The following is a 461,373-nucleotide window of genomic DNA, read 5'->3' as shown; positions in this document are numbered from 1 at the left end:
AGTCCTTCGTTGAAAATGGTATTTGGCATGGCCTTTCACTTGTTGGTCAAAAGCAACTAGCCATTATTGTTGACAAGGAAAATGATAAAGAAATAAAAATAGCAATTGAAGACAATGGGATTGGGATGAAAAGATCTAAAGAAATAAACCAACAAAAATTCCATCAAAGAAGATCTGTAGGTTTACAGATCACCAGGGAAAGACTGCAAATTTTCTACAAAGATTATAAAGGAAAATTTTCTTTATCCTATGCCGAACTTTATCCTGGGAAAGACAATCCCGGCACAAGGGTAGAGCTCCGAATTCCTCTCAAATAGAGTTTACTGCTCGATAAAATCCCTGTACTCTAAAAAGAACATTTCAAGAGCATTCATTTTTTCTGCCAGCCAGGTCTGTACTTCTGGCCATTGTTTCTTGTTGTGGATGTTTACCTTCTCCAAAGTGACATAAACCCGGGAAATGACCTTTCCGTTCTCCAGTTCATATTCTTCAGCGAAGACAGCATCGGGTAAAAATTCCTCTTGCAGGATACTTTTCAGGCTTTGAAGTTTTCCGAAATAGTACTGCCTCATGATCTCATCTGAAGCATCCAGGTCAATCGAAACTTCAGCAATTCTTCGGGTGAAGGTAAACTTTAGAGAAAGATCCTTGATCCTAGTGTTGTATAAGAGCCACTTTCGTGGGTAATTTTTTCCGAAGCTGGTCCAGAATTCCTGGCGAATCTTTTTACTTTCTTCGCGGCTGTACATAATTAAAGGAAATATGCTATAAGAATCCCGGCAATGACCACTGCGAGTTTGGTAGCATTGAAACTATGATTCTTTGAGGCCTCAAAAAGTATAGTAGTCGATACATGAAGAAATATTCCAATAACCATTGCATTGATATATGCATTATGAGCTTCAGAAATTGGAAAATTGGCATTTATATAACTTCCCAGCGGAGTCATTAATCCGAAGATGATCAAAAAAAGAAAAGCCTTCCATTTTCCTATTTTTGAATGGAATAAAAAAGCTGCGAGTATAGCCGCTACAGGGATCTTATGGATTACAACCCCGTGAAGCAAATCACTGCTGCGGGTAAGGGGAAAACCTTCCAGCAAAGCGTGTATGGATAAACTAAAAAGTAAAAGGAACGGAAATTTCACCGAATCCCGGTTGTGATGCATATGCCCGTGTTCCACACCTTTAGAAAGGAATTCCAGGAATATCTGTAAAAGTAGTCCGGCCATAATAAAGATCCCGACATTCTCAAAACCTGAATCATAGACCTCCGGCAACATTTCAAAAACAGTGACCGAAAGCAGGAAAGCTCCACTAAAGGAAAGTAGTAATTGGAAACCTGTGGAAGAAGATGGTTTGAGAAATAGGGATATTATATATCCTATGACTACCGCTAACAAAGGCAGTAAATACAGCATTATCTAAAAACTAGTATTAGTCGGTCAGATGTATCTTCATTGTAAGGCTCCAGGTCATAACTTCCAAAAGTATGTACCAGTTCGATGCCTGCTTTGAAAAAATATAACCGGAATTTCTCCAGGGTAAGAGCCATTACCTTTTCGGTAAAAGCGTGATCTTCTCCTTCATCTTGAAATTCGATATTCTTAAGAATAAATCCATTTTCAACACGACGGGTGATATGAAAATCAATTCCTTTAACGGTCTTAACTTCTGAAGGAACGAGATCTTCTATCACCTTTTTTACGTTCATAAAATCTATTACCCCCCAGCCTCCTTCTTTCATTTCTTCCTTTATAGCAAAAATGCTTTCAAGGTTCTCCTTTTCCTGGTCAAAATATCCGAAGCTGGTAAACAGGTTGAAAATGGCGTCGAATTTCTGATCCAGGGGAGCACACATACAGTGAGTGTGAAAATGTAAATGCTCATTTTCGAATTGTTTTGCGTAGGAAATACTGTTTTGTGAAAGATCTACTCCCGTAACATCATAGCCGAGTTCATTGAGGTAAACCGAATGTCTCCCCTTACCGCAGGCAAGATCAAGAATGCTGGCACCTTTTGGCAATTTTAAAAAACCGACAAGGTTCTGCATGAATTCCCTGGCTTCTTCATCACCTCTGTTCTTGTATAAAATGTGGTAGTAAGGAGTGTCAAACCACGAAGTGAACCACCTGTTCTCTGCTAATTCCATATGCTGCAAAATTAATGTATTTTTGCCTCTCACAGAAACTGAGAAATGGGAAATAACTTTAAAATGGTAGCCAAGACCCTTTTTGGCTTTGAACCATTGCTGGCAAAGGAACTACGAAATTTAGGAGCGATAGATGTTAAGGAGGGAGTGCGCTCTGTTTCCTTTTACGGGGATAAAGGCTTTATGTATAAAGCAAATCTTTCCCTGCGTACCGCAATAAAGGTACTAAAGCCGGTAACCAGCTTTAAAGTTTTTTCTGAAGATGATCTCTACCGCGAGATCAAGAACATTGCCTGGGAAAAATGGATGGATGCTAATCAAACTTTGGCCATAGATGCCACTGTGCATTCAGATAAATTCACCCACTCCAAATATGTGGCTCTTAAATCCAAAGATGCTATAGTTGACAGGTTTAGAGATCGAACAGGGGAGCGTCCGGGAATTGACCTCGACTATCCAACTCTAAGGATCAACATCCATATAGAAAAGGAATTCTGCACGGTTTCGCTTGACAGTTCGGGGCAATCGCTTCACAAGCGTGGCTACAAATCAGCAACGAACATTGCACCTATAAATGAAGTTCTGGCTGCAGGAATGCTACTACATTCGGGTTGGGATGGGCAGTGTGATTTTATGGACCCAATGTGTGGTAGTGGAACTATCCTCATTGAAGCAGCCATGATCGCCTGCAATATTCCTCCCAATCTCAACCGAAAAGAATTCGGATTTGAAAAGTGGAAGGACTGGGATGAAGACCTTTTTGAGAAGATACAGGAGTCTGTCCTGAAAAAAGTCAGGGAGTTCCATTTCACGATCAAAGGCTATGATAAAGCTCCTTCGGCAGTACAAAAAGCTAAGGATAATATTCAGAATGCAAATCTTTCAGAATTCATCAGTGTAGAACACGACGACTTCTTTAAGACTGAAAAACAAACTGAAAGGCATTTGCATATGGTGTTCAATCCGCCATACGGGGAACGTCTTAATATAGATATGCCCGAATTCTACAAGGCTATTGGAGACACCCTGAAGCAAAGTTATCCCGGAACTCATGCCTGGTTCATCACCTCAAATCTTGAGGCTATTAAGCATGTGGGTTTAAGACCTTCCAGAAAGATCAAGTTGTTCAATGGTAGTCTGGAATCCAAACTACTCAAATACGAGATATACGAAGGTTCCAAAAAGGCCAAAAAACAGGAGGCTTAATTATTTCTTATAAAGAGGGATCAAATAGGAAATTGAATAGCCATAACCTACGCCCACGCTACTGCCGTCATAGGTGCGGTTGAAACCGGGGATGTAGAGGTTGTCAAAATTAGAAGGCTCGGTTTCATTTACCATCCGCTTAAGTTGTACATGAACTCCAAGGTAAAGATTATTTAGAACTTCTACCTTGGTGCCGAGTTGCAACTCCAGCCAGCCTGCAGTGAGATTGGAATATTCACGATTTTCGGTCCTTACATCAGGTTCAAAATATGGATCCCGGTCATAAATAGAGAATTCCCGTAGTTCACTTGAAAATGTAGCAAAACCATAGCGCGCACCAATAAAGATAAGGTTTTGCATCCCGGTCCAGTTTTCATAAAAGTTATAATTTCCACCTAATTTGATGTAGCTCCCTTTGGAAAAGGCTGTCACGTTGGGTTCAGAAATTACATTCTGTTCATTCCCGATTTCTCCTGCTAGATAAATATCGTCGTATAACCTGTAATCTGCCGTGAGCTCCAGGCCCTGATAATCTTCTTCAATAAAAGTTCGCAGAGGTTTACTTAGATCAATACCTACGCGCAGACCATATTTTTCACGGACATCAACAGTATCAGTTTCCTGAACCTGCTGAGCGAAGATCGCAGAAGAATGAAACACAAGGTTAATGAGTAAAATAAATATGAGCTGTTGTTTCATTTTCTACGCTTTCTTGTAAAATAGTTTCTGAAAGTATCCAATTGTCTCCATCGCCGGTCACTGCCACATCCAGGCTGTTATAGTTCACTTTGAATCCACACGCGCGGTTGAGATATTGAGGATCGGGGGAATAAGTGAAGGAGACAATATCTTCATTTTCATCATCACCACCGGAATCGTATGTGAAGATATACTCTGTAAAATTCTCGTCTGTCTTTAATGGAATGCTTATGGTGTTCACAGTTGAAGGTGCCAGGAATACTTCTTCCTTACCGCTGGCGCGAACCATGAGGTTAGGAACTGCTTTTAACCGGGTAGGGTCCAAAGGATCATAGAATTCTATCACCAGCAGGGGAGTGGTCTCAGTCCCTTCGGGGCAAATATCATCTTTTTGACACCCTAAAGCGATAAAAATAAATCCTGCTAAAAAAAGCCATTTTTGGAACCTGTTCATGATCTTCTTTCTAAGCAAACCACGTTCTCAACGTGGAAAGTTTGTGGGAACATATCTACAGCCTGTGTGCGTGTAACCTTATAGTGTTCGTCAAGTAAGGCAAGATCTCTCGCCTGGGTAGCCGAATTACAGCTCACATACACAATTCGCTGAGGCAAGATACCAATAATTTGTGCAACCACATCCTTGTGCATGCCGTCGCGTGGAGGGTCGGTGATAAGTACATCGGGATGACCATGCTCATTTACAAAGTCAGCAGTAAATACCTTTTTCATATCGCCAACAAAGAATTCTGTGTTAGTGATATTGTTGTTTCTGGCGTTCTCTTTGGCGTCTTCAATTGCTTCGGGCACTGCTTCTACACCTACTACTTTCGCGGCCTTAGCAGCAACAAACTGGGCAATAGTACCGGTACCTGTATATAGATCATAGACGAGTTCGTTCCCGGTTAATCCGGCGAAGTCTCGGGTGATCTTATAAAGCTCATATGCTTGTGCTGAATTCGTCTGATAGAAAGATTTGGCGTTGATCTTGAACTTCAGACCTTCCATCTCCTCAAAAATGTGGTCTCTACCTTTATAGCAGATGACCTCCTGGTCATAAATCGTATCGTTACCTTTAGAATTGATCACATACTGAAGGCTGGTGATCTCCGGAAATTCTTTAGCTATGAAATCCAGAAGTAATTCCCGCTTCTCTTTATTTTCCTCAAAGAACTGAATCAGCACCATGATCTCTCCTGTAGAGGAAGTCCTTATCATTAGCGTGCGCAGCATGCCTCTTTGATCCCTTGTGTTGAAGAACGGGATATCATTGTCAATAGCAAATTTCCTAACGCTGTTGCGAATGCCGTTACTTGGCGCCTGTTGAAGGTGACACTCCTTAATATCCAAAATTTTGTCCCACATTCCCGGAATATGAAATCCAAGAGCGTTGCGATCTTCAATATCTTTTCCACTCTGGATCTCTTCCTGCGTCAACCAGCGGCTGTCGCTAAAGGAGAACTCCATTTTATTCCTGTAAAAATAGATCTCTTTGCTGCCGAGAATTGGAGTGACTTCTGGTAGTTCGATCTTTCCAAGGCGGGTAAGATTGTTCAGCACCTCTTTTTGCTTATAGAACAACTGGTGTTCATAACCCATGAACTGCCATTTGCATCCCCCGCAGACACTAAAATGTATGCAGGGAGGTTCAACACGTTTATCTGAAAACTCATGGATCTTAGTGGCTGTCCCTTCATAATATGCCCGCTTCTTTTTAGTGGTCTGCACATCTACTACATCTCCCGGGACTGCATTTCCAATGAAGATCACTTTCCCATCGGGGGCCTTGGCAATGCTCTTTCCTTTTGCACCTGCATCAATGACCTCCAGGCCTTTAAATTCTTTGTTTCTGTTCTTTCTCGCCATGCCGCAAAAATAGGATAAATGCCAAGAATTAATAGGCGTAGGCTTTAAAAATTCAGGAAACATTTAGTAATTTGCGACTTCTGAATTCAGGATGATTTCTCTCCTCAAAATACCCTTTTTACAGGTATTTCCGGAAAGCAGGAATTTCTTTTTTAATAACTGTAAATAAAAATTAAAATGAAGGTTTCAGAAAAAATTTCTTCCCGCGAGGCTATTGAATTGGAAGACAAATACGGCGCTCACAATTATCACCCGCTTCCGGTAGTACTGGAAAAAGGAGAAGGAGTGCATGTATGGGATGTGGAAGGGAAAAAATATTACGATTTCCTTTCGGCTTATTCGGCCGTGAATCAGGGGCATTGTCACCCGCGCATCGTTGGTGCAATGACCGAGCAGGCTCAAAAACTTACGCTTACCTCAAGGGCTTTCCATAATGACATTTTAGGAAAGTACGAAAAGTACGCGACAGAATATTTTGGTTTTGACAAGCTGCTGCCCATGAATACAGGGGCAGAGGCTGTGGAGACTGCAATCAAGATCGCCCGTAAATGGGCTTACGAGAAAAAAGGTGTTCATGAGGCCGAGGCGCAGATCGTGGTATGTGAAAATAACTTCCACGGAAGAACCACTACAATTATATCTTTTTCTAATGACGAGGGAGCCCGTAAGAACTTTGGACCTTATACTCCCGGTTTCCTGAAGATCCCATATAATGATCCAGATGCACTTGAAGAAGTGCTTAAAAATAACAGCAATATCGCCGGATTCCTTGTGGAGCCAATCCAGGGTGAAGCCGGAGTGTATGTGCCTTCTGAAGGTTTCCTTAAACGCGCAAAAGAACTGTGTGAACAACACAATGTGCTTTTCATAGCCGATGAAGTGCAGACGGGAATTGCCCGTACAGGAAAACTTCTTGCCGTGGAGCACGAAGAGGTAAAGCCTGATATGCTTATTCTTGGAAAAGCAATTTCCGGCGGAGTATATCCGGTTTCTGCAGTCTTGGCCAATGATGACATCATGAATGTTATTCAGCCGGGACAACACGGATCTACTTTTGGAGGAAATCCTGTAGCCTGTGCCGTTGCAATGGCAGCACTTGATGTGATCAAGGATGAGAAGCTTGCTGAAAATGCCGAAAAACTCGGGAATCTTTTCAGAAGAAAGATGGACGATTACATTCGCAGTTCAAATATCGTGAACCTGGTGAGAGGAAAAGGATTATTGAATGCGATCGTCATCAACGATTCAGAAGATAGTTCCACTGCCTGGGATATTTGTATGAAGCTGAAGGAAAACGGACTTCTTGCAAAACCTACTCATGGTAATATCATCAGGTTTGCACCGCCACTTGTGATGAACGAGGAGCAACTGCTGGACTGTGTGAATATTATCACGAAAACCCTTCAGGAGTTCGAAAAATAACTTCTGAAAAGATCAAGTATAAAAGGGTGCGAAAAATGACATTTTTCGCACCCTTTATTTTTAAAAGTTCCTGGTTTCAGGTTTAAAGCTCAAGGTCTAAACCTTTGCATTTAAAACTGCCAATGGAATAATGAATACTGCCTACTGGTTTTCATAGACTCTCATCCATTCCTGTGACATTTCCTGAAGCCCATCCCAGCCGTAGATTGCGATCAAAACAATATTTATAAGCAGGTAGAGCCCGGAAAGGACGATCCCTATTATAGCAAGAATTCTTCCTGTCTTTACATTATTGTAACCTGCATAGAGTTCAGGTTCTGCCATGTAAGTTTCTTTTGCTGTTTTTGCCAGCACAAGGGCAACGATTCCGAAGATAAGGCCGAGGATTCCGTAGCAACAGCAGGTAACGATTGAAAGGATCCCAAATATTAGGATCAATGTTGAATTGGGTAATGTTTGTCTTTCCATAATATTGGTTGGTTAATTAAATAAAAAGCTCATTTTTAAAACATAGGCAGCAATAATTGTTACAGCACTAATAAGTATTAGCCCCACTTTTACGTACCAATCTCCTTTAAATTTAAAAAATAGGTTCACTATGAGGAAAGAGAGGAGGAGAAGAATGGGGTAGATCGCAGGGAACATTTTAAATGCTGCCGAAAATTCTCCCTGAAACACCAGCACTAGCGCCCTTTGTGCACCACACCCAAGGCAGTCGATCCCAAAAAGTTGCTTATTCAAACAGGGAAGCATGAATTCTTCCATAGATACTAATTGTTGTATACAGAGATTTTTCTCACCGTTTTTTGATTGTCCATACCTGTCACCTTCACAATATACACTCCGTTAGCCCAGGGCCGGGTAGAGATCTCCACAGATCGTTTGTTGTCAAAGTTACTGCGGTACAACATTCTTTTCCCCTGTAAATCAAAAATTCCAATTGCTTTGACCGGAAAATAATCATTGCCAATGATCTGAAGCTCTCCCTGCCGGTTGTTCTGAAAAATGTCAAATTTTGGAACAACAGTCTCATCTTCAAAAAACTCCTGGGGCAACTCTTCCTGCGGAATTTTCTCTGCAAAAGCCACTTTGAATCGGCCGTGATAGGTTCCCGGTTCCAGTTCTAAAGTTAAAGGTTCTTTTGAAATAGAAAAATATTCGTTGGACTGAGTGTCTACTATAAAGATTTCATGGACCGAAGTATTCGTAGAGTTACCTGCCGAAAATATCATTTTTGGAAGCTGTTCTTCCACCTGTATAAAGAGCGGGATTTCTTCAAAGATGTCGAAAGGCCGCACATCAATTACAAAACTTTTGTCATTGAGCAGCCACCCTGCATCTGTTGGAGCAACTTCAAAAGCTTCGGCGTCCATGCCCGAATCGAAGCCTGGTGTGGCATCATTCCAGAAGGCAAGACTTAGACTTCTTTCATATTGATCATTTATTGACACGTTTAATTTTATCACCGATAAATTGGGAGCTTCCTGAGAGTGAAGATGTTTTTTTGCTGAAGTTAGCGGAATAGTGGCGCTTTTTACTTGTCCCTCAGGGATATACCTTCTATGACTATTTCTGAAGATCATTTTGCCATCTTCTGCGCCCTGTACCATAAATCCTTGTCCTACCGGAAGATCTTTTCGATGAAAATATTTTCCCTTACTGCCATCTTCAGCTCCGCTTATCTTTTTAAAGACAGGCGGTTCGTAAACACCGGTGGTACAGGGATCGATTGGGCTAAATGCTCCATACCCGCCCATATAATCCTCCAGGTAATGAGAATTTCCATTTTCCCTGGAATCCCAGAAGTAGGCTATACCTGTGGTAACATTTCTCCGCTCTTTGTCTGAATAACAACCTGATTTTAATACTCCGGTACCCGAATTTTCCAAAAGGAACAGACTTAGATCAAAAGCTGATGGATATGGATTTCCTACCAGCACAAAGTTTTCAGAAGAAATTGGGATCTCTATTATTCCGGAATTGGGTCTTCCGCGGAAATCATAGCGTTGTGCATTGCCGGGATTGTTAGGCCGGCCATCTACAAAAGTCGGGTCCTGCCCGTCTGTACCTTTCATGGTAAAACCATAGGCAGGTGGAATGCTGCTGCTACCGCCGATAAAATTCCAGTTCGAATATAAATTTCCGGTAAAAGTGTAGATCCAGCGGGTGGAAATGGACAGCGGATTTGCAGTTCCGTTAAGACCTGTAGTGAGTTGTGCCGGTTTACTATTTATGGCTGAAAAAGGAGCGTGTAATAGGGAGATGCCAAAAAGGCCATTTTCGGGAGCTGTTACAGGAGAACTCCAGTAGTTGTAGTCGTAGGCGTTGGTGCTGCCTTCAGCAAAAATAGAAATACTTCCGGTTCCTGAGTTGGTCTTTGTCTGCTGTTCTCCCTGGATTAGCTGCGCACCGCTTCGAAGGAATATCGAAGCCTCACTTTCCGGTGTCGGATTTTTCATTAGCCGCATATCATTTTGAACAAACAAGACATTCCCTTTTGCATAGAGATAAGTACTTTTTTGCCCATTGCCGGAAGGAGCGACACTCAGTTGTCCAAAGACAGCTTCAAAAACAAATAAAAATGCAGTAACTATTAAAAATCCTCTCATTTTACCGAAATTTGCTGCGTGAATATTGAAGTTAGTACTCTTCTTTGGTTTTAACCTACTGGTAAACAAAATATTATGAAAAAGCCTTCTGCTCAATTTATCAATTCCATGCTCATTTTAGTGGGTGGTGCGATCCTGCTTTATGAGATCTCGGGAGAGGAAAGAAATGTTTACTCTATGATCCTGGGTCTGGTGCTGTTGATGTACGGGCTTTTTAAAGCCACCAATTTTTGGGTGGAAACCAAGGATGACCACAAAGAGGAGCAGGAAGACGAAAACCGTGACAACAAACTTTGATCATGCTTAAACGCGGAGATAAAGTAGAAGTATTGGATGAAGACCTTAAAGGGAAGGTGCTTTCTGTTTCTGGTTCCAACGTAGAAATAGAAACTACCGAAGGTTTTGTTTTGTCCTTTAACACCAAGGATCTTGTGAAGACTGGTGGTTCTTTACCCGATATCCTACCCCCGGAGGTTGAGAGCATTTCAGAAGTTATAAAGGAAAAGGAATCTTCAAAAAAAAGGAAGTCTCTTCGGGTAAAACCGAAGGAGCGCAATCAACCTCCCATGGAAGTTGATCTTCATCTAGGAAAGCTAGTGTCCAGAACCGGCGGACTTTCCAATTACGAAATTCTCAATATTCAGATGGACACGGCAAAAAGGCAACTGGAGTTTGCCATGAAAAAGAGGATCCAAAAAGTGGTCTTTATTCATGGAGTAGGGGAAGGGGTCTTAAAGGCCGAGCTGGAAACACTTTTTCACAGGTATGAGAACCTGAAATTCTACGACGCCGACTATCAAAAATACGGTCTCGGTGCTACCGAGGTGTATATCTTTCAGAATTATTGATCTTCTTCTTCGTTATCCCCAGCTCCTGTAGGTTCTAAAACAATATTCTGGGTTGGTGAAGTGATCACTCCCAGTTCATAATCCTGTAGACGTATTTGTTCTCCATCACCTCCCTGGTTCACAAGGGTGAGGTTGTTCACTGTAACAAGATATCTAAAGCTTCTTGAGATCCTGTTTTCCCGCACTCCTTCTACTTCAAAAGAGTCGGTAATTTCGGGATTCAGGTAATGAGGAATTCCATCGTCGTTTTGATCATCTGCAGGATTCAGGTTTAGGTTCCAGTCTTCATTTCGGGTAAGTACACCGTCGTTATCGTCGTCTGGGTCGATATAATCAGGAATTCCATCGTTGTCTGAATCGGGGTAATCACCTACAGTATTTTCAGCATCTACTTCTCTTTCTACGCGGGTAAGGATATTGTCATTATCATCATCAATGTCCAGATAATTTGGAATGCCGTCGTTGTCTGTATCTATTTCAGTAGCTATTCCTTCCAAACTTGAAGGAACACCGTCTCCATCGTGATCTGTAGCATTGGCAATAGTGGAAGTAATGACAACCTCACCCCCGGTCGTGCTTCTAAACTCCCTGGTCACCTGTGGCGAAACCGGCGGAATCTTATTACAGAAATAATCCCTGCTTACTTCCCCATCAAAAACCCTGTAAACCACTTGATTTGTGGTAGCATTCAGCGGGATCGTAAGCTGGCCTTCTTCTGCTAAAAAGAACTGGGGAGCAGTTGTAGTAAGATCAAATCTAAATGCAATGGCTTCATTAACGCCGCTGTTGTTGATCTTATACAGTACCTGCGACTGGTTATCACCACACCAGCTAAGCTGTGGATCCTCAAAATTAAAATCGGTTACGATGATATCCCCGTCATTACACGAAAACAACAGCAATGCTGCAAAAGATAGAGTCAACAATTTTCTCATAGGACGGGTTTTGGGCAAAATTAAAAGTAATATATAATTTAACAGAGACTTCTTTAAATAATTTTAAATCTGCTATTTTTGTGGACCATGAAAAAAGTCTATTTAGATAACGCTGCAACCACGCAGATTCGCGAGGAAGTAGTGGACCGCATTGCACAGGTAATGCGGGAAGTATATGGGAATCCTTCTTCCACCCATGCCTTTGGCCGAAGTGCAAAAACCCTAATAGAACAGGCTCGCAAAACTGTTGCAAAGATCCTCAATGTTGCTCCTTCTGAAATTATTTTCACTTCGGGAGGAACAGAAGCCGATAATCTTATTTTAAATTCGGCTGTGAGAGATCTTGGTGTAAAAAAGATCATTACCTCAAAGATCGAACACCACGCCGTTTTGTACACGCTGAATAAGTTGCACGATGTTTTTGGTGTGGAACTACTTTATGTAAAGCTTGATGACTGCGGAAGAGTGGACCTGAAGCATTTGGAAGAATTGCTTGCTGCTTCTGAAGAAAAGACTCTGGTAAGCCTTATGCATGTGAACAACGAGGTTGGGAATCTTCTGGACATCAAAAAAACGGGAGAAATTTGCCGAAAATATAATGCTTTATTTCATTCAGATACCGTACAATCTATAGGTCATTACGAGCTGGACCTTTCTGAAATTCCGGTGGATTTTACGGCTGTTAGTGCACATAAATTCCACGGACCTAAAGGAGTTGGTTTTGCTTATATCCGCAAGAACAGCAACCTGCAGCCACTAATTTTTGGAGGAGAGCAGGAACGCGGATTTCGGGCCGGGACAGAATCTGTACATAACATTGTTGGACTAGAAGAAGCGCTGAAGCTCGCCTATAAAAATCTCGATGAAGAGCGGGAATATATTACCTCTCTAAAAAGGCATTTTACAGACCTCTTAAAAAAGGAAATTCCCGAAGCCAAATTCAATGGAGAATGTGATGACTTTGAGAACAGTACCTACACTCTTGTAAACGTGTGTTTACCTATGTCTCAGGAAAAGGCATTGATGTTGTTGTTTCAGCTGGACCTTCACGGGATCGCCTGTTCAAAAGGCAGCGCCTGTCAAAGCGGAAGCGACCAGGGATCACATGTTTTAAATGCTTTTTTATCTGAAGAAGATTTGAAAAAGCCTTCCTTGAGATTTTCTTTTTCACATTACAATACCAAAGAAGAGGTGGAGTATGTGGTGAAGGTGCTCAAGGAATTTATGGAGAAGTAAAAGCGGGTTTTACCTGCTAAAAAATAATCTTCAGGTATCAAATTCTAAATTTTAAGCACCAGATTCCAATTTATTCTCATTGCTGCCTTTTCACAACAATTAGTTTTGCGATCAGGAATTGCTATAAAATGGAGGTAGAAATATGCCGCTCCTCTGGAGCTCTTTTTTCCTCATGTTATAGTTCTATAAACATTCCGCTCCTCCGGAGCTCAATTTCCTTCTGTCTCAGCCTTACAGGCTGATGAGGAACGGTAAATCAATCCCGGAACGTTGCTCCGGGCTTTATAGTGAAAGGCTTCCAGCCTTTTTTCTACTGAATAAAATCAATTCGTATCGTTATGGAGCCTGAAGGGCTCCAATATTTATAATCGGGCGCAGCGCCCGTGGTAAAGAAAGCAGAAAATATAACCAGCCAGTAAGGCTGGAACCATTTCGAGTAAAATTTGTTATACCAGGTTTCCGCCTTACAGGCTGATTGATATGAGGGATCTTTGATCTCTGAGCGTTGCTCCGGGATAAGAAATGTTAGGTTTTCAGTCAATCTATTTGAGCTTGGGTTACTATTAAGGAGCCTGAAGGGCTGTAATATTTATAGCCACGGGCAGCGCCCGTGGTAAAGAAATGAGTGAATTACCAGCCTGTAGGGCTGGAATAAAATTTTCTATAGTTTGAACCCTATTCTCAAATTATAGATCCTTGGGGTAAGATAATTTGGAACTGAATATTGCGTTTTAGTATAAACATCTCTAACGAATGTATTTGTTATAGAATTCTGGGTGTCGAATATGTTGAAGATCTCGAGGCCTATGGAAACTTCCCTAAAACCTTTTAAAAAATCTTCCCTGGATCTGTCACTTTTGACCAGGTAGAAAAGCCCCAGGTCTGCACGCTTGTAATCGGGGAGACGGGATTGGTAGAGGTAAGGATCGGCATAGGCAGGAGAACCTCCTGGAAGTCCGGTGTTGTAGATCAGGTTGAGATACATCTTGAGATCCGGAATCGTTGGGACATAATCCTGGAACAGGACAGCAAATTTTAACCGCTGGTCTGTAGGCCGGGCGATAAAACCTCTGTCATCAATATTTTCTTCTGTTTTTAAATATCCAAAGCTCAGCCAGCTTTCGGTACCGGGAACGAATTCCCCATTCAGGCGCATATCAAGTCCGTAGGCATAAGCTTCGGCATTGTTTTCAGCAGCGTAACGTATCCTCACATTTTCCAATGTGTAGGGATTCGCATTGTCGATATCTTTATAATAGAGCTCTGAAGTCAGCTTGAATGGCCGGTCAAACATCTCAAAGCTGAAATCGTTTCCAACCACAAGATGTACTGCGCGCTGCGCCTCAACCTCAGCATTCAAATTACCTGAGTAATTCCGGAGCTCCCTGTAAAATGGCGGCTGATGATAAATTCCGCCGGCCAGCCGAAAAAGCATATCGAGTCTCCAGGAAGGTTTATAGGCTAATTGACCTCTTGGACTTACTACAGTTTGTGGATCAAAAGTATTTCCTTTAGAAGATATTGTCCAGGTATGACTGCGTATTCCTGCATTGAACCAAAATTCGTCATTGCCTACCTCTAGGCGGTGACTCCACTGCAGGTATCCCTGCAACCGGTTGATCTGTGTCTCATTAAATCCTCTTATTGAAGTGAAAGGTTCGAGAGGAGCATCATAAGGTTCATAAGGCTGATTATTCTGAAAATCGGGCAGGGGAGGCCGCAGGGAGAATCCGGCGGAATCCACGATCTCATATTCCATTATTCTGTCCCTAATGTCTTCATGGGTATATTTGATTCCGTAGTTAAGATTATGCTCTTCAAGGTTCAGATTCCCGGTGTGTTCTGCGTTAAATATCAAAGCATCCAGCTTGTTCCGGGCGTGGGTGAGCTGGGCTCCCACACCTTCCGAAAATTCAACTTTTCCAAAGTCTTTTCCGCCAATGTCCATGTTGATCTCCCCGAGCCTGTATTGAGCCACAATGTCATAGTATTCCTGCTCCCGGGTATTGTATCCCGAAGCCGTGAAATGAGCTGTATAGACCGCATTTATTTTGTAGGATGCCTTTACAGCCCCAAAAAGGGTCTTGTACACATCTTCTTCTCTCCCGCTGTAGAAAACCAATAATGCCCGTGGATCCTGCAGAGTTCCGAAGTTGGTTTGTCTTGTTAAAGGGCGATAATTGTAATCATTCAGGGAAGCATTGCCCAGGAAGCTGATCTCAAGATCGGGCGAGAGGCGGTAGATCAGATTTAATTGCGCATCGGCAAAAAGAGGCTCAAAGTTGGTCTCAGTTTCCCGGGCGCTAACAAGTAAGCTATTGTCCCTATACCTGATACCTCCAAGAGCACTGAATTTTTCATTTTTTGAGACTCCTTCCGCAGCCACATTCACTCCAAGAAAACTGGCGTCAAGAGAAGCTTTGAAGTTCACCGGCCGGCGATAGGTGATGTCCAGAACAGAGGAAAGTTTATCTCCATATTTTGCCTGAAAGCCACCGGCCGAGAAGTGAATGTTCCGAACGAGATCGGGATTGACAAAGCTTAGACCTTCCTGTTGCCCCGAGCGGACGAGAAAGGGTCGGTAAACTTCAATGCCATTCACGTAGACGAGGTTCTCGTCGTAATTTCCGCCGCGAACAGCATATTGCGTACTTAATTCATTATTTGAGTTTACACCCGGAAGTGTCTTTAGCAGGTTTTCAACTCCGGCATTAGCTCCCGGAAGATTGCGAATAATTTCAGGATCTACTGTTGTGATGCCCCTTAAGACTTCCCTGTTTTCTGTCCGTAATACGACCTCCCCAATTTGCTCGACCCTGGTATTTAAAACGGGATTGAACTCCAGTACCTCCCCGGTTTGTAAAAAGGTTCTAAAAATGACCTTTTTGAAACCAATATGTGAAACCGTTAGCTCAATTTCGCGATTGGCGGGAATTTCGAGAGTATAGAATCCGTTACTATTGCTTTGTACTCCGCCTTTTTCCCAGGAAACAGTAGCATTTCTTACTGGTAATCCTTCGTCATTAAGAATTATTCCCTGGACTAGTGCTGTTTGTGCCCGGCCGGTGAGGCAAAACAGGCAGGAAACTAGTAAAGGGAGCAATATTCTCAACCGAAGATTTATTTTCTAAAGAAGGTACTCTCAAATATAGTAGTATTTCCAACATTATCCACCACTTCTATCCTCAGAAGGTTTTCTGTATCGGTCACAACTCCATCAGAGAAGTCGTGAGTGAGCAGGTTTTGTTTGTACTCATATTCCATGAGGATGAACTTTCCATTGACTGTGGCCCGATAGCTGTTGATGCCCGAAAGATCGTCGGATATCTTGACCTTAAGATCTTTATTGCCGGAGATCCACTGCCCGTCTCTAAAGTTAACAGGAGTGATCCTGGGAGCCTGTGTGTCTCTTGCCAAAGTATAGGTGCCAAAAGTGCGGGTTTTTGTGGTAAATCTTTCCCCATCTTTTGTAGTGGTGGAATAATTTGGCCTGTTCCACTTGTTAAGGCTGGCAATGAACATTTGTTCCCTGTCTTCGGGCTTGTATTTACTTACGTCAAAACCAATGGTAATATTTGTGTGAATAGGAATGATGTCCTCGTGAAGAATTACTTTTTCATCTTCAAAAGTAATATCTAGATAAGCATCCTGGTAAAGGCTGTTCTTTGGAATGTAAACATCAATGCCATTCCCTTCAAATTGTGCTCCTGCACCGGCAGGCACAAAGAAATCTGTTATTTTAGAAGGATTCTCTTTTATTTCACTTCGCTGTTTTCCTTCAATAGGAATATTTACGATACGCTCGTTGCCGGCAAAATCACTAACCTTGATCGTATAATTATAAGACAGGGAATCCTGTACATTCAAATAACCTTCATTGCTTACATTGCTGTAAATGCTTAAAGGGTTGGACGGTTCTACAAACAACTTCTGAATGCGGCTGTTATTTTTCGTGTAGTAAGCATAATCGATAAGCTGATTCAGGTGCCGGGTTTCCGCAAATGAAAATCGTTCAAAATTAGCCTGGAATAGCTTTTCTCCATTGGCTGAAGTTTCTATTCGATAGACTCCATTGTGATTTGGCGCGGCATTTAATTGATCTACCGTGTTGATCCCAAAACCAATTTCGCCGCAAGCTTCGATTTTTTCCGCTCTAAAGGAGCCATCCTGCTGCGGAATAAGCCTTAACTTTTGTCTTTGAGCAGATCCATTGACGTGGGCCTCTTCTCCTGTTGGATATACATAGACCCCCGAAACAAGAGGAGCACGGGTGTCTTCCAGATCAATGCCAAACATCAAAGGGTTCATGGGCCGTTGTTCTCCATCTCTAATCTCAAAGTGAAGGTGCGGACCACCGCTCCCACCGGTATTTCCACTATTGGCAACCAGTTCGCCACGTTCTATAGGTAATTCTGAAGCTGTGGGGTAAACTTCCACCTCATAACTCTCTTTTTGATACTGAAGTTTCTTGATGTACTCTTCGATCCTGGGAGAAAAATTCTTCAGGTGGGCGTAAACTGTGGTGTAGCCGTTTGGATGCTGAATATACAAAGCTTTCCCGTAGCCATAGTGTGCTACATTGATGCGGCTTACAAAACCTTCCGCAGAAGCATAGACCGGTAGTCCTTCCCGTTGTTGGGTCTTTATATCCAGGCCACTGTGAAAGTGGTTGGAACGCAATTCACCAAAAGTACCCGCAAGAGCAAGTGGCACCTGCAGCGGGTCGTCAAAATAATCTGTGGGAACATTTGGAGCTTGAGCACTTGTAAGCATGCTAAATAAGAATAGGAGAGGGGCAAGGAACCTTTTCATGTAGATTTTAAATTTTACTTTTTTATAGCGGGTTAAAGATACCAAACCAACGTTGAAAATTAAACCCTTATTTTTGAGGAGGTTAAAATTATTTTAAAATTCGGATCTAAAATAGAGTCCAAAATATTGGGATATTTCGGTAGGTATATTAACTTTGTGAGGGTAAGCAGCAGGTTAAGCTTTAATGAGCGATTTAACAGAAATAGTTGAAAATCTTGAAGGTAGGGTTGAGAAGTTGCTTCAGAATTACAAGAAACTGGAGCAGAGTCAACAGAACCTTCAGGAGGAATTAACTTCTCTAAGGACCCAAAATCAGGAATTGCAGGAAAGTCTGGAAGCTTCTGAAAATCGGGTTCAAACTCTTAAAGCCGCCAATGCATTGCTTGGCAGTAATGATTATAAAAAAGAAACCAAGCTTAAAATAAATAGCTTGATCAGGGAAATAGATCAATGTATTGTTCACCTCTCTGAATAGAAGAATAAACGAATGTCAAATCAGCTTAAAATAAAGATCTCTATTGCAGACAGGGTTTACCCCATGACCATACTTCCCGAGCAGGAAGAGGGTCTTCGCAAGGCTGCAAAGAAAATAGAGTTCATGATTAAGCAATTTGAACAGAGTTATGCCGTTAGGGATAAGCAGGATGTTTTGGCAATGTGTGCCTTACAGTTTGCAGCCCAGACCGAGCAAAAAGCAATTGACCGTAGCAGCGATGTAGTATTGGCTGAAGATAGATTGAAAGCGCTCAATGATCTGCTTGAAAAGCATTTGGTTTAACTGTTCTTTGAATTAGAAATAAAGGTTACTGCCTGTATTAGTTAATTTATTTTGATAAACTCAACACCAATTCTTTAAAAAGGGTGAGTTTAAGTTGTAAAAGCAAGCCGCCTTTGAGCGGATCCTTGATCAGCTTGTTAGCCCTAAACGTGATTTAAAGAGTTTATGCAAATCAACAACTAATACAGGCTTTTTTTTTACATAAAAACTAACTAATGGATACACTAACTATAGCGCTCATTATTATTTCACTTGTCCTGGGACTCGCAATTGGATTTGGTCTGGCAAAATACTTCGAGAAGCAGAACGCTTCAAAGATCATCCAAAGAGCCAAAAAGTCGGCTGCCGGGATCTTGAAAGAGGCCAAACAGGAAGCGGAAGGGATCAAGAAGGACAAGATCCTGCAGGCCAAAGAGAAATTCATTGAACTTAAGTCGGAACACGAAAAGGTCATCCTTTCCCGTGATAAGAAGATTGCAGATGCCGAAAAAAGAATAAGAGATAAAGAATCACAGGTTTCCAGTGAGCTTGCGAAGAACAAGAATCTGAACAAGGACCTTGAAGACAAGATCGCCGATTACAACCACCGCAATGAGGTGCTTGAGAAGAAGCAGGAGGAGGTTGATAAACTTCACAACAGTAAAGTGCAGCAGCTGGAAGTGATCTCCGGTCTATCGGCCGAAGATGCGAAGGCACAACTTATAGAATCCTTAAAAGATACAGCCAAGGCAGACGCCATGGCTATGGTGCAGGATACCATCGAGGAAGCAAAGCTTACTGCGCAGCAGGAGGCTAAAAAGATCATTGTCAATACCATTCAGCGCATTGGAACAGAAGAGGCAATAGACAACTGTGTTTCTGTCTTCAACCTGGAAAGTGATGACGTGAAAGGACGCATCATTGGTAGGGAAGGAAGGAACATTCGCGCCATTGAAGCTGCAACAGGTGTGGAGATCATTGTAGATGATACTCCGGAAGCTATTATTCTTTCCTGTTTTGATTCCGTACGAAGAGAGGTTGCCCGTCTATCCCTTCATAAACTTGTAACCGATGGTAGGATCCACCCGGCACGTATTGAGGAGGTAGTGAAGAAAACTACCAAACAGATTGAAGAAGAGATCATTGAAGTTGGTAAAAGGACAGTAATTGATCTTGGAATTCACGGATTACACCCAGAATTGATACGAATTGTGGGACGTATGAAGTACCGTTCCTCTTATGGTCAAAACCTGCTACAACACTCGAGAGAGGTTGCAAAACTTTGTGGCATAATGGCTGCCGAGCTCGGTCTGAATGCTAAACTTGCCAAGCGCGCCGGACTATTACACGATATTGGAAAAGTACCTGATTCAGAAACCGAAGTACCTCACGCGATCCTCGGGATGCAGTGGGCTGAAAAATATGGTGAAAAGCCTGAGGTTTGTAATGCTATTGGAGCTCACCACGACGAAATCGAGATGACTTCTCTATTATCTCCAATAGTTCAGGTTTGTGATGCTATAAGCGGAGCAAGACCTGGAGCAAGAAGACAGGTTCTGGATTCTTATATTCAGAGGTTGAAGGACCTTGAAGACATTGCCTTTGGATTTGGTGGAGTGAAGAAGGCTTACGCGATACAGGCAGGAAGAGAATTGAGGGTAATCGTAGAAAGTGAAAAAGTAAGTGATGAAAAAGCTTCAAATCTTTCTTTCGAGATTTCGCAGAAGATACAGACAGATATGACTTACCCGGGTCAGGTAAAAATTACTGTAATCAGGGAAACTAGGGCGGTCAATATTGCCAAATAGAAATAGAGAAACTAAAGATAAACTCCCGCTTCCAAAAGAGGCGGGAGTTTTTTATTTGGACCGGTTTTGTTTTCGTAAATTAAGGCAGCGAATCCTATCGGCTATGCGAAAAAAAGATATCCTGAAATTCCTCTTTTTGATAATTCTGCTTTACCCAATTTTCACGCTTTCTACTGCGGTTGGACATCTTGATGGGTCTGAAGAGCTTCAAAGTGCCATGGATGCGGTACTCCATTACCAAATTAGCATCTGGGTAAGCTGGCTGGTACTGGTTTCAGCTTCTATTTACTTTAAATGGACGAAGCACAGGAACTTCTTTTTCTTTTTCACCTATGCCTTTCTCGTAGTAGCCTTTGGTTTTCTTGGATACCTTAGTCAGGAATTGGTTACAGATTATGAGCTACCAAATAAATTCAGGGATCAATATTCCTTCGGAATTCTGCATGCTCTGCAACACATCATAACATCTGTGGTCTTGACAGCCTTTCTTCAGGCTGCAGTATGGTGGTTCACCCGAAGGTGGCACCGAAGATAATTCGTAGTTAATAGTCAATAGTTGGGAGAAGTATCAAACAAGTGTCAAAAATGTCATTTTTCAGACCTCTGTTGCGTGAGTGATCCTTCCACCACGGGAAATAATATCCTCCCGTATCTTATCAAAACCTTCGGGAATAAGAGGAACGGCCGCATCTTCAATAAGAGTGGCTTTAAATCCTTCTTTTAGTGCATCAAGAAGAGTGTAATAAACACAGATATCAGCTGCAAGCCCACAGAAATAGAGGTCTACAGCTCCTCTTTCTCTCAAATATCCGCTAAGGCCGGTGATCTTCTTATGGCCGTTGTCGTAGAAACCACTATAGCTATCTATTTCGGGGTCCATTCCCTTTCTAAAAATGGCTTCTATAGGGTCAGTATTGAGGTCAGGATGGAAATCAGCTCCTTTTGTTCCCTGGACGCAATGTGGGGGCCAAAGCTTTTGTTCCAGGCCATTAAGTTCTATAACTTCAAATTCTTTTTTACCGGGATGGTTTACTGCAAAGCTCTTATGATCATTTGGGTGCCAGTCCTGGGTAGCAACTACCAGCTCAAACTGCGATAAAATACTATTGATCACGGGAATGATCTTATCTCCCTGCTTCACTTCCAGTGCTCCTCCCGGCATGAAATCTATTTGTGCATCTACAATGACCAGCGTTTTCATGATCTTTTATTTTTGTGTTCAGCAATTAATCGATCTCTTTCATCCCTTAACTTCTGACTTATCCCGACTTTGTAAAGGTGCGGATTAAAAAACCTTTTATACTCCGGTGGAAGCTTTGACAGGCGCTCTTTGCTGAAGCTTTTTATTTCTGAAATACTTCTATTCTTACTTGTCCTTTTTTGGTCCTCCATTACCAGATCCAGTAGTTTCTCCTTTTTAGCATCATTGATATAACGAAATTTTAAGGGATCATAAGGGTGATACATCATTTCGGGATTTTCCTCTCCTCCCAGGCAAACAACATCTGCTCCTAAGAAATGTCCGTCTTCGTCCAGGAGTCGGTAGACCTGCTTTTTATGTGGTAAGGTGACTTTGGAAATAGTTTCCGACAATTTGATGCGGGGCTGATCTTGGAAATAAGACAACTTATAAACGCCGTCAAGGGCTGCATCCGGTTTTCCTGTAACCAGGCTGGTACCTACTCCAAAAATGTCTATAGGCGCTTCCTGGTCCAGCAAACTTTTAATCAAATGTTCATCGAGTTGATTGGACACAGAAATTTTCACATAATCCAGTCCCGCATTGTTCAGCATTTCGCGTGACCGTCTGGCGAGATAGGCAAGGTCGCCGCTGTCGAGTCTAATACCCTTCAATTTCTGGCCGCGGCTTTCCATCTCCTTTCCAACCTGAATTGCATTTGGCAGTCCGCTCTTCAAGGTGTCGTAGGTATCGACCAGTAAGATGGTATTTTCGGGATGGGCTACAGCGAAATCTCTAAAGGCATCCAGTTCATGTTCATAGCTTTGAATAAAAGAATGTGCCATGGTGCCTGAGACCGCAAAACCAAAATCCCTTCCGGCGCGGGTATTACTTGTAGCTTCAAACCCTCCAATGGCTGCAGCCCGGCTGGCATGGTAGCCACCAAAGCCCTGGGCCCGGCGCAGACCGAAATCTATTAACGTCCGGCCTTTTGCCTGGATAGACATTCTTGCTGCTTTTGTTGCTATTAAGGTTTGAAAGTTGAGAACATTCAGCAGTAAGGTCTCGATGATCTGGGCTTCAATAATACTTGCCTCCACCCGAACCACCGGTTCTCCGGGAAATACAAGATCACCTTCTTTCATGCTGTAGATCTTTCCGCGGAAGCGAAAATTCTGCAGGAATTCGAGATATTCAGAAGAAAAATTCTGGGTTTTGAGAAATTCCAGATCCTTATCTGTAAATCTAAAGTCCTTAAGTAGATCCAGCAGTGTTTCCAGTCCGGCAAATACGGCAAATCCTCCTTCAAAAGGCAATTTTCTGAAAAAATAATCAAAGATGGCAACGTCCTTGGCTTCTCCTTTGCTGAAGTAAACCTGCCCCATGGTGAGCTGATACTGATCTGTGTAAGTACCGCTTATGTCTAACATACTGTCTTTTTTGGATAGGTGTTTATAGTTGTTCTTCCTGGGCCTCCAGATATTCATCCTGCTTATGCCAGTCGAACCTATAGGAAAGTCCGCCGGCTACCTGCCAGCGGGAAGGTGTATCTTTAAAATTGATGAGCCCGGAAATATCGGCTTGAAAATTCTTGTGGAAGAGATAAGCGAAGCCACCGCGGGCGATCTCATCACTATAAATGTCACTGATAAAGGTTTGAAACTCTCCAAACATTGCAAATCTCGGGGAGAAGGAATGGGTAAGAGTGGCAATACCCGAATAGGTGGGGTACTCGTCTCCAATTCTATCGGCCATAAGATTTACTACCAGAACCCATGGCCCCCAGTTGTTCTGAGAGATCACAGCGGCACGCGGGGTAAATTTTCCCTGTCCCTGGTAGAGGTAAGGATTGTCCCCAAAAGAAAAGTTTGCGCCGGCATAAAGTGCAACGGCAGGAACCAATACGCTCCAGTCAAACCGTTGATTAGCTCTCCAGCTGTAGAGGTTTGGCTTTTTTTCTTTTGCATTTTTGTTAGGATCATACACCAGGTATTTAATACCAATAGCATTAGAGTCGAAATTACTAATTCCATAGGTTTGGGTACTTGCACCCACAATATAGCTGGTTGATTGGTCGAGGTAGGACCCCATGAGGTTGATCTCCAGTTGCTCGAAAAGGAATCCAAACCTCAATGCATAGTCGATTCCCCAAAGGTCTGTTTCTGTTTGCAGTAGCTCGTGATTATCATGCCCGAATTTTCCGCCTGCCTCCAATTGTAGCACCATGGGACCTACGGCAAAAGCACCCTGGGAATTCCCCGGGCGATTTGAATTTATAGTTTCGGTATATTGAGCGGTAGCTAAAAAATTTCCGAAGAAAAAAAGGAGAAAGAAAGTCGGGTAGATCCTCATATTTGGGCTGATTGGTTACAATCAAATATAGAGATTTTCTCATTTTTTTCAGCTGCAGCAATGGTTTTCTTTGCGCAGAATGGTAATTTTACCAAAACTTTTAGAATGCATGAAGCTTCCTTAACCGAGGTGCTAAGAGTGGTCTTAATAGTCCTTCTTATTTACTTTGGTCTAAAACTTTTTATTCGCTGGTTCGGTCCTATCCTGTTACGTTGGGTGTTGAAGAAAATAGGAAAGAAATTTGAGCAGCGTTTCCATCAGTATGATCCTACCAGGTCGCAAAAGCGAACCGAAGGGGAAGTTACTATTGATAAAAAGCCCAAAAACAAACGGAAATCGAAGAATGACGTTGGAGAGTACATCGATTATGAAGAAATTGACTAATTTCCGCTCCAAAATCCTCTTCTTATGAATTTTTCCCTGAAGAAAGTTCTTCCTCACTTATTTGTTTTCCTGGGATTCATCGTTCTTTCGCTCGCATATTTTTATCCTGTGCTCCAGGGGAAGGAGATCTTCCAAAGTGATATTGCGCAGTATATTGGGATGGCCCGGCAGCAAAATGAATTTAGGGCAGAAACAGGGGAGGAGCCATACTGGACAGATGCTGCTTTTGGCGGAATGCCAACTTACCAGCTGGGAGCAAATTATCCGCACAATTATATAAAAGAACTTGACCGCGCGTTACGTTTTCTGCCACGCCCGGCCGATTATCTCTTCCTGTATTTCATTGGGATCTACATTTTATTCTTGGTCCTAAAAATAGATTACAGACTGGCATTTTTGGGAGCCCTGGCTTTCGGGTTCTCAACTTACCTCATTATAATCCTTGGAGTAGGACACAATGCCAAGGCGCATGCTATAGCATATATGCCGTGGGTGCTGGGAGGAATACTGCTCTGCTTTCGGCGTAGATATATTCCCGGCTTCTTACTCCTTGCCTTCGGAATGGCACTGGAAATAAGTGCAAACCACTTTCAAATGACCTTTTATCTGCTTTTGCTGGTGATCGTGTTGGGAATAGTTTATCTAATTGATGCTTTCAGAAAAAAAACATTACCAGATTATTTCAAGGCGATAGGAGTCATAGTAGCTGCTGTAGTACTTGCCATTGGAGCCAATGCCGCCAATCTTATGGCTACACAGGAGTATGCCGATTTTAGTACCCGTGGCGACACCGGCCTCACAATAACTCCTGAGGGTACAGCAGAAAAGACGGAAGGTCTGGATTACAACTACATTACCGAATATAGTTACGGGATCATGGAAAGTTTTAATCTTTTCATTCCCCGATTTATGGGCGGTTCCAGCTCAGAGAATGTGGGAACAGATTCTGCTATTTATTCACAGTTGCTGCAACTCGGTGCTAATTCCATTCAGGCAGCCCAGTTTGCCGAGGCGGCGCCCACATATTGGGGAGACCAGCCCTTCGTTGGTGCTCCTGCATACATTGGTGCTACCGTGCTCTTTCTGTTCGTTTTCGCCCTCTACCTTGTAAGGGGCAGGCTCAAATGGTGGATCGTTGGCGGTTCCCTGCTCGCCCTCTTCCTTTCCTGGGGTAAGAACTTTGGATTTTTGACCGATTTTTTTATAGAATATGTGCCGCTGTACAACAAGTTCAGGGCGGTTTCTTCGATACAGGTGATCCTGGAATTATGTATTCCGGTGCTTGCTATTGCCGGGCTTTCAAGGTTGTTTTTCAGGGAAGAATCCGAAGAAAGAAAGCTTCATGCTCTCAAACTGGCTACCCTTATTACCGGCGGAATTGCCTTATTATTCCTGTTGTTTAAAGGAATGTTCTTCAGTTTTACCGGTGCCAGTGACGGAGTTCTAATACAGCAATTGGGGCCTGATTTCGTTCGGGCGCTTAAGGAAGACCGGAAATCTGTTTTCACTGCCGATGCACTTCGCTCTCTCGTTCTTGTCGTATTAACTGCCGGAGTACTTTGGTTCTATCTGAAGAAAAAACTATCCCCGAATCTGACCTTTTTGGCACTCGGGGTTTTGATCCTTTTCGACCTGGTTGGAGTGGATAAAAGATATGTTGATGCTGAAGATTTTGTGAGATCGAGTGTTGTAAACCGACCTTTTGAAGCAACCGAAGCAGACCGGGAGATCATGAAAGATGAAGGTCATTACAGGGTATTTGATCTAAGCGGAAGTCCTTTCAATACTGCCCGTACTTCTTTCTTCCACAACTCCGTTGGAGGCTATCATGCAGCCAAACCCGGAAGAATGCAGGAGTTGTACGACTTTTATTTGTCGCAGAACAATCTGCAGGTGCTTAATATGCTCAACACCAAATATTTCATAATCCCCACAGAAGATGGTCCGGTTGCGCAGGTAAACCCTGAAACTAACGGCAATGCCTGGTTTGTGCAGGAAGTGAAAATGGTGGAAGATGCAAATGAGGCAATCCTGGCATTAGACGGGATCAACACCAAAAGAGTTGCTGTAGTCGATAATGATTTTGCTGAATACCTTCCAAAAAAGGAGTTTTCGGCAGATACTAATGCCGGCATTGAGCTGGTTTCTTATCACCCGAATGAGCTAGTCTACAGGTCGAATTCAGCAAATGAGCGTTTGGCGCTTTTTTCTGAAGTTTATTATCCTCACGGATGGCAGGCATATATTGATGGAGAGGAAGCTCCGCATTTTAGGGCCAATTATGTATTACGAGCGATGATGATTCCTGCGGGAGAGCATGAGATCACCTTCAAATTTGAGCCTGATGTAGTGAAGACCGGAAGTTCAATCGCACTCGCGAGTTCTATTTTACTAGGGGTGTTGTTGATTGGCGGCATCGTTGTGGGCGTAAGACGCAGGTAAATTCTCATTTTAAGCAGGGCTATGAAAAAAGTACTTATAGTTACTTATTACTGGCCCCCGGCCGGTGGCCCGGGGGTGCAGCGCTGGCTTAAATTCGCAAAATATCTCCCTGAAAATGGAATAGAACCAATTGTCTATGCTCCCAAAAATCCTCACTATCCCTTAAAAGATGCTTCTCTTGAAGTTGAAGTTCCTTCAGGAATAAAGGTGCTCAAAAATGACATCTTTGAGCCCTATGCTTTTGCTGAAGTTTTTTCGAAGAAAGACACGGCGATGATCAGCTCCGGAATAATTCCGAAGGAGCAGAAACAGGGACTGCTGCAAAAGCTGATGCTGTTTATTCGCGGAAACTTTTTCATTCCCGATGCACGGAAATTCTGGATAAAACCTTCGGTTAAATTCCTTTCAGAATATTTGAAGGAAAACAGTATTGATACAATCATTACTACCGGACCTCCACACAGCATGCACCTTATAGGCTTAAAACTGAAAAAGGAATTAGGAATTAATTGGATCGCAGACTTTCGGGATCCATGGACGCAGATAGGCTATCACAGTAAATTGAAGTTGCTATCTTCTTCGCAGAAGAAACATGAAATGCTGGAACTGGAAGTGCTTCAAAATGCCGATAAGATCATTACCACCAGCTTTACCACAAAAAAGGAGTTCCTGGAAAAGACCAGGCGACCTATAGAAGTGATCACCAACGGTTACGATGTGGAAGAGGTGGAGAAGCTACCTTTAGATCAAAAGTTCACCTTGTCTCATATAGGTTCCCTGCTTTCAGGTCGAAATCCTGGAAATCTTTGGAAGGCTCTTGCTGAACTCATTTCTGAAAATGAAGATTTTGCAGCCGACTTTCAGTTAAAGCTGATCGGGGCGGTGGGGGAGCCGGTGCTGGAAAGTATCAACAGTAGCGGACTCAAAAATCATGTTTTTTTAAAGGATTATGTTTCCCATAAAGAAGCCTTGCAACTGCAAAGGAGCTCTCAGTTGCTATTGTTGATTGAAATTGACAGTGAGGAAACCAAAGGTATCATTCCGGGAAAAATTTTTGAGTACATGATCAGTGAAAGACCCATTCTTGCAGTGGGACCCGAGGGAGCTGATATCCAAAGGATCATCAAACAAACCAATACCGGTAATTATTTTCTGTACCATCAAAAAGGTGAAATCAAAGACCTTTTACTGGAGAATTATAAGCTCTTTAAAAAGGGAGAATTAAAGTCATTTCCCATAGGACTTAAGCAGTACAGCCGCAAATCTTTGACTAAAGACCTGGCAAAACAAATAAACGAGCTCTAATGGGAATAATCATTAGCCAGTCGGCCAAAAATCTCGCTACCACCTACGTCGGTTTTGGAATTGGAGCTATAAACACGCTTTTTCTTTACACAAATTTCCTTACTCCGGAATATTATGGATTGGTAGGATTTCTGCTTTCTGCTGCAAATTTGATCTGGCCGCTCATGGCCTTTGGAGTTCATAATACGCTTGTGAAATTCTATACTTCATATGACACGCAGGAACAAAAGGACAAACTCCTGAGCGTGATCCTGCTTTTGCCACTCGGAATTTCCCTTGTTCTGGGTGCATTAGGTTATTTTTCATATGATCTACTTCTCAATTATTTTGCTGATGGGGAAGGGCTGGTTCAGCCCTATATCTGGCTCATCTTTTTAATTGCCGTGGCAACTTCTTATTTCGAGATCTTTTTTTCCTGGGCCAAAATCCATTACAAAAGTGTTTTCGGGAACTTCATGAAGGAAGTCTTTCACAGGGCATGCGTCTCTTTGCTGCTGCTGGCAGTCTTCTTCGGGTACATCTCGATCGAGAATTTTGTGTATGCCATAGGTTTGGTATTCATCCTGAGGCTGGTGATCATGATGTTGTATGCTTTCAACCTCTATTTTCCGAAGCTCTGTTTGTCATTTCCGCATAACCGGAGTTTTATTCTGAAGTATTCAGCTTTAATTCTCATTGCAGGATCTGTAGCTATGGTACTGCTTGATCTGGATAAGGTGATGATAGAAAGATTTCTTCCTATTGAAATGGTGGCGGTTTACGGAATTGCTGTTTATATCTCTTCTGTGATCGCTGTTCCTTCGCGGGCCATGCACCAAATCACTTATCCCATGACCGCGACACTCCTAAACAAAAGGGACAAAAAAGGCCTTTTAGAACTGTATCAAAAGAGTTCGCTCAATTTACTGATCATAAGCGGATTGATCTTTTTACTCATCATCAGTAATATTTCGCAGCTGTACGCTTTGATTCCGGAAGAGTACCAGATAAGCTACTCCATCGTGATCTTAATAAGCTGCGTTAAGTTGTACGACAATTTGTTAGGCAACAACAACAGTATTCTGTTTAATTCAGATTATTACCGGCTGGTTCTGGCAATTGGTGTCTTTCTGGCTATCCTTGCCTTTGTCTTCAATATTATTTTCATTCCGATGTTAGAATTACTCGGAGCGGCTTTGGCAACTTTTCTTGCTTTTGCCTGTTACAACACTGTAAAACTTATCATCGTGCAAAAGAAATTCCGGATTCATCCCTTTACCAGGGAGACCGGCTACAGCCTTGTTCTGATCCTGGTATTCAGTTTAATTTTCTATTTCTGGGTTTTTCCGTGGCATCCGGTGATCAATATCGTCTTGAAATCTGCAGTTATTGGGCTGCTTTATGTCCTGGTGATCTATTTGCTGAAGTTGTCACCCGAAATAAACAAGATCATCGAAAAGACTTTGAAGCTTCCGAAGAAGTAGGAATTTAAAGAAATCTCTGATCAGGGTTTAGAAATGGAAAAATCCCCGCCGCAAGTGCAACCGGGGATTAACCAACTAACCAACCAAAATTAACTAACTAAATCTTTCTAATTTCCTCTTCGGGAACTTCTCGTGCCGCGAGTGGATGCAGGTGTACTCTCTTCTGTGACAGGGTCTACAGTCGCAGATCTCTCTACTTTCCTCGTCTGTGCCTGTGCCCTTACTTCCCGGGCGGGAGTTGCATGGACCGATCTCCTGGTTTGCTGTTGCACGCCACTCTGAGTAGAGGTGCTTCTAGAACGGCTTTCCCGAACTCTTCGTCGCTGTTCCTCTCTTTGCTCCTCTACACGCTGTTGAACCGCTCTTTGTTGTTCTGCTCTTTGCTGTACAGCAGGAGTTTCGACTCTTGAGCTACGTGTAGTTCTCTCGCTTCTTTGGGTTGCAACTGGAGTTCTTCTAACTTCTCTTTGCTCGTATGAAGACCTGCTATCAACAGAATTTGCTGTTGCGCGGGAATCTGAATAATGTCTTCTCACCTCTCTCGGTTCTTCAACTCTTCTTCCCCTGTGATAGGAAGTAACTCTATCTCCGGGTTTATAATAGCTTTTCTGAAAATTATTAGTGTTATAATAATTGTTTTGATAGTATCTCTTATATGCAGAATATTTCATTCTGTTTGGGTGATAATACAAACGGTAAGGCTCGTTATACACTACAGAATAATGAGCATAAGGTCTCATGTAGTGATCATGCCAGGGTCTATAAACGTAACGCACATTTCTGCCATTGATATAACCTGAGGTATGGCTGAAATTATGGTAAGGATTGTAGTGAACGAACATGTTACCAATTCTGTTCACCATTCCAAAAGCGTTATATCTAATCTGAACACGACCCGCCTGAACGATCCTTCCGTAGTAATCATAATACACCGGCACGTTCTCAATTTGAATTACAGCACCATAATCATCATATTGTATAAAAGGGCCATAGTTATAACCGGAATTAAAACTGTAATTAATATGAGACGGAATCCTGTTGAAGTTGCCTCGGGGATTAAAGAAGAAATCAAACTGACCGTCAGGAAAAACGGCAAATTCAACCCCTCTTTCAACAAAAATAAAGGCATCTCCAAAATTGCGGCGCTCAAAGTTAACCTCGGCTGCTGCAGGAGCAGCTTTAGCAGAAAATCCAACCACCAGTAGCGTCAATAAGAGGTAAAACTTTTTCATAATAAAGGGGGAATTAAGATTAAACATCTGTGTCTCGTCATAGACACATCTTAATATATTCAAAGTGCGTGCCATAAATTAGAAAACCCCGGAAGCTCAAAGCTGCACGGGGTTTCCAAACTAACCAACCAAAAAATTATTAATTACAACTAATTATGTAACACGAATCTTGTACTACAATTAATTCAAAGGCTGTGCCAAAAATGAGAATTCTCTCCTTCCTATTGTTAAATTACAGATGTCAAAATTGACATTTTTTACAACTTCTCTTTCAGGAAAGGTGCGGTATATGAATCCTGATTTTCAGCTACTTCTTCCGGAGTGCCGGTTGCAATAAGCCGTCCACCGTTTTCGCCACCTTCAAGACCGAGATCAATAACATGATCGGCACATTTTACGAGATCCATGTTGTGCTCGATAACAATTACCGAGTGTCCTTTAGAAAGTAAGGCATTAAAAGATTTCAATAATTTCTGAATATCGTGGAAGTGCAGGCCTGTAGTGGGTTCATCAAAGATAAAAAGCGCCTTCTCCTTTGACGTACCTTTCACGAGGAAGGAAGCCAACTTGATTCTTTGGGCTTCCCCACCCGAAAGCGTAGAGGAGCTCTGCCCAAGTTGTACATATCCCAATCCAACGTCCTGCAGGGGTTTAAGCTTTGAAGTGATCTTAACTTCCCCATTTTCGGCAAAAAAAGCTACGGCATCATCAATGGTAAGATTGAGGATATCATCAATATTTTTTCCTGCAAAATTCACCTCCAGGATCTCTTTTTTGAAACGCTTCCCATTACAGGTTTCACATACCAGGTGAACATCGGCCATGAACTGCATTTCAATTGTAACTTCACCTTCCCCTTTACAGGTTTCACAACGGCCTCCGTCCACATTAAAAGAAAAATGCTTTGGTTTATAATTCCTAATGTTGCTAAGCTTTTGGTTTGAGAACAGGTTCCTTATATCATCATAGGCTTTAATGTAGGTAACCGGGTTGGAGCGGGAAGATCGTCCTATAGGATTCTGATCTACAAACTCTACTGAAGTAACATTGCTGAATTTTCCCCCGATTTTTGTGAACTGCCCTGGTTTTTCACCGTAGCCGCTTATTTCTTTACATATTGCCGGGTAAAGGATCCTTTTGATCAATGTGCTTTTTCCACTACCCGAAACACCTGTCACTGCAGTGAATACTCCGAGGGGGAATCTCACGTCAATGTTCTTCAGGTTATTTTCACGGGCTCCAACGACGTCGATATAATATTTATGATCGCGTCTCTTTTCAGGAACTTTGATCTGTAAAGTGTTGTTCAGGTATTTCGAGGTTAGCGAGTCGGAAACTAAAATATCGCTAAATGTTCCTGTAGCTACAACTTCACCTCCATTAGTTCCGGCTTCGGGACCTATATCAATGATCTCATCGGCAGCTTTCATGATATCCTCATCGTGTTCTACGACAATTACGGTATTTCCAAGATCCCGTAAAGATTTTAGAACTTCAATCAGCTTCAAGGTATCGCGGGGATGAAGCCCAATTGAAGGTTCATCCAGAATATACATTGAACCTACCAGGCTACTCCCGAGGGAGGTCGCCAGGTTGATCCTTTGAGACTCTCCACCCGAGAGGGTATTTGATTTCCTGTTAAGGGTGAGGTAAGTGAGACCAACTTTAGTCAAAAAGCCAAGCCTGTTCCTTATCTCGGTCAGAAGCCTTTTCGCAATTGCAGCATCGGATTCCTTGAGTTCCAATTGATCAAAAAAGTCGGCTACTTTATTGATAGGCATTTCAACAAGATCGGTAATTGTTGCTCCGCCAACTTTTACATAATTGGCCTCTGGTCGTAATCTTTTGCCCTTGCAGACCGAGCACCTGGTCTTTCCGCGGTAGCGTGAAAGCATCACCCGGTTTTGTATCTTATATGCTTTGGACTCTAAAAAAGCAAAGAATTGATTCAGTCCTTCAAAATACTGGTTGCCGTTCCAGACAAGGTCCTTTTGTTCCTGAGTTAATTCAAAATATGGTTTATGTATAGGGAAATTGAATTTATGGCTGTTGTTCACCAGCTGATCTCTGTACCAGCTCATACTCTCTCCACGCCAGGGAAAAATTGCATTTTCATAGACAGATAATCCGGTATTAGGAATAACAAGATCTTCATCGATACCTATCACATCACCATACCCTTCACATTTAGGGCAGGCTCCATAGGGATTATTGAAGCTAAAAAGGTGCGGATTGGGTTCAAGAAAAGTCATACCGTCCAGTTCAAACTTATTGCTGAATTGTTTCATATTTTTATCAGCAAGGCTTTCAACAAACAGCTCTCCTTTCCCTTCAAAAAAGGCAGTTTGCACTGCATCTGCCAGGCGGTTGAGGAAATCTTCATCGTCCTTAGAAACGATCCTGTCTACAACCAGAAAGAGGTCCTTTTCTTCTATTTTTGAAAGGTCTGTTTCGTCTATTCTTAAAACCTCTCCGTTAAATTTCATGCGGCTATAGCCCTGCTGCAAGAGTACCTTTAGCTTCTCCTCCGGCGTACGGCCCTTCTCTACATGAACAGGTGCCAAAAGAAGCATTTTCGAGCCTTCAGGAAATGATTTTATATAGTTGACCACATCGGTCACTGTATCTTTTTTCACTTCATCACCCGAGATAGGGGAGTAAGTCTTACCTATTCTCGCAAAAAGAAGTTTGAGATAATCATAGATTTCTGTAGAAGTTCCCACAGTAGAACGGGGATTGGTAGAATTCACCTTTTGCTCAATGGCAATGGCAGGTGCAATTCCTTTTATAGATTCTACCTGGGGTTTATTCAATCTGCCCAGGAACTGCCTGGCATATGAGGAAAGGCTTTCCACGTACCTGCGTTGGCCTTCGGCATAAAGAGTATCAAAAGCCAGAGAAGATTTACCTGACCCTGAAAGTCCGGTTAGGACTACCAGTTTATTGCGAGGGATTACTACATCAATGTTCTTTAAATTGTGGAGCCGGGCCCCTTTTATAATAATATTCTCCTTTGGATCGACTCCCGAGATGTCTGTTTGCATAGTAAAATTTCTGATAGAAATGCAAAGGTACTTAAACTCGAAATTTATTGGCTTGGTGGTAGAACATTATAAAGGGCTGAAAATTAATTTGTTAAAAAGATTAACCTTTTATTTGTATATGTGAAAATTTTCCTGTTATATTTGCTATTAAGAAACCACAAATCTCAATTGCCTATAGCATAAAGTTACTTTTGAACTTGTATTAACTAACCAGCAGGCCTACCCCAACAGCCTGAAAAAAGTAACTCTTATGAACTACACCGAGGCAAACGACGCTTTTCTCGTAAAAAGCTACATTGAAGGAGATGAATATTCCCTTTCAATCCTTATCAACCGACACCAACAACGAATTTACAGTTTCATTTTTTCGAAAGTTTTCGACAAGGACATTGCTGAAGACATTTTTCAGGACACCTTTATTAAGGTGATAAGAACCCTAAAAAGAGGTAAATACAATGAGGAAGGAAAGTTTCTTCCCTGGGTAATGAGAATTGCTCATAACCTGGTGATCGACCACTTTAGAAGGAATAACAGAATGCCGAAGTTCGAGAATAGTGGCGACTTCAATATTTTTTCTGTGCTAAGTGATTCAGATCTTAATGCTGAAAAGCAGTTGATTAAGGATCAAATAGAAGCTGATGTGCAGGAGTTGATAAAGGAGTTACCCGAAGATCAACTGGAAGTGCTGGTAATGAGGATCTATAAAGACATGAGTTTTAAAGAAATATCTGAAAGAACAGGGGTAAGTATTAACACAGCCCTGGGTAGGATGAGGTATGCACTTATTAATCTTCGTAAGGTTATTGAGAAGCATAATTTAGTTTTGACTAACTAAACAATAAGATAGAAGTTTTGCCGTTAATTATTTACAATCTTAAATAACCAACAATGGCAAAACTTTACTCCGAAAAAAAATTGCAAAAGATGACCCCAAAAAAGGAAACGATCAATTTCCTTTTGAACTATTCTAAGGCTTTGCGAATAAGCTCTTATAAAAAATTACAGTTCGAAAGTATTTTGAACTAGATCAAAAAACCCGCAACTAGCGGGTTTTCTTTTTATAATACTCGTCTAGTACCTTCTTTCTACCTATGGTTTTTGTGATGATATCTTTTTCCAGGTCCCAACCTCTTGCAGGGGAATACTCCCGCCCATACCAAATGATTTGAAGGTGAAGTTCATTCCAAAGTTCCCTGGGAAACAGCCTTTTTGCATCCTTTTCAGTTTGTATTACATTCTTGCCCTTAGATAAATTCCACCTGTACATAAGGCGGTGTATATGTGTGTCTACGGGAAAGGCAGGAATATTGAAAGCCTGTGACATTACTACACTTGCAGTTTTGTGACCTACTGCAGGAAGCTCTTCGAGTGCATCTATATCTGCAGGAACCTCCCCGTTGTACTTTTCTATCAGGATCTTCGAAAGTCCGTAAATACCTTTTGCTTTCATAGGAGAAAGGCCTACCGGCTTAATGATCTCCCTAATCTCTTCTTCGGAAAGCTTCACCATGGAATAAGGATTATCGGCCTTTGCGAAGAGAAGGGGAGTGATCTGGTTTACCCGAACATCTGTACTCTGGGCAGACATTAGCACCGCAATTAGCAAAGTATAGGGATCTTTATGATCTAAGGGAATGGGAACGTTGGGGTAAAGTTCGGCTAAAGTGTCTATAACGAACTTAACTTTTTCCTGCTTGGTCATTAATATGTAACTTGTAACTTTGAGACAAAAGTACTAATTATGACAACACTTCAACCCGGTGATAAGGCGCCGGATTTTTCTGCTAAAGACCAGGATGGCAACCAACATAGCCTGCAAGATTACAAAGGCAAAAAACTTGTAGTATTCTTTTATCCCAAGGCAAGCACGCCCGGATGTACTGCTGAAGCCTGTAATTTGAGAGACAACTATGAGGCTTTTCAGGACAAGGGGTACGAGATCCTGGGAGTAAGTGCCGATTCTCAAAAACGCCAGCAAAACTTTAAAAATAAATACGAATTGCCATTTCCACTATTGGCCGACGAGGATAAGGAGGTTATCAATGCTTTCCAGGTTTGGGGACCAAAGAAGTTCATGGGAAAAGAATATGACGGAATTCACCGCACAACTTTTGTTATTGACGAAGAAGGAGTGATCTCTGATGTGATCTCAAAAGTAAAAACAAAAGAACACGCAGGACAAATCTTATAAATGATTAAGGTCTAAGGAAGAAGGAATAAATTATTATTGAATGCTTTATTCCTTTTTCCAAATCTCCTGAAGGGTAGCTAGAGAATCACAATTCTCAAAAAGCATTTCCAATTCCCCGATTTCTGAATTACCGGTAATCATATATATTTTACAGGAATCGAGATCTGTATTGCTTCGGCTGAAATCTACATCTCCTTTGTGAAGAACTCGGTTAATTGAAGCAGTGTCGATCTGTGATCTCTGCATTTCTTCCAAGGCTTCTTCGGAATATGCTCTTTCCTTTAATCGAATGTTCTTGAGTACACGGGCGTCTGGCCCGTAGGCACAGGATGTTCTTTTTCCACTTAAAAAAAAAGCCAGAATAACTAATCCTATGGCAAACCCTCCCAGGTAATAGCCAAGTCTGTGAATAAATTTCATGAAGATTTAAAAAATGAGGAGGTTGATGTCCCTGTAGGAGAGATCGAACCAGTCTGCTATAGATTTGTTCGTTAAAATTCCGTGGTAAAAGTACAAACCATTTCTCAATCCTCTGTCAAATCTCAATGTATTTTCTAGACCACCCTGTTCTGCAATGTGAAGCAGGTAAGGAGTAAAAATATTACTAATAGAAAGGGAAGAGGTGCGGGCGTAGCGGGATGGAATGTTTGGGACACAGTAATGTACGACACCATGTTTAACAAAGGTCGGGTTATCATGGGTAGTGATCTCACTACTTTCAAAGCAGCCTCCCATATCTATACTCACATCAATTACCACAGCTCCCTTTTTCATATGCTCAACCATAGTTTCCGTGACCAGGATGGGAGACCTGTTCTTTCCTCTTACTGCACCAATTACCACATCACTGCGTTTTAAAGCTTTTATGAGATTCTTAGGTTGAATAGTAGAAGTGTGAAGCGGTCTTCCCAGGTTAGCCTGAACTTCTCTAAGCCTGGTAAGGGAATTGTCGAAGATCTTGATATTGGCCCCGAGACCAAGTGCCGACCGGGCTGCGAATTCTCCAACAGTGCCGGCCCCTAAAATGGTCACCTCTATTGGTGGGACCCCACTAATATTACCAAACATAAGCCCATTTCCCGCAGGATTGTTGCTCATGATCTCCGATGCAATAAGAATGGAAGCAGTTCCTGCAATTTCACTAAGTGCTCTTACCGCAGGATAAGTGCCATCATCATCACGAATGAATTCAAATGCCAGGGCTGTGATCCTTTTTGATGCAAGTTTCTGAAAATAGTTTTTTTGCTGAGTTTTTAGCTGCAGTGCAGATATGATGGTAGTTTGCGGATTTACCAGGTCAAGCTCTTCTATTGTAGGAGGCTCAACCTTGAGGACCATAGGACAGGAAAACACCTTCTTAGTGTCTCTGGAAATCTCTGCTCCTGCTTCCGAATAATCTCTATCACTGAATTTAGCTCCCTCACCTGCACCCGATTCTATGAGCACCCGGTGACCATGAGCTGTCATTGCAGCAACAGCGTCCGGGCTAAGACAAACCCGTTTTTCCTGGTAGGCATTCTCTTTGGGAATGCCAATGAACAACTGGCCTTTGTGTTTGTAAACTTCCAGGGTTTCTTCCTGCGGAATCAACTGTTCCTTTGTAAAAGGAGATACTTGCTCTGTCATAATTTGCTGGTCACAAAGATAAAATTACGACATTTTTGTTGAGTGAGAGAATTTAGAGCTTTGCGTAATATTCCTCCTGGATCTCAGTTTTATTTGACTCGCCTTCCCTAAACTCTTTTATCTCAGAATATTCCTTGTCTGAGAAAGGAGAAAACGGAGAGATATTCTCGCGTTCAATTTCAGTAAGATCAATACCGTATATACGATCAAAAATTTTAATTCTTATTAAGTATACAATTGATAAAACAATGATAAAAAAGGGGGCTAAATAAATCAATTGATTTGTATCGATAACCCCTCCATCGGGAGACATATCTTCATATACTGCAGAAACGAGCTGGTAAGCATACATAATGGTAGGCACAAGAATCGCATGATACCACCAATGTTTGCAGGTGAAGAACCAGATCAACAGGAGGTACAAGGGAGTAATTTTTCCGAAAAACGTCCAGGCAGCAGTTAGAACATTTTCATAATATTTACTCTCATATGTAAAAAAATAATTTTCCCAAACAGGACCGCTTGGGAAAATTTCATATAAATAGAATATATAAGGTGAAAACGCTACTAATACGGCAATAATACTACCCGTTAGTAGGAACTTTGATCGTCCTGGTGTCAACAGCTGTTTTCTTGATGTCATTCTTGTTATCGTTGTCTGAGGTTGAAGTTACAAAGAAAGTTGCTCCAAAGATAGATACGGCTAAGAAAAGGGCTTTAATTTTCATGATATAGTTTTTTAAAGTTGTGTTTGTTTCGATTTGTTGATACAAACCTATATAAAACTAAATCGCTAATAATTAATGCATTATTCGTACTTTTGCCGCCTTTTTGAAGGAAAAATCTTCAAACTCTTAAAATATTGTATTTTAAAATTTACAGTTAAAATAATTCATATTTCGGTCAATGGCTGCTGCTGAATTCGAATTTGTTAATATAATCCTAAATACGAAAGAAAATTCGTACACAAGTCGAATTTTTCTCTCCAGAATATTTTCTTCAAAATTAACAAAAATTTAACTTTCTAACATCATTTTCAAGAACATTTATTTCCACTTTTTGATGCTCTTCATCAATGAAATTTTCAATTTTTTGAGGCCATTCTATAAAATTCCAGTTTCCCGAATCTAAATATTCTTCAAATCCCATATCCCAGGCTTCAGATTCATCTTTTATTCTGTAAAAATCAAAGTGATTTACAGTTCCATTTTCAGTTTCATAAACATTTACAAGGGAGAAAGTAGGGCTGGCGCCATTATCTACGGCACCTAAGGTCTTTAAAAGAGCTTTTATGAGAGTTGTTTTCCCGGCACCCATTTCGCCGTAGAACAATAGGGTTTTGCTTTTGGTTTGTTCCAAAAGTTGACAGGCAACATCTTCAATTTCAGATAGAAGGTAGGTTACTTCCATTCAAAAGTATTATGATTTGGGGTTGTAAAGATAGGTAATTTCTTGTTACCTAGGTGATAAGACGCTAAAAGGGATGATCATTTCCTCCATTGAGACTCCACCGTGCTGAAAAGTATTGCGATAATAACTAACGTAATGATTGTAATTATTTGGATAAGCAAAAAAGAGATCTCCCTTGGCAAAAATAAAGGAGCTACTCATGTTGATTGCCGGTAAATGAATGGTCTTGGGATTGGGAGCTGCCAACACATCCTTCTCTTCATAAGTTAAACTTTTACCTGTTTTATAGCGAAGGTTGAGACTCGTCTGCTTATCTCCAATAACCTTAGAGGGGTTCTTTACATTTATAGTTCCATGATCTGTAGTCACTATAAGTTTAAAACCTAAATTTTGGGCCTGCTGAATTATCTCAAGCAATGGAGAATTCCTGAACCAGCTATGTGTTAAGGAGCGATAGGACTTATTTGTAGATGCCAATTCTTTGATCACTTCCATTTCTGTTTTCGAATGGGAAAGCATATCTACGAAGTTATATACTACGACAGTTAGGTCATTGTCTTTTTGGCTTCTAAAATTTTCAACCAGTTTCTTGCCGGCTTTTAAGCTGCTAATCTTATGATATTCATGTTTAAAGTTCGCACCTAGTCTTTTTAATTGTGCCTGTAGAAATTCTGCCTCATGTAAATTTTTCCCTCCCTCATCTGTATCGTTTTTCCACAGGTTAGGATAGAGCTTCTCCATGTCGCTTGGCATCAATCCGGAGAAAATTGAATTTCGGGCATATTGGGTTGCTGTTGGCAGGATGCTAAAAAAAGGGATTTCCTGCTCCTTTTTATAATAGTTATTGATGACAGGTTCAAAGGCCTTCCATTGGTCATACCTCATATTATCAATTACTACCAGGAGAGTTGGTTTTTCTGCACTTACTTCGGGAAGGATTTTTTCCTTAAAAAGGGTATGAGACATTATAGGAGCATCGGCATTCTTCTCAAACCATTTTGGATAGTTCTTGTCGATGAATTTACAGAACTGTGAATTGGCTTCAGTTTTTTGAGACTCCAGGATCTCGAACATCCCGCTATCTTCAATATTTTCGAGTTCAAGTTCCCAATAGATCAATTTTTGATAAAGCTCTGTCCATCCCTCGTAGGAATTGATTATTGCCATATCCATAGCGATCTTTCTAAACTCCTGTTGATAGCTGGAGGTGGTCTTTTCAGAAACCAGTCGGGAGTGATCCAGGTTCTTTTTTATGCTCAATAAGATCTGGTTGGGATTGACGGGTTTAATGAGATAATCTGCTATTTTTGAGCCTATAGCTTCCTCCATAATATATTCTTCCTCACTCTTGGTGATCATCACTACCGGAACATTCGCTTGTTTTTCCTTTATTTCAGAAAGTGTCTCAAGCCCCGACAACCCTGGCATATTCTCATCCAGGAAAACAATATCAAAATTCTCCTTTTCAATTTCCTCCAAAGCTTCAGTTCCACTCTGACAAGTAGATACTTTATAATTTTTACTTTCAAGAAAAAGAATGTGAGGCTTCAACAGGTCGATCTCGTCATCCACCCATAGTATTTTGATATTATTCATATATGTATCTTTGTTGGCACTAATTAATAAAGAATAAGGCTTGCTTCAGGGAAACAAACTTAAGATCTTAAACGATCCAATTTACGGATTTATTACAATACCAAATGAGCTGCTCTTTGGTATCGTGGAGCATAAATACTTCCAAAGACTGCGTAGGATTTCTCAAATGGGGCTATCTTATTTGGTCTATCCCGGGGCTCACCATACCAGATTTCATCATGCTTTAGGGTGTCTCCACTTGATGCAAAAGGCGGTGAGGGTCTTGAGATTGAAGGGGGTAGTGATCTCTACGGAAGAGGAGGAGGCACTTCAAATAGCCATTCTCTTACATGACATTGGTCATGGACCTTTTTCCCACGCAATGGAGCACAGTATCGTGGAAGGAGTTAGTCACGAGACCATTTCTTTTCTCTTTATGGAGGAAATGAACCGCGAGTTTAACCAAAGATTAACTATGGCCATTGAAATTTTCCGCGGAAAATACCCCCGGAAGTTTCTTTGTCAGCTCATTTCGAGTCAGCTCGATATGGACCGAATGGACTACCTGAAGCGGGATAGTTTTTATACCGGAGTAGCTGAAGGGAATATTAATAGCGAGAGGCTCATTAGTATGCTTACTGTGGTTAATAATGAGCTTATGGTAGAGGAGAAGGGAATCTATTCTGTAGAAAAATTCCTTCTTGCACGCCGACTCATGTACTGGCAGGTCTACCTGCATAAAACCGGAGTAGTGGCAGAACAACTTTTAATAAGAGTGCTTCAGCGAGCGAAGGAGCTGGTGAATTCGGGAAGGACATTGTTTGCAAGCACCGCCTTAAATTACTTTTTGCAAAACCAGATCACTGCCGAGAATTTTTCCGAAGAAACCCTTCAGATATTTGCCAGGCTTGATGATTATGACATTTTAGTTGCCATGAAAGAATGGGCGCAAGATGAGGATTTTGTGCTGAGTAATCTGTGTCAAATGATCATCAACAGAGATCTGTTGAAGGTGAAGCTGAAGAAAAAACCTGTGTCTGGTGAGAAGCTGGAAGGTCACCTTCAAAAGGTGATGTCCCAATATCAGTTAAGTAGGGAGGAAGCCGCTTATTTTGTATTTAGCGGAGACATTAGTAACCTGGCTTATAAGAGGGAGGACGAAAAGATACACATCCTCTTTAAAAGTGGAAAAGTGACAGATGTTATAAAAGCTTCAGACCACTTTAATCTCAAGGCTTTGTCCCGCCCGGTCACTAAATTTTATATCTGTTACCCTAAACCTAAAGATTAGTTCATTTTTTTTACTTTTGCCAGAATGAAGTTTACAGCAGCTCAAATAGCAGGTATCTTAGAAGGGGAGGTCGAAGGAAATCCCCAGGCAGAAGTTGACAGGCTAGCGAAAATTGAAGAGGGAACAGAAGGTTCGATCACTTTTTTGGCAAACCCTAAGTATACCTCCTTTATTTATTCCACTAAGGCAAGCATTACTATTGTAAGCAATAATTTTAAGGCCGAAGATGATTTGTCTACGACTTTAATAAAGGTCGAGGACCCTTACAAGGCTTTTTCGAAACTCCTGGAGTATTATAACCAGGTAAAACTAAATAAATCAGGGATTGAGCAGCCAAGTTCAATTTCAGAAACTGCTTCTTATGGAGAGAATATCTATTTGGGAGCTTTTTCTTATATAGGGGAGCAGGTAAAGATCGGGGATAATGTGAAGATATTTCCTAATACATATATAGGAGATAATGTGAAGATAGGAAATGACGTAATTATCTTTCCCGGTGCAAAGATCTATTCGGAGACTATAATAGGGAATAATTGTGTAATTCACGGCGGAGTGATCATTGGAGCTGATGGTTTTGGCTTTTCTCCTAATCAGGAGGGAGTTTATTCCAAAGTCCCACAGATTGGAAACGTGATCATTGAAGACAATGTGGATATTGGAGCAGGAACAACTATAGACCGTGCAACCCTTGGCTCTACTATCATTAGAAAAGGAGTGAAATTGGATAACCAGATCCAGATCGCCCACAACGTCGAGATCGGAGAGAATACTGCCATTGCCGCACAAACGGGAATTGCTGGTTCTTCAAAAATTGGAAAAAATTGCCTCATTGGTGGACAGGTAGGAATTGCAGGACATATCCAGATTGGAAACGGAGTTAAGATCCAGGCACAGTCGGGAATTGGAAGGAATATTAAAGATGGCGAAATGATACAGGGATCTCCGGCAATAGGTTATAGTGAATATAATAAGTCCTACGTGCATTTTAAAAACTTACCCAAGATAGAAGATCGCTTAACCAAACTAGAAAAAAATAATCAAAATAATGGCTAAACAACGCACCATAAGTAAAGAAGTTTCTTTACAGGGAGTTGGACTTCACACAGGTAATGAAGTCACTCTTACTTTCAAACCGGCTCCTAATAATACCGGCTATTGTTTTGTGAGAACAGATCTTGAAGGAAATCCTGTGGTGGAAGCCGATGCCAGTTATGTAGTTACCACCCAGCGTAGTACAAATCTGGAAAAGGATGGGGTGACCATTCAAACTTCAGAACATGTTCTCGCAGCCTGTGTTGGTCTGGAGATCGACAACCTTTATATCGAGCTTAATGCTTCTGAACCTCCTATTATGGATGGGTCGTCCAAATTCTTTGTCGAAGCTTTGGAGGAAGCAGGCATAGAAGAACAGGAGTGTGATAGAGAGGAGTTTGTGGTGACAGACGTGATTCGTTATGTGGATGAAAGTACCGGAAGTGAGATCCTCGTCATGCCTGCAGATGATTATCAGGTAACAGCTATGGTCGATTTTGGAACCAGGGTTTTGGGAACACAAAACGCATCCATTCACAAAATGAGCGATTTCAAAACTGAAATTGCCAATGCAAGAACTTTTAGCTTTCTTCATGAACTCGAAACCCTTTTGGAACATGGACTAATAAAAGGAGGAGATCTTAATAATGCCATCGTTTACGTGGATAAGGAATTGAATCCTGAAACCATGGAAAAATTAAGAGGAGCATTTAAGAAAGACAATATATCTGTTAAGCCTAACGGAATTCTGGATAATCTTACGCTGCACTATCCAAATGAAGCAGCAAGGCATAAGTTGCTTGATGTTATTGGAGATTTGGCCTTAGTTGGAACCCGCATTCGGGGAAAAGTTATCGCCAATAAACCCGGCCACCATGTGAACACCGAGTTTGCCAAAAAACTATCAAAAATTATTAAAGCAGAAAAGCGGAACAACGTTCCCAAGTATGATCTTGACCAGGAACCACTAATGGACGTTAACGAGATCATGAACATTCTGCCTCACAGGTCTCCGTTTTTACTGGTTGACAAGATCATAGAGCTAACAAGCGATACTGTAGTAGGTGTCAAAAATGTCACAATGAACGAGCCTTTCTTTGTAGGTCACTTCCCTGGAAAGCCGGTGATGCCCGGAGTGCTTCAGGTGGAAGCCATGGCCCAGACAGGAGGGATCTTAGCTCTTAAATCTGTTCCCGATCCTGAAAATTACCTCACTTTCTTCATGAAAATTGACAATGTCAAATTTAAGAGACAGGTAGTACCGGGAGATACTTTAATATTTAAGCTTGAATTGCTGGCCCCAATTAGAAGAGGGATCTGCCAGATGCAGGGATATGCTTATGCCAATGGTAAGCTGGTGACAGAAGCCATATTAATGGCACAAATTGTAAAACAAAAATAAATTATATGAATCAACCCTTAGCATACGTACATCCCGGAGCCAAGATTGCAAAAAACGTAGTAATTGAACCATTTACCACTATTCACAATAATGTGGTGATTGGAGAGGGAACCTGGATTGGCTCGAATGTTACTATTATGGAAGGGGCGAGGATCGGAAAAAATTGTAACATTTTTCCCGGTGCCGTTATTTCTGCAGTGCCACAAGACAAGAAATTCAACGACGAAGATACACTTACCGAAATAGGTGATAATACTACCATCAGGGAATGTGTGACCATTAATCGAGGTACCACAGACAGGATGAAGACAAAGATAGGGAGTAATTGCTGGATTATGGCTTACTGCCACATTGCTCATGACTGTATTGTGGGAGACAACTGTATCTTTTCCAATAACAGTACTTTAGCCGGGCATATTAATGTGGGTGATTATGTAGTTCTTGCGGGCATGGCAGCAATTCAGCAGTTCTGCAGCATTGGTAGCCACGCTTTTGTAACCGGTGGATCTTTGGTTCGTAAAGATGTACCTCCATTTGTAAAAGCCGGTAGAGAACCTTTATCTTATGTGGGAGTTAATTCTATTGGATTGAGAAGAAGAGGCTTTAGTACCGATAAGATCCGGGAGATCCAGGATATTTACAGGATCCTTTATCAAAAGAATTACAATAACAGTCAGGCAGTAGCTATCATTGAAGCTGAAATGGAAGCAACTTCCGAAAGGGATGATATTTTAGAGTTTATCAAGAATTCCCAGCGCGGGATCATGAAAGGATATATAAGTTCAAACTAATAAGTCTTAAAAATGGCAAGTACAAGTGATATTAGAAATGGATTGTGCATTAGATACAACCACGATATTTTCAAAATTATAGAATTTCTTCACGTAAAGCCGGGGAAAGGTCCTGCTTTTGTAAGAACTAAACTTAAAAGTGTTACCACCGGAAAGGTGATCGACAATACATTTTCAGCTGGTCATAAGATCGAAGATGTTCGAGTTGAAACTCACAAATTTCAGTTCCTTTATAACGATGGAGAATTTTACCATTTTATGAATACTGAAGATTATACTCAGATAAGGCTTACAGAAAATGCTTTAGATGCACCCGGACTTCTTAAAGAAGGAGAAGTGGTAACTATCCTCATCAATACTGAAGATCAAATGCCTCTTTCTGTAGAAATGCCTGCAAGTGTAATACTTGAAGTTACTCATACAGAGCCTGGAGTAAAAGGAAACACAGCAACTAATGCTACCAAACCTGCAACAGTAGAAACAGGAGCTGAGGTGAATGTTCCGCTTTTCATCAACGAAGGAGATAAGATCAAGATCGAAACTGAAAAAGGAACTTATAAGGAGAGGATAAAAGAGTAAGCAGTGTTCAGTGTTTAGTGATCAGTGATCAGAAAAAATCTCGCATCTCATATCTAATATCTCATATCTAACATGAAGTTCCCGCAGCAGCATACTCTTGAGCAAATAGCGACCATCATTTCTTCGGAATATGTTGGTCCGGCAGATTTTCCTGTATTGGGAATGAATGAAATTCATGTGGTGACCCCGGGGGATATAGTCTTTGTAGATCATCCTAAATATTACGACAAGGCACTGAACTCGGCCGCTACAGTTGTGCTTATCAATAAAGAAGTCGATTGCCCGGAAGGAAAGGCGTTGCTGATTTCAGATGATCCCTTCAGAGATTTTAATAAGCTTACAAAATATTTTAAACCTTTTGAGAAAGCTGTCTCAAATATTGCTGCTTCCGCAGAAATTGGAGAAGGTACTGTAATACAGCCCGGTTCTTTTGTGGGTAATAATGTAAGGATCGGAAAGAATTGCCTTATCCATTCAAACGTAAGTTTGTATGATAATACATTTATAGGAGATAACGTGACGATTCATTCGGGCTCCGTTTTAGGCGGGGATGCCTTCTACTACAAAAAGCGACCGGAAGGTTATGACAAGCTCATTTCCGGAGGTAGAGTAGTGATCAGGGACAATGTCGATATAGGTGCTAATTGTACCATCGACAAGGGCGTGACGGGAGATACAACGATTGGAAAGGGAACAAAACTGGATAACCTGATTCAGGTTGGTCACGATACTGTGATTGGAGAGAATTGTCTTGTTGCTTCACAAGTAGGTATTGCCGGCGCGGTTGTAATTGAAGATGATGTGACCATATGGGGCCAGGCTGGTTTCCGCAGTGGCATAGTGGTCAAAAAAGGTGGCGTTGTGATGGGGCAGGCAGGTATTACAAAATCGACTAAAGAAAATACTGTATATTCGGGCAATCCTGCGATGGAATCCCGGGAATGGTTAAAAGAATTGGCGCTTTTGCGTCGTTTACCTAAATTAATGGATAATTTAAAAAGTTGATATGGAAGCTAAAGACTGCGTTGCGAAATTCTATTCTTCAGATTTTTACAAAAATCCCGATTCTGTAAAGGAGTATCTCCATCCCGAAGCTCAGCTTTTTTGGAACAGTAGCGCAGGATTTCACAAGCTCGGGTTTTCAGATATTGCAGCAATGTCAAAAGAATTCTCCCGCTCGTTCGAACATCTCAAGGCAGACATTAGTCACCTCCTTAGTGATGACAATATGGTGACAATAAGATTCACGTATTATGTTCGCACTGTGGAGAATCCCGATGAAGAACTTCCTATGGCGCACTTTATTGCAATTTGGGAGTGTAAGGACGGGAAAATGTACCGGGGCCATCAAATAAGTCAGCAGGCCGATGACAGCCCTGAAAATCTGGATTCTTTCCTTCCAATTAATTAGTAAAAACCCTTTAGGTTTCTTTTATAAAAACCTAATTTTGCAACTGAAAAATCAAATAATCAACTATGAGCGTTTTAGTCAATAAAGATTCAAAAATAATTGTACAAGGATTTACCGGAAGTGAGGGTACTTTTCATGCCGGGCAAATGATCGAATATGGAACGAATGTGGTAGGTGGAGTAACCCCCGGTAAAGGAGGTCAAAAACACCTTGAAAAGCCTGTTTTCAACACCGTCTCTGGTGCTGTTAAAGAAACAGGAGCCGATGTTTCAATTATTTTTGTACCGCCGGCTTTTGCAGCCGATGCCATTATGGAAGCTGCAGATGCAGGGATAAAAGTGATCATTACTATTACTGAAGGAATCCCTGTGGCCGATATGATTAAAGCTGCCGATTATATAAAAGATAAAGACTGTCGTCTTGTTGGTCCTAACTGTCCTGGGGTAATCACTCCGGGTGAAGCAAAAGTGGGTATCATGCCAGGCTTTGTCTTCAAAAAAGGTAATGTAGGTATCGTTTCAAAATCTGGAACTCTTACTTATGAAGCAGCCGATCAGGTTGTGAAGCAGGGATTAGGGATCACAACGGCAATTGGAATTGGAGGAGATCCAATTATTGGCACTACTACCAAAGAAGCTGTTGAGTTGTTGATGAACGATGACGAAACTGAATGTATTGTGATGATCGGTGAGATTGGTGGACAACTTGAAGCCGATGCTGCCCGCTGGATCAAGGAGAACGGAAATAAAAAACCGGTAGTTGGATTTATCGCCGGGGAAACTGCTCCAAAAGGACGCACAATGGGTCACGCCGGAGCAATTGTTGGAGGTAGTGAAGATACTGCCGAAGCCAAGAAAGCGATCATGCGTGAGTGTGGGATCCACGTAGTTGATTCTCCTGCAGAGATTGGTAAGAAAGTTAAAGAAGTAATGGGATAGGATCTTCCTGTTTAAAATAATTTAACCTCCGTAACTTGTCAAAAAGGGCAATTTTCGGAGGTTTTTTAGTCTTGACCGTTGTTTTACTATATTTGAATTTAATTAACCCCACCAGGAAAACAGATTTTAATCATGAAATTATTAGAAGGAAAAAATGCTATTATAACCGGTGCCAGTAGAGGGATTGGAAAGGGAATAGCCGAAGTTTTTGCTAAGCATGGTGCCAATGTGGCCTTTACCTATAGCTCCTCTGCCGAAGCTGCAAACCAGCTCGAGAAAGAACTTCAGGAGCTTGGAGTAAAAGCAAAAGGATATAAATCAAATGCAGCCGATTTTAAAGAAGCTGAAGAACTTGTGAAAAATGTTCTGGAAGATTTTGGAAGTATTGATGTTCTTGTAAACAATGCAGGGATCACTAAAGACAACCTGCTGATGCGAATGAGCGAGGAAGATTTTGATAAGGTGATCGAAGTAAACCTGAAGTCTGTTTTCAATATGACTAAAGCCGTTCAAAGAACCATGTTAAAGCAACGCCAGGGAAGTATCATTAATATGAGTAGTGTGGTAGGAGTGAAAGGAAACGCGGGACAGGCAAACTATGCCGCTTCCAAAGCCGGAATGATAGGATTCTCTAAATCTATGGCTCTTGAACTGGGCTCCCGGAACATTCGTACCAATGTGATCGCCCCCGGCTTCATTGAGACAGAAATGACAGGAAAGCTGGATGAGAAGGTAGTAGAAGGCTGGAGAGAGGCTATCCCATTAAAACGTGGTGGAACGCCAGAAGATATTGCGAATACATGCGTCTTTCTGGGCAGTGATCTAAGCGCCTACATAACAGGCCAGGTGATCAATGTTGATGGAGGAATGCTTACCTAAAAATAATGACCCGCTTCTATTAGGAGCGGGTTTCTTTTCTTAAACCAGTACACATGCCGGCAACAACGATTCTTCTTCTTATCGGAGCTTTTATCCTTGCGCTGGTTCTGGCTTTATTTCAGTATTTCTATAGGTCGAAGAAGAGAGGTTCCAAAAATGCCATTTTTGCAGCCCTTCGTTTTGTAGCTACCTTCGCACTTTTGCTATTACTTATCAACCCAACCATAAGTGATGCAGAATATTTTACCGAGAAGCCGGATCTTGTCCTGGCGGTAGATAATTCTTCATCAATAAAGGAATTTGGTGAGGGAGAACGGGTGAAAGAACTGGTAAGTAAGCTTCGGAATGACCCCGACCTTAGGGAAAGATTTGAAATAGAAACCTTTTCCTTCGGTAGCACTTTAAAAAAATCTGATTCTTTAGATTTTGAGGAATCTCAGACAAACTTACCTGTGGTTTTTCAGGATCTTTCCGACCTTTATGAGAGGGAGATTGCACCTGTAGTTCTTATCACAGATGGTAATCAAACTCTTGGTGAAGAATTTCGCTTTCCGGCGCAACGTTTTAAGCAACCAATATTACCTGTAATAGTTGGGGATACTGCACGATATAGGGATTTGAGTATAGGCCGTGTGAATGTCAATAAATATGCTTTTTTGAACAACCGTTTTCCGGTTGAGGTTATTGTGAACTATTCAGGAGATGCTGCGGCCCAGACGAGACTGGAGATCTTGAAAGGAGGCTCGGTAGCATATTCTCAACAACTTTCCTTTTCTTCAGAAGATAATTCTGAAGTTGTACGGGTGGAGCTTCCGGCCAGTGCAATTGGTGTACAGAATTTTGAAGTTCGGCTATCGCCTCTTGAAGCCGAAAGAAATCTACTCAATAATAATCGGGAGTTTGTGGTGCAGGTGATCGATGAGCGCAGTAAAGTTCTTATCGCATATTCCATTCTGCACCCAGACCTGGGGGCTCTGCAAAAGGCCATTGAGAGCAACCAGCAAAGAGAAGTGGAATTGAAGCCAATCTTAGAGGTCAAAAATATTAAAGGTTTTCAGCTTGTGATCCTTTATCAACCCGATGCCAGGTTTCAGGATCTTATGACCCAGCTGGACATTGAAAACAGGAACTATTTCCTCATTACCGGTCCAAAAACGAACTGGAAATTTTTGAATCAACAGCAGGAAATATTCCGCCAGGAGATCACAAATCAGTCAGAAGAATATATTCCGGTTTGGAATGAGAATTTCAAAGCTTTTCAAACAGAGGATATAGGTTATTCAGGACTTCCACCTCTCGAAGGAACATTTGGTAATCTTGAGGCCCCTCAATCCCTGGATATTTTGTTATACCGGGAGCTGCAGGGAATAGAAACCTCGATTCCTTTACTGGGAATTTCCTCAGGGACTGGACCTAGATTCGGATTTCTTTTTGGAACAAATTTGTGGCGTTGGCGAAGTTCAGTTTTTCAGGATACAGGATCTTTTCAAAAGTTCGATGATCTTATTGGAAAGCTGGTTCAGTTTCTTGCATCCTCAAACAGACAAGAGAGACTGGTGTTGGATTATGAGCCTCTTTATAATGCAAGTCAGGGTGTGATTGTGAAAGCCGAATATTTCGATCAAAGTTTTAATTTTGATCGCCGTGCTTCAGTTTTCTTGCTAATAAGAAACCAAGAGACCCAAGAGCAGCGACAAATTCCTTTCCTGCTTAAAGAAAATTCTTTTGAAGTAGATTTGAGCAGCCTACCTGCAGGTGATTATAATTTTACTGTTGGGGTGGAAGGCCAAAATCTTTCGCGCTCGGGTAATTTGAGAATTCTGGAATTTGATGTCGAAAAGCAGTTTGTAAGAGCAAACCTAGAAGGATTGCAACAAATTGCATTGCAAAAAGGACAGGAGATCTACTTTTTAGAAGATTTCCAGGAGCTTAAAAATGAGCTTCTGTCGTCCAATTCTTATGCAACCATCCAAAAAAGCCGCGAAAAGGACGTATCTTTGATCGACCTTGAAATTTTATTAGGAATTATCGCACTAGCTTTAAGCGCTGAGTGGTTCCTGAGAAAATATTACGGTCTTATCTAATTTACATTTAACTATTATCATGGAAAGATTACCAAAAATTGGCCTGCCAATTCTATTCGCAGGAATTATTTTAATTATTCTTATTGCCAAATCCACCATCACTATAGATTCCGGGGAAGCCGGAGTTTTGTACCAGACCTTTGGGGGTGGTGTGGTTGTAGATGAGCCACCTTTAGGGGAGGGTTTTCACTTTGTAGCTCCCTGGAATAAAGTTTATGTTTACGAAGTTCGGCAGCAGTCCCTGGATGAAAGAATGCAGGTGTTGTCTTCTAACGGACTTGAGATCGAGATAGATGCTTCTGTATGGTTTCAGCCAGATTATAAAGATCTTGGTGCCTTGCATAAGGAAAAAGGAGAGGCTTATATTCAGAGGGTACTTCAGCCGGCAGTTCGATCGGCAGCCCGTGCGGTAGTAGGAAGATATAATCCGGAGCAGCTTTATGCAAGTAAACGTGAAGCTATTCAGAAGGAGATCTTTGAAGAAACTCAGTTACTGCTCAAAGAGCAGTATGTGCAGATCAACGAGGTACTGGTGAGAGATGTCTCGTTGCCTTCTACGATTAAAGATGCCATAGAAAGAAAGTTGAGACAGGAGCAGGAATCTTTAGAATATGAATTTCGTTTGACAAAGGCCGAACAAGAGGCCGAGAGACAACGTATTGATGCCGAAGGAAAGGCGCGTGCTAACCAGATCCTGGCTGCTTCTCTTACAGATAAAGTGCTTGAGGAGAAAGGAATCCAGGCAACCCTGGAACTGGCAAAATCTCCTAACGCGAAAGTTGTGGTGATAGGTGGAGAGAATGGAATGCCAATCATTCTAGGAGATAATTAAAATTTAGGCGAAAAAGAATTTTAGATTGTAAAATAAATCTGTAATTTCGCAATAGTAAAATGAAGACACAACAACTACATCATCATCATTCTCATGCATTCGCTCTTGCGAGGTGAGATAGATATGTGTATATAAACCATATTTCTAAAACCCGTTTGAGCAGCTCAAACGGGTTTTTTTATTCCCTTTGTTCTGCCCAGACTAAAAATGAAAAACATGAAGAGAATAAGAATAGCAGTTCAAAAATCGGGGAGGTTACACGACGATTCCTTAAAGCTTTTAAAGGATGCCGGAATTTCAATAGACAATGGGAGAGAGCAATTAAAGGCTACCTCCGGAAATTTTCCGCTGGAGGTATTCTATCTCCGGAATGGTGATATTCCTCAGTATCTACGGGATGGAGTTGTTGATGCTGCGATCATTGGAGAGAACGTGCTTGTTGAAAAAGGCGAAGACATCAAAATGGCCGAGAGACTAGGCTTCTCCAAATGCCGGGTTTCTCTGGCTGTTCCAAAATCGGCCCGCTACAACGGTGTTGAAGGCCTGGAAGGTGCAAGGATCGCCACCTCTTATCCAAATACGGTACGAAATTACCTCTCGAAAAAGGGAGTTACGGCCGATCTTCATATTATCAACGGTTCGGTAGAGATCGCGCCAAACATTGGTCTGGCCGATGCTATTTGCGATATTGTATCCAGTGGGAGCACATTATTTAAAAATAATCTCAAGGAGGTAGAGGTCATGCTAAAGAGCGAAGCCGTACTTGCTGTATCACCAAAAATTTCTTCGGAAGTTGATGAGATCCTGAAGAAACTTCAGTTCAGGATCAAAGCAGTATTACGAGCCCGCAATTCAAAATATATCCTGATGAACGTCCCAAATTCTAAAATTGAGGCGGTCGTAAAGCTGTTACCGGGAATGAGAAGCCCAACTGTACTGCCGCTGGCTGAAGAAGGCTGGAGCTCCCTGCATACAGTAATTTCTGAGGAAAGGTTCTGGGAGGTAATAGATGAGCTGAAATCAAACGGAGCAGAAGGTATTCTGGTCGCTCCAATCGAAAAAATGGTACTCTAAAAAGCTGAAAACATGAAGAAATTTTTTGATCCGGAACAAACTGAATGGGAGGCAATCCTTGAACGTCCAACCAAAACTGTTGCCGATATCGAACAGATTGTGGAACAGATCTTTAGAGAGGTCAAAGCCGATGGAGATGCTTCAGTAAGAAAATATGCCGAACTATTTGATGGCTTTAACTCTGAAAGTTTTGAAGTTTCTTCTAAAGAGATTGAAGCAGCAACTGGCAAGGTTTCAGAAGAGCTTAAAGCTGCTATTGCTCTTGCCAAGGAAAACATCCGGAAATTCCACGCAGCTCAGAAAACCGAAAAAGTTTCTGTCGAAACTGTAGCCGGAGTGAAATGCTGGCAGGAAAAACGACCTATTCAAAAAGTGGGTCTGTATATTCCCGGCGGTACCGCTCCCTTGTTTTCGACGATCTTGATGCTTGCTGTCCCTGCACAGATCGCAGGATGTAAAGAGGTAATTCTTTGCACGCCGCCGGCAAAGGATGGTTCTGTAAATCCTGCCATTTTATATACCGCTAAGCTTTGCGGCATAGAAAAAATTTACAAAGTGGGAGGGATCCAGGCCGTTGCTGCCATGACGTTTGGTACTGAAAGTATAAAGAAGGTTTACAAGATCTTTGGCCCCGGTAACCAATATGTCACTGTGGCAAAGCAAATGGCGACAAAATATAACGTGGCCATCGATATGCCGGCTGGCCCTTCAGAACTGCTTGTGGTAGCCGATGATACTGCCGATGGAGCTTTTGTAGCTTCCGATCTGCTTTCTCAGGCCGAGCATGGTATTGACAGTCAGGTGGTGCTGGTTTCTCCTTCCAAACAGCTTTTGAATAAAGTAGAAGCTGAAATTGAAAGTCAGCTGAAAGATCTTCCGCGGAAAGAGATCGCACAGGCAGCAATAGAAAATTCCCGCTTTATCTATATGAGTTCTGCTGAAAAAGCTTTAGATCTTATAAATGAATATGCCCCTGAACATTTCATTGTCTGCACCTCCAAAAATAACTTTTTTGTGCAGGGAATTATAAATGCAGGTTCGGTTTTTATAGGTAATTACACCCCCGAGAGCGCAGGAGATTATGCATCGGGTACTAATCACACCTTGCCAACCAACGGGTACGCTAAACAATACAGCGGGGTGAACCTCGATAGCTTTACCAAAGCCATTACTTTTCAGGAGATCTCTGCGGAAGGAATCCGGAATATTGGGAATTCCATTGAACTTATGGCTGAAGCTGAAGGTTTACAGGCTCATAAGAATGCCGTTACTTTAAGGTTGAACCAGCTGAAATCTTCGGGAAATGAATAAGAACTTTGATCTAAATCGCCTGGTGCGACCAAATGTTCTGCAAATGAAGCCGTATTCTTCGGCGAGGGACGAGTACAAAACAGACGGCCGAAAAATGACATTTTTGGATGCCAATGAAAATCCGTTTGAAAATGGAGTGAACCGTTATCCCGATCCCCAGCAGGGAAAGGTGAAGCAGGTGCTTGCCTCTCAAAAAGGGGTTTTGGAAGCACAAATTTTGTTGGGGAACGGCAGTGATGAAGTGCTGGATCTCATCTTCAGGGCATTTTGTCGACCGCAGGTTGATAATGTCATTACGCTGCCGCCAACTTATGGCATGTATAAAGTGTTGGCGGGATTGAACGAAATTGAAGATCGGGAAGTGGTTTTAAAGCAGAACTTTCAGCCAGATGTGGATTCAATTCTTGAAAAAGTTGATGAGCGGACAAAACTGATATTTTTGTGCTCTCCAAATAATCCCACAGGAAATTCATTTTCGGAAGCTTCCGTAGAAAAGATCCTTAAGGACTTCAACGGACTCGTGGTAATTGATGAGGCATATATAGATTTTTCAGCTGAAAGAAGCTGGCTGGAACGATTGGAGGAATCTCCGAATCTGGTGATCACCCAGACGCTTTCCAAAGCTTATGGCATGGCAGGAATAAGATTGGGAATATGTTATGCTTCTGAAGAAATTATTGCTGTTCTGAACAAGATCAAGCCGCCATATAACGTCAATGAGCTTACGCAACAAAGAGCATTGGAGCGGCTCTCGAAGCCGGAGGAGGTGAATAAGGAAGTACAGCTGATCTTAACGGAAAGAGAACTGCTTGCTGCTAACCTCTCAAAAATGGCATTTGTGAAGAAGATTTTTCCATCAGACGCGAATTTTCTTTTGGCGAGAGTTGAGAATGCCGGGAAAAAGTATGAGCAGCTAATCGAGGCCGGAGTGGTGGTACGCAATCGCAGCAATCAGCAGCTATGTGACAATACCCTGAGGTTCACGGTAGGTACGCCGACGGAAAATCAGGAATTATTAAAGAAATTAAAGGAACTTGAAGCATGAAAAAGGTATTATTTATAGACCGTGATGGTACAATTGTATTAGAGCCGGAAGATTTTCAGCTTGATCATTTTGACAAGCTGGAATTTTATCCTGCAGCTTTTCATTACCTCTCAAAAATTGCCCGGGAACTGGATTACGAGCTGGTGATGGTCACCAACCAGGATGGATTGGGAACAGATTCCTTTCCGGAAGATACATTTTGGCCCGTGCAGAATTTTGTGCTGAAGGCTTTTGAAAATGAAGGAGTGAAATTTTCAGAAGTAATAATTGACCGCACTTTTCCGGAAGATAATGCGCCTACGCGAAAACCGGGAACGGGTTTACTAAAAGCTTATTTCGATACTGAGAAATACGACCTCAAAAATAGCTTCGTACTAGGGGACCGACTTACCGATATGGAGCTGGCCAGGAACCTGGGGGCAAAAGGAATTTTTATTACCGGTCATGAGGAATTAGGAAGTAATGAGCTTTCAGTAAAAAAGGAGGAGCTTCAAAAAAGCATAAGGCTGGAGACCAACAGCTGGAAAGAAATTTATGAGTTCCTGAAGCTGGAGGAGCGTACGGCCAGCATCGAAAGGAAAACGAATGAAACCGATATTTCTATTTCTCTGAATCTCGATGGCACCGGTAAAAGCCGGATCGACACAGGGATCAAGTTCTTTGATCACATGCTTGACCAGATCGCCCGCCACGGACAAATGGATCTGGAGATCATGGTGAAAGGAGATTTGGAAGTAGACGAACACCACACGATCGAAGATACTGCGATTGCCCTGGGCGAAGTTTTTTCTAAAGCATTGGGAAATAAACTCGGAATTGAACGCTATGGTTTTGCACTGCCAATGGATGATTGCCTGGCGCAGGTAGCCATTGATTTCGGCGGAAGGAATTGGCTGGTTTGGGAAGCCGATTTTAAAAGAGAAATGATAGGTGCAATGCCTACAGAAATGTTCTATCACTTTTTCAAATCCTTTACCGACGGCGCAAAAGCAAATCTGAATATCAAAGCTGAAGGCACCAATGAACATCATAAGATCGAAGCCATTTTCAAGGCTTTTGCGAAGGCGATAAAAGTAGCGGTTAAGCGGGATTCCGATAAAATGATCCTGCCTTCCACAAAGGGAATGTTGTAATAGATCGGAGATGTTAGACTTGAGATAGTAGATATGGGTATTGAAAGAAATAAAGCTTCTGAGAAAGTTGTTATTATAGATTACGGGGCAGGGAATATTCAGAGTATAAAATTCGCCCTGGAAAGACTTGGCTACACCGGAATCCTGAGCAGTGATTCGGAAGAAATAAAGGCTGCCGATAAAGTGATATTTCCGGGAGTGGGAGAGGCGAGTTCAGCCATGAAAAAGCTGAAAAGTACAGGATTGGATAAAGTTATTCCGCAGTTAAAGCAGCCCGTTCTGGGAATTTGCCTTGGCATGCAGCTCATGTGTAACTGGTCTGAAGAAGGAGATACAGAAGGACTCGGGATCTTTAATGTAGATGTGGTCCACTTTGAGAAAACTTTAAAGGTTCCGCACATTGGCTGGAACAGGATAAAGGAACTTAAAACTGACCTTTTTGAGGGGATAGCTGAACAGGAATTTGTTTACCTGGTACACAGTTTTTATGCCCCGGTTTGCTCAGAAACCATAGCCAAATGTGACTACGGCGTGAATTATTCATCTGCGTTACAAAAAGATAACTTTTACGGGGTACAGTTTCATCCGGAAAAAAGCAGTGAAGCAGGGGAAAAAATTCTGGAGAATTTTTTGAAGTTAGATTTACGAAGTTAGAAGTACGAAGTGAAGGTAGATTTACGAAGTTAGAAGTACGAATTGAAGTTAGATTTATGAAGTTGGAAGTACGAAGTGAAGTTAGATTTACGAAGTTAGATTACGAAGTTAGAAGTACGAATTGAAGTTAGATTTCCGAAGTTAGAAGTACGAAGTGAAGTTAGATTTACGGAGTAAGAGGTGCAATCGTTAATAATTAGAATATGAAGGACTTAAAATTAAGGACAAAGGAATTTGCGGTTAATTGTTGGAGGTTTTGTCATAAGATTCCGCATTCACGGGAATAGAATGCTTATGTAAATCAACTCATCAAAAGTTCGAGCTCTGTAGGTGCAAATTATCGCGCAGCTCAAAGAGCTAAATCAACTGCTGATTTTATAAATAAACTTAAAATAGTTGAGGAAGAGGCCGATGAAAGCATGTATTTTCTTGAGCTTTTTATTGAAATTCTTGGCCAAGATATTCAAGAGGTAAAAGTGTTGCATTCCGAAGCAAATGAAATTATATCTATTGTAGTTGCCTCCATCAACACGGCTAAAAAAAAATCAAAAGGAGAAATAAAATTTAAAAATCTTTCTTCTAAAATAAAACTTCTTAAATCTGACTTCTAAAATCTAACTTCAAATGAGAATAATACCAGCCATAGATATCATCGACGGAAAGTGTGTAAGGCTTTCCCAGGGCGATTATAATTCAAAAAAAATTTACAATGAAAATCCGTTGGAGGTGGCGAAGCAGTTTCAGGATCACGGAATTCAGTATTTACACCTGGTAGATCTGGACGGAGCCAAGTCCAAGCATATTGTCAATTATAAGGTGCTTGAACAGATCGCTTCAGGAACCAACCTGAAAATCGACTTTGGTGGCGGACTAAAATCTGATAAAGATCTGGAGATCGCATTTAATAGTGGCGCTGCTCAGATCACCGGTGGGAGTATCGCGGTAAAGGACAGGGAAACATTTCTGTCATGGCTCGAGAAATATGGAAGCGAAAAGATCATTTTAGGAGCCGATGCCAAGGATGAGAAGGTCGCGGTGAGTGGCTGGCTTGAAGAATCTGAGGAAGATTTATTGCCATTTATCCAGAGATATCATGAAAACGGAGTCCAATATGTGATCTGTACAGACATTGCTAAAGATGGTATGCTGGAAGGTCCGTCTTTTGACCTGTACCAAAAGATACTCAGGGAAATACTGGATGTGAAACTGATAGCCTCCGGAGGGATTGCAGAATTTGATGATCTTCCAAAGCTTCAGGAAATAGGGTGTGAAGGAGCCATTTTAGGAAAGGCGATCTATGAGAATAGGATTAGCCTAAAGCAGTTGGAGAAATTCATTTTTTGAGAGGCAAGAGCCAAGAGACAAGAATCAAGACAAAAAATATAAGCACCAAATTTCAAGCACCAAATTCCAATAATAAAATGAGAGGATGGATTAGCAAAAAGAATCTCACATCTCATATCTCAAATCTAATATCTAAATCATGCTGACAAAAAGAATAATTCCCTGTCTGGATATCAAAGACGGAAGAACTGTAAAAGGAGTGAACTTTGTGAGTCTTCGGGATGCGGGAGATCCTGTGGAGCTGGCGGAGATCTATTCAAAGTCGGGCGCAGATGAGCTGGTGTTCCTGGATATTTCGGCTACCGAAGAAAAACGTAAGACTCTTGCCGAACTGGTGCGGAAGGTGGCGGCTACTATAAATATTCCATTTACTGTTGGTGGCGGAATTTCATCTGTAGAAGATGTGGATGTGCTGCTTCAGAATGGCGCCGATAAAGTTGCTATCAATTCTTCAGCAGTGAAAAATCCGGGGTTGATCAATGAGCTCGCAGCAAAATTCGGAAGACAGTGCATAGTGGTGGCAATAGATGCGAAGCAGGTGAGAGATAAGTGGCTGGTACACCTGGTAGGTGGAAAAGTACCTACAGAAATTGACCTTTTTGACTGGGTAGTTGAAGTAGAAAAACGCGGTGCCGGGGAGATCCTCTTCACCTCCATGGATCACGACGGCACCAAGGCAGGCTTTGCCAATGAAGCTCTCGAGAAAGTATCCCAGCTGGTGAGTATTCCTGTTATTGCTTCCGGCGGTGCAGGAAATAAAGAGCACTTTTGTGAGGCCTTTAAAAAGGGAAAAGCCGATGCTGCTTTGGCGGCAAGTGTTTTTCACTTTAAGGAAATTGAAATAAAGGACCTCAAACAGGAAATGAAGAAACAAGGGATTGAAGTAAGATTGTAGAAGTTAGAAGTGCGAGAGGGTCCCTCGACCTGACAGGAGAATAGTTATGATTAAAAAATTAATGAAATGAAGATAGATTTTAGTAAAGATAAAGACGGATTAGTACCGGCAATTATACAGGATGCCGAGACGAAAAATGTTCTGATGCTGGGTTATATGAATGAAGAAGCCTTCAGGAAAACACAGGAAACCAGAAAGGTGACATTTTTCAGCAGGAGCAAGCAGAGGCTTTGGACGAAAGGAGAGGAGAGTGGTAATTTTCTTCACCTGGTAGACATGCAGGTAGATTGCGATAATGATACGCTGTTGGTATTTGTAAATCCTAAGGGGCCTACATGTCATAAGGGAACTGACACCTGCTGGGGAGAAAAAAATGTTTCAGAAATGTCATTTTTGACACAGCTGGAAACCGTGATCTCTGACCGCAGATCAAATCCTGACAATGAAAAAAGTTATGTGGCTTCTCTGTTTAGAAGTGGGATCAACAAAATTGCCCAGAAAGTGGGTGAGGAGGCAGTAGAAACTGTGATCGAAGCAAAGGACGACAATGATGACCTCTTCCTGAATGAAAGCGCCGATCTCTTGTTTCACTATCTCATCCTGCTGCAGGCTAAAGGATTTAAATTAGAAGATGTTATTGAGATCTTAAAATCAAGACACAGTAGAAAATAAAAAGAGTCTGTCTGAAAAGTGCATTTCGTCAAACTGAACTTGTTTCAGCTTCCATTTTCCAATTTACTTTCGTTTTCAATTGGTTAAGATCCTGAAATGAATTCAGGATGACGTTTCATGCTTTTCAGACAGACTCTTTACAAATCTATTCTTCAAATAATTATTTAGAATCTTCGGAATTTGTTTCCTTTTTGGCCTTTTCAACCTTGATGGTCAATTCCTTCTTCTCTTCATCCAGATCCATAAAAACCTTGTCTCCTTCAGAAATATGAGAGGTAATGATCTCTTCGGCCAAAGCATCTTCAATATATTTTTGAATAGCCCGGTTTAAAGGCCTCGCACCATACTGCTTATCAAATCCTTTTTCAGCAATATAATCTTTTGCCTTTTTGCTTAATTCCAGATCATAACCTAAGGCACCAATCCTTCCAAACAATTTTTCAAGCTCGATATCGATGATCTTGTGAATATCTTCCTGCTCAAGTGGGTTGAAGATCACTACGTCATCTACACGGTTAAGAAATTCTGGTGCGAAAGCCTTTTTCAAAGCGCTTTCTATTACTCCTCGGGCATTCTCGTCCATTTGGTTCTTCCTTGCTGAAGTTCCAAATCCAACTCCCTGGCCAAAATCCTTTAATTTTCTCGCTCCAATATTAGAAGTCATGATGATGATCGTATTTCGGAAGTCGATCTTACGACCTAAACTATCTGTCAAATACCCATCATCAAGAACCTGGAGCAGCATGTTGAAAACATCGGGATGCGCCTTCTCAACCTCGTCCAGCAGGATCACCGCGTAAGGCTTTCTACGGACCTTCTCGGTCAATTGTCCACCTTCCTCGTATCCAACATATCCCGGAGGTGCTCCTATCAATCTACTCACGGCAAACTTCTCCATGTATTCGCTCATGTCAATACGTATCAACGCATCTTCATTGTCGAATAACTCACGGGAAAGGATCTTCGCCAGCTGAGTCTTACCAACCCCGGTTTGTCCTAGGAAGATAAAGGAACCAATTGGTTTGTTTGGATCTTTTAATCCGGCACGGTTACGCTGGATTGCCTTTACAACTTTGCCAACGGCTTCATCCTGACCAATGACCTTACCTTTAATAAGTTCAGGTAACTGGTAGAGCTTATTGATCTCTGTTTGTGCAATTCTATTTACGGGCACCCCTGTCATCATTGACACAACATCGGCAACATTATCTTCTGTCACCGTTTCGCGATGCATTTTGGATTCTTCTTCCCAGCGGGCTTGTGCCTGCGCTAGATCCTTCTCAATATTCTTTTCGTCATCACGAAGCTTTGCAGCTTCTTCATATTTTTGCTTTTTAACCACAGTGTTTTTAAGCTCCCTTACTTCCTCCAACTTACGCTCAAGTTCAAGGATCTGCTTTGGAACATCAATATTTGTGATGTGAACCCGAGACCCTGCTTCATCAAGGGCATCAATGGCCTTGTCTGGCAAAAACCTGTCGGTCATGTATCTGCTGGTAAGCTTCACACATGCCTGTATGGCCTCATCTGTATAGGTGACATTGTGGTGTTCTTCGTATTTATCTTTTATGTTATTTAGGATCTCAATAGTCTCTTCAATAGAAGTAGGCTCTACGATCACCTTTTGAAAACGTCTTTCAAGGGCTCCATCCTTTTCTATGTACTGCCTGTACTCATCAAGAGTGGTAGCACCTATACATTGAATTTCACCTCTTGCCAGGGCCGGTTTAAACATATTGCTGGCATCCAGACTTCCTGTAGCGCCACCGGCACCTACAATTGTGTGGATCTCGTCAATGAAAAGAATGATGTCATTATTCTTTTCCAGCTCGTTCATAACGGCTTTCATCCTTTCCTCGAACTGCCCACGGTACTTGGTTCCTGCCACTAAACTGGCAAGATCTAGAGTTACCACACGTTTGTCAAAAAGAATTCTGGAAACTTTTCTTTTTACGATTCGAAGGGCGAGACCTTCAGCAATAGCCGATTTACCGACACCCGGTTCTCCAATTAGTAGCGGGTTGTTCTTTTTCCTTCGGCTTAAGATCTGAGAAACTCTCTCTATCTCTTTTTCACGACCAACAACCGGATCGAGTTTATCAAGCTCTGCAAGTGCCGTTAGATCCCTTCCGAAGTTATCCAGTACCGGAGTCTTAGACTTTTTGGTAGATTTCCCCGGAGTACCGGCAAAAGGATTGCTTTTTCCGGAATCATCTGAACTGGAATCCTCATCTGAAAAAGATTCGGAGGTTGGGGAGTCAATATAATCGTCCTCGTTAGTGATCATATACTTGAACTGGTCTTTGACTCCGTCGTAGTCTACCTTTAGCTTATTCAGAAGCTTGGTCGTGGGGTCATTTTCATTCCTTAATATACACAATAGCAGGTGTGCTGTGTTAATGGAGGTGCTTTGGAAAAGCTTGGCTTCCAAAAATGTCGTTTTTAGAGCTCTTTCCGCCTGTCTTGTTAGATGCAGGTTTCTCTTTTCATTAGATTCTACAGCTACATTGGGATTGGCGGGGCTAAGGATCTCGACCTTTCTTCTCAAATGAGTAAGATCCACATCCAGGGCATTTAATATATTAATGGCTTTACCATCACCATCTCTTAGAAGACCCAGCATTAAATGCTCGGTACCAATAAAATCATGGCCAAGCCTAAGTGCTTCTTCCTTGCTATAGGCAATTACGTCTTTTACTCTTGGTGAAAAATTATCATCCATGTTAATTCCTTTCTCTCAAATTATTTTTATACAGGTTTCAAAAACCGTACCCGATTCTCTGAATTGTGTTTATCTGAAGTAAAGCTAATTGACGAATTTGTGTCAATAAAACAAAGCAGAATGTAATGAACTTATTAACCAAGCACAACTAAAAATTTGTTAATAAAATACAAGAAAACCTCAATGTAGAGTGCCTGTAGGTGGGCTAAAATGCGTAAATTGGCACGTTAGATTTTTGAACCAAAATAATAGATATTTATGGCTGAAGGAGAAAAGTTAATTCCTATCAATATTGAAGATGAAATGAAGTCGGCTTACATTGATTATTCAATGTCGGTCATTGTGTCACGTGCCCTGCCAGACGTACGCGACGGATTAAAGCCGGTACACCGCCGGGTATTATATGGAATGTACGAGCTTGGAGTTCTTTCCAACAGGGCTCATAAAAAATCTGCAAGAATTGTAGGGGAAGTTTTAGGTAAGTTTCACCCTCACGGAGATTCATCTGTTTATGACACTATGGTGCGTATGGCCCAGGAGTGGAGTTTGCGTTATATGCTCGTAGACGGGCAGGGTAACTTTGGTTCTATTGATGGGGACAGTCCTGCAGCAATGCGTTATACCGAAGCCAGAATGCGCAAGATCAGTGAAGATATGTTAGCAGATATCGATAAAGAAACTGTCGATATGCAGCTTAACTTCGATGATACAATTCATGAACCTACTGTATTGCCAACGCGTATTCCAAACCTTTTAGTAAACGGGGCAAGTGGAATCGCAGTAGGTATGGCTACAAATATGCCTCCTCATAACCTTTCTGAAGTTATTGATGGCGTTGTAGCTTATATCGATAACCATGATATAGAAATAGATGAGCTTATTGAGCATGTAAAAGCTCCCGATTTTCCCACAGGAGGTATTATCTACGGTTATGACGGAGTTCGCGAAGCTTTTAAAACCGGTCGCGGAAGAGTTGTGATGAGGGCGAAGGCCCAGACCGAAGAAGTGGCGGGGAAAGAGGCTATTATAGTGACCGAAATTCCTTACCAGGTCAACAAAGCTGAAATGATCAAGAAAACAGCCGATCTTGTAAATGAGAAGAAGATCGAAGGTATCTCTCTTATCAGGGATGAATCTGACCGTAATGGGATGCGCATCGTGTATATCCTTAAAAGAGATGCTATTCCAAATATTGTACTAAATCTATTGTACAAGCATACAGCACTACAAAGTTCCTTTAGTGTAAACAATATTGCTCTTGTAAAAGGTCGTCCTCAAATGCTGAATTTGAAGGATATGATCTATCATTTTGTAGAACATCGTCATGAGGTGGTCGTTCGCCGAACTGAATATGAGCTAAGAAAAGCTGAAGAGCGTGCGCATATATTAGAAGGACTTATCATAGCTTCCGATAATATTGATGAAGTTATCGCTTTGATAAGAGCTTCCAGCAATGCCGATGAAGCCCGTGCCAAGTTGATCGAACGTTTCGAGCTATCCGAAGTGCAGGCCAAGGCAATTGTAGAAATGCGCTTGAGACAATTAACGGGTCTTGAGCAGGATAAACTACGAGCTGAGTATGAAGAGATCATGAAGACCATTGAAGATCTTAAGGATATTCTTGCCCGTAAGGAACGAAGAATGCAAGTGATCAAAGATGAGATGCTTGAGATCAAAGAAAAATATGGGGATGAAAGACGCTCCACAATTGAGTATGCGGGAGGTGATCTTAGTATGGAAGATATGATCCCCGATGAGCAGGTGGTGATCACTATTTCGCATGCGGGTTATATCAAAAGAACATCTCTTACTGAATACAAGACCCAGAACAGGGGAGGAGTAGGACAAAAAGGATCTACAACAAGAAATGAAGATTTCCTTGAGAACCTCTTTATCGGGACCAACCACCAGTACATGCTGTTCTTTACTGAAAAAGGTAAGTGTTTCTGGATGAGGGTGTTTGAGATTCCTGAAGGAAGTAAAACTTCAAAGGGAAGGGCTATACAAAACCTAATCAATCTTGAACCGGATGATAAGCTGAAAGCATTCATATGTACTAAGGATCTCAAGGATGAGGAGTACATTAACAGCCACTATGTCATGATGGCTACCAAAAAAGGTCAGGTAAAGAAGACATCTTTGGAGCAGTACTCAAGACCTAGAACAAATGGGATCAATGCAATAACAATTCGTGAGGGGGATGAGCTGCTTGAAGCAAGGTTGACAACCGGTGAGAGCCAGGTGATGCTCGCGCTAAAAAGCGGAAAAGCTATACGATTTGATGAAAGCAAGACCCGTCCTATGGGTAGAAATGCTTCGGGAGTTAGAGGTATTACTTTAGCAGATGACAAGGATGAAGTAGTAGGAATGATCACCATTGAAAATCCTATGGAAGAAACGGTACTTGTAGTTTCTGAAAATGGGTACGGTAAACGTACCTATATTGATGACCCTGAAGATGGGGAACCAATCTACAGGATCACCAACCGTGGAGGTAAAGGAGTGAAAACTATTTCCATTACCTCTAAAACAGGAAGCCTTGTTTCAATAAAAAGTGTGACCGATCTTGATGACCTTATGATCATCAATAAATCTGGTCTTGCAATTAGAACATCTGTTTCTAATTTGCGTGTAATGGGACGTGCAACGCAAGGGGTTAGATTAATCAACTTAAAGAATAATGACTCTATTGCTGCCGTGGCGAAAGTGATCAATGAGGAAGAAGATGTGGAGGATGTGGCAGGAGATGCAACCCCCGAGATCACTGATCAAAACCAGGATGGCACAACTATTGCAAACGATAGTGAGGAATAATTTTAATCAAAACCACAAAAGATGAAAACCAGAATTTTAACGGCAGCTTTAGCTATGTTCACTGTCGTATCATTTGCCCAAAAGAAGGAAATAAAAAGAGCCGGAAAAGCGGTTGAAAAAGGGGAATATCAGGAGGCTAAAAACTACCTTCAGCAGGCAGAAGCGCAATTGGCTAACGCCGATCAAGATGAAAAAGCAGATTTCTACCTTTACAAAGGTTATGCATTAGTAGGAACAGGTGAAAACGTACCAACTGCCGATCTTATGGCTGCAGCCGAGGCTATGAAAAAAGCTAAGGAATTAGGTCATGACGAAGTTCAGCAGGGAATGGATGCGGTAAGCAATGCATTGGTTAATTCAGCTATTGCAGATCAAAATGCACAGAATTTCGCTGAAGCGTCACAAAAGCTTGAAGCTAGTTACAGAATGAATAACAGGGATACTGTTTACCTTTATTATGCAGCTTCAAATGCAGTGAATTCTCAGGATTACGATGAGGCTTTAAGATACTACACAGAGCTTCAGGATCTTGGATTTACGGGGGAAGAAACAATCTTTACTGCAGTAAACAAGGAAACAGGAGAAGAGGAGAGAATGGCTTCAAAAGAGCAAAGGGATCTTTTCGTAAAGTCTGGAACTTACATTAATCCTCAGGATAAGAAAACTGAATCTAAAGAAGGAGAGATAGCTAAGAACATTGCTCTTATCTACATCGAAAAAGGTGAGAATGAGAAGGCAATTGCTGCAATGGAAAGAGCTAAAGAGGCTAATCCCAATGATGCTACTCTTATGCAATCTGAAGCAGATATGTACTACAGAATGGGAGACATGAATAAATATCGTGAGATCCTTGAAGAAGTAGTAAGCCAAAACCCTAATGATGCCACTCTTTACTACAACATGGGAGTAAGTTCTGCTCAACTTGGAGAAAATGATCGCGCTATAGACTACTACAAAAGAGCGATTGAGCTTGATCCGGAAATGCATAATGCGAGAATTAATATTGCATATGTTATTCTCTCTAAAGAACAGCCTCTTGTAGAGCAAATGAACAAGCTAGGAATGAGTAAGGCAGATCAAAAGAAGTATGAAGAGCTTTCTGAACAGCGTCAGGGAATCTACAGAGATGCACTTCCACACCTTGAGAAAGTGATGGCTAATGACCCGGATAACATCGAGGCTGCAAGAACGATGATGAACATCTACTACCAGTTGAATGAAACCGCTAAGGCAGAAGAAATGAAGGAAAAAGTAGCTCAGTTAGAAGCTGCCGGAGCTTCTTCAGCTACACCTAAGCAATAACAGTTTTAAAGCTACTGCATAAAAAAACCGCTCAATTATTTGAGCGGTTTTTTTATATCATCTTTTTAATGACTCTCAATTTGTGGGTGTGGCGTCTGAGTTCTGAGTTATAGATCCCTGAATGATCTATACGATCCAGCCGTACTTTTCCGTCCGCATGCAGGATGTAATTATCTCTCATCATAATTCCCACATGATTAATAACTCCGTCGGCATTGTCAAAGAATGCCAGGTCACCCGGTTCGCTTTCCTCAATAAAGCTAAGGGATTCTCCCTCCCTTGCCTGCTCTGCAGCATGCCTTGCCAGTTTGTGGCCATTTAGCTTATAGACCATCTGGGTAAAGCCACTGGCGTCTATTCCCATTGGTGTTTTTCCTCCCCATAAATAGGGAGCATTCAGGTAAAGAAAAGCAGTTTCAATAAGTTTGTCCTTGGGTTGGCTGCCGTTTGAGGTTGTGCCGGTGTGCCTGTGTCCCAAAAGCTCTACTCCCTGTATTTCAGAACAAAGAGGTATCGGGATGAGCTGCTCTCCTGCGGTCACGAACTCCACAAGATCAGCCGAAAGCATCGGTAAGGCAATCTGCAGATTCTCATAATCTGATTCAGAGATCTTGAGGATCTGATTATTCTCTATCCATGCTTCCAGAGCATCAAATGATGTGCGGATCCTCGACCATTTTGCTCTGGCCTCAAGGATCTTATAGGATTCGCCATAAAGCAACTGACTAACCATTTCTGAGGTATGTGCAGGTTCTGCTCTTAAAGGGACAACTCCCAGATTACAAATGGCATATTGCATTAAAAAGGGGCTTTCAAACCGGTATTAAGGACGTTCAATGATCATAGCCGAAGCTCCTCCGCCACCATTACAAACCGCAGCTGCACCTATCTTACCGTTGTTTTGTTTAAGTACATTGAGCAAGGTCACAATAATTCGAGCACCTGAACATCCCAGTGGGTGTCCCAGAGAAACGGCACCTCCATTCACATTCACATTCTTATCCTCAAGTTCCAATATCTTCATGTTCACTAGACCTACTACAGAAAAGGCTTCGTTGAACTCGAAGTAATCTACTTTGTCAATAGAGAGTCCGGCTTTATCCAGAGCTTTCGGTAAGGCCTTAGCAGGAGCTGTGGTGAACCAGATTGGTTCTGTGGCAGCATCTGCAAAGCTCTTAATGCTTGCCAGAACTTCCAGTCCAAGCTCATCGGCCTTTTCACGGCTCATTAGTACAAGTGCAGCAGCACCGTCATTTATGGTAGAGGCATTTGCGGCAGTAACAGTACCGTCTTTGCTAAAAGCTGGGCGTAAAGAAGCAATTTTATCCATCTTTACATTCCTGTATTCTTCATCTTCCTTTACCACAACAGGATCTCCTTTTCTTTGAGGCACTTCCACCGGCACTACTTCCTCATTGAACCTTCCTTCTTCCCAGGCTTTTCTGGATCTTTCGTAAGACTGGACAGCAAATTTGTCCTGTTCTTCTCTGGAGTAATTATGTTCTTTAGCACAATGATCTGCGGCTACTCCCATTGCATTATGGTCATAGGCATCTACAAGACCGTCTTTCTGCATACCGTCTTCCATTTGAGCCGGTCCAAATTTTTGACCGTTTCTAAGGTGTAGGTAATGAGGAATAAGACTCATATTTTCCATACCTCCGGCCACAACTATATTAGCATCTCCAAGTGCTATAGCCTGTGCTGCCTGCATAACAGCTTTCATTCCGCTGGCACATACCTTATTTACAGTTGTACAGGGAACACTTGTTGGGATTCCTGCACCCAGGGCAGCCTGCCTTGCAGGAGCCTGGCCTACGCCGGCCTGTACTACATTCCCCATGAGTACTTCGTCCACCATTTCGGGCTTCAAATTAATCTTGTCAAGAGCTCCTTTTATTGCTATTGATCCCAGCCTGGTAGCGGGAACAGAGGATAAGCTGCCTAAGAAACTGCCTATTGGAGTTCTTACTGCACTTACTATAACTACTTCCTTATTCATGGTTTTGCGGATTTAAATTTTCACTTTCGCGAATTTAATCATTTTATGAGGAAGAAACCAACGACTTCTTGACAGCCGGCTTTTTTTAGTACTTTTGAAAAGAATAGTCCCTGTATGAAATCTTTTATCAACAGCCTTTATAAAAATCAGGATCTCTTTTATAAGGTTTTTTTATTTCTCCTTACCACCTTTATAATTGTCTATTTGTTCCCTAAGGGAGGTAAATTCAAATATGAAATTCCAAAAGGAAAACCCTGGCAATATGAAAACCTTTATGCGCCTTTTGACTTTGCCATTTTAAAGACCCCTGAAGAACTGGCTGCTGAAAAAGAGGAGATCAACAAGACACATGTTCCTTATTATGACTATAATCCGGAAATCGTTCAGGATGTAGAGGCTGCTCTTGAAGAGCAATACATAAGTGTTTTTCCTGATACTCTTTCCCGCCGGGACAACAACAGGTTAAAAGATTTCATAGAAGATACTTTTGAAGAGATCTATGACGCCGGAGTGCTTCAGGAGATAGTTCCACTTAGCCCCGATCAACTGGTCTATCTTAGAGAAGGAAATGAGGTGACAGAGGTAACCTATAAAAGCATTTTAAAACAGAATCAACTCCGGGATTTCCTCAACCGCAGAATTGATCAGGCACAGCTTCAAAATTTCAGGGAAGAACTTATTAGCCTTTTCTTTGATACGGTAAAGACCAATGTTACCTATAATGAGGCTTTGACTCAAAGTGATTTGGAGAGCAAATACAACCAGATCTCCTACACCCGTGGAAATGTGGAAAGGGGGACAATAATTGTTGCCAAGGGAGAGGTCGTGGAAGGAAACAAACTGCAGATCCTTAATTCCCTCAAGGCTGAATATGAATCCCAGGTGTGGAGTGAGGCTAATTACAATTGGGTCATAGTAGGATATACCCTGCTTGTGTTTCTGGCTCTTTTAATGCTAATGCTCTTCATACGTAAGTATAGGTATGATATCTTTCAGAATAACATAAAGGTGACCTTCATTTTCTTTAATGTCACTCTTATGGTGCTGCTCACAGTACTTGTAATAAAATTCAATGTAGAATATGTGTACGTGGTGCCTTTGTGTATCCTACCACTTACCATTAAAGGATTCTTCGATTCCCGACTGGGGCTCTTCACCCATGTAATTACTGTTTTGCTACTCGGATTTATTGTTCCGGATAGCTACGAATACATGTTCCTGCAAATCATTGCAGGGATTGTGACTATACTCACTGTCTCTGAACTCTATAAAAGGGCAAATTTATTCATTACTGTTGGACAAATAACCCTGGTGTATATAGTTTCCTATTTCGCTTTTACCGTTATTCAGGAGGGATCCATTTATGAAGTGGAACCTGAAATTTTTCTCATGTTCCTCCTGGGAGGTCTGGCTACTCTGTTTGTGCAACCACTTATCTATGCTTACGAAAAGATCTTTGGTCTAATTTCAGATATGTCCTTACTGGAACTTTCAGACACTAATACCAAGCTTCTTAAAGAGCTTTCAGATAAAGCTCCTGGAACGTTTCACCATTCCTTGAATGTTGCCAACCTGGCTGAAGCAGCAGCAAATGAAATTGGTGCCAATTCAATGCTGGCAAGGGTTGGAGCTCTTTATCACGACATTGGGAAGATGCGGAATCCTACATATTTTACCGAGAATCAAACTACCTCCGTCAATTCTCACGATGAACTTTCACCAAAAGAAAGCGCCGATATTATTATCGAGCACGTGATCAACGGAATTGAAATTGCCAAAAAGAGGAATCTACCTGACAGAGTTATAGACTTTATCCGTACCCATCACGGAACTACCACGGTGTATTATTTCCTCAAGAAAGCCATGGAAAATGATAGGGATATTAACGAAGATGACTTTCGTTATCCCGGTCCCATGCCTTTTAGCAAGGAAACCGCAATCCTTATGATGTGTGATAGCGTGGAGGCGGCAAGCAGGAGTATTAAGGAACCTACAGCCAAGACCATTGATGAATTCGTGGAAAAGATCATTAACAAACAAATGGAAGACGGGCAATTCCTTAATTCCAATATTACCTTTATGGAAATTCAGCAGGTAAAAAAGATCCTGAAGCGGAAGCTAAAGAATATCTACCATCTTAGAATTGAATATCCGGAATAGCTTTAATGAACTTTAACGATATCCACCTTTCCATCTCTGAAACTGAAGGAGTCTCCGGCTTTTTTTCCCTCCATTTCCTTATAAATAGGAGCATCTGTTGAGATAGCATAGACTTTGCTTCCGCTTTCCATATCTACTTCCCCCAAGGGAACAGAAACAAAATAATACCCTTTTTCGGTTTCCACAACACTTCCCGGACGGACTACTTCACTTCGGTGATCCATATCAAGGTTCGCTAAAGTTTCCTTCATACTACGCACCCTGTCAAGATAGGCGGCGTTCTTTTCATATTCTGTAAGCATTTCTCCTTTATTGCCGTATTCATCAAAATCTGGATGAAATTTATGCTGCTCATTCTGGCCGCTAATTGAATCCATTTTTTCATTGTACTGGTCAATTCTATCATTGACTATATCAAGACATTTGTTGAATAACTCTTCTTTATTAATGCTCATTTTTTTTGCGTTTTCATTAAAATTAGCCAACGCAAAATTCAAAAAAGAACAATTAGCAAAAGTTTAATAAATACAGACTGTTGAAGCCGAATCAAACGGCAGGAAGGGAATCCAGCAGCTGAATATTGCTCTGTAGTCTTTCCTTGACCAGGTTCATCATCCTTTTGTTCAAAGCCGAAGAATTTGTGATGTAGTAAGTGTATTCTTCAATGGTAAATTGGCCAATGACCATCCCTTTAAGGCTGTTGCGGAATTTTATATCCTTCTGAATTGAATTTTCTATATACGCCATTCTTTTTTCGATGCTCATTTCATAGAAGACGTTCTTATGTTTTTGCACATAATTCCTGAAAGCCTCTAATAAAAGGTCATTTTGGAGTAGGATAACAGGGCGTAGCGTACGGTTCTGGAACTGTTCATCGGGAAGTGTTGAAGCATTTACTACAGCAGATTCAATTTGAGGCCGTAATTCGAGGAGGGATTGATCGCGATCTTTCATAACGGGGGTTTTTATTAAATATACAAAAAGTACAGTTCTACTCAGCTTTAGGTCATTACGATTTATGAACCTGTTGTGAACACTAAAGCTTCAGTTAAAATCCCTTTAATAATTTCTCTTGCTTATGAGTTCTTTTTACCTTTAAAAAAAGCCATTTTTATGATCCTTTCTAAAAACCCTTATTCCGGAGAAACTCTTTGGGAACACAGGGAATCATCCTCTCAAGATATTGACCAGGCCCTTGAAAAAGCAACAGCTGTTTTTAAGGAATGGAGAACTACCTCATTTTCTTTTCGGTCGAAACTTATGTTCAAAGCTGCAGAAGAGCTGCGGAAGAATAAACAGGAATATGCCGAGGTTATAACTAAAGAAATGGGGAAGCCAATAAGGCAGGCCATTGCTGAAGTAGAAAAATGTGCATGGGTATGCGAATATTATGCAGAAAATGCAGAGCAGCAGTTAGCTTCTGAAGAGATCGAGACAGATGCCGTGAAAAGTTATGTCAACTATGCTCCCCTTGGAGTGATCATGGCAATTATGCCCTGGAATTACCCTTTTTGGCAGGTATTTCGATTTGCAGCGCCGGCGCTAATGGCCGGGAATGTAGGGGTGTTGAAGCATGCCAGCAATGTGATGATGTGTGGAAAGAACCTGGAAAAAGTTTTTATAAGGGCCGGTTTTCCTGAAGGTTGTTTCCAGAATTTGGTCATTGGCAGTAAAAATGTGGAGGAGGTAGTAAAGGATAAAAGAGTGAAGGCCGTTACCCTTACCGGAAGCGAGGGAGCAGGAAGTTCTGTGGCTGCAACTGCCGGTAAGGAGATCAAAAAATCTGTTCTTGAATTGGGTGGAAGTAATGCCCTGGTGGTTTTTGATGATGCCAATCTCGAAGAGACGGTAAAAACCTGTGTGCAGGCCCGCTTCCAAAATACCGGACAAAGTTGTATTGCCGGAAAGCGACTTTTACTGCATAAAGACATTGCAGAAAAATTCACGGAATTATTTGTTGACAGAGTCAGGGAATTAAAGTCCGGCGATCCAATGGATGAGGGCACTTTCATTGGGGTACAGGCCAGAGAAGACCTGGCGGAGGATCTCGAGAAACAGGTAAATGAATCGGTGGAAATGGGATCGAAGGTCTTGATAGGAGGGGAGCGAAAAAAGGCATTTTACGCACCTACTGTTTTAGCCGGCGTCACTCCAAATATGCCAATGTTTAGGGAGGAGACTTTTGGTCCAGCCATTGGCATTACCACTTTTAGATCATACGACGAGGCGATTGAACTTATCAATGGCACAAAGTTCGGGCTCGGTGTCTCCTTGTTTACTACAGATGAGCAGAAGGCAGAAAAGTTGATCCCGCGAATAGAAGATGGCGCTGTTTTCGTGAACGAGCTGGTTAAGAGTGATCCGCGGCTTCCGTTTGGGGGAACAAAAAAATCGGGCTACGGAAGAGAATTATCAAAATTCGGGATACGGGAATTTGTAAATATTCAAACGGTTTATTTTAAGTAAAGAATTTATGGCTAAACAGAATATTTCAGTAACTACAGACTGTGTGATCTTTTTCAGGAATGGTAATAAACCAAAGGTCCTCCTGGTAAAGCGAAAAAAAGATCCTTTTAAAGATCAATGGGCGCTCCCCGGTGGCTTCTTAGAAGATGAAGAACCATTACAAGATGGTGCGAGGAGAGAGCTTGAAGAAGAAACCGGTCTAAAGGTTCAAAAGCTGCAACAATTACACACTTTTGGGACTCCGGGGAGGGATCCCCGAGGCAGAACCATCAGTATTACCTATTGGGGAGAAGTGGACCGGGAGGAAGAGGTGAGAGGAAATGACGATGCGGTAGAAGCTTCTTGGTTTGAGCTTAAGGATCTTCCCGAACTTGCTTTTGATCATTCAGAAATTCTTCAGCTGGCTCAAAAAGTGTATTTTTCAGAACATCCTTAGAATAAAAATTATGAGATTTCATACCCGAAAATGGATAAAACCCCAGGACCTAAATCCTAACGGAACATTGTTTGGCGGCCGACTTTTAGAATGGATAGATGAAGAAGCTGCTTTATATGCAATTATTCAGCTGGAAAATTCGAGAACGGTGACCAAATACATGAGTGAAATAGATTTCAAAAGCTCAGCAAAAGAGGGGGACATCATAGAAATTGGAATGGATGTGGTCAAATTTGGTACAGCCTCCATCACCCTGCGCTGTGAAGTACGAAATAAAATGACCAGGGAAGTCATTATTAGTATTGAAAAGATCGTGATGGTGTCTCTGGATGAAAAAGGAAAGGCCAAACCTCACGGAAAAACTCAGATAGAATATGTAAAAGACCGGCTTAAGAACTAGCTATTCCTTGCCTTCAGCTTTTTCTTTTTGATCCTTTTTGTCTTCTTTTTCGATCTGTTTTTCTGCTTCCTTTAATACTTTTTCACTGGCGGGTTTAGTAGTCTGGACTGCTCTTACCCCCGGTTCCAGGCTAAGTTTTGCATAAAGGGGAAAGTGATCTGATTCAACATCACCACCCACTTCCATCGTTACCAATCGAAATTCATCTGAAACAAATAAATGATCGAGGGGCCATCTCATTAACCAGCTGTTTGCATTATAGGTATTATAGAAACCTCGCCCAATGCGGGGATCCAGTAATCCGCTTACATCTTTAAAAAGCTGAGTGGTCTCAGACCAGGCGACGTCGTTGAAATCTCCTGCAACGATCACCGGAAGTTTTGATTCTTTAGCCATTTTTGCGACTATCATCATTTGCGCATCTCTGTCAGTAGAAGACGCATCGTGCGGGGGCATAGGCGGTGTGGGATGTATGATATGAAGTTCCACCAATTCCCCGGAAGGCATCACCAGCTTTGTATGCATGGAGGGAATACTGTCTTCCAATAAAAATTTTATCTCTGCATCAAGGAGTTTTAACCTCGAGTAAACCAGCATTCCGTAGGTATTATCGAGTGGCATTTCCATGCGGTAGTTGTAGTCATAATTCTTGAGCCGCTTTCTCAATTCATTTTGCCACTTTGTATTTGTTTCAGTAAAAATGAGAAGATCGGGATCATATTTAAAGATCTCACCAACCACCCGGTCGTACTCCTCATTCTTCTGCAGTACGTTCGTGGCAAGTATGCTCAATCCATGCTGTGGATCGGCGGCTGTATGATACCTTACTTCATTCTTTGCAAACGGTGTATAGGGATAGATCTTTGTTAATTGGAGGAGGAAACAAACTGCAAGTACAATGACGAATGTGTAATCTCTCCAATTGTGCAGATCAAATCTAAAAAAGTACACCAGCAGGGCAACCAAAGTAAGGATTGTAAGCTGCACGTGGGGGTAATCAAACATTCTTATCCACCAGTAATCGGCAGCCACAAAGGGAAAAAGTGAGAGAATTACAGCAATGATTCCAAATGCCTGAAGAAATTTTTTTAATGTCATAAGGAATTATTTGGGGTTAATTCAATTTTAGAAAACGACTTTAAATTCTCTTCTAAATTAGGTTTTTCACCTCCTACCAGAGCCGTGAAATAGAAAATCTTTAATTTTTTTTAAGAAAGAATGGAGATTTTACTGCTTATCTTGTGTTTATCTAGCTAATAAAGAAGGAGATAGGCTTCTTCTTAACTAACCAAAAATAAGTAATCATGAATAAACTTGTCGAATTGAATTCTCATAATGCAGTGCCCAGAAAAGGGATTTCCTGGAGAGCAATCTTTGCGGGAGTGATCTGCATTCTTTCGATTGTTTTTCTTTTGAACCTGCTGGGGCTTTCTTTTGGCTTTGGCACAATTGAACCCGCAGAGGAGAGTAGTCCTTTGAGTGGTCTTGGGACCGGAAGTGTTATTTGGTGGATCGCTTCAAATCTTATTGCTTTATTTATTGGAGGATACGTCGCAGCAAGAGTGGGCGTTTCTTTTTATCATAAAAGCGGAATTGTGCAGGGAATAATGACCTGGGCCTTATATACCTTTATTTCTGCATGGCTGGTAACTTCAGCTGTAGGTGGAATAATCTCCGGAGTTGGAAATACGATTGGCAGTGTTTTGTCCTCAGGAGGTGACCAACAACAGCAGAGCCAGCAGCAAATGAGCCAGGAGCAAAACCAAAGACTCAATATTAGCCTGCAAAAAGCCAAAGAGGAATTTTACAGTTTACTTGAAGATACCCAGAAGGCGGAATTAGATCCGGAGCGAATTGAAAGTCGGGCCGAAGATGTTGTTAGAAGTGCAGGGCAGCAGGCGCGAGAGGCTGCCAGAACCCCCGGTAGGTTAGATGCCGAGGTCGAGCAGATCTTTAGCAATGCGAGAAACGAATTTGAAGATACCTGGGAAGCTTTGGATAAAGAAGCTCTTGTGAATGTTTTGACCGAGAGAACAGATATGAGTGAGGGTGAAGCCAGAAGAGCGGTTGATAATTATGCGGCTGAGTATGAAAATCTTCGCAAAGAATCAGAGCAGTTTCTTGAGCAAGTGAAACAGCAGGCGCAGGAAACAGCGGGCAATATTACTGATGCCATGGGCGATGCTGCTCTTTATTTATTCATCGCCCTGCTTCTCGGTGCCATTGTCGCTGCTGCGGGTGGAGCTGCCGGCGTAAAAAGCTTACGAAGTGATTATGTTGACAGCCATTATATTGATCGGGAGCATTCTTCTTACTACGACAGCGATGGAAATCTAAGAACACGGCGTAGCGAAAGGACTGTTGATTACGATCCTGATGATCGGAGAAATCTAAGATAGTATCCACCTAAAAAGGGGCTTTTTCAAGCCTCTTTTTTTAATTGAGTTGTAAAGGCTTCAGAGCTTTCACAATGTCGTCACCCGAAGGAGATTCAAATAACTGTAGATCAAAATAAGGAACAGCAGCTATTAAGTGGTCGAAAATATCGGCTGTAATGGCTTCATAGAATTCCCAGCGTTTATCGGCACTAAAGCAGTAGATCTCGATAGGGATGCCCTGAGTTGTTGGAGGAAGATGTCGCACCATCATCGTCATTTCCTGATGGATCTTTGGGTGGGACTTTAAATACGAAAGTGCATACTGCCTAAATACACCCAGGTTGGTTTGATGTCTTCCGTTAATAAGGTGCTTTTTATTTATCTCTAATTTTTGGTTATAGGTATTTATTTCCTCCTGCCGTTCCTTTATATAAGGCCCGATCAAACCAAACTCTTCAAACTTTTTAATATCCTCATCATTGACAAACCTAATGGAATTTTGTTTGATGTTAAGGGAACGTTTGATGCGTCTTCCCGGTGATTCCTGCATTCCACGCCAGTTGTGAAAGGAATCGGAAATAAGGTTATAAGTGGGAATAGTGGTGTAAGTGTTGTCCCAGTTCTGTACCCTTACCGTGGCAAGGTTAATTTCAGTTACAAAACCATCGGCTCCATACTTGCTGAAGGTGATCCAGTCTCCAATACGAACAATATCATTTACCGAAACCTGGATGCTGGCCACAAAACCCAGGATGGTATCTTTAAAAATCAATAAAATAACTGCTGAAGCCGCTCCCAAAGTAACCAGAAAACCAACAATAGACTTTCCTGTGATTTCTGAAAAAATGAACATGAAGCCTATTGCCCAGATAATAATCATGAGTACCTGCGTATAGCTCTCAATAGGTTTGTCGTGATATCGCTCATGCCTCTTCATGTACTCGGTAGTAGTACGCAGCAGACTTCGGCATATAAATACTATGAGAATTATGATGTAGATATCCACCAACTTCTCAAAGATGTTGAGCAGTTTCGGATAATCCTCAAATACAACCGGAATGGTAAGAATGAGTAGCAGTAGCGGGAGAATATTGCTTACATAACGTGGGAAATTACTTTTAACCAAATAATCGTCAAAAGTAGTTTTCGTTTTATTGGTGAAGTTTTGGAACGAGGTAAGAACAAGCTTCTTTGTGATGTAATGAATGACATACCAAAGAACAGAAACAATTGCAATGTTGATGAGCATGTTGAGGAAATGGGCAAGATCCACATCCATTCCCTGTTCAATGAAATAATTAGCTAAAAATCCTCCAAATTCCCGTATCTGTTCTCTCATTGTTTTAGAGATATTTTTTCTCTACATAAAATGGACCTAAAGGCAAAACGGAACTTAAACAAACAATAGCCAAAGTTTTGGTCTTCCACTTAAGGGGTCTGTATAAATAAAAAGCTCCGGCTATGTAGGCTACAAATAACCAGCCGTGAGCCATACCTACAATGCGTACCATTTCGGGAGCATCCCATATATATTTCAACGGCATCGCGATCAACAATAGAACGAGGAAAGAAATTCCTTCAAATATACTGATCCATCTAAAGATTTTTACCTGTAATTCTAATGACATTGTCTTCTTTTTTCTGGGTGCAAATATACTTCAAAAGCAACTATTTGAAGGTGGGATTGTCATCAAATTTTAAGGATTATCTCTACCTAAATTTAGCTTAATTAATGAGGATGAACGCAATATCTTAAGCAAATGTTCATCTGCCTTAAATTGCTGGGAACTCTGGTGTTTCTCAATCCTAATTTCTTAAATTGCGGATTATTCAGAAAAAAAGAAAATGAGCAAGAAAATACTTGTCACCGGCGGATTGGGATATATTGGATCTCACACTGTAGTGGCACTTCAGGAAAAAGGTTTTGAGGTAGTTATAATTGATAATCTTTCCAATTCTTCTATTGAAGTTCTGGGAGGGATCACAAAGATCACCCGCATCTCTCCACAATTTGAAAATTTTGATCTTAGGGATAAACAAGCTGTAAAGCAATTCTTTGAAAAATATCAGGAAATAGAAGGAGTGATACATTTTGCTGCATCAAAGGCAGTGGGCGAGAGTGTGCAAAACCCTTTGCTTTATTATGGAAACAATCTTAATACACTCATCTATCTTTTGCAGCAGTTGAAAGAAAAGGAGGCTCCAAAATTCATTTTCAGCTCTTCCTGTACTGTTTATGGGCAGGCAGATGAACTGCCTATTACCGAGAGTGCACCGGTAAAAAAAGCTGAATCTCCTTATGGAAATACGAAGCAAATTGGGGAGGAGATCATTTCTGAAACCTGTAAAGTGCTGCCTCAGTTAAATGCTATTTCCCTTCGATATTTTAATCCAATTGGTGCACATCCATCTGCCAATATAGGGGAATTGCCAATAGGTACTCCGCAGAACCTGGTGCCATTCATCACTCAAACAGCTGCTGGAAAAAGAGATAAGCTTTCGGTTTGGGGGAATGATTACCCTACGCCTGACGGTACCTGTATTAGGGATTATATTCACGTGATGGACCTTGCGAGAGCTCATGTCGTAGCACTTGAGAGGTTGCTTGATAATGAGCAGACAAGCAATTACGAGGTCTTTAACCTGGGAACCGGAAAAGGTAATTCGGTTCTGGAAGCGATTAAAGCCTTTGAAAAAGTTTCAGGTAAGCAACTTCCATATAGTTTTGCCGATAGAAGAGAAGGAGATGTTATAGCTGCCTATGCAGATACTACTAAAGCTAATGAAGTGCTTAAGTGGCAAGCTGAGTATAACATTGAAGATGCATTAGGAAGTGCATGGAAATGGCAACAAAAGCTTGAAGAAAAGACAGAAAAAGAATAAATAAAAAACTGTCTAAAATATAAGCTTAAAGGCTAATTCAAACTTAGTGGATACCTTCTTTAGAGAAGGTCGATGCTTCCAATCTCTCACCTTGGAAACATTGAGGGGAATTACATTTTAGACAGTTTTTACTTCTATTAGTTTACAATAAAAGCATGGATAACTCCAGGCAACCACCCTATCAACGTAAGGATTATGCTTATCAAAAGTGTGGTTCCTACTCCATGGTTTAGATAAACGGCTAAAGGAGGTAATAGGATATTCAAAATGATAGTCAGCATGTTTCTTTTTTTAGTGGTTATACCACCAAATTAATGATAAATTCCTAATTTTTATGCTGATATTTTTGCTTTAGCTTCAATTTAACATGCAGATTATTAAAGTCTTAAGAAGTTTACAAGACAAACTAAGAGCTGGAGCGGCTTGGGGATATATTTGAAGTTCTAAGTTCCTGTTAATGGGAATACCTTATCTTCGCAAAAAATTTAATGATGACATTTAAAGAGCTGGGAGTATCTGACGACCTTATTAAAGGATTAAATGAGATGGGAATAATCAACCCCACAAAGATCCAGGAGGCAGCAATTCCCGTATTGACCGAAGGAGGTGTGGATTTCGTTGGGCAGGCCCAAACAGGTACCGGGAAAACTGCAGCTTTTGGTCTTCCTATTCTTGCACAAATAGACCCTGCAAAAGATGAAGTGCAGGCTTTGATCCTAGCACCAACCAGAGAGCTGGGACAGCAGATAGCGAAGCAGCTTTTTAAGGTCACTAAATACACTGATAAAGTGTTTACAGAAGCGGTCTACGGCGGTGAAAAGATAGATATACAAATTGCCCGACTCAACAGACCAACCCAGATCATTGTGGCCACGCCGGGAAGATTGATCGACCTTATGAAACGTAAAGCTGTAGATGTAAGAACTATAAAGACACTGGTTCTGGATGAAGCAGATGAAATGCTAAGCATGGGGTTCAAACAAGACCTTACAAAGATCCTTGAAGTGACTGCCTCAAAAGAAAGGAATGTTTGGTTATTTTCAGCTACAATTCCCCAGGATCTTAATGAGATCATCAATAAGTACGTCAACAAAGGAGCGAGGCGCGTTAGTGTAGACAAGCAGGATGCTGTAAACACCGGAATTCAACACCAGTTCGTCTCAGGAGATGATAACAGTAAATTAGATACTCTGGCTTACTTCCTGAAGAGTCAGGGCAAAAAACGTGGAATAATCTTTACTAAAACCAAGACCGCTGCACGAACCCTTGCCAAACAACTCATCGCCAAGAATCACGAAGTAGGACTGCTGGAAGGAGATATGCTTCAAAAGGATCGCGATAAAGTGATGCGGGCTTTCAAGAGTAAGAATTTGCGACTTCTTGTTTCTACAGATGTTGCAGCCAGAGGTATTGATGTGGCTAATCTCGCATTTGTAGTTCATTATCAGTTACCAGATCAAACTGAGTACTATACTCACCGCAGTGGCCGTACTGCAAGAGCCGGTAATACGGGATTATCTCTTGCTCTGGTAAACCAGTATGAGCTGAAAAAACTACGCCAGTTTGAAAGGGAGCTAAACATCAGGTTTAGCCAGATACGTTAAGCGCCTACAAAAGATCGCAGGTTTCTTCATCAAGTTCAGTTTCGATAGTATAGTGGTCGAACTTATATTCCTGCAGTACATCCTTTACAGCACGTTTAACATCCAGCAGCTGCTGGAATCGGGTGATGTTCTTCAATTTAATATGGGTAGTAAAAACATGGTCTGTTCCTTCAAGAGACCATAGGTGTGTGTGGTGAAGAGATTCTATTTGTGGAATGGCCTTTAGTTTCTGCTCAATTTCTTCAAGATTTACTTCCTTTGGAACACCCTGTAAAAATATGAAAAGTGTTTCCTTGAGGCGTTTAAAAACATTGTATAAGATGTAGAGCGTGATCAAAAGGGAAAGAGCGGGATCAAGATACGGGGTGTTGTAAAAATGTAATACAACTGCGACAATTAAGACAGCCACCCACCCAAGTACATCTTCTATGAGATGCCAGGAGACAACCTTTTCATTTATTGAAGTGCCTTTGGATAGCTTCCACGCCGCAAAACCATTCACTGCTACTCCAAAAAGGGCAAAAATGAGCATTCCTCCGGCATCGGAATATTCCGGTTCTACAAGCCGGCTAATAGCCTCGGTGATCACATAAACAGAACCTGCCAAAAGTACCAGGCTGTTAATTAAAGCCCCGAGAAGTGAAAATCTTTTGTAGCCAAAACTGAACTTGTAATTTCTACCTTGCCGGGATTTGTTCTGGAGGTACCATGAAGTACCTAAAGAAAGCGTATCTCCCAGATCATGAACTGCATCTGAAATTATAGCGACACTATTCACATAAAATCCGCCGATGAGTTCAAAAACAGTGAAGGCAGCGTTGAGAAAGAAAGCAAGTTTGAGGTTATTGCTTGATCTGTGGTGATGATGGTGATCATGGCCCATAAAAAATCCCGTATTTAAGGTCTCTCAAAAATACGGGATTTAATAGGAATTGTAGTTGTTACTACAATCTATACAATTTTAAATATTACCAGGGCATATCCATAGAACCTGATAAATCTCAAAAGTCCGAATAACAAGTAATATCTGAACTTATAATTAATAATTCCTGCAGCTACACTTGTCATCGAAAAAGGGATAGGCAAAAGAGCACCTACAACAATAAGAAATCCACCCCATTTTTGAGTGTTCTTAATGTGCTTGGCCATTTTGGTCTCCAAAGCCTCATGTACAGCAGGGATCTTAGTAATAGCTTTGCCCATCCAATATGAAATAATTCCACCCAGATAGGATGCAAGGGCGAGCAGGCTTAAATAGCCAACCGGCATGGTAGATTTACCTGCCCAGGCTATAAAAAGTTCTGGAGGGACAATTCCTAGAAAAATGGATTCTGAAGCAAGAAAAACAGCAAGGATCCCAAAAGGTGAATAAGTCTCCGTTACCGTTACCAGAATACTGTTGATATTGATAACATATTCATTTATTGCAAAAATAGCTGCAATAAAAAGAACAATAGGCAAAATGGCCTTTTTGACACTGTTACCTACAAACTTGTAAAATCCTGTGTAATTATAGTATTGGTGAAGTAATTTCCAGCGGGGTTTTTTATTCAAGACAACCTCATTTTTCTTTTTCATATTCTTTTCCTTCCTTAAAAGCTTGCAATAATATATTCAATTATTGAGCCACTTCAGCAAAACAAAAGGTTAATTCTCTTCGGCGTATGCAGTAAGGCTGTTGCTATACTCTCTTAGTTCAAGAGCATTGATCTTATTTTTGGCTTCTGCCATAAGTGAAAGAAGATAATCCAGGCTTTCTGCAGGATCAAAATCACCGTTTTCTTCTGTTTCTTCCTCAAATCCTTCAACAGGTTCATCTTCAGGAATTGGAATATCAAAGGTTTGATAAGTCTCGATGTGCTCATAAGTGAGCCTAATTACCTTCGCAAGTAAAGGACTTTTTTCCTCTACGGCATATGGCCTTAACTCCTTCAAATCTTCTACTATGGTATTGATAATGCCATTACGCATAAGGTCGCGTTGTATTTTATTCAGAAGTTTTTGTGCCTTAGGATTTTCCAATGTGTTTAGTGTTTTATAAAAGATTAAACCAAAACTTCCTGAAAAGCCTCACATTTAGCTCTTTTTGGAAGGTGGGCAAAGATAATTGTTTCTCTCTGTAATTTGTGTTAGTAATTTTAAAGATTTTCTCTACGGAAGTTAAAAATTTTTCTGAAGGCTTACGCTACCCGAAGAATTAACAATATCTTAAAAGGTTCCAATCCCTAATTGGCCTGCATAATTACTAGCTTTAAACTGAAAATTTTATACAAATGAAGAATTTAGAAAATAAAGTAGCCTTCGTAACCGGAGGTAGTAAAGGAATTGGGTATGGTGTTGCAGCTGCGCTCTCCTCTATGGGAGTTAAAGTTGGGATCACCAGCAGGCATCGTGATGAAGCCGAAAAAGCTGCAAAAGAGATCAGTAAAAACGGAAAAGGGGAGGTGATAGGAATAGAAGCTGATGTACGGAACTTCGAGAGCCAGCAAGCAGCCATTAAACAACTAACCGAGAAATGGGGGCAGCTCGATGTTCTTGTCGCAAACGCAGGAGTGGGGCATTTTGGCTCTATTGAAGAGCTTTCACCAGAGCAATGGCAACAAACCATAGACACCAATCTCACAGGCGTTTTTTACAGCCTTAAAGCAGCTGTTCCCGAACTAAAGAAAAGTAAAGGGTATATTTTCACTATCTCAAGTTTGGCAGGTACAAATTTCTTTGCAGGTGGTTCTGCCTACAATGCCAGTAAATTTGGAGTGACAGGATTTACCCAGGCAGCTATGCTTGACCTGCGGAACTATGATATCAAAGTAACCACAATAATGCCGGGATCTGTAGCTACCCATTTTAATGATCACACTCCCGGGGATGCAGATGCATGGAAAATCCAGATCGAAGATATTGGTGAACTGGTGGTAGACCTTCTAAAAATGAATCAGCGGGCGCTGCCGAGTAAGATCGAGATCCGGCCAACAAAGCCACCACAAAAATAATTTGAGATATTGAGTCAAAAAGGAGGTTTTTAAGCCTCCTTTTTTTGTGTCTTCAGGTGAACAGATTTCGCAAGGTCTACAATTTTATCTGCGATTCCCAGCCAGGCCTCTTCCTGGAGGAAATGCCGTGATCTTAGGGTGTGGATCTCTTTTAAATCGGCCACTTTTTTTATTTCTTCACCATAAGTTTCGAGCTGTAGCGCCGGATCTTTGGCACCCCATATGGCCTGTACCGGATATTCCTTACTCTGTACCGCTTTATAACATTCATCTCTAAATTGAATTGAATGATCAAAGCTTCTCATGATCTTCAAAAATGCCTTTCCATGGTCATTTCTTTTTAGGAGATCAACATAAGCATTGATCTCAGACAAGCTAATGCGGGATGAGTTCTCTACCCCCATTTGTTTGAACATAACCGGCCAGGTGAGGTGAGTGATCATTTTAAGTTCGGCTTCACCAAGGACTTTCTTTTCAAAAGGCCGCATAACTACCGGCTTTTTAAAGTTTACAACATCTGCCCAGGAATTTAAAATTGTGAGTGACATTATTCTATTAGCGTGCCTGGCGGCAAGAGCAAAACCAATTGGACCTCCAACATCGTGAACCACTAGGTGGAACTTCTTTAATTTAAGAGCTTTGGCTGCCTTGTAAAGAAAATCGGCCAGATTCGAGAAGGAGTAGTCAAAATCTTCAGGACGGTCTGTAAGACCTAATCCCGGCATATCAATACTTACACCTTTATAGCCTTTTTTTTCAAGGGATCTGAGAACCTTGCGGTACAAAAAGGAAGAGGTGGGCACCCCGTGAAGGCACAGTACGGTTTCTCCCCGGCCATACTTCAAGGCAAAGGTCTTTATCCCGTCAACATCAAAATAAGTGCCCGAAGCTTCATGTTCCTTTATTACCTGGGCGACAGATCTTTCTTTTTCGGCCATATGAATAGATAATTATTTTTGGAGTAAACGGAGCAATTCTCTTGCTGCCTTTTCTGAAGAGGCAGGATTTTGTCCGGTAATCAATTTTCCATCTACCAGGACGTAAGAGCTCCAATCCTCTCCCTTGCTAAAATTTGCTCCCAATTGGTTCATCTTATCTTCAATAAGAAATGGAACTACATTGGTCAGTTCCACGGCGTCTTCTTCAGAATTCGCAAAACCTGTAACATTTTTACCTCTTACCAATGGTTTCTTGTGGTCTTCAACATTGGCTAAAGCTGCCGGAGCATGACACACAAATGCCATTGGTTTCATTTGGTCATTGAACTTTTCTATTAGGGAGATTGATTTGAGATCGTTGGCCAGGTCCCAGAGCGGTCCATGCCCCCCGGGATAGAAAACACCATCAAAATCTGAAGCATCTACTTCTTCCAGTTTTTTTGTGGAGGAAAGTTTTTTCTTTAAGTCCTCATCCTTATCGAATCTCCTGGTAGCTTCGGTCTGGGCATCTTCTGTAGTGCTGGAAGGATCAATAGGTGGTTGTCCTCCTTTTGGAGAAGCCAATGTGATATCGGCTCCAGCATCTGAAAGAACATAATAAGGGGCAGCAAGTTCCTCTACCCAAAAACCCGTTTTTTTTCCCGTGTCTCCCAGTTTATCATGGGACGTAAGAACCATTAATATTTTCATAGTAATCTTATTTGTTTATTGTTTCTAAAGCCCTGTTGCTGCAGGCTCTTTCTTAAAACTTAAAATTACGACCACAAGAGAGTCTCACCAAAGTTGAGATACTAATTAAAGGTTAAATTCTCCTAAAGGGTATATTTTTTTCTCCAGAAGAACTGTCTTACTCGTTGAAGCCAGCTAAATTTGCAGAAAACACAGCAGAATTGTATCTATACCGGCAATTACATTCCTTTTACCAGCTTCTTAAGACTGCCGAATTTTCAAAAGGTCTACGCTTTGCAGGGGCAGCTATTATCCCGCTTGTCATAATGGCATTTCTGGACCACATAGATATTGGTATAGCCATGGCTGTAGGTGTGCTTTTGACCTCTCCCAGTGATGTTCCTGGAAGTTTGAGGCGAAGGGTAGTGGGGATCAGCTTTTCTATTGTAATAGCTGTTCTGGCGACTGTAATTACCGGGTTTGCACTTATAGATCCACTTCTCTTTGTTCCGGTTTTAATTTTGCAAATATTTCATATTTCAATGATCTCGGTTTTTGGTTTTAGAGCCTCCCTAATTTCTTTTTCGGGTTTACTTGCTGTTGTGCTCAGTATGGCTCAAGTGGCTTCTGATGGAGGTATCATTATGCACGCTCTTTGGATAGGTGCGGGAGGTGTTTGGTTCCTGTTATTTACGCTTCTGCTTCATTACCTTTTTCAAAGACGGGAGACTGATGCTCTTTTAGCCGAAACCTTTGAGCTTACGGCAAGATACCTGGAAATTAAATCGCAGCTTCTTAGCCCTCAGGACCAACGCAGAGAACAAAAGGAAAAAGAGTTGTTTGAGCTTCAAACTACCCTCAATGAAAAGCATGAGATCATTAGAGAACTGGTTATTAATCGCAGGAGGAACTTCGGAAGGTCGGGAATGGTGAGAAAGCGGCTTTTAATTTTTATGGAGCTGGTGGATATCCTGGAATTAGGAATGGCGAATCCCGTTAATTACCTTAAGATGAAGGAGCTTTTTTCTGTCCATGAGCATAAGATCCATCTCATTCAGGAGTGGAATAAAATAATGGCTGCCCATCTTAGAGCGATTGGAGAAAGCCTGTTGCGCAAAGCTTATTTTTTAGACAAAACAGACCTCAAGGAAAAAAGAGAGGAAGTTCTTAGGCGTTTAAAAGAATACGAATTGTCTAAAGAAATGGATGCTGAAAAGGACGTGCTGCCGGTTTTGATCAACTTGTTCAACTTTAAAGACAAGCAGCATCAAAAGGTACTTTCCCTGGAAAGGTTGATGAAGGAATGGGAGGGAAGTGAAGACCTGAAGCTAAGATTAAAGGATGCTACCAGGTTTTTAACTACTCCGGATTACAACTTTAAAACTTTACAGGACAATTTTGATTTTAAGTCTCCAATTTTCAGGCATTCCCTAAGATTAACGGTGGTCATGGTACTGGGGTACGCAGCAGGGGAACTTTTTGCCATGCAAAATGCCTACTGGATCCTGCTCACTGCGGTGGTGATAATGCGACCCGGTTATGCCCTTACCCGCGAAAGATTTAAACAAAGGCTCTACGGAACATTAATAGGTGGAGCGATTGCAGTTGTGCTGGTCCTTCTCATAAGAAGCCGGATCTTTTATGGAACTCTATCGGTGATCTTCCTGATTTTAGCCCACTCCATGATCCAAAGAAATTATAAAACGGCAGCTGCATTTATTACATTGAACGTGGTTTTTGTCTATAGCCTCTTAAGATCCAACGTACTTGAGGTCATTGAATACCGGGTGCTCGATACAGGAATTGGTGCAGGTCTGGCTTTTCTTGGAACAAAATTTCTTTGGCCCACCTGGGAATACAGTACCATTGAGAATTTCCTAAAAAAGAGTTTAGTGGCTAATGCAGGTTTTTTAAAGGAGGTAGAATCGTTTTATTTCAGCAAAACTACTCTGCCGGTTTCTTACAGGCTGGCTAGAAAAAAAGCATTTTTGGCTATAGGGGATCTCAATGCAGCTTTCCAAAGGATGGCACAGGAGCCAAGAACAAAGAAGTCAATGTTGGAAAAATATTTCAGACTTGTCTCCTTGAATCAGGAGTTCTTATCGGCCACAGCTTCTTTGGGTACCTTCATTAGGTCCAGTCCTACTACGAGGCCATCGAAACATTTTGAGAATTATATGCATAGCATTCAGGCTAATCTTTCGGTTCTATCCAATGTAGAAGCAAATGTTGAAGTGAACACGAAAAATATCCGGAAAGCCACTCTCTTTTATAAAAATCTCTATCAAGAACTTCTGGACCTGCATCCAGAGAAAGACAATGAAAAGGAAGATGTCAAGGAGAAGTTGCAGGAAGTCCAGCTAATAAGGGACCGACTACAGTGGCTCCTGGAAATAACTGAAGGGTTAAAAAGAATAATGCTCGGGAATGAAAAAAGCCACCCTTTGGAGGTGGCCTGAAAACATACTAAAATGTAATATTAAGACAATCTTACTTTTTAGTTTGTTGTCTTCCTTTTTGATCTGCTTTTTGATCTTGCTTTTTAGCAGAGTCCTGCTTTTGGTTTGATTTTTTTTCTTCTTGAGCCATGATAATAAGGTTTTTGATTAATAACAATTTAAATTTACAACACCTTGAAAAACAACTGGTTTAAGTGCTGTATTTTTAACCTTTCTTTTGTAGTTAAAGTTTTTTGTACGAAAGAGATTGTAAAACCTGGGTGTGCTTGAGATCCTATTTAGTAATTTTACAAAAGAAGATATCTGTATGGACCACCGGGAAATTATCAAACAAATTGAAGCTCAAAAAGAAAATCTCAATTTGAGGTTTAAGATCAGGGAAAAAGCTGAAGCCTTTACTCAGAAACTGTTTTATACTCTTTTTGACAAGGATTCCCCTGTCGAGGGAAATCTTGAAAGGTTAAAAGTGGATTTTAAAGAGCTGGCAGATCTGGTTTGTTGGGAGCCGGGAAAATCCTGTTCAGAGATCTGGGGGGAATACTGCGCCAAACTACCCGACCTTCTTCAAAGGATCAATCTTGATGCTGTAGCGATAGCCAATAACGATCCTGCAGCCAACTCGGTGGAAGAGGTTTATCTTTCTTACCCCGGATTTTTTGCTATTGCGGTTTACCGGCTTAGCCATGAGTTTTACAAAATGAACCTGCCCCTGGTTCCCAGGCTTATGACCGAATGTGCTCATAAATTGACGGGAACAGATATAAATCCCGGGGCGCAAATTGGAGATTCCTTTTTTATTGATCATGCTACCGGCGTGGTAATAGGAGAAACAACCGTGATAAAGAACAATGTGAAAATTTATCAGGGGGTGACCTTAGGTGCTCTATATGTGGAGCGTGGGCTGCGGAATAAGAAAAGGCATCCTACCATTGAAGATAATGTCACTATTTATGCCAATGCTACTATCCTGGGAGGAGAAACAGTGATTGGAGCAAATACAATTATTGGAGGAAATGCATGGCTAACCCGCTCAGTTCCCCCAAACTCTTTTGTTACGCACGACCCGGTGATAAAAATAAAAAACCTTCAAAAATGAATCAAACAGTACTAGATCTTATTGGAAACACTCCACTTGTGAGAGCTCAAAACCTGATAGATAATCCCAAGGTCGAATTGTATTTCAAACTGGAAGGACAAAATCCGGGAGGTAGTGTAAAGGACCGACCTGCTTACAACATGATCAAAAATGCACTGGAAAGAGGAGAAATTACAGAAGAGACAAAATTGATTGAAGCTACCAGTGGGAATACCGGTATAGCTCTGGCCATGGTGGCGAGACTGTTAAAGCTCAACATTGAACTTATCATGCCCGAAAATTCAACTGCAGAAAGGGTGCAGACCATGAGGGCTTATGGGGCCAAAGTTATTCTCACAAGTGCCGAGGGTGGAATTGAAGGCTCCAGAGATTTTGCCGAGGCCAAGGTAAAGGAAGGTAACTATTTTATGCTTAACCAGTTTGGAAACAATGATAACTGGAAAGCTCATTACCACACCACAGGACCCGAAATATGGAGGGATACCAATCAAAAGATCACTCACTTGGTTTCTTCTATGGGAACTACAGGTACGATCATGGGTACATCTACTTTTCTTAAAGAAAAAAATCCAAATGTACAGATCGTAGGAGTACAGCCAGATGATGAGGCGCGTATCCCCGGAATAAGGAAGTGGCCTAAGGAGTATTTACCCACCATTTTTGACCGGCAGAAGGTTGACAGGATCCTGGAGGTGACAGAGGCCGAGGCTCGTGCCATGACAGCAAGATTGGCCGAAGAAGAAGGAATTTTTGCAGGTATGAGTAGCGGAGGTGCAACGGCGGCTGCAGTAAGACTATGTAATGAACTGGAAGGGGGAGTGGTGGTGAGCATAATTTGTGACAGGGGAGACCGCTATTTATCGTCAGATCTGTTTACAAAAAAATAGGGACAGCCTATGACTACTTTTCTACTTCAACCTTTTATCCTCCAAACAAACCGAAATGTTTAAAGCTACCAAAGTGTCAAAAAAGTAATTTTAGTTGTCCCTTGTTTTAGCTTACATAAAACCTTATAGACCAGCTATAGAAAGGCGATCGTTCCTTCTGTCGATGCGAACTCTCCTGGTTCTTTCGCCATCATCCAGTTTTATTTTGTAATATTCCTTATCAATTATCCATCCTTTTGATTGCGCAAAAGATTTTGTGCTCAATACGTTTGCTCCGTTGTAAAGCTGCGCTATTTCCAGTTGAACATCTTGCGGTAACCTCATATTTTTAAATCTCTGCTGAGATGAAATTAGGTCCCCGTCTCCATTGAATCTTGCGGTCATATATCCCTTATTACTAACAAAATTCACCTGGAATTCAGCAAAATCTTGATCTGCATTATCTTTGAGAAATGATTCTACATCAAAATTATTCTTCATGAAAATCAACGGGTCTTTTCCAAATTCGCCAACCTTTTTTTCCGGAATATGAATAACTAAAGTTTGAGTTGCGGGATCCAATTTCATAGAAGCTTTTTTATAGTCTACTTTAGCTTCGTCTAATAAAATCTGTGAATTACCTGTTGCAATAAAAGCTAACAGGAAAATTCCAATGATTAATTTTTTCATAGCACATATATTTTAGATTAATATATGGTAAAGTTACTATGAGAATATAAGACCAAATACTACCCAGGTAGCATATCGTGTTAAATGTTAATGTGCTGAGGCCCCGTTATTGTTGGCTTTCGAGAGCAACAGGTCCAGATCCTTGATCTCAACTTTGTTCCTTCCCAGGCTTATAATTCCATCATTTTTGAACTCCTGTAAGTGACGGTTCACAACCGCCCGGGTAGATCCTATGAGATTTGCAAGTTCTTCATTCGACAGGTCATTAATCAATTCGAGTTCCTGGGATTCAGCATTTATATTGCTTAAGATTAATCTGGCCAGTCTGGTAGAAATATCTATTAGAGTCACATTGGAAGCATAGGTTTCTAACGTTCTCATTTGATTACTTAAGTATGGTAGCAGGTTTTTATTGATCTCCGGATGCTCAAGAACCCAATTTTTCATTCTGTTCATGGGAAGAGATAAGAGTACCACCCTGTCAAGAGTTTCATAATAAACATCATGTTCATTACCGTCTAACAGACAAAGTGTGTCAAAGGCATCATTTTTCTTCAGTAAGAAGAAGGTGAACTCCCTGCCGGTGTGTTGATCGATCTGGTAGACCTTTAGCCGGCCCGAGATTATGAAATGAAAAAAATTAGAGGTACGCTGTTTATAAATACTACAGGTGCTCTTAGGCCAAACGACCTCTTCAAGTTCCTCTAACAGGTTTAACAACTCATTTTCAGGAAGATCCTTAAGCAATTTATTGTTGCCAAGATTACCTGCATATTTCCTCCTTTTTTTTTCCGTCAACATACTTCCAATTTTTATTCAAATCAGGTAAAAGGGGGTGGTATACAGCTTTCACAAAGTTAACTATTTTAAAATCAGCGGATTGTTAAAAGTGGAATTTTGTTTTTTTCCATTTTGTGTTGGTTTATTTTGCTTCAACCTTTATTTCAGCTATTTTTGCAAAATTGCAATCGAAAGAAATAATTGAATGGCGCAGGATACATTTGGGATAGTTGAAAAGAAAATAGATAAGGAACTTTACGAGTACCAACAGGAGGATATCAATAAGATATTCAAGGTGCTCGAGGCTCATCCGGAACGTTACAACCTCCTTTACCAGTTGCCTACCGGTGGTGGTAAGACGGTGATCTTTTCTCAAATTGTTCGCGAATACATTCAGCGTACTAATAAAAAGGTGCTTATCCTCACGCATCGTATAGAACTTTGTAAGCAAACCTCGCGTATGCTTACAGGGTTTGGGGTTCACAATAAGATCATTAATTCCAGTATAAAAGAGCTTCCAGATCAAAATGAGTATATGTGCTTTGTTGCAATGGTTGAAACCCTGAACAACCGCCTGAATGATGAAAAGGTGGAGCTTGAGAATCTGGGAATGGTGATCATAGATGAAGCCCACTATAACTCATTCAGGAAGCTATTCAAATTCTTCAATAAGTGTTTTATTCTGGGAGTTACGGCCACTCCTCTTAGCTCCAATATTAAGCTTCCCATGAAAGATAATTACCGGGAACTTATCGTAGGAGATTCTATATCCAGTCTCATTTCCAAAGGATTTCTTGCAAAAGCCAACACATATAGTTTTGATGTGGGGCTCTCTACTTTAAAGGTTGGTATCAATGGAGATTACACTGTAAAATCTTCAGAAGAGTTGTACTCCAATTTTAACATGCAGGAAAAACTTCTGGACGCCTACATGGAAAAATCCCAGGGCAAAAAAACCCTTATCTTCAACAACGGTATCAATACTTCAAAAGAGGTCTATGAGACCTTTAGGAATGCCGGTCTCGAGATAAGGCATCTTGATAATACAACGAGTAAGCAGGACCGGAAAGATATTTTGCGTTGGTTCAAGAAAAAACCCGATGCCATTCTTACTTCAGTAAGTATTCTTACTACAGGATTTGATGAACCCACTGTGGAATCCATTATTCTAAATCGCGCCACCAAATCACTTACGCTTTACTATCAAATGATAGGGCGGGGTTCCAGGGTACTGCCGGGAAAAACTGAATTCACTGTAATCGATCTGGGTAATAATGCAGCCCGCTTCGGACTTTGGAGTGCACCAATTGACTGGAAACAGATCTTTAGATCACCCGATTACTTCCTGGAAAATCTTATAAGTGATGAGGAGATAGAGCAGAACTTTCAATATGAAATGCCGAAAGAACTGCGAAAAAAATTTTCCAATACCAAAGATGTATCGTTCAATGTTGATGATGAATATGATGACATCATCAAAAAAGGACTTAAGTCCAAGACCGTGTTAGAGCGTTCTCTTGAACAGCATACCCGCATGTGTGTGGAAAACAGTGAAGATGTCTTTGATGCAAGGCTGTTGGCAAAGGAGCTGGAGGAGGATATTGCTTACAGGATAAGAAAATACTCCTATTGCATTAGCAACAGTACTAAGAACTATCGGGATTGGCTTAAGGAAGACTATATGCGAAAATTAAGACTGAAGATCAATCAGGCTACTTTTTAATTTGCAAAGCATTCTGATAATACATCCCAAAAATGTCATTTTTAAGACCTCTTCTGCGGAAAGATTTAAAAATAAAAATGTCCAGCCAGCTACGTAAATCCTTCTGTACTTCCCCTAATTCTTTTTCTTAAAAAGTCCTTTGATCTTTTTAAAGAATCCTTTCTTTTCTTCCTTTTGGCCTCTCCTGGGAGAGTCGGCCTTTGTAAATAGCCGCTCCATAAAATTATCCCTCCTTTCAGGTTCACAGGCAAGCATCATTTGAACAGTAGGGGAGGGAGCCGGAAATTTAGCCTCTGTGATCTCCTTGAACTGAGGATCTGCATTCATTTTTTGCATAAGTAACGCAAAAGCCGGTAAAGCTGAATTCGCTCCCTGTCCAATATGAGTAGAAGGAAAACCAATTCGGGCATCATCGGTACCTGCCCAGGTGACAGAGACCAGGTTGGGAGTTATTCCAACAAACCATCCATCCCGGTTGTTTTGTGTGGTTCCTGTTTTGCCGGCAATATCATTTGGAAGTTGATAATTATATCTCAATCTTGCAGCCGTACCATTATTTACAGTACCCTTCATCATTTCGATCATTATCTGGGCAGTAGTATTAGAGAAAGCTGGTTGGGCCGCAATTTCAGGTTTGAATTCGGCAATTATATTTCCGTGTTTATCTTCTATTTTGGTTAGATAATAAGGTTTTGCAGCTTTTCCCTTGTTTAAATAACTGGAAAAGGAGGAGGACAATTCAGATGCGCTCATCTCTGCTGTTCCCAATGCAATTGAAGGGTAGGCAGGTAGATCTTCAGGAAACATCATCTTTTTCGCCTGTGTGAGTACATTCCCCAGTCCTACGTCAAAAAGTACTTTTACTGCTATGGTATTGATTGAATTGGCCAGAGCATAGGCCATAGAATAATTCATGTAAGGATCTTCCTCCTCCCTGCCGGAGTTGGAAGGAGTCCATCCTCCTTCATAGGTGACTTCCCTTATGGAGTAATAGGTGCAGGGGTCTATACCCGCTTCTACGGCTGCAGTATAAACCACAGGCTTGAAGGTGGAACCAATTTGTCTTCGGCTTTGAGCTACGTGATCGTATTTGAAGTATTTATGATTTATACCTCCCACCCAGGATTTTACAGCACCGGTGGAAGGTTTCATGTTGATCATACCCATATTCAGGAATTTCATGTAGTGCTGAAGGCTATCGGCTATACTCGCCTGAGTCAATTTTTTCTGGCCCCAGTCGAATAATTCCATATCAGTTTTGCGGTGAAGCGAGTCCATTATGTTTTCCCTGCTCCAACCGGCAGCTGATAAATTTTTATACTGCTCACTTTCTTCCAGTGCCTCCTGTAGCAAGTCATCTCTAAGCCAAGGAGCTCTTTTTCCATAAGCTTTTTCAAACTGCTTTTGTAAGCTGCTCATGTGTTCCTCCATAGCTTCCTCGGCAAGTTCCTGCATTTCATAGTCTATGGTAGTATGGAGTTGCAACCCGTCACGATATAAGTTGTACGGTTCTCCATTTTCATTTTTGAGCGTGTCAAGGATCTTTTCAACTTCTTTTTTCAACTGAGATCTGAAATAAGGGGCAATGCCTTCATTGTTGCTGAAATACTGGTAATCCAGATCTAACGGCTTTGACCGGTATTTCACATATTCCTCGGAAGGTAAGTAGCCGTATTTGTTCATTTGTGACAACACCACATTACGACGTTCCAGGCTTCTTTCTGGAAAGAGACGGGGATTGTAGTAATGGTTTGCCTTTAACGAGCCTACCAGGGTTGCTGCTTCCTCGAGTTCAAGGTCTTTGGCAGGAGTACTGAAGAATTTCATGGCTGCACTTTCTATGCCGTAGGTATTGTCGCTAAAAGGAACAGTATTAAAATAGAGGCCAATGATCTCTTCTTTTGAATAAATGTCCTCCAGGCGTTGCGCAATTACAGCCTCTCTAAGTTTATTTATCACGATGCTCAAATGCCCGTAATCCTTTCTTCCAAAAAGGTTCTTTGCAAGCTGTAGGGTAATGGTACTTCCGCCTCCCGAAGATTCATCCCCCATTAAAATGGTCTTAAAGAAAACCCGTAACAGGCTTCGGTTATCTATGCCCGAGTGCTCATAAAATCTAACATCTTCGGTAGCAATTAAAGCATCAATTAAATGTTGAGGTAGTTCATCGTAGAGAACCGGTTGCCTGTCAAAAATGTAATATTTACCTATAAGTTTACCTTCAGAAGAAAATATTTCTGTGGCTTCGTTTTGCTGTAGGTCCTGCAGCTCTGAACTGCTTGGGATCTTTCCCCACCATCCCCAATATATACTTAGGTAAAATGCCCCGAAGAAGAGGAATATTCCCAATAAAGCACCCAACACCCATTTCCTGAGGGGTGTCAACTTCACATTTTTCAAATTCATAGGTTAAGTGTCTGCCAAAGAAACGAAGACTTACAAATATTATTCCTGAAGTTTGAAAAACTTTAGGATTTTCAACTTCATAAATCCCTCCTAATATTCTTGAAGGAAAGTTTAAATCTTTTTGGCAGCCGCCTAAATTCCCTAATTTTAAAGAAAATGGAAAAGATGAGCCATAAAAAGGTCGTTTTCTTAATTACGGGTGGATTAGCACTGGTGATCCTGGTATTCGTTTACACCTTTGTGGGGGAAGCTAAAAAATACCGGTCTACCATCTCATCTTCAGTTACAATTAATAAGACCTGGAAGTTGCCCTCAATTCTAAATGAGGTTTCAGGAATTGCATTTTTGCCACCCAATAGAATCGCCTGCATTCAGGATGAGAAGGGAAGTATTTTTATTTACAATCTCGAGACCTCCAGCCTTGAGCGTGAGATAAAATTTGCAGGCGGGGGAGATTATGAGGGAATAAGTATCCAGGATAATACTGCTTATGTTCTTGAAAGCAACGGAACGGTCTACAGGATAGCCGATTTTATGGAAGATGCCCGTACAGAGATCTTCAAAACCTTCCTGTCTTCCAAAAATGACACAGAGGGATTATTCTATGAAGCAGCAAAAAACAGACTTTTGATAGCTGTCAAGGCAGAAGACCCTAATTCTAAAAATCAAAAGGGTATTTACGCGGTAGAGCTACCTTCAATGAAAATGCAAAAGACTCCGGTCTTTAGTCTGACCTTTCAAGAGCAATTATTTGATGATATAAGAAAAAAAAATGCGGAAGATACCTTCTTTCCTTCAGAAGTTGCCGTTGATCCTTCAACCGGGGAGATCCTCATTCTCGAGGCACGGGAACCAAAATTGCTAATATTGGATCCCGACGGAAAAGCAAAAGCACTACACGTTCTTAGCAGGGAATTATTTCCGCAGCCTGAAGGTCTCACTTTTGATGCTTCGGGCAGACTGTATATTTCAAATGAAGGAAGACCTGCAACGATTCACCGTGTAACTCTAAATCACAAATAGTTCTATGCCAGATCCTGTTGAAACGCCTTCGGTCAAACAGAGTAAAGCTCCACTTTATATCTCCCTTTTTATTATTGCAGCCTTAGTGCTGAGTTATTTTTTCATTCCGCAGGTGCAGGAATTTCTCAATAATGGCTGGAGTGCACTCACCAGCGGCGATGAACAGCGTACCAGGCAATGGGTATCACAGTTTGGATGGTTTGGACCGCTTGTTATTGTGATCACCATGGTCCTGCAAATGTTCCTGATAGTAATCCCCACCCCTCTGCTTATGGTGGTGACGGTACTCGCCTATGGACCATGGTTAGGAGCTGCGATTCTTTTCATTGCTGTCTTCGTTGCCTCCAGTATTGGATATTTTATTGGCCGTTATTTTGGGCCTGTAATCGTAGAGAAATTAATTGGGCATAAGAACGAAAAGAAGATATCCGACTTTATTGAGGACTATGGCTTTTGGACAGTAATCGTGGTAAGGCTTAGCCCCTTCCTTTCCAATGATGCTATAAGTTTCGTTGGAGGAGTGCTAAAGATGGGTTATTGGAAATTTATAGGAGCTACTATGATCGGGATCTCTCCTTTGATCATCTTCATAGCTTACCTGGGTGGTAATTACGAACGCCTCAAAACCGGACTTGTATGGGCTTCATTGATTAGTTTGGTCCTTTTCGTTGTCTTCGTATGGTGGGATAAAAAGGTTAGAAATTCTAAATAATTGTATTTCCTTTCGTGCCTCTGTTTCTTAGAAATTATTCTAAGCTGCAACAGCAATTATTGTGTTAAATGATTGTTTTAAAATCATGGTTTTTGTGGGTTTTTTCCGATTAATTCATGATGTATTAGATTATTTATTTTAATTTTATATTTCAGTTGTTTTGCTTTCCCCTCTAAGAATCTTGCCCTCGCAAGAACTTCCCCGTTCTTAAGAATTGCTTATTTCCCCAGGATAAGTTCCGACATCGTATTTTATTAATCACCTAAATTTTTTGTTATGAAAAGATTTAAACTTACACTGGTCCCGGCAATTCTATCATTCTTTATTTTTTCCCTGTACAGCTGCAATGTTTATCATACGGGACCTGGAACGATAAGCGAAGCTGTAGAGTCTCAGGACAGGGTGAGAGTGGTGACCAAAGACAATAAATCCTTTGAGCTAAAGAGCTTATACCGGGAAGGAGATGTATTGGTGGGTATTGCCGGCAGGAACTCTGATACGGTGAAGATGCTAAATGGGCGTTCACAGGAGCCGGATGGAAAGAATGTAAGGATCAAATTTCAAAAAGAAGAAATTCTTGCTGTATATCTCAAGAACAGAAGCGCATCAAGATTAGTTAATTATGGTGTTCCTGTTATTGGAGCGGCCGGAATTATAACTGTTACTTCCAGCGATTTTAAGCCTGACGTAGGATATTAGAATTATAACTGCATTTTAAAAAAAGAAAGAGGGTCATGTTATCGAACCCTCTTTCTTTATTTATTGGCGATAAAGCGGATTATTGTTTTTCCTGAAGCTGTTGTGCCACAGCCTGTACTTCATCTAATACTCTTAATAAATTCTCGCCCCAAAGCTTTGCAATTTCATCTTTGGTATAGCCTCTCTTTACCAGTTCCAGAGTAACATTAAAGGTTTGTGAAGCGTCACTCCAACCTTCTACACCCCCACCTCCATCAAAATCTGAACTTATCCCTACATGGTCTATTCCAATTCTCTTCACCAGGTAGTCAATGTGGTCAACAAAGTCTTTAACATCAACTGGCGGTACCTTATCCTTTAATTTCTGGACCTTAGGTTGTGCCAGTTTTCGTACTCTCCTGTATTCTTCGTAATAGGCTTCCTGTTGTTCGTTCTCCATTTTTCTCACTTCATCTCTTGGCAGGATCTTAAAACCAATTCTCTCTGCTATCTCTTGATAAATTTTATTCACCGCTTCCTCATACGCACTGTGCTTTTCGGTATTGAGATAAGAATCAAAGGCTACCGTTTGTATTACTCCGCCATTCTGTTTTAACCATTCCAGTTGTTCGTCATCAAGATTGCGGCTGTGGTTGCACAAGGTCCGGGCAGAAGAGTGAGAGGCGATCAATGGAGCTTTTGAAAGCTCGATCATCTGCCGAATTGCTTCTTTTGAAGGGTGGGAAATATCGATTATCATTCCCAGTCGATTCATTTCTTTTACCACGCGTTTCCCAAGTTCACTTAAACCTCCGTGTAACCATTGATCTCCGGCTTCACCAGTATTTGAATCACAGAGTTGACTGTGCCCGTTATGAGAAAGTGACATATATCTTGCTCCCAGATCATAGAACTTTTTCACATTGCCAAGATCGGTTCCTATGGGATACCCATTTTCAACTCCAATCATTGCCACCTTTTTTCCTTCGGCCACCAGTTTCCGTACCTCTTCACTTGTAGTAGCAAGTCCTATTTCACCCGGGGCAATTTCATCCACTAGCCGGTGGATTGCATCAAACTTTGTCATAGCCTGCTCGTGAGCAGCTTTATATCCCGCGGGCGTGAGTTCTTCCTGTCCGGTATAAACGATGAGCCAGGTAACATCCACACCTCCTTTTTCCATTTTTGGAAGGTTTACCTGTGTCTCGAGGTCCTGAGTGTAATTTCTATTAATGGTAAAGTTCTTTGTATTGATATCATTATGAGTATCAATGGTAATGACTTCCTCGTGTATTTGGCGGGCTTTCTCCATAATTTCATTGTCTACAGTCTGGGAATTGGCCGCAAAGGCTGTGAAAAATACAAGTAGGTATTTTTTTGAAAACATATGATAAGATTAGATTTAGTCGTTCAAAATAGTAATTTATTTTTTATTCCTTCTTTCGGGAAGTAACGGGAGTTGGAGAATCTTTGGATTTATGGTGAAGCAGGTTTTCTTTAATTCATTCGGTTATTAATTTTGTTCTTTATATCTTGTTAAAAATTTAACACGACTTGCTTAGTAAAAGTCTCACTTAAACAGGCAGATCATGAAAATAAGATATTGCAGAAGTCTCATCAGGAATAACTATGGTTACGGCTTAACCATGATAGGGCTGGGTATATTTGCCGTTTACATTAACAGTAGTTCCATCTTTAGCTATTTGTGGATCTTTTTAGGAGTTCTACAGGCGGGAACGTCCTACTATCGTCAAACCTATCAATATCTTACCATACAGGAAGATAAGCTCGTAAGACATAGTATCATACCAAAAAGTATTGCTGTTGCCGATATTAAGCGGGTGAAGAAATATGTGAATAGTTACAAGATCGAGACTCACAACCAATCAATGCGCATCGAAAAAGATTTTATTGACAGGGAATCTTTAAAAAGATTAAATCTATACCTGGAGAGATTACAACCTCAAATCTCCAGTACATTAGGATAACCCTGTGGAAACTTTTTTCATTTTTGGTGCTCTCTTCATCTTTATCCTTTTCTGGGTATGGACACTACTAGATCTTATTTTTTCAACCTTTAGAAAAAGCAGATGGAAATTTGCATGGATCCTGGTGATCATCTTTTTTCCGGTAATTGGTTCTATTCTGTATTTCATACTTAGAAAAGATTTTCAGTTGAAAAGAAGGCGCACATTTCAGCCATATTTCAGACCGGGTAGTAGAAGTTAGATTATTTTTAAACACACCTCTCTATAGTGATTATGGGTCTTCAAAAGATCTACGAAACCAAACGTCTCTACTTGCGGCCTACAAGCATAGAAGATGCTGCTTTTATATTTGAACTGTTCAATACACCCAAATGGTTGAGGTATATTGGGAATAGAAATCTTACCTGCGTTAAAGATGCTGAAGATTATATTGTAATGAGAATGCTTCCGCAGCTGGAAAGATCAGGAGTGTCAACCAATACCGTTATAAGAAAAGTGGACGGAGCAAAAATTGGCACCTGTGGATTGTATGACAGGGAAGGAGTTGAAGGTCTTGATATTGGTTTTGCTTTTCTTCCTGAACATGAAAGGCAGGGCTATGCCTTTGAAGCTGCGGGCAGGTTATTGAAAATGGCAGAGGAAGACCTAAAGATCTATGACGTGGCCGGTGTAACTTCCAAAGAAAACATTGCTTCCCAAAACCTACTTAAGAAGCTTGGGCTTCGGTTAACAGGGGAAATTTATCTGCCAAAAGAAATGGAGAAAGTCCTCCTGTTTAGAATACCCGGCACCGTACAGAAATAGAAATTTTTCAGTTACAAATCTTTCTGATTTTTTTAATTTTAGCTGAGGTTCCAAAAATGTCATTTTTGGAACCATTAAAAATTCTAAACCGACTAATACTTCGTATCCATGACCAGATTCCTATTGTTTTCCGTATTCTTATGCTTCAGTTTTTCTGTAACTGGACAAGTGATGACGCCAGAGAAGCTATGGACTCTCGAGAGAGTTTCGGCAGTGGGGTTGACTAATGATGGGCAAAAGGTGATCTACCGAACCCGTTCATATGATGTGGCTGAGAACACCGGAACCTCTCAAACTTTTGTTATTCCGCTGAGAGGTGGAGAGCCTGTTCCAATTAATAATACAGACAGCATTTATAGTGATGGCAAAACCTCAGTTTCAGGAAAATGGCGAATAGTTCCAAGAGAGGTGGAGGTAGAGCCGGTGACAGGAGAAGACTTTTACCCCGAGCTGAAAAAATCTGATGTCTATATCTATGACGATCTCAACTACAGGCATTGGGACACCTGGGAAGATGGAAATTACAGCCATTTGTTGCTCAAAGATCTTTCGAGTGGGGAAGAGCGGGATATAATGGCAGGAGAACCCCATGATACACCTTTACAGCCTTTTGGAGGCCCTGAGGATTATATTTGGAATAACGATGGCACCAAAGTTTACTACGTTTCGAAGAAAGTGAAGGGTAGGGATTATGCTGTAAGCACAAACACAGATATTTATGTCTACGACCTTGCAACGAAGACCACTTCAAACCTAACTGAAGAGAATGAAGGTTATGATACTCAACCTGCCTTTTCTAAAGATGGGGTGCTCGCCTATCTACAAATGGATGAGCCGGGTTATGAGGCCGACAAGAATGATATTATTATTTTCCAGGATGGAAAAAAGACAAATCTTACTGCAGCCTGGGATGGAACAGTGAGTAGTTTCATTTGGAGTAGTGATGGTCAAAAGATCTATTTTGTGGCACCCATAATGGGAACAAAGCAGGTTTTTGAACTTAATCCTTTCAGTAAAAGAAATCCTGGAGTGAAACAGATCACCGAAGGACAATTCGATATTACCGGAATAGTGGGGCAATCGGGCAATACATTGGTCGTTACAAGAACAGACATGAACCATGCGGCTGAGATCTATACTGTGGATGTGAAATCTGGAAATCTTACTCAACTTACCCATGTCAATGATGACTTCTATGATAGTATCAACTTAAGTAAAGTAGAAAAGAGAATGATCCCTACTACCGATGGTAAGGAGATGCTTACCTGGGTGATCTATCCGCCCGATTTTGATCCAAACAAAAAGTATCCTACGCTACTATATCTGCAAGGAGGGCCTCAATCTCCTTTGTCACAGTTCTACTCCTTTAGGTGGAATTTCCAGTTGATGGCAGCTAACGGATATATAGTAGTGGCACCAAACAGGAGAGGGATGCCCGGGTATGGCGTAGAATGGAATGAGCAAATAAGTGGGGACTGGGGTGGACAGAATATCCGTGATTATCTATCGGCTATTGATGCTGTGAGCCAGGAGCCATTTGTCGACAAAGCAAGGATAGGCGCCGTAGGTGCCAGCTATGGAGGTTATTCTGTGTTTTTCCTGGCTGGTAAGCATGAAGGACGATTTAAGACTTTTATTGCACATGACGGGATCTTCAATACCCGAAGTATGTATGGAACTACAGAAGAATTATTTTTCGTAAATAAAGATCTTGGCGGTCCATACTGGCAGGATCCTGTTCCAAAAGCATATACTGAGTTTAATCCTATAAATTTTGTAGATCAATGGGATACCCCAATTATGATCGTGCAGGGTGGAAAAGATTTTCGTGTACCTGTAGGGCAGGGATTGGAAGCATTTCAAGCCGCACAACTTAAAGGACTAAGGAGCAGGTTACTGTATTTTCCTATGGAGAACCACTGGATCTTAACTCCGCAGAATGCCTTGGTCTGGCAAAAGGAATTCTTTAAGTGGCTGGAGGAAACCTTAAAGTAAGTATCTTCAAAATGCTCCTGTTCAAAACAGAAGGAGGATTTTTTCTGAAACTCTTCTATGGCGTTCAAAATTTACACTAAATTTAACCTTTAGGTAATTGTTTAATTGATGAAAGTAAGATCCTGCCCAAATTGCGGTTATAAATATTCCTTTTGGCTACATCTTCGCAAGCATTTTTTTCAGAATGTCTTTTCTGCCTGGGAATGCAGGAACTGTGGAGTAAAATTGACTGTAGATGCCCAAAGAAGGATCCTTTTGGCAGTGGTGGGTATTTTTCCCATTGGAGCCGTTCCCATAATGACCGACTTTTTAATGGGCTATTATTTAGGTCGTCCCTTAAGCTATACAGTAGCTGTTATCCTGGCTTTTATCTGGGCCACTTTCATTTTTAGTCTGGATCATTTTCACCTGGCAGAAGGTGAACCGATCAAAGGAAACAAAGAAGAATCCTGACTTTTCAAAGTATAAGGAATAATGAGTACTTATTTTGTTAATCCTTAATTCTTTTTATTTCACAAGATGTAGGAAGAGCTTTTAGAATAATGCGTCGCCCACATTGAGTGCTGTTGATCCTTAATCTAATAACAGTATCTGGGGCCGTTGCAGGCTTTCATGGCTGGTATATTATCAATTAATTAACTAAATTAGACGATAATATTTTACGGGATGACACAGTATTACTACTCCGACGGGCTCGAAAAGCATGGTCCTTTTTCACTTGAAGAATTAAAAGCAAAACACCTGAACCGGAAAACTCTGGTGTGGCATCATCCGCGGGAGAAATGGATCCCTGCTTCTGAATATCCCGAACTGCAGGATTCTCGTAGTGATGATCCACCTCCAACAGAGTCTGCAGCTTCTGCTTCCTCATCCCGGTCCTATAATTATTCCGGAGACCGAAAACTTCCCCGCACCTGGCTGGTTGAATCAATCCTGGTAACGCTTTTCTGTTGTTTGCCGTTTGGAATTGCTGGCATTGTGAACGCAGCCCGGGTAGAGACCCGTTATAGCTGTGGAGACTATGAAGGGGCGGTAAGAAGCTCAAAGGAGGCAGGAAAGTGGACTCAGATCGGGTTCTGGATTGGAGTTGCTGTTATAGTCATTTATGCTGTAGTAATGGTATTTGCCATCGCCCTTGATTCTTAGAGTTCACATACGAAATGGAGCTCTGGCCTTACTTTTTCTTGGGCTGGTAGTGGTCTATGCTGTTTTTGATCCAGCCGTGGCAAACATATTTCCTTCCTGCCCATTTCATTCAATAACAGGATTACTGTGTCCCGGCTGTGGATCTCAACGAGCATTACATCACCTGCTCAACCTGCAAATACAAACTGCCTATTCGTATAATCCTTTGCTTATCATTTCCCTGCCCTATGTTGTGGCAGGTGCCATTATCGATCGTGGTTTTATTTCTTCTCAAAAAGTGGAAAAACTCCGACGATTTTTCTTCGGAAGAAATGCCATAGTTCTGATTCTATTCATCATCATCTCCTTTTGGATCCTTAGAAACCTTTAGTTATGCTTTTTAAAAATGTCATTTTCCTGATTCTTTTTTCTGTAACCTATTCAGCCATGGCACAGCAGCCTCCTGAAAGGTCAGAAATCGAAATTTTGGAAATAGAAGCTCCCGGTCTCGATAGCCTTAGAACCATTCGAATACATCTTCCTGTAGATTATGCAGAGACAGAGGAAAAATATCCCGTGCTTTATATGCATGATGCACAAAATCTATTCGATACCGCCACCGCTTTTGCAGCAGAATGGCAGGTGGACGAGTTTATGCAGGCTCAAAAAGGGCAAAAAGTGATCGTGGTAGGTATAGATCATGGTAATGACAAAAGGATTTCCGAACTCACACCTTTTCCCAATGAGAGGTATGGTGGAGGGCAGGGAGCAGCATATGTTGATTTCCTGGTAAATACCTTGAAGCCTCATATTGACACCACTTACAGAACCATTCCCGAAGCTGAAAATACAGCCGTGGCAGGATCATCTCTTGGCGGGCTCATTTCTTTTTATGCTGCACTAAAATATCCTGAAACATTCGGAAAAGTCGGAGTGTTTTCACCCTCCTTCTGGTTCAGTGAAAAGATCTTTGATTTTGCTGAAGCCTCTCAAATACCGGAAAACACCAGATTCTATTTCGTAGGCGGCACTGCAGAAAGTGAGGAAATGGTAGCACATCTTATGAAAATGAAACAGATCCTGTTAAAGCGTGGAGTATTGGAGGAAAACCTAAAGGTGAAGCTGGTGAAAGACGGGCAGCACAATGAAGCTTTTTGGAGCAGCGAATTTCCTGAAGCATTTCAGTGGCTGTACCCGGAAAGTGAAGGGCAAAAATAATCTGTTTCAAAAAGGCTATTTTTGAAGGTGCTTAAAAGTATGCATCAACAAAATTTAAGATATTTTGCCAAGACCCCAACGATCCCTTGAACCAAATAGATACAAATTTAGAGAAAGCTTCATCTCCCTTAAGTTTGTTCCCAGGTTTTTCGGGGAGATCAGGAAGGTAAATCCGCGGCTTTTTTATATCAATGTACTTTGTCGCCTGGTGAATGCAATTTTGCCAGTGCTCATGCTTTGGGTGGGAAAATTGATCATTGATGAGGTAGTACTGCAAATAGCTGCTGATGTAAAGGATCTCGACCGACTCTGGGCACTGGTTGCTGCCGAATTCGCCCTGGCCGTCCTTTCCGACCTGCTTAGCCGTGCCATAAGCCTGAGTGATGCCCTCCTGGGAGATCAGTATTCCATAGATACATCGGTAAGGATCATCAAGAAGACTTCCGAAGTGAATCTGGACGAGCTGGAGGATTCAGAATTTTATGATAAGCTGGAAAGGGCCCGCCAACAAACAACCGGGAGAGTAGGGCTTATGTCAAATATTCTCACCCAGGCAGAAGATATTATTGTCATCGCTTCCTTGCTGGTAGGGGTTGTGGCTTTTGAACCCTGGCTCATCATATTGCTCGTGGTCTCCATTATTCCTACCATGATCAATGAGATAAAATTCAGTGGGACCAGTTATTCCCTTGCCCGAAGCTGGACACAGGAAAGACGGGAGCTGGATTACTTGAGGTATGCAGGGGCCAGTGATGTGACTGCTAAAGAAGTGAAGCTCTTCGGACTTTCAGACTACCTTGCCAACCGGTTCAAAGGCTTGTCCGATCAATATTACCAACAGAGCAAAAAGCTGGCAAAGCAGCGTGCGGGATGGGGTTCTTTTTTTAATATTATTGGAACCTCGGCCTATTACGGAGCATACGCTCTTATCATCTTTAGGACTGTTCTTGGCGTGTTCACACTTGGTGATCTCACCTTCCTTTCGGGATCATTTAACCGACTAAGGCAAAAACTTCAGGGGTTTTTTACAAGGTTTACCATAATTACAGAAACAGCACTTTACCTGCAGGATTACTTTGATTTTCTCGATCTCACCTACCATGATCCCGATGCGGGAGGAACAAAACCACTTCCGGAGCAGATAAAAGACGGTTTCAGCTTTAATAATGTCGGCTTCAAATATCCGAAGTCTGAAAAGTGGGTGGTGAGAAACATCAACTTCAATTTGAAGGCGGGGGAGAAGCTAGCTTTTGTAGGGGAAAATGGTGCGGGAAAAACCACCTTAATAAAACTTTTGCTTCAGTTCTACGAACCTACCGAAGGGGAGATCCTTTTGGACGGGGTGCCTATCAAACAATTTGACAGGACAGCTTATCAAAAATACTTCGGAGTGATATTTCAGGATTTTGTGAAGTTTGAACTTACTCTTCGCGAGAACATTGCCATGGGAGAGATCACCAAAATCGAGGATCAGGGCAGGATCGAAGGTGCAGCCCGAAAAAGTCTTGCAGATCAGGTGGTGCAAGACCTTCCATTTGGCTATGATCAGCAGTTAGGCAAGAGGTTCAAACAAGGAAAAGATCTTTCGGGAGGGCAGTGGCAAAAGATAGCTATTGCAAGAGCTTACATGAAAGATGCAGAAGTTCTTATTCTCGACGAACCAACCTCGGCCCTGGACGCCCGTGCCGAGACTGAAGCCTTTGACAGATTTATTAAACTTACAGAAGGAAAAACGGCTGTGATCATTTCCCACCGATTTAGTACAGTGAGAATTGCCGACAGGATAATGGTCTTAAAAGATGGAGCCGTGCTGGAAATTGGAACTCACGAGGAACTTATGCAAAACAATAAATTGTACTCCGAATTATTCAATCTGCAGGCCGCAGGATATAAATAACTTAAAGCCGAAAACTCAGGAATAAGCGATCGACCAGCTCAAGAACTTTCTTTTAAAAAAGTGAATAGTTTGAGTAACATTTCGTAGAAAATGCGTCAAACAGGTAAGGGTATTTTTCTAAAGGATGAAACTAGAAGAGGCCATTCAACGGCTGGACCGCTCCACGGGACACCCGGGCATTAAAGATTCGGTTAAAATCAAGCAGCGATTTAGTAATATTTTGCAGGAAGTGAAATACAAAAATCTTCCTCCGGAACAACTCGCTCTTCTTGAATATGAACTGGATTCTATTTTTGAGGGCGTCGATCTGGAAGGAGAAAAAGTTTCCCAATACCTTAAGATTCATCTCAAACACTTCCTCAAATTTTTACGGGTGAACTTCGCCTTGTTGCCTGAAGTCTATTGTGCATGGTACGGCATGAGGTTGGGACTGGCAATTGGAACTGTTGTGATGCTCATCCTCATTGTTTATACCCAATTTGATTATAGGTTTTATGCTCCTCTGGGAGGTCTGCTTCTGGGAGTGATGGTGGGTTCTGTTTGTGATCGAAGACGAAAGGCCAGGGGTAAGGCTCTTCTTACCCGTATGGTATAAAAGCTTTCAAAAATGACATTTTCTAAAGCACTTTATTTTGCAGCTTTGGTACCAGACCAGGCAGTGAAAGAGGAAATAAGAAATTTGAAACTGGAGATCAGGGAGAAATATGGAGTGGCTCATGCTTTAAAACTTCCGGCCCATATCACCTTGATCCCACCTGTTTGGCTTCAGTACGAACAGGAAAAGAAGTTTGTTAAAGCTTTGAGGAAAGTAAGTGAAAAGCAAAATTCTTTTCCGGTGGAGTTGAGAGACTTTGGACGATTCGATCAACGGGTGATCTTTTTAAATGTTATAGATCATGAGCCTATTCAAAAGCTACATAATTCCTTATCACGAGCCTTAGAAGAAATATTTCCCATAGCTAAAGAAAAGAAACTGCATCCACACGTCACACTTGCGACCCGAGATCTTTCCAGAAGCCAATTCAATGAGATTTGGGAGAGTTTGAGGGAAAAGAAATTTCACGTGTCCTTTGAAGCTAAGGCAATTACAATATTCAGGCACAATGGAAAGACCTGGGATATTCTGGAAGAGGTAATCTTTTAATAAAAGAGGTTAATGCTCGATACTATAGTAGCTAATCAATAGCTATCTTAACATTATTTTATAACTGCCCAATAGTAGTTCCCTGCTATTAAACTTAATTTAGAGGATCATAAAGCAAGAACAGTGAAAAATCCTCTTCAAAAATTATTGCCTTATCTCTTTTTGTGCAGCATTTCCTTTGTGTTTCCTTTACACGCTCAGGAGTCTCCTGAGGTAGATATTGGTGGTGCTTTACGTTTTAATTATAATCTTTCCTCCTGGAAGCCAGAACAAAAAAAGAGGGGAGGAGACTTTGGCTATGATATGTTCAGGATCAATGCCATTGCTGCCTACCGGGGGATCTATGTCAATGCCGAATATCGCCATTATTCCGAAGCATTTGGAGGAGGCATGCTCAAGCAGGGATGGTTTGGCTACAAGTTCAATGAATTTGAGGAGCTTCAGGTGGGGCTTACCCAGGTGCCTTTCGGGATTCAGCAGTATAATTCACACAATTGGTTCTTTAACCTGGGATATTATATGGGCCTGGAGGATGATCACGATATGGGCATAAAGTATATGAAGCTTGGAGCGACATGGGAATATCAATTAGCCTATTTTAAAAATGCCGAAGAACTTAGCTTTGGGAATACATCAGCAGTTTCTCCCAGCAGGTATTCTTATGATGTGGCGGGAAATAATAAGGAGGTGCACCAGGCCAATGCCAAGCTCCTGTATAAGTGGGGAGATACTTTGCAATCGCAACTGGGAGTATCCGGCCAGTATGGCGGTTTATACAATATTGTCACCAATGAGACCGGAGACCATTATGCCATGGCTGTCCACTACGAAGCAGATTACAAGTTGTGGAACTTGAAAACAGAAGCAATGGTCGTTTCCCACAATCCTGAAAACGCCGAGGGTAATTCCGAAGAGATCATAACCATGGCCGCTTATGGTGCTCCTTATGAAGTTGCTGCCGATTTTAACCTGTACACGATAGCTATATCGCGGGATGTGCCGGTGAACTGGGGCCCTGTGTCGAATCTGCAATTTTACAACGACTTCGGGTTCATGCAGAAAAAACAAAAGTCTTTTGAAGACTCCTATATGAACGTGACGGGAATCTTAGTGACGGCAGGAAATCTTTATACTTATATAGATTACGCTGCCGGATATAATCATTCCTGGTTGGGTGGAAATTTTGTGAATGATTTTGCTGAAGGGATTCCCGATGCGAAATGGGAGGCAAGATTTAATATTAATTTCGGGTACTATTTCTAATAGCCGGAATGAATTCTTAAAACAGAGACCATGACTAAAAAGATCGTAAGAAGTGATGAACGAAAATCTATTATGGGACTCAACGTGAACGGTCCTGTATTTTTTAGTTCGTCAATCATCATTATCATCAGTATAGCTCTAACCCTGATCTTTGAGGAGCAGGCTGAAGGTTATTTTAACGACATACAGGCTTTTGTCTCCAATAACGGCGGCTGGTTCTTTATTCTGTGTGTCAACATCTTTCTCATATTTGTCCTCTATCTCGCCTTTAGTAAATTCGGAAACATAAGGATAGGAGGGAAAGATGCAAAACCCGAATTTAAAACTATCTCCTGGTTCGCCATGCTGTTTAGCGCAGGGATGGGGATTGGTTTGCTTTTTTGGAGTATTGCCGAACCGGTAACACATTTTATGAATCCGCCGCTTACTGAAGGAGGAACTCCTGAAGCCGCCCAGGAAGCTATGAATTTTACTTTTTTGCACTGGGGCTTTCACGCCTGGGCGATTTATGCCCTGGTAGGGCTTTCGCTCGCTTATTTTACTTATTCGCATGGTTTGCCACTCACCATTCGCTCAGTCTTTTATCCTATTCTGGGAGACAAGATCTACGGGAAAAGAGGAGATCTTATTGATATTTTCGCGGTTTTAGCCACTTTGTTCGGCCTGGCGACCTCCCTTGGATTGGGAGTGCAGCAGATTGCTGCGGGACTGGCTCATGTCTTTGGAGTTGACAGCGGAATTATCACCCAGGTAAGTCTTATTGCAGGGATTACTGCTATAGCTACTATATCTGTCGTTTTGGGTGTGGACAAGGGAGTAAAATTTCTGAGCGAATGGAATATGAGAATAGCCGTCTTATTGTTGTTACTGGTAGTAGTGCTGGGTCCGACTATTTTTATTTTTCAGTCCTTTGTTCAGAATACCGGGAACTACTTGTACAGCTTTCTGGAGATCTCTTCCTGGACAGAGAGTTATACCGGTAATGACTGGCAGAATTCCTGGACCGTATTTTATTGGGGCTGGTGGATCGCATGGTCTCCTTTTGTGGGGATGTTTATCGCCCGTATCTCCAAAGGAAGAAGCATCAGGGAATTCATTTTAGGAGTGCTAATTGTACCTTCCATCATTACGTTCTTTTGGATCTCTGCTTTTGGTAGTACCTCGATTCAGCAGGCTTTACTGGGGGATCAAACGATCATAAACGCTGTAGATGACAATGTAGCCACGGCCTTGTTTGTATTTCTTGAAGATTTTCCCTTCGCGGTGGCCTTGAACATTATTGGAGTGGTATTGATCGCCGGTTTTTTCGTTACCTCTTCAGACTCGGGTTCATTAGTGGTGGACAGTCTTACCTCTGGGGGGAAAATTGACGCCCCTGTGGGGCAGCGCATCTTCTGGGCGGTAGCCGAGGGTGCAGTTGCAGCTGTTCTTTTGATAGGAGGAGGATTACAGGCATTACAAACGGCTTCTATTGTTACAGGCTTACCCTTTGCTTTTATTTTACTATTCATGTGTTATTCGCTCTACATCGGCGTACGGGATGAATATGTCAAGAGCGAAGAGAAAAAAGCCCAGAAGGAACTGGAGAGCTATGAAGAAGTGATCTCAGACCTTATCAAAAAGAGGGGGAGAAATAACAAAGAAAATCTTTAACTAAACTGTCATGAAGAAGATCAAAAATATTCTTGTCGCCCTGGACCTTTCGGCTATTGATGAAAAGCTTATAACCTATGCTTCTTTTATTGCTGAAAGATTAAAGGCAGAGAACGTTTATTTTGTGCACAACATCAAAAAATATGAAATTTCCGAGCTTTTTGAAGAACACCTTAAGGATGTGAACCTGGATGAGGTGATTGGAGATGAATTGAACGAGAAGGTAAAAACCCATTTTTCAGCAACTGCAAACTGGGAGGTACTTATTTCTGAAGATCCCTACAGCGAATCTCTCTTAAAGTACATTGTAGAAAAATATGGAATTGATCTTGCTATTGTAGGGAACAAGAAGCACGAAAAGGGCACCGGAGTAGTAAGCGGCAAGCTGCTGCGGTTGCTAAGGTGCGATATTCTTGCAGTACCGGCCGCTGCAAGAGAAAAGCTGAACATGATCTGGGCAGGAACAGATTTTTCCCATGACTCCCGTAAAGTCTTTAGAATTACAAAAGAACTTCAGGAAGGACAAAAAGTGGATCTAAAGGTTGTACATGTGTACAGTGTTCCCGTACAGTTCTCTCCTTATGTTTCACCCGAATCAATGGGTCCAAAAGTAGAGAAACACGTGAAGGAAAAATTTGAAAAGTTTCTGAAGAAGCTCAACTATTCTGAGCCGGTTGAACCACTTATTTTCATGGGAAGGGAATCGGGAGCTGCTCAAAAGATCATGGCTAACCTAAGAAATTCTGAAGTAGATATGCTGGTCGTATCAGATAAAGGCGGGAATACCTTTTCTCCATTTGCAGTAGGCACAGTGACTGAGGAGTTGTTTAATGCTAATCTTGATGTCCCACTATATGTGGTTAAATAGCTATAACGGGACCCGTGGATAATTCTGTATCTCTTTTTCCTCGTCATTTTTTAAAAGGATAATCCTACTGGGGCGGTTCTCCTGTGCCGTTGCCTTGGCTTTTTCTATGGCATCTTTCATTTTTTTAAAAGATTGGATCGACTCATTTTTATGGTTGAGTACCTCCCATTCTTCTTCCTTGATCTTCCATTGCACCCGGTAGGTCCGCTCCTTTACAATTTGATCTTTATTCTTGAGAAGTTCAAGAATTACTTTACCATCACTAAAATTTCCCCCGGGATAAAGCATGGGTAGTAGTGCGAAAAAGACGTAATACATTGAAAAATATGTGAATTGATAAGTCAACATTCCTTCCTCCAAAGTTTTATTCTCTACTAAAAGAATCACCGCCATAGTGCTTATTAGATTAAACAGCGCTCCTCCAGAAAAAATAAGAATATTAGCCACTTTTTCTTTACGTTCAATATTCTCAAAGGTGCAGAACCCATACCAGAAATAATATTGCCGAATTTCCAGTATTCCCCGATTATAGACCGGTTTCCCACTCCCAACGATGACACGGATATTTTTAGCACCCATGATCCAGGCAAAGAAAACGTGTCCTAACTCGTGTATAATAGATATTAGTGGCAGTACCAGGAAAAAAGCCAGCAGGAATTTTGGAATGTCACTTATACCAAACATTTGGAATTGATTAAGAGATCATAATTTAAGGAATTCACGGCTGCAGGTTCTTAAATCTGCTTTAAAGTTCTAGTTCAAAGTTATCCAGATGAAACATAAGTCGGAGAGTAACTTTGGGAAAGATCCCTTATAATTTCTTAGGAGAACAGAAGTCCGGATTTTCTTTTCAAAACCTGGTTCTAAAGAAAGTCATTCTTAGAGAATTTGATAAATTAGGGAATGAAAAAAATGATCTAAAGAATGCACTTTCCATTACTCCAGGACATTGTGGTTTTGCTCGGTTTTTCGGTAGTAGTTGTTCTACTGCTTCAAAGGCTTAGACTACCTTCGGTTCTTGGATTTCTTGTCACCGGCATTATTATAGGTCCTTTTGGCTTTGGATTGATTGAAAACCCAGAACAGGTTGAGTTATTATCCGAAATAGGCGTAATTCTTTTGATGTTCGTCATTGGGATGGAGCTTTCTCTTAAGCAGCTGGCTTCTATGAAACGAACGGTCTTTGTGGGAGGATTTATGCAGGTGGGGCTGAGTATAGTGGTGACGGCATTCATCTTTTTCGTACTTGGGTCATCTTGGAATGAGGCTGTTTTCACCGGCTTTCTGTTTTCGCTTTCCAGTACGGCTATCGTCTTAAAGATCTTATATGACCGCAATGAGATCACTGCTCCTCACGGAAGAATGGCACTGGGAATTCTCATTTTTCAGGATATTATTGTGGTACCCATGATGTTAGTTAGCCCTATTATGGCAGGTAATTCGTCTAACATTGTTAATGAAGTGCTATTTCTATTGCTGAAAAGTGGGCTGGTACTTGCACTCACCTACATAGGGGCAAAATATCTTGTTCCCAGAGGAATGTTCTTGATAGCCCAGACAAAAAGTAAGGAGCTTTTTCTTCTGGCCACTATCGCTCTATGTTTTACTGTTGCTTTTGTTACGGCTTCTGCCGGACTTTCTCTGGCATTTGGAGCTTTTCTTGCAGGACTCATTATTTCTGAATCCGATTACAGTCACCAGGCCACCAGTACAATATTGCCTTTTAGGGAGCTATTCATCAGCTTCTTCTTTATATCCATAGGAATGTTACTCGACCTGGATTTCTTTGTGAAAAACGCAGTAATGATCCTTTTAATGGTCCTGGTGGTTTTTATCCTGAAAGGGGGTTTGGTGTCGCTTACTGCCCTGGCCTTAAAATATTCTATGAGGACAGTGATCTTATCGGGAATGGCATTATTTCAGGTAGGGGAGTTCGCCTTTATCCTTTCGCGGGTGGGAATTGAGAATGGACTGCTTTCTCCACAAATGAATCAGTATTTTCTTTCTGTTTCAGTATTTACCATGTTACTAACACCTTTCATTTTCCTGTTTTCGGGCAACACAGCAAATTTTATCTTGAGGAAGTTAGCACCGGGAGTGGGAGGTTACAAAGTAGATAGGGAGTTTTCTCTTTCTGAAGAAGGGGCTAATGGTCCAGAGGACCATTTGTTGATCATTGGTTATGGTATTAATGGTACAAATCTCGCTAAAGCAGCAAAATATGCAGACATTCCCTATATGGTCCTGGAGCTTAACCCCGAGATCGTTAAAAAGGAAAAAGCAAAAGGGGAACCAATAATTTATGGTGATGCCATGCAGGAGCACATGCTCGAGGCTGTGAATGTAAAAAAGGCACGGGTTGTAGTCATTGCCATTTCAGATCCCAGGGCTACCAAAGCTATTGTGGCAAACATCCGGCATCTTTCTCCTTCTGTACATATTGTTGTAAGGACCCGCTATGTAAAGGAGATCAAAAGCTTGCTGGCCCTTGGAGCCGATGAGGTCATACCCGAAGAATTTGAAACTTCAATAGAGATTTTTTCCCGCGTCTTGACCAATTTTCTTGTACCTATTGATGAACTGGAAAGTCTCGTCGATTCAGTTAGGGCAGATAACTACCAGGTTTTTCAGTCCCGTAAACCTCTTAGAACTTTTAGCTCTTCAACTATTCCTGACTTCAAGATAAGTTGTGTTCGAGTCATGGCCGAAAGCGGTTCCATTATAGGCAAGACGATTGAAGAGTTAGATGTGAGAAAGAAATTTGGGGTCAATGTTCTTGCCGTGTCCCGAAAAGGGAAAATTATTAAAACTGTTTTTCCAAGTCTAAAATTACTGCGGAATGACCTGGTATTTATAAGTGGAGACCAGGAGCATATCGATTCATTTTATAAGGCAGTGACTTAGGATCACGAAAACGTTTGAAAAATCACAGTAAAACTGATTCTTATCATTCTTCTCACCTGGGATGCATTGTACTTTTGAACTGTAAATTTAAAGACAGAAGGATCAATGACAACCGCACCTCTTACCGATCTCGACATTGCCCAAAAAGTAGAACTCATTCCAATTACAGAAATTGCTAAAAAATTAGGTCTCGATCCCGGGGAGATTGAGATGTATGGGAAATACAAGGCTAAGCTACCACTTAAAAGGATTGACAAAAAGAAAGTAGATTCCGGAAACCTTATCCTTGTTTCCGCAATTTCCCCAACCCCGGCAGGGGAAGGGAAGACCACAGTCTCCATCGGTCTTTCTGAAGCGATGAACAGGTTGGGTAAACGAACTACTGTTGTGTTAAGAGAGCCTTCCCTTGGGCCTGTTTTCGGCATCAAAGGAGGAGCAACAGGAGGAGGGTATTCCCAGGTTCTTCCTATGGAAGATATTAACCTTCACTTCACCGGAGATTTTTCGGCAATTGAAAAGGCGCATAACTTATTGGCAGCTCTGGTTGATAATAATATTCAGTCTAAGACTTGTAATCTGGGGATTGATCCCCGTACCGTGTCTCTTAAACGGGTGATGGATGTAAATGACCGTGCACTTCGTAATATTGTTATCGGTCTCGGCGGAACAGGATCGGGGATCCCACGGGAAAGCGGGTTTGATATAACAGCAGCATCCGAGATCATGGCTATAATGTGTCTTGCAGAAAACCTTGAGGATCTAAAAGGGCGTCTTGCGAACATTTTTATTGGCTACACTTTTGACAAGAAAGCTATATATGCCAGAGATCTTAATGCTGAAGGTGCCATGGCAACGCTTTTAAAGGATGCTCTCAAGCCAAACCTGGTACAGACCATGGAAGGTAATCCGGCAATAATCCACCTTGGCCCATTTGCTAACATTGCGCAGGGTACCAACTCTGTAATAGCTACAAGAATGGGAATGAGCCTTTCGGACTATACCGTTACCGAAGCCGGCTTTGGATTTGATCTTGGAGCAGAAAAATTCTTCAACATTAAGTGCCAAAGTGCAGGATTAGCTCCAAAGGTTGTAGTAATGACCACTACAATTAGAGCTTTAAAGTATCACGGAGGAGCACCACTGTCATCACTTACTACTCCAAATGTTGAGGCTCTTGAAAAAGGATTGCCTAATCTGGAAAAGCACCTGGAGAATGCACTACAATTCAATATTACTCCTGTAATAGCTATCAACAAGTTCTACAGTGACAGTGATGAGGAGATTCAACTAATCGTGGATCTTGCTAATAAACTAGATGTCAAAGTTGCACTTTCCAATGGTTGGGCCAAAGGAGGAGAAGGGGCTTTAGAGCTGGCAAAAATGGTGGTTGAAGCGATTGAAGAGGGAAAATCAGATTTTAGGCCACTTTATAACTGGGATGATCCTGTTATGAGTAAAATTGAAACTATTGCTAAGAAAATTTATGGTGCAGATAAGGTCGAATTCGGGCAAAAAGCTAAAAAGGACCTTAAGAATATACTGGATCTCGGACTTGAGGGGTTACCTGTATGTATAGCCAAGACACAGAAATCCCTTTCCGATGATCCAAAGCTGTTGGGACGACCAAAGGGGTTTACACTAAGTGTAAGGGAAATAGAAATTGCTGCCGGAGCAGGATTTTTAATACCTGTTACCGGAGATATGATGCGAATGCCGGGTCTGCCTGCACATCCTGCATCGGAGAACATAAACATAGATTTGGAAGGAAATATTTCGGGGCTAATTTAGGGGCAAAATCTATTGACTTCCAAACAAGATAAACCTTCCGGCGAATTTCCGGAAGGTTTTTTTATTGAACTAATTCTTTTACCTCTTTAGGGAGTTGATTTATATTCAACAATTATTTCCGTTTCTAAGAATATATTAAATCTTTAGCATCATGGGAAATATAAATTACTGTTTAATTATTTGTGATCCAGATTTTTGAATTTTTTTTAGTGTGAGTTTTTGGAGACATAGGAGGTAAATTAAAATTAGTATGCAGCTGAATTTCCATTCATTTTTTCATATACCTTTGATCAAATTTTAAACACTTAATGAAGAAATTTTTAGTTGTAAATAAACCCGAAAACTGGAAGCTTTCTCTTGAAAATATGGAAGTTATTTCGGCCAGGGATTATCTTACAAATTCCGGGTTTTCCAGACTGAAGAAAGCTCGAATATTCAATTTATGTAAGGATTATTCTTACCAGAGTAAGGGCTATTATGTCTCCTTACTCGCCGAAGCCCGGGGACATCTACCAATTCCTACAGTAATGAACCTCGTGGACCTTCGGGAGCCTAAATTAGTGAAGATCGTTTCTGATGAATTTGATGACCTTATTCAGAAGAGCCTTAAAGGAATTAAATCACCGGAATTCACACTTAGTATCTACTTTGGGCAAAATGTGGCTCAGAAGTATCGGGAACTCAGTGCGATGTTTCACCGGCACTTTCAAATCCCTTTTCTTAGGGTGAAATTCTATTATTCCAACAAGTGGAATATTAAGTCGATCAAAGCTTTATCTGAAATTGAAATTCCTGAGGAGCATAAGGCTATTATGCATGATTCTGCAATACAATATTTTGCCAAGAAAAGATACGACACGCCCAGAAGTGAAACCTATGAATATGATCTTGCAATCTTAGTTCAGGATCATGATCCTGCACCCCCAAGTAATCAAAAGGCACTAAAGAAATTTGCGGAGCTGGCCGAAAAAATGAATTTCTATGTAGAATTTGTTTCTCCCAAAGACCTGTCCCGACTTTCGGCTTTTGATGCACTTTTTATAAGACAAAGTACAGAGGTGAACAACGAAGCCTACGCTTTTGCCCGTAAAGCACAACAGGAGGACATCGCCATCGTGGATTATCCCGATGCCATTCTTAAATGTTGTAATAAGGTCTTTATGGCAGAAGCTCTTGAGAATGCCGGAATTCCTACGCCTAAGACAATTATTGTACACAAGGAGAACAGGAACAAGGTAACAGAAAAAACAGGACTTCCGTTAGTGCTGAAATCCCCCGATTCAACTTTTTCGTTTGGGGTCAAAAAAGCCTCGACGGTTGAAGAATATGAAAAGTTAGTAGGGGAGATGCTAAAGGAATCGGAACTCATAATTGCGCAGGAATATACCCCGTCCGATTATGACTGGAGAATTGGAATACTCGATGATAAACCCATTTTTGCCTGCCGCTATTATATGGCAAAAGGTCATTGGCAGATCTATAATTGGAATGCAAAGAAGAAAGATGATCAGGAAGGCAATGCAGATGTAATTTCTATTGATGAAGTTCCAAAGAAGATACTGGATGCCGCATTAAAGTCGGCTAAACTTATGGGGAAAGGCCTTTATGGAATTGATATAAAAGAGGTAAATGGCAAGCCATTGGTGATCGAAATCAATGATAATCCCAACGTGGATTTTGGAGTTGAAGATCGCTACTATGGAGACAAGGTATACATTGACATACTTACAGCCCTTAAGAACCGACTTGAAAAGAAGATCGAATGAGTTATCACCTTTTTAAAGTCTTTGGAATTGAACTGGAGTACATGCTGGTAGACTCCAAAACCTATAAGATCAATCCAATAGTTGATAAGCTACTCATAAAAAAGAACGGCAGTCTCACCTCAGATGTTGAAAATGGCAAAATCGAGTGGAGTAACGAGCTGGTTGCGCATGTAGTAGAACTAAAAACAAATGGTCCAACGGCCGATCTTGAGACGTTGGATGAACTTTTTGCTGAAAACATTCGGGAAGTGAATACGCTGCTACGGGATTTTAACAGCGAGTTATTAGCCACCGCGGCACACCCTTTAATGCAACCTGAAAAAGAGATGCAGCTATGGCAACACAACTACAGCAAGATCTATGCTCTGTATAACCGCATCTTTGACTGCACCGGCCATGGGTGGAGTAATGTGCAGAGTATGCACATCAATTTACCTTTTTCGGGAGATAAAGAATTTGAAAAATTGCATGCCGCAGTTAGGATCCTGCTGCCCATAATTCCTGCGCTTAGTGCAAGTTCTCCCATTTTTGAAGGTAAATTGACCGGATATAAAGACGCAAGGATGCATGTTTATAAAACCAATCAAAAAGAGATACCGGAGATGACGGGGAAAGTGATCCCGGAACGTTTTTTTTCAAGAAAAGATTATCAAAATGGCATTTTTGACCCCATAAATAAAGCCATTAAACCTCATGATACCGAAAATATTCTCGATCAGCATTTCCTGAATTCGAGGGGAGCGATCGCCAGGTTCGACCGGGGAGCAATAGAAATTAGGGTTATTGATGTGCAGGAATGTCCTAAAGCTGATATAGCCATTGCAGTTCTTATCATTGAAGCGCTAAAGTTATTAGTGAGCGAAGAATTGATCTCTCTTGAAGATCAAAAAAACTGGCATGAAAATGACCTTTTTGAGATCTTTGATGAAGTGATTATAGATGCTGAAAACACTTTGATCAAAAATGCAGAATATGCCGATATTTTTGATCTACAACCAAAAGTTAGCACTTTAGACATCTGGAAAAAGATCTATTCATTGGTAAAAGAAGACCTGTCTCCAAAACATCAACAAAGCGTTGAATTTCTCCTGGAGGAGGGAAGTCTCTCGGGTAGGATATTAAAAGCTTTAGGCGAAGATCCTACAGAAGAGAAAATTCTTCAAGTTTATAGGGAACTTGGTAGTTGTCTACATGACAACAGATTTTTTCTCGATTAAAAATGAATGATTAGCAATGATCAAACCTTAGCACTATGAAGTTAATTCTGACTTGCGAGCATGCAGGAAATGAAATTCCGGAGGATTACCGGGATTTTTTTTCCCGAGCACAGGAGGTGCTGGAGACTCACCGCGGATTCGATCCGGGGGCGCGGGACCTGTTTCAGGAACTTTCAAGCTTAGCTGTTTTTAATCAGGATTATATGATAAGCAGACTTGTCGTAGAGCCCAATAGATCCCTTTGGCATCCACAGCTATTTTCAGGATATACTGCTCCGTTACCAGAGGCTCAAAAAAGGGAAATTCTGGAGGAATTTTATTTGCCATACCGGGAGTACGTGGAGAGTAGAATTAATAACCTGATACAGGAAGGAAAAGTAATACTCCACATTTCTGTCCATTCTTTTACTCCGGTGCTAAAGGGAGAGGTAAGAGATGCAGACATTGGCCTCCTGTTTGATCCTGCGAAAAAATCAGAATCAAGCTTCTGTCAAACATTCAGAGAAAGGATTCTTCAGCAGGACAAAGGTCTTAATGTGCGTTTCAATTATCCTTATTTTGGTATTGATGATGGTTTTACCACATATCTCAGGCAAAAATTTCCGGAGCAATATTCAGGAATTGAGCTGGAGGTGAATCAAAAATTTGTGCAGGCGAACAAAATGGAAAAGCGCCTCAAAAATGACATTTTTGAAGCGCTTTCTCAAATACTTTCTGAAGCTTGAAACTTATCCGTTCAGGGTAGAATCTAGCGTGATCTCAGCATTTAATAATTTCGAAATTGGGCAATTTTCTTTTGCGCGATTGACCAGGTCATCAAACTTTTCCTGTGAAATTCCTGGAACTTTGGCCTCTAAAGTAAGATGAGACTTCTTCACGGTCCCGTCTTCAAAGGTGATCTCACATTTAGTTTCCAGCTCTACAGGATTAAAATCTTCCTTGCTCAGGTTCGCTGAAAGCTGCATGGTAAAACACCCGGCATGTGCAGCTCCAATAAGCTCTTCGGGATTGGTTCCCGATTCATCCTCAAATCTCATCTTGAAGGAGTAAGGTGTTTTCTTGAGCACCCCACTCTGAGTAGTTAGATTTCCTTTTCCTTCTTTTATTGTTCCGTTCCAAACGGCAGTTGCATTTCTTTTCATGTTTTTGTGGTTGTGTTATTAGTTTTGCTCTTTCAGGGATTTCATATCAATTACGAACCTGTAGCGAACATCGGCATTTAAGGTTCTTTCGTAGGCTTCATTGATCTGGTCGATATTGATCATTTCTACATCTGAAACTATTCCATGTTCTGCGCAGTAATCCAGCATTTCCTGTGTTTCTTTTATGCCACCCACTAGAGAGCCTACAAGGCTTCTTCTTTTCATTATCAATGGAGCAGCGAGTACTTCTGAAGGTTTAGGAGGAATGCCCAATAAGACCATTACGCCATCTGTTTTTAGAAGATTGAGATATTGGTTATAATCGTGTTGTGCCGAAACGGTGTTAATAATAAGATTAAACCGGCCGGCCATTTTTTTCATGTTTTCCTCTTTCGTGGTAAGTTCGAAGTGAGCAGCTCCCAGTTCATTTGCATCCTGCTCTTTTTCAGGTGAGCGACTAAGCATTGTTACTTCCGCCCCCATTGAGGAGGCAAGTTTTACTGCCATGTGCCCAAGCCCACCCAGACCAACTACTGCAACCTTATCACCCTTTTTGACATTCCACCTGCGAAGGGGAGAGTAGGTCGTAATTCCGGCACATAACAGCGGCGCAACGGCATTCAGCGGCAGCTTATCTGAAATATTTAGAACAAACTCTTCCTTCACTACTATGTGAGTAGAATAACCTCCATAGGTATGAACATCTTTATCTAACCGGGAGGGAGAATTATAAGTTGCTGTAGGCCCATTTAAGCAGTACTGCTCCAGGCTTTCTTCACAATTCTCGCAATGACCGCAGGAATCCACAAAACAGCCTACTCCAACGGTATCTCCTTCTTTAAAGTTTTTTACTTCATCTCCTGTTCGGGTTACTTTCCCCACGATCTCATGACCGGGAATACAGGGATATTTTGTACCCCCCCATTCGTTGCGGGCGGTATGTATATCTGAATGGCAGACACCACAAAACAGAATTTCTATTTCAACATCTCCTGGACCCGGTTCCGACCGGTCAATTTGGAAGGGCTTTAAATCTTGATCTGCAGCCTGGGTTGCATAAGCTTTTACATTTTTCATACATTCTTTTTAAGGCTCCTGAAGTTACGGATTTTACCGTAAAAGTTAGAGGCCTGTTGATTAAAACTGTTTTTCAGAAAACTTTAGATTTCTCGATCGTACCCATTGAGAATACTTGATCAGGATGACACGGGTTAGTAAAAATATGCAGAACAGTAATCATTGGTCATAGATCACTTTCTAATTAAATAGCTGCCCCGGGATTTTTTGGGGCAGGTCTTATTTTTACTTTTCTGTGATCAAGATTTCTTAAGATAGATCACGGCCATGGGAGGTAAAGTTAATGAGATCGAATTCTCCTGCCTGTGTGCCGGTAATTGCCCGCTTTCTATCTTGCCATCATTCTTTACATTACTTCCTCCAAACCTTTTGTCATCACTGTTGAAGATCTCTTTCCAGCTACCTGCTTCCTGTACTCCAATCCTGTAGTTCTCTCTTGGCACAGGAGTAAAGTTGCAAACTACCAGCAGGTTGTCCTTAGGATCATCTCCTTTTCGCAGAAAGCTGATGATACTATTTTCTTCATCATTTATATCTACCCATTCAAATCCTTCATGGGAGAAAGCCTTTTCATAAAGGGCAGGTTCTTTTTTATAGAGCTTGTTAAGTTCTTTAAAGGTCTCCTGTATTTGTTGATGTGGGCCTTCATTTGTTAGATGCCATTCCAGGCTGGAATCGTGATTCCATTCTGTGGTTTGTCCAAATTCTGCCCCCATAAAGAGCAATTTTGTTCCGGGATGAGCAAACATATAGGAGTAAAGGGTCCTGAGGTTGGCAAATTTGTTCCATTCATCTCCCGGCATCTTGTTAAGGATGGACTGCTTACCATATACTACCTCATCATGAGACAAGGGTAGCATAAAATTCTCTGTAAAGGCGTAATTGGAACTGAATGTAATAGTGTTTTGATGATACCTTCTGTTAATAGGATCTTCACTAAAATACTTGAGAGTATCGTGCATCCAGCCCATCATCCATTTCATCCCAAAACCAAGTCCGCCAATGTAGGTAGGTTTGGAAACCATTGGCCATGCTGTGGATTCTTCGGCAATGGTCACTGCATCGGGAAATTCCTTGTAAACAACTTCATTGAATTCCTTGAGGAAACTTATTGCTTCCAGGTTCTCGTTTCCACCAAATTCGTTTGGCTCCCATTCCCCTTCTTTTCTGGAGTAATCAAGATAAAGCATAGAAGCTACGGCATCAACTCTTAATCCGTCGGCATGGAACTTATCCAGCCAAAAGAGCGCGTTACTTATGAGGAAAGACCGTACCTCATTTCTTCCATAGTTAAATATATAGCTCTGCCAGTCTGGGTGAAAGCCTTTTTGCGGGTCGGCATGTTCATAGAGATAAGTTCCGTCAAAATAGTGGAGACCATGGAGGTCTGATGGGAAGTGGGAGGGAACCCAATCCAGGATAACTCCAATTCCCGCCTGGTGCAGGCTATCGATAAGCTGCATGAACTCCTGCGGAGTGCCAAAACGGCTCGAAGGAGCAAAATATCCTGTTATCTGATAACCCCAGGATCCAAAGAAAGGGTGTTCCATGACAGGCATAAATTCCACGTGAGTGAATCCGAGGTCTTTAATGTACTGTGGGAGTTGCTCTGCAAGTTCAAGATAGGTAAGGGATCGAAAATTATCTTCGGGTACTCGCTTCCAGGAACCAAGATGGATTTCATACACCGACATAGGTTGCGCTTTACCCTCTTTTTTCTGCCTGTCTTTCATCCATACTTTATCTTTCCAGGTATTCTCAAGATCCCAAACTACAGAGGCTGTATTGGGAGGAGTTTCCCATTGAAAAGCAAAAGGATCTCCTTTCTCGGCTTCATAGCCGTTATTGGACCTTATAAAATACTTGTACAAACTGCCCTTTTTGGCACCCGGTATAAATACCTCCCAAATCCCGGAATTATCCCATCGCGCCTTCATGGAGTGAGCTTCCCTGTCCCAGTTATTGAAATCCCCAACAACCGAAATCTTTTCGGCATTTGGAGCCCAAACTGCAAAATACACACCTTCTGTTCCCATATATTCCATAAGGTGAGAACCTAACTTGTTATACAAGTGATAATGTTTTCCTTCCCGAAACAGGTGAATATCAAATTCTGTTAGTAAAGTTGCTTCCACCGGTTTATCAGAGGAAGACTTTTGCTCCTCCTTTTTGTTCGTAGTGAGATCCTCAACTTTTTCCTTTGCTTTATGGGCTGCAGCTGCAACCTCCTCTTTGTTGGGCAGAATTTCCTCTACTTTTTTCTTTGCCTTTTCGGCTTGAGGAATGATCTTTTCTGCCAAATTTCCGGCTGCATCTTTTATGTCTTCAGGATCGGGAATCAAGTCTCTCGCCATTTTTTCGAGATCCCTTTTCGTTTCTTCATCAGGTGTGATCTTCTTCTTGAGATTATCAGCTGTTTCCTTTGCAGCATCTTTTAGATCTTCGGAAGGTGAAGTATTCGGCAGCTTCATTTTTTCTTCGGCACTTATACCGGGAACTTTTTTCTGCCTGGACATCTTCTTTGGAGCCTTTTTCTCTGTTGGTTTTGGCTCTGCCTCTTCTGCTTTTTTAACTGCACTTTTCTTTGTTGTAGGGGTCTTAGGCGTGGCCGTAGCCTTCTTTTCAGCTGTTTTTCGAGTTCTGGTCTTCTTCTCCGGGCTTTCCTGTGGAGTAGTAGTGACTTTTGACGCCGGTGCAGCCACATCGGGCACCTGGTCATCGGTTAGGGGTTCCTGAAATTTTACAGGTTTAGAAGAGCTATCTTCCTTTTTCTTTGCTGCCGATGTTTTTTTTGTCGGTTTCCCGGGTTTAGGACTGGCGGCAGCGTCTGAATCGGGCATCTTCGCTTTGGGCAATCCTGTTTTTAATTTTGTCGCCTTTTCTGCAGTTGTTGATTTTGATTTTGCTGAAGTTTTCCCGTTCTGCTTTTTAGGCTTAGGTTCAGCTGCTGCATCTGCATCGGGCATTTTAGTCTTAGGAAGTCCAGTGTTCAGTTTTGTAGATTTTTCTTCGGCAGAAGATCCAGACTTAGCTGATGTCTTTTTAGAAGCTGTAGCCCTTTTTGTAGCCGGTTTTTTTTCTGAAACAGATTTATCCGAAGTTGATTTCTTTGTTCCTGTCTTCTTTGGGGAATTATCACCCACTCCTTTGGGCCCTTTAACCTCTCCTGATTCCTCGGCAGAAGTTTTTCCTTTTTCAACAGGTCCCTTTGGAGCCTTTCCGCTTCCTGAAGTTTTTTTCTCTATATCTTTCTTATTGTTCTCTTTCTTAGCCATAATTTATTGTTTAATGCATGATTTAATTCCCCTTAGCGGGATCAAGACCCAATCTGGCCGGTTGTTCAATTCATAATTCATCTCATAAATTGCTTTTTCGAGCAGGAAGATCTGCATAAGGATCTCGGTATCTTCTTCATCTGGTGGTATAAAATCGTTCTCGCCTACATGTTCGTAATACCCCTGAAGGAAAATTTTGGTGACGACATAATACCAGTTATCGGCCCAGTTATCAAGTTCTCCTTCTTTATTGTGGTCGTCAATATCAGATTCCATAATGCTGCTGTAGGCCGCATAGTGGAAGGAGCGAACCATTCCTGCAACATCCCGTAGCGGTGACCTCTTCAATCTTCTTTCACTAAATGATCGTGCAGGTTCTCCTTCGAAATCAATGATCACAAAATCTTTTCCTGTCCATAATACCTGCCCCAGGTGATAATCTCCATGGGTACGTATCTTCATGATTGGTATTTTGTGATCGTACACTTTCCTGAATGTTTTCAGAACATCTGCTTTCATGTCTAATACTTCCTGTGCTTCTTCCTGTATGTGCTTGGGAAGGGTCTTAATGCTTTTCTGAAGGTTTTGGAAAGCATTCCGGGTAAGGGATTGCAGGGAAGAGAAAAGGGACCTTTGGTAGTGCAGTGAAAATGGTTCCGGTTCAAAATCCTTTTCAAGAGGGTTTGCAGCCAAAGCCTTGTGCATTTCTGCTGTTCTTTGTCCTAGCAAAAATATTCTCTCAGGAAAGACCATTCCCAGTAATTCTTTCATGTTTTCTGAAAGATCCTGGTAAGAATGTGGTTTTAAGGTGTGTTCTACCGGTTCAAATTCCTGCTCCTTAGGCATTGTCAATACCCTGTCAAAAAAGCGGTTTAGAGCATCCTTTGTATAGTCCCAGGCGTCACCCTGGTTAGGAACCAGGTCCTGCATCATTCCCAATACAATGATATTCTTGGCATCAGGTTTATATTCTATTGCCCCTACAAACCGTGGAGAATTTTTGTATTCTGTCTTTTCTGTGAGATATTTTGTGATCTCCAAGTCGGGATTTATGGTGTTGTCCAGTTTACGGTAAAGCTTGAGGAAATACCTGTTATCAAAAATTAGTGAAGTATTGCTCTGCTCTGCATTAAGGATCTTGGAGTGAACCTTATCTGTTTTGTCAAATCCGTCCTCACTGTGGTAGAACACTAAATTTCCGCGGCCACTCTTTAATTTCCGGCCTTTCTTGATGTTTCTGAAAAGTACATTTCTAAAACTTTCACTGTAGACGGCATCAAAAAGGTATCCTTCTTCTTCTCCCAACTTTAGTTTCGCAATAATTCCTTTGGCCGGGATCTCTTTGTACTCTTCATCAAACTTCGGACTTAAAAACCCGAGAGGAAGCTGGTAAACTTCAGGTAATCCATCATTGTAGCTCACCTCAATGGTTATTAAGGTAGACGGAATTTCCTCTACCGGGATATCTACCTTATTAACCACCGTTATATTCTGTATGACTCTGGACTTACCGCCAAACCAGCGGCAGCTATTAAGATAATTAGGAAGAATGTTGTGCTCAAATCGGGATTTCGTCTTGTTTTGAAGCAGATGATCCCATTCTTCGACCTGTATCTCAGGTGTTTCAGATTTGGCAACGTGACCCTCTTCTTTTTGCAATTGGAACCAATAGTAACCATGAGGTGCCATGGTAAATAAATAAGGGTGTTCGGTTATCCGGGGAAATTTGTTATGACTAAAAACCTCTACCGGAATGTAATCTTCATAGGCCTCCAGATCCAGCTCTGCAGCCTGTGGGAATCTCGAAAGATTTCCTAGTACCAGAATATCTTCATCTTCAAAGGTCCTTGTAAAAGCGATGATCTTGGCATTGCTAGGGGAGAGGAAATTAATATCTCCGCGCCCAAAGGCTTTGAACTTTTTTCTCATGCTAATGATCCTCTTCATCCACCAGAGCAGGGAAGAAGAATTCATCTGCTCGGTTTCCACGTTTACAGATTCATATTTGTAAGATGGATCAATGATCACAGGCAGATAAAGCTTATGAGGATTGGCGTGTGAGAATCCTGCATTCCTGTCTGATGACCATTGCATTGGGGTCCTCACCCCATCGCGGTCTCCCAAATAATAATTGTCTCCCATTCCAATTTCATCACCGTAATAGATCACGGGAGTGCCGGGGAGAGAGAATAGCAACACGTTCATTAGTTCGATCTTGTTCCTGTTGTTCTCCAGTAAGGGAGCTAACCGGTGACGGATCCCCACATTGATCTTCGCCTGCGGATCTTTAGTGTATACTTTATACATATAATCTCTTTCCTCATCGGTCACCATTTCCAGGGTAAGTTCGTCATGGTTCCGAAGGAAAATCGCCCACTGGCAATTTTCGGGAATATCGGGTGTCTGGTCGATAATATCCATTATCGGGTACCTGTCTTCCATTTTTACCGACATAAACATCCTGGGCATGATAGGGAAGTGGTAATTCATATGACATTCGTCCCCTTCTCCAAAATAGGCAGCCGAATCTTCGGGCCACATATTGGCTTCTGCCAGGAGCAATTTGTTATCATATTTGCTGTCCACATGTGCCCTTAACTTTTTCAGAAAATCATGGGTTTCAGGAAGGTTCTCACAATTGGTGCCTTCTCTTTCGAAAAGATATGGAACAGCGTCAAGTCGAAATCCATCTACTCCAAGGTCAAACCAGAAATCCAGTACATCAAAAACTTCCTGTTGTACCTGCTCATTGTCAAAATTAAGATCGGGTTGATGACTGAAGAAGCGGTGCCAAAAATATTGTTTGGCAACAGGATCCCAGGTCCAGTTGGATGGTTCGGTATCTGTAAATATTATTCGGGTGTCCTTATATTTTGTTGGGTCATCAGTCCATACATAATAGTCTCTTTCTGGAGAACCTATAGGTGCGTTACGTGCCCGCTGGAACCACGGGTGCTGGTCTGAGGTGTGATTGATGACCAGCTCGGTAATGATCTTTAATCCACGTTCGTGAGCTTCATCAATCAACCTTTTAAAAGTATCGAGGTCTCCATAAGAAGGATTAATACTGTAGTAATCTGCAATATCATAACCGTCATCGCGAAGTGGTGAAGGATAAAAAGGGAGGAGCCAAATGGCAGTCACTCCCAGATCTTCCAGGTAATCAAGTTTTTGAAGTAGGCCTTCAAAATCTCCAATTCCATCACCGTTACTATCGAAAAAGGCTTTTATGTGAAGTTCATATATAATAGCATCTTTATACCAGGTATCCTGATCGCTCGCTTGAAGTGGTTTGATCATGCTAATTGCTTTTATTGTATAGGTTTTTTTGTTTCTACTTTTAAGATATGCGCAGGGATCGCCCGTGGATGCAGCTCTACATAATTCCACTCATTTTGCCAAATATAGCTGGCTCCCGTAAGGAGATCTTTTACTGAATAAGAATCACGATCCTCGATCCCAAGTCTTTTTAAAGGGACCTGAACCCAACCGGACTGGGTATTGTTCGGGTCAAGGTTTACCACGATGATGAGCTTGTTGTTCTCATCTTGATCTACTTTGGAATAACAAATGATCTGGTCGTTATCTGTAGCACAGAATTCTATGTTCCAGGTGGTTTGCAAAGCCTCATTTTCATTTCTAATCCTGTTGAGGATACTTATCATTTCCTTAATCCGCGTGTTGCGATGCCAGTCCCAGTGATAGATCTGATATTTCTCGGAATGGATATATTCTTCTTTTCCGGGATAAGGTTCATTAAGCCCAAATTCAAATACAGGCCCGTAGAGTCCATAATTCGAAGACATTGTGGCAGCAAGTATTAACCTGATCAAAAATGAAGGTTCATCTTTGTGTTCCAGAGAAATTGGAAGGATGTCTGGCGTATTTGGCCAAAAATTCGGCCTGTAGTATTCCCTAACCTCGGTTTGTGTAAGTTGAGTGAGATACTCCTCAAATTCTTCTTTTGTGTTTCTCCACGTGAAATAAGTATAGGATTGGTTGAAGCCAATTTTCGCCAGTTCCTCCATTACCCTGGGACGGGTAAATGCCTCTGCTAGAAAAATAATGCCATCGTGCTTTTTGTTGATCTCCCTGATACACCACTCCCAGAATCCAAAGGTCTTTGTATGCGGATTATCTACTCTGAATATATTTACACCCTTATCGATCCAGAATTCCACGATGCTTTTAAGCTCATCCCACAGGTTTTCCCAATCTTCGGTCTCGAAGTTCACCGGCAGTACATCCTGATATTTCTTTGGAGGATTTTCGGCATATTGAACCGTACCATCCGGTCTCCATTTAAACCATTGAGGGTGTTCTTTCACATAGGGATGATCTGGAGAACATTGAATGGCAAAATCCAGGGCGATCTCGATTCCCATATCCCTGGCTTTTCTTACCAGCCGGGTGAAATCTTCCATGGAACCTAACTCCGGGTGAATGGCTTTGTGGCCTCCTTCTTTTGCTCCAATTGCCCATGGAGAACCGGGATCTCCTTCCTCGGCTTCCGTAGCATTGTTGAGCCCTTTTCTATGGCTGCGGCCAATTGGGTGGATAGGTGGAAAATAAATTGTGTCAAATCCCATTTTTGCCACCTCAGGTAGTACATTTTCGCAGTCTTTGAAGGTCCCGTGTCTTCCTTTTTCGGGAGATGCAGATCGCGGGAAGAATTCGTACCATGCGCTAAAAAGAGCCTTTTTTCTTTCTACTCTAACTTCTAGTGTCTTGTCATAAGGAAAAGCTTTGTTGCGATCCCGGGACTCATACATAACCCTGGAAGCACTGTCGCTCAAAGCTTCAGAAACTGCTCTTTGCTCATGCTCTTCATCACGAAAAAGCTGGATCCATTCCTTTAATTTCTTTTTGTTGGGCCCAGAAGCCCGGGGAAGAGCTTCTTCCATGAGTTCTGCTCCAATAAGCAATTCAGTTTTGATGTTTTGCTTTGCAGCGGCTTTTTTTTCAAGTCCGTCCTGCCAGGAAGTGTAGTGATCTACCCATGATTCAAGGGAATATTCGTAATCTCCCGTTTCATCCAGACTAAAGGTAGTGCTCCAGTGATCATTACCTTCGAATTCCATAGGTTTTTCCTGCCATTTTTTCTCACGACCTCTACCTTTTTTCTTTTGGCGGTAAAGAAGTACAGCATCAACTTTATCATGGCCGTCACCAAAAATGTCGGCCTCTACCTTTATCTCTTCATTTATAACTCTTTTTATCGGATATTTTCCACAGTCAATTTGGGGTTTTACATTTCTTATACTAACTCTCTTATGACCATCAATTTTCATATGTTTTCTTTAAAATATAGGAGGTTGATTTTTTCTGAAATGCCCGTCATTTCAGGTCTTTCTGAATTCTAAAACACTTAAATTTAGGCAAGTAAAAGCACACCCTTAGTTAAAAAACTATTAAACATTGATTCTTCCATTTTATCCTTCTTAGCTTTGATAGTGATTGAAAAATTTGGTAGAAGTTTATTTATGGGAAAGAGTGTTGGTGCAGTATATAAAGGAGATAAAAAAACTGAATTTTGCGTATGGGCCCCGTTTGCAGATACTGTAGAAGTTGTCCTGAAAAATATTGATTCACAGAGTCTTGCAAAAGATGACAAAGGTTATTGGAAGCAGACCCTTTACAATGTAGCACCCGGGGAATTATATAGGTTCAGAATAGACAAAAAAGAGTTTCCAGACCCTGCTTCTCTTTCTCAACCCGAAGGAGTTCACTCCTGGTCGAGAGTCATCGATCACAATTCCTACTCCTGGCAAGACCGGTCCTGGAAAGGCAGGGAATTATCAAATATGATTATCTATGAACTTCATGTGGGAACCTTTACTCCACAAGGCACTTTTGAAGCCATAATTGACAAACTCGATCATTTGGAAGAGCTGGGCATCAACACCATTGAATTAATGCCTATTGCACAATTTCCCGGAGAACGAAATTGGGGCTATGACGGTGTCTATCCTTTTGCCGCCCAGCACAGCTACGGCGGAGTCGAAGGTCTTAAGAAACTGATCGACGCCTGTCATAAAAGGAATTTTAGCGTCCTGTTAGATGTGGTCTATAATCACTTTGGTCCCGAAGGAAATTATATTTCCCAATATGGGCCTTACTTTACAGATAAGTATCATACGCCTTGGGGAAGCGCCATTAATTATGATGATGAACATTCTGACCAGGTAAGGCAGCATTTCATTCAGAATGCTTTGATGTGGCTGGAGGATTTTCACTTTGACGGACTCCGTTTAGACGCGATCCATGAGATCATTGATCGCGGTGCAAGACATTTTTTAAAGGAATTGAGTGAAAAAACAGATGAACTGGAGGAAAAAACCGGAAGGAAGTATGTTCTTATTGCCGAGAGTGATCTAAATGATACAAGAATAATTGATGATTACTCCAAAGGTGGATATGGGCTTGAAGGGCAATGGGTTGATGATTTCCACCATGCAGTCCATACAATACTTACCGGAGAGTCTGCCGGGTACTACGCCGATTATGGAAAAATGGATTATCTGGCCAAAGCTTTTAAGCAGGCTTTTATCTACGACGGTATATATTCCCCTTTCCGGAAAAAGACTGTTGGGAATAGTCCGGAGGGGTTTGACCCCTCCAATTTTGTCATTTGTATTCAGAATCATGATCAGGTAGGAAACAGACTGCTTGGAGAGCGCCTGGCCGAACTGCTGAGCTTTGAAAAGCAGAAGCTTGCTGCAGCCATTATGCTTACGGCCCCTTTTGTGCCTATGCTATTCATGGGGGAAGAGTTTGGGGAAAAGAAGCCCTTTCAGTATTTTATAAGTCATGAGGATCCAGATCTTGTAAAAGCAGTACAGGAGGGCCGAAAAAGAGAATTTGAGTACTTTTTTCATTCCCATTCTGAAGGCGAATTTCCCGATCCCCAGGCTGAAGAAACCTTTGAAAACTCAAAGCTGAACTGGAATTTTAAAGAGGAAGAACAACAAAATCTTCTGTTCGAGTTTTATAAAGAATTGCTGAAGCTGAAAAAAGAGGGCGCTTTTGACCTTTTTGGAAATAAAGGCCTTGATACTGAGGTTGATGAGGAAAAAAAGATATTTAAGGTTTCGGTCAAGGTGGGAAATTCAGGCTTGAAAGGGATCTTTAATTTTGGAGAATCAAAATACACCGAAAAGACTTCAGAAAAGGATTACCCTGAAGTTTTTATCTCTTCCGCAGATAAGAAATGGGGAGGAAATATGGAGGGGAATGACCATTTCAATTCCGGAGAGCTTACTATTCCTCCTGAAGCGGTGGTGATCTACAAATTGTAAAAGAAGACCCCTCAAAAATGCCCTTTTTGGAACCTTATTAAAGAGGTAGTTCATTAACTAACTAACAAAAAAATTATGAGTGAGAAATATGTATGTGTGCACGGTCATTTTTACCAGCCTCCAAGGGAAAACCCATGGTTGAACAAAGTAGAGATCCAGGAATCGGCCTATCCCTATCACGACTGGAATCACAGGATCAACGCCGAATGCTACGTGAGAAATTCGGCTTCCCGCATACTTGATGAGGAAGGGAAGATCCAGGCGATCATGAACAATTATGCCTGGATGAGCTACAATATCGGTCCTACTTTACTGGCCTGGATGCAAAACGAGACGCCAAAGACCTATGAGGCGATCCTGGAGGCAGATAAAATAAGTCAGGAGAATTTTTCGGGACATGGAGCTGCACTGGCACAGGCTTACAATCACCTCATTATGCCTTTGGCAAATAAAAGAGATCAGGAAACACAGGTAATATGGGGCATTGAGGATTTCAAATCCCGCTACAACCGGATGCCCGAAGGAATGTGGTTAGGTGAAACTGCGGTAAATACCGATGTGCTTGAGGTGCTGGCAAAGCACGGGATAAAGTTCACTATTCTTTCTCCTTACCAGGCAAAAGCAGTAAGAAAGATTGGCTCTAAAGAATGGGAAGATGCGACCGATGCTAAGGTGAATACCCGTCGTGCCTATACCTGTAAATTGCCTTCGGGAAAAGAAATTAGTCTTTTCTTCTATGATGGTCCTGCTTCCCAGGCGGTGGCATTCGAAGGACTTCTTAACAATGGGGAAGCATTTGCCGACAGGTTAAGGGGCCAATTTGCAGAACATGATGATATGGAACTGGTACATATCGCTACCGATGGAGAAAGCTATGGTCACCACCACAAGCTGGGGGAAATGGCACTTTCTTATTGTCTGCATTCCCTGGAAGAGGACGATGATATTAACCTTACCATCTATGGTGAGTTCCTTGAAAAATTTCCGCCAGAATATGAAGCCCAGATCATTGAAGATACTTCCTGGAGCTGCTATCATGGGGTAGAGCGCTGGCGCAGTGATTGTGGTTGTAACACAGGTGGCAACAATGACTGGAATCAGGAATGGCGAAAACCTCTAAGAGAAGCTTTTGACAAGGTTCGGGAAAAGCTCATCACACTCTTTGAGAAGGAGATGGAGCCTTATACTTCCAGCCCCTGGGAAGTCCGGAATAAGTATATCCAGGTGATCCTTGACAGAGATCCAAAGAATGTAAAAGGCTTCCTTACTGAAAATACCCGTGAGGATCTGTCTGAAGAAGACCAGGTCAAGCTACTCAAATTGCTGGAGATGCAGTATCACGCTATGTTGATGTACACCAGTTGCGGGTGGTTCTTCGATGAGGTCACAGGGATTGAATCCATGCAGGATATCTTTTATGCACAACGTGCCGTACAGCTTGCTGAAGAGGTTAGTGGTGAAAAATATGAACCCGATTTTGTCGAATCCTTAAAGAAGATCCCAAGTAATATTCCGCAGTATGAAACGGTACATAAGGCATATGAACTTTTCGTAAAGCCTATGGAACTGGATATGATAAGGATTGGGGCCCACTATGCTATTTCTTCGGTCTTTGAAGAATTTCCGGAAGAAGTGACCCTTTACAACTTCAACGCTACTACAAAAGCCAGCCACTACTATGAGGCCGGAAAGCAGAAATTGATCATAGCCCGTACAGAATTCCGCAGTGATATCACCTGGGAAAAAGTGGATATCTCTTATGCTGTGCTTTACATGGGCGATCACCACATTTTTGGGGGGGTTAGAAAATACATTAGTGCAGAAGCCCTGGAGGAGCTTCATTCCAAGATGTCACACTTCTTTGAAAAGGGTAATATGTACGAGATCTTTAATCTCATGGATACTCACTTTGGAAACCATAACTATTCCTTCTGGCATTTGTTCAGGGATGAACAGCATCTCATTATGAAACAAGTGATGGAAAACAATCTAACCGGCGCCGAAGGTGCCATGCAGCAGCTGTATGACAACACTTATCCACTGCTTAAAACCTTTCAGGAGGTGAATATGAGGGTCCCTTCCCGACTTAAGTTGCCGGTCGAAATGGCTGTAAACAACCGTCTGGAAAAGGAACTAGAAAAAAAGGACTGCGACTTCAAGAAACTTGAGAATCAAATCAAAGCGGCTGTATCTATAGAAGCCGAGCTGGACTCCGTCACTCTAAATTTCCTCGCAGAGAAGCGGCTTACAGATCTTACGTTGGAGCTTGAGAAAAATCCTATGGATCTCAAGATGCTGAAGAAGGTCAATGCCCTCTTGGAAATGCTGGAGGAAACTCCTCTCTCTCCCGAAAAATGGGAGGCTCAGAATATTATTTTTGGAATAAAAGAAGAACACTTCCGGGAAGCACTTGAACGAAGTGAGGAAGGTGATGAGGCAGCTACAAAATGGGTTCAGGAATTTCAAAAGCTCGAAGAATCCGTAAACCTGGCCCTCCAATGAAAAATCCGGTTTCTACATACAGAGTCCAACTTTCGCCAGACTATACTTTTGATGATCTGGACGGGATCGTTGACTATTTAGAGGAGTTCGGGATTTCGACCATCTATTCTGCCCCCTTTTTTCAGGCACGTAAGGGCAGTACTCATGGATATGATATTACCAACCCTTTCCAGATCAACAAGCAGATAGGTAAGTTGGACATGTTTAGAAGGATCAGCAAAAAATTGCAGCAAAAGAACATGTCCTGGCTGCAGGATATAGTTCCCAACCACATGGCTTTTGACGGGGACAATATTTGGATGCAGGATATTTTTGAAATGGGCCCGGATTCTATTCATTATAATTTTTTTGATATTGACTGGAAGGAGTCAGGGAAGGTAATGGCCCCTTTTTTAGGAAGCCCGCTGGAGGATGTGATCAGGAATAGAGAATTGCAAATAAAGGTGTCAAAAAGGGGATTTTTGATCACTTATTTTGATCATGAATACTTTGCCGCCGCACGTTCCTATGCCTCAATTTTAGGCCGGGAAATGGGAGCTAAATGGGAAGAGCAGTTCCGGAATTTTTCAGGAGAGGATGAGAACTGGCAGGAGCTCAAGGAATATTTCCTTAGAGAGTACGACAAAGAACCCGATTTCAGAAATAAAGTAGACCAGAGGGTAGAGGAGATCAATGCTTCTGAAGAAAAGCTGAAGGGAATTCTCGGGGAACAGTTCTTCTTGCCGGCACACTGGAAAGAGACTGAAAAGGAGATCAATTACAGAAGATTCTTTACTATCAATGACCTCATCTGTCTTCGAATGGAAGACAGGCAGGTTTTTGAGAGCTATCACAGGTTTATTCTTCAGCTATGTGAGGAAAATCTTATACAGGGATTGCGAATTGATCATATTGACGGACTTTTTGATCCTAAAGGCTACCTGGAGTGGCTTCGGGAGAAATTGGGTCCCGAATTCTATATTACTATTGAAAAGATCCTTGAATGGGATGAAAAACTTCCTGTTCACTGGCCTGTTGAAGGTACCAGTGGATATGGTTTTTTAGCTACGGTAAACCAATTGCTCACAAATCAAAGGAGTGAGAATAAATTTACAGAGGTCTATCAAACGCTCAACCCGCGCCACCAGGATTATCACAAACTCGTCTACGAACAAAAGCGCTTTATCCTGGAGGAAAGAATGGGTGGGGAATACAATAACCTCTGGAAAATGGCTCTTGAATATGACCTTTTAAAGGAGAAAGAAAATGATCGGAAAGCTTTAGGTGCATTTTTGGCTGCCTTTCCTGTATACCGTATATATCCTGAAGAATATCCGTTAAGAAAGCGACAGAAGAAGATCATAGATGCTGCCTTTGAGGCTGCTAAAGATCATCAACCCGGGCTTAAGGAAGAGCTGGAAGACATTAGAAAATTTTTTCTGGGAGAAGCTGAAAAAGACAGGGAGCATATGCTGAAGTTTCTTCAGCGATGTCAGCAATTTACAGGACCACTCGCAGCAAAAGGGGTAGAGGATACTACCTTTTACATCTTCAATGAATTGATCTCTCATAATGAAGTTGGAGATTCTCCTGAAAATTTTGGATTATCGATAAGCGGTTTTCACAAGAGGATGATAGGAAGAATGGAAGATTTTCCACTTTCCATCAATGCTACGGCTACTCATGATACCAAAAGAGGGGAAGATTCCCGTATGCGGCTTAATGTTTTAAGCGAGATCGAACAGGAGTGGTTTGAAAAGGTTCAACAATGGAAGGAAATTGCAAAGACAGTTCGAAATGATAATGCTGTTCCCGATACCAATGAGGAATATTTTATCTATCAAATGCTCATTGGTGCCTGGCCATATTCAGGCGAACCAGGGGAGGAATTTCTTGAGAGATCAACAGCTTATTTGCAAAAAGTCCTGCGGGAGGCCAAAGAAAATTCGTCCTGGGCTGCTCCAAATGAAGAATACGAGAATAAGGTCTATACATTCCTAAAGGATCTGCTGAACTCTTCTGATTTCAGAGATTCTTTCCAATCTTTTCATGCAAAAGTTGCCGTTTACGGAGTTGTAAAATCCCTGTCTCAATCCCTGCTGAAGATCATTGCGCCGGGAATTCCCGACGTCTATCAGGGAACAGAACTATGGGACCTTAGTTATGTAGATCCCGATAACCGCCGACCTGTGGATTACGATCTCCGGAAAAAATATCTTTCAGAAATAGCTGCAGTGTCTCCGGAAGAAATGGAGAAGGAATTACAGAACCTGAAGAAAGATTATACCAACGGAAAAATCAAGATGTACTGTCTTCACCGTGCCCTGTTGGCTCGAAGGGATATGGCTGAAGTTTTTGAGGCAGGAGAATATATTCCTTTAGAAGTACAGGGTGAAATGGGATCCAGGATTGTTGCCTTTGCCCGCGTAATAGATGGTAAGGCCGCAGTAGTGGTATCTCCTGCAATGGTAGTCGATCTTTTTACCGAAGATCTCGGGGTAAAGGATCTGCCTGAAGAGCTGAAAGTGATCCTGCCGGATACTCTAAAAGGGACCTTCAAAAATGTCTTTTCGGGAAAAGATTTTTCTTCAGAAGCTCTTGTGGTAAAAGATCTTTTTACCGACTTTCCCGTCGCACTTTTAACACGCAACACCTGATATGAAATTAAAAAGAAGCAGCGGAATTCTTTTACATATAACTTCACTTTCCGGAGAATTCGGAATTGGGGATATGGGACCGGAAGCCTACAATTTCCTCGATTTTTTGAAGAGATCGGGACATACGTACTGGCAGATCCTGCCATTGAATCCCACAGATGGAATCTACCAGCATTCCCCTTACAGCAGCCATTCGGCTTTTGCGGGAAATCCTCTTTTGATAAGCCCAAAGCTTCTAGAGGAAGAAGGATATATCGACCTGAGAGATTTCCCTGTACCTTCAGAAATTTCTTCTGAAAAGGTCATTTTTGAGAGGGTAGTAGAATATAAGCGGGAGATCTTTGATGCCGCTTTTGAAAAATTCAGAAGAGAGAAGAAGCAGGAAGAAGAATTCAGGGAATTTAGGCAAAGCCATGACCATTGGCTGGACAATTACTGCCTATACATGGCCCTGCGCTACAGATACAATAAAGCCAACTGGCCAGAATGGCCTGAAGAGCTAAGGGAAAGGAAGCCTGAAGCTCTCGAAAATGCCAGAATTGAGCTTAAGGACCAAATCGAACGCGAAATGTTCGTGCAGTTCCTGTTCTTTTCACAGTGGTCCCAGCTTATGATGCAGGCTCACAACTCCGGAATCCGGATTTTTGGTGACGTGCCTTTTTACGTCAACCACGACAGTGCCGATTGCTGGGCAAATCCGCAGATTTTCAAGCTTGACGGACAGAAGCAGCCGACTCATGTTTCGGGTGTACCACCGGATATGTTCAGTAGAAGCGGACAATTGTGGGGAACGCCTGTTTATGACTGGAAGGAACTAAAAAAGAACGGATATCACTGGTGGATCGAGCGCCTGCGACAAAACCTGTTGCTATTCGATGTAGTAAGGATCGATCATTTTAGGGCCTTTGCCGCTTACTGGGAAGTGCCGGCAGAGGAAGACACAGCTATTCACGGCAGATGGATTCCTACTCCCGGGGTAGATTTTTTCAAGCATGTAAAAGCAGAGTTTCCCGATATGCCCTTTATCGCAGAAGACCTTGGCGTACTGGACCAGCCGGTGTATGACCTGTTGGAGAAGTACAACTTTCCCGGGATGAAGGTGCTGCAATTCTCTTTTGGAGACACTAACCGCCGGAATCCATACATTCCTTACAATCATGAGTTCAACAGTATAGTCTATTCCGGGACCCACGATAATAATACCACTCGTGGCTGGTTTAGCGACAGCGGCAGAGAAGTTCGTGAGCACCTGAACAAATATACAGGTCAGCGCGTAACCGATAAGAATGTGCATGAAGTTTTGCATCGCATAGCACTACAATCTGTATCTGCAGTGGCTATTACTCCCATGCAGGATATAGTAGGGCTGGGGGGTGAAGCAATAATGAACACCCCCGGAAGTACAGGAGGTAACTGGACCTGGAGGTTAACTAAAGAAGATGTTCCGCAGGAAAGAGCAGAGGAATTGTACAGGGAGAATGAATTATATGGTAGAACTCCCTAAAATAATATCTTTCAAAAATGTCCTTTTTAAGAAGTAAAAAGAGGCTGTCCGGAAAGTGTTTTTTTTCGTCAGGCTGAACTTAATTCGGCTATTAACCGGTATTGAATATCAACTGCTTAGGATCCTGAAATTAATTCCGGATGACGTATTACATGCTTTACAGACAGCCACTCTGTGTTAGGCTGCGTATTTTTTACAGGCTTCTTCACATTCACGGCAGGCTTTTGCACAATCCTGACAGTGCTGAGTTTCGTGCTTTTCGCATTCTTCGGCACATTCTCTACACACCTGCTCACAGTACTTAACCAGTCCTGCTGCATTGGCATTCCTGACTGAAAGAATATCGGCAAGAGAGGCACAGGCAGAAGCACAGATCTTGTCCTTTCTAATGCATTCCACCATCTTTTTGAGATTGTCCTCATCAAGACAGGCATCTGCACAATGATTACAGTGGTTGATACAGTTAGACAGCTTGTTTAAAAATTCTTCATTTCTCATTTTATGCAGTTTTAGGTTAAACTTTGTTCCTTACATAAGATACCCAATCAACTGCCTCTGAGAAGAAAAAAGCTGTTAAACAATGATCAACAAAGGGTTAAAAATCTTTTTTCCTAACAACCGTTGCAATCCTCAGCAGTGGAAGCAACACCCAAATGACCAACATACCCATAGAAGTGAACCCGCCGAGCGGAGTTCCGAAAAATTCTTTAAAGACCGCTCCTGTGTAGCTAAGCAATGCCGAAATATCCAGTTTTAGAAGGATGAGAATTCGGGAGAGATCAATTGGATTGAACATCGTGGCAATCAATGAGAACCTGTCCAGAGGGTATTCCTGAAAGTAGACCAGCGAGAGTAGAAAGAGTCCGTCATAGATCACGGCAAGAAATAACCACAGCAAAATCGCGTAACCAAAGCCCTTGATCTTATTTTCATTGGATAAAGCAATATTAAAAGCCAGGGCAGAGAAAATGAGCGTGAGAAAGAGACCGGTAATAAGAAGCATTACAAAATCCCAAATCGCCGGAGATTTAAATAATCCATAAGCAGCAAATGGAATTCCTAAACCTACAACAAGGCTTAGGGATAATGAAATAGCAACTCCGAGGTATTGCCCCATAAATATGGAACTGCGTTTTACCGGTTGGGCCAGTAAAAGTTCAGTAAACTCTCGTGAATTATAATAGTACATGACCCCGAAGATGGTTCCAATGAGGGGTACGAGCATGATGATCACATTCATTAAGGTGATCACTGCTGTAGAGAGGTCATTATTCAGGAACAACAGCGTAATTCCCAGCAGAAGATAAAAGAAGAAATATACATAACTCCAGCTACTGCGGGTAAGGTCAAAAAAACTGTATTTAAGGATCTTAAACATTTTCTTCAGATAATAATTGCGCGATGGCGTGTTCAAAATCAAATTTTCCTGTGGAGGTCTTTAGTTCATTAACAGTACCGTCAAAGTAAATCTTGCCGTCTAGCAGGAACACAATCCGATCGGCCTTTTCCTCCACGAAATTCATAATATGGGATGTGATCAAAATAGTCTTACCTCTTTCTTTTTCGGTCCTTATCAACTCTCTCAAACGCAACAGAGAAACCGGGTCAAGACCCGAAGTTGGCTCATCAAGAATTATAAGTGGACTATCGAACATAAAGCACAACAATAAATTCACTTTTTGACGGGTACCACCCGAAAGCTTGTTGAGCTTTTTATCGAGGTAGGGGTGAAGTCCAAAGAAATCTACCAGCTGTTTGTCTCTGGCTGGCTTGCCGCGAAGATCTTTGATCATGGTGATCAATTCCTGAACCCGAAGATTTCCGGGGAAGTTCGCGATCTGCGGAAGATAATCCAACTCCTGCCTGTAATCCCATTTTTTCAGGATGCTCTTACCATTTATCCCGATCTCTCCTTTTTCGGGAACTACCATACCTAAAATGCTTTTTATGAGCGTAGTTTTTCCCGACCCGTTAGGGCCAAGTACAGCAATTATCCCTTCCTCTTGTATGTTGAGATCAAGCCCATTCAAAACGACCTGGGAACTGTATTTTTTGTGTAGGTCTTTAATGCTTACCATTTTATTTTTCTTAATTGGGGTTGTGGATCGACAAGTTCTGCCGGAGTGAACACGGGAGAAACCTTTTCTGAAAAATCAAGTAACCCAATGAACATGCCTCTTAAGAGAATGATGGCTTCCGGAGTGGTGTTAACCAGGTAGGAGAATAGCTTTACCGGCCGGTAAGGAACATCCCCAATTCCATCTTTATTTAGATCATAACCGGTGTATTCACTCCAGTAATTCCTCAAAAATTCATTTTCATTGATATTTCCCGTATAGGCTACGTCAAAAGAATTTGCAATAAAATTATTCCTTTGAAAACTGTTCTTGTAACAGGCCCCTCTTATTCTTACCGCATAACCGTTGCTGATGAAGTCATTTTCCAGATAGTCGATCCTGTTAGTATTATCGGCACTTATAGCAATGGTATTATCTTCAAAAATGTTATGCCGAAGAGTTGCATCATTGATCTCTTTTAGGAGAAGTCCGTAGGAGGCGCTGCCCCAATTCTTCCTGAAATGATTTTTTTCCATTTCAATGAACTTCGAATACATCACAGCCACCCCTGCGCCGTTGTTTTCAAAAATGTTTTTAATATAACTGTTGTGGTCTGAGAACATGAAGTGAAGACCATATCTTAAATTATCTTTGCAAACATTCTTAACGATGTCGCATTTATTGGCAAACTCCAGGTAGATCCCGTCTCTTACTCCTCGAATATCATTGCTTTCTACTCTTATCCCCTTCGAATGCCAAATGTGAATTCCATTCCCGGAATTCGCCTGACTCCTGGCTTTACTTCTTATTCTGTTATTGGTGATGTTTCCTTTGGAAGATCTTTCTATTAAAATTCCGAAGAAGATATTGTCGAGTCGGTTATTATTAATGCTGAAGTTGGTGGAACGGGAGACCAAGATCGCAGCATGATCACTCGTATGACTTGTTCCAATATTTTTGATGTGCAGTCCCTGAATAGAAAAGTCCTCTGCCTGAACTTTAATAGCAGTTCCCTTCATTTCGGCGTCCAGGATGGGAAAATCTTCTCCTATGATGGTGAGGGATTTGTCCAGGATCTCGATTTCATGCTCTTTATAAATTCCTTGTTTTATTCTTATGGTATCGCCACTCTTAGCAAGATCAACCGCTTGCTTGACTGAAGAAACTTCGCAAGTAGCGCAAACAATAATTTCTGTGGCTTGCGCAGTACTTACTGCAAGGTAAAAGATGAGTAGAAAGAATTTGATTTTCATTACTCTAGGTTGAATATGGAATCTTTTTCCAGAAGGTGGGTGAGGAGATCATCCCAGAGGTAAGTATCAGCACTTTGTGGGGAAGCGACAGAAGACGCCTTTTTCACGGCAGCGAGGTTTGCCCCCATGGGGCTGTTTATGCTATCATTAATAATGAAAAGTGATTCTTCAACCTTTATCATGGTTCCGGGAATTGAAAAATCTGCTACCTGTTGAATTTTCATTACTGTATTATGATCGTGAAGGTCATTGACCATACATTCAATGGCATCATACTTAAACTGTTTTCCTTTATCACTTACCGCTTGCGCCGAATATGAGCGGCTTACAATGGTCATTTCGCAATAATCACAGGTGTCTTTTCCGTAAGCAATAGGTTTTGTTTCTATACTACAGGTAATCAATAATAAAGTCATCAACAGGTAAAGCAAATTTTTCATTGTGAATTTCTAATCTCTTTTCATTTTTCTACTGCCAAGAATCCACGCCAAAAGGGTAAGAAACATTCCGAAGAACATTAAATAAGCTCCTGTTTTAGGGTAGGAATGGGCTGTAAAGTTTAGGATCTTTTCCGACCCCAAAAGAGGTGGTTTATAACTTAGAGGCTTGCCATCTGAGTCGGTCAGTTTTATAATTGCCTTTGGATCGAGATCTGTTCCATATTCGATCAACCAGCTGTTAAAGTCATACATCCCCAGTATTCCCAGGATACTCATTAAGATCAACCAGCCCAGGAACCAATGCGGACTTATCTTTCCAAGTAATCCTAAAAGACCTAATAGAACCCCGAACCCTGCCATGCCTCCTATGACTATAGGAAAAACATTGAATTCCCACATTTCTTCGGGCTTTGGGATCTTTTTCATCCCAATATAATGATTGATCCCGTCAATGTTCTGGATATCGAACTCCTCTTCTCCTTCAATGCCGGCAATATAGATGTCCATACCTAATGGATCGGGATACTGTGGAGCTTCCAGTCTAATATTCCATAAAGGATATATAAACAGCCCCAGCAGGAGAACCGAACCGATGATCATTAAAAAACTTGAGGTTTTCATTTGTTTGTATTTAGATAAGAAAGCGGGTAGTATACCCTGACCCGCTTTCCTGAAATGAAGAGTGTAACTTTTAACTAACTAAACACAGGTTACTCTCCGTCCAGTGTCCATCGTAGGGGAACATTGGAATTCTTGCCGGAAACCCTCACATAACCCTGCATCTCCTGATGAAGAGCAGAACAGAAATCTGTACAGTAGAATGGCCATACTCCTTCTTTCTTAGGTTCCCATGTCATTGTTTTTGTTTGTCCTGGCATGATCAATAACTCGGAGTTGTTTGCTCCGATCATTGCAAAGCCGTGTGGTACATCAAAATCCTGCTCAAGGTTGGTTACGTGGAAATAAACTTTATCTCCAACTTTGATTCCTTCAAGGTTATCTGGTGAAAAGTGGGAGCGAACAGTGGTCATATAAACATGCACATTGTTTCCTTCACGTACCATCTTTGTTTCAGCTTCGCTGGTTGCAGCATACTTGTGTTTGTTCTCATCAAGTCTATAGATCTTCTTGGAATTCGCTTTTACTTTTTCAGCAGAAATGCCTGCTGCGTAGTGCGGCTCCCCGTGAGTAGGGAAGTCTAAAAGAAGCTCCATTTTATCTCCTGAAATGTCATACAATTGAGCTGAGTGTTCCAACTCGGGACCTGTAGGTAAATAGCGGTCTTTTGTGATCTTGTTCATAGAAACAAGGTATTTTCCTTCAGGATTTCTTGAATTTCCACCGGGGATCATAAGGTGACCTACAGAGTAGTAGCTTGGCTGCCTGTCAAGTACTTCCCAGGTGCCCAGTTTCCATTTAACAACTTCCGAAGAAATGAAGAAGGTAGTATAAGCATTACCTTTTCCGTCAAACTCTGTATGCAGTGGTCCAAGACCTCCTTCTTTTACAGTACCTGCAAGAGTAGAATCGAAGTTCAATACCGGGATACCATAAGCTTCACCTGTGAAATCTTCATTTTCAATTGCCTGTAGCATTTTAGAGAAGGAGTGAACTGTAAGGTCGGTAGAAAGCTTACCATTACCTACAATATATTCTCCTGATGGATCCACGTCACAACCGTGAGGAGATTTGGGGGTAGGCATGAAGAATACCGCTCCTTCAACTTCACGGGGATCTACTCTGGTAACTTTATTTTCCATAGTAGTTGTGGCAGTATGAGTATTGTGATCGTAGACGTTGTGAGCGTATTCTGCATCCATTTGCTCGCCGCCTCCATTTCTAACATACTCCTGGATCTTCTTCCAGTTCACCGCAGCAATGAAATCCTTATCGTTTTGAGAAGCATTTACCTCCTGCATAGTGTGAGCTTCTTCTGTATTGTAGGTGGTGAAGAAGAACCATCCATGAGAGTCACCACGGCCGGGGTGGGAGAGGTCATAGTTGAAACCGGGCATATCTAACTGGAAGTCGATTTTCATTCTTCCGTCATCGCCTACAGCAATAAAGGTAAGGGGGCCTTTAAAGTTTCCTTTCATCTCCTCGATAGGCATATCCTTTTGAGGATATGGCACGGCAAACCTTGTTCCGGCGACTACGTACTCAGTATTTTCGGTTACGAAAGAAGAAGAGTGGTTACCGGCACTGTGCGGGATCTCGATGATCTCTTCGGTCTCAAAAGTTTCAAGACTTATACGTGCGATACGAGGAGTGTTATTCTCATTGATGAATACCCATCTCCCGTCAGTTTCTCCATTAGTTTGAGAAATGTCGGGGTGGTGAGAGTCTCCCCAGGGAATAAACCCGTGAGAGGTCATCAACATTGGTTTGGTCTCTTCAGAATAACCATATCCTGAAGTGGGGAATTGAGAGAAGACAGGGATCTCTTTCAACATACGCCCGGAAGGTAATCCATAAACTGTAAGGTTCCCGCTATATCCTCCCGATATGAAGGCGTAGAATTCGTCATGTTCGCCGGGAGCCACATAAACTCTCTCGGCAGCATTTGAGACCATGGCTCCGCCCGATCTTTCCCTGCCATTGTTATTATCATCTCCACAGCTTATCATTAAAAGGCTCAGGAGAAAAACAGATAAAATTGAATTGATTCGTTTCATTGAATAGGTATTAATTGTTTTTAGGTAAAATCACACTGTCTACTACGTGTACCCAACCATTGCTGGCTTTGACGGTTCCAAGTATTTTGGCTCCACCCACGTAAAGGTCTTCGCCCTTTTGAGTTACTTCCACATTCTCGCCCGATGCCATGTATAAGGTTCTTCCTTTTTTGACATTTTTGAGGAGCATATCTACAGGGTAATTACTGGGAGCTACGTGGTTAGTAAGGATGTAGGCGAGCCTGGATTGGTTCTCGGGCTTTACAAGGTTTTCAACCGTACCTTCAGGAAGTTTTTCGAACGCCTCATTGGTTGGGGCAAAAACAGTAAGAGGTCCAACATTTACCAAAGCATTCTGTACTTCGGCTGCTTCGACGGCAGCTACCAAGGTGGTGTGATCTGGAGAGTCTATCGCTATACGCAGTGCATTGGGATTGTCACTCTCGCTATCGATATATGCCTGACCTTTGTTCGAAGCCGAGACATCTGAATCTTGCTGAGCTACAGGAGTAGCCGATCCTTTATCGGATTCCTCCTTACATGAGGTGGTAATTAACAGCCCTGTAAGACTGAAAAAGAAAAATAATAGTTTGATTGTTTTCATTGGTTAGGATTTAAAATGGATCTGTGGGATTATACCTGTAGAAGGTCATTTTTAATTAGTTTGCCTGGTCGTATTGCCTGAAGTATTCCAGAATGGCCCTCGCTTCCTCTTCAGAAAGGTTTTGATTTGCCATTACCGCCATGTTTGATTCAAGCAATAATTTCTTTGCAATAGGATCTTCCTTGATCATTTGTTCAGGATTGAGGATCATGTTCATGATCCATTCGGGAGCACGTCTTTCAGTTACTCCTGCTATTTGTGGTCCTACGAACTTTTTGTCCATCTTATGACAGGCAGAGCACATATTTTTGAAAAATTCTTCTCCACGGGTGGCCATGGCCGCGTCTATGTCACTGCCCAGGTTGAGATCAGTGATCGGTCCAACGCCTTTGTTTTGCATATTATCCACTGCTGCCGTCGTATTCACGGCTTCTTTCACAACTTCTTTTTTTACAGCTGTACTTTCATCTGTTAGTCTAATACCTTCCTTTTCCTCTTTTTGCCCACATGCAGTGATAAAGAGTACAAGGAAAGCCGATAAAATTTTCAATGTTAATTTCATGATAAATGGTTATTAAGTTTACACCGCTAATTTATAACTTTATTTAAAAAAAGATAAACAGATCTTTTAATATTTTATTTGTAAAATTACTTGTTATGTGGAGTGGGAGATTCCTTCAAGTTTATATAGGACAAAACTCTCCTAAATGAGAGCAATAAAAAATGATAATAATCAGGATTTCTGTAAATTTGGACTTCTAAGTCTTTTTTATAGTCCAAAACCAAACTAACTATAAACCAAGCTCAATGTTATCCAGTTCCAGCAAATATGCCGTAAATGCCGTACTATACCTGGCAGTACACTCCAGTGATAAGAATAAAATAAGAGCTAAGGAAATTGCAGAAGCTATTAAGTTGCCTTCTCCATTCCTGTCAAAGCTTTTACAGTCTTTGTCCCGGGAAAACATAATTTCATCTTCAAAAGGACCTACCGGTGGTTTTTATCTCACCGAGCAGGCTTTGAAAAGGCCCTTGATAGATGTGGTGAATATTATAGATGGTACCCAAAGATTGGATGAGTGTGTGCTGGGTTTGAAGAGATGTAGTTCAGAACAACCCTGTCCTGTACATTATTCGGTGCAACCTTTAAAGCTTAAGTTTAGAGCAGAGCTGGAAGAGAACATCAGCGTATTTGCAGCAAAAGTAAAAAGCGGAGAGGCACACCTTTTTGTGTAGACCTTTCCGCTTAAAAATACCTTTTTGAGAAGGCGTTAAATTAGAACATTGCCAGAGTTTGTTTTGCAATCTCCAGTTCTTCATTAGTAGGGATCACAAGGATCTTTACTGCTGAAGATTCCTTCCCGATATTCCTGATCTCCCTGGAACGAATACTGTTCTTTTCTTCATCCAGCTCAAGCCCCAGGAAGTTCATATCTGTACAGACCATTTTCCTTATAACATCTGAATTTTCTCCGATCCCGGCAGTAAACACTACAGCATCAAGACCGTTCATAGCGGCGGCATAAGCTCCCAGGTATTTCTTGATCCTATAGGCATTCATTTCAAGCGCCAGCTGGCACTCCTTATTGCCTTTTGCAGCTTCATCTTCGATGTCACGAAGATCACTGTAACCTGTTAGACCCAGCATTCCGCTGTTGTGGTGTAGCAGGTCACTCACTTCTTTTGCAGAATATCCAAGTTGTTCAATGAGATAAAAAATCACCGACTGGTCAATGTCACCACTCCGGGTTCCCATGATCAAACCATTCACAGGACCAAAGCCCAGGGTGTGGTCAATGCTCCTTCCATCCTTTACTGCGGTCATACTACACCCATTTCCAAGATGAACCGTGACTAGCTTAGTGTTTTCCTTTCCAAGAAATTCATTTGCCTTTTCTGAAACATACTTGTGACTGGTTCCGTGAAATCCATAGACCTGGATATGTTCCTTTTCATAGAATTCATTAGGAATAGCATACCGGTTGGCACGAGAGGGAATACTTTGGTGAAATGCAGTATCAAAAACAGCAACCTGTTTTGCATTGGGAAAGATCTCTTCAGCCACTTCGATCCCTTTTAGGTTTGGCGGATTGTGCAAAGGAGCAAGTGAAAAAAGTTCCCTGATCTTTTCTTTTACCTTTTCGTCAATAATTATTGTATCCGAAAAACTTGCGCCTCCATGCACAACGCGGTGCCCTATAGCAGGAATATCGGCCGGATCCTTAATCACCCCATAATCCTGGTGCATTAGATGTTTCGTCACCTCTTTAAGTGCCACCGAGTGATCTTTAATCTCCATTTCTTCGGAAGTGGAATGCACTTCCGATCTATAATGTATCTTTCCTGAAGCCTGTCCAATTCTTTCTACCAGCCCTGAGGCCACAACCTTTTCAGCCGGCATTTCGATCAACTGGAACTTTAAGGAAGAACTTCCGGAATTTATAATCAATATATTTTTATTCATAATTTCACTTTAGAATCAAGAGTCAAGAACCAAAAGCCAAGACTTTTACAATTAACAATTAACAAATAACAATCAGCAATTAACCAATTTCCTTAAACCTTAAACCTTAAACCTTAAACCTTGGACCTTAGACCTTAAACCTTTACAGTCCCTGTGCCTGTATAGCTGTAAGGATCACCGTATTGAAAACGTCATCAACGGTACAACCACGGCTAAGGTCATTCACGGGCTGATTAAGTCCCTGAAGCATTGGCCCTATTGCCAAAGCACCTGTTTCCCGCTGCACTGCCTTGTAAGTATTGTTCCCGGTATTCAGGTCAGGGAAAATGAGTACACTTGCCTGTCCTGCAACTTCAGATCCCGGGAGTTTAGCTTTACCAACACTAAGATCAACTGCGGCATCATATTGTATGGGGCCTTCAATCTTAAGATCGGGACGTTTTTTCTTAACTATTTCTGTAGCTTCCCTCACACGATCAACATCTTCTCCTTTTCCTGAACTTCCGGAAGAGTAGGAGAGCATGGCGATCTTAGGTTCAATTCCGAAGGCCTTACTACTTTCAGCAGATGAGATACAGATCTCTGCAAGCTCTTCGGCAGTAGGATTAGGATTAATGGCACAATCCCCAAATACGGAAACTCGGTCTTCAAGACACATGAAGAATACCGAAGAAACCACAGAAACTCCGGGCTTGGTCTTAATGAACTGCAATGCAGGCCGAATGGTATGCTGAGTGGTATGAGCAGCTCCAGATACCATCCCGTCCGCATGCCCCTTATGTATCATCATGGTCCCGAAGTAAGAGACATCGCTCATAAGATCACGGGCGATATCCATGTTGACATTCTTGTGCTTGCGCAGTTCATAGAAGGTTTTCACGTAATCGTCGAAATATTCAGATCTTGTCGGGTTGATGATCCTTAACTTATCAAAGTCTATAGTAAGACCAAGGTTCATCGCCAGTTTTTTGATCTCTTCTTCATCTCCGAGAATAGTGAGGTCTACGATATCCATTGCGATCAAGCGGGAGGCTGCAGTGAGGATGCGTTCATCTGTACCTTCAGGTAATACGATATGCTTTCTCTTTTGCTGAGCCCTTTTCACCAGGCTGTACTGGAACATACGAGGTGTTAAACCGGTTGGTTGCAAACCGGCAAAACGTTCTATTAAAGGATCCATATCCACAAACTTCTCAAAGGTGCTTATGGAAGTTTCTATTTTTTGAATACTGTCTGCATAAATGTTAGAATTTATTGCTCCAACCTTGTTGGTCACATTAAAAGTCCCGTCCTGAACAGAGATGATGGGGACTACCTGGGAAAGCCCCTCAATTAACTTGATTATAGAATCCTCAGGAATAAGTCCCCCCGTAAGTAAGATCCCCGAAATTCTTGGATAATTGCTGGATATGTGTGCCTGCAGGGCACCGAGAATGATATCTGCACGGTCTCCGGGAGTTATCACCAGGCTCTCATTTTTAAGGTGGTTCAGGTAATTGCGAAGTTGCATGGCTCCCACGTTGAAGCTCCCCGACTGGTTGTCCAGAAATTCCTCTCCAAAAAGCACTTTTCCATCCAGTACTTCCACGATTTCCTTAATAGTAGGATTGGCAAGTGTATCTATAAGCGGAAGAGCAAAAACTGCCACATCATCGGGCAGGAATTCTCTCATTCCCTCTGTTGCTATGGTAAGGTTCTCAAGTTCGATCTTGTTACTCACCATGGCCATTACCCTTACATCTTTCCGGATAAAGGTTTGGTAAGCCATTTGCAGGCTGCCCATAAGACCCTCTTTGGTCTTGCCGCGGCCACTGGCTACTATGATCACCGGAAGGCCCAAATTCTTGGCGATGTTTACATTTTCATCAAACTCGAACACACTGCCTTCGCCCGAAAAATCACTGCCTTCTACCAGCACAAAATCAAAATCCTCTTCGAGTTTCTTGTACTTTCTAATAATCGTATCTATGATCTCGCCCGACTTGCCTTCGTTGCGTTTTTGGATCACCTCGCCTCTTTTAAAAGCATAAGCGTCTTCATAACTAAGAGGCAGGTCGAAATATTTAAGAACAGTCTCAATATGATTATCTCTTTTGCCGGGCTTAGCTTCATTGATGATCGGCCTAAAATAGGCCACACGTACTGTCTTACCTAAAAGAGCCCTCATGAGGCCAAGGGAGATCAAAGATTTCCCGCTGTTTGGCTCCAGGGTCGCTATATAAAGTCCTTTATTCATAGTTTTCAAATTCTCATGCAAAAATAAGGCTTATAAAAAACCTGGGCCGGCGCTGCAGAGTAAAAAGTGGTCAAAATCTGATGAAAATCAGTTGAAGCTGGATGATTTGGTCCTGTTTTTCTCCTTCGGAATAATCTCTCCCAAAAATGCCATTTTTGAGGAGTAATATCTTCAGCTGAATTTTCGATTTCATTCTTTGTTGAAATGACCGCTGAACTTTAAATTCAAAGAAGGGACTAGCCCTAAATCGACCTTAAAATTTCCTTACCTACTGATATTTATTATTCCCAAAGACCAGCTTTGCTCAAAAAACAGCTTGCGTCTATTGTGACGTTCAACAAGATCAATTGGAGTTTGGGCAGGGGATTGGATAATGTAAAACGATCGAGGTCAATAAAAGCTGAAACCTTTTAGGCCCTGAGACAGCTTAAAAAGTAGATCCTTTTAAAGAATTTCTCTCTTTATACCCAGTAATAACCTACTGTTTTACAGTGCAGCCAATAGCTTTTGTTTCTTTTACGCTTACTTCCTTTCCGGCTAATAATTCGTTCACGGCATTTGCAACAAAGCGCTCCTTTACAGCATCTGCACTGCGCACGTTATCGTCAATGGCTCCTATGTATTTCACAATATTTTTCCCATTTTCCTTCTGAAGCAAGTAGACATGCGGAGTCTTTTTTGCACCGTATTTGGCGTAAATAGTCTGACTTTCGTCATATAAATATGGAAAAGTAAATCCTGCTTCCTTGGCTTTTTTCTGCATCAGTTCATAAGTATCATCAGGCTGCACTTCAGGATTGTTCGGGTTGATGGCGATCACGGGATAACCCTTCTTTTTGAATTCCTTATCCAGCGACACAATACGCTGTTCACTGGCTACTGCATATGGACAGGTATTGCAGGTGAAGATCACAATAAAGCCTTTTGCATTGGGATAGTCTGAAAGGGATACCATTTTGCCGTCAACATTTTTTAGCTCAAAATTGGTGGCTTCATCCCCAATACTATAGCCGTCGGTTATACTAGTTTTTGATTGGTTGCTGTGATGTGGAGTGGAAATTTCACCACTACCCAAAGAGATCAAAGCTAAAAGAACTACTACAGATAGATAAGTATATGTTTTCATAATTGAAATTTTGATGTGAGTTCAGATTTTAATTCGTCATATGTAAAAGAACGTTCATAAAATTTTCGTTCCTGTTGATTATATATGATAGTTGCGGGAATTGCGCCACTCCATTCTTCTGAGACTTTAGGGATCCATGAATTTGCATCGGGATCATCGAGGAGCACTACTTTGCTGTGTAGATCATAGTTCTTAATAAAAGGGATCACCTGTTTTTCCAGTCTTTCCGGAAAATCAAGACTGGTTAGAATTACTTTGACCTTTTCTTCTGAATATTCCTGATTTATTTTTTCAAAGGCCGGTAGTTCCTCAATACAGGGTTTGCACCAGGTGGCCCAGAAATTTATGATGTAAGTGGTGTCATTCTTATGCCGGAGGTACTCCAAATCAAAAGCTTCAAAATCTACCGTGGGAATTAACGTTGAAGAGGTAGCCTCATTTTGTTGAAGACTTGTGGTCTCGATAATTTCGGAAGCCACTTCCTCTTCTACCTTTTTTACATCGTCTGCACAGGCAAAGAGGGGAAAGATAAAAAGGGTCAAAATCTTTTTCATCTTTGAAATTTAAAAATTTGAACTGATTCTCTGATGTGCCTGACTGTTATATTTTTAGTAAAAAAATAAAGCAGGTGAAGATTTGGAATATTTTTCATAGCTTTTTCTATTAATAGGTTGCACAAATATTTATGAAAGACTACTTTTCTACAGCATCTGATAAATATGCGCAGTTTCGGCCTACCTATCCACCTGAGCTTTACAGTTTTCTCCTGCAGCTTTGTGAGAACAGAACAAAGGCCTGGGACTGCGGTACAGGTAACGGCCAGGTGGCGGGAGAACTGGCCAATTTTTTTGAGCAGGTTTATGCGACCGATATAAGTATCAATCAGCTCTCACATGCCATTCAGAAAGATAACATTCATTACTCCAAACAAGCTGCAGAGAAAACTAACTTTCCCGATGATACTTTTGATCTAGTGACAGTTGGGCAGGCGGTACATTGGTTCGACTTTCAGAAATTTAATTCCGAAGTAAAAAGGGTTCTTAAAAAAGATGCATTAATTGCCATTTTTGGATACGCTCTTTTCAGAAGTAATTCAGGAACTGATGAGATCATTCAGCAGTTTTACCACAAAATTATAGGATCATACTGGTCGCCGGAGAGGCGTTATCTGGAGGAGAGGTATCAAACAATTCCTTTTCCGTTTGAGGAAATAGAGGCTCCGAAATTAGAGATGAAGCAGCAATGGAGTTTTGAAAGGTTGACAGGTTATCTCAAAACCTGGTCGGCTGTGAAGAGCTATGAACGAGAAAAAGGGGAAAATCCGGTGGAGCTAATAAAAAATGATCTTTTCAATAGTTTTGGTGAAGTGGGGGTGATTGAATTCCCGATTCTGCTTCGGGTGGGGAGAAGGTGAAGCCACGGCGTTTATTTTGCAACAAAAAAAAGACACCCGAAAACGGATGTCTTTTTTTATCATTTTAAAAGATAATATTATCTATTATTCTTTCCTTGCGCAGGTTGAATCGGTCCACAAGCAACTGGTAAAGTTGCAATATATCCACTGACAACCTCAATTTCATCATTGACAACCTGAGTAAGTTCTGCTGTCATCCCGTGCAATACAATAGTATTGTTTTGAAGTGGGGTTAAAACTTGATCATTACTTAGGGTGTAGGTGTTTTCAAACATTATTGTACCGTCATCTGTTTCAGGAAATGGTTCTAAAAATAACTGCGGCGCACCGTAGAAGGGAAGTCCCTCACCAATTTCTACGAAACCGTCTCCATCGTCATCTGCAGAAGCGGGCGGGCATTTGGAGTTTTTATTACTATCAGTAAACCCATGAATATGTTGTGGATGAGGACCATCTTCCAATCCATAAGCTGTTATCATCACAGTCAGCTCGTTACCCATAAGAGTCAGCTCGGCAGTACCCGAAACTCCGGAGTTATTGAGAGTGGAGAGATTGGCTGTATAATATTTAGCTTTAGCCGACATGTTTGCATCTTTATGAGCGGTTTGCAGATCACTTTCCAAACCATAGATGATATCTTCGTCAGCTTCAGATTTTGAGCAGCCTGTCAATATCAGAACCAAGCTAAAAATCATTAAAAATGGAATTAAGCGATTAAAATTTTTCATAATAATTGTTTTTTAGGTTTTGAACAAAATTATGTTTTATAAAGGCAGTTTTCTGTTTATAATATTCTAATTGTGAGAGGTTTAAGCTAAGTCGTCCAGTAATAACAGTTCATTAAGACAAAATGGTCCTGATTAAGGTTGTTTGTAAGTTAATTCTGCTTTCAAAATTTAACAGGCGTGATAAAAGGTTTTGGTAAAGCACTGTTAACCTGGGGATTTATTGTCATATAAGTTTTAAAAGTGAACTCAAAATCAGCCATTTTTTACCTCCCGGTATTCCAATTCATAGTGTTATATTTGCACCCGCCAAAAAGTGCATCAAAAGATATTATATGAAAGCCGGAATTGTAGGATTACCCAACGTAGGAAAATCAACCTTATTCAATTGTCTCTCTAACGCCAAAGCCCAAAGTGCCAACTTCCCGTTCTGTACCATTGAACCTAATATTGGAGTGGTAAACGTGCCCGACAGGCGTATTGAAAAACTGGAATCCCTGGTAAATCCTGAAAGGGTTATTCCCGCAACAGTTGAGATCGTTGATATCGCCGGACTTGTAAAAGGAGCGAGCAAAGGAGAAGGTCTTGGGAATCAATTTCTCGGAAACATCAGAGAAACAGATGCCATCCTGCACGTATTGAGATGCTTTGAAAACGACAATATTGTTCACGTAGACGGAAATATAAATCCTGTACGGGACAAGGAAACCATAGATATGGAACTGCAGCTGAAAGATCTTGAAACAGCAGAAAAGAAGCTGGAGAAAGTGAAACGCGCTGCAAAAACCGGGAACAAAGAAGCTCAAAAAGAGGAAGCGGCCTTGCTAAAGGTCAAAAGCGGACTCGAAGCCGGAAGATCTGTGAGAGCAATTGATCTTTCTGAAGAAGAAAGAGCTGAATTCATAAGACCTTTACAGTTCATTACAGATAAGCCGGTAATGTACGTGTGCAACGTCAATGAAGGCGACGCGGTTTCAGGAAACGAATATGTGGATAAGGTAAAAGAGGCGGTAAAGGATGAAAATGCTGAAGTCTTAGTACTTGCAGTAGGTACAGAAGCCGATATCACCGAGCTTGAAGATTATGAGGAACGCCAAATGTTCCTTCAGGATATAGGTCTTGATGAGCCGGGATCTGCAAAATTGATCCGGGGAGCATATAACCTTCTGAACCTGCAAACCTATTTCACCGCCGGAGTAAAAGAGGTGAGAGCGTGGACCATTCCTATTGGAGCTACAGCTCCTCAAGCCGCCGGAGTAATCCATACCGATTTTGAAAAAGGTTTTATTCGTGCTGAAGTGATTGCCTATGACGACTACGTAAATTACGGCAGCGAAGCCAAGGTCAAGGAAGCAGGAAAAATGAGAGTAGAAGGGAAGGAGTACATCGTTAAAGATGGCGATGTAATGCATTTTAGGTTCAACGTGTAGTAAGTCGATAGTCTGTAGACGGTAGATAAGCATAGACCTCACAGGTTTTCAAAACCTGTGAGGTCTTTTTAGTTTAAGTTCAGGAGAAATTTTAGGTGCCAAAAATGTCATTTTTGAGAGTTATTTACGTAGAAAAGTAAATCCTGAATTTTGAACATTGAATTTTAGATTTTTCTCTCAAGAAGGATATTTCAGCAGAATTTAGTTCTTCTTTTTCCACCTCACCACGACCTTGAACTTTAAATTTAAACCTTGAACCACAGATTGTGAAACAATTGTTAATTATTTTGTCTGCCGATGGTTTCAACTTTTTAGGGGAAAGCTTATATTAGCCTCGAAACCGCAGGAAGCAGCTATGATCGAAGAAACTAAATATACCGAAGATAATATACGGTCGCTCGACTGGAAGGAGCATATTCGTATGCGTCCCGGGATGTATATTGGTAAACTTGGAGACGGTTCCAGCGCCGATGACGGTATCTATATTCTTCTTAAGGAAGTTATAGACAACTGTATCGATGAATTCGTGATGGGCGCGGGGAAGACCATTGAAATTTCCGTTCAAAACCAACGTGTGATCGTTCGTGATTACGGTCGGGGGATTCCGCTGGGGAAGGTTGTGGATGTAGTTTCTAAAATGAATACCGGTGGTAAGTACGATACCCGTGCCTTCAAAAAATCTGTAGGTCTAAACGGGGTTGGTACCAAGGCGGTTAACGCTCTTTCCAGCAATTTTAGAGTGGAGTCTACAAGAGATGGCCGCTCCAAATCAGCAGAATTTGAACAGGGAAACCTTATCAATGAAGAGGAACTGGAAGAGACTTCCCGAAGAAGAGGTACCAAGGTTACCTTTACTCCGGACGAGCTGATCTTTAAGCATTACAAATTCCGTTCAGAATACATTGAGAAAATGCTGAAGAATTATGTTTACCTCAATCCGGGGTTGACCATAGTTTTTAACGGCGAGAAATTCTATTCAGAAAACGGACTGGCCGACCTTTTGGCCGATAGCATTAACGAAGATGATCGTTTGTATCCTATCATTCACCTTCGTGGGAATGATATTGAGGTGGCGATCACTCACAGTAAGACTCAGTACAGCGAAGAGTACCACTCTTTCGTAAACGGGCAGCACACTTCCCAGGGAGGAACACATTTAGCTGCTTTTAGAGAAGCTGTTGTGAAAACCCTGAGGGAATTTTACGGAAAGAACTTTGAGGCCAGTGATGTTAGGAAATCTATAGTTTCGGCTATTAGTATAAAAGTAATGGAGCCGGTCTTTGAGAGCCAGACGAAGACCAAACTCGGTTCGACCGACATGGGAGGTGACCTGCCAACGGTGCGTACCTATATCAATGATTTCGTAAAAACCCAGCTGGACAATTACCTGCACAAAAATTCTGAAACTGCGGAATTGCTGCAGCGTAAGATATTACAGGCAGAAAGGGAGCGTAAGGAGCTTTCGGGAATTAGAAAACTGGCTAAGGACAGGGCTAAAAAAGCCAGTTTACACAATAAAAAATTAAGGGATTGTAGAATCCATCTCGGAGACAGCAAAAAGGAACGTTACCTTGAAAGTACGCTTTTCATTACAGAGGGAGACTCGGCTAGTGGATCTATTACAAAATCCAGGGACGTGAATACTCAGGCGGTTTTCAGCTTACGGGGAAAGCCACTGAATTCCTATGGAATGTCCAAGAAGATCGTTTATGAGAATGAGGAGTTCAACCTGCTTCAGGCAGCGTTGAATATCGAAGAATCCATGGAAGATCTCAGGTATAACAATATTGTGATCGCGACAGATGCCGATGTGGATGGAATGCACATCAGGTTACTGCTTATCACTTTCTTCCTTCAGTTCTTTCCGGAGTTGATCAAGGAAAACCATTTGTACATCCTGCAAACACCACTCTTCCGCGTGCGGAATAAAAAAGAAACGATTTACTGCTACAGTGAACTGGAAAGGCAGCAGGCAGTTCAAAAACTTTCAGGAAAACCCGAGATAACCCGATTTAAGGGATTAGGAGAAATATCTCCCGATGAGTTCAAACACTTTATTGGGGATGATATTCGGCTGGATCCTGTAATGCTCGACAAGGACATGAGCATTGAGGAACTCCTGAACTTCTACATGGGAAAAAATACGCCGGACAGGCAGGAATTCATTATTGATAACCTCAAGGTAGAGCTGGACCTTATTAACGAGTAGCATGAAGTTCAACAACAGGAAAGAAACCGGTGTCATCCCTTCAATCTATATTATTGTCGTGGCGGTTTTCATTACTAATGCGTTTGCATCTGTTGAACTCAAATATGATGATGTTCCCTTTAATTACAGCAGTCTAATACCAAATGCAATTGCACTGCTTATCGGGATCTACATATTTATTGTGGGGAAGACCTTTGAATTTGATAGTGATGGGGAAACCATCAATTTTAAAAGCAATGGAGTGCTGGTTTCACAGTTCATGCATTACAGAGAACAGAGAACTGAAGTGCCAAAGTCGAAACTGAAGGATTTTAGAATCGAAAATTATTTCTTCTATAAGCGTCTGCACATCTTTATACATTCACGCAACAGCAGGGGCTATAGACATTATAAGTATAATATTACCTTTTTGACAGGCAAGAAAGTCAAGTCTTTAAAGATGTCACTTGCCAAGATTTTGGAAAAAAACAAAGCGAGGGCTTAAATGGAGAACGAGAATCTAAACGATCATCAGGAAGATCAATTTGAGCAGAACGAAGAACTTGAATCAGGGAATAGCGAAGTACTAACCAAGGTTACGGGAATGTACAAGGATTGGTTCCTGGATTACGCATCATACGTGATCCTGGAGAGGGCTGTTCCTGCTCTTGAGGATGGTTTCAAACCTGTACAGCGCCGCATCATGCATTCTATGAAAGATCTGGATGATGGGCGGTACAACAAGGTTGCAAATATTGTTGGTCATACCATGCAGTATCACCCGCACGGGGATGCCAGTATTGGGGACGCCATGGTGCAGGTGGGGCAAAAGGATCTTTTGATAGATACTCAGGGAAACTGGGGAAATATCCTAACCGGCGATGGATCGGCTGCTGCGCGTTATATTGAAGCCCGACTTTCAAAATTTGCTCTGGACGTAGTTTACAATCCCAAGATCACCGAATGGCAGTTATCATACGACGGAAGGAAAAAAGAGCCGGTAAATCTTCCGGTCATGTTTCCGTTGTTACTGGCTCAGGGAGCTGAAGGGATCGCTGTAGGTCTCAGCACCAAAATTTTGCCTCACAATTTTATTGAACTTATCGAGGCTAGTATCAAACACCTGCAGGGAAAAAAGTTTAAGTTATTTCCTGATTTTGTTACAGGCGGTATAGCTGATATTACCAACTACAATGATGGAATGAGAGGCGGGCGCGTAAGGGTTCGTGCAAAGATATCTCAACTCGATAAAAATACTTTGGTCATTAAGGAGATCCCTTTTAGCACCAATACCTCTACATTAATTGATTCTATTCTCAAAGCAAATGATAAGGGGAAGATAAAGATTAAGAAGATTGAAGATAACACTTCAAGCGAGGTTGAGATCCTTATACATCTACCATCGGGAATGTCACCCGATAAGACCATAGATGCCCTTTACGCATTTACGAACTGTGAGATCTCGATTTCTCCTTTGAGCTGCGTAATTATCGACAACAAGCCGGCATTTTTAGGAGTTTCTGAAATTCTGAGGAGATCTACAGATCATACGCTGAGTCTGCTGAAGCAGGATCTCGAGGTGAAACTGGATGAGTTTCAGGAGCAATGGCACTTTGCTTCTTTGGAAAGGATCTTCATTGAGAAACGGATCTACCGTGACATCGAAGAGGAAGAGACCTGGGAAGGGGTAATAAGAGCAATTGATGAAGGATTGAAACCTCATATTGCTCATCTAAAAAGAGCGGTTACAGAAGAAGATATAGTTCGCCTTACTGAGATCAGGATCAAGCGTATTTCCAAATTTGATCTGGAAAAGGCACAACAAAAGATCGAAGCCCTGGAAGGAGAGATCGAACAGATCAAGCATCACCTGGATCACCTTATTGAATATGCCATTGCTTACTTCAATCGTCTCAAGAAGGAGTACGGTGCAGGAAAAGAAAGAAAGACCGAACTTCGATTGTTCGATGACATAGAGGCTACAAAAGTTGTTATCCGAAACCTGAAGCTGTTCGTTAACCGCAAGGAAGGTTTTGTGGGAAAGGCGCTTAAAAAGGATGAATACGTCACCGACTGTTCTGACATTGATGACGTGATCTGCTTCACTGCTGATGGAAAAATGATCGTTACCAAAGTTGATGCGAAAACTTTCATTGGGAAAGACATCATTCACGTTGCCATTTTTAAGAAGAAAGATCGAAGAACCATCTATAACATGATCTATAAGGACGGTAAAGGTGGCGCTTCCTATATTAAACGTTTTGCCGTTACTTCGGTGACTCGAGACAGGGAGTACGACCTTACCCAGGGGAAGAAAGGTTCTGAGATATCTTACTTCTCTGCCAACCCTAATGGAGAGGCCGAGGTGGTGATGGTTTACCTCCGACAGGTTGGAAGTATCAAAAAGTTGAAATTTGAAGTAGATTTTGCCGACATGGCCATAAAAGGAAGGGCGGTAAAAGGAAATATTGTTACCAAATATCCGGTCAAAAAGATCGAACTTAAAGAAGAAGGAGTTTCTACACTTAAGCCTCGCAGGATATGGTTTGATGACACTGTAAGAAGATTGAATGTGGACGAAAGAGGGGAGCTGCTGGGAGAATTCAAAGGGGAAGATCGGCTTTTGATCATCACCCAAAATGGAGTAGCAAAGACCATCAAACCTGAATTGACAACCAGATTCGACGAGGATATTATAGTTCTGGAAAAGTGGTCTCCAAAAAAGCCAATCTCAGCTATCTACTGGGAAGGGGAAAAAGAGCGTTTCTATGTTAAGCGATTCATTATAGAAAACGAAGAGAAGGAAGAGAATTTCATAGGAGATCATCCAAAGTCATACCTGGAAATTGTATCGACAGATTATCTGCCTGTAGTGGAGGTGGTTTACGGGAAAACAAGAGGTAAAGACCAGAGACCTAACGATCAGGTAGAACTTGAAGAATTCATTGCAGTAAAAGGCATTAAGGCTCTTGGAAACCAGTTAACTACAGAAAAAGTAAAACAGATAAATCTCCTTGATCCCAAGCCATATGAAGAGCCTGAAGAAGTAGCTCCCGAAGATATGGAGGTAGTAGATGAGGAGAGTGTAGAAGGCAAAGCTTCAAATTCAGATTCCCCCGATTTTACTGAAGGAAAACTGCAAAAAAAAGGCGCTAAAACAGACGAGACCCAAATTAAACTTTTTGAGGAGTAATGGCTAAAGGGTTTCTAAAGGAATTCAAGGAATTTGCCGTTAAAGGCAACATGATCGACATGGCGGTTGGTATCATTATAGGTACTGCATTTAATCGCGTTGTAGATGTTTTAGTGAAGCAGGTGATCATGCCGCCTCTTTCTATCCTTACAGGAAGAATTGAATACGCCGATAGGAAATATATCTTAAGAGAAGCTGTGCCGGCCACAGATGGCGCCGAAGCCGTAGAGGAAATAGCTGTAGGTTATGGCTTGTTAATTGAAGTATTCATTGATTTCCTGGTGATTGGTTTTGTGGTGTTTATCGTGGTGAAGTTCATGAACAAATTCAGGAAAAAAGCTGAAGATCCCAAAGATAAGACTGTAGCTACTCCTAAAGACATTGAACTTCTTACAAACCTCAATGAGTTAATGCAGGAACAAAACGACCTGCTTAAGAAAAGTAGTAGAGGATAAGCCTCGTGGATTATCAGAAGCGGCAGCAGCCTCGTTTTAAGCCGCGATGCTATTCTACCTTTACAACTGTTCCCCGCTGCTTTCTTGCTTCTCCTACCAATCCATATTCAAAAGTATAAGTGTTTCCTTCGGTAGTAAGGATCTTGATATGAATAGGCTTTTCCTCGGCACGATTCTTTGGGTTTAAATTCGAGATCAGGTATTCGCAGTCATTTATCCAGCGCACAGAAGAAGTGTCGGTCTTTCCTCGAAAAAAATCTATTTCAATACTGTCATTCCGAATAAAGCGACTCTTGACCAGTTCTCCTTCCAAATAAGATTCAAATTCGAAGGTACCGGTTCTAAAATCTTCACAATTGCGTTGGGGCTGATAACAGGCGCTTAGGGAGCCAAAAAGGGCTAATCCGAAGAAGAATTTTTTCATGCCCCAAATTTAATTCTTTTTTACTGCTTAATAATTCTCGTACGCATCAAAAGTTCCATCTGTATAGAGGATCACAACTTTTTTTATTCTTTTTGAAGAAGAGGAGACAGGTCGATCTTCCAGGGCGGAATAGGTTGAGGATGAAAAAAGATCTTCTACAGGACGTGGCTTTACCGCTTCTTTATTCTCGGGCTTAGAAACTTCCCCGGATTTCTTCGGAAAATTTCCCTTACCGTTAAGCAGCCAATAAAGCTCGACTTCCGGAAAAGCATTAACGATCTTCATCACAAAATCCAGGCTGGGTTTATTTCTGCCCGATAGAAGGTGGGAAATAGAGGAGCGGCCGACCTCAATTTTATCTGCAAAAGAGGCAGCGGAAAGATCATAATATTCCATGATCTTGTTGAGTCTAATTGTAAATTCTTCTACGTTTACCATTGTAAACACAATTGTAAAATTGATATGTTTACAAAAGTAACATTAAAAAATTTAACCCACAATACTCTTCAAAAAAGGTATTTATAGTTTAAAATTATGCTTTATATAAGGAAACTTAAAAGACTAAAAATTAATCTATTACATATATATATTTTCGTATAAGGAATATTTCCCAACTGAAGGTTTACAGGATGGTTTAGCTTGTTTACATTATTATACTGTGGGAGGGGATTTTTATGTTTACGAATGTAAATTTTGGATTATTTACTTTTGTAAACATGAAGAGTGTCGAAGATTTTTTACAGGAATACGAGAAGTTCAAAGCGAAGAAAATTCATGGTAGGTATTTAGATAATTCTGCCTTAGAAGAAGCTTTGCAGGAATTAAAAGGCCATTTTCAAATAGAGGAAGCAGGATCTTCTTTTCTCAATATGCCTATTAAAACCATCCAAATTGGTAAGGGATCCAAAAAAGTTCTAGCCTGGTCCCAAATGCATGGGAACGAAACCACCACCACAAAAGGAATCCTGGACCTCCTTCACATGTTCGTGGATTATAAAGAAGATGATACGGTTAAGGAGATCCTTGACGAATGCAGTCTCCTTATCATACCCATGCTTAACCCGGACGGAGCGGCAAGATATACCCGGGAAAATGTGAACAAAGTGGATCTGAACAGGGATGCCTGTGATTTGGAAGAGCCCGAAAGTAAGGTGCTGCGCAGGGTTTTTGAAGAATTTAAACCTGATTTCTGCTTCAATCTGCACGATCAACGTACCATCTTTGGTGCAGGAGATACAAATTTGCCTGCCACACTCTCTTTTTTGGCTCCTTCTATGGATGAAGCTCGTACGGTTAATCCTGTGCGCGTAAAGGCTATGAAGATCATTAATGTAATGAATGCTGCTTTACAGGAAATAATTCCCGGACAAGTGGGGAGATTTGATGATGGATTCAATATCAATTGTACAGGGGATTATTTCCAGGCTCAGAACGTTCCAACCATACTTTTCGAATGTGGGCATTTTCAACAGGACTATTTAAGGGAAGAGACCCGCAAATATTTCACATTGTCTATGTTTACTGCTCTTAAAAGCATAGCTTCAGGCAGGTTTCTGCAGCAAAAGGAACAAGACTATTTCAGTATTCCTGAAAATAAAAAGAACTTCAGGGATATAATCCTGAGAAATGCAGTGTTAGAAGGTTCAACAGTAGATGTGGCCTTACAGTATTCAGAAAAAATGAAAGCAGGGGAGGTTCACTTCTTCCCGGAAGTGGAGGAAATAGGGGAGAATTTAGCATTCTTCGGTCATTATGAAATTGACTGCAAGGAACAGGAGGTAAAAAAGGAAGATGGAACCAGATTTATCGAAAACGATATAGTAGAGGGAATTCTGTTAAATAAAGAGAAGTTATTAATAAAACCGCCTTATATTCCGTGAATATTATTTATAATCTAATTATTTTGTATTAATTTTGTACTTCGTTTAAAACAATGAGAATCTACAAAAGATAAGATATGGCAAAGTTTAGATTAGATGAAACAGATCACCAGATCCTCAATATGTTGATCGACAACACGCGCACCCCTTTTACCGATATAGCTAAGAAGTTGAACATATCGGCTGGTACTGTGCATGTTAGGGTGAAAAAAATGGAAGAGGCAGGGATAATACTTGGTTCTTCACTTACTCTTAACTATGAAAAGTTGGGATATGCCTTTATTGCGTACGTAGGAATCTTCCTTCAGAATACTTCCCAAACGAAGTTCGTTTTAGAGCGCATCAATGAAATTCCTTTTGTTACTGTTGCGCATGTTACTACCGGCAAATTTAATGTGTTCTGCAAGATCAGGGCTCGCGACACGCAGCATGCAAAAGAGATCATCTTTAAGCTCGATGACATTGACGGGGTATACCGTACAGAAACAATGATCTCACTTGAGGAAAGCATTAACGATAAGAAAAGGCTGATGCACTCGATTTTTGAAAATCTGTAAGTTTAGCTGAATTTATATTAACAGCCCTTTAGACATCTGGTTTAAAGGGCTTTTTTATTATTGGAAAACTTCCTACCTTTTACTTATGAACTTTATAAAGCGGAAGTTACTATCCTTCTGGAAACTCACAAAGCTAACCTACTTTAGCTGGAACAGGAATGAACCCTGGGCTCGTAGTGCAACAATAGCCTACTATGCCCTTTTTTCGTTACCCTCCTTACTTATTATTGTGGTAACAGTGGCGGGATATGTTTGGGGAAAAGAAGCCGTTCAAGGAAGGATCACCCAGCAAATAGAAGACTTCATTGGATTGGAGGCTGCAAAGGCTATCGAAGGAATGATCGCTAATGCTGCACTCGATCAAACATCTACCTGGGCCGTCGTTTTTGGATTTGCTTTTTTGATCTTTGGTGCTACCGGGGTATTTTTCCAACTAAAGGCTGCCATGAACAATATCTGGAACATTGCTGTAAAAAAGAATACCGTAAAAAGAATCGTTATCAACAGGATCATTTCTTTGGGAATGGTATTCGTACTGGGGTTGCTTCTCCTAATTTCCCTTATTATTTCGGCTCTTATTAAGGCAGTGAAGGATTACGTCGCATCAATCGAGCCCGTTATTTCGGTCTTCGTCCTCGAAGTGCTGAATTTCGCACTTTCCTTTACCATAATAACATCTCTCTTTGCTGCTATTTTCAAATGGCTTCCCGATGTCAAATTAAGATGGAAAACAACTTACCTGGGAGCTATGTTGACGACCTGTCTTTTTCTTTTAGCCGAATATCTGATTGGTTTTTATTTTGGACAGAGTAACCCGGGATCCATCTATGGAGGTGCTTCATCGGTAGTGCTCATTCTTCTATGGGTTTATTACACCTGTCTTATTGTTTTTTTCGGAGCAGAATTCACAGTTCAATATGCTCTTCACAAAAAGGACAAAGTGGAGCCTAACGAATATGCCGAACCTGCCATTTACCAGGAACTGGAACGCCTTGAAGAGAAGAGAGGACAGTTAATCGATGAAAAGAGGATCCTCGATACCTTGCAATCCCATAAAGATGAGGAAGAAGAGGCGCGTAAGAAAAAGGGAAAACCTGAAAATAATCCTTCTTAATAAAGTTTAACCTTCCCTCATCTTATTTTATAGGCTCCTTAATACAGAAAGATCCATTTGGTAGTTATCTTCGATCAAATTAATGTCGAACAGAAAAAATTACAATATGAATAAGAAGGTAGCCATTTTGGCCACGAATGGATTTGAAGAAATAGAACTAACCTCTCCAAAAGAGGCAATGGAAGATGAGGGATTTGAAGTTCACATTGTAAGTCCCGAAAAAGATAACATTAAAGCCTGGGATAAAACCGACTGGTCGAAGGAATACAAGGTGGATAAAAATCTAAGTGAGGTAAGTGCCCGGGATTATGATGCGCTAATGCTGCCGGGAGGAGTTATTAACCCGGATCATCTGAGAACAAGTGAAGACGCTTTGAAATTTGTGCGGGATTTCTTCGAGCAAAAGAAACCTGTAGCGGCAATTTGCCACGCCCCCTGGACACTTATTAGTGCAGGAGTGGTAAAGGGCAGAACCATGACCTCCTATAATTCCATCAAAGATGACGTTAAAAATGCAGGAGCAAACTGGGTGGATGAAGAAGTTGTGGTTGATGAAGGATTTGTCACCAGCAGGAACCCCGATGATCTTCCGGCTTTTAATGCAAAATTGATAGAGGAAATAAAAGAAGGAAAGCACCGGGAACAACATGCATGATTCTTTAAATTAAGATCAACAGAAAAGCCGCTTTAACTTAAAGCGGCTTTTCTGTTATAGAGATAATTATGTGGTCTTAATCTTCGTCTTCTTCGATCTCGTCTGAAGCTCCTGCCTCATCTATGTCTTCTTCTACCTCCTCATTCTTTTCCGGAAGGTCTACAATAGGTTCATTAAAATCTGCATCATCATAATCCTCTTCGTCGTAGTTGGCCATGGAATTTTCCAACCGGGTACTCACTTTTACAAGGTAAATACTGTCTTCGGTTCTTACCTCAACAGCCTCTACAGTCTCATTCTTTGCATTTTTAAATGAAATGATCTGATCATCATCATAACCGTCAGGATATTTCTCAACCAATAGACCCAGGATCTCGGGAGTAAGCTTTTTGTAATCAACAATAACTCTTTTCATAAGTAATTTTTTGGTCCTCCTTCTAAGCGAAAATAACGATTCATTCTTCCGCCGCCGTTAAAATAAATAAAAAATTTAATCTCAGTTAGTTAGTTCGAATTTTGGCTCTCCGGTTGATCAAGATAAAACTTAAAAGCATCCAGAATGAGCCTGTTCGACACCTCCCGGTCAATAACCGGTTCTCCAATTTTCCGCAAAAGAACAAAATTTATCTTTCCTCCCTCATTTTTTTTATCGAATTTCAACAGGTCGATGATTTTTTCCTGATCCTCCTTGGAAAATGCTGTTTTGCCATACATGGAATGTATAACTTTCTTTACTTCATCTCTCTTTTCCCGGGAGAATCCTTCAAGTTCTGACGATAGATACACAGCCAATACCATACCTACTGCTACTGCTTCCCCATGTAGCAACTTGACACTCTTTTTAGATTCGAGGAAATAAGATTCTATCGCATGCCCAAGAGTGTGACCAAAATTCAGGCTTTTGCGAAGTCCTTTTTCATATGGATCCTGCTCGACAATATTTTCTTTAATGATCATAGATTCTTTGATCAGGCCTTTAAGATCCGTGAGGTTCAGGTCCTTTAAAGAGTTGAGACGGTTCCAGTAATCTTCATCAGCGATCAAGCCGTGCTTAAGCATTTCTGCAAGTCCGCTGCGCATTTCAGCCGCAGGGAGTGTGCCAAGAAAGTTAAGGTCGGCCACGACCATTTGAGGTTTCTTTATGACTCCCACCTGGTTTTTAAGTGCTCCCAGATTGACGCCATTCTTTCCGCCAAGTGCAGCATCAACCATTGCCAAAAGGGTAGTGGGGAAGTGAACGCAACTAATTCCCCTTTTAAAGGCTGCTGCTACAAAACCTCCCAGATCTGTAACCACACCCCCTCCGAGATTAATTAATAAGCTGCGGCGATCTCCTCCCATTTCAGACAAGACCTGCCATAAAGAATTGCAGGTGTCCAGCGATTTATACTCTTCTCCGGCTTCGATCTCAAGTACCTCAATTTCCGCAGACGCTTCAATTTTTGGAAGAAAAGAGGAAAGACAGTGCAGATGGGTATTACTATCCACCAGCACAAAGATCCTGGTAAATCTTTCTTTCTTCAGAAACTGGTTAAATTTTTGATATCCTAAGTCATTGAAAAATACCGGGGATTCAGCAGGAGCATTAGTCATGTGATGATATAAAAAAAGACGTGGTTAAGAGCCCGAAAATAAGGAGAAAATTTCTAACAATCCCCGCCCATTAATTATCTTTGTGCACCCTAATTTTTTGAAATGATCACAAAAAAAATTTTCAATGATACTGAAACAGCTTTTAGGCTGAAATCAGATTCAGAATTAAACCGGGCTATCTTTCTTTTTGAGATGATAGACCGTCCGCTCCTGGTCAAGGCGGGAACAACTATGACCAATCTTGCTCTTAAGGTTAACCTGCCTGTTGAGGGTCTCATCAAAAAAACCATTTTTAATCAATTTTGTGGAGGAGTGACAGAAAAGGATTGTCTTCCAACCATAGAAAAAATGTATTCCAAGAATCTTCACAGTATCTTGGATTATTCTGTTGAGGGAAAAGAGAAGGAGAGTGAATTTGAAAAGGCTATTGAGCGCAAGACAAATATTGTGAAGTTCATTTCAAAAAGAAAGGAAATGCCATTTGCCGTTTTTAAGCCAACGGGAATTGGGCGCTTTGAACTTTGGCAAAAGGTTTCTGCTAACGCCAGCCTTTCTCTTGAAGAGGAAGAAGAGTGGCAAAGAGTTAAGAACAGGGTGAACAGGATCTGCGAGGAGGCTTACAATCAAGGTGTGAGTTTACTGGCCGATGCCGAAGAAAGCTGGATGCAGGATGCCGCCGATGTTCTTATAGAAGAAATGATGTTCAAATATAACCGGGAACGGGCTGTGATCTTCAATACCTTACAATGCTATCGTTGGGATAGAATGCAGTATTTAAAGGATCTCCACAGCCGCGCAAAGGATCAGGGATTTATTGTGGGCGCAAAGATCGTTCGTGGAGCTTACCTGGAGAAGGAAAATGAAAGAGCTTCAAAAATGGGATATTTATCGCCTATTTGCGAGAACAAAGAAGCTACAGATGTTAATTATAACGGAGTGTTGACTTACTGCCTCGCACATATAGAAGATATTTCAGTCTTTATAGGAACTCATAATGAAATGAGTAACTACCTTGCTTTACAGGTGATGGAAGACAAAGGCATTGCTATAGATGATGACAGAGTATGGTTTTCTCAGCTTTTCGGGATGAGTGAGCATATTAGTTATAACCTTGCTGAAGCCGGTTATAATGTGGCTAAACTTGTTCCTTTTGGACCTGTGAAAGAAGTAGTTCCTTATCTTATTAGAAGGGCAGAAGAAAATACTTCAGTAAAAGGCCAAACCGGAAGGGAATTGGCCCTGCTTTATGAAGAGCGAAAGAGACGAGCCGGAGAAATAACCAAGAGCAACCGGGAGAGTGAACTGGTTAGCTAGATTTATTTATTTCAGGATAATGGGCTGGGAGTTCCATGGGAGCTGGCCCGCCGGATTAAATAGAGCAGTGGTGATCGTTGTTCCTCACACCAGCTGGCACGACTTTTATCTGGGGCTTTTGGTGAGGAGGATCCTTGGAGTAGACATAAAATTTGTTGCCAAAAAAGAACTTTTTAAGCCTCCTTTTGGCTGGTACTTCAAGTGGATGGGAGGAACAGCCTTAGATCGAACTCCGGGTCAAAACAAAGTAGAGGCAATAGCTGCTATCTTTGATCAAAAAGAGGAAGTTCGATTAGCAATTGCACCCGAAGGCACAAGAAAGAAAGTAGCCGAATGGAAAACAGGGTTCTACTATATTGCAAGATCGGCTAATGTTCCCATAGTAATGATCTCATTTGATTTTGGAAGAAAGCGGGTCAAGATCTCGAAGCCTCTGTGGACCACAGATGACAGGGCGCAGGATTTTCTTAAGATCAAGGAATTCTTCAAAGAGGTAACGGGAAAAGTTGCCCACTATACATAAAAAAAGCTGCCGGGCAAGGGCAGCTTTTTTATTGTTTATCAAAGAGATCAATATCTATAGACTGCATTTACTTTGGTCTCATTGTTGGGCATGAATTCATTCTCTACCAGGTAAACTTTCCCATTTTGTTCGATCACCTTTATGGCAGCCAGATTCATTAAAGAAACGCTTCCATTTCTTCTTTCATCATGAACATCTACAGAAGCCATGTTCTCATTGTAATCTCCCCAAATATCTTCCCGGTTCTGAAGAAATAAGGTGTCCACTTTTCCTTCATGTATAGCCGGAATTATTTCTGAAATACTTGAAGAGGTACGGGAAGGGTTGAGATCATTGAATTGCTGCATTTTCTCTTCCTTTTCCTTTTTAAAGTATGGTTCCAGAGTTCTGAGTGCTGCATCGTGAAGACTAAACATGTCTTCATGTGCTTCGGGATTACCCGGGACAGATTGTGGATACAGGTTCTTGTAGCGACTGGCCTCCTGGTAAATTGGAAAGAAGGAGTCTTCACAGGCTACGATTAAAGGTACTTTCTCATTGTGCAGTACTTCATAGACTGCTTTGTCCACAGCTCTAAAGTAGCGTAGTATCTCATTGTTCCTATCCCTCGTAGCAGGTTCGTATCCGTGTACGGTAGAGGTTCCGGTTGTAGTGTTTTGTGTCTTTGCTTTTCGGCCTCTTTCTTCATAATCATAACCCACCCGGTCTTCAATTTGGGAAGGAGCGATGTCATCTATTTTTACCTCTCCAATTGAGAATTGTGAGGCTTCAAAGAGTTTTACCTTATCCAGCTGCAGGGACAAGAGGAAAAATCTGCCATCACCATTGAACATAGGCACCATTGGCTTCAGATAAAAATGGTCGGCTACGTAGGTAAAAGCTTCAAAGTAAACCGGAAGAGTGTATTGCCTGTAAAACCCGTCGGCAAGAAAAAGAGCGAGTCCATCGCTTTGATGTCTCCAAAAATCCCGGTCATCTAATAGATCACTTACCGGTTTTCCTATTTTCTCTATTTTATCCTGAGCAAATCCCAGTTTTTTGAGCTCTTCTCCGGCTTTCTTCCATTGGCTCTTGAGGTTGATCTTATCTTTTTCCTCGAGCACGTCCTTTCCGGCCCTTTGGGTTGGGATAAAGATCGAAACGCAGGGATTACTGTCAAATTTTGCTAAGTCCTGAAATTGTTCTTTTGTCAAAATTGGCATGATCTGTCTGTTTTAATGGAAAGAACTTCCCTGATTAGAAAAGTTTTTTTTCCTGATTTATACTTCCTAGTTAAGATACTAAGATGACAAAAAAGCCACAGGGCTGCCGGTCATAATTTTTCCTTAATTACTAGGGAAAAGGCCGTTAATATTCTGCTAAGAAATTACCACCATACTATGAAAAAGCGTTCGTGATTTCCTGCAGGAGTCTTCATCCAGATGAGGGGAGCGAATTTTTTCTGTAATAAAATGTGGAGCTCCTTTTCAATTTCTTCAAAGGCTTTCCATACTTCATTTACTTTAGGGTCCACAGGCCAGTAGAATTTGCCGGGAATGAAAAACCGGTTTTCGTCATAACCTTCAGGAGTAAACTCCTTTGCTTTGATCCAGTAGCCGGCAAGAGTTTGGGGATTGATTTTAGTTAATACATTTTCCTTCATATTCAAGGGAAGAAAAACCCAGGCTTTAAAACACATTTTTTGAACTACATCTTCAGCCGGGAGTCCTAAAGAATTCAGGAGATCTTTCGTGGCCGGATGAAACAACAATGGAAATTGTCTTTTTTGAAGCCTCTCCAGCTTTTGATTTAGGCTGTCCCTCTTGTTGGGTCCTATAAGATGATCTAATTCTGAAGTTCCGGATTCGGGATCAAAAAGATAGAATTTGAAGATCATTTCTACATGTGAAATTACTTCTGAAGTTGTTTGCTTCAGTAAAAAATCTATTTCCCCAACAGTATTTTTGCCCTGAATGATCTGCTCGTTCTGGATCAGGATCTCTTCCGAAGTAAAGTTAGTTATGTACTGCGCAAAGAAATCCTCCATTCTTTTTCCGAGTACCTTCGCAGGTGGGGCGGAAGGTTCAAAATTTAAAGCCTTTGAATAATTTTCAAGAGTTTGGAATAAAGGATATTCAAAAATGCCATTTTCAACAAAGATTTGTGGCGCTTGGAGAAATCCTTCGAATTGTGCTTTTTCAGAAATTCTCATTTCTTGTCTTCCTCTTTGCTAATAAGGAAAGCAAAAGGCTTTAAAGGAGCAACATGAGCAAAGACTATTTTAAACATTGCCAGGATAGGAATGGCCAGGATCATCCCCATGATCCCCCATATTGTACTGCCGAGGATTACGACCAGAATTACGAAAAATGGATGTAAATCTACCTGGTCGCCCACCACATACGGTTCCAATACATAGCTTTCTACAAATTGAGCAACAGAGAATGTAAGGACAATACCAATTAAAACCGTTGCATCACCGGTGGTGAGATAGCCAAAGATCATCGCCAATCCAAAGCCAATGATATTACCTATGTAAGGCACCAGGCTGAGAACCGCCGAAATGATACTTACCAGGATAAAATTCTCCACCCCCGAAAAACCCAGGCCTATGGCATAAAGAATGGCAAGTAGTCCAATGAGTATGAGTTTCCCTATCAAATATTTTTGAGTGACTTTAGCCGAATCCACAATGACTTCTTTTACTTCCTTACGCCTGGAATCGGGAAATAATTTAAGAATGAACTCCTTAAATCTGTTCCTGTAGTTGAGTATGAAGAAAATATAGATGAAGGTGAGAAGATAATCTCCAAAAAACCGGAAAGCACTGTTGAGAAAAGTGGCTGCCTTTTGACCGGTATTAGAATTCTTACCCATAAAAGGAATAGAAGAACCCTGGTCTGATTGTTCAAGATCTGCAGGATCCAGTGGAGTATGTTCAAGTAAAAACAGCTTGACGTTCTCGATCTTTGGCTGCATAGTTTCTTTGATCTGCTGCCAGTCGTCAACAACCCGCTTCACCTGCATGGATACAAGGGCCAAAAAACCTATAGATACCAGGAGGACGATAAGGGTGCTAATGAGGGAAGATACACTGCGATTAAGGAATGACTTTTCCATCCTACGGGCAAGGGGCATCATGAGCAAAGCCAGTATAAAAGCGGTTACCAGGGGGATTAGAAATCCTCTGGCGTGAAGCAGTCCATTAAATAAGAAGTATACAGCCAGTATACTTAGAGTGCCAAAAATGAGAATTTGCTTTCCTTTTGAGGTAAGAGATCTTTCCATATTAGTGAAGATACGAAAGTGGAAATCAAAATTTTCTAAGTAAAAGTTAAAGAGCAGGAGGCGTATGTGCTTGTCCTACTCCTTATAATGGAGTAAATTTGATTTAAAACATTCCTGTGCGCCAAAGATTTTATTATCTCATCAAGATACAGTATTTGGGTTACCGTCTTCACGGCTGGCAAGGACAACCGGGCCTCAAGACGGTTGAAGGCCTGGTGAAGAAGACCTTAAAGTTCGTTCTTCCCGAAATCAAATTCAAGATCCTTGGGGCGAGCAGGACCGATGCTATGGTCTCGGCTCATGAAGCAGCCTTTGAATTGTTTATTGATCATCAACCCCTGGAGAACATGGCCGATTTCCTGGTGTTGTTCAACAAGAATCTTCCTCCGGACATTAGGGCTCTTAGTATCAAAGAAACTGATGCCTCTTTTAATATTATTCAACATCCAAAACTCAAGGAATATCTATACCTGTTTGCCTTCGGAAAGAAGACGCATCCTTTTGCAGCTCCCTTAATGGCAACTTTTCACGAAAAGCTGGACATTGATCTTATGAAAAAAGGAGCAAAGCTTTTTGAGGGTAGGCATTCCTTTCACAACTACTGCACCAAGCCTACAGAACATACAGTATTGGAAAGAGAGATCGAGAAATGTGAGATCGTACTGAACAAGGAGATCACCGCCAGCTTCTTTCCCGAAAGATCTTATCTATTGAGAGTAGTTGGCTCAGGTTTTCTCCGGAACCAGATACGGTTGATGATGGGCAGCCTTGTGCTTTTAGGAAATGGAGAAAAAACACTGGAAGAAATGAAGGCGAGCCTGGACAAAAAAGTTACTTCTCCTGCAACATTCATCGCTCCCGGCAGCGGATTGATCTTAAATAGAGTGGATTTTCAATAAAAGGAAAAGGACGGCTATGCTCCTGAAGCCAAGAGCCCGATAAATAGAACCGGGAGTCAAGAACCCGGAATCAAAACTTTTTAGCACATGAATTTCAATCCACTGAACGCACCACTGAACACTGACCACTGATCACTGCCTCATCCTCATCCTTCCTTTTCAAGAATGGTAAGTCCAATCCGAATCGTATGGTACTCCATAGCTTCCTGAAAGTGTTCAAAATAAGGTTTTAGAGCATCGGGATTGTCTAATTCTTTCCGGGCTTTTCTAATGGCCTCAAGATCCTTTGGAGTTATGAACTTCTCCAGGTGCACATCTTCCCCGGAATCATAAAGCTTTGCCAGGTGTGAAAATATGGTGGTAGAAGCTAGTTGTCGTTGCGCGGCTATTTCCTCTATGCTCATACCTTCTTTATATAATTTGAAGGTTTCCTTATAGGTATTTCCCTTTTTCCTGGATTTCTTTTCCCGCTTTTCCTTACTATGAGCAATGATCTCCTTAATGAATCGGTAGCCGTACTTTTGCATTTTTTGACGCCCCACGCCGTTGACCAGCATAAACTCCTCATCGGTCATTGGCCGTTCCTTTTCCATTTCCTTGAGCGTGGCATCATTAAAAATGAGATAAGCAGGGATATCTTCATCCCTTGAAAGTTCAAGTCTTAGTTTTCTTAGCCTCTCAAAAAGAGTATTTTCTGAAGCTTTTTCTGAAATGCCGGTTTCCTTTTTAAGGTCTGCCTGAGTAACATGGGCCAGGGAAACTTTTTCTCCTTCGAAAAGCACATTTTTGGCAAGGCTTGTAAGCAACAGCTTGTTTTGATCATGAAATGCGATCTCAATAAATCCCTGGTTGATCAACTGGATCAAATACTGCTGCCAGTCTCTCCATGATACATCCTGCGAAATACCATATGTGGAGAGGTTTTGATATCCCTTCTCGAGGACCTGTGCGTTCTGGGCTCCTCTTAGAACATCAATGACCATAGAAATTGGCTCCTGTTCTTTAAGGCGGTAAACTGTTGAAAGGGCTTTTTGTGCCATGATAGTGCCATCAAAGAATTCGGGTGGGTTTTTACATACATCACAATTTCCGCAGTCCTTCATGATCAACTCCCCAAAATAACTCAGCAGGATCCTTCGGCGGCAGCTAAGAGCTTCAGAATATTGTTTCATGCGTTCCAGCTTTGCCAACTGCACATCGGCATTTCCGGAACCTTCAGCAAACTTTTGCAGCTGCACTACATCGGCATAACTGTGGAAGAGCAGGGTGGAAGAGGGAAGTCCGTCACGACCCGCCCGGCCGATCTCCTGATAATATCCCTCCAGGTTCTTAGGCATATTGTAGTGAATTACCCAGCGCACATTAGATTTGTCGATTCCCATTCCAAAGGCAATGGTGGCACAGATGATCTCGTTGCGGTCATTGATGAATTCTTCCTGTATCTTAATGCGGTCGTTGTGTGAAAGCCCGGCGTGATAGGCTTCAGCATTATAACCCTTTGCTTTTAGCTTGGCTGCCAATTCTTCGGTATTCTTCCGGCTAAGACAGTAGATAATTCCGCTTTCTGCTTTCCTGCCTTTCAAAAATGCCAGAATCTGTTCAAATTTTTTATTTCCGGGGCGAACCTCAAGGCTTAGGTTCTTTCGGTCGAACGAGGAAATATGTCTTTGAGCAGCGGGAATGTTGAGCTGGTCGCAAATATCCTTCTGGGTCGCTTTATCGGCAGTGGCCGTAAGTGCAATAACAGGAGTTTGTGGATGCCGGTTCTTCAGGTATCCCAACTGAGTATAGGCAGGTCGGAAGTCATGTCCCCAGCTGGAAATACAATGTGCCTCATCTATGGCAATAAGGCTGATATTCCCTGCGGAAAAAACAGCATCTATGTACTGCAGACTTTCCGGAGCTACATAAAGTAACTTTATCTCGTTCTTTTCTATCTTGCTGAAGATCTCCTGCTGTTCCTTTTCCTGCTGACTACTATTCAGAAAAGCAGCAGAAATACCATTTGCCTTCAAACCATCAACCTGGTCTTTCATCAAAGCGATAAGAGGAGAGATCACAATAGTAATACCGGGAAGTAAGAGGGCAGGGAGCTGGAAACACAGTGATTTCCCACCGCCTGTTGGCATGATCACCAGGTTGTCATTCCCTTCAAAAACAGAAGAAATGATTTGTCTTTGCAGCGGCCTAAAGCTGTCATACCCAAAAAACTCCTTTAATGTCCCCAGTAATTGCTCCTCCTGTACCATGCTACAAAGAAAACTAAACGCACTCAAAGCTCAATGGGAATAGCCTGTTAAAAACCCATTTTTGAAGGGTGACTTCAGCTAAAGGAAAATTCTTACTTTTAGAGAAATCTTTTTCCATGGTCAAGAGAACCCGTTACCTTTTAAAAAGGCCGAAATCAACGAAGGCACTACACCAGGCTCCCGGAACAGTGACCTATGTAGGGCGCAAGGAACAGGTGGAAACAGTCCTTGAGGTTATTGATTATAACGCCGATGTTTTTGAGAGGGTAATTTCTAAGACTCCGGAAGATGCTTTTAAGTTCGAAGAAGAAGATCGCACCACCTGGATCAATATTGACGGGTTAAGCAACACCGGTGAGATCGAGAAGATTGGAAAATACTATGATCTGCATCCGCTTATCATTGAAGATATTGTAAATACAAATCAACGGCCCAAGATCGATGAGTACAGTGATTACTTTTTTATAGTAGCTAAAATGCTTTATTACCGGGAGGATGGCAGGCTTGAGAATGAACATATAAGCATGGTGCTTGGCAAGAATTACGTGATTACTTTCCAGGAAGCGGGAGGCGACGTTTTTGATGGAGTTAGAGAGCGCCTTTCTAAGGCTAAAGGCCGAATAAGAAGTAGGGGAGCAGACTACCTGGTTTTTGCCCTTTTAGATGCCATAGTAGACAACTACTTTGTTGTGGTTGAGGAGATGAGCGACAAAATAGAAGCAATGGAAGAAAGGGTTTTTGACCCTCAGCCAAATGACGATATCACCCTGGAGATCCAGGAATTGAAGCGCACTATGCTCAGGATAAGAAGGGCTGTGAATCCTTTGCGAGAAGTAGTGAGCAGGCTAGAGAAGATGGACCATGATCTCGTACAGGAACAGACCATCAATTACCTGAAAGACCTGTACGATCACATGCTTCAGGTTTCAGAAAACATTGAGATCTACAGGGAAATGACCTGGGGATTAATGGATATGTATATGACCAGCATTAGCAACAAGATGAATGAGGTCATGAAGGTATTGACCATTATGGCTTCCATCTTTATTCCGCTGACTTTCCTTGCCGGGATCTATGGAATGAATTTCGAGTACATGCCCGAGCTTCAGTTTAGATTCAGCTATCCTATCCTCCTGGTCATCATGACGGTTCTTATCATTGGAATGTTGATCTACTTTAGACGAAAACGCTGGCTTTAATTTTTGAGCCAAAACTTATCCTCCCAATCATCAGGATCAGGGGTGATGACCTGGTCTTCCTTTTTAGAGATCTGCTGTAGCTTCTCTTCGGAAATATTATCCTGGAGGACCATGAATAATTCTCTTTCTTCGAATCTTATATGTCGGTTGAGCTCTTTTTCGATCGAGCTGAAATTTTCTTCACTGGCTTCAGCCTGGAAAAGGTATTCCAGGCGGTGATGTTCTCTAAGGGCTCTTATGGTCAATGGGTGCTCTTTTCCCAATAGCGGAAATATCTCATCCTCCTCAAAATCAAAGTGCGGTCTTAATTGGGAGGAGAAAAAGTAATCGGTATAAGATTTAATTCTTTCGTGTTCAATTCTGTGCTTAAGACCCTTCCGAATTTTCCAGCATAAAAGAAGACCCTGATGGTGATCCCGGCTTAGAGGTTGAAGAGCTTCGTGTCGTTTCAGAGGTTTTGTCATGATCTTTGGATTGAGGGCAAAGCTAAAAAGATCCTGCTCTAAAACCTATGATGCCTATCATATTTCCTTATGTGATGTTAATGAAAATCAACAATTTATCTTTTTTTTAATAACAAATATCCTGATTATCCTATTAAGCTTTATAATTTTAGAAGAAAGCATAATTCCATTAAACTAAACCTTCTGCAGCTATGAAGATAGGCTTTCACGCGTCCCATGAACAATTTACCCCGCGCCACCTCCTCGAACTTGTTCAAAGGGCTGAAGATGCAGGATTTCAGGCAGTTTTATCATCAGATCATTTTCATCCCTGGAGTGATAAACAGGGGGAGAGTGGCTTTGCATGGAGCTGGTTGGGTGCTGCAATGCAGGCAACAAAGCTGGAATATGGAATTGTAAATGCACCGGGTCAAAGGTATCACCCGGCTATCATAGCACAGGCTGTAGCCACTCTGGACCAGATGTTCCCAAAGAGGTTTTTTCTCTGTGCGGGTAGTGGACAATTGCTGAATGAGAACATCACAGGTGAGAAGTGGCCGGCTAAAAGAGACAGGAACATAAGGCTGCAGGAATCTGTGGAGGTGATGAGACGTTTATGGCGGGAAAATGATTATATCAACCACAAGGGCATGTTCACCGTGGAGCGGGCAAAATTATTTACGAAACCCACTCATATTCCAACTGTTTATGGAGCTGCCATCACCGAAAAAACTGCATCCTGGCTCTCTTCCTGGGCCGACGGAATGATAACCATCTCAAAGCCAATTGAGGATCTAAAGAAAATGGTGGAAACCTTTAAGGGAGCAGATGGCGCCAATAAGTCTATGGCTCTCAAAGTCCAAATATCTTACGCCAAAACACCCGAAGTGGCGCTGGAAGGTGCCTGGGAACAGTGGAAGAATAACATTTTCCCCAGCAAGTTAATCGCCGATATTGATAGTCCCGAAAAATTTGATGCCCTGGGCATGAATACAAGAAAAGAAGACCTTGAGAAACATGTGATCATTGGAAGTGATGCAAACATCTTTATTGAAAAGATAAAGGAATTCGAAACACTTGGGTTTGAGAAGATCATCATTCACAATGTGAACAAGCAACAGGAAGATTATATTGACTTTTTTGGACAGGAAGTGCTTCCCGTCATTAAGCAGCAATAACTAACCAATTATGAATAAATACTGGTATAAGAACGCGATCATCTATTCTCTTGATGTAGAGACCTTCAAGGATTCAAACGGGGACGGTACCGGTGACTTTAAGGGACTTAAAAAGGCACTACCTTACCTATCAAGCCTGGGCGTGACCTGCCTATGGCTCCTGCCCATTTTTGATACGCCTAACCGGGATAATGGGTATGATGTAAAAGATTATTACAAGATCGATTCACGTCTCGGGGACCTGGGTCATTTTGCACAATTGATAGATGCTGCCGAAGAACAGGGGATTCGAATAATAATTGATCTTGCCGTAAATCATACTTCTACTGAGCATTTTTGGTTCCAGGAGTCAAGGAAAAGTAAAGACTCTAAATACAGGGATTACTATATATGGGTAGATGAAAAACCTGAAGATCCCGAAAAAAATATGATGGCGGAAGATGGTGAGGACAGCTCCAGCTGGAAATATGATCGTACTGCCAAGGCATATTATTTCCATTCCTTTTACGCTCACCAGCCCGATCTCAATATTTCCAATCCTCAAGTACAGGAAGAAATTTTCAGGATCATGCATTTTTGGTTAAAAATGGGAGTTTCAGGTTTTAGAATAGACGCCGCACCCCATATGTTCAAGGAAAGAGGGAGGATGGACTTTGACGGAGATCCTCACCAGATCTTCCGGAATTTCAGAGAGTTTGTTGAAACTCAAAAGCCAGATGCCATTCTTCTCGCTGAAGTTGATCTCGATCCAAACCAGTATAATAAATTCCTTGGCAATGAAGACCAGATGCACATGTTGTTCAATTTTTATGTCAACAACTTTATGTACCTGGCTTTTGCGAGAGAGGAGGCGACACCTTTGGCCAGGGCTCTCCAAAGAATGCCCGAAGAAATTACGGAAAAGGAACAACTCGCCACTTTTCTGCGCAATCACGATGAACTCAATCTGGATAAATTGAGCAGGAACGAAAGGGAAGAGGTCTTTAAAGCTTTTGCACCCAAAGAAAACATGAGGATTTTTGGCCGCGGAATAAGACGTAGACTGGCTTCTATTTTAGGAAATGACCGAAAGAAGATGGAATTGGCTCACAGTCTTTTGTTTACCCTGCCGGGAACACCTGTGCTTAGATATGGAGAGGAGATAGGCATGGGAGAAGATCTTAGCATGGAAGGTCGCTCCAGTGTACGTACCGTAATGCAATGGGCGAATGACAAAAATGGTGGATTCTCAACTGCGCCGGAAGATAAACTTATTAGAAATGTCATTTCAGGCGGGGAATTTGGCTATGAGAAGATCAACGTAAGCGATCAACTAAGAGATCCCGATTCATTTCTAACCTGGATTTCAAAAGCTATTGACTACAGAAAAGAATTCCCTGAATATGGTTATGGCCGAAACAGGATCATTGACACCGGAGATCCTCATGTTCTGGGGCACTTCACCAAATCTGAAAAAGGAATGGGAGTAGCTTTCCATAACTTTTCTGGCAAGGAGATCACCATTGAACTTGAAATGAAAGAGGAAGATAAAGAAGACCTTGTTGATATTTTCGGAGATATCAGATACGAAAAATTTGATCCTGAAAAACCTAAAGTGAGATTAACCCCTTACGGGTATAGATGGCTGCACAAAAAACACAATTTTTTATGATGTACAAAGATTACCTGTGGTGGCATAAAGGAGTAGTTTACCAGATCTATCCACGATCTTATAAAGATAGTAATGGGGACGGAATAGGGGATCTGCGTGGGATAATCGAAAAACTGGATTACGTAAAAGACCTTGGAATAGATGCGGTCTGGATTTCCCCCATCTATCCTTCCCCTATGGCCGACTTTGGTTATGATGTAAGTGACTACACCGGCATACACCCAATGTTTGGAAACATGCAGGATTTTGATGAGCTGCTTAAGGAGATTCACGAACGGGGAATGAAACTTATTCTTGATCTTGTACCTAATCACTCCTCAGATCAACATCCCTGGTTCCTGGAATCTAAAAGCTCAAAGGACAATCCTAAGAGAGACTGGTATATATGGAAAGATCCGGGTCCCAATGGAGATCCGCCAAATAACTGGCTCAGTGTTTTTGGTGGTTCAGGATGGGAGTACGATGAAAATACCGACCAATATTACTATCACGCCTTTCTAAAGGAACAACCCGATCTAAACTGGCGAAATCCTGAGGTGCAGGCAGCAATGTTTGAGGTGATGAGATTTTGGCTGGAAAAAGGTGTGGATGGCTTTCGGGTTGATGTGATGTGGCACATGATCAAAGACGAGCAGCTTAGGGACGATCCGCCAAACCCGGATTATCACGCAGGCATGAACTCCTACAGTAAACAGATTCCGGCTTATTCTACAGATCAGGATGAGGTACATGATATCGTCCATAAGATGCGCAGGGTTATTGATGATTATGATGAGAGACTGCTCATAGGAGAGATCTACCTGCCAATAAGTAAACTGGTTCGCTATTACGGGGAGGATAATAGAGGGGCACATTTACCCTTTAATTTTCAATTGTTGCAATTACCATGGAATGCTCCCAAAATTGAAGCAGCCATAAGTGAATACGAAGGTGCTTTACCCGAATTTGGATGGCCAAACTGGGTTTTAGGAAACCATGACAATTCGCGTATTGCAAGTAGGGTACGAAAGGAGCAGGCAAGAAATGCGGCCATGCTGCTGTTGACTCTACGTGGTACTCCTACTGTGTATTATGGAGATGAACTTGGAATGGAGGATGTGGATATTCCGGAAGATAAGATCAAGGATCCTCAGGCCCTGAACGAGCCTGGCGTTGGCCGAAGTCGGGATCCCGAACGAACTCCTATGCAGTGGAATGATCACAAAAATGCCGGATTCACTGAAGGAGAACCCTGGCTTCCGCTCATGGAAAATTATAAAGGTCTCAATGTTCAGAAGCAATGGAACGAGAAAGGTTCCATGCTTGATCTTCACAAGAGACTGCTCTCTATAAGGGCTAAAGAACCGGCTTTGCACGTAGGCAAATACATTCCGGTTTCTTCGCAAGGTGACCTGCTTGTATACATGAGAGAATTTGAAGAGACAAAATTCCTTGTCGTTCTAAACCTTGGAGATTCAGAAGAAAACTTTGAGCCGGGGATGGAGTGGGAAGGAACAGTGAAAATATCAACCGATGGAAGCCTGGAAGGGCAGGAGCTAAAGAACAAACTGAAAGTAGCCGCAAATCAGGGGCTATTGATAAAATTGAAATAAGATGAGAACATTAGGAAAGAAAACCTGGGTAATTGCTGAAGGTTATATCCCAGAATACGGTACAGGAAAAGAACCGGAATTTACCAGCCACGAAACCGCCTGCATTCTCAACACCTCAAACCAAAATGCCGAGGTGGAATTAACTATCTTTTTTTCAGATAAAGATCCGGTTGGTCCATATAAAGTAACAGTAGAGGCGCAGCGAACTAAGCATTTAAGGTTCAATGATCTTAAAGATCCTGAACCCGTTCCTCTGGGAACAGATTATGCCTGTGTCATTGAATCTTCTGTACCTGTTGTGGTACAGCACACAAGGCTTGATTCAAGACAGGCCGAAAATGCCCTTTTAACCACTATAGCTTATTCAGAATAAATGGAGATCTTCAGCAATTGGAGCGGGAGCATGACCTTTACTCCGGGAGAAATTTGCAATCCCGAGAGTGAGGAGCAGGTTTGCGAGCTTGTCAAAAAAGCAACTTCTGAAGGAAAAAAGGTCAGGGTTGTTGGTGCAGGTCACTCCTCTTCTCCTTTGGTGAGGACAAATGACTACCTGCTTTCACTGAAGCATTTCCGCGGAGTTGAAGATCCCGATCTTGAAAACTACCGCGCCATTGTGCCTACGGGTATGACTGTTAAAGAGGCCGGAAAAGATCTTTTTCGATACGGTCTTGCCATGCACAACACCGGAGATGTTGATGTTCAAACCCTTGCCGGCGCTATTGGCACCGGAACCCACGGAACAGGGGTAGAGCTGGCCAATCTTTCGGCTATGCTGTATGGGGTGAGAATGGTGACAGGAACGGGTGAGATCGTGGAAATTGATCGCGCTTCCGATAAAGATACTATGCAGGCTCTGCAGGTTTCTATGGGTAGCTGCGGAATTTTCCTTAAAATAAAACTTCAGCTGGAACCAGTGTACCAGTTGTATCGAAGGGAATATTGTGTCTCTTTTAAAGATTGTATGGATCACCTGGAAGACCTGAAAAAGAACCGGAATTTCGATTTCTACTGGTATCCACGCACCGACCTTTGCAAGATCAGGATCATGAACACCGAAAAAGAAAAGATGCCGGAAATTAGCTATGGCTCCCTGGAACTGGAACGGGAAGGCCCTAGCCATGAGATCCTGCCGCGGTCGCGGGACATTAAATTTGATGAAATGGAGTATGTGCTTCCACAGGAAAAAGCAATGGATTGTTTTCGGGAGGTAAGGCAGCAGGTGAAGGAAAAATACAGAAGGGACGTCGCATGGCGGCTATTGATCCGTACGATCAAGAAGGATGATGCCTTAATAAGCCCAATGAGCGAAAGGGAATCGGTTACCATTTCCCTGCATCACAATGCCGGGCTCAGGTTTTGGCACTATTTTCAAGCCATTGAACCTATCTTTCTAAAGTATGAAGGTCGGCCGCACTGGGGAAAGAAGCATACTCTTAAGGCAACGCAACTAAAGGAAATGTATCCTCACTGGAAGAAATTCCAGCAAACCCGTCAAAAATTTGATCCCGAAAACACCTTTTTGACACCCTATATGCACGAACTTTTTATTTCAGAAGTATGAAAAAGATAGGAAAACTGGACTGGGCTTTTTCGGGTGGAAGAATTCCTTTTGAATCTACCGGGGAAGAACCGGAGTTCAACAGTCATGATAAAATAGCAGTTTTAAACACCTCCGGAGATACTGCAGAAATTGAGATCTTTATTTTTTACGAGAATCAGGAACCTGTGGGGACTTATGAGGTGGAGATCGAAGCCCGAAGGCTGCGGAAGATAAGGATCAATGACCTCATAACCCCCGACGCTGTACGGCTGGACAGGAATTATGGTTGTTATATTCGTTCAAATGTGCCGGTGGTGATACAATTCAGCAGGATGCATACAGGGCAGGATGCCAATGCGATAATGGGAACAATGGCATTTCCTGCCGACTAAAAATGGGAAAAAATGTTAGGATTTTTACTGGCTTTTGGAACCGCAATTTCTGAAGCTTTAAAAGACATTACCAGTAAACATAATCTTCACCATGTTGACGAATACACGGCTGCATTTGCTATGCACCTGGTGCAGAGCCTTTTATTGATCCCAATCGTTTTTTTTACGGGGATGGAGTTGTTAAGCACACGCTTTCTCTGGACCTTGCTGGCAAGTTCACTTTTGCAGCTCACCGTTATTCTATTGTACTTCAAAGCAATCAAGCGCTCAGAGATCTCTGTTACTTTGCCGCTTATTACTTTGACACCGCTATTCATGCTCATTACCTCACCAATAATGATCGGGGAATTTCCCAATGCTTTGGGCTTGGTGGGAATCCTCTTGATCGTTGTCGGGACCTATATTTCAAATCTTAGTGAGGATCCAAAAAAGGTATTTGCGCCCTTTGTTTCTTTGGTGAAAAACCAGGGGTCGCGTTATATGCTCATGGTAGCTTTTATCTGGAGCATTACGGCCAACCTTGACAAAATAGGAGTGGAGGAGACTTCCCCGGTTTTTTGGTCTTTTTCAAAAGATTTTGTCATCTTATTCTATCTTGTTCCAATTGTGCTTTGGAAATCTAAGAGGCCCTGGCTACAAATTAGGAACAGGAAACTTCCTTTAGCAATGGTAGGATTCTTCAGGTCTACAAGTGTACTTGCTCAAATGTTTGCCATTCAATTCATCCTGGTACCTTATGTAATCTCAATTAAGAGAGCCAGTGCTGTGTTTATTATTCTCTACGCCTTTTTCTTTCTAAATGAAAAAAAGAATTTCAGGAACCGCGTAATAGGGATCACAATCATACTTGCAGGTCTCTTTATCATCGCCATTTCCTGACCTCTCAAAAAGGGTAAAAATCTTCTCCATTATTTCTGAAGAAAATATTTTCTAATTCCCGGTGTCTAAATCCAATTTCTTATGAAAAACAAATTTCTAAAACTCTCTACAGGAGAGGTGGCGGGAATCCTTAAAGGAAAACTGCCACCTCTGTAGAAGTTTTTTATTGTTCTTCTATAACAAAAAACCCGTCATTTCCCTGAGACTGGTAAAGAGGCATAAAGATATATGCATCCCATTCACTTTTGATTTCACGGCCATTACTTGTTGCAAGGGTCTGGCCTTTTTTGATCTTCTGAAAATTCTTAAAGCCCGGTTCCATTTTAAAGTTATCTCCTTTCTTGATCTCATGTCTGTAGATGATCTCGAAGGTTTTTTGCGAAGGAGCATTCTTTTCTGTGAAATGCTCAACACATTCTGGGTAGCAGGAAACCTTCTCTACATCCAGGCCGTTAGCCTGTTTCAAAGCCAGCCATATCATTCCTTCGTGATTTTCTACAGAAGCATGACTGGTGTGTTGTCCTGCCTCAAAAACAAATCCCGTAAGGCCTGTGCGGCTCATGTAGTGATCAATAGCTCCATACACTATATCACTAAAGCCTCTTACGATATAGGTTGGAAATTTGTGGGCCCAGCTGTCATTGTCGTTTACATCCTGTACAGAAATGTACGGAAGACTGTCCGAAGAAGTCGTATGACAATCAAGGAAGTAGCGCTTAGTAAAATCTTCCTTTGAGTACTTTTCAAGGATCTCGATGATCTCATGCATTTCCCTTTGTTCCTGCGTTTCGGGATCGTTATTTTTTACATTATCTTCGGTCCAGGTGCGGTTGAGATCTTCATCAATATACCTTTTTCCTTTTTCAAGTGCAGCTTTATTTCCCATTACCCCCACGATCCTTCCGTTGATCTCGGGCTTTGTCTTTTCCAATTCTGCAAAGACCTTCTTAAGAGCTTTTACCCCACTGGGTTCATTTCCATGTACACCTGCAGTGACAAAGAGTAAAGGTCCTTCTTTATCACTGGAGTAATCTCCTATAATTCTTGAATTTTCTATCATTATTGTTTCTTTATTTATGCCATGGTAGCCAATACCTGGTTTGAGATCTGGCCTTTGTACATCTTTTTATATTCCACTTTCTTTTCTATTGCATCAATCACAACATCCGAAAAATCGGGCAATCCAATTTCTCCAAAGTGGTCTAATCCTCCGGGGCTTAAAACATTGATCTCTATGAGCTTATCCTTGACTATATCAAGTCCTACAAAAAATAATCCATCCCTTATCAATTTTGGAGCGGTTATCTCGATGATCTTTTTCATCTCCTCTGTTAGCGGACTTTTATCCCCGGTTCCTCCCTGATTGAAATTACTGCGGAATTCCCCTTCGCCTGTGACTCTTTTGATGATCCCGTAATTACCATCTTTCTCCATCACCCGCCCATTCATGAGCAGTACTCTAACGTCGCCTTCTTTGGCTGCAGGTAAATATTCCTGAGCAATGATATATCCCTGGGCTGTTAAGTTCTCAATGATCTGATTCAGATTTTTTTCATTCTTGTCAATGAGATATACATCACGACCACCAGAACCTTCCAGGGGCTTTAAGACCATTTTCTTTTTGTGCTTTTCAAAGAATTCCATTACGTCTTCCTTCTTTCTTGTAATAATGGAGTAGGGCTTAATACTGGCAGGTAGCTCTTCAAAGTACAGTTTATCGATGAAAGCGTTGGAAAGGGCATAGGCATCGTTTAAAACTAAAACCCCGTCCTGTTGTACCATCCGGCCAAAAGCTACGCCGGCTTGTTCGGCCCACTGCCTTGAGGAACCCTCTTCTGTCGGGTTATTCCGGATGAACAGTACATCGAGATCTTTTGCTGTTATTCTTTCCTTTTTCGCCTTATCGCTCTGTAAAAGCTTCAGGTACTCCTCCGGAGTTTTTGCCTCCATTTTTTTTGGAACGTAGACAGAGTCGATACCTATTTCCTTGTCCTGCTCGAAAAAGAAATCACCCACGCCCATTGCGTAAACATCGTGTTTTCTTTTTCTGGCCTCGTGCATTAGAAATACGGTAGTACCACAAGTTTCTGTTTCTACATTATTGACTACAAAACATATTTTCATTCATTCTTGTTTTAAGGGATCTCTCCCGAATTAATTTTATTTTAAAGGATATGCTACTCCATGGTAGCAAGCTCACGGTTGGAAATTCCAGAACCATAAAGCTTCTTATATTCTATTTTTCTTTCAATGGCTTCTATGATCACATCAGAAAAGTTATCCACTCCAATTTTTTGAAGGCCATCCAGCCCACCCGGACTAAGAACATTTATTTCAATCAATTTATCTTTTACGACATCAAGGCCTACAAAGAAATGTCCGTCCCTTTTTAATTTAGGGCCAATGATATTCACGATCTTCTGGATTTGTTCTGTGAGTTCAACAGTTTCCGGCGTTCCCCCCTGGGATATATTACTTCGGAATTCTCCGTCCCCACTCACTCTTTTAATTATACCGTAATTTTTGCCTTTTTGAAGGATCTTTCCGTTGAGGATAAGAACACGCACATCGCCTTCTTTAGCGGCAGGTAAATATTGTTGAGCTATGATATAACCCTGGGACGTAAGGTTTTCAATGATCTGATTGAGATTTTTTTCATTCTTGTCGATTAGATAAACTCCCCGGCCACCCGAACCTTCCAAAGGCTTAAGGATCATCTTCTTCTTATGAGCTTCAAAAAAGTCCAGAATTTCCTGCTTATCGCGGGTAATAAGCGAAGACGGTTTTACATGAGCGGGTAGCTCTTCAAAGTAGAGCTTATCTATAAAAGCATTGGATAGGGCAAAGGCATCATTGAGCACAAGCACGCCTTCCTTTTGCACCATTCGGCCAAAGGCTACCCCGGCCTGTTCTGCCCAGTGCCGGCCACTATCTTCCTCGGTGGGATTGTTCCTAATGAAAAGCACGTCAAGATCCTTTGCTACTATTTTCTGTTTTTTGGCTTTTTCTCCCTGAAGAATCTCCAGGTATTCCTCGGGGGATTCAGGGTTAAAATTTTTGGGCAGGGAAGTAGTAATGATGCTTAGCGCCTCATTCTGTGTAAAACTGAAATCTCCCACCCCCATTAGAAAAACTTCATGTTTTCTCTTCCAGGCTTCGTACATCATGTAAACAGTAGTACCTGCACCTTCAGATTCTACACTATTAACTACAAAACATATTTTCATGCATTGATCAATTGTGAAAGAGAAATTCCCTCCCTGATTTTATTTAGCTTGTTCTTCGTCTCTTCCGTATTTAGATATCTTGGGCTCAGTTTGACAGGAGAAAGAACCCGTCGCTCTTGTAACTCATTAATAATAGGCATGTGTTCAAGAGAAAATTTTCCGGTTAGCAGGGGAGCCAATTCTCCTCCTTCCTGTAAATGTTCCTTTAGTTGTACCAGCCCTTTTAAATAAGAGATATCCTTCGTAAAACCTCCACCCTGCATAATTCGTGAAGTAATATTGAAGGCTCTCTGAGGGGTAAATCCATAATCTTTGTACAGAAGCCGGAATATTTCCTGGAAACTGGCTCCATGCATTCGGGCGGAAGCTGCAACGACCCTTCCTGCCAGCGTACGCATCCTGTTTGCCGTTAACCCACCTACAAGATATTCCGACAGTACAGCAAGACCTTCCTGCAGCGTGTCATAATCTGTTAAGCCTATGGAAAGTAGCCTAAGTGGCTGTTGTCTTCCGTTGTAATAAGTTAAGACGTGGGTTCCTATCTCATGCTGGATCAATGCCCTTGTTTCATTAGCATTTAATTTGTAGTCACTGGGCAAATAGAGTTCCCCGCGGGAAACCATTAGGATGTTCACATCATCACGTACATGTACCTGGCTGGAGAAATTTTTGTCCTGCTCTTTGAAATAATCAAATTCGCGGTTAGCCAGGGCTTTAAAGTCCTCAGCCTTCATGATACTTTCGAAATCCTGATCTTCTTTTTCCTTCACCTCCCGAAGAACGGTTTCTGCTTCCCTTTGCAGTTCGTTGCTTATTTTTCCGAACAGCATCATACTGTTATAGAAAAAACTATCCGAGCCTCTGTCTGTAAGCATACTTATTTGCAAGTCCAGTTCCTCCCGCTTTTCCCGGAAAATATAAGAGAGGGCAGGATCATCAACATCCTCGAGTTTCAGGTTGTAGAGCTTTCTCTTTAAAACATCGGGGTCAAAGGGGAGAAGCCTGTAATGGTAATTGAGCACCTTTTCATAATTACTCTCAAAAAAGGCATCTTTGATATGTCTTATGTTTGCCGGTGAAACCAGCCACAGGAATTGATACGAAGTTTCAATTTCAGAAAGCTGCCGGTCGATCTCTAAAACCTTTTCCTGAAGGTTTTTTTGACCGAGAGCCCTGTAGCTCTTTACTCCGCTGGAAGTTTGAATTCTAATGAACTGGAAAATAGTTTTATGAAGGGCAACAACAAAGTCATCCTTAAAACTTCTGAAGAAAACCGGATAATCCTGGCCTTCCTTGCTGCGGTATACGGGAGGTACTTCAATACCTATAAGCAAACATCCCGCATCCTTCAACTGCGATAATTTCAGGAGTGGTGGCTCACCTTCAGGTTGGCGTTTAACACTATCCTCAACCTCTGTAGGTTCAAGATGCAGTGCATGGTAGCCTGAATTCAAATTATCCAGTTCCTTCTGAAGTTCCTTTATAGTAGTTGAAAGTTTCTCTGCAGGACCTTTGATCTTAAAATTCCGGCTCTGTTGATCGCCTGCAAAGACCTCTATTATTAAAAAAGACTTAAACTTAGAAGACATAGCTTCACTTAGGGAGAACATAAGTCGCCGGTAACCTTCAAAGTCTTTGTTCCCAATAATAAGAAAAGATGCCTCACTCAGGATAAGGCGCACTGTGGCTCTGTCTATTGCATCTTCATCATCACCATCAAGATTCCTGTAGACCACCAGGTAGGGAAGTTCATCGCTCATATGCAGATAACCACCTCCCGGTAAATGTTTTTCAATTTCGCATTCTTCCTGAAGTTCTTCTATGATCTTTTCAATGGAGGTTTCACCAAGGGGTTGTGATTCTTTTGATGTGCTTACTTCCATAAAACTTTTTTGCTTTCTTTAGAATTCCTCAAACCAGAAAAAGGCTGAAAAGCCCTGTAAAAATGCTCTTTAGTAAATTTAACCGATTCAGAAGTTTTTGAAGAATATTGCCCCTGCAATTAGCTGAAGTTTAGGAAAGATTTAATAGTACTTTTGGATATGAGGTAAGGACATTCTTTTCCTTTAAAAGCTTGATCATTGGTTGAAAGATGCCTGAAAAACGACTTCTGAAAAAAGCTTTTTTAGCTAACCTTCTGAAGTTGTAAAGCTTAGCAAAAACTATCCAATAAATTATTTTTTTTGCTTGTCCTTTTTAAAAACCTCATTATATTTGCACCGCTTTAATGGTCGCGTAGCTCAGTTGGATAGAGCATCTGCCTTCTAAGCAGACGGTCAGAGGTTCGAATCCTCTCGCGATCACATCAAGTACAAAACCACGTCCCGAAGGGCGTGGTTTTTTTGTTTCACGGAAACCTGAAGCATAGCTTCATCTGTAGGCATCGATTCTTCTTTGGCCTCTTTACAAAGAGGGCAGGTAGGAATAGATTTTAAAATGCTATTCATTTCTAACTTTTTAAGCCTCATGGGATATCCCAGGCCATTTTGCGCACTAAGACATTTATAAATTTATTAATAATGTTGTTCCAAAAAGAGGTATAATCGAAATTCTGAACGAAAATGTTATTGTGTGATTCCAATTTTAAGGATATAGAATGCTCGCTAAAAAGGACTTTTTCCTCATATAAAAGCTGGGAAGGAGCATCTAAAAAATACCTAGTATAACTTCCAGAAACATGAGGAATGTTATAAAATCTTAAAAGTTGGATTTTCCTTATTCTTTTATAACCAGAAGTTTTATATTAAGTAAAAACCTAAAAATTAATAAGTTATGAGAAAGACATTTATTAGTACGTTTATGATTCTTTTCCTGGGAATGAACCTGGTAGTAAATGCACAGGAGAAAAAAGCAAATGTTGAACACTGGCCGGAAACTGCTAAAAAAGCAGCGAAGGCAATGACAGAGAAATATGGAGAGCCACATCAGCAAACGGAAAGCATGCTTATTTGGAAAGATACAGAGCCTTTTACTCATACGGTAGTGTATAAGGAGGAAATTCAGCATAATTTCCCTATGCCCCATAAGGATGTTTTGGAGCAGGTGATCAATTATGATGTTCCGGTTGAAAAATTCTCTGATCTTGCCACTTTTGATGGTAGTGTGATAGTCGAGAGAACCAAAGGAACTATGGCAGCACGTTGTGACAAGGAAGCAGCCAATCTTCTGGCTTTAAATCTTGCTCACGACATTATACAGGGAACCCGCACGGTTGATGAGGCCCGGGAAATGTATGCCGGAGTCATAATGCAGATGTTGCAGGGAAAAGAACATGGTTACCTGCAGAAATTAACTTTTGGTCTGCCGCAAGAGGATATTACAAATCCTGACGAAACGATAATGGACATGTCGGAAGTCAAACGCTTGAAGAACAAATAATTTCAATCTTTTACTTACCGGTCTAATTGCCGAAGGCTTTTCCTTCGGCAGTTTATTTATACAACTTCCAATATGAGCAAGAAAATGAACTTATATCTCATTTGGAGCACAACCCGGAGGACTATGAGTTTTTCAGCAGAGAAAGATTCTTTTATTACCCGTACCTTAGAGTGTAAGTGTAATCCTTTTGCTTTCTTAAGTGGCAACTGACTTTATTAAAAATAGAAGGGAGTAACTTTTTAATTTCATAAAAAGTCAATGGAAACTGGTTGGAAACCTTCATTTTTCACCTGCTGATGACTTTAAGACACCCAAAGAGATTTTTCACTCCTATCCTCACGAATAAGGCTATTTTCCTTCCTCTTTCCCTGCAAGGTTGAGCTACAGTAGCAGCGGCAATAGCTTAAAAAAAAATTGACATCTGCCTAAATTTATACCCATTTCCGATTTTTACTCATCTTAATGTTTCCTTATCAACTATCTCTTTTTGTGGTAAAATACTTACCTTCAAGATATGAAGAAGCTCTCGATCCTCTTATTTACAGTTATTGCGGCCTGCACTTTCCCCAAGGATTCTAAAGATTCTTTTGAAGAAGCAAGGAATTCTGCTTTAAAAGTTGGGCTAACAGAAAATCCACCTTATGTGATCCTTCAGGGGGAGGAGCCGAAAGGTTTTGAGGTGGAAATGTTGCGGGAATTTGCATCCAAAGAAGGTCTAAAGGTGGAATTCAGCAAAGGTTCAGAGAGTGAGTTAGTAAATAAGTTACACAAATTTGAACTACATATAGTTGCCGGGGGAATGGATAAGAAGACGGTTTGGAAGAAAGAAGCCGGACTTACCACTACCTATGATGACAGGCATGTTTTTCTTATTCCCAAAGGGGAAAATCGTCTACTGGAGCATTTGGAGAAATTTATCTTTAGTAAAAAGAAACAGCAATGAAAACAATTCGGGACTTTGAATTGCCTCCAGAGTTAAGAGAAACGCTTAAAAAAGCAGAGAAGCTGGAGTGGATCACTCTTGTCTATCTCATCTCGGTCACAATTGTGATGTATCTGGTATTGGGATCCAGTCAGGCCATGAAAACTGCATGGCTGGAGGACGTTCTAAGCCTAATTCCCTCAGCCGGTTTTCTCATTGCCAGCAAGATCAACAGCAAAGCACCCAACAAGCGGTTTCCTTTTGGTTATCACCGGGTGTTCTCCGTTGCTTTTCTGGTGGGAGCTGTAGCTTTGCTTGGAATGGGGCTTTTCCTGCTCTTCGATTCTTCAATGGCCCTTATCAAGACTGAACGTCCCACAATAGGAAGTATGCAGATCTTTGGGTATACGATCTGGATGGGATGGCTTATGATCGCCGCTCTTATCTACAGCGCAGGCCCTGCTATGTGGTTGGGAAATAAGAAGATCCCCATGGCTAAAAAATTACACAACAAGCTATTGTATACAGATTCCAGCGCTCAGAAAGCCGATTACATGACAGCACTCGCTGCTATTTTAGGTATTCTTGGAGTAGGGCTGGGGCTCTGGTGGGCAGATGCAGCAGCAGCTATTTTTATTTCGGGTTCCATTCTTAAAGATGGCTTTAAGCATACTAAAACTGCTATCTTGGATCTCATGGACAGATATCCAAAGCGGTTATTAGCAGAGGATGAAGATCAGATCATCGTTGATGTGAACAACCGGGTTCGTTCCTGGGATTGGGTAGCTGAAGCAAAGGTGCGTTTTCGTGAGGCGGGACAGGTTTATTTTGGTCAGATAGCTGTAGTCCCAAAAGGAGAAATTGACCTTGAAAAAATTGAGGAAGGTTATGAGGAAATTAAAAGTATGCACTGGAAGCTGCACGATTTTACAATAGACCCGGTGAAGAAATTACCCAATTGGTGATCTAACCGAGTAATAGCTGTTTTTAATTTTTTATCATCATCTTCAGGATAGCCGGAAATTAGCTTCTCCAAAAGCGGACTCTTCCATAAGTTCGGCTGCTGCAACTTTCCGCAAAGTTTTACCGGTTGCCAATTCAAACCTTGTCATATAATGAATATTCAATGGAGTAAAGATATCAAGGTATAGCAAAAAACCATTTCAAGTTTTCATGAAATGGTTTTTAGTTTGTTTGAGCTAAAAATATAGTACAGTACTCTAAAATGCCATTTTTAAGAGGTGTTCCTGCAACTCTATGACATAGCAGGGAAACCAAGTAGAGGAGAAGGACTGCAGTATTGCATTTTCTTGATCATGTCTCTCGTAAGACCTCGTTTTAGGAAATTGCTGTTCTTCCTGTCGGGCATCAATACAATATCAGGTCGTTCTTTTTCAATGGCTTCTCTCAGAGTATCAAAAACTTCAGAAGAGTATAGGGTTTTATATTTGATGTTTTCAAAAGAGACTTTTTCAAGTACTTTATCCTGGAATTTGCTCAGGTTTTCCAGTGCTTCAGTTTCCTCTTTATGACTAATATGAAGGATCTCGATTTCTGCTTCCAGCATCATTGCTAAAGGAATTAATTCTTTCAGAAATGTAACATCCTGGTTATCATAGGTGCTGGAAAACAGGATTTTTTGTGGTTGTTTGTATTCAAATCCGGGTGGAACGGCCAATACCGGTAAGGAAGATCTACCAATCATTTCCCCTGTTGTAGTACCCAGGATACGGTCCTTTAATCTACTGGCGCCACAGGACCCCATAACTACCATCCGTATATTCAGGTCTTTGGAAAATTTCAGGATCTCCTCGGCAACACTTGTACCCGATATTGCTGCTGGGGAGATCATTTCAGGATCATAGTCACCTCCCAGATGCTCCTTGCAGAAATCCTTTAATTCCTTTTGATGTTGTTTCAAAACATCAGAATTTTTATTTCCGTTTGCGCCTGTAGTGTACACGTGAAGTGCGATGAGATCGTCACCTAAAATACGGGCTAAACCTGCGGCTGAATGGAGTGCTGCAACAGAATTCTTTGAAAAATCTGTGGCATAGATAATCTTTTTCATGCTTTCATGATTTTGAGGCATAAAGGTAGCTTCCCTGGACCTCAAAAAGGATGATATTGATCAGCAAACCGGAAGTTTCAGGTGCTTATCTAAGCCTTAAAGCAGAGCTCTTGCACTTCTGAAACCTTGCAGCAAACCTTTACTTCAAATTAACGTTGAGAATTCCTTCTTGCCTGAAACTTACTGTATTTTTGACATTTTAAAGAAGTTTACTATTAATGAATTATTCAAAGATACAGCTCATCGTGAGTGATATGGATGGCACTTTGCTGAACAGTCAGCATGAAGTAAGTCCGCAGTTTTTAAAGATCTTTAAAGAGTTGCAGGAGCAGGGGATAAAGTTTGCCGTTGCCAGTGGCCGACAGTATTACAGTCTCATGGAGCGAATGGATGCCATCAAGGAAGAGCTCATCTACCTGGCCGAAAATGGTGCTATTGTGATGTACCAGGGAAAGCAACTTCATATTGTGCCGATGGAAAGGAAAGTTGTGCATGAGGTTATTAAGGCTGTGAGGGAACTGGATAGTAAATATCTCATTCTCTGCGGAAGGGAACAGGCTTACATTGAGAAAACAGATCCCGAATTTATGGAACCTTTCCTCAATCACTATGAAAAATATAAAGTTGTTGAGGATCTACTGAAGGTTGAGGATGATGTGATCCTGAAGCTGACGGTTTGTGACCTTGCCGGAGCCGAAGAGAATTCTCTGCCACACCTTAAACATTTTAAAGATCGTTTACAGGTGAAACTTTCAGGGAAGATATGGATCGATTTTAATGATAAAGAGGCGCAAAAAGGAAATGCTTTAAAAGCTGTTCAGGAACAAATGAAGATAAAAGAGGAAGAAACGATCGCCTTTGGGGATTACCTCAATGACATCGAATTATTTCAACATTCCGGCTACAGCTATGCTATGGAGAATGCACATGACGAGGTGAAAGCCATAGCTACTCACCATGCCGGTAGCAATGATGAGCTCGGAGTTGAGAAGGTACTTGAGGATTTTTTGGAGTCTCTTAGGGCTGCAAAAGCCTGACTTAGAGATCAAAAACAGAAAAGGCTGTCTAACAAGCCAGTCGTTCGTCATTCTGAATTTCTTCAGAATCTTATAAATCTTCACTTATGATTAGAACCTGAAACAAGCTCAGGTTGATAGATAAACAACTTGTTAGCCAGCCTATTGTATACTTCAAACTACAACTAGTAAGTTGCAGGGGTGCCGGGCTGTGGTAATGAGTTCAGGATAAATTCTCTCAGGTCGTCGTTAGCTTTTTTCAGGTCTTCATTCCTAAGGTACATCATATGTCCGCTTCTGTAGCCTTTAAAGCTCAACCTGTCTCGCATTTTTCCACTTGGATCAAGTTGCCACATGGTATATTTTGCGTCAAAGTAGGTTGTAGCTCCATCAAAATATCCACTTTGGATCAAAACATCCAGGTTGGGATTTTGAGCCATTGCCTGTCTTAAATTCTCACCTGTATTATCTCTGGTTCGATCCCATGGGTGCACAGGTCCAAACATGTAGTAGGTAAGATCGGTCTTGAACTTTAGATCATTTCTTAGATAATGGTTAATCGCAGGAGTAAATGAATGCAGCCAGGAAGTAAGTTCAGAATTATAGTCGGGAGAATCGCCGGCCTCTTTACGATCTAAACCAACATAGCGGGAATCCAGTCTTCCTACCGTCAAACCTTTTTTATCCCTAAGCAGATCCTTCCAGAAATACCTGTAGGGCACCTCCAAATTGTGTTGAAGGATCTCTTCCCGGGAGATTCCTGAATATCTGGCCATGGTCGCGGCGATTTCCTCTTTTCTTTCCTGCTCAAGGAAGCCACCTTTTGCAAGTGCCGGCAGTAATTCATTGATGGCGTATTTCTCAACTTCGGGAAGTAATTCTTCCAGATCTCTTTGCTGAAGTTCCTGCGGAAGCAGGTCGTGATACCATGCAGCAGCCGTAAAGTAGGGGAGTCGGTTTGCAACTTCTACAGGACCATCACGATCAATTCCAATATCTGTTGGGGAAACGAGGATGACCCCATTGAGATACATCCACTGTGAATTCTGAAGTTCCAGGGCAAGACCAGAAACTCTCGTGGTACCGTAACTCTCTCCTATAAGGTACTTTGGAGATAACCATCTGTCATAACGTGTAACGAAGGTGTTGATCCACTTTGCCAGGTAACTAACATCTGCATTTACGCCAAAGAACTGGTCTCTATCTCTCTTCTTTTCACCTTTTGGTTCAATGATCCTGGAGAAACCTGTATTTACGGGATTAACGAAGACAATATCTGCAACATCCAATATTGAATAAGGATTTTCTTTAACGCCATAAGGCTGAATTGGAAAACCTTCAGGGTCAATTTCTAACACTTTTGGACCTGTGTAAGCTATATGCATCCAGACCGAAGCCGATCCCGGACCACCATTAAAGGAGATCACCAGGGGACGATTCTTTAGATCCTTACCTCCCTCACGTTTGTAGTAGGTGTAAAAAAGACTCGCTATAGCCTCGCCGTCATCGTTCCAAACAGGTTGCATCCCGGTGGTGGCGGTATAATCTACCTTCTGGCCATTGATATTGACCCTGTGGGCGGTAACTACAGTAGTGTCTACGGGAATTGGAATTTGTTTCTGGGCTGTAACTTCAGGGGATAAAAAGGCGAATAAAATCGCCAGGAAGAAGATCTTTCTCATGTTTAGGATTTGATTAAAGCCTAAAAATAGAAAAATTCAGCAGAAAAGAAGTGCCAATCTTAAAAGCTATACTGAAATGAGAGCCCCTGGTATTCATATCCGCGGATGTCTACTCCCATTGTTGGTGACATCCTCAAGTCTGAACCTTCAATTTTATGAAATTCCGGAATCAAGATACCGCTCGCTGCTCCAATAGCATATCCAACCACATTATCTGTCAAAAAGTGCTTGCCTGCCTTAGATCTCAGGTAAGCTACCCAGGCTGGTACGGCGGCGGCGGCTGTCCACACGTAAGGCTTCAAAGCAGAGTCGGGATAAAAGTCGTTGTAGATCTTGGCAGCAAAGAACGTTGCCGATGCAGTTGCAGCAGTATGCCCTGCGAAAAATGCCCTTTGTGCACCACCTTCTCTTCGAAGATCTTCGGGTACAGAGGTGTTATAGGTCAAAGGTCTGGGCCTGTCCACCAACCCTGCAGTAATAGTAAATAGAGCCCCTGTTGTAGCCATGCTTTCCACAAACAGAACAGAGATCTGGCCGGCGTGAGGCCTCAGCCTGGAATCTGAAAGCATCATGACCACAGGAACAGCAAAAGAGCCGTAAAAGGGATAGTAGCTAATCTCATCGGCATTTTCGCTGTAGTTGCCGGCAATGAACCTGTCAATACGCGGGACATCTTCTTTAGAAAGATCATTCATCTCCTCCAGGCTTAATGCTTCTTTGCCCTGTACTAGCTGAAATCCCAGGACATTCAAACCAAGACTTACCCCCACATAAGTGCCATCTACTGCCCAGCTGGTTTTATAGGGAGAAGAATTCTGGTCGGGAGTTTGATCATTAAAATCTTGAGATTGAGTAGAAGTAGAAATACCAAAGATAAAGATGAGGGGGAAAATGTATTTGTTCATGTGTTGATTTGGTTTATCTCAAAACTCGCATATTTCTATACCAGTACCTTGGAGATTAACGCAATTATAAGAGTGTTCTCAATGCTTTTGAGAAAATTTTCAGGTTTCGAACCTGAAGAGGAAAAGTTGAAAATAAAATATGTTTAAATTAACTATATATTATTTAAACAAAGTTATCTTTGCAGAAATTATCTGATATGAAAATTTACTCTTTACATACAGTTCAAAAATTACCGATTTCTATTGAAGTGGCCTGGAAATTCTTTTCCGATCCAAAAAACCTGAAGGTTATCACCCCGGGATATATGGGGTTTGATATCATTAGTGGCGGTGACAGGCCTATGTTTGCAGGGCAGATCATCCAGTATGTCGTGAAGCCTGTCGCCGGACTTAGAACAAAATGGGTAACGGAGATCACTCATGTGAACGAACCCTTCCACTTTGTGGACGAACAGCGGTTCGGTCCTTACAGCTTGTGGCACCATAAACACTTTTTCAGGGAAATCGAAGGTGGAGTAGAAATGGAGGATATGGTGGATTATAAACTACCCTTTGGCCTTATTGGGCGCGTAGTTCACAAGCCCTTGGTAAGAAGAAAACTAGAGGAGATCTTTGCCTTCCGACAAAAGAAACTTTTGGAGCTTTTTGGGGAATACAAAGAAAAATCCGCCTGAAATGTCATTTTTTACACCTATGGGTGGCGACATTCCAGACGGATCATTTTCAACCTAAGAATTATATTTTCTGTGCTGCTTTTTGTTTTTGATGACTAAACAGGTTGTGTTCCTTGATCATAGCAGTTGTTCTTTCAGGAAGCATTTCTTCCCAGCCACCTTTCCCTTCGGCGATCATCTGCAGTACTTCCCGGGAGTAGATATCCAGGATTTCGGGGTCGTAATCTGTAATATCAACTACTTTACCATTGTACTTAAAGAATTTGTAAAGCTCTTTCATCCTTGGATGTACCTTCAGGTTATCACTGGTGGTGATCTCTTCTGTCTCCTTATCTTTAAGAGGATACAGGTAAACCTTAAGGTCTTTAAAGAATAACTTACCAAAAGCTTCTAGAATACCTCCACTTAAGTGACGATAATATTTCTCATCAAAAATGTCGACCAGGTTATTAACTCCCATGGCTAGCCCCATACGTTCCTTAGTGTATCTTGAGAAATACTCAACCACTCTATAATATTCCTGGAAGTTGGAGATCATAACAGTTTGACCAAGGGAGCAGAGGAGTTCTGCCCGGTCCATAAAGTCTCTCTCATCAATTTCCCCTTCAGCCCGTAAGTTAGAAAGGGTGATCTCAAAAATCACTTCTGTATTTTCTTCAGCAACTCGGTTCTCTTTCAGGAACAGTTCCAGGGAACGCTTGTACATGTCCATGTTCACCTTGGTCACCGGTCTAAAACTTCCACGCAGAGCAAGAATATTTTTCTTGTAAAGGATCTTTGCAGGAAGTACGTTATTACCATCGGGTGCGAACATCACAGCTTCCGTCATTCCATTCTTTACAAGCTGTAAACTCATTAACCTGTTGTCTACCTTTTCAAATCTCGGTCCCGAAAAGTTGATCGTGTCGATCTCTATCTGGTCCTTATCGATATGGTCATAGAGGTATCTAAGTAGTTTTTTGGGATTATCATATTTGTAATATGCCCCATAAATGAGGTTAACTCCAAGGATGCCCAAGGTATTTTGCTGAAGACGTGCATCGTTCTCATGAAAACGCACGTGGAGAATGATCTCGTTGTAATCTTCTTCAGGATGCACCTGGTAACGGATACCAACCCACCCATGACCTTTGTATTTTTTAGCAAAGTCAATGGTCGCAACAGTATTTGCGTAAGTAAAAAATAATTTATTGGGATGTTTTTCACGCGAGATCCTTTGCTCAATAAGGCTGGTCTCGTGCATGAGCATCTTTTTGAGTCGCTCTTCTGTCACATATCGCCGGTCATCTTCAATTCCATATATCGCGTCACTAAAGTCCTTATCGTATGCGCTCATGGCTTTCGCAATGGTACCCGAGGCACCACCGGCTCTAAAGAAGTTACGAACAGTTTCCTGTCCCGCACCTATTTCAGAAAAAGTTCCATAGATATTTTCATTGAGATTAATACGTAAAGCCTTACTCTTAATTGACGGGACATTTTCAAACTCCCGGTCACCCATTATGGTTATTGGCATAGCAGATTTTTTTATCAACAATCGGTTCCTCCTTTCAGAACCCTCCATATTGTCATCAAAGGTACTAAAATAGAGGGCTAAACAAAAAAATAATACTTAGTTTTGTGGTAAATTTTAGAGCATTGAAAGTAACATTTTTAGGTACAGGAACATCGCAGGGCATTCCGGTTATTGGTAGTAAACATCCGGTATGTAAAAGCGAAGATCCTAAAGATAAAAGGTTACGGGTTTCGGTCCTGGTGCAGGTTGATGATCTCAATATCGTGATCGATTGCGGACCCGATTTTCGGCAGCAAATGTTGAGTAATCCTGTAGACCGTCTCGATGCAATTCTCTTTACCCATGAACACAGTGACCATACGCTAGGCCTGGATGATATTCGGCCCTTTTTTTTTAAACAAGGTGATATTCCCGTATATGCCCATGAGAGGGTGATGAAATCTCTTCAAAAGCGGTTCGATTATATCTTCTCGTCAGAAAATAAATATCCCGGCGCGCCAAGTGTACATGAGAATATTATTAAAAATGAGGCTTTTAATGTCAAAGGGGTACAGGTAGTACCTGTAGACGTGATGCACAACCGGGTGCAGGTCTTTGGTTTCAGGATCCGTGATTTTGCCTATTTGACCGACGCCAAGACGGTAGAGGAGGAAGAGGTCAACAAATTAAAAGGAGTAGATGTACTTGTGATCAATGCCCTTCGCGAGGAGCCGCATCATTCTCATTTTAACCTGGAAGAGGCCCTTGAGTTCATTCAAAAGATCAATCCAAAAAGAGCATATTTAACCCATATAAGCCATTTACTGGGCTTCCATGAGGAAGTGGAGGCAGAGTTGCCATCCAACGTTTTCCTGGCTTATGATAACCTTCAAATCGAGATCTAATGCGCAAGAGCATATTGTTATACCTTTTCGTTTTTACGGCCCTGCTGGCCATTTTCTTTTACGTGAACGGACAAAAGATGATCGAGTCAAAAGATTCTGAAATTGAATCTCTTAAGTCACAGCTTGAGGAATCTAATTTGGCTGCTGAGACTGCTGCATCAAAATTTTCTTCAGAAGAGACATTTACACTAACCTCGAATGAAGAAGCTTTGACCTATCTGGAAAACAGAGGTTTTGATCCTGCAGGAGTCGCCGCTAAAGTAGAGCAGGAGCTTATAAGCCGAAATAAAGCCGATGTCGACAATGACCTCGTACCTTACGAAGGTATGGAAGGACCATTTAGGGTAAGTAAAGTAAAATTACTTAACCACAAATGGGCTATAGCCAGTTTTACAGACGGTGCCTACTGGGGAGAGCTGTTGATAAGCTTCGAACTCGACGAAGCCGGAAACCCGGAACTCACTACCGAAAAAGCCGTGCTCTACCCACGCAACTAAAGGTGATCTTTGAGCCAATCATTTAATTCTCTGAAGTTTTGAGGCGCCACTCCGTGACCTACAGGAAATTCTGAATATTTATTCTCGATCTTGAGTGAATCCAGTAAAGGTTTGGTCATCCGTGCCCAGGCAACAGGGATCACCTGGTCTGCTGTTCCGTGAGAGCTATAAACAGAGAGGTTCGAAAAATCCCTTTTTTGATAACCTTCTTTTATGATATTCTTATTTATGTATCCACTTAGTCCAATAACATTTTTAATTTTTTCGGGATAGGAGAGGGCGACTGCAAAACTAAGTATACAACCCTGGCTAAAGCCTACAAGCGTCACATTATCGGGATCTACCGGGTATCTTTCCTCGACTTCTTCTAAAAACTGAACGATCTTTTCTCTCGAGATCACCGCCTGATTGTCATCACTGAATTTCCCATCGCTGCTTCCCTGCCAGTGAATTGCGTACCACGCATTGCCGTACGGTTGCATAGGATAAGGTGCCCTTACAGAAATGATGAACAATTCATCGGGCAGCTCTTCAGCAAAAGAAAAGAGATCTTCCTCATTGCTGCCGTAACCGTGCAGCATGATTAGCAATGGTGCTTTTTCTACAGGTCTTTTGGGTTTTCTAATTAGGTGATATAAAGTAAACGTGTCTGTCTCCATTAGTTAATCGTGCTAAACCATTTTTGATATTGTCTTCCCAAAATTGGTACTTCGTTTCTTTCCCCCTGTATTGCAGCAATTATACCATAACCCCAAAGCACTATGATGAATAAGTAGAATGGTGCCGAAATAAGCCAGGTGTCAAACCAGGAGACAATAATTCCTAAAAGGTAAAAAGTAATATGAATTCCCAGTGCCTGTCTTATATGAAAGGACCCAAAAGGATTTTTGGTATCATTATTAATAAAGTAGGCAATTATAGTCCCAATGATAGTCAAATAAGCTACAATTGCTGCTGTTTTTCCCTGGTTGGCTACGCTGTCCATAATTTAAAATTTATGTGCATAAAATTACAAAAAAATCATTGCCTCGCTTGCGACTCAGGGCTCAGGAATTCTTCACCAACAAGGATTCCGTAAACTTTTCCTTTAAGCTGTTTTCCCAGGAACAAGCTGTTTTGAGATGAGCTATAAATATGGCTTTTTTCAAAGGTATACTCCACATCGGGATCGAAGAAACTGAAGTTTGCAGGAGAACCTTCATCAATGGCATTCTCACTTAAATTGAACCTCGCCTTTCCTGAAGTAAGGACCTTGATCGCGGTCTTAACCGTGAACAACTGAAGTAAGGCTCCCAGTGCCGACTCCAATCCCAGGGTGCCAAAAAAGGCATTATCGAACTCAACTTTTTTATGTTCTACATCCATCGGTATATGATCTGAAGTAACCATATCGATAGTGCCGTCTTTAATGCCCGAAATCAAAGCTTTAACGTCTGACCTGGTTCGTACTGGAGGTAGGACCTTGGCATTGGTATCAAAATCACTGAGCACTTCGTCTGTGAAGAATAAGTTGTGTATCGCCACGCTACAGGTCACATCCAGTCCACGTTCTTTTGCATCTCTTATGATCTCCACAGATTTTGCAGTAGAAATGGTGGGAATATGTAATTTTCCGCCGGTGTATTCCAGGAGATAAAGATCACGGGTGATCTGAAGTTCTTCAGCAAGGGCCGGAATTCCTTTTAAGCCAAGTAGGGTACTGTTTTCATGCTCGTTCACCTGTCCATTAAGAGCAATCCTGTCTTCCTGCGGAAATGACATTACCAGTCCGTCGAAATTCTGGGAATATTGAAGAGCCAGTTTCAGCAAGTTTGGATTTGAAACGGAATGTTTGAAATCTCCGAAAGCTACAGCCCCGGCCTGCTGCATATCGTAGAGTTCGGCCATATCCTTGCCTTCACTTTTGCTGGTAAGCGCACCAATTGGCAACAGGGTGACAGGCTGTCCTTCAGATTTCTTTAAGAGGTAGCTTACCACCCCTTTATTATCTGTTACCGGATTATTTCCGGGATTAAGAGCAATGGCTGTAAAACCACTGTAACCCGCAGTTTTGAGTCCGTTATCCAAAGTTTCCCGTTCCTCAAAACCCGGTTCACCAAAACTCACACTACTGTCAAACCAGCCCTGGGAAACATGAAGATTGTCGAATTGGATCTCAAGATCAGGCTTTCGGGTCTTAATGGAGGGAGCAATTTCCTTAATGATCCCATTCTCCACCAGAATGTCCATGACCTTATTATTGTAGGGGCTTTCGTTATCAATTATTTTGGCCGACTTAACCAGTATTTTCATTTGAGGAATTTTAGAATAAGCATTTCAGTGAGTAAGAAAAACAGAGTAAAAATAACAAACCATTTCCAAAGGTTCTCAACTTCGTTGGCCGATTTGATTTCAGAAAATACCTGCGGAATAGAAGAGTGAACAAAAACACCTTCTTGCTCCTCTAGTTGTTCCCTTATTGGGTCATTTTCACTACGTGAGATATTAAAGCTTAAAGTTCTCAATCGCCTGGATTCCTGCAGAACATCAAAATGTCCCGGTGCAGTAGGCAGATCCTCCAGTATAAGGTCAACTTTATTTTGAAAACTTTGTTGCTGCGGAATAAAAGTGGTTTCACCCGAAGAGAGCTTGAGGATCTCATCTTTTGGAAGATTTGCCTGTATGTTTATCCTTTGAGTGTCTCCCAGAATATGGTATAACCGGGACATGGAAATTGCCATGTTTCCAATGTTGTAAAAGGTGGGAACAATAAGTGGGGCATTCCTGAAATTTGAGTTTTCCCTGTTAAGACTTGAAGTAAACACGAAAACATTTTTTTGCTCATAAAGGAACGGCAGACCATTCTGATATTTAAGAATACTGCTGTTTACAGCATTTACAGGAAACCACTGCTGTACCCTGGGATATTCAAAATTCCTGATGGTCTCACTGAAGACCTCACGGTAGACTGGGTGCTCAAAAATGATATCTGTAACCAACATTTCCTCATCATTTGGGACTCCAAACAACGGAAGCTCTAAATTCCTGAAAAGCAGGTTGTACTTTTGCGTATCTGCTTCCACTGAAGGAATGATCACCATGAATACCTGTTCCTCATGCAGTTGTTCAAGGATGTTAACAAGAGATACGGGAATATTTTTTAGCTGATTCAATACAACCAGGTTGGCTTGTGATAGCAGGTTATAATCAATGTTGTTTTCAGGAAAAATATTCAGTTGAAAGTCCGGGGCACTGTAAATCCGCTGGAGGTAATCTGCTTCAGAATCTCCCAGCACCACTACCTTGACAGGGGATGTCTCATTGATACTAAAGAAAAGACGGTTGTCAAATTGCAGCCCATTATCTTCAACTTCAATTCTTCCATAGGGAATCGCATTTGGTTTTAAGCTGAAGGTGGTAACTCCGTATAAATCCCGGTCTAAGGCAACAGTTTTTCTGGCCAGCATATTTTGCTCCTCGTACAACCCAACAGAAATTTCCTCTTTCAAATCTCCGGTGCCCGAAATTGCTACACTTAATATCACTTCATCAATACCTTTGTTAGAAACCCATGCAGAGTCAATCGAAACATTGTTTTGATTCTCTGGCCTGAGGTGTACCAGATGTGTCTCAACTTCACCCGCTAAACTGCCCAATGAATCCTGCAGGTGTTGAAAATCGGAAATAGCGATGAAATTCTTTTGGGTATCCGGGGATCCTTTGAAAAAGTTCCGGGCTTTGAGTTCTACCGCTCTCCAGGACAATTCTTTGGCAGAGAAATTCTTGTCCTGCAATTTCTCCCGAAGATTTTCAACCTTAATTTCGCGGTATTCTTCAGTATTGGTGAATAAAGTTACGGTTTCCTCCTGCGGAAGGTTTTCCAGAAGATCCTGAATACTCCTTCTTAAAAGAATTCCTTTATTCCCTTTGGCCTGCATGCTGTAAGAATCATCAAGGTAAATTACTGTTTCCATTTCCCTGATTTCGCCCGAAGCAGGAGGGAAGTAGGGTTGTGCAAAAGCAAGGACGATACAGGTAAGCATCAAAAGTCTTGTGCAGAGAATGAGAAATTTCTTAAGCCGGGAACTTTTCCGGGTTTGGGAAACGGCTTTTTTAAGGAATTTTACATTGGTAAATTCTGTGGTCCTGAACTTCCGAAGCTGGAACAGGTGAACCAGGATAGGTATCAGAAGTAAGAATAAAGCATAAAGGAGTTCAGGATGTTTAAAGTACATGCTCGGGCATTCTTTTGTCAAATATAAAAAAAGGCCTTAGCAAGACCTTTTAATTTGAAACTTAAAATTGCTGCCTATGCCCGGTTCAGACGCTATTTGAATATCCCCTCCCATACGTGTCAGCAGTTTTTTTACCGTTGCGAGGCCTATCCCGCTTCCTGGGTTCCCATCACGGTCATTTAGATCAAGCGTGGTGAAGAGGTCAAAGATCTTCCCGAAACTTTCCTCCGGAATTCCGTCCCCGTTATCCTGAACTTCAAATTCATAGAATTCATTTGAGGTCCTAAAGTCGATCTCTACTTTTCTTTTTGATTTATGGTTATATTTTAAAGCATTGCTTATCAAATTCATGAAGATTTGAGTAAGGGCAGCTTTATTTACCTTTTTTAGCACCCCTTCTTCAGGAAAAATAATTTCTACATCCGGGGTAACAGTATAAAGGTTGGTTATCGTCTTGAAGAAGTCATGTAAATTGACATCTTCTTCCTCCTTTTCCAGAATCCTTTCACTGCGATAAAATACGAGGAGCCCATCCACATAATTTCTAAGACTATGGGATGCCTGGGATAAAAAATCGATGTACTGCCGGGTTTCTTCATCAAATTTTCCCTCGTTCTCCTCTTTAAGCAATTCTACGAGAGAAATTATATTGGCAAGAGGGGATTTTATATCGTGAGAAACCACACTTGCAAATTTCTCCAGTTCTCTGTAGCGTTGTTCCAGGTCTTGTTGCACCCTTTGAAATTGATTGCTTTGCTTCTTGAAAGCTATAAAGGTGAGGATTTGATTTACAAGAAGTTTTAGAGCGCGTTTTTGATTTGCATCCAGGTTTTGATCTTGAGGGTCAAAAAGGGCAATTATCCCCAGTTTTTCTCCTGTTTCGGTGATGACCGGGACGGCAACCAGGCTCTCGTGATCCATGCCCGAAGTAAGAAGGTCCTCAGGACCAAAAATATCTATTTCATCTTTTTCAAGCACCTGCTCCCATAGAGTAGCATCTGTATTTAATTCTTCAAGTGCTAAGCCGTAAGTGGTTTTTACCCAGGTTTTTCCATTTTCTAAAACCACCAAGGCAGCAACCTTAGCCCGGGCAATTTGGGAACAGAGAAAAAGCAGGTTGGAAAAATCTTTATCTGCCGAAGTCTTGAGAATGTGAAATTCTTCGGGAGCTGGGTGCTGCCGGCTTTCACTATTCCGAATTTGGGAGTCGGGCATATATTTAACCTTAGATGTAGTTAAAGATATTAATTGCTCCTAATAAAAATGAGAATTTGCTGAAAATTTTTCAGAAAGTTCCTACAAGCCGATCAATATTTCTCAAAAACTCCCAGTCCAAAAAGGGCAAAATCATACTTCACGGGATCTTTAGGATCGAGCTCCCGAAGGCTGTTGTCCAGCTCTGCCAATGCTTTGGCATCGTTCTGTTTACGTTTTAGAAGTCCCAGCTTGCGCGCCACATTACCAGAATGGACGTCCAGGGGACAGCTCAATTGGGCAGGAGATAAATTTTTCCATATCCCAAAATCAACACCCGAATTGTCATTTCTCACCATCCAGCGTAGAAACATATTGATCCTCTTTGCAGCCGAATTCTTTAATGGATCACTAATATGCTTTTCAGTTCTTCGCTCATGTGGTAGCTCAAAGAACTTATTTTTAAATACATGGATTGCAGGCTGCAGGCTTTTCTCAGTTGAACTGTTGCTGAAAATAAATTCCAGGCCCTCATGCTCCCTGTAAATATGCTGAAGTGCCTTTATGAAGTAAATGAAATCTCTCCCATTGAATGTACGGTGGACAAAAGTTTCAAGCCGGTCGAGATCATTTTCTGAATGCTGCATCACAAATTGATAAGGAGCCTGATCCAAAAGGTCCATCATGGAATTTGCATTTTTGAGTATGCTCTTACGGTTGCCCCAGGAAATAACAGCTGTCAAAAACCCCGAAATTTCAATGTCTTCTTTTCGGCTAAACAGGTGTGGGATCTGGATAGGGTCAGACTCTATGAATTGCGGTGTATTGTATTGTTCAACCTTAAAGTCCAGGAATTCCTTAAGCTCTTTTCGGGTCATTTTGAAGTCATGTTTTGTAATTACGCCCTTGGTCTCTTAAAGAATTTTCCCGTCAACCATGGTCAATTTTCTGTCGGCCATATTTGCCAGCTCTTCATTATGGGTGACGATTACAAAGGTTTGCCCGAATTCCTCCCTAAGATCAAAGAAAAGTTTGTGGAGATTTTCTGCAGATTCACTATCGAGGTTACCCGATGGTTCATCGGCAAAAATTACCCCGGGATTATTGATGAGGGACCGGGCTACGGCAACACGCTGCTGCTCGCCGCCACTCATTTCGGCCGGCTTATGATCGGCGCGTTTAGAAAGTCCTAAAAATCCAAGGAGTTCCTTAGCTCTTTTTTCGGTTTCAGATCTTGAGCGATTGCCAATAAAAGCAGGAATACAAATGTTTTCAAGCGCCGTAAATTCCGGAAGCAACTGGTGAAACTGAAATATGAATCCAATATTATTATTCCTAAACCTCGCCAGTTCTCTGGAATTCAAGGCGTAGACATCCACATCATTCACCCGCAGTACGCTTTCCTTACTTCGATCTGGCCTTTCCAAAGTTCCAAGGATCTGGAGCAGGGTTGTCTTTCCGGCTCCCGAAGCTCCAACTATGGAAACAATTTCACTTTTCGGGATGTGCAAATCGACTCCTTTTAGAACATGCAGGTCATTATAGCTTTTATGAATGTTTTTGGCTTCTACCATAGATGCAATATTAACCTTTAAAAGTATTTTTAATAGTATTATAATCTAAATAATATACGAGCCGCAGGGAAAGGTTGTGCCTTGCAGGTTGACCAAAGAGGTTGTCAAGACTTTCCAGGTATACCAGTTCGCTTTGATTATCGAATTTGAATATTGAATTCCTGTAAAGCAGGATCATTTCACTTCCCGGGGCAAATCTCCATTGGTAACTTAAGTCCAGGTTCCAGATGTTGAAATTGGCATCGGGATCATTCTCTTCATCTACTTCATAATTAAACGGTTCCAGGTTTCCATTATCAAGTAAAGTTGTGAAACTTTCATCATCAAAAGTTGCCGAAGACCAGAAATTCCTGAAGCTAAGGCGTAAAGCTTCCCGGGTATTGAAGTTATAGCTGCCTTGAAGAGAATTTTCTATACTCTGCCTGTGACGGGTGCCAAAAATGACATTTTTGGGGAGTAATGCCACAAAGCTTTCCCGCGCATTTTCCTCCATAAGATCAAAGGAGTAAATAAGCATGAGTTTATTACTGACTCTCAAGCGGGGGCTAAAATTAAATCTCAGCTGGTTATGATCTGTTCCCAGAAACTTATTGTAGTTAAAACGGGAATCTACTGCAATTCTTTTTCGGTAATCGGAAGAGATCCATGCACCGCCCGAAGCATTTTCGGGATATTGTACATAGGTGTTCTCTTTACGAGGTTCAAAAAAGTCTTTGAATGGAGTACTGTAATTGACAGAACCACCAAAAGCAAAACGGGTAGTTGTTACTCCGAAGAAACTTGAACCAATGTTGGTCGTAACAGCAACATCGGGATCATACCGCCGGTGATGGTTTCCCTGAAGCCTTATGTTGTATCGGTTAAAAATACCTTTAGGTTCAAAGATCCTGTAGGAGGTATCCCAGTAGAAGTTATTATAGTTGTTAAAGAAATTTACACCAAGGTCATTAATATCATAGGTTTTATTGGCAAATTCATGAGAAACTCCATACCTGAATTTTCCTTTGGTTCGCGACACGCCAAGTTCTGAAGCAAAACCGGTTTTATTGCTTTCCGGAAAATTTACCCGACTCATCTTTGCTTCCCCGGAAAAGTTGAAGGAACTATTCTTATTGAAAACATCAAATAGGAAACCTGTTACATTACCGTCTCTAAAATGCCCTTCCCGCGTAACATTAGTATTGATGATCGAAACAGAAGACTTTTGATCGAATTGCTGATCAAGTACAAAGATGTTGTAATTGGCAAAAGGTTCGGTCACCAGTTCCCTTTCTTCATCTGTGACCCTGTTATAAAACCGGGCCTTCTGCCTTTCGGTAATAGCATTAAAAAACCCAATTCCCAGGCCACCAGTAGTCCTTCCGGAGATTTTTAAAGCATTTAAAAGGTTTGTGGTTTCAGGATTTTCTACAATGTCTTCATTCTCAAGCCTGGCATCCTGGACTTCATTGAATCCAATAGGAGTATCTCCAATACGGCGGGAATAAAAAAGATCACCTTTTGTGAAGAGTTCTGTGCCTTCAGTAAAAAAGGCCCTGTTCTCACCAAAGACCTGCTCAAAAGGCCCCAGGTTAAGCTCCACGTCATCATAGGCCGTTTGGCCAAAATCGGGAATGAGGGTAGCATCAAGAGTAAAGGCGTCGTTGATGCCATACTTGATATCCATTCCGGCATTAAAGGCGGTAGAGGTTTCACTGTCGAAATGATTGACCTCACCCGAAACATAGGGATAAAAACTCAGCCTTACCGGAGCATCTATGTCTCTTATACCTTTTAGCAGACCGTTATAATGAGTGAATTCTCCCACAGATTTATCTACATAACTCCACACGTAGATCTCATTAAGGTGAGTGATGTTCCGACCCATTTGTAGGCTCCATAGCTGCTCCTCCTTATCTGGAAATCTTAAAGCAGAGTAGGGGATCTCCATTTCAACATACCAGCCTTTAGAATCCATAGAAACCTGTGCATCCCATACCGCGTTAAACGCGTAATCTTCATCTTCTCTTTTCATTTTGGCATCGGCAATGGTGCCGGCGGAAGTAACGTAGAATCTCGTTTGATTTTCCCCGTCATTATAGGTGTTGATGTCGATAAAAAAGTGGTCTGCAGTAGGAATGTTGTCTCGCTGTGCAAAGTCACGCCTTATTTTGGTAGGGTTGGAATCGTACAGGTATGCAGCCACATAGATCGCCTCATCATTGTAGGCAATTTTCACTTCTGTGGGATGTGTGCTGCGGGAGGGTTCCCCATCGCCGGGTTCTACCATTACAAAATCTGTAGCTACGGGAATGTCCTGCCAAAAATCTTCATTAGGTATCCCGTCTATTAAAGGCTTATCTTCAATTCGTGACGCTATATAGCTTTTTTTCTGCTGAAGTTCTTTTTGCTGAGAAAACAAAGTTCCTGTACATATGAAAAATAAAAAAAACAGCAGGTGTTTTGGAAGCATGGGATATGATTAAAAATCGGCTTAAAATGCGAATTGCAATGTTACGAAATCCTGAAATTTTATAATTGGAAGGTTCATGGTTTTTCCCTATTTTTTGAAAAAAGAAAACATGGAAGAACAACAATTGGAAAAGGCAACGCTGGCAGGGGGATGTTTTTGGTGTACCGAAGCAGTATTTCAACGGGTAGAAGGTGTAAAAAATGTGACTTCAGGCTTTACAGGTGGTAATATAAAGACTCCGCCGTACCGCGAGGTGGTCACCGGAAGAACAGGCCATGCCGAAGCTATCGAGATAGAATTTGATCCAGATATTGTCACTTTTGAGGATTTACTCTACATGTTTTTTGCTACTCATGATCCCACCACTCTAAACAGACAACAAAATGACGTGGGTACTCATTACCGGAGTGCGATCTTTTATCATTCTGAAGAACAAAAAGACACGGCAGAAAAAGTGATCAAGAAACTCGAGGAGGAGAAGACCTTTAGAGATCCTATAGTAACGGAAGTTTCCCCTGCCGGAGAATTCTATGTAGCTGAACAGGAACATCACGATTACTACAATCAAAATCGCAATCAACCGTACTGTAGAGTGATCATTGATCCTAAGGTCCAGAAGTTAAAACACACCTTCTCAAAAAAGGTCAAAAGTGAGGCTTGAAAAAATGGCACTTTTCTTGCTTTAATAGAGGAAAAAAGCAAAAAACATGAATTCAGATAAAAAGAAATTATTGATCAAAGGACTGGTTTATGATGCCATAGGTATGGCTAGTGGAGCAGTTCCATTAGTTGGCGGATTCCTGGATTTATTATGGGCTCCTTATGCCGCTAAAAAAATGAGTGCCATGTATCCTGGTAAAAAGGGAAAACTGGCCTCTGTAATAGTATTTTTGGAAGAGATCCTTCCTTTTAGTGATATAATTCCAACCTTTACCTTAATGTGGCTTTACACTTATGTTTGGCAAAAAGGAGAGGATTTTGGACAACTGCGTCCTATTCCGGTTAGAGCAAAATAAACGAGTTTCTATAAAAAGAGAAAGCCGGTCAAAAAGTTGACCGGCTTTTTTTGTGCTGAAAAATTTCTAAAATTTCACTCCCACTCCCAAAGAGATATTTCTTCCCATGTTTGGAATACCTTCAGGTTTTAACCTTGATAGATGGGAAATGTAGGTTCTATCGAGAAGATTTGTTCCTGTAAGTCTAAAGTTTAGCTCCATAGAATCTAAAACCATAGAAGTTCCCACTCCTGCGTTTAGAAGAGAATAACCGGCTGTTTCTGTTTCAAAAAGTCCGGCCCTATCCTGATCAAATACAGTCTTAAGACTTAGGCTCGCATAACCATTGCTGAATCTGTTTCCGTCAGGTAATTCTACCCAGATTGTGTTGAGAATAGCCTGGGCAGGAATAAGAGGGAGGTAATTTCCATTATCCTGTTCCCCGATCACCAATTCGTAATTACTTTCAATGTGCAACCAATCCAGGGGATGAGGGTGAATATGTAATCCTATTTCCCCTCCATACAGTTTTGCATCATTCTGCAGGTACTCAAAAACAGGATTTTCATCCATGGTTTCTCCGGTTGGGTTTAGGAAAATATAGTTATTGATAGCGTTATAAAAGGCATTTGTAGAGAGCTCAAAATGCTCATTCCTATATTCCAGTGCGAGGTCCAGCTGGTAATTCTGTTCATTCTCCAGATCTGCATTTCCAATCTCAAACCTGTTGGTGCCGTGGTGACTTCCGTAAGAAGTTAGTTCAGCAAGAGTAGGAGCTCTGAATCCGGTGGCGAGATTAAGCCTGGTTGTAAAGTGGGGGGTAAGATCAACTTTTACTCCCAAAGCACCGTTATAACTGTTGAAATCCCGCTCAAGAGCAGGAACTTCAGTTTCGGTGTCATGATTTTCATAACTATCTGCAGAAATTCGCCTGAAGTCGTACCTAAGACCTGCCTGGTAATCTATTTTCTCAAGGTGATAATGTGTCGTGGCTAAAACACCGGCATCTGTGGTGGTAGCATCGGGAATTAAGATCTCTTCGGCCAAATTTGTGTTGGTCTGGAACATTCCCTGTAGACCAATAATGGTCTCAAATTTCCCATGGGCAGGAAAATTATATTTCACATCATAATTGAAGGTTTCTAGATGCATTTCTAATGCAGGTTCTCCTTCAAGATGCATATCCTCTTCTTCATGCTCCCCCTCATGTTCTTCTTCCTCATGGTGCTCTTCTTCTTCATGGTGCTCTTCAAATTCTTTCCGGTTATTAAAGAGATAACCAAACTTAAGATCCAGACTGGAGTCATTGAAGTAAAATGAATTTTCGAGACTCAGGATATGATTATCCACCTGCTGATAAGGTTCCATTTTACTTTTAGATGTTGTTTGTGTTTCAAATCCTTCCGGAATTCCAACAAAACTGCTGTTCAAATTATACCTTAGATCTCCCTTATATTTATCGGTGCGATACCCCAGGCCACCTTTAAGATCATATTCGGTAAAACGGGTATTGGTCACTCTTTGGTCTTTGCCGGTCTCATAGTCACTAAAGGTCCCGAAATTTCCCCGCAGTAAATAACTGAAGTTCTCTCCTGAAGATTTTACTCCGGCATTAGCCTCAAAACCTTCAGTGTTGGAATAGTAGGTGGTTTCTGCATCTACAATAGTTGAATCTGCCGGGGCATACCGCTCCGGATTTAGATATAGAACACCACCTAAAGCATCGCTTCCGTATAGAAGAGAAGCGGGTCCTTTAATTACCTCTACGCTCTCGATCCCCGAGCTGCTAAGTCCAAGTCCGTGTTCATCACCAAATTGCTGATTCTCATATCTTACCCCTTGAGCATATACAAGAACCCGATTGGAACTGAGACCACGAATAACCGGCTTTCCAATTCCTGCACCTGTGGTTATGGTCTCTACACCGGCTATTTGGCTTATTCCCTCGGTAAGTCTGTTACCCCCGGTTCGTTCCAGGTTTTCCATGGTTACACGCTCCACTTTCATCACATTTTCACTCTGAAGTTGGTGAAAAGGTGTGGATACGATCACTTCTTCCATTTCGATTGCTGTAGGGGAGAGTTCTACCTGAATATCTCCGTCTTCGGGAATTTCACCCTTGACTGTTTTGGTTCCGTAGCCAAGTGATGAAATGATCAGGGTGTAAGAACCTTCGGAAAGGTTTTGAAAAAGAAATTCACCCGAGAGGTCTGTAATTGCAGCACGTTCGGGTTTTTGAAGCTGTACGGTAGCTCCAATTAAAGGTTGTTTTGTGTCTGCGTCTATTACCTTGCCATTAATAGAATATTGGCTAAAGGCATTAGTGACCACTAATAATAGTAGTCCAAAAATGATATTTTTCATGGATATTTTTTAATACGTATTAACTAAAAAGATGTTCTTCAAAAGGTCACACCGAAGCAGGGGGTGCCCTTAAAGAAAAGTGCAGTTTTTGGAACGTATTTAAAAAATCATATTCTCCTGGTACCGGAAGGAGCTTTACTTCGGGCTCAATGAGTGACCAGGATTGTAGAGGTGGAAATGAAAACGGATTTTGCTGAATGTGGAGAATATCACAGTCTACTGTTTTTTGGTGAAAGTGAGATTCCGCATAATGGTTACAGGTATAGTGCTGGTGCCCGGAAAAAACGTGTGCAAGATCTACTGCCGATGGGAAGAGGATCAATCCTGAAAACAGGAGCAGAAACATTTTTTGCCAAAGCTTCATGCCTACTTAAGGATTTTAGCAAATCCCATACGGGATAACATATTCTTCTCAAACTGCCAGAAAAACCTAAACTGTCCAAAGATCCAGCCGTATCCCACCAGTAGTACCTGGTAGACCGGAAAGACCATAAGAAGACGTAAAGCATGATAGCTAACTCCTCCCCAAAGATCTGAAGAAAAGCTCATACGGGTAAGGCCAATGAATTCCAGAACCGGCTTGGCTACAAAAAGTGATGAGGAACCGGTAAGTCCAAAGACTATGAAAATAATTAAAATTTGCCAGTTGGAAGAAATACCCCAGCGTTGCTTCAATTTGTTCATGGCGCAAATATAAAAAAGAAAATCAACAATTTTTGAAGTTCCGGGTTATTGTATTTAATTGAATTACAAGCGTGTAGGAACCGAGAAGCGCTGGTTGTACTTGCGGGAGAGGTAGACAAAATAATTATAAAGCTTGTAATTGACGTCATAACCATAATCTATGTTAGGGTCATAGTTTATTTCCATTTCATAAATGTTGGGATTATAGACCTGAGGCTGTCGTACCCTGTTATTATAATCATTAACTAAGAACCTGTTTTTGTTCTCAAGGTAATTCAGCGAATAGTAGCCTTCGGGACGTGCGATAGCATTGAGGAAATATGAAAAACCAGGATCAATGATAATGATCTCATATTCAAGACTATCGTTTGCAATGCGAACAGTGTCGTTTTCAACCATACCTTCACCTGGCTGCATATCCCGATTTCGGGTAGAGGAGCAGCTGTAAATGAATAAGCCCAGGAGCAGTATATAAATAAGATTTTTCATGATCTAACCTTTAAAGAAATCACCCAATCCTTTGGGTTTGTCCTTACCTTTACCACCAAAGATCTTGCCAGTAACATCCCCTGCAATTTTCCCTCCCTTGTCCGAGTCCATGAAAGTTTCGAGCATGGATTGGTCGTGGGAAGAATTTGTTCCGAGAACAGAACCCACAAGATCTGAGATTCCGCCACCGCTGTCTATATTCTCTTTTCTCTTTTGTTTCCCAAGAAGGCCCATAATTACCGGAGCAGCCATTTGAAGCAGCTTATTTACTTTTGAAGCATCCATTCCTATAGCTGCACCCACTGCGGAAGCTATTTTGGACTGACTGCCACCAAGAACATGACCCAGGATTCCTGACCCTTCACCCATAAGACCTGAAAGGCCGCCAACCCCGATATTATCCAGAACAGAGCCGTCGTGTTTTTCCTTACCCAGTTCTTTTTTCAGCTTTTCTGCGCCTTCTGGACTATCGGATTTTTTTTTCATAGCACCAAGGATCATTGGCAAAGCCATTCCCAAAGCAGATTTTACCTTATCGGGTGATTCATTCACCTCGTCACTTGATTTCTGAATGAATTCTTTTCCTTTTGCGGTGTCTAAAAAGTCTAAAATTGAAGCCATCTTTTTCTTTTTAATTTACAAAAAAAGATGCTGTCTGGTAGGAGAGAGGTATGTTTTAACCAAAAAAAATGCTTCCTTTAACAGAAGCATTTTCAAAAATGTCATTTTTTTAGAGGTGTTATTTAAGAACTTTGATGATCTCATCTGCCAGTTCGTATCCTATCCTTTCCTGGGCCTCATTTGTAGCAGCTCCAATATGGGGACTAAGAGAAACCTTTCCATTCATAAGTACTTTAATGGCCGGTGAGGGTTCGTGTTCAAAGGTGTCCAGACCTGCAAAGGCAACTTTTCCGCTGTCCAGGGCTTCTACCAGGGCAACCTCATCAATGACTCCGCCACGGGCCGCATTGATAATTCCCACCCCATCTTTCATCTGATTAAATTCTTCTCTGCCAAGAACAGGTTCTTTTTGGGATGGGACATGAAGGCTTATAAAATCTGAATGTCTTATCAGATCTTCAACAGGTTCAGTCTTTATGGGTATTTTTATTTCCTGATGGTTGTAGAATTCAAGTGTGATTTCGGCTTCACCTTCAGTTCTGTCACTGGCAATTACTTTCATGCCGATCCCCAGGGCTATTTTCGCTACCTCCCGACCAATTCGCCCAAAGCCGATGATCCCCAAAGTCTTGCCTCGCAATTCCCGACCGCCTGCATAATTTTTCTTCAATTCTTTGAAACGAGAATCACCTTCGAGCGGCATGAGTCGGTTAGCATCATGCAAATATCTTACCCCACCATAAAGGTGTGCAAAGACAAGTTCGGCTACTGAAGCCGAAGAAGCAGCCGGAGTATTAAAAACATGTATTCCCTTACTGCGGGCATACTCTACATCAATGTTATCCATGCCAACTCCCGCACGACCAATGATCTTGAGATTGGGACAGGCGTTGATAAGATCTTTACGAACCTTTGTGGCACTGCGTACTATAAGACCGCTAATATTATTCTCGTTTAAAAAATTGGTTAATTGTTCCTGGGCTACTTTAGTAGTTATAACTTCAAATCCGGCTTCCTCCAGTTGTTTTTTTCCACCAGAAGCAATTCCGTCGTTTGCTAATATTTTCATTCTTTGAATTATTGTTTAGGCTTTTCTTTCCAGTTCGCTCATCACATCGACCAGTACTTGTACACTTTCCAAAGGAAGAGCATTATACATGGATGCGCGATATCCTCCAACGCTACGGTGACCATTAAGGCCGTTAATTCCGGCTTCCTTCCACATAGTGTCAAAGGTTTCCTTTAGATCGTCATTGATCAAATTAAAGGTAGCATTCATGTTAGATCTGTCTGCCTGGTCTGCATACCCTTCAAAAAGCGGATTAATATCGATCTCTGAATAAAGTAAATTTGCTTTCTTCTCATTCTGTTCCTCTACGCCTGCAATTCCGCCGTTATTTTTCAGCCATCTTAGCGTAAGCATAGAAACATAAACGGCATAGACTGCCGGGGTGTTGAACATACTGGCTTTATTGAGATGTACACGATAATCCATCATGGATGGCACTGAGCGCTCTACTTTCCCAAGAATATCTTCTTTTACCACCACAAGGGTAGTGCCTGCAGGTCCCATGTTCTTTTGTGCACCGGCATAGATCAAATCAAACTTTGAGAAGTCGATCTGCCTTGAAAAAATATCACTACTCATATCACACACGATCGGCTTCGGAGTATTCGGAAACTCCTTTATCTGGGTTCCGTAAATGGTATTATTACTGGTGCAATGGAAATAATCAACATCTGAAGGAATGAAGTAGCCTTTTGGTATGTACTTAAAATCTCTATCGGCCGAGGAGGCAACTTCTGCAACCTCTCCAAAGAACTTCGCTTCCTTAATCGCTTTGGTACTCCAGGTACCTGTATTGAGATAAGCAGCTTTGGTCTTTAAAAGATTGTATGGCGTCATGAGAAATTGCAAACTAGCTCCTCCCTGAAGAAAAAGTGCTTTATATCCTTTTCCTTCCAACCCCATAAGCTCCAGGGCGAGGCTTCGGGCCTCTTCCATTACATCTACAAAGTCTTTACTGCGGTGGGAAATTTCCAGAATGGATAATCCGGAATTATTAAAATCTAATATTGCCTGTGATGCCTCCTCGAAAACTTCCTGGGGAAGAATACAAGGTCCGGCACTATAATTATGTTTTTTCATACTTGTTTTTTAACAGTTACAAATATGAGAAAATCATAGGCAAATTCTTGTTACTAAAATGATAATTTAGGAGATTTTGCAGGTTGAAAGTTAGAATTTTCAAACTTTTTGGGTTAAAAAAGCAAGTGTGTCAATATTATCTGCATAATCCCATAAATGAGGATGCTGGGTTTCACCAAAGGCTACTTCATTTTCATTTAAATTTTTCCCTACTACACACTGAATTTCTTCTTTTCTGCTATCAAGTTCCTTTTTCAGGGCCTCGAGATCTTCATAATGTTCATAGAAAAGAGTAGCAATGGGAGAACTAAGGGATCTGTCTTCTTTGAGGATCAGGAATCCATTTTCCAGAAGTTGGAACTGGCTCATAAGATAGACAGCTTTGTTGTAGTCGTAGTTGTTAGCGTATTTTGCCTGATTTATAATAGGATTCCACCCGTATATAGCCTCAAAAAAGGCATTAAAATCATAATTTTTTGGAACATATAGCTTAGATACATTTCGACAACCCAAACCATAATATCTGAAGATATCTTCAGCCAGGGCAGAGAGTTCTTCAGGAGTTTCTTTTCCGGTAAGTACAGCTACAGAATTTCGGTTTTTCCTGATTATTGATGGTTTATCGGCAAAATAATATTCAAAATATCTTGCCGTGTTATTACTTCCAGTAGCAATAACAGCATCATAATTTGTCATTTTTGAAGCCCCGTCTGCAGAGTCGGGCAGGATCTCGATTTTCTCTTTCCATTCCGGAGCAATGGCTTTAAGGTAATCGGAAATTACGGGCAGGAGTAGCTTATCGTTGGAAGATTGCTTTACCAGAACTTTGTGACCACTGACCAAAACTGAAATGAAATCATGAAAACCTACTAACGGAATATTCCCGGCCATAATGATTCCCACCGTCTTGGATTCCACCTGCTCAAAATTGTAATTGGAAAGCCATTTTTGGAGGTTCGCTGTTGTAAGAGCATTACTCCATTGCTCAAGAGAGAAAAGCACATTTTCAAGGGTGAACCAGCCGTTGTAGTGTATAGCCTGTTCTATCTTATCTTTTAAAATATCAAAAAAAGGATCATTGTGCGGCAGGTTATTATCTTTTTCAATCCCCGATCTTTTGAACTGATTCAAAAACCGGCCAAGGCTTTCTAATTTTTCTCTGCGCTGCTCGATTGTCATCTCCTTATTTGTTTTAGAACTGTTTTGGCTTTAAATTTGTGCAAATTTAGAATAAAAAAAGCTATGGCAATTATAATAACCGACGAATGCATTAACTGTGGCGCCTGTGAACCTGAATGCCCGAATACGGCTATTTATGAGGGTGCAGACGACTGGAGATATGCAGACGGTACAGATCTTAGTGGAGATGTGGTACTTCCTAATGGAAAAGCTGCAAATGCAACCGAGCCACGGGAACCGCTTAGCGATGAGATCTACTATATAGTACCCGATAAATGTACAGAGTGTGTTGGGTTTCACGATGAACCACAATGTGCTGCGGTTTGTCCTGTGGATTGCTGTGTCCCTGATCCTGCCAATGAAGAAACTCAGGATCAACTTATGGCCAAACAAAAGTTCATGCACCACGATTAATATACAAGCAAATTGAAATTGAAATAAAAAAGAAAAGACCTGCAAGCTGCAGGTCTTTTCTTTTTTATAAGATAAGATCAATTACTTGATCTCTACCACTTCAAGATCAAAGATTAGATCTTTTCCTGCCAATGGGTGATTCCCATCCACAACAATAGAGTCCTCTTTTACTTCTTTTACCACAAGATTCATCTCACGACCGTCGGGGCTTTTTGAAACCAGTCCCATTCCCGGCTCCGGCTTGATCTCATCAGGTAATTGGCTTTTATCTACTTCCTGAACCAATTCTTCTCTTGGAGCTCCGTAAGCTTCTTCGGAAGGAATTTCAATAGTTTTCTTCTCATTCACTTTCATGTCGAGTAAACCTTTCTCAAATCCGGGGATAAGTTGTCCCTGGCCCATAGTAAACTCAATTGGTTCTCTTTCCAAAGAACTGTCAAAGATTTGTCCATCGGTTAGTTTACCGGTGTAGTGTACTCTTACAGTGTCATTTTGTTTAACCTGACTCATAATAAATGTTTGTTTATCAATTAAAATATTCGGGAAATGGAAATCAAACAGAAAATAAAAAGGAAGGACCTTAACAGAACTGAGAAACATCTCATTTCGAAAGCTGCAAAGATACCATTTATAAGACGGACAGCCAAAGAATGAACACTTTAGTCTGAAAAAGACAAAAAATTGTGCAGCAGCTGAAAATAATCAGCAAAAATATCAGTTTACTTGCATAGTTTTATTTTCTCTTAAAGGAGGGTTAAGAAAGCGTTCATTTATTGTTTAATGCTCTATTTTTTACTATGTTGGTTATCATGTTCTCTGTAAAAGCGATTTTAAAGTTATTGGTATTACCGTTGATCTTTGTTGGAGCTTTCGAAAGCTGTAAGGAAATGGAGATGGAAAAATACAACTTTGAGGATTGGCAAAAGATCACAGTAACTGCCTCTGCATATAATTCGCTAAAGCGCCAGGGAGAAGGAAACCCGGTAATTACAGCATGGGGAGACACCCTTCATTCGGGAGTGCAGTCAATTGCAGTTTCGAGGGACCTTATAAAGAGAGGACTGGATTATAAAACTCCGGTAAAGATCGAAGGGTTTGATGGAGTTTTTATTGTAAATGATAAAATGCACCCTAGATGGAGAAACAAAATCGATATCTATATGGGTGAGGATAAACAAAAAGCCCTCAAATGGGGGAGAAGAAAAGTAGAAATTGCCTTCCCTGCAGAGGAGGAGCCGGGAGGATAAAATAACTTAAATGGTACAGATCACGAAGAAGTACATCAATGAATTCGTTGAATTTTTCAAGCGACACGTATCCAGGAGCCACCCCGATTTTCCTTATTACCTGTTAATTTTCTTTGCTCTTGTTGTATTCGTTCTTGGAACCAACCTCTTTGTAGAATTGACAGAAGAAGTACAGGGAGAGAGTATCGATGCCTTTGATAATCGGGTGACAGATTATGTTACCTCCTTTAGAACACCGGCACTTAATAACTTCTTCCAGTTTGTCACAGATCTTGGTGATGTTTATGCCTATATAGTAGCTACTACTTTAGCCGCCGTTTTTTTCTTCTTCAAGCTGAGAAATAAAAAATTCATCCTGCAGTTACTTGGGGTGCTTATATTATCTGCATTGGCCAATATGGCTCTTAAAGAAGCTTTTGACAGGGCGCGTCCTACCATTGAACATATGGTAGTGGTTAAATCCCTGAGTTATCCCAGTGGCCACGCAATGAGTGCAATGGCATTTTACGGTTTTCTCATTTATCTGGTATTCCACATTAAAATGAATAAATGGCTTCGCATTTTCCTAACGTTGCTCTTTTCTTCCCTCATCTTCTTTATAGGCTTAAGCCGAATATATTTGGGTGTACACTTTCCTTCAGATGTATTGGGAGGATTTACAGCAGGCCTTATTTGGATCGCTTTCTGTGTAGTTCTGTTCAATATAATCGACCTTTTGCGCCAAAGAAAAATGAGGTACAATGAAATGGAAGAGGAGGAGAACCTCGAAACCGACTGACAAAATCTTATTTTTTTGTTAGAGCCAAACAGCTTCTAGACCAGATTTAATATCTTTCTGTAAATACCAAAATGAGCCCTAAGATCGTCTATAATTCTACAACCTACATGGTTGTGGAATTCGTGTTATTCTATGTCTTCTTTCCGTTTATAGCCAACAAGTTTCTCGATGGATGGTACAAGATCATTCCATTAGCGCTTATTGCCATCTTCTTTTTGTTTTTGCTTTTAAGGGATCCAACCTTCGACAGGCGGGTGCTAACCCGTTTTGATAAGGATTACCTGGGGAAGAGTATAGCCAGGATGATCATCATCACTCTCTTACTGGTCTGGTTTACCTGGTGGATATTTCCCGAGTTGTTCTTTTTATATCCTGTGGAAAATTTTAAAGGCTATGTCATAACCTTTTTTCTCTATCCCGTCGCATCCGTATTTCCGCAGGAAATCATTTACCGGGTATATTATTTCCATAGGTATCACCGCGTAATTCCCGAAAAGTACCTTTTAATGCTAAGCAATGCTTTTATCTTTGGATTGACCCATTTTATTTACGGAAATTGGGTAGCCCCAATCGCAACCTTCTTTGCAGGCTGGATCTTTCTATACAACTATTATAAAACGCAAAGTCTTCTTAACGTGAGCCTGGAACACTATCTCTATGGGCTGATAATGTTCACAATAGGCTTTGGATATTTCTTTCAGTAAAAGTAAAAGATCTTAGATCCCCAGGTTTGACAGAATCCACCACAGGATAATAAATATGATGATGGTGCCAAAACAACCACATCCCGTCTTACCTCCAAGTTTTTTAGCTCCCCAACCAGCCAGAATAGCTCTTATGATCTTTCTCATAGCAATCTTTGTTTATATAAAAGTAGGGGGAACCAGCTTCCAGTGTTCTTAGTTTAGGATATGTTTAAACAAATTCTATAAACCTTTATTAAAATGACATTTTTGAGTAACTTGAAAACAAAAACAATGAAACGACTGACCTTACTAATAATTTTATGCGGAATTACAGTGACAGGACAGGAACAACCTTTAGCTCCCGAAGTAAAAATTACCGGCTTTAGTCACCCGGAATCTGTGATTTACGATGATGGGAGTGAATATTTTTATGTCTCCAATATGGCAGATAGAACAGAGGGCGATGGTTTTATCTCCAGGATCTCGAGGAAATGGAAAAAGCAGGAGCATCATTGGGTAAAAGGGCTAAATGACCCTAAAGGATTAGTTGTAAAAGATGATCGTCTTTATGTCACCGATGTCACCGTTCTGGTCGAGATCGATCTTGAGACTGGGGAAATTCTGCGTCGTATTCCTGTTGAGGGTGCTAAATCACTCAATGATCCGGTTATGAATGAAAAAGGCGAGATTTATTTTTCAGATCTTGCCGGGAATAGCATATACAAATTAAATGAGGGTGGGGAAGTGGTTACCTGGTTAAACAGTCCTGATCTGGAGAAACCTAACGGGTTGTTTGTAACACCAGATCACCTTCTTGTCGCCGCCTGGGGTGAGGAGCAAAATGGCAATATTCTCAAGATTGACCGCTCTACAAAAGAGATCAGCAAGATCTCCCGGAAAGGAATTGGAAATATGGATGGGATCCAACCAAAAGCTAGTGAGGAATACTTTGTTTCTGATTGGGCTACAGGAAATATCTATTCAATAGATATGAAAGGGAATCTCACAAAAGTCCTTACTTCTGCAAAAAGTTCTGGAGATATTCTCTATCTCGAGGATGAGAAAAAACTTTACCTCCCAATGAACCACCAGAATGAACTGTGGATCTATAGTTTAAAGTGATCAGGTCGACTTGATCTCGTTCATTAACTGGAAAGCCTGGTTGACATATTCTTTTTCCAAAAAGAGGGTGAAGTAATTGGAAGTAGAAATGATCTCATAGACAGGAATGCCTTCGTAAGCCAGCAGCTTAAAAATGTAGAAATAGAGACCAACGGTTTTAGTGTTCTTTTCTGGCAGGGCTATAGTGATGGATGAGAGTTCTTCAGAAATACTTACCAATTGTTCTTCTTTAAAGATCTTCTCAATTACAGGCTGCAAACTTGTAGAAACAAGAAAATTGCTTTGCTGGAAATTACTGGAATAGTTTAAAAAGATCCCGGTTTGATCTTTGATGGCATTGAGTAGTTCAGCCTTTCGGGCAATGATCCTTTGGCTGTTGAGATAGGTGTACTCAGTAATCCCCGACCGCACGATCATATCTCCCAATTCCCTGAAATTCTTCGCAGTAAACTTACTCCTTTTAGGATGATACCTGCGCAGGGCCATAATGATTGATCCCTGTTTTACCGGTTTGCGCATCTCTTTTTCCACCTGCGGCTGTAAGTCGGCAGCCAGGGAACTAAAGTTTATAATATTGCGGGCAAGAGCATCGTCCAGAAACGGTTGATGCTTGATTATATCGTGAACACAGGTACTGATGGTCTTCATTGTTAAATAATATACAATTTGTGCAAAGGTATGAAAAAGAAGTCATTTTTTTTATTCCCTGATTGTCAGCTCGTAATTATGCAACCTGAATCTGTAGTATGAAAGTTTTAAAATTCGGAGGTACCTCTGTTGGTTCTGCGGAAAGCATTCGCAATGTAAGGAAGATCATTCTCGAGCAGAAAGGTCGCAAGATAGTGGTGGTTTCGGCTATGTCGGGTGTTACAAATAAACTGGTAGAAGTTTTTGAAGCTCAAAAAGCCGGAAGCGCTGAAGTTGTCAATGGACTTATGCTGGAGTTAAAATTAAAGCACTTGCAGCTCATTGAGGAGTTAATTGAAGCTGAAAATAATAAAAGAGCAACCGAAAATTCATTTTTGGAGCTGTATATCCAGTTGGAGGAAATACTTCAGATCAAACCTGTTTCTGAAGCTGCTGTAGTGACTTTTGGAGAAAGCTTTCTAAGCCTGATCTTTTCTAATTTTCTGGAAGAACAAGGTGTGTCCAACACACTTTTGGATACCAAAGATTTTATGCACATCTCTAATGTTGAAAATCCGGAAATACATACTGTTAAGAAACTGTTGCAGGCAACTTTACAGAGAGAAGTAACTTCGGAAGTTTATGTTACCCAAGGCTTTATAAGAATTGATCGAAATAAGAACATATGCACTCTTAAGCGCGGAGGCAGTGATTATACTGCAACAATCGTAGGAGCTGCTGTTAATGCTAAAGAAGTGCAGATATGGACCGACATCGATGGTTTTCACAATAACGATCCGCGGTTCGTGGAGCATACTTCAGCACTAACTCATCTAACTTTTGAAGAAGCGGCCGAGCTCGCTTATTTTGGGGCTAAAATCCTGCATCCACAAACTGTATCGCCGGTCAAGGACAGGAACATTCCTATTTATCTTAAGAATACCTTTACACCCAATGCATTGGGAACCTGTATCTCCAATGCACACCACAGCACGGGATTAAAAGCTATTTCGGCAAAAGACGGAATAACTGCCATCAAGATCAAATCAAACCGAATGCTCATGGCGCACGGTTTCCTGAAAAAGATCTTCGAAGTTTTCGACAAGCATGAGACTTCCATTGACATGATCACCACCAGTGAGATCGCCATTTCCCTGACAATAGATGATGCCCAAAATCTTGACAAGATTCTTTACGAGTTGGATGAATACGGCGAGATCACTGTAGATACAGATCATAGCATTATTTGCGTGGTAGGGGAAGGGGTGATTAATGACCGGGAAACTTTTAGGTTATTCGAATTGCTTAATGACCTGCCGGTAAGGATGATCTCTTACGGGGGAAGCAGTAATAATATTTCCCTGCTGGTGGACACCAAAAATAAAGTTCAGGCACTGCAATTACTACATCAAAAACTTTTTGAAGAGAAGATATTGAACGAAACCTAGTTGCTCAGCTTTGAGTTGTTAGTTTATTTGTTTGGATTGAAATCGCCCGTTTTACGGGCGATTTCTACTTTTAGCCTCAATATATTTAGATAAGAATTTGGTGCTTTGCAGACTATGATGCTGCAGCATTAGTCCCGTAAAATTCTGGAGTCTGTGCTCCTGTAGATCCTTACCCAACTTTTGCAACACACTCCGAAATCTGTCCCGATGCTCAGAAAGTGAAAATTCCTGTTCCAGTATCCTAAAGCCGTTTTTTACCGATTCCTGCCAGAGTTCCTGGTTGTAATATAGTTCAACTGCAGCATCGGCAAATTCCTTTGGTGAGTCTTTTATGAGGCCGTTCCACGGATAATCCCCGGGCATTCCCTCGGCACCCAGGGTGGTAGTCACTGTGGGTGTTGCTACCTGCATAGCATCTGTGAATTTTCCTTTTAAACCTGCTCCGAAGTTCAACGGAGCAAGAAGGACTCTTGCCTTGCCTATCTCTTCTTTTGCAGATTCGGCTCTGCCGTGGACAAGAAAACCTTCTTTCTCATGGTGCATCTGAATTATTTCCTGCGGAACATAAGCTCCAAAAACGTGCATTTTAGCCTCCGGTATTTTGGTTTTAATCAGAGGCCAGATCTCCTTCTTCAGGCGGATAACAGCATCTTTATTCGGAGCATGAAGAAAATTACCAATGCTGATGAAATCTTTTCTCTCTTCGAAATTCATATGTTCTTTTTCCACTTTTTGGGAGATCATGAAGGGTAGATAAAACAGAATTTCCTTCGGAACTTTGAAAGTCTTCTTCAGCATTTTCATTTCTGTTCTTGAAATGATCAGGCTCAAATCACAGCGATAAATACTGGCTATTTCTCTCTTTGCTGTATCTGAAAACAGCAGGGTAGGACTTAGCTTAGTTTTCTTTTTATATGCTTCCTGTCTTGCCTTGCGTAGAAAGTGGAGATCTTCGGTATCCAGGATTCTCAAAGCTTCCGGGCAAATTTCAGCCACCCGCCACCCGAATTGCTCCTCCATCATAAACCTGTCAAAAATGACAATTTCAGGATTAATTTTTTTCAGGACATGGTCGAAGCTCTCATTGTTGAGTTCGATCTTTTCCATAGCAATCCCGCGGGAAGGGAGATCTACCATGAATTCAGTTTTGGCTGCTGTGGTGGCAAAAGTGATGGAAAAACCTTCAGCCAGAAAGAATTCCAGGAGCTGCATCATTCTGGCACCGGCAGCCGAGGATTTAGGTTCGGGCCACACGTAGCCAATGACCAGAAGTTTCTTTTGAGACATGTGTCAAAAATAGGAGTATTTACTGCAATTTTTGAAAAGTGCGGCAAAAATGGGATCTTTAGTAAAAATAAGACTATGAGTCGCGGATTTGTAAAGGAAGAAGATCAGGAAGAAGCACCGTTCATTCCGCCACGAGCCTCCTTACCGGCAGGAGTGACAAATTATGTGACGCCTGTAGGTCACCAACAGCTTTTGGAAGAGAGGGAAGAACTGGAGAAGGAGCGACGGGAGCTGAATATTGAAAGCGATAAGGAGCGGAGGCACGCTACAGCCATTCTTGACGGCAAACTCAATTTGCTCAATGAGAGAATCGCATCAGCTCGAGTTTTACAGCCGGAAGACCAACCTCAAGATGTTGTAAGGTTTGGAGCCAGAGTGAGCTTTAAATTTTTGGCCGGAACACTAAGAAAGAAGGAGCAAACCTTTAAAATCGTGGGAGTAGACGAGGCCAATATTAAGGCTCAAAAAATAGCATTTTTGGCACCTCTTGCAAGAGCCCTCACCGGGAAAAAATTGGGAGAAACAGCTACAGTACAAATGGGAGGGAAGCTTCAGGAGTTGAAAATAACTCAAATCTCTTACTCCTGAGCCTTCGGTTTTAAAGTGAATTCGAGAGTATCTACAATATCTCCATACTGGTCTACTTCAATTTCAAATTCTGTGCGCCCCGGAGTAGCCAGATAATTGAGATTCTCAAGTTGTTCCGGATCAATTTCAGCTGTGTATCTACCTGGAGCCAAACCGAGATAACTGAAATAACCATCGGCTTCACTCAAAATTTCGGCTGCTTTTTCCCCTTTTTGATCAATAATATTGATGATGATCCTTCCTTGTCCACGAGTGGAGTTTCCGTCGTTGAAGTAGACCATTCCGCCCACTTCTCCCAGTACTTCTACAGGGACAAGAACTTCTTTAAAATGGTTGGGCTGTGTTTTCACCAATATTTTAGGATTGGTAATTTTCCATGCGATATTGTCCAGACTTATAGGATCCAATTCAAGCAGGAGATCGATATACGGCTGTAGTTCTGTAATTCTCAGAATAGTTCCATCTTCGTTATATGTCACATTACCGCTTCTATTCTTGAGCTTTAGACCCCGAACCCCGGGCTCCATTGGATCTTTAATTCCGTTGTAATTGAGGTCCAAAAACGGAATGACCGTAAGAGCAGCACGGGACATGGCAGTACGGTTACTGGCAATGACATAGCCTGTATTGTCATCGAGCATCAAACTTCCTCTTGCCGACTGAACAAAGGAGGAGTTTCTATTCCCAAGCCTTGATGTTGCCGAGGTCTGCGCAAAATTAAATGCATAGCGGAGTCCGATCTCGAATATATGCGCATCTCTCAGGAAGTTGTTTTCATAGGAAAGGTTGGCAAATCCCTGTTTAAAAACCGGTCTCTCAAATTCCAGGATCAGGTTGTTGAACCTGTTCCTGCTAAAATCATACTGAACCTGTGGAGAAAATAGAAACTTGCGGGGAAGTCTATAGGTTTGAGAAAAGGAACTGTAGATCGTGGGTTCTGCCATTCGATCATTGTAGAGGCCGTAAGTCGTGAAGTTTGTGCTTATACCAAATACAGCACCGGACAGCAGAAGCTGCGCCGTGGTAAACTCGGTAGTCGGCATGATAATCTGATTGATACTAAAGCGGCTAAAAATCGAAAAATTGTTAGTCCTTATAGGAGTTGATAAGCTAATTTTTCGCTCTTCAAGGTAATTTAAGTTGATAGCGGTCTGCTCCTCGTCATATTTTATATAATTAAGGTCCACCTGTAATTGACGCGGAGATCGATAGCTCAACAAAGCCTCAGCTTTTACTCCAAACATATACTCTCCCGAGAATAAAAGATTTGAAGCCAATCTCATTGAGGAGTGGAGGAAAGGCATAACTTCTCCACTTTGGACCTCAGAAAGATATTCTACACCTCCTCCAAGAGTAATGGAGTTATTGAGTCCGTAGTTTAAATTCAACCGGCTAAAGCGGTTCCATTCTTCATTCTCAACCACACCTGCACTAAGGGTGTATTCAAATTCATTTTTAGGAACAAAGTTGTAAGGGATGTTTATCACTCTATCTTCGACCCGCTCTTCCCCCCAGGGGCCGTAAAAGCGAAGACTTACTGCAGTGTTGCCATACATTAATGGAACTTCAAAACTGTAAAATCCTGAAGCATCTGCCTGAGTAAATGCTACCAGTACATTGTTTACATAAAGTTCGACGGTCCATCGGGGTTGGGTGTAGTCGTTCAGGAGGTAACTTCCAAAGGACCTACGGTTTTGAAGTGGACTGTTGGTGATTTGTACCCCACTAACCGGTGCAAACAGGGAAGAGGTGGCCCTGGTAAAAATTCTACCCGCCGTAACCTGCTTTAGAAAATCATTATCGTTGTTGACATATCGCCATTGATAGAACTGGTTGCGGGAGGTGAAGGGAACACGGCTGGAATAATTGAGCAATAGGTTTGTTTCTCCACCAAGGAACATTGTTCCAAAGCCAAGCATAAGGCGATTGTCATTTTCAAAATCGGTTTGCTGAGTAGTTACCACGCCCCAATCCAAAGTCCCCGGTTTGAAAAAGGGTCGTCGTTCAGGAAGGACGGTATCCGGAACTACTACACCTTTTACCCGGTCAAGATTCTCCCTCATTTTTTGGAGGCGCATTTCCTTTATCACGGGCAGTTCCCTGTCTGTTTCCAGTTTGATGCTCAGGCTTCTGAATGAGAAATCGGTATCGAGTCCAAAGATCTTTCCGAAGTGATCTGATCTTAAGTACCTGCCGGAAGGGGGGCTTAAAATGTCATTTTTGGAGAGGTTATATATTTGTTCTCTAAATTGAATAGCAGGAGTATCCCAGTAAATAGTATAGGTGGAATCGGGGTGAATAATAAATCCTTTCATTTGATCACCTTCAGCCTCATGTTTGATCTTAAGCAGGTCGAAAATGGAGGTGACAGATAGATAAGCATCCTCACCTTTTATGGCTACAGGAACTTCAAACGTTCCCAGCCGCGGTATATTCAGTTCTACATTTAGCTCATCATATTCGGGAAATTCTTCCTGTGCTATTCCTATTGTGTTCAGGAATAATATACATAGCAGAATGATTCTGTGTTGATTCCTTTTTAAAGAATGGAAGAGCAGGGAGAAATTTTGAGGCATTAATCTACCTATTATTGATGAATGAAAGTGAGATTAAATGTGGCATTATAGCTGCCGGGCTGTACAGTATTTCCCGAAGGAACATGTAAAGTTCCTCCCACAAAAACCTCAAATGGAGAACCGGTAGTAATAAAGGTCTGTCCAGGATAAATGTCCACAGCAGGTTTTATTTCAAGCCTAACCTGATCATTTGTTGGTCCCATTAAATAGGTGTCTGAATATGATTGAATTTGGATGAGCGTACCTGGATTGGAGTAAACATCAAATATTGCATAGGAAAAGTCATTCCCAAGCAAATAGATGTCTCCCGTTGAAATTCTACTTCCTTGTGGGTCTATAACTACGGTTCCACCCGTTGCCCCTACAGTGAACTTTCCGAAGTTGAGGAATTGAGCGTTTCTTACCTCTACCTCAATTGGAATAGGTGGATTCTCCTGGGCCTTTACCTCAACAACGGCAAACAGCAAAAAAGCCGAAAGCATAAAGATATTTAGTATGTCTTCTTTCTTTTTTACCATTACTGCTGAACTAAAATTTTTTTGGTTTCTTCACCTTCATGTGATCTTAAAGTGACCAGGTATACCCCGGTGGGAAAACCTCTTAAAATAACTTCTTCTTCTCCATTAACTTTCTTCTTTTGGAGTACCTGCCCTGAGTAAGAGATAAGCTGAAGATCACCTTCAACTCCATCCGCCAGTCGGGTTTCAACAATAATTTCTCCGGAGGAAGTAGAGATTTCAAAAGTTTTAAAAGCTGACTTCAGATCCTGATCACTCAGTTTTTCCGGGGATAAGACCAGAAAAAATCTATTGTCAAACTCTCCTTTTTGAGTTGTAAAGGAGTATGGTCCTTTAGTAAGATCCCAGAGAACCTTTTTTTGATCATCCTTTATATATAAATGTTGAGAAAAAAGAGCCACGGGTACGTTCTTCAAATTAAGGCTCATTTCACCACTCCTTAAAGCTCTTAATCCCAAAGGAATTTCCAATACCGCTGCAGTAGTAAGATCTGCTACAGCATTGATAGATAGTTTTTCTCCGGCTGGGGTTAAGGTATAGAAACTGGGAACTTCAACTGAGGTATTTAATAATTTATGGGCGTCAAATTCCTTTTCAAAGTTATAGGTGGAACCCGGGTACTGGTAAAGGACCAGGGCGTCTCGAGTTTTTTCATTTTCAAATCCGGCCGATAAGACAAGTTGCGATTGAAAATTGTTTCTATTTGACTGATAGAAAATTGAAGGATTACTGTTGCCTACCCGGGCAGCATCTGTAAATTCCAGAGTTCCCGTTGAACCCGGATCACTTACTCTTACAAAAAATCCTTGCATTGAAGCTATGAGATTAGACGAACTCCCGTCATTGGAGACGCCGTTGATGTACGAGGTATAGGTTCCTGTATATCGTTCCTCATTCCCTGCAGTAAAAAAATAAACGGCATCATCAATACCGATCCTTGAAACAAGGTCCCAGTCTATGGGAGAGGGATAAGGATTTCCAACCAGGTGAAACCCCTTAGTATAGACTCCATTATTGTTTTCCAGGTTCAGGGAAATATTTCCATTATTCACCACTCCTGAAATTTCAACAGTCACGGGGACGTTCGTATCACTTAGGTTGGCAGCATAACCCCTTCCCGGGGAAAGAAACCCTAAAGGATCTATATACGCTTCCCAACCTGAAATATCTTCACCAGTTCCATCTTCTCTATTCTCATTGTAAGTATAAAAGTGCGGAAAACTGGTAGTAGGATGAACCAGATCCATATATGGTGAAAAATCTCCAACTATGGTATTGTTAAAGGGACTGCTGAAATATTTATAACCAAACCCACTGCCCAGATAGCGTTGCATGTTCACAGATCCTGTAATTTCTCCTAAGCCGCTTCCGTCAATGTAAGCAGTTCGGGATTCACCGGAAAGAAGGGTGAGATCATTTCCTGTTTCAAAGGAGCCATTGGTAACCTTTAGAGAATTAAGTACTTTTATGGAAGCCAGGGAAGTTACACTTTCAGAATTGTTAATTGTTAGATTGTAGACAAGATCATTCGAAAAAATTCCGGAAGGAATGGTCTGTGCAGCACTACCTGAAAGAGCCACCGAACCTTTTTCTGCATCAATACTACCTGCAATCGTTAGGGTTCCAGCAATGGTCAATTGCCTGTCCACAATAGTGAGAAGAGCTCCTGTATCTACAGTTAGATTTTTTACAGCTCCGTCTATTCCTGTTTGCAACACGGGGTAATAGGTTGTTCCGGAAGGAATTGTGACGTTTTTACTTACATCCGGCACCTTATTACACCTCCAGTTTGCAGGATTATTCCAGTCAGCATCTTCAGTGCCGGTCCATATGTAACTCATGCAAGGCAATACCTCTATCAGACCATCTGGAAAGTCTTCAGCGTTATCCTCAAAATCATCACCTGTACCGTAGTCGCATTCTTCCGTAGTTATTTCACCGGTATCTCCACTATAATCTTCACAAGTAGTAAATTCTTCTCCCCAGTTATCTACAGCTCCAAAAATGTAAATATTACCTCCTTCTACATTAAGATCGGCTGTATTAGAAGGAGTATTATTTATGAAACTACCGTAAATAATAAGGTAACTTTTTGCGGTAATGCTTACGCTATTGGAAGAAATAAAATCTCCGTAGACAATCACAATGGCCTCGGGGCCCATTATGAACTGAGATTGGTTCCCAATCATATCCAGATTACCATGAACTATAAGGGTGCCATTTACAGTAAGAACAGATTTATTGGTATTCAAATTTACATTTTGATACTCCTCCTTAGCGTTTGCAGCAATAGTGTAAGAAGAGTTACCAATATTTAGATCAGGAAAGGTTTCTTGTGCCAAAACATTCGTTCCCATTAAACATCCATAAAAAACAAGAAGGAGGAGTTTGAAAGCGGAACGAGATTGGTTTTGATTCATAATCTAATTGAGTAGCTTTTCGGCGGTAGCCAAACTTTTCCCTTTTTCTTCTGAATATGTGATCTTTAAACGTCCTGTATGCATGTCTACCTCGGCAGTATCTCTTAATTCAAAGGAAAAATTGCGATGCGAATTCGGAGTATAGACTGATATTCCTTTTACAGTACCGATTATTGTTTCGGGACCCTGAGGAGAAATATGCACAACCTCTAAATCTCCATAGACCGACATATTTCCGCTACGGTCAATGCTGAGAGCTAGTTTAGGATGTTCTCCAGATCTATCCAGCTGAATATCATTTAGCTGCACCTGAGTAGTAGATGCACCATGACGTATGATCACAGGAATACTTATCCCAAAAACAGTTTTAATATTGATAGAAATACCTTCAGCTTCACCGGCTTCTTCGGCACCAAGTGCTGTTTGTTCTTCTACAGCCCTAAAGTACATATGGGAGCGATATTCTCCCTGTTCAAGGTTTCCTGTTCTGGTTAATTGCACTCGAATGGTCTGAGCTTCATTGGGGGCAAGTGTGACTCTTCTGGGGAAATATCTAAGAAAATCGGTCGCGAAACGTTGATTTGCTTCGGGTTCTTCTATCTGTTCAAAATTGCCATCTTCAGTCATTTTGTAATTAATGAAAGAAATCGCATAGACAGCAGTATCACTTCCGGTATTGGCAAGATTGATCTCATGAGACCGCTGAGAACCGTCAAAAACTAATCTTTTGGGCATGATCATAAGATCACCCTGAGCGAGAGCGGGAGTGGAAAGAATGAATACGGTAAGTAGAAGGAGAAGTAATTTCTTGTTCATATCCTGGGGGCGGGATTAATTCTGAAACAAATTTAGCTAATAAGCAGTAAACTGTTAAACAAATGTGAAATTAATTATAGGACACTGTCACATTAAATCCTTCTGAATTAGTATAATAACCTGCTGGTTGATTAGCTTCGAGGTTTAAGTTAGCACCAATTCTTAATATATCCTTTTCATCGCCGGCTATAGGTTCCACTGTAAAGTTATCGATCACCAATACCTGGTTCGGATTTTCCTGATGATAGAGAGTAAAGGACTGTGGTAAAGTTATAGCATAATTGTTATTCCCGTGTGTCACAACGGCTTCTGCAGGAGCAACATTTCCGGGAATTGAACTGGACAATAATACACCGTAGGCGACACGGCTTCCATCTGGAGACAGGATCACCGTTCCTGGGGTGTAGGCTGAGATCACATTACCAAAATCCAGATCCACCGTTTTCTCGATCTGGATAGGATCTATAACAGTGGCCCGACTCTCTACAGTAGCAGATGCCGAAGCCTGCCCGAATATTGATCCTGTACAAAGCAGAAAAAAAAGAAAGCCTGTGAATTTTGCCATTTTTGAAGGGTTGGATCGTTTTAAGATAAGGATAAAACATTGACGCCGCCACATTGGGCGGCGCAACTATTATAATTACTTAACTCTTACTCGTAAGAGACAGTTACAGAAACTTCACCTTCATAAGCACCAGGTCCTTGATTCCCATTAACTGTGATAGTAGCTCCAACTTTAAAAGATTCTGCAGTTACTCCATTTAAATCAGTTAAATTAGTGGTAATATCTTTTATGACCATTTCTGGTTGTCCTGTCAGTTTCAAATTTGTCGAGGAGGTCATTACTTTATAAGTTAACCCTGCTTCTTTGGTTACTGTAAACAATGGAACAGTGGTATTAGTATTGCCCGGTACTACCATACCTGCAGGTATATTCCTAACATTATCAGCTGTCAGGACTACATCAGTAGCATTTTCTGGAGCTGCTATAACACCAAAATCAAGAGCACTAGATGAAGAAATGGCTAAAGGCTGCACAATTTCAGCTTTGACGACAGCTGTTCCTTCTACAGAATTCTGTCCAAGAGCAGTTCCTGCGATAAGTGCAAATAAAATAAAAGTTATTTTTTTCATGGTTAGAGAGTTTGTAGGGTCTAAGATTAATTCTTTAACAGGTCGAAAATATTCCCTTTAGGAACCCCGTAAAAATATAATCGTTGAAGTGTCAGTATAATCGTTAAGGAACCATTTCTTCCCAATTTTTTAACAAGAAAATAGGAGCTATAACGTTTTAGTTGTAATTAACTGTAATGGAAAGGGGAGTGGGGGTAGAATAGAAACCGGGAGCTTGTTGTGGATTTATTTCTAAAGTTGCACCGACTTTAATAAAGGTTTTTCCTGTGCTGAGCTTACCATTAGAACCTGTGCTGCTGGTAAAATTCTTAAGGGTCATATTCTCTTCACCATTGACCAGTTGAGCCTGATCTCCGGGAAGGCTAATTGAGAAGGTATATCCCTGCTGTCCTACCACTTCAAAAGCTGCGGCTGTGACAATTGAACCTTCCGAAAGCCCAACGTCTCCGCTAACAAGCCGCTCGCCCTGCGGCGTGAGGACGACCTCTCCTCCCTCTTTTGCATCAATACCGGCAAAATTCAGATTAGTTATTGTCGATATACTTATTGGCTGAATTATAGTTGCAGATGCCGTAAAGTTAGCGGTAGCCTGTGCTGAAGCCCAAGTACAGCAGAGAAGGAAGAGTAGAGTTGTAAGAAAATATTTCATCAGGGAACAATTCAAGATTGAAGATATTAATATTTTCCTAAAATACTAGACCAAATACATTTTTTATCGATAAAGTGCAAAATTGAATATTGGCTGATAAGTTTAGACTGCCTTTTTCAATGGGAAAGTGTAAATTGGTTTGATGAAAAATATCTATCGTACCAACCTTAGCCTATCCCAGGTCGACCTGGGACTTGCACTTTTACGAATTGGAGCAGGAGGACTCATGCTTACACATGGATCTCCAAAGCTCCTCAAACTTTTTAGTAATGATGAAATAGCCTTTGCCGATCCATTCGGATTTGGAATGGGAATAACTCTGACGTTCGCAGTATTTGCTGAATTTATTTGCTCAATTCTTGTGATCCTCGGTCTGGGAACCCGGCTGGCAGTTATTCCTCTTATAATTACCATGATTACAGCAGCCTTTATCATACATGCTTCTGATCCCTTTCAGCGGAAGGAAATGTCCCTTATTTATCTTTTGATCTTTGTCGTGCTGTTGATAACAGGTGCAGGAAAACATTCCCTTGATTATCACTGGTTAAAACGGAAATAAAAAAAGGCTGCACTTGCAGCCTTTTTTGAGATCTATGTTTTCGCTATGTTAGTTGTTCATAGCATCGACCGGCTGTGCGGCAGACTGCTCGGAATCTAATAGAGCGAGGAATTTATCCAGGTTTGGAAGAATTACAATTCTCGTTCTCCTGTTTAAAGCACGGTTTTCGCGCGTGTCATTTTCAGCAACAGGTTTGTAACTACTTCTTCCGGCAGCAATCAGTTTTTCAGGCTCTACATTAAATCTGTCCTGCAGTAGTCTCACGATCGCAGTCGCTCTTCTAACACTCAACTCCCAGTTATCCTGGATATATGAATTTTCGACCATGGTCTGGGAATCTGTGTGTCCTTCTACCATAACTTCCATGGCAGGTTCAGATTTGATCACTTCAGCAAGTTTCTCAAGTAAAGGATATGCATCCCGACTCACACGGTGACTACCGCTTCTAAAAAGTAATTTATCTGATACGTTGATCATCACAACAGTCTTGTCAACTGTTATATCCACGTCCTCTGAAGCTCCGCTGCTAATCTGGCTCTCCAGGTTATAGGCTACGGCCAGGTTAATAGAGTCTTCAAGAGTTTCTGCTGCGGCAAGTTTTGCAGGATCAACTTTTTGAAGGGTGGCCCTCATCTTTTGCTTGTTAGCTTTAGACATGGCTGTAAGGTCATTCATTTCCAGCATACGATCATTATCCTCTGTAAGGGAATTGATCCGTGCATTATAATCTGCCACCCGTTGTTCAATAGCATTCAATCGTTCCTCAAGTCGTTCTTTTTCTACCTGAGTTTGCTGTAGATTACTCCGGGTGTTGTTGTAATCTTCCTCCAGTGCGACATATTTCTTTTTTGAAACACAAGAGGTTAATACTGTCGCAGCCAATATGGATACGCTAAGAATTCTTTTCATGATTTTAAAATTTAGGTTTTAATGTTCAAGCTATTTGGGAGCTTTTGCACATCAAAACGAGTTAATCCCGCCGAAATTATACAACCCACGATCTTTGTGGATTTAATTTAACGTAAGATTATTAGTTGTTGCTGCATCCTGCTAAATTATTCCTAATAAAATGGTCACTTCAGCCCTTTTTTTTACCTTTTTGAAACAATTATGGGGTCAGAATGTATTTAATCAAAGGTTTAATATTCTTGCACCTTGTTTAACAGGGATTTACCTATACCATATTTCCCGATCTGCCTTAAATGAGATATATTTAGAGAAAGTAGAGAAAACATCTTTGGAACCAGAAAAACCTAAAAAGGAAAAAAAGAAGAAAAAGAGCTCGGGCCTTAGGTTATTTTTTAAGATCCTTCTCGGGATCTTTATCTTTATTTTCCTGCTCCTCCTATTCATCCGCAGTCCCTGGGGACAGAATATTATTGTCGATAAGGTGGTGAATTATATCACCGATAAAACTAATACCACTATAGAAGTAGATAGACTTTTTGTCACTTTTGGAGGGGATATTAGCCTGGAAGGACTTTATATGGAAGATGAGAGCGGTGATACGCTAATTTATTCTCGAAGCCTGGAAGCCGATATTCCACTTTGGCCTATTATAAGAGGAGAAGGTATTGCTATAAATAGTCTGGACTGGGATGGGGGACGGGTGAATATAGATCGACAGGATACCATTAGTGGTTTTAACTTCAGTTTTCTTGCGGAAGCTTTTGCTACCGCCGATACTACGGCTGCTACTACTCCGGCAGATACTACTGCCTCTTCCATGCAAATAACTTTTGGAGATATTAATATTACCGATCTTAGGTTCAACTATGATGATAAGTATTTAGGGATTGATACAAAAGTTGACCTTGGAAGATTACAACTCGAAATGCAGGAGTTTATGCTGGACAGCATGAGATTTGAGGCTGGGGATGCCGTCATTGAAAATACTCGATTTTATTACGCCCAAACAAAACCGGCTCCAGAATCTCCCGAAGAAGACCCCGTTCCAATGCCCTTTTTGGCAGTAGAGAATCTGGAATTAAATAATGTCGCAGGCTCATATACCTCTGTTCCCGATGGAATCGTGACAGACATAAATGTAAAGGACTTGCTTCTTAAGCTTCCTGTAGCCGATCTACAAAACAATATTATTGAGGTTGATAAACTTCAACTGAATGATTCAAGGGTCCACTTTCAGTCCAAAACCGCTGCTTCTTCTCAAAACCCAGCTGATACCACCACAACTCCTGAACCTTTTCAATGGCCTGAATGGCAGGTGCGTGCTTCCAATATTAGCTTGCAGAATATCAATTTTAGGTACTGGGTTAATAATAGCAGGCCAACTGAAGGCACATTTAATCCCGAAGCAGTAGGCCTTAGAGATCTAAATCTTGAAGTTCCGCAGTTGGTTCTGGAGGATCAATCTCTGGAGGCCGAAGTGGAAGCTTTGAACTTTAGAGAAGCTTCAGGATTGGATCTAAACAGGACTCAATTCGCGCTTCAAGTGAATGAAGACAGAATGCAGCTTCAGGACCTACTTATTAGGCTCAATGGAAATATGTTACAAGGAAATCTTTTAGTAGATTATCAATCCCTGGACACTTTTATTGAAAATCCTGAAAATGCCACGGTCGATCTTGATCTTCCGCAGTTTCAAATAGATCTACAGGATATATACCGTTTTCAACCAGACCTACGGCAGAATCCATATTTTGCTGCACTCGCCAAAAAGGGGCTTTCCGGTCGTCTTTCTGCAAAAGGAGAAATGTCTGCTATTAATATTGAGAGAGCAAATGTCAACTGGGGAGGAAATACTTCCCTTGCTGCCACGGGAACCATCTACAATGCCACCGAACCTGAAAAGCTGAGATTTGATATTCCACAGTTGAGACTGCAGTCTTCAAAAGCCGATCTAAATGCCTTTATAGCAGAACAGGACCTGGGAATTCAGCTTCCCAAAAATGTCAATTTAGCAGGAAGTTTCAGAGGTAGTCCCGAAGATATTTCTGTTGATGCTATTCTCAATTCTTCCGCAGGAAAAATAAACGTGGAAGGTCGTTTTGTGACAGCCCCCAGAATAGCTTTTAATGCAGACCTGCAAGTCACGGAGCTGGAAGTGGGTCAACTACTTCAAAACCCTGCTCTGGGCCCTATTAGCCTTGATGTTCAGGCTTCGGGTAGTGGAGAAGATATTAATTCCCTTAATGCAGTTGTTGAGGGAAACATTGGCCGGTTTGTATACAATAATTATGTCTTCAATAATATTGGCCTTTTTGCAGAGTTAGAGGAAGGAGAAGGTTTTGCTAACATAGATTATAAAGATGAGAACCTGAATTTGGAACTGGAGAGTTTCGTGCAGCTCGACTCTGTGGCACCCGAAATAAACCTAAAGCTAAATGTCATTGGTGCCGATCTACAGGCGCTGGGTCTTGCCGTTAATCCTGTAAATGCAGCGATGGAGGTAAAAGGCACCTTTGAAGGTAATGCAGACAGTTTTGATGCGACCGCGACAATCACAGATGGTGTTTTTGTGTACGATAATGAATCATACCTGCTGGGAGATCTCGATCTTTTGGCCCATGTGAGACCCGACACTACTTCCCTCGCCATTGAAAACCGAATGCTCGATCTAAAACTTTATTCTAATGCCGGTCCTGTTGATTTTTTCAACGCCCTTAACCGCCACTATGAGAGCTACTACAGTACAACCAATGTGACAGACACCGTGGTAAATCCTGTCAATATTGATCTTACCGCTCAAATAAGGCCATCACCGATCCTGGAAGAGGTCTTTTTGCCACAGCTTGAAGCTTTTGATACCATTAGTATCAAAGTCGATTTCAGTGAGAGGGAGAGAACTTTAGTAGGTAATGTAGAGGTGCCTTATCTCAATTACTTCGGAAGTGAAATAGATAGCCTTTCATTATTTGTAAATTCAAACCCTGAAGAACTGTTCTTCAATTTCGGATTGGAGAGCCTGGATACGGGACCTTTGGCTATAAAGGAGACCAGCATAGAAGGATTGTTAGTAGATGAAGAGCTCAATCTTCAGTTCCTTTCAATATACGAGGATGAACCTTTGATGAAACTACAATCTTCAATAACCAAAAGTAATGATGTAATTAGAGTAGCCTTTGCTTCTGATAGCCTTATCCTGAATTCCCATCAATGGCAGATAGATCCTCAAAATGAGATCCTTATTGGAGATGATTTCTACACCTTCAATAACTTCAGGCTTTCCAGGAATGATCAGGAGTTAAGGGTGACAAATGATCTTGCGGGGGTCCAAAAAGAGCATATTGGGATCGAATTTCAGAATTTCAATTTAGCTGCTTTATTTTCTTATCTCAATCCCGAGGCTGTTTTGGCTTCAGGAAGTATGAATGGAAATTTCGTTATTGAAGAGCCTTTTGCACAAACCGGCCTGGTAGCCGATCTTACTATAGATCAATTTGGAGTAATGGACGTCCCTCTCGGGACACTCACCCTGGATGCCGAAGCAGCAGGCTTTAATACTTATTCGTTTGACCTTGCAGTAGAAGGCAGGGCCGATCTTGAACTTACCGGTTCCTATTTGGCTGAAACTAATGGAGGGAAGCTAGATATGTTCCTTAATCTGCAGAATATATCAATGGAAGTCTTGGAAGGATTCTCCTTTGGAGAATTGAAGAACACAAGCGGGAGTTTGTCGGGTGAGTTTAATATTACGGGAGAGCCTATTCAACCTCAATATGAAGGTTTTCTGAACTTTAATCAGGCTCAATTTACAGTTTCCATGCTCAATGCACCATTTACTTTGAGAGATGAGACCCTGCGCATAAATAATGAAGGTGTTTATATGGACAATTTTGCAATTCGTGATATTAATAATAATGCCTTAATTCTAAATGGTGCCGTTCTTACAGAATCTCTACTTAACCCGGAATTCGATCTAAGTTTTACGACCAACAATTTCACTGCTTTAAATTCAACTGAAGAGGATTTCGATCTCTTCTACGGAAAATTCGTATTTGATGCTACCGGCTCGGTAACGGGAAATTTGGAGCTTCCGCAGATAGAACTTGATCTGGAGGTGCTGGAAGAGACCGATCTAACTTACGTGATCCCTGAAGCTAATCTGGAGATCGAAGAAAGAGAAGGGGTCGTGATCTTCGTTAATAGAGAAGATCCAGACAGAATACTTACCCGCAGGTCTGAAGATGAGGAAATTGTTGCCTTTTCAGGATTTGCTCTCAACTCCTATATCAACCTTCAGGAAGGATCAACTTTTACTATAGTCCTGGATGAGAGTACAGGAGATCATTTCCAGGCGACAGGCGACGGGGATATTCTTTATGATATCTATCCCAATGGTAGAACTACAATGACCGGCCGGGTGGAGTTAAGTGACGGATACTACGAAATGAGCCTCTATAACCTGGTCACAAGGAGATTTGAAATTATGGATGGTAGTTCTGTAGTTTGGGCCGGTGACCCTCTTGATGCCGATCTAAACATAACTGCGGTCTACCGGGTAGAAGCTGCAGCGTCTGGTCTTATGGCTTCCCAATTGCAGGGTGCAGATCTTTCAGATCAAAATAGATTCCGCCAGGAGCTTGATTTCCTTGTGTATCTTAAAATTGGAGGTGAGATCTCAGCTCCTAAATTATCCTTTGGCCTGGATATGCCAGAGGATGAACAAGGCGCTCTTAGCGGCCAGGTGTATGGGCGTGTTCAGCAAATTAATCAACAGGAGAACGAGTTAAATAAGCAGGTTTTTTCTCTCCTCGTCCTAAACCGGTTCTTTCCAACCTCTGGTAGTGACGGTTCGGGTGGAGGAACTCTTTCTTTTGCCAGGGATAATTTGAACGAAGCTTTATCAGATCAACTTAATATCTTCTCTGATCGATTGCTCGGAGAAACAGGCGTAGATCTCAATTTTGGATTAGATACATTCACAGATTACCAGGGGGAAAGTCCGCAGGAAAGGACTCAATTGGATATTACTGCTCAAAAAAGCTTTATGGACGACAGGTTAATTGTAAGTGTGGGTAGTGAAGTTGATGTTCAGGGAAGCAGCCCGGTAGAGGAAAGTACTCCTTTAATAGGTAATGTAAGCCTGGAATATCTTCTCACACCTAATGGAAGATTCAGACTTATGGCTTTCAGAAGAAGTAGTTATGAGAATGTGATAGATGGACAATTGATCATAAGTGGTCTTGCTTTGATCTTCACCCAGGAGTTTAATAAGTTCAATGAACTGTGGGATCAGGTAGTGAAAGGAGACAAGCCACAAGAGGAAGAAAATCAAACCGAGGAATAAAAATGGAGCACAGGATAAAGTTCATGATTTTAAGTATTACAGGCTTTTTTTTCTTGCAGGCATGTAGTGTGAAGAAGTTTATTCCCGAAGATAAATTATTATATACCGGTGCCGATATTGAATTAAAATCTGATGATCCTATTGAAAATAAAAAGGATCTTAAGAATCAGCTTCAATCTTTGATCACCCCAGATCCCAACAGCAAGATCCTTGGATCCAGGATCGGGCTTTATTTTCATTATAAGGCCCAGCAGGAAAAACCCGGATTCATCAATAAATTCTTCAACAAACAGCTGGGAGAGGAACCTGTCTATCTTTCTGATGTTGACCCTTTCCAGACCGAAAAATTACTCAAGAACAGGCTGGAAAATCGAGGCTATTTCTACAGTAGGGTAAACCATTCTGTCAAGGAGAATGAGGAAGAGAAACTTGCTCACATTAATTATTCTGCAATTTTACCTGAAAACCCTTATATCCTGGAGACATACCAAATGGACAATGATAGCCTGGAGACCTACAGGAAAATTCAGGAAACCCTGGATGAATCTTTATTGGAGCCAGGTGAAAAATTCAATCTTGCCATGTTGAAGGCGGAACGGGAACGTATTGATGCGGCACTAAAACGGAGGGGTTACTACAACTTCAGCTCAAATTTCCTCATTTTTGAAGCTGACACCAACCAGTATGACCGCAAGAAGTTTGACCTGTTTTTAAGATTAAAAGAAGAAGTTCCCAAAGCCGGTATTAAACCTTACGTCATACGGGACGTAAACATTTACCCTAACTATGTAATTGGCACAGATTCTCTGGCCCGGGATACAATTAGGTTTAACGAGAGAAACTATATTCAGGAAGAGATCTTTTTCAAGCCAAAAAAATTAGACCCTTTTATCCTTTTAGAGGAAGGAGAGTTTTATTCGCCAGAGGTTTCTGGAAAAACAAGTAGAAGACTTACCTCTTTGGGGACTTACAAATTTGTCAATATCAGGTATGACGAAATAGACTCACTATCTACAGATAGCCTGGGATATTTAACGGCCAATATCTTTCTTTCTCCTATGAAAAAAAGAGCGATAAGGGCAGAATTACAGGCAGTGACTAAATCGAATAACTTTGCAGGCCCTCACCTTGCCCTTACCTATACCAACAGAAATTTATTCGAAGGAGGGGAGATCCTTAATATTACCGGAAAAGTGGGTTATGAATGGCAATTATCAAGTGATAGTGATGTGGGTAACAGCAGTACTGTTCTTGGATTAGAAAGCGCGATCATAAGCCCCAGGATGATTTTTCCATTTGTCAACATCAGGAGTAACTGGTTTGAATATTCCATTCCAAAAACTAAAGTCAGTTTAGGATTTGAATATCTAAATAGGAGTCAGCTTTTTAGCCTCTTTACAGTTACAGGCAATTTTGGGTATATATGGAAAGCGAACCGGTTCATTACTCATGAATTGAATCCGCTCTCGGTTGATTACTCCAGGCTTAGCAATACCACACAAACCTTTAGGGATATTCTGGATGATAACCCGTTCTTAAGGAGCAGTTTTGAACAACAATTCATCGCTGGACTCACCTATGGTTTTACCTATAACGGTATGGTAGATAAACTGGAAACTCATCAATTCTTCCTCAATTCCAATCTTGAACTTGCCGGGAATCTCATTGACCTTCTTAGCAGTGGACCGACACCACGAACATTTTTGGGAATGGAGTTCGCACAATTTGCCCGAATTGATGCAGACTTCAGGTATCACTACAACCTAACTCCCGAACAAACTATTGCTGCCAGGTTGTATGGCGGGATTGGTATCCCATATGGTAATTCTGAAGTAATGCCGTTCAGCAGGCAATTCTATTCGGGAGGGCCATACAGCGTTCGTGCATTTCAAATAAGATCTTTGGGTCCGGGTAGTTACTCTCCCGAAGGTATTGGAGTACCGTATTATGACAGAATGGGGAATCTAAGACTCGAGGCGAATGTAGAATATCGTTTTCCACTATATCAGGTTCTTAAGGGTGCGGTTTTTATGGACGCAGGAAATGTTTGGAACACCGAAAACAACTATGCCGAAATTGAAGGGCAACCCACAGCACAACAGGAATTACTTCTTGAAAAAGGGGTGTTTGAAAAGGATTTTATGTCTGAACTGGGAATAGGAGCAGGGGTAGGATTAAGGATTGACATCCAGAATTTTGTTATTCGGTTTGATCTGGCTGCACCACTCCACACCCCCTGGTATGAAGAAGGCGAACGTTGGGATTTCAGGATAAGTGATCCGGTCTTTAATTTTGCAATAGGATACCCGTTCTAATGTTGCATTTTAGATCCAAAACAAAGATCACCCGCATCACCAAGGCCTGGTACTATATAGCCTCTTTCATCTAGTTTTTCATCTATAGTAGCTACCCAAAGATGTGAATTTTCGGGAAAGTTCTCCTGCAGGTGTTCAATTCCCTCTCGTGCAGCAATTACAGATACTAAATGAATTTCTTTTGGTTTGCCCATAGTTTCGAGCGCTTGTAAGACATTTACGAAAGATCGGCCTGTAGCGAGCATCGGGTCGGCCAGGATCAGAGTTTTTCCTTCAAGAGAAGGGGAAGCGAGATACTCCACCAGGATCTCAAACTCCTCATTGTTGTGAGGATGATGACGATAAGCAGAAATAAAGGAGTTATCTGCAGCATCAAAATAATTCAATAGCCCATTGTGAAGGGGTAGCCCTGCTCTTAAAATGGAACAAATCACCAGTTCCTCCTTATGTAGAGGCAAATTTGCAGTACCTAAAGGCGTTGGAACTTCTACCTCTCCAAAACTGAAATTTTTACTCAATTCATAGCCAAGGATCTCTCCTAATCTTTCTATGTTTTTTCTAAAGCGCAACCGGTCATTTTGGACCTTTACATCACGTAGCTGTGCAATAAATGTATTGGCAATAGAATTCTCCTGAAGTAGATGGTGGACATGCATAGTAAGCTCTTTCTTGTAAGGAAGCCAAAGTTATTAATTTTTGTGCCAATAACTCTACAACCTGAAAACTGGAAAAGGACGAAGCTAAAAGTTACCGTTTGAAGACATTTTTACGATTCTCAAGTTGTGAATTTATCGTATATTTAAAACAGTTAGGATTTGAAAAACAGGTGATTATGAGTTCTTCAATAGATAATAAAATGACTGAAAAAGAAAAATTTTTAAGGGATGTTAACCAGGCATATGCAGAAGGGGATGAGAAATTCTTTATGGATCACATTACCGATGATATTTGTTGGACGATCGTGGGCGAGAAGGATATTGCAGGGAAAGCGGAGTTCAAGGAGGTTCTGGATCAAATGAAGGAAATGCCTGCAGTTGAGATCGAAGTGGAAAATGTTTTTGTAGCCAACAGCCATGGAATAGTGGAAGGGGTAGTGATTAGCAGGAACAGGCTCGGTCAAAAGAAGCATTTTGGCTTTTGTGACATTTACAAGTTCACAGAAGGAAAAGCACTTGAAATATATGCGATAACTTCCTACGTCATAGACATTAGCCGGCATATGCAGTACAGAGAACGCTGCTAAAAAAATAGCCACCTTTTGAGGTGGCTAAAATGTTATTTTTTATTGTCTTTATCTCTGGTTTTTTCTGAAGGATCCCTGTACTTTTCAGCTTTTTCACCTTTATATACCGTTTCTGTTTGTGACTCTATATTATCGTTAGAATTAGCTGATTCTTTTGGTCTTCTTTCTCTTTCAACATCCTGAGGTTCGTTGGTGGTGGGATTGAACTTGCGGTCGTCTTGCCCCGGAATATCAAGGTCGGCACCGGCATAATCTATGTCTTCTTCACGATCTTTAAAGTAGTCTCCTTTTTTCTCATCCTGGCTCTGGTTGTTTAAAGTGGATTTGTCTTCGGGAGTGATATCTGAATTGTACTTTTGGTTCTCATCCCGTTTCATGTCTGTACGAGAATTTTTTGGTTGTTCTTCTTTCTTTGTCATGGTGTAGTTTTTATTTTAAATTACAGATAATCTTATATTTACCCGATGATTTGCGGTTAAAATGCAGTTAAATTTTTTGCAGGGAATCAGAAAGTCTGCTGAAAAAATCAGATTGGTTAAATTTTTGATATCTTTTTGCTGAAGAATATTCTGGTTATGAAATATTTATTTTTCTTGATTTTCACTCTTGTAGGTTTTGCAGGGCATTCACAGGTCGACAATCCAACCGCTCCTGTCAAAGCCCCCGGGGAACTCATGGCTCCAAAGAAGGGGAGTGAATCTTCATCTTACATAAAGTCTTCTGGTAACCACAGCCTTAGCTCTAAAAAAGGCATCTTCAGCACCGAGAGTGAACCCATTAAACTTGGCGAGAAAGAACCCAAGTCTTTCAGCATGAGAACAGATGAGAATGGGCTTATGACCTTTAAAGGCAAAGATTTCACTCCTAAAGCCTTTACTAAGGACAAAGAAGCAAGAGAAGAATTTCGTAGAGATCAATATTTAGGAGACTTTAAAACTACCGGGGTATTTGTGGAACTATATTGTCGTGATCATGAGTATATCGATGGCGATAAGGTTAAGATCACTGTAAATGGGGTGGTGATCAATAAGAACATGTCTCTTGGAGCAACTTATACCCCGATTATGGTAAGACTTGACAGCGGACTCAATAACATCGAATTTGAAGCATTAAACCAGGGCACATCAGGGCCTAATACTGCAGAACTCAGAGTTTATGACGACCAGGGTAGGGAAGTGATAAGGAAAGAGTGGAACCTCCTTACCGGTGCCCGTGCAAACCTTGTTGTAGTTAAGCAGTAGACAACTCCTAAAGATTTCCTTCAAGCAGATTGTATATATTAAATCCAAAGAGGATTAGAATTGTGATAAATGCAATAATAGTAGGAATGGGAATATTGTTCACATTAAGTCTTATATAAAAAGGCGGCTTTTTATCCTTCTCTTTTCTTTTCTTATGTCTGAGGTTAAGGAGTGCCATGTTGACCATTCCAAAAACGAAAAAAATAAATATATTACTGAGGCTGGCTACTACCTTGAGATTGCCGATCAAACCAAATGCTATTGCCACAAGGCTTATCACAATTATTGCATAATTGGGAGCATTCCCAATGCCTGAAATAGTAGTGAATTTTTTAAGCCAGGATTTCTCGCTATCCCTGGCTACATCATATAGCAATCTTGAAGTTCCAAGAATATTACTAAGAATAGTCTTACTGGTTGCAAATAACGCAATGATCACAAGGGAAGTAGCACCCCATGCCCCCAGTTTTGCTTCTATGACCGCTGCTAAGGGGCCATTGGAATTTGAAAGTTCTTTCCAGCCCAGTACGCTTACTGAACTTATTGCGATCAATACATAAACCAGAAGGACAATGATTCCGCTCATAATAACTGCTTTGGGCATGTTCTTTTTAGGGTCCTTAGTCTCCTCTGCCATTTTTACAAGGTCCTCAAATCCAATATAACTAAAGAAGATCAAAGCCCCTCCGGCAAAAAGGCCGGTCCATCCCCTATCATTGGTTTGAAGAAGGGGAGTGGTGCCAAATTCCGGAATGCTTACTACCACTACTGCTGCAAGACCTATAAGTGTTACCACAGTTGCGAGAGAATTGAAATAGGAGCTGTACTTAGCTCCTATGATATTGAAAAATGCCATCAACGAAATGATACAAATCACAATGATCCAGGAAGGAAAATCAACAAGCCGACCCAAATAATCTGCAAAGCTTATGGATATGGCAGCTGCAGCGATTATTCCCGTAAAGGCCATGAAAATGGACATAATAAATGCAGTTTTTCTTCCCAGCCCTTGTTTGATATACTCAAAACTTCCTCCCGAATCTGGATACCTGCTAACAAATTCGGCATAGGAGAGGCCGGTAAGTAGAGCTACTGTCGCAGCTATTATAAAGCTAAGCCACAACATGTTGCCGCTAAGTCCGGCGGCCTGGCCAATAATGGCATAAATTCCGGCACCTACAATTCCGCCGACTCCAAACATTAATACATCCCAAAATCCTAAAGTTCTTTTAAGTTCCTTTTTTCCCATTGAAGCAAATCACATTTTTTGATGCTGCTTAATATAAATTTTCAATAAGTTTTGACGTAAAGGTTTAACAGGAACTAAAGAAAAACCTAACAGAACTTAAGAAGCAGGCGCAAAAAAAAACTCCGCATAACCGGAGTTTTCAAACCATAAAAAACAGTGATCTACTGTGTATTTTTTATGGTTTTCAATTCAGAAATACTAGCCCTTATTTCAGTAAGGTGTTTTCGTAGTACTTCCCCAATCCTAGGAGGGAAATTGTTCTTTCTCAATTTATTCTCGTATTCTTCTACACTGTTCTTTTCGCCTCTTAGACACTCTTCTATTAGTGACTTATCGGTATCTTTTCCTAATGAACTTTTTAAGTTGATCCAGGTTCTGTTTAATCCGGCTACTGTTGAACCTGGATCCTTTGGATGTTCATTTAGAGAGTGGAGTTGCTTATCTATTTCTGTAGCGAAATGGTTCTTCTTTACAGCCTGCTTCTTGAAAAAGTCCTTTAGAGCAGGATCTTTAGCTCGTTCCCGGGCTGTTCTATAATCCTTCTCCATATCATAGTTTTTCTCCAGCAATTCCTGCAGGCCCTGCGATACCTTTTTATGGCTTTCTTCCCGGGCAGATTCTCTTGTTGTTTTCATATGCTTCCAATTTTTCGATCCTATTAAATTTACAAATAAGGCAGTGAATAATCCATATGAAATGTAATTTTTATATACCCTAAACAATTGAATGCCAAAAGGATTTAGTCGATACTTTACCTTTAAAATAATTCCTTCAAATTTTGTAATTTTAATGGAAAAACCAATCATGAAGAAAATCCTGATCGCCGTAGATTACAATCCTGTTTCTGAAAAAGTTGCTGAACAAGGATACGAACTGGCAAAAAGCCTCAATGCTGAAGTCTGTTTGATCCATGTTCTTGACGATGTGGGCTTTTACGGAGCCCAATACCCAACATTTATGGGCTATGATGGTTATTCTGGAATGGGACCGGATCTGGATGTGGCAATGGAAATGAGAAGTATTGCTGAAGAATTTCTTAAAAAAGCAAAATCCCACCTTAATGATCCGCAAGTGAGAACTCATCTTGCTGAAGGTGATACGGCAAAAACCATTATGGCGTATGGAGAAGAGTGGGGGGCAAATATTCTGGTAATGGGTACCCACAGCCATTCTGTCCTTGAAAAATTATTATTGGGAACAGTAGCCGAAAAGATATTAGAAAAGACAACGATCCCGGTTTACCTGGTACCGGTAAAGAAGTAATAAAAAAGCAGGCGAGTCAAATAAATGACTATCTTTAGATAGATCCTTCCGGTTCTAAGAACCGTGACCCTTATAACACGGATTCCTGCCGTAGTTATTGTTCCCCTTACTTCATTTAATTCTTAATCCTTTTGCTATGAAAAATAGGGAACACTTTAAGATCCTGGTGCTTATTAGCTTTTTGCTGTTTTATTGCGTAGAAGTTTTGGCACAGGATAAAGAGCTTTACGAGACCAATTCTGTGGTACATGATGCTAATGACAAAGACCTGCAGTGGGGACCCTGTCCCGACTTTATGCCAACAGGGTGTGAGATAGCTGTTTTACATGGAGATCCTGCTAAAAAGAACGTGGATATTCTTTTTAAAGTTCCTGCCGGCTCAAATATTCCCAATCATGCCCATACTTCTGCCGAAAGAATGGTCTTGATCTCAGGAGAGCTCGACGTCACCTATGAAGGTGAGGAAACACAAAAGATGCTTCAAGGGTCTTACGGGTATGGACCGGCAAAGAAACCCCATACGGCCCGCTGTGGAGATGCAGGTCCCTGTGTGCTATTCATTGCTTTCGAGGAACCACTGGATGCCTACGCGATTGAAAAATAAATTTTTAGAAAAGTATTTCTGAAGAAAGGCAATAAATTGAAATTCAAGGCCAAATCAAATCTTGAAAAGACAAAAAGAAGTTATAACTTTGTACAATATTCAAGGCTAGAACAATTTTAGGTAAATCTTCACGATATTTTTCCAATCTTCTTTTAGTACTTCAGATTATTTTATTTATATTCAACTGAAATCCAATTAAATCGCTAATGGCAAAGTCACAACAGACGTACAACAAAATTGAAAAAGAAAAGAAACGCTTAAAGAAGCGTGAAGAAAAGAAGAAGAAAAAGGAAGAAAGAAAAGCAAGTGGTGAATCCGTTTCAGAATTTGCTTATGTCGATGAGCATGGAAACCTTACAGATACTCCTCCAGATCCATCTCAAAAAATAGAGGTTGATGCTGAAAGTATTGAAATCGGTATCCCTAAAAAAGAGGATTCAGATGAAGAAACTGATTTTAGCAAAGAAGGAAAAGTTTCCTTTTTTGACTCTTCTAAAGGATTCGGATTTATATTAGACTCCACAACTCAGGAAAAATATTTTGTGCACGTTACAGGTCTCATTGATGAAATTGGTGAAGGTGATAAAGTGAGCTTCGAGCTTGAAAAAGGTCTTAAAGGCATGAATGCCGTGAGAGTAAAAAAGATTTAAAAAATCCCTTTTTTTTGAGAGGTAATAAAAAGAGCGGCAGTTTTTACTGCCGCTCTTTCTTTTTATACATTCAACCGGTCAGGACTTCAACCAGCTATGTCTTAATTCCATTTGCTCATCATTGGGATTCATGATCTCAACAAGTCTTAATCCCGTTGCCATAGGTTCCAATACTTTCCCGATAATTTTCATTTCATTGCCACCTCTTGAAATCGTGAAGCTAATTGGATCTCCCACGTTCCAGTTTGCTGAATCTCCAATGAGATCATAAACATTCTGTACATTATATGATTTCCCATTGATGCTTTTTATAGTATCTCCTCCTTGAAGATCAAGCTCTTTAAAGAAACTACTCAGCGGTAGATCATCTCTGAGTAGAATTGCTCCTGAAGCATCTACAGTTATATAAGGAGTGGCCTGATCCTGAAGAAAATATCCAACCGGGATTTCTCCCTCCCTCATCTCAAGACAAACTTTCTCAAAGAACTCATTGTAAGGGATTGGGTTTGTACCGCTAACGTACTTCTCGAAGAAATCTCCTATTTCAGGATAGGTTAATTCTTCGATCACAGTAAATAATTCCTCATCTTCAAATGGCTTATTTTTACCATACATATTCGTAAGCTGTTTCATTAATTCAAGAAGACCCATTTTTCCGTTACTTAATTCCCTTAACCTAATGTCCAGAGCCATTCCAATAAGCGCTCCTTTTTGATATACATTGTAGTAGCTGTTCTTATATTCGTCTTCCAGAATGTTCCGGCTCATTTCCGTAAAAGACATGGTATCATCGAAATTCTTAGAAACACTGATCTTTTCCTGGATCCTGTCGTAAAAATCCTGTCTCGAAATAAGTCCCTGATTTACCTGAAAAAGATTTGCAAAATATTCCGTTACCCCTTCATATAACCAGAGATGCTGTGACATTTGAGGTTCATTATAATCAAAATAGTGCACCTCATTAGAGTGTACTCCAAGAGGTGTATGTATATGAAAGAACTCGTGAGATACAATATCTGTAAGAGATTCATTCAGTGCTTTCAGGTCCATTTGCTCCGGCATCACCACAACCGTTGAAGTGTGATGTTCCAAAGCTCCGAAATTTGCCGCATCACCCTCACCGGGACTAGCCGATAAATAGAGCAGGATCGCATATTTATCTGTATCATCTACTTCCCCTAAGAAAGCTTTTTGGGCAGTGATCATTTTCTCCATTGCGGGCTTAAAATCCTGAGAACTGAATTTCTTAGAAGGAGAATAAACATGCAGCAATACATTCATATTATCAACCTTAAAGGAAGCCGTATCTGGAGCTGCATACATAATAGGATTATCGGTCACCTCAAAGTACCTGTTGACGTTGAAGATATCCTTTTGTGTTTGTAGATCTACTTCCTTTGATGCAAAGAGGTCTAAAGCACTGCCGGCATAAAGATCCTTCGGTCTTATGATCTCCAGGCGATATGGTTCTTCGGTAAGCTCATTAAAATAACCCACAAAGCCGTGAAGATTCAGAAGAAAATTACCATTCTCCTTAATGTTAGTGCCGGCCATAGAATAAATGCCTCCTTCCCCGGGAACATCAAAAGTATCGTTCATCCAGTAAGACACTTTATCAAGTGTGGTAGCATTGGCAATGCTCCAGCTGTTTTCATCCAACACGGTTACCTTAAGCTCATTTCCTTTGTAATCATAAGCTTTAACGTCTTCAGCATATTTTCCATAATTGGCAGTAGAGTAGGTGCCGGGAACAATTTTTGGAATATAGAATGTAATGCTGTCAGCCTTTATCTCTCCCGGATCTACGGTGATCATGATCTTATCATCCTTCACATTGACCAAATCCAGGGTGGTGACAACGGGCTGTTTTTCAGACACCTTCGTTTGTGGGGCTTTGCATCCCACAACAGTGGCAGTAAATGCGAGAGCATAGATTATTTTCTTCATATAAATTTCGTTTACAATAAGACTGCGTATTAAGTAAAAAGTTACACCACCCAAAGATCTGTGCCAGTTATCGGATATCAATTCCTTGATTTGAGTGGATTTTTTCCATGATATTGATCATGAAAAAGGTAAAAACCTTCTCTATTCAAAAAAATTGTGGATTGAAAATAATAAATTTAAAGGAGTTAATTCAAGTCGCTAAAGCTGGAAATAATGTTTGATCCTTTTCTCTTCTCAGTTCTAATTTCCGGCTATTTCGCATTAGTTTTTTTTCTCATTCCACTAAACTTTTTTAAAGATGAAGATTTACGATGACAAACACATCAAAAATGTAGTCTTTGTTGGCGCCCATAACGGGGGTAAGACTACCCTGGCCGAAACCATGTTGTTTGAAGCCGGATTGATCAACAGGCGAGGTACTGTAGAGGCTGGAAATACAATTTCAGATTACCATGAAATTGAGCATGAAAAGGGAAATTCTGTCTTTGCCACCCCTCTACATACCGAGTGGCGGAATTATAAGATCAACATCGTTGATACTCCGGGTCTGGATGATTATATAGGTGAGATTATTTCTTCAATTAGAGTGGCCGATACCATCGTCACAGTTCTTAATGGGCAATACGGTGTGGAAGTAGGGACAGAGATCATTTGGAATTACATTAGAGATTACCAAAAACCCACTGTTTTTGTCATCAATCAAATCGATCACCCCGGCCTAAGTTTTGAGACTGCTTTCAATTCCATTAAAAACCTTGTGGGGAATAAAGCAGTTAAGATCCAGTATCCGTTGATGAGGGATGGGAAGCAGTGTATCATTGACGTGCTTAAAATGAAGATGTATAAATTCTCTGCGGAAGGAGGGAAGCCCGAAAAACTTGCTATACCCGATGATCAAATGGATATAGCTGTGACCTTACATAACGAACTGGTGGAGAAGGCTGCCGAAAATGATGAAGAATTAATGGAGCTGTTCTTTGAAAAGGGTTCTCTTAATGAAGATGAAATGCGGAAAGGAATAAGGGCCGGAATGCTTAATTACGACCTTTTCCCTGTTTTCTGCACATCTGCCCTTAATGATATGGGAAGTGGAAGACTTATGGGCTTTATTGACAATGTGGCTCCCGCTGCAGTCGATCTAAAAGCTGAAAAAAGTAAGGAAGGCAAAGAGATTGAACCAAAACCCAAAGAATCTCCTGTTCTGTTCGTATTTAAAACAATACACCAGCCCAATTTAGGACAGGTCACTTTTTTCAAAGTAAAAAGAGGAGAGGTGACAGTGAACGATAAATTAGTGAATTCAAGAAGTAGTGAAACTGAAGTTTTGAACCAGCTGTTCATCATGGATGGAAAAGAAAGGAACCCTATTTCAAAACTTGTAGTTGGAGATATTGGGGCCACCCTGAAATTAAAATATACTGAAACAAATGACACCCTTGCTGTTCCCGGCGAGGAAATCACTATAGAACCTATAGAATATCCACAGCCCAGAATAAGGAGAGCTGTTTCTGCAGTAAATACTAAGGACGAAGAGAAACTAAGTGATGCCCTTAAAAAGATCCATAGCCAGGATCCCACGGTGGAAGTCACCTTTTCAAACGAATCCAGGCAATTGATCCTGGCCTGCCAGGGAGAACTTCATTTGGCAACGATTGATTGGCTCCTAAAGAATATTTATGGTGTAGAGGCCGAATTCAACAAGCCTAAGATCGCTTTCAGGGAGACGATTCAGAAATCATCTAATTCCAATTACCGGCACAAGAAACAATCCGGAGGATCCGGGCAATTCGCAGAGGTTCATATGAAGATCGAACCGTGGGAACAAAATATGCCGGAGCCGGAAGGATTTAACATCAAGGGGAAAGAAGAAGTTGATCTGCCCTGGGGTGGTAAACTTGTATTCTACAACTGTATTGTTGGAGGGGTGATTGATCAACGTTATTTGCCTTCGGTGATGAAAGGAATTATCGAGGTAATGGAAAATGGTCCATTGACAGGTTCATATATTCGTGATGTAAGAGTGATAGTCTATGATGGAAAAATGCATTCAGTAGACTCTAACGACATCTCCTTTAAGATTGCCGGCGCTCATGCCTTTAAAAAGGCATTTCTGGATGCCGATCCAAAACTTCTGGAAACCGCTCTTGATCTAACCGTTAAGGTTCCCGAAGATATGGTTGGAAATGTTATGACCGAGCTTCAAAGTCGGCGATCGATCATCCAGGGAATTGAAAGCGCAGAGAATTATCAGATCCTGAAATGCATTGCTCCGGAATCTGCATTATTCGGATTCTCGACCGAGCTTCGTTCCCTTACAAAAGGGAGGGCTACCTTCAGTACCAGTTTCAATGGATATCAACCTGTGCCTTCCAATATTCAGGATGAATTGACCAAAAGTACAGCCTTAGCATCATAAGTGTCTCTCAGATATTTTAGTCTGCTTATTTGTCTAAAAAACCCGGAACTCTTTCATTTCGGGTTTTTAATCTTCCAGTATTTTATAACTTGCCAGGAAACCAACCGGAATAAATGAAATCAAAGAAACTACAGGCCCAGTTAGAAGAGATGGAGCAGTACATCAAAAATAAAGACCAGCTCGATCCCAAAGTTTCCAAAGCGCCGGTAGGTTGGCATTTGGCTCATAGTTTAAAGGTTATTCATTCCATCCTTGATTCTATAAACACTTCAGATCCCGAGAAGTACCAAAAAAAGTTCAGCTGGATGAAAGAAATGGTTTACTTCACCGGTCGTATTCCCAGAGGAAAAGCCAGGGCTCCAAGAGTAGCAATTCCCAAAGAGAATATTTCAGAAGAAGAGTTAAAGAGCCAAATAGTTTCGGCAAAGAAGAAAATACCAGGAATTATAGAACTTCCCAAATATGCCTTTTTTGAGCACCCTTATTTTGGACACATTAAAAGAGATGAAACGACAAAGTTCCTGGTGATCCACACCGGTCATCATCTCAAGATCATTAGAGATATACTCAGGATAAAATAGATTTTAAAGCTACAATAGATTATACCAAAAAAATACCTCTCAAAAATGACATTTTCGAGAGGTAATAATTATTTAGGGTTTAAGAACCTTAATTCTTGAAGGGGGGTTCTAGTGCCTCATCTTTCAAATGCTTGGCAAAGAAGCCTAACATTGCTTCGTAAAGGTCTATTCGGTTTTCTTCTTTCCCAAAGCCGTGTCCTTCATCATATTTGACCATGTAGGGCACGTCGACGCCTTTTGCTCTCAGGGCTCGCACAATTTGATCGGACTCATCTATGTTAACCCGGGGATCATTGGCACCCTGAACAACTAATAATGGTTTCTTGATCTTGTCTATATGGAACACCGGTGAAACTTCTTCAATAATGGCCCGCTCTTCAGGAATGTTCTCATCATACCAGATCTCTCTGAGGATCTTTTCATAAGGCTTCCAGTAAGGAGGTATGGTTTCCATAAAAGTAAATATGTTGGAAACCCCCACGTAATCCACACCTGCAGCATAAAGATCGGGAGTCTTTGTTAGACCTCTTAGCACCGCATAACCACCATGGCTGCCTCCATAGATCGCTGCTTTTTCTGGATCTACCCATCCCTGGTCGATCACGTACTGTAATCCATCTTCAACATCGTCCATAGCTTTTCTTCCTATCTGCTTGAAACCCGATTCCATGAATTCACGTCCATAACCCCCGGAAATTCTGAAATTCACCTGTAGTGTAGCATAGCCGCGGCTGGCAAATAATTGTGCTTCAGGATTGAAGCCCCAGGAATCCCTGATTCCTTGAGGTCCCCCATGCGGATTCACAATAACAGGAACTTTTTTTCCTTCTAGAGCAGCTTTTGGCAAGGTGATATAACCATGAATAGTTTTGCCATCCCTGCTTTTAAAAGTGATTGGCCTCATTTCGGCCATATCTTCTGCTTTAAGCTGAGGCATTAAATTGTACAACAATTCAAATTTATCGGCTTCTACATCATATGACCAGTACTCTCCGTATAGTTTATCACTTTGAAGGAAAATAAGGTATTTGCTTTCGTCATCGGTCTTATCCGCAATTGAATACTGCTTATCGGGAAATTGTTCGGTGATTCGCTTATGCAGTTTTTTATAGTAGTCACTTACCGGAACAATTTCCCGCTTTTCTCCCTGGAAGGTGTAGTAATCAAGTTCATAATTCCGGTTTCTGGAAAGAGAAACTCCCGAGATATCGTAGTCAGCATTTGAAAATAACTTTTTGATCACCTTATCTTCCTTTAGATCATATAGGTAAACAGTGTTCTTATCTGTTTCCAGGTTTGAAACAACATATGCATCATGAGGATATTCAGTAGCGTAATTCAGGGAAGGACTAAAGTTATCTTTCCAGTTAATTTGCTTCACGACTTCGAAGTCATCACTAGCTGTATCTTTTTTGTAGTAAAGATCCATATTTACACCTTCCCGTAAGCGCACAAAACCTCTTAAGGTGCCATCCTTGTCGAAAAGGTAGTTCATTATAGGATTTGCAATGTCATCATTTGTAAACAATTTGGTGATCTCGCCGGTCTCAATATTTACCTTGTACGGTTCGAAAACCTGTGCATTTTCCTTGTTCATCGAAACAATGACGTGGTTTTTGTCATCTTTTAGTATGTCTAAGATCTGAGTCTGGACTCCTTCAAACGGGGTTAAATCCATTGTATTGGAACCATCAACATCTGCTGCATATAAATGATAATTTTCATTTCCTCCCTTGTCCATAACATAAAGAAGCCTATCCTCATTGGCCCAGCCATAACCTCTAACCAGTTCGTCCTTTTCGACAATGGCGCGGGTTATCTCGTTTGTTTCAAGATTCTTAACAAAAACATGATTTTTCGCATTCTCATCTTTTTCGCGGTAAGACATGTATTTACCATCTGGTGAGAATTGGAAAGAACTAGCTTTTGGCTTTGCAAAGTAATCTTCAACTTCATATTTATATTTTCCCTGGTCATATGATGCCAATTGCTCCAGTTCTTTTTCAGAAGAAGGCAGAGAAGGATCTCCGGGTACGGTTTTTTCTACTTTATTAAGGACCAGAGGGAATTCCTGACCCGATTGTCTAAAGGTTCCAGAAATCGTTTCTCCGTTCAGTGTTCCTGTATAAGTAGCACCGATCTGGGAATAGGAGAGGGTTACCTGATCATTTTCAAGTTCTACCTTATCAAGCGGTAACCCAAAAGCTCCCTGCAGTGGACTATCCATAGTGCCTGAAAACGACTCATTCTCTTTTGCAATGTCGAACTTTAAAGGCAGTTCATTACCCTGAACATCCAATTTACCTTCCCAGGATCCTTCCAGTTCCTGTGCCTGGATTCCGCTCATACCTGAGAAAACCGAAATTAGCAGGATAGAAGATAATTTTAAAAATTTGTTTTTCATTATTTGATTTTTAACGGTTAGGAGGCTTAAGTTAGCTAAATTTTACAAATTCGCTTTATTTGTTCAATATGACTCAATCATAAGGTTGGGAATTTTTATTTCACAAGAATGGCCGATTCGAATCTGAGAATTGCAGCTCAACAACTCCGGTCTTAAACAGGTCCTTTAAAACTTTCGACGACTGTCTTTATATTTCTGGATAGAAGCTTAGCTTCTTTTGTAAAAATCATTTTAGTATTCATGACAAGACCAGGTAAAGGATTCAGGAAGCAAAGTGCTCTAAAATATGAAAAACAATAAATGATATAATGTGCACTATAATTTATATTATGTAAAATAGAAAATATAGGAATAGGCTATTGAGAAGATTTCTTCCTCATATCCTCTACAGAGGTACTAATCAATTTTTTTAACACTTCCCTGTCAATATCATCCAGTTTTTTAATATAAAGACAAGATGAAGAAGTTTTGTGTTTCCCCAGTTCTTTTAAAAGAACTTCATAATCCCGAAAACCTGCCATGATATAAACCGTAAGATTTTGCTTTCTAGGTGAAAATCCGGTTAGAAACCATGCGCCTTCATGGCCAGATTTATATTTATAATGGTATTTTCCAAAGCCCACCATATTATCTCCCCACATCTTTGCAGGCTCTCCCGTAACTTCAGAACATATCTGTAAAAGCTCAAAACAGTCGGCTTTCCGCTGTTCAGCTTCTACTTGATCCAGAAAATCTTTAACACTGGCTTCTGTGGGTTTTGTTTTTAAGGTGGCCATGGATATTAGCGGTTTATCAATCTTCCATCATATACGATTGTTTCCCTTTGGGTAGAAGTAACTGAAGTCCTGGCAACTCCGTTGGGAAAGATGGTGATTCGAAAATCCAGGCTTTCTGTATTCCTGTTCCCTTCAAAAAAAATATTTACAGCTCCTTTTTCCGGATTTTCCTGGAGTTTCAGGTTTTTTGGAACACCTCTATATTGTATGGCTCCGTCATCGGGGTCATAAGCTCCACCGGCATACCGTTCCCCAAAGAATGGAAGATATACTTCTACAGAGTCATTTTCGAACTTAATCCGGTTAGGATTTCCCAGAAGATTTACCCTGTTATATTGTGTGGGGTTTGCCCATTCATTTTCTATCTCAAATTCCAGATCGCTTACTTCTTTTACCATTTCCCGGTATTTTGGATCATCTGCCATGTTGCGATTTGGACTACCACAGGCAGCTAATAAAGAACCCAGGATCATAATTGTTCCCAGAATCTGTCCGGTAAAGCTAAAATACTTTTTCATGATCTATATTTTACCTCTAAACATGTCGAAAAAAGTTATTTTGTGTCGCAGCTTCCTTCTCAACGGCTAATAATTCAATGAAAAATTGAAAATCCCAAGGCCTTAGGAAAGATTCACGAGATCAGGTTTCTTTGATCTATTCCCATAAACTTCGTCTTTATTTTATCTGTTTCCTCTCATTATCGGTAACGGTATTTTCCTCTACAGCATTGATGTCTTTATTCTTAAGCTGCTCTTTAAATTCATTGATTATTCCTCCTTTTAGAAGCACCTGGATCTGCCTGTCACTCATGCTGTGTTTAGTTTCAATCTCTACCGTTTCACCACTACTCTTTTCAATAGTAACTTTTATGTTGTTCCTGTTCTTGACATCCTCCCTTAAATTCAGAAGGTTTACCTGGTCCCCCTGCTCGATTTTGTCATAATCGGCAATATCAATAAACTCCAAGGGAAGTATTCCGAAGTTTACAAGATTCTGCCAGGCAATACGGGCGTAAGAATTTGCAATGACGGCGATCTGTCCCAGGTATTTAGGAGCCAGGGCTGCGTGCTCCCTACTTGATCCCTGTGCGTAATTGTCTTTTGCCACCACTATATGTCCGCCGTAATGATCTTTAGCCTCCAGGGCTCTATCATAGAAGGTATCATCTATGACCGAATAGGAGAATTTACTTATCTCCGGCAAATTACTTCGGAATGGCAGCACCTCTGCTCCTGCCCGCAGGATCTCATCTGTTGAGATATTATCTCCCATTTTCAGCAAGACAGGCACTTCACAGGTTTCTCTTAGAGGTTCGATATATGGAAGGGATTTAATGTTCGGTCCTTTCTTAAGCTCCACATGCGAACCATCTTCAGGTGGTTTCACCAACATCATGGTATTGATCAATTCTTTTTCAGGATATTCATATCTTGGATATTTCATATCGTAGAGCTGCTCCAGGTCACGCGGATCTGTGATCTTTCCTGTCAAAGCCGAAGCTGCTGCTGTTTCAGGGCTGCATAGATACACCTGGTCATCTTCTGTTCCCGACCTGCTGGGGAAATTACGTGGCATCGTCCTTAAGCTGATGGTATCTGAAGCCGGGGCCTGCCCCATTCCAATACAACCCATACAACCCGATTGGTGGAACCTCGCTCCTGCAGCAATAAGTTTCTCAAATCCTTTATTGGCGATCAAATTCTGGATCACCTGTCTTGAAGTAGGATTAATATCAAAAGACACTTCTTCCCGGGTAGCTTTACCATCGACAATTGCTCCTGCAACCCAGAAATCCCGAACTCCGGGGTTAGCTGATGATCCAATCACCACCTGCCCTATTTCCTTTCCTTCAACTTCCCTCACCGGAACCACATTTCCCGGGCTGGTAGGTTTTGCAATTAGAGGGACCAGATCATCCAAAACGATCTCATCCTCCAAATCATAAGTACAACCTTCATCGGCCAATAATTCTGTCCAGTCCTCTTCCCTATCCTGACTTTTCAAAAATTTCCTGGTAATCTCGTCACTTGGGAATACAGTGGTTGTCGCACCAAGTTCGGCACCCATATTTGCTATCACATGCCTGTCCATGGCACTTAGCTCCTTCAATCCCGGACCGTAATATTCTATCACCTTCCCTACACCACCCTTTACATCATACCTCCTCAGCATTTCCAGGATCACATCTTTTGCGCTCACCCAGTCGGGTAACTTTCCCGTCAACTTCACGCCCATCACCTGCGGCATTTTCACGAAATATGGCTGACCTGCAATTGCGGCCGCAACATCCAGTCCTCCCGTCCCAATGGCCAGCATTCCCAAAGATCCTGCTGCAGGAGTGTGGGAATCAGATCCTACCATGGTTTTTCCGGGCTTACCAAAGCGCTCCATGTGTACAGGGTGACTTACCCCGTTTCCCGGCCTGCTGTACCAAATTCCAAAGCGTTGAGAGGCTGAAAGTAAAAAAGCGTGATCATCGGCATTTTTAAAGTCGGTTTGCAACAGGTTGTGATCAACATATTGCACAGCAACTTCTGTCTTGGCTCTGTCCAGTCCCATTGCCTCGAGTTCCAGCTGCACAAGAGTTCCTGTAGCATCCTGTAACAAAGCCTGGTCGATCTTAATACCAATTTCTTTTCCGGGAGTCATTTCTCCCTTTAAAAGGTGCTCCTTGATCAATTTCTGTGTGACGTTAAGTTTTGACATTTCCTGAAGATTTAATTCCTTTTAAATTATCAAAATTAGCTTGGAACTACAGGTGGTTTAACAATATCTTATAGTTAGGCTCACCTATAGCACCAAATAAAAAGGACTACCCGAAAAGCACCTTCCATATACCTTCACCGGAATTCTCAACTTTACAAACCCGAGAATTGAAGTGAAGGCGAAAGTACTCTAGGGAATAGCCCTCTCCTATAAAAAACCGCCACAAAATCCTGTGAATTCGCAGCGGTTGATCAGTCTATATGATATAGCAGGTTAGAGATTAGGGTTGTTTCCACCTTCTCCGGTGCTGCCAAGTTTTACGATCAGATCCTTTTGCTGCCCTTCAGTAACATTGAATTTTGGTTTCCCCTTATAAGGAAAGAAATAGCGAAATTCCCTAACATAGGTTCGCCAGTTCTCTGCAATACCACGATTCTTATTTTCACTTCCTGTATCTGCCCTCTTCAACTCGTCACCTTCCTCATCATAAGGAGTGGCTTCAACAGTATCTCCGGCAAAGATCATCCCGTTGTTTATTTCTGAATAAATAACCGCAGTTTCCCCACTTTTTGAAGGAAAATCTGTGAGCTCTATAGAAAAGTGTTTAAAAATGTCATTTTTGCCATTAATATCCCTCACGTTAAAATCGAGATTGGTGTTATTCACGGGATGGCTAAAAATTGGTGCTCCCCCGGCATCTTGCGAGATTTCCTTTAAAGGGGCATAAGTCTTTTGCAATGCATCTTTATGCGTCACCAGGATCCCTTTGATCTTATAACCTTCTTCCACAAGATGTTTTATGCCTTCTTTTGCCCCAGATGCAGTTGTATCAATAAGGAGCATATCCTGCCTGTTCAAATGTCTTATGGCATAACCCTGCGCACCACTATCCATCTTAATAATGAAGGTATCGGGGATCATTTTGTGAAATTTTCCGGGTTCAGCTTGTTGAATAAATTCAGCCGACTGGCTGCTAATAACTTCTTTCTTATCTACAGACTTCATTTAGTTCGTTTTTGGATTCAAATAAAGATACAATTGCACCAAAACTCGTCCAAAGTCCTTAAGACTGTTTAACTGATGTTTCACAGTTAATTAACGAGAGACTGTAAGCGTAGAATTTGCCGTGCCCGCTAAGGGAAAAGCGATTAAAAAAGAAGCTGTTATTACTGCTCAAAAATGGCATTCCAAAGGCATCTTTCTCAAGCCGGATTTCTTTTTCTTTGATCTGAAATTTTTCTGAAACAAGCCTAATGACCTCTTGTTTTACTTCGGAAGAAGAGGTCTCGAAAATGGCATTTTTGACACCCCAGGCAGGAATTCTTTCTGCGGAAGTATGAATGTATTCTGAAGTTATTTCTGAAGTAGTATGATAAATCCTTTCAGTGATCTTTACTGTACCTGAAGCCTTTTCTGAAGATACATTTATAATCCTACATTCCTGTGCCAGCCAGTTGAGCCGGCGGGGTAAATTTAATTCCCGTTGATTCGCTTTGTATGCAGCTTCTTTCATGCTCCATAAAAGCCAAACTACAAGGTTTGGGTTGTGTGATCCAGTGATATACTCCTGTTCGTCTTCTAAAAATACCTTTTCCAAAAAGCCTTTGCGTCGCCAGTTACTTTGCCGGCTGGCGAGCTGCAGGTCGATCACATCATTGCCTATCACTGTTCCCTTTGCTTTGTCTTAATGATCTCTACAGCATCATTTACGGTGAGCATGTTATCCATGGAGTCATTATCGATCGCAATGTTGAATTCATCTTCTACATCAAGAACGATATCCACCAGGTTAGCCGAATTTATCTCCAGGTCCTGTATAAAATCTGTTTCTTCTCCAAAGTCCTGATAGGCCAGATCATTTTGTACGTAGGGCTTCACGATCTTTTTGAGGCAATAAATAATCTCATTTGTTTCCATTCTCTAGATTCAAGATTTAAAATTCAATATTCAAAATTTTTATGACCACTAAACACCGATCACTAACCACTATATTATCTGAATTTACTAAAAATCACGACTGCATTTACATCTCCAAACCCAAAACTTGCTTTCGCGACTTTATTTACCTCTCTAAAAAGGGTTTTTTGAGGTACCTTATCCCTGGTTGCCATTTCATTGATCTCAGGATGCAGGTCTTCAGAATTTATGTTCCCAAAGATGAAATCTTCCGATATCTGTAAAACGCTCGCCACACTTTCGACGCTTCCGGCGGCACTCAGGCAGTGACCGGTAAGGCTTTTTAAGCTGTTGATGTAAGGGAATTCGTTTCCCGATACTCCTAATGCTTCGCTCCAGTTCTTCACTTCTGTAGCATCCATAGCGGTCGCGGTCAAGTGACCGTTGATGCTGTCGATTTCGTCTCCCCGTACTCCGGCGTCAAAAATGGCATTTTCTATACACCTTTTTACACCTTCTGAATTTGGAGCTGTCATACTCCCTTTATTTCTTTGTCCGCCGCTGTTGATGTGCCCCCCAAGAACTTCGGCGTAGATCTTCGCTCCTCTTTCCAAAGCCGATTCCAGGTCTTCCAGCACCAATGCCCCTGCCCCACTTCCAGGAACAAAGCCTGCCGCCGATGCGCTCATAGGGCGCGATCCCTCTTGCGGATTTTGATTGTATTTGCCCGGTAATATTCGCATAGCGTCAAAACCTCCCCAGATATACGGACCGCTGTCGCTGCAGCTTCCTGCCAAGATTCTTTTAGCTTTTCCGGACCTTATCCTTTCTGCAGCCATCAAGATGGCCTCTGTCCCTGTAGTACAAGCCGAAGAATTGGTAGTGACCTGGTTTCCGCAGGCGAGTTTACTGTTCAAATAAGCACTTATTCCACTGGCCATCGTTTGAATGACACTGGTGCTTCCTAATCTGCGAGTATTCTTATCGTCGATCAAATGAATTGCTTCCCGAAATTTATCCACTCCAAGTATTCCTGTGCCAAAGATGATCCCACTGTCCCAGTCAGTTTCCGCTTCTTCACCTACAGGTAGTTTGGCATCTTTCCAGGCGTCAACACCCGATATCACTCCGTAAACAATTCCGCTGCTATTGAGACCCCGAAGTTCCAGGTCTGTGAAATAGTTTTTCAGCATTTCCTCCAGAATTTCAGGTTGACCGGCGATCTGGCACCTAAACTTAAGCCGCTCAAGTTCCTGGTGAAAGCTTATTCCGCTTTTGCCCTTTTTGAGACTTTCCGTAAATACATCAAGACCCACACCGTTCGGCGCGGCAATGCCCATTCCGGTAATTACTACTCTTCTATTCATCGACTTTGATCATTCCTGAAATTTCTCCCTTGCACACAAGCTTTTCTTCAGCATTAAACATCTTGACTTTGCACTTCAATTTATTAAACCTGAAATAGATCTTCTCTGAAACAACGCTCACTGTCTCTCCGGGAAAGACCGGCAGATAATAATCAACTGTTGAATTGGACAGAGCGATCCTGTAGTTATTGGTTTCTTTGTCCTTCAGTAGAAAAATTCCGAGGCAAACTACGCCGATCTGGGCCATACATTCTGTAAGAATCACTCCCGGCGTCACTGGATTATCCTTAAAATGGCCTCTATAGAAATCTGAATCTTCTTTAAATGTATAGGTTCCAAAAATGCCATTTTCGGATACTTTTTTTAGCTCATCCACAAACAGAAAAGGTTCAGAATATGGTAAAAGATCTATGACATCCTTGTGGTTCAATGTTTTAGATTCAGACTTTCTGTGCTGCAGGCTTTTCAATCTAACTATTAACTTTTAACTAATAACTACTTCAGGTGTTCCCCTCCATTCACAGGGATCACAGTTCCTGTAATCCAGCTGGCTTCGTCTTTGCTAAGCAAGTAGACAGCATTGGCAACATCTGTAGGAGTCGTGAGCCGCTTAAACGGATTCCTTTTTAAAGCGTGTTGCCGCAAAGTTTCATAACCGGGGATCAACTCTAAGGACCTTGTTACTGTCACTCCTGCCTGGATGCAATTGGCGCGAATTCCTTCAGGAGCAAACTCCAGAGCTATACTACGGGTTATAGCTTCCAAGGCTACTTTGGCAGCCGAAACTGCTGCGTAATCTTTCCAGGCTTTGGTATTGCCTTCACTGGTAAACGACAGAATACGGGCATCTTTTGCGAACAGACCTGCATCATAGATTAATTTGGTCCAGTCGTAAAGGCTTATGGCCATGGCATCTATGGTTTGCTGGAAATCATCACTGCGAAGGGTTGGTTCATCTCCTAACATCGACTTAAGATTGCCTTTTGAAATGCTGTGCAACATGGTTCGTACTTTTCCCGAACTCCCTAATATCTCCTGCATTTCCTGTTTGATCTCCTCCCTACGGTCTTTCCTGGTAGCGTCCCGGTTAAAGGAATGTAATTTTACTCCCAATTGCCTTATCTCATCAAAAGCCGATTTGATTTCGGGCAGGTCGTCTTTCCTGTCGCGATGAACAACCAGGATGTTCATTCCATGCTCTGCCAGTTTCTTGGCCGAAGCAAAACCCAGGCCGCTACTTCCGCCAAGCACCAGGGCCCAATAATCTTTTCCTTCAAAATCCTTTACCATTCCAGTAATATTTTTTGGGCCGAAAATCCGGGGCCAAAGCTTAGCATAAGTCCCTGCTCCCCTTTTTCAATGGGCCGGTTAAGAAATCTTTCCAGTACATAAAGCACCGTAGCACTGCTCATATTTCCATAAAGCCGCAGCACCTCTTTGGTGTCGTCTATATTCTTACCTAATTTACCAAAAAGATCCTCAACCGTCTGCACAATCTTTTTTCCTCCGGGATGAAAGATCAAATGCTCGACCTTATCAATAGACGAATCATGTTTTTTGAGAAAAGGATGAATTATTTGAGGGAAATGATCGGCAATGGTTTGAGGAACAGCTGGGTCCAGAACCATTTTCAAGCCCATATCTGTGAGGTCAAAGCCCATTAGATGTGTAGCATCAAAGAAGTGGTACATATCATCTCCAATAATACCTGGACCTTTTGCATCTTCTTCAGAAGACATTAGGACACATGCAGCACCGTCTCCAAAGATCGCAGCGCTCACCATATTTGCCATGGAAAAATCCTCAAGTTGAAAGGTTGCTGTCGGACTTTCCACTGCTATAACCGCCGCCCTCTTCCCGGGATTAGCTTTCAAAAAATTGTTGGCATAGATCATTCCTGAAATTCCGGCAGCGCAACCCATTTCGGTTACAGGTAATCGAAGAACATCCTGTTTCATCTGCAACTCGTTGATCAAATAAGCATCGAGAGATGGGATCATGATCCCTGTGCAGCTTACGGTGATGAGATAATCAATAGAATCTGCTGCCCAACCTGACTGTTCTAATGCCTTTTTTAGCACCCCGGATCCCAGTTTCTTTACCTCCCTTATGTAAATGCGGTTCTTATCTTCAAAAGAAGTGGCAGTAAAGACTTCTGAAGGATCCATGATAGAATACCTTTTATCTACAGCAGCTCCTTCAAAGATCTTGATCACTTTTCTTCTAAACCGCTCCTCCTGCCCGTCAAGCCAAGTTTCCACGAAAGGAATTACCTCTGCGGTTTCGCGGGAGTATGGTGGAAGTTCTTTTGCTACAGTAGTAATTCTTACACTCATTCTTATTTTTCTATTTATACAATATCCATTGATATCTAAAAGCCCATTTTTTGTTGATCTCCTGCCGACTCACCTGCAGACCCTTTCCAAAAGCTTCAAGGTCCTTCTTTTTAAAACTTCTTAGGATGGAAGTAAGACCATCTTTACGATTGATCTCCCTTATCCCGAAAGCTTTGCAAAAAACCTGAAAAAGATAATATGCTCTTTTGCTTCTTTGAAGATCATTGATCACCACTCCCAGTCCCGCCTTTTCTGTAAATAATTTCATGAGCCGCACTATTTCGTCATTTGAAAAATGGTGCAGTGTCAAGGTACACAAAATTATATCTGCTTCAAGAGTTTTAAATTCTTCTGAAAATACATCCATAGCCCTAAAAGAAGCTTCGGGATAACCTGAAAGATTTTTTTTCGCTATTTCCATTGCATTTTCATTGGCATCGATACCCAGAAGCTCAAATTGTTCACCTGTTCTTCGGCCGTAATTTGCTACTTCTTTTAAAATGCTACCGTTGCCGCAGCCCACATCAATGATCTTCACCGGTCTTCTATAACAGCAACTTTTCAGGAGTTTCTCAACCCCTTTTACAGTAATCTTATTTCCTCCCAATAGCTTATTCACCTTATCCAGGTCCTGCAGAGTTTTCGCAAGCTCCTCTCCCTGCATATCAAGATCATCCATGATCTCTTTTTTACTCGATCTCTTACCGGTATGTACCATTATGCAATAGGTTCTCCATGGGTTTGCTCAATGATCTTTGGGAGCAGAAAAGGTACAGTGGAAATGAGGGCCTGGGAAACTTCAGCAAGATTTTCCCTAAGCAGGATCTTTTGAAGCCAGGCAGCCGTGGTAAACCTTTTGCTAAATATCTTCTCCCATCTTTCCTTGTACGCCACTTCCATTTCTTCACGGGTGTTTTTTCTTTCAAGGTGGCGCAAAATTTCTTCGGAAGCTATTTTGGCGCTGTGAATGGCAATGGCCATCCCGTTGCCACAAAGCGGATGTATGAGCCCCGCAGCATCTCCCAGCATGAGCACGTGATCTTCCACAGCTTCTTTCTTGCTGAAGGAGATCTGTGCAATGGTCAACGGCTGCTCAAAAACAGGAGAAGCATCGGCCAGGATGTCATTCAAAAACGGGTTTTTCCGGAGTACTTTTTCGTTGAACTTTTCAAGGTCTTTGTATTCTTTGAAACTGTCGTAGGTAGCGAGGTAGCATACATTCACAGTGCCCGATTCTGTTCTTGAAATTCCGCAGTAACCTCCCTTAAAGTTGTGAAGTGCCACAAGATCATCGGGAAAATCCTTCAGCAGGTAGTGGTTCTTAACTGCGACCCAGGGAGCCGGTTCTTTAAAGAATTTCCGCCTGAGATTTTTATCCAAGAGTGATCTCTTTCCGAAGCTACCCAGAACAAAGTCGGCAGCATATTCACCTTCCGAAGTAGTGACTTTAAAATTAGCCTTCAAAAATTCTGTTTTCAGCACCTTTTCCTGCCGAACTTCTACTCCGTTTGCCTTTGCAACTTCAAAGAACAAATTATCTAAGGCATAGCGACTTATACCAAAAGCCCCCATAGGCAAATCTACTTCTAAGCTTTTTCCAGAGGGGGTGCTGTAAAGCAATCTATTGATCGATTTAGGCTTTAGATCATCAAGAGAAATCCCCAGTTCATTCAGGTAAGGCTTCACTTCCCGGGAAAGATATTCGCCGCAAACTTTGTGATGCGGAAATACTTCCTTCTCAAAAAGAGTGATTTTTTGCCCTTTCTGGGACAGGTGTATTGCAGCTGTCAAACCTGCGAGCCCGCCACCAACAATGATGATCCTTTTATCTTTCATTCAGATTTTCTTCGGAATAAAAAAACCCGGCAAAACCGGGTTTTTTAGCTGGAACCGGAATCTAATTGCCGGCCTGTTCTTCTGCTTGTCTCTTAAGTTCCTCGTTAGCAACAATAGCTAATTCTACCCTCCTGTTTTTTGATCTTCCTTCAACAGTAGAGTTATCATATTTTGGCTGCGATTCTCCATACCATTTGGTCGTGATCCTTCCGGAGGAAATTCCCTGACTGGTAAGGAAATTGGTCACGGCTTGCGCCCTGTTCTTGGAAAGGGTAAGGTTATAGGCATCACTACCAGTACTGTCTGTATGTCCTTCTACAAGAATATTCGTGTTTGGATATTCTTTAAAGATATTTGCAAGTGACATTAAAGCTTCCCGTGACTGGCCTTCAATGGCATATTTATCTGTAGCGAAATAAACTCCGCTGGTTTCATCAAAGGTCACGTTTATACCTTCACCTACTCTTTCAACTTCTGCCCCGGGGATCTCTTCTTCTATCCTCTGGGCTTGTTTGTCCATTCGGTCACCAATATAAGCTCCGGCAGCACCCCCTACAACGCCACCAATAATGGCACCGAGAGCAGTATTTCCTTCACCTACATTATTACCTACAACACCACCAATTACGGCACCACCTGTGGCACCTATCACGGTTCCTTTTTGTTTATTGCTTGCATTCCTGGTCGCGTCACAACCAACTAACATGACTGCGGCAAATAAAAGGGCAAAAATTCTGTTTTGTCTTATTTTCATAGTAGTTCAATTATTTATTAAAATTCATTTTGATCGTAAAGGGCTTTCCTTCAAAAGTTACTGTTTGTTCCCAGGTCATTTGACTCCCCGAGAGTTGAGTAAGATTGATCCTGTAACCTTTATTCCCCATTTCAGATTTATGATCGGAGTTGGTAGGTTTGAACATGAGATCATAACTACTCATCCCGGCCTCTTCAATTGACCAGATAAAGAACCTGGTATCTGAACCACAGGTCATTCCCGAAGGTATGTATGAACCTGTGTTATTGTTCGAAATAAAATTCCAGGTACTGCCTTCAAGACATCTTGCAGGCATATCGTCCAGGAGGGAAACCTGTACATTTTGATCATTTCCCGGATAGGTGATACTGGTCAATTGCCAGTCACCTCTCATGGTCTCTCTTGCTTCATTTACCACACGGCTTGAACCGCAGGACAAGAGAAAGGCCACACTTAAAATTAATACTGCAATCTTTTTCATTTTTCTTTTTTTGGATTAATAAAAAATCCAATGCCACGGTCGCAAAAACCTTACTTATGACATTGGATTAATCTTTTCTACAATTACCTTCTAAAGAGCCTACTTATCAACGCTATAACCAGTAGAACTAGGAAGATGTAAAAGATGATCTGCGCAATATCGGCAGCACCTTCTGCAATTCCCCCAAAGCCAAAAATGGCAGCAATAATTGCAATGATTAAAAAGATAACGATTAATCGTATCATAATTTAAGGTTTTAGTGATTAGTTACTCTAAATTACGTTTCGACCTCCCGTCAGACAAAAGATTATTACTTATTTAACAATTTTTTTGTAAAGAAATCCTAACAAGCTGCAGATCCCGCCAATTCTTTCTTAATACTTCAATAATTCCTGAATCTTAGCTTCAAATCTCTTCTTTGGAAGGTAGCCTTCCTCAAGGGTTTGGGAGAAGGGAATGGGAGTCTCAAGGCTGCCCACCCTCGTGACAGGTGCATCAAGATATTCAAAACAATGTTCGGAAATTAAAGCAGCAATATCTGAACCTATACCACCAAAGAGACTGTCTTCCTGTAAAATGATTACTTTGCCGGTTTTTTTGACTGAAGTAAAGATAGCTTCAGTGTCTAAAGGCTGAAGGCTTCTAAGATCCAGAAGATCGGCACTTATCCCGGGATGTTTATCGAGTACCTCTATAGCCCAGTGCACTGCTGCTCCAAAGCTAATTACCGTCACATCCTTCCCTTCTCTAAGCACTGCTGCTTTTCCAAATAACAGCGTATAATAATTTACCGGCACTTCCTGCCGAATGCTCCTGTATAAAGCTTTATGTTCAAAGAAAAGCACCGGATTGGGATCAATGAAAGCGGTATTCAACAGGCCTTTAGCATCGTAAGGGAAAGCAGGATAAATAACTTTGAGACCAGGGGTCTTTGTAAACCAGGCTTCATTGGTTTGACTGTGAAAAGGACCTGCTCCTACTCCCGCGCCGCAGGGCATTCTAATTACCACATCGGCATTCTGGTTCCAGCGGTAATGAACCTTAGCCAGGTAATTCACAACAGGGTTAAATCCTGAACTCACAAAATCGGCAAATTGCATCTCCACCATCGCCTTCATTCCCTTGATAGAAAGACCCATTGCAGCCTCTACAATACCCGATTCACATATGGGAGTATTTCTTACTCTCTCTTTTCCAAATTCCTCAATAAAACCCGCGGTGATCTTAAAAACTCCGCCGTACTCTGCTATATCCTGTCCCATAAGAACAAGATCCTTATGTCGCTGCATGGACTGCCTAAGCCCTTGAGAAACAGCATCTATAAAGCGAAGTTCTGTCGTTTCCTCTGTTGGTTTAACTTCCTCATAAACAAACTCTTCATATACATCATTTAATTCATTAGTTTCATCGAATTCAATGACTGCTTCAGAATTTGCTATTTTAAGACCTTCATCAATTTCCTTCTTAATCTCCTCTCTAAATTGATTATCAATAGTGTCATTCAGAATTTTTTCTGATAACAAAAACTCCCTGAAATTTCCTACGGGATCTTTTTTCGCCCAGTCCTTCATCAGTTCATCTGGCACATATTTTGTCCCACTAGCTTCCTCATGACCTCTCATCCTAAAGGTCTTGAATTCGATAAGAACCGGTCGTGGCTCTTTTCGCATGCTCACGGCAAGTCGGGATATTTTGGAATAGACTTCCAGTATGTTGTTACCGTCTATTATATGGCTCTCCATTCCATAACCTGCAGCACGTTGAGCAATATGATCGCAATTATACTGCTCCTTTGTGGGTGTGGAAAGCCCGTATCCATTGTTTTCAACACAAAAAAGGACCGGTAGCTGCCATACCGAAGCTATATTAAGAGCTTCATGGAAATCTCCTTCACTCGTTCCGCCCTCACCCGTAAAAACTGCAGTGATCTTTTGCTCTTTTTGAAGTCTATGTGCAAGGGCGATTCCATCGGCCACACCCAACTGAGGGCCAAGATGCGAGATCATCCCCACGATCTTATATTCCTGGGTGCCAAAATGAAAACTGCGATCCCGGCCTTTCGTAAAGCCGGAAGCTTTTCCCTGCCACTGCGAAAAAAGCCTGTAAAGGGGGATCTCCCTTGTTGTGAATACGCCAAGATTGCGATGCATAGGAAGGATATATTCATCCTTATCAAGAGAAAGTGTGACCCCAATAGAGATAGCTTCCTGCCCTATTCCGCTAAACCATTTTGAGATCTTACCCTGTCTAAGGAGTACCAGCATTTTTTCTTCGATAAGTCTCGGCTTTAAAAGCGCCTTGTAAAGATCCAGTAGCTTAGTCTCATCAAGGTTTGATCTATCGTATTTTATATTTAGTTGAGGCGGTGTTTCTCCAATTTCCATATTAAAAGATTGCTTTACCAAATGTACTCAAATTTGGTCTCCTTGTTATTAAGAATAAACTAAAGCCCGCTTCACTCTTTGGATTTTATTTAACTTTGTGAAGTAAACTAAACATGATCTTATGGAAATGAACAACATTCCCAGTGTTGACCTAGCAGACTTCCTGTCTGACGACCCAAAGCGAAAGCAAAAATTTGTTGATGAAATAGGTAAAGCCTATGAAGAAATCGGGTTTGTAGCTCTTAAAAATCATTTTTTAAGCGATAATCTGGTTGATGAGCTTTATAAGGAGGTGAAGAATTTCTTTGCCCTTCCGGTGGAGACTAAAAAAAAGTATGAAATTGAGGGGCTTGCGGGCCAGCGGGGATACATTTCCTTCGGAAAAGAACATGCTAAAGGAAAAAAAGAAGGAGATTTGAAAGAATTCTGGCATTTTGGTCAGGAGCCTTCAGAAGATGCCAATCTCACCGAAGAATATCCTGAAAATGTACAGGTAGAAGAACTCCCCGATTTCAATCATACCGGTATGGAAGCATATCGAATGTTGGAGAAGACCGGGATCTATGTTCTTCGTGCTCTTGCACTGTATATTGGCCTGGATGAATTCTATTTTGATCATTGGGCAAGTAACGGGAACAGTATTCTTCGTCCTATTCACTACCCTCCTATCACTGAAGAACCAAAAGGTGCCGTGCGTGCAGGAGCACATGGAGATATTAACCTGATCACTCTTTTAATGGGAGCTTCCACAGGTGGATTACAGGTGCTTAGAAAAGATGGAGAATGGATAGATGCAATCCCAGAAGAAGATGAACTGGTGATCAACGTGGGAGATATGCTTGAAAGACACACCAATAACAAACTTCGCAGTACCATTCACCGCGTGATAAATCCTCCGAAAGAACAATGGAGCACACCAAGATATTCAATACCATTCTTTATGCATCCCAGAAGTGAGATGCCACTTAACTGTTTGGAAGAGTGTATTGATGCTGAGCATCCAAAAGCCTATCCTGATATTACTGCAGGAGAGTTTCTTCACCAGCGACTGGTAGAGATCGGTCTCAAAAAATAGATTCTATGGCCAAGAAGAAGATGGGGCTTGAAGATCTTGGGGGATTTGTTTTTTCAACCGACAAGGATTTTGACCCCGAACAATATAAAGATGAAGGTCAGGAAGAAGTGCTTGAACCTAAAGATCAACTTCTTGAAGCACATTATAGCTCAAAAGGGCGTGCAGGAAAGAAAGTTACTGTTGTAAAAGGTTTTGTTGGCCCCGAAGATGATTTCAACGCTCTGGGAAAAGATCTTAAAAAGAAGTGCGGTGTTGGAGGCTCTGTCAAAGATGGAGAAATTATTATACAGGGAGATGTGCGGGATAAAGTAATGTCTTATCTTCGAGATCTTGGCTATAAAGTAAAGCGCATAGGAGGCTAAGCTAAATTCATCTTTATGGAGGAAAAGAAGATCTTACATATTACCAACGGGGATGATCTGTCAGCTCAGATCCTTGAGCTTGACCTTCCCGGTGATGTGATCACCTGGCGGGAAATGCTGTGTGAAGGGCCCGCTTCTATGGATGTGGGAGATGAGAATTTCGTTCTTCTTAGAAAGGTCTTTTTGCTTGAAAAATATAAAGTTTCTGAAGAAGATTACCAAAAGGAGTTTCTTCAAGAGCTGGTCAAACTCGCTGCTATAAACAACTATGATGAAGTAGTGCTATGGTTTGAATTTGATCTCTTTTCCCATATGAACATGCTGGCCCTTATAAGTTTTCTACTTCAGAACAAAAAAACAGGGCCGTTTTCCCTGGTTTGCAGCCGTAAGCTGAAGGGAGAGGAAGAAATGACTCCGCTTTCACAGCTTTCGTCCAAGAACCTGATAGAGCATTACAAACAGCGTATTCCTCTTACAGATGAGGATATCCAAACAGCCCAGTTAATTTGGGAACTGTATTGTGGTAATAAACCCAAACGTCTTGCTTCAGAAATAAAAAGGACTAGCAACTTTGAATATCTCTCAAGTTGCATAAGGGCTCATATTGAGCGCTTCCCAAGTGTAAAATCGGGATTGAATACACTTGAAATAAACGTGCTAAAACTTATTGATGAGCATGAGATCAAGTCCATAAATCACCTTTTAGGTTATGCTTTGCAGTACCAGGGATATTATGGTTATGTGGATATCCAAATGCAACGGGTACTGGAAAAGCTCAGCCCATTCTATGAAACTTCAGAAGATGGAATAGAATTGAATGAAGATGGACTTAAAGCTTTGAGCGGCTCCAAAAATTATTACCAGAATTTAAAAGATGACGAATTTTATGGTGGGGTCAGGAAATATGACTTCTTATATGACCCCGAAAACCATGACCTACTAAAATTATAAAATGAACCACTTAGCAGCTTCAGAACTGATTCTGAACCCTGATGGCAGTATATACCACCTCAATTTAAGACCTGAACACATCGCCGACACCATTCTACTTGTCGGGGATCAAAATCGAGTAGATAAGATCACTCAATATTTCGACGAGGTGGAGGTGATCATCAAAAAACGGGAATTCCATACCCAAACAGGGACTTACAAAGGCAAAAGGATCTCTGTAATTTCCACCGGAATTGGTACAGACAATATAGATATTGTAATCAATGAGCTCGATGCACTGGTAAATATTGATTTCCAGACCCGGCAAATAAAAGAGGAAAAGACAAGTCTGAATATCATTAGAATCGGAACTTCGGGATCGATCCAGAAAGATATTCCTGTAGATTCGATTGTTGTGAGTGAACTGGCTGTGGGGTTCGATAGTTTGTTGCATTTTTATCAAAGCGATGACGTTCAGCTTCAGGATTTCAATGAGGCCTTAGAAGATCACCTAGAGATCTACGAGAGGAATAGTAAGCCGTACGTAGTTCCTGCCGATCCTTCCTTGGTGGAGAAATTTCTAACACCTGATGTCTACCCGGGCTTTACAGGAACTAACGTAGGATTTTATGCACCACAGGGTCGTGTTCTTCGTTTACCTTTGCGGGACGATAATATGAAGGATAAACTTGCCCGGTTTAGTTTTAAAGGAAAGAAGATCACTAATTTGGAGATGGAAACTTCTGCTATTTTTGGTCTGTCTAAAATGCTTGGCCATAAAGCACTTGCACTAAATGCCATCATTGCAAACAGGGCAACAGGAAATTTCACAAAAGATGCTCCTTTAGCTATTAAAAACACTATTAAATTTACCCTTGACAGGCTTACTTCAGCTTAGATTTCATTTAACACAAAATTAAAAGCCCACGTAGCTCATATTCGTATTTTTGGGTAAACCCCTCCTTATGTTAAAGCCTGAAGAGAAAATTACAAGGCATCGCGATTTAAATTGGTTAAGTTTCAACGAAAGAGTTCTTCAGGAAGCACAAGACAACTCCACTCCTTTATATGAGAGGCTAAAATTTCTTGCCATTTTTTCTATGAACCTGGATGAATATTTCAGGGTTCGAGTTTCCCAATTACGCCAAATGAAGCGGGTTGAGAAGAGCATTCGGAAAAAGCTCGCTCTTAAACCCAATAAAACTGTAAAACAGATCCTGAAAGAAGTCAGGGACCAACAGGACAGGTTTGGCAGGATCTATAGAGAGGAAATAATTCCGGAACTGGAAACAGCTGGAATCTATCTTGTACACAGGGAAGACTATAATGAACACCAGGAAGAATTTGCCCGGCGATACTTCAAGAAGATTAGCAAATGTATAGAGACCAGGATAGTTGATTTTCCAGAAGGAAGTGATCTTTTCCTCGAGAACAATTCCCTATACTACATGGTCTCTTTTGAAGATAAATCTCAATTCGGAATTATTAATGTTCCTACAGATGAGTGTGGCAGGTTCATCACCTTTACTTCAGAAACAAAGGAGCATAAAATCACCTTTTTGGATGATATCGTAAAAGTGAATATTCCGCAGTTGTTTCCTGACAAGAAAATTGAAGGTATCTACCAGATCAAGTTATCCCGCGACGCCGAACTATACATAGATGACGAGATTGACGGACTACTGGCAGAAAAGATCTATGATTCCTTAAAACAGCGTACAGACGGGCAGCCTACGCGGCTGTTGTATGATGCCGAAATGCCTGTTGAAGATCAAACTATCCTCAGGAAAACGCTGAAGCTTGGTAAGATCGATATGATGCCCGGGGGAAAGTACCATAATTTTAGTGACTACTTCTCATTCCCCGATCCTACAAATAATCCAGAACTTCACTATGAAGAACTGCCTCCAATAAAACATGCTGTCCTGGAAAAATCTGATAACTATTTTGAAGACATTTCTAGAAAAGATCAATCGGTACATTTTCCCTATATGTCTTTCGATTATGTGGAGAGGTTTCTGCAACAAGCTGCCAATGACAAATTTGTAAGAGAGATCAAGATCTCTATTTACAGGATCGCAGATGAATCTGTAGTGACTTCTGCCCTTCTTAAGGCTCTCAAAAATGGCAAAAAGGTGACTGTTTTCATTGAAGCCAAAGCAAGATTCGATGAGAAGAATAATATTGACTGGGGGCGAAAATTTGAAGAAGAAGGTGCAAAGGTGATCTATAGCTATCCAAAAATTAAGGTACATTCAAAGATCTTGCTCGTAAGTCGGGAGGAAAATGAGGGAATGAAAGATTATGCCTATATAGGCACGGGCAACTTTAACAGCAAAACTTCTAAGATCTATTGTGATCACGCCATATTTACTGCCCACGAAAAGATAACAAGCGAACTATCCCGTGTTTTCCTGGTTCTCGAGGGTGAATTAATTATTCCGCGGGCAAAGCGCCTGTTAATTTCCCCTTTTTCAACCCGTAAGGTATTTACCGATATGATACACCGGGAGATCAAGAATGCGAAGCTTGGTAAGAAAGCACAAATTCAGGCTAAGATGAATAGTCTGGAAGACAAAGAGATCATTGATCTGCTTTATGATGCAAGTGAGGCCGGAGTAAAGATAAGGCTGTTGGTAAGAGGGTTTACCTGCCTTGTGCCCGGAGTAGAAAATCTAAGTAGCAATATCTATATGACCAGTATCGTTGATCGTTTCCTTGAGCATGGGCGTATGTATATCTTCGAAAACGATGGAAATGAAGAACTTTACTTCGGAAGTGCAGATTGGATGACCCGAAATCTCGACCGTCGAATAGAAGTGATAGCACCGGTATACGATGATGATATTGCGAGAGAATTCAAAGATATTCTGGATATTCAATTCAGGGATAATGTAAAGGCAAGAATTCAGGATCCTACTGAAAAAAATAATTTTGTAGAGGCCAAACCCGGAGAAAAAAGAATAAGATCCCAATACGAGATCTACAATTATTTAAAGGAAAAGCACACTTTATGAAAACTATAAAAGTAGGCGGAGTACCGGAACATTTCAACCTGCCGTGGCATTTTTGCATTGACGATGGCACCTTTAGGGAGAATGGCCTCGATTTGAGCTGGCGGGATTTTCCCGATGGTACGGGAGCTATGTGCAAAGCTTTGCGCAATAAAGAAATTGATGCCGCTGTTATATTGACTGAAGGTATAGTCAAGGATATTCTCAATGGTAACGAAGCATTGATTGTGCAGGAATATATTGCCTCTCCCCTTATATGGGGTATTCATGTAGATGCAGATTCCGGCTTCAGAAGTTTTGAAGACCTTGAAGATCAAAAAGTAGCCATAAGCCGATATGGCTCAGGTTCACATTTAATGGCCTACGTAAATGCCCGCAATCTTGGCTGGGATACATCTAAGTTGGAGTTTGAGGTCGTTGGAGATATAGAAGGTGCTATCAAAGCTTTGAAAGAAGGAAGAGCCGGCTATTTTATGTGGGAACATTTTACGACCAAGCCATTGGTGGATAAAGGCATCTTTAGGAGAATAGCCGATTGCCCCACGCCCTGGTCCTGTTTTGTGATAGCTGTGAGAAAGGAAGTATTGAACAATGAAGCTGCTGCCATCATGACCATGCTTAAGACCTTGAACCAGCTTACAAAAAAGTTTAAAGCTATTCCCAAAATAGAGGTGGCATTGGCTAAAAAGTATGATCAAAAAGTACAAGATATTGAGCAATGGCTCAAAATCACCACCTGGAGCCAAAAGCAGATCTCGGTTCAGGAGTTACAGAAAGTGCAGGAACAACTTAAAGAGCTCGACTTGATACCCGAAATAAAAGATAACTCTTATTTTTTACCCCAATAAAAACCTACTATGAAAGAACTCAAGATTTTACAATTTTTGACACTCTTGCTTTTTTGCACCCCGTTGTTAGCACAGGAAAGAGGAGGCGAAGAAGAAATAGAGGAAGTTGAAGAAATAGAAATAGATCCTGTAGTTCAGGAAGAGAGAATATTTAGACGGGATACTACCCTTAGTGAGGTGCATCTCAACGTTCTTAACTTGCTGGTGTTTGGAGCACTGGATGTAGGGTACGAACGCCTTATAAATGATCATGCTTCGGCCGGGGTAGAGATCTTCTCCAAAGTCTTCAATAAGAACGAGGGCGAGGATGTTGACCTATCAAAGGTGTATGCTAAAGATTTTTCGATAACAGGAAGATTTAAATATTTTCTACAGGAAGAGAATACTGCCTGGGGCTATTATGCAGAGGCCTTCGGAATGTTCTCTAATGGCACAAATGAAGTGGAAATGGATTTCCATATTGAAGAAACAGGTGGTTTAGAAACCAAAGAAGTAGATATAGAATACACCGATATCGCCCTGGGAATTGGTGTGGGTGGAAAATTCGTAGCTAAACAGGGTTTTCTTATTGATGTTTCTTTCGGCATCGGAAGAAATCTGTTTGACAAGAATTCGCCGGACATTGTTCTATTACCTTCCGTGAATCTGGGATACCGGTTCTAATTACCAGTTGATTGGCTTTTTTCCAATTGATTCCAGATACTCATTCGCTTTGCTGAAGTGTTTGTTACCAAACCAATAGCCACGATTAGCAGCCAAGGGAGATGGATGCCCGCTGGTTAGAATAAGATGTTTTTCCGCATCTATTCTGCGCCCTTTTCTTTGGGCCGGACCTCCCCATAACATAAAGACCAGGTTTTCCCTCTCTTTTGAAAGCGTTGACACAACCGCATCTGTAAACTTCTCCCAACCTTTTCCCTGGTGGGATCCTGCTTCTCCTGCTCTTACTGTGAGCGTGGCATTAAGCATCAACACCCCCTGCTCTGCCCAGTGTTTTAAATTACCGTGATCTGGAACAGGTTTACCGAGATCCTCTTTGATCTCCCTGAAGATATTTACCAGCGATGGAGGAACCTTTACATGAGGCTGTACAGAAAAACACAGGCCATGGGCCTGCCCATAGCCATGATAAGGATCCTGCCCCAGGATCACCACTTTAGTCTCCTCGAAAGGAGAAAGCTCAAAGGCTTTAAAAATATTATTGGGGTGGGGAAAACAATCGTTCCTGTTGTATTCAGAAGTTACAAAGTCAAGAAGGTCATAAAAATAAGGCTTCTCAAGCTCATGATTTAACTTTTTTTTCCAATCGGGACTTATGTTAAAGGTCATAATATTGAGTAAATTGCGGCTTCCCAAAAATAGGGAAATTTTATATGATCAAAATTACAGCTAAGACTCTTCAAGACCTGGAATTCCCTACAGTATGCCAGCAGGTTAGCCGGTTTACCGTCACTGGGCCCGGCAAGGATAAAGCTTTAGAAATACAACCATACCCCAGCTACGACAAAACGGTTTTTGCTCTTAAGCAGACTAATGAGTACGTATCTTCATACCAGCAGGAAAGCAGAATTCCCAATCATGGTTTTGACGCCATAGATCAGGAAATAAGATTTCTGGGAATTGAAGAAACACATCTTGAAGCTCCCGGTTTCAGGAAAATTGGTGCCCTTTCAGAAACTGCCAATATCTTGATCAGGTTCTTTGAAAAATTTGAAGAGATCTATCCCTGCCTCAATAAAACAGCTTCAGAAGTTGAATACACCCCTGTCATTCTCGAAAAGATCAATAGTGTGATCGATCGGTTTGGAGAGGTTAAAGATGACGCCTCTCCCCTGCTTCAGGAAACTAGAAGAAAAATAGGGCGTGTAAAAGGGCAAATAAATACAAGTTTTGGGAGTGCTCTCACCCATTATAACAACCTTGGTTACCTGGATGAGATACGGGAGACTGTAGTAGATAATATTCGTGTGCTGGCTGTTTCTGCCATGCACCGTCGCAAAGTTAAAGGCGGAATACTAGGTAATTCCAAGACCGGAAGTATCGTCTATATACAGCCTGAAGCGACGTACAATTACACCAGGGAACTCAATAACCTGGAGTACGAGGAAAAGGAAGAGATCAAAAAGATCCTGAAGGAACTCACCAACTTCATTCGCCCATATCGCCCGTTATTAATAGATTATCAGGATTTTCTCAGCGATATAGACGTGATCGCGGCGAAGGCAAAGTATGGGATGGAGATGAATGCCGTTATGCCGAAGATCTCCAAAGATCGGGAGATGGAATTAATAGATGCCTATCACCCCCTGCTCCTGTTGACCAACCGGAAGCAGAACAAGAAAACTTTTCCGCAGACCATCGAGTTGAACAAAGAGCGACGCATCATTGTGATCTCGGGACCTAATGCAGGCGGAAAGAGTATTACGTTGAAAACGGTAGGACTTTTGCAGATCATGGTCCAAAGTGGCTTGCTTATCCCGGTCCACGAGTACAGCCGGATTTGCCTTTTTAAAAGGATCCTTACCGATATAGGAGATAATCAAAGCATAGAGAACCACCTAAGTACATACAGCTACCGTCTGAAAAACATGAATTACTTCCTGAAAAAGGTGAATGACAAAACACTTTTTTTAATAGATGAGTTCGGTACGGGAAGTGACCCTGAATTAGGTGGTGCCCTGGCTGAAACATTCCTGGAAGTATTCTATGAAAAGGAGGCTTTCGGGATTCTAACTACGCATTACGCCAACCTGAAGATGCTGGCTAACGAACTGCCGCATATTATCAACGCAAATATGCTGTTCGATTCCAGAACGCTTGAACCTCTCTATAAGCTGCACATGGGAGAGGCAGGAAGTTCCTTCACCTTTGAGGTAGCTCAAAAGAATGGTATTCCATATAGTTTGATCAATCGCTCAAAAAAGAAAGTAGAGCGCGGAAAGATTAGATTTGACAAGAGTATTGCCGATCTCCAAAAGGAACGTTCAAAGCTTCAGAAAACCACCACTGCGTTAAAGACAAAGGAACAAAAAACAGAATCTGAAAAGAAAAAACTGGAAGAGACCAACGCCAGGATTCAGCAGAAACTGGAGAATTTTCAGGAGTTGTATGACAGTAATCAGCGGTTGATCTATCTCGGAAATAAGATCAATGATATTAGCGAGAAATATTTTCAGAACAAGAAAAAGAAGGAGCTTATAGGAGAATTTCTCAAGATCGTGGAAATGGAGAATTCCAAACGTAAAAAAGTGACGGCAAAGGAGAAAAAAGTGGAAAAGGCTAAGGAAAAGCAGGTGATGCAGGAAGCTGAGAAGAAGGTTGAGGAAATTAGAAAGAAGAAAAAAGAAAAACAGGAAAAAGAAAAAAAAGAAGAAGTTGCCAAGCCAAAACCCGTCTTAAAAGTGGGTGACCGTGTAAGAATGCAGGATGGCAAAGCCGTTGGAAGCATTGACAGCATTGAGAAAGGAAATGCCAAGGTAAATTATGGCATTTTTACAACCTCGGTCTCCGTGGATCAATTGGAACTGGTGCAGCGAAAAAAATAGAAAAAGAAAATTATGGTAAATTTCCCTGAGAATAAGAAGATAATTCTTTTTGATGGCGTCTGCAATCTTTGCAACAGCGCTATCCAGAAGATCATCAAAAATGACAAAAAAGATCTGTTTCGTTTTGCACATCTTCAAAGCGATCTTGCCCGTCAGATCATTAATGAAAGAGGTATTGACACTGCCAACCTGGAATCGGTGATTCTAATTGAGCCGGGTGTGGCTTACTATCACAAATCTACTGCGGTGATCGAGATCGCCAAAGACCTCAAGAAATATTCCTGGCTTAGAATTTTTAGACCACTTCCCGAAGGATTACGGGACAGTATCTATGAATTCGTTGCGCGCAATCGATACAATTGGTTTGGAAAAAAAGAGAGTTGCATGATCCCCACTCCCGAGCTACAAGCACTCTTCCTTAAATAGGCCTCAAAAAAGTCATTTTTAAGGCTCCTATTTTAGATTGCTCAACAGGAACTCAAGCTTATCGTTCGTATTCCTGTTTTCTTTGAATGCCTGGGTGAAGTAAGTATTCTCTTTTGCCAGCCCTTTTTGCTGAAGATTTTTTATCAGTTCAACATCTTCCAGAGCTACTTTTCCAGTGAGCAGGATTCCCATGTCTTCTCCTGCCGAAAAATAGTCATAGACCTTTTTAAGTCCCGGTAAGTATTGATGATCTTTGGTAAATCCTCCTCCTCGGTGAGCCCTGAGAGTGATCAACCAGGAAGTTTCCCGGTCTAGTTTATACTGGCTATACAAGAGATCGAAGGTATCGCTAAAACTGTAGCCTTTAATAAGACTATCGGCAGCCAAAACGCGGTAAGCCAGCTCCTTTACTCTCTTAAGGCTAAGGCTATCACTCATGTATTCACTAAAAATACCCAAACCAACCTGTGTAGAATAATTGTTGGCAAAACCATTTGAAAAAATCCTGAGTGGTTGATCCAGTCCATTGAAGGTGGTGAGCATATTCACCCCGATCTCATGATTGGATAAGATCTTTAGATCATTATCACTGAACTTCCGGTTCTTTTTCACAATCAACTCACGTGAATTTAAAGCCATAGCAGCACCTGTTATGCTATTGCTCTGTCTTACCCTGAACCTGAAGGGATATTTCTCTCCAAATGCCTGAAAATACGCCTGTGCCTGATCGGCATTATACCGGGGCACCATTTCTTCAGCATCTTCCTCTTTATGAAAATGCAGGATAAATTTGGCATTTTTGACATCCCTTTCCGTAGGAGTTCCAAAGACGCGAAGCGAATTGTAGAAAAACTTCTTTTCTTTCCCTACTGTAGCTACACACTGCACCAATCCTGAATATTCATAGATGGTATCGTGATAGAGCTTGTAGATATCTTCATCGGGAATATCCTCCAACCGCTGACTAAAAAATTGCCTTTGTAAAGTATAAGGATCGAATTTTAATTTCCTGTATTTAAAAACAGGATCTTCGGAAAACTTTGAGGCAAAGAATCTCTTCTTTTCCTGCTCAATGTTCAATGGATTGAGGTAATTCAGCACATCGATCTCGCGCACGAGTCGGTCGAGATTTTGATCGATCTCCAGTAGAGTCTTGTAATAGTCACGGGTTTTATCGGTCATTGCTGAAGGGTTTGAAGGGTTCAGAATTTGTCGCGCGCAAATACAAGAAATTCTACCAATCCTCGCAAGCTTTCGATGTGAAAACTTAGCAAATCAGGGAAAGTTTGATACTCTATTCCTCTACAGTAACTTCCTCCTTTTTCGGAAGATTTTCATCCCAGGTCCTCTCGTGTGGTTCCCCCAGTTTTCCGACAGATTTTGCTACCATCATAGAAACAGCTGCATCTCCTGTTACATTTACCATGGTACGGCACATATCCAGGGGACGGTCAACAGCAAATATCAAGGCAAGACCGGCTTCAGGAATTCCCGCCTGAGCCAATACGATCACCAGCATTACCATTCCGGCACCGGGTACTGCCGCAGATCCTATAGACGCTAAAGTGGCTGTGGCAATAATTCCCAGTTGTGCTCCAATAGAAAGATCCATTCCAAAGGCCTGGGCAATAAAGACTGCGGCCACTGCCTGGTATAAACTTGTACCATCCATATTTATTGTGGCTCCAATTGGAAGCACAAAACTTGTTACTTCTTCATGTACTCCCAAATGTTCTTCCGTCCTTTCCATGGTTACAGGAAGTGTAGCCGCACTGGAACTGGTTGAGAAAGCCAGAAGCTGTGCCGGTGCTATCCCATTTTCAAAAAATGCAGGGGTTCTACCGGTAACCATCCAAACGATAAGCATATAGACCCCTATCATAAGCGCAAGACCAATAAGCACCGTTAATGCATAGTAAGCAAGAGCTGCAAAGAGGTCGGCGCTGGGAGACTCTACCACCAGAGCTGCAAGCAAGGCGAAAACACCATAAGGTGCCGCCAACATTATAAGGTCGATCAGTTTTAGAATGACTTCATTAAACCCGTCAAAAAAGGCTTTTACAGGTTTCGCTGTTTCTTCAGGAATTAGAATGAGACCAATCCCGAAGAAGATGGCGAAGAAGATCACCTGTAACATATTCCCGTTATCGCTGGCTGCAGCAAAGATATTTCCGGGCACCAAATCTTCGAGCGCCTGTAAGGGACCCGCTTCCTTTTGACGCTGGGCATCGGCTATTCGTACATTTGCATCTCCTTCATAACTTGTAATAAGATCATTCCTGGTACTTTCAGAAATTGCATCTCCGGGCTGAATAAGGTTCACCATCACCAGGCCAATTGTCACTGCAATTACCGTAGTACCAATGTAAATAAGAATGGTGCGGGTTCCCATTTTGGACAGCTTCGAAATATCCTTAAGATCTGAGATCCCTTTAATAAGAGAAGCCAAAATAAGAGGCACTGCAATTAATTTAAGAGCATTGATGAAAATATTTCCGAAGGGTTTGATCCAGTCGCTAATAAATTCGGCTCCCCAGGAAAAATTGGTCATAAGAAGGGCAAAGATCACCCCGGCAACCATTCCCAGTAATATCTGCCAGTGCAGTGCTAATTTTTTCATTTTGAAGTCTCTGTTATTATAATTTTGATGTTCTGTCTAGTAAATAATAATCGGCTAAAACCAGAGCGGCCATAGCTTCCACAATAGGAATTGCACGTGGCACCACACAAGGATCATGTCTCCCCTTGCCCTGCATTTCCACCTCCTGCCCTTGAGCATTGATGGTATTCTGCTTTTGCATAAGCGTGGCGACAGGTTTAAAGGCTACCCGAAAGGTTATGTCCATTCCGTTAGAAATTCCACCTTGAATTCCACCACTAAAGTTTGTCCTGGTCTTTCCATCTGTCTCAAAAAGGTCATTATGTTCACTACCTTTCATTGCTGCACCCGCAAATCCACTTCCATATTCGAAGCCTTTTACTGCGTTGATAGAAAGCATTGCAGATCCCAATGCAGCGTGAAGTTTGTCAAAGACCGGTTCTCCAAGACCAACGGGAACGTTAGAGATCACACATTCCACTACTCCCCCCACAGTATCTCCCTGTGAACGTATTTCCTTAATGAATGCCTCCATTTTTTCTGCAGTCTCAGGATCGGGACATCGCACCGGATTCTTTTCAATTTCTGAAAGATCCAGCTCCTCAAATTTCTTTTTAAGCTGAATATTTCCAACTGAAGCAGTATAAGCTGTGATCTTAATTTCAGAAAGTAATTGCTTAGCTATGGCTCCCGCAGCTACTCTGCATGCCGTTTCTCTTGCCGATGACCTTCCTCCTCCCCTGTAATCCCGGTTGCCGTATTTCTGGTCATAGGTATAGTCGGCGTGGGAAGGACGGTAAACATCCTTAATGTGAGAATAATCCTTTGACTTTTGGTTTGCATTTTCAATGATGAAGCCAATTGGCGTACCTGTTGTTTTCCCTTCAAAAATGCCCGAAAGGAACTTCACTGTGTCTGGTTCTTTGCGCTGGGTCACAATAGCAGATTGTCCCGGTTTGCGCCGTTCCATTTCCTGCTGAATTTGCTCAAGGTCTAAGGCTAGTCCTGCAGGGCAACCATCAATAACTCCTCCTATAGCTTCGCCATGAGATTCGCCAAATGTGGTAAGTCTAAAAAGTTTTCCGAAGGAATTTCCGGCCATTGAAGGTGATTTTGAGCAAATGTAATTTTTTAAGATAACATTAAAAAATGTTATTTAAGCGCTCCTGCCATTATAACTGCAGGGTGCAGGGCCTTTTTTCCTGTTCCATCGTAGATCTGGTGGCGACAGCTGGTTCCGGGAGCTGCGATCACGGTCTCTTGGGAAGCTTTCCTCACTGCAGGAAAAAGTGTTTGTTCTCCTATCTGCATGCTTACCTCGTAATGCTCCTTTTCATAGCCAAACGAACCAGCCATTCCGCAGCAACCGGAAGGAATCACAGTAACCTCAAAATTCTGCGGAAGGTTGAGCATGATAAATGTGCTTTCCACTCCCGAAAGAGCCTTCTGGTGGCAATGACCGTGAAGCTTAATTCTTTTCTTTTCTGAAGTAAAGGAGTCGGCAGTGATGTTTCCGGCAAGCACTTCTTTCTTGAAAAATTCTTCCAGTAAAAAGGCATTTTTGGAGACCTTCTCTGCAGCAGCTTTATCGTCAGCCAATCTCAGATATTCATCTCTGAAGCTCAGGATAGCTGAAGGTTCCAGCCCCAGCAACGGACTATCTTCAGAAATAAGATCTTTAAAAATGGAAATATTCTTATTAGCTACTTCTTTTGCTTCCTTTAAAAAGCCTTTGGAAATGAAACCGCGGCCACTTTCGGGATGTTCTACGAGCTTGACCTCAAAATTAAGACCCCACAGGAGTTTTAAGGTCGCTATTCCTACTTCGGCATCCAAATAATTAGTGAACTCATCATTGAAGAGGTAAACTGTTTTGATCGGGCTGTCAATTCTCTGTTGGTTCTTTTTGAAATAGGTTGATAAGGTTGTTTTAGAAAGTTGCGGCAGGCTACGCTGCGGCGCAATTCCCATAGTTCTTTTGATCAAACCTGAAGTTAGAGAGTTGGAAAACATAAGGTTCGAAAAAGGGGAAATTTTTGATGCTTTTTTATTCATCCCGGCGTTAAAAGCAAAAGCTTTTGAACGGAGAGAACTTCCGTTTGCCAGATTATACTGGTACTGGAATTCTGCCTTATACGCAGCCATATCCACGTTGGAAGGACATTCACTTTTACAACCTTTACAGCTAATGCACAAATCGAGAACCTCCTTGAGTTCTTCATGATCAAACCTGTTTGGTTTGTTGGAATGAGTCAGAAATTCTCTTAATGCATTCGCCCGGGCGCGGGTGGTGTCTTTTTCATTTCGGGTTGCCCGATAGCTGGGGCACATAGTCCCACCTGCTTCCGCCGGTTTCCGGCAGTCTCCACTACCATTACAATTCTCGGCCCCTCTAAGAATTCCCAGGGAATCTGAAAAATCCATTAGGGTGTTTATCTCCGGTTCTTTTCGACCGGGCTCATAACGCAAACTCTCATCCATTGGCGGTGCATCGATGATCTTTCCGGGATTGAAAATATTCTTAGGATCGAAGATGTTTTTTACCCTTTTTAGAAGGTCATAATTCTCTTCCCCAATCATGAACCTGATGAACTCGGCTCTTACCCTTCCATCACCATGCTCACCGCTCATGGAGCCACCGTACTTCTTTACCAGTGCAGCGACGTCCTCAGTGATCTTTCTAAAAAGGGTAACATCAGCCTCATTTTTTAAATTTAGAATTGGTCGAAGATGCAGTTCGCCGGCACCTGCATGCGCATAATAAACAGCATCCTGGCCGTAATTCTTCATGAGCTCAGAAAATTCTGAGATATAGGCGGCAAGGTCTTCTACTGCTACGGCTGTATCTTCAATACATGCCACAGCTTTGCGATCACCTACAATATTACCTAATAATCCAAGTCCGGCCTTGCGCAAATCTAAAGCAAGTTCTATAGTGTCATTTTTTAAGACCGGAAGTGCATAAGACAGTCCGGAATCTGTGAGAGTTTTCAAGAGTTCTGCCGTGCGATCGGCCAGTTCTTCTTCAGAAGAAGATCTTATCTCCAGCATTAAGATCGCTGCCGGATCTCCTTCAATAAAGAATCGATTCTCCCTGTATTTAAGGCTGTTCTTTGTGCAATCCAGGATCACCTTATCCATCATCTCACAAGTAAAAAGAGAATGCTGCATCGACGGCACTACCGCCTGCAAACACTTCTCAACCGAATCGAAATGAGCCGCCATCATTACGGCATTTTCAGCGGGTAATTCGTCCAGCTGTAAGGTGATCTCAGTAGTGAATGCAAGTGTTCCTTCACTACCACAAAGAAGTTTACAGATATTGATCTTTTCTTCATTACCACCTAGAACTTCAGCTTTTATAAGCTCATCAACAGCATAACCGGTATTGCGTCTGTGAATTTCAGGTTTTGGAAAGCCTCTTTCGATCTCTTGCCGGACAGCTGCAGGCTGCAGCTCCTCATAAAGCTTCCGGTAGATCTCCCCTTCAATAGATTCAAGCTGCATTTTTTGGCGAAATTCTTCCGAAGTAACTTCAGAAAAGACAGCTTCAGAACCATCATTCAGCAGCACTTTCATCTCCACTACCTTATCCCGCGTAACGCCATATTTTATTGAGGTGGTACCGCTGGAATTATTGCCTACCATCCCGCCTATCATACAACGATTTGACGTCGAAGTATTAGGGCCAAAGAATAAGCCATGAGGCTTAAGATGGCGATTGAGATCATCCCTAATTACGCCGGGTTGCAGCTTTACCCTGTTTTTAGTTTTATCAAGGTCAATGATCCCGGTGAAATATTTGGAGACATCTACAACAATTCCCTCTCCCACGCACTGTCCTGCAAGAGAAGTTCCTGCAGTTCGTGGTATAAGAGAAGTTTTATTTTGGGCAACAAATAAGATAAGGGATTTGATATCCTCCACTGTTTTGGGATAAGCAACTGCAAGCGGCAGCGTGCGATAAACAGAGGCATCTGTTGCAAAGATCCGGCGCCACAGGTCATCATAGAATAATTCTCCGGTTAAGTTTTCTGCCAGGGCTTTTAATTGCTGCGTCATAATTGTATAATAATGAATGTTTTAAGGCTTAAGCGGGCAGATTTGAATTAAAATTAACATTTTATTAGCGAAAGCCACGGGTTCTTACACTTACAGAACCTCTAATTTTACAGCAACAAATAAAAAGAAAAGATATGAAAAAATTAATCTTATTAGCCTTTTGTGTTTTTGGTCTAACCTTGAGTTCACAAGCTCAATCCATTGCAGACAATGCCCTGGGTCTACGTCTTGGTGGAAGCGATGGGGTAGGAACAGAGATCTCCTATCAAAGAGGCCTTTCCGATAATAACCGTCTGGAATTGGATCTGGGCTGGCGGAACGGAAAGTATTACGACGCATTTAAACTTTCAGGTCTTTACCATTGGGTTTGGAACATTGACGGAGGTTTTAACTGGTATGCAGGTTTTGGTGCAGGAGTAGGTTCTGTGGATGGAAATGACGACCGTTGGGATGATGATGATAACGGAATTTTCGTTAACGCTGCCGGAAACGTTGGAATCGAATATAATTTTGACTTCCCGCTATTGCTGTCTCTGGATTTTCGCCCGGAATTTGGAGTGGTCAACTATTACGGAGATGACCTGGATTTTGATCTTGCACTCGGTATACGTTACCAGTTTTAGAACTAACCAGTAGAAACTTAAAGAGGATGCACAATAGCATCCTCTTTTTTTTTAAATTTTTTACTAAGGTGTCAAAAATCTAATTTTTGGCAGCCTTTATTTTTTGAACTGATTCAAGCGCATTCTGGTAAAGATCCTCATATAAAGGAACTACAGAATAAATATCAAAAATAAAGGACTGTTTACGGGCGTTTTCTTTAAACTGTTTCAGCGTATTGTCGTTTTCCAGAATAGTTAGTGCATTTGCCGCCATTTCTTCAACCTCTCCAACATCACTCAAAAAGCCTGAAAAGCCGTCTTTATTGACTTCTGGAAGCCCTCCTGTATTAGTAGAGATCACAGGAACACCATTCACCATTGCCTCCAGTGCGGCAAGCCCAAAACTCTCTTTTTCTGAAGGTAAAAGGAACAGATCTGAATAGCTCAGCACTTTATCAATTTCATGTGATTCGCCTAAAAACAAAACTTTTTCTTCGAGTCCGAGATCGTGGACCAGTTCCTCGGCCATTTCTCTTTCGGGCCCCTGCCCTACCATAATGAGCTTTGATTTCAGCTTCTTTTGAATCCCATGGAAGATCATGATCACATCTCTTACCCGCTTTACCTTTCGCAAATTACTCACATGGGTAATAATCCTCTCATCATTTGCAGCCAACATTGTTCTCTGGCAGTTACTTACAGATTGGGTATATTTAGTAGTATCTATAAAATTAGGGACCACATTGATCTCACGTTTCACATCAAAGAGCCGCAAGGTATCGGCCTTTAAGCTCTGAGAAACCGAAGTCACCACATCGCTATTGTTGATGCTGAAGGTCACTGCAGGTTTGTAAAAAGGATGATTTCCAACGAGGGTTATATCGGTACCGTGAAGGGTGGTTACCATTGGCAGGTAAATTCCCTCTTCTTCCAGCATTTTTTTTGCCATATAACCTGCATACGCATGAGGAATGGCATAGTGCACATGAAGTACTTCTATCTTATGAAGCTTCACCATATCCACCAGTTTACTGCTCAAAGCGAGCTCATATGGCTGGTAGTGAAAAAGTGGATATTCGGGAACGTTTACCTCATGAAAATGTATGTTGTGGGAAAGCTGTTCCAGCCTTACCGGCTGTTTATAGGTAATAAAGTGTATCTCGTGACCTCTCTTGGAGAGAGCCATCCCCAATTCTGTAGCAACCACACCACTTCCACCAAAGGTGGGATAACAAACAATGGCAATTTTCATGTATTAGCGATCTATAGCTTCGTAAATAAGTTCCTGAATATCTGACCGGATACTCTCCCTCGTAAGTTCATTGTTCGCTGCCGATGGATGTATACGGTTTGCTAAAAATACGTAAACTATTTCTTCATCGGGGTCTGCCCAGGTAAAAGTTCCTGTAAATCCACTGTGTCCAAAACTGGTCATTGAAACACAGCCACAGGTAGGGCCCACATTTGAAAGCTGTGGTTTATCAAAGCCCACTCCCCTTCTCACGTCATTTTCGCAATAGTAACAGGTATTGAATTTATCTACTGTCTTTTGGTCCAGGTATCGTTTCCCACCATATTCCCCGCCGTTCAAATACATTTGCATGATCTTAGCCACATCATTGGCATTAGAAAAAAGCCCTGCCTGGCCACCAATTCCCCCCAGGAGTGCTGCTCCTTCATCGTGGACGTAACCATGCAGTAATTGTCCTCTCCAGTATTTGTCATTCTCGGTTGGAACGATCCTCTCTTTCGGAAGCTTCTTAAGAGGTAAATAAGTTGTACTATGAGCTCCTAAAGATTTATAAAAATGATCCTGGGCGAGATACTCCAGGGATGTGCCGTAAATATCCTCCAGGTAAAACTTGAGCAGGTAATATGGGAGGTCGCTGTATTTATAAGTCTTTCTCTTTTCGAGTTCGCTGTCCCTAATTACCTTGAGGATAGTATCCCTAATATCATTTCTGGCATAGAAGTTTTCGGCAATTTGTACGTTATAACCTCTATCTTCCCGGGAACGAATATATTTCACATCTGGTCCTTTCTTTTCGGGGTCTATCGTCATCCGGTGAAAAGGGATCCAGCTTTTAAGTCGGGCGTAATGAGATAACATGTCCAGCACGGTAAGATTTTCCTTATTGCTTCCGCGGAAGTAAGGCAACATTTCTCCCAGAGTAGTGTCCAAATCCAGCTCATCTTTGTCGACCAATTCCATTAAAAGCGGAAGGGTGCCCAATATTTTCGTTAGGGAAGCGAGATCATAAACATCTGAAGCCTGCACAGGTCTTTCCCTGGCATAGGTGTGATAGCCGGCATTCCTTTCATAGATCACTTTTCCGTTTCTCGCGATCAACACCTGAAGGCCCGGTGTCATTTTCTCATTAATAGCTTTATCAATAAGTTTATCTATTCTCTGCAATTTGTAGGAATTCATTTCTACCTGTTCGGGAAGACCGTAGGATAATCTATCGAGATTTCTGGTCCTAAAGCCGGTACCAACGGGAAAATCATTTCCTGCACTTACCGGTAACTTACCTTTAGCTTCTAAAGCTCCAAAGATCACCTGAGCAGCTTTTTGTTGGGCCAGTTCGGTATTTTGATAAGCAATTTGAATAGCTTCAAAATTTCCGGTGCTTTCAAGGTCAAGTAAGGTGTACGGACTGGTAAAAACGTTGAGTATAACTCTGTTCTTTCTTGCGATCTCGTACAGCCAGGTTTGCTGTCTCTCATTCAACCTGAAACCACTCCAGGGAGATGCAGAGGATTGATGGTAACCAATGATCACCTGGTTATAGGAATCGAGCTTGTCAAGCAGTTCATTCAGGTTTTCTGCAGAAATTGAATCCACCTGAGCATATTTATTAAGCTGGTCAAAAAAGGCATTTCCAGAATCCTCTCCAAAATGCACATAGGCGATCTTGTTAGTTTCAAGATCCCTTAAAGGAATTGCAGACCGGTCGTTCTTGATCACCGTCATTGCATTTTCATATAGCTTATGGGCAAGGACGTCATTTTGCAGGCTGTTGAGATCTTCAATAAGATAAGCCGGTTCTACAGGTTGGAAATTATCAAGACCAACTTTATACTTTGCATACAATATCTTTCTTACCGAATGCTTCAGGCGTTCTTCTGTAATTAAACCTTTATTATAGGCCTGTATGATCATTTCCGAAGCAATAGGTACATTTTGCGAGTACAGCAAAATATCGTTCCCGGCAAGGAAGGCGGCCAATTCTATTTCTCCGGGTTCATCAAAATCAGAAACGCCCTTCATGTTAAGAGCATCTGTAATGATCAGGCCGTTAAATTCCATTTCCTCTTTCAGGATCCCGGTGACAATTTTGTGAGAAAGTGTAGAGGGAAAATCCTGACGATCTTCCAGGCTCGGAACATTTAAATGCGCTACCATAACACTGCTAAGATCTTCCTCAATGAGTTTACGGTATGGGTACAATTCTTCCCGAAAGATCCTGTCCCGGGAAAAGTCGACGGTAGGAAGAGTTTTATGAGAATCCCTCTCTGTATCCCCGTGTCCCGGAAAGTGTTTAGCACTGCTCAGCACCCCTTCCCGTTGCATTCCTTTCATAAATGCAGTTGCCTTGCGAGTGACGTTGTCTTTATTCTCTCCAAAGGAACGGTTTCCAATAATCGGGTTTTTTGGATTGGTATTAATATCCACCACCGGAGCAAAATTAATATGCACTCCCAGCCTCTTTGACTGGCGGGCAATATTTGCACCTACCTCTGTAACTAATTTTTCATCCTGAATGGCACCGAGAGTCATGTTCCAGGGAAAAGCATAGGTAGAATCCAGACGCATCGCCAAACCCCATTCGGCATCCATACCTACAAGTAGTGGGATTTTTGCCAGCTCCTGTAGCTCATTATTTAATTTGGCTTGTCTTTTTGGTCCACCTTTGGAGAAAATGATCCCACCAACATATTCCTGCCTCACCAGTTCCTTTACCCTATCGATCTTCTCTAAAGGGTCGGAGGAAACTATATCGATCATAAATAGCTGCCCAACCTTTTCTTTAAGAGACAGCGAATTGTATATACTGTCAACCCAACGCCGTTGTTCCTGAACATCTTCAGCAATTAAAGGGCTGTTTTGGGAATAAGAAAATTGGGAAATAGAAAATAAGGCCAGTAAAAGGCCTGAAAATATCTTGTTGTTAATTGTCATTAATTTAGGAAACGCTTATGCCAGCTTTCAGATGCAGGTACCTCCCAATCTGAAAGATATTCGGCTTTATTGTTCACGAGATTATTAAACACTATGGTTTTTGGGGAAACGGCTTTGTCTTTGGCCATTTTCCTGAAGTCGGTTAAGGTTTTATACGCCACAAATTCTCCCTGTTTGTAAGAGACATTCATCTTGTCAAGGAGATCAACATTGTAATCTTTTTCAAGTTGCTGGATAAACCTAACAGATTCATCAATAGAACATCCTGTGGCTGCATTGATCTTTTGGTCCAGTGCAAGAATTATAAACCGCTTATAGCGCATTTCAAAGGACGCTTTAAGATTTGCGCCGTGCGCCGTCCATTTTTCAATGAACACTTGAAGTTTTTCTTTAATTTCCTTCTGCTCTTCCTCTGTAAAAGAGCGATTTGACTGATAGATCCAAACACGGGAACTTTCAGGTAAAGTTTCAAATGGGACAAACATTTTTCGGGATAAATTTAGTGCTACAAAAATAAAAGAAATGAAGCCGGGAAACCAATTTCAGAAGGTTAAAGTTGTTCGAGTTTTACATTTCAAACCTCAGCCTCACAATTATGAAAATTGAAAAAGATAAGCTGATATAAATCATAATTCTTAGAAAGATCCTCACTTAAATTTGTCCTATGGAACACGAAAAAACAGAGCTTATAAAATTCGCAAAGGATCTGGGCTATCATTCTCTAAGTAGAAATCTTTACGATCTCAGGGACTAGCTGCGGAAAGAAAAGGAAATCCATGTGGAGGTAGGAAGCATTTGGGATGATTTCACCAATACTGTTGAATTCTATTGTTTTACTATAACTGCACCTATTTGTATCTATTTCTTTGAACCTGTATACGTTTCGGGAGGAAAATCCCATAGAGAAATGCTTTTTGACGGGCTTCTTAAGGCACTTAAGATTCTCCGAAACTATGATAAGCAGAAAGATATCAAAGTGTCAAATGATCAGGTGGTTATTGCATATTTAAAAGGCTATGGCGATAAAAATAGAGCTGCAGCTCCGTCCGAATACACCACTAATCTCGAAAGGTATGCTTATTTGCTAGGCAGGCAGGGAGATTATATTGAAGAAGGCTTTACGGAAGATGATATTATCATTCTGGCACGAAATATTGAACCGGAAGAAGAAAACCTAAGGCTGGAAAACAATTCTTAAAAACAAAGGGGCTGAAAAATGTCATTTTCCAGCCCCTTCAGTTTTAATCTTTCTTGACTACAGGTCTTCTGCAGTAGCGATCATTTCTGCAATATCCATTACTGCTATATTATCCTCCCGATTTTTAGCCTTGACCCCGTCGGTCATCATAGTGTTACAGAATGGACATCCGGCTGCGATAACTTCCGGTTTAACATCAATTGCCTGTTCAGTACGGGCCACGTTGACATCTTCCTTCCCCGGTTCCGGCTCTTTGAACATCTGCGCACCACCGGCACCACAGCACATAGCATCTTTTTTACACCTTTTCATTTCTACCAGCTCCACTTCCAGCTTTCTCAGCAAATCACGCGGCGCTTCATAGATCCCATTCCCACGCCCCAGGTAACAGGGGTCGTGAAAAGTTATTCTTTTACCTTTGAATTTTCCGCCTTCTACTGTCAGTCTACCCTCTTCAAGCAAAGACTTCAAAAAGGTGGTATGGTGCATTACTTCATAGTTACCACCTAATCCCGGGTATTCATTTTTGATGATATTGAAGCAGTGTGGGCATGTGGTAACTATCTTCTTTATTTCATAGCCATTTAGAACTTCAATATTTCCGGCAGCCTGCATTTGGTAAAGAAATTCATTTCCGGCTCTTTTTGCAGGATCTCCCGTACAGCTCTCTTCGGTTCCTAAAACAGCAAAATCAACATTTGCTTTATTCAGAAGCCTCACAAAAGCTTTAGTTATCTTTTTAGCTCTATCATCAAAACTTCCGGAACAACCTACCCAAAAGAGAACTTCGGGTTGTTTTCCTTCTGCCATATATTCTGCCATTGTAGGCACTTTTAAACTTTCTGCCATTATTATCTATGTTGCAGCCTCAAAAAGGCCAATTTTGATATTAATTTTCGTTTGCCCAATTCAAGCGGTCCATTTGATTGTAAGGCCAGGGCGCACCATTATTTTCGATATTACCCATTGCATTATTCAAATCGGCTGGACCGGCACTTTGCTCCATCATGAGGTACCTTCTCATTTCTACAATAATCGACATAGGATCAATTCCAACAGGACAGGCTTCGACGCACATTTGGCAGGTAGTACAGGCCCAGATCTCTTCTCTTAGAATATAATCATCCAGGAGCTGCTTGCCATCATCCACAAATTTTCCATTCTTGTTGATGTTCTCCCCTACATCTTCCAGCCTGTCGCGGGTATCCATCATGATCTTTCTGGGAGACAGTAATTTTCCTGTATTATTTGCAGGACATTGATCTGTACACCGTCCGCACTCGGTACAGGTATATGCATTAAGCAACTGGACACGGTTTAGGTCAAAGACATCTGAAGCGCCAAACTTTTCGGGTTCTCCTTCGTCATCGCCTTGAGGCTCTGCCGACGCAGCAAAAGGATCGGCATCGGGATCCATCATTAACTGCACTTCTTTTGTCACCGCATCAATGTTGTCAAACTCTGCTTTAGGTTTGATCTTCGAATAGTAAACATTCGGAAAAGCAAGAAGAATATGCAGGTGCTTTGAATAGTATAGATAATTAAGGAAAAACAGAATTCCAAGGATATGCAACCACCAGGCAGTTCTTTCAATAATGATTAGGGTAGGATTGGAAAATCCATCTAATAACGGAAGTAAAAAGCTACTCACAGGGAAAGCCCCGGCTATTTCACCACTTGCCATTGCATAATGAGGTGCAAGATTAAGCTGTAATTGATAATCGGCCGCATTCATGACAAGGAAAAGCGACATAAGGACCATCTCAAAATAAAGAATGTAATTGGCGTCATTCTTCGGCCATTTCGTAAGTTCTCTGGCTCTAAACCTGTAGATGTAAATGATATTACGTCTTATCCAGAAGATGATTACTCCAACAAGAACCAGCAGGGCAAGAATTTCAAATGCGGCAATAAGAAAGCTGTAGGGAGCACCAGCAAAGGCAAAGATCCTGTGGGTTCCAAAGATACCATCTATAATGATCTCTAGCACCTCAATATTAATAATAATGAAACCCAGATAAACTATGATGTGAACAATCCCGGAAACCGGTCTGCGCACCATCTTATACTGGCCCAGAGCGATCTTGGCCATTTTTCCCCAGCGCTTGCCGGGACTATCACTACGGTCGGCTTCCCGGCCCAGTTTAATATTCCGGATCATTCGCCGGATATTACGAATAAAAATACCTATCCCCACTGCCAAAGCGAGGATAAAGGCGATTTGTGCAAGAATTTGCATGACTGGTTGGTTATTTTAATGAATCTCTCGGGGGCGAATATGGTCCCGGGTTTTTTCCAAAGATAGAAAAATGTACGTAACGTTTTGGATTCAGTTTCACGTCCTGAATCAAAGCGTCTAACTGATTCGTTGCCCTCTCAAGATTATTGTATACAGATGGATCATTGATGAGTTTCCCTGCAGTTCCTTCTCCCGAGTTTAATTTGCTGGTAACAGTTTCAAAATTAGAAACTGCCTTTTCGAGTTCTTCTGTCACCTTTCTGAGTTCAAAATTTGCCAGGGTATCAGAAAAATTGTTAAGGTTAGTGGACATCTCGTCCAGATTGGTGAAAGTTCGGTTTAACTTAGTACTGTTCTCACTTAAGATTCCTTCAACCGAATTTGCCGAGTTACTTAGCGATGCAACTGTGGAATTTAAATTGGCAATACTATTCTTAAGATTCTCCCTGGTTTGAGCATTCATTACATCATTGAAGGAGTTGATCAAAGAATCTGTACTCACGATCACTTTTTCAATTTTCTCCTGCAACGGGGTCAATCTTTCATTTACCAATTCCAAAAGCCCCTCTTCTATTGCACTTTGCAGAGTGTCACCCGATTTAGCCATATTTCCCTGTTCATATTTTGGGATAATAGCGATGGACTTCCCTCCTATAAGGCCTCCACCATAAATTTGTGCTATACTATTTTTTGAAAAAGGAAATTCATTATCAACTGTGAAAGAGACCACCAGTTTACCGGAATTATCCAAAAATCCGATCTTATTGACGTTTCCAACCTTGAGACCATTTATAGTAACAGCAGAAGAAGGTGAAAGTCCTTCAACATCATTATAGACTGCATAAAAGGTTCTACTGGAATCAAACCAGTTCTTACCTTTTAAGAAACTATAACCAAAAATAAAAAGAAGAATGGCAACAATAGCCAGAAGAGCGGTTTTTACCTCTTTAGTATATTTCACAAAGACTGTCCTATTTGATGAAGGACAAATATAAAATTTATAAAGTAAAGAAGGTCTATTTCATTTTTGTTTTTAACGCGTCATTAACGCTGATCTTCTCATTTCCGCGGAATGCTACAATAAAACTATCGCGATATCCCTTACGTTTTGCCTCTTCATGAAGATCCTGTATCTGCCCGTAACTGGAAGTGGCCCCATAGTAGTATTTGAATAGCTTACCTTCCTTATTTCTGGAAACCTGAGTTAGACCTTTAAAGTTTCTGGCGCTGGGATCCAGTTTCTTCCCTGTGGCTGCCAACTGTACTCTAAAAGTGATCCCGTCATACACATCAAAAGCTGGTTGAGGTGATTCTTCAACTAGTTCCACAGCAGGATTAGCTTCGATGTTTTGAAGGATCTCAAGATTCATGGAGTTCTTATATTCCTTGACTGCCTTCACGATAGACTCGGCAATTGCAGATTGCCCTGCAGCACTATTGAGATAAGCTCCTTCAGATTTATTACTAAGAAATCCTGCCTCGACCAGAACACTTGGCATATAGGTTTCTCTCAAAACAAGGAAACCTGCCTGCTTTACTCCCCTGTTCACTCTTTTATTGATATTGGTGAAGTTCTTCTGAATGAGATCTGCCAAAAGAATGCTTTGATCAAGATACTCTTCCTGCATTAAGGTAAGACCTATGTAAGATTCAGGAGAGTTCGGATTAAAACCGTCATAGGTCATTTCATAATCTTCCTCCAGAAAGATTACCTGGTTCTCTCTCATGGCCACCTCAAGGTTGTCCTGGTTTCGGTGAAGCCCCAGCACAAAAGTCTCTGTTCCCTGGGCCTGGGATTTATGACCATTCATATGAATAGAAACAAAAAGATCGGCTTCTGCCTTATTGGCAATTTGTGCCCTTCCCGCAAGGGTAACAAAAACATCACTTTTGCGGGTATAGATCACTTTTACATCCGGAAGTTTCTCAAGTTCAGCCCCCACTTTTAGTGCAATGTTGAGGGAAATATTTTTCTCAGAATAACCATTCCAGGAGTTCCCGGGATCCTGTCCTCCATGACCCGCGTCAATTACAACTACAAACTTATCACGAATAGGATCTCCCGCAGCAGAAGCAGTTGCCAAAGAAATTGTAAGACTGAAAGATATAAAAAGGGCAAAAAATTTCGTTTTCATATGGAAATAACGGTTCATTGGGGCGGTTATTATTTTTCCTCAAGTCAAAAGGTACCTTAAAAAATATATGTAATTTTGAAACTTCAAAAAACAGGCCACACTGTACAAAAATACTATAACTAGCATTGCGAACAAAGATACTTTACATACTTTCCTGCTGTATTTTTTTGCTTTCTTTAGCCTCAAAATCAACAGCTCAGGAAATAAGAACAAATGAAGGTATCCGCATCCCTGCAGAACGGGAACCTGTTCAACCAATACGCGATTCCTTACGAATTGAAGCTCCTGTTCCTGTTATCTCTTTATCTCCTACTCCCCGGGATACAGTGCGGCCCAAAAACGAGCCATTAACCGACAGGGTGGTTTACACCGCCCAGGATTACATGCGCCTTAGCCCTCGTGAGAACAGGTTGTATCTCTATGACAATGCTGAAATTACCTACGGGGATATTAATATTACTGCCGGAAAAATTATCCTGGATAACGAAAGGAATGAAGTCTACGCCTACGGAATAGTGGATTCAGCAGGAGTTTATACTCAAAAACCGGTATTTACGCAGGCTCAAAGCATTGTTCGTCCCGATTCCATCAGATTTAATTTTGATACAGAAAGAGCTTTGGTCTTTAATTCCCGAACCGATCAGGGAGAGTTCAAGGTGCTGGGCGAGATCACTAAAAGGGAGAATGATTCGGTATATTACATGAAAAATGTACGGTTTACCACCTCTCCCAATGAAGAAAATCCTGATTATTACTTCTATGCCCGGCGAATAAAATTCGTTCCCGATAAGAAGATAGTTTCCGGCCTGGTCAACATGTATATAGCCGATGTTCCTACACCACTGGGATTGCCTTTTGGGTATTTTCCAATGACAGATGAACAAACTTCAGGATTCATTATTCCTTCTTTTGGTGATGATAACAACAGAGGTTTCTATCTACAAAACGGAGGGTACTATTTTGCTATTAGTGACTATATGGACCTCACGGTTTTAGGTGATTACTATACTAACGGAAGTTATGGGTTGAGAATGGAATCTTCTTATGCTCTCCGCTACAGATTTAGAGGAAATCTTAGTTTTAGATATGAGAAGCTTATCAACAGCGAGCCCGGTTTCCCCGATTTTTCTGAATCTACCATCTATAACCTGCGCTGGAATCATTCGCAGGATTCAAAAGCAAATCCAACTTCAAGATTTTCAGCAGCAGTGAACCTCGGTAGTAGTGATTATTACCAGGCTTCTACAAACCAGATGAACACAGGAAACCGGTTGACCAACACTCTAAGTTCCTCCGTTTCCTATTCAAAGACTTTTAATATTCAGCCTCAAATAAACCTGAGTATTGCGGCTACACATAGTCAAAACACTAATACAGAGCAAATCAATATGACCCTTCCTACCGTGCAGGCGAGCATGGCCAGGGTATATCCTTTTGAGCCTAAGGTAGGTGCCAAAAAAGGCATTATTGAGAACATAAATTTTCAGTATAATTTTAGGGGAGAGAATAGATTCCAAACAACCGATTCCCTCTTCTTTAAACCGGAGATGTTCAAAAATGCCATTTTAGGGGCCCAACATAGCATCCCGCTAAACACCAACTTCAAGCTTTTCAATTATCTTAGTGTAAGCGCCGGAACTAATTATACAGAATCATGGGTTTTCAAAACATTCGAGCGTTCCTATGATGAGGAGGCCCGTCTGGAAGTTATAGATACCGTGAGTGGATTTGATTCCTTTCGCACCTACAACTTCAATACAAGTATTGGGACCACGATCTACGGAACCAAAAATTTTAGCGGAAATGGAAAATATCAGGCTATTCGACATGTTTTAAGACCGTCCGTCAGCTACAACATTAATCCGGGATTTGGGTATTACTATGATAATTACATTATTCCCGAATCCGACGGCAGAGAAGAACGTGTAGTGGAATATTCCCGATTCCAGGGAACCTTATATGGTCCTCCCGGGAAGGTATTTTCCAGCTCTATTGGCCTCTCTTTAAGCAATACTTTTGAGGCAAAGGTCAAAGACTCAGTAGATGCCGAACCTCGTAAGGTCACACTACTAAACAACTTCAACGTTAGCACCTCCTACAATCTTGCAGGAGATTCGCTTCGCCTGTCCCCTATCAGTGTCCGCGGAAATATTCCTATTATTCAGAATAAACTGGACATAAATTTTGGAACCAACCTGGACATCTACGCCCTCAACAATGAGAACCGGCGAATCGATAAACTCAACATCGAGAACGGCGGAAGTCTCTTTAGGCTTACAAATGCCAACATGAGCTTTGGATATTCCTTCTCCAGCGATCAGTTTTCTGGAGGAAAGGAAAATGTGAACCGGTTGGAAAATCAGACCTTCAGAAATGGAGGACGCCCCGATGACCTCTTTGGAAAGGACATGGATATTGACGGAACTTTCTATGATGAAAAAGAAACGAATCCTGCTGAAGAAGAAGAAAGTGAAAACAGCTGGTATAACTTTGACATCCCCTGGGATCTTCGCCTGGCCTACACCCTAAACTATGCCAACAATGCACGGCAAAGTCAGGTAACATCGCATTCATTGATGTTTTCGGGGGATGTAGAACTTTCTCCAAAGTGGACTGTTGGTGCATCCTCGGGTTATGATTTTGTAAATACAGGTTTTACTCATACTCAGCTTCGTTTCGCAAGAGACCTGGAAAGCTGGCGAATGACCTTTAGCTGGACTCCATTTGGGGTATACAAACAGTGGAATTTCTTTATTGGTATCAAATCTTCCTTATTGAGAGATATCAAATATGAAAAGAGAAGAGAAAGAGACAGAAGACTTTAATCTAAAAAATACATCAGCTATGAAAAAGATCATCCAGACAAAAGATGCTCCGGCACCAATTGGAGCTTACAATCAGGCGGTTTTAAGCGGAAATACACTTTACATTTCGGGTCAGATCGCGATCAATCCGGTAAATGGAGAGCTGCAACAGGAAACCATTGAGGAAGAAACCGAGCAGGTGATGCGCAACCTGAAAGCTATTCTCCACGCTGCTGAAATGAGCTTTGAAAACGTAGTAAAGAGCTCGATCTTTATAAGTGATATGAATAATTTCTCCAGGATCAACACGGTTTATTCCAAATATTTTAAAGAAGATACAGCACCGGCACGTGAGACTGTGGAAGTGGCGAACTTGCCGAAGTTTGTGAACGTAGAGATCAGCATGATCGCTGTAAAATAAAAAATAAGAGGTTCCAAAAATGACATTTTTGGAACCTCTTAAATTAAAATTCATCTGCTCCCGGAAATCTTATATAAGCCGGCGCCAGGCTTTTCTTTTGCTCCCCCTGCTCTTTTTCATCATCCTCCCGAATGGCGGCAGTTGTAACTTCCTTATCAACGATCTTGCGCAACAGCTCTTTGAAGGTGTCAAAATCCACCTGGTAAGACAATCCTACCCCCTGAGTAAAGCCAAGCTCCTCACCAAGGTATTGGATGTTATTTTCCCTGTTGAAGATCTTTGCACGAAGATTTCCTTCTTCGTTAAGTAAAAATTCGATCTCGAGGTTTCCTACAATAACAGTCTCGGTAACACCACCCACCGGCACCCCGACCTGACCATTGATCAAAACCCTTTCACTTATCTGGGTCGAAAGAGTAACCCCAAACCTGTCGGCCATTGACTGTTCCGGTGTTCTTGAGCCCTGTTCGTAGTTAAGACCGACTTCGAAAACCCCTCCATCATCACCAATCAAGCTGCTAAACAAACCTGAAGATGCACTCTGGAATACGCCACCAATTATAGCGCTACTTGCATTTCCTCCAAGTACATCGGGAGTATAGAATTGCCCTAGTGCAAGCAGTGAAAATGCCTGAGCTTCACTATTTCCACTTGTTTCGATCTTATATTCAAGTTCAGATCTTACCGCCGAAGCCACATTGGGGTATTCGATATCAAAAGAAATATCAGGTTGCACAAGTTCACCTTCCAGGTTGATCACCACATCTACAGGTATTCTCCGGCTAATTCCCGGATTATCCAGGATCACAGCAGGGTTGGCATGAGCTTCATAAATAGCACTCATGTTGAGATCAGCAAGGGCCGGGTTTCCATTCCAGTTAATGGTTCCCCCCGGCCGCACTTCAAATCGCTTTTGAAGAGCTCCGTAGTTAAAGATATATTCTCCGGTATTTGCAATAAAGTCTCCCCACATATTGAATTTTCCGAGGGTATTGATCTCGATCAGCAAAGTCCCTGCTCCCCTTCCACGCAGAATACTGCCGTCAATATCAAGCTCTACAAGAGCATCATTGGTTACATCAAGATCAAAGTTAAGCTCCAATCCTTTTACTTCCTGAAACTCCAGTTCCTCTCCGGCCAGTCTCGCAGCTTTTTCCTCCGGGCTCAAAAAGTGAATAAAGGAATTGTCACCGATACTCTCTGAATCATTAATAGGGATTTTGAATACTGTTCCCCTGCGGGTAGTTCCTATTACATCAATGACCAATTCTGAAGTGGGACCATAGATCGAAGCGTTGCCACCAATGAAGCCGGTACCATAATAAAGAGCTTCTTCATCATATTCTGTATCGAGTACAAGTAGCCTGTCTGTGGAAATATTCAAACCCAGGACCCAATCGCTGAAATTGGTGTGTGAAATCGTGCCATCCAGCACCCCGGTAGTTTTAAATTTTGTATCAGTGATAGTTATCTCGTCAAAATTGAACTGTTGTCTTGTTAGGTTCACAACAGCGCCTTCTTCAAAAGCATAGTCAACATCCAGGTAAGGAATAGATAAACCTGCCCGATTCAAAAATAGACGCCCGTTAATATCCGGATTTCGGTAATCTCCGGTAACATCGGCCTCCCCGGAAACCAACCCCCGAATATTATTCAAAACATCCCGCCCCAGTGGGCTAAATGCCGACATATCAAAATTCTTTAGTTCAACCTCCAGGTCGATCTCGGGAGTTTCGCCATCCACAACAATTTCCCCAATAGCCGATAAAGATTCGAGACCGGCATTGCGAAGAGAGGTATTGACATTGTACAGGCTCAGGTCCCGGTTACCCATCACGTCAAGGTTGAGCACTCCAAGCAGTTGATCATTGATCGTCAAATCCCGCACGGTAAGAGAAGTGTTCGGATAATAGGCGCCATCCTCCTGCAATAGATTCAAAGAGCCATTGACCAAACCTCCCATCTCCAGGCTATTGATCTCCGGAGTGATCTTATATAGATCTACGTTTTCAAACTCCATTTGAAAATCCTTATATGTCGAATCTCTCATTTGGCCTGCCAGGCGTATTTCTTCATTTTCATGACTTAACACCAGGGAGTCGACTCTTATGTTGTTCATTCCATTTGAAAAAATGACTCTATTGGACCTGTTTCCTTCTTCGTTAAGATGCCATACACTTTCCTTGAACTTAATATCTGAACGTTGTAAGCCCACCACAGAATTATTGTTTTCATTTATGGTGTGGTACATGTTAAGATTGAAAACGTCATTGCTTTTAGGCCCACCCCTAAATTCTGAACGGATAAAGAGCGTATCATTAAGGGTAACATTAATAAGGTTGAAATCTTTGATGTTGTAGAAATTAGTCGCTACGCTATCAATTTCAATAAAGGTGTTAAAAAGGGGATTGGAGTTATCTACCTGAATGTTAACCTTTTCGAACAGGTTATCGAAAGCTTTTATTTCAGGTGATCGAAAAGCAAGGCGGAATTCAGATTCATCAGATTCTACGCTTCCGCGGATAAAAGTATTGGGAGCGAGAGTGATCTCGGGGTAAAAAACTTCTACGATCTTATTGTAGATATCAAAGTCAAAATTAAGATATTGATTGGTGGTGATCTTATTAGGGCGATAATTGGTATAGAGACTACCAACTGCATTCTCCACAAGGGCGGGCACTTCTGTAATATCAAATATTCCTTCTATTGTACCGCTTATAACATCGGGCGAATTCACCTGAATTGTCCTTACCGGTCCATCAAAGGAAGAGGTAATTTCCAGGTCCTTGAACATATAAGAGTCATTCTCGTTCTTATACGAGGTATTTAGCAGGTAAATCTCTCCTTCAAAATTGTTGAGATTCGTTCCTTCCATGTTCATAATAATATCACCCTGGAATATGGCTAAACTATCTCTTTTTACGAGGTTCATTGCAGCCAGATTCGCATGAGCAACAGAAGCTTCAAAATCATAAACATTTGTACCTGCCGAAAAATCGGCAAGTCCATTAAATTCCATTTCAAGATTGGGGTCCAGAGAAACAACATTTCCATTAAATAATGGAGCCTTTAATGTTCCACGCACCTTTAGGTTATTATATGCATATCCACGATAAACAAATCTCGAAATAACTCCCTGCACCTGAGTATTAAGTGTTTCAGTAGTAAAACCCCGTCCGTCAAAAGTGATATTAAAAGAGGTAGTTCCCAGGGCTTGTAAATTTGCGAGTCGGCCTACATTAAAGTTTTTCACTTGAAGACGTCCCTTATAGGAAGTAAGATCTGTTTCACCAAAACCTTTTAAATCAAGATCCACATTTGCAGTCCCTAGTTGCGAGAACAGGAGAGCTTTAGTGGAAAGAGAATTTTCAGAAACATAGATATTGCCTTCCATTCGTACATTTCCAAATTCCTTAAGCTCTGCAGGTAATTTCTCCCGAAGCAGACCCGGTAAAAGATTCACCAGGTCATAATAATTAGTAGAAAGTTCACTAAGACTACCTTCAAGCGAAAACTCCTCCTCTTCTGTAGACAAAGAGTTGCGTATTTGAAGTTCACCGGCCAAACGAGTCCGGTCAAGACCCGTCATTTCCAGATCTGACAGGTGAAAATCATTTAATATTCCGTCTAGCCTGGTTGAGAACCTTATTTCCTGATCATTACCGAATTTATCATAAAAAGGCTGCAGGTCACTTGTAGAAATGGTGGATGGCCGGAAAACAGCCTTTACAGGAACTTTATTGATGAATCCCGCAAAACCGTTGGTGATATCAAATCTCACATCTGCATCTATCCTGGAATGTGGTGTCTCCACCTCAAGATCTTCCAAAGCCATTTCTTCGGAAGTATAACTGAAGGCTGTACTCAAATGATCTACCTGAATTCCCCTTTTTTCAAAACCAGACAACCTTTCAACCTCGACGTACACATCAGATCCGTCAACAAGAAGCTCACTTGCCAGAATATTGAGATCATCAAGGGAAATAACTTCGGGATAATTGAGGTTATAATTCGTGTAGCTATACCTTCCATTAATGACTTCTAACCGGGAAATAGCAAGAAGAAAAGGAGTAGATTCCTTTTTTGTTTGGCTCTTAAGTTTGTTAAGGAAGATATTCAGGTTATCACGCTCTTCTCCTTCATAAACCTTCATATCCATGTAAAGCTCTTTTGCTGTTGTAGCTCCAAGGGTAGGATTGTTGTTGTAAATGCTTCTAAGACTGGTGGCAGAAGTTCTTACGTTTTCTGAATAAATAAGTGTATCCTGATGGTGGTCCAGGATAAGAACATCCTGTAACTTTAATTTACCACTGTAGGTAAGGCCAACCCGCCCTATTCTTATATCTACATCCTTGGTTTCTTTGAGGTTATCGGTTATCTTCTTTGCAACAAAGGTTTGGACAGAGGGTATAGAAAATACGATCAACAAAATGATGAAAAGCAGCAGCAGGGCGAGCAGCGTTTTACCCAGTATTTTCCAGAATTTTCTGATAGATTTTTTAGTTATAACTTTGCGAACAATATTAACAATTTTCGGGCCTAAATACTAAGGATGGCAGCACAAAATATTTACATACTAGGCATTGAATCATCCTGTGATGACACGGCCGCAGCCGTACTACATAATGGAAAAATCCTCTCCAATGTAATTGCCACCCAGGAGGTACATAAAAAATATGGCGGAGTGGTTCCCGAACTGGCTTCCAGAGCCCATCAACAGAACATAGTTCCGGTGATCCATGAGGCGCTTTCCAGAGCCGGAATTCAAAAGGAAGATCTCTCGGCCATTGCTTTTACCCGTGGCCCGGGATTAATGGGATCTCTACTGGTGGGAACCTCCTTTGCAAAATCCTTGTCCTTAGGCTTGAACATTCCGTTACTCGATGTGAACCACATGCAGGCTCATATCCTGGCTCATTTTATTGAGGAGGAAGAATTTCAAAAACCTGAATTCCCTTTCCTGGCTCTTACCATTAGCGGTGGACATACACAGATCGTAAGGGTGGATGACCACTTTAAAATGGAAGTTATAGGTGAAACTTTGGATGATGCTGTTGGAGAAGCTTTTGACAAAAGTGCAAAAATACTCGGGTTGCCCTATCCCGGCGGACCTTTGGTTGATAAATATGCCCAAACCGGAAATCCAAAAGCATTTCCTTTTCCCAAACCTAAAGTGGATGGGCTCAACTTTAGTTTTAGCGGACTTAAAACTTCCATCCTCTATTTTGTTCAGAAGCAATTAAAGGAAAATCCGAAGTTCATTGAGGAGAATATAGAAGATATCTGTGCGTCCATTCAGCATACCATCATTGGAATTTTAATGGATAAACTGAAAAAGGCCGTGAAGCAAACGGGGATTAGACAGATAGCCATTGGTGGCGGAGTTTCAGCAAACAGCGGAATAAGACGGACACTTAAGGAAGCTGAAGCCAGGTACCAATGGAAGACCTTTATTCCTAAATTCGAGTACACCACAGATAATGCAGCAATGATCGCTATTGCAGGTCACTACAAATACCTTTCAGAAGATTTTGCAAATATGGGGATCACCGCAAAAGCCCGATATAAATTCTAGATCCATGCAGTTATTCTTTCAACCTTCAGTTTCCGAAAATGACAAAGAAGTTCGCTTTTCCAGGGACGAGAGCAAACATATTGTAAAGGTTCTGCGGAAGCGGGAAGGCGATGTGCTTCAGCTTACCAACGGAAAGGGATGGATCTTTGAAACTGAGATCACCCTCGCTGGACCAAATAATTGCAGCGCCAGAATATTATCGGCTGAAAAAGAGCCTCCAGCACCCTACCACCTCCACCTCGCGGTTGCGCCTACAAAAATGAACGATCGATATGAGTGGTTTCTTGAAAAAGCAACAGAGATCGGGATTCAGGAGATCACCCCAGTAATTTGTGACCACAGCGAGCGAAAAGTGGTAAAAAATGAGCGATTTCAACGGGTGATCCAAAGTGCTTTAAAGCAATCACTGCATACACGAGTGCCAATCCTCCATGAACCGGTGGGTTTTTTGGAATTCTTGAAACAAAATCATCCGGAAGCGAAATTTATTGCCCATTGTGAGGAAGCAAAGCCAAGAAAACTACTTTCTAAAGTATTCAAAAAGGGCATTTCGGCCACCATTTTAATTGGACCCGAAGGCGACTTTTCTCCACAGGAGGTAGAGCAGGCAGTAGCAGCGGGATGGCAACCGGTAAGTCTTGGAAACAGCAGGTTAAGGACAGAAACCGCTGCGATAGTAGCCTGCCATACAGCCGCGTTAGTAAATGAAGAATAGTAAGCTTTCTTTTTGCTATTTTAGAGACATGAAGAAATTACTCATTGTATTATTTCTGGTTCTTTCTACTTCCGGATTGCTGAAGGCTCAGGAGGTGGCAATTCTCAAATATGGCGGTGGAGGTGACTGGTACAGCAACCCCACTGCCCTACCGAATCTTATAAAATTCTGCAATCAAAATATTCAGACCTCAATAGAATCAAGTCCGGCGACTGTGGAACCCGGCAGCACAGATATATTTCAATATCCTTTTGTGCATATGACTGGCCATGGAAATGTCTACTTCAGCGAAGAAGAGGCTGCCAACCTTAGAAATTATTTGTTGGCTGGCGGCTTTCTTCATATTGACGATAATTACGGGATGAACGAGTTCGTCCGCCGCGAATTAAAAAAGGTTTTTCCCGATAAGGAATTAGAGGAACTCCCTTCCTCCCACCCTATTTTTTCGGCAGCTTTTAATTTCCCGAATGGGTTGCCCAAGATCCATGAACATGACGGACTAAAGCCTCAGGCTTTTGGCATTTTTGAAAATGATCGTCTCTTGTGCCTGTTCACCTATGAGAGTGATCTCGGCGACGGCTGGGAAGACCCGCAGGTGCACAACGATCCTGAAGATGTAAGGCGTAAGGCACTGCAAATGGGTGCCAATATTCTCAAATATGCTTTTTCCAACTAATGCAGAAAACCCACTCTACCACTAATTTTTCAAAGAAAAAATTTCCCTTGATCCTGGTTATGGACGGGGTTTCGGGACCCGCGAATATCGGGAGCCTCTTCCGGCTGTCTGATGCCTTTAATATTGAGAAGCTTGTTTTTTGTGGTACTTCTGTAGATATTCAAAGCAATAGACTGAGGAGAACTGCCAGAGCAACAGTCAAAAATGTCATTTTTGAGGAGCATGAAAGTTCCGAAGCAGTATGCAGAGATCTGAAAGATTCGGGATATAAGATTTTTGCTCTAGAGATCACTTTGAATAGTAAGCCCATGCAGGATTTGGACTTTTCAGAAGTAGAAAAAATGGCCCTGGTGCTTGGGAACGAAAGAACGGGTATTCAGAACAATATCTTAAAACTGGCCGATAACTTCTTGCACATCAATATGTTTGGAGAAAATAGCAGCATGAATGTCACTCATGCGGCAGCAATAGCCTTATTTGAAATTACTAAAAGCCTGCAGCCAGTTCGCTGAGAAATAATATATTTACTTCGTGAACGAAAAAGAACTTTCCTACGGAATACTTCGGGCTATAGCCATAATACTCGGAGTGGCATTTCTTCTTTATTTCCTGTACCTCATACAGTCGGTACTTATTTACATTGCCATTGCGGGGGTAATTTCCCTTGTTGGCAGGCCGGTAGTCATATTCCTGAAAAATCATTTAAAGGTCCCCAATAAGGTCGCGGTAGTCATCGTACTGCTCCTCGTGGTGTGTAGTTTCATTGGCCTTATCACCATTTTCATACCTATTGTTGTCGAACAGAGCAAGAACCTTGGCCAGATAGATATGGACGCCTTTACCCGCGACCTTAATGAACTAAATAACCAGATCAACAATTATCTTGGAGTTGAAGAAATTGATATTATTGAAGGTATCAAGCAAACGGAGTTTGTGAGGAATTTCGATCTTACGACAATTCCACGTTACCTGAATAATTTCTTCGGAATTCTGGGCGCCGGGATCATTGCAGTTTTTTCAGTGATCTTTATAGCCTTCTTCTTCCTGAAGGACAGCAAACTTATGTTGAACAGTATCCTTGTTTTCGCCAATAAAGGACATGAAGACAAATTTCAGAGGGTTTTCAATAAGATCAAGGTGCTTCTTTCGAGATATTTTGTGGGGCTAACCATGCAGATCACTGTGCTATTTATTTTATACAGCATCCTTTTGTCTTTATTTGAGATTGACAACCCTATAGCCATAGCATTTATTTGTGCATTTTTGAACATCGTGCCCTATCTGGGTCCCATTATTGCCGGAATTCTCGTCTCACTATTCGTGATCTCCAGCAACTTGGGAGCCGATTTCCAAACCATTATTCTTCCGCAGCTCATTTACGTGATGTCGGGCTATTTGATCTGCCAATTGATCGATAATTTTATTAATCAGCCACTCATATTTGGAGCCAGCGTGCGATCTCATCCTCTGGAGATCTTTCTGGTAATCCTTATTGCAGGTCTCACCTCGGGAATCATGGGGATGGTAGTTGCTGTTCCTTTTTACACAGCAGTAAAAGTGATTGCGAAGGAATCTTTAAGTGAATACAAGATCGTAAAACGACTTACACGAGATCTCTAGATGAACAGGCGGCTTCTAAATAAAGAGGTGCAGGATTTTGTTGAGAAGCATTATAAAGAAGAGGTGTCAAAAATGGCATTTCAGGGGAGTCCTTTTGAGGAGATCTCTACCCGGGAATTACTGGTGCAGCTCGCCGGAAAAAAAAAGGCTGAAAAGAAACTTCCCACCTGGTTCAAGACCCGCGGAATAGTTTATCCTCCAAATATCAACCTGGAACAGACTTCTTCTGAAATTACAGCAGAATATAAAGCTTCTTTGATCACCGGAGAGAATATGGCCGATCTTACCGGCGGTTTTGGGATCGATTCCTTCTATTTTGCTCAAAAAGTGCAAATACTTAAGCACTTTGAACTGAATGAAGAATTGCAGGAAATAGCTCAACACAACTTTGAGATCTTAGGTGCCAAAAATGTCATTTCTGAAGCTGGAGATGGTATGGAATATCTTCGGAATTCATCTGAAGAATTTGAGTGGGTCTACCTGGATCCTTCCCGTAGAGATGAGCTGGGCGGTAGGGTATTTTTCCTTTCCAATTGTTTACCGAATGTTCCTGAAAATCTTGAATTACTCCAGAGTAAGTCAAAAAACCTCTTAGTAAAGACATCCCCTCTTTTAGACTTACAGGCCGGATTAAGAGAGTTGAAAAACGTCAACGAGATCCATGTTATTGCGGTTGATAATGATGTTAAAGAATTGCTGTGGATAATTAAAAAAGAAGCTTCCGAAGGGATCAGGATGAAGACTGTGAATTTTCAGAAAGAGGAAAAGCAGGTGTTTCAAAGCCTCTTTGGAAAAGATATACCTGAAGAGTACAGCGAACCACTTGAGTATCTCTACGAGCCTAATGCTGCAATCATGAAAAGTGGATTATTTGCTAATTTAGGAAGAGAATTTGAGCTTAAAAAGCTACATCCCAACACGCAGCTTTACACTTCGGAAATATTAAAAAGCTTTCCCGGTAGACGGTTCAGGATCAAAAAAGTTCTCCCCTTTAAAAAGAAGCAGCTTAGAAAGGATCTTGATCTTAAAAAAGCTAATCTTACCACCCGAAACTTCTCTGAGTCTGTAGAAAATCTTCGGAAAATCCTGAAGATCAAAGATGGCGGAGAGGACTTCTTGTTTTTCACCACATTAGTTTCCGGTGAAAAAGCAGTGCTTGTCTGTGAAAAATGCTGACCCTAGCTTATTCCATCGGAATCTCATTGCCCGAAAATGTCTTTTTTGGCACCTCTTTTTTTTTACCAGTTAACTTCCGCAAAAGGTTGCGAGGTGCAATGTAGAAAGCTGCAACAAATACAAAGTAAATATTCAAGACAGTGATCCTTGCGACGTCCTGCCAGGGTTTGAAATGAGAGACCCGTTCATTTGGATCGTACAGCACCTTGACCGGGAGATTTATCACTTTCACTCCTTTCCATGCTGCCTTTACGATCACCTCTATCTCCAGTTCAAATCTGGAAGTAAATAGATTCAGCGAATTAATGACCTCCAGAGGGTAAAGCCTGTAACCACATTGGGTGTCTTTAAGATCCACACCTGTCTCCACCCAAAACCAGAAACTGGAGAAACGGTTGCCAATACTGCTTTTTTCGGGAACAGTGGGATCATCCATTTTTCTCGAACCTATCACCAAAAGATCAGGATTTGTTGGCAGGTGAGATTCGAGAGCATCTAAAAATACTTGCAGATCATCGGGAAAATGCTGCCCGTCAGAATCCATGGAAATGGCATACTTATATCCCATTTTATAGGCCTCTCTAAAACCTGTTTTTAAGGCATTCCCTTTACCGGTATTGACCGGAATATTGATGATTGGAAGGGAATTAAAATCTTTTAGTATTTGTGCTGTATTGTCGGTCGAGCCATCATTCACCACAATAACATTACTGGTAAACTCAAGCACCTGGTCGATCACTCTTTTCAGTGTTACCTGATTGTTGTAAGTTGGAATCAGGACACAGCAGTGCAGCACGTCAAATCTTGACTGATATAATGGTGGATTAACCAAAAAGGAGTTTCTTATAAAGTTAGTAAATTCAGGATGAACTGGAATTATTTCAAGTGTCAAAAATGAGGAAATTCAGACATCTTTAAGTAAATAGTTTAAAGGAAAGAATCGCCTTCAGGAAATTAGTGTCTGGACTAACTTTTTTCGTTTATGAAGCTTGGCCTCTACTAACTTCTAATGGCTTAGATTTAATTCTGGATAGCCTTTCTTTGTCGGTGATCCTGTGGGGTGGAACTAAAACAAAGCCTGCAGGCTATCGCCTGCACGGGCTTTTTTTTGTTGTCCTTTCGGTGGGAACGAACTCAAAACACTTCGTAATTCTACCTTCTAAAATCTAACTTCAAGATTACCTCCCTTCGGTCGGTGATCTTGAAAGGGAGGAACTAAAACGAAGCCTGCAGGCTATCGCCTGCACGGGCTTTTGTGTTGTCCTTTCGGTTTGGGAACGAACTCAAAACACTTCGTACTTCTACCTTCTAAAATCTAACTTCAGGATTACCTCCCTTCGGTCGGTGATCCTGAAAGGGTGGAACTAAAACAAAGCCTGCAGGCTTGCGCCTGCCTGGTCTTTTTTGTTGGTCCTGCGGCTTGTGAGCGAGCTCCCGCCTGGGTCCAACAAAAAAGCCCTGCACTTTCGTGCAGGGCTTTGTTTTGTCGGGGTGGCAGGATTCGAACCTGCGGCCTCCTGCTCCCAAAGCAGGCGCGATAACCGGGCTACGCTACACCCCGAAATCAGCTGACGCTGATAACGTTCAAAATCAAATTTCAAATTCTAACTCAGCGAATCCTGAATTTTATATCTTGAATTTTGAATCTTTTTAGCGGAGAGTGTGAGATTCGAACTCACGCGACAATTGCTCGTCGACAGTTTAGCAAACTGCTCCATTAACCACTCTGGCAACTCTCCTCATTTTGTATATGAACTTGCAAATATTTTGCGGTTGCAAATGTATGTTATCAGATAGTATTCTGCAAACCTTTTTCTGCTTTTTTAAAGCTTTAAGATTAGGAGAATCTTAATTGATTTTCTCTCAATGGTTTGTATCGAACAAAATATTTTGCCACGAATAATTCAGGATCAATTATACGTTTTAATCGTTCAGGAGCTTCAACTTCAGTTAAAATATTTTAAAACCCGCCTTGAGCGATATATAATGTCCTATTTTTAATTGAAAGTTATAAAACCGATTATGTCCATCCTCCCCGAAAATCTAGCGAGATATCAGAAGTTTCTGAGTTTTATGCTTAAATACTGGAACAGCGATCTGCTCAATGAGACTGCGTCTAATGCCTTCGAAGAAGAAACTGCCCGCACGTTTAGTGATTATGAGCAATCCCCCGAAGAACTGGTCGAAGATCTTAAACAAATGGGTCCCACTTATGTCAAACTGGGACAGCTACTTTCCACCAGACCAGATCTCCTCCCCGACCGATATTTGAAAGCCCTGGCTTCTCTTCAGGATGATCTACCGACAATTTCCTATGAAGAAGTACGGGAAATTGTCGAAAGTGAAATTGGAAGTAAGATTTCCAAAGCTTTTAATTATTTTGAAGAAAAGCCTTTAGCAAGCGCTTCTATTGGTCAGGTGCATTTGGCAGAATTAAGATCAGGTAAAACCGTTGCTGTGAAGGTTCAGAGGCCGGGAATCAGGAAGAAATTCATGGAGGATTTAGATACCCTGGAGGAGATGGCAGGTTTAGCCGTTAAACATACAGAGGTCGGTAAAAAGTATGGATTCAGTGATGTCCTGGCAGAGCTAAGGCGCATCATGCTTCACGAGTTGGATTATCTTAGGGAAGCGAATAATCTTGTGACACTGGGAATTAATTTGAAGGAATACAGAAGGTTGATCGTTCCTCAACCCTTTCCGGATTATACCACTTCCAGGGTGCTGACAATGGAGTATGTGAAAGGGAAAAAAGTCACCAGCATCTCCCCTCTTAAGAAAACAGAAAATGACTATTCTGCTCTGGTAGATGAATTCATTGAAGCTTACCTTAAGCAGATAGTCTCTGATGGATTTGTACACGCTGACCCTCACCCGGGGAATGTGCATCTCCTGGAAAATGAAAAGATAGCACTTATTGATCTGGGGATGGTAGCCCAATTCTCAAAAAAAATGAAGGATTTTCTTCTGAGATTACTATTAGCATTAAGTAAGAACAATGGAGAAGAGATAGCTGATATACTCCTGAGAATGAGCAATAAAAGAGAAGGAAGTTCAGAGGAGGAATTCAGAAGGCAAATCAATATTATGGTCCAGGAAGGACAAAACAGTACTGCAAAAGACATGCAGACTGGAAAACTACTGATCCAGATGAACCGCAGCGCTGCAATGAACGGAATTCATCTTCCGGTAGAAGTGAATATACTGGGTAAGATCCTTCTGAACATGGACCAAATAATCGCATTTTTAGCACCTGAGTACGACCTGCGGGAAGCCGTTAAAAATTACATGAACAAGCTGCTTCAGAACAAAATGCTCAATGAGCTTAAACCGGAGGAGATCCTGTCCATTGTATTGGATTCTAAAAAATTAGTTGAAAATCTACCCGACCGAATTGATAAAATTACTGAGAGCCTGGCTAAGAATGAATTTCGTTTTGCAATAGACGCTATCGATGAAAAAAGGCTGACCGACGGTTTTCAAAAAGTTGCAAATCGTATTACTTTGGGGCTGATCATTGCTTCTATGATCATTGGCGCAGCCATGCTGATGAGCGTGCCTTCAGCATTTGCCATTTTTGGATATCCGGGACTGGCGATCATCTTTTTTATGCTGGCCGCAGTAGCAGGAATTTATTTGAGCTATACAATACTTTTTAAAGATGAGTAAAGAGACGGCAAGAGCCAGGACATAAGAACCAAGACTTTTTTTCTTGAGATAGCTTATTTAAAGTTCAATCCAGAGCTTTAGAAAAAGCTTTTATGAATCCGTAGGCCAAGTCCCACGTTAGATGAATCCTCCTTAAAATGAATATCAGCTCCAAACTGAAAGTTCACGTTAATAAATTCCTGCCAAACATTCACATCAAGATAAGTTGATACTATTTGTTCGACAGGTTGTGAGGTACCGCCTTTGGCTCCGTAATTAGCTCTGTAGCTGGCTAGCAACTTGTACGGGTAAGTATAGAAACCTAATCCGGTTAAACCGATGTGATGAGCCACAATGTTGTTATGTGCAACTCTAAACCTGTCTTCATCTAATTGAATAAAAGGAAGACCAATGATCCTGTTCTCATAGGTCCATCCGGATCGATATAAATGATTGTTGAAGTAATTATCTTTTCCGTCTGTAGTAGGATAGTTTTTACTTTGATTTCGGGTAAAATAATATTCATACATAAAGGCCTGCACCCATTTCTCCGGTTGTTGATCCCGTATGAAAATTCCATAGCGGCCATCGGGAGTGTTCCGTAATTTTATTCCGGAGAAATCTTCAAAAATAGTGTTATAGATAAGGGACACATCAAAGTGAGAGAAGGAAGTATTCAGCTGCACTTCGTATCCTCCAAGATGATTTCCCAGGCCGTTAATCTCCTGTTCACCAACAAAACCTTCTCCTCCTATTATACTACCTCCGGTAATCACTCTTAAATAATCTTCAAAACCAGCCGGTAATTCACCATATTCCTCAGATTTGCCTCCCCATTGCACATAATGATGTCCTCCGGCAATAAGTTCTACATTCCGAATCCCATTAAAGATAAAGTGAAAGCTTTTATGATGGATCCTGATGTTATTAATGTATCTTTCTTGCTCGTCTGAAAAGAATTCCTCCCATGAAGCTTTAAATCCTATTCCTGCACGTTTAAAAAACATGATAGGTTTTAAGTCAGCTCCAATTCCCGGAATTGGTCGGGAGTTAAGAGACCATAATACATTTTCGTTTGTGGCACTGAGTCCTTGAAACATTTCGGACTCTTGTTTTCTTCCTGCGAAAACCTTGATCCTACTGTTTTCGTAACTCACAAAATATTCGTCCAATTTTGCTTCACTGGAATATCCTTCATGATACAGAACTCCTAATCCGGCCTGGAGGATTCCTCCATATCGAAATTTGTAGGTGCCCGTACCTGTGATCCATGAACTGACATTGGTCTTTTCATCTATCCGGCCACGTTTATTGGAATGCACCCAGAACGGACTTTCCTCCCCGGAATATAAAATCCCTTGAGCAGTAGTTGAGACATTATACTTGATCTCCTGTGCATTTATAATTGAAACGAATAGAAAAAGAAAAAGGGGGAGCTTTTTAAACACGCTTAAAGTTTGATCGTAAAAGTAGTACTCTTCCAATAAAGCTCAATACACTTAGAACTAAAATCAGTAATTTTATCTCATAATTACAAGACATGTTTAATTTTTTTCAGAAGAAGTATTTTCTAAAGGATCATCTTGAGGGTTTTATTGATATTCACAACCATATCTTGCCGGGAATTGATGATGGTGCTGCAGATGTAGAGGCATCTATTGATCTCATAAATGGCTTTCAACAGTTAGGGATCAATCATTTTATTGCTACCCCACATGTTATGAATGACTATTATCCTAATACTCCGGCTAGGATTGAAAAGGCCCGGATAGCTCTTACTACAGAACTAGAGCGCAGAGGAATGAAAGAAATTACAATCAAAGCGGCTGCCGAATACATGATGGACCAGGCTTTTCTTGAGCTTATAGAGAAAGAAAAGCTACTTACCTTGAAAGATAACATGGTGTTGGTTGAAATGTCCTATTTCCAGCCGCCAATAAATTTAAATGAGATCTTATTTAAACTTCAAACAGCACAATATAAGCCCGTATTGGCACATCCGGAACGATATGCTTTCTTTCATTCCAAATCTCTGAACAAGTACTCGGAATTAAAAGGCAGAGGCTGCTTATTCCAGCTAAATGTACTGAGTCTGGTTGGTCACTATGGCAAAAACATGCAGGAAATCGCTTATCGACTGCTGGAAAATGAAATGATCGATTTTATAGGAACTGACACCCATCAGCAGCGACACCTGGAAAAGCTTTCAGCTTCCCAGCTGACCAAAAAACAGCTGGAGCTCGTTCTTCCGGCAATCTGCCGAACAAAGGAAACTTTTACTTTTTAGTTCTTTCTAAAAGGTTTTTTGAGAAAGTCAAAAAATCCCTTTTTCTCCTCATCGGCTGAATAACCATATCCGTAGCCGTAGGAATAACCATATTTAGCGCCATAGGAGAATTTAGAATAATCTATATCATTAAGCACAATAGCTAAACCTTTGAGTTTTCCTTGTTGCTTTAGATCTTTAGGGAAGTCCAGCAACTTCTTTTCTGTATACCCAGCTCTTACGACATAAATTGTAGTATCAGCTAATTGACTAATAAGAAGTGTATCGGTAACTATCATCGTAGGTGCTGTATCTACAATAATAAAATCATAATTAGCCTTCTGGCCATTAATAAACTCTTCCATTCTATCATTCATCAACAGCTCTGCAGGATTTGGGGGTATGGCGCCCGAAAAAACTACGTCTACAGGAATATTATCCTGGTTCATAGGTTGAATAATATCCTCAGCCCTAATATCGCTATCATAGAGATAATCAGATAAACCTTTAGTCTCCAAAGTCCCTCCTGCGAATTTATGAAGCCTTGGATTACGTACATCAGCCCCAATAAGTAAAATTCTTTTGCCGGTACTCGAAAGTGTACGGGCAAGGTTAAAAGAAACAAATGTTTTTCCTTCACCTTTAATTGTGGAGGTCACAAAAAGAACTTCTGCTTTCTCTTTATTTCTGGATTGCACTAAATAAGCAAGATTTGTCCGTAAAATCCTAAAAGACTCTGCGAGAGGAGAACGATCATTCAACTGGATCATCTCAGCTTCCTCCTTATGGATTCGTGGAATCTCCCCTAGGAATGGCACGTATTTTATTAGAGGCTGAAGTTCCCCTTTGTGATGCACTTTAGTGTCAAGATAAGTAATAGAAAAAATAACGAGGAGCGGAATTATTAATCCTATTACCCCTCCTCCGGTAAGAATAAGCCAGGGCTTAGGGTCTACCGCTTCGGGCAGTGTATAAGCAGGATCAATAACTTTAGCAACAGGAGATGTAGCTGCAAAAGAAATTGCTGATTCCTCCCTTCTCTGCAGGAGAAATAGGTATAATTCTTCTTTGATCTCCTGTTGGCGCTCAATACTCCTTATCCCCTTTTCTAGTCCGGGAAAAGTACTGAACAGACCTTCTGCAGTTTGATCCAGCTGATTAAGCTCACGTAGTTGTATACGGATAGAACTACGAGTTTGCTCAATATTCCTGAGAATATTTTCTTTTAGTGCATCTAACTGCTCAGTAAGGGTTTCTACAACAGGGTTTTGAAGGGTCCCTGTCTTCAGATAGGCATTTCTCTGCAGAACCAATTCATTATATTGGCCAACAGCACTGACCATTCCTTCCTGTTCAAGGCCTACACCTTCCGGCAAAAGCTGATAAGGTTTGGCTGAAAGCAACGTAATTTCAATATCTTCCAAGACCATCAACTGAGTTTCCAGAGTAAAAATCTTTTGTTCGGCCATGCTAGACTTAGACATATACTCACTAGCACTGCTCGAGACATCCATGAATCGGTTCTCGATCTTAAATTCTGCAATCCCACCTTCTACAGAATCCAGTTCCTGAGAAATAAGTTCCAGGCGTTTTTGAATAAATTCAGATGTATTCTCTGCTACCTGTCTTTTATCAGCAACTCCTTCCGCATTAAAATGAACCATAAGGGCGTTAAGAAAATCCCTTGATTTCTCAGGTATTTCCCCAGTTATGGAGAGAGATAAAATATCCTGGGCTTTGCCTTGAGGTGCCACTGTCATATTAGAAATATAATCATTGGCCACTTCACGTAAAGGACGTACCACAATATTAATAGTACTGTTCGTGTTAATCCCGGTTCTTTCTGGAGCAATAAGAAAACGTAGATCTCCTATAGTGACAGGTTGCCCAAAGTCATAAGTCCCGGAAAATCCATCTTCGGATTCCAGCCGGAATTGCGTTGAAGATCTGGGAGTTACCCAAAGATTAAGAGAAGATTCATGAACAATACTTTTCTCTGTCAAAAATTCTATACTAACCGGATTATTTTCGTAGGCCTCCACCGCAATCACTTTTCCTTCGAGAAAATAGGTGATATTCAGATCCAATTCATCGATAACGCCCTCAACCAGACGCTTAGATTTTAATGTGACAATCTGGTTTTCAAGAGATTTATCATCTATAGCAAGAATAGACGATCCACCCGATGGAAGTGCATCTACAACATTATTCTTCTCTTCATTGAGAATCATCATGGATGCTTGGGAAGCATAAACCGGCAAAGTGTACCGATTATACAAATAAGCTATAAACAAACCAAGAAAACAACCAAATAAGAGCCATTTCCAGTATTTTAAATATTTAAAGATCTCCGCCTTTAGATCAATATTCGTCTCTTCCTTTTCCGAAAACTCTTGGAGTTCTTCCATCTTATCTGCTAAAAAGTATAAATAAACTAAGCGCGCTGGTTACAATAGAAACCATTCCCTGCCAACTCGTAATAAATCCGGCCGACTTTACCTTTCTGTAGGTGGGTTCCACATATACAATATCATTTTGCTTTAAGTAATAAAAAGGGTTTTGAAAAATATCTACACTGGTAAGGTCCAGTATCTCATACTTCAATTCATCGTCCACTTGCCGTATTACCAATATTTTGTCTCTCTGGCCGTCGTAGGAAATATCACCAGACATTGCTAAAGCCTGGGGTACTGAAATTCTTTCATCTACAACATCTATAACCCTACTTCCAGTCTCACCCATGACCGTGACTTTAAAGTTCACAATACGAACTCTTACCACTGCATCTTTTAAATATTTCCCGCGGAGTTCTGAAGTCAATTCCTCTTGCAGTTCTTCCCTGGTCTTACCTGCCACGTGGATTTCCCCCAACACCGGGAAATTTATATTTCCTTGAGGATCAACCAAATAACCTGTGAGTACCGCATTACTACCTCCGCTTCCACCGGCTCGATTATTCAGATTTATTTGGAAAGGTACCGCCAATTCCTCATTCATTGAGGATACATCTATTTTTAAAACATCATTAACCTCAATCCGGGCTTTAAAATCTTGAGGCTTCGCCATATTATTCAGTCTTTCATAATCCTGAAAATAAACTATTTCTTTTCTTGTAGAGCAAGAGCAAATTAATGTTATTCCAAAAATGAAAACAAGAAATTTCGAAAAGTACTTTTGAAGGTTGAAAAAGTTCTGGGGACTTATTTTACTCATTTAACTAATTTTCTTCTGATTTGAATGTAAAATGGGATCTTTATCTAGACTTTCAAAGGTAGAATTGTTACTTTTGAATTCCGGAACAAGAAATTTCAATTTTGCCACTACCTTATGGCTTTTGAGTTCATTTGCCGATTTGATGATTTTTTCCACCAGTTTATTGATCTCTTCATAGTTCCCGGGCTGATCTATGGCAATCATGATCTTTTTATGGTGCGTTGGCAAAGTTCTACTTTTTTCACTCAACAATTCCTCATAAAGTTTTTCTCCCGGACGAAGGCCGGTGATCTTGATCCCTATCTGCTTATCAGGAACGTATCCCGCCAATTTTATCATTTTTATCGCCAGATCCATTATTTTCACAGGTTCACCCATGTCGAAAATAAATATCTCTCCGCCCTTTCCCATGGCTCCCGCCTCTAAAACAAGTTGACAGGCTTCGGGAATGGTCATAAAATACCTAATAATGTCAGGATGTGTAATTGTTACAGGACCGCCTTTCTCAATTTGCTTCCTGAACAAAGGAACAACTGAACCATTAGAACCCAAAACATTTCCGAAGCGAGTAGTAATAAATTTTGTTCTTTTTGTTTCTCCGGCACAAGCTGAATGATAAAGCGATTGGACATACATTTCTGCCGCCCGTTTTGAGGCTCCCATCACATTTGTAGGATTTACAGCCTTGTCTGTAGATACCATTACAAAATGCCCTACCTCATACTGTACTGCAAGATCTGCAAGGTTTTTTGTTCCCAAAATATTGACGAATACCGCTTCGTGAGGATTGGCCTCCATTAAGGGAACGTGTTTATAAGCCGCAGCATGGTAGATCACGTCTACCTGATTTCTTTTTAAAAGTAACTCAAGCCGCTTCCTGTTGCTCACATCGCAAATAATACATTTATAACTTAAATCCGGAAATTTCGTCTGAATCTCCAGCTGCAGGTTATGAAGAGGCGTTTCCGCCTGGTCAAGGATCAGCAAGAGTTCAGGATTATATTCCGCCACCTGACGTACGATCTCACTTCCAATAGAACCGGCACCCCCTGTTACCAAAATAGTTTTACCAGTTAATTGTTGTTTTTTATTTTCCTTATTCAGAAGAATAGGCTCTCTGTCCAACAGATCCTCGATCTGGAGAGATTTGACCTTGTGCGAAACCGACTTTTCATCCTCGTAATGGGAAACAATCGGAGCGTTAAATACTTTAATATTGTGCTCAAGGCAATCCTCAACAACCGCAAACTTTTCCTCGGCCGTGAGTGTGTTTTCCGAAAGTATTAGGGCATTCGCTCCTAGAGCTATAACTTCTTCACTAATCTTCAGACCGTTATAAACCACGGGCTTACCAAGGATCCTAATATTTCTTCTAGTATTATCATTAGTTATAAAGCCCCTTATATCGAATCTTTTAGGATGTTCGATTTCTAAAGCTCCTGCAATTGAAATTGCATTTTCATCAGCTCCGAAAATGACGGCTTTTTGTAAATTTTGATTTCTTTGAGTTCGCTTGAAATATTCATAAACCTGTTTTACTGAAAGGCGAAAAAGAAATAAGAGTGAAAAAGAAACCAGAAAATAAAAAATTAATCCCGCGACGAGATAAATTTTTTCCCCAATAAGAAAAAAGGTCAAATAATTTACTGCCAAAAGAGTGATAAATGTACTAAAGCAGGCAAGCATGATCTTTAATGCATCGACATAGGAAGAATGTCTAATAAGACCGGAATAGGTTCTAAAAATAAAAAAGAAAAATGTATTAACCACAACTACGAGGATCATCCGCTGTGGTAGAGACAATAGGTTATAGAATTGAGAAGTCAGGTCCTGAAGTGCCATTACTGTAAGAATAACAGAAACTACAATAATGGAAATATCAATACCCAAAATTGCCCACCTGGGCAGGTATTTAATATTTCGAATATCCAAACGATTTTCGGAGGATAATATTTGCTGAAGGGCGCTGTTTAATTTTTTACCCATATACTTTGTGATTTGGAATAATCTATTACTGCATAAAATTTTTTATCGCAGTACTTATTCTGTTCTTCTCCTCTTCTCTCAGGTTTGAACCTGAAGGAAGACATAGCCCGTTTTCAAAAGCTGCCGCGGCAATTCCGTTTCCGTAAAAAGGAGCATCTTTAAAAACAGGCTGCAGGTGCATTGGTTTCCATATGAGCCGACTCTCAATGTTCTCTTTTTCAAGATGCAATCTAAGTGCCTCCGGATCAAAGGCTTTCCTGCATTTAGTTTTTATGACGCTGAGCCAATGATTGCAAAAGTAATTATTTTCAGGTTCTTTTAATACTTTCACTTCCGGAATGTCTTTAAATATCTCCTGGTAAAATTTATTCATAGCTCTACGAGCCTGCACATGCCTGTCCAGAACCTGCATTTGTCCCCTGCCAATGCCCGCACTTATATTACTCATTCTGTAGTTGTATCCAATCTCACTATGTTGATAGTGCGGTGCCTGATCCCGTGCCTGTGTAGCCAGAAAGATTGCTTTTTCCTTTTGTCGCAGCTCTTTAGTTACAAGAGCCCCTCCGCCCGAAGTCGTAATAATCTTATTTCCATTAAAGGATAAAATAGCCATATCTCCAAAGGTGCCGCATTTTCTCCCGTTCCAAGAACTCCCCAAAGCCTCGGCACTATCTTCGATGACGGGAATGTCATAGCGCTTTGATATTTCCTCAATTTCATCCACTTTATAAGGCATTCCGTACAAATGGACGGCAATCAACGCTTTAGGCTTTTTCCCTTTGGATATCCTGTCCTTTATAGCTATTTCAAGTTCTTGTGGACAAAGGTTCAGAGTCTGCTTCTCACTGTCTATAAAAACTGGTACCGCGCCTACATAGGTGATCGAATATGCAGAAGCTGCAAAAGTTAAACTTTGACAAAGTACTTCATCTCCCTGCTTTACTCCAAGCAGAATAAGTGCCAGATGGAGGGCTGCTGTGCCGGAACTGAGGGCTGCTACCTCCCCCTGTACCCTCCCATAGGACAGGTTTCCAGCTAGAGCATTATCAGAAAATAAATAGTTTTTAAGATCCTGTTCAAAACCGGCTACATTAGGCCCAAATGGAGCTATCCAGTTTTCTTCAAAGGCCGTATTTACAAAATTTTGTTCCATTCCACCCATATGGGGGGAAGAAAGCCATATTCTATTTTTGCTCATTTACTTCTCAATATAGTCAATGACACCAGCCCCAATTTTCCAACCACTACGACAAACACTGGGGCTTCCTCAATGATCTTTTTCCCAAAAGTTCTTGTTTGGCAAGCTAACGAAAGCCCAATGTTTCTTTCAAAAGAGCATCATCGCACCCAGGACTGCTGAACAACCCCGCGCAGCAGTAATATTCACACATGAACCATCTTTCTGGACACGCTATCCTGTCATACCTCCTAAGTCCTCCAGTCTATTTACAAAAAATGCTTTTAATGTTAGTAAAGGAATTATTTACATAAACGACTCAAAATACCATCTTTCCTTACTAAATCTATAGTCGTCTTTTAAAGATTCTTCCAGTGTGAAGTTAGAGAAAACTACAAGTTTTGAATCCGGAATTATAGATTTTATACCTGAAATGTAGCCACCGGGGATATAAAGAACATCCCCGTCTTCTTCTTTTAAAATGTATTCTGAAAGAGGTAAATTGTGAGAAGGATTTTTCCAATTATCCGGCTCAATAAGCAAAATTTTGACAGCACCACGCACCACATTGATCCAATTTTGCTCATTTTTATGGCCGTGCCAGGCCCTGAACGCTGAGGGCTTAATGGTAAAATACCTTTTAACCTCCGTCAGATCAAAGTCATTGTTGTATATCAGTTCGCCCCTTTGATCTGCATATTTTTTCCCTTTGATCAATATTGGTATTTTATCTTTCATAGGTGCTTTATTTCAGTTGGAAACAGGAATCGTTAAAATCAAACTGATCCCGAGTGGGCAAAATCATTTTCAATGTGCAACTCCCTTGCTTCCCAAAACCGAAGTAAAAGTAAGCACTATTATTTCCAAATCAAACCAAAAAGATTTTCGCTCCAGGTATTCTTTTTCCAGGTTCACCTTCTCCTTTATAGAAATTTCGTCCCGGCCGTTAACTTGCGCCCAACCGGTAATACCGGGGGTTAATTTATCCACCCCGGCGGCCAACCTTAAAGCCATCAGGTCCTCCTGATTGTAAAGTGCGGGACGGGGACCTACAAATACCATTTCGCCTTTGATGATGTTTATCAAATTTGGCAGTTCGTCCAAACTTAGCTTTCGAAGTATTCTACCAGACTTTAAAACATACTGGTCCGGATTTTCAAGCAAATCGGTCGCCACATTGGGCGTGTTCTTTTTCATACTACGGAACTTATATATCTGAAAGAAAGTATAATCCGCACCTACCCGTTTTTGCTTAAAAAATACCGGGAATCCATCCTCAATCCATATCGCAAGGGAGATTAGGAGAAAAACAGGTAATAAGAGCAGTAGTAATAATAAAGCAATCAGTCTATTCAACATTCGCAAATGATTTTATAGTTTTCAGTAATCCTTCCCGGGTTTTTAAGGGTAAAGGTTTTCCTACTGCTTTTTTAATTTTGGAATTGTCCACAACATACGATTCTGTAAGTTTTTTTAAACGCTCTGAATTTAACGGTAAATTGAAAATGTCCCCTGCTTTAGAAATATTCTTAATCAAACCGGCAGGCACATTTAAAATACGTGCCTTTTTCCCCCGGGCGGCCGCGATCACCTTAATTAAATCAATAGTGGAAATTGCTTCTTCATCAGCGATATTATAGATACCTGAGGGTATGTCTTTATTTTTTAGGAGCTCACCGGTTATAAAGGCAAGATTGTCCATAGAGCAAAAAGACCGCCGGTTATCAAAAGCACCAAGTGGCCAGGGTATTCCTTTACTAGCAGTTTTATACAAAAGGTTTAAATTTCCTTTGTTTCCAGGACCGTGGATCATACAAGGGCGAAGGATAAACAGTCGCCTGCCGGGAGGTAAAGACCTGGAAAGCAAGTATTCCTCAGCCCTTAGTTTTGATTTGCCGTAAGGCGTTGAAGGCAACGGTTCCTCTTTTTCTGTAAGAACGTCCTCCACGGTATCTGCCACTGCCTTAACGGAAGAAAGGTATATAAAATCAGGTATGTCAGATTCTAAGTAGGCTTCAAAAACCTGTCTTGTAAGCCCTGTGTTTACCTGATAATAGGTTTCCTCTGAAGAAGTATTGGCAGTATCGTGAGCCTTTCCGGCAAGATGGATCACCGCGGCTGCCGACTTAGGAAAGTTTTTTTTCCAGTCGCTCTTGCGCATGGACAAGGGTATCGTCTGTTTACCCTTTTCTTCAAAATATCGAATTAGGTTTTGACCTACAAAGCCTGAAGCTCCAGTGATAATTACTTTCATTTTTCTCTTGAAATCAAATCGTTGTAAATTTCAATATGTTTTGAAATTACATTTTTTACATCAAATTCCCTCTCTGCCTTCCTTCTCGACATTTCCCCCATCTTAACAATTAAATCAGGATTTAACACTAGCTTTTCTATTGCATCTGATAACTCCTTAACGGAATATACGGGAACTTTAAAACCATTAAAGCCTTCATCTACACATTCTCTGCAACCTATGGCATCTGTTGTTATTATTGCCTTTCCTGCAGCACATCCTTCAATTAATGTTTTTGGCATTCCCTCCCTGTAGGATGGCAGAACAACTATGTGGGCATCCTCATAAACTGCTACCATATCTTTTTGGTAACCAAGCCATTTTACATATTCCCCGTTCTCCCAAGCTTTCAAATAGGTTGCAGAAACGCCAGCCTTATTCTCTTCATCAGCAAGTCCCACTAAAATAAATTGTATTTTATTAAAGTATTTTTCTTTTAAGATATCAGAAGCTTCTTTTAATTCTTTTACCCCTTTGTCCCACAGCATCCTTATAGGAAGAAGAATTTTAATCCGTTGAAATGAAGGAAATTCACTCTTTTTAAATTTATCTAAATCTACTCCTGAGCCTTTTATTCTAACAATTTTATTTCTTGGCTTTACTACTCCCAAAGCAGTTAGTTCATCCTGATCATCCTGGTTTTGAAAAATCACTGTGAGATTATCTCTGTTAAAGCTTTTTTTCATTAATAGAAGCATTGCTTTTTGCACAAGACTTTGTCTGTCACCGGTAAAATTATATCCTAATCCACTTACTGCATTCACCACCCCATTAATTTTTAAATGTTTAGCAACCAATGACCCATAAATTACCGGCTTTAAGGTGATATGGTGTACTACATCAGGCTCTATCTTTTTATACAAATCTTTGAATTTTTTTAAAGTATTCAATTCTTTCAAAAGGTTTGTACCGGATCTGGAAAATTTAAAGTCTATAAATTTAATACCGTGCCCAATAATTTCGTTTGATCTTCCTGTATCCTCTGTAGCTACGTGTACATCCCAACCTTGCTTGACCGCCTCTTGTGCAATACCTAAACGGTGTGATATAAAAAACCAATCAACATTAACAACAAGCAATAATTTTTTTATCATTATATTTTTTTAAAAAAAGTAAAAGTTATAAGGGATAAAGCATTTGGTGTACTCAGAAAAACTGAACCAAATTATAAAATAACCAACACTTATAGCATAAACAAATTTCATAGCATTCGGCTTGACAAGACCAAGCTTATAGTTTCTAATTAAGATTAAACACACTATTGGAAGGAAATAATAATTGAATCTGTGCAGTGCTATAGAGTTCACTATTCCCAGTGCTATTCCTACAATTGCAACTGTTAGGCCCAGGTAGTAAAGATTTTTGTTCTCTTTTTTTAGACCAATTTTTATGATGACTAAAGTGATAAAAAATCTCAGCCAGGCACCTGCACTAGCACTGGAGCCCTCCAAATACCTTGTGTCATATTTTTCTATAGTATCGGTCATAATACTTGATGTCAAACCATATAGGCATAAAAGTACTATCAAAAAAATGTGAATTTTTTTTAACCTTACCAAAAAAGGTAATATGAAACCCATTGCCAAAACAGAAATATGAAAGGTAGCTGCTATAAAAATTAAAATCACAAATTTTAAAAAATGCTTTTGGTCTCCGAAAACATAAATTGAGGTTGCATAAATAAGGATACATACAGCTACAAACTGCCTCAAACCAGATAATCCTAATTGGACTAAAATCATTTGAAAAATAAAAACTAAAAAACCAAGATATTTGATTTTTTGTTGCGCTTTAAATAAAAGTGAAATACCCAGAACACCGGCAATTACCGTGTACATTTGATATCCCCAATTATTTATGTGAGTTAAGTATTCTATAAAATACCAACTTATCTCTCCTTTTGATTTAAGAAATGCATTCTCAACATCAAAATTCAGATATCTTTGTAGGTATCCCCAGTAATCACAACCTACCTCACCTTTTAAGGTAATCATCCCGAGAATGATGACATGTGGGATAAATGAAGTTAAGCGATCATACCTTTTAGTTGAAAAAATTAGTAAAATGAGTAAAATTAAAATATAAAAAATCATTTTTCTGGATCATCAATTTCTGATAATTTATAACTCGATACTGATTTTTCCTGCATTTTAATTTTATTATAATAACTCAAAAAAATATCTAATTGATTAAAACCATGTGGCTTCTTGATAATGTTATGAGGATGAAACCATATATGATATATTCCCCCTCTTTTTATACATCGACTCATTTCCCGCTTTAAAAGCATTAAATAAAACCTGCTTACTGTCCTACCTAAAATGGAAGGCGAAAAAAAACGAAAAAACCGACTATCAGAGACCTCGGTGACACCGAACCGGCTTTTGACAATAACATCTCTGTTTAAAGGTATTAACTCATAAAACCTAACAAGGTATTTTTTAAGTTTATTTTCACGGGTATATTTACTGGTTTTTAAATACCATTGAGGTAAAACTGAACGCGTGTGAGTGTAATTCTGGTCGCTTAGAATCTTAAGGCTTTTATAACTGTATTGATTTCGAGGAAAGACAATAGATTTAAATCTAATTCCTTTTTGTAAAGATATTTTTTCCATCTCAGAAATATCTTTTTCAAACATATCAGCGGAAACTTCTTCACAAAAAAGATGTGAATAGGTATGAGATGCTATTTCTACTAAATCATTTTTAACAAGGTTCTTTGAAATCCAATTAAACTGCTTTTTAGTAGTATCCCTTTCCTGGCTATTTTCAAATAACTTCCCTACCGTAGCCCAGGTTGTCTTTACATTATGTTTTTCAAATAAACTGATAAGTCTATCCAAACCTTCTAATACTTCTGACTTTTCCAACGGATCTTTGCTATTTGTATAGCCCCAATCTAATTCAAAATCAATACTTATTAAAATTCCCTTTTGCCCCATTAGTTACCCCCTTGTAAATTTTTTCAGACTATTAATAAAGTCAAAAACAAAAGGTTTTAGATCATGGCGATCATAAACCGCGTAGCTATTTTTAGTATTATCTGGCATATTTAATTTTTCCTTTTTACCGCCCCGCATTCTTAATTTTATAAATAAATCCTTATAAAGATACCGCCAGACCACCTTATTTACTGATTTTGGAAACCTTGACAAGTCAAGATCCTTTTTGTCTTCTCTTAAACCATTTATCCAATGAGCAACAAAATAACATCCCGCAGTTGTTGTTGCTCCAAACCATAGACCTGGTCTGGTGTTTACCTCAATAAGATAAGTCTTCTTGCGTTTATCACAATATTTAGTTTCTAATGCAAAGAAGCCGGAGTAACCCGTTTTCTCAACTAATGTTTCAGTGATTCTTTCTAATTCCTCATCAACAGTCTCCACTACAAGAGTTGCCGAACCAAAACCATATGGGTACTGCCTGTATTTTATTCCAACCCAACACCCATGGTTTATACTTGCATTAGTTGCTATTGTGCCTAAAACCTTTATGTTGGATTCCTCTCCTATGATTACTTCCTGAATTAACAACTCTACTCCTGATAATTGATCTATCATATCGAATGCCATCCATTCTTCTTCATTGTTAATCAACCATCCCTTTTTCCCTTGCATTATGTGAGCCAATCCTGTTCTGTTGCTTGGTTTAACGAAAACAGGGAAATCTAATGATTTTAAATCAGGAAAAATGTCTTTTTTTGGGGTGAAGACTACGGATGCCGGATAGTTAAGCCCAACTTTCTCTGAGGTTTTTAAGAGCTCAAATTTATCGGCTAATAAATTATAAACTCCATTAAGATATGTTAGGTTAGTCTTAAAATTGGTTCCTCTAAAGATATCGCTGTTTTCATTTATAAAAGCAATCCATTCATCACTGGTGGGGCAAACATAGTAAGTAAAACCATCATTCAAAAGCTCATTTTTAAATTTCAGCAAAAGTTGTTCTTCGGTTAAAACCTCAGTGCTTTCAAAATATTTTGAGTAATATCCCGCTCCCTTTTTGAAATCAAATGCCTTACATTTAATATTTAACAAATAGGCTTCCTTCCCAACATATTTCGCTGTTGGTGATAAACCCAGAACAATAATTTTTTCGTAAATCATTTCGTGATGTCTATAATTTGTGCTTCCAACTGTTTTGCAATTTTTTCTTTATTAAATGAGGTTTCAATATGGTTATAATTTGATTTTCTAATCTTATCGTGTACCTGAAAATTTTCATTTAGAACTCGAAGATAATTATACCAGTCTTCCGAGTCATTACAGAGAAAACCTGTAGTATTATGTTTTATTAAATCTTGATTATAACCAATATTACTAACAACTGGAATTAAACCACTGGCCATATAAGTTCGTGCTTTACCCCCACATTTGCCCTTAGACCAATTTGTCATTGGTAATGGCATCAAACCAATATCGCTTATTTTTAAATACTCTGCCTCTATTTCTTTAGACCAGGCAAAACAGTTAGATCTAAACGCATAATTCAAATTAGGGTCGCCTCCAACGATATTAATTTCCAAGCCTACTTCTTCCTGAATCCTTTTTAAAGGTTTTTCTATGAGTTTTAAATATTTTGAGGTTGTCGGTGATCCCAACCACAATGCCTTCATTGGACGGTTCTTGGGTCTTGTGATTGATTTGAATTGAATTGTTTCAGCTACATCAATATGAACCGCTCTTTTTGCACCCAACTTTACACATTCATCCCTTATCCAGGCATTACCGGCTATTACCAAATCTGACTTAGAAACAATACGTTTAACTCTTGCTGCCTTATTCCATTTGAAGGGATTATTGCTGTTTTCTTTGTTTATAAATAATGCATCGTCCAAATCCAGAATGAGCTTAGATCCTAATAACTTAAATAAGTTTTCTGCCCATAAAGGTCCAAAAGCAAAGATCTCGCGCTGCATGTATATCACATCTGCATTGAGATTTGTTAGAATAAAGAAGGTTCTTCTAAAATAATCTTTAAGCCCTAAGAAGATCTTTTTTAATATTCCACCTCCGGTATACATCAACCGGAAACTCTGATCACTTAAAAGGGACTGCACCTTAAAATCTATACTTTCAAAACAATCTATATATTGGTATACCCTGTATCTACTGGAAGCCCCTTTTTCTGGATACTTGGTTAAAAAAAGAACTTTTACTGATTTTTTCACTGAAGAAAATTTAAACTATGTTGCTATAGATAGATTTATATTTTTTTACACCGGAGTCCAATGAAAATATTGCTTCTGCAGTAGCTCTACATCGTTTAGCAATATCATCTTGGCGAATAAGCTGCATAAAGTTGTCACAGGCTATCTTAATATCTGCTTTACTTTCAGAAACTAATAATTCTCCTACATTTTGCTCAACAACGATCTTATCAACATCCCCTACGCCTGAATTTGTTAGGACCGGAACACCAGTTCCGAGTATTTCGGCCATCCTTGTAGGAGCCGAACCTAACTTGGAAATATTCGCTGTAAAGAAAAACATTGAACCCTGATGCTTCGACAGTCTATCCGGCATATTTTTAAATAATACAGATTCGACATGTATCCTGTTGCTCCACTTATTATCAGGATCTATTTTCAGCATCAGTTCGTTTTTATTATCGCGTGTTAAAAGCTCAAAATTAACATTAGAATAGTGGGAACCTACATAATCAATTACATCTCTCATCACGTCTATTTTAAACCAGCCGCTCAACATGGAACCAACGCAACTTAAAGTAATAGTCTCTTGTGGGAATTCACGATCCTTTAATTGAAAGCGCTCTAGATCTGCACAGGTAGGTATCACAAAGGTTTTTCGCTTTAAAGATAAGTCCGGGTGGATCTTATCCAGATATTCTACAGCAGCATGTGTTAGAGACACAACAGCAAAGGCATGCTGCAAACATTTTTTTTCTAATTTCTTGATCAGCTTCCAGGGAATACTTTTGTGTTTTAGCCTGCCGGCCTCCACCAGTTCTTCAGGCCATAATGCTCTCATATCAAAGATAAAGGGGATTTTCTTTATGTAGTAAATTAGTAATGCTATAAAGCCCGGATAATAGGACCTTGCATGAATACAGTTGATTTTTTGATCTCTACAAATTTTTAGGGCCTGAAAGAACAATTCAATCCATCCAATTATAACCCCTAAGGATCTAAAAGTTTCACGATAAACTAAAGGCCTCCAGTAAATATTGTTTTTTTTACAAATAGCTTTTATATCTGCCAAATGTTCGGTATTTTTAATATCTTCTGCTTTTTCGAAACTTATAATATTAATTGAGTATTCTTTAGATAACGGCACCAAATAAGACAGTATTTGACTTTGACCCAAGGGCTCCAGCAACCCGTTTCTGGTTATAAATAATATATTTTTTGTCATTTAAAAGAATTAAAAATCTCCAAATAAAATTTGGTTACTGACGACGGGGAATAGAACGCAGCTCTCTGTTTTAAAATCTCTTTTGGAAAAGGTTGTTTTACAGCTTTAAGCATTGTATTTGCTAATTCCTCAACATTATTTACTGATGCCAAATAACCAAAGTTTCCCCCATCTAAAATTTCCTTTGGTCCGTAAGGGCAGTTTGTAGCCACAACGGTGCAACCTTCTGCAAGGGCTTCCACTATCACATTGCCAAAGCCTTCAGAGTCTGAACTCAGAACAAAGCTGTCAGCAATTCTGTAATACGGCCCGCAATGTTTTTTAAAACCTGTAAAAAGAACTTTGTCGCGAATGCCTAAAGATTCCGTTAAAGCTTTAAGATTATCAGACTCAGGACCATCCCCCACTATGAGTAAAGTCGCATATACTTCTTTGGAAACCATTTTAAAAGCTCTTAATAAAAGTGGAATATTTTTCACCTTTTTAAGCCTTCCCAAAGATAAAAAAATATGCCCCTTGAGTTGATCCTTTAATGATTCAGAAATAGAATCCCCGGCAGTTGTAGCATCTAATTTTACGGGATTAGGAATGGAGATCAATTTTGGGCTTTTATAACCAGCAAGGTCTTGTATCTCCGATTTTAATCCTTCAGAAACGCATACAAGTTTATCGCATAATTTGAGGGTGATCTTTAAGCTCCATTTTAAAAAAATCTGATAAAATTTGCTCTTTTTTTGAGTTTGATATTTTAATGATCCATGTTCTATACAAATTACTTTGGGGCTCTTTGATTTGAGTTTTAACGTAATTGCGGTCAAAAAAGTGAGAGGCCAGAGGCTCACGAGAATAATATCCGGTTTTTGGAGATGGTTATATAAACTGTTTAGTTTTATAGGGAATTGCCGGACCTTTTTAGCGTTTAAGTTGACCAATTGAAAATCTTTTTCTACCAAGTCCTGAAAACCTCCTTCTGTTAATCTTCTAACAATAAATCTTACCTCAAAATTAGCCGTCTTAAATTGTTCTGCCAGTAAAAGCATCACTTTTTCAGCACCACCAATGGCCAGGTTAGGAAGTATAATATCAATGGTCTTTTTCATTAATCTTAATCGAAAATATGCGTGAATGGACTAACCAAAGTTTTTAATTTTTTTTGCCGGCACTCCAACGTATACAGCATTTGCCTCCAGGTTAGTGTTCACAACGGCATTTGCACCCACTACGGTATTATTCCCTATTTCGCTGCCTGCTAATACGGTAACTTTTGCCGCGAGCCATACATTTTCCTTTATAACAATAGGTGCGGTTGTAAAACCCTGTTCTATAACTATCTTGCCTTCTTCTCCAAAATTGTGATTTTGGTCTCTAATCACTACCATTTCTGCTATTTGACAATGGGAGCTAATCATAATATTGTTGCGAGCAACAATGACACAATTTGATCCTATAAATGTATCTTTAATAGAGATAATGCCACCATGATCTACATGAATAATAGTTCCATCTCCAATAGAGCAATTATTCAAAATTAATTTTGAGTCGTCCGTACATTTTATGGAGCAGCCACAGCCAATTTTATTGTCATAGGAAATTCGAGCTTTTGGATAAAGAATTGTAATCTTAAAAATTCTCACCTTGTTACTAATCTCTTCTAATAGCCTTTTCAGAAATCTTAATACTTTAGTTGAATTCATTTTTTAAAAAAGGAATATAAAATTCCAAATAAAAAGCGCGGATTGAAAATATACTTTGGCCGTAGAATAAAAGCCTTTTTAAGATTTTCGAATCCACTTTTATATAAATTTTTTAAGCGAATCATTTCCCAACCTTTTAAAAAATAAATTCTGGAAATAATTTTATTCTTTAAATACTTTAAATCTTCCGGGAAATCAGGATGACTGAATAGTTCTTTTCTAGCATTAATATTATCCTCAAGCATCGTATGAATTTCTTTTCCTATATTACCGCTATGATCTCTCATTACTACTAAAGGCTCATCCACATAATCAAACTTATAGCGCATTGCTATTTTGAAATAAATAGCCTCTCCTTCAGCCCTATATTTTGGAGAGAATGAATAATAATCAAAACATTCTTTTTTAACCATGGGGGTAATTGGATAAATAAAGAAAGGTTCTGTTAATAATTCTTTTAAAATCCTACCTCGTCTCATCATTTTATTGGTTGCCGGCTCCCTATAGGTTTTAGTATCCATAAAATACCTTAAGCCTCCGGAATAGACCACACCGTAATCCTCGGGTAATGATTCGATAAGATTAACTTGTTTTTCTATTTTTTCCGGCAAGTACCAATCATCAGATGACAACCAACAAATATATTTTCCGTTAGCCTTCGCAACTGTTTCAGAAAATCTTATATGCCCTCTGTTTTCTTTATGAACTTCAAAAATAAACTGGGGGTACTCTTTTTTAAGTTTAACAAACAATTCATGTGTGCCATCTGTTGAGCCATCATCAACGATAAAATATTCAATATTTTTATATGTCTGCCGTGCAACACTTTCAATAGCCTGTTCAATATAATCCACGTGATTATACGAAGGGGTTATAACGGTCACTAAGGGTAAATTATTTTGCATATTTCTTTTTAAATATTTGAAAAGAAAGTTCTTTCCGATAAATTAAACCTAAAATAACGACTACAGGGATAGGAAATATTAACCCTATGTGCCGATATTCGTAAATACCACTCCCTCCCAGGTAAATACTGATAAAAAGACAAAAGAAAAAGACGATCGGAGCCGGGAGAATATATTTCAATTGATAAGGTATTTTCATGTAAGAACGACTTTCCAAACTGTACCAAATAAGAGATAAGAAATTTCCTATGAATGCAGCGAATATGGCAGCATAAATTTTATGATTCTGCACCAGTAATAATAAAACCAACAATTGAGTACCTACAGTAACTACGCTTATGAAGGCTAGTCGTTTTGACTTTTTTGAATAAGTGAAAATATTAAAAAATAAATATTGAATGGCGTTAAGTAGCGTTGGAATGATGGCGAAGTAGAAGTATGGGATAATTTTAAGGTACTGTTCATTCGGTTTGATTAAGTGGATATTACTAACAGCTGCGATCAAAAAACTACTGAATATAATTAAGCCTAATCCATAAAAAAGATATAGTTGATTTATCTTTTTGGTACTGTCGTTAAGGTCGCTATATGCTTCAAAAAGATAAGGTTGAATTGAATTGGCAAGCGCTTCAGACGCCATAGCAACCAAACCTGCAAAGGTCATCAACAAACCGAAAATCCCTATATCCGATAAGCTGATATATCGCTCTAAAACATACCTGTCCGCGTACCGCCCAAGCCAGAAAACAAAAAAGAAAGGAATCAAGGCTAAACTGAAATCGAGGCATTTCTTCAATATTTCTTTATCCAGGCGAAATCTTATTACCTTTTTAAGATAAAATAAAACTAAAACTGCTGTTAAAATATTAGCTAATAATTTAGCCCATAACACCCCTAAGAGAGAAAAGTTGAGTATCAGTATAATTTGCAATAAAACTCCACTAACAATGAATAATAATTGAACACTTGCATATTTTATTATTTTTTTTTCATTTTTTACAAAAGCAGAATATGCTTCTATGATGGGTAAAAACATTCCTGTAGCGATGGCAAGGCTTATATAAGGAAAAAACATAATCTTATCACTGCTAAATACCAACGAAAATAAATAAGGTCCTGTCAACTGTAGTATGATAAAAAAGAATGCGTTGAATATTATAATGAAGGAAATAATATTATCCAATAATTTGTTCTTTTCTTCGTCCGTTTTACAGTCATAATAAAATGGAACAATAGCACTACTGATCTTTAAGCCGCCGACAGCAGCCACTAAAGTTGTGATCGTAATTACTATGGTATAAATTCCATATTCTTCAGGGGAAAGTAATCTAAGATAAATTGGCAATAAAAAGATATTTATTGCAGGTTTTAAAAATGTTAATATTGTAAAGACGATACTACTTTGAAAAACAGAATCGAATTTAACATTTAAACTAAATTTCACTTAGCGTGTTTTTATAATCCTTGCAGGGATTCCCGCTGCAATGGTGAAAGGCGGTATATTTTTGGTAACTACACTGTTTGCCGCAACTATTGCGCCTTTCCCAATTTCCACCCCTTTTGTTATAACAACCTGCGTACCCAACCACACACCATCACCTATCTTCACGGCACTCATTTTATAACCTTGCCTACTAATTGGAATATCTTTTCTGGAATAATCATGATCAACATCAAGAATATAACAACGGGGAGCAATCATAACATCCTGTCCTATCTCAATTTTATGAGTACAAGATATAATTGTATTTTCATTGATCACTGTTCGTGTACCTATACTAAGATAACCACTACCAGCTATCATCACATTTTTTCTGATGGCCACCCTGTCCGCAAGGTGAAAATTATTACCTAATACCGCTATATCGACCTTCCGCCCAATACTGCATTTTTTTCCCAGGGATTTAAATTTGTACTGATAGATGAGACCTCTCATTAAAGGTATATAGCGTGTGATATAACTGAAGAGAGTTTCTATATTCCTTATTAAGGGAGAGAAATGTTTTATTATTGAGAAAAAGAAATTGTACATATAATTTTACCTCAATTATATATATTCAACAGGTTGTCAATCTTTTTGATTTCCTGAGGACTGATTAAAGGGCCTATAGGCAGGCTTAAAATTTCGTTATGGATAGCCTCAGTAATCGGATAGCTCATATTATTATATGGTTTATAAGCTTCTTGTTTATGTGGTGGTATTGGGTAATGAATTAAAGTTTGCACTCCATTTTGATGCAAAAATTCCTGAAGGAGAGACCTCTTTTTTGTTTTAATTACAAACAAATGCCAGACATGTTCTGCAGGATTATCAGGTAAAACAGGTAACACTATTTCAGAATTGTGTATTCCCTCTATATATTTTTCCGCTACACGGCGACGATACTCATTTTCACGATCAATGTATTTAAATTTCACAGATAAAAAGGCAGCCTGAATTTCATCTAAACGACTATTCAATCCCCGGTAAATATTTTCATATTTTTTATGTGAGCCATAATTAGCCAGGGCTCTAATGGTTTGTGCCAACTCTTCATCCTTTGTCGTTACTGCTCCCGCATCGCCCAGTGCACCAAGATTTTTACCTGGATAAAAACTAAAGCCCGCCGCATCGCCTAATGCTCCTGTCTTTATTCCTTTCCAGGAAGCCCCAACAGCCTGTGCATTGTCCTCAATTATCTTTAAATTATAATTCAGGGCAATTTCTTCAAGTTCTTCTGACCAACAAACTCTCCCATACAAATGCACAACCATTATCGCCTTTGTACGGGAGGTAATATGCTCTTCAATTTTAGATATGTCCAGATTAAAAGTTGAAGGATCAGGTTCTACAAGAACAGGAACCAAATTGTTATCTGTAATTGCAAGAATGGAAGCTATATAGGTGTTAGCCGGAACAATAATCTCATCCCCTTCTTTAATAACACCTAACTCTTTATAAGCACGCAAAATTAATCGCAATGCATCCAGACCGTTTGCTACACCAATGGCATGCGAGGTTCCGATATAATTCGACAGTTCCTTTTCAAATTGAGCAACACGTTTGCCCAACAGATACCACCCGGAATTAATAACTTCTGCGGCCACTTTCTTCAAGTCGGACCGGTACTGTTCGTTTATCTTTTGCAGATCTAAAAATTTGATCATTGCTTAACTTATATTTTGCTCACTTTTAATTCTTTTAATATTTCCGTTTTGGTCTATCCAACCTATGAGTTTAGCAGGATTTCCTATAACTACACCTCTGTCAGGGACGTCCTTTGTGACAATCGCTCCCGCTCCTACCATAGCGAACTCACCAATTTCGATACCGCAAAGTATTACTGCACCTGCGCCGATCGTCGCTCCTTTTTTAACATGAGTTTTTTCTAGTTTGAAATTCCTATTTTTGGATCTGGGAAGCTTGTCATTGGTAAAAGTAACATTAGGTCCTACCATGGTATCATCTTCCAGTACAATACCATCCCAGATACAAACTCCCGGTTTTATCGTTACCCGATCACCTATGATAACATCGTTCTCTATAAAAACATTATAATTTATATTACAGTCCCTACCGATGTCGGCATTCTTTAGAATCACGCAATGTTGCCAGACCTTTGTGTTTGAGCCTATTTTTTCTGTCTGAACTTCTGCAGATGGATGTATCATACCTATTTATTTATTTTAAATTCAGAATACTCTCTGATATAATCTTCCTCCGAGTATTTTTCAGATGCCAAAACCATACATACGGAACCAGAAGAAAACTCAAATAACTCCCTCCAGATGCCAGGGATTATAAGTAGACCAAAATCTGGGCGATTCAAGGTTACCACTTTCTTATTATTACCGTCATCCAATAACACGTTGAAGCTTCCACTGGCCGCAACAATCAACTGTTTTAAGTTATAATGGGCGTGCCCGCCCCTGTTTTCTCCTCCCGGTATATCGTACAAATAGTAGATGCGCTTTATATCAAAAGGAATGTGCTTATTCCCTTCCACTATCGTTATGTTACCTGCGCGATTATGAATTTTATGTAATTTTATAATATTGCAATTATAAACTGTACTTTCCATCATTATTTCCTTGATTCTTTAAATTCTCCATAATCACGAATATAATCTTCAGGATCAAATTCTGTAGAACTAACTACCATCGCCAGGGAATTAGTAGAGAAATTTTCCATCTGCCTCCATATTCCATAAGGAATGTATAGCCCATAATAAGACCGATTTAATGAAAACTTTTTCCTGGCTTCACCGTCATCTACAATGACATCAAAACTTCCAGACAAGGCTAAGATAAATTCTATTTGTTCTTTAAAAGCATGGCCGCCACGTATTTCTCCCCCGGGCACATCATAAATCCAATAGGTTCTTTTAATTTCAAAAGGAATGTGATCTTCCTCCTGAAAAAAAGAAAGGTTGCCCCTTGGATCTTCTATTTTAGGTAAGTTAATTAAACGTACATCAGACACTGTATGGCTCATATTTAATCTTTTAGGAGTCGATTGAGATAATCAAAATATTCGCCCTTTTTTCCTTCAATATCCTCTCTAACCCTATTTTTTGAAAGCCATCCCTTATATAGGCCTATTTCTTCCAAACAAGCAATTTTTAATCCTGTGCGTTTTTCGACTGCTTTTACAAACTCTGTGGCCTCGGTAAGTGCTTCATGAGTACCGGTATCCAGCCAGGCAAAACCGCGGCTCATCATTTGTAGCTTCAAGTTATTTTGCTTTAAATAGAACTCATTTACACTGGTGATCTCCAGTTCCCCACGTTGGGAAGGTTTTACACCCTTCGCTATTTGTACAACGCTGTTAGGATAAAAATACAAGCCTACAACTGCAAAATTGCTTTTGGGTTCATTTGGTTTTTCTTCTATACTTAGCACATTGCCTTCGTCATCAAATTCTGCAACGCCATAGCGCTCCGGGTCCTCCACATAATATCCAAAAACCGTGGCTTTTTGTTCTTTTTCCACCTTCATTTTTGCTTCTCTCAGCAAATGCTGCAAACCTGCACCATGAAAGATATTATCCCCTAAGATAAGACATACATCATCCTCACCAATAAATTCTTCTCCTATGATGAAAGCCTGTGCAAGACCCTCAGGAGCAGGTTGCTCTGCATAAGATAATTGTATACCCAATCCGGATCCATCCCCAAAGAGTCTTTTAAAATTTGGTAAATCATGGGGCGTGGAAATAATCAGAATATCCCGGATACCTGCAAGCATTAAAACAGACAAGGGGTAAAAAATCATGGGTTTGTCGTAGACCGGCAGCAGTTGTTTTGAAACCACCTGTGTCAATGGATGTAAACGTGTACCGGAACCTCCGGCTAAAATAATTCCTTTCATATTTTATGGTTGTGCTTATTGAAAAATGGCAAATTCAGATCTTTTTCTGATATAATTCTGTCTTTCCCAGGAACCTGCCAGTCAATGTTCAGGTTGGGGTCGTTATACACCACCCCAAACTCAGTTTCCTTATTGTAATAATTGTCGCATTTATAAAAGAAGGTCGCCGTTTTGCTTAATACCGCGAAACCATGTAAAAAGCCCCGGGGAACAAAAAACTGTAATTTGTTAGCTTCACTTAAGTGTACCGCCACATACTGCCCGTAGGTTTTTGAGCCCGGGCGAACATCTACAGCGACATCCAGCACCTCTCCTTCCAAAACCCGTACAAGCTTTGCCTGGGAATATTCTCCGGCCTGGGCATGTAGGCCACGGATGACCCCAAAGGTGGAAAAGGACTGATTATCCTGTACAAAAACTGTTTCCACTCCTGTCTTTTGTCTGAATGCAGCATCGTTATGGGTTTCCATAAAATAGCCCCGACTGTCCTCAAAAACAGTGGGTTTCAGGATAAAGCAACCTTCAAGTTTTGTTTTGATGAGTTCCATAACAGATTAATCTTGATATTGGCGGTTATAGTAATTCTGATATTCGCCCGAAGTGACGTGCTGTAGCCACGTCTCGTTTTCCAGATACCAGTCTATGGTTTTGGATAGCCCTTCCTCAAAGGTAACAGAAGGCTCCCAGCCCAGTTCGCTGTTTATTTTGGAAGCATCTATAGCATAACGCTTGTCATGCCCGGGCCGGTCTTTAATATAGGTTATCAGCTTTTGAGAGGTTCCTTCTTCCCTGCCCAGTTTTTGATCCATCTGCGTACAAAGCACCTGAATCAAATTAATGTTCTGCCATTCATTAAACCCTCCAATATTATAGGTTTCTCCTTTTTTTCCCTTGTGAAACGCCAAATCAATAGCCACTGCGTGATCAATGACATAAAGCCAATCGCGGGTGTATTTACCATCGCCGTACACAGGCAATGCTTTTTTCTGAACGATGTTATGTATGAAAAGCGGTATCAGTTTTTCCGGAAACTGGTTGGGCCCGTAATTGTTTGAACAGTTGGAAATGATATAGGGCATCCCATAGGTCTCGCCATAAGCACGCACAAAATGATCAGAGCTCCCCTTGCTGGCAGAATATGGCGAATTAGGGTCATAGGAGGTGGTTTCAGTAAACAATCCCGTCTCCCCTAAGGTACCGTATACTTCATCGGTGCTAACGTGATAAAAGAGTTTATCTGCAAGATCATCTGCCCAGGTTTGCTTTGCGGCATTCAATAAATTCACAGTCCCTAAGACATTTGTTTTCACAAAGGCGATTGGGTCGGTTATCGAACGGTCTACATGAGATTCTGCGGCCAGATGGATGACGCTGTCAAAGCGATATTCAGCAAACAGGCGATCCATAGTGGTGGAATCGGTAATGTCTGCTTTTAGAAATGTATAGTTGTCTGCCTCTTCTATATCCTTAAGATTTTCCAGGTTACCCGCATAGGTCAGTGCATCTAAATTATATATATGGTACTTAGGATATTTATTTATAAAAAGACGCACCACATGAGAGCCAATAAAACCGGCGCCACCGGTTATTAAAATATTTTTTTTACTTTCCAAGATCCTCAGTTGTTTATAATAAAAATACTCTTGTCGTCCTTGACCAATAACCGGGCAGAGAGTGTACGGGAAATCGTGTCAAAACAAGAATTTTAATCGCGGGTAAAGATAGGGTTATGTTTTAAAAAGGGAAAGGATTAAGGTGAGATATTAAATAACAGGTGAACATTCAAGCATAAAAAAAATTTAATATTTCGTTTAACTTGAAATATAATTTTTCCGATAATTATGAGGTTCGTATTTTGATCTCAAAGTTTGATATTCCCAATGGGAAACGCCCTTTTTTAAAATAAATTTTAAATCTTCACCTGTTATTCCATTCAGTTGCACTATTCCAATCCAAATGTTGTATTTGCTTTCTATATCAAGTAAGGAAATCAGTCGATTTATTTTCACCTTAGTTAAATACGAAAATATAGATCCATAAGAAATTTTTTTAAATTAGATGGACTTATCTTTTTAGTTAAATTAATGATCTTTCTGTTATGAGCAACAAACAAACCCAAATTGATGTTCTTATTTAATAATTTTACCTCTTCAGCAAATTCATTTTGAGTAGATATATTGAACATTTCTAATACTTCCTTTTTATTTAACAAGTTTATTTTTTTGGCTCGGAAATTATTAACATTTAACGACCAGGAAAATTCTGTAAAATTTCTATATACGCTCATTTCGTCCTCCAGATATCCAATTTCTCCTTTGGATATTGCCAATAAAGCTAATGGGAAATCACCCACCTTAGAATGTAGTACATAATCAGGCATTCCATCTAATAATATATCCCTTCTAAAAATGGCACTGGAAGTGGAATAACTCCCTCCACCCCGTTGGATGAAATGTTTTTTCTCAATTATTTGCTTATCTATAAAATATTCAGACTTATAATAAGTGCTGAAGTTACCTTTATGCAATGTTTTAGATCCATGAAAAGTAAAAACCAGTTCCGGTACACTTTCCATAAACTTAATTTGCTTTTGAATCTTTAAGGGATCAGTCCAATAATCATCCCCTTCACAAAGCGCAATATATTTACCCAGGCACTGATTTATCGTCCACAAAGAATTTAGCATCATCCCCTTATTTTCTTCGTGTCTGGTGTATTTTATCCAGGAAGCATTAGGGTGAGTATTTATAATTTCTTTTATTTTTTTGTCCGTAGCATCGGGGGAATTGTCATTTGATATAATAAGCTCAACTTCAAAATCACAAACTTGCATTAAAACACTTTCAACAGCCTGCCTGATATATTTTTCATGGCCGTAAGTTATCATTGCAACACTTACCAGGGGCCTTTTATTTTTAAACATCTATTGTTGTTTCATTTTTTAGTATACACTCCTACAGCTCTATAATATCTAAAGCTTCAGGATATTCATTTCTAATTACTTCCATTTCCCTTGGAAAATCTGGGATTATAATAATCTTTTTTAATTTTCCAAAGTAATTTTAAAGATGGATTTTTAAAAATGTAATTGCCGAAAGCATAAAGTAATATTCCTACAGAAGCAGGAATTATTATTTGCAAATATAAATTATAGGTCTCTAAAGTTTTTAAGAGAAAATACATCATTACATACATAAAGCCACCAATAAACAACGTGGGAAGCAGGTCCACGATTTGTCTTGGTAAAGAATATGCTATTAGCTTATTGGTATAGTGGATATTAATCATTAATGCCAATACTGAAATGATCACCACACTCCATACCAGGCTCACCATACCCAAAGGCAAAGCCACTGCTATAACGGCTGCTATCATTGCTTTTTTTATGATTTCCAGCTTTAAGAACCAGTCACTCCTGCCAAAAATTTTTAAGAGATTTAAATTAAAAGCATGGATCGGATAAAGTACGCCCGCAAAACAGAGAATCCTAAAAAATACAGCGGCTTGCTCCCATTGATTTCCCAACACCAGTAAAAAAAGCGGTTCCGCCAAAGCAGCGAGTATAAACATCAAAGGTACCGCTACAAAAAAAGCAAATTGCAAAATTTGTTTATACACCCTGGTAATTCTTTCATTATCCTCCTTGATCCCTGAAAGTAAAGGGTAGGTTACTTTTCCTATCATAGTTGTTAAAATGACCACCGGGTAATTATTGAATGTTTTTGCACGTTCAAATTGACCTAGCTGTTGTATTGAATAAAACTTGCCTATAATGACATTGTAAATATTATCAAAAATTGAATTTAATAATCCTGAAAGCATTAATTTAAACCCAAAATTAAAATGTTTTTTAAATTTTTTTATCGAAAATCGAAAATTGGGTTTCCATTCACTAAAGTACCATAATACCGTTGCAAAAATAGCCTGAGTAACTAGTTGCATTGCTATAATACTCCACACCCCAAAATTTGAATACGCCATAAAAATACCGGTTGCGGCACCAAAAATAACTCCCGGGATATTAAAAAGCAGTAAGTGTTTGAACTTTAATTTTTTTATTAAAATGGTTTGTTGTACTGCAGAAAAGGAAGTGATCACAAAAAGTAATCCATACACTCTTACAATAGTGATCAAAATTTCCTGATCATAAAAGTTTGCTATTGCAGGAGCGCAGAAGTATAAAATAAGATACAAAAAACCACTGAAAGTAATATTTGTAAAGAACACGGTGGTATAATCTGAAGCATTTGCCTCTTCACTTCTAATTAAAGAAGATGTTAAACCACTGTCAACAATAGTCGTCGCAATGGAAGTAAAAATATAAATCATCCCCATCAAACCAAATTCTACCGGACTGAGCAAGCGGGCTAAAATTATTGCTGTAAATAAACCAATACCCCGAACCATTGCAGTATCCAAAAAAGTCCATAATAGACCGGAAGTAGCAGTTTTTTTTAATCCCATTATTACAATTTAACAAATAAAACCCATAGCAGTTCTATTTCGAAGATTTTGACCAGTAGTATAAATAACCTCTAGCCTTCCGTCTTGCCCCGGGGAACAGATTTAATGAGATTTCGCCTGACATTAAATTTTGAGCATCTTAGTGAGATTATGTGCCAGGTCTTAATCCTAATTCCGGAAAAACAAAATACCTGTTATATTACTTTGACTTTTACAAACTGATTATAAGAAGTAAGGATTTTTTCCATTTCCTCTCTGTGATCAAATCTTAGCACCAAAGTGCCAACAGTTTCATTTGCCCCCGTAAAAGCCCTAACCTGATCCCCTTTGGAAATCCAAAGATCTCTTTCAATTACATTTCTCTGTATTGCGGGATCAATTTCTAATTCTTCAAACATACCGCTCTCTTTGCTGTACAGAACCAACATTGCCCAAAATCCCTCGAAGTCAGGTTCATGCAGATCCTTCAATGGATCTCCAACTGCACTTCTTACCGCATTGGTTATTAAATCCACACCGCCGGAAAACCTTAACATTTCAGAAAGTCGGTTTCCACCTCCCCGCGGAGAAACTTCCATGATATAGGCATTCCCAAAATGATCTTCCCGTGTTTCTATGTTATAAACTCCGGTTTTTAAATCCAGTAGATCAAATAAACGTTGCAACTCACATTTAAGTTCATTCATCGTCTCTTTAGACTGTGTGCCGGGCCAGCTGTATGCTGTAGGGGTATAAGGATTGGGGGCATGAGGATCGAATCGTTGATCTGAAAAACTGCATACTACAAGTTTTCCGTCTATCGAAAAGGCATCTGAATCTGAGGAAAAGCTTTTTTGCGAAATGAATTCTTCTATAATAAATTTTTTAGAAGGAGAAAATTGTAAGGCTTTGGAAATCTTTCCCATTAATTCATTTGGATGACTCACCTTTGATACTCCCTTGCTCCCCGCAGAATCCACAGGTTTTACAATTACCGGCCATTTAAAAAGTTCTATATCCTTAAGAGCGTCTTCAGCAGATACATATCCTTTGGCTTTTGGAACTGTAAATTTATGCTGAGTGAGAAATTCCCTAAACCTAACTTTGTCCTGTAAAACCGTGACCGATTTATAAGAACCATTAAACGGCAAATTCATTAATTCTGCAACATAGGCAGCAGTAGTAACTCCCGGATCCACAGCGAATGACAAAATACCATCGATCTGGAGTTCCTGGGCAACTTTGAGAACAGCCTCCTTTTCAAGAATATTTATTAAATGAAATTCATGTGAACATCTATGGGCAGGATTTTCAGAATTGTTATCACAGGTTATCACAAAATAGCCTTGTTCACGAGCAGCTTGAATAACAGGAATAAGATATCTAAGTCCTCCTAAAAGAAGTAGCTTTTTCATATTTCGTCCCGGACTCTCGATAACAATTTAAATGGTAAAATACACTGTAAACTCAAAACTTTTTTTATTTCAATGCCATAAAATTCAAAACCTATTTCTTCAAGTCCTTCGCAGGCTATTTTTCTATTACTGAAATGCATTGAATTATTTTTTTCTCCAAAAATGATATCCATATTCTATTTTATTGCCCTGACAACCAAGCCGGTAATACAAAGCCAGCGCTTTTCTGTTCTTAGCGTGTGTTACTCCTGTAACAAATTCATAACCTTCGTCCAGCAATATTTTTTCTATGGACAGAAATAGAGCAAATGCAACACCTTTCCCTTCCACCATTGGATCTACAGCTAATAGTGCTATTTGAGGATATTCTACATCTTTTTTAATGGTTGCAAAACCAACTATTTTGGAATCCATTTTGTATACCAGCACATGGGAAGCCATTTCCTTTTGCACAGACTTCACGGTCCAATTTTTAAATAATTCATTATACTTTTCCTTTGAAATATTTGGATCCAGATAAAAGCGGGTATGATGCCCTGCAAGTTGAGCCAATGCAATCAAATCTGCTCCCGGATATGAATCTTTGTATAGACTGATATTGTGATGAATGTGAGAATTCCTGTTTAAGGGCTTTTTAAGTTTTATTCTTTCATCCACCAAGATAGAGTTGTAAAATTGGGAAGTGAAATCTTCAGGGAGTGGTAAACTGGAATAATAATAAGCTAGTTCAACATCTGCATCAAAAAGTTTTTTAAGTTCAAGTTCAATTTGCACCTTATCAAGATTAAGAAGATCCTCAGTTATTTTAGCTACCTTTATTCCGAAGAAGTCCGAATCTCTTTTTAAAATTTCAAAATCGGGTATCATATTTTATCTTTTAAATTCTCCAAATACCACTACACCGCTTCTTTTAATCCAAATCTGTTTTTCTTTGTGGATCATACCTAAGCAGTTTTTTGGTTTTTTCTACTAAAGCCTAAAATCAGGAGTACCTCCTACTCTTTCCGGACCATATTTGATCTCGACTTTTGCAATATAAGATTCCATTAATAAAAAAGGAGATTATACCACATTTAGAACAAACTTATTTAGCATTACTCTTATAAATGATCTTGACAATATTTTCAATCTGATTTCCTGTTAGTTCCGAATTTAAAGGTAAACACAATATTCTAACGGAGATATCTTCGGAAATTTTCATCCTTGTATAATTTAGGTAATTCAATGTATTCAATGACGGATAAAAATACCTTCTGGGGTAAATCTGTTCCTGGTTTAAGGCCTTTTGTACCTTTAATAACTGTTCTTCTGTTTCCAATATTATGGGATAGTAGCTGTAATTCCATTCTGTCCCTTCTCGTAACTTTATACCTTTTAATCCGAATCCGCGCAAACCATTTTGGTATTCCTGAACAAGTTCTTTTCTTTTCTGAATTTCAGAATTTACATAAGGTAACACCGCCAATCCCATTGCCGCCTGTAATTCACTCATTTTCGCATTTATCCCAAGTCCATGAAACTCGGTCATCCCTTTATGGCCCAAATTATGACTGTAAAACAGTTTTTGGTATAGATCCGGATCCTTGCAGAACATCACTCCTCCTTCTCCTGTATGAAAGATCTTGGTTGCATGAGAACTACAGGTGCTCACCTGACCAAAATTAAAAATAGATTCTCCTTTATACTTCACTCCAAAACAATGTGCAGCATCGTAGATCACTTTTAATCCATGCTTTTTGGCAATCCTGTCTATCTCTTCAATATTACAGGGATTCCCGAAGACATGGGTCGCCAGGATTGCAGTTGTTTTTTTGGTTATTGCAGCTTCTATTTTAGTTTCATCTATGGTGAGGTATTCGGGATGAATATCAACAAACACGGGAGTGCAATTTTCCCATACTATAGCAGCGGTTGTTGACACATAACTAAAAGGAGTGGTAATTACCTCTCCATCTTTTGCCAGGACTTTCAGGGCTATCTGCAAAGGTAGGGTTCCGTTAGCGGTTAAAATAAGATCAGGTGAATCTAGATAAATTTTCAGCTTTGCCTGTAACTTAAACCACAATTTTCCTCCATTTGCTATTTGATTTGAATCCCAGATCTGGTCCAGGTATTTTTGATATTCCTCCAGGGGAGGAAGAAAAGTTTTAGTCACGTTGATCACGGTTTCCGAATCTATTTAGCAATTCAATGAGGCTGCTACATTTAAAAGCAAGGCCGGAGTTAAAAATGTTAGGGAACTAATGGAACCACCAATTCGACACGCAAGATATCATTTTGCCGCTGCAGTAGAAACCAGTGGATAAAAAAATTTACATCATCTTCAAAAAAAACCAGCAAAACAATAGGTAATGGAAATTTATCGGACATAAATATTTAGTGGGCGAGTACCGGCGTTAAGTTACGCCACCATACCACTTACGACCGTTTTGGAAAAGTAATAAAAAAGAATTACGCGGATTTATTAAAATTTTAAGGATTACTGGGTTAAATAATCATTCCCGCTGCCACTGTCTCATTATTTTTTTAATTACGCGGATTATATCTGATTCCACTGATTAAACTATCATTCCGGCTGCTACGGTTTCATTAGTATTTTCATCTATAAGGATAATGCTGCCAGTATTTCTGTTCTCTCTATAAGAATCGAGCATGATAGATCTCGTACACCTCAATTTCACCCGTGCAATATCACTTCGAGACAAATTTTTGTCAGCGGTTATCCTGTCATAGGTATTGATATCAATCTAAAATTAAAATGATTTCACAGATTACTACGGATTTCTCAGATTGACTGGTTATATTATCATACCAGCTGCCACAGTCTCATTCTATTTGATTGCGCGGATTTAATTGGATTTCACCGATTACGTTCGCTACACCACCATTCCTGCTGCCACTGTTTCATTCGTTGCTTCATCAATTAATATAATACTACCTGTATTTCTGTTCTCTCTGTACGAATCGGCCATAATGGGTCTGTTGCACCTGAGTTTTACCCGTGCAATGTCATTTCGACTCAATATTTTGTCATCGATTATCCTGTCATAGGTATTGATGTCAATTTTATATACCACTTCTTTTATTATTGCCCTTAGTTCATTGGTAGTATGCATAAGTGTGTATTTTGCCCTTGGCTTAGCTGCCTCATTGTTTAACCAACAAAGCATCACATCAAATTCCTGCGTTGCCTCCGGCTGATTATTTATTCTTACGATCATGTCACCCCTGCTCACGTCAATATCGTCTTCTAAAGTCATGGCAACAGACATGGGTGCGTAGGCTTCCTCAACTTCTGTTTCACCTAAATTTATGGATCTTATCTTTGACGTAAAACCGGAGGGCAAAATTGCCACTTCATCGCCTACTCTATAAATTCCACTGGATACCCTACCGGCATAGCCTCTGTAATCCCGATGTTCTTCACACTGTGGCCTAAGAACAGTCTGTACCGGGAAACGGGCATCTATTTTGTTGATATCACTGCTGATATGGAGAGTTTCTAAGATATTCAGTAGTGTTCCTCCCTGATACCATTCCATATTTTGGGACCTGTTCACCACATTATCTCCATCCAAAGCGCTGATCGGGATAAAGCGTACATCCTTCATGAGCAGTTTTGAAGAAAATTCCTCGAAGTGTCCAATGATCTCATTGAATCTTCCTTCAGAATAATCAACAAGATCCATTTTATTGACACATACTATCAGGTGAGGAATATTCAAAAGAGAAGCAATGAATGAGTGTCTCTTGGTCTGTTCAATCACTCCGTGGCGGGCATCAATTAATATCACTGCTGCATTAGCCGTGGATGCTCCGGTGACCATGTTCCGGGTATACTGAATATGTCCGGGAGTGTCCGCAATAATGAATTTTCTCTTCGGAGTCGTAAAGTACCTGTAAGCTACATCTATAGTGATCCCCTGCTCTCTTTCATCCCTCAAACCATCAGTAAACAACGCAAGATCCACTCCCTTATGCCCCTTTTTTGCACTCGTAGCACTCACCGATTCCAATTGATCTTCAAAAATGGATTTAGAGTCGTATAAGAGGCGACCGATGAGGGTGGATTTGCCGTCGTCTACACTACCAGCTGTAGTAAACCTAAGTAATTGATTGTTTTGTATTTGCATTTGCAATTTAATTTGACGCGATTCCGCGGATTACAGCGGAGTACGCGGATTGGATGTGTTGATGAATCTTTTCCATACAAGACTTTTCTGTCCGAAGTTCACAAGTAAACCGAGTGGTAAATCTGTCGATTTGAGGTAATTTATAGTTTGTGCCTCCGCATTCTTGACCAGGAAGGAAGCTGCCTTGATTTCAAGAAGAACCTTATCATAACATAAAAAGTCAGCTACAAAATATTTCTTCATTGGTTGACCGTCATACATCAGTATCAATTTTACCTGTCTCTGAAATTGAATTTCCTGAGACTTAAATTCTTTTTCAAGCGCCTCTTGATACACCGACTCCAAAAACCCGGATCCAAGATTTCTATGAACCTTCATACAAGCTCCAATTACCTTAAAGGTTTCTTTCTCGAATATCAATTTACTGTCTCCCATCCAATCCGCGTAATCAGATTTTAATCTGTGTAATCTTATAAATTAGAAGTACCCCTGTCTCTTTCTGTCTTCCATGGCTGTTTCTGAACGTTTATCATCACTCCTATCTCCTCTCTCAGTTTTACGCATAGCAGAAACCTCCTGCACGATCTTTTCCAGCGTGTCTGCATCAGACTCTATACCTCCTGTGATGGTGATGTCACCGAGGGTTCGGAAGCGGATTTTTTTCTTTTCAGTTTTCTCCTCATCTTCCAGTCTTAGGAACTCCGAAACAGGGATCCAGGAATTATTTCTCCACACCACTTCCCGCTCATGCGCGATGTAAAGCGAAGGAATTTTAATATTTTCTCTCTTTATATAATTCCAAACATCCATCTCTGTCCAGTTACTTATTGGAAAGGCACGAAAATGTTCTCCTTCGAAATGTTTCCCGTTGAGAAGATTCCATAATTCTGGCCGCTGATTTTTAGGATCCCATTCTCCGAAATCATTACGGTGAGAAAAGAATCGTTCTTTTGCTCTTGCTTTTTCTTCGTCTCTTCTGCCTCCGCCAATGGCACAGTCAATCCTGTGCTCCTCTATAGTATCCAACAAGGTTGTTATCTGCAAGGCGTTGCGGGTAGCATTTTTTCCTCTTTCTTCAGCTACTCTTCCGTTATTGATCGACTCCTGAACAGAACCGACAATAAGTTTCACTCCCAGCTCCTTTACCAGCTCGTCTCTGAATTGAATGGTTTCAGGAAAGTTATGACCAGTGTCTACGTGTAGTAAGGCAAAAGGAATCTTGGCGGGATAAAAAGCTTTCTTAGCCAGATGAGTTACAAGAATTGAATCCTTTCCCCCTGAAAACAGGATCACCGGGTTCTCAAACTGAGCCCAAACTTCTCTGAGGATAAAAATTGCTTCCGATTCCAGTTCGTCAAGGTAATTCAGGAAATATTTATTCATTATAACTTAATTTTTGTTCGAGAAACTTTAACAGCCTCTCTAGAGATTCTTTTACAGATTCTTCTTCGGTCTTTATTTCAAAATCGGGAGTTTGGGGAGCTTCATAAGGAGCACTTATTCCTGTGAAATTCTCAATCTCCCCTGCACGTGCTTTTTCATAAAAACCTTTGACGTCTCTCTCTTCACAGATCTCCAACGGGGTGTTCACAAAAATTTCTATAAAATTTTCTCTGCCAATTATACTTCTCGCCTGTTCCCTATCCTCTTTTAATGGAGAAATAAAAGCAGTAATGGTAAGCATGCCTGCATCCATAAATAACTTAGCTACCTCTGCAATTCTCCTGTTGTTCTCAAAACGATCTTCCCTGGAAAAGCCAAGACCTTTATTAAGTCCGCTCCGAATATTATCTCCATCCAAAGCATAGGTCTGTACTCCCTGCTGAAAAAGCCGTTCCTCCAGCTTACTTGCAATAGTAGACTTCCCTGACCCTGACAAGCCGGTAAACCAGAGAACCAACGAACCGTGTTTGTTCTGCCGGTTTCGGTCTTCACGGGAAATGTGGTAATTATGTTTTATGATGTTGGGCATTTGCGATTGTTATTAGTTGATTGGTTAATCAGGAACTGGATTTGGTATTTCTAACTTCGCAAATCTGACTTCTATTCACCGACTCCTTCACCTCCACTACTTCTTTAGCTTTGGCTCTCCTTTCCGGCAGTCCGTAGTCAACTCGATACCAGGTGCGTTCGTGTAGGTAGTACAAAACCATTTTGGTAATTACCTCAGCTAATCCAATCTTGATTCCTGTAATGGGGTTTCCGGTGATGATCCAGGCAAGAGCCATAGTATCCATGGTGCCTACAATGCGCCAGGAAATTGTTTTAGCAATATGTCTCCTCCTACTGCTCCACTTTCCGGAGGATAAAGAAAACTCTCCTTTAAACCACAGTCTTTCGTGAAAATAATACAGGATCATTTTAGTGATAACTTCAGCAAAACCGATCTTTAATCCCGTAAAGGCATGTCCGGAGATCAACCAAGCCAACAGGATAGTGTCCAGAGTTCCTACGATCCTCCAGGTAATGGCCTTGGCAATATGTCGCTTATGCGATTTATCTTTCATAAGAAACTACAAAGTTATCGTTTCTTAAATTTTCCCGATTATAAGTGATGCTCTTACCGCTATCATTGAATTTACAGGAGAAACCGACTGCCTCGCAAATAGCCTGTCCCGCTGCGGTATCCCATTCCATAGTGGGACCAAATCTTGGATAGTAATGAGCTTCCCCTTCTGCCAGCAGGCAGAACTTCAGGGAGCTTCCTCTTGAAACCACCTGAACTTCCTGTTCTGCCTTTTTGAGTTCCTCTATGAAATTCAGCGTTTCCTGATTCATATGAGAACGGCTACCGATCACCTTAATGTGCTTTGATTTTGTAACCGGCCGGATTTCCTTTGCAGACTTTAAAAGATAATCGACATCTAATGCCCCCGAAGGGACAGAATTTTTATAGGCTTTTCTATCTAAAACCAGAGTAAAGTAAAGCAAATCGAGGGCTGGGGCGAAAATCACCCCCAATTGGGGTATTCCTTCAGAAACTAAGGCGATATTAACCGTAAATTCCCCATTTCTTTTGATAAACTCTTTTGTTCCATCGAGGGGATCAACGATCCAGCATTCCTTCCACTGCTTTCTTTCCTCATAGGAAAGTTCAACATTTTCCTCACTAATTATGGGAATACCTGTAGATCTCAAAAATTCATTGATGATGTCATTAGCTCTTTTATCCGCTATGGTCAAAGGTGATTCATCTGATTTTATTTCCACCTGAAAATCCTCCTTCAGATAAACCTTCATTATCTCTTTCCCGGCTGCAATTGCAGCCTCTATTGCTGTTCTTAAATGTTCTTTCATCAGGAATTAAATATACACAGAGATTTAAAAGGTAGAAAACTTGAAAGTTAAAAAAAGACGCTTACATCCTTTTTTATTTCAAGGCTAGCAAACGTCTTTTATAAAGATCCGTGAAATCCGCTATAATCCGCCTAATCAGTTTCCGATAGCATAGAATTCAAATCCAATTTCCTTTTTGGTCTTTGGCTCCAGTAATCTTCTACCATCGAACAAGAAAGCAGGTTTTAGCATTTGGTCATAGAGCTTTTGCCAGTCCAGTTCTTTAAATTCGTCCCATTCAGTAAGTACGGCAATAGCGTGTGCATCTTCACAAGCTTTGTATGGAGAATTTACCACAGTTACAGCCTGTCGGTTGGCATCTCCGCTGCGGGTGCCCAGATAATCGAGATCTGAATAAATCTGCTCTTCGGTTACTTTTGGATCATATACCACTATTTCAGCCTGTTCGTTCAGCAGATAATCTGCTACATAAATTGCTGCCGATTCACGTGTATCGTTAGTGTCCTTTTTAAATGCCCAGCCGAGTAAGGCAATCTTTTTACCCGCCACCGTGTTGTACATAGATTGCACCATATTGGCTGCGAAGCGTCTTTTTTGATGATCATTCATGATGATCACCTGCTCCCAGTAATCAGCTACCTCCTGAAGGTTATAAGTTCTGGCGATGTACACGAGGTTAAGGATATCTTTCTGAAAACAAGATCCCCCAAAACCTACAGAAGCCTCCAGAAATTTAGGTCCTACCCTGCTATCCATTCCGACAGCTTTAGCTACTTCATTCACATCGGCTCCTGTCTTTTCACATAATTCTGATATAGCATTAATGGAAGACACTCTCTGAGCCAGAAATGCGTTTGCGGTAAGCTTAGATAATTCGGAAGACCAGACATTGGTAGTCAGGATCTTCTCTTTTGGCACCCAGGAGGCATAAATATTTACAAGGGCATCCATCGCCTTCCGGCCTTCTTTGGTATCCACATCACCACCAATTAACACCCTGTCCGGATTTCGGAGATCCTCAACCGCGGTACCTTCTGCAAGAAATTCAGGGTTGGAAAGGATCTGGTACTTTACTCCATTTCCTGAATTATTCAAAATATTCTTCAAAGCAGCTGCAGTTCTTACCGGAAGAGTGGATTTTTCAATCACAATTTTATCATTCTTAGCTACTGCGGCGATTTGTCGGGCACAAAGTTCAATGTATTTCAAATCGGCAGCCATGCCTTTTCCAATTCCGTAAGTCTTTGTAGGTGTATTGACAGAAATAAAGATCATGTCAGCTTCATCAATTGCCTTATTGACATTTATCGAAAAAAAGAGGTTACGCCCTCTGGCCTCCATTACTATTTCAGAAAGTCCGGGTTCATATATGGGAATCTTCTCTACATCAGGATCATTCCACTGTTTAATCCTCTTTTCGTTAATATCTACAACCGTAACCTTTACTTTCGGACATTTCTGTGCTATAACTGCCATTGTAGGGCCACCAACATAACCGGCACCGATGCAGCATATGTTATTAATTTTCATTTTTTATTAAATTACACGGATTTTAGCTGAATCCGCGGATTTTGAATTATGCTATTCAAATTACAATCCTTAGCCAAAGGTTTTAAAATTGTACTTTCGATACCAAATAAAAAATCACCTATAACTTATTAGAGTTTCTTATCGCATTTTTCCCCCAAGACTCCTTTCACGTCATAAATAACCGTTTGGCCATTTTTAAGCTGATCCAGATCCATATCAAGGAATTCTTTATGAGCGACGGTTAAAACCACAGCTTCAAATTTTTCTTTCGGCAATTCTTTAGTGGTGATTAGACCATATTCATGCTGTACTTCTTCAGGATCGGCCAATGGATCATAAATGGTGACATTGGTGCCATATTCCTTCAGGTTCTTAATTACATCTACTACTTTAGTGTTTCTCACATCCGGACAGTTTTCCTTAAAGGTGATTCCCAGAACAAGAATATTTGCTCCTTTAACTTTCTGATCATTCTGAAGCATAAGCTTCACAACTTCTGAAGCCACATACTGTCCCATAGAGTCATTCATTCTCCTTCCCGCCAGAATGATCTCAGGATGGTAGCCGATCTCCTGGGCTTTTTGTGCCAGGTAGTATGGATCCACACCTATACAATGTCCGCCAACCAATCCGGGCTTAAAAGGAAGAAAATTCCATTTGGTACCGGCCGCTTCAAGAACATCCTGGGTATCGATGTCCATCATATTAAAGATTTTAGCCAACTCGTTAACAAAGGCAATATTTATGTCTCGTTGAGAGTTTTCGATCACCTTAGCTGCTTCTGCCACCTTTATGGTAGGTGCAAGGTGAGTACCTGCAGTAATGACTGAAGAATACAGCTCATCTACCTTCTTACCAACCTCCGGAGTGGATCCTGCAGTAACTTTAAGTATTTTTTCTACCGTGTGTTCCTTGTCTCCGGGATTGATCCTTTCAGGAGAGTAACCGACAAAGAAATCTTCATTAAATTTTAATCCACTTGCCTTTTCGAGTACGGGAACACACTCATCTTCTGTGGCTCCAGGAAAAACAGTTGATTCATAGATCACTATATCCCCTTTCTTCAGCACCTTGCCTACAGATTCACTACTCTTATACAATGGAGTGAGATCTGGTCTGTTATTTTTATCTACCGGAGTAGGAACTGTTATGACATAATAGTTACAGTGCCTGATATCCTCCAAATTGGTTGTACAGAAGAGTCCTTTGTCATCAGGTAAAAAATTTACCAACACTTCCTTTAATATAGAATTTTCCACCTCAAGGGTCGTATCCTGCCCCCTTTTTAGCTCTTTTACTCTTCGCACATTTATGTCAAATCCCACAACAGGATATTTTGTGGCAAAAAGACGGGCTAATGGAAGTCCGACATATCCTAAACCTACAACCGCTATTTTAGGAGTGGGGGACGTGGAGACTTGGGGATTTTGGGAGTTTTCATTTGTATTTGAAGGATTCATTGTATGATATTTATATTTTTGTTCTGTTATAACTAGTTGTCCTAATGTCCTACTGGAGGACTCAGGGAGTGGGTGATTGGGTGATTGGGTAACTGATAAAAATAAAAATTCTCATGAGATGGATCTCTAAAAATTTAAATACTATTCTCCAAGTCTCCTCTTCTCCAAATCTTCTTTTCTCCCAGTCTCCTTATCTCTAAATCTCTTTTTTAAAGTGTCTATTTATCCGGATTAATAATCATAGTGACTATCATTCCGAGAATGCTGTTATATTCTGCAAATATGGCAGCATGTTCTTTTTCATTAATATAATTACAGGCCAAAGCGTAGTCCAGCCATACCTAAGTCTCTGCTGCTTCACCTTCTGAATCTGATAATTTAGCAACAAAAGCTTTTCCATATCTGCGCTTTAGCCAAGCTTCAGTTAAATTTCCGGAAACAGACCTCGAAGGTCTCCTAATTTGGTCAGTAAAAGAATAGGTTTTCTCTTTCGGAAATTTCCTCGACAATTCATACATCTTCATTCCAGCCTCGAACGAAAGCTGATTTACCCCTTATGTGTCTTTATCTTTTCCATTTTTATCAAACTGTTTTAAGCTCCCCGTCGCTTTTATTCCTCGTCACCTAGTCTCCTCGGCCCAAATTCTCCCAATACCAATCTACAGCCTCTTTCAAGCCGGCTTCAATTTTATACTGGGGCTCATAATTCAATAAATTTTTGGCTTTTTCTACGGAAGCCAATGAGTGAGGAATATCCCCCGGCCGATTTGGTCCGTGTTTCACCTCTACATTAGCTATTTCAGAATCGTACTCTGAAAGATATTTCTTCAGGAGTTGCGTTAGTTCTTTGAGATTTGTCCTATCTCCTACTGCAGTATTATAAACCTGATTTAGTGCTTCTTTATTATCTGTAGTCAAAGCGAGCAGGTTCATCTGGATCACATTATCAATATAAGTAAAATCCCTGGAATAAGTTCCGTCCCCGTTGATCACCGGACTCTCATTCTTCATGAACTGAATTACGAACTTAGGGATCACAGCGGCATATGCTCCATGTGGATCTTGCTTTCTTCCGAAGACATTAAAATACCTTAAGCCTATGGTATCAATTCCATACGTCTTATGAAAGATATCAGCATACATTTCATTTACATATTTAGTAATAGCGTAAGGTGAAAGCGGCTTTCCTATCTTATCTTCTACTTTGGGCAGGGCTTCAGAATCTCCGTAAGTTGAAGAACTGGCAGCATAGACAAAACGTTTCACCCCTTCGTCTTTTGCAGCAACCAGCATGTTCACAAAACCTGAAATATTTACGTCGTTACTGGTGATAGGATCATTGATAGATCGGGGTACAGAACCAAGTGCTGCCTCATGTAACACATAATCCACCCCTTTTACGGCCTTTTTACAATCCTCCAGATTCCGGATATCGCCTTCTATTAAGGTAAAATTGGGATTCTCTTCAATGGCAGAAAGATTTTCTCTTTTTCCTGTAGCGAAGTTGTCGAGACAAATAACTCTGGCATTTAGGTCCAGAAGAGCCTCACATAGGTTGGATCCAATAAACCCGGCACCACCGGTAACTAACACTTTAGAAGAACTAAGCAATTCAAATTGTTTGCTGTTCATTTAATAAAATTTGATTTGGTTTAAAAATTGCCTGCAAAGGTAAAAGATTCAAAGGAGGTAAATATTAATTTCCTCTTAAAGAAGCTCACTTTTCGGGAAATTGGGTGGATTCAAGATGAACTACCTTTGTATCCATTATGTACTTTTCTTTAGGACCGGTAAGTTTTTTATTAATTCTTCCGATCAAAACTTCCATGGCTTTTTCTCCTATCTTATCAGGAGTCTGATCTACATAGCTTACCGACGGAGTCAGGTATTTTGCCAGTCCGCCGCGAATAAATCCAATGATCTTCACATCTTCAGGTATTCTAAGGCCATTCTCATAGGCAAGCCGATATGTCAACATTGTACTGTCAAAATCACTGCACAAAACAGCCTCTACCTTATCTTCCAGCAACATCTTCAATGTTTTTTCTGTCAGGCTTTCAAGTTTAGCAGAATTGGCTATATAAAACTTATAATCGCTCCCCAGAGCTTCTTTATATCCATTGATCCTTGCTTTTCCCACTCCCATATGGTGAATGGAAGTAGCAATTCCTATCCTTTGAACTCCTTTTGCCTGAAGATCCTTGGTAGCATCATAAAAAACCTTGTGGTCATCTATGCCCACTTTATCTACCGGCATATCAAAATCTATTCTATCATAAAGCACTACCGGGATATCAAACTGAATAATATTGTTAATGTGATCAAAATCCTTTTTCCTTTGTGATTCCTCTGCAATTGCAATCAAAACGCCATCTACAAAACCCGAGGTTAACATTTCCGACATATGCTTTTCTCTTTCGTGAGATTCATTGGAAATATATGTTATCACCTGTAAACCCTCCTGTTGTGCCTTTGCCTCCATTCCGGAAAGTACTTTTGCAAAAAAGGAATTTGCAATGTTAGGAATGAGGACTCCAATTGTTCCGCTTTTACTACTTTTTAAATTAACGGCCGTAGGATTAGGACGGTACTTATGTAACGCGGCAAGCTCCTTGACTCTTTCAATTGTTTTAGGACTAATTTCCGGACTGTCATTTAAAGCTTTGGAAACTGTAGAAACGGAGACATTCAGTAATTTTGCCAGTTCCTTTAAGGTAATTCTGGATTTCATTTATACTAGAATCTAAGGATTAGACACAAATGTACTAAAGAGCGGGTAATCTCTGGACTTCCGGCTTTAAACTTCTTTAATAATTTATTAATTTTTCGAATAAAAGAAGAAATGAAATTTTTAGGCAGCTCTTGGTTTTATGTTATTGCGGCAGTAATTACAATAATTGGCTTGGTTACAGGATGGTATTTCTTTTTTCTGCTCGTTATTCCGTTTGGCTTAGTCAATTTTGGAAAAAAGGACAAGGAAGATTGAAGTTAAATAATTACTAAAGAACGTCGGTTGCCTTGCAAAGACGCTTCGACAGACGTAATTTATACCAAACCAAAACTGAGAATAATGAAACAAAAAGGAACTCTATCTCAAACCCTAAATATGCTACGAACGGAAGAAGGTTATTCTGAAGATTTCAATCTCCTGGATGAAGAGTTGAAATCTGTGGAAGAAAGAAAAAAATTCCTCTCCCAGGACTTCGTTGTTGATGAAGTCTATAGATTTGAAGGACCTTCTAACCCGGGCGATGAAGCAACCCTTTATGCTATTACTACCTCTTCAGGAAGAAAAGGTGTTCTGGTAGATGGATATAACTATACCTCCGGACAAATTTCTGAAGAACTACTGGATAAACTGGATCTAAAAGGGAATCGGCCTATTTCAGATTAGGAAACTTCTGCTTGGAATTACAAGCTTCATATTGTATCTTTGAATACAAATCAAAAAAACCATAACTAAAAACTATGAGCTACTTAGGATTAGACGCAAAAGAGACATCAAATACAGTTCAGGAGCTAAATGTTCTTTTAGCCGATTATCACCTATATTATCAAAAACTTCGCAATTACCACTGGAATGTTATTGGAAAGAACTTCTTTGATCTTCATGAGAAGTTTGAGGAACTTTATGACGACGCAAAGGTAAAAATCGATGAAATTGCTGAGCGTATACTTACACTTCGTTATCAGCCAACAAGTAATCTCAGTGATTACTTAAAAAAATCAAATCTGAAAGAATCGAAATCTGATCTTACAGATTCCGAAATGATCGGAAACCTCCTGGATGACCATGGAACAATCTTGAAGCAAATGCGTAAGGTTGTCGAGGTGGCCGATAAAGGAGGAGATGAAGGTACAATAGATCTTATTGGAGCCTACATCAGGGAGCTGGAAAAGACAAGCTGGATGCTGGATGCCTGGAAAATGAAAACAGCAGAACAGCACAAGCCGGTATAGATTAGATGTCGGATCAATTTAATATAAAAGATTCCTTTAATGGAATCTCAGGGAAATTAGGCGAATGGCTGGATCAAATGATCCTGGGTTTGCCTAATTTCATTTTAGCGGTTATCGTTTTTATACTCTTTGTCTTTGCCGCTAAATATTTGGGGAAACTATTGGACAGGCTTCTCAGGTTCAAGGTAAGACAGGCTTCAATACGCGAGATCACCATCAAGATCATGAAGGTGGTTGTCATCGCAATCGGGTTTTTCGTTGCACTGGGACTACTTAACCTTAATACGGTCTTGACTTCTGTTCTTGCAGGTGCCGGGGTCGTTGGTTTAGCCGTAGGGCTCGCACTGCAAGGAACCTTAAATAACACTTTTTCGGGTATCTTACTGAGCTTTCTTCCGGAGATCCAGATCGGGGACTGGATCGAGAATAACGGATATGCCGGTAGGGTAGTTGAGATAAACCTTAGGAGTATAGTCATCAAGGAAGCAGATAACAATTATGTCATTATTCCTAACTCCCAGGTCATTGATGCCCCTTTTAAAAATTTTTCACGCACATCCAGATCGCGTATTATGGTAAACTGCGGGGTCGCATATAATTCAGATTTGGAGTTGGTCAAGACTATTACCATAAATACTCTTTCTGAACTATATCCGCAGAAAAAAGGAGAGGAAGTAGAATTCATGTATAATGAATTTGGAGACAGCTCCATCAATTTTGTAGTTCGATTCTGGGCAAATGTTACCTCGAACAGGGACATTCTTATGGCAAAAAGTGCCGCTATTATAGCTATCAAGAAGGTGTATGATGAACATGATGTGAATATCCCCTTTCCAATTCGCACACTGGAATTCAACAACAAATTGAATATCCAGAAGCCTTCTTCTGAAGGAGAGTAGAAATTTTATACCTCTTAAAAAAGGCAAAAAAAGAACCCCCTCCGGAAATGCCGGAAGGGGTTTTTCTTTTAACAATTAATATTTAGAAATTCATTCCCAGACTAAAGCTGAAGCGAGGCTTCTCTCCGCCGGTAAAGAGGTTGACCTTAGCCGAAACGGCTTCGGCACCCGTGATCCAAAAACCTCCACCATAACTGTCATGCCACAAATTACTGTCTTCGCCATCAAGCCAGACCCGCCCAACATCATAACCTCCAAAAATGCCGATTTGCACCGGGAAAAATCTGGTCTTAAAACTGTCAAAACTGTAACGCAGATCATTCCCCCATACAAAAGAACTTTCTCCGGCAAATCTTTCCTCTCTGAATCCCCGGAGATTCTCTGCTCCTCCAGCAGTAGCAGCCTGATAGAATTCAAACGAATCCCCAAAGTTTACTTTAGCATCAACTCTGGTATTCAAAACCAATTTCCTGCTTCGAATTACCGATCTGTAAAAACCTAAATATGGATTAATGTAACCGTAGAAATTCTCTGTTTCTCCTGTATTGATTTTACCACCTCCAATTACCTGAAATCTCATTCCATTGGTAGGATTAAGTACATTGTCGTAGCTCTCATATCTAAACGTTCCTTCAAGTCCCGCAAAATAAAGTCGCTCATAAAAGGAGGCATCTTCAGGATAATTTTCAGAAAGAAATCTGTCCTCGGTTTCTTCAATTTGTACTCCCTCGAAAGAAGCAGCAAGTTTATAGAAGCGCCCAAAAGGTGATTCTTTAACGATACCTGCCTCTCCTCCTATCCTGCTTATGCGAACCCGGTTATAATCTTTTCCCAATTCCTCCTCAAAACTTTGTGTTTCATTTCCTAGTCCAAAGAAATTATGCGTGTAGCTGGGGTTGGTAAAGTGTGCTCCAACGAGGAAATTCCATTCCCTAAAGGCATTTGCAAATTCTCCCTGGTACCGAAGGTCAAAACTTTGAGTAGCAAAATAATAACCACCTCTAAACCGGTGTTGTGCAGTAAAAGGATTTCTACGGAAGCCATATTTTGTAAAAGAGGTGCTCAATCCAACTTGAAAACCATCATCAGGATTGTATCCTACGGCAGGGAGTACTGCTGTAGTGGAATATATCTTCCGGTCCTTATCAAACACATTCACCTCATAATTATCTGTAAAGGTAATATCTGCACCATCATTAATTTCCACGGTGTTAGGAAGGGATTTATAGTCATAGACCTTTATATTTTTCCCATTTTTGATCCTGTAGATGTCATTATTTTGTCCGCCAATGATCCTTACCAGGATTTGACTCTTATGATCACCATACACCTCAAACTCATCATCATCATCCAAACCATAAACCCACAGTTCCCTGGTAAACTTTGGATCATAGATCCTTTCACTCACTACATCGGCCTTTTCACCGTCTTTGATCCTGTAAATACCGACCCGGGTTTCTCCTTGCGGCAGTCTTTCAATTTCAACAAGATCATCCTTATCTGTAGCTGAAATTATACCAACCTTCGCAAAATATTTATAATATCGCTCGGTAAGATCTACCAGGTTATTTCTTCTTGCCTTTAAGTTGTTGATGATCCTTTCTGTAGATTCACCAACAGTTTCGGGAGGAAGATTACTAAAAGCTTCCTGCACTACTTCATCTGTGATATTTTCCTGTAAATACCTTGCCTGCTCCAGCCATTGTTCTCTTGTAATATTTTGAATGAGACTTCTATCTAAGCCCACAGCAGCCGAATTGAACCATTCTATATCTTTAATATCTTCATCATAAACAGCAAATTGATTTGCAAATCCCGTCAACCCACGAAGAGTATTAAAGAAAGCCCCGTCAAAATTTGAAAACACCTGGTCCCGATCCCTTGGAATGGGGCGAAATAGCCTGTTCCCGTCGCTATCCTCAAATTCTGCCCATCTCCATTGGTCCTCATGTCTATCCCAGTCTCCTATGAGCATATCAAAAATTCTTGCCCGAACATAGGCCGCCTCATCTAAATTGTATTTCTCATCTCTTCTTAATCTCTCATAAACTCCCGAAGTACTTTGAATGTCATGGTTAGGATTTCCAAAAGTCTCGAGCGTCTTCCAATCTCCTTCGGGTCTCTCTACGATCATATAGAGTTCATCACCATATTCTCTGTTGTAAAGACCTAAAGCTTTTTGCTTTGGAACATAAAACAATTTTGGATTGGTGTGGTAAATTCCTGCTGCTTTAGATAGAGTAGGTATTGCCAGGAAGGCATAAGGATGTGCCGAAGTATAGAAATCCTGTATAACATCTTCGGCAAGCGTATTTTCAAATTTTGTTTCTATAGGTGTATCCTTATAAGCAACCGTCTGTAGAAACTGAACTGCACTTTTCTTTAGTGCCCGCATATTATATTCCCTGCCTAAACTGTCTTTAAGACGAAGAGAACGTGTTTGATGCCCGCCCCCTGCTCTTACAACCTTCAGCCCTCCAAAAAGAGTATCCAGAACTGCTATTTTTGCCTCCACGGGAGTGCCGTAAAGTTCCCTGTACCTGTCCCCCCATACACTTTCGTATACTTCTCCAACTTCTGTTTCATCGGGCTTATATACTGTAGCTTTTACAGTTCGGGGAAAGGATGTTGGTAGAGTGTCTGTAACGAATTCAGGTTGCGCAGCAATAACTTCTTTTTGATAGAGCAGCTTCGGTTTCTTATTCTCGCTACCGTAGAAACTTGCCCAGGTAGAGCCATCTTCAAAGATGTCTAAGGTAACAAAACCCTGACCTGAATATGCAAAAAGTCCGTCATTTCTCAAGCCTACATATGATGCTTTAGAAGCAGATCCAGAAACTATTTGTTTGATTTCGTCATGTTCTATATACTGAAGCGAATGATCATGGCCCGAAACAAAGATCACATTCCCCCACCTACTGGCGATGGTCTCGATCCTTTTTCGCATCCCCTTGTACCTTTCATTCTGAAGATCGGTACTGGTCACTCCTCCTGTCGTTCTAATGAGATTGGCTAAAGAACCTAATAAAGGGAGTGGAAGTTTCCTTTGGGTTGGAAAAATGTGGTCGTTCAAATGAAATTTACCTCCATGAAGCCCGTTGGTGTATAGTGGATGGTGAATTGCGAAAACAACCGTTTTTGTCTGATTCTTTTTTAGCTCGTTATCAATTTCAAGAAACCAGGCTTCCCGGGTCTTAATTTCAGGACAGTCGTCATTTATGGTAGGATGCTCATCCCAATCCTCGAGAAACCACTGAGATTCGGCGATGATCAACTGTATGTTATCGGAAATTTCTATTGAAGTTAATCCGCATCCGGGTTTGGGCAAGTATACATTCTCCTGGTCCAGCTTTTCCTGCAGGTAATCTTCCTGGCGTTTCAAACCAGTTATACCCTGGTTATACCAATCATGGTTACCCGGAATGAAAATGAGTTCCCCATCGTAATTCTCAACGGCATCAATTTGCGCATCAAGCCGGTACTCTCCTATTTCTCTTTCGGGATGGTCTTTGGCTACCAGCCCTTCAGGATATATGTTATCTCCTAAGAATAAGGTATAGTTCCCTATCTGTTTTACAGAATCTATATAGGTCTTAAATGCCAAAAGAGCTTCCGAAGAACCCCCGGGTGGGGAATAACCTGCATCTCCTAATAAATAAAAGGATTTCTCTAATGGCTTATCATGAGGATATTCAAAATTTTCGGTAGGTTCATCTTTCGCGTAATAAAGTTGATTAAGATGGGGAGAACAGCCCGAAATTACCAGAAACACTACCAGTGTTAGAAATATGTTATTTTTTTCCATACAAAATTATTGGGGGGATTTTTTTGTAATTTGGTTTAAAACTTAACCGTACCTGAATGACAACTCTCACCGAGAAAACTGAAAATTTTGTAAAGGATCTATTCAGTAAAAAACTACCTAACACCCTTATCTATCACAACCTAAAGCACACTCAGAGGGTGGTTAAAAGTAGTAAAGAATTAATTGAAAAATCTCAAATTCATGTTAAACAGGAGGAGCCGATATTACTGGCTGCCTGGCTGCATGATACGGGTTATACCGAGGCATATTCAGGTCATGAAGAAAAGAGTGCCGAAATAGCTGAAAAGTGGCTAACAGAACAAAATGCAGACAAGGAACTCATAAATAATGTGAGCCGGCTTATAATGGCAACCAGAATGCGGGCCGAACCACAAGATCTTTCGGAGAAGATCCTTAAAGATGCCGATACTTCTCACCTGGCCAAAGATTATTTTGATGAAACCAGCGAATTTTTAAGACAGGAACTTAAGCTACACAAAATAAAAAACTACAGCCACCAGGAATGGATTCAGCAGAATATTGAACTCTTTACCGAAAAACATGAATATTACACTCCTTATGCCCGTGAGAACTGGCGAGAGCAGAAGGAAAAAAATCTTTACGATCTACTCAATAAAGAAAGAAAGGCTAAAAAGAAGCTGGCTAAAGAAGAAACAAAAGCACGGCTTAAGGTGAAATATAAGGATAAAAGTCCCGACAGGGGAATTCAAACTTTATTTAGGGTGACCATGCGAAATCACCTGAAGTTAAGTGATATTGCAGATGCCAAGGCTAACATCCTCCTCTCTGTCAATGCTATAATTATTTCTCTGGCTATCGCCAACTTCATCCCGGACCTTTCTAATCCAGAAAGTACAAGCACTACGATCATGATACCAACCTTTGTGTTAATGATCTTTAGCGTTGCCTCTATTGTGGGTGCTATAATGTCTACAAGACCAAACGTGACTTCAGGGGAATTCACACGTGAACAGATCAAAAATGGAGAAGTGAATGTGCTTTTCTTCGGTAATTTTCATCGTATGCCTTACGAACAGTTCGAGTGGGCAATGCATGAGATTCTTGACAATCAAACCGATGTTTATGAATCTCTAATGAAGGATCTTTACATGCTAGGAGTTGTTCTTAACCGAAAATATTACCTACTAAGAATTACTTACACCATCTTTATGATAGGAATTATCCTCTCGGTTCTCAGCTTTATCGCTACTTACTACCTTGTTTAATACCTTTTCAAGATCTTCATAGGTGAAAATTTGCTCCTCATGCTTTTCATTCTCGAGGTGATAAAGCACTTCAATTCTAATTGCTTTTAAACCTATAACCCCCTGTACATCCTCCAGCTCAAGCAATTCTACTTTTTCACCCAGGTATTTTTTGGACTGCAGGTATTTAATGTAGCGAAGATATTCTCTTTCATCACTACGGTTGGAATAAACAATTGCGATTTTTCCCTTTTTTGTGACCCTTTCTTCGGTCCCTTTAATAAATGCCTTATCTATCCTCTTCTTAATGATCTCGTATCTGGCATTATAGGTTCCATCGACATCAAATTGTTTTTCATCCATTCTATACCTTATGGAAAGCGTGGTATTATAAACCAGAATGAGAGAAGCCGCTTCAAGCTTTAGAGGCATGTTTTCCTGAATCTGGTAGAAGCGGTTTTCCATTTCACACATAGTGCTCAACTGCCACAAGCGAAGATTATAAAGGTAAACCTGGTCAAAAGGTTTATTCCGGTTATCAACCAAAGAAGCACCAATGTAGATATTATGTTCAACCCCGTCTGTCTTGTACCTTTCAAAATAATGCGGATAGATCCTTTGAGCATCTACTTGTTTGCGGTCAATGTACCTTGCCATTGTTCGGTTGATCTGCTGTACCGCCTCATCATAATTCTTCCGGTGATTATAAATTATACCGGTTTCAGAATTAATATTTTTTTGATATTCCTCTACCTTCTCTTTTAGCTCGGTTGTCTGCTTCTGAATATGCTCCATCACCGGATTAATTTCCCGCTGTAGGAGATTGAATACTTTCTGTTCACTTGAGGTACTGAGACTTTCGGAAAGATCTTCCTCAAATTCTTTGATCCTAAACTTTACCTGCTCATAAATATCAAGTTTTTCCACCTCTTCGGCTTCACAAATGATCTTCTCGATCGACTTTAACTGTTCCAAAAGGTCTTTCTGAATAGCTTCATTCCGGGCTTCCGAGGAAGCTACAATATCAATTTCTCCGTAGAGCGGATAAACATCTTCAAAGGTGATATCTTTAAAAGATGCAAGTCCGTCCTCATCAAGATCTCGAATAAATTTTCTGGCCTCCTTTTCAAAGATCCATAGTACGCTTGGGTGAATAGAAGTACACTCGCTCTGAATTACAGCTTTCACCCGGTTCTCAAATTCTGCCTTACTTCTTTCAACGGCAGTAACAATGTAGGGCAGGATATCTTCCAGCTTAGTTGCATTAATACTATTTAACTTGTTCTTTTCAAAAGACACCAGTTCAAGTATTCCCAACAGAACATTATTTTTAGCAATAGGCGCTAAAATGGCACTTTTAACTCCTTCTTTCTGAAGTGAATTCGTCAAAAGATTTTCTGATGACTTTTGTATAAAGTCCTCAACATTTGGGATGCTAAAGTATTGGTGATCATTGACCAGTTTTTGAAAAGCTTCTTCGTTAAGAGCTCCGCGACAATCAACTCCTTTTTTATCTGTGAGCAGGAAACTGGGAGACCTGTTTCCAATCATTCGTTCAAAGGAAGACTCCTGCTCATTATACATTGTGAACCCCACCCGGAGTTTAGATATCCTGTAAATCGACTTGAAGATCTCCTCAAATTTTTCAATTTCCTCCTTACCCGATGTGTTTCGCTGAAGCAAAGTTGTTTTAAGATCAGAAATAGCATCATCTACAGTGACATCGGTAAGAGTAATAATCGTAAAACCTTTAAAGATCCAGCTTTGGGACGGGAATTTCTTCTTCCATAGCTCTATATCTTCAATATTTTGGATCAATTCATCCACATCCCGGTCTGTAATTTCTTTTGCATTTTCACCCGGTTCTAATTCCATAAAATCGGAATTGAGGTCAATTCTAAAATGCCTTACAATGTCATTCTCATCGGGTATGTCATAATACAAAGGCCTGGAAAAATCAATATCATATCCATAGTGCTTGTTCAGTATTAGAATGCATGCATAGATATAGTCGAGATCGGCATTAAGGTTTCTCATACTCAAAGAAAAATCCTTACCTGCACCTTCCAGGATGCTCCGAAACTTTTGAGTAGAATTGAAAATGACATTGTGAAACGGAATTGAGATCGCTTTAATCTGAATATTTGAGAGGATCTCGGGGAAAAGGTCCTTCATTAGGATCCTAATAGGATCCTTGAGCTTTTTAAGTTCTTCAAAATTTTCAATCCCTTCTTCTAATACCGGAAATGTGGAAATGTATTCAAGCATTTTTTCCAGGTATTCACTGGAGATCTCACTGGTTTCCTTTTCTAGCTGTTGCCGGTACTGCTCAATAATCTTATGGAAACTTATCTTAATATCTAATGGAAACTCCTTTTGATTCTTCATATTTTAAAATTAAAAGAATTTGATGCCGCTGGTTGAGGCCCTCCTTTATATTAACAATAATTTATCTAATTGAACGACTTCTCTGCTCTATCTTCCTTATTTTTGTCCAAAATGTAAATATTATGCGTAAAATATTATTAGCCGGAATAGTCGTTCTCCTGGCTGCCTGTGAAGGCGAAAATGAAGGATATAGAATAAGTGGAACAGTTCAAAATGCCGCTGACGGACAGAAAATAATTGTTTCTGAAATTAATGAAAGTAATACTCAAGCCATACATATAGATACCGCAACTGTACAGGACGGAAAATTTGAACTTGATCTTGCTGAAAAGGATAAACCAACCATTAGTTTTCTTACGGTAGAAGGAACCCGCGGAAACGTCGTTTATATTGCCGATAATACTCCTATTAATTTCACTGTTTATCCCGATAGCATATATACTTCTGAAATCTCGGGAGGTGAGGATAACAAGGTACTCTCAGCATACCTTCAAAACGTAAGGAAGGTGAGCAAGCAAATGAATGAGAACAGAAATTCCATGCGAGAAGCTATGTTGAACAGAGACTCTGCTAACCTGGAAGAACTTCAGGCATTTCAGCAACAGGTTTTTGATGAAGATAAGAAAGCGAAGGTTGAGTTAATTGAATCCAACCCAAACTCCATTGTTTCTGTTATGATCCTTCAGGATATGCTGAACTCTTCAGCTTATTCTTTTTCAGAACTAATTAGCTTATACGAGCAGTTTGGAGAAAAAATTAAAGAATCTTCACTGGCCAAGATGGTAAAAGCCAGTCTGGACAAAATGAGTAAGACAGATATTGGTAGTGTTGCACCACAATTCACTGCACCAACTCCAGATGGAGATCAACTTGCATTAAATGATGTTTTAGGTAAAGTAACTTTGGTAGATTTCTGGGCTTCATGGTGTAAGCCATGTAGAGTAGAGAACCCAAATATTGTCAATGTCTACAACCAGTATCACGACAAGGGCTTTAACATCATCCAGGTCTCACTGGATCGCCCGGGGCAGAAAGAAAAATGGCTACAGGCTATTGAAGATGATAACCTGGGAGAATGGAACCACGTTTCTAACCTAATGTTCTGGCAGGATCCCGTAGCTGTTGAATACGGAGTACGTGCGATCCCGGCAGCTTTTCTTCTTGATGAGAATGGAAAGATCATTGGAAAAGATTTGAGAGGAGATGCTCTTGGAGAAAAAGTTGCAGAAGTATTGGATAGTAACTCTGCGCAAGACTAGTATTAAATATCAGGAATAAAAAAGGGTGCTTCACAGCACCCTTTGTTTATTAATGTAATATCTACTAATCCAACATAAACTCGACGTTGACCTTTACCGTGATCTCCATTTCTCCGGGAGCTATGGTTTGCTGCTCAGCACTGTCCGATTTCATTTCCATGACGCGGTATACCGGCTGATAATGATCTGTCTGGACTTCCGAAATACGAATGGCCTTTCCTGCACTTTGACCCAGGGCCTGAGCATACTCTTCAGCTTTCATTTTGGCATTTAGAACGGCCTCTTTTCGGGCTTCCGATTGCAAAGCTTCTTTTTCTGAAGTCTGAAACTGAACCCCGTCAATTCTGTTCAATCCTGAATTCAGCAGACCAGACATGATCTTTTCGTAATCTCTTAAACTCGTAAGCTGAATGGATATTGCTTGATTCGCCGAATACATAGTGTCTTGTGTATTATAATTCACCTCCTTGTTAAGACGAATATATTCAGTCTGGATATTCTTTGCTGCAACTCCTTCGCTTCGAAGATATTTGATAATCTTGTTTACCACCTCATCATTCTTCCGCTTAACTTCAGCAGCGGTTCTACCCGTATGTTCAACTCTGGAGTTGATGAGAACCTTATCTGGTACTACATTCACTGTTCCGGTTCCCATGACAGAAATGGAAGGATCAGGATTGTCCTGGGCAAAGCCCGTAATACCTGTCAAAAATGCGATTATTAAGAGATATTTTTTCATACTTGAAATTGGTTTAACAGGAATATTAAATTCAATTTCAGTGCCAATGTCAGATTTTCCCAGTCTTTTGTAGGAAAAACAGCAAAACTATAGGCACTGCAAGTAATATTACCATAAATAAACTAGTGGCAAATAATTGCGGAACCAGGATCAAAGTAAAGATATAGCCTCCTACTGCTCCTCCAAAGTGTGCATCGTGCCCTATATTACCAATCCTGTTTTTCATACCGTAAATGGAATATAGCATGTAACCAATACCAAATACATAAGCAGGAATAGGAATGGGAATAAAGAACATATAGAGGCTCATTTCGGGGTAGAGAAGAATAGCGGCATAAATAACTCCGGAAACAGCTCCGCTAGCTCCTACTGCATTATACTGGAATTCATCTTTGTGAAAATAATAGGAAAGCAAATTCCCCAGTAAAAGGCTGACAACGTAGATAAGCAAAAAACTAAAACTCCCTAAAGAAGCGATGACGACATCGGCAAAAAAGTACAGCGTAAGCATGTTTAAAAAGAGATGTGCAGTATCCACATGTAAAAAACCTGAAGAAATGATCCTGAGCTTCTCCCCTCTTTTGACCGCTGCCGAATTAAATTTATACTTTTCGAAAAAAGCACGGTCCTTAAAACCTTTAAAAGAAAATAATACGTTGATTCCTATAATGATCAATGTAACCAGATCCAGATCACCCATAAATGCTAAAATTTAAGTGCCAAATATACCATATATTTGCCTAAATGACTTTTCAATGCAGCGACTGGTTTTCTGGTTAACCTACCCGTTTTTATGGCTTATTTCGGTTCTTCCCTTTAGACTTTTTTATCTGTTTTCAGACTTAGTATTTGTTATTGTTTTCTACGTTGCCAGATACAGAAGAACCACTGTTTTAGAGAACCTGACACTTGTATTTCCTCATAAGCCAGTGGAGGAACTAAAAAAGATCAGGAAAAACTTTTACCGGCATATGGTCGACATGTTTCTTGAAATGGTAAAAAGCATTTCCATTTCCAATGAAGAACTAAAGAAGCGTTTTGTCTTTAAAAATGTTGAGGAAATTCAGAAGATAAGAGAGATGGACAAAAGTATTCTGCTTGCCTGTGGCCATTATGCCAGCTATGAATGGATGAATGCTCTCCAGCTATATGGCCTGGATTACAGAGGATTTGGAGTTTATAAAAAGGTGAAGAACAGGTATTTTGACCAAATGGCAAAGGATATTAGAGGACGATATGACGGAATCTTAATTCCTACGGCAAAAGCCACAAAAACAATAACCTTTAACGAAAAGCAGGGGATCAAGGGTGTTTACGCTATGATAGCCGATCAATCCCCAAGACTGGATCGCTCAAAAGCCTGGGCGAGTTTTATGGGTATTCAGGTTCCGGTTTTTATGGGACTGGAACAACTCTCCCGCTCTCTGGACATGGTTGTTGTTTACCTGCATGTCGAAAAAGTTAAAAGAGGCCACTATGTAGCCTCTTTTAAAACCATTTCCTACGATCCCGCACAAGAACCCGAATATTTAATTACGCGTAGCTATTTTGAGAACCTGGAGGCTCAAATCAAAAAAGAGCCAGAATATTACCTATGGACCCACAAAAGATGGAAACACAGAAATGCTCCTATTCCCAAACAAGCCGTATTGATTAAAGATTAGCGACCGCTTTTATCTCTTCCAACATTTTCCTGGCAACCTCATCTGCCTTTTCCTGACTTTTAGCTTCAGTATAAATTCGAATTATGGGTTCGGTATTGGATTTCCTCAAGTGAACCCAGTGTTCAGCAAAATCGATTTTTACCCCGTCTACTGTGGTCACTTCCTCACCTGAGTATTTCTGTTCGATCTTCTGCAAGATATCATCTACATCAAGTTCTGGCGTGAGTTCAATTTTATTCTTACTCATGAAATAGGCCGGGTATGATTTCCGAAGCTCTGAAACCTTCAGTTTCTTTTCTGCCATAAAGGTTAAAAATAAAGCAATTCCCACAAGGCTGTCGCGGCCATAATGAAGTTCAGGATAAATTATACCGCCATTTCCTTCACCACCTATAACAGCTTCATTTTTTTTCATCAATTCAACCACATTCACCTCTCCCACTGCACTGGCTTCATAATTACCTCCATGCTTTTCAGTTATATCTCTTAAAGCCCGGGAAGAAGAGAGATTACTAACAGTATTACCGGGAGTTTTGCCTAGAACATAATCTGCACACGCCACAAGAGTGTATTCTTCGCCAAACATCTCTCCATCTTCACTAATAAAGGCGAGCCTGTCCACATCGGGGTCTACCACTATTCCAAGATCTGCTTTTTCCTTTTTTACAAGATCACAGATTTCCGTTAGGTGCTCCTTTAGAGGTTCCGGATTGTGAGGAAAATGTCCTGTGGGTTCACAGTACAGTTCGATCACTTTAACTCCAAGTCTTTTAAGCAATTTAGGAACTGCGATCCCTCCTGTGGAATTAACTCCGTCAACAGCGACTGTAAAACCTGCTCCGGCAATTTTTTGGGCATCTACCAAAGGCAGCATCACTACTTCTTCAATATGAGTGTCTATGTAATGGTCTACACTTATGATCTTTCCGAGTTCATCAACCTCTGCAAATGAGAAATCTGCTTTTTCGGCGATCTTCAGGATCTCTGCTCCATCATCACCGCTAAGAAATTCTCCTTTATGATTAAGCAGTTTAAGCGCATTCCATTGTTTTGGGTTGTGACTTGCAGTAAGAATGATTCCGCCATCAGCTTTTTCCATGGGGACTGCCACCTCTACTGTTGGAGTAGTAGAAAGGTCAAGATCGATAACATCAACTCCAAGCCCCACAAGAGTATTCATTACCAGCTGTTGAATCATTGGTCCCGATATACGGGCGTCGCGTCCAATGACAACTTTTGTTTTCTTGCCTGGCCGACTATTCTCTAACCAACTACCGTAAGCTGCCGCAAATTTTACGGCATCAATTGGGGTGAGATTTTCTGAAGGCTGTCCGCCAATGGTTCCACGAATTCCGGAAATACTTTTTATAAGTGTCATAAGATTAATTTTTATTGCTTGTCAAAAATGTCATTTTTGGGACCCGTTTTCTGCGGAAGTTATTCTGCAGAAATTCCAGGGCAGCACAAAGATAAGGTCCTTCTACAGCAGACCCAAACCTTAACATAATTTAAACATGCGGATTTTTTACCTTAGCTCCAATGAATTTTCTCGCCCATATATACCTCTCCGGAAGAAATGAAGACATTATCCTCGGCAATTTTATAGCCGATTCCATTAAGGGTAAAAAATATTTGAACTATCCACCTGAAGTACAAAAAGGGATCTTACTGCACCGGGCTATTGATTCTTATACAGATACACATCCCATTGTTAGAAGCAGTGCTGCAAAGCTTTACAAGAATTACAGCCATTACAGCGGAGTGATCGTAGATATCTATTACGATCATTTCCTGGCCTCCAACTGGAACGAATATTCGAATGTACCACTTGAGAATTTTGTAGCTGAATTTTACAGACTCCTTCAAAAAAGATTTGATCAACTACCTGCACCAATTCAGAGATTTTTGCCTTACATGGTTTCAGAGAACTGGTTGCTTAGCTATGCAAGTATTGAGGGGATAAGCAGAATTCTCTATCAAATGAACCTACGGACAAAAAATATCGTCCGAATGGATAGAGCGGTCAATGACCTGCAGGAGCATTATGAAGAATTGGGAAATGAATTTAGCGCCTTTTTCCAACAGCTAATGGAATTTTCTGCAGAGAAGAGAGAGTCATTTTAGGAGAGAAAAGAACTCATTTAGGCTGAAGTTATTATGAGCCAAATTTTCTTAAGGAAATCACAATTGGGGAAATCCACATATCACCCCACCAAAAGTGTGGAAATTTGCCACACAATACTTAAATAATTCTTAAAAAGGAATTATTCAGGAATCCCAGGTTTTACTAAATGTATTTAGAATAGAAGTTTTTAAAATAGGGTATAAAAAAACCCGGCGGGGCAGCCGGGTTTTTTTCTTTAAATTGCTCTTATATTAGACGTAGTACCAGGTTCCATCAATTAGCTCAACTTCAAGTATTCCCCACTTGCTTTTATAGAACCATCTGTCATAATATCTTAGAACTATAAGTCCCTCTATAGTATAGTATTGACCATTAACATACGTTGGCTCCACAGTTTCTGTTCCTCCTGAAGAGAAAGGGTACATATTATTTACACCTGTCTTGTCTCCTGTAGAAAGGGCGGAACGCTGAACCGAAAAAGTACTCCCGTCTTTTTTCACAATAGTTGGTTTACCGTTGCTAGAGAAAGAATAAGGGCCATACATCATTATTGAACCAAAATCAAGAGAAGTTGTGTATTCATCACCATCCATACCCTGTTGGGCATAGGTGTGGAAATTATGTTCTCTTCCACCTTGAATATTAGAGTAGTTAATAGTCACAAAGTTTTCCCTATCTACCCTACTTTGTTCATGCCAAAGGCCAATAGCATGACCTATCTCATGAATGGTGTTTCCTGTGGAACAAGCTGAAGATAAGGTAATATTCTGTCTACCTCCCACCATTCCAACATACGAGGAACATCCAGAACCTGTGACAAAATAAATGTAGTTAGACTGTGAAGTCCTTTCAACAAAATCCAGATTGGTATTTGATTCCCAGTGTTTTATCGCGTCATAAACACGTGCTTTATTTTCAAGAGAGCCTTCAATAGCGTAATACACAGTATTATCCGGCCATCTCCCGGAGGTACGCCCCACACTTTTGTTTGCAGGCACCTCTTCTCCTTTTTCAAATACTAATTTTACTTCGTTAGGGCTAACCATATCAGGTGGTAACAATATATCTCCCTGATAAATGAAGTCCCCGTTTATCTGCTCAACAGGAAGTTTTTGACCTGCGAAAAAAACTTCGGTCACAGATCCTGGGTTAGGGTAAGCTACCTCAGTTTGACTTTGAATAGAAGCTTCAACATTAGAGTCTGTTCCTTCAAGTACTTCCATTTCTTCAGGCGCATCTTTTGAACAAGAAGCCAACAATGCTAAGGCTGGAAGTATCAATTGCAATTTTAATTTTCTCATAAGTAGGTTTTTATGGGTTTTATAATTTGTAGTCTTGGGGTCTACAGTACAAAATGTATTTCTAGTAGTTTCGATGGCGTTAAAATTTTGAGTTAAGAAAAATTTAAAAACTAAAAAAAATCTTAAAAAAATATTTCTGTTGTTACTCATGTAATAACTATGCCAAAGTTGTTTTTAAATTTTTAATCTGGTCAGTCGGGCAGGCCGTAATTGTAATTTTCCTATCTGTTTCGTACTAATTAAGTTTAAAGGATTAAACAAGCTCAGAATATTTTCTTCTGTATAGAAGACGAGGTAAAAATATAAATTAATAAGATTTTAATAGGATTTATATAAACTTTAACACTCTGAGTGTCAGTTATTGTAGGAAAAAACTTCAAATGATAATTTGGGAAATACGATTTACTTACTCTTATGAATTTCTAGGCAACGCAGAAAAAAGAGCACCAAGTGCTCCTTAAAAACAATATCATCTAAATTTTAAATCTCATGTGTTTTGTTTAGAACTTTTTTAAATCTTAAATTTAAACAGGGGGTAAATATTATGAGGTAATGAAAACGATTTTAAGAATAATTTTCACCTGTACTTTTTATTAGATTAGTACCTGAAACATACATCAACTTTAGAGCGTAGAATAATACGAGAGTGTTTGGTTAAATTGGTATAAATGAAAGCTTTTATAAGATAGAGACCCTGGTTTACTACATGAGGTCAGTTCGAAGATATACTCTCATTCTAAAAGAGAGTACCTGGAGGTCTTATTTAAATAATGAAAAATCCTTATTTCTTAAAGTTTAATTGGAGAGAATAAATAAGATGATGACAAAAAAAAGAAGGCCACCTTGTGGGTAGCCTTCTCTTATAATCTCTGTTGTCTATGTTTCCACCGAATACTACTGCGGAGCACAAACGTTCATCATAAGATCCACATCTATTGGGAAAACCTCAGTTACCTGAGCACTACCCAAATCTAATGACGTAAGATCCCATTCTACTGTATAGGCATTTTCTGTAATATCCTGGATACAGATAGGTACCGGTGCTCCTAATGGTTCACCTCCTACTCCATCTAATTCTATTTCTACATCAGTAATTAAATACCCTTCATTTAAGTCAAAATTAGCGGATAGATTAGGAGCGTTCCAATCAAACTCTACATATCCAATCACAGCATCATTCCACAATACCGGAATGGTTGGCAATTGGCCGGCAGGTACTCCACTAAGTGAAACATTTTGGTCGACTATTGCCACGGTATCACACCCTGTATCAGGATCATCGATACAATCATCTCCACCACCATTTCCATTTCCATTTCCATTTCCAGGATCTTCACCACATTCAAATCTTCTATGGTCATATCTAGGCGTCATATTTAACTGAGCATCAATATCTGCCTGGTCTATTTCAAACTCCATGTAATCCATTTCATCTGCAGTGTAGTCTAGATCATCATGATTCATTACAGTAACTGTCACAAAATAAGTATCGTCGTCCATTAATACCGGCAATGGCAAACAAAGAACAGAAGCAGCTGGCCATCCATTTGACATTGTTATTTCATTGGACCATCCATCAATAACCTGGATTCCTTCTCCATATCCTTCTGTCCAAACATCTACGCTAAAGTAAGCAGGATAATCACGTCCGTCACCACCACAGTAGTTAACGAATAAGCAGTAGTTGTTAGTAATAGTATATGTGTTAATATCAAAGAACAGATATCCATATGCATCTTCATTTCTAGGAACATAACATAACACGTCAACTGTAATATATGGTTTGGTTCCCGGATCCAAAGTAAAGTCATTTGGAAGAGGATTACCTACATTACTACCATAAGCACCATCTGATCGTGGAGCTACCCAAATTGGATTATCATCGGCGTCAAATACAACAAAGTACTCTAATGTATAATCACCTGCTTCAAGTGCAAGAGCATCTGTGTACTCGGTTTCCCAAACGTTCATAGCCGAATTCCACTTTAGGTTCACTGGAATGAAGTTGACATCAGGAACATCAATTCCATCATCCTCTCCTATATAGTCCCCATTACTATCTGTAATGGCTACATGAACATAGGCAGGATCTGCAGTGCTACATTCCCCCGGTTCAGCTTGTTTGTTTTGGGAATTGAAGTCGTTCATAAGCGAACCAAAAGTCACCTGAATTAATTCCTGGTCATCATTAATTACTCCGGTTTCCTCTTTACTACAAGAGGTGAAAACTAGAGCCAACATCGCCAGCCAGGCAATGGAAATTTTAAAATTTTTCATAATAAATTGATTTTGATTAATAATTAATTAGAATGGTTAATAAATCCTATTAAGGTAAATCTCTCCAGACCATAATAGTCTGAAGAGATTTCTTTTTTAAATATTCCTAGAAGTCTTCATCGCAAGCATCTCCTGCGTGAACAATTAAGGTTATATCTCCGTCATTAACGATATCAAAAGTATAGCCTAATAAGTCAGAATCTTTATGAAGATCAAACTGTCCTGGTGCTCTACTTTCTGGCCACTCTCCATTATCATTAAACCAGAAATGAGTATCTTCTACACTTACTCCTTCATACAAAGCAATGGTTACATGAAGTTGATCACCATCAAGCTCCAATACAACATCCCCTGCTCTCCAGGCTTTTGAAGTATCATTTTGACCGGCACCAGCCCAGAAAGGAAGTACCCAACGGTTTGGATCATTTGGATCCTGATATTCTGCATCTGCACCTTCTCCATCTACTAGTAATCCCCAGCCCCAGTTGTTGCCATTGTAATGTTCAGATAAAATATAATCACCAAACATGAAAGCAGTATCACCACAACCATCTGAATCGCAAGAATCTGTATCTCTACAATCTACAACACAATCTCCATTAGTGTCACCTGGAATATCACATTCATTAGGCTGGCAAGTATCTGTGTCTCTACAATCTATAACACAATCTCCATTAGTATCCAATTCAGGATCAATTCCTGGGCACGGATCATTTGGACATGTGTTTGTATCTCTACAGTCCACAACACAGTCATTGTTCCAGTCACCAGGCTTGTTACTTGCTCCAGGAACACAAGGATCATCAGTAGGCGGTGGGCAATTATATCTTATATGCTCATATCTAGGAGTCATCTGAAGCTGTGCATCAATATCAGCCTGGCTAATAGTAAAGTCAACGATATAATCCTGTTCTGGATCTAATTCGTAAGCGCCCGGATAGTCTTCAATAGTTACTCTTACGTAGTATAACTCATCCGCGGCAATCTCGGGAAGAGCAAAACATAATACAGAAGCAGAAGGCCAGGTGCCATTCGTATTCACTGTATTTTCACTGTTATTAAGCACTACAGGAGTACCGTCAAAGTCATCTGACCACACCTCAACAGAGAATTCTGCAGGATAGTCGCGCCCGGTCTCATCCCAGCAAAAATCCACGAATATGCAGTAGTTATTTTCTATTCTTACCTGATTTAGGTCAAAGAACAAATAACCATACGCTTCCTCAGACCTTGGAATATAACACAGCACATCAACATTGATGTAAGGTTTAGTACCAGCTGCAAGGTTTATTAGCTGAGGAAGTGGATTATCCACGTTCGTAGCATATGCACCTCCTGTACGAGGGGCAACCCAAAGAACATTCCCGCCTTCGTCGTAAACAACAAAGTGTTGTAATTGATAAGGTCCTGCTGGTAAGGCAAGGAGATCAGTATATTCAGTTTCCCAGACATTCATGCTGGAGTTCCACTTAAGATCCACCTCTATATAATCATCGGCGTCAGCATCTCCATCATCTACATAATTGGTACCATTAGGATCTGCACCTTCTGTAATTCCAATAAGGACATAAGAAGGGGCAGCCTCACTGCATTCCCCTGGATCGGCCTGCTTATCTTGGCTATTAAAATCATTCATTAATGAGCCGAAAGTAATTTGGACTAATTCCTGATCTCCGGATACCGAGTCAGATTCTTCTTTACTACACGAAGTAAAGATTAAAGCCAGCATTGCGAGCCAGGCCATCGAAAATTTAAAGTGTTTCATAATTAAAAGGTTTTTGATTAATAAAATTTAGAATGGTTAATAAATATTATGGTTAATAAAAACTCTAAGTCCAGGTTTGCGCGCTGCGCAACATTTTGGAGGGGGTTAAGAGAATTCCTGTTAAATGTAGGATTTATCTTAACTTCTATCAATGGGGGAAAACCCTCCTTTTCCTCCTTTTCCTCATATTTCTATAAGATTGTGATTTAGTGCATATACTATACTTTCCAGGATCGTTCCCGAATGGGTTCTCCTTATAATATTAGCTCTGTGCTTCTCGATTGTTTTGGCCGAGATGCACAGAGCTTCAGAAATTTCTTTTGTTTTGTAGCCTTTACACAGCAGAGCAATAATTTCTTTTTCCCTTTTGGTAAAACACTGTTCTTCCTCATTACAATTGGAGGAAAAATATTTTTCGGTTTCGGTTGAACTCGTTCCTACCTCCTCTTTTAAAGGAAAATCATTACCTGTAAAGTTGATCATCATGATCATTTGATCACACAGGTTCATATCCAATTTAGAAAATGTGATCCTCGCCTCCCTTATCTTTTCTTTCATTACCACGGTGGTCTTAGTGACAGCCTTCATGTGTTTTCCGCGAACAAATTTCTTGAGGGTCTCCTTGACCTTAAGTCGATTCTTCTGGACCACAAGATCTGTGAGATCCAGTTCCTGTCTCCCGGTTATAAAAAAGTCCTTTCTAAAGGCATCATTCATTGCTACAATTTTTTCGTCCTGTAATAAGATCACGGGATATTCCAGTAAATTGAAGAGTCCCATAAAAGAGTCCTTCCAATAATTGGTGAGGCATTTTTTCACCCTCGTCTTTTCCACTAAATCCTTTACAATTGCATAATAGCAGCCTTTATCATATATGAACCCGTCCACTACATCTGAAAAATTATTATTTAGGAGTTTCTTATTCTCCTGATCCCCAAGCAGGAAAAGGAAAGACTTGTTTAAAAAATGTGTGGATTTGAAGCGGGATAGATTTTTAAGACTTTCAAGGCCGAGAGAAGAATAGTCTATTAAAATCACATCGGGTAGGATTGTAAGTGCTAAGGGATAGCCGGCATGAACTCCATTAATATGTGTGGTAAGGAAGTTAAGATTAGCTTCCTTTTCAACATTTTCGGCTAGGTCCTGATTTTTGGTAATTAGTAGTAGTTGTTTCTTTTCCATAAACTCTTTTTCAGCACAAAAAATATTTTCCTCATAAAGGACAGTGTAAACTGCCTTACTTTCCTTAGTAAAGATATACAAGGTTCTTTAAAAGTAATCCTAAACTTGTGTGCTATTTATCTGACTTTTAATAACTTAAAACTGATAATTTCCTACAAAAAAGTGTTAGTTTAACTTTAATTTAATCTTTAAGATGCATGCATTAAGAAAGTTTTTGACAGAAAAAAATTAGCTTTTATTAATTTTCCTACTTAATCCTCCAGGAATAGGTTTCCTTTCTTAATAGCTGCAGTTTCAGTACCTTTGCCCCCTTGCAAAAAATTTTATGGCAGTAACAGAAGAATTTATTGAAATACTGGGGGCCAGAGTCCATAATCTTAAGAATATTGACGTCAAAATACCGCGTGAAAAACTGGTAGTTATTACGGGCTTATCGGGTTCAGGGAAGTCCTCGTTAGCCTTTGACACCATCTACGCCGAAGGTCAACGCCGGTATATTGAAACTTTTTCAGCATATGCCCGACAGTTTCTGGGAGGCCTGGAAAGACCTGATGTCGACAAGATAGATGGCCTCTCCCCTGTTATCGCAATAGAACAGAAGACGACCAGTAAGAGCCCAAGAAGTACTGTGGGAACTATTACCGAAATATATGACTTCTTAAGGCTATTGTTTGCACGGGCCAGTGACGCCTATAGCTACAACACCGGTGAGAAGATGGTAAGCTATAGCGATTCACAGATCCAGGAGTTGATCTTAAGAAATTTCCAGGGTAAAAAGATAAATGTTCTTGCTCCGGTCATCAGGTCCCGAAAAGGGCATTATAGAGAGTTGTTCGAGCAAATCGCAAAGCAAGGTTTTTTAAAGGTTCGTGTTGATGGTGAAATAAGGGATATCGTGAAAGGCATGAAATTAGACCGGTATAAGATCCATGAGATTGAAATAGTAGTTGATCGCATCAAAGTTTCAAATGGTGAAGATTCCGGTAAGCGTCTTGCCGAAAGCATTAAAACCGCAATGCATCATGGAGATGATGTTCTAATGATTATGGACCAGAACAGTGGAGAGATCAAATACTTCAGCCGAAATCTCATGTGCCCTACATCCGGAATCTCCTATCCTAATCCTGAACCCAACAACTTCTCCTTTAATTCACCTAAGGGAGCATGTACTGTGTGTAATGGAATTGGATCATTACACAAGGTCAACGAGAAGAAAATCATTCCTGACCCTTCAAAAAGTATTAAAAATGGTGCTCTTGCCCCACATGGTCCCCAGAAAAAAAATTGGATCTTTAGTCAGCTGCAGTTGATCGCAGAGCGTTTTGAATTCAGCCTTACAGATCCCGTGGAAAAAATTCCGCAGGAAGCTCTGAACATGATCCTCTTCGGCGGAAAGGAGAAATTCAGCAAAGAATCAAAAACTCTTGGAATAACCCGAGAATATAAGATAGATTTTGAAGGGGTTGCTACCTTTATAGAGGAGACCTACGAAAAGAATGAATCTACTTCTCTTCGACGTTGGGCTAAAGATTATATGGACAAAGTTAAATGTCCCGAATGTGAAGGAACCCGACTAAAAAAGGAATCTCTCTATTTCAAAGTAAACGGAAAAAATATTGCCGAACTTGCTCAAAAAGACATTGTTGATCTGGCCGGCTGGTTTAAGGACCTCAACTCACAACTTTCGGAAAAACAACAGAAAATTGCAGCTGAGGTCATAAAAGAAATAAGCGTACGCCTCCAGTTTCTTGTAGATGTAGGCTTAAATTACCTGTCCTTGAACAGGGGTTCAAAATCTCTTTCGGGAGGAGAAGCTCAGCGAATAAGACTGGCCACACAGATAGGTTCTCAACTAGTAGGGGTTCTTTACATCCTGGATGAGCCCAGTATAGGTCTGCATCAACGTGACAACGAAAAATTGATAAATTCCCTGGTAGCGCTAAGAGATCTGGGTAACTCGGTAATTGTGGTAGAGCACGATAAAGATATGATCGAACGCGCAGATCATGTCATTGATATTGGCCCTGAAGCCGGCAGACATGGGGGAGAAATTATAAGCGAAGGAACTCCCGAAGAAATCCGGAAACATAATTCTATTACTGCCAATTATCTCAACGGCAGTATGAAAATTGAAGTTCCCAAGAAAAGACGGAAAGGGAATGGCAAAAAGATCGAACTTACGGGTGCGACGGGTAATAATTTAAAAAATGTTTCAGTCACCTTTCCTTTGGGAAAAATGATCGCAGTGACAGGGGTTTCGGGAAGTGGGAAATCTACTTTAGTAAATGAGACCCTCTATCCTATTATGAATGCTTATTACTTTAATGGTGTGAAGAAGCCTAAACCCTATAAAAAAATAAAGGGCCTTGATCACATCGATAAAGTCATAGATATAAATCAAACACCTATTGGACGTACCCCACGCTCTAATCCTGCTACCTATACCGGTGTATTTTCTGAAGTAAGAAGTCTCTTCGCAAAAACTCCTGAAGCGATGATAAGGGGATATAAACCCGGGCGCTTTAGCTTTAATGTAAAAGGCGGAAGGTGCGAAACCTGTAAAGGAGGAGGTCTACGTGTGATCGAAATGAATTTTCTACCAGATGTTTATGTGGAATGTGAAACCTGCCAGGGCAAACGTTTTAACCGGGAAACTTTGGAAATAAGGTACAAAGGTAAATCAATAGCCGATGTACTGGACATGACCATAAATGAATCTGTGATCTTCTTTGAGAACATCCCGAAGATATACAGAAAGCTGAAGACAATTCAGGATGTGGGATTAGGTTATATTACTCTCGGGCAGCAGAGTACCACATTATCCGGAGGGGAAGCTCAACGAATAAAACTCGCTACAGAACTGTCAAAAAGAGATACTGGAAACACCTTCTATATTCTTGATGAACCTACAACAGGATTACATTTTGAAGATATCCGGGTGCTCATGGAGGTTTTGAACAAGCTCGCAAACAAGGGAAATACCGTCCTCATTATCGAACATAACCTGGATGTCATCAAAATGGCAGATCATATCATCGATATTGGGTACGAAGGTGGTAAGAACGGAGGTGAGGTTGTAGCCCAGGGCACACCCGAAGAAGTAGCAAAGGATCCAAAAAGCTACACCGCCCGTTTTCTTCAAAAAGAACTAAATTAGCCGCAATTTGAAATTTTTATGAGAACAGAGACAAGAAATAAAAGCTGGAATGAAATAAAAACAAATGACTCCTGGGCCATTTTTAAGATCATGGGAGAGTTTGTAAACGGATATGAAAAACTAAGTCAGATAGGCCCTTGTGTATCCATTTTTGGGTCTGCACGTACTAAACCAGATCATAAATTCTATAAGCTTACAGAAGAAGTAGCAAAAAAGATCGTTGAACATGGCTACGGGATCATTACCGGAGGAGGTCCCGGGGTGATGGAGGCAGGGAATAAAGGTGCTCACCTTGCAGGAGGAACATCTGTAGGTTTAAACATTCATTTGCCATTTGAACAACATGACAACCCTTATATCGATAGTGATAAAAACATTAACTTTGATTACTTTTTTGTTAGAAAGGTAATGTTCGTAAAATATTCACAGGGGTTTGTTGTAATGCCGGGAGGATTTGGAACACTTGATGAACTTTTTGAAGCCATCACTCTTATACAGACTAACAAGATCGATAAATTTCCCATCATCCTTGTTGGAAGGGACTTTTGGAGTGGCTTAATAGATTGGGTGCGAACAACTTTGCTGGACAGTTTTCAAAATATAAGTGCCGGTGATATTGATATCATTCAGGTGGTTGATACAGCAGACGAGGTTATCGAAATACTTGACAAGTTCTATGAGGAATATAATTTAAGTCCGAACTTCTAAATTTTCCTAAGCGAAAACATTTTAAAAAACAGCCTTTTTGACAGGGCTGTTTTTTTATTTTAATTTGGCAAGTACTTTTTTGGATGTATTAATGGAAGAATTCTGATCTCTCGATACTAAAATATTACTAATAAGCTGAATATTATCCAATGAAATAATATCTTGCATAGCTAATTGGTAATCCCTATCTACTCTTTGTAATTTGAACTTAAGATTTTTAATCTTTTCACTCCTTGCATTCATCTGCTTACCGCTCTTTGGACAACATAAAGTCCACTTGAAAGCGGAACTCAATGATTCCATAAAGTCACTGTACATTCAGCAAAGTCTGGAATACAGGAATATGAGCAATGACACCCTTAAGGAGATCTACCTGAGCGATTGGATGAATGCTTTTTCTGACACCCGTACTCCCCTTGCCCGCAGATTCTATGAAGATTATGATCGCAGTTTCCATTTTGCAAGACAAGAGAAAAGAGGAGGAACTACAATAAACTCCATAATGGGAGATTCCTTCAACATTTTGGACTGGGAACGACCGGAGGGAAAACCAGATTTGATAAGCGTTGTTCCTAAGGAGCCAATAGCCCCAGGTGAAGAATATGTGATCAATCTTAATTATTCCGTGAAGATTCCCAGCGATGAATTTACTCGTTACGGATATCAAAATAACGGGAATTACGCCTTGCGGTACTGGTTCATTGCTCCTGGAGTATATAATAACGGCTGGAAGGTTTACAGTCACAAAAACCTGAACGATCTTTATCTTCCCAAACTTGACCTGGATATTGAACTAACTATTCCTTCGAAACTTGCTGCTATTTCTGCACTAAAAATGAATAGAATACAACCTGAAGGAAGCAAGAAAACCGTCCATTTAACCGGGAATGAACGCTTGGACACCGAACTTTTTCTCACTAGAAATGTCATTTTTGACGACTTAAAAGTAGATAGCCTTCACGTGATTAGTAATATTACAGACAGTGGGGTAAATGCAGGTATGAAGTCTTTTTTTGTGAGAAGGATTGTCAATTTCCTTAACAGTAATTTAGGTACATATCCACATCCATTGATCTTGGCTACTCAACAAGACTATGCTTCAAACCCAGTGTATGGACTCAACCAGTTACCAAAGTTTCTGAGACCTTTTCCAGATGGATTTGGTTATGAGCTAAAACAACTTAAAACCCTCACCGAAAATTATCTCGAAAATACGCTCATGCTGAATCCAAGGGAGGATAAGTGGATCTTCGATGCCATTCAGATCTACATGATGATAGAGTATATTGAAGAGCATTACCCCGACTTAAAACTACTGGGGAGCTTGAGTGAGGTTATAGGGGTGAGATGGTTTCATGCCTCCGAGCTTGACTTTAATGATCAATATCCACTCTTGTATCTATTTGTGGCCCGAAAGCACATAGATCAACCCCTCACAACTCCTCAGGATTCTTTGATAAAATTCAATAAGAATATTGCCAATCCTTTTAAGGCGGGAGTAGGTTTGGATTACCTTGACCACTTTCTTGAAGACAACACCATCCCCATTTCACTTAAAGAGTTTTATGAAGAATATAAACTTGAACCTGTAGATTCACAGGACTTTCGAAAGCTCCTCACATCCAATGCAGAAAAGGATATTAGCTGGTTCTTTGATGAGTACCTGGCTAGCAAGGATGAAATCGATTTCAAGATACGTAGCCTTAACAGAGAAGGTGATTCCCTAAGGGTAACTCTTAGAAATAAAACCGGAACTACTGCACCTATACAGGTTTATGGTCTTCATGATGATGAAATTGTATTTAAGAAATGGGTTGAACATTCTCCCGATAATCGAACGGTTTATATTCCGGCGAAAAGGGTTAAACAGGTGGCAATAAATCATGAGGGACTGGTACCGGAGATCAATAGGAGAAATAATTACCGAACTGTTGGTGGGATTATGAACCGGCCTCTACAGTTTAGACTCTTTAAAGATATAGAAGATCCAAGATATCAACAGGTCTTCTTTATGCCAGAGTTCCAGTACAACTTGTACGACGGTTTAGCTTTTGGTTTAAAGTTGTACAATAAGACTGTTCTAGATCGAAATTTTGAATATAATCTTTCCCCTTTTTATGCAACACGGAGCAAAACCATTGTTGGAAATGCCGGGCTGTCGCATCAAATATTTTTTGACAACGATCTCTATTTGATCAAATATGGAATAGGTGGTAGCAGGTACCATTTTGGTTATGACCTCATGTACCAACGCCTCACCCCATACCTCGCCCTTTATTTCCGGGATTCCTACATGAGGAACGGAAAAAAGGAAAGGATAATGGTGCGCAACATAAATGTATATCGTGATGAGAATGAATTTACAGATCTGGAAGTACCAGATTATAGTGTTTTCAATATAAATTACTCCTTTAATAACCCCGGAATGGTGACCCGCCTTTCGGGGGCAGTTGATTTCCAGCTTGCACAGCAATTCAGTAAATCATCCTTAACTCTGGAATATAGTCAGTTGCTGAAGAATGACCGACAGATAAATCTGCGCTTTTTTGGTGGTGCATTTTTGTATAATGATATGCCGGACTCTGATTATTTCAGTTTTGCCCTGGACCGTCCAACAGATTATCTCTTTGACTATAATTACTACGGAAGAAGTGAAACCAGTGGAGTTTTCAGTCAGCAGATCATTCTTGCTGAAGGTGGATTTAAATCCATGCTGGAGCCTGAATTTGCTAACCAATGGATTACTACGGCCAACGGAAACATTACCCTCTGGAAATGGATCTTCGCCTATAGCGATGTGGGACTGGTAAAAAACAAGAATGAAAACGCGAAGTTGCTATATGACTCCGGAATAAGGTTAAGCCTGGTACAGAATTACTTCGAAATTTTTTTTCCGGTACATTCAAGTGAAGGTTGGGAATTTGAAGGAGGGAATTACGATCAAAAAATCAGGTTCATAGCTACTTTAGACATTCAAACCCTTGCCGGACTCTTTACCCGAAGCTGGTTCTAAGCAATTTGCATTTTCTTAAAGAACACTGGTCATTTTCCTGTACATTATATTATTCTCATTTAATGGTAAATTTTATTGCTAAAAAATGATTTTTAGCTACTTCTATTGAATTGTAATTAATCATTGTTTTCTGTACATTTGCGGTAATCTTAAACATGTATTATGCAGAGTGAAACCTCCTCAAAAAGTGCAATTTCTTTTGAAGATTTTAAGGCGCAGGTGCTCAGTGATTATAAGCTGGCGGTAACGAGCCGTGAGTGTAGTCTTTTAGGCAGGCGTGAAGTACTTACAGGAAAGGCTAAATTCGGGATCTTTGGTGATGGAAAGGAAGTGCCGCAATTGGCATGGGCAAAAGTTTTCGAAAATGGTGATTTTCGGTCAGGTTATTACAGGGATCAAACTTTTATGATGGCTATAGGAGCCATGAATATTCAGCAATTTTTTGCAGGCTTGTATGCCACTACAGATATTGAACAGGAACCAAGTTCTGCCGGCCGACAAATGGGTGGTCATTTTGCCACACATAGCTTGAATGAGGATGGTACCTGGAAAAATCTTACTCAGCAAAAGAATTCCAGTGCAGATATCTCTCCCACCGCGGGACAAATGCCCCGGCTTCTTGGTTTAGCTCAGGCGTCTAAGATCTATAGAAATGTAGAAGGATTGGATTCCGAGAACTTTTCAAAGAATGGAAATGAGATCGCATGGGGGACGATTGGGAATGCAAGTACCAGTGAAGGTCTCTTTTGGGAAACTATAAATGCTGCAGGTGTACTTCAGGTACCTATGGTAATGAATGTGTGGGATGATGAATATGGGATCTCGGTACATGCAAGACATCAAACCACAAAGCAAAACATTTCAGAAGTATTAAAAGGTTTCCAGAGAGATAAGGGAGAAAATAACGGCTACGAAATTTTCACTGTCAATGGCTGGGATTATCCTGCACTTATCGAAACTTACGAGACTGCCAGCAAAATAGCCCGGGAAGAGCACACTCCCGTGTTGATCCACGTTCAACAACTCACTCAACCACAAGGACACTCTACCTCAGGTTCTCACGAACGTTATAAAAGTGAAGAAAGATTACAGTGGGAACGCGAGCACGACTGTAATGTGAAAATGAGAGAGTGGATGATCACCACAAACATTGCTACAGACGAAGAGCTTCAGGAGATTGAAAAGGACATTAAAAAGCAGGTAAGAGACGGCAAGAAAGCCGCCTGGGAAGCCCATATGGCGCCTGTTAAGAATAAAGTACAGGATGCTCTACCAGTGCTTGACAGGGCGGCTGAAAGTAGCCAGAACAAAAACTTCATTCTTCAGTTAAAGAATGAACTTCAGGGGAACAAAGAACCTCTTAAACGGGATATCCTTGTGGCAGCCCGAAAGGCTTTAAGGTACATGAGAGGAGAGAATTCTACTGCAAAAGATGAATTAATCAATTTCATAGACAAGTTCACCGAAGAGACCCGTCCCCAGTACAGCAGCCATCTCTATAGTTCTTCAGAATATAATGCTCTGAATATTGAGCCGGTTGCACCAACTTATGATGAATCTTCAGAAGATGTAGATGGACGTCTAATTCTTAGAAATAACTTTGATAAGATCTTCGAAAAGCATCCCGAATCTCTCATTTTTGGAGAGGATACAGGAGAAATAGGTGACGTCAACCAGGGGCTTGAAGGACTTCAGGAAAAATATGGAGAGCTTAGAATTGCCGATACCGGGATCCGTGAAGCTACTATTTTAGGACAGGGAATTGGAATGGCCATGAGAGGGCTGCGGCCAATCGCTGAGATCCAATATTTGGACTACCTACTGTATTCACTACAGATCATGAGTGATGACCTGGCTACCTTACAATATAGAACACGTGGAAAACAGAAAGCACCACTTATAATTAGAACCCGTGGCCATAGACTTGAAGGAATATGGCACAGTGGTTCTCCAATGGGAGGTATTCTTCATTTGATCCGCGGAATTCACGTTCTTGTTCCACGTAATATGACCAAGGCAGCAGGATTCTATAATACTCTGTTGGAAAGTGATGAACCGGCATTAATTGTTGAATCACTGAATGGTTACCGCCTGAAGGAAAAAATGCCAAATAATCTGGGAGATTTTAAAACTCCTATTGGTGTAGTTGAAACTGTAAAAGAAGGTGAAGACATAACCCTAGTCTCTTACGGCTCTACTTTACGCTTAGTAGAACAGGCTGCAAAAGAGTTACAGGAAGTAGGTATTGATGCCGAGGTAATCGATGTGCAATCTCTCCTACCCTTTGACCTTAACAAAGACATAGTAAAGAGCGTAGGAAAAACCAACAGGTTACTGGTAATTGATGAAGATGTACCCGGAGGAGCTTCAGCCTACATCCTGCAAAAGATTTTAGAGGAACAGGATGCATGGAAACAATTGGATAGTAAACCCCAAACTCTTACGGCAAAAGAGCATCGCCCGGCATACGGCACAGACGGAGATTATTTCTCAAAACCTTCTGTAGAAGACATTTTTGAAAAGGTATATGAGATCATGAATGAATCTAATCCGGCAGAATTTCCGGAGTTAAAGTAAAATTAGATTCTAATAGATAAAAGCCACGAGAGCATCTGCCCTCGTGGCTTTTTCATTTTACATCCAGGAGAACTCAGATATTGTAATTCCCCTGTAACAATCGTCCTGGCAGCCGTTAGGGACAAAGCCACACAGGATCATCACCCCTTCTTCATTGGTTTCAAAAAAAACCTCATTCGCATAGGGATCTGCAATAAGATATCGGGCAATGCAACTCCTGTAAAGCTCATCCATTGTTAAAGGCAAAGCACCCTCAGCATGCTTTCCCAAATCCTTTTTTGATTCTTCTGCATAAGAAAAGATAATTATTTTGCTTCCATCTTCTTCTGAGATCTCAAAAGCTTCATAATGGCGTGAAACTACTTTTCCTCTATTAACAGTTATTTTAGTCTCACTGCCGAAACCTGCAAATGACTGCTCCAGAAAAACATAAAAATAGGAATTTCCATTCCTGGTTTTCAATTTGTCCCACTCGTGTTTGCTTTCTTTAAAGTTGAAACCATATTCCCCTTCTATGTTTGCATTTTCGCGCACTGTTTCAACACTGCAGGAGATCAACAGCAAAGAAATCAGAGGAAAGATCAAGGTAGTGTAGGTTTTTTTCATAGCTCCAGGTTTTCTTTAAATTTAAAAGAATTCCAAGAGAATGAATAATGTTTTAACTGATTTATTATCAGATTACCACCTATTATAAATCCTATTTAATTATTTCACATATTTTCGAAAGAAACAATTAAAAAAGTGCATTTTTGAAGGGCTATCTTATCAAATACTTACATCCAGGATCTTTTGGTGCTTTCAATTTTGAACAGCAGGTAGTTGATCAAAGGCTGCACCTGAGACCGGTACACCATGGGAAAACTTACATCCCCTCCGGCTGAATGAAAAGTAAGGTTGACAAGTCCTCTTCTCCTGTACCACAACGGCTGATTTATAGAAACAGACTGTAACCTGAACATCTCCAGATACTCCTCTTTTTGAAGCCATACACCCGAATGTTTAATGAGGAAATTCTTAGACACTCCCATCCTTAATTTTCTATAGTAGAAAAAGTTATACGTAGCAATCAATAGGATATAGGCAAATGCAATTGTTGCGAACCAGGTCACCGTGATAAGCTGAGCATAAAAAAATAAAAAGACCGATACGATTATTAACGGGATCATTGCTCTTGACATCTTACGCCATAATAAATATTTACTGGGAAGAATAAAAAAATCTTCTTCCACACTTGTTTTATAAAAATAGGATTTGACCTGAGAAACAACGTGGGGAGGTAACCCCACAACCTTGATCTGATTCTTTTCCAGATCATTTTCACTGCTGGCTAGGGAGATCTTCACCTGGTACAGGTTCATTCTTTGCTGAAGAGGATTTGTTAGCACCTGCAGCAACTGTATCCTACTTGCACGAAGATTCACTTTAGTATTATTCTTAAGACCCATTTCTACCTGCAGCGTATCCCTAAACTTCTTTAAATGCAGATCGAAATATTTAATGATGGTTTCACCAACAGTGATGATCATTCCCACTAAAAGGAGAAAAATAATAAGCACGAATTTCCCCTGGGCCCAAAATACTTCCGGCTCCTGGAGTTGAGCAGAAAGTTCCTCATTAAACATAAACTGCTCCCTAAGAGTAAAATAGAAGGCAATAATTATTCCTACTCCCCGAAGATAGTTAGAGGTCAAACCGAGTTTAAAAAGAGTGAAGAGGCTAACTTTATGCTCCCACTCAGGAGCGGCTTTTGAAGTTGTTTCTAATTCAGATTCTTCAGGAAAATCTATATGCTCCAGTCCCTCTTCTTTTTCTTCTTCAGCATGAGCCATTAATTTTTCAGTAAGGGAATTTGCCTTCTCCTGGCTAAGAGCTTTGATCTCCACCTCTTTTTCCTGACTTCCGGCAGTTTCAACAACAACGCTATAGACTCCTATTATCCTTTGTAGAATGTTCCTCTTGAAATTGACCTGCTGGATCTTGCGGAATGGAAGATTAATAGTGTCAGTTGAAAAAACACCTTTTTGAAGCACAAACTCTTCGTTCCTTTCATCAATATGGAATTTAAAATTCAGAAAATATAGAATGCTGTAGGCAAGGCTCAATATTAAAACAAGGATCAGCGCAGCACCTGCCAAAAACATGGTTCTGGGACTAAATTCTCCAATTGCAAAATAGATCACCACCACCCACAGGTTTCGGGCAATGTGATAAAGAGATGTAGCAAATATCAACACAAGACCTACTACAGATTGCCGTTGAGGCTGTGCAAAGCTAAAATCAGGCATGTTTATAGATTCGGGAGGAAATTTCCTCTTTTACAGAGGTGGCTGTAGTAGGGTCCAGGCCGGGCACGCTAATGTCACTTCCCGATCCCCCGGCAGTGAATACCTTCACAGTGGCAATACTCAGCATTTTATCTAAAAAAGAACGTTCAACCGATACATGTTGTATCCTGTTGAAAGGAACCACAGTAGTGCGTTCAAATATAAAGCCTCTTTTAAAGATGATATCCTGCTCCCTTAATCCGTAACCACTTCTCCTAATATACATGACATTATTAAAAAAGGTCCAGGCAAGGATAACAGCTAAAAATGCCACTCCCCACCAGAGCCACTTGTGGACCTGAGGAGGAGAAAAATAAAATGCTACAACCAGTCCAAGTACGAAGAACAAGAAGGAAGTAACAGTTCCTATCTGCAATTTCACCAGGTATTTTCGTGAGATAGGTTGCAGCTCTACTTCCTCGAGTTTAGGAAGTGATTCTACCTCCAGCTGAAAATTAGAGAAACGCTCTGCTTCTAAGGAATCCATTTCTTATCAAAATTTGGTTTCCTTTTTTCTAAAAAGGCATTACGTCCTTCTTTTGCTTCATCGGTCATATAGGCCAAACGAGTAGCTTCGCCGGCAAAGACCTGCTGCCCTACCATCCCATCATCGGTGAGGTTCATGGCGAACTTCAGCATCTTAATTGAAGTGGGTGACTTGGCCAGAATTTCCTGAGCCCACTCATATGCAGTATCTTCCAGTTCCTCATGCGGAATAACAGCATTGACCATTCCCATTACAAAAGCTTCCTGAGCCGAATAATTCCTTCCTAAGAAGAAGATCTCCCTCGCCTTTTTTTGTCCGACCATTTTTGCAAGATAAGCAGACCCATAGCCTCCGTCGAAACTCGTAACATCAGCATCTGTTTGTTTAAAGATCGCGTGTTCCTTACTTGCAAGGGTAAGATCACATACCACGTGAAGGCTGTGACCTCCTCCTACAGCCCAGCCGGGAACAACTGCAATTACTGCTTTTGGCATGAATCTTATTAGTCGCTGCACTTCCAGGATATTAAGCCGGTGCATTCCATCTTCGCCCACGTAGCCCTGATGACCGCGGGCTTTTTGATCTCCCCCACTGCAAAAGCTGTAAACCCCATCCTTAGGAGAAGGTCCTTCAGCAGAAAGCAGAACTACGCCAATAGAAGTGTCTTCCTGTGCATCGTAAAATGCATCATAGAGCTCACTGGTAGTTTTTGGTCTAAAAGCATTGCGGACTTCTGGACGATTAAAGGCTATTCTCGCTACTCCATTAGATTTCTTGTAGGTAATATCTTCGTATTCTTTAGCTGTCTTATAATCAGGTTTGGCCATGTGTATCAATTTTACTCAAAAATAAGACTTTTATATTTTCCCTTAGCATAAAACCCTGCTGCCAGAAAAGCTTTATCTTTCGGTTCCTAAAAGTTGTATGGTTTTTGATTCTTAGGCGACAAACAGGACACATGAAAAAACTCCTTCTCCTTTTTTTTCTTATGCTCAGTGTAATTGGGTATTCTCAGGAATTCTCCGGTGAGGCTGACAAAAGTCAGGTCTTCAGGCAAATGGAGTCGCCTCCACTTGAAGAGATATTTATAGGTTTAAAAGAAGTTAGACCCAGTCTTTCTATGTTTGTAGCCCAGCTTCCTGAAAGAGAATTTACCATTACCGAAGTGGATTTCAGCAAGAAGGAAGTAAAAAGGCAGGTTAACCTCATTGCAATGATGGAGAGAAAGCGCTATGAAAAGGAGAAGGCTTCAGTTGATCTTGATTCTCCCATGCCCGATGTCAGCTCCGGAGAAAAAGCTCTCATCGAGATCACCAACGATATAAGGATGCGCGACCGTAGTTCTAATTTCGATATCTATACAGGCGAAAAGAAGATACCGGCTTATGAAGAATTCCAGACTCCGCTGTTCCGTCGCAATTATTCTCCCTATTCCGGTAGAGGATATATTTCGCCAAACGCCTATTACAATCCCTACTTGAGGTAAATTCCGTTTTCTTTAATATCTACTTTACGTTGTTTGTAAAGATTCCCTAATGCACGCTTAAAGCTCTTTTTGCTCATTTGCACCTCTTTTTGAACTTCTTGTGGAGAAGATTTATCGGTGAGCGGTAAAAACCCGCCTTTTATTTCCAGTAATGTTAAAAGTTCCTGAGCATTAGGTTCAATGCTGCGGTAACCGGGACGTTGCAGCGTGATATCTATTTTCCCGTCGGGACGGGTTTTCTTTACAAATCCTTTCAGCCTGTCACCCACGTGCAGTTTTTGAAAGACATCATCTTTATATAGTAATCCTTTATGGATCTCATTGACGATCACGTTCCAGCCCAATTCCGTAGGATTAGCAACTATAAGATCTACCTCTTCAAAGGCTTCTACGGTAAGCTGAGAATTATCTAGAAAAGCATCTACCTTACTTGAACCAACCAGCCTGTCTGTCAATTCATCCAGGTAGCAGAAAATAAGATATCGTTCTCCCTGCCGCATCTTTACCGCTTGTTCCTTAAAGGGCACAAAAAGATGCTTTTCCAGTCCCCAATCCATAAAAGCACCAATCTCACTGACCTCTACACATTTCAAAAAGCCGAATTCATCCAGCTTCACAAATGGCTTCAAGGTAGTTGCCACCGGTCGCTCCTCGTGATCAAGATAAACGAAAACCTTTATTTCATCCCCAATTTCAAAAGTCGCAGGTTTGTATTTGTTAGGTAACAGCACCTCATTTCCGTCATCATCTTTAAGAAAAAGTCCGGGTTCTGTATCGCGATCAATCTTTAAGGTGTGATATTCTCCAATGGCAAGCATAAAATCAAATTTTTGGCAAAGTTACTTATAATTAATGGCTATTTCACGAAGCTGAAATATTCCAGCAACACCTCGTCATTCACCTTCCGCGGAGTAAATATCTCCAGAACCTTTGGTTTTTCTGAGGTGTCAAAAAAGGTATTTAGGCCCTCCTTTATTTCTTCGGAAGATGTAGCTGATGCATATTCAAATCCGTAAAGATCACAAACAGGTTTTGCGTTGAGCTCGTGTACTGTTTCAAAGTACTCATCAAAAGTATCAGTGTTCTTGTCTCCAGGAAGTATCCTGAAGATCCCTCCTCCCTGATTATTGAGGATGATAATCCTGAAATTCTTCGGAATATTCTTATTCCAAAGGGCATTGCTATCATAGAAAAAGCTAAGGTCTCCGGTAATCATCAACACCGGTTCTTGTGAGATCATCGCGGCACCCACCGATGTTGATATGCTGCCATCTATCCCGCTGGTTCCGCGGTTACAGTAGATCTGCAAGTCTTCTTTCCATCTAAAGAGCTGGGCATATCTAATGACAGAACTATTTGCCAAATGCAGAATGTAATTATCGGGTACTGCGGGACAAACCAACTGCATAGCTTTTAGATCTGAATACGGGATCCTTCCCATATAGTCTTCGTGCTTTACTTTTCTCCTGCTTCTCACCTCCTGCCAGTATTCGGCATAATTACTTTCTGAAATTTCAGTAAGCGGAAAGAACTGACTAAAGAACGAATTAACTGAAGTTTCAAAATGTTTGTTCAGGCAAAAGAAGGTATTATATGCCTTTTTTGGATCCACATGCCAGTGCTGTTTTGGCTGATAATTCCGAAGAAAAGCCTTGATCTTTTTGGAGACGATCATTCCGCCGAAGGTGAGCAAAATTTCCGGCTGCAAATTGTCGAAAAGCTGCTCGCGATTTTCGTCTTTTTCGATGGGACCTACTATGGTATCAATACGCGTGAAGAAATTCTCCTGGTGCACATTTGAAGTAGTTTCGGTAAAAACAATTACCGAAGGATCATTCGCCAGTTGATCCAGAAACTTTTGTTCAACTGAATTTGGAGAAGAAACTCCAATGATCACCATCTTCCTCGCAGCCGTGTTCCAAAGATCGGCATACGCCTGCAGCTGATTTTGTGAATAGGTTCTCTCGATGATCTCAGGTAATATCTGGATCGGATTCACCTCTACATCTTCTACGGTTCCATATAGCGGTTCGTAGAACGGAACATTTATATGCACCGGTCCCTTCTCCTCTATCGCCTTGTTCAGCGCTAAGTTTATCTCCCGCTCGTTATGCTTCTGAGATTCGAATTGTTTCTGCTGAAGTTTCTTATCTGTCGCTTCGTTTTCCAGCACCAGTTCGGAATGCAGGTTAGCGGAATACAAAATATGGTTCTCAAAAATGTTCTTTTGGCGAATGGTTTGTCCGTCGCCAATGTCAATGCGTTCTATTGGTCTGTCGGCAGAGATCACCACCAGCGGAATATCGCTGTAAAAAGCCTCAGCTACCGCCGGATAATAATTGAGCAATGCAGATCCTGAGGTGCAAACCACCGCTACAGGTTTTTGCAGCTGTTGCGCCATTCCTATAGCCACAAAGGCCGCACAGCGTTCGTCGACGATGCTGTAAGTTTTAATATTTGAATGATGTACAAAACCATTGGTCAAAGGCGCATTTCGCGAGCCGGGGGAGATCACAACATGCTGAATCCCCTTGGCTTCGCAAAGCGCAATAATTGATCTTGCAACCGGTATTTTTGGGTGTTTCATATAAGGATTCTATAAGACCTGCAAGGTTTTCAAAACCTTGTAGGTCTCTATATTAAAAAATCATTTCAACAGCACTTTCTTCATCGTCTCCGCCTTATTCACTGTTTCCTGCCACTCATCATCGGGCACGGAATCTTTCGTGATTCCGCCACCAACGAACAGCACCGCCTTATTTTCTTCAATTTCCATACAGCGCAAATTCACGTAAAGATCAGTTTCTTTTTTAACCGCTCGGTAAGCGAGGTTCTCAACATTTCTCCTGGTCCTGCTTCGCTGTACATTTGTCTGCAGATTCAGTTCTCCCAGAAATCCGGTGTAGAATTCTCTGTCGTAATTTTCTTCTGAAAGTATGAATTCCCTGGCTTTCTCTTTTGGCAAGCCGCATACTGCGGGTGTGGGATGCAGGGCAGAGATTATTTTTTCTGCTGAGCCGCGATTAATCGCGGCTGTACCTTTCAATATTCCCTGGATATCCGATCTGATATGCAAAAGATTCCCTGCCCTGGCAGCATAGGGATCTGATATGTCCAGGTTTTCCAATCCGCAGCTTTTCAGGTTTCCTACAATGGAATCAGTCACAAATTGCTGTTCCTGCTTCTCCTTTTCGCCCCATTCCACATCCATGGTTCCGGAGAATTTTTGGGTACCGGCGAGGGCCATAGTTTTGAAGCGATTTCCTTCAATTTTCAGCAGCGTTTCGGGCGTCGCGCCAAGCCAGCAGCCGACTTTCGGGTGAAACCAGCAGTAGACAAAGGCTAAGGGATAGGCTTTCAGCAGTTCTTTGAACAGCTTCAGCGGATTAGGATCATCCAATTCCACTATTTCCTTTCGGGAAAGCACCACCTTCTCCATTGCTCCGGCTTTTAAAGCCTCAACTGCTTTTGCAACCAATTGCACGTGTGCCGACTTTTTTTCTTCCGGAATTTCCCCTTTTTGAGAGGTATGACTAACAGTTAGTTTTTCAGAAACTACCTGCTCATAAATGAGCTTTTCAGAAACATTTTCAGGAAAGAAAATAGTTTTTTCTGAGGTGTCAAAAGGGGCAAAAACAAACCCGCTTTCGGTGAAGTCAGTAGTATAATGCAGCTGATCATCCTGTTGAAGAAAAGCTTTTACTTCTCCTGAGTTTCCGGTTAAGACTGGCTTACGATAAGCTACAAAAGGCAGATTTTGCAAATACTGAGCCCCGAGTTTTTGAAAAAATTCAGCTTCAGGCATTTGTTCTCTTTTTCGGAAGTGTAATGGTCGTTAGCTTCACTACAGAAATGAGGTTTTCAGCTTCGTCTGTGATCCTGATGCTCCAAAGTTGAGTGGTACGTCCTTTATGAAGATAAGTAGCCTTGGCAAAAACAAAACCTTCAGAAACACTTTTCAGGTGATTGGCAGAGATCTCAATTCCGCGGACCAAAAATTCATCGGTGTCAAGAAAAACGTAACTGGCGAAACTTCCCACACTTTCGGCCAACGCAACCGTAGCGCCTCCGTGCAGAACTCCGTCGGGTTGATGAACCTTTGAAGTCACCGGCATTTTGGCCACCAGGTAATCCTTTCCGACTTCAATAAATTCAATATCAAGAGTTTCCATGAACGTGTTCTTCGATACTTTCTTCGACAGCTCCAGAATTTCCTCTTTGGTCATAGCAAATAGATTGGTTTCTTTGTAAAAGTACAAAACCACCCGATAATATGGATGAAAAGCAGGTTTCTTATCGCTCTAGCAATACCTATAGCACATTGAACGAATTGACAAACAAAACTGAAAACGTCTGGGTAGTTTTCCACGGAATTGGTTACCTGAGTCGCTATTTTCTGAAATACTTCCGCCACCTCAACCAGGAGAAGAATTATATCATCGCGCCACAGGCACCCTCAAAATACTATCTCAACGGAAAATATGAGCACGTTGGCGCCTCCTGGGCCACACGCGAAAACACGGAGCAGGAGATCCAGAATGTCCTCTCCTACCTGGATGAAATATATGAACATGAGGATCTCAAAAATGCGAAAAACCTGATCCTTTTCGGCTACTCCCAGGGCGTCTCCATCGTCACCCGCTGGATAGCCCGGCGCCAAATTAATTGCTCAAAACTTATCCTTAATTCCGGCCGACTTCCAAAGGAATTAAAGCCTGATGATTTGGCATTTTTGGAAGGTACAGAGATCTATTTCGTCTTTGGAACGGAAGATCCTTTTGTCAATGAAGAATTTTTGGAGTCGGAAGAAAAACGAATAAGGCAGTTGTTTCCGAAGAATTTGAAGTTCATTCCTTTTGATGGCGGACATGAGATCAACAAGGAAGTAATAAATAACCTGGCCGGGCCAAGCTAAACTAAACCTATTCCTATCTATCAGAATCTAATAGGTTTAAAAACCTTTTCATTTCAGTCTATAAACCAGCACAGCCTCCCAAAAGTTGAGAGGCTGTGCTATTATAAAACTTAAAGAGATTATTTTTTCAATCCCGGGCTTCGTTGTAAGAATTCTTCGTAGAGTTCTATATGACGACTTTGCATAGGAATCTTCCAACCGTCAATAAAAACATGCTCCACATTTGTAGCTGTTTCAAAAGGATGGCCGGTAGAAACGAATAGTGTAGCCTGCTTTCCTTCTTCAATAGACCCCAGCTTATCGGCAACATTAAACAACTCGGCAGGAACAATTGTTATAGCTTTCAAGGCATCTTCCTTCGACATTCCATAAGCAGCAGCAAAACCTGCGTTGTAAGGAAGATTCCTCACATTTTCTGTTTCCATAGTTCGAATAGCCACTTTAATACCGGCTTCTTTCATTATTCCGGGATTGGCGTATGGTTTGTCGAACCTGTCATAGTCACGGGAAGGTGTGCTTAGAACGGGGCCTACAATTACAGGAATTCCGGCATCCGCAATTTCTTCAGCTACTCTAAAGCCTTCACTAACTCCCGAAAAAATGGCGTTAATATCCTTTTCCTTCACCCATTCCAAAGCCTTCTTAATGTCCTTTGCTTTGTTAACTTCAATTATTAGAGGTAATTCTTTTCTGTAAACCGGCAACAGTGCTTTCATCTCCGGATAATAATCAAGCTCCACAGAAGTCGATCCTGCAGCATTTGCACTGTCTATAACATGATATTGGGCTACTTTTTCCCAAATATCATCCAGTTCTTCCATGGTCTTCTTATTGGCTTTTTTTATTTCTTCCTCTGTTCTTTTATCCCACCAGCCTCTTTTTCCCGATTGTGGAAAATTCATAACAGGAGTAGAAAACCCGGCATACATTTGTTGTGGTGTGTATCCGTGCAAATTGATCAAAGAAGCTTTTCCGGGAAACAATCCTCCATCAGGAGACGCTATTACTGTGGTAACTCCACTCACCCGGGTAACCGGTATAAGTGCAGAATTAGGATTTACGGCGCTTAAAGCTTCCATGTGAGGAATTACTTCTCCTATTTCACTGTAGTCCTGAGTGAGACTGACCGAGCCTACTTCAGAAAGTCCAAGCCTTGTGCCGCCATCGATCATCCCGGGAAAAATATGTTTTCCGCTGCAATCAATTACCTGCACATCTTCTCCAAAAGAGGTTTGAGTGCCCACGCTTTCAATCTTTCCATCTCTTATGAGGACTGTACCATTTTCAATTACACCGTTTGTTACTGTGTGTATAGTGGCATTTTCAAGAGCAAAGGCAGCATATTCGGCTTTAGGACTCTGTGCCTGTATTGATGCTATAGCTAAAATTACCACTAAAACTGTAGATAATATTCGTTTCATAATTCTCAATTATTCGTTTAAAAAAATCCATCCGGTGTTTGACATACATTTCTCGTGCTCTGTCATTTGTCTCATTACCTCCACTTCTTCTGAAGGGTCTACATAGATCCTTACATCATCTCTGTCTTCTTCAATGTCAAAATACTTCACACCATCTACAAAGGTCATTTGCGGTACTGCATAAATGGAAAGAGGGTGATTTTCAAATATTACAACATCCCCGTCCTTCCCAACTTCCAGGGATCCTACCCTGTTGTCAATTCCAAGTTGTTTTGCCGGATTGAGAGTAATTAGTTCCAGAGCCTGCTGGTCTGTAAGATTCCCGTACTTCTGGGTTTTAGCTGCTTCATGATATAAATGCCTAATTAATTCACCACTGTCTGAATTAATTGAGGTGTTAACTCCATTCTGGGTTAGAATAGCAGCATTATATGCTGTGGAATAGTAAACCTCGAATTTATAAGCCCACCAATCGGCAAAAACAGAAGCCATCGCACCAAATTCAGCAATTTCAGGAGCTACTTTAAAGGCTTCATTAGCATGTTGAAATACGAGTTTTTCAATTCCATAATCTTTAAAAACCTCCATCAGCATCAAAATTTCATCTGCCCGATAAGAATGACAGTGAACAATTATTTCCCCCCGAAGAATATCGGCAATAACTTCTTTTTGAAGATCGTACGCAGGAGGCATTCCCTTATAGCCCCTCTTATTCTTATTACTGTTGTATTCATCCCAGGCCTCCATATACTCTTTAGCTTCAGAGAACGAACGTCGAAACACCTGCTCTACCCCCATTCGTGTACGTGGAAGAAGTCCGCTCCCTTCCCCATGCACGCGGGTAGGATTTTCGCCCAAGGCAAATTTAATAGTGCGGGGAGCACCTTGCATTCGGATATCTTCCATTTTTACAGTTCCCCAGCGGTGTTTGATGGTTTCATTCTGTCCTCCAATAGCATTGGCCGAACCATGCATGGCATGAGAGATAGTAACCCCGCCGGCAAGGGCGCGATAAATTCCTACATCAAGGGGATTGAGCACATCTCCTGTCCAAACCTGGGCCGTAACGGGTTGAGTGGCTTCATTTACCGCATCCAAAGCAATATGGGAATGGGCATCTATGATCCCGGGCATTACATATTTTCCGGTAGCATCGATTACCTGTACTCCCGATGGAGCAGAAATGTTAGGACCAATCTTCGAAATTTTCCCGTTCCGGATAAGAACGTCAGAGTTTTCCTGTGTGCCATTGGTAACTGTGATTACTGTACCGTTTTTTATAAGCACATCTCCCTGTTTGGTTTGAGCAGATATGTTGCCCACCAAAAACAGACTGATTAATATGATTAGTGAAAATTGTTTTTTCATTTTCTTATTTTAAATTTTTGAAATTTGACCTTCCAGATTAATCTTACCCGTTAGGAGATTTTGTTCCCGTTACAGTATATTCCTGACCTCCACTGCTCAGGTTTCCTTTAAAAGTATCTTCGGAAAGAGTGAGAATAGCAATCACATCCATTTTTTGGCCCTGAATTACCACCTCAAAATTAAAGGTTAATCTGTCGTCTGTCAGCACGATGTCCTGTAAAGTACTCTCCTCTCCTGTAAGACTATTTGAAATGGTGCCGGAAAGAACTCCATCGGTTTCCTGCAGGATGAGGGTTCCGGTAATAGGTCCATCGGGAGTATCGGCTTTGTAATCCCACGTTCCTGTTGCTTTTGCAATTGTTTCCGGATCTGCCTTTGTGGTTTCTTTTTCTTCATATTTAAATAATTCCCCTTCGACCATAACATATCTTATTTTAGCATCTTTCTCAAAATATGGCTTAGAGGAAATAAACATGTTTGCCATTTTTCCACTTTCAATGGTGCCGGCAAGTCCACTAACCCCAAGCATAGATGCCGGAGTAGTTGTCAAAGCTGCAAGAGCCGCTTCTTCTGAAAGTCCGTTCTCCACCATCTTCTGAATCGCTTTTTGCACCTCGGCGGGTTTTGCTTCAAGACCGGAAAAACCAAAAGGAATTCCTGCCGCTTCAAATTCACCCATTTGACCATAATACCTGTTGGTAAATTCTTCTTTTCTCTTTTCAAGCTGAAGCCTTTCTTCTGAAGACTTTTCATCTTTTACTGAATCTTTCTTCTTCTCCTTTAGCTCCGGAAGCTCCAGGCTAAAAAATACTCCTGTATTTGATTCTTTTATCTCCCTGGTGAGATCCCATCCCTGTTTAAGATCTGTGAGTACAAGATTGAAACCCAGTTCCTCCTTAAGTAACATCGCCCTCTGAGCCGGTAGAACTTCCTGCGCCCTAAAGAACACAGGGATCTGTTTTTGAATTACCGGATAAAGAGCCTCTAAAGTTTCATTATACACAGGTCTTTCCCTACCTGCAGGATTTTCCAGATAGTTTTTTCTAAACATCTGTGCATATTCAGCTTGTCTGTACAATTCCCGGTATTTTGCCATCACCCCAAGAATATTTGAAGGATACATTCTTCTGGCTCCGTCAAAAGTGGCATAAAGAAAGGTTTCATTTTTTAGAATGAGATCCCCAACAGAATTGCCTTTTAAAAGCAACATGGCCCCGGTTCCCGGTAACATTCCACCTGAAGGAGCGGATTGGACCAGCGTAAATCCTGAAGCTCTCCATTCTTCTATTGATTTATGCGAGCTTTCAAGATATGGATTCACTAACCGATCCGGAGTAATTCCCGCAACATCGTTGGGCGGATTTCCCGGGTCCTTGACTTTAGGTCTCTCCTCTTGCTCAGGCATTTTTATTCCGGCATGAGACATTCCCAGGATGAATCCCGGATAGAGGTACATACTATCAGCTTTGATTATTCTGGCGCCTGGAGGAACTGATATGTTCCTGCCCACAGCAGTTATTAGCCCGTCCCGAACAAGTACAGTACCTTCTTGTATTAATTTTCCGGGGGAAGGAATGATATTCACATTGGTCACTGCCACTGTTCCTGTAACAGGTTTTAGGTTAATATCCTGTGCCTGTACCGGGCCCAGGACAGTAAGGACAAAGAATAATGCCCAGGTAATTTTTTTCATAATTGAAGTTTAATAAATTTTTACAGGCTGAAGATAGAAGAAAAAATTAAAAGGAAAAACCTGTAAATATCCTGGGTCTATTGAATAGAAAAGAAAGGAATTGTACTGTAAGAAACAGAAACAATGATTTTTGACACTATCTCGAAAATTGGACCTCCTCCTGAACTTGTTTCAGAATCTCCTTTCCTGCAATCCGTGCCGGAATCTTCCATCCCCACCCCGGCCTTCGGCCACCCCTCCGCCGGAGGGGACTGCTCAAAAGAAATTATTATCACAATAAGAAGAAGCGTCATCCTGAACTTGTTTCAGGATCTACGAGAAGCTGAAACAAGTCAGCTTGACGTAAAGAAAAACCCAGAAACAAAAAAAGCGCTGCCAACCGGCAGCGCTTTTATATTCATCCCACTCCTCCCCTTATTAAGGGGAGGCAGGAAGGGGTCTTATTTTACTTCTTCAAAGTCAACGTCTTCTACATCGTCACCTTGCTTAGCGTCACCTCCGGCTTGTTCTCCTCCGGTTGGTCCTCCCTGAGGCCCACCTTGTGGTCCACCCGGCTGTCCACCAGCTTCGGCTTGTGCTTTGTACATTTCTTCAGAAGCTACTTTCCATGCCTCATTGATCTTATCTAATGCAGGCTGAATTGTGTCTACTTCTTTTGTTTCATAAGCTTTCTTAAGCTCTTCCAAAGCATCTTCGATCGGCTTCTTCTTGTCATCAGAAAGTTTATCACCAAATTCTTTCAGCTGCTTTTCAGTCTGGAAAATCATAGCATCAGCTTCATTCAGCTTATCTACTTTTTCTTTGGCTTTCTTATCAGTTTCAGCATTCGCTTCAGCTTCCTGCTTCATCTTTTGGATCTCTTCTTCAGTAAGACCAGAAGAGGCCTCGATTCTAATATCCTGAGATTTACCGGTAGCTTTATCTGTCGCGCTTACTTTGATAATACCGTTGGCATCGATATCAAAAGTTACTTCAATTTGAGGTGTTCCTCTTGGCGCCGGTGGAATTCCATCAAGGTGGAATCTACCGATCGTTTTGTTATCGGCAGCCATTGGACGCTCTCCCTGTAACACATGGATCTCAACAGAAGGCTGATTATCGGCCGCAGTAGAGAATACCTGTGATTTCTTGGTTGGTATGGTCGTGTTAGACTCGATCAATTTGGTCATCACACCACCCATAGTTTCAATACCAAGAGAAAGCGGAGTTACGTCAAGAAGTAATACATCTTTCACGTCTCCTGTAAGTACACCACCCTGGATCGCAGCACCAATCGCTACTACCTCATCTGGGTTCACACCTTTAGAAGGTTTCTTTCCGAAGAACTTCTCAACTTCTTCCTGGATCTTAGGGATACGGGTTGATCCACCAACAAGAATTACCTCGTCAATATCACTTTTTGAAAGCCCTGCATCGCTAAGTGCTTTTTGCACAGGATCCATAGAACGCTTTACCAAAGTATCTGCAAGTTGCTCGAATTTAGATCTTGTAAGTGTCTCCACAAGGTGCTTTGGTCCACTAGCGGTAGCAGTTACGTATGGCAGGTTGATCTCAGTCTGAGAAGATGAGGAAAGCTCAATTTTAGCTTTTTCAGCAGCTTCCTTTAAACGTTGAAGTGCCATTGGATCTTTTCTAAGGTCGATGTCTTCAGCTTTCTGGAAAGTATCTGCAAGATAATCAATGATCACCTCATCAAAATCGTCACCTCCAAGGTGCGTATCACCATTTGTAGAAAGTACCTCAAATACTCCGTCTCCTAATTCAAGGATAGAGATATCAAATGTACCACCACCAAGGTCATAAACAGCGATCTTCTGGTCCTGAGACTTTTTATCAAGTCCATAAGCCAGTGCAGCTGCAGTCGGCTCGTTGATGATCCTTCTTACCTTTAGACCTGCGATCTCACCGGCTTCTTTTGTAGCCTGACGCTGAGAGTCATTAAAATATGCAGGTACAGTAATTACGGCTTCATTCACATCCTGTCCAAGATAATCTTCGGCAGTTTTCTTCATTTTCTGAAGCACCATTGCAGAAAGTTCCTGCGGAGTATATTTACGGCCGTCGATCTCCACACGCGGAGTGTCGTTATCACCTTTTACTACTTTATAAGGAACCCGTCCGGCTTCTTTAGAAACTTCGGAATATTTGTTTCCCATGAACCTCTTGATAGAGGAAATGGTTTTTTGCGGGTTTGTCACAGCCTGACGCTTTGCAGGATCCCCTACTTTTATTTCGCCTCCTTCTACAAAAGCAATCACAGAAGGAGTAGTTCTTTTTCCTTCGGCATTAGGTATCACCGTTGGTTCGTTACCTTCCATTACGGCAACACAGGAGTTGGTAGTACCTAAGTCGATTCCAATTATTTTACTCATAATTCTATAGGTTGTTATTTATTATTTCTGAATTTTTTTGAACAACCTCTTAAAGTCAATCATTATGCCAGCAGAAATTATATGACAGGATGTCATTTTTGACACCTGAAGTCCGTCATTTACTACAATATTTGGCAAAGATTTTTATTCTGAAATTGCTGAAGGGATTATTACCTTTGCCCGCTAAAGATTGAGAATGGAGAGTATCAGCGTTTTTGACATGCTTAAAATAGGAGTTGGTCCTTCCAGCTCCCACACCCTAGGTCCATGGCGGGCTGCCGAAAGATGGATCGCAGAATTAAAGGAAGCCGGAAGGTTTGACCTGGTTGAAAAAGTGACCATTAATCTTTATGGTTCTCTTTCTCTTACCGGAAAAGGACACGCCACAGACCTGGCCTCGGTACTGGGACTTCTGGGTTATGACCCGGTTACAGTTCCCGTGGAGAATATTGATCCCGAAATCAACAACATAAAGACTTTTAGCCGACTTAATCTTAACGGCGAACGCAGTATTAACTTTAGCCTCGAAAACGATATCGTTTTTAATAAGAAGTTCCTGCCATTCCATCCTAACGGAATGAAATTCACTGCGCTCCTTTCCTCGGGAAAAACCACCTCCTCTACCTTCTACTCCATCGGCGGCGGATTCGTTGTTAAGGAAGAACGCAAGAACGCAAAGAAGCAACTGAAGAAGTTCAAAGAATTTCCTTTTCCGATCGTAAAGGGAACAGACCTGGCTGCATTCTGTAAACAGGAGAACAAGAAGATCTCCGAAATTGTTTACGAGAATGAGAAATCCCTGCGGACAGAAGAAGAAATCGACACCGGACTCAAAGCTGTCTGGAATGTAATGCTGGAATCTATGTACCTCGGCTGTCACACCGAAGGCACCCTCCCGGGTGGATTAAATGTACGCCGCCGTGCTCCCGATTCTCACAAGAAGCTCATCGGAGATTCAAAATATGACAGCAAGGAAGAATGGATCGAAGCCATTCGAAACACTGAAGTGAAGTTTCGTTCAATTCTAAAATGGGTAAGCTGCTTCGCTCTGGGAGTCAATGAGGTTAACGCTTCACTTGGTCGTGTAGTTACAGCTCCAACTAATGGAAGTGCCGGAGTAATTCCCGCGGTGCTTATGTATTACCTCACAATCGAAAACCATGATGCAGGATTTGAAAAGATCAAGCAGTTCCTTTTAGTAGCCGGTGAAATTGGAAGTCTCTTTAAAAAAGGTGCGACAATTTCGGCTGCAATGGGTGGCTGTCAGGCAGAAATTGGAGTTTCTTCCTCCATGGCCGCCGGAGCTCTGACTGAAGTTATGGGTGGTAGCCCAGAACAAGTCATGATGGCTGCCGAAATCGCTATGGAACACCACCTCGGCCTCACCTGCGACCCCATCGCCGGACTTGTTCAGATCCCTTGTATTGAAAGGAATTCCATGGGTGCTATTAAAGCCATCAACGCCGCAGAAATGGCCATGGATGCAGATTCCATACACGCCAAAGTTCCACTGGACAAAGTGATCGAAACCATGTGGGAAACTGCAAAAGACATGAACTCCAAGTACAAGGAAACCTCAGAAGGCGGATTGGCGGTGAGGGTGAGTTTGAGTGATTGTTAGGTTAAATATGAGATATTAGATCTGAGATTTGAGATTTGAGATTTTAGACTCGGACCACCCCGCCCTGCTGGCACCCCTCGTTGAAAAAAGGAGGGGAACACTTTAGAAGTTGTAAGCAACTTCACTGCCTGGCGGCAGGTTTCGGTGGAAAAACTACCAAACTGATAAAGTTAACTGTATCCTCAGCAACCTTCCGCAAAGCGGAAATTGAATTGAGATTCCACTCCTCTCGAAGAGATTGAACGCGAAGCGGAATTATTAATTCGACTCCCTCCTCTCGAGGAGGGTTTCCGCGTAGCTGAAATGTCTCAACAGCTCCCCTCCTTTTTTTAAGGAGGGGTGGCAGGCGAGAGCCTGACGGGGTGGTCAGGCACCACACCCGCGCAGCGGAATTTTGTCAACTTTAACCTTAAACTTGAAACCTGAAACAACAGGCAACTCGCAACAGGGAACTCGCAACAGGGAACTCACAACCCGAAACCCGCAACCGGTAACCCGTAACAGAAACTCATTTCATCTTCTTCTCATCACAGCCCTCTCTCCTCCTGGTGTCTATCAGGTAAATGATCTTCCATTCTCCTTTTTGTTTCAGAAATTGAAAATTGTTCACGCCACAATGACTAAAAGCATCATTAAGATAAAAGGAATAAGGAGTCCAGGCGTTTGCCATGTCTCCGTCTATTTTGATCACGTAATCGTGAAGAATTTCCTTAAAAGTTGTTTCCAGCGGAATTGAAACTATTCCTTTTAGCACTGTTGCAAGCTTCTCGTTCACCAGCCTTGTGTCTCCTTCCTTTGTTTTACCTATGGTCTGCACAACTGGATCTTCATGAAAAGCTGATTTCATGACAACAAAGTCCCGGGCGTGAAAACCTTTAAAAAAAGTATCTACAACGCTTTTTATTTTTTCTTCTTCAGTAGAATTTTGTGCTACTGCAAAGGTTCCAAAAAGGAGAAAAACAGCACTGGCTATAAGTCTTTTCATAGAATCATGGTTTTGCGGGTAATTTAGTACTTTTACCTGAATTTAATTTTTACCCTATGTCAGTCGCTAAGAAAGAGTACAAACGCATAACCACAAAATCGCTGGTTGAAATGAAGTCTCAGGGAGAGAAAATTTCCATGTTGACTTCCTATGATTTTTCAATGGCAAAGATCGTGGATGGGGCCGGCATTGATGTAATTCTGGTAGGCGATTCGGCCAGTAATGTGATGGCAGGGCACGAAACCACGCTTCCTATTACTCTAGACCAGATGATCTATCACGCTGCCAGCGTTGTGCGGGCAGTTGAACGTGCACTTGTAGTTGTGGATCTTCCCTTCGGAAGTTATCAAAGTGATCCCAAAGAAGCTTTGCGTTCTGCGATAAGGATTATGAAAGAAAGCGGCGGACATGCAGTAAAACTGGAAGGCGGAAAGGAAATTAAAGATTCTGTAAAGCGAATTCTCAATGCCGGAATTCCGGTTATGGGTCACCTCGGACTAACTCCGCAGTCCATCTATAAATTTGGAACCTACACCGTTCGTGCCAAGGAAGACGCTGAAGCAGAAAAGCTGAAGGCTGATGCTCTTATGCTCGAGAAAGCCGGATGTTTTGCTTTAGTGCTGGAAAAAGTTCCCGCCAAACTGGCAAAAGAAGTGGCAGAAAGCCTTACCATTCCAGTGATTGGAATTGGCGCCGGAAACGGAGTGGACGGTCAGGTGCTCGTGGTTCACGACATGATAGGTATGACACATGAATTTAATCCGCGGTTCTTGAGGAGGTACCTGGATCTCTATTCAGAAATGACAAAGGCTTTTGAGCAGTACCGGGATGATGTGAAGAGCAGGAATTTCCCTTCAGATGACGAACAGTATTAGAAGGTAGATTTTAGAAATTAGAAGGACGAAGTTGACTTTTATGAAGATAAGGTATTCAAAAAGTAGAATTTTCTTAAATGGTGCTTTGGGAGCAACATTTGCTATTTTTGGAGCCTTAAAAGCTTTCGAAGGAACAGCCGATTATTTTCACTATGTTCAGCTAATCCTCGGGCTATTGATGGTAGGTAGTTTTTTTACCGAAAGAAAATTTGGGTACTTAAAAATTGAAAATGGGATCCTCACAAAATATTCAGTAAGAAAAAGATCCATTTCCCTCTCGAAAATCAATGGAATACGGTCCCTTCCCGGAAGGATGCAAATAGCCACTCCAGAAAAAAATTTTAATATCAATGTTTCAGTTATCGATAAAGAGTCTTTAAAAGACCTATACAAAACCCTTGGATCTCTGGAACTCGAATCTCAACAAAACCCATTTACCGGCTGGTCTCCGGCCAGTTCTTAACAGGTATGGGTATAAGAAAAGCTGTCTTACTCAGTCTCCTTTTACTCGTCTTTGAAACGGCTATTCATCTGCTCTCTTATACTATTTTCCATATGCGAGAGAATCAAAATAGTCTGAATCACCTTATGGGCGGTACTCTGTTAACCGCACGCATTACAGCTTATCTTACTATCTTTTATTTCTTCTGGAAGAAAGAAGATGCAAAAATAAATTGGAGTTTTAAGAATTTGAAACTACCTGTACTTTTCTCTCTTCTCATTATTCTTGTTGGAACCGAATTTTTTATTCGCCCTTTTCTTGACCTGTTAAGAATGTTTGAAAACACTTCTGTAGATTTCATGTACTCCGGGTATAGCACCTACGGAATATATTCAGTCATCACAGCTTTATTAGTAGCTCCTGTCCTGGAAGAATTATTTTTCAGAAAATTCTTATTTCAGAAATTATTGCTGAAAAACGGCTTTTTGACAGGAATTATAATCTCATCATTTTTGTTTTCGCTCATTCACTGGGAAACTCCGCTAAACCTTATTCCGGCATTTTCCTTTGGATTAATAAGCGCATTTATTTATTACAGAACAAGAAATGTCATCTATTGTATAATACTTCACTTTCTATACAACGGTGTAAGTCAGCTAATCAATTATAAGGCGGAATTGTACTCCGATTGGCTGAACTGGCTCAACTTCGGAATTCTGTACTGGAGTTTATTTATCTTCGGAATTATTATTACTTTATTTGCGTTGCAGCGCATCCCTTTTAACCGAAGTTCGGTAACTTCTAAAAAATGATAGTTAACTACAAAAGAAAATATCTCTTAAGTGATCTTATAATAGGATCTCTATACCTCTTGGCCGGCGTTGCGGGATTTATTTTTCAATCTAATCCATTTAGCCTTATATCTAATACCTTCTTTTCTTTTGCAGGTTTCTTTCTGCTCGGCTCCTATTTTTATAAGCAGAGATATCAGTATCTAAAATTCGAAGAAGGAGTTCTGACATGCCATATTTACGGCAGCAAAAATATATCTGTAATGCTCCAAGAGATTACCGGAATCAAAAAATTTACAGACGAAATCACCTTTTTGACGCCGCATAAAAAGCTAAAGGTCAGCACGAAATTGATTGACAAAGAAGACTTGCCTGCTTTTAAAGAATTCCTGGCTGCTTTAGATCTTGAACCGGAAAAAAATCCCTTTTCTGAGCCTGCTAAAAAATCTCTTATATGATAGTCAAGTACCCCAAGAAGAGAATATGGAAAGAGTTGCTCCTGGGGTCATTTTTTTTCATCCTGGGTATTTATTTTGCCGTTAGTGAGCCGGAGAATACTTTCCGCTATGGTTTTATTCTTGTTGGTCTGCTTCATTTGATTTCCGGTATTTACCAATTGAACGTGCCTTACTTAAGGTTCGACAATGGCAAGGTTACAAGAAGCGGATTGATATCCCGATCTATTTCTCTTTCTGAAGTGGCAAGGATCCGTAAATTTGCGGGGGATTTTACATTTTTTACTGCTGAAAAGAAATTGAAGATCAATTCAGAATTAGTAAACAAAGATCAAATTAAGGAACTTGATGAGCTGATGCGCTCCCTGGAAGTTCCTTTAGATGAAACTCCTCCCAAAGAATATAAATACAGCTAAATTTCCCTTTTTTGACAGATAAGATAATTTCCACTCCGCAAAACCTGCAAGTCCTTTACGAAGATAATCACTTGATCATCGTGAACAAACGTCCCGGTGATATTGTGCAAGGCGATAAAACGGGAGACGTGCCGCTAAGTGAGGTGGTAAAGAAGTATATAAAGATCAAATACGATAAACCCGGAAACGTTTATCTGGGAGTGGTTCACCGCCTGGATCGCCCCACCAGCGGAATAGTACTATTTGCTAAAACTTCAAAAGCGCTTCCCCGACTCAACAAGCTGTTCAAGGAAAAGGATGCGAAGAAAACCTATTGGGCAATAGTAAAAAATGCACCTCCCAAACAAGAGGATACGCTGGTTCATTTCATGAAGCGAAATCCAAAGCAAAACAAATCTTACGCCCACATTAAAGAAGTACCGGATTCCAAAAAAGCCATTTTAGACTACCGTGTCCTGAAGAGCCTCAACAACTATTTTCTGCTGGAGATCGACCTGCACACGGGCAGACATCACCAGATACGGAGTCAATTGTCTGCCGTAGGCTGTCCTATAAAAGGAGATCTCAAATACGGTTTTGACCGCAGTAATAAGGACGGCAGCATTCACCTTCATGCGAGAAAACTGGTTTTTGAGCATCCGGTAAAAAAAGAGAAACTGGAAATTATTGCGCCCACTCCATTAGATCCAATATGGAAGGCTTGTTTATGAAAAATTTCCCTTTACGGTTTTCCTTTAGTTCTTATAAAGTTTTTGTAGTATTTTTCGCTTTTATTTTTTCATGAAAAGCTATTTATCTCTTTCGTTTTTTCTCCTTTTTAGCCTGCACATTTTCTCTCAGGACACAATTTATCGACTAAAAAATGGTAAGGAAACTCAGGACCGGACCCTTGCCAGTCAATTTGAAGTTCTTAACAAGGATTCTGATAACCGAGATGCAGGATATCGTAAAGTATACTATACGTCTGGTCAAGTCATACTCGAAGAATACTTTAGTAGCTTTAAGAAGAAAATACGAGAAGGAAAAAGAAAATTGTGGCGCAAAGATGGCAGCCTGTGGAGAGAAAGTGATTACAAAAAAGGTAAGTTGAATGGATATCAAATCTCTTATTGGGAAAACGGACAACTTTTGAGAAAAGATTTTTATAAAAAAGGGAAATTAAAGGAGAAGAATGTTTGGGATATAGAAGGAAACGAGGTTGAATGGTTTCCCATGGAGCAAAGACCGCTCTTTCCCGGGGGAGAAAAAGCACGCATTAAATACATCAAAGCAAACACAAAAAAGCCTGAGGGTGTTCCGGGAGGAAAAGTCAAAGTAGGATTCGTTATAGATGTTGACGGTACCGTGACAGAAATCCGGATAGAAGAAAGCACCTCACCTGGCCTAAACTTAACGGCCTTTAATACAGTTGCACAAATGCCAAAATGGTCTCCGGGAAAACAAGATGGAAAACCGGTAAGAGTCAAGCTAACGCTACCTTTGGTCTTCCGGGATTAAATAAAATTGATCATATAATGAAAAACATATTTACCCTTCTATTTATTTTTACTGTAAGTATTTTATATGCACAGGAAAAGATTTACCTGGATGGCACTTACCAAGAAGTAACAGATCCTTCAAAAGCAGTTTTTTACAAGATTGAAAAAGAAGTAAATTTTGGAGAAATAGATCTTCATAGAAGAACCTATCGAATGAACAATAGTATTTCGGCTGAACAATTCTATTCTACTAAGAATGGAAAAGAAATAAAGTGGGGAAAACATAAATTCTGGTATAATACAGGTGAGCCCTGGTATGAGATTGAATACAGAAACGACGAGCGATATGGAGAATTGATCGCCTGGTGGAAGAATGGAGCGAAGAGGCGTCATGATTTCTTTAAAAGAGGTAAATTAAAATCGGGTACTGTCTGGAATGAACAAGGACAGGAGGTGGAACATTTTCCTTATTGGATCCCTGCCTCTTTCCCCGGAGGAAATGAAGCAATGCAGGCATATCTCAAGGAAAATCTCCCTATTCCCGGAAACCAAAAAATTGGGACCACCGTTAAGGTCGCACTTCTTTTCAACATAAATGAGGAGGGAATAATTGACGAGATCAAGATCATCGATGGTGCCCCCCGGTGGTATAATGCTGTAGCTGTTCAGGTTTTGAGCAACATGCCACGATGGAATCCGGCAAGATATTTTGGAGAACCGCTCCCTTCAAGTTACAGCCTTCCAATAAGCTTTGTGAAATAAGGCAATTATTTCGGCTTTAGTCAGAGAAGTCGTAATTTACAGGGAAAAGAGATGGCCGAAGAAGTAAAGATCGAAACAACGCTTGATATTCCGAAATTACTTACCTCCCAAAAAGCCTTTTTTGAGGCAGGTAATACCCTTGATGTTTCTGAAAGAATATCGAAGCTCAAGAAGCTAAAAAAGCTCATTGAAGCAAAGGAACAGGAAATCTCTGCTGCACTTTTTTCCGATTTCCGGAAACCTGAATTTGAGACCTATGCAACCGAGACTGCATTGATCCTCAGCGAACTCAAGTACACCATTAAAAAACTAAAGAAATGGGCAAAGCCAAAGAAGGTAAAAAGCACCCTTTTTAATTTTCCTTCCAAGGATTATATTTATCCTCAGCCCTTTGGAAATTTACTGGTTCTGGCGCCCTGGAATTACCCATTTCAGCTTAGCGTTTCTCCTGCGATTGGAGCCTTGGCCGCGGGAAATACGGTTGTGATCAAGCCGAGTGAATTTGCTCCCGCAACTTCCCGGCTAACCAAGGAGATCTTTGCTGAAGTCTATCCTGAAGAACATGCTGCAGTGATATTAGGTGGTGTAGAGGCTTCAAAAGAACTACTGGAACAAAAGTGGAATTATGTTTTCTTCACCGGAAGTGTTCCGGTAGGAAGGATCGTGGCCAAGGCCATTGCTCCTAATCTTACACCCTCCACTTTGGAGCTCGGCGGAAAAAATCCCTGTATCATCCACAAATCGGCAAAAATTGATCTGGCGGCAAAGAGGATCGTTTGGGGAAAATTCATCAACGCCGGACAAACCTGCATATCCCCCGATTATATCCTGATCGATAAAAAGAAAAAGACCGAATTCACCGAGGCTGTAAAGAGGGAAATTAAAGCAGCCTTTGGAGAAGAGATTAAAAAGTCACCAGATTACGCCAGGATCATCAACAAAAAGAACTTTGAAAGGCTGCAGGCGATGCTGGAGGGACAAACAATCATCACAGGAGGTGAGACAGCCCCGGGAGAGAATTATATAGCTCCTACGCTTCTAAATGAGCCTTCCCTTGACTCTGAAGTAATGCAGGACGAGATCTTTGGACCAATCCTGCCTATCCTCTCTTATTCAGATGAAGCTGAGATTGAAAAGATCGTCGGCCATTATCCAGATCCATTAGCGTTGTATGTTTTTGCTGAAGACAAAGATTTCTCAGAAGAAACCCTTCAAAAATACCGTTTTGGAGGCGGTGCTTCCAACGATGTGGTAGTGCATATAGCCAATAAGAATCTGCCGTTTGGCGGAGTTGGTAACAGTGGCTATGGCGGTTACCACGGGAAATTTTCCTTTGACACCTTCACCCATAAAAAGAGCATTAGCAAACGGGCAACCTGGCTTGATATCCCGCTGCGATACGCTCCTTACAAAAGAAAGCTTCCACTTATAAAAAAGGTGATGAAGAGACTTTAGTGTTTCTTCAGTTTCAGCGAATAAAGATCTTTCCTGCGATCCTTCATGTTTCTCACACTTCCGAAGTTATGCAGCTCTTTGAGTAGATCCAGATCCACATCGACAAGCAATGTACTTTCGGTATTCGGTGTAGCTTCAGCTTTAATTCCATTTACAGGAAATGAAAAGTCTGATGGCGTGAAAACGGCACTTTGTGCATATTGAATATCCATGTTGTTCACCTTAGGTAAATTCCCGACAGAACCTGCAATTGCCACATAACACTCATTCTCAATGGCCCGACTCATAGCACATAGCCGCACCCGGGAATATCCATTCTGAGTATCGGTCATAAATGGCACGAACATGATGTTCATCCCCTGCTCTGCAAGCAATCTTCCCAGCTCAGGAAATTCAACGTCATAACAAATGAGAACACCTATCTTTCCGCAGTCGGTATCAAAGGTCTTCACCTGGCTTCCGCCTTTCATTCCCCAGGCAGAACCTTCGGCCGGGGTGATGTGAAGTTTCTCATACCGCTCATAACTTCCATCACGACGGCACAAATAGCCCACGTTGTACATGTGCTCTCCAATGATTTGCGGCATGCTACCGGTGATGATGTTGATGTTATAGGTAATGGCAAAATCCACAAAGGTCTCCAGGAGTTTATCTGTATACGAAGCCAGAGACCGGATAGCCTCGGCTTCATTGAGGTGATTATATTCGGCCATTAAAGGCGCGTTGAACAATTCCGGAAATAGAATAAAATCACTCTGGTAATCACTTACAGCATCTACAAAGAACTCAATTTGGGAAACCAGGGCATCAAAATCCTTGAACAATCTCATTTGCCACTGCACCAGGCCAAGGCGAACCACTGTTTTAGCAGTATTTATAAGCTTATCGGGTTTTGTGTAATAGATATTATTCCACTCCATTAGCGTTGCGAACTCCTTGCTTTCATAGTCTCCGGGCAAATAGCCCTTGATGACTTTCTTTACGTGAAAATCGTTGGAAAGCTGAAACGATAGCACCGGGTCATGTATCTCCTTGACCTTTACTTTTTCAATGTATTGTTTCGGAGTAAGCTCTTCGGCGAATTCGGCATAATTGGGAATACGCCCGCCAAAAATGATCGATTTGAGGTTCAATTGCTCGCAAAGTTCCTTTCTTGCTTCATAAAGCCGTCGACCCAGCCGCATTCCACGGTATTCGGGATGAATGAATACATCGATCCCGTAAAGCACATCTCCGGTCTTTGTGTGAGTGGAAAAATTTTCCCCACCCGTGATCTGCTCATATGTATGGTTGTCGTCAAATTTATTGTAGTCAACTATGATCGAAAGTGCACAGCCGGCAATTTTTTCATTGATTATGATACAAAACTGGCCGTCGGGAAACTTCTTTATAAGATTCTTAATCTCTTTCTCGCTCCAGTACTCATTCGGCATGGCATCATAACTCTCGATCATAGAGATCTTAAGTTCCTTATAATCCTTAACGCTCAGGTTCCGTAATTCAATTTTTGCTGACTCTATCACTTGCTATTTTTTTTACAAAGATATTCCTTTCTCCGCTGCTTTTAAATAACTCAGCTTTTCGAAAACTTCTTTTGATTTTCCAATAAATTAAACTTTTGAAGCATTTTATCCAATTATTGCTTCTAAAGATCAAATCGCTTGTTACCACCATTTTTATGTGTCGAAATAATTACAGTAATTTTTCATATGACGTCTTATTTGTTTCTGCTAGTCACTTATAGTCCATTAGTTTGAACTGAAGTTTTTCCCCCGGAAGTTTTTGGGCCAGCGTGTTGATCCCGGCCTGGCTTAACTGAAGAATCCTGGGATACCCACCTGTAGTTTGGCCATCTCTCATCAAAGCAATCAAGGTACCCAAAGGAGTTAGCTGCACCGTTCCCGGAAGAACAGGCCCGGTAAGAATGGGCTCCAGCGAATTCTTGAGTTTTTCCTGAAACTGAATCCCCATACGGTTGCTCTCCTTAGCTGCTGAAAAATGCCATTTTTGAAGCGCTTCTTTTTCTGAAGCTTTTAATAGCTGAAATTCCGGCCCCGGAAATGCTTCAATTACTGCTGAAGTGAGATAGCTATCAGCTTTTACAGCCGAAAAGGAGGAGACGGAAGAAAACTCAGCTTCCAAAAATGGCAATCTCATACCCTTTTCTAACCGGCGGAATTCTGTTATTCCTGCCGACCAGCTTCTGCTGTTCATCACTAACTCCGTTTGAAAACCTCCTTTTATGGCTAAATAAGCCCTGTAGCCAGACTTTCTTTTCCCAAAAGACAATACCTGCCCTGCCTCAACATTGTAAAGCCTGTAATTGTCCAGAGGCTTTCCGTTAAGTTCGGGAGAAAGATCTGCTCCTGCGATTGCAATTTGAGCGGGAGCTAAAAATGCCATTTTTGGCCCCTGCAGGGTTATCTCCAGCACTGCAGCGTCTGGATCATTCCGGAGTAAAAGATTGGCCATGCCCGCCGCCTGTAGGTCCATGGCGCCACCCCTTGGCACACCAAATTCGCGGAAGCCAAATCTTCCCCGGTCCTGAATGCTGCTAAACAATCCTGCATGTAAGATATCCACTTCAGCCATTGTATTCCTCAACTTTGAAGTTAAATTGGCCTTTTTCGACCTGGCTCTCTATTCTCTTATGCTCTTCAAGATCCACCGGATAAAATCTTATCCTGTCTCCGGCTTTGATTTCACATGGAGGATCTAATACAGGATCAAAAAGCGGAACAGGAGAATTCCCGATAATATTCCATCCACCCGGACTCTCCTGAGGATAAATTCCAGTCTGTTTTTCACCTATCCCAACTGCCCCTTTTTCGACCTTTGAACGGGGATGTTTCCGACGTGAAAAATGCAAAGATTCGGGAAGGCCACCCAGGTATAAAAATCCGGGTAAAAATCCTGTAAAATAAACCAGGTAATCTTCAGAAGAATGCAGCTCAATTATTCGCTCTTTTGACAGGTTTTTTGACTCTGCAATTTCAGCCAGATCGAGCGCAAAAATATCATCATAACAAACCGGAATATGAAACAACCGACTTTCAATTTTAAAGCTTATATTCGCCTTTGAAATATCCTCCGGAAGACTGAAAACACTATCATAGACATCTTCTATTGGATTACTGCAAGTTACTAATAATGAGTTGCATGTGTTCGTTATCTCAACCTCTTCTTTAAGTATATTTTCCTGCATAAAATTTTTGATCCCGAGCACTTTCTCAAAGATTTCCGGAGTAATTTCGGGCTCAAATTCGAGCAGAATAGCTCTCTCCCCCAGCCGTTTTATCTTCGGATAATTGTCCATTAAGCTTTGTAGATTTCAATATTTCTGGAAGGTAATTCCCTATGTAAATGTTGGAGAATTTCTACCGAATTTGGAGTGTCTCCGTGGAGGCAAAAAGTGGTAGCAAAAGTGTCAAATTTTTGCCCTTTTTGAGGAGTAATTTTTCCGCTGGAAATCATCGAAAAAAGATGCTCCAAAACCTGCTCTTTTTGAGTGATTAATGCACCGGTTTCTTTTCGGCTTACAAGGGTACCATCGGCATTATAATTCCTATCGGCAAAGGCTTCATACCTCACCTTTAATTTCCCTTCTGCCAGCCGACTTATCACAGAACCTTCCGGAGCATAAAGCACAAGATCATCTCCAAATTCAAGAATAGCATCAATAATTGTTTGGGCGACTTCAGCATTTGAATGCGCATCATTATAAAGAGCGCCATGAGGTTTGACATGAGTGAGAACGGCACCTTCAGCTTCGGCGATCTGCTTCAGTCCCATGATCTGCGCCACCAGAGAGCGTTTAAGCTCCTTTTGTTCCATGGGTATTGAGGCCCTTCCGAAGTTTTCTTTATCGGGAAATGAGGGATGTGCGCCTATTTCAACTCCGTGCTCCATAGCGAGATCAACGGTGTGCTGCATGGTCTCCAAAGTTCCTGCATGACCGCAACACGCTATATTACAAGCCGAAATGAGAGGCATGAGCTCTTTATCGTGCTCCCCTCCTTCTCCAAGGTCGCAATTGATATGTATCTTTTTCATAGCTATAGACTCTCAAATACAGTATAAATGGACCGGGCACCGAGGAAAACAGTGATCGCTATTATTAGAACGCCCAAAATATTTCCCCATAATTTATTCTTTGCACTTCCCATAAGCACCCGCCTGTTAACCACCCAAAGCAGGAAAATAGCGATTACGGGAAGTAATATTCCATTGGCTACCTGCGCAAATTTTATGATCTCCACCGGTTGTAATCCAAGAGAAGAAAATATCACTCCTAAAAGGAGGATCATGGCCCACACCATTTTGAACTTTACTGAAGTTAAGCCTTTTTTCCAACCCATACAACCTGTCACCACATAGGCCGCAGCAAGGGGTGCAGTGATGGAGGAAGAAATTCCGGCAGCAAAAAGTCCTATTGCTATGAACCAGGTCGCATAGCTCCCAAATACAGGTTCGAGACCTGCAGCGAGATCGGCCGCGGTGTTGACATTGACGACACCCGAAGCAGCTGCCGTTATGACAATTGCGAGAGAAACGAGTCCGCCGAGACTAATGCTCCAAAAAAGCTCTTTTTGAGCAGTCTTTAAGGAGCTTCTGTCTTTCCACTTCTCACTTACCAGAGAAGCGTGCAGGAAAAGATTATAAGGCACCACAGTAGTTCCTATCAGGGCCATTACGGTAAGGATCCCTGCGCCCCCATTCCGTGGAATGAAAAGGCCCTGAAGAAGTTTAGAAAGATCGGGTTGCGTGATAACTGCGGTTACCAGAAAGGAGATACTCATGATCGCAACCAGGACAATAAAGACCTTTTCCAGAACCTTATAATTACCAATTGCAAGTAAAGCAAAGGCAATTAATCCTATGATAACACTCCAAATGTTGATCTGGAAAACTCCAATATCTATAACCTGAACAGGCAAAACCGCCGCAATGCCCAGAACAGCACCAGAGATGTTTCCGGCTTCATATGCTGCGTTTCCAATGACTATAGCTGCAAAGATGAGCAGAATGGAAAGGCTTCGAAAAAGCGGATCTTTGATCTCCTCTCTTATGACCTCACTAAGACCTTTTTGAGTTACAATGCCAACCCTCGCAGTCATTTCCTGCAGAATGATACAGGCAAGTATAGAAAGTAGTAAAGCCCAAAGCAGGGAAAACCCGAAGTTTACACCGGCAAGGGTACAAACCGTAACCGTCCCGGGACCAATAAAAGCGGCCGATACCAGCACTCCCGGCCCCAGATTTTTAAGCCATTCTATCAAAGCTCTCTGTTACTTTCCTGAATGGCATACAATGCAAAAGTTCCAAGCCAGTGACCGCCCTCATAGCTGTCTCCCACCAGGTTTGGAAAAGAATAATTTACGTGTTCATTAGCCAAAGACCTGAGGTGGCCGTAATCTTCAGGATATTGATTGGCAAGACCGTAAAGTACCCACCCCCGACTGAAGTTAAGGCCGTCAAGATGCACCAGTTTTCCGTCAGTCCTGTCTGTTACCTCTGCGACTTCCATTGCAAAATTTTTCTTTCGTAACTGCGGAAGAAAGTCTTTCATCCACAGGTTAAAAGTCTTTTTAGGAAGGACACGGCGCATAATATCTACTTCCGAGAGGCAGGGTGAAAGAAAATCAAATCCTCCCGGCTCCCATTCAATTGGGCAGGCGTCATCGTTCAAATAATAATCCTTAGCTCTTTTTTCTATCAACATCCTTAGCTCCTCCCTTTTGGCTGTGACGGCATAATCATGCGCCAGGGCTAAAGCAAAAGCTGTGTTAGTGTGCTCCCCTACCCTAATTGGATAATTTAGCTTTGGTAGAAATTCCTTAAACTTCTCAACCATAAGATCGGTAAGCGGCTGCAGGCTTTGACTCAGTTCTTTAGCCATGGGATCTTCCCACGTTTGCAGTTCTTCCGCAAGTTTTAGTACCCAGGCCCAACCATAGGTTCGCTCAAAGCTACTCTCCTGTTCCCGGCTAAAGTATTTCACTTCTTCCTGAATGTTTTCGGCAGTTAAGGAACTTTGGAGTTTTTCCCTGATTTCCTCAGCCTTTTTCATCTCCGGAAACCGCTTCAGAAGATTCACCATTGCCCAGTGTGCATGTACAGAAGAATGCCAGTCAAAACAACCGTAAAAAGCAGGATGCAATTCCCGGGGTTCTCCAATGTCTCCGGCACCTGAAAGGGTTTGGTTCAATTTGTTGGGATATTCTACATTGATGCAGTTAAGTGGCAATTCCACCAGTTTGTTCGCCTCCTCAACAGTTAAGGCAATGGATTTGGAAGGTTCCAACATAGCTACAGCTTCATCTACAAGGGTGGAGTCCCTGTCAACAGCATCCTCCTCAAGGGATTCATCATTTCCTTTACAACCTACGATCGTGATCAAAGCGATCATTAAAACAATTTTCTTCATAATTTAATTTATCCAAGCCAGCCTTCTCTATCAAGACTACGGTATTGTATAGCTTCACTAATGTGAGCTCCTTTAATTTTTTCTGAATCTTCAAGGTCTGCAATGGTTCGGGAAACTTTAAGAATCCGATCATAAGCCCTTGCCGAAAGATTAAGTCTTTCCATTGCCACTTTTAGCAGGTTCATGGAATCGGGATCAAGAGCGCAATGCTCCCTGATCTGTTTTACAGTCATTTGAGCATTATAATGCACCTTCTCATTATTTGCAAATCTTTCTGTTTGCTTCTCCCTTGCAGCCGTAACTCTTCTCCTTATCTCCAGACTACTCTCTCCCCTTCTCTCATCACTTAGCTTTTCAAAGGGGACAGGCGTAACTTCAATATGAATGTCGATCCTATCCAGTAGAGGTCCGCTAATTTTACTCATGTAACGATGCATCTCTGCGGGAGAGGAAGTTGCTGGAGAGCCGGGATCATTAAAAAATCCACTGGGACTTGGGTTCATACTTGCCACCAGCATAAAACTGGAAGGATAAGTGACTGTAAATTTCGCTCTGGAAATGGTCACTTCCCTGTCCTCGAGAGGTTGTCGCATCACTTCAAGCACACTTCTTTTGAACTCGGGAAGTTCGTCCAGGAACAGAACGCCATTGTGAGAGAGTGAAATTTCCCCCGGTTGAGGATATGCTCCCCCTCCAACCAGGGCAACGTCACTAATGGTATGGTGCGGACTTCTGAAGGGCCTGTGAGCCATTAATCCCACGTTCTCCTTCACCCGTCCCACGACGCTGTGAATCTTTGTTGTTTCCAAAGCTTCGTGCAGCGTCATAGGAGGCAAAATACTTGGCAGGCGCTTAGCCAGCATAGTTTTCCCTGCTCCCGGAGGACCAATTAAAATAATATTGTGTCCTCCCGCAGCAGCAATTTCCATGCAGCGCTTGATAGACTCTTGCCCTTTCACATCGGCAAAGTCGTGCTCAGGATTTTCCAGCTCCTGGAAAAACTCCTTTCGGGTGTCGATGATGGTTCTTTCCAACGGTTCTCCCCTGTCAAAAAAGCGGATTATCTCTTCAATATTTTCAATCCCATAGACTTCAAGTCCGCTCACGATGGCTGCTTCCTTTACATTTTGCTTCGGAAGTATAAAGCCTTTACAGCCTTCTTCTTTTGCTTTTATAGCTATTGGCAAAGCTCCTTTTATAGGCTGCAGACTTCCATCGAGAGAAAGTTCCCCCATTATGACGTATTCCTGAATGTTTGTTGCTTTGATCTGCCCGGAAGCCATCAGGATTCCCATGGCAAAAGTGAGATCATAAGCCGAACCTTCCTTGCGAAGATCGGCAGGAGCCATATTTACGGTGATCTTTTTTCCGGGGAGATTGTAGCCTACATTTTTTAGAGCAGCAGCAATGCGGAAGCTACTCTCTTTCACAGCAATATCGGGAAGGCCTACAAGGTGATATCCAATGCCTGTGTCTACGTTAACCTCCACAGTAATTGTGGTGGCTTCCACGCCAAAGACAGCACTTCCGTAAACTTTTACAAGCATTAAAAAATATTTTTTTTAAATGTAGTAAAAATATGGAGTAAAGATTTGCGAGCTGCTTTTTAAACAAATTTTTGTGATTCTCTAATAATGACACCTGCCAAAAATGTCACTTTTGAAAGACCATAACCAGCAACGGCTGCCAATACCGGCAGCCGTTGCAAAATAATTGGAAGGAACTTTTTATTTTCCGATAATGTGTTTTCGGTAATAGTCCAGGATGCCATCTATAGGTCGCTGCACAAAGTTACCGGGCTCTAAACGGTAAGGTTGTAAAGCATCTTTTACGATGTCCTGCGAAAAATAGGCAATTGATCCCACAAAATGTATAGGCACATTCTGGGCTTCTTTGAAACAAAGCACCCTGTGCTCAATGAAATTCTGCATTCCTTCAGCGATCAACTGATAGAAGTAGCCATTTCTCTCATTTTTAAAGATGAATTCAGCAAAATGTGCGAGATAGGTATTTGGGTTCTCTTTTTTGTAGATGTTTTCCTTTATACTGTCCGAAGAAAGGTCATATTCCTTTTCGAATCTATCGGCCAGGCTTTTGGGCATTTTCTTATAGTAGTAGTCCCTAATGAGTCTTTTCCCGAAGTAATTCCCACTGGCTTCATCCATTAAAATGTACCCAAGGGAATCTACAGCTGTTCTCATAGTTTTACCGTCATAGTAACAGCTGTTCGAACCGGTACCGAGGATACAAACAATTCCGGGTTTGTCGGTAACAGCGTAAACGGCTGCCACCATATCCTCCTGCACTCTTACTTCACTCGCTCCGGAGAAAAATTCTGTAAGAATGGTTTTCAATAAAGCGGTAGGTTTTGGGGTGCCACAGCCGGCACCATAGAAATGGACTCTTTCAACTTTATCCTGAACCTGCTTTAGATCAAGGTTCTCTTCCAGTCTCGCCTCAAGGGTTTCTGTTTTAAATACCGCCGGATTAAGTCCTTTGGTGCGTGTTTTCATTATTTGCTCCCCTTTTGAATCCAGTAAGATCCAATCACACTTTGTGGAGCCTCCGTCTGCTATTAAAATCATAGTAAGAAAGTAGCAAAAAGCCCCGAACACTCAGGGCTTTTCTATTAAATTATTTAAGTGAAGCTACGTGAGCAGACAGTTCTACTAATTTAGCTGAATATCCATACTCATTGTCATACCAGGCAACAAGCTTAAAGAAATTGTCATTCAAAGCAATCCCTGCTCCCGCATCAAAATTACATACGTAAGCATTGGAAACGAAATCCTGTGACACCACTTGTTCTTCGGTATAAGAAACCACTCCTTTATAAGCCCCTTCAGAAGCTTTTTTAAATGCTGCTTTGATCTCGTCATAAGAAGCAGCTTTTTCTGTTCTTACAGTAAGGTCAACAACAGAAACATCGGCAGTAGGAACCCTGAATGCCATCCCTGTAAGCTTTCCGTCCAGCTTTGGAATAACTTTACCAACTGCTTTTGCAGCACCGGTAGAAGAAGGAATGATGTTGATCAAAGCACTTCTACCACCTCTCCAGTCTTTCTTAGAAGGGCCATCTACTGTCATTTGTGTAGCAGTAGTTGCGTGGATAGTGGTCATAAGACCTTCAACAAGGCCAAACTCATCATCAACGATCTTTGCCAGAGGCGCAAGACAGTTAGTGGTACATGATGCGTTAGAAACGATCTTATCATCTGCTGTGATATCCTGGTGGTTCACACCCATCACGTACATTGGAGCATCTTTGGAAGGTGCAGAAATTACCACTTTTTTGGCACCTGCAGTAAGGTGTTTCGCAGCAGTATCTTTCGTTGTGAAGATACCTGTACAATCCATAACGATCTCGGCACCAACTTCATCCCATTTTAGATCTTCAGGATTTTTTTCAGCAGTAATGCGAACAGTCTTTCCGTTAACAACGAGGTTTCCTCCTTCAATTTCCACAGATCCTTTGAACCTCCCATGAACTGAATCATATTTTAAAAGATATGCTAAATGGTCTACATCAAGCAGGTCGTTGATTGCCACGACTTCTACATCTTCTCTTTCACTGGCAATTCTGAAGGCGATCCTTCCAATTCGACCAAATCCGTTTATTCCTATTTTAGTACTCATAATATTGAAATTAAATTTATTTATATGGTGGTGATGTTCAACACCCGTCTCAATTCTTTATCTAAAGGTTTACTACCTTCTATGGCAACTGAAAAGTCTACCGAAGTAACCATTTTATTGGTTATTCCTACCATCACTCCGCTTTCTCCACGCATTATGGCTTCTACAGCTCCTACACCCAATTTACTGGCAAGTACCCGGTCATAGCAGCTTGGAGCACCCCCGCGTTGGATATGCCCAAGTACAGATACTCTTATATCGTAGTCGGTTAAATTCTCTCCTATGAATTCGGCCAGTTCAAAAATGTTCTTTCCACTTTTCTCACCTTCGGCCACTACAATTATGCTTGAGGTTTTTCCGGACTGACGGCTTTTCTTAAGAGAATCCATCATGCGTTCTATTCCCATATCTTCTTCCGGAATAAGGATCTCTTCGGCCCCGGCGCCAATTCCGGCATTTAAAGCTATATCTCCGGCGTCACGTCCCATAACTTCAATGAGGAAAAGGCGGTCATGGGAACTGGCCGTATCCCTGATCTTATCGATTGCGTCAACCACCGTATTTAAAGCAGTATCGTAACCTATAGTATAATCAGTACCATTAATATCATTGTCAATAGTTCCGGGGATCCCTACTACAGGAATTCCATGTTCCTGTTGAAGATGGATAGCACCGGTAAATGTACCGTCCCCTCCAATAACTACGAGAGCATCAACTTCGGCATTTTGCAAATTCTTAAAGGCTTTTGCCCTTCCTTCCTTAGTGCGGAATTCTTTTGAGCGAGCCGATTTTAAGAAGGTACCTCCTTTATTAATTATGTTTCTTACAGAGCGGGCTGTGAGTAATTCAAACTCGCCCTCGATAAGGCCCTGATAGCCTCTGTAGATACCAATACATTCGATGTTATAATATGCGCAACTTCGGGTGACAGCACGAATCGCTGCGTTCATTCCGGGAGCATCTCCCCCCGATGTTAGCACCCCAATTTTCCTGACTTTCTCTATCATGTATGTAAAGCTATTTCAATTCTATAAGATAACCTAATCTGCAATAATTCTCAAACGTTTTCGGTTGATAAAAAACAAAAAAGCCCCTTTTTAGGAGCTTTTTATAAATTTTTTGGTGATTTTTTTAATTATCTGCTAATATAACATAATCCCATGGCGCAAAATGATATTGGTCATTTTCCTGTAATTTAAAATCACTTTTCCCGATATACGGAGTTAGATTTTCGCCAAGCTCCAGCTGGAAATCTACAGGTTTATCTGAGAGATTTGCCAAATAAATAATCTTTTCACCATTCTTTGTTCTTTCGAAAGCCAGTACCTGCTTGTCGGCAGAAGTTTTAAGGCGCGTATAATCGGCGGCTTCCTTAGCTCCATGTAGCGCAGGAGTTGATGTCTTTAACTGTCCCAGTTTCTCAAGCAGCGGCCACATCGTTCCTTTTGTTTTTGGAATGGTGTCCTTCTCAAAGAATTTCAGTCTTTTATCCATATCGTACTCCTGTCCGCTGTAGATCAATGGCATGCCGGGAATGCTGTAGGTTAAGGCAACCATAGCTTCAGCTGCGTCTCCCATTCTCTCGCGAACGGTTCCATTCCAGGAATTTTCATCGTGGTTAGTGACAAAGTTCATTAGGTAATCATCCTCCTGGTAGGTGGTATCGATCTTTTTCATGTACTCATCCCAGGCCTCCACAGTAGCTTTTCCCTGCGCGATCTGGTTCTTGATGTGATGTCCTTCCCAGTTGTAACCCATATCAAAAGCATTGTAGAACAGATCCTTATCCTCAGATTCTGCCAACATGAATACAGGTTTTATTTCCTGAAGTCTTGGCACAGCCTGCTCCCAGAACTCGGTAGGTACTTCTCCGGCTACATCGGCTCTAAATCCGTCAATATCGTGCTCTTCGATCCAGTACTCCATTTCGGCAGTCATTGCCTCCCAAAGCTCTTTGTTGTCATAATTGAGATCTGCAACATCGGTCCATCCCCATGATTCTCCTGTGGCAGGATTTAAAGGATCTACAGGCTCGCCCTGCTCATTCTGCGTATAGAATTCAGGGTGCTCTTCCAGCCATGGGTGATCCCAGCCGGTATGGTTAGCCACCCAATCAAGAATTACGTACATCCCGTTTGCGTGGGCAGCTTCGACAAGCTCGTCAAGGTCTTCCTTGTTCCCAAATTCAGGATTTACTGCAGTGTAATCTGCAATAGCATAGTAGCTTCCAAGATATTTCTTTCTTTCTTCGGGATCTTCTATGTCTTCAATGCTCAGATCACCTGTAGCCTTTCTCCTCACCTCAGAAATAGGATAAATTGGCATAAGCCAAATTACCTTTACTCCCAAATTCTTTAACTGCGGAATATCTTTTGTGAAGGCGTCGAAAGTTCCTTCAGGAGAATACTGCCTGATGTTGGCCTCATAAATAACGGCCGACTCCATGGCTTCATTGGTTACCGGTGCAATGCTCTGTTCTTTCTGAACTTCGGCTACCGGTTGCTCCGGTTCATTTTTACAGGATGCCAGGGTAAGCAGTCCTAGTAATAAAATCGATATTTTCTTCATACAATATAGTTTTAGTTAATAATGGTAATAGTCGTATTTTCTTCTTTTAAAGTAAGTGGTACTGAAACCTTCCTTTCATTTTGGGAATAATCATACAAAACCTTTTGGTTATTCACCCTTACTTCTTTTGGCCTTGTTTCATAATTATGAAGGAAAAGATCCATTTCTTTAAATTCTGAATTTTTTCTGTTTTTTCCCGGCTTTTTCGAAATTTCTAAGATCAACTTCTTCTCTTGTGTCCTGCTATTCAAGTTGAGGATCTCGTAATTTCCATTAGTATAAGTATCCGGTGTTTTGCCATCATCGTGATACAAAATATCCTTGGTTGCACCGGCTTCGATATCAAAAAAGTAATGTAACTCCACATCTTCTGCGGAAAAGTTCTGCGTTGTTTGTAGTGGTTTTGCCATTGGTATAAAAGAACCACCTCTTACAAAAGTTGGAATGTAATCTTCTTTTAACTGAATTGTCGCTGAAGTTCCTCCGGAATATTTATCGCCCGTATAAAAATCAAACCAGTTGGAGCCCTTCGGAAAATAGACCTCCTGTTGAGAAATATTCTCCTGAAGTACTGGTGAAACAAGAAAATTCTCTCCCCATAGATAAGTTCCTGCTACTGAATAAAGCCTGAAATTCTCCGGCTCTTCAAAAAATAAAGGTCTCATTAAAGGAAGACCTTCTGTGGTATTTTTGAAAGCCAGAGTATAGTTGTACGGCAGAAGTCTATACCTTAGCTCAATTGCCTTTTTAGAAAGTTCTTTTGTCGTGGGTTCTCTAAAAACGGGTTCTGAAGGAACTTCTTCCTGGGCATGTGGGCGATATACCGGCTGAAAAACCCCATATTGGAGCCATCTTACATATAATTCATCATTTAGATTATCTCCTGCGAATCCGCCAAGGTCGGAATGCATGTAAGCAAGACCTTGCAGCCCCATTTGAAGAGAGATCTCAGGTTGTGGTTTAAGTCCGCCCCAGCTTCTGTTCACGTCACCGGACCATGGCATCAATCCAAATCGCTGAGAACCTGCTGCCCCGGCACGCATCAGGATAAAAGGCCTTTGTTCAGCAAAAGACCGCTCATAGCCTTCATGGATCATTTTAGCCCAGTAGTGGCCATAAATATTGTGCACCTCGTTGGCAGTACCTGTTGCATGAATAAGATCTTCAGGATGAACTTCGGGCTCCCCAAGGTCACCCCACCAACCGCCGACTCCCATCTCGGTAAGTTCTTCATAGATGTTCCAAAACCACTGTTTTGCTCCGGAGTCAAAAATGTCAATCAAGCCGGTGTTTCCGAAGTAAAAGTCGTAGGTGTAAAAATTTCCCAAAGAATCTTTTGCCAGCACATCTTCCGCTACCGCCTCCTCCCAGCGATTTGAAGTGGTAAGAATGAACGGCTCAGTCACCAAAATAGTTTTTACACCGTCTTCTGCAAGGTCCTGCATCATTTCTTCAGGCTGCGGAAAAGAATCGCTCACAAATTCAAGATTTCCCATTGTCCCTTTGATCTCACGGCCAAACCAGAAGAGGTCAATGATCACCGCATCCACCGGGATATTTTCCTCTCTGAATTTCTCTACAGTCTCCTCGACTTCCTGTCGCGAATGATATCCAAACCTGCTGGAAAAATTTCCCAGAGCCCAACGTGGTGGTAAAGGTTGCCTGCCGGTCAAAAGTGTATAATTACCCACTATATCTTCCCAGGTCTCGCCAACAACAAGCTGGTAAGTCTTTCTCCCCCCTATAGTTTCGTAGGTGAGCGTATTGCTGAAATTACTGTCGAGGTCCAGGAAACCAATGGGCGCATTATCGAAATGCAGCAGGTACTTTTCTGAAGACAGTATTATGGGTAAGGTAAAATTAAGGAGTTCGCTTCTCGTTTCGTAGCCGTAATGTGCCCGATTGTAAAGCTGAAGCTTGTTTCCACGCCTGTTCATTCCAAGAGCACGGGCACCACCACCCAAAAGCACTTCAGATTCGGTGAGATTAAAATCCAGCTTTTCGTGCTCCTCTCCTTTAGTATAACCGCTCTTTTCTGAAATCACCTTTTCCCCGCTGTACAAATAAGTCACCTGAAATGGCATTTTTGACACCTCTATGTCCAGGCCTTCAGAATCAATTACTATTATATTTCCATCTTCAGAAACAGAAAAAGGAACCGCCTGCGGCTCAAGCACTACGGCATGTGATCTATCCGGGTATTCCTCTCCTTTCGGAATGAATGAAGTCTCCAAGATTTCGGGAGTGAAATATCTAAAAATGTATTTGCCATCATTCGTATGTACCTCAACACCGGTATCCGTCTTTTCCATTGCCACAAAATCCCTCTCCGGATTTTGTGCCAGTGCAGAAAAAGACAGGAAAACAAAGGCATTCAAAAATGCCATTTTTAAGAGGTATTTCTGCAATGGCTTCATATGATCTATTTCAATTCAATTACCATTGAGGTTTTTCCGGAAATTTCAAGATTATCGCCAAGCTTGACCTGTTCTTCTGAAATTATATCTTTTCCTGTAGTCGCTCCTGCCAGTCCTTCAGAAAATCTTTCAAGATCCAGCGTCTGAGCTTCAGGATTATTATTAATCACCACCATCACCCGCTCTTTATCGCTATAGCGGAAGTAGACATACACATTATTTTCGGGTATGTACTGCAGTAACTTCCCGTAGTGAAGCACTTCACTGTCCTTGCGGAAATTCAATAGTTTTTTAGTGAAAGAGTGGTAATCATTCTGCTGCTCAGTTCTTTCGGCTTCAGTAAAGGCACTTTGCTCATCACCGGCCCAGCCTCCGGGAAAATCTCTTCGAATATCGGCGTCGCCTTTTGCAGGTTTGTCGCCACGCATTCCAATCTCATCACCATAGTATAGCTGCGGAATTCCGCGGGTAGTCAATACCAGCGTCATTGCTAACTTATATTTCTCAACATCCCCGTCATACTGCTCGTTGATGCGATTTGTATCATGATTTCCTGCAAAGACCAGAAGATTGTAGATATCTGCATACAAGAAGTCATTGGCGAAGTTATCGTAAGCACGCACCATCCCCTGGTCCCAGTGCTGTTCATCTTCATTGAACATCACCATTAGGGCATCGTGCAGCGTGAAATCCATCACTGAAGGAAGATGTGTGTTATAGCTTTGGATAGCACCAACGGGGGAATCTTTTTGCCAGTACGAGATCTGTGCCTGGTCATGCATCCAAACCTCTCCAACTATATTGAAGTGTGGATACTCATCCATTATTGCTTTGGTCCACTTTGCAATTCCATCCTTGTCATTATATGAATAGGTATCAACTCTAAAACCATCAAGACCTGAATATTCAATCCACCAAATGGCATTTTGAATAAGATAATTCAATACCAGCGGATTACTCTGATTAAGATCGGGCATGGTAGATACAAACCAGCCATCTTCATTTAATTTTGTATCAATTCCGGATCTGTGAGGATCAAATTGGGTGGTCATTCGATAATTTGAGTTTTTATATCCGGGAAACTGGTGAATCCAGTCATAGGTTGGCAGATCCTTGATCATCCAGTGTTCTGAGCCCCAGTGGTTGGTGACGTAATCCATGATGAGTTTCATGTCCCGCTTCTCCATTTCTGTAGCCAGGCGCTTGTAATCATCATTAGTTCCATACCGTGGATCTATCTTGTACACATCACTTTGAGCATAGGTATGATAAGAATATGCAGGATCATCGTCTTCAAGCATTGGGGTGCTCCAGATTGCAGTTACACCAAGATCCTCAAGGTAGTCGAGGTTCTGAATAATTCCTTCAATATCACCTCCGTGTCTGCCTCCCGGATTACTGCGATCTGCTTTTTCCTGCAGGTCGGGGTGAGAATCATTGGAAGGATCAGCGTTAGCAAACCTGTCGGGCATGATCAAATAGATGGCATCTGAAGCATCAAATCCCTCCCGCATTGCAGAACCCGGTTCCCGTTCTTTAAGCTCGTAGCTATAAGAGAAGCCTTTTTTCCCCTTTTTGGAAAACCTGATGTCGTACTTACCCGGCGCCAAACCTTCGGTTTGAACCGTTACAAATGCATAGTTAGGATTCTCAGTCTTACGAACATTGCTGATGATCATTTCTTTGGGGGTAGAAACGTCGTATTCAGCAAGATCTTTTCCATAGAACATCAACTGAACTTCGGAATAATTCATGTCGCTCCACCAGAAAGGCGGCTCCACTTTTTCTATTTGAGCATTTATGGAGAAACTTCCTAGGAACAATAAGAGGAAAAAAAACTTCTTCATTTTTATAGTTTTAAACAGTTACCGGCACACTTGGTTCCACCTTTACAGTTTTACCTTTCACAAGGATCTCTAATGGTTCATTTCCTTCCAGAGAGAAACTGGTCTCGGCGGGTGCAACATTTATTTTCAGGATCTGGTCCCTAAAATTAAGTTTGAAGGAATAGCTGTCCCAACCTTCCGGGATCTGCGGATTAAAAGAAAGTTTACCATCTGTTACACGCATACCTCCAAAGCCTTCAACAATACTCATCCAGGTCCCGGCCATACTGGTGATATGGCAGCCTTCTTTAACTTCATTATTATAATCATCCAGATCAAGCCTTGAAGTTCTTAAATAGAACCTGTATGCCTGCTCCATTCTTCCTAAAGCCGCAGCCTGTATGCTGTGAACGCAAGGAGAAAGTGAGGATTCATGAACCGTCAATGGTTCGTAGAAATCGAAATGCTTCTCAAGGTCTTCTATGGAGAAATGATCTTCAAAGAAATAAAAGCCCTGTAATACATCGGCCTGTTTTATATAGCAAGAGCGAAGGATCCTGTCCCAGCTCCATTTTTGGTTGATAGGTCGCTGAGATTTAGGCAACTCTGAAACAGGAATGATCTCCTTATCAAGAAAACTATCCTGCTGAAGGAACACCTGATATTCTTCTGAATAAGGGAAGTACATTTTTTCTGAAACTTCCTTCCAGCCGGCAATTTCCTCATTGGTAAGAGCAGTCATTTGGAGAACCCGCTCATGATCTAAAGCATACTCCTGAGCTACTTTTTCAAGGGATGACAGGCAATAATCAATACACCATTTTGCGATGTAGTTAGTATACCAGTTATTGTTGACGTTATTTTCATATTCATTTGGCCCGGTAACTCCAAGAATAACATATTGGTCTTTTTTGGTACTATAATTTGCACGCTGTTGCCAGAATCTTGCAATAGCGATCATTACTTCCAGTCCTTTTTCCGGGATGTAACTAAAGTCGCCGGTATAATCCACGTATCTTTTTATTGCTACTACCATAGCACCATTGCGGTGGATCTCCTCAAAAGTAATTTCCCATTCATTGTGGCTTTCCTCTCCATTCATCGTTACCATAGGGTAAAGAGCAGCACCATTGGAAAAACCAAGCTTTTCGGCATTTTCAATAGCCTTGTCCAGGTGATTATATCTATAGGTAAGCAGGTTTCTCGCTACATGCTGATCTTTTGTCGCCATATAAAAAGGAATGCAATAAGCTTCAGTATCCCAATAAGTACTACCTCCATATTTTTCACCTGTAAAGCCTTTGGGCCCGATATTAAGTCGGGCATCTTCACCCAAGTACGTCTGATTTAGCTGAAAGATATTGAACCTGATCCCCTGCTGAGCCTTGACATCTCCCTGGATGGAAATATCGGCCATTTCCCAAATCGAAGCCCAGGCTTCTTTTTGCTCCTGAAGCAACCTTTCAAAGCCGGAAGAGACAGCAGCACTCAGCACATCGGAAGCCGCCTGAATAAGATCTGTTCGCTTGTGGTTCATATCGGTCACGTAACCTCCAAACTTGTGGAGATTTACTTTCTCTCCTTTCCTGGCTTGAGTTGTATACCGGAAGATGATCTTTTCATCAAGCGAAACTTCAGTAATTTCTGAATTGACGCTGTTCCCGTTCTTGAAAAGTGCAGACTGCATAAACGCAGTCGCGTGAAATTCAGTCTTTAAAGTTTTTGCTGTTATAAAACCTTTTTCCGCTTCAGTCTTAACTTCCAGAGTTTTCCAGAACTTTTCTTCCCAATTGGCATCTTCATTGGTGATTCCACTATCCAGATATGGCTCAAAAATGACAGTTGCGTCGCTGTTTTTTACAGTAACTTCATAGTTGATTGCTCCCAGCTCATTCCTTTTAAGGGAAAGGAATCTTATCACCTTCACATCTACCTCAAGCTCATTTGACATTACAACAGTAAAGCTGCGCTCATACCAGCCCTCTTTCATGTTGAGTTCCCTGCGAAAATCCCTCACCTCCTTACAGGTAGCCAGGTCCAATATTTCTCCATTGATAAAGACATTGATCCCAATCCAGTTAGGCGCGTTAAGAACCTTAGCAAAATATTCGGGATAACCATTCTTCCACCATCCCACTTTTGTCTTATCGGGGTAATAAACTCCTGCTATGTAACTTCCCTGGAAAGTGTCTCCGGAATACTGTTCTTCAAAATTAGCCCGCTGGCCCATTGCTCCATTCCCAAGACTAAAAAGACTTTCACTAGCCTCTACTCTTCCTGCCTCAAATCCTTCTTCCAGAATTGACCAGTTGCTTGGTTTTATATAATCCTGATTCATCTATTTATTTTCTAACAATTTGTTCTAAAAATTTATCATCTATTTCAGTGAAATCGGCAAAATTATAATCTGCCTCTTTCAATATTTTCTTGTCTCCTATTCCTATACTTAACATTCCTGCAGCATTTGCCGCCTCTATGCCTGCAACAGAATCTTCAAACACTACACAATCCTGAGGTGGTATTCCCAGCTTTTCAGCAGCAATTAAAAAAACCTCGGGATCTGGTTTGGCTTTTGAAACATCATTACCATCCACTATAGCCTTAAACCTCTGCGCGATCTTTAGCCCCTTTAGTATAGGACGCGCATTTTTACTGGCAGATCCCAGTGCAAAGGGCACATTATTTTCTGTCAAAAAATCCAGGCTTTTTTTAACTCCCGGTAAAAGGTCTTCCTCATCCATGTGAGCGACCCTGTCCAGGTAATCATCATTCTTAGAGGACATTAGTTCTTCAAATTCAGTTTCTGTAACTGTTTTGTTTCCCCAGCCCAATATTTGTTGAAGAGAATTAACCCGGCTTACGCCTTTTAGCTTCTCATTTTGTTCCAGTGTTATATCAAAACCCAGGTCGTTGGCCATCTTTCTCCATGCCAAATAGTGGAACTTGGCAGTATCCACTATGACCCCATCCAGGTCGAATATTATTCCTTTTCTTTTATTCATTATTTTTTAAACATTTTTTACTACAACCGGTTCGTCAACATCATAGATCCTAACACATAAAGCAGCAGCTATAAGAAAGGCTACTCCGCTCGTCACCAGGGCATAAACTGGATTTCCTCCATATAGGTATTTTACCATAGGACCTCCTATAAGAGCATTGATAATTTGGGGTATAACAATGAAAAAGTTGAAGATACCCATGTAAACCCCCATTTTTCGAGGAGGAATTGATCCTGCGAGAATAGCATAAGGCATGGCAAGGATGCTAGCCCAGCCAATACCTATTCCAACCATTGAAAGCAGTAGCCAGTATTCGTTTGGCGCAATATATATCGACAACAATCCTATTCCTCCAAGGATCAATGATAACATATGAGTACTCTTCCTTCCAATCTTCAAAGCGATAGCAGGTAAGAAAAAAGCAAATACGGCAGATACGGCATTATAAACGCCAAAAAGCACCCCTACCCAATCTCCTGCATCCTGGTAAGTTTCACTACTATTATCTGTAAGTGGTAACCCATAAATATGGTGGGCAATTGCCGGAGTAGAGAAAACCCACATCCCAAAGAGACCAAACCACGAGAAGAACTGTACCCATGCAAGTTGGCGCATAGTAAAAGGCATGTTCTTAAAGTCGGTGAAAATATCGAGCAGGCTGGACTTCTTTTCTGTCTCCAGTTCTGCATCCTCAATATGATCATCCATTTTGGAAAGCTCCTCGGGAGTGTATTCTTTTGTGGTAAGGATGGTCACGAGAATACTTATCACGAGGATAGCAGCTCCTATTACAAAGGAAAGTAACAAGTTCAAAGGAACTTCTCCGGCCACAGTTCGGTTGCTAATGTTAAACCAATTAGTAAGCACATAGGGCAGCCAGGAACCTACTACAGCACCAATCCCTATTAATACCGTTTGCACACTAAACCCGAGGGTACGCTGGTCTGATGGTAAATTATCTGCCACCAAAGCCCTAAAGGGCTCCATAGCTATATTAAAGGAGGCATCCATTACAAAGAGCATTCCTGCGCCAATCCAAAGTGACGGCAGGATAGCGATGAATAGATCGGCGTTAGGCATCAGGATCAATCCGGCGGCAGCCATAAGTGCTCCAACCAGGAAGAAAGGACGTCGTCGTCCTAACCTGGTCCAGGTTCTGTCACTATAATATCCAATGATGGGCTGGACTATAAGCCCGGTAACAGGTGCAACCAGCCAGAACCATGAAAGCTCATGAACATCGGCGCCAAATATTTGAAGAATTCTGCTGGCATTTGCATTTTGAAGCGCAAAGCCGAGTTGAATACCCAGAAACCCAAAACTCATGTTCCAGATTTCCCAAAAACTCAAGGTGCGTTTTTGCATTATCGTAGTATTAAATTACGATAAGCTGTTTAGACTTATCAAAACTATTAAAGGGAAGTAGAAATATAAGTTTTGATAAAAAATCCTGTCAAATATATAAAATAAAGTTAAACCAGAGTTCTTTTTCTCTTTTGAGTGGATTCTCGTTCAACTAAACTTGTTTTCACAACTGCTGTTTGAAAATTTTCATCTGCTACAGCTTTTTCTATTCGATCTATGAGAAGTTCGGCTGCTTTTGCTCCCATTTCGGCACCATGCTGGTTTACTGTGCTAAGACTGGGAATAAACCTGCGGGATAGTTCTCCGTCAGAAAAGCTAAAAACAAGGACCTCATCGGGCACAGAGATCCCCTGGTCAAACAATGCCTTTACTGCACTTGTAGCAAACTGTTCATTAACTGCAAAAACTCCATCTATTTCCTTGTTTTGGATAAAACCGGCAATTTCTTCCTGACTTTTGTCCATATCTTCAATCTTAAGGATAAGGTCCTTATCCACCTCCAGGTCATTATTCCGAAGCGCTCTTAGGTAACCCTCTGTACGCAGCTTTCCTACACTTACATAATCTACGGTCGTGATAATGGCAATTTTACGACAGCCGTTATCAATTAGATGCTGCACAGCATTCCTGGCGCCGTCGCTGTCATCTATTATGACTTTATCACAAATGATATCATTTACAACTCTGTCTACCATTACAAGAGGCATCCCCTGGCTTATCACTTCCTCGAGGTGATGATAGTCCCCCTTTTGCTGAGTTTCCTTGGCCACAGAAAGAATAAATCCATCTGTACTACCATTGGCCAGCATTTCCATATTAATAACCTCTCTGTCAAAAGAATTGTTTGATAAACAGATGAGAACGTTATACCCCCTTTTGTTGGCCACATCTTCCACTCCACTAATAACAGTAGCAAAAAAATCATGTACTATTTCGGGAAGTACCAACCCGATAGTACGGGTTTTTCGATTCTTGAGACTTAATGCAATGTTGTTGGGTTTATAATTGTAGAGCTTTGCAAAAGCCTGAATTTTTTGCCTTGTATCGTCACTTATTTCGGGGCTATCGCGTAAGGCTTTGGAAACTGTGGAGACAGATACATCCAGTTCACGTGCGATTTGTTTGAGGGTGAGTTTTGGCTTCATTTAAAAAGAATCAAAATTATAATGCTGTTAAAATCGTAAATCTATTATATTTTCAGGTTAAATTAGGATTATGATAAAGTTTTCAACACGAAAACGTTTTCGGGCTTCTCCCTGTGGGGTTTAATACCTGTAGATCCTTTTAGTTTACCTAATTTTAGTGCCGGAAAGTAGAAATATAAGGTTAAAACTAAGTAAAACCTAACATGCAATTTTATGAGAACATTTATTAAAAGCACATTGCTCATGTTATTGATGCCAATGAGCTTTTTTGCTCAATCTACTGTTAGCGGTATTGTCACCGAAAGGGACACCGGGATGCCAATCCCTGGAGCTAACATAGTAATTAGAGGTACCATGACAGGTACCACTACAAATTTCGATGGGGAGTACACCCTGGAGGGAGTTAATCTGGATGATGTCATTGTGGTATCATATATAGGATTTGCTCCCCAGGAGATCCCCTATACCGGACAGGAAACTATCAACGTAAGACTAGCCCCCGATACAGCCATCCTTGAAGAGGTAGTACTCATTGGTTACGGTTCTACCCGTAGACAGGATGCCACAGGTGCTGTTCAGCAAATATCGTCCGAGGACTTTAATAAAGGTCCTATAGTCTCTCCCGAGCAACTCATTGCAGGTAAATCTGCAGGGGTTAGAATCACCTCGGGTAACGGGGCTCCGGGTGGTGGCGCCCAGATCAGGATCCGTGGAGGATCTTCCCTTTCTGCCAATAACGATCCGCTTATTGTTGTGGATGGTTTACCTCTTGACCAAAGAGGTGTTCAAGGAGTAAGAAACCAATTAAATGCCATTAACCCTAATGAGATCGAAGATTTCGTAGTACTTAAAGATGCTTCGGCAACTGCCATCTATGGTTCAAGAGCTTCAAACGGGGTTATTCTTATTACCACCAAAAAAGGTAAAAAAGGGGCCGATCTTACCTTTGAATATGATTTTAAAGGTTCTGTTGGAAATGTGGTTGAGACTGTAGACGTTCTGGATGCAGATCAATTTAGGAGTATAATCGAGACAACAGAAGGAACAGACCTGGGTCTTCTGGGAGAAAGTAACACTGACTGGCAGGATGAGATCTACCAGACTTCAGTTGGAGCAATTCACAACTTAACCGTTTCTCAAGGATTTGAGAACTTTTACTATCGGGTGAACTATAACAACACCTCTCAAACCGGAGTCTTAAGAACTGACCTTTATGAGAGAAATGCGCTGAATGTGGCATTGAACGGGGATCTTCTGAATAATGATCTGAAACTTACCCTTACAACAAAAGCCAGTATTGATGCCAACCATTTTGCCGAACAAGGTGCTATTGGAGCTGCTGTTGCTTTTGACCCTACCCAGTCTGTATATGACCCCAGCAGTCCTTTCGATGGCTTCTTTGAATTCCGCAACGCAAACGATGAAGCTCTTCAACAAGCTACCAGAAACCCTGTTGCTCTTCTACTTCAGAGAGATGCCGAAGGAGAGACTAAAAGGGTGATCTCAAACTTTAATGTAGACTATAGATTTCCCTTTGCAGAAAACCTGCGCTTCAACATGAATGCAGGTGTAGATTATGCCGAAAATGAAGGATTTACTTTTATGCCTTTAACATCTGCAACCGTTATTCAGGATATACCTAACCACGAGATCTATGGTGGATTCAACAGAAACAGCCTACTGGATTTTTACTTCAACTATAAGCCCTATATTGATGCTATTAGCACTAGCGTAGACTTAACAGCAGGACATTCGTTCCAGGAATTCTACAGCACCAGCCAATCCCGATATACTGCAGACAATGCGTGGGTCCAGGGACAAAGAGCTATAAACAGGAATGCTTTGGAGTCGTACTTCGCAAGAGCAAGCTTTGATATTGATGACAGGCTGCTTATCTCAGGAAGTTACAGGATGGACGGTTCCTCCAGATTTAGTGAAGCAAACCGTTGGAGCCACTTTCCATCTGTCTCTATGGGTTGGAAGATCAACAATGAGGAATTCTTAAAAGAATCTGATGTTGTTTCTCAGCTTAAATTACGTGCCGGATATGGAGTAACAGGTAACTATGAGATAGGAAACAACTACGGATATATTGCGTATTTCACACCAAGTATTGAAGGAGCCAGCTATCAGTTTGGAGACAGATTCTACCAAACACTAAGGCCGGAAGAATATGATGCCGATCTTAAATGGGAAGAACTGGAGACAGTGAACGTAGGGCTTGATTTCGGTTTCTTTAATGACAGGTTTGGTGGTAGCGTAGATGCTTATCACAGAACCACAGATGGTCTTATTGCATTTGTTCCGGTACCGGCAGGTGCTAACCTTTCCGACCTTTTATTGACTAACGTTGGTGAGACGGTTAGTAGAGGTTTGGAAATTGGATTGAATGCTGACCTAATGAGAACTGACGAAATTACATGGAATCTTGATTACAATATAACATTCCAGGATCTTGAGATCACCAGGCTTACTTTGGGAGAAGACCCTAATTTCTTCATTCCACAAGGAGGTATAAGTGGTGGTGTTGGTAATACCATCCAACTTTGGAAGACAGGAATTGATCCAACCACCTTCTTTGTTTACAGACAGGTGTACGACCAGAACAACCAACCTGTAGAAGGAGCTTATGTAGATGTAAATGGAGACAATGTTATCACTGAAGCAGACCGCCAGCCCTATAAAAAAGCAACACCAGATTTCTTCATGGGATTGACGAATAGTTTCACCTATAAGGACTTTGACTTTAGCTTTACCTGGAGAGGAAGCTTTGGTGGCTATATGTATAATAACACGCAGTCTTCTTCAGGCTTTAGAACTGCAGGTACTGTAACTCCACAACCATACTATTCTAACTTCAATGCCAATGTTCTGGAGAGCGAGTTCGTAAACAGCCAGTTCTTCTCAGATTACTATATAAGGAGTGCAGATTTTGTTCGACTGGATAACATTGCAGTTGGATATTTATTTGCCATGGAAGAGGTTGACTTACGCGCAACTTTAGCTGCTACCAATGTCTTGACCATCACTAACTATGAAGGCCTTGATCCTGAAATTGCCGGAGGAATTGATAACAACTTCTATCCAAGACCAAGAACATTTACATTGGGACTAAATCTTCGATTCTAAGGACTAAAAAATAAGATACTATGTGTAATAAATTTAAATCATTCTTAGTCATTTTCCTCAGCCTTACTATTTTAGGTGCGTGTGAAAGTGAATTAGATCTAAAACCTGAAGATAACCGGCAAGGTGCCGACGAAATCTTCCAGGATGCCGAGGCATATAAGCAGTTCTTGGCAAAGCTTTATGCCGGTTTGGCAGTGAGTGGACAACAAGGCCCTGCCGGTAACCCGGATCTTGCGGGATTGGACGAAGGTTTTTCTCAATACCTGCGTCTTTACTGGATGTTACAGGAATTACCTACAGATGAAGCTGTAATTGGCTGGAACGATGGAACCATCCTTACCTTGCATGGCCAAACCTGGACCTCAGGTAATGAATTCATACGTACAATGTATTCAAGGATCCTTTACCAGGTGGCCCAGACAAATGCTTTTTTACGTCAAACTTCCGAAGATAATTTAGCCGGTTTTGACCAGGCTACAATAGAGGAGATCCGAACCTTCAGAGCTGAAGCAAGATTCCTTAGAGCCTTAAGCTATTATCACGCTCTTGACCTTTTTGGAAACCCTCCGAGAATTTCTGAAAATGATCCTGTGGGTGCATTTTTGCCTGAACAATGGAACCGAGCAGAACTTTTCGAGTACATAGAAAGTGAATTGCTCGCCATTGAAATGGAGATGGTTCCTGCCAGACAAAATGAGTATGCCCGTGCAGACCGAGGTGCTGTTTGGACTCTTCTGGCAAAACTTTATCTCAATGCTGAAGAGTATACAGGAGAAAAGCGCTATACAGATGTTGTCAATTACACTGAAAAAGTTATTAATGCAGGATACTCTTTGGTAGACGATTACCAAAAATTATTCCTTGCAGATAACAATTCCAACGGAGCTCAAAATGAAATCATCTTCCCTATCGCCTTTGATGGACAATACACCCGTTCTTTTGGAGGCATGACCTTCCTTATTCGCGCTCCTATTGGTGGAGATATGGATCCTGCCGATTTTGGAGTGAATTCCGGTTGGGGAGGTTTAAGGACCACACCAGAGTTTGTAAACCTTTTTCCTGACGGAGCAGACTCGCCAGATGAGCGTGAAATGTTTTTTACTGATGGACAAAGCCTGGAAATTAAAGATATCACAAGTTTTACCGATGGATATGCAGTTGCAAAATTCCGTAACATAGACAACGAGGGTAATCCCGGGTCAGACCCCACAGGAGAACATCCAGACACAGATTTCCCTATGTTTAGGCTGGCCGATGTATACTTGATGTATGCCGAAGCTGTGCTTAGAGGTGGTGGCGGAAGTCAAGACCAGGCATTGGCCTATGTAAACGAGCTGAGAGAAAGAGCCTATGATAATGATGCCAACGGGCTCATCTCAAGTAATGATCTTACTCTGGACTTCATACTTTCTGAAAGAGGAAGGGAATTGTACTGGGAAGCTCACCGCCGTACAGATCTTGTAAGGTTCAATCAATTTACAGCAAATGGAGTTTGGGCTTGGAAAGGAAACGTTCCCCAGGGAACCACAACCGCATCTTTTAGAGACATCTATCCAATTCCAGCTTCCGACTTAGGTGTAAACACCAACTTAACTCAAAATCCAGGATACTAATATTATTTTAATAACAATTACAATGAAAAAACTATCAATATTATTATTAGCCTTTGTTGCTCTCGTAGGATTTAATGCCTGTACGAGTGACGATGATGTGGTATTTATTGCACAACCGGATCCCGAAGGTATCTCCTTTATCAATACATTTTCTTCGGAGTATATTCTAACCAATGCAACTGCAGAGAATACTGTTGAAAGATTTGTGTGGAATGAAATAGATATAGACGTTCCTACAAATATTAATTATGATGTACTGGCATCTACATCTGCAGAGATGACAGATCCTGTTTTACTGGGTAGTACAGCAGGAACAAACTTAGCTGTTAAGGTAAAGCAACTAATGAATCTTGCTGAAGATGCAGGGCTAGACAATGATCCAAGTACCGAAGCTCCAAATACCGGAACGATATATGTTCAGGTGGTCGCAACTGCAGGTACCGGAGGTGAAATGGCTCACGCTTCTGAAGTACAAGCAATGAATGTGGTAATTCCCGAAACAACTGAAGAAGAAGAGGAATCCTTCCTGAATTTCTTCCTTGTAGGTGATGCTACTGCTGCAGGCTGGAATCCCGACAATAACAATACACCGTTATTCAGAGATGGTGAGAACGAAGACATCTTTTACTTCACCGGAAGATTTGATGGAAGCGGGGACAAAGAAGGATTTAAACTTCTTGAAATTCTTGGTCAATGGCAGCCACAATGGGGGCTGGACAATGGAAATCTCAGCAACAGCACCATCCTTGGAGGTGATCCATCGGCATTCCCTGTTGATGCAGATGCTTATTATACTTTAACCATGAACGTCGATGAAATGACTTACTCTTTTGAGCCCTATGATGAGAGTGGTGCTGCTACATACAATACTATAGGTTTTCTTGGAGATGCAACTCCGGGTGGCTGGGATGCAGATACCGATCTTACCCAGTTGGATTTTGATCCTCATATCTGGTATGCCAATGGAGTGACTTTGAACGATGGAGAAATGAAATTCCGTGCTAATGATGCATGGGATGTAAACTGGGGAGGAGATACCCCTATTTCCGGAAAGGCTTCAGCAAACGGACCAAATATTCCTGTTACCGCAGGAGTTTATGATATATGGTTCAATGACCTTACAGGTCGCTATATTCTTATTCCTCAAACCGAAGAATAATTTTGTAACAGTTCAAAAAGGCTGCTTCACGGCAGCCTTTTTTGATAAAATACCTTTGACATGAAGAATGAAAATTTAATCTTATCTCTGTTTATTGCCATGCTTCTTTTTGCTGGCTGTTCTTCAGATGATGATGGGGTTGAAACAGATCCGGGTGACAATGGAGAAAATCCCCCTCCTACTGCAAATTATGAACCTCTGGACTTATCCAGTTACGACAATGGCAGCGGAGTCATGATGCAAGGATTTTACTGGGACGTTGAACCTGCCGGAGAATGGTGGAATACGGTCGCAGAAAAACTTGATGACTGGGCAGATGCCGGAGTGAACCGCGTTTGGCTACCTCCTGCTTCAAAAGGGCAATCGGGCGGCTTTTCCATGGGGTATGATCCATCCGATTATTTTGACCTGGGTGAATATATGCAGCATGGCACAGTTGAGACCAGGTTTGGCTCAAGAGAAGAATTGGACAACCTCATTGAAACAGCTCATGCTAACGGAATCGAGGTAATAGCCGATATAGTTCTAAACCACAATTCAGGTGGTGGACTGGAGTGGAATCCGTACCGTGAGAAAGAGACTTATACTCTTTTTAATGAAGAGCATGGAAATGCTTCAGGTCTCTTTAATCGCAATTATGAGAATTTCTATCCTAACAGCACAAGTCCCTTTGATCCCGGAAGTTTATTTTACGAGGAAACAAATCTGGATCATAACCAGGAATATGTCCAAAACTGGTTATGGGAAGCAGATTATTCCGTAGCAAATTACTACAAGAATGAAGTAGGATTTGATGGCTGGAGATTTGATTATGTACTGGGCTTTGAGCCTTGGGTTGTAGAAGAATGGATGGACGAGGTCAATGGATTTGGAGTTGCAGAACTCTGGGATGGAAACCCCGATGTACTTCGGGATTATATTGAGGAAACTGGTGTATCAGTGTTCGATTTCTCTACTTTTTACAAGCTCGATGAAGCATTTGACAGGTATGATGACCTTACATACCTGACTGGAGATATGGTATGGCAAACTCATCCGGAAAAGGCCGTGACCTTCACAGCCAATCACGATACCGAAAAAGATGACAATGAAGATAATTTTATCTCCATGGAAAATAAATTAAAAGCCTATGCTTTTATCTTAACTCATCCCGGATATCCTACCATTTTCTACTCAGATTACGAGAATGAGAACTTTAAAGATCAATTACAGCAGTTGATCCTTATCAACAATACTATAGCCAAAGGAGATGTGGAAATTCTTTATGTTGATGATGACGAATACATCATGAAAAGAGCTCGTACCCCATCTAATCCAGGCCTGATTCTCTATATTAATACTAATGGCAATGCCAAGATCAAGGAAAATATAGATACAGACTGGAACCTGGCAAAAATAATGGATTATACTGGTAATATTGATTATAGCCCTATGACAGACCAGGACGGTAATGTGTCCCTAAGAGCACCTGCTAATGGATACGCCGTTTACTCTATTATGAAACAAGAATAAATAATCAGAATGTAAATAAAGGCCGGTATTAATACCGGCCTTTCTGTTTTATCACTCACCTTTTCTTTATTCCAACCTTACAGTTCTAATCCCCACTCCATGCTGCTCCTGTTGTTCTGTTTCCGTTAGGCCGGGTCCAATTGAGAACTGCAGGCTCTCGGCATCTTTAATATCATATGGCTCCCTAATATCGTGCTCAAAATATAAGGGTAAAAAAGTGGGATATGGTCTTGGCAGGGTTACAGTCTGCACCGGCTCAAGAGTAGAAAGGTCTATTTCATATTCCTTCACCTCAGGCTGCAGTTCTATAATTTTCCCAAAAGACCTGCCACTGTCCATCACTAAAGCCACCTGTAGCTTTACAGATTTCCCGTTAAGCGCACGTGCCTCTATAACCAATTTTTCCTTTTCTTCCAGCGCTTCCCTCCTGCCCTTCTTTTTTTCAGTAAAATTGTACCTGAAGGAATAATCATAAACAGGTTCCGCCTTGGTGTTTTCGGGATCTATTTCAAAAAGCTTTTCCACATTAACCTGAAATTCGGCTTCGTTGGGGTTTTCTGTTGGTATCACGTTATTTGTTGGCAGCCATTTTCTAACTACATCTTCATGATCCTGTGCTGCATTGAATAGATATACAGGTGCTTCTGGATCTATCACGCGGATAGAATATGGCTCATCGGGATCGAAATCCCACTTGCCGGGATCTCCTTCCTGTCCGCCGGGATAGGTTGTGGTTCCTTCCGGAGTCCTCACAATTATTCGGTACTCTAAAAAGCCATTTTTAAGCAGGCTTTCCGGCACTTCTCCCGTGTAGGTGTAGGCGCTGCTCTGTTGCAGATCCAGGCTTTCATAGGCATTCCCATTCCGCAGCCATGCCTGCACCTGCTCAATAGGTTCGTTAGAAACTACAGTAGCTTCAATATTATAACTCTGTCCGGCTGACAAGGATGGAACAGGTTCGTGGATGAGATAGGTCTTATCCACAGTGGTTCCTGGCGCAAAAAAAGCTTTTAGATCATCTACCGGCCATCCCTTATAAGAAGCCTTCGCTTTTTTACCATTTTTGGAAAGTATATATGTACCCGGTTCTATGCTGAAGCTGTTTCCTGACGCGGATTTTACCAGCTCATTTTTGGAATTTACTCCGGTTACAGAAAAGTTGCCGCCCAGTTCGGGAAGTTGGACAGTCATCTCCCACTCTCCATGTTTAATAACTGCCAAAGTTTTGTCCAGACTATTGTTTCCAAAAGGATTATCTACAAGAATAGCATCGGGCATTACCTCCAGCCTCCAAATTCCATTCTCGAGCTTATCCAGGAAGTATGCTCCCTTTCCGGAATACTGTACAACAGGAGAATTTCCATATCCGGCTATTTGTTTCAGCTTTTTAAGATCCTTCGGCCGAGTTTCAGTTGAGTTGGTATAAATAAATTTTTCAGCCGAATCGATTTCAGCCAGATCATTCTCATAGCTAATGCTGAAATTTCCGAAGTTGAGATTGGCAGGATATCCTCCCAGGTTCTTGTTCATTGGCAACTCATGAAAGATCTCCCCGCTTATCATTAGCGCCAGCGCCTTTTGTGGTGTGTACACCAGGTTCATATAATGGGTGTCATATTCTGTATTGCCCGCGGCCATATAGGTAGGATCATAGGCAAAATGTGTCCCTATCTGCATCCCGGCCTGCCTGAAACTGCGGGCCATGGCAGGATACATGTATGACTTCATCACATCGGCCGCATCGAATTCATACACCAGCTTTGCCAGTCCATTTTTCTCCCACACATCATTAAATGGAATTTTATATTCATTTACATTCGGTAGCAGGTTGCCTTCCAGTTCCTTTCCAAAACCCAGGCCTGTTGGATACCATTGGAAAGTTCCTCCATCAATCCCGGCAGCGGCATATATTTCTGCCAGCTGGGTGCTATGGGTAACGTTATAAAAGATCGGCTTTTTTGTACCTGTAGATCTCAGGGAAGCTATCATGCGTTCAATGAACTCCTGCACCTTTTCAGGCGCCTCCCGGTGATGTGGCTCATTACTCACCTCAAAAGCTATGACATTTGGCTCGTCCTTATACGCCTTACCTGTATAAGGATTTACGTGGTTAAGGAATTGCGCCAGGTAATTCTCCTGTGCCTCAATAGCTAAGGGATTTACAAGACTCCCTTCCTTACCATACTTGTTGGAAAATCCGGGTGTGTCTTCATCCTGTTCGGGCCAGCCATTACCCCAGTAAGCAATGGGGGTAAGTACAAAATTGATGTTTCGCTTTTTTAATTCGCTTATCAAAAAGTCGAAATGATCGAGATGTTCATTTTCAAGCAGGTTTCCTTCCTCGTCGCTTATTTCTGTATCCCAAACATGGATCCTGTAAAGATCGAAACCAAGCCTTGAGAAATGGTAGACATCATTACGCATGGCTTCTTGCAGGTCTACTCCCAGTTTTTTTCCGGAGCGAAAGGCATGAGCAAAAGGCACAGAGTAATTCACTCCAAAACCTTTCACTTCCTCTTTGTTATGGCCCCAGCGCATCACCCCGTTCTCATCTACAAAGACATCCTGTTTATTTGTCTTTTTTGACACCTGAGCAAACACGGGGTGTGCAGTAAAAATTATCATGACCCAAAGTAACAGCACTCTGGAAATTCCTGGATTTTTCATACAATTTACTTTAAAATTAAGGTAGCGGGGGGCAAACCTTCTGCGGTGGCTTCAATTTCAATGGGAGAATTGAATTCTTTTGTCCTAAGCAGAATAGTGGCGATCCCGGCTTCCGCATTTATGGGGTTATCTCCAATTAATGCAGCATTTTCTCCTGAAGTTATTCTGAAACTTACGGGAAGCGTTGAATCATGTACCAGCTCCCCTTTGTCATCCAGAATCCTGGCATAAATGAAGACGACATCTAAAGTTTGACGTGCAATTTCCTTTCCGGAAACATCTATTGAAAGTTCTATTTTTGACGCCTCATTTGGCGTCCTCACCACGTGACTGGCTACTTCTTTTCCGTCGATAAAACCGATGGCTTTTAACTCTCCCGGCGCAAATTCCGGAAGTAAAAATTTGTATGGCGGATACCATAGTTCATCAGAGAATTCGGTTCTTCGAGGTCTCTTCTTCTCAATCAATTCGTCATTGAGGTAAAGAGCAACTTCTTCGGTATTGCTGTAAACGGTGAGTTCTGTAGTGGAATTTGGCTGCCAATAACTTGCGATATGCACCATAGGAGCTGAAAAATCACCTTTATACGGCGGCTTCTGACTCTTATAAAAATAATAGCTGAACTTTGGGATCCTAAAGATGTCTGCAATTCCAGAAGCTTCCAGATCGTCTGCGTAACCTCTGTTATAGTCAAACATCAACCAATTGGACATTCCAATAGTTTGCTCTCCTTTCAAGTTGGAATTAGTAGCTTCCTGAAAGTTCAATGCCTGCTGTAGAAGCCTTTTTTCACCGGCGCTTCGCAGTTGTCGGCTGGTTCGTTCCTCTTCTTTAAGATCACCAAAGGCCTTCTGATTAAATCCTGCATTCTGAGCGTAATATTCCCAGTCGCCGTATTCTGCAATTAAGATCGGCCGGCCCGGTTTATTATATTGGTTCCAGTAATAGGGAGGTTGTGCATGCTGCCGTGCCGGAATAAAAAGCTCGTAAGCAGGATGATCCATCCAGCCTGCACTAAAGGTGTTCTCATAAGGCAACTCGGCTTCCAGAACTTCATTTGCCTTAATAATAAATTCATCGGTCATTCCCGATTCGTTGAGTGAATTTTCCCAAAACACAATACTTGGATGGTTCCTATCCCGCCTGGCCATATCCCTAATGTCCTGGAGAGCATTATCAACGAACTCTCCTTCCTCATAGAACTGCCACCCCGGGATTGCATTCATCACCAATAAACCTAGTTCATCACAGGCCTCCAAAAACGAAGTGGCGTGAGGGTAATGCGAAAGCCGCACAAAATTAAAGCCGGCTTCCTTGATTTTATAAGCGTCCCGGTAATTGGCTTCATCAGAAAGTGCATAGCCTATGTAAGGATATTCCTGGTGGCGATTGGTGCCGTTTACGAAAAGTTCTTCCCCGTTCAGATAAAATGCAGTTCCCGTAAGTTTGATATTCCTGATTCCGGTCCTTATCCTCTGTTCGTCAATAACCTTATCTCCTTCCAAAACCTCCACATGCAGGTCGTATAGATTAGGTTCGGCAGGACTCCATAAAAGCGGATCTTCTATGGAAACTTCTGCAATAAAATGTTTGTCCTCCCCGGGAGTCAGGGCTTTTACAGGTGTCAAAAATGTGCTTTTTTGACCCTCTTCTGAAGTAAAGATGGTTCGCAGCCTCAGCTCTTTGCTATCTTTCGAAGAGTTCATTACATGCACTTTTACAAATCCTGAAGCAAGTTCGGGTGAAATACTGTCAAAATGTACCAGAAGACCTCCACCATTTACTTCTTTTGCAAAAATGGGATCGGTGATGTGAACCCTACCGGTCTTAATAAGCTGAACGTTGCGGTAAATACCACCATAGTAATTGAAATCCAGATCGGTTAAAGGTTTTCCGGGAGGAATAGTAGGATCATCGATATTGATCACCTCTACCTCAATTGTATTATGAGAGTTCGATTTTAGATATGGGGTGGCATCAACTGTAAAAGGTAGATAACCGCCTTTGTGTATGTTCACAAGAGAATCGTTTATTCTTATCCTTGCCTCCTGCATCACCCCTTCAAAATGGAAAAACCACTTCTCATTCTGCAAGTCTTCCACAGGAAATTTTTTACGGTAAAGAGAAGTTCCCTGCCATTGATCATTTACCACCAAGGGTTCGATCTTGACACTATGTGGCAAAAAAACCTCCTCCCATTCTGCTGCGGGAGTGTTTTCAGCCTCTAAGCGTCTAAATTGCCAGTTGTTGTTGAAGTTGATGACCTGGCGAAGAGAATTCTGCTGTTCCCTTGCTTTTTCAGCCGGAGGTAGGGGCTCACAGCCGAAAAAAGCAAGGACAAAACAGATTGCAATGATGCATTTTAACTGTTGTTGCATACAGCAGTTTATAAGCGTAAATATTACAATTAATTTTGAATTACGAAAAGATTTTCAACAAAATTTTACGCAGCAGTTTTTCCTAGATCTCGAAGTTATAACCTCTTTCTGTAAGTCTCTTATACCGGTCATAATCGAACTTGTATAAAAAGGCACCTCTCTTTGATGTCGATTTATCTTTTTCCTCCAGTTTTACAAGCACATTATAAGAAAACACCTTTTTACGAAAGTTACGGGAATCGAGCTCTTTTTGATAAATAGCTTCGTAAACACTTTGAAGTTGCGGGATCGTAAATTTTTCGGGCAAAAGTTCAAATCCCAGGGGTTGGTAACGAGCTTTGTGTTTTAGCTTTTCCAGGGCATCACTTACCATTTGACTGTGATCCAACACTAAAGGAGGTAAATCCTTAACGTCATGCCACACCGCACCATGCTGTTCCACAAGTTCTTTATCATAATCATTAAGCCTTATCAAAGCATACTGCCCAATAGATATACATCTGTACCCGGGATCTCTGTCGGCAGCTCCATAGGTCCTCAATTCTTCCATAAAGACATTTCTGAGACCGGTGATCTCCTCGAGAACCCTTTGGGCTGCAGTCGAAACATCTTCGTCCATCTTTACAAAGCTCCCAATAAGAGACCACTCTCCCTCCAATGGGGCCACACGACGTTTGAAAAGCAAGAGCTTCAGGTTGCCTGCATCAAAACCAAAAATAATGCAATCAACAGCCACATACATTTTGTGATCCTGTTGATAAGCGTCCCTACCCATTATCTCAGATTCTCCTTTTTCTTTGTACATTAATGTTTCCGGATTTGCTCTTACAAAAAAACTATTTTTTTTCGGTTTATAAAATGTACAAAATACGTTTATTATCTTTGGTTCACCTGAAATAGAAAATTGTGAAAAATCAAATAGGAGAAGCAGCAGCGGAAAAATTCAAAGATTTTGAAGCAGAGTTCACTGTTCATGCTCCGGGGAGGATAAACCTCATTGGAGAACATACAGATTACAATAGCGGTTTTGTCTTACCAACAGCGATAGACAAGGTTATAAAATTACATTTTGCAGCCAATTCCACTCCATACTCCTGTAAAATCTACAGTACAACCTACGATAAAACCTTCAGTTTTGATCTTCAAAAGATCTCAAGAAGTGAAGAGCAATGGGAAAATTACATTTTGGGGGTGGTCAATGAGATCCAAAAGCGGGGAAAGTACCCAAAGGGTTTCGATTGTATTATAGAGAGTGATCTGCCCGTTGGGGCCGGAATCAGTTCATCGGCTGCCCTGGAAAGTGGTATGGCTTTCGGCCTGAATGAGCTTTTCGACCTGCAGCTTTCCCGCCAAACCATAGCCGAACTTTCCCGCGATGCCGAACACAATTATGTGGGAACGAAATGCGGAATAATGGACCAATACGCTTCGGTGCTAAGCAAGGAGGGGCATCTTATCCTGCTTGATTGCCGCAGCCTGGAAGCAGTCTATGTGCCGGCCAATTTTAAAGACCATAAATTGTTGCTCATAAATACCATGGTCTCTCACAGCCTTGCATCCAGTGAATACAATACAAGAAGGCTGGAGTGTGAGCAGGCAGTTAACCATATTAGAGAGAGATATCCCGAAGTTAGTTCCCTGCGCGAAGTAAACCTCGCCCGCCTGGCTGAATTTAAAAATTCTCTTCCAAACCTACTTTACAAACGCGCTCACTATGTTGTTTCTGAGAATGATCGTGTATTAAAAGCAGTAGAAGCCATAAAACAAGGTGATCTTAAGGAATTTGGTTCGTTGATGTATCATTCTCACAAAGGCCTTCGGGATAACTATGAAGTGAGCTGTGATGAACTTGATTTTCTCGTCGATCTTACCACTGACTATAAGCCGGTCAAAGGTGCCAGAATGATGGGCGGAGGCTTTGGTGGCTGTACCATCAATCTTATTGAAGAAGATTACGTTGAAGAATTCATTAAAATAGCTTCAGAAGCCTATGATAAGCAGTTTAACAAAATTCCTGAAGCCATTGTTGTTTCACCAGAAAAAGGCACCTATATAACCAGGAAATAATTATGTCTGAAGATTTTAACACCCATCCTCACAGGAGGTACAATATATTAACCGGGGAATGGATCCTCGTTTCTCCTCATCGCACGAAGCGCCCCTGGCAGGGCCGGCTGGAAAAGGTTGTAAGAGAGGAAAGACCTTCTTATGAGCCCGATTGTTTTTTGTGCCCCGGCAATCTTAGGGCTAGCGGAGACAAAAATCCGAACTATAAAGATCCCTACACTTTTGTTAATGATTTTTCAGCTCTTCTTCCTGAAGGTTTGCAGGAAGAATTCAATGATGGCCTGTTAAAGGCAAGTTCAGAAACGGGAATTTGTCGGGTGGTATGTTTTTCTCCCGATCACTCCTTAACGCTACCTGTCATGGAAACAGGGGATATTGTAAAGGTGATCCAAAAGTGGAAGCAAGAGTATGAAGATCTGAGTACCCGCTCTGACATCAATCACGTGATGATCTTTGAAAACAAGGGAGACATGATGGGATGTAGTAATCCTCATCCTCATGGGCAGATTTGGTCGCAGCTTTCCATCCCGGTAGAGGTTCAAAAAAAGACAAAACATCAAAAGAAATACTGGGAACGTAATAAGAGAAGTTTACTGGGAGATTACCTGGATCAGGAACTTGAGAAAAAGGAGCGTATCGTACTAAGAAATGAGCATTTTGTAGCTCTTGTTCCTTACTGGGCGATATGGCCATATGAGACCATGATCATTCCTGTAAGGCACATGCAGCATATCGGTCAGCTGACTTTTGAAGAGGAAAAAGCATACGCTGAAATTCTAAAGCAGCTCACCATAAGATATGACAATCTTTTCCAGACATCTTTTCCCTATTCCTCCGGAATTCACCAACAGCCTACCAATGGCCAGCAATATCCCGAATGGCATTTCCACATGTCCTTCTACCCTCCTCTATTGAGATCCAGGACCGTAAAGAAATTCATGGTGGGATATGAACTTTTTGCCAGTCCGCAGCGGGATATCACAGCCGAGCAGGCTGCGGAGACCCTGAGGCAACTTTCAGATGTACATTACACCAAAGAATAACCTCCTTAAAATGTCACTTTTGGATCCTGTTTTCCGAACTAATTGAACTTAAAGAGAACGCACAACTGGTTTTCAGGTAAAAAAGAGCTGGTCTTAAAACCTGACAAACTCGTTATTCTCAATTTACTTCTGAATCCGAAATTCCTTTTACCAAAAGATCGCATACAACATAGCAACGATCAACATGATAACAAAAGCGCCGATATTAAATACGGGCCCTGTTTTGAAAAGATTCTTTGTTATGATGATCGCCTTTGGATGATCTGCTCCTCTGGTCTCGATATAACTAATAACTACCATGATCAACATTGTAAGTATCCAGGTGATGAACATTTGGTGCATGAATGGTAATTCGGGGAAAAACCAACTATCAACCCAGCCGTTAGTGCCCACCTTAAAGTAAAGCGCGATGGGAATTGAAGCCAGCACGCCCCATATGGCTGCACTGTTGGTGGTTTTCTTCCAGAAAAGACCGAGCATGAACACCGCCAAAATACCCGGACTCACAACTCCAGTGTACTCCTGAATATACTGGAATACCTGCCCCAGGTTCCTTAATTGAGGAGCAAGGAAAACTGCAATGATCAAAGCTACAGATGCCGAAATACGTCCAATCTTCACCAGTTTATTTTCCGAAGCAGTTTTCTCAATATAGGGCTTATAAATATCCATAGTGAAAATCGTTGCAGTGGAGTTAAGCATGGAAGCTATGGAAGACACGATAGCAGCAGCAAGAGCGGCCAGAACAAGTCCTTTTAGACCTATAGGCACAAACTCCCTTATTAGCCATGGAAAAGCGTTATCATTAATGATCCTGCCACCTTCAGCAATAAAGGAAGGATCGGTGTATTCTTCAGAAAAAGCACCTCCGGGACCAACGTTCATAACATAAGCAATGATCCCCGGTACTACTACTATCAACGGAATGAGCAACTTCAGGAAACCGGCCAGAATAATCCCTTTTTGAGACTCTCTTAAACTTTTTGCTGCAAGGGTTCTTTGAATAATGTACTGGTTGAAGCCCCAATAGTAAAGATTAGCAACCCACATTCCCCCAAGCAGAACTGCAAGGCCGGGTAGATTCCACCACGCATCTTTCCCGCCGGGGGTGATGATCTCACCTTTTTCCAGGATCATCGAAAACTTCTCTGGCACCTCTTCATAAATAGTTACAAGGCCGTCTATGACATTACCGCTTTCAGCAACATGAGTTAACCCGATGTAAGTGGTGATAAGCCCCCCCAGGATGAGCAGGACTACCTGTACAACATCGGTCCAGGCTACTGCCGCGAGTCCGCCATAGAGCGAATATGCCGCTGCAAATAAAGCCAGCCCGATGATTGCATAAAGAAAGACCGAACCATCACCTGCACCCACTATAGTATCAATTGCAGTCGCCCCAAGGTAAAGCACAGAAGTTAGGTTCACGAAGATGAACAATGCTATCCAGAAGATCGCCAGGATGGTCTTTAAATTAGTTCCATAGCGAACCTCAATGAATTCGGGAATGGTGTAAAGTCCTTTTTCAATGAATATGGGGAGAAAATATTTTCCGACGATGATCAGGGTGATGGCAGCCATCCATTCATAAGAGGCAATGGCAAGACCAATTGCAAAACCGGATCCTGACATCCCTATAAACTGTTCGGCAGAAATATTAGCTGCGATGAGGGATGTCCCAATTGCCCACCACGGAAGTGATTTACTGGCAAGAAAATAGTCTTCAGAAGATTTTCCCTTACCGCGGGATACCCAAAGCCCAATCCCAATTATCATAAAGGCATAGGCCGCAAAAATTATCTTATCGAGTAATGCAAATTCCATAAGTAACGTGGTTAGATCAAATGATGTTTAAGCATGAGATGGCTCTATAGCTCCAAAAATTTTGTTAAATATAATTGATTAGCACCTAAAAGAATATGATCTTCATATAGAAGTTATGAACCACTTTTAAACTTCCAGCTGGTCATATTTATATACTTCTCTCCTGGATCGAGAAACACAGAAGGAAAATTTTTTTGATGTGGGGCATTAGGAAATCCCTGAGTTTCCAAACATATGGCGGCCCGTTCTGAACCAATGTTGGTAGCATAATCCCAGTCTGCCGGAAGATCCTGCGGCACGTAAACAACTACAGCCGGCTGATTTGTCTTCACCTGCATAGAAATACCCGATTGAACACCTTTAAGACCAATAACTTGTGATGTGTCTTCTAAGCTGAAAACTGTGTCTAAGGGGACCTCTCCCAGCTTCCGGGATTTGCGAAAATCAAATTGAGTTTTAGCTCTTTTAAGAAGTTGGCCGGTCGGGACATTTCTCAGATCAGTTTCCAAATATTCCCCGGCCGGTATTTGCAAATAATGTTCGTTGACCGAACCTGCTCCATTCAGGTTTAAATACGTGTGATTGGTGAGATTTACCACAGTCCTTTGATCTGTTTCGGCGGTATATTCCAGCTTCACTTCATTTTCTTCTGTCAGAGTGTATCTGGCGCGCACTTTAAGATTTCCGGGATAGCCTTCCTCTCCATCGGGAGAAAGATACTCCAGTACAACAAAGGGATCATTATTCTCTTTTATTTCAATTACTTCCCAAAATTGATATGAAAAGCCATATTCCCCACCATGCAGGTGAACTTCATCTTTTCCAAAAAGGGAATATTTCCTGTCCTCTATTTCAAAACAGTTAGGGAAGATTCGACCGGCATGTCTACCCACTGTGGCGCCAAAGAACTTTCCACGCTTGTGGTAGATGTCTGTTAAATAATCTTCAGGTTTAGCAGGACCTACTACAACATTTACTCCTTCAAACCTTAGACTGAATATACTTGCTCCAAAATTCAGGATCTTCAGTTCTGTACCACTCTTATTTTGCAAGCTAATGAGCTTCAAATCATTCACTCTCCCGATGTTCTTTAAGCTTTTTTGGTTTGTACCCATTCTACAACCAGCTCTTCCAGCACATTCAAAGGAACCGATCCATTTGTTAAGACCACATCATGAAATTCCCGCAGATCGAAATCTTCGCCTAGTTCCTTTTTGGCGAACTCCCGAAGTTCCAGGATCTTATTCATTCCAATTTTATAGGCTGTGGCCTGCCCCGGCATCACAATATGCCGTTCCACCATTTTAACCGCATCACTTTCGGCATTAGGGGAATTTTCCACATAATAATCTATAGCTTCATCCCGAGTCCATTTCTTGGAATGTATACCTGTATCGACCACGAGTCTAATAGATCTCCAGAGTTCCATTGCAAGCCGCCCAAAATCTGAATAGGGATCCTCATAGAAACCCATTTCCTTTGGCAACAATTCACTATACAAGCCCCAGCCTTCGACATAAGCTCCATACCCCCCTGTTTTTCTAAACATCGGCAAACTATCGAGTTCCTGCGCGATGGCAATCTGCATGTGGTGACCGGGAATTCCTTCATGATAGGCAAGTGCCTCCAATTGATACGTAGGCATGGCCTCCATATCATAGAGATTGGCATAATAAGTTCCGGGTCGTGAGCCATCCATGGCAGGTTGCTGGTAAAAAGCTTTCCCCGCACTTTTTTCTCTAAAAGGTTCGACCGCCTTTACTATAATATCTGCTTTTGGTTTTGTTAGGAAGACTTCGTCCAGACGAGCCTTCATTTTATTAATTGCATTCTTTGCTTCACTCAAATATCTTTCTCGGCCCTGCTCATTGTTCTCGTAATAGAATTGCTCATCTTCTCTCATAAACTTTAAAAAGTCCTGAAGGCTTCCCTCAAATCCTACTTTATTCATGATATCCTCCATTTCTTTATGGATTCTGGCAACTTCACTTAATCCAATCTCATGTATCTCTTCAGCAGTAAGATCTGTAGTGGTTGTTCGCTTTAAAGCTGTTTTATAGAAGGCTTTTCCTTTGGGAAATTTCCACGCCCCATGATCAGCTGTAGCGCGCTGTTGCTGGTCCTCTAGTTTAGCGATCAGGTTTTCATAGGCTGGCTTAACAGAAGTTAGCAAAGCTTCCTGTGCCTCCAGGATCAATTCATCTTTTTGAGCTTGAGGAATCTCCAGCTGGTCCACTTTACTGCTGAAGTCTTCCAATAACGTGCTTGGCTCAGCCGACTTTTCAAAAGGGCGTCCCCGCAAAAGGTTTTGGGAGGCCTCAACAGTGTGAGCAAAAACAAAAGCAGGCGGCATGATCTGGTTCATTTCGCGCAGCTCAAGTCCCTTAATGACATCCTCCATTACCTTTGGGATCTTATTAAGCCTCTCAATATAAGCCCGTGCATCACTAACAGAATCGATCTTGTGCATATTGATTAGGAAAGCGGGTAGTTGCGTGTGCACCCCAAACATTTGGTTAACGGGGTAGTTATACAATCTAAAATCATAATCCTCAATTTCATCCTCCAGCTTTTGCCTGTAAAGCTTATAACTTAGGGCAGCTTGTCCTTCCAGGGCTTCAGGATTAATTTCATCTTTTAAATATTCCAGCCTCCTTTTAGCATTTTTAAGATCTTCGGCATATTTAAGGTGTGAAAAATCATCCCAGGAATCATAGTCAGTCTTAATTCCCAAACGCGTTTGCAGCATTGGAGATTCTTCAAGGTCCTTCTGAAATTCCTCTTCTAGAAAAGTATTTAATTGTGCAGTTTCCTGCTGAATCTCTTCTGAAGTTGGACCGGTTTGATCTGACTCTTCTTTACAAGCTGACAGACTGACGATCAACAAAAAACTAAATAGTTTTAACAGCGGTTTTGAGTTCATAGATATAAGATTTGATCCTGAAATATTAAGGTGAAAGTAAAGTAGTGAAATTGACGAAATTGCCGGGCAGCTTCTATAGAAAAAGAGGTGTCAAAAATGACATTTTTGACACCTCTTTTTTTATTCAAGAACAGTAAATATGATCTGTGAATCATGGAAGACCTTGTGAGTCTGCTTTTGAAAATCTTCCTCTTCGGCTTCAAAGATATTTTCCACATAGGTCTGCGGGTTCCTATCGATCAAGGGAAACCATGTGCTTTGAACCTGAATTTGCAGCTTATGACCTTTCTTGAAAGTGTGGTGAATATCCTGAAGCTGTAGGTCTACTGCGGTCTTTTTGTTAGGCTCAAAAGGCTCTGGATCTGAAAAACTGTTTCTAAACCTGCCTCTTATCACTTCGCTTCGCACCATCATATGGTAGTTGCTCATAGAAAGATAATCCTGAGTTTCCTCATAATCTTCGGCATCGGGAGGGAAAACATCAATAACTTTTACAATCCAGTCGGCTGCTGTTCCTGTGGTCGCCACCTGTAGTTTTGCAAGCACTTCTCCTGCCAGGGTAAGATCTTCTTCCAAAACTTCAGTTTCGTATATGAGCACATCGGGCCTGCGTGCAGCAAAACGTTGATCATCGGTCATATACTTCCGCGGAGTAAAGACCATTTTTATATCTTCAGAATAAGGCACGGGTTTATTAGGATCACTAACAAATTCTTCGGCTCCTACCATAGTTCCCAATTCAGTTTCAGACTGGGATTTCAGCTCTTGACCATCACTCAGGAAAAAAGTTTTCTTTTTTGCCTCTTTTGGAGGCCAGGCAGCATAACTTTTCCATTCGTGAAGACC

404 protein-coding genes, 3 tRNA genes, 1 other RNA gene and 3 pseudogenes (2 of these 411 running past the window's edge) are annotated in these 461,373 nt (G+C 41.1%); 176 read left to right on the top strand and 235 right to left on the bottom strand.

Translation table 11 applies throughout. The features are described 5' to 3' along the window. On the top strand, positions 1 to 317 hold the 3' portion of the coding sequence (locus ACXYMT_RS11000; RefSeq protein ID WP_459059125.1) for a sensor histidine kinase. It extends 1,159 nt beyond the left edge of the window; the window shows 317 of its 1,476 coding nt (coding positions 1,160-1,476); its start codon lies off the left edge, out of view; its stop codon occupies positions 315 to 317. Between the two features lie 3 nt (positions 318 to 320). Here ACXYMT_RS11000 and ACXYMT_RS10995 read toward each other — a convergent pair whose 3' ends face one another. From ACXYMT_RS10995 to ACXYMT_RS10985, 3 genes are read right to left on the bottom strand one after another with little or no spacing between them, the layout of a single operon-like run. After that, positions 321 to 749 (bottom strand): DUF4268 domain-containing protein, encoded by a 429-nt coding sequence (locus tag ACXYMT_RS10995; protein WP_459059124.1) that lies wholly within the window; start codon positions 747 to 749, stop codon positions 321 to 323. A 2-nt stretch (positions 750 to 751) separates the two neighbouring features. Next, the gene (locus ACXYMT_RS10990) at positions 752 to 1,420 is read right to left on the bottom strand and encodes a ZIP family metal transporter (protein WP_459059123.1); all 669 of its coding nucleotides are present in this window, start codon (positions 1,418 to 1,420) and stop codon (positions 752 to 754) included. Then, a complete protein-coding gene (locus ACXYMT_RS10985) occupies positions 1,420 to 2,151 on the bottom strand; it encodes a class I SAM-dependent DNA methyltransferase (protein WP_459059122.1) in 732 nt (243 codons plus the stop codon). The genes ACXYMT_RS10990 and ACXYMT_RS10985 overlap by 1 nt, the downstream gene beginning before the upstream one ends. Before the next feature lie 45 nt (positions 2,152 to 2,196). Here ACXYMT_RS10985 and ACXYMT_RS10980 point away from each other — a divergent pair, with 45 nt between their 5' ends. After that, on the top strand, positions 2,197 to 3,357 hold the full coding sequence (locus ACXYMT_RS10980) for a THUMP domain-containing class I SAM-dependent RNA methyltransferase (protein WP_459059121.1): 1,161 nt from the start codon (positions 2,197 to 2,199) through the stop codon (positions 3,355 to 3,357). Here ACXYMT_RS10980 and ACXYMT_RS10975 read toward each other — a convergent pair whose 3' ends face one another. The 3 genes from ACXYMT_RS10975 to rlmD are packed head-to-tail and all read right to left on the bottom strand — an operon-like array spanning position 3,358 to position 5,919. After that, complete coding sequence (locus tag ACXYMT_RS10975) at positions 3,358 to 4,056, bottom strand: DUF6048 family protein (RefSeq protein ID WP_459059120.1); 699 nt, start codon at positions 4,054 to 4,056, stop codon at positions 3,358 to 3,360. Continuing rightward, a complete protein-coding gene (locus ACXYMT_RS10970; protein WP_459059119.1) occupies positions 4,022 to 4,510 on the bottom strand; it encodes a DUF6452 family protein in 489 nt (162 codons plus the stop codon). Before ACXYMT_RS10970 ends, ACXYMT_RS10975 begins: the two co-directional genes overlap by 35 nt. After that, positions 4,507 to 5,919 carry a 23S rRNA (uracil(1939)-C(5))-methyltransferase RlmD gene (gene rlmD / locus ACXYMT_RS10965; RefSeq protein ID WP_459059118.1) on the bottom strand — a complete coding sequence of 471 codons (1,413 nt, stop codon included), beginning with the start codon at positions 5,917 to 5,919 and terminating at the stop codon, positions 4,507 to 4,509. Before rlmD ends, ACXYMT_RS10970 begins: the two co-directional genes overlap by 4 nt. Before the next feature lie 177 nt (positions 5,920 to 6,096). On the opposite strand from rlmD, the gene rocD reads away from it, so the two are divergent. Then, complete coding sequence (gene rocD / locus ACXYMT_RS10960) at positions 6,097 to 7,341, top strand: ornithine--oxo-acid transaminase (RefSeq protein ID WP_459059117.1); 1,245 nt, start codon at positions 6,097 to 6,099, stop codon at positions 7,339 to 7,341. A 141-nt stretch (positions 7,342 to 7,482) separates the two neighbouring features. Here rocD and ACXYMT_RS10955 read toward each other — a convergent pair whose 3' ends face one another. From ACXYMT_RS10955 to ACXYMT_RS10945, 3 genes are read right to left on the bottom strand one after another with little or no spacing between them, the layout of a single operon-like run. Next, positions 7,483 to 7,809 carry a CCC motif membrane protein gene (locus tag ACXYMT_RS10955; RefSeq protein WP_459059116.1) on the bottom strand — a complete coding sequence of 109 codons (327 nt, stop codon included), beginning with the start codon at positions 7,807 to 7,809 and terminating at the stop codon, positions 7,483 to 7,485. Positions 7,810 to 7,821: 12 nt separating this feature from the next. Further along, the gene (locus ACXYMT_RS10950; protein ID WP_459059115.1) at positions 7,822 to 8,106 is read right to left on the bottom strand and encodes a DUF2752 domain-containing protein; all 285 of its coding nucleotides are present in this window, start codon (positions 8,104 to 8,106) and stop codon (positions 7,822 to 7,824) included. A 5-nt stretch (positions 8,107 to 8,111) separates the two neighbouring features. Beyond that, positions 8,112 to 9,950: a T9SS type A sorting domain-containing protein gene (locus ACXYMT_RS10945; protein WP_459059114.1), complete on the bottom strand. Its 1,839-nt coding sequence runs from the start codon at positions 9,948 to 9,950 to the stop codon at positions 8,112 to 8,114. 75 nt (positions 9,951 to 10,025) lie between these two features. Here ACXYMT_RS10945 and ACXYMT_RS10940 point away from each other — a divergent pair, with 75 nt between their 5' ends. Both ACXYMT_RS10940 and ACXYMT_RS10935 read left to right on the top strand, forming a co-directional pair. Beyond that, on the top strand, positions 10,026 to 10,247 hold the full coding sequence (locus ACXYMT_RS10940) for a hypothetical protein (protein WP_459059113.1): 222 nt from the start codon (positions 10,026 to 10,028) through the stop codon (positions 10,245 to 10,247). 2 nt (positions 10,248 to 10,249) lie between these two features. Further along, complete coding sequence (locus ACXYMT_RS10935; RefSeq protein WP_459059112.1) at positions 10,250 to 10,798, top strand: Smr/MutS family protein; 549 nt, start codon at positions 10,250 to 10,252, stop codon at positions 10,796 to 10,798. Here ACXYMT_RS10935 and ACXYMT_RS10930 read toward each other — a convergent pair. Then, positions 10,792 to 11,733, bottom strand: coding sequence for a hypothetical protein (locus ACXYMT_RS10930; protein ID WP_459059111.1), 942 nt, complete (start codon positions 11,731 to 11,733; stop codon positions 10,792 to 10,794). The genes ACXYMT_RS10935 and ACXYMT_RS10930 overlap by 7 nt on opposite strands. 87 nt (positions 11,734 to 11,820) lie before the next feature. Here ACXYMT_RS10930 and ACXYMT_RS10925 point away from each other — a divergent pair, with 87 nt between their 5' ends. Further along, positions 11,821 to 12,969, top strand: a complete 1,149-nt coding sequence (locus ACXYMT_RS10925; protein WP_459059110.1) for a cysteine desulfurase family protein — start codon at positions 11,821 to 11,823, stop codon at positions 12,967 to 12,969. Positions 12,970 to 13,630: 661 nt separating this feature from the next. Here ACXYMT_RS10925 and ACXYMT_RS10920 read toward each other — a convergent pair. Next, positions 13,631 to 16,081 carry a TonB-dependent receptor gene (locus ACXYMT_RS10920; protein WP_459059109.1) on the bottom strand — a complete coding sequence of 817 codons (2,451 nt, stop codon included), beginning with the start codon at positions 16,079 to 16,081 and terminating at the stop codon, positions 13,631 to 13,633. A gap of 8 nt (positions 16,082 to 16,089) precedes the next feature. Further along, the gene (locus ACXYMT_RS10915; protein ID WP_459059108.1) at positions 16,090 to 17,781 is read right to left on the bottom strand and encodes a M23 family metallopeptidase; all 1,692 of its coding nucleotides are present in this window, start codon (positions 17,779 to 17,781) and stop codon (positions 16,090 to 16,092) included. A 184-nt stretch (positions 17,782 to 17,965) separates the two neighbouring features. Between ACXYMT_RS10915 and ACXYMT_RS10910 the strand changes: the two genes are divergently transcribed. The 5 genes from ACXYMT_RS10910 (at position 17,966) to ACXYMT_RS10890 (ending at position 20,881) form a co-directional block, all read left to right on the top strand. Beyond that, the gene (locus ACXYMT_RS10910) at positions 17,966 to 18,256 is read left to right on the top strand and encodes a hypothetical protein (protein WP_459059107.1); all 291 of its coding nucleotides are present in this window, start codon (positions 17,966 to 17,968) and stop codon (positions 18,254 to 18,256) included. Positions 18,257 to 18,268: 12 nt separating this feature from the next. Next, a complete protein-coding gene (locus ACXYMT_RS10905) occupies positions 18,269 to 18,559 on the top strand; it encodes a cell division protein ZapA (RefSeq protein ID WP_324718898.1) in 291 nt (96 codons plus the stop codon). Between the two features lie 58 nt (positions 18,560 to 18,617). Beyond that, a non-coding RNA gene (gene ssrS / locus ACXYMT_RS10900) (6S RNA) lies at positions 18,618 to 18,724 on the top strand. A 50-nt stretch (positions 18,725 to 18,774) separates the two neighbouring features. Further along, positions 18,775 to 20,346: a ribonuclease Y gene (gene rny, locus ACXYMT_RS10895; protein ID WP_459059106.1), complete on the top strand. Its 1,572-nt coding sequence runs from the start codon at positions 18,775 to 18,777 to the stop codon at positions 20,344 to 20,346. 103 nt (positions 20,347 to 20,449) lie between these two features. After that, the gene (locus tag ACXYMT_RS10890) at positions 20,450 to 20,881 is read left to right on the top strand and encodes a hypothetical protein (RefSeq protein ID WP_459059105.1); all 432 of its coding nucleotides are present in this window, start codon (positions 20,450 to 20,452) and stop codon (positions 20,879 to 20,881) included. A gap of 60 nt (positions 20,882 to 20,941) precedes the next feature. Here ACXYMT_RS10890 and pncA read toward each other — a convergent pair whose 3' ends face one another. From pncA to ACXYMT_RS10875, 3 genes are read right to left on the bottom strand one after another with little or no spacing between them, the layout of a single operon-like run. Further along, complete coding sequence (gene pncA / locus ACXYMT_RS10885) at positions 20,942 to 21,547, bottom strand: bifunctional nicotinamidase/pyrazinamidase (RefSeq protein ID WP_459059104.1); 606 nt, start codon at positions 21,545 to 21,547, stop codon at positions 20,942 to 20,944. Then, entirely contained in the window at positions 21,544 to 22,956 is a 1,413-nt protein-coding gene (locus tag ACXYMT_RS10880; RefSeq protein WP_459059103.1) for a nicotinate phosphoribosyltransferase, read from the bottom strand. The genes pncA and ACXYMT_RS10880 overlap by 4 nt, the downstream gene beginning before the upstream one ends. Positions 22,957 to 22,978: 22 nt before the next feature. Continuing rightward, positions 22,979 to 23,878 (bottom strand): transporter, encoded by a 900-nt coding sequence (locus tag ACXYMT_RS10875; protein ID WP_459059102.1) that lies wholly within the window; start codon positions 23,876 to 23,878, stop codon positions 22,979 to 22,981. Positions 23,879 to 23,983: 105 nt separating this feature from the next. Between ACXYMT_RS10875 and ACXYMT_RS10870 the strand changes: the two genes are divergently transcribed. Genes ACXYMT_RS10870 through ACXYMT_RS10855 form a run of 4 tightly spaced genes read left to right on the top strand, consistent with a single transcriptional unit; the run spans position 23,984 to position 29,472 of the window. Next, positions 23,984 to 24,262, top strand: coding sequence for a DUF4834 domain-containing protein (locus tag ACXYMT_RS10870; protein WP_459059101.1), 279 nt, complete (start codon positions 23,984 to 23,986; stop codon positions 24,260 to 24,262). Between the two features lie 24 nt (positions 24,263 to 24,286). Continuing rightward, positions 24,287 to 26,704, top strand: a complete 2,418-nt coding sequence (locus ACXYMT_RS10865) for a YfhO family protein (protein WP_459059100.1) — start codon at positions 24,287 to 24,289, stop codon at positions 26,702 to 26,704. A gap of 21 nt (positions 26,705 to 26,725) precedes the next feature. Beyond that, complete coding sequence (locus tag ACXYMT_RS10860; RefSeq protein WP_459059099.1) at positions 26,726 to 28,009, top strand: glycosyltransferase family 4 protein; 1,284 nt, start codon at positions 26,726 to 26,728, stop codon at positions 28,007 to 28,009. Next, positions 28,009 to 29,472: a lipopolysaccharide biosynthesis protein gene (locus ACXYMT_RS10855; protein WP_459059098.1), complete on the top strand. Its 1,464-nt coding sequence runs from the start codon at positions 28,009 to 28,011 to the stop codon at positions 29,470 to 29,472. The genes ACXYMT_RS10860 and ACXYMT_RS10855 overlap by 1 nt, the downstream gene beginning before the upstream one ends. Positions 29,473 to 29,579: 107 nt before the next feature. Here the strand turns inward: ACXYMT_RS10855 and ACXYMT_RS10850 are convergent, their stop codons facing one another. Then, positions 29,580 to 30,704, bottom strand: coding sequence for a hypothetical protein (locus ACXYMT_RS10850; RefSeq protein ID WP_459059097.1), 1,125 nt, complete (start codon positions 30,702 to 30,704; stop codon positions 29,580 to 29,582). Between the two features lie 257 nt (positions 30,705 to 30,961). After that, complete coding sequence (gene uvrA, locus ACXYMT_RS10845; RefSeq protein ID WP_459059096.1) at positions 30,962 to 33,748, bottom strand: excinuclease ABC subunit UvrA; 2,787 nt, start codon at positions 33,746 to 33,748, stop codon at positions 30,962 to 30,964. 250 nt (positions 33,749 to 33,998) lie between these two features. Between uvrA (ACXYMT_RS10845) and ACXYMT_RS10840 the strand changes: the two genes are divergently transcribed. Next, a complete protein-coding gene (locus tag ACXYMT_RS10840) occupies positions 33,999 to 34,583 on the top strand; it encodes an RNA polymerase sigma factor (RefSeq protein WP_459059095.1) in 585 nt (194 codons plus the stop codon). Between the two features lie 207 nt (positions 34,584 to 34,790). On the opposite strand, the gene ACXYMT_RS10835 is transcribed toward ACXYMT_RS10840, so the two are convergent. Then, entirely contained in the window at positions 34,791 to 35,450 is a 660-nt protein-coding gene (locus ACXYMT_RS10835; RefSeq protein WP_459059094.1) for an endonuclease III domain-containing protein, read from the bottom strand. Positions 35,451 to 35,489: 39 nt separating this feature from the next. Between ACXYMT_RS10835 and bcp the strand changes: the two genes are divergently transcribed. Beyond that, a complete protein-coding gene (gene bcp, locus ACXYMT_RS10830) occupies positions 35,490 to 35,939 on the top strand; it encodes a thioredoxin-dependent thiol peroxidase (RefSeq protein WP_459059093.1) in 450 nt (149 codons plus the stop codon). Between the two features lie 45 nt (positions 35,940 to 35,984). Here bcp and ACXYMT_RS10825 read toward each other — a convergent pair whose 3' ends face one another. From ACXYMT_RS10825 to porX, 6 genes are all read right to left on the bottom strand, one after another. Beyond that, on the bottom strand, positions 35,985 to 36,359 hold the full coding sequence (locus ACXYMT_RS10825) for a DUF4258 domain-containing protein (RefSeq protein ID WP_459059092.1): 375 nt from the start codon (positions 36,357 to 36,359) through the stop codon (positions 35,985 to 35,987). 6 nt (positions 36,360 to 36,365) lie between these two features. Further along, a complete protein-coding gene (locus tag ACXYMT_RS10820; protein WP_459059091.1) occupies positions 36,366 to 37,565 on the bottom strand; it encodes an alanine dehydrogenase in 1,200 nt (399 codons plus the stop codon). A 52-nt stretch (positions 37,566 to 37,617) separates the two neighbouring features. Next, positions 37,618 to 38,208, bottom strand: coding sequence for a hypothetical protein (locus ACXYMT_RS10815; protein WP_459059090.1), 591 nt, complete (start codon positions 38,206 to 38,208; stop codon positions 37,618 to 37,620). After that, positions 38,150 to 38,293 carry a hypothetical protein gene (locus ACXYMT_RS10810; RefSeq protein ID WP_459059089.1) on the bottom strand — a complete coding sequence of 48 codons (144 nt, stop codon included), beginning with the start codon at positions 38,291 to 38,293 and terminating at the stop codon, positions 38,150 to 38,152. Before ACXYMT_RS10810 ends, ACXYMT_RS10815 begins: the two co-directional genes overlap by 59 nt. A 277-nt stretch (positions 38,294 to 38,570) precedes the next feature. Further along, the gene (gene tsaE, locus ACXYMT_RS10805) at positions 38,571 to 38,975 is read right to left on the bottom strand and encodes a tRNA (adenosine(37)-N6)-threonylcarbamoyltransferase complex ATPase subunit type 1 TsaE (RefSeq protein WP_459059088.1); all 405 of its coding nucleotides are present in this window, start codon (positions 38,973 to 38,975) and stop codon (positions 38,571 to 38,573) included. Positions 38,976 to 39,020: 45 nt separating this feature from the next. Then, positions 39,021 to 40,571 carry a T9SS response regulator signal transducer PorX gene (gene porX / locus ACXYMT_RS10800; protein WP_459059087.1) on the bottom strand — a complete coding sequence of 517 codons (1,551 nt, stop codon included), beginning with the start codon at positions 40,569 to 40,571 and terminating at the stop codon, positions 39,021 to 39,023. A 40-nt stretch (positions 40,572 to 40,611) separates the two neighbouring features. On the opposite strand from porX, the gene ACXYMT_RS10795 reads away from it, so the two are divergent. The 20 genes from ACXYMT_RS10795 (at position 40,612) to hisIE (ending at position 59,917) form a co-directional block, all read left to right on the top strand. Then, positions 40,612 to 41,841: an HD domain-containing protein gene (locus ACXYMT_RS10795; RefSeq protein ID WP_459059086.1), complete on the top strand. Its 1,230-nt coding sequence runs from the start codon at positions 40,612 to 40,614 to the stop codon at positions 41,839 to 41,841. Between the two features lie 24 nt (positions 41,842 to 41,865). Further along, entirely contained in the window at positions 41,866 to 42,894 is a 1,029-nt protein-coding gene (lpxD, locus tag ACXYMT_RS10790) for a UDP-3-O-(3-hydroxymyristoyl)glucosamine N-acyltransferase (protein ID WP_459059085.1), read from the top strand. Next, positions 42,887 to 44,275, top strand: a complete 1,389-nt coding sequence (locus tag ACXYMT_RS10785; protein WP_459059084.1) for a bifunctional UDP-3-O-[3-hydroxymyristoyl] N-acetylglucosamine deacetylase/3-hydroxyacyl-ACP dehydratase — start codon at positions 42,887 to 42,889, stop codon at positions 44,273 to 44,275. Before lpxD ends, ACXYMT_RS10785 begins: the two co-directional genes overlap by 8 nt. A gap of 5 nt (positions 44,276 to 44,280) precedes the next feature. After that, entirely contained in the window at positions 44,281 to 45,066 is a 786-nt protein-coding gene (gene lpxA, locus ACXYMT_RS10780) for an acyl-ACP--UDP-N-acetylglucosamine O-acyltransferase (protein WP_459059083.1), read from the top strand. A 12-nt stretch (positions 45,067 to 45,078) separates the two neighbouring features. Continuing rightward, the gene (gene efp, locus ACXYMT_RS10775; protein WP_459059082.1) at positions 45,079 to 45,645 is read left to right on the top strand and encodes an elongation factor P; all 567 of its coding nucleotides are present in this window, start codon (positions 45,079 to 45,081) and stop codon (positions 45,643 to 45,645) included. A gap of 72 nt (positions 45,646 to 45,717) precedes the next feature. Next, positions 45,718 to 46,650 (top strand): UDP-3-O-(3-hydroxymyristoyl)glucosamine N-acyltransferase, encoded by a 933-nt coding sequence (locus ACXYMT_RS10770; protein WP_459059081.1) that lies wholly within the window; start codon positions 45,718 to 45,720, stop codon positions 46,648 to 46,650. Between the two features lies 1 nt (position 46,651). After that, positions 46,652 to 47,056: a nuclear transport factor 2 family protein gene (locus ACXYMT_RS10765; RefSeq protein ID WP_459059080.1), complete on the top strand. Its 405-nt coding sequence runs from the start codon at positions 46,652 to 46,654 to the stop codon at positions 47,054 to 47,056. A gap of 65 nt (positions 47,057 to 47,121) precedes the next feature. Then, on the top strand, positions 47,122 to 47,994 hold the full coding sequence (gene sucD / locus ACXYMT_RS10760; protein ID WP_459059079.1) for a succinate--CoA ligase subunit alpha: 873 nt from the start codon (positions 47,122 to 47,124) through the stop codon (positions 47,992 to 47,994). A 132-nt stretch (positions 47,995 to 48,126) separates the two neighbouring features. After that, positions 48,127 to 48,873 (top strand): 3-oxoacyl-[acyl-carrier-protein] reductase, encoded by a 747-nt coding sequence (gene fabG, locus ACXYMT_RS10755; protein ID WP_459059078.1) that lies wholly within the window; start codon positions 48,127 to 48,129, stop codon positions 48,871 to 48,873. A gap of 53 nt (positions 48,874 to 48,926) precedes the next feature. After that, positions 48,927 to 50,957 carry a VWA domain-containing protein gene (locus ACXYMT_RS10750; protein WP_459059077.1) on the top strand — a complete coding sequence of 677 codons (2,031 nt, stop codon included), beginning with the start codon at positions 48,927 to 48,929 and terminating at the stop codon, positions 50,955 to 50,957. A 19-nt stretch (positions 50,958 to 50,976) separates the two neighbouring features. Next, positions 50,977 to 51,789, top strand: a complete 813-nt coding sequence (locus tag ACXYMT_RS10745; protein WP_459059076.1) for a prohibitin family protein — start codon at positions 50,977 to 50,979, stop codon at positions 51,787 to 51,789. A 216-nt stretch (positions 51,790 to 52,005) separates the two neighbouring features. Next, positions 52,006 to 52,863, top strand: coding sequence for an ATP phosphoribosyltransferase (gene hisG / locus ACXYMT_RS10740; protein ID WP_459059075.1), 858 nt, complete (start codon positions 52,006 to 52,008; stop codon positions 52,861 to 52,863). Between the two features lie 12 nt (positions 52,864 to 52,875). Further along, positions 52,876 to 54,174 carry a histidinol dehydrogenase gene (gene hisD, locus ACXYMT_RS10735; protein WP_459059074.1) on the top strand — a complete coding sequence of 433 codons (1,299 nt, stop codon included), beginning with the start codon at positions 52,876 to 52,878 and terminating at the stop codon, positions 54,172 to 54,174. After that, positions 54,167 to 55,219: a histidinol-phosphate transaminase gene (hisC, locus tag ACXYMT_RS10730; RefSeq protein ID WP_459059073.1), complete on the top strand. Its 1,053-nt coding sequence runs from the start codon at positions 54,167 to 54,169 to the stop codon at positions 55,217 to 55,219. The genes hisD and hisC overlap by 8 nt, the downstream gene beginning before the upstream one ends. Next, the gene (gene hisB, locus ACXYMT_RS10725; protein ID WP_459059072.1) at positions 55,216 to 56,352 is read left to right on the top strand and encodes a bifunctional histidinol-phosphatase/imidazoleglycerol-phosphate dehydratase HisB; all 1,137 of its coding nucleotides are present in this window, start codon (positions 55,216 to 55,218) and stop codon (positions 56,350 to 56,352) included. Before hisC ends, hisB begins: the two co-directional genes overlap by 4 nt. A gap of 33 nt (positions 56,353 to 56,385) precedes the next feature. Further along, positions 56,386 to 57,006 (top strand): imidazole glycerol phosphate synthase subunit HisH, encoded by a 621-nt coding sequence (gene hisH, locus ACXYMT_RS10720; protein WP_459059071.1) that lies wholly within the window; start codon positions 56,386 to 56,388, stop codon positions 57,004 to 57,006. A gap of 308 nt (positions 57,007 to 57,314) precedes the next feature. Then, entirely contained in the window at positions 57,315 to 57,617 is a 303-nt protein-coding gene (locus ACXYMT_RS10715; protein ID WP_459059171.1) for a four helix bundle protein, read from the top strand. A 13-nt stretch (positions 57,618 to 57,630) separates the two neighbouring features. Beyond that, entirely contained in the window at positions 57,631 to 58,350 is a 720-nt protein-coding gene (gene hisA / locus ACXYMT_RS10710) for a 1-(5-phosphoribosyl)-5-[(5-phosphoribosylamino)methylideneamino]imidazole-4-carboxamide isomerase (protein WP_459059070.1), read from the top strand. Positions 58,351 to 58,489: 139 nt separating this feature from the next. Then, positions 58,490 to 59,245 carry an imidazole glycerol phosphate synthase subunit HisF gene (hisF, locus tag ACXYMT_RS10705; RefSeq protein ID WP_459059069.1) on the top strand — a complete coding sequence of 252 codons (756 nt, stop codon included), beginning with the start codon at positions 58,490 to 58,492 and terminating at the stop codon, positions 59,243 to 59,245. Between the two features lie 66 nt (positions 59,246 to 59,311). Next, complete coding sequence (gene hisIE / locus ACXYMT_RS10700; RefSeq protein WP_459059068.1) at positions 59,312 to 59,917, top strand: bifunctional phosphoribosyl-AMP cyclohydrolase/phosphoribosyl-ATP diphosphatase HisIE; 606 nt, start codon at positions 59,312 to 59,314, stop codon at positions 59,915 to 59,917. A gap of 160 nt (positions 59,918 to 60,077) precedes the next feature. On the opposite strand, the gene ACXYMT_RS10695 is transcribed toward hisIE, so the two are convergent. Beyond that, the gene (locus ACXYMT_RS10695; RefSeq protein ID WP_459059067.1) at positions 60,078 to 62,639 is read right to left on the bottom strand and encodes an ATP-dependent Clp protease ATP-binding subunit; all 2,562 of its coding nucleotides are present in this window, start codon (positions 62,637 to 62,639) and stop codon (positions 60,078 to 60,080) included. Positions 62,640 to 62,897: 258 nt separating this feature from the next. Here ACXYMT_RS10695 and gyrA point away from each other — a divergent pair, with 258 nt between their 5' ends. Together gyrA and ACXYMT_RS10685 are read left to right on the top strand one after the other, a co-directional pair. Then, complete coding sequence (gene gyrA / locus ACXYMT_RS10690) at positions 62,898 to 65,453, top strand: DNA gyrase subunit A (RefSeq protein ID WP_459059066.1); 2,556 nt, start codon at positions 62,898 to 62,900, stop codon at positions 65,451 to 65,453. 21 nt (positions 65,454 to 65,474) lie between these two features. Next, positions 65,475 to 66,755, top strand: a complete 1,281-nt coding sequence (locus ACXYMT_RS10685; protein ID WP_459059065.1) for a tetratricopeptide repeat protein — start codon at positions 65,475 to 65,477, stop codon at positions 66,753 to 66,755. Positions 66,756 to 66,807: 52 nt separating this feature from the next. On the opposite strand, the gene ACXYMT_RS10680 is transcribed toward ACXYMT_RS10685, so the two are convergent. Further along, complete coding sequence (locus ACXYMT_RS10680; RefSeq protein ID WP_459059064.1) at positions 66,808 to 67,554, bottom strand: C40 family peptidase; 747 nt, start codon at positions 67,552 to 67,554, stop codon at positions 66,808 to 66,810. A 24-nt stretch (positions 67,555 to 67,578) separates the two neighbouring features. Beyond that, positions 67,579 to 68,757, bottom strand: a complete 1,179-nt coding sequence (locus ACXYMT_RS10675) for an acetyl-CoA C-acyltransferase (protein WP_459059063.1) — start codon at positions 68,755 to 68,757, stop codon at positions 67,579 to 67,581. 114 nt (positions 68,758 to 68,871) lie between these two features. On the opposite strand from ACXYMT_RS10675, the gene ACXYMT_RS10670 reads away from it, so the two are divergent. Then, positions 68,872 to 70,917, top strand: a complete 2,046-nt coding sequence (locus ACXYMT_RS10670; protein ID WP_459059062.1) for an HD family phosphohydrolase — start codon at positions 68,872 to 68,874, stop codon at positions 70,915 to 70,917. Positions 70,918 to 70,919: 2 nt separating this feature from the next. Here the strand turns inward: ACXYMT_RS10670 and ACXYMT_RS10665 are convergent, their stop codons facing one another. Both ACXYMT_RS10665 and ACXYMT_RS10660 read right to left on the bottom strand, forming a co-directional pair. Then, on the bottom strand, positions 70,920 to 71,372 hold the full coding sequence (locus tag ACXYMT_RS10665; protein WP_459059061.1) for a transcription elongation factor: 453 nt from the start codon (positions 71,370 to 71,372) through the stop codon (positions 70,920 to 70,922). A gap of 91 nt (positions 71,373 to 71,463) precedes the next feature. Then, a complete protein-coding gene (locus ACXYMT_RS10660; protein ID WP_459059060.1) occupies positions 71,464 to 71,871 on the bottom strand; it encodes a glyoxalase in 408 nt (135 codons plus the stop codon). A gap of 159 nt (positions 71,872 to 72,030) precedes the next feature. Between ACXYMT_RS10660 and ACXYMT_RS10655 the strand changes: the two genes are divergently transcribed. From ACXYMT_RS10655 to ACXYMT_RS10645, 3 genes are read left to right on the top strand one after another with little or no spacing between them, the layout of a single operon-like run. Further along, entirely contained in the window at positions 72,031 to 73,383 is a 1,353-nt protein-coding gene (locus tag ACXYMT_RS10655; protein ID WP_459059059.1) for an NAD-dependent succinate-semialdehyde dehydrogenase, read from the top strand. Between the two features lie 7 nt (positions 73,384 to 73,390). Next, positions 73,391 to 73,819, top strand: a complete 429-nt coding sequence (locus ACXYMT_RS10650; RefSeq protein WP_459059058.1) for an NUDIX domain-containing protein — start codon at positions 73,391 to 73,393, stop codon at positions 73,817 to 73,819. 10 nt (positions 73,820 to 73,829) lie between these two features. Then, entirely contained in the window at positions 73,830 to 74,219 is a 390-nt protein-coding gene (locus ACXYMT_RS10645; protein WP_459059057.1) for an acyl-CoA thioesterase, read from the top strand. Here the strand turns inward: ACXYMT_RS10645 and ACXYMT_RS10640 are convergent, their stop codons facing one another. Beyond that, positions 74,220 to 75,317 (bottom strand): endonuclease/exonuclease/phosphatase family protein, encoded by a 1,098-nt coding sequence (locus ACXYMT_RS10640; RefSeq protein WP_459059056.1) that lies wholly within the window; start codon positions 75,315 to 75,317, stop codon positions 74,220 to 74,222. It abuts the gene before it with no gap. Between the two features lie 206 nt (positions 75,318 to 75,523). On the opposite strand from ACXYMT_RS10640, the gene ACXYMT_RS10635 reads away from it, so the two are divergent. Next, positions 75,524 to 76,618, top strand: coding sequence for a hypothetical protein (locus ACXYMT_RS10635; protein ID WP_459059055.1), 1,095 nt, complete (start codon positions 75,524 to 75,526; stop codon positions 76,616 to 76,618). Between the two features lie 37 nt (positions 76,619 to 76,655). Here ACXYMT_RS10635 and ACXYMT_RS10630 read toward each other — a convergent pair whose 3' ends face one another. Together ACXYMT_RS10630 and ACXYMT_RS10625 are read right to left on the bottom strand one after the other, a co-directional pair. Next, complete coding sequence (locus tag ACXYMT_RS10630) at positions 76,656 to 77,936, bottom strand: mechanosensitive ion channel family protein (protein ID WP_459059054.1); 1,281 nt, start codon at positions 77,934 to 77,936, stop codon at positions 76,656 to 76,658. 4 nt (positions 77,937 to 77,940) lie between these two features. After that, a complete protein-coding gene (locus tag ACXYMT_RS10625; RefSeq protein WP_459059053.1) occupies positions 77,941 to 78,225 on the bottom strand; it encodes a DUF3817 domain-containing protein in 285 nt (94 codons plus the stop codon). A 217-nt stretch (positions 78,226 to 78,442) separates the two neighbouring features. Between ACXYMT_RS10625 and galE the strand changes: the two genes are divergently transcribed. After that, positions 78,443 to 79,480 carry a UDP-glucose 4-epimerase GalE gene (galE, locus tag ACXYMT_RS10620; RefSeq protein ID WP_459059052.1) on the top strand — a complete coding sequence of 346 codons (1,038 nt, stop codon included), beginning with the start codon at positions 78,443 to 78,445 and terminating at the stop codon, positions 79,478 to 79,480. A gap of 137 nt (positions 79,481 to 79,617) precedes the next feature. Here galE and ACXYMT_RS10615 read toward each other — a convergent pair whose 3' ends face one another. Continuing rightward, positions 79,618 to 79,761, bottom strand: a complete 144-nt coding sequence (locus tag ACXYMT_RS10615; RefSeq protein ID WP_093112854.1) for a YqaE/Pmp3 family membrane protein — start codon at positions 79,759 to 79,761, stop codon at positions 79,618 to 79,620. 210 nt (positions 79,762 to 79,971) lie between these two features. Between ACXYMT_RS10615 and ACXYMT_RS10610 the strand changes: the two genes are divergently transcribed. After that, a complete protein-coding gene (locus tag ACXYMT_RS10610; protein ID WP_459059170.1) occupies positions 79,972 to 81,084 on the top strand; it encodes a DEAD/DEAH box helicase in 1,113 nt (370 codons plus the stop codon). 4 nt (positions 81,085 to 81,088) lie between these two features. On the opposite strand, the gene ACXYMT_RS10605 is transcribed toward ACXYMT_RS10610, so the two are convergent. The 3 genes from ACXYMT_RS10605 to ACXYMT_RS10595 form a co-directional block, all read right to left on the bottom strand. Further along, on the bottom strand, positions 81,089 to 81,967 hold the full coding sequence (locus ACXYMT_RS10605; RefSeq protein WP_459059051.1) for a cation diffusion facilitator family transporter: 879 nt from the start codon (positions 81,965 to 81,967) through the stop codon (positions 81,089 to 81,091). Positions 81,968 to 82,035: 68 nt separating this feature from the next. Next, positions 82,036 to 82,662 (bottom strand): YqaA family protein, encoded by a 627-nt coding sequence (locus ACXYMT_RS10600; protein ID WP_459059050.1) that lies wholly within the window; start codon positions 82,660 to 82,662, stop codon positions 82,036 to 82,038. A 69-nt stretch (positions 82,663 to 82,731) separates the two neighbouring features. Then, entirely contained in the window at positions 82,732 to 83,106 is a 375-nt protein-coding gene (locus ACXYMT_RS10595) for a hypothetical protein (protein WP_459059049.1), read from the bottom strand. Between the two features lie 251 nt (positions 83,107 to 83,357). Between ACXYMT_RS10595 and ACXYMT_RS10590 the strand changes: the two genes are divergently transcribed. Further along, positions 83,358 to 84,077 (top strand): SDR family oxidoreductase, encoded by a 720-nt coding sequence (locus tag ACXYMT_RS10590; RefSeq protein WP_459059048.1) that lies wholly within the window; start codon positions 83,358 to 83,360, stop codon positions 84,075 to 84,077. Between the two features lie 29 nt (positions 84,078 to 84,106). On the opposite strand, the gene ACXYMT_RS10585 is transcribed toward ACXYMT_RS10590, so the two are convergent. Both ACXYMT_RS10585 and ACXYMT_RS10580 read right to left on the bottom strand, forming a co-directional pair. After that, complete coding sequence (locus ACXYMT_RS10585) at positions 84,107 to 85,015, bottom strand: alpha/beta fold hydrolase (RefSeq protein ID WP_459059047.1); 909 nt, start codon at positions 85,013 to 85,015, stop codon at positions 84,107 to 84,109. 12 nt (positions 85,016 to 85,027) lie between these two features. Then, positions 85,028 to 85,705, bottom strand: a complete 678-nt coding sequence (locus tag ACXYMT_RS10580; protein WP_459059046.1) for a type 1 glutamine amidotransferase domain-containing protein — start codon at positions 85,703 to 85,705, stop codon at positions 85,028 to 85,030. Between the two features lie 164 nt (positions 85,706 to 85,869). Here ACXYMT_RS10580 and ACXYMT_RS10575 point away from each other — a divergent pair, with 164 nt between their 5' ends. The 3 genes from ACXYMT_RS10575 to cysM all read left to right on the top strand — a co-directional run bounded on the left by ACXYMT_RS10575 (position 85,870) and on the right by cysM (position 90,126). Beyond that, positions 85,870 to 88,143 (top strand): FUSC family protein, encoded by a 2,274-nt coding sequence (locus ACXYMT_RS10575; RefSeq protein ID WP_459059045.1) that lies wholly within the window; start codon positions 85,870 to 85,872, stop codon positions 88,141 to 88,143. A 307-nt stretch (positions 88,144 to 88,450) separates the two neighbouring features. Next, on the top strand, positions 88,451 to 89,239 hold the full coding sequence (gene epsC / locus ACXYMT_RS10570) for a serine O-acetyltransferase EpsC (RefSeq protein ID WP_459059169.1): 789 nt from the start codon (positions 88,451 to 88,453) through the stop codon (positions 89,237 to 89,239). Then, positions 89,236 to 90,126: a cysteine synthase CysM gene (gene cysM / locus ACXYMT_RS10565; protein WP_459059044.1), complete on the top strand. Its 891-nt coding sequence runs from the start codon at positions 89,236 to 89,238 to the stop codon at positions 90,124 to 90,126. The genes epsC and cysM overlap by 4 nt, the downstream gene beginning before the upstream one ends. 123 nt (positions 90,127 to 90,249) lie before the next feature. Here cysM and ACXYMT_RS10560 read toward each other — a convergent pair whose 3' ends face one another. Beyond that, positions 90,250 to 90,795, bottom strand: a complete 546-nt coding sequence (locus ACXYMT_RS10560) for a hypothetical protein (RefSeq protein WP_459059043.1) — start codon at positions 90,793 to 90,795, stop codon at positions 90,250 to 90,252. A gap of 87 nt (positions 90,796 to 90,882) precedes the next feature. Beyond that, entirely contained in the window at positions 90,883 to 91,596 is a 714-nt protein-coding gene (locus tag ACXYMT_RS10555; RefSeq protein ID WP_459059042.1) for a Crp/Fnr family transcriptional regulator, read from the bottom strand. 184 nt (positions 91,597 to 91,780) lie between these two features. Between ACXYMT_RS10555 and ACXYMT_RS10550 the strand changes: the two genes are divergently transcribed. Continuing rightward, positions 91,781 to 93,298, top strand: coding sequence for a DEAD/DEAH box helicase (locus ACXYMT_RS10550; protein ID WP_459059041.1), 1,518 nt, complete (start codon positions 91,781 to 91,783; stop codon positions 93,296 to 93,298). A 114-nt stretch (positions 93,299 to 93,412) separates the two neighbouring features. On the opposite strand, the gene ACXYMT_RS10545 is transcribed toward ACXYMT_RS10550, so the two are convergent. After that, the gene (locus ACXYMT_RS10545; protein WP_459059040.1) at positions 93,413 to 95,704 is read right to left on the bottom strand and encodes a transglycosylase domain-containing protein; all 2,292 of its coding nucleotides are present in this window, start codon (positions 95,702 to 95,704) and stop codon (positions 93,413 to 93,415) included. Positions 95,705 to 95,869: 165 nt separating this feature from the next. On the opposite strand from ACXYMT_RS10545, the gene ACXYMT_RS10540 reads away from it, so the two are divergent. The 3 genes from ACXYMT_RS10540 to ACXYMT_RS10530 all read left to right on the top strand — a co-directional run bounded on the left by ACXYMT_RS10540 (position 95,870) and on the right by ACXYMT_RS10530 (position 98,138). Next, positions 95,870 to 96,727 carry an SdiA-regulated domain-containing protein gene (locus ACXYMT_RS10540; protein ID WP_459059039.1) on the top strand — a complete coding sequence of 286 codons (858 nt, stop codon included), beginning with the start codon at positions 95,870 to 95,872 and terminating at the stop codon, positions 96,725 to 96,727. A 4-nt stretch (positions 96,728 to 96,731) separates the two neighbouring features. Beyond that, positions 96,732 to 97,439, top strand: a complete 708-nt coding sequence (locus tag ACXYMT_RS10535; RefSeq protein ID WP_459059038.1) for a TVP38/TMEM64 family protein — start codon at positions 96,732 to 96,734, stop codon at positions 97,437 to 97,439. A gap of 276 nt (positions 97,440 to 97,715) precedes the next feature. Further along, the gene (locus tag ACXYMT_RS10530; protein WP_459059037.1) at positions 97,716 to 98,138 is read left to right on the top strand and encodes a hypothetical protein; all 423 of its coding nucleotides are present in this window, start codon (positions 97,716 to 97,718) and stop codon (positions 98,136 to 98,138) included. Between the two features lie 79 nt (positions 98,139 to 98,217). Here the strand turns inward: ACXYMT_RS10530 and ACXYMT_RS10525 are convergent, their stop codons facing one another. Next, the gene (locus ACXYMT_RS10525) at positions 98,218 to 99,504 is read right to left on the bottom strand and encodes a dipeptidase (RefSeq protein WP_459059036.1); all 1,287 of its coding nucleotides are present in this window, start codon (positions 99,502 to 99,504) and stop codon (positions 98,218 to 98,220) included. 202 nt (positions 99,505 to 99,706) lie between these two features. On the opposite strand from ACXYMT_RS10525, the gene ACXYMT_RS10520 reads away from it, so the two are divergent. The 14 genes from ACXYMT_RS10520 to ACXYMT_RS10455 all read left to right on the top strand — a co-directional run bounded on the left by ACXYMT_RS10520 (position 99,707) and on the right by ACXYMT_RS10455 (position 112,072). Then, positions 99,707 to 100,105, top strand: coding sequence for a hypothetical protein (locus tag ACXYMT_RS10520; protein WP_459059035.1), 399 nt, complete (start codon positions 99,707 to 99,709; stop codon positions 100,103 to 100,105). 4 nt (positions 100,106 to 100,109) lie between these two features. After that, a complete protein-coding gene (locus tag ACXYMT_RS10515) occupies positions 100,110 to 100,346 on the top strand; it encodes a PLDc N-terminal domain-containing protein (RefSeq protein WP_459059034.1) in 237 nt (78 codons plus the stop codon). Positions 100,347 to 100,378: 32 nt separating this feature from the next. Further along, the gene (locus ACXYMT_RS10510; protein WP_459059033.1) at positions 100,379 to 100,909 is read left to right on the top strand and encodes a GNAT family N-acetyltransferase; all 531 of its coding nucleotides are present in this window, start codon (positions 100,379 to 100,381) and stop codon (positions 100,907 to 100,909) included. Between the two features lie 108 nt (positions 100,910 to 101,017). Then, on the top strand, positions 101,018 to 102,904 hold the full coding sequence (locus ACXYMT_RS10505) for a S9 family peptidase (protein WP_459059032.1): 1,887 nt from the start codon (positions 101,018 to 101,020) through the stop codon (positions 102,902 to 102,904). Positions 102,905 to 103,012: 108 nt separating this feature from the next. Next, positions 103,013 to 103,357: a hypothetical protein gene (locus ACXYMT_RS10500; protein WP_459059031.1), complete on the top strand. Its 345-nt coding sequence runs from the start codon at positions 103,013 to 103,015 to the stop codon at positions 103,355 to 103,357. 213 nt (positions 103,358 to 103,570) lie between these two features. Continuing rightward, positions 103,571 to 104,050 (top strand): CD225/dispanin family protein, encoded by a 480-nt coding sequence (locus ACXYMT_RS10495; protein ID WP_459059030.1) that lies wholly within the window; start codon positions 103,571 to 103,573, stop codon positions 104,048 to 104,050. Then, positions 104,040 to 104,420, top strand: coding sequence for a DUF2752 domain-containing protein (locus ACXYMT_RS10490; RefSeq protein ID WP_459059029.1), 381 nt, complete (start codon positions 104,040 to 104,042; stop codon positions 104,418 to 104,420). The genes ACXYMT_RS10495 and ACXYMT_RS10490 overlap by 11 nt, the downstream gene beginning before the upstream one ends. Before the next feature lie 2 nt (positions 104,421 to 104,422). Further along, positions 104,423 to 105,247 carry an alpha/beta hydrolase gene (locus ACXYMT_RS10485; RefSeq protein WP_459059028.1) on the top strand — a complete coding sequence of 275 codons (825 nt, stop codon included), beginning with the start codon at positions 104,423 to 104,425 and terminating at the stop codon, positions 105,245 to 105,247. A gap of 64 nt (positions 105,248 to 105,311) precedes the next feature. After that, positions 105,312 to 107,144 (top strand): ABC transporter ATP-binding protein, encoded by a 1,833-nt coding sequence (locus ACXYMT_RS10480; protein WP_459059027.1) that lies wholly within the window; start codon positions 105,312 to 105,314, stop codon positions 107,142 to 107,144. A gap of 124 nt (positions 107,145 to 107,268) precedes the next feature. Beyond that, entirely contained in the window at positions 107,269 to 107,739 is a 471-nt protein-coding gene (locus tag ACXYMT_RS10475; protein WP_459059026.1) for a hypothetical protein, read from the top strand. Between the two features lie 12 nt (positions 107,740 to 107,751). Further along, positions 107,752 to 108,288 carry a 2'-5' RNA ligase family protein gene (locus tag ACXYMT_RS10470; RefSeq protein ID WP_459059024.1) on the top strand — a complete coding sequence of 179 codons (537 nt, stop codon included), beginning with the start codon at positions 107,752 to 107,754 and terminating at the stop codon, positions 108,286 to 108,288. 123 nt (positions 108,289 to 108,411) lie between these two features. Then, positions 108,412 to 109,551 carry a hypothetical protein gene (locus ACXYMT_RS10465; RefSeq protein ID WP_459059023.1) on the top strand — a complete coding sequence of 380 codons (1,140 nt, stop codon included), beginning with the start codon at positions 108,412 to 108,414 and terminating at the stop codon, positions 109,549 to 109,551. Between the two features lie 30 nt (positions 109,552 to 109,581). Continuing rightward, positions 109,582 to 111,204 (top strand): BCCT family transporter, encoded by a 1,623-nt coding sequence (locus ACXYMT_RS10460; protein WP_459059022.1) that lies wholly within the window; start codon positions 109,582 to 109,584, stop codon positions 111,202 to 111,204. A gap of 10 nt (positions 111,205 to 111,214) precedes the next feature. Beyond that, positions 111,215 to 112,072, top strand: a complete 858-nt coding sequence (locus tag ACXYMT_RS10455; protein WP_459059021.1) for a universal stress protein — start codon at positions 111,215 to 111,217, stop codon at positions 112,070 to 112,072. Here the strand turns inward: ACXYMT_RS10455 and ACXYMT_RS10450 are convergent, their stop codons facing one another. After that, positions 112,073 to 112,756: a site-2 protease family protein gene (locus ACXYMT_RS10450; protein WP_459059020.1), complete on the bottom strand. Its 684-nt coding sequence runs from the start codon at positions 112,754 to 112,756 to the stop codon at positions 112,073 to 112,075. It abuts the gene before it with no gap. Positions 112,757 to 112,996: 240 nt separating this feature from the next. Here ACXYMT_RS10450 and ACXYMT_RS10445 point away from each other — a divergent pair, with 240 nt between their 5' ends. The 5 genes from ACXYMT_RS10445 to ACXYMT_RS10425 all read left to right on the top strand — a co-directional run bounded on the left by ACXYMT_RS10445 (position 112,997) and on the right by ACXYMT_RS10425 (position 120,472). After that, the gene (locus ACXYMT_RS10445; protein WP_459059019.1) at positions 112,997 to 114,976 is read left to right on the top strand and encodes a monovalent cation:proton antiporter-2 (CPA2) family protein; all 1,980 of its coding nucleotides are present in this window, start codon (positions 112,997 to 112,999) and stop codon (positions 114,974 to 114,976) included. A 105-nt stretch (positions 114,977 to 115,081) separates the two neighbouring features. Then, a complete protein-coding gene (locus ACXYMT_RS10440; protein WP_459059018.1) occupies positions 115,082 to 116,764 on the top strand; it encodes a formate--tetrahydrofolate ligase in 1,683 nt (560 codons plus the stop codon). Between the two features lie 308 nt (positions 116,765 to 117,072). Beyond that, positions 117,073 to 118,530, top strand: a complete 1,458-nt coding sequence (locus ACXYMT_RS10435; protein ID WP_459059017.1) for a RimK family protein — start codon at positions 117,073 to 117,075, stop codon at positions 118,528 to 118,530. Beyond that, positions 118,527 to 119,747, top strand: coding sequence for a carboxylate-amine ligase (locus ACXYMT_RS10430; RefSeq protein WP_459059016.1), 1,221 nt, complete (start codon positions 118,527 to 118,529; stop codon positions 119,745 to 119,747). The genes ACXYMT_RS10435 and ACXYMT_RS10430 overlap by 4 nt, the downstream gene beginning before the upstream one ends. A gap of 35 nt (positions 119,748 to 119,782) precedes the next feature. Then, entirely contained in the window at positions 119,783 to 120,472 is a 690-nt protein-coding gene (locus ACXYMT_RS10425; RefSeq protein ID WP_459059015.1) for an N-formylglutamate amidohydrolase, read from the top strand. Positions 120,473 to 120,475: 3 nt separating this feature from the next. On the opposite strand, the gene ACXYMT_RS10420 is transcribed toward ACXYMT_RS10425, so the two are convergent. The 5 genes from ACXYMT_RS10420 to ACXYMT_RS10400 all read right to left on the bottom strand — a co-directional run bounded on the left by ACXYMT_RS10420 (position 120,476) and on the right by ACXYMT_RS10400 (position 130,532). Beyond that, positions 120,476 to 120,889 (bottom strand): OsmC family protein, encoded by a 414-nt coding sequence (locus tag ACXYMT_RS10420; protein WP_459059014.1) that lies wholly within the window; start codon positions 120,887 to 120,889, stop codon positions 120,476 to 120,478. Between the two features lie 18 nt (positions 120,890 to 120,907). Beyond that, a complete protein-coding gene (locus ACXYMT_RS10415; protein WP_459059013.1) occupies positions 120,908 to 121,966 on the bottom strand; it encodes an NAD(P)-dependent alcohol dehydrogenase in 1,059 nt (352 codons plus the stop codon). Between the two features lie 239 nt (positions 121,967 to 122,205). Beyond that, positions 122,206 to 124,101, bottom strand: coding sequence for a 1,4-alpha-glucan branching protein GlgB (gene glgB / locus ACXYMT_RS10410; RefSeq protein WP_459059168.1), 1,896 nt, complete (start codon positions 124,099 to 124,101; stop codon positions 122,206 to 122,208). A gap of 1,143 nt (positions 124,102 to 125,244) precedes the next feature. After that, positions 125,245 to 128,541, bottom strand: a complete 3,297-nt coding sequence (treS, locus tag ACXYMT_RS10405) for a maltose alpha-D-glucosyltransferase (RefSeq protein WP_459059012.1) — start codon at positions 128,539 to 128,541, stop codon at positions 125,245 to 125,247. 11 nt (positions 128,542 to 128,552) lie between these two features. Continuing rightward, on the bottom strand, positions 128,553 to 130,532 hold the full coding sequence (locus ACXYMT_RS10400) for an alpha-1,4-glucan--maltose-1-phosphate maltosyltransferase (RefSeq protein WP_459059011.1): 1,980 nt from the start codon (positions 130,530 to 130,532) through the stop codon (positions 128,553 to 128,555). Between the two features lie 192 nt (positions 130,533 to 130,724). Here ACXYMT_RS10400 and treZ point away from each other — a divergent pair, with 192 nt between their 5' ends. The 4 genes from treZ (at position 130,725) to malQ (ending at position 139,181) form a co-directional block, all read left to right on the top strand. Then, the gene (treZ, locus tag ACXYMT_RS10395) at positions 130,725 to 132,539 is read left to right on the top strand and encodes a malto-oligosyltrehalose trehalohydrolase (protein WP_459059010.1); all 1,815 of its coding nucleotides are present in this window, start codon (positions 130,725 to 130,727) and stop codon (positions 132,537 to 132,539) included. Positions 132,540 to 132,614: 75 nt separating this feature from the next. Beyond that, on the top strand, positions 132,615 to 135,041 hold the full coding sequence (locus tag ACXYMT_RS10390) for a DUF3536 domain-containing protein (protein WP_459059009.1): 2,427 nt from the start codon (positions 132,615 to 132,617) through the stop codon (positions 135,039 to 135,041). After that, entirely contained in the window at positions 135,038 to 137,677 is a 2,640-nt protein-coding gene (treY, locus tag ACXYMT_RS10385) for a malto-oligosyltrehalose synthase (RefSeq protein WP_459059008.1), read from the top strand. The genes ACXYMT_RS10390 and treY overlap by 4 nt, the downstream gene beginning before the upstream one ends. 1 nt (position 137,678) lies before the next feature. Continuing rightward, complete coding sequence (gene malQ, locus ACXYMT_RS10380) at positions 137,679 to 139,181, top strand: 4-alpha-glucanotransferase (RefSeq protein WP_459059007.1); 1,503 nt, start codon at positions 137,679 to 137,681, stop codon at positions 139,179 to 139,181. Between the two features lie 177 nt (positions 139,182 to 139,358). Here malQ and ACXYMT_RS10375 read toward each other — a convergent pair whose 3' ends face one another. The 9 genes from ACXYMT_RS10375 to ACXYMT_RS10335 all read right to left on the bottom strand — a co-directional run bounded on the left by ACXYMT_RS10375 (position 139,359) and on the right by ACXYMT_RS10335 (position 146,772). Next, positions 139,359 to 139,679 carry a four-helix bundle copper-binding protein gene (locus tag ACXYMT_RS10375; RefSeq protein WP_459059006.1) on the bottom strand — a complete coding sequence of 107 codons (321 nt, stop codon included), beginning with the start codon at positions 139,677 to 139,679 and terminating at the stop codon, positions 139,359 to 139,361. A 97-nt stretch (positions 139,680 to 139,776) separates the two neighbouring features. Then, entirely contained in the window at positions 139,777 to 140,559 is a 783-nt protein-coding gene (locus ACXYMT_RS10370; protein WP_459059005.1) for an ABC transporter permease, read from the bottom strand. Continuing rightward, positions 140,552 to 141,259 carry an ABC transporter ATP-binding protein gene (locus tag ACXYMT_RS10365; protein WP_459059004.1) on the bottom strand — a complete coding sequence of 236 codons (708 nt, stop codon included), beginning with the start codon at positions 141,257 to 141,259 and terminating at the stop codon, positions 140,552 to 140,554. The genes ACXYMT_RS10370 and ACXYMT_RS10365 overlap by 8 nt, the downstream gene beginning before the upstream one ends. Beyond that, positions 141,253 to 142,491 carry a nitrous oxide reductase family maturation protein NosD gene (locus ACXYMT_RS10360; protein ID WP_459059003.1) on the bottom strand — a complete coding sequence of 413 codons (1,239 nt, stop codon included), beginning with the start codon at positions 142,489 to 142,491 and terminating at the stop codon, positions 141,253 to 141,255. Before ACXYMT_RS10360 ends, ACXYMT_RS10365 begins: the two co-directional genes overlap by 7 nt. Further along, positions 142,491 to 142,931, bottom strand: coding sequence for a nitrous oxide reductase accessory protein NosL (locus ACXYMT_RS10355; RefSeq protein WP_459059002.1), 441 nt, complete (start codon positions 142,929 to 142,931; stop codon positions 142,491 to 142,493). Before ACXYMT_RS10355 ends, ACXYMT_RS10360 begins: the two co-directional genes overlap by 1 nt. A 9-nt stretch (positions 142,932 to 142,940) precedes the next feature. Further along, positions 142,941 to 143,552 (bottom strand): hypothetical protein, encoded by a 612-nt coding sequence (locus tag ACXYMT_RS10350; RefSeq protein ID WP_459059001.1) that lies wholly within the window; start codon positions 143,550 to 143,552, stop codon positions 142,941 to 142,943. 89 nt (positions 143,553 to 143,641) lie between these two features. Then, positions 143,642 to 145,606 (bottom strand): Sec-dependent nitrous-oxide reductase, encoded by a 1,965-nt coding sequence (gene nosZ, locus ACXYMT_RS10345; protein ID WP_459059000.1) that lies wholly within the window; start codon positions 145,604 to 145,606, stop codon positions 143,642 to 143,644. 10 nt (positions 145,607 to 145,616) lie between these two features. Then, positions 145,617 to 146,210, bottom strand: a complete 594-nt coding sequence (locus tag ACXYMT_RS10340; protein WP_459058999.1) for a fasciclin domain-containing protein — start codon at positions 146,208 to 146,210, stop codon at positions 145,617 to 145,619. 55 nt (positions 146,211 to 146,265) lie between these two features. Beyond that, entirely contained in the window at positions 146,266 to 146,772 is a 507-nt protein-coding gene (locus ACXYMT_RS10335; protein WP_459058998.1) for a c-type cytochrome, read from the bottom strand. 245 nt (positions 146,773 to 147,017) lie between these two features. On the opposite strand from ACXYMT_RS10335, the gene ACXYMT_RS10330 reads away from it, so the two are divergent. Continuing rightward, positions 147,018 to 147,446 carry an RrF2 family transcriptional regulator gene (locus ACXYMT_RS10330; protein WP_459058997.1) on the top strand — a complete coding sequence of 143 codons (429 nt, stop codon included), beginning with the start codon at positions 147,018 to 147,020 and terminating at the stop codon, positions 147,444 to 147,446. 40 nt (positions 147,447 to 147,486) lie between these two features. On the opposite strand, the gene ACXYMT_RS10325 is transcribed toward ACXYMT_RS10330, so the two are convergent. The 4 genes from ACXYMT_RS10325 to ACXYMT_RS10310 all read right to left on the bottom strand — a co-directional run bounded on the left by ACXYMT_RS10325 (position 147,487) and on the right by ACXYMT_RS10310 (position 152,590). Further along, the gene (locus ACXYMT_RS10325; protein ID WP_459058996.1) at positions 147,487 to 148,674 is read right to left on the bottom strand and encodes an acetate/propionate family kinase; all 1,188 of its coding nucleotides are present in this window, start codon (positions 148,672 to 148,674) and stop codon (positions 147,487 to 147,489) included. Between the two features lie 142 nt (positions 148,675 to 148,816). Further along, entirely contained in the window at positions 148,817 to 150,910 is a 2,094-nt protein-coding gene (gene pta / locus ACXYMT_RS10320) for a phosphate acetyltransferase (protein WP_459058995.1), read from the bottom strand. 478 nt (positions 150,911 to 151,388) lie between these two features. Continuing rightward, complete coding sequence (locus ACXYMT_RS10315; RefSeq protein ID WP_459058994.1) at positions 151,389 to 152,036, bottom strand: thioredoxin family protein; 648 nt, start codon at positions 152,034 to 152,036, stop codon at positions 151,389 to 151,391. After that, positions 152,033 to 152,590 (bottom strand): TlpA disulfide reductase family protein, encoded by a 558-nt coding sequence (locus ACXYMT_RS10310; protein ID WP_459058993.1) that lies wholly within the window; start codon positions 152,588 to 152,590, stop codon positions 152,033 to 152,035. The genes ACXYMT_RS10315 and ACXYMT_RS10310 overlap by 4 nt, the downstream gene beginning before the upstream one ends. 131 nt (positions 152,591 to 152,721) lie before the next feature. Here ACXYMT_RS10310 and ACXYMT_RS10305 point away from each other — a divergent pair, with 131 nt between their 5' ends. Then, positions 152,722 to 153,450, top strand: coding sequence for a class I SAM-dependent methyltransferase (locus ACXYMT_RS10305; RefSeq protein ID WP_459058992.1), 729 nt, complete (start codon positions 152,722 to 152,724; stop codon positions 153,448 to 153,450). 77 nt (positions 153,451 to 153,527) lie between these two features. Here the strand turns inward: ACXYMT_RS10305 and ACXYMT_RS10300 are convergent, their stop codons facing one another. Beyond that, positions 153,528 to 154,178, bottom strand: a complete 651-nt coding sequence (locus tag ACXYMT_RS10300) for a hypothetical protein (protein ID WP_459058991.1) — start codon at positions 154,176 to 154,178, stop codon at positions 153,528 to 153,530. A 332-nt stretch (positions 154,179 to 154,510) separates the two neighbouring features. On the opposite strand from ACXYMT_RS10300, the gene ychF reads away from it, so the two are divergent. The 5 genes from ychF to mscL all read left to right on the top strand — a co-directional run bounded on the left by ychF (position 154,511) and on the right by mscL (position 161,441). Continuing rightward, entirely contained in the window at positions 154,511 to 155,605 is a 1,095-nt protein-coding gene (gene ychF, locus ACXYMT_RS10295; protein ID WP_459058990.1) for a redox-regulated ATPase YchF, read from the top strand. Between the two features lie 355 nt (positions 155,606 to 155,960). Continuing rightward, complete coding sequence (locus tag ACXYMT_RS10290; protein ID WP_459058989.1) at positions 155,961 to 157,814, top strand: DNA topoisomerase IV subunit B; 1,854 nt, start codon at positions 155,961 to 155,963, stop codon at positions 157,812 to 157,814. A 1-nt stretch (position 157,815) separates the two neighbouring features. Next, entirely contained in the window at positions 157,816 to 158,298 is a 483-nt protein-coding gene (locus tag ACXYMT_RS10285; RefSeq protein ID WP_459058988.1) for a hypothetical protein, read from the top strand. Beyond that, positions 158,299 to 160,986 carry a DNA gyrase/topoisomerase IV subunit A gene (locus ACXYMT_RS10280; RefSeq protein WP_459058987.1) on the top strand — a complete coding sequence of 896 codons (2,688 nt, stop codon included), beginning with the start codon at positions 158,299 to 158,301 and terminating at the stop codon, positions 160,984 to 160,986. After that, a complete protein-coding gene (mscL, locus tag ACXYMT_RS10275) occupies positions 160,986 to 161,441 on the top strand; it encodes a large conductance mechanosensitive channel protein MscL (RefSeq protein WP_459058986.1) in 456 nt (151 codons plus the stop codon). Before ACXYMT_RS10280 ends, mscL begins: the two co-directional genes overlap by 1 nt. Positions 161,442 to 161,490: 49 nt before the next feature. On the opposite strand, the gene ACXYMT_RS10270 is transcribed toward mscL, so the two are convergent. Next, positions 161,491 to 161,865, bottom strand: coding sequence for a DNA topoisomerase IV (locus ACXYMT_RS10270; RefSeq protein WP_459058985.1), 375 nt, complete (start codon positions 161,863 to 161,865; stop codon positions 161,491 to 161,493). A 27-nt stretch (positions 161,866 to 161,892) separates the two neighbouring features. Then, positions 161,893 to 162,303 carry a helix-turn-helix domain-containing protein gene (locus ACXYMT_RS10265; RefSeq protein ID WP_459058984.1) on the bottom strand — a complete coding sequence of 137 codons (411 nt, stop codon included), beginning with the start codon at positions 162,301 to 162,303 and terminating at the stop codon, positions 161,893 to 161,895. 278 nt (positions 162,304 to 162,581) lie between these two features. Between ACXYMT_RS10265 and ACXYMT_RS10260 the strand changes: the two genes are divergently transcribed. The 4 genes from ACXYMT_RS10260 to ACXYMT_RS10245 all read left to right on the top strand — a co-directional run bounded on the left by ACXYMT_RS10260 (position 162,582) and on the right by ACXYMT_RS10245 (position 166,071). Beyond that, positions 162,582 to 163,745: a M14 family metallopeptidase gene (locus tag ACXYMT_RS10260; protein WP_459058983.1), complete on the top strand. Its 1,164-nt coding sequence runs from the start codon at positions 162,582 to 162,584 to the stop codon at positions 163,743 to 163,745. Positions 163,746 to 163,822: 77 nt separating this feature from the next. Further along, positions 163,823 to 164,302, top strand: coding sequence for an Lrp/AsnC family transcriptional regulator (locus tag ACXYMT_RS10255; protein ID WP_324719025.1), 480 nt, complete (start codon positions 163,823 to 163,825; stop codon positions 164,300 to 164,302). A gap of 85 nt (positions 164,303 to 164,387) precedes the next feature. Further along, the gene (locus ACXYMT_RS10250; RefSeq protein WP_459058982.1) at positions 164,388 to 165,416 is read left to right on the top strand and encodes a YihY/virulence factor BrkB family protein; all 1,029 of its coding nucleotides are present in this window, start codon (positions 164,388 to 164,390) and stop codon (positions 165,414 to 165,416) included. A gap of 106 nt (positions 165,417 to 165,522) precedes the next feature. Continuing rightward, positions 165,523 to 166,071: a type 1 glutamine amidotransferase domain-containing protein gene (locus tag ACXYMT_RS10245; protein ID WP_459058981.1), complete on the top strand. Its 549-nt coding sequence runs from the start codon at positions 165,523 to 165,525 to the stop codon at positions 166,069 to 166,071. Between the two features lie 76 nt (positions 166,072 to 166,147). On the opposite strand, the gene ACXYMT_RS10240 is transcribed toward ACXYMT_RS10245, so the two are convergent. Together ACXYMT_RS10240 and aroB are read right to left on the bottom strand one after the other, a co-directional pair. After that, a complete protein-coding gene (locus ACXYMT_RS10240; RefSeq protein WP_459058980.1) occupies positions 166,148 to 166,486 on the bottom strand; it encodes a hypothetical protein in 339 nt (112 codons plus the stop codon). Positions 166,487 to 166,575: 89 nt separating this feature from the next. Further along, a complete protein-coding gene (gene aroB / locus ACXYMT_RS10235; protein ID WP_459058979.1) occupies positions 166,576 to 167,664 on the bottom strand; it encodes a 3-dehydroquinate synthase in 1,089 nt (362 codons plus the stop codon). A gap of 102 nt (positions 167,665 to 167,766) precedes the next feature. Between aroB and ACXYMT_RS10230 the strand changes: the two genes are divergently transcribed. Continuing rightward, positions 167,767 to 168,978: a proline dehydrogenase family protein gene (locus ACXYMT_RS10230; RefSeq protein WP_459058978.1), complete on the top strand. Its 1,212-nt coding sequence runs from the start codon at positions 167,767 to 167,769 to the stop codon at positions 168,976 to 168,978. After that, positions 168,962 to 169,501, top strand: a complete 540-nt coding sequence (locus tag ACXYMT_RS10225; protein ID WP_459058977.1) for a 1-acyl-sn-glycerol-3-phosphate acyltransferase — start codon at positions 168,962 to 168,964, stop codon at positions 169,499 to 169,501. Before ACXYMT_RS10230 ends, ACXYMT_RS10225 begins: the two co-directional genes overlap by 17 nt. A 47-nt stretch (positions 169,502 to 169,548) precedes the next feature. Here the strand turns inward: ACXYMT_RS10225 and ACXYMT_RS10220 are convergent, their stop codons facing one another. From ACXYMT_RS10220 to ACXYMT_RS10210, 3 genes are all read right to left on the bottom strand, one after another. After that, on the bottom strand, positions 169,549 to 170,703 hold the full coding sequence (locus ACXYMT_RS10220) for a baeRF3 domain-containing protein (RefSeq protein ID WP_459058976.1): 1,155 nt from the start codon (positions 170,701 to 170,703) through the stop codon (positions 169,549 to 169,551). 164 nt (positions 170,704 to 170,867) lie between these two features. Next, entirely contained in the window at positions 170,868 to 171,692 is an 825-nt protein-coding gene (locus ACXYMT_RS10215) for a DUF1853 family protein (RefSeq protein WP_459058975.1), read from the bottom strand. After that, entirely contained in the window at positions 171,689 to 172,768 is a 1,080-nt protein-coding gene (locus ACXYMT_RS10210) for an AI-2E family transporter (protein ID WP_459058974.1), read from the bottom strand. Before ACXYMT_RS10210 ends, ACXYMT_RS10215 begins: the two co-directional genes overlap by 4 nt. Before the next feature lie 116 nt (positions 172,769 to 172,884). On the opposite strand from ACXYMT_RS10210, the gene ACXYMT_RS10205 reads away from it, so the two are divergent. Next, a complete protein-coding gene (locus ACXYMT_RS10205; RefSeq protein WP_459058973.1) occupies positions 172,885 to 173,667 on the top strand; it encodes a tRNA pseudouridine synthase A in 783 nt (260 codons plus the stop codon). A 146-nt stretch (positions 173,668 to 173,813) separates the two neighbouring features. Here ACXYMT_RS10205 and recQ read toward each other — a convergent pair whose 3' ends face one another. Further along, positions 173,814 to 175,916: a DNA helicase RecQ gene (gene recQ, locus ACXYMT_RS10200; protein WP_459058972.1), complete on the bottom strand. Its 2,103-nt coding sequence runs from the start codon at positions 175,914 to 175,916 to the stop codon at positions 173,814 to 173,816. A 116-nt stretch (positions 175,917 to 176,032) separates the two neighbouring features. On the opposite strand from recQ, the gene corA reads away from it, so the two are divergent. After that, complete coding sequence (gene corA, locus ACXYMT_RS10195; RefSeq protein ID WP_459058971.1) at positions 176,033 to 177,115, top strand: magnesium/cobalt transporter CorA; 1,083 nt, start codon at positions 176,033 to 176,035, stop codon at positions 177,113 to 177,115. Here the strand turns inward: corA and ACXYMT_RS10190 are convergent. Then, positions 177,112 to 177,579 carry a hemerythrin domain-containing protein gene (locus tag ACXYMT_RS10190; protein ID WP_459058970.1) on the bottom strand — a complete coding sequence of 156 codons (468 nt, stop codon included), beginning with the start codon at positions 177,577 to 177,579 and terminating at the stop codon, positions 177,112 to 177,114. The genes corA and ACXYMT_RS10190 overlap by 4 nt on opposite strands. Before the next feature lie 191 nt (positions 177,580 to 177,770). Between ACXYMT_RS10190 and ACXYMT_RS10185 the strand changes: the two genes are divergently transcribed. The 7 genes from ACXYMT_RS10185 to ACXYMT_RS10155 are packed head-to-tail and all read left to right on the top strand — an operon-like array spanning position 177,771 to position 184,790. Further along, positions 177,771 to 178,736: a TIGR03885 family FMN-dependent LLM class oxidoreductase gene (locus ACXYMT_RS10185; protein WP_459058969.1), complete on the top strand. Its 966-nt coding sequence runs from the start codon at positions 177,771 to 177,773 to the stop codon at positions 178,734 to 178,736. A 10-nt stretch (positions 178,737 to 178,746) separates the two neighbouring features. Beyond that, positions 178,747 to 180,387, top strand: a complete 1,641-nt coding sequence (locus ACXYMT_RS10180; protein ID WP_459058968.1) for an alpha-amylase family protein — start codon at positions 178,747 to 178,749, stop codon at positions 180,385 to 180,387. After that, complete coding sequence (locus ACXYMT_RS10175) at positions 180,384 to 181,979, top strand: alpha-amylase family glycosyl hydrolase (protein ID WP_459058967.1); 1,596 nt, start codon at positions 180,384 to 180,386, stop codon at positions 181,977 to 181,979. Before ACXYMT_RS10180 ends, ACXYMT_RS10175 begins: the two co-directional genes overlap by 4 nt. 1 nt (position 181,980) lies before the next feature. Beyond that, a complete protein-coding gene (locus tag ACXYMT_RS10170) occupies positions 181,981 to 182,352 on the top strand; it encodes a sensory rhodopsin transducer (protein WP_459058966.1) in 372 nt (123 codons plus the stop codon). After that, the gene (locus ACXYMT_RS10165; protein ID WP_459058965.1) at positions 182,353 to 183,540 is read left to right on the top strand and encodes a D-arabinono-1,4-lactone oxidase; all 1,188 of its coding nucleotides are present in this window, start codon (positions 182,353 to 182,355) and stop codon (positions 183,538 to 183,540) included. After that, positions 183,537 to 183,911, top strand: a complete 375-nt coding sequence (locus ACXYMT_RS10160; RefSeq protein ID WP_459058964.1) for a sensory rhodopsin transducer — start codon at positions 183,537 to 183,539, stop codon at positions 183,909 to 183,911. Before ACXYMT_RS10165 ends, ACXYMT_RS10160 begins: the two co-directional genes overlap by 4 nt. Before the next feature lie 12 nt (positions 183,912 to 183,923). After that, complete coding sequence (locus ACXYMT_RS10155; protein ID WP_459058963.1) at positions 183,924 to 184,790, top strand: EamA family transporter; 867 nt, start codon at positions 183,924 to 183,926, stop codon at positions 184,788 to 184,790. A 163-nt stretch (positions 184,791 to 184,953) separates the two neighbouring features. Here ACXYMT_RS10155 and ACXYMT_RS10150 read toward each other — a convergent pair whose 3' ends face one another. Genes ACXYMT_RS10150 through ACXYMT_RS10135 form a run of 4 tightly spaced genes read right to left on the bottom strand, consistent with a single transcriptional unit; the run spans position 184,954 to position 189,900 of the window. After that, positions 184,954 to 185,850, bottom strand: coding sequence for a succinylglutamate desuccinylase (locus tag ACXYMT_RS10150; RefSeq protein ID WP_459058962.1), 897 nt, complete (start codon positions 185,848 to 185,850; stop codon positions 184,954 to 184,956). Positions 185,851 to 185,864: 14 nt separating this feature from the next. Continuing rightward, positions 185,865 to 186,914 carry a glutathione synthetase gene (locus ACXYMT_RS10145; RefSeq protein ID WP_459058961.1) on the bottom strand — a complete coding sequence of 350 codons (1,050 nt, stop codon included), beginning with the start codon at positions 186,912 to 186,914 and terminating at the stop codon, positions 185,865 to 185,867. Positions 186,915 to 186,967: 53 nt separating this feature from the next. Next, positions 186,968 to 188,017: a glutathione synthetase gene (locus ACXYMT_RS10140; RefSeq protein ID WP_459058960.1), complete on the bottom strand. Its 1,050-nt coding sequence runs from the start codon at positions 188,015 to 188,017 to the stop codon at positions 186,968 to 186,970. Then, positions 188,014 to 189,900 (bottom strand): flavohemoglobin expression-modulating QEGLA motif protein, encoded by a 1,887-nt coding sequence (locus tag ACXYMT_RS10135; protein ID WP_459058959.1) that lies wholly within the window; start codon positions 189,898 to 189,900, stop codon positions 188,014 to 188,016. Before ACXYMT_RS10135 ends, ACXYMT_RS10140 begins: the two co-directional genes overlap by 4 nt. Positions 189,901 to 190,246: 346 nt before the next feature. On the opposite strand from ACXYMT_RS10135, the gene ACXYMT_RS10130 reads away from it, so the two are divergent. Then, positions 190,247 to 190,320: transfer RNA gene (locus tag ACXYMT_RS10130), tRNA-Arg, on the top strand. Here ACXYMT_RS10130 and ACXYMT_RS10125 read toward each other — a convergent pair. Then, positions 190,318 to 190,464 carry a hypothetical protein gene (locus ACXYMT_RS10125; RefSeq protein ID WP_459058958.1) on the bottom strand — a complete coding sequence of 49 codons (147 nt, stop codon included), beginning with the start codon at positions 190,462 to 190,464 and terminating at the stop codon, positions 190,318 to 190,320. The two genes, ACXYMT_RS10130 and ACXYMT_RS10125, sit on opposite strands and share 3 nt — an antisense overlap. A 325-nt stretch (positions 190,465 to 190,789) precedes the next feature. Here ACXYMT_RS10125 and ACXYMT_RS10120 point away from each other — a divergent pair, with 325 nt between their 5' ends. The 3 genes from ACXYMT_RS10120 (at position 190,790) to ACXYMT_RS10110 (ending at position 193,282) form a co-directional block, all read left to right on the top strand. Beyond that, positions 190,790 to 191,395 carry a hypothetical protein gene (locus ACXYMT_RS10120; RefSeq protein ID WP_459058957.1) on the top strand — a complete coding sequence of 202 codons (606 nt, stop codon included), beginning with the start codon at positions 190,790 to 190,792 and terminating at the stop codon, positions 191,393 to 191,395. 514 nt (positions 191,396 to 191,909) lie between these two features. Further along, a complete protein-coding gene (locus ACXYMT_RS10115; protein ID WP_459058956.1) occupies positions 191,910 to 192,338 on the top strand; it encodes a transporter substrate-binding domain-containing protein in 429 nt (142 codons plus the stop codon). Continuing rightward, complete coding sequence (locus ACXYMT_RS10110) at positions 192,335 to 193,282, top strand: cation diffusion facilitator family transporter (RefSeq protein ID WP_459058955.1); 948 nt, start codon at positions 192,335 to 192,337, stop codon at positions 193,280 to 193,282. Before ACXYMT_RS10115 ends, ACXYMT_RS10110 begins: the two co-directional genes overlap by 4 nt. Before the next feature lie 290 nt (positions 193,283 to 193,572). Here ACXYMT_RS10110 and ACXYMT_RS10105 read toward each other — a convergent pair whose 3' ends face one another. Further along, a complete protein-coding gene (locus tag ACXYMT_RS10105; protein WP_459058954.1) occupies positions 193,573 to 194,388 on the bottom strand; it encodes a universal stress protein in 816 nt (271 codons plus the stop codon). Positions 194,389 to 194,606: 218 nt separating this feature from the next. Between ACXYMT_RS10105 and ACXYMT_RS10100 the strand changes: the two genes are divergently transcribed. Further along, positions 194,607 to 195,425 (top strand): HAD family hydrolase, encoded by an 819-nt coding sequence (locus tag ACXYMT_RS10100; RefSeq protein ID WP_459058953.1) that lies wholly within the window; start codon positions 194,607 to 194,609, stop codon positions 195,423 to 195,425. Between the two features lie 164 nt (positions 195,426 to 195,589). Here the strand turns inward: ACXYMT_RS10100 and ACXYMT_RS10095 are convergent, their stop codons facing one another. Both ACXYMT_RS10095 and ACXYMT_RS10090 read right to left on the bottom strand, forming a co-directional pair. Continuing rightward, positions 195,590 to 197,086, bottom strand: coding sequence for a S10 family peptidase (locus ACXYMT_RS10095; protein ID WP_459058952.1), 1,497 nt, complete (start codon positions 197,084 to 197,086; stop codon positions 195,590 to 195,592). Between the two features lie 59 nt (positions 197,087 to 197,145). Next, positions 197,146 to 197,991, bottom strand: a complete 846-nt coding sequence (locus tag ACXYMT_RS10090; protein WP_459058951.1) for a phosphatase PAP2 family protein — start codon at positions 197,989 to 197,991, stop codon at positions 197,146 to 197,148. A gap of 197 nt (positions 197,992 to 198,188) precedes the next feature. Here ACXYMT_RS10090 and ACXYMT_RS10085 point away from each other — a divergent pair, with 197 nt between their 5' ends. Then, positions 198,189 to 198,665 carry an SRPBCC family protein gene (locus tag ACXYMT_RS10085; RefSeq protein ID WP_459058950.1) on the top strand — a complete coding sequence of 159 codons (477 nt, stop codon included), beginning with the start codon at positions 198,189 to 198,191 and terminating at the stop codon, positions 198,663 to 198,665. Positions 198,666 to 198,726: 61 nt separating this feature from the next. Here the strand turns inward: ACXYMT_RS10085 and ACXYMT_RS10080 are convergent, their stop codons facing one another. Then, on the bottom strand, positions 198,727 to 200,181 hold the full coding sequence (locus ACXYMT_RS10080; RefSeq protein WP_459058949.1) for a TonB-dependent receptor: 1,455 nt from the start codon (positions 200,179 to 200,181) through the stop codon (positions 198,727 to 198,729). 122 nt (positions 200,182 to 200,303) lie between these two features. On the opposite strand from ACXYMT_RS10080, the gene ACXYMT_RS10075 reads away from it, so the two are divergent. Together ACXYMT_RS10075 and ACXYMT_RS10070 are read left to right on the top strand one after the other, a co-directional pair. Further along, entirely contained in the window at positions 200,304 to 201,065 is a 762-nt protein-coding gene (locus tag ACXYMT_RS10075) for an MBL fold metallo-hydrolase (RefSeq protein WP_459058948.1), read from the top strand. Further along, entirely contained in the window at positions 201,065 to 201,562 is a 498-nt protein-coding gene (locus tag ACXYMT_RS10070) for a hypothetical protein (RefSeq protein ID WP_459058947.1), read from the top strand. Before ACXYMT_RS10075 ends, ACXYMT_RS10070 begins: the two co-directional genes overlap by 1 nt. Here ACXYMT_RS10070 and ACXYMT_RS10065 read toward each other — a convergent pair. The 8 genes from ACXYMT_RS10065 to ACXYMT_RS10030 all read right to left on the bottom strand — a co-directional run bounded on the left by ACXYMT_RS10065 (position 201,559) and on the right by ACXYMT_RS10030 (position 210,996). Beyond that, on the bottom strand, positions 201,559 to 202,221 hold the full coding sequence (locus ACXYMT_RS10065) for an alpha/beta hydrolase (protein WP_459058946.1): 663 nt from the start codon (positions 202,219 to 202,221) through the stop codon (positions 201,559 to 201,561). The two genes, ACXYMT_RS10070 and ACXYMT_RS10065, sit on opposite strands and share 4 nt — an antisense overlap. Further along, complete coding sequence (locus tag ACXYMT_RS10060; RefSeq protein WP_459058945.1) at positions 202,221 to 202,547, bottom strand: DUF4870 domain-containing protein; 327 nt, start codon at positions 202,545 to 202,547, stop codon at positions 202,221 to 202,223. Before ACXYMT_RS10060 ends, ACXYMT_RS10065 begins: the two co-directional genes overlap by 1 nt. 35 nt (positions 202,548 to 202,582) lie before the next feature. After that, on the bottom strand, positions 202,583 to 203,854 hold the full coding sequence (locus ACXYMT_RS10055) for a dihydroorotase (protein ID WP_459058944.1): 1,272 nt from the start codon (positions 203,852 to 203,854) through the stop codon (positions 202,583 to 202,585). Next, complete coding sequence (locus ACXYMT_RS10050; protein ID WP_459058943.1) at positions 203,851 to 205,776, bottom strand: BatA domain-containing protein; 1,926 nt, start codon at positions 205,774 to 205,776, stop codon at positions 203,851 to 203,853. The genes ACXYMT_RS10055 and ACXYMT_RS10050 overlap by 4 nt, the downstream gene beginning before the upstream one ends. Before the next feature lie 36 nt (positions 205,777 to 205,812). After that, positions 205,813 to 206,991, bottom strand: coding sequence for a sensor histidine kinase (locus ACXYMT_RS10045; RefSeq protein WP_459058942.1), 1,179 nt, complete (start codon positions 206,989 to 206,991; stop codon positions 205,813 to 205,815). A 92-nt stretch (positions 206,992 to 207,083) separates the two neighbouring features. Further along, positions 207,084 to 207,848 (bottom strand): TIGR02757 family protein, encoded by a 765-nt coding sequence (locus ACXYMT_RS10040; RefSeq protein WP_459058941.1) that lies wholly within the window; start codon positions 207,846 to 207,848, stop codon positions 207,084 to 207,086. A 36-nt stretch (positions 207,849 to 207,884) separates the two neighbouring features. Next, positions 207,885 to 208,544 (bottom strand): ABC transporter ATP-binding protein, encoded by a 660-nt coding sequence (locus ACXYMT_RS10035; protein ID WP_459058940.1) that lies wholly within the window; start codon positions 208,542 to 208,544, stop codon positions 207,885 to 207,887. A gap of 10 nt (positions 208,545 to 208,554) precedes the next feature. Further along, positions 208,555 to 210,996 carry a DUF5916 domain-containing protein gene (locus tag ACXYMT_RS10030; protein WP_459058939.1) on the bottom strand — a complete coding sequence of 814 codons (2,442 nt, stop codon included), beginning with the start codon at positions 210,994 to 210,996 and terminating at the stop codon, positions 208,555 to 208,557. A gap of 109 nt (positions 210,997 to 211,105) precedes the next feature. On the opposite strand from ACXYMT_RS10030, the gene msrA reads away from it, so the two are divergent. Together msrA and ACXYMT_RS10020 are read left to right on the top strand one after the other, a co-directional pair. Next, entirely contained in the window at positions 211,106 to 211,657 is a 552-nt protein-coding gene (gene msrA / locus ACXYMT_RS10025; protein ID WP_459058938.1) for a peptide-methionine (S)-S-oxide reductase MsrA, read from the top strand. Between the two features lie 46 nt (positions 211,658 to 211,703). Further along, the gene (locus tag ACXYMT_RS10020) at positions 211,704 to 212,012 is read left to right on the top strand and encodes a hypothetical protein (RefSeq protein WP_459058937.1); all 309 of its coding nucleotides are present in this window, start codon (positions 211,704 to 211,706) and stop codon (positions 212,010 to 212,012) included. Positions 212,013 to 212,078: 66 nt separating this feature from the next. Here ACXYMT_RS10020 and ACXYMT_RS10015 read toward each other — a convergent pair whose 3' ends face one another. The 8 genes from ACXYMT_RS10015 to ACXYMT_RS09980 form a co-directional block, all read right to left on the bottom strand. Further along, positions 212,079 to 214,355, bottom strand: a complete 2,277-nt coding sequence (locus ACXYMT_RS10015; RefSeq protein ID WP_459058936.1) for a TonB-dependent receptor — start codon at positions 214,353 to 214,355, stop codon at positions 212,079 to 212,081. 46 nt (positions 214,356 to 214,401) lie between these two features. Further along, the gene (locus ACXYMT_RS10010; RefSeq protein WP_459058935.1) at positions 214,402 to 214,719 is read right to left on the bottom strand and encodes a hypothetical protein; all 318 of its coding nucleotides are present in this window, start codon (positions 214,717 to 214,719) and stop codon (positions 214,402 to 214,404) included. A 2-nt stretch (positions 214,720 to 214,721) separates the two neighbouring features. Beyond that, positions 214,722 to 215,039: a DUF6787 family protein gene (locus tag ACXYMT_RS10005; protein ID WP_459058934.1), complete on the bottom strand. Its 318-nt coding sequence runs from the start codon at positions 215,037 to 215,039 to the stop codon at positions 214,722 to 214,724. 63 nt (positions 215,040 to 215,102) lie between these two features. Further along, entirely contained in the window at positions 215,103 to 215,528 is a 426-nt protein-coding gene (locus ACXYMT_RS10000; protein ID WP_459058933.1) for a DUF6146 family protein, read from the bottom strand. Positions 215,529 to 215,531: 3 nt separating this feature from the next. Beyond that, positions 215,532 to 216,149, bottom strand: a complete 618-nt coding sequence (locus ACXYMT_RS09995) for a DUF937 domain-containing protein (protein WP_459058932.1) — start codon at positions 216,147 to 216,149, stop codon at positions 215,532 to 215,534. Between the two features lie 118 nt (positions 216,150 to 216,267). After that, positions 216,268 to 217,218 carry a D-2-hydroxyacid dehydrogenase gene (locus ACXYMT_RS09990; RefSeq protein ID WP_459058931.1) on the bottom strand — a complete coding sequence of 317 codons (951 nt, stop codon included), beginning with the start codon at positions 217,216 to 217,218 and terminating at the stop codon, positions 216,268 to 216,270. Positions 217,219 to 217,233: 15 nt separating this feature from the next. Then, positions 217,234 to 218,298: a 3-phosphoserine/phosphohydroxythreonine transaminase gene (serC, locus tag ACXYMT_RS09985; protein WP_459058930.1), complete on the bottom strand. Its 1,065-nt coding sequence runs from the start codon at positions 218,296 to 218,298 to the stop codon at positions 217,234 to 217,236. Between the two features lie 99 nt (positions 218,299 to 218,397). Further along, a complete protein-coding gene (locus ACXYMT_RS09980) occupies positions 218,398 to 219,477 on the bottom strand; it encodes an acyl-CoA reductase (RefSeq protein WP_459058929.1) in 1,080 nt (359 codons plus the stop codon). A gap of 63 nt (positions 219,478 to 219,540) precedes the next feature. On the opposite strand from ACXYMT_RS09980, the gene ACXYMT_RS09975 reads away from it, so the two are divergent. Further along, positions 219,541 to 219,891, top strand: coding sequence for a 4Fe-4S dicluster domain-containing protein (locus tag ACXYMT_RS09975; RefSeq protein ID WP_459058928.1), 351 nt, complete (start codon positions 219,541 to 219,543; stop codon positions 219,889 to 219,891). An 81-nt stretch (positions 219,892 to 219,972) separates the two neighbouring features. Here the strand turns inward: ACXYMT_RS09975 and ACXYMT_RS09970 are convergent, their stop codons facing one another. After that, a complete protein-coding gene (locus ACXYMT_RS09970; protein WP_459058927.1) occupies positions 219,973 to 220,401 on the bottom strand; it encodes an FKBP-type peptidyl-prolyl cis-trans isomerase in 429 nt (142 codons plus the stop codon). 287 nt (positions 220,402 to 220,688) lie between these two features. Between ACXYMT_RS09970 and ACXYMT_RS09965 the strand changes: the two genes are divergently transcribed. From ACXYMT_RS09965 to ACXYMT_RS09955, 3 genes are all read left to right on the top strand, one after another. Further along, the gene (locus ACXYMT_RS09965; RefSeq protein ID WP_459058926.1) at positions 220,689 to 221,138 is read left to right on the top strand and encodes a 3D domain-containing protein; all 450 of its coding nucleotides are present in this window, start codon (positions 220,689 to 220,691) and stop codon (positions 221,136 to 221,138) included. Positions 221,139 to 221,148: 10 nt separating this feature from the next. Further along, positions 221,149 to 221,916, top strand: a complete 768-nt coding sequence (locus ACXYMT_RS09960) for a phosphatase PAP2 family protein (protein WP_459058925.1) — start codon at positions 221,149 to 221,151, stop codon at positions 221,914 to 221,916. A 71-nt stretch (positions 221,917 to 221,987) separates the two neighbouring features. Beyond that, positions 221,988 to 222,620: a CPBP family glutamic-type intramembrane protease gene (locus tag ACXYMT_RS09955; protein WP_459058924.1), complete on the top strand. Its 633-nt coding sequence runs from the start codon at positions 221,988 to 221,990 to the stop codon at positions 222,618 to 222,620. 12 nt (positions 222,621 to 222,632) lie between these two features. Here ACXYMT_RS09955 and ACXYMT_RS09950 read toward each other — a convergent pair whose 3' ends face one another. Next, on the bottom strand, positions 222,633 to 222,767 hold the full coding sequence (locus ACXYMT_RS09950) for a hypothetical protein (RefSeq protein ID WP_459058923.1): 135 nt from the start codon (positions 222,765 to 222,767) through the stop codon (positions 222,633 to 222,635). A 126-nt stretch (positions 222,768 to 222,893) separates the two neighbouring features. Here ACXYMT_RS09950 and ACXYMT_RS09945 point away from each other — a divergent pair, with 126 nt between their 5' ends. Further along, entirely contained in the window at positions 222,894 to 223,724 is an 831-nt protein-coding gene (locus ACXYMT_RS09945) for an SMP-30/gluconolactonase/LRE family protein (protein ID WP_459058922.1), read from the top strand. On the opposite strand, the gene ACXYMT_RS09940 is transcribed toward ACXYMT_RS09945, so the two are convergent. After that, entirely contained in the window at positions 223,725 to 224,372 is a 648-nt protein-coding gene (locus ACXYMT_RS09940) for a hypothetical protein (protein ID WP_459058921.1), read from the bottom strand. It abuts the gene before it with no gap. Between the two features lie 98 nt (positions 224,373 to 224,470). Between ACXYMT_RS09940 and ACXYMT_RS09935 the strand changes: the two genes are divergently transcribed. Beyond that, positions 224,471 to 225,799 carry an aspartate kinase gene (locus ACXYMT_RS09935; protein ID WP_459058920.1) on the top strand — a complete coding sequence of 443 codons (1,329 nt, stop codon included), beginning with the start codon at positions 224,471 to 224,473 and terminating at the stop codon, positions 225,797 to 225,799. 51 nt (positions 225,800 to 225,850) lie between these two features. On the opposite strand, the gene ACXYMT_RS09930 is transcribed toward ACXYMT_RS09935, so the two are convergent. Then, a complete protein-coding gene (locus tag ACXYMT_RS09930) occupies positions 225,851 to 227,086 on the bottom strand; it encodes a glycosyltransferase family 4 protein (protein WP_459058919.1) in 1,236 nt (411 codons plus the stop codon). A gap of 75 nt (positions 227,087 to 227,161) precedes the next feature. Here ACXYMT_RS09930 and ACXYMT_RS09925 point away from each other — a divergent pair, with 75 nt between their 5' ends. Beyond that, the gene (locus ACXYMT_RS09925; RefSeq protein ID WP_459058918.1) at positions 227,162 to 227,674 is read left to right on the top strand and encodes a GreA/GreB family elongation factor; all 513 of its coding nucleotides are present in this window, start codon (positions 227,162 to 227,164) and stop codon (positions 227,672 to 227,674) included. Here ACXYMT_RS09925 and ACXYMT_RS09920 read toward each other — a convergent pair. The 7 genes from ACXYMT_RS09920 to ACXYMT_RS09890 form a co-directional block, all read right to left on the bottom strand. Next, positions 227,665 to 230,250, bottom strand: a complete 2,586-nt coding sequence (locus ACXYMT_RS09920; RefSeq protein ID WP_459058917.1) for a hypothetical protein — start codon at positions 230,248 to 230,250, stop codon at positions 227,665 to 227,667. The two genes, ACXYMT_RS09925 and ACXYMT_RS09920, sit on opposite strands and share 10 nt — an antisense overlap. Positions 230,251 to 230,261: 11 nt before the next feature. After that, a complete protein-coding gene (locus ACXYMT_RS09915; protein ID WP_459058916.1) occupies positions 230,262 to 230,768 on the bottom strand; it encodes a DUF4402 domain-containing protein in 507 nt (168 codons plus the stop codon). Next, a complete protein-coding gene (locus tag ACXYMT_RS09910; protein ID WP_459058915.1) occupies positions 230,768 to 233,125 on the bottom strand; it encodes a T9SS type A sorting domain-containing protein in 2,358 nt (785 codons plus the stop codon). The genes ACXYMT_RS09915 and ACXYMT_RS09910 overlap by 1 nt, the downstream gene beginning before the upstream one ends. A 66-nt stretch (positions 233,126 to 233,191) precedes the next feature. Then, on the bottom strand, positions 233,192 to 234,004 hold the full coding sequence (locus ACXYMT_RS09905; protein WP_459058914.1) for a fimbrial biogenesis chaperone: 813 nt from the start codon (positions 234,002 to 234,004) through the stop codon (positions 233,192 to 233,194). A 70-nt stretch (positions 234,005 to 234,074) separates the two neighbouring features. Continuing rightward, positions 234,075 to 234,569, bottom strand: a complete 495-nt coding sequence (locus tag ACXYMT_RS09900) for a DUF4402 domain-containing protein (RefSeq protein WP_459058913.1) — start codon at positions 234,567 to 234,569, stop codon at positions 234,075 to 234,077. Positions 234,570 to 234,655: 86 nt separating this feature from the next. Next, positions 234,656 to 235,138: a DUF4402 domain-containing protein gene (locus tag ACXYMT_RS09895; RefSeq protein WP_459058912.1), complete on the bottom strand. Its 483-nt coding sequence runs from the start codon at positions 235,136 to 235,138 to the stop codon at positions 234,656 to 234,658. A gap of 157 nt (positions 235,139 to 235,295) precedes the next feature. Beyond that, on the bottom strand, positions 235,296 to 235,787 hold the full coding sequence (locus tag ACXYMT_RS09890) for a DUF4402 domain-containing protein (protein ID WP_459058911.1): 492 nt from the start codon (positions 235,785 to 235,787) through the stop codon (positions 235,296 to 235,298). Between the two features lie 142 nt (positions 235,788 to 235,929). Between ACXYMT_RS09890 and ACXYMT_RS09885 the strand changes: the two genes are divergently transcribed. Beyond that, a complete protein-coding gene (locus ACXYMT_RS09885; protein WP_459058910.1) occupies positions 235,930 to 236,346 on the top strand; it encodes a DoxX family protein in 417 nt (138 codons plus the stop codon). Positions 236,347 to 236,394: 48 nt separating this feature from the next. Here ACXYMT_RS09885 and ACXYMT_RS09880 read toward each other — a convergent pair whose 3' ends face one another. Next, positions 236,395 to 237,255, bottom strand: coding sequence for an OmpA/MotB family protein (locus ACXYMT_RS09880; RefSeq protein ID WP_459058909.1), 861 nt, complete (start codon positions 237,253 to 237,255; stop codon positions 236,395 to 236,397). 328 nt (positions 237,256 to 237,583) lie between these two features. Between ACXYMT_RS09880 and ACXYMT_RS09875 the strand changes: the two genes are divergently transcribed. Further along, positions 237,584 to 242,596: a translocation/assembly module TamB domain-containing protein gene (locus ACXYMT_RS09875; RefSeq protein ID WP_459058908.1), complete on the top strand. Its 5,013-nt coding sequence runs from the start codon at positions 237,584 to 237,586 to the stop codon at positions 242,594 to 242,596. 2 nt (positions 242,597 to 242,598) lie between these two features. Continuing rightward, positions 242,599 to 244,911: a translocation and assembly module lipoprotein TamL gene (tamL, locus tag ACXYMT_RS09870; protein WP_459058907.1), complete on the top strand. Its 2,313-nt coding sequence runs from the start codon at positions 242,599 to 242,601 to the stop codon at positions 244,909 to 244,911. On the opposite strand, the gene upp is transcribed toward tamL, so the two are convergent. Then, positions 244,908 to 245,567, bottom strand: coding sequence for a uracil phosphoribosyltransferase (gene upp, locus ACXYMT_RS09865; protein WP_459058906.1), 660 nt, complete (start codon positions 245,565 to 245,567; stop codon positions 244,908 to 244,910). The two genes, tamL and upp, sit on opposite strands and share 4 nt — an antisense overlap. A 176-nt stretch (positions 245,568 to 245,743) precedes the next feature. Here upp and ACXYMT_RS09860 point away from each other — a divergent pair, with 176 nt between their 5' ends. Further along, positions 245,744 to 246,154, top strand: a complete 411-nt coding sequence (locus ACXYMT_RS09860; RefSeq protein ID WP_459058905.1) for a nuclear transport factor 2 family protein — start codon at positions 245,744 to 245,746, stop codon at positions 246,152 to 246,154. Positions 246,155 to 246,186: 32 nt separating this feature from the next. On the opposite strand, the gene ACXYMT_RS09855 is transcribed toward ACXYMT_RS09860, so the two are convergent. After that, positions 246,187 to 246,573: a hypothetical protein gene (locus ACXYMT_RS09855; protein ID WP_459058904.1), complete on the bottom strand. Its 387-nt coding sequence runs from the start codon at positions 246,571 to 246,573 to the stop codon at positions 246,187 to 246,189. Between the two features lie 156 nt (positions 246,574 to 246,729). On the opposite strand from ACXYMT_RS09855, the gene ACXYMT_RS09850 reads away from it, so the two are divergent. After that, entirely contained in the window at positions 246,730 to 247,395 is a 666-nt protein-coding gene (locus ACXYMT_RS09850; RefSeq protein ID WP_459058903.1) for a hypothetical protein, read from the top strand. A 7-nt stretch (positions 247,396 to 247,402) separates the two neighbouring features. Here ACXYMT_RS09850 and ACXYMT_RS09845 read toward each other — a convergent pair whose 3' ends face one another. Both ACXYMT_RS09845 and ACXYMT_RS09840 read right to left on the bottom strand, forming a co-directional pair. Next, positions 247,403 to 248,644, bottom strand: coding sequence for an APC family permease (locus tag ACXYMT_RS09845; RefSeq protein WP_459058902.1), 1,242 nt, complete (start codon positions 248,642 to 248,644; stop codon positions 247,403 to 247,405). A gap of 161 nt (positions 248,645 to 248,805) precedes the next feature. After that, complete coding sequence (locus ACXYMT_RS09840) at positions 248,806 to 249,279, bottom strand: ferritin-like domain-containing protein (protein ID WP_459058901.1); 474 nt, start codon at positions 249,277 to 249,279, stop codon at positions 248,806 to 248,808. Between the two features lie 169 nt (positions 249,280 to 249,448). On the opposite strand from ACXYMT_RS09840, the gene ACXYMT_RS09835 reads away from it, so the two are divergent. The 3 genes from ACXYMT_RS09835 to ACXYMT_RS09825 all read left to right on the top strand — a co-directional run bounded on the left by ACXYMT_RS09835 (position 249,449) and on the right by ACXYMT_RS09825 (position 251,161). After that, positions 249,449 to 249,907 carry a universal stress protein gene (locus ACXYMT_RS09835; RefSeq protein WP_459058900.1) on the top strand — a complete coding sequence of 153 codons (459 nt, stop codon included), beginning with the start codon at positions 249,449 to 249,451 and terminating at the stop codon, positions 249,905 to 249,907. Between the two features lie 136 nt (positions 249,908 to 250,043). Then, positions 250,044 to 250,511: a cupin domain-containing protein gene (locus ACXYMT_RS09830; protein WP_459058899.1), complete on the top strand. Its 468-nt coding sequence runs from the start codon at positions 250,044 to 250,046 to the stop codon at positions 250,509 to 250,511. Positions 250,512 to 250,717: 206 nt separating this feature from the next. Further along, positions 250,718 to 251,161, top strand: a complete 444-nt coding sequence (locus ACXYMT_RS09825; protein ID WP_459058898.1) for a cold-shock protein — start codon at positions 250,718 to 250,720, stop codon at positions 251,159 to 251,161. Positions 251,162 to 251,239: 78 nt separating this feature from the next. Here ACXYMT_RS09825 and ACXYMT_RS09820 read toward each other — a convergent pair whose 3' ends face one another. Next, positions 251,240 to 253,108: a M61 family metallopeptidase gene (locus tag ACXYMT_RS09820; RefSeq protein WP_459058897.1), complete on the bottom strand. Its 1,869-nt coding sequence runs from the start codon at positions 253,106 to 253,108 to the stop codon at positions 251,240 to 251,242. Positions 253,109 to 253,406: 298 nt separating this feature from the next. Here ACXYMT_RS09820 and ACXYMT_RS09815 point away from each other — a divergent pair, with 298 nt between their 5' ends. Next, positions 253,407 to 255,524, top strand: a complete 2,118-nt coding sequence (locus tag ACXYMT_RS09815) for an elongation factor G (protein WP_459058896.1) — start codon at positions 253,407 to 253,409, stop codon at positions 255,522 to 255,524. A gap of 113 nt (positions 255,525 to 255,637) precedes the next feature. Then, entirely contained in the window at positions 255,638 to 256,105 is a 468-nt protein-coding gene (locus ACXYMT_RS09810) for a DUF1569 domain-containing protein (RefSeq protein WP_459058895.1), read from the top strand. Positions 256,106 to 256,193: 88 nt separating this feature from the next. Here the strand turns inward: ACXYMT_RS09810 and ACXYMT_RS09805 are convergent, their stop codons facing one another. The 17 genes from ACXYMT_RS09805 to ACXYMT_RS09725 all read right to left on the bottom strand — a co-directional run bounded on the left by ACXYMT_RS09805 (position 256,194) and on the right by ACXYMT_RS09725 (position 273,045). Beyond that, positions 256,194 to 258,509: a S9 family peptidase gene (locus ACXYMT_RS09805; RefSeq protein WP_459058894.1), complete on the bottom strand. Its 2,316-nt coding sequence runs from the start codon at positions 258,507 to 258,509 to the stop codon at positions 256,194 to 256,196. Between the two features lie 356 nt (positions 258,510 to 258,865). Next, complete coding sequence (locus ACXYMT_RS09800) at positions 258,866 to 259,285, bottom strand: DUF1801 domain-containing protein (protein WP_459058893.1); 420 nt, start codon at positions 259,283 to 259,285, stop codon at positions 258,866 to 258,868. Positions 259,286 to 259,290: 5 nt separating this feature from the next. Beyond that, on the bottom strand, positions 259,291 to 259,803 hold the full coding sequence (locus tag ACXYMT_RS09795; protein ID WP_459058892.1) for a DUF4251 domain-containing protein: 513 nt from the start codon (positions 259,801 to 259,803) through the stop codon (positions 259,291 to 259,293). Positions 259,804 to 259,960: 157 nt separating this feature from the next. Beyond that, positions 259,961 to 261,991: an aconitate hydratase gene (locus ACXYMT_RS09790; protein ID WP_459058891.1), complete on the bottom strand. Its 2,031-nt coding sequence runs from the start codon at positions 261,989 to 261,991 to the stop codon at positions 259,961 to 259,963. 273 nt (positions 261,992 to 262,264) lie between these two features. Continuing rightward, the gene (locus tag ACXYMT_RS09785) at positions 262,265 to 262,996 is read right to left on the bottom strand and encodes a hypothetical protein (RefSeq protein ID WP_459058890.1); all 732 of its coding nucleotides are present in this window, start codon (positions 262,994 to 262,996) and stop codon (positions 262,265 to 262,267) included. A gap of 58 nt (positions 262,997 to 263,054) precedes the next feature. Next, entirely contained in the window at positions 263,055 to 263,657 is a 603-nt protein-coding gene (locus ACXYMT_RS09780) for a 4'-phosphopantetheinyl transferase family protein (protein WP_459058889.1), read from the bottom strand. After that, positions 263,654 to 263,908 (bottom strand): acyl carrier protein, encoded by a 255-nt coding sequence (locus ACXYMT_RS09775; RefSeq protein WP_459058888.1) that lies wholly within the window; start codon positions 263,906 to 263,908, stop codon positions 263,654 to 263,656. The genes ACXYMT_RS09780 and ACXYMT_RS09775 overlap by 4 nt, the downstream gene beginning before the upstream one ends. A gap of 74 nt (positions 263,909 to 263,982) precedes the next feature. Continuing rightward, positions 263,983 to 265,254, bottom strand: a complete 1,272-nt coding sequence (locus ACXYMT_RS09770; protein ID WP_459058887.1) for a beta-ketoacyl-[acyl-carrier-protein] synthase family protein — start codon at positions 265,252 to 265,254, stop codon at positions 263,983 to 263,985. Then, entirely contained in the window at positions 265,247 to 265,684 is a 438-nt protein-coding gene (locus ACXYMT_RS09765; RefSeq protein ID WP_459058886.1) for a 3-hydroxyacyl-ACP dehydratase FabZ family protein, read from the bottom strand. The genes ACXYMT_RS09770 and ACXYMT_RS09765 overlap by 8 nt, the downstream gene beginning before the upstream one ends. A gap of 65 nt (positions 265,685 to 265,749) precedes the next feature. Continuing rightward, positions 265,750 to 266,544 (bottom strand): enoyl-ACP reductase FabI, encoded by a 795-nt coding sequence (locus ACXYMT_RS09760; RefSeq protein ID WP_459058885.1) that lies wholly within the window; start codon positions 266,542 to 266,544, stop codon positions 265,750 to 265,752. Further along, entirely contained in the window at positions 266,538 to 267,590 is a 1,053-nt protein-coding gene (locus tag ACXYMT_RS09755; protein WP_459058884.1) for a type III polyketide synthase, read from the bottom strand. The genes ACXYMT_RS09760 and ACXYMT_RS09755 overlap by 7 nt, the downstream gene beginning before the upstream one ends. A 10-nt stretch (positions 267,591 to 267,600) precedes the next feature. Further along, positions 267,601 to 268,308 (bottom strand): methyltransferase domain-containing protein, encoded by a 708-nt coding sequence (locus tag ACXYMT_RS09750; RefSeq protein WP_459058883.1) that lies wholly within the window; start codon positions 268,306 to 268,308, stop codon positions 267,601 to 267,603. Continuing rightward, the gene (locus tag ACXYMT_RS09745) at positions 268,308 to 269,426 is read right to left on the bottom strand and encodes an NAD(P)/FAD-dependent oxidoreductase (RefSeq protein ID WP_459058882.1); all 1,119 of its coding nucleotides are present in this window, start codon (positions 269,424 to 269,426) and stop codon (positions 268,308 to 268,310) included. Before ACXYMT_RS09745 ends, ACXYMT_RS09750 begins: the two co-directional genes overlap by 1 nt. A gap of 61 nt (positions 269,427 to 269,487) precedes the next feature. Further along, the gene (locus tag ACXYMT_RS09740; RefSeq protein WP_459058881.1) at positions 269,488 to 270,180 is read right to left on the bottom strand and encodes an OmpA family protein; all 693 of its coding nucleotides are present in this window, start codon (positions 270,178 to 270,180) and stop codon (positions 269,488 to 269,490) included. A gap of 10 nt (positions 270,181 to 270,190) precedes the next feature. After that, positions 270,191 to 270,661, bottom strand: a complete 471-nt coding sequence (locus tag ACXYMT_RS09735; RefSeq protein WP_459058880.1) for a lipocalin family protein — start codon at positions 270,659 to 270,661, stop codon at positions 270,191 to 270,193. An 83-nt stretch (positions 270,662 to 270,744) separates the two neighbouring features. Continuing rightward, entirely contained in the window at positions 270,745 to 270,906 is a 162-nt protein-coding gene (locus ACXYMT_RS09730; protein WP_029033028.1) for a DUF1328 family protein, read from the bottom strand. Between the two features lie 129 nt (positions 270,907 to 271,035). Beyond that, on the bottom strand, positions 271,036 to 273,045 hold the full coding sequence (locus tag ACXYMT_RS09725) for an alpha-ketoacid dehydrogenase subunit alpha/beta (RefSeq protein ID WP_459058879.1): 2,010 nt from the start codon (positions 273,043 to 273,045) through the stop codon (positions 271,036 to 271,038). Between the two features lie 127 nt (positions 273,046 to 273,172). Here ACXYMT_RS09725 and ACXYMT_RS09720 point away from each other — a divergent pair, with 127 nt between their 5' ends. The 7 genes from ACXYMT_RS09720 (at position 273,173) to ACXYMT_RS09690 (ending at position 279,937) form a co-directional block, all read left to right on the top strand. After that, positions 273,173 to 274,120, top strand: coding sequence for an isopenicillin N synthase family dioxygenase (locus ACXYMT_RS09720; RefSeq protein ID WP_459059167.1), 948 nt, complete (start codon positions 273,173 to 273,175; stop codon positions 274,118 to 274,120). Positions 274,121 to 274,125: 5 nt separating this feature from the next. Next, positions 274,126 to 274,482, top strand: coding sequence for a translation initiation factor (locus tag ACXYMT_RS09715; RefSeq protein ID WP_459058878.1), 357 nt, complete (start codon positions 274,126 to 274,128; stop codon positions 274,480 to 274,482). 15 nt (positions 274,483 to 274,497) lie between these two features. Beyond that, complete coding sequence (locus ACXYMT_RS09710; protein ID WP_459058877.1) at positions 274,498 to 275,433, top strand: DUF1835 domain-containing protein; 936 nt, start codon at positions 274,498 to 274,500, stop codon at positions 275,431 to 275,433. A gap of 1 nt (position 275,434) precedes the next feature. Further along, positions 275,435 to 276,310 carry a nucleoside phosphorylase gene (locus ACXYMT_RS09705; protein ID WP_459058876.1) on the top strand — a complete coding sequence of 292 codons (876 nt, stop codon included), beginning with the start codon at positions 275,435 to 275,437 and terminating at the stop codon, positions 276,308 to 276,310. Positions 276,311 to 276,377: 67 nt separating this feature from the next. Then, on the top strand, positions 276,378 to 278,429 hold the full coding sequence (gene ppk1, locus ACXYMT_RS09700; RefSeq protein WP_459058875.1) for a polyphosphate kinase 1: 2,052 nt from the start codon (positions 276,378 to 276,380) through the stop codon (positions 278,427 to 278,429). Then, positions 278,426 to 279,274: a substrate-binding domain-containing protein gene (locus tag ACXYMT_RS09695; RefSeq protein ID WP_459058874.1), complete on the top strand. Its 849-nt coding sequence runs from the start codon at positions 278,426 to 278,428 to the stop codon at positions 279,272 to 279,274. Before ppk1 ends, ACXYMT_RS09695 begins: the two co-directional genes overlap by 4 nt. Positions 279,275 to 279,283: 9 nt before the next feature. Then, positions 279,284 to 279,937, top strand: coding sequence for a hypothetical protein (locus ACXYMT_RS09690; protein WP_459058873.1), 654 nt, complete (start codon positions 279,284 to 279,286; stop codon positions 279,935 to 279,937). Here ACXYMT_RS09690 and ung read toward each other — a convergent pair whose 3' ends face one another. Further along, positions 279,938 to 280,603 carry a uracil-DNA glycosylase gene (gene ung, locus ACXYMT_RS09685; RefSeq protein WP_459058872.1) on the bottom strand — a complete coding sequence of 222 codons (666 nt, stop codon included), beginning with the start codon at positions 280,601 to 280,603 and terminating at the stop codon, positions 279,938 to 279,940. Between the two features lie 44 nt (positions 280,604 to 280,647). Here ung and ACXYMT_RS09680 point away from each other — a divergent pair, with 44 nt between their 5' ends. Next, positions 280,648 to 282,819 (top strand): endonuclease MutS2, encoded by a 2,172-nt coding sequence (locus tag ACXYMT_RS09680; protein ID WP_459058871.1) that lies wholly within the window; start codon positions 280,648 to 280,650, stop codon positions 282,817 to 282,819. Between the two features lie 12 nt (positions 282,820 to 282,831). Continuing rightward, positions 282,832 to 283,245: a thiol-disulfide oxidoreductase DCC family protein gene (locus ACXYMT_RS09675; RefSeq protein WP_459058870.1), complete on the top strand. Its 414-nt coding sequence runs from the start codon at positions 282,832 to 282,834 to the stop codon at positions 283,243 to 283,245. 27 nt (positions 283,246 to 283,272) lie between these two features. Here the strand turns inward: ACXYMT_RS09675 and ACXYMT_RS09670 are convergent, their stop codons facing one another. The 4 genes from ACXYMT_RS09670 to ACXYMT_RS09655 all read right to left on the bottom strand — a co-directional run bounded on the left by ACXYMT_RS09670 (position 283,273) and on the right by ACXYMT_RS09655 (position 289,906). Then, positions 283,273 to 284,427, bottom strand: a complete 1,155-nt coding sequence (locus tag ACXYMT_RS09670) for a flavohemoglobin expression-modulating QEGLA motif protein (RefSeq protein WP_459058869.1) — start codon at positions 284,425 to 284,427, stop codon at positions 283,273 to 283,275. Positions 284,428 to 284,539: 112 nt separating this feature from the next. Then, positions 284,540 to 285,865, bottom strand: a complete 1,326-nt coding sequence (locus ACXYMT_RS09665) for a dicarboxylate/amino acid:cation symporter (RefSeq protein WP_459058868.1) — start codon at positions 285,863 to 285,865, stop codon at positions 284,540 to 284,542. Positions 285,866 to 285,881: 16 nt separating this feature from the next. Continuing rightward, positions 285,882 to 286,946 carry a chorismate synthase gene (gene aroC, locus ACXYMT_RS09660; protein ID WP_459058867.1) on the bottom strand — a complete coding sequence of 355 codons (1,065 nt, stop codon included), beginning with the start codon at positions 286,944 to 286,946 and terminating at the stop codon, positions 285,882 to 285,884. A 50-nt stretch (positions 286,947 to 286,996) separates the two neighbouring features. Continuing rightward, positions 286,997 to 289,906 (bottom strand): FAD-binding and (Fe-S)-binding domain-containing protein, encoded by a 2,910-nt coding sequence (locus tag ACXYMT_RS09655; RefSeq protein ID WP_459058866.1) that lies wholly within the window; start codon positions 289,904 to 289,906, stop codon positions 286,997 to 286,999. A 134-nt stretch (positions 289,907 to 290,040) separates the two neighbouring features. Here ACXYMT_RS09655 and ACXYMT_RS09650 point away from each other — a divergent pair, with 134 nt between their 5' ends. Next, the gene (locus tag ACXYMT_RS09650; RefSeq protein WP_459058865.1) at positions 290,041 to 290,529 is read left to right on the top strand and encodes a hypothetical protein; all 489 of its coding nucleotides are present in this window, start codon (positions 290,041 to 290,043) and stop codon (positions 290,527 to 290,529) included. A 79-nt stretch (positions 290,530 to 290,608) separates the two neighbouring features. Here ACXYMT_RS09650 and bshA read toward each other — a convergent pair whose 3' ends face one another. Genes bshA through ACXYMT_RS09635 form a run of 3 tightly spaced genes read right to left on the bottom strand, consistent with a single transcriptional unit; the run spans position 290,609 to position 295,176 of the window. Beyond that, positions 290,609 to 291,760, bottom strand: a complete 1,152-nt coding sequence (gene bshA, locus ACXYMT_RS09645; protein ID WP_459058864.1) for an N-acetyl-alpha-D-glucosaminyl L-malate synthase BshA — start codon at positions 291,758 to 291,760, stop codon at positions 290,609 to 290,611. Between the two features lie 3 nt (positions 291,761 to 291,763). Next, a complete protein-coding gene (locus tag ACXYMT_RS09640) occupies positions 291,764 to 294,691 on the bottom strand; it encodes a glycoside hydrolase family 3 N-terminal domain-containing protein (protein ID WP_459058863.1) in 2,928 nt (975 codons plus the stop codon). Further along, a complete protein-coding gene (locus tag ACXYMT_RS09635; protein ID WP_459058862.1) occupies positions 294,691 to 295,176 on the bottom strand; it encodes an ABC transporter ATPase in 486 nt (161 codons plus the stop codon). Before ACXYMT_RS09635 ends, ACXYMT_RS09640 begins: the two co-directional genes overlap by 1 nt. A gap of 293 nt (positions 295,177 to 295,469) precedes the next feature. Here ACXYMT_RS09635 and ACXYMT_RS09630 point away from each other — a divergent pair, with 293 nt between their 5' ends. Further along, entirely contained in the window at positions 295,470 to 295,889 is a 420-nt protein-coding gene (locus tag ACXYMT_RS09630) for a hypothetical protein (protein ID WP_459058861.1), read from the top strand. 57 nt (positions 295,890 to 295,946) lie between these two features. Here the strand turns inward: ACXYMT_RS09630 and ACXYMT_RS09625 are convergent, their stop codons facing one another. Genes ACXYMT_RS09625 through ACXYMT_RS09610 form a run of 4 tightly spaced genes read right to left on the bottom strand, consistent with a single transcriptional unit; the run spans position 295,947 to position 300,263 of the window. Next, positions 295,947 to 296,738, bottom strand: a complete 792-nt coding sequence (locus ACXYMT_RS09625; RefSeq protein ID WP_324719161.1) for a (Fe-S)-binding protein — start codon at positions 296,736 to 296,738, stop codon at positions 295,947 to 295,949. Positions 296,739 to 296,778: 40 nt separating this feature from the next. Next, positions 296,779 to 298,128, bottom strand: coding sequence for a 4Fe-4S dicluster domain-containing protein (locus ACXYMT_RS09620; RefSeq protein WP_459058860.1), 1,350 nt, complete (start codon positions 298,126 to 298,128; stop codon positions 296,779 to 296,781). 10 nt (positions 298,129 to 298,138) lie between these two features. Then, positions 298,139 to 299,089: an MlaD family protein gene (locus tag ACXYMT_RS09615; protein ID WP_459058859.1), complete on the bottom strand. Its 951-nt coding sequence runs from the start codon at positions 299,087 to 299,089 to the stop codon at positions 298,139 to 298,141. A gap of 55 nt (positions 299,090 to 299,144) precedes the next feature. Further along, positions 299,145 to 300,263, bottom strand: coding sequence for an N-acetylmuramoyl-L-alanine amidase family protein (locus ACXYMT_RS09610; protein WP_459058858.1), 1,119 nt, complete (start codon positions 300,261 to 300,263; stop codon positions 299,145 to 299,147). Positions 300,264 to 300,388: 125 nt separating this feature from the next. Here ACXYMT_RS09610 and ACXYMT_RS09605 point away from each other — a divergent pair, with 125 nt between their 5' ends. Further along, positions 300,389 to 303,088 (top strand): putative LPS assembly protein LptD, encoded by a 2,700-nt coding sequence (locus ACXYMT_RS09605; protein ID WP_459058857.1) that lies wholly within the window; start codon positions 300,389 to 300,391, stop codon positions 303,086 to 303,088. 19 nt (positions 303,089 to 303,107) lie between these two features. Next, complete coding sequence (locus tag ACXYMT_RS09600) at positions 303,108 to 303,488, top strand: Rid family detoxifying hydrolase (RefSeq protein WP_459058856.1); 381 nt, start codon at positions 303,108 to 303,110, stop codon at positions 303,486 to 303,488. A gap of 43 nt (positions 303,489 to 303,531) precedes the next feature. Here ACXYMT_RS09600 and ACXYMT_RS09595 read toward each other — a convergent pair whose 3' ends face one another. Next, positions 303,532 to 307,914 carry a translocation/assembly module TamB domain-containing protein gene (locus ACXYMT_RS09595; RefSeq protein WP_459058855.1) on the bottom strand — a complete coding sequence of 1,461 codons (4,383 nt, stop codon included), beginning with the start codon at positions 307,912 to 307,914 and terminating at the stop codon, positions 303,532 to 303,534. A gap of 126 nt (positions 307,915 to 308,040) precedes the next feature. Here ACXYMT_RS09595 and tsaD point away from each other — a divergent pair, with 126 nt between their 5' ends. Genes tsaD through ACXYMT_RS09565 form a run of 6 tightly spaced genes read left to right on the top strand, consistent with a single transcriptional unit; the run spans position 308,041 to position 313,250 of the window. Then, positions 308,041 to 309,063 carry a tRNA (adenosine(37)-N6)-threonylcarbamoyltransferase complex transferase subunit TsaD gene (gene tsaD, locus ACXYMT_RS09590; protein ID WP_459058854.1) on the top strand — a complete coding sequence of 341 codons (1,023 nt, stop codon included), beginning with the start codon at positions 308,041 to 308,043 and terminating at the stop codon, positions 309,061 to 309,063. 4 nt (positions 309,064 to 309,067) lie between these two features. Then, entirely contained in the window at positions 309,068 to 309,778 is a 711-nt protein-coding gene (locus ACXYMT_RS09585) for a 16S rRNA (uracil(1498)-N(3))-methyltransferase (RefSeq protein ID WP_459058853.1), read from the top strand. A gap of 28 nt (positions 309,779 to 309,806) precedes the next feature. Continuing rightward, the gene (locus ACXYMT_RS09580; RefSeq protein ID WP_459058852.1) at positions 309,807 to 310,454 is read left to right on the top strand and encodes a DUF4159 domain-containing protein; all 648 of its coding nucleotides are present in this window, start codon (positions 309,807 to 309,809) and stop codon (positions 310,452 to 310,454) included. Beyond that, positions 310,454 to 310,966, top strand: a complete 513-nt coding sequence (locus ACXYMT_RS09575; protein WP_459058851.1) for a TrmH family RNA methyltransferase — start codon at positions 310,454 to 310,456, stop codon at positions 310,964 to 310,966. The genes ACXYMT_RS09580 and ACXYMT_RS09575 overlap by 1 nt, the downstream gene beginning before the upstream one ends. Positions 310,967 to 310,985: 19 nt before the next feature. Beyond that, positions 310,986 to 312,074 (top strand): AI-2E family transporter, encoded by a 1,089-nt coding sequence (locus tag ACXYMT_RS09570; protein WP_459058850.1) that lies wholly within the window; start codon positions 310,986 to 310,988, stop codon positions 312,072 to 312,074. Further along, positions 312,075 to 313,250 (top strand): THUMP-like domain-containing protein, encoded by a 1,176-nt coding sequence (locus tag ACXYMT_RS09565; protein ID WP_459058849.1) that lies wholly within the window; start codon positions 312,075 to 312,077, stop codon positions 313,248 to 313,250. 7 nt (positions 313,251 to 313,257) lie between these two features. Here the strand turns inward: ACXYMT_RS09565 and ACXYMT_RS09560 are convergent, their stop codons facing one another. From ACXYMT_RS09560 to ACXYMT_RS09550, 3 genes are all read right to left on the bottom strand, one after another. After that, the gene (locus tag ACXYMT_RS09560; protein WP_459058848.1) at positions 313,258 to 314,082 is read right to left on the bottom strand and encodes a glycosyltransferase family 2 protein; all 825 of its coding nucleotides are present in this window, start codon (positions 314,080 to 314,082) and stop codon (positions 313,258 to 313,260) included. Between the two features lie 654 nt (positions 314,083 to 314,736). Beyond that, a tRNA-Pro gene (locus ACXYMT_RS09555) sits at positions 314,737 to 314,811 on the bottom strand. 93 nt (positions 314,812 to 314,904) lie between these two features. Beyond that, positions 314,905 to 314,989: transfer RNA gene (locus tag ACXYMT_RS09550), tRNA-Ser, on the bottom strand. Between the two features lie 283 nt (positions 314,990 to 315,272). On the opposite strand from ACXYMT_RS09550, the gene ACXYMT_RS09545 reads away from it, so the two are divergent. Then, complete coding sequence (locus ACXYMT_RS09545) at positions 315,273 to 316,919, top strand: ABC1 kinase family protein (protein ID WP_459058847.1); 1,647 nt, start codon at positions 315,273 to 315,275, stop codon at positions 316,917 to 316,919. Positions 316,920 to 316,996: 77 nt separating this feature from the next. Here the strand turns inward: ACXYMT_RS09545 and ACXYMT_RS09540 are convergent, their stop codons facing one another. Continuing rightward, positions 316,997 to 318,346: a capsule assembly Wzi family protein gene (locus tag ACXYMT_RS09540; protein WP_459058846.1), complete on the bottom strand. Its 1,350-nt coding sequence runs from the start codon at positions 318,344 to 318,346 to the stop codon at positions 316,997 to 316,999. A gap of 92 nt (positions 318,347 to 318,438) precedes the next feature. On the opposite strand from ACXYMT_RS09540, the gene ACXYMT_RS09535 reads away from it, so the two are divergent. Continuing rightward, on the top strand, positions 318,439 to 319,185 hold the full coding sequence (locus ACXYMT_RS09535; RefSeq protein ID WP_459058845.1) for a tyrosine-protein phosphatase: 747 nt from the start codon (positions 318,439 to 318,441) through the stop codon (positions 319,183 to 319,185). On the opposite strand, the gene ACXYMT_RS09530 is transcribed toward ACXYMT_RS09535, so the two are convergent. The 42 genes and pseudogenes from ACXYMT_RS09530 to ACXYMT_RS09325 form a co-directional block, all read right to left on the bottom strand. After that, a complete protein-coding gene (locus tag ACXYMT_RS09530; RefSeq protein WP_459058844.1) occupies positions 319,182 to 321,572 on the bottom strand; it encodes a GumC family protein in 2,391 nt (796 codons plus the stop codon). The two genes, ACXYMT_RS09535 and ACXYMT_RS09530, sit on opposite strands and share 4 nt — an antisense overlap. Position 321,573: 1 nt before the next feature. Beyond that, a complete protein-coding gene (locus ACXYMT_RS09525) occupies positions 321,574 to 322,230 on the bottom strand; it encodes a polysaccharide biosynthesis/export family protein (protein ID WP_459058843.1) in 657 nt (218 codons plus the stop codon). A 147-nt stretch (positions 322,231 to 322,377) separates the two neighbouring features. Further along, complete coding sequence (locus ACXYMT_RS09520; RefSeq protein WP_459058842.1) at positions 322,378 to 324,363, bottom strand: polysaccharide biosynthesis protein; 1,986 nt, start codon at positions 324,361 to 324,363, stop codon at positions 322,378 to 322,380. Between the two features lie 25 nt (positions 324,364 to 324,388). After that, the gene (locus ACXYMT_RS09515) at positions 324,389 to 325,561 is read right to left on the bottom strand and encodes a DegT/DnrJ/EryC1/StrS family aminotransferase (RefSeq protein WP_459058841.1); all 1,173 of its coding nucleotides are present in this window, start codon (positions 325,559 to 325,561) and stop codon (positions 324,389 to 324,391) included. 285 nt (positions 325,562 to 325,846) lie between these two features. Next, entirely contained in the window at positions 325,847 to 326,278 is a 432-nt protein-coding gene (locus ACXYMT_RS09510; protein WP_459058840.1) for a cupin domain-containing protein, read from the bottom strand. 69 nt (positions 326,279 to 326,347) lie between these two features. Continuing rightward, entirely contained in the window at positions 326,348 to 326,899 is a 552-nt protein-coding gene (locus ACXYMT_RS09505) for a sugar transferase (protein ID WP_459058839.1), read from the bottom strand. Then, on the bottom strand, positions 326,889 to 327,794 hold the full coding sequence (locus ACXYMT_RS09500; RefSeq protein WP_459058838.1) for an NAD-dependent epimerase/dehydratase family protein: 906 nt from the start codon (positions 327,792 to 327,794) through the stop codon (positions 326,889 to 326,891). Before ACXYMT_RS09500 ends, ACXYMT_RS09505 begins: the two co-directional genes overlap by 11 nt. Then, positions 327,791 to 328,927, bottom strand: coding sequence for a glycosyltransferase family 4 protein (locus tag ACXYMT_RS09495; protein ID WP_459058837.1), 1,137 nt, complete (start codon positions 328,925 to 328,927; stop codon positions 327,791 to 327,793). The genes ACXYMT_RS09500 and ACXYMT_RS09495 overlap by 4 nt, the downstream gene beginning before the upstream one ends. A gap of 9 nt (positions 328,928 to 328,936) precedes the next feature. Beyond that, complete coding sequence (locus ACXYMT_RS09490; protein WP_459058836.1) at positions 328,937 to 329,926, bottom strand: EpsG family protein; 990 nt, start codon at positions 329,924 to 329,926, stop codon at positions 328,937 to 328,939. Continuing rightward, positions 329,923 to 330,777 (bottom strand): polysaccharide deacetylase family protein, encoded by an 855-nt coding sequence (locus ACXYMT_RS09485; RefSeq protein ID WP_459058835.1) that lies wholly within the window; start codon positions 330,775 to 330,777, stop codon positions 329,923 to 329,925. The genes ACXYMT_RS09490 and ACXYMT_RS09485 overlap by 4 nt, the downstream gene beginning before the upstream one ends. 3 nt (positions 330,778 to 330,780) lie before the next feature. Continuing rightward, the gene (locus tag ACXYMT_RS09480) at positions 330,781 to 331,941 is read right to left on the bottom strand and encodes a hypothetical protein (protein WP_459058834.1); all 1,161 of its coding nucleotides are present in this window, start codon (positions 331,939 to 331,941) and stop codon (positions 330,781 to 330,783) included. Next, positions 331,938 to 333,005, bottom strand: a complete 1,068-nt coding sequence (locus tag ACXYMT_RS09475) for a glycosyltransferase (RefSeq protein WP_459058833.1) — start codon at positions 333,003 to 333,005, stop codon at positions 331,938 to 331,940. The genes ACXYMT_RS09480 and ACXYMT_RS09475 overlap by 4 nt, the downstream gene beginning before the upstream one ends. Before the next feature lie 10 nt (positions 333,006 to 333,015). After that, complete coding sequence (locus ACXYMT_RS09470) at positions 333,016 to 334,209, bottom strand: glycosyltransferase (protein ID WP_459058832.1); 1,194 nt, start codon at positions 334,207 to 334,209, stop codon at positions 333,016 to 333,018. Further along, on the bottom strand, positions 334,206 to 335,309 hold the full coding sequence (locus ACXYMT_RS09465; protein ID WP_459058831.1) for a glycosyltransferase: 1,104 nt from the start codon (positions 335,307 to 335,309) through the stop codon (positions 334,206 to 334,208). Before ACXYMT_RS09465 ends, ACXYMT_RS09470 begins: the two co-directional genes overlap by 4 nt. Positions 335,310 to 335,339: 30 nt before the next feature. Then, on the bottom strand, positions 335,340 to 335,903 hold the full coding sequence (locus ACXYMT_RS09460; protein ID WP_459058830.1) for an acyltransferase: 564 nt from the start codon (positions 335,901 to 335,903) through the stop codon (positions 335,340 to 335,342). Continuing rightward, on the bottom strand, positions 335,900 to 336,808 hold the full coding sequence (locus tag ACXYMT_RS09455; protein ID WP_459058829.1) for a glycosyltransferase family 2 protein: 909 nt from the start codon (positions 336,806 to 336,808) through the stop codon (positions 335,900 to 335,902). Before ACXYMT_RS09455 ends, ACXYMT_RS09460 begins: the two co-directional genes overlap by 4 nt. Next, the gene (locus ACXYMT_RS09450; RefSeq protein WP_459058828.1) at positions 336,798 to 338,252 is read right to left on the bottom strand and encodes a lipopolysaccharide biosynthesis protein; all 1,455 of its coding nucleotides are present in this window, start codon (positions 338,250 to 338,252) and stop codon (positions 336,798 to 336,800) included. Before ACXYMT_RS09450 ends, ACXYMT_RS09455 begins: the two co-directional genes overlap by 11 nt. A gap of 3 nt (positions 338,253 to 338,255) precedes the next feature. Continuing rightward, positions 338,256 to 338,411, bottom strand: a pseudogene (locus tag ACXYMT_RS09445) (DapH/DapD/GlmU-related protein); the annotation flags it as partial. A 440-nt stretch (positions 338,412 to 338,851) separates the two neighbouring features. After that, complete coding sequence (locus tag ACXYMT_RS09440) at positions 338,852 to 339,955, bottom strand: DegT/DnrJ/EryC1/StrS family aminotransferase (protein ID WP_459058827.1); 1,104 nt, start codon at positions 339,953 to 339,955, stop codon at positions 338,852 to 338,854. Between the two features lie 3 nt (positions 339,956 to 339,958). Continuing rightward, positions 339,959 to 340,459 (bottom strand): acyltransferase, encoded by a 501-nt coding sequence (locus tag ACXYMT_RS09435; RefSeq protein WP_459058826.1) that lies wholly within the window; start codon positions 340,457 to 340,459, stop codon positions 339,959 to 339,961. 2 nt (positions 340,460 to 340,461) lie between these two features. After that, positions 340,462 to 340,869: a sugar 3,4-ketoisomerase gene (locus tag ACXYMT_RS09430; RefSeq protein WP_459059166.1), complete on the bottom strand. Its 408-nt coding sequence runs from the start codon at positions 340,867 to 340,869 to the stop codon at positions 340,462 to 340,464. A 2-nt stretch (positions 340,870 to 340,871) separates the two neighbouring features. Continuing rightward, a complete protein-coding gene (locus ACXYMT_RS09425; RefSeq protein ID WP_459058825.1) occupies positions 340,872 to 341,282 on the bottom strand; it encodes a sugar 3,4-ketoisomerase in 411 nt (136 codons plus the stop codon). 2 nt (positions 341,283 to 341,284) lie between these two features. Further along, the gene (gene rfbA / locus ACXYMT_RS09420; RefSeq protein WP_459058824.1) at positions 341,285 to 342,157 is read right to left on the bottom strand and encodes a glucose-1-phosphate thymidylyltransferase RfbA; all 873 of its coding nucleotides are present in this window, start codon (positions 342,155 to 342,157) and stop codon (positions 341,285 to 341,287) included. Further along, positions 342,154 to 342,705 carry a dTDP-4-dehydrorhamnose 3,5-epimerase gene (rfbC, locus tag ACXYMT_RS09415; RefSeq protein ID WP_459058823.1) on the bottom strand — a complete coding sequence of 184 codons (552 nt, stop codon included), beginning with the start codon at positions 342,703 to 342,705 and terminating at the stop codon, positions 342,154 to 342,156. Before rfbC ends, rfbA begins: the two co-directional genes overlap by 4 nt. Positions 342,706 to 342,711: 6 nt before the next feature. Further along, positions 342,712 to 343,770 (bottom strand): dTDP-glucose 4,6-dehydratase, encoded by a 1,059-nt coding sequence (gene rfbB, locus ACXYMT_RS09410; protein ID WP_459058822.1) that lies wholly within the window; start codon positions 343,768 to 343,770, stop codon positions 342,712 to 342,714. 401 nt (positions 343,771 to 344,171) lie between these two features. Beyond that, on the bottom strand, positions 344,172 to 345,080 hold the full coding sequence (locus tag ACXYMT_RS09405; RefSeq protein ID WP_459058821.1) for a glycosyltransferase family 2 protein: 909 nt from the start codon (positions 345,078 to 345,080) through the stop codon (positions 344,172 to 344,174). 71 nt (positions 345,081 to 345,151) lie between these two features. Then, on the bottom strand, positions 345,152 to 346,621 hold the full coding sequence (locus ACXYMT_RS09400) for a lipopolysaccharide biosynthesis protein (protein ID WP_459058820.1): 1,470 nt from the start codon (positions 346,619 to 346,621) through the stop codon (positions 345,152 to 345,154). A 194-nt stretch (positions 346,622 to 346,815) separates the two neighbouring features. Beyond that, positions 346,816 to 348,015 (bottom strand): ATP-grasp domain-containing protein, encoded by a 1,200-nt coding sequence (locus ACXYMT_RS09395; RefSeq protein WP_459058819.1) that lies wholly within the window; start codon positions 348,013 to 348,015, stop codon positions 346,816 to 346,818. A 144-nt stretch (positions 348,016 to 348,159) separates the two neighbouring features. Then, entirely contained in the window at positions 348,160 to 348,882 is a 723-nt protein-coding gene (locus ACXYMT_RS09390) for a GNAT family N-acetyltransferase (protein ID WP_459058818.1), read from the bottom strand. A 217-nt stretch (positions 348,883 to 349,099) separates the two neighbouring features. After that, entirely contained in the window at positions 349,100 to 350,179 is a 1,080-nt protein-coding gene (locus ACXYMT_RS09385; RefSeq protein ID WP_459058817.1) for a DegT/DnrJ/EryC1/StrS family aminotransferase, read from the bottom strand. Between the two features lie 394 nt (positions 350,180 to 350,573). Continuing rightward, positions 350,574 to 350,762: pseudogene (locus tag ACXYMT_RS09380) on the bottom strand (elongation factor 1-alpha C-terminal domain-related protein); the annotation flags it as partial. A gap of 129 nt (positions 350,763 to 350,891) precedes the next feature. Next, complete coding sequence (locus ACXYMT_RS09375) at positions 350,892 to 352,148, bottom strand: sulfate adenylyltransferase subunit 1 (RefSeq protein ID WP_459058816.1); 1,257 nt, start codon at positions 352,146 to 352,148, stop codon at positions 350,892 to 350,894. A gap of 30 nt (positions 352,149 to 352,178) precedes the next feature. Further along, complete coding sequence (locus ACXYMT_RS09370) at positions 352,179 to 352,583, bottom strand: GxxExxY protein (protein ID WP_459058815.1); 405 nt, start codon at positions 352,581 to 352,583, stop codon at positions 352,179 to 352,181. 42 nt (positions 352,584 to 352,625) lie between these two features. Next, positions 352,626 to 353,531: a sulfate adenylyltransferase subunit CysD gene (gene cysD / locus ACXYMT_RS09365; protein ID WP_459058814.1), complete on the bottom strand. Its 906-nt coding sequence runs from the start codon at positions 353,529 to 353,531 to the stop codon at positions 352,626 to 352,628. Continuing rightward, the gene (cysC, locus tag ACXYMT_RS09360; RefSeq protein WP_459058813.1) at positions 353,524 to 354,120 is read right to left on the bottom strand and encodes an adenylyl-sulfate kinase; all 597 of its coding nucleotides are present in this window, start codon (positions 354,118 to 354,120) and stop codon (positions 353,524 to 353,526) included. The genes cysD and cysC overlap by 8 nt, the downstream gene beginning before the upstream one ends. 28 nt (positions 354,121 to 354,148) lie before the next feature. After that, positions 354,149 to 354,655, bottom strand: coding sequence for a DUF2061 domain-containing protein (locus ACXYMT_RS09355; RefSeq protein WP_459058812.1), 507 nt, complete (start codon positions 354,653 to 354,655; stop codon positions 354,149 to 354,151). After that, entirely contained in the window at positions 354,645 to 355,445 is an 801-nt protein-coding gene (cysQ, locus tag ACXYMT_RS09350; protein WP_459058811.1) for a 3'(2'),5'-bisphosphate nucleotidase CysQ, read from the bottom strand. Before cysQ ends, ACXYMT_RS09355 begins: the two co-directional genes overlap by 11 nt. Before the next feature lie 135 nt (positions 355,446 to 355,580). Then, positions 355,581 to 356,975, bottom strand: coding sequence for a nucleotide sugar dehydrogenase (locus ACXYMT_RS09345; RefSeq protein ID WP_459058810.1), 1,395 nt, complete (start codon positions 356,973 to 356,975; stop codon positions 355,581 to 355,583). A 128-nt stretch (positions 356,976 to 357,103) separates the two neighbouring features. Next, complete coding sequence (locus ACXYMT_RS09340; RefSeq protein WP_459058809.1) at positions 357,104 to 358,435, bottom strand: nucleotide sugar dehydrogenase; 1,332 nt, start codon at positions 358,433 to 358,435, stop codon at positions 357,104 to 357,106. A gap of 341 nt (positions 358,436 to 358,776) precedes the next feature. Further along, positions 358,777 to 358,974: pseudogene (locus tag ACXYMT_RS09335) on the bottom strand (four helix bundle protein); the annotation flags it as partial. An 85-nt stretch (positions 358,975 to 359,059) separates the two neighbouring features. Continuing rightward, entirely contained in the window at positions 359,060 to 360,067 is a 1,008-nt protein-coding gene (locus ACXYMT_RS09330; protein WP_459058808.1) for an SDR family oxidoreductase, read from the bottom strand. An 85-nt stretch (positions 360,068 to 360,152) separates the two neighbouring features. Further along, complete coding sequence (locus tag ACXYMT_RS09325; protein WP_459058807.1) at positions 360,153 to 361,166, bottom strand: LacI family DNA-binding transcriptional regulator; 1,014 nt, start codon at positions 361,164 to 361,166, stop codon at positions 360,153 to 360,155. 375 nt (positions 361,167 to 361,541) lie between these two features. Here ACXYMT_RS09325 and ACXYMT_RS09320 point away from each other — a divergent pair, with 375 nt between their 5' ends. The 3 genes from ACXYMT_RS09320 to ACXYMT_RS09310 all read left to right on the top strand — a co-directional run bounded on the left by ACXYMT_RS09320 (position 361,542) and on the right by ACXYMT_RS09310 (position 363,294). Continuing rightward, positions 361,542 to 361,829, top strand: coding sequence for a phosphoribosylpyrophosphate synthetase (locus ACXYMT_RS09320; RefSeq protein WP_459058806.1), 288 nt, complete (start codon positions 361,542 to 361,544; stop codon positions 361,827 to 361,829). Between the two features lie 74 nt (positions 361,830 to 361,903). After that, on the top strand, positions 361,904 to 362,395 hold the full coding sequence (locus ACXYMT_RS09315) for a Dps family protein (RefSeq protein WP_459058805.1): 492 nt from the start codon (positions 361,904 to 361,906) through the stop codon (positions 362,393 to 362,395). 5 nt (positions 362,396 to 362,400) lie between these two features. Continuing rightward, positions 362,401 to 363,294: a mechanosensitive ion channel family protein gene (locus tag ACXYMT_RS09310; RefSeq protein ID WP_459058804.1), complete on the top strand. Its 894-nt coding sequence runs from the start codon at positions 362,401 to 362,403 to the stop codon at positions 363,292 to 363,294. Positions 363,295 to 363,376: 82 nt separating this feature from the next. Here the strand turns inward: ACXYMT_RS09310 and ACXYMT_RS09305 are convergent, their stop codons facing one another. Continuing rightward, positions 363,377 to 367,099 carry a metallophosphoesterase gene (locus tag ACXYMT_RS09305; RefSeq protein ID WP_459058803.1) on the bottom strand — a complete coding sequence of 1,241 codons (3,723 nt, stop codon included), beginning with the start codon at positions 367,097 to 367,099 and terminating at the stop codon, positions 363,377 to 363,379. A 56-nt stretch (positions 367,100 to 367,155) separates the two neighbouring features. Here ACXYMT_RS09305 and ACXYMT_RS09300 point away from each other — a divergent pair, with 56 nt between their 5' ends. Continuing rightward, a complete protein-coding gene (locus ACXYMT_RS09300) occupies positions 367,156 to 368,346 on the top strand; it encodes a Pycsar system effector family protein (RefSeq protein WP_459058802.1) in 1,191 nt (396 codons plus the stop codon). Here the strand turns inward: ACXYMT_RS09300 and ACXYMT_RS09295 are convergent. Beyond that, positions 368,266 to 370,713, bottom strand: coding sequence for a GAF domain-containing protein (locus ACXYMT_RS09295; protein WP_459058801.1), 2,448 nt, complete (start codon positions 370,711 to 370,713; stop codon positions 368,266 to 368,268). The genes ACXYMT_RS09300 and ACXYMT_RS09295 overlap by 81 nt on opposite strands. 122 nt (positions 370,714 to 370,835) lie before the next feature. Between ACXYMT_RS09295 and ACXYMT_RS09290 the strand changes: the two genes are divergently transcribed. After that, complete coding sequence (locus ACXYMT_RS09290; RefSeq protein ID WP_459058800.1) at positions 370,836 to 371,972, top strand: redoxin domain-containing protein; 1,137 nt, start codon at positions 370,836 to 370,838, stop codon at positions 371,970 to 371,972. Positions 371,973 to 372,036: 64 nt separating this feature from the next. Here the strand turns inward: ACXYMT_RS09290 and ACXYMT_RS09285 are convergent, their stop codons facing one another. Further along, the gene (locus ACXYMT_RS09285) at positions 372,037 to 372,711 is read right to left on the bottom strand and encodes an SIMPL domain-containing protein (RefSeq protein ID WP_459058799.1); all 675 of its coding nucleotides are present in this window, start codon (positions 372,709 to 372,711) and stop codon (positions 372,037 to 372,039) included. 49 nt (positions 372,712 to 372,760) lie between these two features. Continuing rightward, the gene (locus ACXYMT_RS09280; protein ID WP_459058798.1) at positions 372,761 to 373,411 is read right to left on the bottom strand and encodes a rhomboid family intramembrane serine protease; all 651 of its coding nucleotides are present in this window, start codon (positions 373,409 to 373,411) and stop codon (positions 372,761 to 372,763) included. Between the two features lie 55 nt (positions 373,412 to 373,466). Here ACXYMT_RS09280 and ACXYMT_RS09275 point away from each other — a divergent pair, with 55 nt between their 5' ends. Further along, positions 373,467 to 374,375, top strand: coding sequence for a lysophospholipid acyltransferase family protein (locus ACXYMT_RS09275; protein WP_459058797.1), 909 nt, complete (start codon positions 373,467 to 373,469; stop codon positions 374,373 to 374,375). Here the strand turns inward: ACXYMT_RS09275 and glmM are convergent. Beyond that, entirely contained in the window at positions 374,365 to 375,753 is a 1,389-nt protein-coding gene (gene glmM, locus ACXYMT_RS09270) for a phosphoglucosamine mutase (RefSeq protein ID WP_459058796.1), read from the bottom strand. The two genes, ACXYMT_RS09275 and glmM, sit on opposite strands and share 11 nt — an antisense overlap. A 161-nt stretch (positions 375,754 to 375,914) precedes the next feature. On the opposite strand from glmM, the gene ACXYMT_RS09265 reads away from it, so the two are divergent. Continuing rightward, positions 375,915 to 376,499 carry an acyl carrier protein phosphodiesterase gene (locus ACXYMT_RS09265; protein WP_459058795.1) on the top strand — a complete coding sequence of 195 codons (585 nt, stop codon included), beginning with the start codon at positions 375,915 to 375,917 and terminating at the stop codon, positions 376,497 to 376,499. Between the two features lie 252 nt (positions 376,500 to 376,751). Here ACXYMT_RS09265 and ACXYMT_RS09260 read toward each other — a convergent pair whose 3' ends face one another. From ACXYMT_RS09260 to ACXYMT_RS09245, 4 genes are all read right to left on the bottom strand, one after another. Next, positions 376,752 to 377,801 carry a M12 family metallopeptidase gene (locus ACXYMT_RS09260; RefSeq protein WP_459058794.1) on the bottom strand — a complete coding sequence of 350 codons (1,050 nt, stop codon included), beginning with the start codon at positions 377,799 to 377,801 and terminating at the stop codon, positions 376,752 to 376,754. Positions 377,802 to 378,695: 894 nt separating this feature from the next. Then, the gene (locus tag ACXYMT_RS09255) at positions 378,696 to 380,078 is read right to left on the bottom strand and encodes a hypothetical protein (protein WP_459058793.1); all 1,383 of its coding nucleotides are present in this window, start codon (positions 380,076 to 380,078) and stop codon (positions 378,696 to 378,698) included. A gap of 106 nt (positions 380,079 to 380,184) precedes the next feature. After that, on the bottom strand, positions 380,185 to 381,822 hold the full coding sequence (locus ACXYMT_RS09250; protein WP_459058792.1) for a hypothetical protein: 1,638 nt from the start codon (positions 381,820 to 381,822) through the stop codon (positions 380,185 to 380,187). Positions 381,823 to 382,026: 204 nt separating this feature from the next. Then, positions 382,027 to 383,025 (bottom strand): response regulator transcription factor, encoded by a 999-nt coding sequence (locus ACXYMT_RS09245; protein ID WP_459058791.1) that lies wholly within the window; start codon positions 383,023 to 383,025, stop codon positions 382,027 to 382,029. 325 nt (positions 383,026 to 383,350) lie between these two features. On the opposite strand from ACXYMT_RS09245, the gene uvrA (ACXYMT_RS09240) reads away from it, so the two are divergent. The 4 genes from uvrA (ACXYMT_RS09240) (at position 383,351) to ACXYMT_RS09225 (ending at position 392,480) form a co-directional block, all read left to right on the top strand. Then, positions 383,351 to 386,182, top strand: a complete 2,832-nt coding sequence (uvrA, locus tag ACXYMT_RS09240) for an excinuclease ABC subunit UvrA (RefSeq protein ID WP_459058790.1) — start codon at positions 383,351 to 383,353, stop codon at positions 386,180 to 386,182. An 18-nt stretch (positions 386,183 to 386,200) separates the two neighbouring features. Beyond that, the gene (locus ACXYMT_RS09235; protein ID WP_324719245.1) at positions 386,201 to 386,890 is read left to right on the top strand and encodes an LOG family protein; all 690 of its coding nucleotides are present in this window, start codon (positions 386,201 to 386,203) and stop codon (positions 386,888 to 386,890) included. Between the two features lie 277 nt (positions 386,891 to 387,167). Next, positions 387,168 to 389,903: a gluzincin family metallopeptidase gene (locus tag ACXYMT_RS09230; RefSeq protein WP_459058789.1), complete on the top strand. Its 2,736-nt coding sequence runs from the start codon at positions 387,168 to 387,170 to the stop codon at positions 389,901 to 389,903. Positions 389,904 to 390,065: 162 nt separating this feature from the next. Further along, positions 390,066 to 392,480 (top strand): alpha-ketoacid dehydrogenase subunit alpha/beta, encoded by a 2,415-nt coding sequence (locus ACXYMT_RS09225; protein WP_459058788.1) that lies wholly within the window; start codon positions 390,066 to 390,068, stop codon positions 392,478 to 392,480. 57 nt (positions 392,481 to 392,537) lie between these two features. On the opposite strand, the gene ACXYMT_RS09220 is transcribed toward ACXYMT_RS09225, so the two are convergent. From ACXYMT_RS09220 to ACXYMT_RS09205, 4 genes are all read right to left on the bottom strand, one after another. Further along, positions 392,538 to 393,086 carry a hypothetical protein gene (locus tag ACXYMT_RS09220; RefSeq protein ID WP_459058787.1) on the bottom strand — a complete coding sequence of 183 codons (549 nt, stop codon included), beginning with the start codon at positions 393,084 to 393,086 and terminating at the stop codon, positions 392,538 to 392,540. A 167-nt stretch (positions 393,087 to 393,253) separates the two neighbouring features. Further along, positions 393,254 to 394,765: a PH domain-containing protein gene (locus ACXYMT_RS09215; RefSeq protein WP_459058786.1), complete on the bottom strand. Its 1,512-nt coding sequence runs from the start codon at positions 394,763 to 394,765 to the stop codon at positions 393,254 to 393,256. Then, positions 394,758 to 395,291, bottom strand: coding sequence for a PH domain-containing protein (locus ACXYMT_RS09210; protein WP_459058785.1), 534 nt, complete (start codon positions 395,289 to 395,291; stop codon positions 394,758 to 394,760). Before ACXYMT_RS09210 ends, ACXYMT_RS09215 begins: the two co-directional genes overlap by 8 nt. After that, the gene (locus tag ACXYMT_RS09205) at positions 395,279 to 396,118 is read right to left on the bottom strand and encodes a 1,4-dihydroxy-2-naphthoyl-CoA synthase (RefSeq protein ID WP_459058784.1); all 840 of its coding nucleotides are present in this window, start codon (positions 396,116 to 396,118) and stop codon (positions 395,279 to 395,281) included. Before ACXYMT_RS09205 ends, ACXYMT_RS09210 begins: the two co-directional genes overlap by 13 nt. Positions 396,119 to 396,249: 131 nt before the next feature. Between ACXYMT_RS09205 and ACXYMT_RS09200 the strand changes: the two genes are divergently transcribed. Beyond that, a complete protein-coding gene (locus ACXYMT_RS09200; RefSeq protein ID WP_459058783.1) occupies positions 396,250 to 396,777 on the top strand; it encodes a hypothetical protein in 528 nt (175 codons plus the stop codon). Here ACXYMT_RS09200 and ACXYMT_RS09195 read toward each other — a convergent pair. Genes ACXYMT_RS09195 through ACXYMT_RS09180 form a run of 4 tightly spaced genes read right to left on the bottom strand, consistent with a single transcriptional unit; the run spans position 396,765 to position 401,003 of the window. Then, a complete protein-coding gene (locus ACXYMT_RS09195) occupies positions 396,765 to 397,595 on the bottom strand; it encodes a CvfB family protein (protein ID WP_459058782.1) in 831 nt (276 codons plus the stop codon). The two genes, ACXYMT_RS09200 and ACXYMT_RS09195, sit on opposite strands and share 13 nt — an antisense overlap. A gap of 38 nt (positions 397,596 to 397,633) precedes the next feature. Continuing rightward, entirely contained in the window at positions 397,634 to 399,364 is a 1,731-nt protein-coding gene (gene menD / locus ACXYMT_RS09190) for a 2-succinyl-5-enolpyruvyl-6-hydroxy-3-cyclohexene-1-carboxylic-acid synthase (RefSeq protein WP_459058781.1), read from the bottom strand. A gap of 60 nt (positions 399,365 to 399,424) precedes the next feature. Then, on the bottom strand, positions 399,425 to 400,582 hold the full coding sequence (locus ACXYMT_RS09185; protein ID WP_459058780.1) for a chorismate-binding protein: 1,158 nt from the start codon (positions 400,580 to 400,582) through the stop codon (positions 399,425 to 399,427). Next, the gene (locus ACXYMT_RS09180) at positions 400,575 to 401,003 is read right to left on the bottom strand and encodes a PaaI family thioesterase (protein WP_459058779.1); all 429 of its coding nucleotides are present in this window, start codon (positions 401,001 to 401,003) and stop codon (positions 400,575 to 400,577) included. The genes ACXYMT_RS09185 and ACXYMT_RS09180 overlap by 8 nt, the downstream gene beginning before the upstream one ends. Positions 401,004 to 401,050: 47 nt before the next feature. Here ACXYMT_RS09180 and ACXYMT_RS09175 point away from each other — a divergent pair, with 47 nt between their 5' ends. Continuing rightward, positions 401,051 to 401,692 (top strand): alpha/beta hydrolase, encoded by a 642-nt coding sequence (locus tag ACXYMT_RS09175; protein ID WP_459058778.1) that lies wholly within the window; start codon positions 401,051 to 401,053, stop codon positions 401,690 to 401,692. Between the two features lie 119 nt (positions 401,693 to 401,811). On the opposite strand, the gene ACXYMT_RS09170 is transcribed toward ACXYMT_RS09175, so the two are convergent. The 4 genes from ACXYMT_RS09170 to dnaK all read right to left on the bottom strand — a co-directional run bounded on the left by ACXYMT_RS09170 (position 401,812) and on the right by dnaK (position 408,546). Next, entirely contained in the window at positions 401,812 to 403,113 is a 1,302-nt protein-coding gene (locus ACXYMT_RS09170) for an amidohydrolase family protein (protein WP_459058777.1), read from the bottom strand. A 9-nt stretch (positions 403,114 to 403,122) separates the two neighbouring features. After that, complete coding sequence (locus tag ACXYMT_RS09165; RefSeq protein ID WP_459058776.1) at positions 403,123 to 404,481, bottom strand: amidohydrolase; 1,359 nt, start codon at positions 404,479 to 404,481, stop codon at positions 403,123 to 403,125. Positions 404,482 to 404,524: 43 nt separating this feature from the next. Further along, positions 404,525 to 406,174 (bottom strand): amidohydrolase family protein, encoded by a 1,650-nt coding sequence (locus tag ACXYMT_RS09160; RefSeq protein ID WP_459058775.1) that lies wholly within the window; start codon positions 406,172 to 406,174, stop codon positions 404,525 to 404,527. Positions 406,175 to 406,614: 440 nt separating this feature from the next. Then, positions 406,615 to 408,546, bottom strand: a complete 1,932-nt coding sequence (gene dnaK, locus ACXYMT_RS09155; protein ID WP_459058774.1) for a molecular chaperone DnaK — start codon at positions 408,544 to 408,546, stop codon at positions 406,615 to 406,617. A 196-nt stretch (positions 408,547 to 408,742) separates the two neighbouring features. On the opposite strand from dnaK, the gene ACXYMT_RS09150 reads away from it, so the two are divergent. After that, positions 408,743 to 410,167 (top strand): L-serine ammonia-lyase, encoded by a 1,425-nt coding sequence (locus ACXYMT_RS09150; protein WP_459058773.1) that lies wholly within the window; start codon positions 408,743 to 408,745, stop codon positions 410,165 to 410,167. A 508-nt stretch (positions 410,168 to 410,675) separates the two neighbouring features. On the opposite strand, the gene ACXYMT_RS09145 is transcribed toward ACXYMT_RS09150, so the two are convergent. Next, a complete protein-coding gene (locus ACXYMT_RS09145) occupies positions 410,676 to 411,152 on the bottom strand; it encodes a nuclear transport factor 2 family protein (RefSeq protein ID WP_459058772.1) in 477 nt (158 codons plus the stop codon). Positions 411,153 to 411,208: 56 nt separating this feature from the next. On the opposite strand from ACXYMT_RS09145, the gene panB reads away from it, so the two are divergent. The 9 genes from panB (at position 411,209) to ACXYMT_RS09100 (ending at position 417,826) form a co-directional block, all read left to right on the top strand. Next, positions 411,209 to 412,027 (top strand): 3-methyl-2-oxobutanoate hydroxymethyltransferase, encoded by an 819-nt coding sequence (gene panB, locus ACXYMT_RS09140; protein ID WP_459058771.1) that lies wholly within the window; start codon positions 411,209 to 411,211, stop codon positions 412,025 to 412,027. A gap of 40 nt (positions 412,028 to 412,067) precedes the next feature. Further along, entirely contained in the window at positions 412,068 to 412,490 is a 423-nt protein-coding gene (locus tag ACXYMT_RS09135; protein WP_459058770.1) for a hypothetical protein, read from the top strand. Positions 412,491 to 412,582: 92 nt separating this feature from the next. Continuing rightward, a complete protein-coding gene (locus ACXYMT_RS09130) occupies positions 412,583 to 413,281 on the top strand; it encodes a CPBP family intramembrane glutamic endopeptidase (RefSeq protein WP_459058769.1) in 699 nt (232 codons plus the stop codon). Beyond that, entirely contained in the window at positions 413,278 to 413,718 is a 441-nt protein-coding gene (locus ACXYMT_RS09125; RefSeq protein ID WP_459058768.1) for a hypothetical protein, read from the top strand. The genes ACXYMT_RS09130 and ACXYMT_RS09125 overlap by 4 nt, the downstream gene beginning before the upstream one ends. After that, positions 413,715 to 414,131 (top strand): hypothetical protein, encoded by a 417-nt coding sequence (locus ACXYMT_RS09120; RefSeq protein WP_459058767.1) that lies wholly within the window; start codon positions 413,715 to 413,717, stop codon positions 414,129 to 414,131. Before ACXYMT_RS09125 ends, ACXYMT_RS09120 begins: the two co-directional genes overlap by 4 nt. A gap of 11 nt (positions 414,132 to 414,142) precedes the next feature. Further along, the gene (locus tag ACXYMT_RS09115; protein ID WP_459058766.1) at positions 414,143 to 414,841 is read left to right on the top strand and encodes an RluA family pseudouridine synthase; all 699 of its coding nucleotides are present in this window, start codon (positions 414,143 to 414,145) and stop codon (positions 414,839 to 414,841) included. A gap of 70 nt (positions 414,842 to 414,911) precedes the next feature. Further along, positions 414,912 to 415,628, top strand: a complete 717-nt coding sequence (locus ACXYMT_RS09110; protein WP_459058765.1) for an energy transducer TonB — start codon at positions 414,912 to 414,914, stop codon at positions 415,626 to 415,628. A gap of 17 nt (positions 415,629 to 415,645) precedes the next feature. Then, positions 415,646 to 416,371 (top strand): hypothetical protein, encoded by a 726-nt coding sequence (locus tag ACXYMT_RS09105; protein ID WP_459058764.1) that lies wholly within the window; start codon positions 415,646 to 415,648, stop codon positions 416,369 to 416,371. A 51-nt stretch (positions 416,372 to 416,422) separates the two neighbouring features. Continuing rightward, positions 416,423 to 417,826 carry an aldehyde dehydrogenase family protein gene (locus ACXYMT_RS09100; protein ID WP_459058763.1) on the top strand — a complete coding sequence of 468 codons (1,404 nt, stop codon included), beginning with the start codon at positions 416,423 to 416,425 and terminating at the stop codon, positions 417,824 to 417,826. Here the strand turns inward: ACXYMT_RS09100 and ACXYMT_RS09095 are convergent. The 17 genes from ACXYMT_RS09095 to ACXYMT_RS09015 form a co-directional block, all read right to left on the bottom strand. Then, positions 417,823 to 419,349 (bottom strand): bifunctional GNAT family N-acetyltransferase/carbon-nitrogen hydrolase family protein, encoded by a 1,527-nt coding sequence (locus ACXYMT_RS09095; RefSeq protein WP_459058762.1) that lies wholly within the window; start codon positions 419,347 to 419,349, stop codon positions 417,823 to 417,825. The genes ACXYMT_RS09100 and ACXYMT_RS09095 overlap by 4 nt on opposite strands. 211 nt (positions 419,350 to 419,560) lie before the next feature. Continuing rightward, positions 419,561 to 420,418 carry a 5-oxoprolinase subunit C family protein gene (locus ACXYMT_RS09090; RefSeq protein WP_459058761.1) on the bottom strand — a complete coding sequence of 286 codons (858 nt, stop codon included), beginning with the start codon at positions 420,416 to 420,418 and terminating at the stop codon, positions 419,561 to 419,563. Further along, positions 420,411 to 421,142 (bottom strand): 5-oxoprolinase subunit PxpB, encoded by a 732-nt coding sequence (gene pxpB / locus ACXYMT_RS09085; RefSeq protein ID WP_459058760.1) that lies wholly within the window; start codon positions 421,140 to 421,142, stop codon positions 420,411 to 420,413. The genes ACXYMT_RS09090 and pxpB overlap by 8 nt, the downstream gene beginning before the upstream one ends. Continuing rightward, on the bottom strand, positions 421,142 to 421,879 hold the full coding sequence (gene pxpA, locus ACXYMT_RS09080; RefSeq protein ID WP_459058759.1) for a 5-oxoprolinase subunit PxpA: 738 nt from the start codon (positions 421,877 to 421,879) through the stop codon (positions 421,142 to 421,144). Before pxpA ends, pxpB begins: the two co-directional genes overlap by 1 nt. A 2-nt stretch (positions 421,880 to 421,881) precedes the next feature. Further along, a complete protein-coding gene (locus ACXYMT_RS09075; RefSeq protein WP_459058758.1) occupies positions 421,882 to 423,105 on the bottom strand; it encodes an Nramp family divalent metal transporter in 1,224 nt (407 codons plus the stop codon). Further along, on the bottom strand, positions 423,102 to 424,253 hold the full coding sequence (locus tag ACXYMT_RS09070; RefSeq protein ID WP_459058757.1) for a DUF2891 domain-containing protein: 1,152 nt from the start codon (positions 424,251 to 424,253) through the stop codon (positions 423,102 to 423,104). Before ACXYMT_RS09070 ends, ACXYMT_RS09075 begins: the two co-directional genes overlap by 4 nt. An 8-nt stretch (positions 424,254 to 424,261) precedes the next feature. Next, the gene (locus tag ACXYMT_RS09065) at positions 424,262 to 425,800 is read right to left on the bottom strand and encodes a YifB family Mg chelatase-like AAA ATPase (protein WP_459058756.1); all 1,539 of its coding nucleotides are present in this window, start codon (positions 425,798 to 425,800) and stop codon (positions 424,262 to 424,264) included. Positions 425,801 to 425,980: 180 nt separating this feature from the next. Continuing rightward, positions 425,981 to 426,838, bottom strand: a complete 858-nt coding sequence (locus tag ACXYMT_RS09060) for a BadF/BadG/BcrA/BcrD ATPase family protein (RefSeq protein ID WP_459058755.1) — start codon at positions 426,836 to 426,838, stop codon at positions 425,981 to 425,983. A gap of 49 nt (positions 426,839 to 426,887) precedes the next feature. Beyond that, positions 426,888 to 427,889, bottom strand: a complete 1,002-nt coding sequence (gene gap / locus ACXYMT_RS09055) for a type I glyceraldehyde-3-phosphate dehydrogenase (protein ID WP_459058754.1) — start codon at positions 427,887 to 427,889, stop codon at positions 426,888 to 426,890. Between the two features lie 20 nt (positions 427,890 to 427,909). Beyond that, positions 427,910 to 428,896, bottom strand: coding sequence for a 6-phosphofructokinase (gene pfkA / locus ACXYMT_RS09050; protein ID WP_459058753.1), 987 nt, complete (start codon positions 428,894 to 428,896; stop codon positions 427,910 to 427,912). A 124-nt stretch (positions 428,897 to 429,020) separates the two neighbouring features. Then, on the bottom strand, positions 429,021 to 430,457 hold the full coding sequence (locus ACXYMT_RS09045) for an alpha-amylase family glycosyl hydrolase (protein ID WP_459058752.1): 1,437 nt from the start codon (positions 430,455 to 430,457) through the stop codon (positions 429,021 to 429,023). An 11-nt stretch (positions 430,458 to 430,468) separates the two neighbouring features. Beyond that, positions 430,469 to 432,874 (bottom strand): glycoside hydrolase family 31 protein, encoded by a 2,406-nt coding sequence (locus ACXYMT_RS09040; protein ID WP_459058751.1) that lies wholly within the window; start codon positions 432,872 to 432,874, stop codon positions 430,469 to 430,471. Positions 432,875 to 432,879: 5 nt separating this feature from the next. Beyond that, on the bottom strand, positions 432,880 to 434,721 hold the full coding sequence (locus ACXYMT_RS09035) for a glycoside hydrolase family 13 protein (protein WP_459058750.1): 1,842 nt from the start codon (positions 434,719 to 434,721) through the stop codon (positions 432,880 to 432,882). A gap of 10 nt (positions 434,722 to 434,731) precedes the next feature. After that, on the bottom strand, positions 434,732 to 437,038 hold the full coding sequence (locus ACXYMT_RS09030; RefSeq protein WP_459058748.1) for a glycoside hydrolase family 65 protein: 2,307 nt from the start codon (positions 437,036 to 437,038) through the stop codon (positions 434,732 to 434,734). Between the two features lie 4 nt (positions 437,039 to 437,042). Continuing rightward, positions 437,043 to 437,702, bottom strand: a complete 660-nt coding sequence (pgmB, locus tag ACXYMT_RS09025; protein ID WP_459058747.1) for a beta-phosphoglucomutase — start codon at positions 437,700 to 437,702, stop codon at positions 437,043 to 437,045. 6 nt (positions 437,703 to 437,708) lie between these two features. Beyond that, a complete protein-coding gene (locus ACXYMT_RS09020) occupies positions 437,709 to 439,067 on the bottom strand; it encodes an MFS transporter (RefSeq protein WP_459058746.1) in 1,359 nt (452 codons plus the stop codon). A gap of 107 nt (positions 439,068 to 439,174) precedes the next feature. Further along, positions 439,175 to 440,212: a LacI family DNA-binding transcriptional regulator gene (locus ACXYMT_RS09015; protein WP_459058745.1), complete on the bottom strand. Its 1,038-nt coding sequence runs from the start codon at positions 440,210 to 440,212 to the stop codon at positions 439,175 to 439,177. A gap of 213 nt (positions 440,213 to 440,425) precedes the next feature. Between ACXYMT_RS09015 and ACXYMT_RS09010 the strand changes: the two genes are divergently transcribed. The 4 genes from ACXYMT_RS09010 to ACXYMT_RS08995 all read left to right on the top strand — a co-directional run bounded on the left by ACXYMT_RS09010 (position 440,426) and on the right by ACXYMT_RS08995 (position 447,625). Further along, positions 440,426 to 443,341, top strand: coding sequence for a SusC/RagA family TonB-linked outer membrane protein (locus tag ACXYMT_RS09010; RefSeq protein ID WP_459058744.1), 2,916 nt, complete (start codon positions 440,426 to 440,428; stop codon positions 443,339 to 443,341). A gap of 20 nt (positions 443,342 to 443,361) precedes the next feature. Then, positions 443,362 to 444,954 (top strand): RagB/SusD family nutrient uptake outer membrane protein, encoded by a 1,593-nt coding sequence (locus ACXYMT_RS09005; protein ID WP_459058743.1) that lies wholly within the window; start codon positions 443,362 to 443,364, stop codon positions 444,952 to 444,954. Between the two features lie 22 nt (positions 444,955 to 444,976). Continuing rightward, complete coding sequence (locus ACXYMT_RS09000; protein ID WP_459058742.1) at positions 444,977 to 446,113, top strand: SusF/SusE family outer membrane protein; 1,137 nt, start codon at positions 444,977 to 444,979, stop codon at positions 446,111 to 446,113. Between the two features lie 99 nt (positions 446,114 to 446,212). Beyond that, the gene (locus tag ACXYMT_RS08995; protein ID WP_459059165.1) at positions 446,213 to 447,625 is read left to right on the top strand and encodes an alpha-amylase; all 1,413 of its coding nucleotides are present in this window, start codon (positions 446,213 to 446,215) and stop codon (positions 447,623 to 447,625) included. Between the two features lie 66 nt (positions 447,626 to 447,691). On the opposite strand, the gene ACXYMT_RS08990 is transcribed toward ACXYMT_RS08995, so the two are convergent. The 3 genes from ACXYMT_RS08990 to ACXYMT_RS08980 form a co-directional block, all read right to left on the bottom strand. Further along, entirely contained in the window at positions 447,692 to 450,292 is a 2,601-nt protein-coding gene (locus ACXYMT_RS08990; RefSeq protein WP_459058741.1) for a glycoside hydrolase 5 family protein, read from the bottom strand. A gap of 5 nt (positions 450,293 to 450,297) precedes the next feature. After that, complete coding sequence (locus ACXYMT_RS08985; RefSeq protein ID WP_459058740.1) at positions 450,298 to 452,670, bottom strand: glycoside hydrolase family 2 TIM barrel-domain containing protein; 2,373 nt, start codon at positions 452,668 to 452,670, stop codon at positions 450,298 to 450,300. An 82-nt stretch (positions 452,671 to 452,752) separates the two neighbouring features. Next, entirely contained in the window at positions 452,753 to 453,475 is a 723-nt protein-coding gene (locus tag ACXYMT_RS08980) for an NUDIX hydrolase (protein WP_459058739.1), read from the bottom strand. A gap of 101 nt (positions 453,476 to 453,576) precedes the next feature. On the opposite strand from ACXYMT_RS08980, the gene galK reads away from it, so the two are divergent. Beyond that, the gene (gene galK / locus ACXYMT_RS08975; RefSeq protein ID WP_459058738.1) at positions 453,577 to 454,737 is read left to right on the top strand and encodes a galactokinase; all 1,161 of its coding nucleotides are present in this window, start codon (positions 453,577 to 453,579) and stop codon (positions 454,735 to 454,737) included. A gap of 2 nt (positions 454,738 to 454,739) precedes the next feature. Continuing rightward, on the top strand, positions 454,740 to 455,780 hold the full coding sequence (locus ACXYMT_RS08970) for a UDP-glucose--hexose-1-phosphate uridylyltransferase (protein WP_459058737.1): 1,041 nt from the start codon (positions 454,740 to 454,742) through the stop codon (positions 455,778 to 455,780). 147 nt (positions 455,781 to 455,927) lie between these two features. Here the strand turns inward: ACXYMT_RS08970 and ACXYMT_RS08965 are convergent, their stop codons facing one another. From ACXYMT_RS08965 to ACXYMT_RS08950, 4 genes are all read right to left on the bottom strand, one after another. Further along, on the bottom strand, positions 455,928 to 457,604 hold the full coding sequence (locus tag ACXYMT_RS08965; RefSeq protein WP_459058736.1) for a sodium/sugar symporter: 1,677 nt from the start codon (positions 457,602 to 457,604) through the stop codon (positions 455,928 to 455,930). A 113-nt stretch (positions 457,605 to 457,717) separates the two neighbouring features. Then, positions 457,718 to 458,719, bottom strand: a complete 1,002-nt coding sequence (locus ACXYMT_RS08960; RefSeq protein ID WP_459058735.1) for an aldose epimerase family protein — start codon at positions 458,717 to 458,719, stop codon at positions 457,718 to 457,720. Beyond that, entirely contained in the window at positions 458,695 to 460,527 is a 1,833-nt protein-coding gene (locus ACXYMT_RS08955) for a DUF885 domain-containing protein (RefSeq protein WP_459058734.1), read from the bottom strand. The genes ACXYMT_RS08960 and ACXYMT_RS08955 overlap by 25 nt, the downstream gene beginning before the upstream one ends. Positions 460,528 to 460,647: 120 nt before the next feature. After that, positions 460,648 to 461,373 carry the end of a CocE/NonD family hydrolase gene (locus tag ACXYMT_RS08950; protein WP_459058733.1) on the bottom strand. The gene runs 1,143 nt beyond the window's last position, so only the last 726 of its 1,869 coding nucleotides appear in the window; its start codon lies beyond the right edge, outside the window — the gene reads right to left on this strand; the stop codon is at positions 460,648 to 460,650.

This window comes from Salinimicrobium sp. CAU 1759 (genome assembly GCF_054482715.1).
This window is presented reverse-complemented; position numbering and strand designations above follow the sequence as displayed.

Bases quoted from the DNA above. Each gene is read 5' to 3' on its own strand.
- ACXYMT_RS09245 (WP_459058791.1), bottom strand. From the start codon at position 383,025: ATGGAAAAGAAACAACTACTACTAATTACCAAAAATCAGGACCTAGCC.
- ACXYMT_RS09855 (WP_459058904.1), bottom strand. From the start codon at position 246,573: ATGACAAAGAAAGAAGAACAACCAAAAAATTCTCGTACAGACATGAAA.
- ACXYMT_RS10820 (WP_459059091.1), bottom strand. From the start codon at position 37,565: ATGACAGAGCAAGTATCTCCTTTTACAAAGGAACAGTTGATTCCGCAG.
- ACXYMT_RS10270 (WP_459058985.1), bottom strand. From the start codon at position 161,865: ATGAAAAAATTCTTCTTCGGATTAGCCCTTTTTGGCTCCCTAAGCGCC.
- ACXYMT_RS10285 (WP_459058988.1), top strand. From the start codon at position 157,816: ATGAAGTTCAACAACAGGAAAGAAACCGGTGTCATCCCTTCAATCTAT.
- hisD (WP_459059074.1), top strand. From the start codon at position 52,876: ATGAAGAAATTTTTTGATCCGGAACAAACTGAATGGGAGGCAATCCTT.
- ACXYMT_RS10160 (WP_459058964.1), top strand. From the start codon at position 183,537: ATGAAAAAGATAGGAAAACTGGACTGGGCTTTTTCGGGTGGAAGAATT.
- ACXYMT_RS09750 (WP_459058883.1), bottom strand. From the start codon at position 268,308: ATGGTACATACCGGTAAGAGATCGAGTAAAAAAGAGATCATGGATGAT.
- ACXYMT_RS09740 (WP_459058881.1), bottom strand. From the start codon at position 270,180: ATGAAAATAAGACAAAACAGAATTTTTGCCCTTTTATTTGCCGCAGTC.
- cysD (WP_459058814.1), bottom strand. From the start codon at position 353,531: ATGAATAAATATTTCCTGAATTACCTTGACGAACTGGAATCGGAAGCA.
- ACXYMT_RS10090 (WP_459058951.1), bottom strand. From the start codon at position 197,991: ATGAACAAATACATTTTCCCCCTCATCTTTATCTTTGGTATTTCTACT.
- ACXYMT_RS09905 (WP_459058914.1), bottom strand. From the start codon at position 234,004: ATGAACAAGAAATTACTTCTCCTTCTACTTACCGTATTCATTCTTTCC.
- ACXYMT_RS09170 (WP_459058777.1), bottom strand. From the start codon at position 403,113: ATGAAACGAATATTATCTACAGTTTTAGTGGTAATTTTAGCTATAGCA.
- ACXYMT_RS10065 (WP_459058946.1), bottom strand. From the start codon at position 202,221: ATGGAGACAGACACGTTTACTTTATATCACCTAATTAGAAAACCCAAA.
- ACXYMT_RS09060 (WP_459058755.1), bottom strand. From the start codon at position 426,838: ATGATTTTAATAGCAGACGGAGGCTCCACAAAGTGTGATTGGATCTTA.
- pxpA (WP_459058759.1), bottom strand. From the start codon at position 421,879: ATGAAAAAGATACATATCAATTGCGACCTTGGAGAAGGAGGGGAGCAC.
- rlmD (WP_459059118.1), bottom strand. From the start codon at position 5,919: ATGGCGAGAAAGAACAGAAACAAAGAATTTAAAGGCCTGGAGGTCATT.
- ACXYMT_RS10470 (WP_459059024.1), top strand. From the start codon at position 107,752: ATGACATTTTCTAAAGCACTTTATTTTGCAGCTTTGGTACCAGACCAG.
- ACXYMT_RS10180 (WP_459058968.1), top strand. From the start codon at position 178,747: ATGAATAAATACTGGTATAAGAACGCGATCATCTATTCTCTTGATGTA.
- panB (WP_459058771.1), top strand. From the start codon at position 411,209: ATGTCAGTCGCTAAGAAAGAGTACAAACGCATAACCACAAAATCGCTG.
- ACXYMT_RS09000 (WP_459058742.1), top strand. From the start codon at position 444,977: ATGAAAAAACTATCAATATTATTATTAGCCTTTGTTGCTCTCGTAGGA.
- ACXYMT_RS09935 (WP_459058920.1), top strand. From the start codon at position 224,471: ATGAAAGTTTTAAAATTCGGAGGTACCTCTGTTGGTTCTGCGGAAAGC.
- ACXYMT_RS10935 (WP_459059112.1), top strand. From the start codon at position 10,250: ATGCTTAAACGCGGAGATAAAGTAGAAGTATTGGATGAAGACCTTAAA.
- cysC (WP_459058813.1), bottom strand. From the start codon at position 354,120: ATGCCCAACATCATAAAACATAATTACCACATTTCCCGTGAAGACCGA.
- ACXYMT_RS10875 (WP_459059102.1), bottom strand. From the start codon at position 23,878: ATGAGGATCTACCCGACTTTCTTTCTCCTTTTTTTCTTCGGAAATTTT.
- ACXYMT_RS10290 (WP_459058989.1), top strand. From the start codon at position 155,961: ATGATCGAAGAAACTAAATATACCGAAGATAATATACGGTCGCTCGAC.
- ACXYMT_RS09785 (WP_459058890.1), bottom strand. From the start codon at position 262,996: ATGAAGTCTGTAGATAAGAAAGAAGTTATTAGCAGCCAGTCGGCTGAA.
- ACXYMT_RS09460 (WP_459058830.1), bottom strand. From the start codon at position 335,903: ATGAATTCAACTAAAGTATTAAGATTTCTGAAAAGGCTATTAGAAGAG.
- ACXYMT_RS09205 (WP_459058784.1), bottom strand. From the start codon at position 396,118: ATGGCCAAACCTGATTATAAGACAGCTAAAGAATACGAAGATATTACC.
- ACXYMT_RS09580 (WP_459058852.1), top strand. From the start codon at position 309,807: ATGAAGAAATTACTCATTGTATTATTTCTGGTTCTTTCTACTTCCGGA.
- aroB (WP_459058979.1), bottom strand. From the start codon at position 167,664: ATGACTAATGCTCCTGCTGAATCCCCGGTATTTTTCAATGACTTAGGA.
- ACXYMT_RS10750 (WP_459059077.1), top strand. From the start codon at position 48,927: ATGCCGGCAACAACGATTCTTCTTCTTATCGGAGCTTTTATCCTTGCG.
- ACXYMT_RS10315 (WP_459058994.1), bottom strand. From the start codon at position 152,036: ATGAAAACATATACTTATCTATCTGTAGTAGTTCTTTTAGCTTTGATC.
- ACXYMT_RS09805 (WP_459058894.1), bottom strand. From the start codon at position 258,509: ATGAAAAACAAATTTTTAAAATTATCTTCTATCCTGCTAATTTCGGTT.
- ACXYMT_RS10155 (WP_459058963.1), top strand. From the start codon at position 183,924: ATGTTAGGATTTTTACTGGCTTTTGGAACCGCAATTTCTGAAGCTTTA.
- cysM (WP_459059044.1), top strand. From the start codon at position 89,236: ATGAATCAAACAGTACTAGATCTTATTGGAAACACTCCACTTGTGAGA.
- ACXYMT_RS09815 (WP_459058896.1), top strand. From the start codon at position 253,407: ATGAAGATTTACGATGACAAACACATCAAAAATGTAGTCTTTGTTGGC.
- ACXYMT_RS10005 (WP_459058934.1), bottom strand. From the start codon at position 215,039: ATGAACAAATTGAAGCAACGCTGGGGTATTTCTTCCAACTGGCAAATT.
- ACXYMT_RS10415 (WP_459059013.1), bottom strand. From the start codon at position 121,966: ATGAAAAATGTAAAAGCTTATGCAACCCAGGCTGCAGATCAAGATTTA.
- ACXYMT_RS10040 (WP_459058941.1), bottom strand. From the start codon at position 207,848: ATGACCCGAAAAGAGCTTAAGGAATTCCTGGACTTTAAGGTTGAACAA.
- ACXYMT_RS09110 (WP_459058765.1), top strand. From the start codon at position 414,912: ATGAAAAGCTATTTATCTCTTTCGTTTTTTCTCCTTTTTAGCCTGCAC.
- ACXYMT_RS09005 (WP_459058743.1), top strand. From the start codon at position 443,362: ATGTGTAATAAATTTAAATCATTCTTAGTCATTTTCCTCAGCCTTACT.
- ACXYMT_RS10670 (WP_459059062.1), top strand. From the start codon at position 68,872: ATGAAATCTTTTATCAACAGCCTTTATAAAAATCAGGATCTCTTTTAT.
- ACXYMT_RS10115 (WP_459058956.1), top strand. From the start codon at position 191,910: ATGAAGAAGCTCTCGATCCTCTTATTTACAGTTATTGCGGCCTGCACT.
- ACXYMT_RS09235 (WP_324719245.1), top strand. From the start codon at position 386,201: ATGAGAACAGAGACAAGAAATAAAAGCTGGAATGAAATAAAAACAAAT.
- ACXYMT_RS10655 (WP_459059059.1), top strand. From the start codon at position 72,031: ATGATCCTTTCTAAAAACCCTTATTCCGGAGAAACTCTTTGGGAACAC.
- ACXYMT_RS10265 (WP_459058984.1), bottom strand. From the start codon at position 162,303: ATGGTAAACGTAGAAGAATTTACAATTAGACTCAACAAGATCATGGAA.
- ACXYMT_RS10815 (WP_459059090.1), bottom strand. From the start codon at position 38,208: ATGACATCAAGAAAACAGCTGTTGACACCAGGACGATCAAAGTTCCTA.
- ACXYMT_RS09045 (WP_459058752.1), bottom strand. From the start codon at position 430,457: ATGAAGAAAATATCGATTTTATTACTAGGACTGCTTACCCTGGCATCC.
- tsaD (WP_459058854.1), top strand. From the start codon at position 308,041: ATGGCAGCACAAAATATTTACATACTAGGCATTGAATCATCCTGTGAT.
- ACXYMT_RS10695 (WP_459059067.1), bottom strand. From the start codon at position 62,639: ATGGATGATAATTTTTCACCAAGAGTAAAAGACGTAATTGCCTATAGC.
- ACXYMT_RS10105 (WP_459058954.1), bottom strand. From the start codon at position 194,388: ATGAAAAAGATTATCTATGCCACAGATTTTTCAAAGAATTCTGTTGCA.
- ACXYMT_RS09725 (WP_459058879.1), bottom strand. From the start codon at position 273,045: ATGGAAATTGGAGAAACACCGCCTCAACTAAATATAAAATACGATAGA.
- ACXYMT_RS10055 (WP_459058944.1), bottom strand. From the start codon at position 203,854: ATGAAAATACTGGTTAAGTCGGCCAAAATAATTGATAACGAAAGCCCC.
- ACXYMT_RS09990 (WP_459058931.1), bottom strand. From the start codon at position 217,218: ATGAAAATATTAGCAAACGACGGAATTGCTTCTGGTGGAAAAAAACAA.
- ACXYMT_RS10520 (WP_459059035.1), top strand. From the start codon at position 99,707: ATGAAAATAAGATATTGCAGAAGTCTCATCAGGAATAACTATGGTTAC.
- ACXYMT_RS10850 (WP_459059097.1), bottom strand. From the start codon at position 30,704: ATGAAAAAGTTTTACCTCTTATTGACGCTACTGGTGGTTGGATTTTCT.
- ACXYMT_RS09665 (WP_459058868.1), bottom strand. From the start codon at position 285,865: ATGAAAAAATTAGCACTGCACTGGCAGATATTACTGGGAATGGTTGCC.
- ACXYMT_RS10500 (WP_459059031.1), top strand. From the start codon at position 103,013: ATGAAAGTAAGATCCTGCCCAAATTGCGGTTATAAATATTCCTTTTGG.
- ACXYMT_RS10590 (WP_459059048.1), top strand. From the start codon at position 83,358: ATGAAGAATTTAGAAAATAAAGTAGCCTTCGTAACCGGAGGTAGTAAA.
- ACXYMT_RS10980 (WP_459059121.1), top strand. From the start codon at position 2,197: ATGGGAAATAACTTTAAAATGGTAGCCAAGACCCTTTTTGGCTTTGAA.
- ACXYMT_RS09255 (WP_459058793.1), bottom strand. From the start codon at position 380,078: ATGAAAAATTTTAAAATTTCCATTGCCTGGCTGGCGATGTTGGCTCTA.
- ACXYMT_RS09915 (WP_459058916.1), bottom strand. From the start codon at position 230,768: ATGGTAAAAAAGAAAGAAGACATACTAAATATCTTTATGCTTTCGGCT.
- ACXYMT_RS10555 (WP_459059042.1), bottom strand. From the start codon at position 91,596: ATGTTGACGGAAAAAAAAAGGAGGAAATATGCAGGTAATCTTGGCAAC.
- ACXYMT_RS08995 (WP_459059165.1), top strand. From the start codon at position 446,213: ATGCTTCTTTTTGCTGGCTGTTCTTCAGATGATGATGGGGTTGAAACA.
- upp (WP_459058906.1), bottom strand. From the start codon at position 245,567: ATGCATGTCCACCATCTACTTCAGGAGAATTCTATTGCCAATACATTT.
- ACXYMT_RS10010 (WP_459058935.1), bottom strand. From the start codon at position 214,719: ATGAAGCTTTGGCAAAAAATGTTTCTGCTCCTGTTTTCAGGATTGATC.
- ACXYMT_RS10925 (WP_459059110.1), top strand. From the start codon at position 11,821: ATGAAAAAAGTCTATTTAGATAACGCTGCAACCACGCAGATTCGCGAG.
- ACXYMT_RS10630 (WP_459059054.1), bottom strand. From the start codon at position 77,936: ATGAGAGAACAGATACGGGAATTTGGAGGATTTTTAGCTAATTATTTC.
- ACXYMT_RS10015 (WP_459058936.1), bottom strand. From the start codon at position 214,355: ATGAAAAATATCATTTTTGGACTACTATTATTAGTGGTCACTAATGCC.
- ACXYMT_RS10535 (WP_459059038.1), top strand. From the start codon at position 96,732: ATGCCAGATCCTGTTGAAACGCCTTCGGTCAAACAGAGTAAAGCTCCA.
- bcp (WP_459059093.1), top strand. From the start codon at position 35,490: ATGACAACACTTCAACCCGGTGATAAGGCGCCGGATTTTTCTGCTAAA.
- ACXYMT_RS09995 (WP_459058932.1), bottom strand. From the start codon at position 216,149: ATGGCTTCAATTTTAGACTTTTTAGACACCGCAAAAGGAAAAGAATTC.
- nosZ (WP_459059000.1), bottom strand. From the start codon at position 145,606: ATGAAACGAATCAATTCAATTTTATCTGTTTTTCTCCTGAGCCTTTTA.
- ACXYMT_RS10140 (WP_459058960.1), bottom strand. From the start codon at position 188,017: ATGAAAATATGTTTTGTAGTTAATAGTGTAGAATCTGAAGGTGCAGGT.
- ACXYMT_RS09610 (WP_459058858.1), bottom strand. From the start codon at position 300,263: ATGAAAACGAAATTTTTTGCCCTTTTTATATCTTTCAGTCTTACAATT.
- ACXYMT_RS10745 (WP_459059076.1), top strand. From the start codon at position 50,977: ATGGAAAGATTACCAAAAATTGGCCTGCCAATTCTATTCGCAGGAATT.
- ACXYMT_RS09965 (WP_459058926.1), top strand. From the start codon at position 220,689: ATGTTGGTTATCATGTTCTCTGTAAAAGCGATTTTAAAGTTATTGGTA.
- ACXYMT_RS10880 (WP_459059103.1), bottom strand. From the start codon at position 22,956: ATGTTAGACATAAGCGGTACTTACACAGATCAGTATCAGCTCACCATG.
- ACXYMT_RS09395 (WP_459058819.1), bottom strand. From the start codon at position 348,015: ATGAAAAAGCTACTTCTTTTAGGAGGACTTAGATATCTTATTCCTGTT.
- ACXYMT_RS10185 (WP_459058969.1), top strand. From the start codon at position 177,771: ATGAAGATAGGCTTTCACGCGTCCCATGAACAATTTACCCCGCGCCAC.
- ACXYMT_RS09585 (WP_459058853.1), top strand. From the start codon at position 309,068: ATGCAGTTATTCTTTCAACCTTCAGTTTCCGAAAATGACAAAGAAGTT.
- ACXYMT_RS10680 (WP_459059064.1), bottom strand. From the start codon at position 67,554: ATGCAATATGCCATTTGTAATCTGGGAGTTGTCCCTTTAAGAGCAGAA.
- ACXYMT_RS09940 (WP_459058921.1), bottom strand. From the start codon at position 224,372: ATGAAGACCATCAGTACCTGTGTTCACGATATAATCAAGCATCAACCG.
- pta (WP_459058995.1), bottom strand. From the start codon at position 150,910: ATGAATAAAGGACTTTATATAGCGACCCTGGAGCCAAACAGCGGGAAA.
- dnaK (WP_459058774.1), bottom strand. From the start codon at position 408,546: ATGAGTAAAATAATTGGAATCGACTTAGGTACTACCAACTCCTGTGTT.
- ACXYMT_RS09535 (WP_459058845.1), top strand. From the start codon at position 318,439: ATGTTTAATTTTTTTCAGAAGAAGTATTTTCTAAAGGATCATCTTGAG.
- ACXYMT_RS09315 (WP_459058805.1), top strand. From the start codon at position 361,904: ATGAGCTACTTAGGATTAGACGCAAAAGAGACATCAAATACAGTTCAG.
- ung (WP_459058872.1), bottom strand. From the start codon at position 280,603: ATGACCTTTAACATAAGTCCCGATTGGAAAAAAAAGTTAAATCATGAG.
- ACXYMT_RS09120 (WP_459058767.1), top strand. From the start codon at position 413,715: ATGATAGTCAAGTACCCCAAGAAGAGAATATGGAAAGAGTTGCTCCTG.
- ACXYMT_RS10125 (WP_459058958.1), bottom strand. From the start codon at position 190,464: ATGAATAGCATTTTAAAATCTATTCCTACCTGCCCTCTTTGTAAAGAG.
- pxpB (WP_459058760.1), bottom strand. From the start codon at position 421,142: ATGGACAATTATCCGAAGATAAAACGGCTGGGGGAGAGAGCTATTCTG.
- ACXYMT_RS10585 (WP_459059047.1), bottom strand. From the start codon at position 85,015: ATGGCCGAAAAAGAAAGATCTGTCGCCCAGGTAATAAAGGAACATGAA.
- ACXYMT_RS10560 (WP_459059043.1), bottom strand. From the start codon at position 90,795: ATGAAAAAATTAATCATTGGAATTTTCCTGTTAGCTTTTATTGCAACA.
- ACXYMT_RS10765 (WP_459059080.1), top strand. From the start codon at position 46,652: ATGGAAGCTAAAGACTGCGTTGCGAAATTCTATTCTTCAGATTTTTAC.
- ACXYMT_RS10030 (WP_459058939.1), bottom strand. From the start codon at position 210,996: ATGCTTCCAAAACACCTGCTGTTTTTTTTATTTTTCATATGTACAGGA.
- porX (WP_459059087.1), bottom strand. From the start codon at position 40,571: ATGAATAATATCAAAATACTATGGGTGGATGACGAGATCGACCTGTTG.
- ACXYMT_RS09980 (WP_459058929.1), bottom strand. From the start codon at position 219,477: ATGACAATCGAGCAGCGCAGAGAAAAATTAGAAAGCCTTGGCCGGTTT.
- ACXYMT_RS09125 (WP_459058768.1), top strand. From the start codon at position 413,278: ATGATAGTTAACTACAAAAGAAAATATCTCTTAAGTGATCTTATAATA.
- ACXYMT_RS08960 (WP_459058735.1), bottom strand. From the start codon at position 458,719: ATGGGTACAAACCAAAAAAGCTTAAAGAACATCGGGAGAGTGAATGAT.
- ACXYMT_RS10100 (WP_459058953.1), top strand. From the start codon at position 194,607: ATGAATTATTCAAAGATACAGCTCATCGTGAGTGATATGGATGGCACT.
- ACXYMT_RS10930 (WP_459059111.1), bottom strand. From the start codon at position 11,733: ATGAGAAAATTGTTGACTCTATCTTTTGCAGCATTGCTGTTGTTTTCG.
- ACXYMT_RS10645 (WP_459059057.1), top strand. From the start codon at position 73,830: ATGAGATTTCATACCCGAAAATGGATAAAACCCCAGGACCTAAATCCT.
- ACXYMT_RS10605 (WP_459059051.1), bottom strand. From the start codon at position 81,967: ATGGGCCATGATCACCATCATCACCACAGATCAAGCAATAACCTCAAA.
- ACXYMT_RS10975 (WP_459059120.1), bottom strand. From the start codon at position 4,056: ATGAAACAACAGCTCATATTTATTTTACTCATTAACCTTGTGTTTCAT.
- ACXYMT_RS10905 (WP_324718898.1), top strand. From the start codon at position 18,269: ATGTCAAATCAGCTTAAAATAAAGATCTCTATTGCAGACAGGGTTTAC.
- ACXYMT_RS10000 (WP_459058933.1), bottom strand. From the start codon at position 215,528: ATGAAAAATCTTATTTATATACTGCTCCTGGGCTTATTCATTTACAGC.
- ACXYMT_RS09195 (WP_459058782.1), bottom strand. From the start codon at position 397,595: ATGCTTGCCATTGGAGAATATCACACCTTAAAGATTGATCGCGATACA.
- ACXYMT_RS09500 (WP_459058838.1), bottom strand. From the start codon at position 327,794: ATGAAAGTAATTATCACTGGAGCTTCAGGCTTTGTAGGTCAAAACCTA.
- ACXYMT_RS10375 (WP_459059006.1), bottom strand. From the start codon at position 139,679: ATGAGAAATGAAGAATTTTTAAACAAGCTGTCTAACTGTATCAACCAC.
- ACXYMT_RS09260 (WP_459058794.1), bottom strand. From the start codon at position 377,801: ATGAGAAAATTAAAATTGCAATTGATACTTCCAGCCTTAGCATTGTTG.
- ACXYMT_RS10220 (WP_459058976.1), bottom strand. From the start codon at position 170,703: ATGCCAATTTTGACAAAAGAACAATTTCAGGACTTAGCAAAATTTGAC.
- hisIE (WP_459059068.1), top strand. From the start codon at position 59,312: ATGAAGATAGATTTTAGTAAAGATAAAGACGGATTAGTACCGGCAATT.
- ACXYMT_RS09930 (WP_459058919.1), bottom strand. From the start codon at position 227,086: ATGTCTCAAAAGAAACTTCTGGTCATTGGCTACGTGTGGCCCGAACCT.
- ACXYMT_RS09745 (WP_459058882.1), bottom strand. From the start codon at position 269,426: ATGAAAGATAAAAGGATCATCATTGTTGGTGGCGGGCTCGCAGGTTTG.
- ACXYMT_RS09720 (WP_459059167.1), top strand. From the start codon at position 273,173: ATGAACAACATTCCCAGTGTTGACCTAGCAGACTTCCTGTCTGACGAC.
- ACXYMT_RS10475 (WP_459059026.1), top strand. From the start codon at position 107,269: ATGAAACTAGAAGAGGCCATTCAACGGCTGGACCGCTCCACGGGACAC.
- malQ (WP_459059007.1), top strand. From the start codon at position 137,679: ATGAAATTAAAAAGAAGCAGCGGAATTCTTTTACATATAACTTCACTT.
- ACXYMT_RS10135 (WP_459058959.1), bottom strand. From the start codon at position 189,900: ATGGAAGTAAGCACATCAAAAGAATCACAACCCCTTGGTGAAACCTCC.
- ACXYMT_RS09790 (WP_459058891.1), bottom strand. From the start codon at position 261,991: ATGTCAAAACTTAACGTCACACAGAAATTGATCAAGGAGCACCTTTTA.
- ACXYMT_RS09090 (WP_459058761.1), bottom strand. From the start codon at position 420,418: ATGGCTGAAGTGGATATCTTACATGCAGGATTGTTTAGCAGCATTCAG.
- ACXYMT_RS10910 (WP_459059107.1), top strand. From the start codon at position 17,966: ATGAGCGATTTAACAGAAATAGTTGAAAATCTTGAAGGTAGGGTTGAG.
- ACXYMT_RS09885 (WP_459058910.1), top strand. From the start codon at position 235,930: ATGAAAAATATCTATCGTACCAACCTTAGCCTATCCCAGGTCGACCTG.
- ACXYMT_RS09690 (WP_459058873.1), top strand. From the start codon at position 279,284: ATGAAAGAACTCAAGATTTTACAATTTTTGACACTCTTGCTTTTTTGC.
- ACXYMT_RS09425 (WP_459058825.1), bottom strand. From the start codon at position 341,282: ATGAGCCATACAGTGTCTGATGTACGTTTAATTAACTTACCTAAAATA.
- bshA (WP_459058864.1), bottom strand. From the start codon at position 291,760: ATGAAAATTGCCATTGTTTGTTATCCCACCTTTGGTGGAAGTGGTGTG.
- ACXYMT_RS09370 (WP_459058815.1), bottom strand. From the start codon at position 352,583: ATGGGAGACAGTAAATTGATATTCGAGAAAGAAACCTTTAAGGTAATT.
- ACXYMT_RS09160 (WP_459058775.1), bottom strand. From the start codon at position 406,174: ATGAAAAAAATTACCTGGGCATTATTCTTTGTCCTTACTGTCCTGGGC.
- ACXYMT_RS10940 (WP_459059113.1), top strand. From the start codon at position 10,026: ATGAAAAAGCCTTCTGCTCAATTTATCAATTCCATGCTCATTTTAGTG.
- hisH (WP_459059071.1), top strand. From the start codon at position 56,386: ATGGGTATTGAAAGAAATAAAGCTTCTGAGAAAGTTGTTATTATAGAT.
- ACXYMT_RS09525 (WP_459058843.1), bottom strand. From the start codon at position 322,230: ATGGCGAAGCCTCAAGATTTTAAAGCCCGGATTGAGGTTAATGATGTT.
- sucD (WP_459059079.1), top strand. From the start codon at position 47,122: ATGAGCGTTTTAGTCAATAAAGATTCAAAAATAATTGTACAAGGATTT.
- ACXYMT_RS10370 (WP_459059005.1), bottom strand. From the start codon at position 140,559: ATGTTTAAGATCCTTAAATACAGTTTTTTTGACCTTACCCGCAGTAGC.
- ACXYMT_RS10045 (WP_459058942.1), bottom strand. From the start codon at position 206,991: ATGCCCGACTCCCAAATTCGGAATAGTGAAAGCCGGCAGCACCCAGCT.
- ACXYMT_RS09705 (WP_459058876.1), top strand. From the start codon at position 275,435: ATGAACCACTTAGCAGCTTCAGAACTGATTCTGAACCCTGATGGCAGT.
- ACXYMT_RS09070 (WP_459058757.1), bottom strand. From the start codon at position 424,253: ATGAAGAAAATTGTTTTAATGATCGCTTTGATCACGATCGTAGGTTGT.
- ACXYMT_RS10495 (WP_459059030.1), top strand. From the start codon at position 103,571: ATGACACAGTATTACTACTCCGACGGGCTCGAAAAGCATGGTCCTTTT.
- ACXYMT_RS10990 (WP_459059123.1), bottom strand. From the start codon at position 1,420: ATGCTGTATTTACTGCCTTTGTTAGCGGTAGTCATAGGATATATAATA.
- ACXYMT_RS10855 (WP_459059098.1), top strand. From the start codon at position 28,009: ATGGGAATAATCATTAGCCAGTCGGCCAAAAATCTCGCTACCACCTAC.
- ACXYMT_RS10420 (WP_459059014.1), bottom strand. From the start codon at position 120,889: ATGAAAAGAAATGCAACTGCCGTTTGGAACGGAACAATAAAAGAAGGA.
- ACXYMT_RS10650 (WP_459059058.1), top strand. From the start codon at position 73,391: ATGGCTAAACAGAATATTTCAGTAACTACAGACTGTGTGATCTTTTTC.
- ACXYMT_RS10860 (WP_459059099.1), top strand. From the start codon at position 26,726: ATGAAAAAAGTACTTATAGTTACTTATTACTGGCCCCCGGCCGGTGGC.
- gap (WP_459058754.1), bottom strand. From the start codon at position 427,889: ATGAGTACTAAAATAGGAATAAACGGATTTGGTCGAATTGGAAGGATC.
- ACXYMT_RS09340 (WP_459058809.1), bottom strand. From the start codon at position 358,435: ATGAATCCTTCAAATACAAATGAAAACTCCCAAAATCCCCAAGTCTCC.
- ACXYMT_RS10150 (WP_459058962.1), bottom strand. From the start codon at position 185,850: ATGATAGAAAATTCAAGAATTATAGGAGATTACTCCAGTGATAAAGAA.
- ACXYMT_RS09955 (WP_459058924.1), top strand. From the start codon at position 221,988: ATGAGCCCTAAGATCGTCTATAATTCTACAACCTACATGGTTGTGGAA.
- galE (WP_459059052.1), top strand. From the start codon at position 78,443: ATGAGCAAGAAAATACTTGTCACCGGCGGATTGGGATATATTGGATCT.
- ACXYMT_RS09975 (WP_459058928.1), top strand. From the start codon at position 219,541: ATGGCAATTATAATAACCGACGAATGCATTAACTGTGGCGCCTGTGAA.
- ACXYMT_RS10945 (WP_459059114.1), bottom strand. From the start codon at position 9,950: ATGAGAGGATTTTTAATAGTTACTGCATTTTTATTTGTTTTTGAAGCT.
- ACXYMT_RS10825 (WP_459059092.1), bottom strand. From the start codon at position 36,359: ATGAAATTTATTCACAGACTTGGCTATTACCTGGGAGGGTTTGCCATA.
- ACXYMT_RS10615 (WP_093112854.1), bottom strand. From the start codon at position 79,761: ATGCTGACTATCATTTTGAATATCCTATTACCTCCTTTAGCCGTTTAT.
- hisA (WP_459059070.1), top strand. From the start codon at position 57,631: ATGAGAATAATACCAGCCATAGATATCATCGACGGAAAGTGTGTAAGG.
- ACXYMT_RS09225 (WP_459058788.1), top strand. From the start codon at position 390,066: ATGCAGAGTGAAACCTCCTCAAAAAGTGCAATTTCTTTTGAAGATTTT.
- ACXYMT_RS10175 (WP_459058967.1), top strand. From the start codon at position 180,384: ATGATGTACAAAGATTACCTGTGGTGGCATAAAGGAGTAGTTTACCAG.
- ACXYMT_RS10440 (WP_459059018.1), top strand. From the start codon at position 115,082: ATGACAACCGCACCTCTTACCGATCTCGACATTGCCCAAAAAGTAGAA.
- ACXYMT_RS09565 (WP_459058849.1), top strand. From the start codon at position 312,075: ATGAACAGGCGGCTTCTAAATAAAGAGGTGCAGGATTTTGTTGAGAAG.
- ACXYMT_RS09105 (WP_459058764.1), top strand. From the start codon at position 415,646: ATGAAAAACATATTTACCCTTCTATTTATTTTTACTGTAAGTATTTTA.
- ACXYMT_RS09250 (WP_459058792.1), bottom strand. From the start codon at position 381,822: ATGGCCTGGCTCGCAATGCTGGCTTTAATCTTTACTTCGTGTAGTAAA.
- aroC (WP_459058867.1), bottom strand. From the start codon at position 286,946: ATGGCCGGAAATTCCTTCGGAAAACTTTTTAGACTTACCACATTTGGC.
- ACXYMT_RS09175 (WP_459058778.1), top strand. From the start codon at position 401,051: ATGGATGAAAAGCAGGTTTCTTATCGCTCTAGCAATACCTATAGCACA.
- pncA (WP_459059104.1), bottom strand. From the start codon at position 21,547: ATGAAAACGCTGGTCATTGTAGATGCACAAATAGATTTCATGCCGGGA.
- ACXYMT_RS10660 (WP_459059060.1), bottom strand. From the start codon at position 71,871: ATGAAAGATCGCGATCAATCCCTCCTCGAATTACGGCCTCAAATTGAA.
- ACXYMT_RS10455 (WP_459059021.1), top strand. From the start codon at position 111,215: ATGAAGAAGATCAAAAATATTCTTGTCGCCCTGGACCTTTCGGCTATT.
- ACXYMT_RS10955 (WP_459059116.1), bottom strand. From the start codon at position 7,809: ATGGAAAGACAAACATTACCCAATTCAACATTGATCCTAATATTTGGG.
- ACXYMT_RS09135 (WP_459058770.1), top strand. From the start codon at position 412,068: ATGAAGATAAGGTATTCAAAAAGTAGAATTTTCTTAAATGGTGCTTTG.
- ACXYMT_RS09505 (WP_459058839.1), bottom strand. From the start codon at position 326,899: ATGTTGAATAGACTGATTGCTTTATTATTACTACTGCTCTTATTACCT.
- ACXYMT_RS09455 (WP_459058829.1), bottom strand. From the start codon at position 336,808: ATGCAAAATAATTTACCCTTAGTGACCGTTATAACCCCTTCGTATAAT.
- fabG (WP_459059078.1), top strand. From the start codon at position 48,127: ATGAAATTATTAGAAGGAAAAAATGCTATTATAACCGGTGCCAGTAGA.
- ACXYMT_RS10210 (WP_459058974.1), bottom strand. From the start codon at position 172,768: ATGGAAAGATCTCTTACCTCAAAAGGAAAGCAAATTCTCATTTTTGGC.
- ACXYMT_RS09695 (WP_459058874.1), top strand. From the start codon at position 278,426: ATGAAAACTATAAAAGTAGGCGGAGTACCGGAACATTTCAACCTGCCG.
- ACXYMT_RS09910 (WP_459058915.1), bottom strand. From the start codon at position 233,125: ATGGGAACGAATGTTTTGGCACAAGAAACCTTTCCTGATCTAAATATT.
- ACXYMT_RS10505 (WP_459059032.1), top strand. From the start codon at position 101,018: ATGACCAGATTCCTATTGTTTTCCGTATTCTTATGCTTCAGTTTTTCT.
- ACXYMT_RS10685 (WP_459059065.1), top strand. From the start codon at position 65,475: ATGAAAACCAGAATTTTAACGGCAGCTTTAGCTATGTTCACTGTCGTA.
- hisF (WP_459059069.1), top strand. From the start codon at position 58,490: ATGCTGACAAAAAGAATAATTCCCTGTCTGGATATCAAAGACGGAAGA.
- ACXYMT_RS09400 (WP_459058820.1), bottom strand. From the start codon at position 346,621: ATGGGATTAAAAAAAACTGCTACTTCCGGTCTATTATGGACTTTTTTG.
- ACXYMT_RS09735 (WP_459058880.1), bottom strand. From the start codon at position 270,661: ATGAAAAAGATTGCAGTATTAATTTTAAGTGTGGCCTTTCTCTTGTCC.
- gyrA (WP_459059066.1), top strand. From the start codon at position 62,898: ATGGCTGAAGGAGAAAAGTTAATTCCTATCAATATTGAAGATGAAATG.
- ACXYMT_RS10640 (WP_459059056.1), bottom strand. From the start codon at position 75,317: ATGACATTAAAAAAATTTCTTCAGGCATTTGGAATCATTGCTGTAATT.
- epsC (WP_459059169.1), top strand. From the start codon at position 88,451: ATGGACCACCGGGAAATTATCAAACAAATTGAAGCTCAAAAAGAAAAT.
- ACXYMT_RS09715 (WP_459058878.1), top strand. From the start codon at position 274,126: ATGGCCAAGAAGAAGATGGGGCTTGAAGATCTTGGGGGATTTGTTTTT.
- tamL (WP_459058907.1), top strand. From the start codon at position 242,599: ATGGAGCACAGGATAAAGTTCATGATTTTAAGTATTACAGGCTTTTTT.
- ACXYMT_RS10460 (WP_459059022.1), top strand. From the start codon at position 109,582: ATGACTAAAAAGATCGTAAGAAGTGATGAACGAAAATCTATTATGGGA.
- ACXYMT_RS10810 (WP_459059089.1), bottom strand. From the start codon at position 38,293: ATGAAAATTAAAGCCCTTTTCTTAGCCGTATCTATCTTTGGAGCAACT.
- ACXYMT_RS10240 (WP_459058980.1), bottom strand. From the start codon at position 166,486: ATGAAAAGAGTTATTGTTGATTACAAAAAGCTTACTCCCGAGATCCTG.
- ACXYMT_RS09810 (WP_459058895.1), top strand. From the start codon at position 255,638: ATGAAATCAAAGAAACTACAGGCCCAGTTAGAAGAGATGGAGCAGTAC.
- ychF (WP_459058990.1), top strand. From the start codon at position 154,511: ATGAAAGCCGGAATTGTAGGATTACCCAACGTAGGAAAATCAACCTTA.
- ACXYMT_RS09830 (WP_459058899.1), top strand. From the start codon at position 250,044: ATGAAAAATAGGGAACACTTTAAGATCCTGGTGCTTATTAGCTTTTTG.
- ACXYMT_RS10300 (WP_459058991.1), bottom strand. From the start codon at position 154,178: ATGAAAAATTTTAATCGCTTAATTCCATTTTTAATGATTTTTAGCTTG.
- ACXYMT_RS09495 (WP_459058837.1), bottom strand. From the start codon at position 328,927: ATGATAAAAAAATTATTGCTTGTTGTTAATGTTGATTGGTTTTTTATA.
- tsaE (WP_459059088.1), bottom strand. From the start codon at position 38,975: ATGGAAGTAACCTACCTTCTATCTGAAATTGAAGATGTTGCCTGTCAA.
- ACXYMT_RS10165 (WP_459058965.1), top strand. From the start codon at position 182,353: ATGGAGATCTTCAGCAATTGGAGCGGGAGCATGACCTTTACTCCGGGA.
- ACXYMT_RS08970 (WP_459058737.1), top strand. From the start codon at position 454,740: ATGTCTGAAGATTTTAACACCCATCCTCACAGGAGGTACAATATATTA.
- ACXYMT_RS09515 (WP_459058841.1), bottom strand. From the start codon at position 325,561: ATGAGCAAAAATAGAATATGGCTTTCTTCCCCCCATATGGGTGGAATG.
- ACXYMT_RS10060 (WP_459058945.1), bottom strand. From the start codon at position 202,547: ATGGACAGCGTAGCCAACCAGGGAAAAACAGCAGCAATTGTAGCTTAT.
- ACXYMT_RS09795 (WP_459058892.1), bottom strand. From the start codon at position 259,803: ATGAAAAAGTATTTTAGCTTTACCGGACAGATTCTGGGAACAATTATG.
- ACXYMT_RS10600 (WP_459059050.1), bottom strand. From the start codon at position 82,662: ATGAAAAAGAAAAATGAGGTTGTCTTGAATAAAAAACCCCGCTGGAAA.
- ACXYMT_RS10355 (WP_459059002.1), bottom strand. From the start codon at position 142,931: ATGAAAAATTTGCTTTACCTGTTGATGACTTTATTATTGATTACCTGT.
- ACXYMT_RS10785 (WP_459059084.1), top strand. From the start codon at position 42,887: ATGGCTAAACAACGCACCATAAGTAAAGAAGTTTCTTTACAGGGAGTT.
- ACXYMT_RS10890 (WP_459059105.1), top strand. From the start codon at position 20,450: ATGCGAAAAAAAGATATCCTGAAATTCCTCTTTTTGATAATTCTGCTT.
- ACXYMT_RS08955 (WP_459058734.1), bottom strand. From the start codon at position 460,527: ATGAACTCAAAACCGCTGTTAAAACTATTTAGTTTTTTGTTGATCGTC.
- ACXYMT_RS10330 (WP_459058997.1), top strand. From the start codon at position 147,018: ATGTTATCCAGTTCCAGCAAATATGCCGTAAATGCCGTACTATACCTG.
- ACXYMT_RS10245 (WP_459058981.1), top strand. From the start codon at position 165,523: ATGAATAAGAAGGTAGCCATTTTGGCCACGAATGGATTTGAAGAAATA.
- ACXYMT_RS09650 (WP_459058865.1), top strand. From the start codon at position 290,041: ATGAAAAAATTAATCTTATTAGCCTTTTGTGTTTTTGGTCTAACCTTG.
- ACXYMT_RS09800 (WP_459058893.1), bottom strand. From the start codon at position 259,285: ATGGCCACCTTAAAAACAAAACCCACAGAAGCCAGTGTTAAAGATTTT.
- ACXYMT_RS09675 (WP_459058870.1), top strand. From the start codon at position 282,832: ATGGTAAATTTCCCTGAGAATAAGAAGATAATTCTTTTTGATGGCGTC.
- ACXYMT_RS09220 (WP_459058787.1), bottom strand. From the start codon at position 393,086: ATGAAAAAAACCTACACTACCTTGATCTTTCCTCTGATTTCTTTGCTG.
- ACXYMT_RS09850 (WP_459058903.1), top strand. From the start codon at position 246,730: ATGAAATATTTATTTTTCTTGATTTTCACTCTTGTAGGTTTTGCAGGG.
- corA (WP_459058971.1), top strand. From the start codon at position 176,033: ATGGTCAAGAGAACCCGTTACCTTTTAAAAAGGCCGAAATCAACGAAG.
- ACXYMT_RS10635 (WP_459059055.1), top strand. From the start codon at position 75,524: ATGAATAAACTTGTCGAATTGAATTCTCATAATGCAGTGCCCAGAAAA.
- ACXYMT_RS09295 (WP_459058801.1), bottom strand. From the start codon at position 370,713: ATGAAGAATCAAAAGGAGTTTCCATTAGATATTAAGATAAGTTTCCAT.
- ACXYMT_RS09180 (WP_459058779.1), bottom strand. From the start codon at position 401,003: ATGACCAAAGAGGAAATTCTGGAGCTGTCGAAGAAAGTATCGAAGAAC.
- ACXYMT_RS09575 (WP_459058851.1), top strand. From the start codon at position 310,454: ATGCAGAAAACCCACTCTACCACTAATTTTTCAAAGAAAAAATTTCCC.
- ACXYMT_RS10870 (WP_459059101.1), top strand. From the start codon at position 23,984: ATGCATGAAGCTTCCTTAACCGAGGTGCTAAGAGTGGTCTTAATAGTC.
- ACXYMT_RS10190 (WP_459058970.1), bottom strand. From the start codon at position 177,579: ATGACAAAACCTCTGAAACGACACGAAGCTCTTCAACCTCTAAGCCGG.
- rfbA (WP_459058824.1), bottom strand. From the start codon at position 342,157: ATGAAAGGAATTATTTTAGCCGGAGGTTCCGGTACACGTTTACATCCA.
- lpxA (WP_459059083.1), top strand. From the start codon at position 44,281: ATGAATCAACCCTTAGCATACGTACATCCCGGAGCCAAGATTGCAAAA.
- ACXYMT_RS09200 (WP_459058783.1), top strand. From the start codon at position 396,250: ATGAAAAAACTCCTTCTCCTTTTTTTTCTTATGCTCAGTGTAATTGGG.
- ACXYMT_RS09640 (WP_459058863.1), bottom strand. From the start codon at position 294,691: ATGACAATTAACAACAAGATATTTTCAGGCCTTTTACTGGCCTTATTT.
- efp (WP_459059082.1), top strand. From the start codon at position 45,079: ATGGCAAGTACAAGTGATATTAGAAATGGATTGTGCATTAGATACAAC.
- ACXYMT_RS09430 (WP_459059166.1), bottom strand. From the start codon at position 340,869: ATGGAAAGTACAGTTTATAATTGCAATATTATAAAATTACATAAAATT.
- ACXYMT_RS09010 (WP_459058744.1), top strand. From the start codon at position 440,426: ATGAGAACATTTATTAAAAGCACATTGCTCATGTTATTGATGCCAATG.
- treS (WP_459059012.1), bottom strand. From the start codon at position 128,541: ATGATCAAACCACTTCAAGCGAGCGATCAGGATACCTGGTATAAAGAT.
- ACXYMT_RS09345 (WP_459058810.1), bottom strand. From the start codon at position 356,975: ATGAAAATTAATAACATATGCTGCATCGGTGCCGGTTATGTTGGTGGC.
- ACXYMT_RS08990 (WP_459058741.1), bottom strand. From the start codon at position 450,292: ATGAAAAATCCAGGAATTTCCAGAGTGCTGTTACTTTGGGTCATGATA.
- ACXYMT_RS09670 (WP_459058869.1), bottom strand. From the start codon at position 284,427: ATGACCGATAAAACCCGTGACTATTACAAGACTCTACTGGAGATCGAT.
- ACXYMT_RS10985 (WP_459059122.1), bottom strand. From the start codon at position 2,151: ATGGAATTAGCAGAGAACAGGTGGTTCACTTCGTGGTTTGACACTCCT.
- ACXYMT_RS10525 (WP_459059036.1), bottom strand. From the start codon at position 99,504: ATGTTTTCAAAAAAATACCTACTTGTATTTTTCACAGCCTTTGCGGCC.
- ACXYMT_RS09820 (WP_459058897.1), bottom strand. From the start codon at position 253,108: ATGAAGAAAATAATCTATGCTCTCGCATTTACTGCCACTGTTGTGGGA.
- ACXYMT_RS09185 (WP_459058780.1), bottom strand. From the start codon at position 400,582: ATGCCTGAAGCTGAATTTTTTCAAAAACTCGGGGCTCAGTATTTGCAA.
- ACXYMT_RS10335 (WP_459058998.1), bottom strand. From the start codon at position 146,772: ATGAAATTAACATTGAAAATTTTATCGGCTTTCCTTGTACTCTTTATC.
- ACXYMT_RS09285 (WP_459058799.1), bottom strand. From the start codon at position 372,711: ATGAAAAAATATCTCTTAATAATCGCATTTTTGACAGGTATTACGGGC.
- ACXYMT_RS09925 (WP_459058918.1), top strand. From the start codon at position 227,162: ATGAGTCGCGGATTTGTAAAGGAAGAAGATCAGGAAGAAGCACCGTTC.
- treZ (WP_459059010.1), top strand. From the start codon at position 130,725: ATGGGAAAGAGTGTTGGTGCAGTATATAAAGGAGATAAAAAAACTGAA.
- rny (WP_459059106.1), top strand. From the start codon at position 18,775: ATGGATACACTAACTATAGCGCTCATTATTATTTCACTTGTCCTGGGA.
- ACXYMT_RS09290 (WP_459058800.1), top strand. From the start codon at position 370,836: ATGCGTAAAATATTATTAGCCGGAATAGTCGTTCTCCTGGCTGCCTGT.
- ACXYMT_RS09310 (WP_459058804.1), top strand. From the start codon at position 362,401: ATGTCGGATCAATTTAATATAAAAGATTCCTTTAATGGAATCTCAGGG.
- ppk1 (WP_459058875.1), top strand. From the start codon at position 276,378: ATGTTAAAGCCTGAAGAGAAAATTACAAGGCATCGCGATTTAAATTGG.
- ACXYMT_RS09845 (WP_459058902.1), bottom strand. From the start codon at position 248,644: ATGGGAAAAAAGGAACTTAAAAGAACTTTAGGATTTTGGGATGTATTA.
- ACXYMT_RS10310 (WP_459058993.1), bottom strand. From the start codon at position 152,590: ATGAAAAAGATTTTGACCCTTTTTATCTTTCCCCTCTTTGCCTGTGCA.
- ACXYMT_RS10305 (WP_459058992.1), top strand. From the start codon at position 152,722: ATGAAAGACTACTTTTCTACAGCATCTGATAAATATGCGCAGTTTCGG.
- ACXYMT_RS10840 (WP_459059095.1), top strand. From the start codon at position 33,999: ATGAACTACACCGAGGCAAACGACGCTTTTCTCGTAAAAAGCTACATT.
- ACXYMT_RS10625 (WP_459059053.1), bottom strand. From the start codon at position 78,225: ATGTCATTAGAATTACAGGTAAAAATCTTTAGATGGATCAGTATATTT.
- ACXYMT_RS10170 (WP_459058966.1), top strand. From the start codon at position 181,981: ATGAGAACATTAGGAAAGAAAACCTGGGTAATTGCTGAAGGTTATATC.
- ACXYMT_RS09680 (WP_459058871.1), top strand. From the start codon at position 280,648: ATGATCAAAATTACAGCTAAGACTCTTCAAGACCTGGAATTCCCTACA.
- ACXYMT_RS09485 (WP_459058835.1), bottom strand. From the start codon at position 330,777: ATGGGGCAAAAGGGAATTTTAATAAGTATTGATTTTGAATTAGATTGG.
- ACXYMT_RS09145 (WP_459058772.1), bottom strand. From the start codon at position 411,152: ATGAAAAGACTTATAGCCAGTGCTGTTTTTCTCCTTTTTGGAACCTTT.
- ACXYMT_RS09280 (WP_459058798.1), bottom strand. From the start codon at position 373,411: ATGGGTGATCTGGATCTGGTTACATTGATCATTATAGGAATCAACGTA.
- ACXYMT_RS09355 (WP_459058812.1), bottom strand. From the start codon at position 354,655: ATGAAAGATAAATCGCATAAGCGACATATTGCCAAGGCCATTACCTGG.
- glmM (WP_459058796.1), bottom strand. From the start codon at position 375,753: ATGACACTTATAAAAAGTATTTCCGGAATTCGTGGAACCATTGGCGGA.
- ACXYMT_RS09015 (WP_459058745.1), bottom strand. From the start codon at position 440,212: ATGAAGCCAAAACTCACCCTCAAACAAATCGCACGTGAACTGGATGTA.
- ACXYMT_RS10435 (WP_459059017.1), top strand. From the start codon at position 117,073: ATGAAGAAATTTTTAGTTGTAAATAAACCCGAAAACTGGAAGCTTTCT.
- ACXYMT_RS09440 (WP_459058827.1), bottom strand. From the start codon at position 339,955: ATGATCAAATTTTTAGATCTGCAAAAGATAAACGAACAGTACCGGTCC.
- ACXYMT_RS10050 (WP_459058943.1), bottom strand. From the start codon at position 205,776: ATGTACTTTAAACATCCTGAACTCCTTTATGCTTTATTCTTACTTCTG.
- ACXYMT_RS09655 (WP_459058866.1), bottom strand. From the start codon at position 289,906: ATGACGCAGCAATTAAAAGCCCTGGCAGAAAACTTAACCGGAGAATTA.
- ACXYMT_RS10325 (WP_459058996.1), bottom strand. From the start codon at position 148,674: ATGAATAAAAATATATTGATTATAAATTCCGGAAGTTCTTCCTTAAAG.
- ACXYMT_RS10340 (WP_459058999.1), bottom strand. From the start codon at position 146,210: ATGAAAACAATCAAACTATTATTTTTCTTTTTCAGTCTTACAGGGCTG.
- ACXYMT_RS09895 (WP_459058912.1), bottom strand. From the start codon at position 235,138: ATGAAAAAAATAACTTTTATTTTATTTGCACTTATCGCAGGAACTGCT.
- ACXYMT_RS10510 (WP_459059033.1), top strand. From the start codon at position 100,379: ATGGGTCTTCAAAAGATCTACGAAACCAAACGTCTCTACTTGCGGCCT.
- ACXYMT_RS09775 (WP_459058888.1), bottom strand. From the start codon at position 263,908: ATGGAAACAAATGAGATTATTTATTGCCTCAAAAAGATCGTGAAGCCC.
- ACXYMT_RS10580 (WP_459059046.1), bottom strand. From the start codon at position 85,705: ATGAAAATATTAATGGTTCTTACGTCCCATGATAAACTGGGAGACACG.
- ACXYMT_RS10915 (WP_459059108.1), bottom strand. From the start codon at position 17,781: ATGAAAAGGTTCCTTGCCCCTCTCCTATTCTTATTTAGCATGCTTACA.
- ACXYMT_RS09035 (WP_459058750.1), bottom strand. From the start codon at position 434,721: ATGAAGAAGTTTTTTTTCCTCTTATTGTTCCTAGGAAGTTTCTCCATA.
- ACXYMT_RS09970 (WP_459058927.1), bottom strand. From the start codon at position 220,401: ATGAGTCAGGTTAAACAAAATGACACTGTAAGAGTACACTACACCGGT.
- ACXYMT_RS09470 (WP_459058832.1), bottom strand. From the start codon at position 334,209: ATGACAAAAAATATATTATTTATAACCAGAAACGGGTTGCTGGAGCCC.
- ACXYMT_RS10255 (WP_324719025.1), top strand. From the start codon at position 163,823: ATGGCAAAGTTTAGATTAGATGAAACAGATCACCAGATCCTCAATATG.
- hisB (WP_459059072.1), top strand. From the start codon at position 55,216: ATGAAAAAGGTATTATTTATAGACCGTGATGGTACAATTGTATTAGAG.
- lpxD (WP_459059085.1), top strand. From the start codon at position 41,866: ATGAAGTTTACAGCAGCTCAAATAGCAGGTATCTTAGAAGGGGAGGTC.
- ACXYMT_RS10250 (WP_459058982.1), top strand. From the start codon at position 164,388: ATGAACTTTATAAAGCGGAAGTTACTATCCTTCTGGAAACTCACAAAG.
- ACXYMT_RS10230 (WP_459058978.1), top strand. From the start codon at position 167,767: ATGATCACAAAAAAAATTTTCAATGATACTGAAACAGCTTTTAGGCTG.
- ACXYMT_RS09215 (WP_459058786.1), bottom strand. From the start codon at position 394,765: ATGCCTGATTTTAGCTTTGCACAGCCTCAACGGCAATCTGTAGTAGGT.
- uvrA (WP_459058790.1), top strand. From the start codon at position 383,351: ATGGCAGTAACAGAAGAATTTATTGAAATACTGGGGGCCAGAGTCCAT.
- ACXYMT_RS08985 (WP_459058740.1), bottom strand. From the start codon at position 452,670: ATGCAACAACAGTTAAAATGCATCATTGCAATCTGTTTTGTCCTTGCT.
- rfbC (WP_459058823.1), bottom strand. From the start codon at position 342,705: ATGGAACTCATCAAAACAAAACTTGAAGGTTGCTTTATCCTGAAACCC.
- ACXYMT_RS09465 (WP_459058831.1), bottom strand. From the start codon at position 335,309: ATGAAAAAGACCATTGATATTATACTTCCTAACCTGGCCATTGGTGGT.
- serC (WP_459058930.1), bottom strand. From the start codon at position 218,298: ATGAAAAAACATAATTATAGTGCCGGACCTTGTATTCTTCCCCAGGAA.
- ACXYMT_RS10365 (WP_459059004.1), bottom strand. From the start codon at position 141,259: ATGGTAAGCATTAAAGACCTACACAAAAAATACAGTTCCCAGGTCGTT.
- treY (WP_459059008.1), top strand. From the start codon at position 135,038: ATGAAAAATCCGGTTTCTACATACAGAGTCCAACTTTCGCCAGACTAT.
- ACXYMT_RS09510 (WP_459058840.1), bottom strand. From the start codon at position 326,278: ATGAAAGATAAAATACCAATATTGATCAAAGGGAAAAAATATGCAGAT.
- ACXYMT_RS10835 (WP_459059094.1), bottom strand. From the start codon at position 35,450: ATGACCAAGCAGGAAAAAGTTAAGTTCGTTATAGACACTTTAGCCGAA.
- ACXYMT_RS10530 (WP_459059037.1), top strand. From the start codon at position 97,716: ATGAAAAGATTTAAACTTACACTGGTCCCGGCAATTCTATCATTCTTT.
- ACXYMT_RS09755 (WP_459058884.1), bottom strand. From the start codon at position 267,590: ATGAGTGTAAGAATTACTACTGTAGCAAAAGAACTTCCACCATACTCC.
- ACXYMT_RS09300 (WP_459058802.1), top strand. From the start codon at position 367,156: ATGACAACTCTCACCGAGAAAACTGAAAATTTTGTAAAGGATCTATTC.
- ACXYMT_RS09880 (WP_459058909.1), bottom strand. From the start codon at position 237,255: ATGAAAAGAATTCTTAGCGTATCCATATTGGCTGCGACAGTATTAACC.
- ACXYMT_RS10390 (WP_459059009.1), top strand. From the start codon at position 132,615: ATGAGTGAGAAATATGTATGTGTGCACGGTCATTTTTACCAGCCTCCA.
- ACXYMT_RS10610 (WP_459059170.1), top strand. From the start codon at position 79,972: ATGACATTTAAAGAGCTGGGAGTATCTGACGACCTTATTAAAGGATTA.
- ACXYMT_RS09165 (WP_459058776.1), bottom strand. From the start codon at position 404,481: ATGAAAAAACAATTTTCACTAATCATATTAATCAGTCTGTTTTTGGTG.
- ACXYMT_RS09150 (WP_459058773.1), top strand. From the start codon at position 408,743: ATGGAGAGTATCAGCGTTTTTGACATGCTTAAAATAGGAGTTGGTCCT.
- ACXYMT_RS10665 (WP_459059061.1), bottom strand. From the start codon at position 71,372: ATGAGCATTAATAAAGAAGAGTTATTCAACAAATGTCTTGATATAGTC.
- ACXYMT_RS10110 (WP_459058955.1), top strand. From the start codon at position 192,335: ATGAAAACAATTCGGGACTTTGAATTGCCTCCAGAGTTAAGAGAAACG.
- ACXYMT_RS09840 (WP_459058901.1), bottom strand. From the start codon at position 249,279: ATGAAAACAACAAGAGAATCTGCCCGGGAAGAAAGCCATAAAAAGGTA.
- ACXYMT_RS10970 (WP_459059119.1), bottom strand. From the start codon at position 4,510: ATGAACAGGTTCCAAAAATGGCTTTTTTTAGCAGGATTTATTTTTATC.
- ACXYMT_RS09625 (WP_324719161.1), bottom strand. From the start codon at position 296,738: ATGGCAGAAAGTTTAAAAGTGCCTACAATGGCAGAATATATGGCAGAA.
- ACXYMT_RS09330 (WP_459058808.1), bottom strand. From the start codon at position 360,067: ATGAACAGCAAACAATTTGAATTGCTTAGTTCTTCTAAAGTGTTAGTT.
- ACXYMT_RS09210 (WP_459058785.1), bottom strand. From the start codon at position 395,291: ATGGATTCCTTAGAAGCAGAGCGTTTCTCTAATTTTCAGCTGGAGGTA.
- ACXYMT_RS09405 (WP_459058821.1), bottom strand. From the start codon at position 345,080: ATGTTTAAAAATAAAAGGCCCCTGGTAAGTGTTGCAATGATAACTTAC.
- hisC (WP_459059073.1), top strand. From the start codon at position 54,167: ATGAATAAGAACTTTGATCTAAATCGCCTGGTGCGACCAAATGTTCTG.
- ACXYMT_RS09320 (WP_459058806.1), top strand. From the start codon at position 361,542: ATGCTACGAACGGAAGAAGGTTATTCTGAAGATTTCAATCTCCTGGAT.
- ACXYMT_RS10545 (WP_459059040.1), bottom strand. From the start codon at position 95,704: ATGAATTTGAAAAATGTGAAGTTGACACCCCTCAGGAAATGGGTGTTG.
- ACXYMT_RS09635 (WP_459058862.1), bottom strand. From the start codon at position 295,176: ATGTTTGTCCCATTTGAAACTTTACCTGAAAGTTCCCGTGTTTGGATC.
- ACXYMT_RS10865 (WP_459059100.1), top strand. From the start codon at position 24,287: ATGAATTTTTCCCTGAAGAAAGTTCTTCCTCACTTATTTGTTTTCCTG.
- ACXYMT_RS09920 (WP_459058917.1), bottom strand. From the start codon at position 230,250: ATGCCTCAAAATTTCTCCCTGCTCTTCCATTCTTTAAAAAGGAATCAA.
- ACXYMT_RS09620 (WP_459058860.1), bottom strand. From the start codon at position 298,128: ATGCAAATTCTTGCACAAATCGCCTTTATCCTCGCTTTGGCAGTGGGG.
- ACXYMT_RS09275 (WP_459058797.1), top strand. From the start codon at position 373,467: ATGCAGCGACTGGTTTTCTGGTTAACCTACCCGTTTTTATGGCTTATT.
- ACXYMT_RS10085 (WP_459058950.1), top strand. From the start codon at position 198,189: ATGAAAATTTACTCTTTACATACAGTTCAAAAATTACCGATTTCTATT.
- ACXYMT_RS09520 (WP_459058842.1), bottom strand. From the start codon at position 324,363: ATGGGTAAAAAATTAAACAGCGCCCTTCAGCAAATATTATCCTCCGAA.
- ACXYMT_RS10070 (WP_459058947.1), top strand. From the start codon at position 201,065: ATGCGCAAGAGCATATTGTTATACCTTTTCGTTTTTACGGCCCTGCTG.
- pfkA (WP_459058753.1), bottom strand. From the start codon at position 428,896: ATGATAGAGAAAGTCAGGAAAATTGGGGTGCTAACATCGGGGGGAGAT.
- rocD (WP_459059117.1), top strand. From the start codon at position 6,097: ATGAAGGTTTCAGAAAAAATTTCTTCCCGCGAGGCTATTGAATTGGAA.
- ACXYMT_RS09040 (WP_459058751.1), bottom strand. From the start codon at position 432,874: ATGAAGCCATTGCAGAAATACCTCTTAAAAATGGCATTTTTGAATGCC.
- ACXYMT_RS09490 (WP_459058836.1), bottom strand. From the start codon at position 329,926: ATGATTTTTTATATTTTAATTTTACTCATTTTACTAATTTTTTCAACT.
- ACXYMT_RS10995 (WP_459059124.1), bottom strand. From the start codon at position 749: ATGTACAGCCGCGAAGAAAGTAAAAAGATTCGCCAGGAATTCTGGACC.
- ACXYMT_RS09730 (WP_029033028.1), bottom strand. From the start codon at position 270,906: ATGATACGATTAATCGTTATCTTTTTAATCATTGCAATTATTGCTGCC.
- mscL (WP_459058986.1), top strand. From the start codon at position 160,986: ATGGCTAAAGGGTTTCTAAAGGAATTCAAGGAATTTGCCGTTAAAGGC.
- ACXYMT_RS09305 (WP_459058803.1), bottom strand. From the start codon at position 367,099: ATGGAAAAAAATAACATATTTCTAACACTGGTAGTGTTTCTGGTAATT.
- ACXYMT_RS09480 (WP_459058834.1), bottom strand. From the start codon at position 331,941: ATGATTTACGAAAAAATTATTGTTCTGGGTTTATCACCAACAGCGAAA.
- msrA (WP_459058938.1), top strand. From the start codon at position 211,106: ATGGAAGAACAACAATTGGAAAAGGCAACGCTGGCAGGGGGATGTTTT.
- ACXYMT_RS08980 (WP_459058739.1), bottom strand. From the start codon at position 453,475: ATGTACAAAGAAAAAGGAGAATCTGAGATAATGGGTAGGGACGCTTAT.
- ACXYMT_RS10430 (WP_459059016.1), top strand. From the start codon at position 118,527: ATGAGTTATCACCTTTTTAAAGTCTTTGGAATTGAACTGGAGTACATG.
- menD (WP_459058781.1), bottom strand. From the start codon at position 399,364: ATGAAACACCCAAAAATACCGGTTGCAAGATCAATTATTGCGCTTTGC.
- ACXYMT_RS09020 (WP_459058746.1), bottom strand. From the start codon at position 439,067: ATGCAAAAACGCACCTTGAGTTTTTGGGAAATCTGGAACATGAGTTTT.
- ACXYMT_RS09435 (WP_459058826.1), bottom strand. From the start codon at position 340,459: ATGATACATCCATCTGCAGAAGTTCAGACAGAAAAAATAGGCTCAAAC.
- ACXYMT_RS09545 (WP_459058847.1), top strand. From the start codon at position 315,273: ATGTCCATCCTCCCCGAAAATCTAGCGAGATATCAGAAGTTTCTGAGT.
- ACXYMT_RS10550 (WP_459059041.1), top strand. From the start codon at position 91,781: ATGGCGCAGGATACATTTGGGATAGTTGAAAAGAAAATAGATAAGGAA.
- ACXYMT_RS09860 (WP_459058905.1), top strand. From the start codon at position 245,744: ATGAGTTCTTCAATAGATAATAAAATGACTGAAAAAGAAAAATTTTTA.
- ACXYMT_RS09325 (WP_459058807.1), bottom strand. From the start codon at position 361,166: ATGAAATCCAGAATTACCTTAAAGGAACTGGCAAAATTACTGAATGTC.
- ACXYMT_RS09950 (WP_459058923.1), bottom strand. From the start codon at position 222,767: ATGAGAAAGATCATAAGAGCTATTCTGGCTGGTTGGGGAGCTAAAAAA.
- ACXYMT_RS09710 (WP_459058877.1), top strand. From the start codon at position 274,498: ATGGAGGAAAAGAAGATCTTACATATTACCAACGGGGATGATCTGTCA.
- ACXYMT_RS10020 (WP_459058937.1), top strand. From the start codon at position 211,704: ATGAATTCAGATAAAAAGAAATTATTGATCAAAGGACTGGTTTATGAT.
- ACXYMT_RS09945 (WP_459058922.1), top strand. From the start codon at position 222,894: ATGAAACGACTGACCTTACTAATAATTTTATGCGGAATTACAGTGACA.
- hisG (WP_459059075.1), top strand. From the start codon at position 52,006: ATGAAGAGAATAAGAATAGCAGTTCAAAAATCGGGGAGGTTACACGAC.
- ACXYMT_RS10485 (WP_459059028.1), top strand. From the start codon at position 104,423: ATGCTTTTTAAAAATGTCATTTTCCTGATTCTTTTTTCTGTAACCTAT.
- ACXYMT_RS10350 (WP_459059001.1), bottom strand. From the start codon at position 143,552: ATGAAAACCTCAAGTTTTTTAATGATCATCGGTTCGGTTCTCCTGCTG.
- ACXYMT_RS09770 (WP_459058887.1), bottom strand. From the start codon at position 265,254: ATGAATAGAAGAGTAGTAATTACCGGAATGGGCATTGCCGCGCCGAAC.
- ACXYMT_RS10950 (WP_459059115.1), bottom strand. From the start codon at position 8,106: ATGGAAGAATTCATGCTTCCCTGTTTGAATAAGCAACTTTTTGGGATC.
- ACXYMT_RS10425 (WP_459059015.1), top strand. From the start codon at position 119,783: ATGAAGTTAATTCTGACTTGCGAGCATGCAGGAAATGAAATTCCGGAG.
- ACXYMT_RS09130 (WP_459058769.1), top strand. From the start codon at position 412,583: ATGCGAGAGAATCAAAATAGTCTGAATCACCTTATGGGCGGTACTCTG.
- ACXYMT_RS10770 (WP_459059081.1), top strand. From the start codon at position 45,718: ATGAAGTTCCCGCAGCAGCATACTCTTGAGCAAATAGCGACCATCATT.
- ACXYMT_RS10445 (WP_459059019.1), top strand. From the start codon at position 112,997: ATGCACTTTCCATTACTCCAGGACATTGTGGTTTTGCTCGGTTTTTCG.
- ACXYMT_RS09390 (WP_459058818.1), bottom strand. From the start codon at position 348,882: ATGATACCCGATTTTGAAATTTTAAAAAGAGATTCGGACTTCTTCGGA.
- ACXYMT_RS10035 (WP_459058940.1), bottom strand. From the start codon at position 208,544: ATGGTAGAAGCCAAAAACATTCATAAAAGCTATAATGACCTGCATGTT.
- ACXYMT_RS09835 (WP_459058900.1), top strand. From the start codon at position 249,449: ATGAAGAAAATCCTGATCGCCGTAGATTACAATCCTGTTTCTGAAAAA.
- ACXYMT_RS10260 (WP_459058983.1), top strand. From the start codon at position 162,582: ATGAAGAGTGTCGAAGATTTTTTACAGGAATACGAGAAGTTCAAAGCG.
- uvrA (WP_459059096.1), bottom strand. From the start codon at position 33,748: ATGCAAACAGACATCTCGGGAGTCGATCCAAAGGAGAATATTATTATA.
- cysQ (WP_459058811.1), bottom strand. From the start codon at position 355,445: ATGAAAGAACATTTAAGAACAGCAATAGAGGCTGCAATTGCAGCCGGG.
- ACXYMT_RS09760 (WP_459058885.1), bottom strand. From the start codon at position 266,544: ATGGTAAAGGATTTTGAAGGAAAAGATTATTGGGCCCTGGTGCTTGGC.
- ACXYMT_RS10120 (WP_459058957.1), top strand. From the start codon at position 190,790: ATGAGAAAGACATTTATTAGTACGTTTATGATTCTTTTCCTGGGAATG.
- ACXYMT_RS10540 (WP_459059039.1), top strand. From the start codon at position 95,870: ATGAGCCATAAAAAGGTCGTTTTCTTAATTACGGGTGGATTAGCACTG.
- ACXYMT_RS10450 (WP_459059020.1), bottom strand. From the start codon at position 112,756: ATGTTTGGTATAAGTGACATTCCAAAATTCCTGCTGGCTTTTTTCCTG.
- ACXYMT_RS09065 (WP_459058756.1), bottom strand. From the start codon at position 425,800: ATGCTTGTAAAAGTTTACGGAAGTGCTGTCTTTGGCGTGGAAGCCACC.
- ACXYMT_RS09600 (WP_459058856.1), top strand. From the start codon at position 303,108: ATGAAAAAGATCATCCAGACAAAAGATGCTCCGGCACCAATTGGAGCT.
- ACXYMT_RS09890 (WP_459058911.1), bottom strand. From the start codon at position 235,787: ATGAAATATTTTCTTACAACTCTACTCTTCCTTCTCTGCTGTACTTGG.
- ACXYMT_RS10215 (WP_459058975.1), bottom strand. From the start codon at position 171,692: ATGAGAATTTCTGAAAAAGCACAATTCGAAGGATTTCTCCAAGCGCCA.
- pgmB (WP_459058747.1), bottom strand. From the start codon at position 437,702: ATGAATAAAAGAAAAGGAATAATATTCGACCTGGATGGGGTCATAGTG.
- ACXYMT_RS09960 (WP_459058925.1), top strand. From the start codon at position 221,149: ATGGTACAGATCACGAAGAAGTACATCAATGAATTCGTTGAATTTTTC.
- recQ (WP_459058972.1), bottom strand. From the start codon at position 175,916: ATGGTACAGGAGGAGCAATTACTGGGGACATTAAAGGAGTTTTTTGGG.
- ACXYMT_RS10080 (WP_459058949.1), bottom strand. From the start codon at position 200,181: ATGCCAATAACCATAATGGGTGACCGGGAGTTTGAAAATGTCCCGTCA.
- ACXYMT_RS09375 (WP_459058816.1), bottom strand. From the start codon at position 352,148: ATGCAAATACAAAACAATCAATTACTTAGGTTTACTACAGCTGGTAGT.
- ACXYMT_RS09030 (WP_459058748.1), bottom strand. From the start codon at position 437,038: ATGAATCAGGATTATATAAAACCAAGCAACTGGTCAATTCTGGAAGAA.
- ACXYMT_RS09530 (WP_459058844.1), bottom strand. From the start codon at position 321,572: ATGGAAGAACTCCAAGAGTTTTCGGAAAAGGAAGAGACGAATATTGAT.
- ACXYMT_RS10675 (WP_459059063.1), bottom strand. From the start codon at position 68,757: ATGAATAAGGAAGTAGTTATAGTAAGTGCAGTAAGAACTCCAATAGGC.
- ACXYMT_RS10280 (WP_459058987.1), top strand. From the start codon at position 158,299: ATGGAGAACGAGAATCTAAACGATCATCAGGAAGATCAATTTGAGCAG.
- ACXYMT_RS08965 (WP_459058736.1), bottom strand. From the start codon at position 457,604: ATGGAATTTGCATTACTCGATAAGATAATTTTTGCGGCCTATGCCTTT.
- ACXYMT_RS10145 (WP_459058961.1), bottom strand. From the start codon at position 186,914: ATGAAAATATGTTTTGTAGTCAATAATGTAGAAACAGAAACTTGTGGT.
- ACXYMT_RS10360 (WP_459059003.1), bottom strand. From the start codon at position 142,491: ATGAAAATCAAATTCTTTCTACTCATCTTTTACCTTGCAGTAAGTACT.
- ACXYMT_RS09100 (WP_459058763.1), top strand. From the start codon at position 416,423: ATGGCCGAAGAAGTAAAGATCGAAACAACGCTTGATATTCCGAAATTA.
- ACXYMT_RS10400 (WP_459059011.1), bottom strand. From the start codon at position 130,532: ATGAAAATTGATGGTCATAAGAGAGTTAGTATAAGAAATGTAAAACCC.
- ACXYMT_RS09825 (WP_459058898.1), top strand. From the start codon at position 250,718: ATGGCAAAGTCACAACAGACGTACAACAAAATTGAAAAAGAAAAGAAA.
- ACXYMT_RS09265 (WP_459058795.1), top strand. From the start codon at position 375,915: ATGAATTTTCTCGCCCATATATACCTCTCCGGAAGAAATGAAGACATT.
- ACXYMT_RS09900 (WP_459058913.1), bottom strand. From the start codon at position 234,569: ATGGCAAAATTCACAGGCTTTCTTTTTTTTCTGCTTTGTACAGGATCA.
- ACXYMT_RS10095 (WP_459058952.1), bottom strand. From the start codon at position 197,086: ATGAGAAAGATCTTCTTCCTGGCGATTTTATTCGCCTTTTTATCCCCT.